Source organism: Paenibacillus silviterrae (assembly GCF_030167925.1).
Classification (GTDB): Bacteria; Bacillota; Bacilli; order Paenibacillales; family NBRC-103111; genus Paenibacillus_G; species Paenibacillus_G silviterrae.
In genome coordinates this window covers 1211101-1672473 of sequence record NZ_JASKUT010000001.1, presented here as the reverse complement: position 1 = coordinate 1672473, position 461373 = coordinate 1211101, and the positions used below count along the sequence as shown (strand labels likewise).

Annotated in this window: 392 protein-coding genes, 1 tRNA gene, 2 rRNA genes, 4 pseudogenes and 1 riboswitch (2 of these 400 cut by a window edge); of the genes and pseudogenes, 282 read left to right on the top strand and 117 right to left on the bottom strand. The window is 50.9% G+C overall.

Features of this window, described 5'->3' with window-relative positions; genetic code table 11:
• The 9 genes from QMO62_RS07230 to QMO62_RS07190 form a co-directional block, all read left to right on the top strand.
• Positions 1 to 879: the 3' portion of an efflux RND transporter periplasmic adaptor subunit gene (locus tag QMO62_RS07230; protein WP_284639839.1), read on the top strand. It extends 162 nt beyond the left edge of the window; only the last 879 of its 1041 coding nucleotides appear in the window; its start codon lies beyond the left edge, outside the window; the stop codon is at positions 877 to 879.
• Between the two features lie 11 nt (positions 880 to 890).
• The gene (locus tag QMO62_RS07225) at positions 891 to 3800 is read left to right on the top strand and encodes an FtsX-like permease family protein (protein ID WP_284639837.1); all 2910 of its coding nucleotides are present in this window, start codon (positions 891 to 893) and stop codon (positions 3798 to 3800) included.
• A 17-nt stretch (positions 3801 to 3817) separates the two neighbouring features.
• Entirely contained in the window at positions 3818 to 4720 is a 903-nt protein-coding gene (locus tag QMO62_RS07220; protein WP_284639835.1) for an ATP-binding cassette domain-containing protein, read from the top strand.
• Entirely contained in the window at positions 4717 to 6849 is a 2133-nt protein-coding gene (locus QMO62_RS07215) for a hypothetical protein (protein ID WP_284639833.1), read from the top strand. The genes QMO62_RS07220 and QMO62_RS07215 overlap by 4 nt, the downstream gene beginning before the upstream one ends.
• 100 nt (positions 6850 to 6949) lie before the next feature.
• Complete coding sequence (locus tag QMO62_RS07210; RefSeq protein WP_284639831.1) at positions 6950 to 7459, top strand: metallophosphoesterase; 510 nt, start codon at positions 6950 to 6952, stop codon at positions 7457 to 7459.
• A 22-nt stretch (positions 7460 to 7481) separates the two neighbouring features.
• Positions 7482 to 7823, top strand: coding sequence for a bacillithiol system redox-active protein YtxJ (gene ytxJ, locus QMO62_RS07205; RefSeq protein WP_284639829.1), 342 nt, complete (start codon positions 7482 to 7484; stop codon positions 7821 to 7823).
• Positions 7824 to 7856: 33 nt separating this feature from the next.
• Positions 7857 to 8660: an alpha/beta hydrolase gene (locus QMO62_RS07200; protein WP_284639827.1), complete on the top strand. Its 804-nt coding sequence runs from the start codon at positions 7857 to 7859 to the stop codon at positions 8658 to 8660.
• Positions 8661 to 8765: 105 nt separating this feature from the next.
• Complete coding sequence (locus QMO62_RS07195) at positions 8766 to 9656, top strand: TIGR01777 family oxidoreductase (protein WP_284644883.1); 891 nt, start codon at positions 8766 to 8768, stop codon at positions 9654 to 9656.
• Positions 9657 to 9679: 23 nt separating this feature from the next.
• Entirely contained in the window at positions 9680 to 9985 is a 306-nt protein-coding gene (locus QMO62_RS07190; protein WP_284639825.1) for a hypothetical protein, read from the top strand.
• A gap of 8 nt (positions 9986 to 9993) precedes the next feature.
• On the opposite strand, the gene QMO62_RS07185 is transcribed toward QMO62_RS07190, so the two are convergent.
• The 3 genes from QMO62_RS07185 to QMO62_RS07175 all read right to left on the bottom strand — a co-directional run bounded on the left by QMO62_RS07185 (position 9994) and on the right by QMO62_RS07175 (position 13327).
• Positions 9994 to 10074, bottom strand: a complete 81-nt coding sequence (locus tag QMO62_RS07185) for a hypothetical protein (RefSeq protein WP_284644882.1) — start codon at positions 10072 to 10074, stop codon at positions 9994 to 9996.
• A gap of 176 nt (positions 10075 to 10250) precedes the next feature.
• Positions 10251 to 12410: a DNA topoisomerase III gene (locus tag QMO62_RS07180; protein ID WP_284639823.1), complete on the bottom strand. Its 2160-nt coding sequence runs from the start codon at positions 12408 to 12410 to the stop codon at positions 10251 to 10253.
• A gap of 77 nt (positions 12411 to 12487) precedes the next feature.
• Positions 12488 to 13327: an AraC family transcriptional regulator gene (locus QMO62_RS07175; RefSeq protein WP_284639821.1), complete on the bottom strand. Its 840-nt coding sequence runs from the start codon at positions 13325 to 13327 to the stop codon at positions 12488 to 12490.
• Positions 13328 to 13452: 125 nt separating this feature from the next.
• Here QMO62_RS07175 and QMO62_RS07170 point away from each other — a divergent pair, with 125 nt between their 5' ends.
• The 3 genes from QMO62_RS07170 (at position 13453) to QMO62_RS07160 (ending at position 16535) form a co-directional block, all read left to right on the top strand.
• Complete coding sequence (locus tag QMO62_RS07170) at positions 13453 to 14454, top strand: Gfo/Idh/MocA family protein (RefSeq protein WP_284639785.1); 1002 nt, start codon at positions 13453 to 13455, stop codon at positions 14452 to 14454.
• Positions 14455 to 14477: 23 nt separating this feature from the next.
• Positions 14478 to 15407, top strand: a complete 930-nt coding sequence (locus QMO62_RS07165) for an aldo/keto reductase (protein WP_284639784.1) — start codon at positions 14478 to 14480, stop codon at positions 15405 to 15407.
• Between the two features lie 138 nt (positions 15408 to 15545).
• Positions 15546 to 16535, top strand: a complete 990-nt coding sequence (locus QMO62_RS07160; RefSeq protein ID WP_284639782.1) for a helix-turn-helix transcriptional regulator — start codon at positions 15546 to 15548, stop codon at positions 16533 to 16535.
• On the opposite strand, the gene QMO62_RS07155 is transcribed toward QMO62_RS07160, so the two are convergent.
• A complete protein-coding gene (locus QMO62_RS07155) occupies positions 16511 to 16999 on the bottom strand; it encodes a GyrI-like domain-containing protein (RefSeq protein ID WP_284639780.1) in 489 nt (162 codons plus the stop codon). The genes QMO62_RS07160 and QMO62_RS07155 overlap by 25 nt on opposite strands.
• Positions 17000 to 17187: 188 nt before the next feature.
• On the opposite strand from QMO62_RS07155, the gene QMO62_RS07150 reads away from it, so the two are divergent.
• From QMO62_RS07150 to QMO62_RS07075, 16 genes and pseudogenes are all read left to right on the top strand, one after another.
• Positions 17188 to 18357, top strand: a complete 1170-nt coding sequence (locus tag QMO62_RS07150) for a response regulator (protein WP_284639779.1) — start codon at positions 17188 to 17190, stop codon at positions 18355 to 18357.
• A 6-nt stretch (positions 18358 to 18363) separates the two neighbouring features.
• Positions 18364 to 20151, top strand: coding sequence for a cache domain-containing sensor histidine kinase (locus QMO62_RS07145; protein ID WP_284639777.1), 1788 nt, complete (start codon positions 18364 to 18366; stop codon positions 20149 to 20151).
• A gap of 222 nt (positions 20152 to 20373) precedes the next feature.
• On the top strand, positions 20374 to 21234 hold the full coding sequence (locus tag QMO62_RS07140) for an ABC transporter permease (RefSeq protein WP_284644881.1): 861 nt from the start codon (positions 20374 to 20376) through the stop codon (positions 21232 to 21234).
• Positions 21228 to 22088, top strand: a complete 861-nt coding sequence (locus tag QMO62_RS07135) for a carbohydrate ABC transporter permease (protein WP_284639775.1) — start codon at positions 21228 to 21230, stop codon at positions 22086 to 22088. The genes QMO62_RS07140 and QMO62_RS07135 overlap by 7 nt, the downstream gene beginning before the upstream one ends.
• Before the next feature lie 93 nt (positions 22089 to 22181).
• On the top strand, positions 22182 to 23714 hold the full coding sequence (locus tag QMO62_RS07130) for an extracellular solute-binding protein (protein ID WP_284639773.1): 1533 nt from the start codon (positions 22182 to 22184) through the stop codon (positions 23712 to 23714).
• Positions 23715 to 23872: 158 nt separating this feature from the next.
• Positions 23873 to 24700 (top strand): phytanoyl-CoA dioxygenase family protein, encoded by an 828-nt coding sequence (locus QMO62_RS07125; protein WP_284639771.1) that lies wholly within the window; start codon positions 23873 to 23875, stop codon positions 24698 to 24700.
• 11 nt (positions 24701 to 24711) lie between these two features.
• Positions 24712 to 25470: an SDR family oxidoreductase gene (locus tag QMO62_RS07120; protein WP_284639769.1), complete on the top strand. Its 759-nt coding sequence runs from the start codon at positions 24712 to 24714 to the stop codon at positions 25468 to 25470.
• Between the two features lie 30 nt (positions 25471 to 25500).
• Positions 25501 to 26487, top strand: coding sequence for a LacI family DNA-binding transcriptional regulator (locus QMO62_RS07115; protein ID WP_284639767.1), 987 nt, complete (start codon positions 25501 to 25503; stop codon positions 26485 to 26487).
• 162 nt (positions 26488 to 26649) lie between these two features.
• Positions 26650 to 29040 carry an S-layer homology domain-containing protein gene (locus QMO62_RS07110; protein WP_284639766.1) on the top strand — a complete coding sequence of 797 codons (2391 nt, stop codon included), beginning with the start codon at positions 26650 to 26652 and terminating at the stop codon, positions 29038 to 29040.
• 121 nt (positions 29041 to 29161) lie between these two features.
• Positions 29162 to 30031: a carbon-nitrogen hydrolase family protein gene (locus QMO62_RS07105; protein ID WP_284639764.1), complete on the top strand. Its 870-nt coding sequence runs from the start codon at positions 29162 to 29164 to the stop codon at positions 30029 to 30031.
• A 13-nt stretch (positions 30032 to 30044) separates the two neighbouring features.
• Entirely contained in the window at positions 30045 to 30716 is a 672-nt protein-coding gene (locus QMO62_RS07100; protein WP_284639761.1) for a GNAT family N-acetyltransferase, read from the top strand.
• Between the two features lie 81 nt (positions 30717 to 30797).
• The gene (locus QMO62_RS07095) at positions 30798 to 31424 is read left to right on the top strand and encodes a superoxide dismutase family protein (RefSeq protein ID WP_284639759.1); all 627 of its coding nucleotides are present in this window, start codon (positions 30798 to 30800) and stop codon (positions 31422 to 31424) included.
• A 44-nt stretch (positions 31425 to 31468) separates the two neighbouring features.
• Positions 31469 to 31639, top strand: a complete 171-nt coding sequence (locus QMO62_RS07090) for an aminoglycoside 6-adenylyltransferase (protein WP_284639758.1) — start codon at positions 31469 to 31471, stop codon at positions 31637 to 31639.
• Between the two features lie 21 nt (positions 31640 to 31660).
• Positions 31661 to 31759, top strand: a pseudogene (locus QMO62_RS07085) (aminoglycoside 6-adenylyltransferase); the annotation flags it as partial.
• 121 nt (positions 31760 to 31880) lie between these two features.
• Positions 31881 to 32189 (top strand): hypothetical protein, encoded by a 309-nt coding sequence (locus tag QMO62_RS07080; protein ID WP_284639757.1) that lies wholly within the window; start codon positions 31881 to 31883, stop codon positions 32187 to 32189.
• Between the two features lie 108 nt (positions 32190 to 32297).
• Positions 32298 to 33401, top strand: coding sequence for a DUF3900 domain-containing protein (locus QMO62_RS07075; protein ID WP_284639756.1), 1104 nt, complete (start codon positions 32298 to 32300; stop codon positions 33399 to 33401).
• A gap of 519 nt (positions 33402 to 33920) precedes the next feature.
• Here the strand turns inward: QMO62_RS07075 and QMO62_RS07070 are convergent.
• Together QMO62_RS07070 and QMO62_RS07065 are read right to left on the bottom strand one after the other, a co-directional pair.
• On the bottom strand, positions 33921 to 35636 hold the full coding sequence (locus tag QMO62_RS07070; RefSeq protein ID WP_284639755.1) for a vWA domain-containing protein: 1716 nt from the start codon (positions 35634 to 35636) through the stop codon (positions 33921 to 33923).
• Between the two features lie 71 nt (positions 35637 to 35707).
• Positions 35708 to 37009 (bottom strand): AAA family ATPase, encoded by a 1302-nt coding sequence (locus tag QMO62_RS07065; protein WP_284639753.1) that lies wholly within the window; start codon positions 37007 to 37009, stop codon positions 35708 to 35710.
• A gap of 160 nt (positions 37010 to 37169) precedes the next feature.
• On the opposite strand from QMO62_RS07065, the gene QMO62_RS07060 reads away from it, so the two are divergent.
• The 5 genes from QMO62_RS07060 to QMO62_RS07040 all read left to right on the top strand — a co-directional run bounded on the left by QMO62_RS07060 (position 37170) and on the right by QMO62_RS07040 (position 41935).
• Positions 37170 to 37649: a glutathione peroxidase gene (locus QMO62_RS07060; protein WP_284639751.1), complete on the top strand. Its 480-nt coding sequence runs from the start codon at positions 37170 to 37172 to the stop codon at positions 37647 to 37649.
• 146 nt (positions 37650 to 37795) lie between these two features.
• Positions 37796 to 39472 carry a bifunctional diguanylate cyclase/phosphodiesterase gene (locus QMO62_RS07055; protein WP_284639749.1) on the top strand — a complete coding sequence of 559 codons (1677 nt, stop codon included), beginning with the start codon at positions 37796 to 37798 and terminating at the stop codon, positions 39470 to 39472.
• Positions 39473 to 39624: 152 nt separating this feature from the next.
• Entirely contained in the window at positions 39625 to 40464 is an 840-nt protein-coding gene (gene larE / locus QMO62_RS07050) for an ATP-dependent sacrificial sulfur transferase LarE (protein ID WP_284639747.1), read from the top strand.
• Positions 40465 to 40487: 23 nt separating this feature from the next.
• Positions 40488 to 41486: a 2-hydroxyacid dehydrogenase gene (locus tag QMO62_RS07045; protein WP_284639745.1), complete on the top strand. Its 999-nt coding sequence runs from the start codon at positions 40488 to 40490 to the stop codon at positions 41484 to 41486.
• On the top strand, positions 41483 to 41935 hold the full coding sequence (locus QMO62_RS07040; RefSeq protein ID WP_284639743.1) for a GNAT family N-acetyltransferase: 453 nt from the start codon (positions 41483 to 41485) through the stop codon (positions 41933 to 41935). The genes QMO62_RS07045 and QMO62_RS07040 overlap by 4 nt, the downstream gene beginning before the upstream one ends.
• 277 nt (positions 41936 to 42212) lie before the next feature.
• Here the strand turns inward: QMO62_RS07040 and QMO62_RS07035 are convergent, their stop codons facing one another.
• The 3 genes from QMO62_RS07035 to modA all read right to left on the bottom strand — a co-directional run bounded on the left by QMO62_RS07035 (position 42213) and on the right by modA (position 45922).
• Positions 42213 to 44363: a HelD family protein gene (locus QMO62_RS07035; RefSeq protein ID WP_284639741.1), complete on the bottom strand. Its 2151-nt coding sequence runs from the start codon at positions 44361 to 44363 to the stop codon at positions 42213 to 42215.
• 88 nt (positions 44364 to 44451) lie between these two features.
• Positions 44452 to 45129, bottom strand: coding sequence for a molybdate ABC transporter permease subunit (gene modB, locus QMO62_RS07030; protein WP_284639739.1), 678 nt, complete (start codon positions 45127 to 45129; stop codon positions 44452 to 44454).
• A 4-nt stretch (positions 45130 to 45133) separates the two neighbouring features.
• Positions 45134 to 45922 (bottom strand): molybdate ABC transporter substrate-binding protein, encoded by a 789-nt coding sequence (modA, locus tag QMO62_RS07025; RefSeq protein ID WP_284639737.1) that lies wholly within the window; start codon positions 45920 to 45922, stop codon positions 45134 to 45136.
• 196 nt (positions 45923 to 46118) lie between these two features.
• On the opposite strand from modA, the gene QMO62_RS07020 reads away from it, so the two are divergent.
• From QMO62_RS07020 to QMO62_RS07010, 3 genes are read left to right on the top strand one after another with little or no spacing between them, the layout of a single operon-like run.
• Complete coding sequence (locus QMO62_RS07020; RefSeq protein ID WP_284639736.1) at positions 46119 to 47039, top strand: substrate-binding domain-containing protein; 921 nt, start codon at positions 46119 to 46121, stop codon at positions 47037 to 47039.
• A gap of 21 nt (positions 47040 to 47060) precedes the next feature.
• Complete coding sequence (locus tag QMO62_RS07015) at positions 47061 to 49391, top strand: DNA topoisomerase 3 (RefSeq protein WP_284639734.1); 2331 nt, start codon at positions 47061 to 47063, stop codon at positions 49389 to 49391.
• Positions 49392 to 49413: 22 nt separating this feature from the next.
• Positions 49414 to 49836 carry a DUF4395 domain-containing protein gene (locus QMO62_RS07010; protein WP_284639732.1) on the top strand — a complete coding sequence of 141 codons (423 nt, stop codon included), beginning with the start codon at positions 49414 to 49416 and terminating at the stop codon, positions 49834 to 49836.
• A 110-nt stretch (positions 49837 to 49946) separates the two neighbouring features.
• On the opposite strand, the gene QMO62_RS07005 is transcribed toward QMO62_RS07010, so the two are convergent.
• The 3 genes from QMO62_RS07005 to QMO62_RS06995 all read right to left on the bottom strand — a co-directional run bounded on the left by QMO62_RS07005 (position 49947) and on the right by QMO62_RS06995 (position 52917).
• Entirely contained in the window at positions 49947 to 50696 is a 750-nt protein-coding gene (locus QMO62_RS07005; RefSeq protein ID WP_284639730.1) for a GT-D fold domain-containing protein, read from the bottom strand.
• Positions 50697 to 50802: 106 nt separating this feature from the next.
• On the bottom strand, positions 50803 to 51435 hold the full coding sequence (gene trhA, locus QMO62_RS07000) for a PAQR family membrane homeostasis protein TrhA (RefSeq protein ID WP_284639728.1): 633 nt from the start codon (positions 51433 to 51435) through the stop codon (positions 50803 to 50805).
• 138 nt (positions 51436 to 51573) lie between these two features.
• The gene (locus QMO62_RS06995; protein WP_284644880.1) at positions 51574 to 52917 is read right to left on the bottom strand and encodes an N-acyl-D-glucosamine 2-epimerase; all 1344 of its coding nucleotides are present in this window, start codon (positions 52915 to 52917) and stop codon (positions 51574 to 51576) included.
• 157 nt (positions 52918 to 53074) lie between these two features.
• Here QMO62_RS06995 and QMO62_RS06990 point away from each other — a divergent pair, with 157 nt between their 5' ends.
• The 10 genes from QMO62_RS06990 (at position 53075) to QMO62_RS06945 (ending at position 61066) form a co-directional block, all read left to right on the top strand.
• Positions 53075 to 54055 (top strand): CobW family GTP-binding protein, encoded by a 981-nt coding sequence (locus tag QMO62_RS06990; protein ID WP_284644879.1) that lies wholly within the window; start codon positions 53075 to 53077, stop codon positions 54053 to 54055.
• 27 nt (positions 54056 to 54082) lie between these two features.
• Positions 54083 to 54529: a Fur family transcriptional regulator gene (locus QMO62_RS06985; protein ID WP_284639726.1), complete on the top strand. Its 447-nt coding sequence runs from the start codon at positions 54083 to 54085 to the stop codon at positions 54527 to 54529.
• Between the two features lie 295 nt (positions 54530 to 54824).
• Positions 54825 to 55919 (top strand): sulfate ABC transporter substrate-binding protein, encoded by a 1095-nt coding sequence (locus QMO62_RS06980; RefSeq protein WP_284639725.1) that lies wholly within the window; start codon positions 54825 to 54827, stop codon positions 55917 to 55919.
• Positions 55920 to 55984: 65 nt separating this feature from the next.
• Complete coding sequence (gene cysT, locus QMO62_RS06975) at positions 55985 to 56821, top strand: sulfate ABC transporter permease subunit CysT (protein WP_284639723.1); 837 nt, start codon at positions 55985 to 55987, stop codon at positions 56819 to 56821.
• 12 nt (positions 56822 to 56833) lie between these two features.
• Positions 56834 to 57721, top strand: a complete 888-nt coding sequence (cysW, locus tag QMO62_RS06970; protein ID WP_284639721.1) for a sulfate ABC transporter permease subunit CysW — start codon at positions 56834 to 56836, stop codon at positions 57719 to 57721.
• A gap of 6 nt (positions 57722 to 57727) precedes the next feature.
• Positions 57728 to 58789, top strand: a complete 1062-nt coding sequence (locus tag QMO62_RS06965) for a sulfate/molybdate ABC transporter ATP-binding protein (protein ID WP_284639719.1) — start codon at positions 57728 to 57730, stop codon at positions 58787 to 58789.
• A 24-nt stretch (positions 58790 to 58813) separates the two neighbouring features.
• Positions 58814 to 59650 (top strand): alpha/beta hydrolase family protein, encoded by an 837-nt coding sequence (locus tag QMO62_RS06960; protein ID WP_284639718.1) that lies wholly within the window; start codon positions 58814 to 58816, stop codon positions 59648 to 59650.
• 84 nt (positions 59651 to 59734) lie between these two features.
• Complete coding sequence (locus tag QMO62_RS06955; RefSeq protein WP_284639717.1) at positions 59735 to 59953, top strand: YezD family protein; 219 nt, start codon at positions 59735 to 59737, stop codon at positions 59951 to 59953.
• Positions 59954 to 60082: 129 nt separating this feature from the next.
• Complete coding sequence (gene ssuE / locus QMO62_RS06950; protein ID WP_284639715.1) at positions 60083 to 60715, top strand: NADPH-dependent FMN reductase; 633 nt, start codon at positions 60083 to 60085, stop codon at positions 60713 to 60715.
• Between the two features lie 63 nt (positions 60716 to 60778).
• A complete protein-coding gene (locus tag QMO62_RS06945) occupies positions 60779 to 61066 on the top strand; it encodes an RNA-binding protein (protein WP_284639713.1) in 288 nt (95 codons plus the stop codon).
• Positions 61067 to 61116: 50 nt separating this feature from the next.
• On the opposite strand, the gene QMO62_RS06940 is transcribed toward QMO62_RS06945, so the two are convergent.
• From QMO62_RS06940 to bcbE, 3 genes are read right to left on the bottom strand one after another with little or no spacing between them, the layout of a single operon-like run.
• Positions 61117 to 61287 carry a hypothetical protein gene (locus tag QMO62_RS06940; protein ID WP_284639711.1) on the bottom strand — a complete coding sequence of 57 codons (171 nt, stop codon included), beginning with the start codon at positions 61285 to 61287 and terminating at the stop codon, positions 61117 to 61119.
• A gap of 23 nt (positions 61288 to 61310) precedes the next feature.
• Entirely contained in the window at positions 61311 to 61544 is a 234-nt protein-coding gene (locus tag QMO62_RS06935) for a hypothetical protein (RefSeq protein WP_284639709.1), read from the bottom strand.
• A 29-nt stretch (positions 61545 to 61573) separates the two neighbouring features.
• On the bottom strand, positions 61574 to 62863 hold the full coding sequence (bcbE, locus tag QMO62_RS06930; protein ID WP_284639707.1) for a bacillibactin exporter BcbE: 1290 nt from the start codon (positions 62861 to 62863) through the stop codon (positions 61574 to 61576).
• Positions 62864 to 63055: 192 nt separating this feature from the next.
• Between bcbE and QMO62_RS06925 the strand changes: the two genes are divergently transcribed.
• From QMO62_RS06925 to QMO62_RS06915, 3 genes are all read left to right on the top strand, one after another.
• Complete coding sequence (locus QMO62_RS06925; RefSeq protein WP_284639706.1) at positions 63056 to 63901, top strand: ABC transporter substrate-binding protein; 846 nt, start codon at positions 63056 to 63058, stop codon at positions 63899 to 63901.
• 122 nt (positions 63902 to 64023) lie between these two features.
• Positions 64024 to 64689: an amino acid ABC transporter permease gene (locus tag QMO62_RS06920; RefSeq protein WP_372516712.1), complete on the top strand. Its 666-nt coding sequence runs from the start codon at positions 64024 to 64026 to the stop codon at positions 64687 to 64689.
• Positions 64682 to 65404: an amino acid ABC transporter ATP-binding protein gene (locus tag QMO62_RS06915; RefSeq protein WP_284639701.1), complete on the top strand. Its 723-nt coding sequence runs from the start codon at positions 64682 to 64684 to the stop codon at positions 65402 to 65404. Before QMO62_RS06920 ends, QMO62_RS06915 begins: the two co-directional genes overlap by 8 nt.
• Before the next feature lie 74 nt (positions 65405 to 65478).
• On the opposite strand, the gene QMO62_RS06910 is transcribed toward QMO62_RS06915, so the two are convergent.
• From QMO62_RS06910 to QMO62_RS06900, 3 genes are all read right to left on the bottom strand, one after another.
• Positions 65479 to 66654, bottom strand: coding sequence for a M20 family metallopeptidase (locus tag QMO62_RS06910; protein ID WP_284639700.1), 1176 nt, complete (start codon positions 66652 to 66654; stop codon positions 65479 to 65481).
• Positions 66655 to 66791: 137 nt separating this feature from the next.
• Positions 66792 to 66974: a hypothetical protein gene (locus QMO62_RS06905; RefSeq protein WP_284639698.1), complete on the bottom strand. Its 183-nt coding sequence runs from the start codon at positions 66972 to 66974 to the stop codon at positions 66792 to 66794.
• A 194-nt stretch (positions 66975 to 67168) separates the two neighbouring features.
• Positions 67169 to 67339, bottom strand: a complete 171-nt coding sequence (locus tag QMO62_RS06900; protein ID WP_284639696.1) for an aspartyl-phosphate phosphatase Spo0E family protein — start codon at positions 67337 to 67339, stop codon at positions 67169 to 67171.
• 181 nt (positions 67340 to 67520) lie between these two features.
• On the opposite strand from QMO62_RS06900, the gene QMO62_RS06895 reads away from it, so the two are divergent.
• Positions 67521 to 67667, top strand: a complete 147-nt coding sequence (locus QMO62_RS06895; protein ID WP_284639695.1) for a hypothetical protein — start codon at positions 67521 to 67523, stop codon at positions 67665 to 67667.
• 93 nt (positions 67668 to 67760) lie between these two features.
• Here the strand turns inward: QMO62_RS06895 and QMO62_RS06890 are convergent, their stop codons facing one another.
• Positions 67761 to 67940: a hypothetical protein gene (locus tag QMO62_RS06890; RefSeq protein WP_284639693.1), complete on the bottom strand. Its 180-nt coding sequence runs from the start codon at positions 67938 to 67940 to the stop codon at positions 67761 to 67763.
• 36 nt (positions 67941 to 67976) lie between these two features.
• Here QMO62_RS06890 and QMO62_RS33405 point away from each other — a divergent pair.
• Both QMO62_RS33405 and QMO62_RS06885 read left to right on the top strand, forming a co-directional pair.
• Positions 67977 to 68042, top strand: a pseudogene (locus QMO62_RS33405) (50S ribosomal protein L32); the annotation flags it as partial.
• 29 nt (positions 68043 to 68071) lie between these two features.
• A complete protein-coding gene (locus tag QMO62_RS06885; RefSeq protein ID WP_284639691.1) occupies positions 68072 to 68800 on the top strand; it encodes a phosphonate ABC transporter ATP-binding protein in 729 nt (242 codons plus the stop codon).
• Positions 68801 to 68839: 39 nt separating this feature from the next.
• Here the strand turns inward: QMO62_RS06885 and QMO62_RS06880 are convergent, their stop codons facing one another.
• Positions 68840 to 69826, bottom strand: coding sequence for a YpdA family putative bacillithiol disulfide reductase (locus QMO62_RS06880; RefSeq protein ID WP_284639689.1), 987 nt, complete (start codon positions 69824 to 69826; stop codon positions 68840 to 68842).
• Between the two features lie 163 nt (positions 69827 to 69989).
• Here QMO62_RS06880 and QMO62_RS06875 point away from each other — a divergent pair, with 163 nt between their 5' ends.
• The 5 genes from QMO62_RS06875 (at position 69990) to floT (ending at position 74434) form a co-directional block, all read left to right on the top strand.
• Positions 69990 to 70823, top strand: a complete 834-nt coding sequence (locus QMO62_RS06875) for a hypothetical protein (RefSeq protein ID WP_284639687.1) — start codon at positions 69990 to 69992, stop codon at positions 70821 to 70823.
• A 113-nt stretch (positions 70824 to 70936) separates the two neighbouring features.
• The gene (locus QMO62_RS06870; RefSeq protein ID WP_284639685.1) at positions 70937 to 71890 is read left to right on the top strand and encodes a bile acid:sodium symporter family protein; all 954 of its coding nucleotides are present in this window, start codon (positions 70937 to 70939) and stop codon (positions 71888 to 71890) included.
• A gap of 103 nt (positions 71891 to 71993) precedes the next feature.
• Positions 71994 to 72218: an alpha/beta-type small acid-soluble spore protein gene (locus QMO62_RS06865; RefSeq protein WP_284639683.1), complete on the top strand. Its 225-nt coding sequence runs from the start codon at positions 71994 to 71996 to the stop codon at positions 72216 to 72218.
• 131 nt (positions 72219 to 72349) lie between these two features.
• Positions 72350 to 72886 (top strand): NfeD family protein, encoded by a 537-nt coding sequence (locus tag QMO62_RS06860; RefSeq protein ID WP_284639680.1) that lies wholly within the window; start codon positions 72350 to 72352, stop codon positions 72884 to 72886.
• A gap of 15 nt (positions 72887 to 72901) precedes the next feature.
• Positions 72902 to 74434 (top strand): flotillin lipid rafts scaffold protein FloT, encoded by a 1533-nt coding sequence (gene floT / locus QMO62_RS06855; protein WP_284639679.1) that lies wholly within the window; start codon positions 72902 to 72904, stop codon positions 74432 to 74434.
• 70 nt (positions 74435 to 74504) lie between these two features.
• Here the strand turns inward: floT and udk are convergent, their stop codons facing one another.
• Positions 74505 to 75119, bottom strand: a complete 615-nt coding sequence (udk, locus tag QMO62_RS06850; protein WP_284639677.1) for a uridine kinase — start codon at positions 75117 to 75119, stop codon at positions 74505 to 74507.
• A 174-nt stretch (positions 75120 to 75293) separates the two neighbouring features.
• On the opposite strand from udk, the gene QMO62_RS06845 reads away from it, so the two are divergent.
• The gene (locus QMO62_RS06845; RefSeq protein WP_284639675.1) at positions 75294 to 76109 is read left to right on the top strand and encodes an SDR family oxidoreductase; all 816 of its coding nucleotides are present in this window, start codon (positions 75294 to 75296) and stop codon (positions 76107 to 76109) included.
• A 158-nt stretch (positions 76110 to 76267) separates the two neighbouring features.
• Positions 76268 to 76663: a hypothetical protein gene (locus QMO62_RS06840; protein ID WP_284639673.1), complete on the top strand. Its 396-nt coding sequence runs from the start codon at positions 76268 to 76270 to the stop codon at positions 76661 to 76663.
• Positions 76664 to 76721: 58 nt separating this feature from the next.
• On the opposite strand, the gene uraA is transcribed toward QMO62_RS06840, so the two are convergent.
• Positions 76722 to 77993: a uracil permease gene (gene uraA, locus QMO62_RS06835; protein ID WP_284639671.1), complete on the bottom strand. Its 1272-nt coding sequence runs from the start codon at positions 77991 to 77993 to the stop codon at positions 76722 to 76724.
• A gap of 215 nt (positions 77994 to 78208) precedes the next feature.
• Between uraA and QMO62_RS06830 the strand changes: the two genes are divergently transcribed.
• The 14 genes from QMO62_RS06830 (at position 78209) to QMO62_RS06765 (ending at position 100609) form a co-directional block, all read left to right on the top strand.
• A complete protein-coding gene (locus tag QMO62_RS06830; protein ID WP_284639669.1) occupies positions 78209 to 79906 on the top strand; it encodes a glycoside hydrolase family 13 protein in 1698 nt (565 codons plus the stop codon).
• Positions 79907 to 80074: 168 nt separating this feature from the next.
• Positions 80075 to 81241, top strand: coding sequence for an iron-containing alcohol dehydrogenase (locus QMO62_RS06825; protein ID WP_284639668.1), 1167 nt, complete (start codon positions 80075 to 80077; stop codon positions 81239 to 81241).
• A gap of 128 nt (positions 81242 to 81369) precedes the next feature.
• Entirely contained in the window at positions 81370 to 82581 is a 1212-nt protein-coding gene (locus QMO62_RS06820) for an MFS transporter (RefSeq protein WP_284639666.1), read from the top strand.
• A gap of 65 nt (positions 82582 to 82646) precedes the next feature.
• A complete protein-coding gene (locus tag QMO62_RS06815; protein ID WP_284639664.1) occupies positions 82647 to 82949 on the top strand; it encodes a hypothetical protein in 303 nt (100 codons plus the stop codon).
• A 71-nt stretch (positions 82950 to 83020) separates the two neighbouring features.
• Positions 83021 to 83155 (top strand): DUF4023 family protein, encoded by a 135-nt coding sequence (locus tag QMO62_RS06810; protein ID WP_284639662.1) that lies wholly within the window; start codon positions 83021 to 83023, stop codon positions 83153 to 83155.
• A 273-nt stretch (positions 83156 to 83428) separates the two neighbouring features.
• Positions 83429 to 89947: an S-layer homology domain-containing protein gene (locus QMO62_RS06805; RefSeq protein ID WP_284639660.1), complete on the top strand. Its 6519-nt coding sequence runs from the start codon at positions 83429 to 83431 to the stop codon at positions 89945 to 89947.
• 106 nt (positions 89948 to 90053) lie between these two features.
• Positions 90054 to 91394: an ABC transporter substrate-binding protein gene (locus QMO62_RS06800; RefSeq protein ID WP_284639659.1), complete on the top strand. Its 1341-nt coding sequence runs from the start codon at positions 90054 to 90056 to the stop codon at positions 91392 to 91394.
• Positions 91395 to 91602: 208 nt separating this feature from the next.
• Complete coding sequence (locus tag QMO62_RS06795; protein WP_284639657.1) at positions 91603 to 93159, top strand: extracellular solute-binding protein; 1557 nt, start codon at positions 91603 to 91605, stop codon at positions 93157 to 93159.
• A 21-nt stretch (positions 93160 to 93180) separates the two neighbouring features.
• Positions 93181 to 94239, top strand: a complete 1059-nt coding sequence (locus QMO62_RS06790; RefSeq protein WP_284639655.1) for a response regulator — start codon at positions 93181 to 93183, stop codon at positions 94237 to 94239.
• Positions 94239 to 96050: a sensor histidine kinase gene (locus QMO62_RS06785; protein WP_284639653.1), complete on the top strand. Its 1812-nt coding sequence runs from the start codon at positions 94239 to 94241 to the stop codon at positions 96048 to 96050. Before QMO62_RS06790 ends, QMO62_RS06785 begins: the two co-directional genes overlap by 1 nt.
• 331 nt (positions 96051 to 96381) lie before the next feature.
• Positions 96382 to 97389 (top strand): 2-oxoacid:acceptor oxidoreductase family protein, encoded by a 1008-nt coding sequence (locus QMO62_RS06780; RefSeq protein ID WP_284639651.1) that lies wholly within the window; start codon positions 96382 to 96384, stop codon positions 97387 to 97389.
• A gap of 39 nt (positions 97390 to 97428) precedes the next feature.
• Positions 97429 to 99732: a thiamine pyrophosphate-dependent enzyme gene (locus QMO62_RS06775; RefSeq protein WP_284639649.1), complete on the top strand. Its 2304-nt coding sequence runs from the start codon at positions 97429 to 97431 to the stop codon at positions 99730 to 99732.
• 63 nt (positions 99733 to 99795) lie between these two features.
• Positions 99796 to 100086: a hypothetical protein gene (locus QMO62_RS06770; protein ID WP_284639647.1), complete on the top strand. Its 291-nt coding sequence runs from the start codon at positions 99796 to 99798 to the stop codon at positions 100084 to 100086.
• A gap of 16 nt (positions 100087 to 100102) precedes the next feature.
• Positions 100103 to 100609 (top strand): hypothetical protein, encoded by a 507-nt coding sequence (locus QMO62_RS06765; protein ID WP_284639645.1) that lies wholly within the window; start codon positions 100103 to 100105, stop codon positions 100607 to 100609.
• A 263-nt stretch (positions 100610 to 100872) separates the two neighbouring features.
• On the opposite strand, the gene QMO62_RS06760 is transcribed toward QMO62_RS06765, so the two are convergent.
• Entirely contained in the window at positions 100873 to 101523 is a 651-nt protein-coding gene (locus QMO62_RS06760; protein ID WP_284639643.1) for a deoxynucleoside kinase, read from the bottom strand.
• A gap of 205 nt (positions 101524 to 101728) precedes the next feature.
• Here QMO62_RS06760 and QMO62_RS06755 point away from each other — a divergent pair, with 205 nt between their 5' ends.
• Positions 101729 to 102568: a DegV family protein gene (locus QMO62_RS06755; protein ID WP_284639642.1), complete on the top strand. Its 840-nt coding sequence runs from the start codon at positions 101729 to 101731 to the stop codon at positions 102566 to 102568.
• Between the two features lie 15 nt (positions 102569 to 102583).
• On the opposite strand, the gene QMO62_RS06750 is transcribed toward QMO62_RS06755, so the two are convergent.
• A complete protein-coding gene (locus QMO62_RS06750) occupies positions 102584 to 103480 on the bottom strand; it encodes a DMT family transporter (protein WP_284639640.1) in 897 nt (298 codons plus the stop codon).
• A gap of 205 nt (positions 103481 to 103685) precedes the next feature.
• Between QMO62_RS06750 and QMO62_RS06745 the strand changes: the two genes are divergently transcribed.
• The gene (locus tag QMO62_RS06745) at positions 103686 to 104210 is read left to right on the top strand and encodes an ADP-heptose synthase (protein WP_284639638.1); all 525 of its coding nucleotides are present in this window, start codon (positions 103686 to 103688) and stop codon (positions 104208 to 104210) included.
• A 73-nt stretch (positions 104211 to 104283) separates the two neighbouring features.
• On the opposite strand, the gene QMO62_RS06740 is transcribed toward QMO62_RS06745, so the two are convergent.
• On the bottom strand, positions 104284 to 104544 hold the full coding sequence (locus QMO62_RS06740; protein WP_284639636.1) for a DUF2533 family protein: 261 nt from the start codon (positions 104542 to 104544) through the stop codon (positions 104284 to 104286).
• A gap of 94 nt (positions 104545 to 104638) precedes the next feature.
• Here QMO62_RS06740 and QMO62_RS06735 point away from each other — a divergent pair, with 94 nt between their 5' ends.
• From QMO62_RS06735 to QMO62_RS06720, 4 genes are all read left to right on the top strand, one after another.
• Positions 104639 to 105274, top strand: a complete 636-nt coding sequence (locus tag QMO62_RS06735) for an NUDIX hydrolase (protein WP_284639634.1) — start codon at positions 104639 to 104641, stop codon at positions 105272 to 105274.
• A gap of 122 nt (positions 105275 to 105396) precedes the next feature.
• A riboswitch (cyclic di-GMP riboswitch) is annotated at positions 105397 to 105480 on the top strand.
• A gap of 104 nt (positions 105481 to 105584) precedes the next feature.
• Positions 105585 to 105938 (top strand): response regulator, encoded by a 354-nt coding sequence (locus QMO62_RS06730; RefSeq protein ID WP_284644877.1) that lies wholly within the window; start codon positions 105585 to 105587, stop codon positions 105936 to 105938.
• A gap of 22 nt (positions 105939 to 105960) precedes the next feature.
• On the top strand, positions 105961 to 106131 hold the full coding sequence (locus QMO62_RS06725) for a hypothetical protein (RefSeq protein WP_284639632.1): 171 nt from the start codon (positions 105961 to 105963) through the stop codon (positions 106129 to 106131).
• Positions 106132 to 106188: 57 nt separating this feature from the next.
• Complete coding sequence (locus tag QMO62_RS06720) at positions 106189 to 106347, top strand: hypothetical protein (protein ID WP_284639630.1); 159 nt, start codon at positions 106189 to 106191, stop codon at positions 106345 to 106347.
• Between the two features lie 54 nt (positions 106348 to 106401).
• Here the strand turns inward: QMO62_RS06720 and QMO62_RS06715 are convergent, their stop codons facing one another.
• Positions 106402 to 106734, bottom strand: a complete 333-nt coding sequence (locus QMO62_RS06715; protein WP_284639628.1) for a hypothetical protein — start codon at positions 106732 to 106734, stop codon at positions 106402 to 106404.
• A 183-nt stretch (positions 106735 to 106917) separates the two neighbouring features.
• Here QMO62_RS06715 and QMO62_RS06710 point away from each other — a divergent pair, with 183 nt between their 5' ends.
• From QMO62_RS06710 to QMO62_RS06610, 21 genes are all read left to right on the top strand, one after another.
• Positions 106918 to 107238, top strand: a complete 321-nt coding sequence (locus tag QMO62_RS06710; RefSeq protein ID WP_284639626.1) for a hypothetical protein — start codon at positions 106918 to 106920, stop codon at positions 107236 to 107238.
• Between the two features lie 112 nt (positions 107239 to 107350).
• Complete coding sequence (locus tag QMO62_RS06705) at positions 107351 to 108622, top strand: M48 family metallopeptidase (RefSeq protein ID WP_284639624.1); 1272 nt, start codon at positions 107351 to 107353, stop codon at positions 108620 to 108622.
• Positions 108594 to 109334 (top strand): hypothetical protein, encoded by a 741-nt coding sequence (locus QMO62_RS06700; RefSeq protein WP_284639622.1) that lies wholly within the window; start codon positions 108594 to 108596, stop codon positions 109332 to 109334. The genes QMO62_RS06705 and QMO62_RS06700 overlap by 29 nt, the downstream gene beginning before the upstream one ends.
• Positions 109335 to 109403: 69 nt before the next feature.
• A complete protein-coding gene (locus QMO62_RS06695; protein WP_284639620.1) occupies positions 109404 to 109682 on the top strand; it encodes a hypothetical protein in 279 nt (92 codons plus the stop codon).
• A gap of 100 nt (positions 109683 to 109782) precedes the next feature.
• The gene (locus tag QMO62_RS06690) at positions 109783 to 110604 is read left to right on the top strand and encodes a YihY/virulence factor BrkB family protein (protein ID WP_284639618.1); all 822 of its coding nucleotides are present in this window, start codon (positions 109783 to 109785) and stop codon (positions 110602 to 110604) included.
• 9 nt (positions 110605 to 110613) lie between these two features.
• Complete coding sequence (locus QMO62_RS06685; protein WP_284639616.1) at positions 110614 to 110808, top strand: hypothetical protein; 195 nt, start codon at positions 110614 to 110616, stop codon at positions 110806 to 110808.
• A gap of 73 nt (positions 110809 to 110881) precedes the next feature.
• Positions 110882 to 112072: a HEAT repeat domain-containing protein gene (locus tag QMO62_RS06680; RefSeq protein ID WP_284639614.1), complete on the top strand. Its 1191-nt coding sequence runs from the start codon at positions 110882 to 110884 to the stop codon at positions 112070 to 112072.
• Between the two features lie 14 nt (positions 112073 to 112086).
• Positions 112087 to 112416, top strand: a complete 330-nt coding sequence (locus QMO62_RS06675; RefSeq protein ID WP_284639612.1) for a DUF1904 family protein — start codon at positions 112087 to 112089, stop codon at positions 112414 to 112416.
• Between the two features lie 18 nt (positions 112417 to 112434).
• Entirely contained in the window at positions 112435 to 113409 is a 975-nt protein-coding gene (locus tag QMO62_RS06670) for an ATP-dependent DNA ligase (protein WP_284639610.1), read from the top strand.
• Positions 113410 to 113526: 117 nt separating this feature from the next.
• Positions 113527 to 114774: an NAD(P)/FAD-dependent oxidoreductase gene (locus QMO62_RS06665; RefSeq protein WP_284639608.1), complete on the top strand. Its 1248-nt coding sequence runs from the start codon at positions 113527 to 113529 to the stop codon at positions 114772 to 114774.
• A gap of 98 nt (positions 114775 to 114872) precedes the next feature.
• Entirely contained in the window at positions 114873 to 115676 is an 804-nt protein-coding gene (locus tag QMO62_RS06660; RefSeq protein WP_348651697.1) for an inositol monophosphatase family protein, read from the top strand.
• Between the two features lie 202 nt (positions 115677 to 115878).
• A complete protein-coding gene (locus tag QMO62_RS06655; RefSeq protein ID WP_284639604.1) occupies positions 115879 to 116631 on the top strand; it encodes a 3'-5' exonuclease in 753 nt (250 codons plus the stop codon).
• 39 nt (positions 116632 to 116670) lie between these two features.
• Positions 116671 to 117903 (top strand): MFS transporter, encoded by a 1233-nt coding sequence (locus tag QMO62_RS06650; RefSeq protein ID WP_284639603.1) that lies wholly within the window; start codon positions 116671 to 116673, stop codon positions 117901 to 117903.
• A gap of 342 nt (positions 117904 to 118245) precedes the next feature.
• A 16S ribosomal RNA gene (locus QMO62_RS06645) occupies positions 118246 to 119859 on the top strand.
• A gap of 556 nt (positions 119860 to 120415) precedes the next feature.
• A 23S ribosomal RNA gene (locus QMO62_RS06640) occupies positions 120416 to 123343 on the top strand.
• Together the 16S and 23S rRNA genes with 1 tRNA gene alongside form the textbook arrangement of a ribosomal RNA operon.
• Positions 123344 to 123409: 66 nt before the next feature.
• Positions 123410 to 123497, top strand: a tRNA-Ser gene (locus tag QMO62_RS06635).
• Positions 123498 to 123623: 126 nt separating this feature from the next.
• Positions 123624 to 123890 carry a hypothetical protein gene (locus QMO62_RS06630; protein WP_284639601.1) on the top strand — a complete coding sequence of 89 codons (267 nt, stop codon included), beginning with the start codon at positions 123624 to 123626 and terminating at the stop codon, positions 123888 to 123890.
• Between the two features lie 90 nt (positions 123891 to 123980).
• Positions 123981 to 124487 carry a DUF3189 family protein gene (locus QMO62_RS06625; RefSeq protein ID WP_284639599.1) on the top strand — a complete coding sequence of 169 codons (507 nt, stop codon included), beginning with the start codon at positions 123981 to 123983 and terminating at the stop codon, positions 124485 to 124487.
• 6 nt (positions 124488 to 124493) lie between these two features.
• Positions 124494 to 125381 carry an alpha/beta fold hydrolase gene (locus QMO62_RS06620; protein WP_284639597.1) on the top strand — a complete coding sequence of 296 codons (888 nt, stop codon included), beginning with the start codon at positions 124494 to 124496 and terminating at the stop codon, positions 125379 to 125381.
• Positions 125382 to 125491: 110 nt separating this feature from the next.
• Entirely contained in the window at positions 125492 to 126835 is a 1344-nt protein-coding gene (locus tag QMO62_RS06615; RefSeq protein ID WP_284639595.1) for a M23 family metallopeptidase, read from the top strand.
• A gap of 111 nt (positions 126836 to 126946) precedes the next feature.
• The gene (locus QMO62_RS06610; RefSeq protein WP_284639593.1) at positions 126947 to 127780 is read left to right on the top strand and encodes a hypothetical protein; all 834 of its coding nucleotides are present in this window, start codon (positions 126947 to 126949) and stop codon (positions 127778 to 127780) included.
• Between the two features lie 11 nt (positions 127781 to 127791).
• On the opposite strand, the gene QMO62_RS33400 is transcribed toward QMO62_RS06610, so the two are convergent.
• Entirely contained in the window at positions 127792 to 128094 is a 303-nt protein-coding gene (locus tag QMO62_RS33400) for a cyclic-phosphate processing receiver domain-containing protein (RefSeq protein ID WP_369699105.1), read from the bottom strand.
• A 132-nt stretch (positions 128095 to 128226) separates the two neighbouring features.
• Here QMO62_RS33400 and QMO62_RS06605 point away from each other — a divergent pair, with 132 nt between their 5' ends.
• From QMO62_RS06605 to QMO62_RS06585, 5 genes are all read left to right on the top strand, one after another.
• Positions 128227 to 128934: a response regulator transcription factor gene (locus QMO62_RS06605; RefSeq protein ID WP_284639591.1), complete on the top strand. Its 708-nt coding sequence runs from the start codon at positions 128227 to 128229 to the stop codon at positions 128932 to 128934.
• A complete protein-coding gene (locus tag QMO62_RS06600; protein WP_284639589.1) occupies positions 128934 to 130328 on the top strand; it encodes a sensor histidine kinase in 1395 nt (464 codons plus the stop codon). Before QMO62_RS06605 ends, QMO62_RS06600 begins: the two co-directional genes overlap by 1 nt.
• Before the next feature lie 74 nt (positions 130329 to 130402).
• The gene (locus tag QMO62_RS06595; protein ID WP_284639587.1) at positions 130403 to 130888 is read left to right on the top strand and encodes a hypothetical protein; all 486 of its coding nucleotides are present in this window, start codon (positions 130403 to 130405) and stop codon (positions 130886 to 130888) included.
• Between the two features lie 159 nt (positions 130889 to 131047).
• Positions 131048 to 131767, top strand: a complete 720-nt coding sequence (locus QMO62_RS06590) for a YebC/PmpR family DNA-binding transcriptional regulator (protein ID WP_284639585.1) — start codon at positions 131048 to 131050, stop codon at positions 131765 to 131767.
• A gap of 131 nt (positions 131768 to 131898) precedes the next feature.
• Positions 131899 to 132915, top strand: coding sequence for a DUF5667 domain-containing protein (locus QMO62_RS06585; protein WP_284639583.1), 1017 nt, complete (start codon positions 131899 to 131901; stop codon positions 132913 to 132915).
• 70 nt (positions 132916 to 132985) lie between these two features.
• Here the strand turns inward: QMO62_RS06585 and QMO62_RS06580 are convergent, their stop codons facing one another.
• Positions 132986 to 134017, bottom strand: a complete 1032-nt coding sequence (locus QMO62_RS06580; RefSeq protein WP_284639581.1) for a LysM peptidoglycan-binding domain-containing protein — start codon at positions 134015 to 134017, stop codon at positions 132986 to 132988.
• Positions 134018 to 134152: 135 nt separating this feature from the next.
• On the opposite strand from QMO62_RS06580, the gene QMO62_RS06575 reads away from it, so the two are divergent.
• The 6 genes from QMO62_RS06575 (at position 134153) to QMO62_RS06550 (ending at position 143291) form a co-directional block, all read left to right on the top strand.
• Positions 134153 to 134770 (top strand): TetR/AcrR family transcriptional regulator, encoded by a 618-nt coding sequence (locus QMO62_RS06575; RefSeq protein ID WP_348651696.1) that lies wholly within the window; start codon positions 134153 to 134155, stop codon positions 134768 to 134770.
• A 41-nt stretch (positions 134771 to 134811) separates the two neighbouring features.
• Positions 134812 to 135117, top strand: a complete 306-nt coding sequence (locus QMO62_RS06570; RefSeq protein ID WP_284639578.1) for a hypothetical protein — start codon at positions 134812 to 134814, stop codon at positions 135115 to 135117.
• Between the two features lie 126 nt (positions 135118 to 135243).
• Positions 135244 to 135591 (top strand): hypothetical protein, encoded by a 348-nt coding sequence (locus QMO62_RS06565; RefSeq protein ID WP_284639576.1) that lies wholly within the window; start codon positions 135244 to 135246, stop codon positions 135589 to 135591.
• Between the two features lie 88 nt (positions 135592 to 135679).
• Complete coding sequence (locus QMO62_RS06560) at positions 135680 to 137611, top strand: dynamin family protein (protein ID WP_284639574.1); 1932 nt, start codon at positions 135680 to 135682, stop codon at positions 137609 to 137611.
• Positions 137608 to 139392, top strand: coding sequence for a dynamin family protein (locus tag QMO62_RS06555; RefSeq protein WP_284639572.1), 1785 nt, complete (start codon positions 137608 to 137610; stop codon positions 139390 to 139392). The genes QMO62_RS06560 and QMO62_RS06555 overlap by 4 nt, the downstream gene beginning before the upstream one ends.
• Positions 139374 to 143291 (top strand): right-handed parallel beta-helix repeat-containing protein, encoded by a 3918-nt coding sequence (locus tag QMO62_RS06550; RefSeq protein WP_284639571.1) that lies wholly within the window; start codon positions 139374 to 139376, stop codon positions 143289 to 143291. Before QMO62_RS06555 ends, QMO62_RS06550 begins: the two co-directional genes overlap by 19 nt.
• A 98-nt stretch (positions 143292 to 143389) precedes the next feature.
• Here QMO62_RS06550 and QMO62_RS06545 read toward each other — a convergent pair whose 3' ends face one another.
• A complete protein-coding gene (locus QMO62_RS06545) occupies positions 143390 to 144844 on the bottom strand; it encodes a glycoside hydrolase family 28 protein (RefSeq protein ID WP_284639569.1) in 1455 nt (484 codons plus the stop codon).
• A 459-nt stretch (positions 144845 to 145303) separates the two neighbouring features.
• Between QMO62_RS06545 and QMO62_RS06540 the strand changes: the two genes are divergently transcribed.
• Genes QMO62_RS06540 through QMO62_RS06530 form a run of 3 tightly spaced genes read left to right on the top strand, consistent with a single transcriptional unit; the run spans position 145304 to position 148786 of the window.
• On the top strand, positions 145304 to 146194 hold the full coding sequence (locus tag QMO62_RS06540; protein WP_372516711.1) for an ABC transporter permease: 891 nt from the start codon (positions 145304 to 145306) through the stop codon (positions 146192 to 146194).
• 18 nt (positions 146195 to 146212) lie between these two features.
• The gene (locus tag QMO62_RS06535; RefSeq protein ID WP_284639567.1) at positions 146213 to 147103 is read left to right on the top strand and encodes a carbohydrate ABC transporter permease; all 891 of its coding nucleotides are present in this window, start codon (positions 146213 to 146215) and stop codon (positions 147101 to 147103) included.
• Between the two features lie 30 nt (positions 147104 to 147133).
• A complete protein-coding gene (locus QMO62_RS06530) occupies positions 147134 to 148786 on the top strand; it encodes an ABC transporter substrate-binding protein (protein ID WP_284639565.1) in 1653 nt (550 codons plus the stop codon).
• Positions 148787 to 148835: 49 nt separating this feature from the next.
• Here QMO62_RS06530 and QMO62_RS06525 read toward each other — a convergent pair whose 3' ends face one another.
• Positions 148836 to 149654 carry a helix-turn-helix transcriptional regulator gene (locus QMO62_RS06525; protein ID WP_284639563.1) on the bottom strand — a complete coding sequence of 273 codons (819 nt, stop codon included), beginning with the start codon at positions 149652 to 149654 and terminating at the stop codon, positions 148836 to 148838.
• A gap of 184 nt (positions 149655 to 149838) precedes the next feature.
• On the opposite strand from QMO62_RS06525, the gene QMO62_RS06520 reads away from it, so the two are divergent.
• Positions 149839 to 152199, top strand: coding sequence for a glycoside hydrolase family 95 protein (locus QMO62_RS06520; protein ID WP_284639561.1), 2361 nt, complete (start codon positions 149839 to 149841; stop codon positions 152197 to 152199).
• 43 nt (positions 152200 to 152242) lie between these two features.
• The gene (locus QMO62_RS06515; RefSeq protein ID WP_443690012.1) at positions 152243 to 154063 is read left to right on the top strand and encodes a rhamnogalacturonan lyase; all 1821 of its coding nucleotides are present in this window, start codon (positions 152243 to 152245) and stop codon (positions 154061 to 154063) included.
• Positions 154064 to 154168: 105 nt separating this feature from the next.
• On the opposite strand, the gene QMO62_RS06510 is transcribed toward QMO62_RS06515, so the two are convergent.
• From QMO62_RS06510 to QMO62_RS06500, 3 genes are all read right to left on the bottom strand, one after another.
• On the bottom strand, positions 154169 to 155710 hold the full coding sequence (locus QMO62_RS06510; protein WP_284639560.1) for an extracellular solute-binding protein: 1542 nt from the start codon (positions 155708 to 155710) through the stop codon (positions 154169 to 154171).
• The gene (locus QMO62_RS06505; protein ID WP_284639559.1) at positions 155711 to 158092 is read right to left on the bottom strand and encodes an AraC family transcriptional regulator; all 2382 of its coding nucleotides are present in this window, start codon (positions 158090 to 158092) and stop codon (positions 155711 to 155713) included. It abuts the gene before it with no gap.
• Positions 158093 to 158237: 145 nt separating this feature from the next.
• Positions 158238 to 159578 (bottom strand): ABC transporter substrate-binding protein, encoded by a 1341-nt coding sequence (locus QMO62_RS06500; RefSeq protein ID WP_284639558.1) that lies wholly within the window; start codon positions 159576 to 159578, stop codon positions 158238 to 158240.
• Positions 159579 to 159877: 299 nt separating this feature from the next.
• Here QMO62_RS06500 and QMO62_RS06495 point away from each other — a divergent pair, with 299 nt between their 5' ends.
• The 11 genes from QMO62_RS06495 (at position 159878) to QMO62_RS06445 (ending at position 174785) form a co-directional block, all read left to right on the top strand.
• The gene (locus tag QMO62_RS06495; protein WP_284639556.1) at positions 159878 to 162466 is read left to right on the top strand and encodes an exo-rhamnogalacturonan lyase family protein; all 2589 of its coding nucleotides are present in this window, start codon (positions 159878 to 159880) and stop codon (positions 162464 to 162466) included.
• A 31-nt stretch (positions 162467 to 162497) separates the two neighbouring features.
• A complete protein-coding gene (locus QMO62_RS06490) occupies positions 162498 to 163349 on the top strand; it encodes a sugar phosphate isomerase/epimerase family protein (protein WP_284639555.1) in 852 nt (283 codons plus the stop codon).
• Positions 163350 to 163548: 199 nt separating this feature from the next.
• On the top strand, positions 163549 to 165054 hold the full coding sequence (locus QMO62_RS06485) for an extracellular solute-binding protein (protein WP_284639553.1): 1506 nt from the start codon (positions 163549 to 163551) through the stop codon (positions 165052 to 165054).
• A 66-nt stretch (positions 165055 to 165120) separates the two neighbouring features.
• Positions 165121 to 166107, top strand: a complete 987-nt coding sequence (locus QMO62_RS06480; RefSeq protein ID WP_284639551.1) for a pectinesterase family protein — start codon at positions 165121 to 165123, stop codon at positions 166105 to 166107.
• Complete coding sequence (locus tag QMO62_RS06475; protein ID WP_284639549.1) at positions 166104 to 167147, top strand: Gfo/Idh/MocA family protein; 1044 nt, start codon at positions 166104 to 166106, stop codon at positions 167145 to 167147. The genes QMO62_RS06480 and QMO62_RS06475 overlap by 4 nt, the downstream gene beginning before the upstream one ends.
• Positions 167148 to 167329: 182 nt before the next feature.
• Complete coding sequence (locus QMO62_RS06470; RefSeq protein ID WP_284639547.1) at positions 167330 to 169021, top strand: glycoside hydrolase family 13 protein; 1692 nt, start codon at positions 167330 to 167332, stop codon at positions 169019 to 169021.
• Between the two features lie 196 nt (positions 169022 to 169217).
• Positions 169218 to 170561 carry an ABC transporter substrate-binding protein gene (locus QMO62_RS06465; RefSeq protein WP_284639545.1) on the top strand — a complete coding sequence of 448 codons (1344 nt, stop codon included), beginning with the start codon at positions 169218 to 169220 and terminating at the stop codon, positions 170559 to 170561.
• 108 nt (positions 170562 to 170669) lie between these two features.
• Positions 170670 to 171422, top strand: coding sequence for an AraC family transcriptional regulator (locus QMO62_RS06460; RefSeq protein ID WP_284639543.1), 753 nt, complete (start codon positions 170670 to 170672; stop codon positions 171420 to 171422).
• A gap of 33 nt (positions 171423 to 171455) precedes the next feature.
• On the top strand, positions 171456 to 172280 hold the full coding sequence (locus QMO62_RS06455; RefSeq protein WP_284639541.1) for an FAD-dependent oxidoreductase: 825 nt from the start codon (positions 171456 to 171458) through the stop codon (positions 172278 to 172280).
• On the top strand, positions 172277 to 174157 hold the full coding sequence (locus QMO62_RS06450; RefSeq protein WP_284639539.1) for an FAD-dependent oxidoreductase: 1881 nt from the start codon (positions 172277 to 172279) through the stop codon (positions 174155 to 174157). Before QMO62_RS06455 ends, QMO62_RS06450 begins: the two co-directional genes overlap by 4 nt.
• A gap of 115 nt (positions 174158 to 174272) precedes the next feature.
• Positions 174273 to 174785 carry an acyl-CoA thioesterase gene (locus QMO62_RS06445; RefSeq protein ID WP_284639537.1) on the top strand — a complete coding sequence of 171 codons (513 nt, stop codon included), beginning with the start codon at positions 174273 to 174275 and terminating at the stop codon, positions 174783 to 174785.
• Positions 174786 to 174841: 56 nt separating this feature from the next.
• Here QMO62_RS06445 and QMO62_RS06440 read toward each other — a convergent pair whose 3' ends face one another.
• On the bottom strand, positions 174842 to 175303 hold the full coding sequence (locus tag QMO62_RS06440; RefSeq protein ID WP_284639535.1) for a type II toxin-antitoxin system VapC family toxin: 462 nt from the start codon (positions 175301 to 175303) through the stop codon (positions 174842 to 174844).
• A gap of 17 nt (positions 175304 to 175320) precedes the next feature.
• The gene (locus QMO62_RS06435; RefSeq protein WP_284639533.1) at positions 175321 to 175614 is read right to left on the bottom strand and encodes a hypothetical protein; all 294 of its coding nucleotides are present in this window, start codon (positions 175612 to 175614) and stop codon (positions 175321 to 175323) included.
• A 271-nt stretch (positions 175615 to 175885) separates the two neighbouring features.
• Here QMO62_RS06435 and QMO62_RS06430 point away from each other — a divergent pair, with 271 nt between their 5' ends.
• The 3 genes from QMO62_RS06430 (at position 175886) to QMO62_RS06420 (ending at position 177886) form a co-directional block, all read left to right on the top strand.
• On the top strand, positions 175886 to 176299 hold the full coding sequence (locus QMO62_RS06430) for a BlaI/MecI/CopY family transcriptional regulator (protein ID WP_284639531.1): 414 nt from the start codon (positions 175886 to 175888) through the stop codon (positions 176297 to 176299).
• Between the two features lie 4 nt (positions 176300 to 176303).
• Positions 176304 to 177149, top strand: a complete 846-nt coding sequence (locus tag QMO62_RS06425) for a M56 family metallopeptidase (protein WP_284639529.1) — start codon at positions 176304 to 176306, stop codon at positions 177147 to 177149.
• Positions 177150 to 177211: 62 nt separating this feature from the next.
• A complete protein-coding gene (locus QMO62_RS06420) occupies positions 177212 to 177886 on the top strand; it encodes a YceI family protein (RefSeq protein ID WP_284639527.1) in 675 nt (224 codons plus the stop codon).
• Positions 177887 to 177991: 105 nt separating this feature from the next.
• Here the strand turns inward: QMO62_RS06420 and thrC are convergent, their stop codons facing one another.
• On the bottom strand, positions 177992 to 179380 hold the full coding sequence (gene thrC / locus QMO62_RS06415; RefSeq protein ID WP_284639525.1) for a threonine synthase: 1389 nt from the start codon (positions 179378 to 179380) through the stop codon (positions 177992 to 177994).
• A 326-nt stretch (positions 179381 to 179706) separates the two neighbouring features.
• Between thrC and QMO62_RS06410 the strand changes: the two genes are divergently transcribed.
• The 13 genes from QMO62_RS06410 to QMO62_RS06350 all read left to right on the top strand — a co-directional run bounded on the left by QMO62_RS06410 (position 179707) and on the right by QMO62_RS06350 (position 194288).
• Entirely contained in the window at positions 179707 to 181023 is a 1317-nt protein-coding gene (locus QMO62_RS06410; RefSeq protein WP_284639523.1) for an ABC transporter substrate-binding protein, read from the top strand.
• Between the two features lie 197 nt (positions 181024 to 181220).
• Positions 181221 to 181565: a DUF2294 domain-containing protein gene (locus tag QMO62_RS06405; protein WP_284639522.1), complete on the top strand. Its 345-nt coding sequence runs from the start codon at positions 181221 to 181223 to the stop codon at positions 181563 to 181565.
• A 266-nt stretch (positions 181566 to 181831) separates the two neighbouring features.
• Positions 181832 to 182929 (top strand): ABC transporter substrate-binding protein, encoded by a 1098-nt coding sequence (locus QMO62_RS06400; protein ID WP_284644874.1) that lies wholly within the window; start codon positions 181832 to 181834, stop codon positions 182927 to 182929.
• A gap of 73 nt (positions 182930 to 183002) precedes the next feature.
• On the top strand, positions 183003 to 183962 hold the full coding sequence (locus QMO62_RS06395) for a nucleoside hydrolase (RefSeq protein WP_284639521.1): 960 nt from the start codon (positions 183003 to 183005) through the stop codon (positions 183960 to 183962).
• Entirely contained in the window at positions 183959 to 184780 is an 822-nt protein-coding gene (locus QMO62_RS06390) for an ABC transporter permease (RefSeq protein ID WP_284639519.1), read from the top strand. Before QMO62_RS06395 ends, QMO62_RS06390 begins: the two co-directional genes overlap by 4 nt.
• 4 nt (positions 184781 to 184784) lie before the next feature.
• Positions 184785 to 185573, top strand: coding sequence for an ABC transporter permease (locus tag QMO62_RS06385; RefSeq protein ID WP_284639517.1), 789 nt, complete (start codon positions 184785 to 184787; stop codon positions 185571 to 185573).
• Positions 185574 to 185588: 15 nt separating this feature from the next.
• Positions 185589 to 186650 carry an ABC transporter ATP-binding protein gene (locus tag QMO62_RS06380; protein ID WP_284639515.1) on the top strand — a complete coding sequence of 354 codons (1062 nt, stop codon included), beginning with the start codon at positions 185589 to 185591 and terminating at the stop codon, positions 186648 to 186650.
• Between the two features lie 22 nt (positions 186651 to 186672).
• Positions 186673 to 188385 (top strand): adenine deaminase, encoded by a 1713-nt coding sequence (locus QMO62_RS06375; RefSeq protein ID WP_284639513.1) that lies wholly within the window; start codon positions 186673 to 186675, stop codon positions 188383 to 188385.
• Between the two features lie 134 nt (positions 188386 to 188519).
• Entirely contained in the window at positions 188520 to 189479 is a 960-nt protein-coding gene (rbsK, locus tag QMO62_RS06370) for a ribokinase (protein WP_284639511.1), read from the top strand.
• Positions 189448 to 190467 carry a LacI family DNA-binding transcriptional regulator gene (locus QMO62_RS06365; RefSeq protein WP_284639509.1) on the top strand — a complete coding sequence of 340 codons (1020 nt, stop codon included), beginning with the start codon at positions 189448 to 189450 and terminating at the stop codon, positions 190465 to 190467. The genes rbsK and QMO62_RS06365 overlap by 32 nt, the downstream gene beginning before the upstream one ends.
• A 148-nt stretch (positions 190468 to 190615) precedes the next feature.
• Complete coding sequence (locus tag QMO62_RS06360) at positions 190616 to 192754, top strand: ADP-ribosylglycohydrolase family protein (RefSeq protein WP_284639507.1); 2139 nt, start codon at positions 190616 to 190618, stop codon at positions 192752 to 192754.
• An 81-nt stretch (positions 192755 to 192835) separates the two neighbouring features.
• Positions 192836 to 193543 carry a DNA alkylation repair protein gene (locus QMO62_RS06355; RefSeq protein ID WP_284644873.1) on the top strand — a complete coding sequence of 236 codons (708 nt, stop codon included), beginning with the start codon at positions 192836 to 192838 and terminating at the stop codon, positions 193541 to 193543.
• A gap of 46 nt (positions 193544 to 193589) precedes the next feature.
• Complete coding sequence (locus QMO62_RS06350) at positions 193590 to 194288, top strand: aspartate/glutamate racemase family protein (protein WP_284639504.1); 699 nt, start codon at positions 193590 to 193592, stop codon at positions 194286 to 194288.
• An 86-nt stretch (positions 194289 to 194374) separates the two neighbouring features.
• Here the strand turns inward: QMO62_RS06350 and QMO62_RS06345 are convergent, their stop codons facing one another.
• Both QMO62_RS06345 and QMO62_RS06340 read right to left on the bottom strand, forming a co-directional pair.
• Positions 194375 to 195253, bottom strand: a complete 879-nt coding sequence (locus QMO62_RS06345) for a carbohydrate ABC transporter permease (protein WP_284639502.1) — start codon at positions 195251 to 195253, stop codon at positions 194375 to 194377.
• A 12-nt stretch (positions 195254 to 195265) separates the two neighbouring features.
• On the bottom strand, positions 195266 to 196219 hold the full coding sequence (locus tag QMO62_RS06340) for an ABC transporter permease (protein WP_372516652.1): 954 nt from the start codon (positions 196217 to 196219) through the stop codon (positions 195266 to 195268).
• A 238-nt stretch (positions 196220 to 196457) separates the two neighbouring features.
• Between QMO62_RS06340 and QMO62_RS06335 the strand changes: the two genes are divergently transcribed.
• The 17 genes from QMO62_RS06335 to QMO62_RS06255 all read left to right on the top strand — a co-directional run bounded on the left by QMO62_RS06335 (position 196458) and on the right by QMO62_RS06255 (position 221557).
• Positions 196458 to 198140 (top strand): extracellular solute-binding protein, encoded by a 1683-nt coding sequence (locus QMO62_RS06335; protein ID WP_284639500.1) that lies wholly within the window; start codon positions 196458 to 196460, stop codon positions 198138 to 198140.
• Positions 198141 to 198194: 54 nt separating this feature from the next.
• Positions 198195 to 200003 (top strand): sensor histidine kinase, encoded by a 1809-nt coding sequence (locus tag QMO62_RS06330; RefSeq protein WP_284639499.1) that lies wholly within the window; start codon positions 198195 to 198197, stop codon positions 200001 to 200003.
• Positions 199978 to 201603: a response regulator transcription factor gene (locus QMO62_RS06325; protein ID WP_284639497.1), complete on the top strand. Its 1626-nt coding sequence runs from the start codon at positions 199978 to 199980 to the stop codon at positions 201601 to 201603. The genes QMO62_RS06330 and QMO62_RS06325 overlap by 26 nt, the downstream gene beginning before the upstream one ends.
• Before the next feature lie 27 nt (positions 201604 to 201630).
• Positions 201631 to 202956 carry a GH39 family glycosyl hydrolase gene (locus QMO62_RS06320; RefSeq protein WP_284639495.1) on the top strand — a complete coding sequence of 442 codons (1326 nt, stop codon included), beginning with the start codon at positions 201631 to 201633 and terminating at the stop codon, positions 202954 to 202956.
• A 15-nt stretch (positions 202957 to 202971) separates the two neighbouring features.
• Positions 202972 to 204543 (top strand): M81 family metallopeptidase, encoded by a 1572-nt coding sequence (locus tag QMO62_RS06315; protein WP_284639493.1) that lies wholly within the window; start codon positions 202972 to 202974, stop codon positions 204541 to 204543.
• Entirely contained in the window at positions 204530 to 206317 is a 1788-nt protein-coding gene (gene ilvD, locus QMO62_RS06310; RefSeq protein ID WP_284639491.1) for a dihydroxy-acid dehydratase, read from the top strand. The genes QMO62_RS06315 and ilvD overlap by 14 nt, the downstream gene beginning before the upstream one ends.
• A complete protein-coding gene (locus QMO62_RS06305) occupies positions 206314 to 207075 on the top strand; it encodes an SDR family NAD(P)-dependent oxidoreductase (RefSeq protein WP_284639489.1) in 762 nt (253 codons plus the stop codon). Before ilvD ends, QMO62_RS06305 begins: the two co-directional genes overlap by 4 nt.
• Positions 207076 to 207124: 49 nt before the next feature.
• Positions 207125 to 209305: an extracellular solute-binding protein gene (locus QMO62_RS06300; protein ID WP_284639487.1), complete on the top strand. Its 2181-nt coding sequence runs from the start codon at positions 207125 to 207127 to the stop codon at positions 209303 to 209305.
• 21 nt (positions 209306 to 209326) lie between these two features.
• A complete protein-coding gene (locus tag QMO62_RS06295; protein ID WP_284639485.1) occupies positions 209327 to 210640 on the top strand; it encodes an aspartate aminotransferase family protein in 1314 nt (437 codons plus the stop codon).
• Positions 210641 to 210670: 30 nt separating this feature from the next.
• Positions 210671 to 211525, top strand: coding sequence for a fumarylacetoacetate hydrolase family protein (locus QMO62_RS06290; protein ID WP_284639483.1), 855 nt, complete (start codon positions 210671 to 210673; stop codon positions 211523 to 211525).
• 120 nt (positions 211526 to 211645) lie between these two features.
• A complete protein-coding gene (locus QMO62_RS06285) occupies positions 211646 to 212992 on the top strand; it encodes an ABC transporter substrate-binding protein (RefSeq protein WP_284639482.1) in 1347 nt (448 codons plus the stop codon).
• A gap of 172 nt (positions 212993 to 213164) precedes the next feature.
• Positions 213165 to 213392, top strand: coding sequence for a hypothetical protein (locus QMO62_RS06280; protein WP_284639481.1), 228 nt, complete (start codon positions 213165 to 213167; stop codon positions 213390 to 213392).
• A 196-nt stretch (positions 213393 to 213588) separates the two neighbouring features.
• Complete coding sequence (locus QMO62_RS06275; RefSeq protein ID WP_284639479.1) at positions 213589 to 214323, top strand: HAD family hydrolase; 735 nt, start codon at positions 213589 to 213591, stop codon at positions 214321 to 214323.
• Between the two features lie 437 nt (positions 214324 to 214760).
• Positions 214761 to 215375 carry a histidine phosphatase family protein gene (locus QMO62_RS06270; protein ID WP_284639477.1) on the top strand — a complete coding sequence of 205 codons (615 nt, stop codon included), beginning with the start codon at positions 214761 to 214763 and terminating at the stop codon, positions 215373 to 215375.
• 14 nt (positions 215376 to 215389) lie between these two features.
• Entirely contained in the window at positions 215390 to 215755 is a 366-nt protein-coding gene (locus QMO62_RS06265) for a hypothetical protein (protein WP_284639475.1), read from the top strand.
• 346 nt (positions 215756 to 216101) lie between these two features.
• Positions 216102 to 217421 (top strand): ABC transporter substrate-binding protein, encoded by a 1320-nt coding sequence (locus tag QMO62_RS06260; RefSeq protein ID WP_284639473.1) that lies wholly within the window; start codon positions 216102 to 216104, stop codon positions 217419 to 217421.
• A 236-nt stretch (positions 217422 to 217657) separates the two neighbouring features.
• Positions 217658 to 221557, top strand: a complete 3900-nt coding sequence (locus QMO62_RS06255; protein WP_284639471.1) for an FIMAH domain-containing protein — start codon at positions 217658 to 217660, stop codon at positions 221555 to 221557.
• Between the two features lie 90 nt (positions 221558 to 221647).
• Here the strand turns inward: QMO62_RS06255 and QMO62_RS06250 are convergent, their stop codons facing one another.
• Both QMO62_RS06250 and QMO62_RS06245 read right to left on the bottom strand, forming a co-directional pair.
• Positions 221648 to 221902: a hypothetical protein gene (locus QMO62_RS06250; protein ID WP_284639469.1), complete on the bottom strand. Its 255-nt coding sequence runs from the start codon at positions 221900 to 221902 to the stop codon at positions 221648 to 221650.
• Between the two features lie 167 nt (positions 221903 to 222069).
• Positions 222070 to 222960, bottom strand: a complete 891-nt coding sequence (locus QMO62_RS06245; RefSeq protein WP_284639467.1) for a helix-turn-helix domain-containing protein — start codon at positions 222958 to 222960, stop codon at positions 222070 to 222072.
• Positions 222961 to 223323: 363 nt separating this feature from the next.
• On the opposite strand from QMO62_RS06245, the gene QMO62_RS06240 reads away from it, so the two are divergent.
• The 17 genes from QMO62_RS06240 to QMO62_RS06160 all read left to right on the top strand — a co-directional run bounded on the left by QMO62_RS06240 (position 223324) and on the right by QMO62_RS06160 (position 244485).
• Complete coding sequence (locus QMO62_RS06240; protein WP_284639466.1) at positions 223324 to 224010, top strand: GntR family transcriptional regulator; 687 nt, start codon at positions 223324 to 223326, stop codon at positions 224008 to 224010.
• 20 nt (positions 224011 to 224030) lie between these two features.
• On the top strand, positions 224031 to 225191 hold the full coding sequence (locus QMO62_RS06235) for a Gfo/Idh/MocA family protein (RefSeq protein ID WP_284639464.1): 1161 nt from the start codon (positions 224031 to 224033) through the stop codon (positions 225189 to 225191).
• A gap of 22 nt (positions 225192 to 225213) precedes the next feature.
• Complete coding sequence (locus QMO62_RS06230; protein ID WP_284639462.1) at positions 225214 to 226302, top strand: Gfo/Idh/MocA family protein; 1089 nt, start codon at positions 225214 to 225216, stop codon at positions 226300 to 226302.
• 3 nt (positions 226303 to 226305) lie between these two features.
• The gene (locus tag QMO62_RS06225; RefSeq protein WP_284639460.1) at positions 226306 to 227274 is read left to right on the top strand and encodes an ABC transporter permease; all 969 of its coding nucleotides are present in this window, start codon (positions 226306 to 226308) and stop codon (positions 227272 to 227274) included.
• A gap of 12 nt (positions 227275 to 227286) precedes the next feature.
• Positions 227287 to 228147: a carbohydrate ABC transporter permease gene (locus QMO62_RS06220; RefSeq protein ID WP_284639458.1), complete on the top strand. Its 861-nt coding sequence runs from the start codon at positions 227287 to 227289 to the stop codon at positions 228145 to 228147.
• A 50-nt stretch (positions 228148 to 228197) separates the two neighbouring features.
• Positions 228198 to 229799, top strand: a complete 1602-nt coding sequence (locus tag QMO62_RS06215) for an extracellular solute-binding protein (RefSeq protein ID WP_284639457.1) — start codon at positions 228198 to 228200, stop codon at positions 229797 to 229799.
• Positions 229800 to 229888: 89 nt separating this feature from the next.
• A complete protein-coding gene (locus tag QMO62_RS06210) occupies positions 229889 to 230353 on the top strand; it encodes an aldo/keto reductase (RefSeq protein ID WP_284639455.1) in 465 nt (154 codons plus the stop codon).
• A 22-nt stretch (positions 230354 to 230375) separates the two neighbouring features.
• Positions 230376 to 230945 (top strand): aldo/keto reductase, encoded by a 570-nt coding sequence (locus QMO62_RS06205; protein WP_284639453.1) that lies wholly within the window; start codon positions 230376 to 230378, stop codon positions 230943 to 230945.
• Positions 230946 to 230967: 22 nt separating this feature from the next.
• Positions 230968 to 231939, top strand: a complete 972-nt coding sequence (locus QMO62_RS06200) for a D-2-hydroxyacid dehydrogenase (protein WP_284639450.1) — start codon at positions 230968 to 230970, stop codon at positions 231937 to 231939.
• A gap of 37 nt (positions 231940 to 231976) precedes the next feature.
• Positions 231977 to 232528, top strand: a complete 552-nt coding sequence (locus QMO62_RS06195) for a D-lyxose/D-mannose family sugar isomerase (protein WP_372516651.1) — start codon at positions 231977 to 231979, stop codon at positions 232526 to 232528.
• Positions 232529 to 232744: 216 nt separating this feature from the next.
• Positions 232745 to 235066, top strand: a complete 2322-nt coding sequence (locus QMO62_RS06190; RefSeq protein ID WP_284639448.1) for an AraC family transcriptional regulator — start codon at positions 232745 to 232747, stop codon at positions 235064 to 235066.
• 172 nt (positions 235067 to 235238) lie between these two features.
• Positions 235239 to 236198 carry an ABC transporter permease gene (locus tag QMO62_RS06185; protein WP_284639446.1) on the top strand — a complete coding sequence of 320 codons (960 nt, stop codon included), beginning with the start codon at positions 235239 to 235241 and terminating at the stop codon, positions 236196 to 236198.
• Positions 236199 to 236224: 26 nt separating this feature from the next.
• Positions 236225 to 237106, top strand: a complete 882-nt coding sequence (locus QMO62_RS06180; protein ID WP_284639444.1) for a carbohydrate ABC transporter permease — start codon at positions 236225 to 236227, stop codon at positions 237104 to 237106.
• Between the two features lie 63 nt (positions 237107 to 237169).
• A complete protein-coding gene (locus tag QMO62_RS06175) occupies positions 237170 to 238318 on the top strand; it encodes an enolase C-terminal domain-like protein (protein WP_284639442.1) in 1149 nt (382 codons plus the stop codon).
• A 25-nt stretch (positions 238319 to 238343) separates the two neighbouring features.
• Positions 238344 to 239876: an extracellular solute-binding protein gene (locus QMO62_RS06170; RefSeq protein ID WP_284639441.1), complete on the top strand. Its 1533-nt coding sequence runs from the start codon at positions 238344 to 238346 to the stop codon at positions 239874 to 239876.
• Between the two features lie 174 nt (positions 239877 to 240050).
• Positions 240051 to 243044, top strand: coding sequence for a glycosyl hydrolase family 28-related protein (locus tag QMO62_RS06165; protein WP_284639438.1), 2994 nt, complete (start codon positions 240051 to 240053; stop codon positions 243042 to 243044).
• 118 nt (positions 243045 to 243162) lie between these two features.
• Complete coding sequence (locus QMO62_RS06160; protein ID WP_284639436.1) at positions 243163 to 244485, top strand: MATE family efflux transporter; 1323 nt, start codon at positions 243163 to 243165, stop codon at positions 244483 to 244485.
• A 95-nt stretch (positions 244486 to 244580) separates the two neighbouring features.
• On the opposite strand, the gene QMO62_RS06155 is transcribed toward QMO62_RS06160, so the two are convergent.
• On the bottom strand, positions 244581 to 245363 hold the full coding sequence (locus QMO62_RS06155; RefSeq protein ID WP_284639434.1) for an SDR family NAD(P)-dependent oxidoreductase: 783 nt from the start codon (positions 245361 to 245363) through the stop codon (positions 244581 to 244583).
• Between the two features lie 340 nt (positions 245364 to 245703).
• On the opposite strand from QMO62_RS06155, the gene QMO62_RS06150 reads away from it, so the two are divergent.
• The 4 genes from QMO62_RS06150 (at position 245704) to QMO62_RS06135 (ending at position 249720) form a co-directional block, all read left to right on the top strand.
• Complete coding sequence (locus tag QMO62_RS06150; RefSeq protein WP_284639432.1) at positions 245704 to 246069, top strand: cupin domain-containing protein; 366 nt, start codon at positions 245704 to 245706, stop codon at positions 246067 to 246069.
• A gap of 206 nt (positions 246070 to 246275) precedes the next feature.
• A complete protein-coding gene (locus QMO62_RS06145; protein WP_284639430.1) occupies positions 246276 to 247553 on the top strand; it encodes an ABC transporter substrate-binding protein in 1278 nt (425 codons plus the stop codon).
• 242 nt (positions 247554 to 247795) lie between these two features.
• Positions 247796 to 249382 carry a glycoside hydrolase family 36 protein gene (locus QMO62_RS06140; RefSeq protein ID WP_284639428.1) on the top strand — a complete coding sequence of 529 codons (1587 nt, stop codon included), beginning with the start codon at positions 247796 to 247798 and terminating at the stop codon, positions 249380 to 249382.
• 14 nt (positions 249383 to 249396) lie between these two features.
• Positions 249397 to 249720, top strand: a complete 324-nt coding sequence (locus QMO62_RS06135) for a DUF6807 family protein (RefSeq protein ID WP_284639426.1) — start codon at positions 249397 to 249399, stop codon at positions 249718 to 249720.
• A 397-nt stretch (positions 249721 to 250117) separates the two neighbouring features.
• Here the strand turns inward: QMO62_RS06135 and QMO62_RS06130 are convergent, their stop codons facing one another.
• Complete coding sequence (locus QMO62_RS06130) at positions 250118 to 251029, bottom strand: AraC family transcriptional regulator (protein WP_284639424.1); 912 nt, start codon at positions 251027 to 251029, stop codon at positions 250118 to 250120.
• Positions 251030 to 251375: 346 nt separating this feature from the next.
• On the opposite strand from QMO62_RS06130, the gene QMO62_RS06125 reads away from it, so the two are divergent.
• From QMO62_RS06125 to dgoD, 8 genes are all read left to right on the top strand, one after another.
• Positions 251376 to 252353 (top strand): ABC transporter permease, encoded by a 978-nt coding sequence (locus QMO62_RS06125; RefSeq protein ID WP_284639422.1) that lies wholly within the window; start codon positions 251376 to 251378, stop codon positions 252351 to 252353.
• Between the two features lie 16 nt (positions 252354 to 252369).
• Complete coding sequence (locus QMO62_RS06120; protein ID WP_284639420.1) at positions 252370 to 253266, top strand: carbohydrate ABC transporter permease; 897 nt, start codon at positions 252370 to 252372, stop codon at positions 253264 to 253266.
• Positions 253267 to 253391: 125 nt separating this feature from the next.
• Positions 253392 to 255017, top strand: coding sequence for an extracellular solute-binding protein (locus QMO62_RS06115; RefSeq protein WP_284639418.1), 1626 nt, complete (start codon positions 253392 to 253394; stop codon positions 255015 to 255017).
• A 62-nt stretch (positions 255018 to 255079) separates the two neighbouring features.
• Entirely contained in the window at positions 255080 to 256048 is a 969-nt protein-coding gene (locus QMO62_RS06110) for a sugar phosphate isomerase/epimerase family protein (protein WP_284639416.1), read from the top strand.
• Positions 256045 to 256926: a sugar phosphate isomerase/epimerase family protein gene (locus QMO62_RS06105; RefSeq protein ID WP_284639413.1), complete on the top strand. Its 882-nt coding sequence runs from the start codon at positions 256045 to 256047 to the stop codon at positions 256924 to 256926. The genes QMO62_RS06110 and QMO62_RS06105 overlap by 4 nt, the downstream gene beginning before the upstream one ends.
• Before the next feature lie 17 nt (positions 256927 to 256943).
• The gene (locus QMO62_RS06100) at positions 256944 to 257876 is read left to right on the top strand and encodes an NAD-dependent epimerase/dehydratase family protein (RefSeq protein ID WP_284639411.1); all 933 of its coding nucleotides are present in this window, start codon (positions 256944 to 256946) and stop codon (positions 257874 to 257876) included.
• A gap of 53 nt (positions 257877 to 257929) precedes the next feature.
• Complete coding sequence (locus tag QMO62_RS06095; protein ID WP_284639410.1) at positions 257930 to 259480, top strand: carboxylesterase/lipase family protein; 1551 nt, start codon at positions 257930 to 257932, stop codon at positions 259478 to 259480.
• Between the two features lie 48 nt (positions 259481 to 259528).
• On the top strand, positions 259529 to 260650 hold the full coding sequence (gene dgoD, locus QMO62_RS06090; protein ID WP_284639408.1) for a galactonate dehydratase: 1122 nt from the start codon (positions 259529 to 259531) through the stop codon (positions 260648 to 260650).
• Positions 260651 to 260824: 174 nt separating this feature from the next.
• Here the strand turns inward: dgoD and QMO62_RS06085 are convergent, their stop codons facing one another.
• The gene (locus QMO62_RS06085) at positions 260825 to 261394 is read right to left on the bottom strand and encodes a helix-turn-helix domain-containing protein (RefSeq protein ID WP_284639406.1); all 570 of its coding nucleotides are present in this window, start codon (positions 261392 to 261394) and stop codon (positions 260825 to 260827) included.
• A gap of 293 nt (positions 261395 to 261687) precedes the next feature.
• Between QMO62_RS06085 and QMO62_RS06080 the strand changes: the two genes are divergently transcribed.
• The 11 genes from QMO62_RS06080 to QMO62_RS06030 all read left to right on the top strand — a co-directional run bounded on the left by QMO62_RS06080 (position 261688) and on the right by QMO62_RS06030 (position 272641).
• Positions 261688 to 262902, top strand: coding sequence for a Tm-1-like ATP-binding domain-containing protein (locus QMO62_RS06080; RefSeq protein ID WP_284639404.1), 1215 nt, complete (start codon positions 261688 to 261690; stop codon positions 262900 to 262902).
• A 20-nt stretch (positions 262903 to 262922) separates the two neighbouring features.
• Positions 262923 to 263918, top strand: coding sequence for a Gfo/Idh/MocA family protein (locus QMO62_RS06075; RefSeq protein WP_284639402.1), 996 nt, complete (start codon positions 262923 to 262925; stop codon positions 263916 to 263918).
• Complete coding sequence (locus QMO62_RS06070) at positions 263915 to 264676, top strand: sugar phosphate isomerase/epimerase family protein (protein ID WP_284639401.1); 762 nt, start codon at positions 263915 to 263917, stop codon at positions 264674 to 264676. Before QMO62_RS06075 ends, QMO62_RS06070 begins: the two co-directional genes overlap by 4 nt.
• A 59-nt stretch (positions 264677 to 264735) precedes the next feature.
• Entirely contained in the window at positions 264736 to 265662 is a 927-nt protein-coding gene (locus tag QMO62_RS06065; RefSeq protein WP_372516710.1) for an ABC transporter permease, read from the top strand.
• On the top strand, positions 265662 to 266543 hold the full coding sequence (locus tag QMO62_RS06060; RefSeq protein WP_284639397.1) for a carbohydrate ABC transporter permease: 882 nt from the start codon (positions 265662 to 265664) through the stop codon (positions 266541 to 266543). Before QMO62_RS06065 ends, QMO62_RS06060 begins: the two co-directional genes overlap by 1 nt.
• 32 nt (positions 266544 to 266575) lie before the next feature.
• On the top strand, positions 266576 to 268087 hold the full coding sequence (locus tag QMO62_RS06055; protein WP_284639396.1) for an extracellular solute-binding protein: 1512 nt from the start codon (positions 266576 to 266578) through the stop codon (positions 268085 to 268087).
• Between the two features lie 19 nt (positions 268088 to 268106).
• Positions 268107 to 268469: a cupin domain-containing protein gene (locus tag QMO62_RS06050; protein WP_284639394.1), complete on the top strand. Its 363-nt coding sequence runs from the start codon at positions 268107 to 268109 to the stop codon at positions 268467 to 268469.
• 70 nt (positions 268470 to 268539) lie between these two features.
• Positions 268540 to 269361 (top strand): phosphoenolpyruvate hydrolase family protein, encoded by an 822-nt coding sequence (locus QMO62_RS06045; protein ID WP_284639392.1) that lies wholly within the window; start codon positions 268540 to 268542, stop codon positions 269359 to 269361.
• Positions 269361 to 270116 (top strand): sulfite exporter TauE/SafE family protein, encoded by a 756-nt coding sequence (locus QMO62_RS06040; protein ID WP_284639390.1) that lies wholly within the window; start codon positions 269361 to 269363, stop codon positions 270114 to 270116. Before QMO62_RS06045 ends, QMO62_RS06040 begins: the two co-directional genes overlap by 1 nt.
• 12 nt (positions 270117 to 270128) lie before the next feature.
• On the top strand, positions 270129 to 271646 hold the full coding sequence (gene arfA / locus QMO62_RS06035) for an arabinosylfuranosidase ArfA (protein ID WP_284639388.1): 1518 nt from the start codon (positions 270129 to 270131) through the stop codon (positions 271644 to 271646).
• A 170-nt stretch (positions 271647 to 271816) separates the two neighbouring features.
• Positions 271817 to 272641, top strand: a complete 825-nt coding sequence (locus tag QMO62_RS06030; protein ID WP_284639386.1) for a hypothetical protein — start codon at positions 271817 to 271819, stop codon at positions 272639 to 272641.
• On the opposite strand, the gene QMO62_RS06025 is transcribed toward QMO62_RS06030, so the two are convergent.
• Positions 272631 to 273623, bottom strand: a complete 993-nt coding sequence (locus QMO62_RS06025; RefSeq protein WP_284639384.1) for a metallophosphoesterase family protein — start codon at positions 273621 to 273623, stop codon at positions 272631 to 272633. The genes QMO62_RS06030 and QMO62_RS06025 overlap by 11 nt on opposite strands.
• Before the next feature lie 29 nt (positions 273624 to 273652).
• Positions 273653 to 273799 carry an N-acetylmuramoyl-L-alanine amidase gene (locus QMO62_RS06020; RefSeq protein ID WP_284639382.1) on the bottom strand — a complete coding sequence of 49 codons (147 nt, stop codon included), beginning with the start codon at positions 273797 to 273799 and terminating at the stop codon, positions 273653 to 273655.
• A gap of 197 nt (positions 273800 to 273996) precedes the next feature.
• Between QMO62_RS06020 and QMO62_RS06015 the strand changes: the two genes are divergently transcribed.
• Positions 273997 to 275073, top strand: a complete 1077-nt coding sequence (locus QMO62_RS06015; RefSeq protein WP_284639381.1) for an MGH1-like glycoside hydrolase domain-containing protein — start codon at positions 273997 to 273999, stop codon at positions 275071 to 275073.
• Positions 275074 to 275206: 133 nt separating this feature from the next.
• Here the strand turns inward: QMO62_RS06015 and QMO62_RS06010 are convergent, their stop codons facing one another.
• Entirely contained in the window at positions 275207 to 276070 is an 864-nt protein-coding gene (locus QMO62_RS06010) for an AraC family transcriptional regulator (RefSeq protein WP_284639379.1), read from the bottom strand.
• A 179-nt stretch (positions 276071 to 276249) separates the two neighbouring features.
• On the opposite strand from QMO62_RS06010, the gene QMO62_RS06005 reads away from it, so the two are divergent.
• From QMO62_RS06005 to QMO62_RS05990, 4 genes are all read left to right on the top strand, one after another.
• Positions 276250 to 277572, top strand: coding sequence for an ABC transporter substrate-binding protein (locus QMO62_RS06005; RefSeq protein ID WP_284639378.1), 1323 nt, complete (start codon positions 276250 to 276252; stop codon positions 277570 to 277572).
• A 204-nt stretch (positions 277573 to 277776) separates the two neighbouring features.
• The gene (locus tag QMO62_RS06000) at positions 277777 to 279261 is read left to right on the top strand and encodes an amidase family protein (RefSeq protein WP_284639377.1); all 1485 of its coding nucleotides are present in this window, start codon (positions 277777 to 277779) and stop codon (positions 279259 to 279261) included.
• Between the two features lie 344 nt (positions 279262 to 279605).
• On the top strand, positions 279606 to 283448 hold the full coding sequence (locus QMO62_RS05995; RefSeq protein ID WP_284639375.1) for an S-layer protein: 3843 nt from the start codon (positions 279606 to 279608) through the stop codon (positions 283446 to 283448).
• A gap of 272 nt (positions 283449 to 283720) precedes the next feature.
• Positions 283721 to 284236: a GNAT family N-acetyltransferase gene (locus QMO62_RS05990; protein WP_284639372.1), complete on the top strand. Its 516-nt coding sequence runs from the start codon at positions 283721 to 283723 to the stop codon at positions 284234 to 284236.
• Between the two features lie 43 nt (positions 284237 to 284279).
• Here the strand turns inward: QMO62_RS05990 and QMO62_RS05985 are convergent, their stop codons facing one another.
• Complete coding sequence (locus QMO62_RS05985; RefSeq protein ID WP_284639370.1) at positions 284280 to 285479, bottom strand: ROK family transcriptional regulator; 1200 nt, start codon at positions 285477 to 285479, stop codon at positions 284280 to 284282.
• A 176-nt stretch (positions 285480 to 285655) separates the two neighbouring features.
• On the opposite strand from QMO62_RS05985, the gene QMO62_RS05980 reads away from it, so the two are divergent.
• The 31 genes and pseudogenes from QMO62_RS05980 to QMO62_RS05830 all read left to right on the top strand — a co-directional run bounded on the left by QMO62_RS05980 (position 285656) and on the right by QMO62_RS05830 (position 328020).
• On the top strand, positions 285656 to 286108 hold the full coding sequence (locus QMO62_RS05980) for an RbsD/FucU family protein (protein WP_284639368.1): 453 nt from the start codon (positions 285656 to 285658) through the stop codon (positions 286106 to 286108).
• On the top strand, positions 286105 to 287154 hold the full coding sequence (locus QMO62_RS05975; RefSeq protein WP_284639366.1) for an aldo/keto reductase: 1050 nt from the start codon (positions 286105 to 286107) through the stop codon (positions 287152 to 287154). The genes QMO62_RS05980 and QMO62_RS05975 overlap by 4 nt, the downstream gene beginning before the upstream one ends.
• A 102-nt stretch (positions 287155 to 287256) precedes the next feature.
• Positions 287257 to 288048: a sugar phosphate isomerase/epimerase family protein gene (locus QMO62_RS05970; protein WP_284639364.1), complete on the top strand. Its 792-nt coding sequence runs from the start codon at positions 287257 to 287259 to the stop codon at positions 288046 to 288048.
• 13 nt (positions 288049 to 288061) lie between these two features.
• A complete protein-coding gene (locus QMO62_RS05965; RefSeq protein WP_284639362.1) occupies positions 288062 to 289030 on the top strand; it encodes a Gfo/Idh/MocA family protein in 969 nt (322 codons plus the stop codon).
• Positions 289031 to 289167: 137 nt separating this feature from the next.
• Positions 289168 to 290028: an ABC transporter permease gene (locus QMO62_RS05960; protein WP_372516709.1), complete on the top strand. Its 861-nt coding sequence runs from the start codon at positions 289168 to 289170 to the stop codon at positions 290026 to 290028.
• An 11-nt stretch (positions 290029 to 290039) separates the two neighbouring features.
• The gene (locus QMO62_RS05955; protein WP_284639361.1) at positions 290040 to 290933 is read left to right on the top strand and encodes a carbohydrate ABC transporter permease; all 894 of its coding nucleotides are present in this window, start codon (positions 290040 to 290042) and stop codon (positions 290931 to 290933) included.
• 44 nt (positions 290934 to 290977) lie between these two features.
• Complete coding sequence (locus tag QMO62_RS05950) at positions 290978 to 292642, top strand: extracellular solute-binding protein (RefSeq protein WP_284639359.1); 1665 nt, start codon at positions 290978 to 290980, stop codon at positions 292640 to 292642.
• 85 nt (positions 292643 to 292727) lie between these two features.
• The gene (locus QMO62_RS05945) at positions 292728 to 293726 is read left to right on the top strand and encodes a hydroxyacid dehydrogenase (RefSeq protein ID WP_284639357.1); all 999 of its coding nucleotides are present in this window, start codon (positions 292728 to 292730) and stop codon (positions 293724 to 293726) included.
• Between the two features lie 15 nt (positions 293727 to 293741).
• Positions 293742 to 294803, top strand: coding sequence for a Gfo/Idh/MocA family protein (locus tag QMO62_RS05940; protein ID WP_284639355.1), 1062 nt, complete (start codon positions 293742 to 293744; stop codon positions 294801 to 294803).
• Complete coding sequence (locus QMO62_RS05935) at positions 294793 to 295788, top strand: hydroxyacid dehydrogenase (RefSeq protein ID WP_284639353.1); 996 nt, start codon at positions 294793 to 294795, stop codon at positions 295786 to 295788. The genes QMO62_RS05940 and QMO62_RS05935 overlap by 11 nt, the downstream gene beginning before the upstream one ends.
• A complete protein-coding gene (locus QMO62_RS05930; RefSeq protein ID WP_284639352.1) occupies positions 295788 to 296819 on the top strand; it encodes a zinc-dependent alcohol dehydrogenase in 1032 nt (343 codons plus the stop codon). The genes QMO62_RS05935 and QMO62_RS05930 overlap by 1 nt, the downstream gene beginning before the upstream one ends.
• Positions 296820 to 297036: 217 nt before the next feature.
• A complete protein-coding gene (locus tag QMO62_RS05925; protein ID WP_284639350.1) occupies positions 297037 to 297984 on the top strand; it encodes a carbohydrate ABC transporter permease in 948 nt (315 codons plus the stop codon).
• A gap of 13 nt (positions 297985 to 297997) precedes the next feature.
• Complete coding sequence (locus QMO62_RS05920) at positions 297998 to 298861, top strand: carbohydrate ABC transporter permease (protein ID WP_284639349.1); 864 nt, start codon at positions 297998 to 298000, stop codon at positions 298859 to 298861.
• Between the two features lie 71 nt (positions 298862 to 298932).
• Positions 298933 to 300330: an ABC transporter substrate-binding protein gene (locus tag QMO62_RS05915; protein ID WP_284639347.1), complete on the top strand. Its 1398-nt coding sequence runs from the start codon at positions 298933 to 298935 to the stop codon at positions 300328 to 300330.
• Positions 300331 to 300411: 81 nt separating this feature from the next.
• Positions 300412 to 301524, top strand: a complete 1113-nt coding sequence (locus QMO62_RS05910) for a glycoside hydrolase family 88 protein (RefSeq protein WP_284639345.1) — start codon at positions 300412 to 300414, stop codon at positions 301522 to 301524.
• A gap of 219 nt (positions 301525 to 301743) precedes the next feature.
• Positions 301744 to 303459 carry a sensor histidine kinase gene (locus QMO62_RS05905; protein WP_284639343.1) on the top strand — a complete coding sequence of 572 codons (1716 nt, stop codon included), beginning with the start codon at positions 301744 to 301746 and terminating at the stop codon, positions 303457 to 303459.
• Positions 303456 to 305069 carry a response regulator gene (locus QMO62_RS05900; protein ID WP_284639341.1) on the top strand — a complete coding sequence of 538 codons (1614 nt, stop codon included), beginning with the start codon at positions 303456 to 303458 and terminating at the stop codon, positions 305067 to 305069. The genes QMO62_RS05905 and QMO62_RS05900 overlap by 4 nt, the downstream gene beginning before the upstream one ends.
• Before the next feature lie 173 nt (positions 305070 to 305242).
• Positions 305243 to 310762 carry a beta-xylosidase family glycoside hydrolase gene (locus QMO62_RS05895; RefSeq protein ID WP_284639339.1) on the top strand — a complete coding sequence of 1840 codons (5520 nt, stop codon included), beginning with the start codon at positions 305243 to 305245 and terminating at the stop codon, positions 310760 to 310762.
• A gap of 459 nt (positions 310763 to 311221) precedes the next feature.
• Complete coding sequence (locus tag QMO62_RS05890) at positions 311222 to 312784, top strand: extracellular solute-binding protein (RefSeq protein ID WP_284639337.1); 1563 nt, start codon at positions 311222 to 311224, stop codon at positions 312782 to 312784.
• A gap of 30 nt (positions 312785 to 312814) precedes the next feature.
• Entirely contained in the window at positions 312815 to 315166 is a 2352-nt protein-coding gene (locus QMO62_RS05885; protein ID WP_284639334.1) for a helix-turn-helix domain-containing protein, read from the top strand.
• A 352-nt stretch (positions 315167 to 315518) separates the two neighbouring features.
• Positions 315519 to 316382: an ABC transporter permease gene (locus tag QMO62_RS05880; RefSeq protein ID WP_284639333.1), complete on the top strand. Its 864-nt coding sequence runs from the start codon at positions 315519 to 315521 to the stop codon at positions 316380 to 316382.
• Positions 316383 to 316394: 12 nt separating this feature from the next.
• Positions 316395 to 317279: a carbohydrate ABC transporter permease gene (locus QMO62_RS05875; RefSeq protein WP_284639332.1), complete on the top strand. Its 885-nt coding sequence runs from the start codon at positions 316395 to 316397 to the stop codon at positions 317277 to 317279.
• Between the two features lie 89 nt (positions 317280 to 317368).
• Positions 317369 to 319015 (top strand): extracellular solute-binding protein, encoded by a 1647-nt coding sequence (locus tag QMO62_RS05870; protein WP_284639330.1) that lies wholly within the window; start codon positions 317369 to 317371, stop codon positions 319013 to 319015.
• Positions 319016 to 319114: 99 nt separating this feature from the next.
• Positions 319115 to 320062 carry a dihydrodipicolinate synthase family protein gene (locus QMO62_RS05865; protein ID WP_284639328.1) on the top strand — a complete coding sequence of 316 codons (948 nt, stop codon included), beginning with the start codon at positions 319115 to 319117 and terminating at the stop codon, positions 320060 to 320062.
• Positions 320063 to 320065: 3 nt separating this feature from the next.
• Positions 320066 to 321100, top strand: a complete 1035-nt coding sequence (locus tag QMO62_RS05860; protein WP_284639327.1) for a sialidase family protein — start codon at positions 320066 to 320068, stop codon at positions 321098 to 321100.
• Between the two features lie 25 nt (positions 321101 to 321125).
• Positions 321126 to 324311, top strand: coding sequence for a glycosyl hydrolase (locus QMO62_RS05855; protein ID WP_284639325.1), 3186 nt, complete (start codon positions 321126 to 321128; stop codon positions 324309 to 324311).
• 562 nt (positions 324312 to 324873) lie between these two features.
• Positions 324874 to 325107: a hypothetical protein gene (locus QMO62_RS05850; protein ID WP_284639323.1), complete on the top strand. Its 234-nt coding sequence runs from the start codon at positions 324874 to 324876 to the stop codon at positions 325105 to 325107.
• Positions 325104 to 325499: a type II toxin-antitoxin system VapC family toxin gene (locus QMO62_RS05845; protein WP_284639322.1), complete on the top strand. Its 396-nt coding sequence runs from the start codon at positions 325104 to 325106 to the stop codon at positions 325497 to 325499. Before QMO62_RS05850 ends, QMO62_RS05845 begins: the two co-directional genes overlap by 4 nt.
• A 102-nt stretch (positions 325500 to 325601) precedes the next feature.
• Positions 325602 to 326434, top strand: a pseudogene (locus QMO62_RS33540) (TOTE conflict system archaeo-eukaryotic primase domain-containing protein); the annotation flags it as partial.
• Positions 326435 to 326647: 213 nt separating this feature from the next.
• Positions 326648 to 327229 carry a DEAD/DEAH box helicase family protein gene (locus tag QMO62_RS33535; protein WP_372516708.1) on the top strand — a complete coding sequence of 194 codons (582 nt, stop codon included), beginning with the start codon at positions 326648 to 326650 and terminating at the stop codon, positions 327227 to 327229.
• On the top strand, positions 327226 to 328020 hold the full coding sequence (locus tag QMO62_RS05830) for a DEAD/DEAH box helicase (protein ID WP_284639316.1): 795 nt from the start codon (positions 327226 to 327228) through the stop codon (positions 328018 to 328020). The genes QMO62_RS33535 and QMO62_RS05830 overlap by 4 nt, the downstream gene beginning before the upstream one ends.
• 1009 nt (positions 328021 to 329029) lie before the next feature.
• Here QMO62_RS05830 and QMO62_RS05825 read toward each other — a convergent pair.
• Positions 329030 to 330277: an ROK family transcriptional regulator gene (locus QMO62_RS05825; RefSeq protein WP_284639315.1), complete on the bottom strand. Its 1248-nt coding sequence runs from the start codon at positions 330275 to 330277 to the stop codon at positions 329030 to 329032.
• Positions 330278 to 330524: 247 nt separating this feature from the next.
• On the opposite strand from QMO62_RS05825, the gene hepB (QMO62_RS05820) reads away from it, so the two are divergent.
• The 41 genes and pseudogenes from hepB (QMO62_RS05820) to hisD all read left to right on the top strand — a co-directional run bounded on the left by hepB (QMO62_RS05820) (position 330525) and on the right by hisD (position 381082).
• Positions 330525 to 332792, top strand: a complete 2268-nt coding sequence (hepB, locus tag QMO62_RS05820) for a heparin/heparin-sulfate lyase HepB (RefSeq protein WP_284639313.1) — start codon at positions 330525 to 330527, stop codon at positions 332790 to 332792.
• Positions 332793 to 332820: 28 nt separating this feature from the next.
• On the top strand, positions 332821 to 334296 hold the full coding sequence (locus QMO62_RS05815; protein ID WP_284639312.1) for a sulfatase family protein: 1476 nt from the start codon (positions 332821 to 332823) through the stop codon (positions 334294 to 334296).
• 17 nt (positions 334297 to 334313) lie between these two features.
• On the top strand, positions 334314 to 335450 hold the full coding sequence (locus QMO62_RS05810) for a glycoside hydrolase family 88 protein (protein WP_284639310.1): 1137 nt from the start codon (positions 334314 to 334316) through the stop codon (positions 335448 to 335450).
• A 26-nt stretch (positions 335451 to 335476) separates the two neighbouring features.
• Entirely contained in the window at positions 335477 to 337507 is a 2031-nt protein-coding gene (locus tag QMO62_RS05805; protein ID WP_284639308.1) for a heparinase II/III domain-containing protein, read from the top strand.
• 103 nt (positions 337508 to 337610) lie between these two features.
• Positions 337611 to 338924 carry an ABC transporter substrate-binding protein gene (locus QMO62_RS05800; protein WP_284639306.1) on the top strand — a complete coding sequence of 438 codons (1314 nt, stop codon included), beginning with the start codon at positions 337611 to 337613 and terminating at the stop codon, positions 338922 to 338924.
• A gap of 51 nt (positions 338925 to 338975) precedes the next feature.
• Positions 338976 to 341231: a heparin/heparin-sulfate lyase HepB gene (gene hepB / locus QMO62_RS05795; RefSeq protein WP_284639305.1), complete on the top strand. Its 2256-nt coding sequence runs from the start codon at positions 338976 to 338978 to the stop codon at positions 341229 to 341231.
• A gap of 3 nt (positions 341232 to 341234) precedes the next feature.
• On the top strand, positions 341235 to 342374 hold the full coding sequence (locus tag QMO62_RS05790; protein WP_284639303.1) for a type 2 periplasmic-binding domain-containing protein: 1140 nt from the start codon (positions 341235 to 341237) through the stop codon (positions 342372 to 342374).
• Positions 342313 to 343131 carry a heparinase II/III domain-containing protein gene (locus QMO62_RS05785; RefSeq protein WP_284639301.1) on the top strand — a complete coding sequence of 273 codons (819 nt, stop codon included), beginning with the start codon at positions 342313 to 342315 and terminating at the stop codon, positions 343129 to 343131. Before QMO62_RS05790 ends, QMO62_RS05785 begins: the two co-directional genes overlap by 62 nt.
• Before the next feature lie 85 nt (positions 343132 to 343216).
• Positions 343217 to 344722 carry a PHP domain-containing protein gene (locus tag QMO62_RS05780; protein WP_284639299.1) on the top strand — a complete coding sequence of 502 codons (1506 nt, stop codon included), beginning with the start codon at positions 343217 to 343219 and terminating at the stop codon, positions 344720 to 344722.
• Complete coding sequence (locus QMO62_RS05775; RefSeq protein ID WP_284645026.1) at positions 344686 to 344895, top strand: hypothetical protein; 210 nt, start codon at positions 344686 to 344688, stop codon at positions 344893 to 344895. Before QMO62_RS05780 ends, QMO62_RS05775 begins: the two co-directional genes overlap by 37 nt.
• Positions 344896 to 344931: 36 nt before the next feature.
• Positions 344932 to 346254, top strand: a complete 1323-nt coding sequence (locus tag QMO62_RS05770) for an ABC transporter substrate-binding protein (RefSeq protein WP_284639297.1) — start codon at positions 344932 to 344934, stop codon at positions 346252 to 346254.
• Between the two features lie 82 nt (positions 346255 to 346336).
• Positions 346337 to 350482 (top strand): discoidin domain-containing protein, encoded by a 4146-nt coding sequence (locus QMO62_RS05765; protein ID WP_284639295.1) that lies wholly within the window; start codon positions 346337 to 346339, stop codon positions 350480 to 350482.
• A gap of 82 nt (positions 350483 to 350564) precedes the next feature.
• The gene (locus tag QMO62_RS33390) at positions 350565 to 350810 is read left to right on the top strand and encodes an RHS repeat-associated core domain-containing protein (RefSeq protein ID WP_369699103.1); all 246 of its coding nucleotides are present in this window, start codon (positions 350565 to 350567) and stop codon (positions 350808 to 350810) included.
• 380 nt (positions 350811 to 351190) lie between these two features.
• Complete coding sequence (locus QMO62_RS05760; RefSeq protein WP_284639294.1) at positions 351191 to 352345, top strand: N-acetylglucosamine-6-phosphate deacetylase; 1155 nt, start codon at positions 351191 to 351193, stop codon at positions 352343 to 352345.
• A gap of 14 nt (positions 352346 to 352359) precedes the next feature.
• Positions 352360 to 353562, top strand: coding sequence for a threonine synthase (locus tag QMO62_RS05755; RefSeq protein WP_284639292.1), 1203 nt, complete (start codon positions 352360 to 352362; stop codon positions 353560 to 353562).
• 27 nt (positions 353563 to 353589) lie between these two features.
• The gene (locus QMO62_RS05750) at positions 353590 to 354603 is read left to right on the top strand and encodes a Gfo/Idh/MocA family protein (RefSeq protein ID WP_284639290.1); all 1014 of its coding nucleotides are present in this window, start codon (positions 353590 to 353592) and stop codon (positions 354601 to 354603) included.
• On the top strand, positions 354600 to 355343 hold the full coding sequence (locus QMO62_RS05745; protein ID WP_284639288.1) for an MBL fold metallo-hydrolase: 744 nt from the start codon (positions 354600 to 354602) through the stop codon (positions 355341 to 355343). The genes QMO62_RS05750 and QMO62_RS05745 overlap by 4 nt, the downstream gene beginning before the upstream one ends.
• 17 nt (positions 355344 to 355360) lie before the next feature.
• Entirely contained in the window at positions 355361 to 356368 is a 1008-nt protein-coding gene (locus QMO62_RS05740) for a succinylglutamate desuccinylase/aspartoacylase family protein (RefSeq protein WP_284639286.1), read from the top strand.
• Positions 356369 to 356421: 53 nt separating this feature from the next.
• Positions 356422 to 357330, top strand: coding sequence for a dihydrodipicolinate synthase family protein (locus QMO62_RS05735; protein ID WP_284639284.1), 909 nt, complete (start codon positions 356422 to 356424; stop codon positions 357328 to 357330).
• A 5-nt stretch (positions 357331 to 357335) separates the two neighbouring features.
• Positions 357336 to 358604, top strand: coding sequence for an MFS transporter (locus tag QMO62_RS05730; RefSeq protein ID WP_284639282.1), 1269 nt, complete (start codon positions 357336 to 357338; stop codon positions 358602 to 358604).
• Positions 358601 to 359410, top strand: a complete 810-nt coding sequence (locus QMO62_RS05725; protein WP_284639281.1) for an IclR family transcriptional regulator — start codon at positions 358601 to 358603, stop codon at positions 359408 to 359410. The genes QMO62_RS05730 and QMO62_RS05725 overlap by 4 nt, the downstream gene beginning before the upstream one ends.
• Positions 359411 to 359636: 226 nt before the next feature.
• Entirely contained in the window at positions 359637 to 361316 is a 1680-nt protein-coding gene (locus QMO62_RS05720; RefSeq protein ID WP_284639280.1) for an ABC transporter substrate-binding protein, read from the top strand.
• Positions 361317 to 361397: 81 nt separating this feature from the next.
• Positions 361398 to 362354 carry an ABC transporter permease gene (locus QMO62_RS05715; RefSeq protein WP_284639279.1) on the top strand — a complete coding sequence of 319 codons (957 nt, stop codon included), beginning with the start codon at positions 361398 to 361400 and terminating at the stop codon, positions 362352 to 362354.
• Positions 362355 to 362391: 37 nt separating this feature from the next.
• Positions 362392 to 363252, top strand: coding sequence for an ABC transporter permease (locus QMO62_RS05710; protein ID WP_284639278.1), 861 nt, complete (start codon positions 362392 to 362394; stop codon positions 363250 to 363252).
• Positions 363253 to 363278: 26 nt separating this feature from the next.
• A complete protein-coding gene (locus tag QMO62_RS05705; RefSeq protein ID WP_284639277.1) occupies positions 363279 to 364286 on the top strand; it encodes an ABC transporter ATP-binding protein in 1008 nt (335 codons plus the stop codon).
• Entirely contained in the window at positions 364283 to 365305 is a 1023-nt protein-coding gene (locus tag QMO62_RS05700) for an ABC transporter ATP-binding protein (protein WP_284639276.1), read from the top strand. Before QMO62_RS05705 ends, QMO62_RS05700 begins: the two co-directional genes overlap by 4 nt.
• 15 nt (positions 365306 to 365320) lie before the next feature.
• Positions 365321 to 366721 carry a hypothetical protein gene (locus QMO62_RS05695; RefSeq protein WP_284639275.1) on the top strand — a complete coding sequence of 467 codons (1401 nt, stop codon included), beginning with the start codon at positions 365321 to 365323 and terminating at the stop codon, positions 366719 to 366721.
• Between the two features lie 17 nt (positions 366722 to 366738).
• The gene (locus tag QMO62_RS05690; RefSeq protein ID WP_284639274.1) at positions 366739 to 368190 is read left to right on the top strand and encodes a hypothetical protein; all 1452 of its coding nucleotides are present in this window, start codon (positions 366739 to 366741) and stop codon (positions 368188 to 368190) included.
• Positions 368191 to 368224: 34 nt separating this feature from the next.
• A complete protein-coding gene (locus tag QMO62_RS05685; RefSeq protein WP_284639273.1) occupies positions 368225 to 369313 on the top strand; it encodes a Gfo/Idh/MocA family protein in 1089 nt (362 codons plus the stop codon).
• Between the two features lie 35 nt (positions 369314 to 369348).
• Positions 369349 to 370356: a Gfo/Idh/MocA family protein gene (locus QMO62_RS05680; protein ID WP_284639272.1), complete on the top strand. Its 1008-nt coding sequence runs from the start codon at positions 369349 to 369351 to the stop codon at positions 370354 to 370356.
• 21 nt (positions 370357 to 370377) lie between these two features.
• Positions 370378 to 371487, top strand: coding sequence for an alanine racemase (locus tag QMO62_RS05675; RefSeq protein ID WP_284639271.1), 1110 nt, complete (start codon positions 370378 to 370380; stop codon positions 371485 to 371487).
• 33 nt (positions 371488 to 371520) lie between these two features.
• Positions 371521 to 371916 (top strand): RidA family protein, encoded by a 396-nt coding sequence (locus QMO62_RS05670; protein WP_284639270.1) that lies wholly within the window; start codon positions 371521 to 371523, stop codon positions 371914 to 371916.
• A 19-nt stretch (positions 371917 to 371935) separates the two neighbouring features.
• Positions 371936 to 373429, top strand: coding sequence for a M81 family metallopeptidase (locus tag QMO62_RS05665; protein WP_284639269.1), 1494 nt, complete (start codon positions 371936 to 371938; stop codon positions 373427 to 373429).
• A 13-nt stretch (positions 373430 to 373442) separates the two neighbouring features.
• A complete protein-coding gene (locus QMO62_RS05660; RefSeq protein ID WP_284639268.1) occupies positions 373443 to 374780 on the top strand; it encodes an aspartate aminotransferase family protein in 1338 nt (445 codons plus the stop codon).
• Positions 374777 to 375535 (top strand): SDR family NAD(P)-dependent oxidoreductase, encoded by a 759-nt coding sequence (locus tag QMO62_RS05655; RefSeq protein WP_284639267.1) that lies wholly within the window; start codon positions 374777 to 374779, stop codon positions 375533 to 375535. The genes QMO62_RS05660 and QMO62_RS05655 overlap by 4 nt, the downstream gene beginning before the upstream one ends.
• Before the next feature lie 78 nt (positions 375536 to 375613).
• The gene (locus QMO62_RS05650) at positions 375614 to 376528 is read left to right on the top strand and encodes an aldo/keto reductase (protein ID WP_284639266.1); all 915 of its coding nucleotides are present in this window, start codon (positions 375614 to 375616) and stop codon (positions 376526 to 376528) included.
• A gap of 15 nt (positions 376529 to 376543) precedes the next feature.
• The gene (locus QMO62_RS05645) at positions 376544 to 377494 is read left to right on the top strand and encodes a Gfo/Idh/MocA family oxidoreductase (protein ID WP_284639265.1); all 951 of its coding nucleotides are present in this window, start codon (positions 376544 to 376546) and stop codon (positions 377492 to 377494) included.
• Between the two features lie 27 nt (positions 377495 to 377521).
• Positions 377522 to 378352, top strand: a complete 831-nt coding sequence (locus QMO62_RS05640) for an HpcH/HpaI aldolase family protein (RefSeq protein WP_284639264.1) — start codon at positions 377522 to 377524, stop codon at positions 378350 to 378352.
• A gap of 17 nt (positions 378353 to 378369) precedes the next feature.
• Positions 378370 to 379161: an SDR family oxidoreductase gene (locus tag QMO62_RS05635; protein WP_284639263.1), complete on the top strand. Its 792-nt coding sequence runs from the start codon at positions 378370 to 378372 to the stop codon at positions 379159 to 379161.
• A 41-nt stretch (positions 379162 to 379202) separates the two neighbouring features.
• Positions 379203 to 379991 carry an SDR family oxidoreductase gene (locus QMO62_RS05630; RefSeq protein WP_284639262.1) on the top strand — a complete coding sequence of 263 codons (789 nt, stop codon included), beginning with the start codon at positions 379203 to 379205 and terminating at the stop codon, positions 379989 to 379991.
• Between the two features lie 103 nt (positions 379992 to 380094).
• A pseudogene (gene hisD / locus QMO62_RS05625) lies at positions 380095 to 381082 on the top strand (histidinol dehydrogenase).
• 118 nt (positions 381083 to 381200) lie between these two features.
• Here hisD and QMO62_RS05620 read toward each other — a convergent pair.
• From QMO62_RS05620 to QMO62_RS05580, 9 genes are all read right to left on the bottom strand, one after another.
• The gene (locus QMO62_RS05620; RefSeq protein WP_284639261.1) at positions 381201 to 381986 is read right to left on the bottom strand and encodes a glucosamine-6-phosphate deaminase; all 786 of its coding nucleotides are present in this window, start codon (positions 381984 to 381986) and stop codon (positions 381201 to 381203) included.
• Complete coding sequence (gene nagA / locus QMO62_RS05615) at positions 381961 to 383142, bottom strand: N-acetylglucosamine-6-phosphate deacetylase (protein WP_284639259.1); 1182 nt, start codon at positions 383140 to 383142, stop codon at positions 381961 to 381963. Before nagA ends, QMO62_RS05620 begins: the two co-directional genes overlap by 26 nt.
• A complete protein-coding gene (locus QMO62_RS05610) occupies positions 383139 to 384158 on the bottom strand; it encodes a Gfo/Idh/MocA family protein (RefSeq protein WP_284639257.1) in 1020 nt (339 codons plus the stop codon). The genes nagA and QMO62_RS05610 overlap by 4 nt, the downstream gene beginning before the upstream one ends.
• Positions 384155 to 385177, bottom strand: coding sequence for a Gfo/Idh/MocA family protein (locus QMO62_RS05605; protein ID WP_284639255.1), 1023 nt, complete (start codon positions 385175 to 385177; stop codon positions 384155 to 384157). Before QMO62_RS05605 ends, QMO62_RS05610 begins: the two co-directional genes overlap by 4 nt.
• Before the next feature lie 80 nt (positions 385178 to 385257).
• The gene (locus QMO62_RS05600) at positions 385258 to 386619 is read right to left on the bottom strand and encodes an ABC transporter substrate-binding protein (RefSeq protein ID WP_284639253.1); all 1362 of its coding nucleotides are present in this window, start codon (positions 386617 to 386619) and stop codon (positions 385258 to 385260) included.
• Between the two features lie 106 nt (positions 386620 to 386725).
• The gene (locus QMO62_RS05595) at positions 386726 to 388333 is read right to left on the bottom strand and encodes a response regulator transcription factor (protein ID WP_284639251.1); all 1608 of its coding nucleotides are present in this window, start codon (positions 388331 to 388333) and stop codon (positions 386726 to 386728) included.
• On the bottom strand, positions 388311 to 390101 hold the full coding sequence (locus QMO62_RS05590) for a sensor histidine kinase (RefSeq protein ID WP_284639249.1): 1791 nt from the start codon (positions 390099 to 390101) through the stop codon (positions 388311 to 388313). The genes QMO62_RS05595 and QMO62_RS05590 overlap by 23 nt, the downstream gene beginning before the upstream one ends.
• Before the next feature lie 67 nt (positions 390102 to 390168).
• Complete coding sequence (locus QMO62_RS05585; RefSeq protein WP_284639247.1) at positions 390169 to 390996, bottom strand: carbohydrate ABC transporter permease; 828 nt, start codon at positions 390994 to 390996, stop codon at positions 390169 to 390171.
• Between the two features lie 39 nt (positions 390997 to 391035).
• The gene (locus tag QMO62_RS05580; protein ID WP_284639245.1) at positions 391036 to 391971 is read right to left on the bottom strand and encodes a carbohydrate ABC transporter permease; all 936 of its coding nucleotides are present in this window, start codon (positions 391969 to 391971) and stop codon (positions 391036 to 391038) included.
• A gap of 246 nt (positions 391972 to 392217) precedes the next feature.
• Here QMO62_RS05580 and QMO62_RS05575 point away from each other — a divergent pair, with 246 nt between their 5' ends.
• The 3 genes from QMO62_RS05575 to QMO62_RS05565 all read left to right on the top strand — a co-directional run bounded on the left by QMO62_RS05575 (position 392218) and on the right by QMO62_RS05565 (position 394906).
• Positions 392218 to 392850, top strand: a complete 633-nt coding sequence (locus tag QMO62_RS05575) for a cell wall hydrolase (RefSeq protein ID WP_284639243.1) — start codon at positions 392218 to 392220, stop codon at positions 392848 to 392850.
• Between the two features lie 153 nt (positions 392851 to 393003).
• Complete coding sequence (locus QMO62_RS05570) at positions 393004 to 393219, top strand: hypothetical protein (RefSeq protein WP_284639241.1); 216 nt, start codon at positions 393004 to 393006, stop codon at positions 393217 to 393219.
• Positions 393220 to 393427: 208 nt separating this feature from the next.
• A complete protein-coding gene (locus QMO62_RS05565) occupies positions 393428 to 394906 on the top strand; it encodes an oligosaccharide flippase family protein (protein WP_284639240.1) in 1479 nt (492 codons plus the stop codon).
• A 201-nt stretch (positions 394907 to 395107) separates the two neighbouring features.
• On the opposite strand, the gene QMO62_RS05560 is transcribed toward QMO62_RS05565, so the two are convergent.
• The 7 genes from QMO62_RS05560 to QMO62_RS05530 form a co-directional block, all read right to left on the bottom strand.
• A complete protein-coding gene (locus QMO62_RS05560) occupies positions 395108 to 395863 on the bottom strand; it encodes an IucA/IucC family C-terminal-domain containing protein (protein WP_284639238.1) in 756 nt (251 codons plus the stop codon).
• A gap of 164 nt (positions 395864 to 396027) precedes the next feature.
• On the bottom strand, positions 396028 to 396258 hold the full coding sequence (locus QMO62_RS05555) for a hypothetical protein (RefSeq protein ID WP_284639236.1): 231 nt from the start codon (positions 396256 to 396258) through the stop codon (positions 396028 to 396030).
• Positions 396259 to 396335: 77 nt separating this feature from the next.
• Complete coding sequence (gene hrpB / locus QMO62_RS05550) at positions 396336 to 398822, bottom strand: ATP-dependent helicase HrpB (RefSeq protein ID WP_284639234.1); 2487 nt, start codon at positions 398820 to 398822, stop codon at positions 396336 to 396338.
• A 97-nt stretch (positions 398823 to 398919) separates the two neighbouring features.
• Positions 398920 to 399825, bottom strand: a complete 906-nt coding sequence (rarD, locus tag QMO62_RS05545) for an EamA family transporter RarD (protein WP_284639232.1) — start codon at positions 399823 to 399825, stop codon at positions 398920 to 398922.
• A 1-nt stretch (position 399826) separates the two neighbouring features.
• Positions 399827 to 400624, bottom strand: coding sequence for an ABC transporter ATP-binding protein (locus QMO62_RS05540; protein ID WP_284639230.1), 798 nt, complete (start codon positions 400622 to 400624; stop codon positions 399827 to 399829).
• Positions 400624 to 401541, bottom strand: coding sequence for an ABC transporter permease (locus QMO62_RS05535; protein WP_284639228.1), 918 nt, complete (start codon positions 401539 to 401541; stop codon positions 400624 to 400626). Before QMO62_RS05535 ends, QMO62_RS05540 begins: the two co-directional genes overlap by 1 nt.
• 63 nt (positions 401542 to 401604) lie before the next feature.
• The gene (locus tag QMO62_RS05530) at positions 401605 to 402654 is read right to left on the bottom strand and encodes an ABC transporter substrate-binding protein (RefSeq protein WP_284639226.1); all 1050 of its coding nucleotides are present in this window, start codon (positions 402652 to 402654) and stop codon (positions 401605 to 401607) included.
• Positions 402655 to 402973: 319 nt separating this feature from the next.
• Here QMO62_RS05530 and QMO62_RS05525 point away from each other — a divergent pair, with 319 nt between their 5' ends.
• Both QMO62_RS05525 and QMO62_RS05520 read left to right on the top strand, forming a co-directional pair.
• Entirely contained in the window at positions 402974 to 403189 is a 216-nt protein-coding gene (locus QMO62_RS05525) for a hypothetical protein (protein WP_284639224.1), read from the top strand.
• Between the two features lie 5 nt (positions 403190 to 403194).
• Positions 403195 to 403353 carry a hypothetical protein gene (locus QMO62_RS05520; RefSeq protein WP_284639223.1) on the top strand — a complete coding sequence of 53 codons (159 nt, stop codon included), beginning with the start codon at positions 403195 to 403197 and terminating at the stop codon, positions 403351 to 403353.
• 59 nt (positions 403354 to 403412) lie between these two features.
• Here QMO62_RS05520 and QMO62_RS05515 read toward each other — a convergent pair whose 3' ends face one another.
• The 53 genes from QMO62_RS05515 to uppS all read right to left on the bottom strand — a co-directional run.
• On the bottom strand, positions 403413 to 403583 hold the full coding sequence (locus tag QMO62_RS05515; RefSeq protein WP_284639222.1) for a hypothetical protein: 171 nt from the start codon (positions 403581 to 403583) through the stop codon (positions 403413 to 403415).
• Between the two features lie 130 nt (positions 403584 to 403713).
• On the bottom strand, positions 403714 to 404181 hold the full coding sequence (locus QMO62_RS05510) for a YlbF/YmcA family competence regulator (protein ID WP_284639220.1): 468 nt from the start codon (positions 404179 to 404181) through the stop codon (positions 403714 to 403716).
• A gap of 33 nt (positions 404182 to 404214) precedes the next feature.
• Positions 404215 to 405690: a tRNA (N6-isopentenyl adenosine(37)-C2)-methylthiotransferase MiaB gene (miaB, locus tag QMO62_RS05505; protein ID WP_284639218.1), complete on the bottom strand. Its 1476-nt coding sequence runs from the start codon at positions 405688 to 405690 to the stop codon at positions 404215 to 404217.
• Between the two features lie 96 nt (positions 405691 to 405786).
• Entirely contained in the window at positions 405787 to 406356 is a 570-nt protein-coding gene (gene pduL / locus QMO62_RS05500; RefSeq protein WP_284639216.1) for a phosphate propanoyltransferase, read from the bottom strand.
• Positions 406357 to 406454: 98 nt separating this feature from the next.
• Positions 406455 to 407321: a 2-oxoacid:ferredoxin oxidoreductase subunit beta gene (locus QMO62_RS05495; RefSeq protein ID WP_284639214.1), complete on the bottom strand. Its 867-nt coding sequence runs from the start codon at positions 407319 to 407321 to the stop codon at positions 406455 to 406457.
• Positions 407309 to 409060: a 2-oxoacid:acceptor oxidoreductase subunit alpha gene (locus QMO62_RS05490; RefSeq protein WP_284639212.1), complete on the bottom strand. Its 1752-nt coding sequence runs from the start codon at positions 409058 to 409060 to the stop codon at positions 407309 to 407311. The genes QMO62_RS05495 and QMO62_RS05490 overlap by 13 nt, the downstream gene beginning before the upstream one ends.
• Before the next feature lie 256 nt (positions 409061 to 409316).
• On the bottom strand, positions 409317 to 410261 hold the full coding sequence (locus QMO62_RS05485; protein WP_284639210.1) for a dipeptidase: 945 nt from the start codon (positions 410259 to 410261) through the stop codon (positions 409317 to 409319).
• A 109-nt stretch (positions 410262 to 410370) separates the two neighbouring features.
• Positions 410371 to 410631 (bottom strand): stage V sporulation protein S, encoded by a 261-nt coding sequence (locus QMO62_RS05480; RefSeq protein WP_006286829.1) that lies wholly within the window; start codon positions 410629 to 410631, stop codon positions 410371 to 410373.
• Positions 410632 to 410763: 132 nt separating this feature from the next.
• Positions 410764 to 411558, bottom strand: coding sequence for a TIGR00282 family metallophosphoesterase (locus tag QMO62_RS05475; protein ID WP_284639173.1), 795 nt, complete (start codon positions 411556 to 411558; stop codon positions 410764 to 410766).
• Between the two features lie 93 nt (positions 411559 to 411651).
• On the bottom strand, positions 411652 to 413193 hold the full coding sequence (gene rny / locus QMO62_RS05470; protein WP_284639171.1) for a ribonuclease Y: 1542 nt from the start codon (positions 413191 to 413193) through the stop codon (positions 411652 to 411654).
• A gap of 255 nt (positions 413194 to 413448) precedes the next feature.
• Positions 413449 to 414141 carry a RecX family transcriptional regulator gene (locus QMO62_RS05465; protein WP_284639170.1) on the bottom strand — a complete coding sequence of 231 codons (693 nt, stop codon included), beginning with the start codon at positions 414139 to 414141 and terminating at the stop codon, positions 413449 to 413451.
• 98 nt (positions 414142 to 414239) lie between these two features.
• Positions 414240 to 415289 (bottom strand): recombinase RecA, encoded by a 1050-nt coding sequence (recA, locus tag QMO62_RS05460; RefSeq protein WP_284639169.1) that lies wholly within the window; start codon positions 415287 to 415289, stop codon positions 414240 to 414242.
• Between the two features lie 185 nt (positions 415290 to 415474).
• Positions 415475 to 416722 carry a competence/damage-inducible protein A gene (locus QMO62_RS05455; protein WP_284639167.1) on the bottom strand — a complete coding sequence of 416 codons (1248 nt, stop codon included), beginning with the start codon at positions 416720 to 416722 and terminating at the stop codon, positions 415475 to 415477.
• A gap of 59 nt (positions 416723 to 416781) precedes the next feature.
• Complete coding sequence (gene pgsA / locus QMO62_RS05450; protein ID WP_284639165.1) at positions 416782 to 417363, bottom strand: CDP-diacylglycerol--glycerol-3-phosphate 3-phosphatidyltransferase; 582 nt, start codon at positions 417361 to 417363, stop codon at positions 416782 to 416784.
• Entirely contained in the window at positions 417360 to 418688 is a 1329-nt protein-coding gene (gene rimO, locus QMO62_RS05445; protein WP_284639163.1) for a 30S ribosomal protein S12 methylthiotransferase RimO, read from the bottom strand. The genes pgsA and rimO overlap by 4 nt, the downstream gene beginning before the upstream one ends.
• A 133-nt stretch (positions 418689 to 418821) precedes the next feature.
• Entirely contained in the window at positions 418822 to 419313 is a 492-nt protein-coding gene (locus QMO62_RS05440; protein ID WP_284639162.1) for a YajQ family cyclic di-GMP-binding protein, read from the bottom strand.
• Positions 419314 to 419420: 107 nt separating this feature from the next.
• Positions 419421 to 420293 (bottom strand): helix-turn-helix domain-containing protein, encoded by an 873-nt coding sequence (locus QMO62_RS05435; protein WP_284639160.1) that lies wholly within the window; start codon positions 420291 to 420293, stop codon positions 419421 to 419423.
• Positions 420294 to 420330: 37 nt separating this feature from the next.
• Complete coding sequence (locus tag QMO62_RS05430; protein ID WP_284639158.1) at positions 420331 to 421110, bottom strand: DUF3388 domain-containing protein; 780 nt, start codon at positions 421108 to 421110, stop codon at positions 420331 to 420333.
• Between the two features lie 88 nt (positions 421111 to 421198).
• Entirely contained in the window at positions 421199 to 421996 is a 798-nt protein-coding gene (locus QMO62_RS05425; protein WP_284639157.1) for a hypothetical protein, read from the bottom strand.
• Between the two features lie 149 nt (positions 421997 to 422145).
• On the bottom strand, positions 422146 to 422400 hold the full coding sequence (locus QMO62_RS05420; protein ID WP_284639152.1) for a DUF3243 domain-containing protein: 255 nt from the start codon (positions 422398 to 422400) through the stop codon (positions 422146 to 422148).
• A 79-nt stretch (positions 422401 to 422479) separates the two neighbouring features.
• The gene (ymfI, locus tag QMO62_RS05415; RefSeq protein WP_284639150.1) at positions 422480 to 423238 is read right to left on the bottom strand and encodes an elongation factor P 5-aminopentanone reductase; all 759 of its coding nucleotides are present in this window, start codon (positions 423236 to 423238) and stop codon (positions 422480 to 422482) included.
• Complete coding sequence (gene yfmH / locus QMO62_RS05410) at positions 423235 to 424521, bottom strand: EF-P 5-aminopentanol modification-associated protein YfmH (protein WP_284644869.1); 1287 nt, start codon at positions 424519 to 424521, stop codon at positions 423235 to 423237. Before yfmH ends, ymfI begins: the two co-directional genes overlap by 4 nt.
• Positions 424522 to 424525: 4 nt before the next feature.
• Positions 424526 to 425827 carry an EF-P 5-aminopentanol modification-associated protein YfmF gene (yfmF, locus tag QMO62_RS05405; protein WP_284639148.1) on the bottom strand — a complete coding sequence of 434 codons (1302 nt, stop codon included), beginning with the start codon at positions 425825 to 425827 and terminating at the stop codon, positions 424526 to 424528.
• Positions 425828 to 425920: 93 nt separating this feature from the next.
• The gene (sleB, locus tag QMO62_RS05400; protein WP_284639146.1) at positions 425921 to 426718 is read right to left on the bottom strand and encodes a spore cortex-lytic enzyme; all 798 of its coding nucleotides are present in this window, start codon (positions 426716 to 426718) and stop codon (positions 425921 to 425923) included.
• A gap of 99 nt (positions 426719 to 426817) precedes the next feature.
• Positions 426818 to 429355, bottom strand: a complete 2538-nt coding sequence (locus tag QMO62_RS05395) for a DNA translocase FtsK (RefSeq protein WP_284639144.1) — start codon at positions 429353 to 429355, stop codon at positions 426818 to 426820.
• A 69-nt stretch (positions 429356 to 429424) separates the two neighbouring features.
• On the bottom strand, positions 429425 to 429652 hold the full coding sequence (locus QMO62_RS05390; RefSeq protein ID WP_284639142.1) for a YlzJ-like family protein: 228 nt from the start codon (positions 429650 to 429652) through the stop codon (positions 429425 to 429427).
• The gene (locus QMO62_RS05385; protein ID WP_284639140.1) at positions 429649 to 430395 is read right to left on the bottom strand and encodes a ClpP family protease; all 747 of its coding nucleotides are present in this window, start codon (positions 430393 to 430395) and stop codon (positions 429649 to 429651) included. The genes QMO62_RS05390 and QMO62_RS05385 overlap by 4 nt, the downstream gene beginning before the upstream one ends.
• 164 nt (positions 430396 to 430559) lie before the next feature.
• Entirely contained in the window at positions 430560 to 432239 is a 1680-nt protein-coding gene (locus tag QMO62_RS05380) for a ribonuclease J (protein ID WP_284639138.1), read from the bottom strand.
• A 204-nt stretch (positions 432240 to 432443) separates the two neighbouring features.
• The gene (gene dapA, locus QMO62_RS05375; protein ID WP_284639136.1) at positions 432444 to 433307 is read right to left on the bottom strand and encodes a 4-hydroxy-tetrahydrodipicolinate synthase; all 864 of its coding nucleotides are present in this window, start codon (positions 433305 to 433307) and stop codon (positions 432444 to 432446) included.
• A 14-nt stretch (positions 433308 to 433321) separates the two neighbouring features.
• Positions 433322 to 434545 (bottom strand): aspartate kinase, encoded by a 1224-nt coding sequence (gene dapG, locus QMO62_RS05370; protein ID WP_284639134.1) that lies wholly within the window; start codon positions 434543 to 434545, stop codon positions 433322 to 433324.
• A gap of 87 nt (positions 434546 to 434632) precedes the next feature.
• Entirely contained in the window at positions 434633 to 435673 is a 1041-nt protein-coding gene (locus tag QMO62_RS05365) for an aspartate-semialdehyde dehydrogenase (RefSeq protein ID WP_284639132.1), read from the bottom strand.
• Positions 435674 to 435716: 43 nt separating this feature from the next.
• Positions 435717 to 436310 carry a dipicolinate synthase subunit B gene (locus tag QMO62_RS05360; protein WP_284639130.1) on the bottom strand — a complete coding sequence of 198 codons (594 nt, stop codon included), beginning with the start codon at positions 436308 to 436310 and terminating at the stop codon, positions 435717 to 435719.
• Entirely contained in the window at positions 436307 to 437206 is a 900-nt protein-coding gene (dpsA, locus tag QMO62_RS05355) for a dipicolinate synthase subunit DpsA (RefSeq protein ID WP_284639128.1), read from the bottom strand. The genes QMO62_RS05360 and dpsA overlap by 4 nt, the downstream gene beginning before the upstream one ends.
• Before the next feature lie 129 nt (positions 437207 to 437335).
• Positions 437336 to 437797 carry a dUTP diphosphatase gene (gene dut, locus QMO62_RS05350; protein ID WP_284639126.1) on the bottom strand — a complete coding sequence of 154 codons (462 nt, stop codon included), beginning with the start codon at positions 437795 to 437797 and terminating at the stop codon, positions 437336 to 437338.
• Positions 437790 to 439040: a M16 family metallopeptidase gene (locus QMO62_RS05345; protein WP_284639125.1), complete on the bottom strand. Its 1251-nt coding sequence runs from the start codon at positions 439038 to 439040 to the stop codon at positions 437790 to 437792. Before QMO62_RS05345 ends, dut begins: the two co-directional genes overlap by 8 nt.
• Before the next feature lie 65 nt (positions 439041 to 439105).
• Positions 439106 to 440143 carry a polysaccharide deacetylase family protein gene (locus QMO62_RS05340; RefSeq protein WP_284639122.1) on the bottom strand — a complete coding sequence of 346 codons (1038 nt, stop codon included), beginning with the start codon at positions 440141 to 440143 and terminating at the stop codon, positions 439106 to 439108.
• 161 nt (positions 440144 to 440304) lie between these two features.
• Positions 440305 to 442407 (bottom strand): polyribonucleotide nucleotidyltransferase, encoded by a 2103-nt coding sequence (pnp, locus tag QMO62_RS05335; RefSeq protein ID WP_284639120.1) that lies wholly within the window; start codon positions 442405 to 442407, stop codon positions 440305 to 440307.
• 303 nt (positions 442408 to 442710) lie between these two features.
• Complete coding sequence (gene rpsO, locus QMO62_RS05330) at positions 442711 to 442980, bottom strand: 30S ribosomal protein S15 (RefSeq protein ID WP_284639118.1); 270 nt, start codon at positions 442978 to 442980, stop codon at positions 442711 to 442713.
• A 164-nt stretch (positions 442981 to 443144) separates the two neighbouring features.
• Positions 443145 to 444104 carry a bifunctional riboflavin kinase/FAD synthetase gene (locus tag QMO62_RS05325; RefSeq protein ID WP_284644868.1) on the bottom strand — a complete coding sequence of 320 codons (960 nt, stop codon included), beginning with the start codon at positions 444102 to 444104 and terminating at the stop codon, positions 443145 to 443147.
• Positions 444105 to 444146: 42 nt separating this feature from the next.
• Positions 444147 to 445058 carry a tRNA pseudouridine(55) synthase TruB gene (gene truB / locus QMO62_RS05320; protein WP_284639117.1) on the bottom strand — a complete coding sequence of 304 codons (912 nt, stop codon included), beginning with the start codon at positions 445056 to 445058 and terminating at the stop codon, positions 444147 to 444149.
• On the bottom strand, positions 445055 to 446044 hold the full coding sequence (locus QMO62_RS05315; protein ID WP_284639115.1) for a DHH family phosphoesterase: 990 nt from the start codon (positions 446042 to 446044) through the stop codon (positions 445055 to 445057). The genes truB and QMO62_RS05315 overlap by 4 nt, the downstream gene beginning before the upstream one ends.
• Positions 446041 to 446397 (bottom strand): 30S ribosome-binding factor RbfA, encoded by a 357-nt coding sequence (gene rbfA / locus QMO62_RS05310; protein WP_284639113.1) that lies wholly within the window; start codon positions 446395 to 446397, stop codon positions 446041 to 446043. The genes QMO62_RS05315 and rbfA overlap by 4 nt, the downstream gene beginning before the upstream one ends.
• Positions 446398 to 446403: 6 nt before the next feature.
• Entirely contained in the window at positions 446404 to 449355 is a 2952-nt protein-coding gene (gene infB / locus QMO62_RS05305) for a translation initiation factor IF-2 (protein ID WP_284639112.1), read from the bottom strand.
• Positions 449348 to 449683: a YlxQ family RNA-binding protein gene (locus tag QMO62_RS05300; protein ID WP_284639110.1), complete on the bottom strand. Its 336-nt coding sequence runs from the start codon at positions 449681 to 449683 to the stop codon at positions 449348 to 449350. Before QMO62_RS05300 ends, infB begins: the two co-directional genes overlap by 8 nt.
• Complete coding sequence (rnpM, locus tag QMO62_RS05295; RefSeq protein WP_284639108.1) at positions 449667 to 449987, bottom strand: RNase P modulator RnpM; 321 nt, start codon at positions 449985 to 449987, stop codon at positions 449667 to 449669. Before rnpM ends, QMO62_RS05300 begins: the two co-directional genes overlap by 17 nt.
• A gap of 39 nt (positions 449988 to 450026) precedes the next feature.
• Positions 450027 to 451124: a transcription termination factor NusA gene (gene nusA / locus QMO62_RS05290; protein ID WP_284639106.1), complete on the bottom strand. Its 1098-nt coding sequence runs from the start codon at positions 451122 to 451124 to the stop codon at positions 450027 to 450029.
• A gap of 58 nt (positions 451125 to 451182) precedes the next feature.
• On the bottom strand, positions 451183 to 451641 hold the full coding sequence (gene rimP / locus QMO62_RS05285; protein ID WP_284639105.1) for a ribosome maturation factor RimP: 459 nt from the start codon (positions 451639 to 451641) through the stop codon (positions 451183 to 451185).
• Between the two features lie 179 nt (positions 451642 to 451820).
• The gene (locus QMO62_RS05280) at positions 451821 to 456131 is read right to left on the bottom strand and encodes a PolC-type DNA polymerase III (RefSeq protein ID WP_284639104.1); all 4311 of its coding nucleotides are present in this window, start codon (positions 456129 to 456131) and stop codon (positions 451821 to 451823) included.
• A 193-nt stretch (positions 456132 to 456324) separates the two neighbouring features.
• The gene (proS, locus tag QMO62_RS05275; protein WP_284639103.1) at positions 456325 to 457773 is read right to left on the bottom strand and encodes a proline--tRNA ligase; all 1449 of its coding nucleotides are present in this window, start codon (positions 457771 to 457773) and stop codon (positions 456325 to 456327) included.
• 35 nt (positions 457774 to 457808) lie between these two features.
• Entirely contained in the window at positions 457809 to 459068 is a 1260-nt protein-coding gene (gene rseP / locus QMO62_RS05270) for an RIP metalloprotease RseP (RefSeq protein WP_284639102.1), read from the bottom strand.
• 166 nt (positions 459069 to 459234) lie between these two features.
• A complete protein-coding gene (locus QMO62_RS05265; protein ID WP_284639101.1) occupies positions 459235 to 460377 on the bottom strand; it encodes a 1-deoxy-D-xylulose-5-phosphate reductoisomerase in 1143 nt (380 codons plus the stop codon).
• 22 nt (positions 460378 to 460399) lie between these two features.
• Positions 460400 to 461200, bottom strand: coding sequence for a phosphatidate cytidylyltransferase (locus QMO62_RS05260; protein ID WP_284639099.1), 801 nt, complete (start codon positions 461198 to 461200; stop codon positions 460400 to 460402).
• A 20-nt stretch (positions 461201 to 461220) separates the two neighbouring features.
• A protein-coding gene (uppS, locus tag QMO62_RS05255) for an undecaprenyl pyrophosphate synthase (RefSeq protein ID WP_284639098.1) crosses the window boundary here: on the bottom strand, positions 461221 to 461373 show its final stretch. 615 nt of this gene lie beyond the right edge of the window; 153 of the gene's 768 nt are visible here — the last part of the coding sequence; the start codon falls outside the window, past its right edge — the gene reads right to left on this strand; its stop codon occupies positions 461221 to 461223.

Genomic DNA, 461373 nt, shown 5'->3' with positions numbered 1-461373 from the left:
AAGCGAGGCAGTATTAAGAAGCAGGTCAGCGGCGTGGCGACCTTTGCCTCGGATCGGCTGGAGTATTTATCGTTTTCAGAGTCGGGGGGGCGGCTGGCCGCCATGCATGTCAGTCTCGGCAGCACGGTGAAGGCGGGGGATGTCGTAGCTGAGCTGGACAAGGGCGATCTGCTGAACCGGGTAAGGCAGCAGGAAATTAATTTGGAAAAGGCACAAATCGCGCTGGAGCAGGCGAAAGAAGAGAAGCGCGGCGACGCGATGGCCATTCGGCTTAAGGTACTGGACGTAGAGAAGGAGCAGCTCGGTCTGGACTCTCTAAAAAAGCAGCTGGAGAAAACGAAGCTCGTTTCCAAGGTTGACGGAATTGTTACGTACATAGACCCGATTAAGCAGGGCGATGCCGTAACGGCATATAAACAGCTGATCACGGTTGCTGACCCGACGAAGATGAAGCTGGCCTATGAATTTTCAAATATGAACGATTTGACGGGAATCCAAGTCGGCATGCCCGCTACCGTAAAGTTCAAATCGAAGGAGTACGAAGGGAAGGTCGTGCAAATTCCCGCTACGGCACCGCAGTCGGATATTAAGGCGATCTCCGATAAAAATGCGAAGACCGTCGTCCTTACCGTAAACGGGCTTCCAAGCGAGGTGCAGATCGGCAACAATGCGGATTTCACTATCGTAACGGAGCAGCGATCGGACGTGCTGATCATCCCTAAGGTCGGCTTGCGCTCCTATATGGGACGCGATTACGTACAGGTGCTTGAGGGGGAGAGCCGCAAGGAAATCGATGTGGAGAAAGGGATCGTATCGTCCACAGAAGTGGAAATCCGCAAAGGGCTGAAGGAAGGCCAAAAGGTAATTCTGAACAATTGAGGTGACACTTCGTGGCGTTACTGATCATGATCGTGCGCAAAATGGCCAAAAATAAATGGCTGGAGCTCAGTCTCCTGCTCGGGCTAGTCATTTCTGTCGGGCTGGCCAGCAGTATGCCCATCTATACGAGCGCTATTTTGCAGCGAATGCTGATTAAGGATTTGGAGCTGCAGCAGGAAATGCAGCAGGTTTATCCCGGCGTATTTTGGTCGTCAGCCTATTTGACCGGGGAAATGTCGTTAGAGCAGGGACTTGAACGAATCAAGGAAACGGACCGATATATGCGCGAGAGTGCGCTGCCGGGCTTTGATCTGCCGATCATCAGCTATGTGATTGAGCGCTCCACAGACCGGTATAAGCTGGCGCCCGCCGATCCGACAAGATTGGACCCTTCCGTTCAGCGTGTCGTCGATGTGGTGGCGCTGAGCGAAATGGAGAAGCACACCGTTTTGAAGGACGGCGCTTGGCCGAAGCCGGAGCCGGTGGATGGCGTCTATGAGGTGCTGGTCGTTGAAGAAAGCTTGACGGGCTTGAAGGCCGTCGTGGGCAATGAATTTGTCATTGAGGATTCGTCCGCACCGGCTGCATTAAAATTTCGCATTGTCGGCGTCGTCGATCGCAAGTCCTTTGACGACCTGTATTGGTATAACGTGCTTTCCTCTTATAAAAGCAGCTTCCTGGTTCCCTTCGAAACGTTCGAGAAGCATTTTACGGAGGACAAAATACTCCCTGTGCGTTCCAGCATCTGGTATGCTGCGGCGGACTACAGCCGTATGACGCTGGAATCCATTACCCGGTTTATCCAGGTGTACAACCGGACGGAAGCATTTTTGATAAATCGTTTCAGCAACGGTACGTCCATGAAGGCGCCTGCGCTTACCACGCTGCAGGGCTATTATGCCAAGGAGGAGAAGCTGCGGATGATGCTCTGGTCGCTCAACGTCCCCGTTATGATCATGCTTGGGTATTACTTGTTCATGGTATCCAACCTGATCACGGAACGACAGAAGACGGAAATCGCCGTACTGCGCAGCCGGGGAGCCAGTCGTCTACAGATCGTCATCGGTTATTTGTTGGAAGGGCTGCTGCTTGGTGCCGTAGCGTTGGCCATTGGCCCTTACCTGGGACTCACGCTGACCAAGGTGCTGGGAGCGTCCAACGGATTTCTGGAATTTGTACAGCGGGCGGCGCTGCAGGTGAAGCTGAGCGGAGAGGCGTTTCAATACGGCTTCATAGCGGTAGCGGTCTCCGTACTGATGACGATTCTGCCGGTGCTGTTCGCCACGAGAGCAACCATTGTGGGACATAAGCAGCAAATGGCGAGAGGACAGAAGCTGTCCTTCTGGCATAAATATTTGGTGGACCTGATTCTCGTCGGTGTGTCGATCTATGGTCTCGTCACGTTTCAGCGGCGTATGGCCGACATGAAAGCGCTTGGACTCGATGCCGCGGATCTTCAGATGGACCCGCTGCTGTTTCTGGTACCGGCCTTGTTCATTCTCGGCAGCTCATTCCTGATGCTTCGTATTTATCCATTGTTGATTCAGGCGATCTACACCGTCGGCCGGAAATGGTGGCCGCCGTCCCTCTATTCAACCTTGCTTCAGGTAGGGCGGTCAAGCACACAATACCAGGCCATTATGGTATTCCTTAGCGTAACGCTTGCAACGGGCATGTTCAGCGCCAGTGCGGCGCGCACCATCAACAAGAATGCAAGCGAGAAGATTATGTACAAGACGGGAGCGGATATCACGCTCAAGATCAAGTGGGAGAATGATGCCCCTCCGGAGCCGATAAGCGGCGGAGAGGCGCCTGAGGAAGGGGAGGCATTACCGGCTGAGCCGGTCGTGAAGAAAAAAGTGCAGTTCTCAGAGCCGCCCTTCCTTCCTCTGACACAGCTTCCGGGAGTGGAGCATGCGGCGAAGGTGTTCCAGAAGAAGGACGTCGCCTTTACCGTCGGCAAGGATCGGGGAACCGCGCTGCTTATGGGCATCGATACCGATGATTTCGGAAGGACGTCCTGGCTGCGGGACGGGCTGCTTGAGCATCATTTCTATGATTATTTGAATGTTCTTGCAGCAGAGCCTTCGGCAGTACTTATTTCCAGAACGATGGCGGAAACCCACAACCTGAAGCCGGGAGATCGTATCTCGGCGGGCTGGGGAGGCGTAGAGGCCGCAAACTTTACCGTATACGGCATTGTCGATTACTGGCCGTCGTGGAATCCGAACCCTGCCTTCGGTTCTCGCCCGGCCGCCACGACTACGGGCAATAACAAAAATGCGAAGGTGCAGTATCCGATGCTGATTGTCGGCCATCTTTCGTATATTCAGAACAATATGGCGCTTGAGCCCTATGAGGTATGGCTCAAGATGAAGGAAGGCAGCTCAAGCCAGACCTTATATGATGCCTTGGAGCAGAAGAGCATACCGGTCGAGCAGCTGACGGATGCCAGGCAGCAGCTGATACTGGCTAAGAATGATCCGTTTCAATTGGCCATTAACGGCGTTATGACGCTGGGCTTTCTCATCTCTATCATTATCAGCTTCTGCGGCTTTTTGCTGTATTGGATCCTGTCGCTGTCCTCTCGCGTTCTTCAGCTAGGCATTCTTCGGGCGATGGGGATTTCGTTCCGGCAGCTGATGGTGATGCTGATCGGCGAGCAGCTGATGACCTCCGGAGCGGCGCTTGGCATCGGGCTCATGCTCGGCGTTGTAACAGGCCGTTTGTTTGTGCCGATGTTTCAGCTTTCGCTGCAATCCTCGGCTCAGGTGCCGCCGTTCGAGGTGACCTTTGATCCGCAGGATCAGCTGCAGCTGCTGATTATCGTTGTGATGATGCTGGCGATCGGCTTGACGATCCTTGGATCCATGCTGTCGCGAATTAAAATCCATCAAGCCGTTAAACTTGGCGAGGATTAGAAGGGGACTTCACATTCATGATCCACTGTGACAATCTGGTCAAAATTTATAAGGTGGCGGATCTCGAGGTCGTAGCCCTCCAAGGGCTGGATCTGCACGTTGAGCCCGGCGAGCTGATGGCGATTATCGGAAATAGCGGAAGCGGCAAGTCGACATTATTGAATATGCTGGGCGGGCTCGACCGCCCGTCGGCAGGACAGCTGACGGTGGACGGAAAGGATCTGCTGAAATTCACCGAGAAGGATCTGGTGAAATATAAGCGGGAGACGGTGGGGTTCGTATGGCAGAACAATGCCCGAAATTTGATCCCCTATTTGACGGCGCAGGAGAATGTCGAGCTTCCCGTCCTGCTGAAGGGCAGACGGAAACGGGAACGCGCGTTGGAGCTGCTGGAGGCGGTCGGTCTAAGCCACCGGCGGGGGAATAAGCTGAATCAGCTGTCAGGCGGGGAGCAGCAGCGGGTAGCGATTGCCATCGCGCTTGCCAATCAGCCGAAGCTGCTGCTGGCGGATGAGCCGACGGGCTCCGTCGATACCCGGATGGCCAATCAGATTCTGGATCTGTTCCGCGAGCTGAATCGAAGCATGGGGCTTACCGTTGTCATCGTAACCCACGACCCCTTGCTGGCCAAGAAGGTGGACCGTGTCGTAGCAATTCGGGACGGCAAAACCTCGTCGGAGATCATCCGCCGAAGATCCTATGCCGATGAGCTGGCTGAGCTGGAAGCCGGCGCGTCCGCAGATAACGGGGAGGATACTCATGTGGAGTATGCCGTTATCGACAGGGCGGGACGGCTGCAAATTCCTGCCGACCTGCTTCAATCCATCGGGCTGAAGGAGTCAAACAAAGTGAGAGTGGAGCTGGAGGGCGGCCGGATCGTCTTGGTACCTCCGGATGTGAAGGAGGAGAAGGGAAAGTGAAGAGAAATAAGACATGGACGAAGGCGGTGCTCTCCATCCTCATTGCAGCTGCCGCCGGAAGTAGCTGGACAGCCTTGCCGCTGCAAGCGGAGGTAGCGGCGTATCAGCGGGATCAGCTGGAGGAGGCAGCCCGTCTGCCTGCCTTGGCGGTTGGGGCCGGAGCTGCCTTTGAGCTGAAGAATGCCGTCATCGTACCGACAGAAAACGGGAATATGCTGTTTTTCACGGTCACCGTGGATAATAGCGGCTCACATCGCGCTTTGTCGTTCCTGGACTACTGGGTGCGGCCGGAGACTGCAGCAGGACTGCAGTTCGAGGCGCAGCTGATTCCTCAGGATAAAGCGAAGAAGGAGATTCCCGCCGGGCAAAGGGTTGAGTTCTCTTTTTACGCCCCTGTGAACGAAGGGACCGCGTTAAGCGAGCTGGGATTCCGCGTGACCCGCTGGAACTATGCCAGCAAGTCGCTGGAGGATACGGTTGGCGCGATCTCTTTTCCGGAGGAGGCGCAGCCAATTCTAACCGAATCCGCAGCTTCGCGAACTTTGGCTTTCGGCAGCTTTGCCGTAGACGCTGAGGTCACACGATGGCATCTACAGCCCAGGGAGCAGTATGCTTCCGGTGTCATGACGCTGAAGCTGACTAACCGGGGGCAGGTGGGCTTGAAGCTGCCGGGGCTTCAGTTCTCGCTCAAGACGGCTTCGGGGCTGTTGTATCCTCTCGAGCCGGTCATTCCGTCCGACAAGCAGCTGCTGACCCCTCATGTGCCGGTCCAGCTGCAGCTGAAGGGAGCCATGCTGCCAGCGGACGCCATGCAGGGCGGCCTGGAGCTTCTGATTCAGCAGCCGACGGCGATTACGTCCGAGCAGAAGCTTAACGTTCCGGTGGCGGCATTATTCGTACCCGAAGCTCAAGAGCAAGCAGCCGCGCTGGGTGATCCGGTCACTTACACGAATTTGACGGGAACCTATTTCTTCCAGGTGGAAAAGCTGCAGCGCTTGCCTTGGGAGGATGTCGATATCTTGAGCGCGGAGGTCGCCCTTTCCCATCATGAAGGAGAAGCCTTGCCGTTCCCGGCGATCAAGCCCTATTTTCTCTTGGACAACGGGGTGAAGGTAGAAGCCAAGGCGGTTATGGTTGACCGTGCCCTCGGCGTACCTGCGGAGAAGCAGGTGCACATGCAAATCGTCGCCAAAATTCCTTATACCTATCCGTTCAGCACGGCTCAGCTGGTGCTTCAAGAGTCGGGAGACAGCGCGGTTTCCCAAGAAATCGGACGATTCCTCCTGCCTATAGAAGGACAGGCGATCCAGCAAATTCCGGTGGGCGTCAAGCAGCCGATACTCGGCTCAGGAAGACAAGCCCGGTATGCGCCCTATCAAGTCAATACCTACGTCAACTCCAATTCCAAGCTGGTCGAGGTTCAGGTGGATGCCGAAAATATGGAGAAGCGCGCCGCGCCGGTACCTAAGCTTACCGCTTTCTTAAAGACGCCAAGCGATCAGCTCTTCCCCACGAAGGTCAAAGAGGTGAAGCAAAAGCTGAATCCGAGCGGCCATGCTCTGGTGGGATTTACGGCAGTGGTTCCTAGGGATATGGATACGACGAACCTCCGTCTCCTGATCGGCGAATCGGTGACGGATCAGCATTGGAGCGGTACGGAGGAGAAGCCGGAGCTCTATCTGAATGCAGTGGAAATGGCATTGCCTAAGGAACCGGACGGTCCAAAGGACTCATTGAAGGCAATCCAATTTTACCCTTATACGCTAACGCTGAGCAATCTGACCACTTGGCTCGACAGCAAGGAGCTTAAGGTGCAGTTCAGGTACTTGCTGGAACGGGATTACTACTTCGAGAAGAATACGGACGGCAGCAAGCTGATCATTGAATTCGAGGATAACAAAGGGCAGGTTTCCATAAGCGAATCGTTTTATCTGGAGACGGCTCCGGAGGATAAGGACCGCAAGATGACGGTTGGAGAATACGAGTACAAAATGGTCAAACAGGACAATAATCTGATCTATCGAGTAAGTCAGTTGAAGCAGTATAAAATCAACGTATATCACGAGCTGGACGGCAAGAAGAAGCTGCTCGCAAGCAAAGCCATCGATTGGTTCACCATTATGGACTGATGCCTATTGTCATGAAGGGCACCCCGCGGGGTGCTTTTTCTTTTTCACCGAAACTATGGTAAAATAGTACAACAATTGCACTGGGCTGGAGGTGGCGGCAATGAAGCTGGGAATTGTCTCGGATACGCATATGTACGGCCGGGCGAAGGCTTTGCCGGATGCGCTCGTGGCAGGATTAAGCGGAGTCGACGCCATCCTGCATGCCGGCGATTGGATGGATGAGTCGGTGATAGAGCTGTTCGCCGCGATCGCTCCCGTGGACGGGGTGGCGGGCAACAACGACGGTGAGAAGCTGGCCGCCCGCTTGGGACGGAAGAAGCTGCTGACCTTTGCCGGTCACCGCATCGGTATCGTTCATGGCGACGGGGGCCGTTCTACGCCGGATCAGGCGTTTGCGTCTTTTCGATCCGAGGCAGTAGACGTGATTGTTTTCGGCCATTCTCACATACCGTATCTGGAGAACCGCGCGGGTATCCTGCTCTTTAATCCCGGATCGCCCACAGACAAAAGGAGACAGCCACGATATTCCTACGGGGTGCTGACCTTGGGTAAAACAATCGAAGCCGAGCATTATTATTATGATGATAAATCGTCGACGGCCGGCGTATAACGTGACCAGGAGGGTGATCGATATGATCCAATGGAAGGAAATTACAACGAATGGGGAATGGGAACAGCTGCTGGAGGGATCCTCCGAGAAGCCCTTTGTTATTTTAAAGCACAGCACGGCGTGTCCTGTAAGCTTCAACGCGCTGGAGGAATATGAGACCTATTTGGGCAAATCGCCTAACGAGAGCGTGGATTACTTCCTGGTGAAGGTCATTGAATCTCGTCCGGTATCGAATCAAATTGCGGAGGATACCGGTGTGAAGCATGCATCGCCGCAAATTTTATATATTAAAAATAAAGAAACCGTCTGGAACACGTCCCATTGGTCGATCACCAAGGCACATATGACTGCGGTTCTGGATTAAGATTTACCTCATGGGAGAGGAGAGATGTCGACGATGAGCGTTCAGACCGTACCTTTTTTCTCCGGCGCGCTTTATGCTCGTAAAACGTGTAACGTCTACTTGCCGCCAAGCTATGCAGCAAGCCTTGATCGACGCTATCCCGTCATTTATTTGCTCCATGGCCTGCACGGCTCGGAATGGAGCTGGCTCCAGAACGGCAAGGCTCAGGAAACGCTGGACCGGATGATCGGAGAAGGGCAGCTGCGGGAATGCATCGTAGTGATGCCGAGTGACGGAGGCTACGGCACAGGCACATTCTACCTCAATTGGTATGACGGCACGGGTCGGTTTGAGGATTACCTGATCGAGGATGTCATCCCATTGGTGGATGACCAATTCCGTACGGTCGCGGAATCCTCGCAGCGCTATGTTTGCGGTCTGTCCATGGGAGGTTATGGCGCCTTCATGCTGGCGCTCCGCCATCCTGAGCTGTTCGGAGCGGCGGCAAGCATCGCGGGAGCGATGATTTCTTCGAAGTTCCTTGCTCCGGAATTTCACCGTTCGGATGCGGCGCGGATGATCGGTCCGGTCCACGGCGCTTATGCGAAGGAATACGATCTGCACGTGCTGGCGGAGCGTGCCGCAAGCTTGCCGAACCGTCCGGCGCTGCATTTCAACTGCGGCAAAAACGATTATTTATACCCTATGAATGTAGGGTTCCAGTATGTTCTGGAGGCACTGCAATACCCGTTCGAATATATGGAATTTGAAGGGGAGCATACCTGGGATTATTTCGGCGGGCATCTGCCGGAGGCGCTGCAGTTTCTGGAGCGGCAATGGGCCCTAACGGATTGCTAAGCAAGTCCGCATGCAGCTTTCATGCTGTTATGCGGATTTTTTGTTCCTATGGCTCATGCGCTATAATAGTTACATGAAGTGATTTCCTGGAGTGGGGGAATGCTTGTGAAGGTGGCCATCAGCGGAGGTACCGGTTTTGTCGGACAGCATTTGGTGAAGTATTTGCTTGATCAAAAGTGCGACGTCGTCCTGATTTCGCGGACAAAGCAAACGGCAGGCCTGTCGACGGTTCCCGTGTTGACTTGGTCGGAGCTGGAGCGTGAGCCGCAGCTTCTGGAGGGAACGGATGCCATTGTCAATTTGGCCGGGGAATCCATCAATCAACGCTGGACGGATGAGGCGAAGGAACGAATTATGAAATCGCGTCTGGATGCGGCCCGAAGAATCGGCCTTGCGGTCGACCAGCTTCGCCAGAAGCCTGTGCTGGTCAACGCCTCTGGCATCTCGATCTACGGGGTGTCGGAGACAGCAACATTCTCCGAAGAAAGTGAGCCCCGGATCATCGATTTTCTTTCCGGCGTAGTGGATCAATGGGAGATTGCTGCCGAGCAGATCCACGCGAGACGCATCGTGCTTCTGCGTGTGGGCATTGTTCTGGGGAACGATGGGGGGGCCTTTCCCAAAATGGCAATGCCATTCAAGCTTGGTGTCGGAGGACGAATCGGAAGCGGCAGGCAGGTGCTCTCCTGGATCCATGTAACCGATATTTGCCGGTTGATCGATTACTGCATTCGTCAGGACAGCCTGGAGGGGCCGGTCAACGCAACGGCTCCTCAGCCGGTTACGAACGATGAATTCGGGAGAACGCTGGCAAGAGTCATGGGGAGGCCTTATATTTTTCCCGTTCCGGCATTTGCCATGAAGCTGCTGTTAGGCGAGCTGTCGACGCTGCTCCTGGAGGGACAACGCGTGCTGCCGAAGGCCGCATTGGAACACGGGTTTGAATACCGCTATCCGACTCTGGAGATGGCGCTGGAAGATTTGGTAGGAAAGTGATTATGGTTCGGAGGGGTTAGGAAATGATTCGTTATGGCGATCCTGTTGTCGAGGAGCTTGTTTTTGAGCGCTTGAAGGCGCGTGTGGAGCCAAGAGATGAGCAGTGGGTGGATGTTGAAATCTCGTTTGCCTTGGCGGACGGCAAGCAGCCGGAGGACGTGGAGGACTTATCCGCATTGATCATATGCACCCGGCGGGGAGACATGGTACAAATCGTGCCTCAGGACGAAGGCCGCGATTGCGAATTTCAGTTCACGGAAGGGGAGAAGGAGCAGCTGCGGCGGTTTTTTGACGAGCAGGTTCGCGGGCAGTTCCCCTTGTTAGGGTAGGGAAGGCTTCAACCTTCCCTTTTACGGTAATCATCGGTTAGCATACCGGCAAAGCCCCAGTTTTCTTCATCGATTTCTTGAATGACGATATGGGTATGCTCCGGCTTTTTGCCGAGAACCGTTACTAATTTTCCGTAAACTGTTGTACGATTTGGGCTTTTTGCTCTCGGGTAGCGCCTTTCGTGATTTGAAGGTTAATATAGGGCATGACGATTCCTCCTATGCGGGATGTTTTGCTAAAAAAGAAGATTGGGGGACCAAGCCCTCAATCTTCTTTTTTGCCTTGCAGGGCCGCTTTCAGCGCATCCCCAAGACTGCTGGTCAGCTCAACATTATCGCTGAACTGATGGGCGAGCTGGGCCTGCTGCCGTTTGGCGGCTTTGCCGCCACCGCTGCTTTTCTCACCGAGCATTTCGATGACATTGCACGGACGGCACTGTGCGTACTTGCCTGCTTTGCCGGTATGAATCTCCATTTTCTTACGGCACTGCGGGCAGCGTTTATTCGAAAGCTGCGGCTCCGCCGCGCGCTTATATTCGCATTCCTTGCTGCTGCAGACGAGCAGCTTTCCCCGCTTGCTTTTGATCTCCTGAAGAGGGCTGCTGCAATCGGGACAGCGGGAGCTCGTCAGATTATGCGGCTTATATTCGGCCGCGCTGGTCTTCACTTCTTTGACGATCTGCTCCGTCATGGAGCGGATCCGGTCCATGAACGATTTGGCGTCGCCGCGACCCTTGGCAATGCGTTCTAGCTCCTGCTCCCATTCGGCCGTCAGCTCCGGCGACCTAAGCTCCGGTACGACCAGCTCGATCAGCTGTGCTCCCTTGCCCGTAGGCTGGAGCACATTCATTTTGCGCTCGATCGTATCGGAAGAGAGCAGCTTCTCGATGATATCCGCCCGGGTAGCCGGTGTGCCGAGGCCGTGCTTCTCCATGACGGTAAGCAAGGAGGCTTCCGTGTATCGGCCCGGCGGCTTCGTCGCCAGCTTCTGCAGTCCCAAACGCAATTCCTTCAGCTCCGCGCCGACGGAAAGCGGAGGGAGGGTTTGACGCGGGCCGTTCTCTTCTTCCTGACGCTGCTCCTCCTCCTCGTCAAGGCTCATGGCGGAGGCGTCCAGGCCGTATATGCTTTTCCAGCCCTCATCTTTGACGATCCGACCCTTCGCATAGAAGCTCTCGCCGCCGATGTCTAGCGTAACCGAGGTTTCGTCATAACGGAAGGCAGGGTAGAAGAGCGAGAGGAACCGTTTCACGATCAAGTCGTACAGGCGGCGCTCATCGGCCGATAAGGCTTGGAGATGAGGGCGTTCCTCCGTCGGAATGATCGCGTGATGGTCGGTTACCTTGCTGTCATCCGCGATACGCTTCGTGATCGGCAGCGGTTTCCGAAGAAGCGGCTTGACCCATCCGGCATACGCGGGCACATGCAAGGCTTCGATTCTTCCCGCAAGCGTCGGAACCATATCTGTTGATAAATAACGCGAATCCGTTCGCGGATACGTAACCAGCTTATGCTGTTCGTACAGGCGCTGCAGCACATTCGAGGTTTGCTTCGCCGTAAAGCCGTAACGCTTGTTCGCATCCCGCTGAAGCTCCGTAAGATCATAGGCGAGCGGATGCGGCTCACTCTTGTCCGCTACCTGCAGCTTCGTTACTTTGGCTTGTCCGACCCGGTTCAGCTTCTCGAGCAGCCGGTCCGCCTCCGCCTTATCAAACAAACGGCCGTCCTGAGCCTCCTTGCCGCGCCACATTGCCTGAAACGATCCAAGCTGCGCCCGCAGCATCCAATAGTCCTTAGACTGAAACGACTTGATCTGCCGTTCCCGCTCCATCAGGATGGACAGGGTAGGCGTCTGAACCCGCCCGGCCGAAAGCTGCGCATTGTGCTTACAGGTCAAAGCTCGGGTAATATTGAGTCCGATCAGCCAGTCGGCCTCCGCGCGGCACACGGCGGAGCGGTACAATGGATCGTAGGAGGAGCCTGGCTTAAGCGAAGCGAAGCCCTCGCGGATCGCCTTATCGGTTTGAGAGGAAATCCACAAACGGCTGTAAGGCTTTTTCCACCGGATCATCTCCATAATCCACCGGGCCACCAATTCTCCTTCACGCCCGGCATCGGTAGCGATAATGATCTGATCGAGGTCGGGGCGTGCGGCAAGTCCTTGTATCGCTTTGAACTGCGGCGTCGTTTCCCGGATCAGCTTAAGCTTCATCCTACCTGGAAGCAGGGGCAGATCCTCAAGATCCCAGGTCTTGAACTTCACGTCGTAATCCTCCGGCTCCGCTAGGGTTACAAGATGCCCCAGCGCCCAGGTGACGACATGCTTCGGTCCTTCCATATAGTGCTTATGCTTCTGGTTGCAGCCGAGTACGCGGGCAATTTCTTTGGCGACGCTCGGTTTTTCCGCAAGAACTAATGATTTCATACCTTCTCCTTCTCTTTCAATCAGCATTCCATTCATCGTACAACCATCATGCGCTTGCGTCAAATCCGGAGGAAGGCCTACTGCTTCCAGTACAGCTGCCGATATTCCGACGGGGTCATGCTTTCCTGCTCCAGAAATCGTTTGTTAAAATAGCTGATGCTGGGGTAACCCGCTTCCATGGCGATCTCGCGAATCGTCCATTCCTTCTTCTCGAGCAGCCACTGCTTCGCTTTCTGCAAGCGGCATAACGTAATGAACTCCATGGGGGTCATTTGGGTCGCCTTCTTAAACAGCTTGCAAAAATAAAAGGTGCTTACCTCCGCCTGCTGCGCCCAGTAAGGGAGATCGAACGGCTTGCAGGCTTCATTTTGCATGCGGGGCAGAAGCTGTAGAATACGATCCGTAGATTCCGGCAGCTTCACGGCGGACTGGGGAACCGCCTGGTTTACGAACTCGGCCAGAATGGCATAGGTTAAAGTGGACATGCGGGACAGATGGTAAAACTCTTCCTTTTCCAGCTCGGTGAGAAGCTCCTCGAAGGCTTGCTCCAGCAGCTTGGTTTGCCGGAGCGTCCACAGATGGGAACGGTGAAAGCCGCGTTCAATCAGGAATTCGTTGATGGCCGTACCGTAAAAATGAATCCATAAGACGCTCCAGGGGTCTTCCTGGTCGCTGTAATAGCGCTGTCTTTGCAGGGGGAAATACAAGAAGGCGTCGCCCCGCTCAAGCGGGTACGTTTCCTGATCCGTTTCAAGGTACCCTTTCCCGCTGACGATGTAATGGATGCTGAAGGTATTCCATGAATTTTCACGTCGATCCACCGTATGCTCCGGGTCGTCCCAGTACCAACCGACGGATTCCGGCAGGATGAAAAACGGCTGCTCCGACATGGTTGGAAGAAAACGCTGTCTTTTCAAAAGACTCCACTCCCATAATGACAATATAATTGTATCTATCTGCAAAAAGCTTATATTTTCATTTTAAATTGGCATAAGTATAATGGCAATATCGTATTAATTTTCCTTCAAGGAGAGATGCTGATATGAGTTCGAAAAAGGTGCGTTGGGGCATCATCGGCTGCGCCGGTATTGCAAAGCGTGCGGTGATTCCGGGAATTCAGCAATCGGAAACGGGCGAGGTAGCGGCTATAGCCAGCCGGGAGCTTAGCAATGCCCGGGAAACGGCAGACAAGCTGGGCATTCCGACGGCTTATGGCAGCTATGAGCAGCTGCTGGAAGACGAAAGCATTGATGCCGTTTATATCCCATTGCCGAACCATTTACATAAGGAATGGACGATCCGCGCGGCGGAAGCCGGAAAGCACGTGTTATGCGAGAAGCCGATTGCACTGAATGCAGAGGAAGCGCAAGAGATGGCGGATGCCTGTGCTAAGGCAGGGGTCGTCCTGGCGGAGGCGTTCATGTACCGCTATCATCCCCGTTATGCCATGATTCGCGACATCATTCAATCCGGAGAGATTGGCGCGATTCGCGGCATCCACGGTACGTTTACCTTTAATAATGCAAAAGCGTCAAATAATGTTCGCTATAAGCAGGCATGGGGCGGCGGCTCGGTATACGATGTAGGCTGTTACCCGTTAAGCGCTGCGCGATTGCTGCTGGAGCGCGAGCCGGAGGCTGTAACAGCGCATGCCTTCTTCTCGCCGGAGCACGACCATGTGGACATGATGACATCCGGACTTGTGGAGTTTTCGGACCATGTGGCGCTGACGTTCGACTGCGGCATGTGGGCGGCGGGCAGAAATACGCTTGAGGTAGTTGGTACGGACGGAACGATCGAAGTGCCGTCTGCCTTCGTTACGAGGGGGGATGCGAAGGATCATTTCTTTGTCACGGTGAAAGGTGAGCGAAGAGAGGTAGAGGTGCCTTATGTGAACCAGTATGCGCTGCAGGCGGACGCGATAGGACGCAGTATCCTTCATGGAGAGCCTCTTGCCTTTGCTCCTTCCGATGCCGTAGCGAACATGAAGGTCATTGATGCAACGTTGCAGTCCGCGCGTGAACGCATTCGCGTAACGCTGTAGTCCAAAAAAGGGAGGAACCCGTAATGGAAACGATTCAGCTTCCTGGAGTCCATAAGCCGATTTCCCGTCTGATTCAAGGATCGGATTTCTTTAGACATGAAGTGTATGATAAAGTGTGCGATGTATTGGATAATCTCCTCGCATCCGGCGGCACCACGATTGATACCGCCTTTGGTTATTGCGGGGGAGAGAGCGAAGCTACCATCGGCCGATGGATGGAAGAACGGGGCAACCGGGAGCAGGTAGTCGTCTGGACCAAGGGGGCTCACCCCAACAAGCAAGGCCCTCGGGTAAACCGGGATGTAATCGCGGAGGAGCTTCAGATCAGTCTCGAGCGTCTCCGAACGGATTATGTTGACCTGTACGCGCTTCATCGCGATGATCCGAATGTCCCTGTGAGTCACATCATCGATGCCCTGAACGAGCATATCGCTGCAGGACGCATTCGTGCTATCGGCGGCTCCAACTGGTCTACCGCGAGGCTGCAGGAGGCCAACGAGTATGCAGCGGCAAACGGGCTCGTAGGCTTTAGCTTCAGCAGTCCGAACTTGAGTCTGGCCAAGCCGAAGGAGCCGTTCTGGGCAGGCTGCGTTTCCGTAGATGCGGAGGACTGCGCTTGGCATGAGAGGCATCAGATGCCGCTCCTTTCCTGGTCGTCTCAAGCGAGAGGGTTCTTCACAGGACGCTTCAGCCCGGACGTGCTTGACAACGCGGATATGGTACGTGTCTTCTATAACGATGCCAATTGGGAACGGCTTCGTCGTGCGGAGCAGCTGGCCAAGGAGAAGAACGTAACCACGATCCAGATCGCGCTTGCCTATGTCATCAATCAGCCGTTTCCTACCTGCGCGTTGGTTGGAGCACAGTCAAAGGAGGAGCTGGACTCCTGCATCGAAGGCTCTCGTATACGCTTAACTCCGGAGGAGCTGCACTGGCTGGAGCATGTAGAATAGTAAACTGCACCCCTGTTATGATACGGGTCACGTATCAGGCAGGGGTGTTTTTATTAGGGAGCTAATCTATGACAGAAATTGTCATAGTGTTGTGCTATACTACAACTATCCATATAGCATGATTGAGGAGCGTAAGGAATGTCCAAGTCCAAGCGGCTGATCGAGCTGATGATCGCTGTCAATAAGCGGAGGAAGTTTACGGTAAGGGAGCTCGCAGAGGAATTCGCCGTCTCAAGCAGGACGATCATGCGCGATCTGCAGGCGCTGGAGGAGCTGGGATTGCCTCTCTACGCGGAATATGGCCCGAACGGCGGGTACCGGCTGCTGAACGAGCATCTGCTGCCGCCGATCGTCTTCTCGGAGCAGGAGGCTGTCGCGATTTTTTTCGCGTACCAGTCACTGCAGCATTACGGGTCGCTGCCCTTCGATGAGGAAGCCGTTACCGCATTAAATAAGTTTTACTACTATTTACCTGACGATACGAAACGTACGATCGACAAAATGAAGCAGCGCGTGATTTTCTGGTCTCCGAAGCGGAAGGCTCCTTCACCGCATTTAAGATTGCTGCTGGACGCTTCTTTGCAGATGAGGCCGGTACGAGTTTTGTATGATTCAAGAGAAGGAGCCAAATCCCGGACCATTCAACCTATCGGCGTATACTCGCAGAACGGCTACTGGTACTGCCCGGCCTATTGCTTCCATCGAGAGAAGTACTTATTGTTTCGCGTCGATCGCGTACTCCAAGCGGAACAAATGGAGGAAGGAGCCGAGACAGTCGATGTGAGCGGCTACCCGCTGCAGATGTGGTTTCTACCGCAAGGGCAGCCTGTCTCGGCCGTATACGCGTCCGACCCTGAAAGAATGCCGCTGATTGCCGAGCTAACGACGGAGGGAGTAAGCCGCTTTCAATGGGAAGGCATCTTCCACGACGAGCTTCAGGTGAATGATGACGGCACCGGAATCTTACGTCTGCATATCAGAGAGGACGATTTCGGTTATTACACGCAGTATTTTTTAAGCATGGGGGCCGATGCCGTCATCCGGGAGCCGCAGGAATTACGGGAACAGCTTAGACAAGCTGCGGTCAAGCTGTTTGAAGCTTATCATGCTTCCAAGCCTTCCTGCTGAGCCACCGGCACATAAATATCAAACGCGCTGTCCGGGCTGTCCGGAGAAATATAACGATGATCATACAGCTCGAATTCCGGTGCGGCAGCCCTTCGATACCCGCCATTTTCCTTTAGCCACTGCTCAATCGCGAGGTAGGTTTCGTGAAGGGCTGCAATCGGTCCCTGGTGAGTGAATACGGCGTATTCCGCCGGCTCGAGACGCACAAGCTCCATGCCCAAGGGAATTGACGCCGTTGAATTCCGCAGGACCGCTCCCGTCACGTAGTCGAATGGACCTTCCTGAGGCATGCCGAGACAAATGCCGAGCGTAGCTTCATCACGGTTTGGAATTTCATGTACTCTTGCCATAAAGCGGCCCCATTGCGAGAGGATCGTCGGAATGCCGCCTTCTTCGGACATGACGTGCTCCTCTCGGATTCCGATAACATAGATCGTGGATTGGTGTTGTAAAGCTGGTTTCATGGTTAGCCTCCCGTGTGATATGATCGTTTACAAGGAAAGGTTATCAGATAAGGGTGACAGAACCTGTCTTAGTTATTCGCGCTTGTTGCGATTTTTGAACATTATTACTGCATTCATGTATAAAAAAACGTCCTGACATTTGCTATGCTGAACTGTAAGCGATTGCATTATGAGAGGGGATGCACAGGATGGAGCCGATTCGTGTACTGATTGTAGATGACGAGCTGCCGCTTCGGCAGGAGCTGCGCTCGCTTCCCTGGGAAGCGTTCGGGGCGGTGCTCGTCGGGGAGGCCGAGAATGGGGAGGAGGCTCTCGAGCTGTGCCGTCGATTGGAGCCGGATCTTGTGGTAACGGATATTACCATGCCCGTCATGGACGGTCTGGAGCTGTTTCGACGGGTAAGACAGCGGCAGCAGCTGACGCAATTCGTGCTTCTGACTTGCCACAGCGAGTTCGCCTATGCACGCGAAGCTCTTAAGCTGGGGGCGCTAAGCTACGTGATTAAGCTTTCCTTTGAGGAGAAGGAGATGGAGGATGCCGTAAGAAAAGCAAGGGAAGCGATCCAGCGGGAGAGAGATCATCTTCGTAGTGAGAGAGGACGGCTGCGGCAGGAGCTTCTCCATAGGATAGGTCCGCTGCTTAAGGGGGAGGCCGAGCTGAGTCCGGGGCACCAAGAGTTAGAGGAGGCGCTGCAAAGCTGGTTTCCCTGTTATCCTGTTCGATTAACCCCCATGGCGGGAGGCGCCGAAGCCCAGTCTCTGCTTAGGCGGCTGGAGGAATGGGAAGGCCGTTCCGACAATTCGTTCATATATATACCCTTAAGCGAGCAAATGTTACTTCTGCTCCTCCGGTTCCCGGGAGAGCCGTCGTCAACCGATAAGTACCTTAAGGATTTCCTTCAAGCCATACAACACAGCTGCATTGACGACATAAGCAGCCCACTTCGCTGCAGTATTGACGCTGCAGGTCCGGTTACAAGCAGGGAGGAGCTTGCGGCAGAGCTCCGGGAGCTTCTTGCCGCTTCGCCCCAATCAAGAAAGAAAATAAGAAGAGAAGTGCTTCAAGCGCAAGAGATCATTGCAGCCCGGCTGGCGGAGCCGCTTACGTTGACTACGGTCGCGGAGGAGGTGGGACTCAGCTCTTATTATTTAAGCAGACTGTTTCGGGAAGAGACGGGAGAGTCGTTCAACGATTACGTGACCCGGCAGCGAATGGAACGGGCCGTCCAGCTATTGCAAAACACAACGCTTAAAATCTATGAGGTAGCCGAACGGGTGGGGATACCGAGCTACCGTTATTTCTCTCAATTGTTCCGCAGCTGGACCGGGGTTGCACCCACAGAATTTAAAAAGGGCTGATCTTATATGAGAAAAGTACTGGACTGGTTTGGCGGCCGCAGCATGGTTGCCAAACATTTTCTTTTTTTATCGATGGGTACGCTTCTGTTGTTCGGGGGTCTCGCCTGGATGAACCTGAGGGATGCGGAGGCTCTCTTTCGCAAGCAGGTGCTTACCGATTCTCAGGTCATCATTGACCGGACCAACTTATACATGAATGCCTATTTGGATAACGTTCAGAATTTGCTTCTGCTGATCTCCACCAGAGAAGATCTGCTTAAGGAAGGAGAGGAGAGCGAGGCCTCGAAGGTACTGCGCGAGTATGCCGCTAAGAACAGCACTTTGTACAAAACGTTGTACCTCGTCCGCGCCGACGGTCAGGTCATGGTCAGCTCCCAAACTACCTTCGATATTATCGGTAACCCTCATATTCAACAGCTGCTGGAAAAAGCGAAAACGACCTACGGCATGTTTATTACCGAGCCCTATCAATCGCCGATGTCCGGGAAAACGGTTGCGTTCATTCTTCCCATAACGTCAGCCGATACGGAGGAGTTTCTGGGCATGGCCGTCGTGGAAATCGACCTAGTTCAGCTGACCAACATGCTGGCGCAATTCATGAATACGAAAAATCAGACGTTTGCCATCCTTACGAATAAGCGAAATGTGGTGCATTCCTTCGATTCGGCGCTGCCTTTGCATTTTTACCGGCTGCTTCCATACAACACCAGCGTGTTTCCGCCGGAGCTGAACACGGGCTTCGTTAACGAGACGGCGGATTTGCCCATCGGCGTATCCGAGTTGAAAGGGCCGCAAGGTCAGCTGGTCGCGGTCAAATCGGGTATGAACAAGCTAGGCTGGTATTTTATAGCCTTCTACGAGGACGGCTACTTCTATCAAAATATTCGCAGTCTGTATCAAAACTTCAATACGGCGGCGGTGTTCTGGATTCTAATCGTTCTGGTCAGCACCTATATGATGAGCCGCTATGTGACGCATCCCGTACGTACGCTGGTCGCAAAGATGGACCGGGTTCGGGATATGGAGGTGCTGCCGAGTATCGCCGTCATCGGCAATGACGAGATCGGCCGGTTAACGCGAAGCTATAACGCCATGATGGAACGGATTCATCACTTGCTCCAAGAGACCAAGGAAGCGGAGCGACGAAAGAAACAGTTTGAATTGAAGATGCTGCAGAGTCAAATTGCTCCGCATTTTCTCTATAATACGCTGGCCTGCATCAGCAGCTTGGCGAAGCAGCATAAGATTGATGCCGTTCGGGAGACGATCAAGTCGCTGGTAGGGCTGCTCTCGTTCAGCTTCGACAAAAGTACGGAATTCGTTACGCTGGAGGAGGAGCTGGAGGGACTTCGCATGTATGCCTACATCCAGCAGGTTCGGTATGGGGATAAATTCGACATGACCATTGAGGCTGACCGGGAAGCCAGAAGCTGTACGATACTTAAGCTGACCCTGCAGCCGCTCGTTGAGAACGCGATTTTTCACGGCCTCGCTCCTAGGAAGCAGGGCGGCGCCATAAAGGTCCGGGCCAAGCTGGTCCGAGGCAGGCTGATCCTTACCGTACGCGACAATGGGCTCGGCATGGATTCGGGCCAGCTCCAGGATGTGTTCGCAGAACGGCGTAAGGCACCAAGCAAGGAACGGTTTACGGGCATCGGAATCATGAACGTGCATGAGCGGATCAGGCTCCATTTCGGCCAAGAATACGGACTCTCTATTTTCAGCCTGCCTGAAATCGGTACCCTCATCCGGATTGAGCTTCCTGCAGTACAGTATACAGAAAAGCCCAATTGAAGCGTTTACAATAATTCGGACATTTTCGCAGGATCACTGTATATCTGATAAAGAAAGCGCTTGCTATACTGATATCAACCGGTGAGCAAATCGTAATCAGTATAAAAAAGAGGTGGTCCTATGGAGCAGGCAACGACTTCGCCGGCGGCAGCAACGAAGCTGAAAGTGAACAAATGGAAGCTGACGACAAAGCAGGTTTGGGCGTTTCGCGCATTTTATCTCATGCTGCTGCCCGGTGTTCTTTATTACATCTTATTCCGATATGTGCCGATGTACGGCGTGATTATCGCGTTCAAGGATTACCAGATGCTGGAGGGCATCATGAAGAGCCCTTGGGCGGACCCTTGGTACAAGCATTTTCAGATTTTTTTCCAATCTCCCTATTTCGGTCAGCTGATGGTCAATACTTTTGTAATCAGCATTTATAAGCTGATCTTCGGGATGGCGCCGCCTATCGTGATGGCCCTCCTGCTGAATGAGTGCCGGATGCGCTGGTTTAAAACCTTAGTGCAAACCTTAACGTACATGCCTCACTTCTTGTCCTGGGTCATCATTTACGGGATTCTTATTGCACTGCTGTCGCAAAGCTCCGGTTTGGTGAACCGCTGGATGGAGGAGGCGGGGGGGCAATCGATCGGATTCTTGACCTCTATCGATTATTTCCGGGCCATCCTCGTCGGCTCAGAGATCTGGAAGGATCTTGGGTGGGGGGCGATTATTTACCTGGCAGCCATGACGGCCATCGACCCGACCCTGTACGAGGCGGCGAGAGTCGACGGAGCCAGCCGTCTGCGGATGATCTGGCATATTACCCTGCCGGGAATTCGCAATGTTATCGTGTTGCTTCTGATCTTGAAGCTTGGCCACATTATGGATGCCGGCTTCGACCAAATTTACATTTTGTATAACATTCAGGTGTATCAGGTTGCCGACATTCTGGATACGTGGGTGTTCCGAACCGGGCTTCAGCAGCTGAACTTCAGCTTGGGCTCCGCCGTAGGATTGTTCAAGTCGGTGATCGGGCTTGTGCTTGTGCTCGGCTCGAACCATCTCTCCAAGAAATGGGGTGAGGGCATATGGTAAGAGGCTGGGAGGACCGCATCGTCAACCTTGTCGTCGTTGTCATTCTGGGAATTGCCGCACTGGCCGCCATTTTCCCGCTGATGTACGTGGTGTCCGTATCCATAACCCCATTCTCCGAGGTGCTTAAGAACGGCGGGTTCATCCTGATCCCGAAGTCGATTACGTTCACAGCTTACCATAAGCTGTTTACCGAAACGGGTATTACTCGTGCGTTTTGGATTACCATTTTCATTACGGTTGTGGGTACGATCGTGAATTTGGTGCTGACTGCGTTAATGGCCTATCCGCTCAGCCGGCGCAATTTGCCCGGTCGCAGCCTATTTCTGCTGATGGTCGTCTTTACGATGCTCTTTAGCGGAGGCATTATCCCGACCTATCTGATTGTCAAATCCTTGGGCCTGGTGGACTCCGTCTGGTCCATGATCTTGCCGAATGCCATCTGGAGCTTCAATGTCCTCATTATGAAAAGCTTCTTCGAAAACTTGCCTGAGGAGCTGTTCGAATCCGCTCGTATGGACGGGGCGAAGGAATTCCGCATCCTGCTGCAAATTGTGCTGCCCCTCTCCGTTCCGTCTATGCTGACCATCGGCTTGTTCTACATGGTCGGTCATTGGAATGAATTTTTTCAGGCGATTATGTATGTGACCGACCGCACCTTGTTTCCGCTTCAGGTGGTCATCCGCGAGATTCTTATGATGACGCAGCAGCCGCTCGAGAACGCCGAGAACATGCTGCCTACCGAAACGATGCAGATGGCTGCCGTAGTCTCGGCCAGTCTGCCGATCATCCTCGTATACCCATTCATCCAGAAGCACTTCACCAAAGGGATGCTGCTTGGCTCAGTGAAAGGTTGATTCCGGGAGCAGGAGCTTACGGACTGCAGCCGGGCGGCTCCTGAGGTCGGTGTCGATATATGAAATTTCATTTAGAGGAAAGAAGGGGTATCTATGAAAAAGAGAGCTTACGTGCCGGTATTGTTAGCCATGACCTTTGCGGGAGGGACGCTGATTGCGGGCTGCGGCGGAGCCACGGCTCCGACGGATAAACCGGCTGGGGGGGCAGCTTCGGCGCCTGCATCGGATAAGCCGGTCAAGCTGGACATCATTGAAACCGGCAGCGGTCTGCCGTCACCCGATCAGGACATAATTAAACAAGAGCTGGACAAAGCGCTGAAGACGGAAATCAACCTGACGGTTTATGCCTCCGGGGATGACTACAAAAACCAGCTGAACGTACGCATGGCATCGGCGAATTTTCCGGATTTGTTCGCGGTGGACCGTCAGCAGCTGAAGCAATTCTCGGAGCAGGGCCTGCTGCTGGATTTGACGCCGCATCTCGATAAGCTGAAGCCGGTGCAGGACTTTATCGGCAAGGACAGCTTAAAGAAGGGAGCGCTGAACGGGAAAACGTTCGCTATCGCGAAGACGCCTCAGGTTCCATATAATACGTACTGGGTCCGGAAGGACTGGCTGGATAAGCTGAACTTAAAAATACCTACGACCCCCGACGAGCTGCTGGCTGTTGCCAAGGCATTCACGGAGCAGGACCCTGACGGCAACGGGAAGAAGGATACGTTCGGGCTGACCGGCGGCAAGCTGGGGGCATTCGAGCCTGTGTTCGGCGCCTATGGCGTAGGGCACACGGATGGGGTACCGAGCTTTTATGTGAAGAACAACAAGCTTGTTAACGGGCTTTATGATTCCGGCATGAAGGATGCGCTCGGCTTCATTCAGAAAATGGTTGCGGCAGGTGCAGTTGATCCGGAACTGATGGCAAATTCGGGCTTGCAGCACCAGCAAAAGGCCATTAAAGGTCAGGCGGGCATCATCTACATCGATTGGCCGAACGTAACGAAGGAGCAATTCGTGGAACAGATTAAAGCAGTGAATCCGAATGCCAACTGGGTACAGGTAGATGCCCTTAAAGGACCGGGCGGTCAATTCGCCGGAGCTTGGGACATCGGAAAGTCCGCAGGCATGTATGCGATCCCGAAGGCGCTGGAGAAGCAGCCCGAGAAGCTGCAAAAGGTGTTTGATCTGCTCAACTACGTCTCTTCCAAGGATGGGTCTCTCCTAGTGCAATACGGCGTGAAGGGGAAGCATTATAACCTCGATGGCTCGAAGGTGGTGCCGACGGAGCTTATGGGCAAGGAAGGCGGCTACTTCTGGCTGTACCAGTTCACCGGCCGGCCGGAGATGGAATACTTGACAGTGAAGTTCGCTCCGCAAGCCAAGTTCATGGAGTTTGCCAGCAAGCAGCCACGGATTGAAGCGCTGAACGGCTTCATCGATTACCCGAACGGATATAATGCGGCGGATGCAAATCGCTATATCGAGGAAGAGCTGTCCAAGTTCGTTTATGGCAAGCGCCCGCTGGGCGAGTATGACAGCTTCGTAAAAACACTGGAAGGCTCCATGAATTACAAAGCGTATTTGGATGCAGCGGAGAAGAGAATCAAAGAGCTCGGCTATGTGAAATAAACGCAGGCTAGGGGGAGGGCGGCAACCCTCCTCCGGATGCTGCCAATGGATAACAATGACCCCTTCTCAGAAAAAAGAAAATATTGTATAATAACAACCAGCAACAATTTACACGAGTAAATTTACTCGAGTAATATATTTAAAGGGAGAGATGAAGCATGCCGCAAACAAGCCTGAATATTCCTGAATTAACGAAACAGTTTCAACAGGACGGTTATTTGATCTTACGGGGCGTACTGTCTCAAGAGAAGGTGCAGCGTTTAAACAACGCCATTGATGAGCTTATCGCACAGGAGCCGGAGTCACTAGCGTATAACATATATAACAGTGTGGAGCGTCATGAAGAGATTGCTTCGTTGATTGATGAGCCGACTCTGCTTCCGCTCATGGTCCAGCTGCTGGGCTACAACATTCAGCTGCATATATCGCACCTGACGATTCGTAAGCCGAATCCAAACGATGAGAAAACGGCAACCCAGAGCTTCATCAACTGGCACCAGGACGGACCGCATCCTCAGTTTCCCAAGCAAAACGGCATCACCTCTACTTACTATATCAAAACCTGCTACATCTTAAGCGATATGTCGCAGCCGAACCGCGGGAATACGAAGATTATTCCCGGCTCTCATAACAAGCTGTTCCAGCCGGAGACGCAGGATGTGCGAGGTACGGTAGAGGGTGAAGTGCAGGTGTGCGGGGAGCCCGGAGACGTGTTCATTTTTCCGCAAAATTTGTGGCACGCCGGCGCGCCGAACCATTCGGACTATACACGGCGTCAGCTATTCCTGGGCTACAGTCCCATTTGGATGCGTCCGATCGATTATCGTACCGCCTCCGAAAAGCTTCTGCAGAACGCTTCGCCATACCGGAAGCAGCTGCTCGGGGTCATCGATGAGAATCCTTTCAAATATTACGTTCCATCGGAAACTATGGTACCATTAAAGGAGCTATATCGACAGAATACCGGAGAAAGCGTATACGAATAAGGAGGCTCCTTATGGGAAGCAAGCAAAGATTGGCAGGCAAGCTGGCCTTGGTAACCGGAGGGTCCAGGGGGCTCGGCAGGCATATCGCGGCGGCGTTGGCGGAGGCCGGAGCCAGTGTGGCCGTTAATTATGCCAACAACGCGGCGAATGCGGAGGAAACGATACGTATGATCACCTCTGCCGGCGGGAATGCGGCCGCTTTTCAAGCGGACATTACCCGGGAGCAGGAGGTGTTCGAGCTCGTTCGTCGTGTAGAAGGCTATTACGGGCGCAGCATTGACGTTCTGGTCAACAATGCAACAGGACCGCAGCCTATGCTCCCCTTGGAGGAAAGCACTTGGCAGACGTACTTGGAACAGCTGGAATTTTTCGTGAAGGCGCCTCTTCTACTGACGAAGGAGGTGCTTCCCGGAATGAAGAGCAACGGCTCGGGAAGCTTGATTCATATCGGCAGTGAGGTCGTTCAAATCGGCAATGCCCGTTTCTCCAGCTATGTTACGGCTAAGGCGGCGATGATCGGCATGACGAGATCCTGGGCCAGCGAGCTGGGACCGCACGGGATTCGCGTCAATCTTATTGCTCCGGGCTGGGTACCGGTGGAACGCCATGAAGGCGCCGATACTTCGGGCTATCAATCGGCCGTGCCTCTCGGAAGGATGGGGGAACCCTTGGATATTGCGAATGCGGTTGTATTTCTCGCCTCGGAAGAGTCGAGGTTCATCACGGGTCAGTGTCTCTCTGTCAACGGCGGCCGAACCTACGGAATATAGAATCCAATCTGGTAGCAGGGTGAGCTTACTATGGCAAGCAGAAAGGAAGTTGCCGACCGCGCGGGTGTATCCGTTGCGGTCGTCTCTTATGTACTCAATAATCGCAGCATCGTGAAGGAAGAAACAAGGCAAAGGGTTCTAAAGGCGGTGAAGGAGCTGGGATATCAGCCCAACCAGCTGGCACGGGGGTTAAAGACCAAACGGTCGAATCAAATCGCCGTATTGGTCAATTATCTCGGCAACGCATTTGAAGCCGGTCTGCTGCTCACGATCGAGCATTATTTCCGTGCCCGGGGCTATTTCGTGTTTTTCCAGACGTACACCACTTTGGAGGAGCCTGAGCTGAAGAGCTTGTTTATGGGGCGCGTGGACGGCATTTTGCTGCTCGGGCAATCCTTGCAGTCCGAAACCGTGGAGCAGTTCAAGTCAATGGGGCTGCCCGTGGTATCCGTCATGCAGCCTCTGTCGGAACAAGGAAATATTCCTTATGTCGACATCAATTGGAGCCATGCCATGAGGAAGCTGGTTCGCCATTTGCAGGAACAGGGCCACCGGCGGATCGGGTTTATGGGAGGCGGGCAGGCCGCCACTCATTATACAGTTAGAGCGCAAGCCTTTATCGAAGCGATTCGTTTGGAAGGACTGTCATGGCATGCAGAGGATCTGCTTGATGGCGGCGGTCGATTCGAGCAAGCCGCTCAAACGCTGAATAGGACGCTGGCGTCAAATTCCTGGTCCCTCACGGCTTTGGTTTGCGCGAGCGATCTTATGGCGGCTGGGTGCTTGTCCGCCTGCAGGGAACAAGGCTTGAAGGTTCCTTCCCAGCTTGCCGTTGCCGGCTGTGAGGATATTCTCATGTCCTCGCAGACGGATCCTCCTCTAACGGTGCTTCATTATCCGCGCCGGTCATTGGCTGAATCGGCGGCTCAGATGCTGCTTGATGAGCTTGAAGGAAAGCCGCGGCAATCACTCACGGTGGATGCCGAGCTGGTGCCTCGGGCATCTACGATGCAGTGAATAGGGGTGAAAACGACCCAAAAACAACCGGATTCAGTCCGATCCAATGCAGCTGAAAAAATTTTACCTACGAAACCGGTTTTGATGAAACATTTGGCAATCCGTCTCCGTCAAAGGATACGAAATCAATTATGATTTTTACTTTGAGGGGGAAGCATTCACGTGAAAAGATTGTCCAAGCTTGGATTTGTTGGGGTTAGCGCCGCGATGCTGTTCAGCTCCGTTCCGGTTGCCGGTGCAATGACACCGATGGGTGATTCCATTCCCATGAATGGGCCGGCGGTTATGGGGAAGGCGGAAGCCATGATGGGCAGCGGTTCTACGGAAGCGCCTGTGGATACGAAGATTACCCGCGAGAAAGCAATCGAGCTTGCCAAACAATATGTTGAAGTGCCTTCGGACTTTACTCTGCAGGGTGTAAGCTACCAGAATATGCAGCTAATATCGGGGCAAACCGGTGCGTGGAATATCCAATTCACCAAGCAGGACCAGAGAAGGCATTACGGAAGCGTGTCCGTCTCCATCGACTCGGATACAGGCAAGCTGAACTCCTTCTATTCGTATCAGGATGAAGGCGACAAGCCTGTCAGTTATCCGCCGAAGGTAGACCTGGAGAAGGCCAAGCAGATCGCCTTGGACAGCGTAGCTAAGTTGAGCCCGGAGCTGAAGGATCAGCTTCAGTATTACGATGCCAAGGATTATCCGACACGGCAGCCGCTTACCGGCCGAATTGAGCATTCCATAAAGTTCGTCAGGGTCGTTAACGGTGTTGTTTTCCCGCAAAATTTTATTATGATAAGCGTAAACGGCGACGGCAAGGTGTTGTCTTACAATAAGCAATGGGATCCGGCTATTCTGTTTAAGAACGTAGAGAAGCCGATCAGTCAGCAGCAAGCGGAGGAAGCGTTCCAAACGAAGTCGGACCTGGAGCTGGTGTACGTGCTTCCAGGCAACGGCTTTGGCAAGGCAGATCCGCTTCTCACCTACCGTATGAAACCCTTCCTGCTTGACGCAGAAAAAGGGGACATTCTTACGCTGGATGGAAGAAAGCAAAATCCGGACGCAAAGTGGGTGCCGGTTAGTGAGCAGCCTCTGAAGGAGGAAGTGAAGGAAGGCCTGAAGCTGACGAAGGAGCAGGCTGTGGAGCGCGTGCAGTCGTTGATAGGTGTTCCGAAGGATGCCAAGCTGGAGGATGCTTCTTATCGGGAGAACGTTGACCCGTGGACAGGAAAGTCCAGCGTCCAATGGGAGCTTCGCTGGTCTTTGGCTGAGGATGGATCCGATCAAGGCGGCCGCAACCTGCATGCTACCGTGGACAGCAATACAGGCGCAATCCTTCAATACTCCAAGTACGATTACCGCATTATGGCGTCGGACTCGAAGCAGGAAGGGAAAAATAAGCTAAGCTATGACCAGCTCAAGGAAAAAGCCATTCAGCACATGAAGACTTTACTGCCGGCCTATGCCCATGAGCTCTTCCTCGAGCCGGCTCCCGAGCAGGATGCACTTCAAGAGAAGATTGCCTACACAGACGGCTACGCATTTAATTTTAAACGGATTGTCGGGGGCGTGAATACGGAATATGATTCCGCTCATCTTCGTTTGGACCTGCAAACCGGGGAAATCAAGCAGTTTTATTCGAACATCATGAAAATCGATTATCCGTCCAGCCAGCCGAAAGTAATCACTTCCGCCGAAGCTACGGCTAAGCTGTTGGATCAATACCATGTCGAGCTTCAATACATGATGAATTCTTACATCGACGGCGGCCAGCCCATCCCGATGGAAAAGTATAACTTGCTTGTCGCTTCCGGCGTTGTCAAGCCGGGCGAGAATGGAAAAAAACAGGAAGCAAGACTTGTGTACCAGCTGGTTCCAAAGTATCAATTCCTGCAGCCGGCAGTACTTGACGCCCAAACGGGCGAATGGAAAAATCGGGAAGACGGAAGCGTCGTAAAGCCGCCGTCCGCACCGCCTGCCGATATTAAAGGCCATTGGGCGGAAGCCGCCCTTTCCCTGATGATCGATTATCAAGCTCTGGATGTAGAGGACGGAACGGTGAAGCCGGATGACGGCATCACTCGCGGTGAAATGGTCAAAATGCTGCTCGCTGCCGTAAATGGAGGATTTCCTTACTTCCCTATGGCGATGTATGCCGAGCGTACGGCCAGCTTCAGCGACGTCGCGAAGGATAATAAATATTTTGCCTATATTGAGAATGCCATTGACCGTGGTCTGATTGACCGTACCTCTGGTGAGTTCAAGCCGGATGAAGTATTGACACGCAGCGAGCTGGCAAGCCTGCTCGTACGCGCCCTCGGATACCAGAAGCTGGCCCAAATCGAGGGAATGTTCGCTTCCGAAGCGTCCGATCTGGACGGTATCAAGAATCCGGGTGAGATCGCTCTGATTATGAAGCTATCGATCATGTCGCTCGATAACGGACAGTTTAAGCCGGCGGGGCAGGTTACGCGAGCTCAAGCGGCGACAGCCTTCTTCAGCTTCCTGCAGGTTCGGAGCCAATTGCAGGATAAGCCGAACGCGATGTACTAAGATAGATACGAAGCTAGTCTCCTATTTCAAGGGGCTAGCTTTTTTCTTATAGGAAGGAATGGTATAATGTTACACACTGTAGACGGATTTGGAAAAGAAATGGATTAAAGGAGTGGCTTTCATGAAAATGCGGGTATCCGCGGTTCAATATCATTTGCATACGATCAAAAGCTTTGAGGAGTTCGCACATCAGGTCACGCACTATGTGAAATCCGCTGCGGAGTTTGAGTCGGACTTCATTCTGTTTCCCGAGCTGTTCACAACGCAGCTGATGTCCATCGGACGCGGGAACAAAGAAGGCGAAGGCGAAGCATTGTCGATTGAGGAGCTTCCGAGCTTTACTTTACGGTATATACAGCTTTTTACAAGTCTTGCGACAGAAACCAAGACCCATATCATAGGAGGCACCCATATCATCGAAGAAAACGGGCGCCTCTACAATACTGCCTTCCTTTTCTATCCGGACGGCCGTATTGCGGAGCAGCGGAAGCTTCACATTACCCCGACGGAGGTCAAGGAGTGGAGCATGGCTGCGGGAGATAAGCTTCAAGTGTTCGACACGGACAAGGGCCGCATCGCCATTCTCATCTGTTACGATATCGAGTTCCCCGAGATCGTCCGTATGGCTCGTGCCCGCGGCGCGGACGTCATCTTCTGTCCTTCCTGTACGGATGATCGGCATGGATTCCACCGGGTGCGTTATACATGTCACGCGCGTACGATAGAAAATCAGGTCTATGTTGTGACTACGGGTACCGTAGGCTCTTTGCCGACTGTTGATTTTATGAGAGGGAACTATGGCCAGGCTGCCATAATAACTCCGAACGACGTACCGTTCCCGCCGGGCGGGATTATGACGGCCGGAGAGATCAATGACGATATGATCATCACGGGCGATCTGGACCTGACGCTGCTGCATCAGGTGCGAGAAAAGGGATCCGTTACCACATGGAGGGATCGCCGAGTCGATCTGTATACAGATTGGAGCTGAGGAGGAGGCGCGTATGTCCCGTTACCGTAAATCGCTCTATGTCTTTGATAAGGAGCGGCCTGTGCCTGCCGTGATTCGTTCCTACACGCAGGAGGATTTCCATGGCCTCATACAGATCCAGAGAGAATGTTTTCCTCCGCCGTTTCCTTCCGAGCTTTGGTGGAATGAGGAGCAGCTCACGAACCACGTCCGCTTGTTTCCGGAGGGAGCGCTCTGCGTGGAGATGGAAGGGCGTCCGGTTGCTTCGATGACCGGGCTGCGGGTTCATTTCGATCCCTCCCACGCCGATCATACATGGGAGGAAATCACGGACGGAGGGTACATCCGCAATCACCAACCGGACGGGAATACGCTGTATATCGTCGATATCAGCGTATCGCCTGCCTACCGCAAGCTGGGCCTCGGCCAATGTCTGATGCAGTCCATGTATGAGACGGTGGTTCAGCTGAAGCTGGAGCGGCTTCTCGGAGGAGGCCGGCTTCCGGGGTACCATAAGCACGCAGGAGAGATGTCTCCGGAGGCTTATGTGAATGCGGTTATGCAAGGGGAGCTCAAGGACCCGGTCATGACGTTCCTGCTTCGCTGCGGCCGGACTCCCGTCAAGCTGGTAAGCGATTATTTGGAGGACGAGGAGTCTCTTAACTATGCAATGTTGATGGAATGGAAAAATCCGTTTCACGTTTAATCTTCCTTCCTTTGGTAACAATGGGTGGTGTAGTTTCGAAAGACTTACCATGCTGTTAGATATCAAAGGGAGGTTTACGGTATGAAAGGGTGGTTATGGAAGGCAGGATTGTGCGCGGCACTTCTCGCCGGGGTCGGCGGCTGCTTCGGCAACTCGACTTATAAGAATGCGCCGGGTGCGGAAATGGATCACAGCAACCACATCCAAACGAACACGACGACTAAGGATCAAAGTGTTCCCACGATGAGTGAAGCGGCAACGGGTTCGATTATGGTAAACATGATGAATGCCAAGGGGCAGGTCATCGGGAAGGCGGAGCTGACGGAGACGGCTGCCGGTGTGAAGGTAAAGGTAGAAGCGTCCTCTTTAACTCCGGGCAAGCATGGGCTTCACTTCCATCAAGTGGGCAAATGCGATCCGCCCGAATTCAAAACGGCGGGGGATCATTTTAACCCGGCCGGCAAGAAGCACGGCACGGAGAATCCGGCGGGTCCTCATGCCGGTGATCTGCCGAACCTTGAGGTTGGCGCGGATGGCAAAGCGGCAGCGGAGTTTACTACCACTCTCGTTACTTTAGCCAAGGGTAAACCGAACTCGCTGCTGAAGGAAGGCGGAACAGCTCTCGTTATTCACGAGAAGGAAGACGATTACAAGACCGATCCGTCGGGCAATTCCGGCGCCCGCATTGCCTGCGGCGTCATCCAGTAGGAAGGCTGCACCCCGCATTGGTGAAGAATGCGGGGTGTTACTTTATGCAGGGAAGACGGGAGTGGGGTATCTATAAGAAGCGAGCAAGAGATGATGAGTGGTTCGATAGATCCGGGAACCGTCTGATGATGCAAAAGCCGGAGGATATGGAGCTTTTGCCTTCGGAATTAGGCAGCTGGTTTTCCAATCTCATCCTATTTGAGGATGGTACATGAAATTGCCCGTCCTATTTACCGAAGGAAGATGGGGAGACGCTGCTGTCTACTTATTCCGGCAATGGCTATGATGCAATCTGGCACTCGTTATTTATTTGTTATGTTTTATTCAGAAAGTAATCAAAGATCATAGCGGCACGCCACGGATATTCGTACCCGGGCTTCGATGACGCTATTACAAAGCACACTACGACGGCTTATCAATCGTTGAAGTCTTGATTTGACCGAGGGAGGCAAACCTATGAGCAAACGTTATCGAATTACAAGAGAATTCCAGGAAACGGGGAGCTTTCCGCGCGAGATCGCTTTGGAAGAGGCGAAGTCATATTTTGCTTCGAAATCCGATTTTTATTATACGTCGGTGTTTACCGTGAGAGGTGCTGCCACGATGTCCATCGAGGGAGATTTTTTCATGTGGAGGCATGGCGATATCGAGATTCCGTTTCGGCATTACCAAGGAGATATTTACGTATCGGGAGCGAACGAAGCCGTTATTCCTATGCTCATAGAAGTGGCCGGAGAACTGTGGGCGGACATTGCCGAAGGTTAAAATATGCCTATGAATCTTTCATGTTCCTATAGTATACTAGAGTTCGTTCTCCTGCGGGAGGGCAAAGCGGTATCATGGGACGTTAACAGATGAAGGAGACATAGAGCGATGAAGTTTGATGTGGATATGATATCCTTTTTCGTCATTCAGGTGGATGGGGAAGACGGGCAGGGCGGAAAGCGATATAAGCACTTTCAGACGCTGGACGGCGAGGATTATGCCGAAAGTGAACTGAGCGACTTCTTGGACGGGGAGTTCTCGAAGATCGCCAAGCGGAAGGCGGAAAGGAATCCGTCCGCCGAGCAGGTGCCAACCAAAATCGGCCGCTTCATTGCAGAGCCGGGCTATGATCTGGACAGTAACCCGAATTATAATTTGTTTGCCAGACTGCGCGCGGCCGAAACTCGGGAGCATTATATCGTGCATGCGGAGGAGCTGGTCAGCACGTATATGGATGCCAGCGCGATTCGCGGCGGCGCGATGTTCATCGGGCGAGCGAAGCTGAATCAGTATTTTGACGAGCCCTTCCTGTTCGTGATGAAATGTGATTTTGAGCAGAAGATTGCGCGGATTACGGATGAACGCAGTTTGTTGAATAAAGTGGAAATGGCTATCAGCGCCAAAAATATGAAGTCCATCATGTATCCTCATATGCCGGAGCCCGGCATGCTGGAGGCTTGGGAGCTGAAAATTCATCAGTCGTCGCACGCCCGGTACTTCGAGGATTTCTTGAAGTTTGTCGAGTATGAAAAATCGGTTCCGCAGCTGATGACGGATCAGGTTGTGGAGTTCGTGCACCAGTATATCGAACAGTCTTACGAGCATAGCGATAATGCGGAGGAGAAGGAGCGCGAGCTGGAAGCGGTGGAGCTCTGGGCGCATAGCGAGAAGCGCGAGCTGCAGGAGAAGTGGGAGCCGGAGCAGGTCATGGAGGCTGCTTCGATCATGATCGAGCAGAAGCCGGATATCGACCTGAAGCTGCGGATCGGCAGCATGTTCGTGAAGGCGCTGCTGGCCGACTTCGGCGACCGGCTGCATATCGCCAAGCTGGGAGACCGCTATGTGGTTGTGCTTGAAGGTGAGGCGCTCGAGTTCGATAGGGGCATCTCCCCCGTGGAGCTTCTCTCGCCGGAATCGCTGGACTCGCTCGTACGGCGCCTGCAGGAGAAGGTGCAGGAAGAAGAGCGGGAGCTGGCCGCGGTGCCGTTCTAGGATAGTCCCTGAGGAAGCGGCGCGAATAGTGGCAAAAGTGCGATTGCAGGGTGGGTTTGAGCGGAAACCGGTGCCTGCAATGGCGAAAGTGCCACTAATCGGTACCGGTTGACGCGAATCTGGTGGAAGCGGCGCGAGTAGTGGCAAATGTGCGATTGCAGGGTGGGTTTGAGCGGGAACGGGCGTCTGTAATGGCAGAAGTGCCACTAATCGGTACCGGTTGCCGAGGAACTGGTGGAAATGATGCGAGTAGTGGCAAATGTGCGATTGTAGGGTGGATTTGAGCGGGAACGGGCGTCTGTAATGGCGAAAGTGCCACTAATCGGTACCGGTTGCCGAGGAACTGGTGGAAGCGGCGCGAATAGTGGCAAAAGTGCGATTACAGGGTAGGTTTGAGCGGAAACGGGCGTCTGTAATGGCGAAAGTGCCACTACGGCCACTGCCGATGGGTCACTAATTATACTGAAAAAACCAAATCAGCCCCTCCCTGTAACTCAATAGGGAAGGGGCTGATTTGGTTTAACGACGCCGGCTCATCACATCGAGCAGGAGCTCCTTCTTCGCATCCTCCTGTGTCTCCCAGGTAGCGGCGAAGCGCACCTCGTGGGACACGCCGAGGAGGTCATAGCGCTGCGCGAGGTGCTGCCGCGCCGTGCCGACAATGAGCGAGTGCAGGCGCACCTGCTTCGACTGGCCGAGCTCGGCCAGCTGCTGGCGGACGGCGGGAGATACTGCGCCGACGCCGTCGGTAACCATGACGAAATCGGCGTCATGGTAGCGCGCCTCGGCGGACACGAGCTCGATGCCGCGCTTTAGCGGGGCATCGAAGTGAGTGCCGCCGCCGAAGGCGAGCTGCGACAAGGCATAGAAGGCGGGCCAATCGGGCTTGCGCCAGTACAGCTGGCGCTCGATGAGCTCGCCGCGGGCGCCGAACAGGAGCAGCACGAAATCGCGCCGTTCCAGCAGGCTGAAAGCCGCGAACGTGGCGATGAACACTTGGGCGAGACGAAGCTTGGCGCCCCGCATGGAATGCGAGGTGTCGAGCATGCAAATGACCGGTCCCCGCTGGGGTTCTTCCGTCCAGCCGGAAATGTTGTAGGTCAGCAGCTTGCGTTCCAGCCATTTGACGGTGAAATAAGCCTCGAAATCCGAATCGGCGAGCAGACTCGCTTCACTAGGAAGCATGTGCGAAATATCCCCGGATTGCCGCAAGTCGTCATAGCTCTCGGGGATGCGCGGCGTCTTCAGCTTCCTCCGGCGTGCCTTCAGATGCTGAAGATTGCGCCCGATCTCCTGCATGAAGGCCACGAGCTCGGGATGACGCTTCAGCTTGTCCAGCCACTGCAAATACGACGCGAATTCCTGGCGATGCAGCCTACCGAGGTCGCTGCCCCAGCGGCGATTCGCCACGCGCTGGCTGGCCTGCAGCAGCTCGTACACGTCCAGGCTCTCCGCTTCCTCGCGGCTGAGCGATTCCCGCAGCGCCCGATTCAGCCAGGCGCCGAGCTGCTCTTCCAGCTGACGAAGCTGCTCATCCTCGCGCTTCTTCATGCGCTCAAGCTGCTTCTCGCGCTGGGTCAATTCGCTTTCCAGCTTCGTCACCTTCGCTTTCAGCTTGTCGCGGCGCTGAAACTCCGTCCGCATCTCCTCCTGCAGCGAGCGGACCTGCTCCTTCAGCCGTCGGACCTCAGTCTCAACCAGAGGCCGGCTATCCAAAGCCGCTTGCTTCTCCTCAACATTTCGTTTCCCCTGCTGAAGGGTGTAACCGACAAGGCGCAGCTGCTCGATCTGCTTCTCCGATAAATGCTCGCTGACCAAGGCTTGATCCTGACCTTGCTGCTTGTTTTTCTCGCTGAGACCGATGGTCACCAGCTGCTTTTCTTCCTTCTTTCGCTTCGATACCTCTTCCGCAAAGCTGTCGGTCAGCCACATCAGCGCCTTCAGTGCCGTCTTGAAGGAGGCATTCACTTCCCCTCGCGTCCTTGGATGAAGCGTGCGATAAAAAAACTGCCTCCGAAGCTCCCCGACAAGCCAGCGGTGGAAGGGAGGGGCTTCCTGAGAACGGTCCGTCACCGGCTGCGGCAAATAAAAGCACATATAGAAATCGGCGAACAGCTCGATGGAGAACCACGGTGTCTTTGCTTCGGCTTCCCGAATCCATTCTTGAGCTGTACGAGAGGAGTGAACGTAACCGTCGAATACATAACGATCCACACGCGCGCAGCGAATGATCATGGTGCCACAGCCTCCTTACGTGCCCGCGGGCGAATTTCCTTAACTAGCAAGTCAGGCGCATGGCCTGCGTGCTATAACGTGTAGTCATAGGTAACTCCCGGGATCTCCCGATCGTACAAAGTCCGATACAGCCCCTGCAGCGTCTGCAAAATCCGTTCCCCCTGAATGCGAAGGTGGGTATACTTGACGGCATACTGCGCTGTATTCAGCAGCAAGAAATTGCGATTTCGAATGTAGCCGGGTAAATCCTTCTCCCGCTGCACCCACTGCACCAGCTTTCCGCGCAGCTCCTTTGCCGTTTCCTCTAGCTCGATACGGCATTCCTCGAGATTCAGGCGCATCCGCTCTTGTTCCTCTTTACTAAGCCGCGACAGCTCCTTCTTGAATTGAAACGAATGCAGCGCATCCTCCTGACCGGACCACTGCTTGGCGACCTGCTCGTATTTGCGGAGCGGCAGCTCGCGTTCGGTTTCCTTTTTGAGCGCGTCCTGGAACACCTTCTGGAACATATCCTGCAACAGATGCAGGTCCTCCGGCAAATCCCACAGCATATGAGGTGTGTACACCGTATCCCACACAATGACCTCGTCCCGGCCGTTCATGGCGGCGGATGTTTTCCACACCTGCCCGATTTTGCGCCAGCGGCGATCGGACAGAACGAATTCCTTTGACTCCATCTCGGTCTTGAGCTGGTAGAGCATGTAAATCAGACTTTCGGGAATACGCACGGTTTCCGCCGCGCGCCTCACAGACTCCACCTCCCGAATGGACAACAGGGCGGGAAGCGGATCCGTGGGCAGCTGAAACATGAGCTCGTAGCTAGACATTTGCTTCAGCGGATTCACCTCATAACGCAGAAGGAACCGGTCATAGAGCGCGGCCAGCTGGTCGTTTTCCTCCGGAAGCTCATTGGAAGCCGCCATCAGGAAAAGAAGGGGAACCTCCATCTTCTGCTGACCGTTGAAAAACACGCGCTCGTTCAATATCGACAGAAGGGCATTCAGAATGGCGCTGTTCGCTTTGAAGATTTCATCGAGAAATGCGAAATCAGCCGCAGGCAAATACCCTTCGGTTTGGCGTACATATTGGTCCTGCTTAAGCTTTTGCAGCGAGACGGGACCGAACATTTCGTCCGGCGTCGTGAAGCGTGTCAGCAAATAATCAAACCACGTTCCGCTGCCGAACAGCTGGGCGACAGCGCGGGCCAGCTGAGATTTTGCCGTGCCCGGAGGTCCTACGAGCAGCGCGTTCTCACCGCTCATGATCCCCAGGAACAGCAGGCGAATGAGCTCCTCCCTCTCGAGAAATCGGCTTTCGAGAAGCGAGACGGCTTGATCTATTTTTTCCCTAACGGTCTGCATATCAGTATTCATAACGACCTCCATCATCCAAGAATGATACGGCAAACAATCCCTACTATTGTACCAAAACCATTGTCATTTCTCTAATCGACTGATGGCGTTTGTTTCCAGCTGCAAATTTGGTACAATACAGGAAGGCATGATTTTATTCTAGGGAAAAGGAAGTGCAGTAATGTCCATTTATTCGATCCCGGTCACAACCATCGACGGCAAAGAAACGACACTTGAAGCCTACAAAGGCAAGGTGCTGCTTATTGTGAATACAGCAAGCGCCTGCGGTCTTACTCCACATTACGAGGGCTTGCAGAAGCTTCAAGAGGCATATCAAGATCGCGGCTTCACGGTGCTTGGCTTTCCCTGCAATCAATTTGCCGGACAGGAACCGGGCACGGAGGAAGAGATCAAAGCCTTCTGCGAGACGAAATACAGCATTACCTTCCCGCTTTTCGCCAAAATCGATGTAAAAGGGGACAACGCCCATCCGCTGTATCGTTATCTTGTAGACCATGTTCCGGCTCCTTATCATACAGGCGATATCGAATGGAACTTTGTTAAATTTTTGGTCGATTCGAACGGCCGGGTGGTCAAGCAGTACAGCGCGCGTACCGAGCCATCCGCCATTCAAGAGGATATTGAGCTGCTGTTAGGTTAAGAGCTTCCGCTTTCCGGCTTCGTCCGGGAGGCGGTTTTTGTTTGTCTTCATGAAAACTCAACATTTCCCGGAAAGCATATATGGTAAAATGTTGAAAGATGTAGAAGATCGTCACGTACTGACGGCTTGGGGAGAGAGTGGACATCATGCGATTCGCGGAAGTCTTAACGTCAGCGGCGGAGCAGCCTTTGTTTGCTATGAGCACGGATGCCATGCTGCTGTTGGATTCGAAAGGATGCATTCAAACGGTCAATCCGGCAGTTCCGGGGGTGACAGGGTACCGTCAGGCTTCACTGCTTCACAAAACGTTTGTATCGTTCCTGGAGCCTGAACATATATGTGCATTTTCCAAAGGGTTTCACGAGGCCATGCAGGGACAGGCTTCAACCCAGCAGGCGCAGTTCAGGCATGCGGACGGCCATATGCAGTTTTTTGAGCTGCGGATCATCCCATGGACTCACGATGCAGGCCGTTTGGTGTACATCGTGATGAAGGATATAACGGAATTGAAGCTCGCCTCTCAAATGATCCATCATATTGCGTATCATGACACCTTGACAGGCTTATCGAACCGGACGATGTTCCAGATTGAGCTGACGCGCCGAATCGCGGCCTTTGCCTTGAGCCGGAAGCCGTTTTCGGTTTTATTGATCCAGCTGGATCGGTTTCAAATTATTACGGACTCGTTAGGTCATAATGCCGGGGATTTGTTGATCAAGATGGTCAGTGAACGGCTGGAAGGCTACCTTTCAGACGATGAGCACGTGAGCCGGACGGGGAGCAATGAATTCGCCATGCTGTATGCGACGCCGGAGGAGCCGCTTAGAGCGGCAGAGAAGCTGGATTCGATCTATGCGCGGCTGACCCTGCCATATCAGGTTCATGGCGAGGCTATCTACCTGCAAATTCGGATGGGCTCCGCCCAATACCCGCGTGACGGCGAGGACATGACGGCACTGTTAAGGAATGCGGCTATTACCCGATCGGTTGAAAGTGCGTGGGACTTCATGCCGGGAACGGAAGGAAGGCATCGGGCGGCGGACAGACTGGCCTTGGAGAATGATCTTCGCAAAGCGCTGGAAAGGGGGGAGTTTGAGGTATATTACCAGCCTCAGTATGAGATTCATACGAACCGGTTGACCGGAATGGAGGCGCTTGTACGCTGGAGGCATCCGGAAAGAGGATTGGTTGCACCCGGGGAATTCATTCCTGCCGCCGAGGAGACCGGTCTGATCATTCCAATCGGCGAGTGGGTGCTGCGCGAGGCCTGCGAGCAGACCAAGCGGTGGCACGACATGGGCTACGGCAAGCTTACGGTGTCCGTGAACCTTTCGATCCGGCAGTTCCGAAAAATGAATTTGATCGGAGATATTTATCGGATTGTAAGAGAGACCGGGATGGACCCGGCTTGCCTGGAGCTCGAAATTACGGAAAGCATGGCTATGGAGGATATGAATCGCGTCATCCGAAAGCTGGAGGAGCTTAGGCAGCTCGGGATCCGGATTTCCATGGATGATTTCGGGACAGGGTACAGCTCGCTCCATTATTTAAAGAAAATTCCGATCCATAAGCTGAAGATCGATCAGTCGTTCATCCGCGACATTGCAAGCGACAGAGACAGTGCGGCCATTGTAGCCACCATCATTGCCATGGCCCGGCACCTGAAGCTGGAGGTCGTTGCGGAGGGCGTGGAAACGGCGGAGGATTTGCTTTTTCTTAAAGAGCAGCAATGCGGGAAAGCGCAGGGCTATTTCTTCAGCAAGCCGCTGCCGGGCAAGGAATTTGAGCTGCTGCTTCAAGCGATTCGTCCCGTATTGGTATAAAAAAAGAGCTCCATATGCAAGGGTGTTTTGCTGAAAGTTGGCAAGACACCTTTTTCTATGAGACAAAAGAGACTATAATAGTCATCAGTACCAATTTATTTTTATGCAAACGTGTGCGTAATGATATTGCTCGATGACCGGGAGGGAAAGCCATGGAAGTCATGGATATGAAGATAGAACAGAAATACGAAAGGCTCGGAGAGATCCTTCGTTCTATGGATCGCGTGGTGGTAGCTTTTTCGGGAGGTGTGGATAGCGCATTCCTGCTGAAGGCGGCGCTGGAGTTTTTGGGGAAGGACCGTGTGCTGGCGATTACTGCGGATTCCGAGACGTATCCCGAACGCGAGAAGCATGAGGCCATTACGCTTGCGGCGGAGCTCGGGGCGAATCATGAAGTCATTCATACGAGCGAGCTGAATATTCCGGGCTATGCGGAAAATCCGACGAACCGGTGTTATTTTTGCAAAAACTCGCTTTTCGATCATTTGATTCCGATTGCTAAGGAGCGAGGTTACCAGCATGTCATCTTCGGTGCCATCGCCGATGATTTGGGAGACCACCGGCCCGGTCTTCAGGCTGCTCACGAGCAAGGGGTTCGGGCTCCTCTGCTTGAGGCGGGTATCAAGAAATCGGAAATTCGCCATTTGTCCAGACAGTTCGGTCTTCGCACTTGGGATAAGCCGAGCTTTGCCTGCCTTTCCTCACGGATTCCGTACGGAGAGCAGATTACGGCTCTGAAGCTGTCGATGATCGATCAGGCAGAGGATTTCCTAATCCAGCTTGGCTTCCGCCAGGTCCGGGTAAGACAGCATGAGAACCTTGCGCGTATTGAGGTGCCCGCTCAGGAAATCGCGGAGGTTGTAGCCGTTGCGGAAACAATCCATGCGAAGCTGAAGGAAATCGGATATGCCTACGTTACGCTTGATCTGAAGGGTTACCGTTCCGGAAGCTTGAATGAAGTGCTGCCGACAGAGGCGCTTGCTCGTAACTAAAGCGGAAATCGGAGGTTGTCAGGATGAGTCAGGAAAAGAAAAAAATATATATCTCCAGGCAAATCCCGCAAGAGGTGCTGGCTTACCTTGAGCAGCACCTGGAATGCCGGATGTGGGACGGCAGCGGGGCTGCCTCCCGGGCAGGATTGCTGGAACAGCTTGGTGATGTGGATGGATTGATCACGTCGGGCGGACCGATTGATCGAGAGCTTCTGAATCGCGCGCCGAAGCTGAAGGTGGTAAGCAACATTTCCGTCGGTTATAACAACTTCGACATTGAAGCGATGAAGGAGCGCGGGGTAATCGGCACCCATACGCCGTATGTGTTGGATAACACGGTAGCCGATCTGGTAATGGCTTTGATTTTATCTTCTGCGCGCCGGATTGCCGAGCTGGATCGATTCGTCAAGGACGGCAAGTGGCAGCGTGGCATCGGGCTGAATGAGGAATCCTTGTTCGGGCTGGATGTCCATCATGCAACTATTGGAATTATAGGGATGGGCCGCATTGGCGAAGCGATCGCCAAGAGGGCCGTACATGGTTTTGACATGAAGCTTCTTTACCACAACCGCAGCCGTCAGCAGGAGGCGGAAACCCGCTACGGAGCCCAATATCGTTCCTTGGAGGACCTGCTGAAGGAATCCGATTTCGTCGTGCTGATGACGCCGCTGACACCGGAAACCGTACATTTTATCCGTAAGGAGCATTTTGAGCTGATGAAGCCTACAGCGTTCTTCATCAATGCTTCCCGCGGTCAAACCGTGGACGAAAAGGCGTTGATCGAGGCGCTGCAGACGGGAACGATTCGCGGAGCGGGTCTCGACGTCTTCGATCCGGAGCCGCCAAGTCCGGATAACCCGTTACTGTCGATGCCGAATGTCGTCACACTTCCACACATTGGCTCGGCAACTTCGAAAACACGTGCGGATATGGCCATGGTGGCTGCTAAGAACATAGTTGCCGCGCTGAATGGTGAAATTCCGCCGAATGTAGTATCGGAATTGCGCGGCCTTCTGGGATGAACGGGATTCAGGTAGTAAAGGTAGGCGCTGCTGCGGCTTCGTTCGAGCTGCAGCACCTTGTGCGCGAAAGTACCTTCGAGGGTTATCGGCATATTCAGAGGCTGGCGGATGAGCTGGTCAGCGGTTCAAACCGGTTTGATGGTCCAGGGGAGGCGTTGTTTGCCGCTTACGTGAACGATCAACCGGTCGGAGTATGCGGATTAAATGCAGACCCTTACTCTGCGCAATCCGGAATCGGACGTGTTAGGAGAATGTATGTTCTTCCGGCCTACCGCCGTCAGGGTGTCGGTCGAATGCTGATAGAGGAGGTCCGGAGGGAAGCAGGTGCGCATTATCGTGTGCTGGTTCTTCGGACCGATACGAAGGCTGCGGCCGCCTTCTATGAGCGGCTGGGCTTTACGGGGGGAGATCGTTATGCGGGGGCTACGCATGATATGGAGTTAGGATAACGGCAGCGGCTTCTGCCATTATTGGGTGCTCACGCTTCCTATTAGCCGCTCAACATGGCATGCAGTGGCACTTTCGCCACTATTTCCGCGTTTTTACGCAATCTCGCTGCTTGCAATCGCATTACTGCCATTATTGGGTGCTCATGCGTCCCATCAGCCGCTCAACACGGCATGCAGTGGCACGCAGGACGTTACATTTACGAGGGTACGTAATAGTCAACTACAAAAGAAGGGCTGAACCGCGACGAAATGCCGCGGCTCAGCCCTTTTTATCATACTATCTTCTTACAAAATCGCCTTCAATAGCGGCAATGAGAGGGGAAGGCTCCCCGGCGTAGTAGAGCGTAAGCTCATGCAGCGCCCGGGTGCAGCCGACATACAGCAGCTTGGCGTCCACCGGCTCCGCAGGATAATTCTCTGTGTCCACATCCACCAGCAGGACGGAATCGAATTCCAAGCCCTTGGACATATACACCGGCAGCACGGATACGCCCCCTTCATATTGCTGCTGGCCAGGCAGGATAAGGTTCGTCGCGATGCCGAGCTTTTCAAGCTGCTTATGCAGCTCTCGGCAGCGTGCTTCGCTGCGGGCGAGGACCGCCAAGGTGCCGGTTTCACTTGCCCGCCGGTGTGCTTCCACCTTGCTTTTCAGCTGGAGCAGCAGCCCCTTGCCGTCCGCTTGGACCATCGCCACCGGCTCGCCGCTCCGAAACACAGGCACGGCTAACGCGGGCGGCTCCGCCATTCCGTTTCGCAGCACCTCATTGGCGAAATAGATGATCTCCATCGTCGAGCGGTAGCTGCGGTTTAACGTAAAGTACGCCGCTTGCTCGGCAGGAAACAAGGAGAGAAACTCCTGCCAATCATGGATGCCCTGATAAGCGTGAATCCCTTGCGACAAATCGCCGAGTATGGAAAACGAGCCGTTCTTCGTATGCCGCGACAGCAGGGAGATTTGAAATGGGGAGAAGTCCTGCGCTTCATCAATGACCGTGTGGTCAAAGCGCTGATCGCTGCCGATCCCGTGAAACCGCTGGCGTATATACATGAGTGGAGCCAGATCCTCCGGTTGAACCTGCTTCTTTTTCAAGTTGGCCGCGGTTTCTTCACGAATTGCTTCCGGAATACGTGCTGTAAGCTCGGACGTTAGGAAACCAACCTTGCCGTTAAACAGCTCTTTGTAAAACGTAACCGGCGTATAGTCCGTCCAGCTTTTGCCGTATTCCCTTAGCTTGGCGGAGGATTTTTTCTTATATTCCTTGGCCAGGTGAGAGCCGCGAAGCTTATCCAGCCCCATCTCAAGCCAACGCTTGACGCGTGCCAATACCCGATCGCGGCGCTTCATCAACGGTTCATGCTTATACTCCGTGTAATACCACTCTCGAATCGTAGCGGCGGTAAGTCGCACACCCTCCCACGGCTCGAAGTCGGCTGTCGGAACAGCCCGAAGCTCATAGGCAGCAAGCACCTCATCAAGCCAAGCCATAAAATGAACCGAGCCCTTAAAGCGGCCCGGTGCCGTATCATCCATAGGAGGGCGGTTCGTTCCCGAATCGAGCCAGTGGCGAAGCCGCTGCCCCGGATCGGCCAGCTTGACCTCATGCTCAAGAAGCTCCAGCGCCCAATCGGTAAAGGTCGTTTGCCGAATATGGCCGACACCCAGCTCCGGCAGAACGCCGGAAATGTAATCGAGGAACATTCGGTTCGGGGCGAATATTATCATGTTCTCTGCCTTCACCTGATCGCGGTACTGATAAAGAAGGAAGGCAAGCCGATGCAGGGCGACGGTTGTTTTTCCGCTTCCCGCGACCCCTTGAATGACAAGGGAGTGATTTTTGCCGGCACGAATGATCTGGTCCTGCTCGGCCTGGATGGTGGACACAATGTCCCGCAGCCGATTGTCCTTGTTCTCTCCGAGCCGGTACAGCAGAAATTCGTCCGTTACCGCCATCGCATCCCCCGCACGATCGAACGTATCGACGACACGCTGCAGCAGCTGCTTGCGGATCACGAGGTTGCGCTTCAAATAAACAAGCCCCTCGATCACACCCTCGGGCGACTCATAGCCGGCTTTCTCCAACCCTCCGGTGAAGGAATAGAATAAGCTCGCCACCGGGGCGCGCCAATCGACGACCATGAGTTCCGGGCTGTCGGCCTTCTCCACACCGAATTTACCGATGTAGAGAGGGGTCGGCTCCGGTTTGCCCTCCTCCTGAAAGTCCAGCCTTCCGAAATAAGGCTCCGGCTTTGCGTGCTTCAGGTTATAGCGCTTGTTCTCGCGAATCGACTCCAGCACCTGCTCCGTTGCGTCATGACCGGTGTATACCGGGATGTTCTCGAGATAAGCGAGCTGCTGCTCCATCTCCTGAATTGTTTGTGTAAGCCGTTCGTACTCTTGATCAAAGGTTGTTCGAGTGTCCGCTTCCAAGCTTATACCTCCGTTCGTAGGGAATATTACCCAATTTAGACAGGAGATATACTATAGCATAACTTTGCGCGCTCATGCAATCGTTTTCTTACGAAGAATCCTTCTGAGTTTTTCCCACTGCCCTCAGCATGAAAAAAGAGAGCGCCATAATCGTGATAGTCCAATAGGCGGCAGGGGGAAGCTGCCCGGATTCGACGGCTTGATAAATGGCGGTCGGCAAGGTCTGGGTCTGGCCGGGGATACTTCCGGCGACCATAAACGTTGCTCCGAATTCACCCAGGCTTCGGGCGAAGCCCATCAGGAAGGCGGAGGCCAGGGCATTTTTGCATAAAGGAAGAGTAATGTAGCGGAGCACCTGCCATTCGTTCGCGCCGATCGATCGCGCAGAGGCTTCCAGCTCTTGATCCACGGAGGCAAAGCCGGTTTTGGCCGTTTGATATACTAAAGGAAAAGACATGACCACGGCGGCGATAACGGCGGCCCACCAGGTAAACACGAGCGTATGACCCAGCGCCCATTCCGCGAACCGGCCGATTATGCTCTGCCGTCCCACAAGAAGCAGCAGAAGAAACCCGACCACCGTCGGTGGAAGCACCAAGGGGAGCAAGAAGAGCGTATCCAGGAGCGACTTCCCCCGTAAACGGGACCGGGTCATTCCCCATGCGGCCAGGACGCCTAGAAGGAAGACGAGAAGAGAAGCGACGGCGGATATTTTAACGGACAGCCAGACAGGGGACAACCAACCGTTCCAGGTTAATGGTGACATCAGATTATGGGCGGGCAGGGATCGAAAAGCCGTATTTCACGAAAATGTCCTCCGACCGCTTCTCCTGTAAAAATTGATAAAAGTTTTCCGCTTCCTTCGGATGCTTCGTCGCTTTGACGATCCCGGCGGGATATTCGATGGGCTTATGACTTTGGGAGCTGACGGTAAAAGCCGTCTTCACCTTGTTAGAGGTAAGGGCGTCCGTTTTGTAGACAATGCCGGCATCCACATTGCCGGATTCGACGTAAGTCAATACCTGGCGTACGTCTTTGGCGGGTACGAGCTTCGACTGAACAGCCGTCCAGAGCTGATAGTAAGACAACGATTCCTTGGCATAGCTGCCTGCAGGGACGGTTTCCGGGTCAGCGATGGAAAGCTTGGTGACGGAAGGGTTCGTTAGGTCCTGCAAGCCGGTTAGCGATGGACTTGTCTTCGCGGTCGGTACGATAACGACCAGCTCGTTCGAGAGCAAATTTTTCTGCTTTGCAGGCTCGATGAGCTGCCGATCGACCAGCTCCTTCAGCTGCTTCGAGCCGGCGGAAAGAAACAGGTCAGCAGGAGCGCCCTGCTCTATCTGCTTCTGTAGAGCCCCGGAGGAGCCGAAATTGAACGTGAGCTTGACCGATGGGTTCTCGGCTTCATACAGCTTTTGAATTTCCTGCAGACTGTCCGTCAAGCTGGCGGCGGCAGAGATGGTAAGCTGCACGGGCGTTCCGGAGGCAGAGGGTCCACAGGCGGAGACCAGTGCGGATAAGCTGAGAATAATGGAAAAAAGCATGTTTTTGCGACGCATGGCAGGTTCCTCCAGCAATGGAATAAGGGTTATTTTACCACAGAATGAGTATGGTAGGATATATCTAATTATAATTAGTTATATTTAGATATAATCAAATAGGACAATACTCCAAAAAACGCTACTCTGCCAGCGAAAACAGATTATGCTATAATAGCTTAGCAAGCTTTGACCCGAGAGAAAGAAGGTATCGAACTTGAGCCAAGGGGAGTCATACACGACGGAGGAGCTGGCGAAGCTGCTTCGCATCTCCAAGCTGACGGTGTACGATCTGATTAAACGAGGCGAACTGCCCGCTTATCGCGTAGGACGCCAAATGCGGGTGGATGCCGTCGATTTGGAGGCCTATAAGGCACGGGCCAAGGGAGGGCGGAGCGCGGGAATCCCTGCTGCCGTACACCAGGAGCAAAGCACCAGATCGATCGTCATTACCGGACAGGACATGAGCCTGGATTTGTTATGCCGTCAAATCGAGAAGAAAGACCGGCGGTTTAGGCCGCTGCGGTCCTATGCGAGCAGCATGGACAGCTTGATCTCCTTGTATCAGGGACAGGCCGATATTGTAAGCTGCCATCTGCTGGACGGCGATACCGGGGAGTATAACCTTCCCTATGTACGGAGACTGCTGGTAGGGCATTCTTACGCGGTGATTCATATGCTTTCGCGTTATGCCGGGCTGTATGTAGCCAAGGGAAACCCCAAAGGCGTGCGCTCCTGGAAGGATCTCGGGCGTCAAGGGCTTCGGATCGTGAACCGGGAAAAGGGCTCCGGTGCCCGCGTATTGCTGGACGAGCAGCTTCGGCTGCATGGCATCCCTGCTTCCGATGTGCTCGGTTATGAATCGGAAGAGACGAACCATCTCGGCGTTGCCGGCCAAGTCGCTACAGGCCGCGCCGATGTCGGGGTAGGAATGGAGAAGGCCGCCGCGCTCGTGGGCGTTGATTTCGTCCCGCTTATCAAGGAGCGATACGATCTGGTTGTACTGAAGACGGAAACCGGGCGCGAGCTGATCGAGCTGGTCCGCGGCGTACTGCTTCAGGAGGATTGGCAAAGGGAGCTTCGGTCCGTACAGGGCTATGATTTGACCGACACCGGGAAGATCCTATATGAAACGTAGTTTGCGGGAGAGAAGGAACGGATGAAAACGTTAGTTATTGCCGAAAAGCCGGACATGGGACGCAACATCGCTGCGGCGATCGAGCCCCGTGCGAAGAACCATCGGACGTACATCGAAGGGGAGTCCTATATCATCACATGGGCGATCGGGCATCTGATCGGTCTTGCCGAGCCGGACGCATATGACCCCAAGTATAAAAAATGGAGCTTCGGCGATTTGCCGATTGTGCCCACGGAGTTTAAGCTGATCCCGAATGCGAGGACCAAGGATCAGCTGAAGGTAATCGGGGAGCTGGCGGGCCGGAGCTCGGCTTTGATTAACGCCTGCGATGCCGGGCGCGAGGGGCAGCATATTTTTGCGCTCATTCAGCGTTACTTGAAGCTTCGCCAGCCGGTGAAGCGGCTGTGGATTTCCGATCTGACGCCGGAGACGATCCGCAAGGGCTTCGCCGAGCTGAGGGAAGGCTCGGACTTTGACAACCTGACGCGGGCGGCAAGAGTTCGCAGTGAAGCGGACTGGCTGATCGGGATGAACGGGTCGAGGGCTTTTACGACCAAGCATAATGAGCTTCTGTCCGTCGGACGGGTGCAGACACCTGTGCTTGCTTTGCTATATGACCGGCAGCGGGAGATTGAAGCTTTCGACTCTGCGAAATATTACGAGGTGGAGGCGTGGTTCAGCCAAGGGGATACGCTTTATCGCGGGATGTGGCAGGGCGATCGGCTGAACGACGCGGAGAAGGCTAAAGCGATAGCGGCGAAGGTTTCCGGGAAGCCGGGGCGTATCGAGAGCTATGAGGTAAAGGATACGAAGGAGTATCCGTTCAAGCTTTATGACTTGACGCTGCTGCAGCGGGAGGCGAATGCCAAGTTCGGGTATTCCGCGAAGAAAACACTGGATTTGGCCCAAGCGTTATATGAGAAGCACAAGGTCATCAGCTACCCGCGGACGAACTCCAACTATGTGAACGAGCAGAACATACCGGAAATGCACCGCGCTTTGGATCAGCTGGGGAAGACGGGATATGCGGAGCTTGTGCGGCAGGCCGACAAAAAGCTGGTACACAAAGGCAATAAGGCGGTTTGCAACCCTGCCAAGGTCGAGGATCACCATGCCATTCTGCCGACGCATAAAGTGGCGGGCGGCCTGAGCCCCGAGGAGCAAAAGCTGTATGATTTGATCGTGCGGCGGTTCTTGTCGCACTTTTACCCGGCGGCGCAGTATAAGGTACACACCGTGCTGACGGAGGCTGAAGGCGAGCGCTTCAAGAGCATGGTGAAGCAGCTGCTGTCTTTGGGCTGGAAGGTCATCTATGCCGACCAGCAGAAGGAGAAGTCGTCCAAGAGCAAAGCGAAGGCGGAGAAGGACGATGAGGACGACTCGGCGGAGGAGGAGATTCAGACGCCGTTCTCGCTGGACGCTTCGCAGGGCGTGCTCTGTAAGGAGAGCACCGCCAAAGAGAAGGAGACGCAGCCGCCGAAGCCGTACACGGAAGGCACGCTGCTGAAGGCGATGGAGAGCGCGGGCAAGCAGATCGAGGACGAGGAGCTGCGCGACGCGATGAAGGATTCCGGGCTCGGCACTCCGGCGACGCGGGCTTCGATCATCGAGCGGCTGAAGCAGGTCGGCTACGTCGTCATGCAGGGCAAGCGGATCGCGATCACGCAGAAGGGCCGCACGGCCGTGGAGCTGATCCGCGGCGCCGGCGTCGAACTGCTGACCTCGCCGGAGATGACCGGGCACTGGGAGCGCCGCTTGAACGAGATCGCCCGCGGCGCGGCCTCGGACGAGACGTTCATGCTGAACGTCAAGAAGTTCGCCGCCCTGATCGTAGAGAAGGTGCGGGTGCAGTCGCGCGCGGCGAAGACCGCGTTCGAGGCGCCGCCGGCGCCGGAGGGCCGCGCGAAGCGGAGCGCCGGCGGCAAGCGGGCGGCCGCAGCGGCGAGCGAGAGCGCAGCGGCGGAAGCGCCGCCGAAGCGCAAGCGGGCAAGCGCCGCAGCGAAGCGCGAGGCCGCAGGCGGCGCGGCGGAGGCGGCTGCTGCAGCGGCGGTGCAGGCTGCGCCGCCGGCGCTGGAGCCTCTCGGCGCGTGCCCTAGGCCGGGCTGCCGCGGGCGCATCATCACCGGCAAGCGGGGCTACGGCTGCAGCGAGTATAAGAGCGGCTGCGGCTTCGTCATCTGGAAGGACAGCTTCGGCGCGTCCTTAACGGTGACGGCTGTCCGCTACCTGCTGGAGCACGGCCGAACGGCCTCCATGCGGCTGACGAACATAGACGGTCAGGCGGTGGAGGCACGTATTGTGCTTAGCGATCCCAGCACCGGGAAGCTGACGTTGGAGCCGGTATCAACTTAAATTGAAGGAGGTAGCTACTTACATGAAATTACAGCCGACGGAAATCCCGGTTCCTTATGTTCGCGCCAATCAGGCCGGTATGGTAATCATCATTATCCTTGCGATAGTTTTACAGCAGCCTGTCTTGATCCTCGCGCTTTGGGCCATCCAGCTTATCAGTTTGTGGCAGGGAATCCGCAGCAATTTGATCGTTCAATTGGCGGCTCCCTTCCTGCGCAGCCGTATTGCCGGCGCGCCGACAGAAGCACGAGAGCTTCAGCGCTTTAACGGGGCGATCGCGGTAATACTGCTCACCATCGCCAACGTTTGCTTCTGGTACGACGAAAGCAGCGTTTGGGGCTATGTTGCCGCCGGGATGGTCGCCTTGGCAGCGTTCATCGCGCTTTGCGGATTTTGCGTAGGGTGCTTCCTGTATTATCAGTTTAAGCGGCTGCGACGCCGATAAGGTTATCCCGCGAACTAAGCGGGAATTCCTGCATATTCAGTGCTCAGGGCCTCCCTAGGGCGATCAAAAAAAGCGGACGAATCGCAATGACGCGATTCGTCCGCTTTTCCTTATTTCCTCAGCTTCCGCATCCAGCGGTGCTTGAACCGCTTGCGGCTGCCCGGCTTGGCCCAGTCGCCGGGCTTGGACAGGGCGTCCATCATGTGGCCGATCTCTATAGCGGACAGTCCGGCCTGCTGCTTCAGCTTCGTGCACAGGATGCGTCCGGGGACACTCGCCCCGACCAGCACCAGATCGATTCGGGACTTGTTCCGCTTCAGCTTCCGTATGACGGAGTTTACCTCCCCATAACCGTCCATGCCCACGGTAAGGACGACCTTCAGCCCGCGGCGCCGCAGCTGCCTCGCGGCATCAGGAGACGCCCGGCCTACCAGCGCTACGCGATTCTCCCGTATCAGGCGGTGCAGGTAACCTTTTTCATACAGCTGATCATTGAGGAAGGAATCGGCAATCCGCGGAGGCTTCCAGCCCGAGCGTGTCATAAAGGCACGTAAATAAGTAATGCTCACTTTATAATGAGAGACCCCAACAATATTCGCGCCTCTGACGGCCTGCTCAAGGTCGTGCTGGAGCTTCTTCGAGGGAGGGAGCTTAACGCCGAGAAATCGCGATACATAATATAGCGACCGCACATTGCGGCGGGCCAGAAGCTTCGCCATCACATCGCCCAGGCGAATAACGGAGACCGGATGCTTGCGTCGCACGGCGGCGGACACATAACGATACACATAACGCGGACCGACGGTTTTGCGACCATAACCGCGCTCGATGACTTTCACACGCTGTTTCGCGTTCAGCATCATTCAACACTCCTTCATAGCAGCATGCTCCATGCATACTATGAGAGGGCAGGCTCATGGGTACATCTAAACTCTTCAATTCTATGAAAATGGGCGATCGTTTTACTTATTTTGGTATAACATAGAAAAATATAGTGACGAAATGACAGACGCTGCCAGCTAGAACGAACGTATGCCAGATGGCGTGATGGTAGGGGACGCGCCTCCATAAGTAGAAAAGGGTTCCAAACGTATAGAGCACCCCTCCCATGACGAGCCAGAACAGACCGCCCTGCGGAAGCTGCTCATAGAGCGGACGTATGGCAAAAAGAATCATCCAGCCCATCGCTATGTAAAACAGGGTAGAAAGCACAGGAAACCTTTTGACATAAAATAGCTTAAAGATGACCCCAATAAGCGCGAGTCCCCAAATCACAGCAAATAAACTCCAGCCCAGGGTGCCGTGCAGAGTAACTAACAAGAACGGAGTATAGGTACCTGCTATAAGCAGATAGATCGCCGCATGATCCATAATTTCAAACAGATCGATCCACTTGTCGGTTCGCGCGCTGTGCAGCAGGGTAGAGGAGACATACAGCAAAATCAAAGTAACCCCGAAGACGGTGCTGCTGACAATCCTCCACAGATCACCGATGTGCAGCGAGCTGATAAGCAGCGCTATCAGTGCGGCAACACTCAGCACAGCTCCAATCCCATGGCTGATGGCGTTTGCGCGTTCTTCCTTCCAAGCACGGTCCATTCATCATCATCCCCCTAGGTCGATTAAGCGTAATAGCTGGTGGTAGGTTTGCCCATTGCCGACCCGAATATACGAGCCCGCCATGCAGCATTTTCCTCCATTGTACGCCGACATTAGGGGAATGACCATTGATCAATATCACACCGAAGGGATGATAACTGTCACAAAGCCGGGGATCTCATGAGCCGGATAGCCCTTAAGCAGCCAATGCTCGGGCGTATCCCGAACTCCCTGTACTTGCAGCTTAAATCGAGAAGCAGGAAAGCTCTCACAGAGCAGCTCAAGCCGGTTCCCGTCCACTTTCTCCACCTCGGCCATTCCTTCCGTCGTTTCCTCCTCCTCCGTAATAATGGAAATTTTCACCTTATTGGTATCGACAGCAATTCTTTTGCTGCATTCGATCGTAACGCGGCAGCGGCTCCTGCGGGAGGCACGAAGCGGCAGCGGCGGATCCTCATACATGGAAAGTCCGATGTGGTATTCGTACGCTGTCCAGAAGCGATAGCCTTCCTCGCAGGAAGCTTCAGCAAATCGGCGCAGCCAGTCATTGCTTCGTCTCATCGGCTTCAAGGAACCGATATCGGTCTGCACGCCGATCGGGATCTCTTTGTGAAGCCTGCGAATTTGCTCGACAAACGGGCGATACCGCTTCACATAATCAGACGGCAGCCGTGAACGCATCCAATCGGGCCAATGCGTTTGAAGCACGTGCATATCCGGCCGGACAACGGAGATCATCTCCGCGGCATCGACCCCCTGCATTTCTTTCACGGCGGCGACGGGGTCGCGCCCCGCATCAACCGCCAAAGACCAAGTCGCGATTCGGATACGCGGGCGTCCGCTGCGAACGCCACCGGGCGCGTTGATCAGTTCATCCAGGAAATGATTGACGGCACGCACGCGAAAGGCGATCCATTGCTGGTATAAGGCCGGATCCTTCTTGTAATACCTGGGGGAGAGTCTGTTCACGAAATCGGGCGGCTCGGAGCCGGAATAGGCGCGGAAGGCCGCAACGGCCCAAGGGCCGATGTCCCCGTATACCCCGCTGGAGAATCCGTTCCACTCCGGGAAATACGGTTCCGCGATTTCGAGTCCGTCAAACGCATACTCTCGTACCATACGATGGAGCACTGTTTTTTTCCACTCCACATACGACCTGCTGAAATGAGAGAAACGGTAAAAACCATCGTTCACCGGCTTCAAAAGCGTCATCTGCCATGACTCCCAGCCCTTGGGCAGATGCTCGGTCGTGTAAGCTCCGTTCCCAAGCACCGTAGCCCACACCTTCATGCCCCGGCGATGGAAGGCATCCAGCAGGCGACCGTCCACCGTCGTCTCTTTCGTAACAAAATACCGTACCGTCCGGTAGCCGGCGAGCTCCAGCTCTGCCGCTACACTTTGCGCGGATCTGCCTTGGTAATAGGAGAAGGCGGGATCGAATTGAATCGTCGGTTCACAACGCGTTTCCTCCTTCCATGCCATCAAACATCAAGCCTCCGTTTCTCGTAAGCCGTATTACTAGCATCTATGTCGAATTCAATGAAATTAGAAGCAGTTCGGGATGTGACAGTTCTATACAGTCATGATAAAATGGAAGGATACGATCCTTACCTTGATTAAAGAAAGCGGTGCAGTTACGATGACCAAGGCAGTTCCCGTTCATATTTTAAGCGGATTCCTGGGAAGCGGCAAGACGACATTGCTTACCCGGGCGCTGGATTATTATAAGCTGCAAGACTTGAAGCCTGCGGTATTGATGAATGAGCTGGGCGACGTGAATTTGGACGGTATGCTCGTCGGGGACGAGGTGCCGATGACCGAGATGCTGGGCGGCTGTATCTGCTGCACGATTCGCGGCGATCTTGGACTGGAGCTGAAGGAGCTCATCGATGAGCACAAACCGGACGTTGTTTTCGTAGAATGCACGGGCGCTGCGAATCCGATCGAGATTCTCGATGGGGTTACGGATGCCTCGCTGCTGACCCAGCTGGAATTGAAATCGGTGATCACCGTAGTCGATGCTGCGCAATTCGCAGAGCGGGCCGAACGATCCAACGGCAAAACCTTCCGTCTTATGCAGGATCAGATCCGCTGTGCGACCCATTTGATCTTGAACAAAACTGATCTTGTCGAGCCCGATACATTGCAGTCTGTGGAAAAGCAGCTCCGTGAGCTGAATCCGGTGGCGCCTATTGAGGTGACGGTCAAAGCAGAGATTGACCTTTCCTTATTTCAACAGCTGGAGGGTTCCGTGTCCAGGACGCATCGCCATGCCGAGGGAGAAGCCTGCAGCTGCGGCGATCCGAGCCATCACGGGCATCACTCTCATACGGCTGCCCATCATTCCCATGAGCACGTGATGGTATATACCCATTATTTTGACCATCCGATTGACAGCGAGCGGTTTGAAGAGCTGATCGGACGATTGCCTCAAGAAATTTATCGGGCCAAGGGCATTCTTCGCTTTACGGATACGGTAAGCCCGTTCATGTTCCAATATGCCTATCGCGAGATGGACTTTTTGAAAATTACACCGAAAGAGGAGCTCCCGAGCGTTGCGGTGTTCATCGGCGAGCATTTCAATAAAGAGCAGCTGGTTGCCGAGCTGTCCAAGCTGTAACAAAATCGTGAAAGAGATGGGGTACTTATGGCGAAGCACGAGCATGACATAGAAGAAACGGTTCAAGATATGTTACAGGCGATGGCCGCTAAGGGCTGGAGAATCACGGATCAGCGCAAAAGCTTGGCCAAGCTGTTTGCCGAATCGGCCGGGTACTTGTCGCCCAAGGATGTATATGACTTCATGAAGGTAAAATATCCGGGCGTCAGCTTCGATACGGTCTACCGCAACCTTCGGCTGCTAAGCGAGATGGGCGTGCTGGAGCAATTTTATTTGAACGAGGGACTGAAGTTCCGTGCGAGATGTTTGTCGCACCATCATCATCATATGATCTGTCTCGGCTGCGAGAAGACCGTTACGTTCGAATTTTGTCCGATGAAGCATATCCCGGATCTCCCTTCGGATTTTCAGATTCAAAATCATCGCTTTGAAATTTTCGGTTACTGCAGCGAATGCACACCGCCAACGCCTTAATATCAAGCACCTTCCCAGTAGGGAAGGTTTTTTTCATACCGAGCATTTTTTTTCCAAAAAACAATTGACACCATTTGCCTAACGATGCTAATATACTGACATAAAACAAAGTAAACGCATCGGAATTAAATGAATGTGACCGGACCGCCGGAATGTGAGTACCGAGAGTGCTTTGTTGATCTAAAACCAACTAGACCAATGCGAATAGTTAATTAATAATCGAAGCGTCATCAACGATTTATAAGCAAACCTTATCGATTATTCAAATTTAGGTTAACTAAGGGGAGAGAAAAAGATGGGTATTCAAGCAGCGGGGTTTCAAGCATTCAAGAAATGGACTTTATTCGGCGCATTAACATTATCTTTGGTGGGACTGACTGCATGCGGCGGTACGGCCGCGAACAACGGTTCGGCACCGGCATCGACTGATAACAAATCGACCGCAGCGGCAAAGCCTTCCGTAGAACTGCTCAACGTATCGTACGATCCGACTCGTGAACTTTACCAGGAATTTAACAAGGCGTTCGCCGCTCACTGGAAAAGCAAAAACAATCAAACCGTAACCTTCAAGCAATCGCACGGCGGCTCAGGCAAGCAAGGACGCTCCGTCATCGACGGGCTGGAGGCCGATGTAGTAACATTGGCGCTATCTTATGATATTGACGCCATTGCCGACGCAGGCGTACTGCAGAAGGATTGGCAGAAGAAGCTGAAGGATAACAGCTCGCCTTACACATCGACCATTGTGTTCCTCGTCAAGAAAGGCAACCCGAAGGGAATCAAGGACTGGGACGATCTGGTGAAGCCGGGGGTGCAGGTGATTACTCCTAACCCGAAAACTTCAGGCGGCGCCCGCTGGAACTATGTTGCGGCTTGGGGCTACGCTTGGCAGAAGAACAACAAGGATGATGCGAAAGCGAAAGAATTCGTGAAGCAGCTCTTTAAGAACGTACCTGTGCTGGATTCCGGTGCCCGTGACTCGACAACGACCTTCGTGCAGCGCGGGATCGGCGATGTACTGATCGCTTGGGAGAATGAAGCGTTCCTGTCGATTAATGAATTCGGCAAAGACAAATTCGAGATCGTCGTGCCCTCCGTCAGTGTTCTTGCTGAGCCTCCGGTAGCTGTAGTCGATAAGACTGTAGATAAGAAAGGCACCCGTGAGGTAGCTCAAGGATACCTGGAATACTTGTACAGCGAGGAAGGCCAAAATATTGCGGCGAAAAACTACTACCGTCCGCGGCTGGAGTCGGTAGCGAAAAAATACGAAACCCAATTCCCTAAGCTGAATTTGTTTAAGATCGACGACGAGCCGTTTGGGGGATGGCAAAAAACACAAAAAACGCATTTCAGCGACGGCGGTGTGTTCGACCAAATTTATAAGCCTTAACTATCATCTGAGTGAGGAGATTCCGGCCGACCCGGGATCTCCGAACGTCTAGGAGAGAATGAGCAATGGGTAAAGCTTGGAAAGAGCGCAGTATTCTACCCGGATTCGGATTATCGATGGGTTTTACTGTCATGTATTTAAGTTTGATAGTCCTTTTTCCATTGTCCGCCATTTTTATCAAAACGTCGGGCATGACGTGGTCCGCCTTTTGGAACACCATACTCGATCCGCGTGTCATTTCATCCTATAAAATAAGCTTCGGGGCTTCCATAGGAGCCGCACTCGTAAATACCGTCTTCGGTTTCATTGTGGCATGGGTGCTTGTCCGCTATACCTTTCCAGGCAAACGCATCGTAGACGCACTCGTGGATTTACCCTTTGCACTGCCTACGGCGGTAGCGGGGATTGCCTTAACGACCATTTACTCTCAGAACGGGTGGGTAGGCAGCCTGCTGGAGCCGCACGGTATTAAAATTGCTTTTACCCCTCTTGGCATTACATTGGCGTTAACGTTTATCGGGATCCCGTTTGTAGTACGCACGCTCCAGCCGGTGATTGAAGAGCTGGAGAAGGAAGTGGAGGAGGCTGCCGTAAGCTTAGGCGCAGGACGCTGGAACACGTTCCGCAAGGTGATTTTCCCGGAGCTGCTTCCGCCTCTGTTAACCGGCTTCACTCTTGCCTTCGCCAGAGCCGTCGGGGAATACGGTTCGGTCGTCTTTATTTCCGGCAACATGCCGATGAAGACCGAGATCGCACCGTTGATGATTATGACTAAGCTGGAGCAATACGATTACACAGGTGCTACGGCAATTGCACTGGTCATGCTGACGATCTCTTTCCTTATGCTGCTTGTCATCAATTATTTGCAATGGCGCACGAATCGCCATGCAACGCAGACGTAGGGGGGAACCATCATGGCAGGATATGTTGCAACGACAGTCAAGAAAGGCTCTTCACTGGCCGAACGACCGAAACACATCACGGAGCCGGCGCTTGTCAAATGGCTGCTGATCACCGTAGCGGGATTATTTCTCGGGTTTCTGCTGATTCTCCCGCTTGTTTCCGTATTCGTCGAAGCCTTCCGCAAAGGGTATGAGGTATATTTGGCTGCCCTTGTCGATTCGGATGCGGCAGCGGCGATAAAGCTCACTTTAACGGTTGCAGCTATCGCGGTGCCGGCCAATCTGCTCTTCGGTCTGGCAGCGGCGTGGGCCATCACGAAATTTAAGTTCAAGGGCAAAAATTTACTCATCACGTTAATCGATCTGCCTTTCGCGGTTTCTCCGGTCATTTCAGGCTTGATTTATGTCCTCTTATTTGGGGCTAAGGGCTGGTTCGGACCCTGGCTTCAGGCGCACGATATCAAAATCATTTTCGCCCTGCCAGGCATTGTGCTGGCGACCGTTTTCGTCACTTTCCCGTTTGTTGCACGCGAATTAATTCCTTTGATGCAGGCGCAAGGCGTCCAAGAGGAGGAGGCGGCTGTGACGCTCGGCGCCAGCGGCTGGCGGATCTTCTGGAAGGTTACGCTGCCTAACATCAAATGGGGGTTGCTCTATGGCGTCATCTTGTGTAATGCCAGAGCCATGGGAGAGTTCGGAGCGGTTTCCGTCGTTTCGGGCCATATTCGGGGCTCAACCAATACGATGCCGCTGCACATTCAAATTTTGTACAACGAGTATAACTTTGCAGGTTCGTTCGCGATGGCGTCTCTATTAGTCCTGCTGGCTGTCATTACTCTGGCAGTCAAGAGCTTCATCGAGTGGAGACACCAATCGCAGCTGAGCAGGAAAGGGGAATAAAGAGATATGCATATCGTGGCCAAACACTTGACCAAAAGCTTTGGCAGCTTCCAAGCGACGAAGGATGTCAGCTTCGAGATTGAGAAAGGCAAACTGATCGGTCTGCTCGGACCCAGCGGCGGCGGCAAAACGACGATTCTCCGTATGCTGGCAGGCCTGGAGGAACCGGACGGCGGTGATATCCTGTTTCACGGCGAGAAGGTGAACAACAAGCCCCCCCGGGAGAGAGGCATCGGCTTTGTATTTCAGAACTATGCGTTATTTCGGCATATGAGCGTGTTTGATAATATCGCATTCGGGCTAACCGTACAGAAGCGCAGCAAACAGCAAATCAAAGACCGCGTTACGGAGCTCATCGAGCTGACCGGCCTCAAGGGGCTGGAGAAGCGTCTGCCTCACCAGCTGTCCGGAGGGCAGCGCCAGAGGGTCGCATTCGCTCGAGCAATTGCTCCGGAGCCGCAGCTGCTGCTGCTCGATGAACCGTTCGCCGCTATCGACGCCAAGGTGCGCAAGGAGCTCCGAACTTGGCTCAAGGACATGATTGACCGTGTGGGCATCACAACGATCTTCGTTACACATGATCAGGAGGAAGCCGTTGAGGTAGCGGACCAGATCATGATTATTCATCAAGGCCGTCTTGAGCAGCAAGGCTCCCCGATCGATATTTATCAGAAGCCTAGCACGCCATTTGTAGCAAGCTTCATCGGCGAGTCGACCCAGCTGAGCAATATTTCGCATTTGAAGGGGTTTGAAGCCGGGGATTTGGAGAATGGAAGAGCGATCATTAGGCCGGAGTTTATTGAAATCGGGCAGGGGAACGAAATTTCTTTCCCGTCCGCTGCGGAAACCGGCGTTGTGAAGAATACCTTTTTCCGCGGGAATCATTGGCAGATTGAGGTAGAATTGGGCGGAGACCGCCTGTTCGCTTATCGCTCCTTGGAGCTGCCGGTAATCGAATCCGGCGAGCAGGTACATGTTCTCATTCATCGATTGTATTTATTTAATGAAACGAGCAGCACGACACTAGAGAATAGCTTGAAGATTGATCCGCTGCCTGTTCATATTTAACATGAGGGAAAGGAAGAGTTGTCTATGGAGCATCACATCACGATTCGAAGCGGAGGAGCTGATCTGGCGGCAACTCTTCATTATCCTTCCGCAGGGGTGACGGAAGATCAAGCGTCGCCGAATAACGGGCGGTACCCGGTCATTATTATCGCCCATGGCTTCGTGGGCAGCCGCGTCGGGGTGGACCGGCTGTTCGTGAAAGCCGCCAGAGAGTTCAGCCGCGCCGGCTACATGGTGCTGCGGTTCGATTACGGAGGCTGCGGGGAGAGCACGGGAGACTATGGCTCGGGTGGTTTGGACCAGCTGATCGATCAAACCCGGTATGTCATCGATTACGTCTATGACCTGGATTGCATCGACCCGCAGCGGATCATTCTACTCGGACATAGTCTCGGAGGTGCGGTCTCGATTCTGACAGCGGCGCGTGACAAGCGGGTGAAAACGCTGATTCTCTGGTCAGCGGTGGCTCATCCATTTACGGATATCGTAAACATTACCTCCCGCGAAGTGTATGACGAGGCGATTCAGCACGGTTCGGCCGACTACTTAGGGTATCAGTTTACACCGGACTTCTTCGAGTCGTTATCCAAGCACCAGCCCCTTGAGCAGACGCGCAAGTGCAGCGGCGACGTGCTGCTCGTGCACGGCACGAGCGACGAGACGATCCCGGTGGATTATTGCTTCTTATACCAGAAGCTGTTCTGGATGAGATCTCAAGGGACCTGCGATAAAGAGATCATCTTTCAGGCGAATCATACTTATTCAACGGCCAGGGCGAAGGAAGAGCTCTTCCGGACAACGAAGGATTGGCTGCTCTCGTTGGAGCGGCGCAAGAAGGAATGGAACGACTGGATTATTTAATCCAAGGTCGTTATTTTTAAACATTAAATACCAAGTAAACACATGGGATATTAGTGAAATATACAACCGGGAGGGTGTTCACGTATGGCAAAGCCGCTGGATATTGATGAGGTATGGAGCAAGCGCATCCTGCAAAGTGTTAACGGTTTGGAATATGGAACCGTACAAATTATCGTTCATGACGGCAGAATCGTACAAATCGAGCGCACGGAGCGCAAGCGGTTTGACAGTGAGCATCAGGCTCGCCAGAACGCAGTGGTACGCAATGTAACGGAAACGAAGCAGCAGCGTACCCATCCATAGTACAATCGCAGTCTACCGGATCACCGGAGACTTCCTTTACCTAGAGAGCAGGGCCAACATCGGAACTGATCCCAAGTGTAAGGGAGGTCTCTTTTTTTCTTCAAATCACAATAGAGGAGAGGTATTACTGTGGCAAAGGTTGCGATAATTTCGGGGAGCCCATCGGAAACGTCTCGTCTCAATGGTGTATTGGAACTGGTATCGGAGGTCATTGCCTCGAATGGTCACGAGATCGAGTGGGTGCATGTGAGACAGCTGCCTGCGGAGGACCTAATGTTTACCAAGTTCGACAGCCCGGCCATTCTTGCCGCGAACCGGATCGTGGAGCATGCGGATGCTTTAGTCATAGCAACGCCGAACTACAAGGCCTCCTATACCGGAGTGCTCCAAACGTATTTGGACCTCGTTCCGCCCAAGAGCCTGGAAGGGAAAACGATTCTTCCGGTTGCCATAGGCGGCATGGCAGCCCATTTGTTAGCAATCGACCGCGCCCTTAAGCCGGTTCTGTCCGTTCATGGTGCCCGATACCACCATTGGAACGGAGTCTATGCCCTTGATTCGCAGGTGCAGCGTATAGACAACAATAAGTTCGAGCTCGATGAGGAGCTGGTACAGCGGATCAAGACAGCCGTACAGGAATATACACAGGAAGTGAAAGCAAGAGAGGGATTCATCGGTACTGAAGGAGCTGCACTTGCACTTTCAGGAGAACGACACAGTGGAAATGCCGATATCGCTTGCCAGACCGCGAGAAGAGGCTAGCGGCTTCTTGCTATGAGAAGCAGATCTTGGATCGCACTTATTCGATAGAAGGAGATGGTTCCATTGATCGCACGGACACAGCTGCAGGCACATGAAGAGCTATGGCATTTGCCGGATTATCAATTCGTTACCCACTGCTTCGAGGTTTATGGCTTGAACCGGGGTATCTACAACACGATGGATGAATGGCTATACCGCTTCGGCATCCGGGAGATTGTGCAAAGAAGACAAACCATTGCTGCCTTCCTGTCCTCACCGCATTTGCAGGAACGGGGGAATGGACGTCATTTGAAATTCGGGAAGGGGGGCTTAACCAAGCAGCTGTACGACTTTGTACAAAGCTCCCGATAAGAAAATGAGGCTGACCCTGGGAATTTGTCGCTACAGGGTCAACCTTTTGCTTACTCTTGATTTACGGAAATATGCGAATTATCCAAATGTGTGTTCTCTTTGGCGTTAACTACGGTTTTTTCCTTGCTTCCGGATCCCGTATTTACGTTGACGTTCGGAACATCATTTCGGATACTTGCGTCCGCCTCATTCAACTCCTGGAATTGCTGCTCGTTGCTCATACGATTTCACCTCGCTTTCCAAATTAACCGAGCCGACCCGGCTCCGGCTTAACCTCAAAATGGTTTTCATCCTGGTAGCTTACATGACTGCTTTCATAATTTGCCGGAATGCCCGCTTGCCGGTCCAGTCCCGGAGCTTCCGAATTACCGGCGGAAGCCTGATGAACGGCCTCGAACGGCACATCGTCGGGAAGCTCCCAGCTGACTCTTTGTCCCGCCATTTTTTCCGCTATCACTTTGTCATTTGATTGCTGCACTTCCGTTCGCCGCCTTTCTTTTGAAGCACTCACACCGCAGGTATTTTTCCCCGATGCACTTTCTTTTCATGCAAGGTTTCTTCCTCATTATTTGAATCCGTCGGTCCTGCGGATTTCGGTCGAATCGCGAATAACGCAAGCAGAGCACCGACTACGCTCACACCCGTTAGGATGAAGTAGAGCATGGAATGGCCAAGCACAACCAACAAAGATACGGCGGGCGGACCGGCGGCAACCCCGATGAACCGCATGCTGCTGTACACCGAGCTTACCGTCCCTCGCTCTTTTTTACTGATCCCCTCTGTAATAAAGGCATCCAGACAAGGAAGGGCAACCCCAATACCGATCCCCGCCAGTCCGATCCAAACAAATTGCAGCCATAATATGCTGATCCCGAATAATGCAGTACAAACCAGGGCTCCCGATAGCAGCAGCATGCTGATCACGGTAACCCATTTCATTCGTTTTTTATTTTCCCCGATCCACTTTCCCGTTATATAAGAAGAAAGACATAGGAGCGAAAGGGGGACGGCCAGCAAGCCGCCTTTCCCAATCCCGTCGATTTGATACTGCTCTTCAAGTACATTGGAAATTTGAAACAAAATTCCAAACAGGACGAACATGCAAATTGCACCGATCGCAAATACGCCGGCAAGCCAACGGCCTTTCTCCTTTGCGATCTCTTTCAATGATTGCAGAAATTCATGAACCGATTCCTTCTTTTCCCGGTTATCTTGCTTTTTCGGCGTTTTGACCAAAAAGGCAACGAGCAGGACGGAAATCAGACATAACACAGGGATGGCCAGAAACGGAATGTACCAGATCCATAGAGCCAGGAGGGAACCGAGAATAGGGCTAAGCACCTTCCCGAACGTATTCGAGGTTTCGACCAGTCCCAGCGCATGGCTGACTTCCTTTTCATTCTTGAACATATCTCCAACAAGAGGCAGCACGATAGGGAAAGCTCCTGCAGCCCCGATACCTTGAAGAAAGCGGCCTGCCAAAATCGTCCAGTAAGCGGCACCGTCTTTCATCCACCAAGCAGCCAGCCCGCAAATCAAGCCGCCAATCCCGGCTAATATAAGACTGGGAACAATGACGACTTTGCGGCCGAACCGGTCTGACAAGAAGCCGGCAATCGGAATCAGCAGAATGGCGATCACGGAATATACGGTAATGATCATACTGACTTGAAAAGACGTAATGTGCAGCTCCCTGGATATGGATGGAAGAATCGGGATCAACATTGAATTCCCTAGTGTCATGATTAAGGGAATGGAGGAGACGGCAACCAAATCCCATGTTTTCTTGGCTTCCATGAAACGGACCACCCTTCATTTTGGTATTGTCGAGATGTCCGGCATGTCCGGTAACTGTAAACCATATGGTAAATAATAACAATAAAAAGGATTAAACCCATCACCAACAAGGTTGTCGAATGGCACAAGTTATTGTCAAACGAAGTGCCATATTATATAATGTTGAAGTTACTCAGAAAGGGGAATTGACCAATGACTAAAAAAAAAGCACTTTTGTTTTTGTTTCTATGTATGACACTGGTTATCGTTGCTTGCGGACAGAAGGCAGCTCCCGCAGCTCAGCCGGCGAACGGATCTGCTGCCCCGGCTGCGCAAAAGGAAACGAAGCTGGATCAAATTAAAAAGGCCGGTAAAATTGTTGTAGGCACTAGCGCCGATTACCCTCCTTACGAATTCCATAAAGAAGTCAACAAAAAGGACGAAATCGTCGGCTTTGATATTGAAATTGCGAGGGCGATTGCTAAGGACCTCGGTGTTGAGCTTGAGATGAAGGATATGAAATTCGACGGCTTGCTCGCAGCGCTGGAAGCAGGCAATGTAGATTTCGTCATTTCCGGCATGACTCCAACAGAAGAGCGTAAGAAGAGTGTTGACTTTACCAAGGTTTATTATACGGCTGTCCAGACGGTTGTTATCCGTGCGGAAGATAAAGATAAATTCAAATCCATCGATGACCTGAAAGGGAAAAAGGTGGGGGCACAAAAGGGTGCAACGCAAGAAAAAATCGTAAAGGAACAAATGCCTAATTCGGAAGTGAAGCCGCTTGGTAAAATTTCCGATTTGATGCTGGAGCTGAAAAACAAGAAGGTCGATGCGCTTGTTGTCGAGTTGCCGGTAGCAACGGCTTATTTGGCCAAAAATAAGGATCTGATGGTAGCGGAAAGCATCAAGCTGAATACGGAAGACAGCGGCTCCGCGATTGCTTTGAAAAAGGGAGCGCCTGAGCTCGTTGAGGCCATGAATAAAACGCTGGATCGTCTGATGAAGGATAAAACCATCGACAAGCTTGTTGCTGAAGCCAACGATATGGTGGAATAATATCTGGAGATTCATAGCCGCTTCTTGACAAAAACCTGTGCGGACCTGTCCGTCGGGTTTTTGTTGGTTATAAACAATTCTTACATGGCAAAGGTGGTGGAGTTAGGTTGAATTTTGATTTTATGGATAAGTACTACATGTTTTTCCTTAACGGGGCTAAAGCCACATTAATCTTATCGATACTTACCGTGCTTTTTGGGGTTGTACTCGGAATGGTTGTGGCGATGATGAGAATGTCTCGTTTTTCCGTACTTCGTTACATTGCCGTTGCGTATATTGAGGTCATCCGGGGCACACCGCTGCTGGTGCAGCTGTACATCATTTATTACGGCCTGCCGAAGCTGGGTATTCAATTCCCGGAGATTCCGGCGATCAGCAGCTCGTTCCCCGATTTTATGGCAGGGGTGGTAGCCTTATCGATCAACAGCGCCGCTTATGTGGCCGAAACGTTCCGAGCGGGGATTCAAGCCATTGATAAAGGACAAATGGAAGCGGCGCGTTCGCTGGGTATGCCTCAAAGCATGGCCATGCGCTTCATCATTTGGCCGCAGGCTTTCCGCAATGTACTGCCGGCATTAGGGAATGAATTTATCGTCATTATAAAGGAATCGTCCATCGTATCGGTTATCGGAATCAGCGAGCTGATGTATAGCGCCGATACGGTTCGGGGCAACACGGCACAGCCTTTTGAGCCGCTGATCGTTGCCGCTGTTATTTATCTCGTCATGACCTTAACGCTGTCGAAGCTGCTTGGGGTCGCCGAAAGGAGGATGAAGACCAGTGATTAACGTGACGGGGCTGCATAAATCGTTCGGCAGCAATCATGTACTGACCGGGGTGGATATTGAAATCCGGAAGGGCGAGGTAGTCGTCGTTATCGGTCCTAGCGGCTCAGGGAAAAGCACATTCCTTCGCTGTTTGAATTTGCTTGAGCAGCCGACGGGGGGCGATATCATTTTTGACGGAGTCTCCCTGCTCAAGGGCAAGCAAAATATTAATCAGCTGCGGATGCGGATGGGGATGGTGTTTCAGCAGTTTAACCTGTTCCCGCACATGACTGTGCTGGATAATATTACGCTCGCCCCCCGCAAGCTGAAGAAGCTCAGCGAGTCGGAAGCCAACGGGATTGCCATGAGCCTGCTGAAGCGGATCGGGCTTAGCGACAAGGCGAAGAGCTACCCGGGGCAGCTGTCCGGCGGACAAAAGCAGCGAATCGCCATTGCGCGGGCGTTAGCCATGTCTCCGGATGTGATGCTCTTCGACGAGCCGACGTCTGCGCTCGACCCGGAGATGGTAGGAGAAGTGCTTGACGTCATGAAGGAGCTCGCGGCGGAGGGGATGACCATGGTTGTCGTCACACACGAGATGGGCTTCGCCAAGGAAGTGGGGAGCCGATTGATCTTCATGGACGGAGGCAACATCGTCGAGCAGGGGAAGCCTGAGAACGTATTTGCCAATCCTCAGCACCCGAGAACTCAAGAATTTTTACGCAAGGTTCTATAATTGAACTTAGGAAAAGAAAAAGGACCCTGTTACACCGCACGAGATCAGTGCGGTGCAGCAGGGTCTCTATTCGTTTAAGCGTCTTGTTTAAGACTCCGCACGAATTCTTCCTTGATTGCGCGCAGCACGTCCGGATTGGCGGCCGCATCGTATGCTGTGAAGGCGAGAGACTTGGCTCCAAGCAGCATCCCTTCAAAGGCTCGGTCCTGCATCGCCAAGTCCCGGAATTCCTTCGTATGCAGCAGATGCTTCTCATCTATCACCTTGATATAAGGATGAATGGCAGGGCAGTGGCGCGACACATTGCCGAGGTCTAGTGAACCGTGATCTTTACCATACTCGATTTCCTCTTCCCGTATGCCCAGCTCCACCAAATTTTTGGTAAAAAGCTCCGACAGGGTCTCGTTCGTAATCAACTCGTCATAGGAGTATTCATAATGAGACCATTCCAGCCGGCAGCCCGTTTGAAGCGCAGCCCCTTCCGCACAGCGCAGTACCTTCTGCACAACTTCATCCGTATAAGGGCGATTGGCCGAACGGATATAAAATCGAGCGGATGCGTAATCGGGAATAATGTTCGGTGCTTTTCCCCCATCGTTGATAATCCCGTGAAGGCGGGCATGGCTCCTGAGCTGCTGCCGCAAGGCACCGATCGATTGAAACAGCAGGAGGACGGCATCCAGTGCATTGACGCCTTCATAAGGGCTTGCGGCAGCGTGAGCAGCCTTGCCGAAGTATTCGAACTGCACCGCATCCATCGCCAGGGATTGCCCGGAACGCTCGTATGTATAGAAGGGGTGAGCCATCAGAGCAACATCTACATCGTCAAATAGGCCTTCCGCCGCCATGGTCACTTTCGCCCCTTTGGTTTCCTCCGCAGGCGTGCCATAGACGCGAATGGTGCCGCCGATCTCATCAATAACAGACTTCAGCCCAATGGCCGCAGCTAGGCCCATCGTACAGATCAAGTGGTGACCGCAGGCATGGCCGAGCTCCGGCAGAGCGTCATATTCACATAAGAAAGCCACAATCGGGCCCGGTTTGGGAGACTGATATTCTCCGAGAAAAGCTGTAGGGAGCCCATGATAAGGGTTCAGTACTTGGAAGCCGTGCTGACGTAATGCCTCCGTCAAACGGGCACAGGCTTGAAATTCTTCATGTCCCAGCTCCGGATGATTCCCGATATAGCGGGACAGCTCAATCAAGGAATCCGCATAGGTATCAATGGTACGGGCGATCTGTTGTTTCATGGCAGAGTTATGCGCTCCTTTCGGAATCTATAGCTTTCATTATATGAAATCGGCCGGGCAAATACAAAGAAGACTCCGCAGCTATCGCTTGCAGGAGTCTTCATCACCGTTTAGGCTCGGAGGGTTATGGTCATGTGTTATTGCAGGTTTCTTCGAGGATCAAGAATTTGCTCCTCCAATTGGCGCTTAATCTTCTGCACCGCTTCAACTTCCAGTTGATGATTCTCACGGAAACGGACACCGGTTAAGGCCAGCGCCTCATTCAAGGTAAGCTCGACGGAGATTTTCTTTTCTTGCGGCTGCTCAGCGTGTTGACTCATGGCTCATCGCTCCTTTGTGATGTTCTGCCTAGTCGACCAATAGTGTGAAAGCTGCTATTTAAGTAAGTGTTTACATTGCTGAAACCCTTGATTTTCCTTGGTTTTAATATAACATATCATGTTACATTTATCAAGCCGAAAAGAAAAAAAGAGACGCCTAATTTTGTACGGTTCGTACGGTTAGGGTCTCGTAGCTATTTGGCCTTATTTTTCATCCTGAGCTGCTGCATCGTGAGGACCAATCGGTCGATTTTTTGGCTGAGCTCTACAACCTTGGGATCAACAAAGCTCCCTTTTTGTTCTACCAAGTGATACAGCTGAAACTGCATGCGTTCCAGATCCTGCTTCAATTTCAATTCATCCATTTCAACTGTTCAACCCCGATTCATGCCCAAATAAGTTCCGCTAAGGAGCTATTATAAGGCTTGTCCGCCGGGAAAGTTGTAAAAACGTGTCGATAAAATTTAAATATTTTCTGACAAACGGTCGAAAGGAGCATAATGTGACGGCTAAGGAGACAAAGTAACTGCAGTGGAGGTGACGAGAATGGACAGCGAAAAAGCAAATCATCCGAACAATCCGAACTTTAAAGAGCATAAGTTTACGGAGCCGGAAGCCATTATGCATGCGGATAAGGTGGCGAAGCGCCCGCCTAGCCTGAATGAGGTGCCGAAGGAAACTAACCCTCAATAGCATTTCGGATTCCTTGGCCGTCATCATTATGGCGGCTTTTTTGTTTAGGAAAAACCCCGGCTTTAGGGCCGGGGCTGCTGAACTTGATGATTATTATTGGTTCGGGTCTGCGTTGTCTTGATTGTGACCGGCTGCCAGGTTGCCCAGCTCATCGGCAAATTCAGCCGGGATGCGGGTTTTGAAGTAGCCGATCACCGTTTCGATCGCTTCATTAGCCTGACCTTCCGAAATATTCGCTCGTTCACATACCATTTTGACCAGTTGATGCTTCATGAGAAATCACTCCTTACCAATTCGATATAATGGGAAACACAACATAGGTTGTGCCCCGGCTGTGGTTTTTATGTGGGCCGTCATGTTATAGTAGTACCATAGAATGCCGGGGTAAAGGAGACATCGGACGAATGATCATCGTACGCAATTTAAACAAGAGCTATCCTCCCAATCATTTGATTCTTGATAAAATCAGCTTCCAGGCGGATGAAGGGGAGCTGGTCGCGCTTCTCGGATCCAGCGGAAGCGGTAAGACCACTTTCTTCAAATGCTTGTCGCTCAAGGAGAAGTGGGATGAAGGCCAGTATATTTATGACGGCAAGGACATCTCCAAGATCGGAGCATGGGAGAAGCTTCAGCTGCGCAAGGAATGGTTTTTCCTCGAAGAAAAGCCGGCGCTGAATCCGAAAAAATCCGCATTGAAAAACGTGCTGAGCGCTCTTCTGTTCAAAAAGTCATGGTGGCGCTTTCTTACCAACAGTGTATCGGAGGACGATCACATGGAAGCCATGGATTATTTGGACCGAGTGGGACTTCTCGATAAAGCGCATGAACCGGTTGAGAAGCTAAGCGGCGGGGAGAAGCAGCGGGTGGCGGTTTGCAAGGCGCTGATCAAGGGTGCACGCGTCATCTTTGCGGACGAGCCGGTGTCCGGATTGGATCCGGAAGCGGCCAGCCGGGTACTGGAAGACTTAAAGCGGCTGTGTGAGAAAGAGAAGATGATTGTGCTCTGCAGTCTGCACCAAGTGGAGCTGGCGGAGAAGTACGGAAGCCGTATCTGGGGCTTGTCCGGAGGCAAGCTGGTAGTGGATATCGCCGGAAGACGATTGACACAGAGGGAAAAAGATCTTATTTTTTAGATAACATCATAATTAGCAAGAAACGGTCGCCTGAGAAGCTCAGGACGACCGTTTTTGTTTCTGCTCGATGTCACGGGCAATCATTCCGCCATGCAGACGGCCTGTCTCGATGAACACCTCATTGGCGTTCTTGCCAGAGGCGGCAACACCGGCAATATAAAGACCGGGGACGGTTGTTTCCATCGTCTCGGGATGAAAGATCGGGGATTCGCCGCTCTCGTTCAGTTCGGCGCCTGCTGCAGTAATCAGCTTCCTGTCGGGGCGAAAGCCCGTAAGGGCAAGTACAAAATCATTGTCCAACGTACGCTCGGCGCCCTCGTGAGTGATGGTTATAGTAGTTTCCTCGATGCGAATGACTTGGGATCGGAACAGCATGCGAATGCGTCCTTTGTTCACCATGCTTTCGAAGATCGGCAAAACCCATGGCTTGATAACTCCGGAATAGCCCTCGCCACGATAGACGACCGTTACGTCGGCGCCGGCCTTCATAAGATCCATCGCCGCATCAATGGCGGAGTTGCTTCCCCCGATAACAGCCACCTTCATTCCTGTATACGGATGTGCTTCCCGGTAGTAATGCGTCACCTTGGGAAGCTCTTCGCCGGGAATCCCCAGCAGATTCGGATGGTCGAAATAACCCGTGGCCACAATCACGTGCTTGGCCTCAGCCGTATAGCGTTCTCCGCTCCGGTGAGCAACAGTCAGCTCGAAATGGCCGTCCGGCTTTTTCTCAATGGCGGTCACCGTCCGATAGGATTCGATTCGCAGCTTGCTTCGCTCGGCAACCGTGCGGTAATAATGCAACGCCTCGATCCGATAGGGCTTCTCATGCGGGGTCGAGAACGGATAACCGCCGATTTCCAGCAGCTCCGGAGTACTGAAGAACTGCATATAGGTCGGGTATAAGTAAATGGAATGGACGACGCATTCCTTCTCTATGATTAGCGGATCGATCCCCGTCTTCCGGAGCTCCAAGCCGGCCGATAGTCCGCAGGGGCCCGCCCCGATGATGATAACGTCTTCCATAAACGCACCACGCTTTCCTGGTAGTAGAAAGTTAGCAGCTTTCTATACTATAGTAACGGATTTGCAAGAACAGCACAATTATCTCGGATTCTTGGCTATCAAGTGACATATCGTAGCGTTATGTTTCGTAGAATAGAAACATAGAATGGTAAACTATCGGCGAATGAAAGAGGTGCTTTGGGAGATGATGAGCAGGGTGCTCACGCACAGGAAGGCTCGCGCTGTCAACTGGAAACGCCTACAATTGTATTTCATAGGTTTCCTCGCAGGAAATCTGCTTGCTGTGTTAGGCTTCGGTTTGCCTGCGCGTGAGCCGCTCCCCGAGCCCATGTTGTACAGCTATTATGAAACCATGGCCGGTAACGGCGTGAAGCTGCATGCCGTCCGAACCTCGCCGGATGCTGTGATCTTAAAGGCTATCTCCGGCAATGTTACGAAGGAATCGGATTACGGGATCAATGGGGGCTTCTTCTGGCAAGGATATCTGCTCAGCATAGCCGTAATGAACAACTTTCCGGTCAAAGGTCAGGCCGAGGACTATGGCTCTGGCTGGCACAATATCGATCACCCGAAGGGAACGCTTGTCTGGGACGCGGCAGCGAGGCGATTTTCTACGCAGGTGGTCCTTGCTGCCGACGAGCTGCAGGTGACGGACAAGCAGCATTACTGGGCTCAAGGCGGAGTCAGCATGTCATTGTCCGATCCGGGGCGCTGGGTGGAGCAGGCTCGCAAGGAGGATATGCCGCTCATAGAGGAGCCGCGCCTTCGATCGGGCGCGGTCTACGACGCTCAGCAGCAGCTATGGCTGATTGTATCGGACAAGCCGTGCACGGCGGAGCAGTTCCGTACGGCCATCCTGGAGACGATCATGCCCGGGCGACTGATCGGCGGCATCTTTTTGGACGGGGACGGCTCTTCCCAGATGAAGCTGAAGGAAGTGCAATTGAAAGGGGATTCGCGGCCGGTCTATCAGATGATTGCACTGCGATCCACTTGAGGGAAGAAACGTGCTGATTTGGTGTATTGAAAAGACGAGCTCACGCATACACATGAGTGAAGGACAAGCGGCGCAAGGGTAACAGAAGCCATATTCAGGTCCGGGGGAGCACTATGAGCGAAACGCTGCTATCACTCTTGAATCGAACATTGGAACGTTGGATTATTATTTTGCTGCCGATCTTGTTGTGGCTCGGGTACACCATGGAGGAGACGCTTCGAGATTACATATCCTATGTACCTTATTTGTTTATGTTTTTGACCTTCGTCTCCTCCATGAATGTTACGAAGGATCAGTTCATGGAGGTATGGCGTCGTCCGCTGCCCATGATTACGCTGCTGCTGATGTTCCATATCGTGCTGCCCGTGCTTACCTTTAAACTGTTAACGATGTTCTATGAGGGCTCGGGTGAGTTCCAGCTGGGAATCTTGTTAGCCATGATCATGCCCATTGGAGTAACTTCGATCGTTTGGGTCAGCTTAAGCAAAGGGAATGTCGGGATTGCCATTTCCATGGTGACCATTGATGCCTTGCTCAGTCCGCTTCTCATTCCATTTACTCTGATCAGTCTGCTGGGCGAATCCGTTCGCATGGACACAATCCCGCTTATTTGGGGGGTCGTCAGGCTTGTGGTCATTCCTTGTCTTGTCGGCATTGCCGTCGGAGCGGCGATCCGAAAGCTGAAGAGCCGGCAAAAGATCAGGGTGGTGATGTCGTTGTCTTCCAAGGTTACCCTGTACATCATTGTGATGCTGAACGCTGCAGCGATGGCTTCCTCCATGGGGGGATTTACGAAAGAGATCGTTTCGCTGATCATGGCGGTTGCCGGATTAATCGTGCTCGGCTATATCGGAAGCTGGGTTACGATGGCGTGGATGAGACTTGTTACCTCCTCGGAGATTGCCTTTACTTACAGCGGCGGCATTCGCAATTATACGGCAGGCATGGTCATCGCCCAGCTGTATTTTTCACCCAAAGTCGCGGTGCCGATTATGCTGGCTGTGCTGGTACAGCATCCGATCGCGCTGTTTGTTCATACCGTTATGAAGCAGCGGACAAGTCCTTAATTACATGGAAAAAGTTACTACGTTTCCGTTTGGATAGCCTTCGCCTTTTCGCGCAATAATAGCAGATGTAACAACAAAAAACGATTTACAGGAGGTATAAACAATGGCAAACGGACAATCTCGCAGCAGCAACGTACTTGTAGTACCTCAGGCAAATCAAGCTTTGGAACAACTGAAATATGAAGTGGCTCAAGAATTGGGCATCCAAATCCCGCAAGACGGGTACTACGGGTACATGGCTACTCGTGATACCGGTGCAATCGGGGGACATATTACCCGCCGTTTGGTGCAAATTGCTGAACAACAACTGGCAGGTAACAAATTCTAATCGTACTTACTGAGTAAAAATGACCAAGGCGCTTCGGCGCCTTGGTCATTTTGTTTTTTACGCAACTTCCTGACGGTTCGTTACGTATTACTTAGTATGTTATATGAATACGACGTAAGGAGGGTCGTTGGATGCTGGAGCTGTACTGGGGGCTTTTGATCACCGGTGTACTTTTCGCCTTAGTGACGGTCGTTTTTGGAGATCTGCTGAGCGGGGTGCTGGACGGAACTTTGGATTTTCTTTCCGGCGACCTGCTGGATAAGCTGCAGCCGATGGTGCTTTTCAGCAGTATGTCCGTTCTGGGCGGAGCAGGAATTCTGTTGACGAAGTATTCGTCTATCGGAACGGGTTCGGTGCTGATCCTTTCCTTTTTGATGGCGGTTCTATCGGCTATGGCCGTCTACTTCCTGTACGTCAAGCCCATGCGTAACAGCGAGAACTCCATTGCCTTCTCCATGGAGGATTTGGTCGGAAGGATCAGTGAGGTCACCGTGCCGATTCCGGCAAGAGGATACGGCGAGGTCATGCTGCGAGCAGGAGGCGGGGTTACCAACCAGATAGCGGCCAGCTTAGACGGGAACGCAATCGAGGCGGGAGCCAGAGTGGTTACGGTTGAAGTGAAGGATCGTACCTTACTGGTTTCCCGCTTGGATGATAACACATTGTAAAGGAGTTTTGCGTACATGCCTGATGCATTCGTAGTCCCGATTCTTGTAGTGGGTGTCATTGTAGTTCTCGGTTTGGCCTTCTGGGCGCGTTACAAAACCGTAAGTCCGGATGAAGCGATGATCGTAACGGGGTCGTTCCTCGGCAGCAGCAATGTGCTGACGGATGAAACCGGCCGGAAAATTAAAATTGTACGAGGCGGAGGATCCTTCATCCTTCCCGTATTCCAGCAGGCGGAGTTTCTGTCGCTGTTATCGCACAAGCTGGACGTCTCTACTCCGGAGGTATATACGGAGCAAGGCGTACCGGTAATGGCCGACGGGGTAGCGATTATTAAGATCGGCGGCGCGGTAGAGGATGTTGCCACGGCGGCGGAGCAATTTATGGGCAAGCCTACGGAAGCCTTGAAGGGCGAAGCGCAGGAGGTGCTCGAGGGACATCTGCGGGCGATCCTCGGTTCGATGACCGTAGAGGAGGTTTATCGCAACCGCGATAAATTTGCTCAGGAGGTCCAGGGCGTTGCCGCCAAGGATTTGAAGAAAATGGGGCTGCAGATCGTCTCCTTCACGATTAAGGACCTTCGAGACAAGCACGGCTATCTCGACGCCCTCGGTAAGCCGAGAATCGCAGCCGTGAAGCGGGATGCGGAAATCGCGGAAGCGGAAGCCGTCCGGGATGCGAGAATTCAGAAGGCGCGGGCGGAAGAGGAAGGGCAGAAGGCGGAGCTGCTGCGCGATACGAACATCGCTGAAGCATCGAAGGAGAACCAGCTGAAAGTCGCTTCCTTCAAACGGGAGCAGGATATGGCCAAGGCGGAAGCCGACCAAGCCTACCACGTGCAGGAAGCTCGTTCGAAGCAGACGGTAGTCGAGGAGCAAATGCGCGTAGAGCTTGTTCGCAAGGAGCGCGAGATCGATCTCGAGGCGAAGGAAATCCTGCGCCGGGAGAAGCAGTATGACGCGGAGGTCAAGAAGAAGGCCGATGCGGACCGGTATGCGGTAGAGCAGGCGGCCGAAGCCGACAAGGCGAAGAAGCTGCGTGAAGCGGACGCGCTGCAGTACCGCATAGAAGCGGAAGCCAGAGCGCAGGCGGAGCAGAAGCGGCTTGCGGGTCTTGCCGAAGCCGACGCGGAGCGTGCGAAGGGTACCGCGGAGGCCGAGGTCATCCGGCTGCGAGGCTTGGCGGAGGCCGAGGCGAAGCAGAAGCTGGCCGAGGCGTTCGAGAAGTTCGGCGAAGCGGCGGTGCTGGACATCATCGTGAAGATGCTGCCTGAGCTCGCCGGACGTGTGGCGGAGCCGATCAAGGCCATCGACAAGCTGACCGTCGTCGATACGGGACATGGCGAAGGCGCGGCAAGGGTCAGCAACTATGTCACCTCGCTCATGGCGACGGCTCCGGAGATGCTGAAGAGCGTAAGCGGAATCGACGTAGAACAGCTGGTTAAGGGTCTTACAAGCCGAGTCGGGGCAGCGCATTCGGCGGCTCAGACGCCGGCGCAAGCGAAAGCGGAAGCGGCTACGGCCCTGGAGACACCGAAAAACCCGTCATAATGTGTCAAACGAAAAACACCTGCAATCGCTCGTTTTGAGCGGTTTGCAGGTGTTTTCTGTCGTTAATCATTTATGCCATTAAATATTTTTCCGTCAAGATAGTAAGCAGCTGGATGCCGACTTCGTTATGCCCGCCTTCCGGGATGATCAGGTCGGCATATTTTTTCGAAGGCTCAATGAATGCTTCATGCATCGGCTTGACCGTAGACAAGTATTGGTCGTAAATCGATTGGATCGACCGGCCGCGTTCATTGATATCACGGAGCACCCTGCGCAAAATACGAACGTCGGGATCGGTGTCGACAAACACCTTGATATCCAAAATGCTGCGCAAATTTTCGTCCGACAGCACATGCAATCCTTCGATTATTATAATTTTATTGGGCAGCAGCTCCACGGATTCGTTAGCGGAACGAGCGTGCTTGGAGAAGTCATATACCGGTGCATGGACCGTATCGCTCTGCTTCAGCCGCTTCAGATGGATGAAGAGAAGCTCGTTGTCGAAGGCTAGCGGGTGATCGTAGTTGATCGTCTCCCTTTGCTCGAAGCTTAGATGGGAATGATCCTTGTAATAGTTATCCTGGGAGATGAACGTAACCTTATCCGCCCCCATCCGGTCGATCACTGAACGCGCCACCGTTGTTTTGCCCGAGCCGGTACCTCCGGCAATTCCGATAATCAACATAAATGCAATAAAGCCTCCTGTGTCGAAAAATAAGACCTAATTTCGGTATTGTAGCATAATCCCACTCGGAAAACGAGCGAGTCGGGGTTCATCACATATTTTGTACCGGAGGAGGAAAAATAAAGCCATCTTTCTTTGGTGATACAAAATAATGCTTGAAAGGCAGGCAGGAACATGACAACGGTGACTATGGAGAAGCAGCGCATCGTATTACCGGATCTGCAGGACAAAATCGCCTTTGTGACCGGTGCGGCATCCGGTATTGGACGGGGCGCTGCGATTGCTTTGGCGAAGCAGGGCGTTAAGGTAGTCTTAGCCGATCTGAAGGATGAGCGGAGCGAAAAGGTGCAGCGGGAGATCGAGTCGTTCGGAGGGCAAGTGTTGGCCGAGGATGTCGATATTGCGGATGCGAATCGCGTGCAGCAAGCCATCGAAGCGGCAGTGAAGCAATGGGGACGCATTGATATCGTATTCGCCAATGCGGGCATTAACGGTGTTGTCGCTCCTATTGAGGACATGAAGCCGGAGGATTGGGACAAGACGCTTACCACGAATCTGACAGGCACGTTCCATACGGTTAAATATGCGATTCCCCACATGAAGCAGCAGGGAGGCAGCATCATCATTACAAGCTCTATCAACGGTAGCCGGAAATTTACAAGCTTCGGGATGGCGGCATACAGCTCGTCGAAGGCGGGACAGGTCGCTTTTGCGAAGATGGCTGCCCTTGAGCTTGCTAGGTATCATATCCGCGTGAATGTCATCTGCCCGGGAGCCATCGAAACGAACATTGGGGAAAGCACCCACCCGACGCCGGAGCTTGATAAGATCAAAATTCCGATCCAATTTCCTGAGGGCAGCCAGCCGCTTGAGCATGGACCTGGGAAGCCGGAGCAGGTAGCCGATCTTGTCGCTTATTTAGCCTCTGAAGCGTCGAGCCATATTTCGGGTACCGAAATTTATGTGGATGGGGCAGAGTCATTATTGTAAATCAACAAAGTGGAAGAGGCCGGTTCCTGACAAGCACCGGTCTCTTTTTTCGTGGCCAAGGTATGGCACAACTAAACGGATGTATGGTACACTGTTAGCACGTTTTGGCCGTTCCAAGGAAAGCCGCTTTGTGGGTCACTATGGGAGGAGGAGAGAACGTGAACGACAATTTCATTTCGATTAAAACGCTGGTTGGGGATCTGAAGCATTCGCACAAAAAGCATGATTTCGGGCTTACCGTTTCTACGAAGGAGCTTGTATTTCAAAAGCCTCATGTCAATTATCATATCCGGCTCGAGGATATTATCAGCATTACACCGTTTGAGCAGCCGATCGGTTCCAGACCGGTCACGTTCCATAACCGCCGGGCATCCGGAGACGAGATGGTGAATTTTCATACCGGTATGCAGCATTACCGTGTATTTGTAAGGGAAGCTGTGGTTCATAACCGCAGCGGTATTTTTACACTTGGTTCGGTTCAATTCGTACTGCCGATACTTCAGGATCTTTTGCTTGCTATCTCCCGATATGGCGGGTTAGACGCGATATCATAGAAAAAGACATGCATCCCGTAAGGAATTCCTTGCCGGGGAGCATGTCTTTTTTGTAATTTTATTCGTTCAGTAAACCGAGCTTCTCCATGGCTTTCAAGAAGAGACTGAGAAGGATGGCGAGCACTGTTGCGAGTGCCATGCCTTTCAACGAGAAACTGCCGATGGTCACTGTGGCTCCGCTGAGCCCGATAACAAGCACAACAGTGGTGAGAATCAAATTCGTTGCTTTGGAGTAATCCACCTTCGTTTCCACAAGCATGCGAATGCCGGATGCGGCAATGACACCGAATAACAGCAAGGAAACGCCGCCCATCACCGGCGTCGGTATAGTGGAGATCACAGCAGCCAGCTTGCCGAAGAATGACAGCACGATCGCAATGACGGCCGCCCCTCCGATAACCCAAACGGAGTATACCTTGCTGATGGCCATGACACCGATATTTTCCCCGTAAGTCGTATTCGGCGTTGAGCCGGCGAAGCCGGAAACGACGGTGGAAATCCCGTTTCCAAGCAGGGACCGATGCAGCCCCGGATCCTTGGATAAATCTTTGCCGACGATGTTGCCGGTGACGATCAAGTGTCCGATGTGCTCGGCGATGACGACAAGGGCAGCGGGCGCGATGATCGTAATGGCCGATAGACTGAACTGCGGCGTGTAGAAGGTAGGAGTCGAGAACATCGGCGCTTCGGTAATGCTTCCGAAGTTTACTTGTCCCAGCAGGTAGGCGAGCAAATACCCGCAGAGAATGCCGATCAGGATCGGAATGATCTTCAGAAAGCCGCGAAACAAGACGTTACCGAGCATCGTAATAAGCAGCGTTACCGATGAGATGATGACCGCCTGCGGGTTCACCTTCCAGTCCGCCGCGGCACCGGCCGGTTTAATATATCCTGCCATTTCGGCCGCTACCGGCACCAGCTCCAGACCGATAACGGCTACAATCGCGCCCATCGCTGCCGGAGGAAATACGATATCCAGCCATCCGGTCCCCGTCGCCTGGATAATGAGGGCCACCAGGATAAAGATGATGCCGGCTACGATGAAGCCTCCAAGCGCCGCTTCATAGGGCTGATTCGAAGCGAAAACGGCGAATACCGGGGAGAGAAACGCAAAGCTGGAGCCCAGGTAGGCAGGAATTTTTCCTTTACACAGCAGCAAGTAAAACAAAGTGCCGATCCCGTTCATCAGCAGAATGGTTGCCGGATCCACCTTGAACAGGAAAGGGACCAGCACAGTGGAGCCGAACATCGCAAACAAATGCTGAAAGCTGAGCGGCAGGCTCTGTAGTAGCGGCGGCCTTTCGTAAACTTGAATTTCCCGTTGCTTCATTCATACACGCTCCTTTAATTTGAGTACCATGGTTAAAATTGCCTTACCCATCATAACTAATTTCGACATGTTTTGCATCAATTAAAATCATGTTTGCTCATGAAAATAACAACATCCGACACCATTTTGGTCAATGCCGTAGGTGTTAGCTTGCCTTTATTTCGGGTACGATAACGCAAACAACCCTTACCATACCAAAGGAGACCTACGGCCTTATGAACCGCATATGGTGGAAAGAAAGCGTGGTTTATCAAATTTACCCGCGCAGCTTCATGGACGCAAACGGAGACGGGATCGGCGATTTGGCAGGCATTCGCTCCAAGCTTGATTATTTGAAGGAGCTGGGCATCGATGTCATCTGGATTTGTCCGATTTATAAGTCCCCTAACGACGATAACGGCTACGATATTAGTGACTATCGCGATATTATGGATGAATTCGGCACCATGGCGGAGTTCGATGAGCTGCTGAAGGAAGCGCATCAGCGAGGCCTGAAAATCATTATGGATCTCGTCATCAACCATACCTCGGATGAGCATCCGTGGTTTATCGAATCCCGTTCCTCCTTGGACAATCCAAAGCGCGATTATTACATTTGGCGCGAAGGCAGGAGCGAAGGAAGTCAGCCGAATAACTGGGAATCCATCTTTGGCGGATCGGCCTGGCAATGGGACAAGACTACGGGCGAATTTTACATGCATCTGTTCTCTACACGCCAGCCGGACCTGAATTGGGAAAACGAAAAGGTACGGCGAGAGCTGTACGATATGATCAACTGGTGGCTGGATAAAGGAATTGACGGGTTCCGTGTCGACGCGATTACCCATATCAAGAAAATTGCCGGTCTGCCGGACCTTCCGAACCCGGATAACAAGAAATACGTTCCTTCTTGGGAAGGGCATCGCAACAGAGAGGGGATTCTGGATTGGCTGCGCGAGCTTCGGGATCGCACCTTTGCCAAATATGACATTATGACCGTCGGAGAAGCGAACGGAGTAGAGATCGATCAGGCGGAGGAGTTCGTCGGCGAGAATAACGGTGTATTCAATATGATCTTCCAGTTTGAGCATATGTCGGTCGATCATGGGCCGGGAGGCAAGTGGGATGACAACCCGAATTGGAAGCTTACCGATCTGAAGCGGATTCTGAGTGAATGGCAGGAAGGACTGGAGAACCGAGGATGGAATGCTTTGTTCCTGGAAAATCATGATGTGCCGCGCTCGGTTTCCCGTTTCGGCAATGACAGCGAAGCGTTCCGAGAGGCCTCCGCCAAAATGCTGGCTACTTGTTATATGCTGATGAAAGGAACACCTTATATTTATCAGGGACAAGAGATCGGCATGACCAACGTACAATTCGTGAGTATCGATGAGTATCGGGATGTTGAGATTAAAAATTTGTACCGGGAACTAACGGCCGCCGGACGAACGGAGCAAGAGGTGCTTGAGGCCGTCTACCGTCAAGGACGGGATAACAGCCGTACCCCAATGCAATGGAACGATCAAGCGAATGCCGGGTTTACGTCCGGAACGCCGTGGATGGCTGTTAACCCTAACTATGCGGAAATTAACGTAGAGCGGCAGCTGAACCGGCCCGATTCCGTGCTAGCATATTATAAGCAATTGATTAAGCTTCGTCAGGAGCAGCCGGTATCGGTGTATGGTACGTATGAGCTGCTGCTGCCCGAGGATGAACGCATCTATGCGTACGTCCGGAGACAGGAACAGGAAGTGCTGCTTGTCGTCTGCAGCTTCTCAGAGCATGTTACTACCGTTCGCTTTCCGGAGTCGCTTACCAAATATTCGGCACAGCTGCTGCTCGGGAATTACGCTGACGCGGACAGCAATGCGCAACCGCTGGCGGCTTCCATAGCAATGCAGCCTTACGAAGCCAGAGTATACAAGCTCCGGTGAGCTTACCTTTTGAAAAGGCCTTAGGGCCTTTTTCTTTTTGGACCAGGGTACTTACGCCAAGGTAAGCTTCTCAACCTTTTTTCAGTCATTGAAACCGGGCGCGAAGAGGTTATACTATAAATTGGGTGTTTAGGTAATGCTAACTTTCGGACAGGAGGCTAAAGCACAATGAATTCATTTCGTTTCTATAACCCGACGCAGCTGTTATTCGGCGAGGGGATGCTCGATCAATTAGGAGCTCAAGCGGCGGCCTACGGCAAAAAAGTACTGCTGGTATACGGCGGGGGAAGCATCAAACGGACGGGGCTCTACGACCGGGTGACGGAGCAGCTGCACAAGGCGGGAGCCGAGTATGTCGAGCTTCCCGGTGTGGAACCGAACCCGCGGGTTTCTACGGTTCGGAAGGGGATTCAGCTTTGCCGCGAGCACGGCGTGGAGTTCATTCTGGCCGTTGGCGGCGGCAGCGTTATCGACGCTTCGAAGGCGATTGCCGTCGGTGTACCCTATGAAGGCGATGTGTGGGATTTCTTGATCCGCAAGGCGCAGATCCAATCCGCGCTGCCGCTCGGGACCGTACTTACCTTATCGGCTACAGGCTCTGAAATGAATGGCAACGCCGTCATTACGAACTGGGAAGAGAATCTTAAGAAGTCGTTCGGCAGCATTCATGCCTACCCTAAATTTTCCATCCTTGATCCCACGCTTACCTACACAGTGCCTAAGGATCAAACGGTCAACGGAATCGTGGACATGATGTCGCACGTATTTGAACAGTATTTCAGCCAAACAACGGATACGCCACTGCAGGAGAGACTTTGTGAATCGATTCTGCGAACGGTCATCGATAATGGGGAAGTTGCCCTGAACGAGCCGGAAAATTATGCAGCGCGCGCTAATATTATGCTCTGCGGAACGTACGCCTTGAACGGTGGCATGATCAGCGTCGGGATGCAGAACGATTGGGCCACCCATATGATTGAGCATGAGGTAAGCGCCATCTACGACATTGCTCACGCGGCGGGACTTTCCATCTTGTTCCCGAATTGGATGAAGTACGTGTACAAGGAACGCCTTGATCGTTTCGTTCAATACGCCGTTCGGGTTTGGGATGTAGACCCATCGGGCAAAACGGACGATGAGGTGGCGCTAGCCGGCATTCAGGCAACGCGGGACTATTTCACACACATCGGAGCGCCCGCCCGTCTGACGGATCTGAATATTGACGCTTCGCAGCTGGATCGAATGGCCAAGGAAACAGTGCGTTTCGGTCCGGTCGGCTCGTTTAAGCCTCTGCAGGAGCATGATGTCAAAGCGATTTTGGAGATGAGTTTATAAGCCACAGAAGGCGTCTGTCTCTTCAGCTCTGAGGAGGCAGCGCTTTTTCATTCTTAAGTTTACATAACAATAGTTATGTAAGCTAAATTGAAGCGTTTGCTTTGTCGCCAACGAGAGGAGACAACCGCATGAATGAGCAGCAGCCTGCTCCGGATCGTCGAAATCATTTCATTTTTGTTATTGTAACGCTGCTTTACTGGGCCGCATTGTACGTATATGTTCCCGTTCTAACGCCATACTTGGAATCGATAGGGACTTCTTACAGCATGATCGGCATTGTCTTGGGAAGCTACGGTTTCATTCAAATTTTGCTTCGGCTTCCGCTCGGTATTGCCTCGGACCGCTTGAAGCGCCGCAAGCCGTATATTTTACTTGGCATGATCAGCATTACGCTAAGCTGCGTTTGCTTCGCCTGGGGCGAACAAATCGGCTGGCCTCTGGCCGGGAGAATCGTATCGGGGATCGGGGCGTCTACCTGGTCGGCGTTCACCGTGATGTATGCGGGGATGTACCGCAGGGACCAGATGTCCAGCGCCATGGGGGCAATCAGCTTACTAATTGTAGCCGGACAGCTGGCCGGTATGAGCATCAGCGGTTTCCTCGTCGAATGGAAGGGCTGGAATGCCACCTTCTGGACAGGCACAATCTTAGGACTGGCGGGAACGCTGCTTGCTTTACTGCTTCGAGAAACGCATCAGCCGGCCGACCGGGCCCCTATGCAGCTGAAGGATCTCGCGCCTGTCATGAGAGATACGATGCTGTGGAAGGTGTCCACATTGTCCATCCTGGCTCACAGCGTCTTGTTCATCACCATGTTCGGCTTTACACCGTCGTATGCTCTAGTGTTAGGCGCAACGGAAAAGGATTTGACGCTGCTCGTGTTGGCCTTCATGATTCCCCATGCGCTTAGCTCCTTCTGCTCAGGAAGATATTGGGCGCCGCGGGTAGGGGAATGGAACCTCATTGTGTCGGGCTTTGTCGTAAGTGCCGCCCTCTCTGCGTCGACGGTGCTCGTGGATGATTTCGGTTGGCTGCTCCTTACGCAAGCGTTCAACGGCTTCTTCCAAGGGCTGCACTTCCCGCTGCTCCTGGGGCTTTCCATCGCGAACATTTCCGAATCGAAGCGAGCGACTGCCATGGGCTTCTATCAAGCGGTTTATGCAGTGGGGATGTTCGCAGGACCGTTTATTGCCGGGGCATTGAACGAATGGACGGGACTGGCCGGAGGCTTTTATTTTGCCGGGGGTATCGGTATAGCGGCTGCAGTCTTGACGGCATATTGGAGAAGAAACAGCCCGGTACCGGCTAGGCAGCAAAAGAAGCCGCATCCGTTACGATGAAATCTGATTCCTGTTAGGTTTGACTCTCCTCCCCAATGGGAAGGCTGAGGGGAGGAGGAATGTGCATGATTTGGATCATCGGTGCAGCTGCGCTGCTTATCCCGTTAATGATGGTATGGACCGCCCGAATCTGGAAACGGATGCGTATCTGTTACCATGTCACCGCATTAGTAAGCGGGTGGATCGCCGGAGTTCTGACAGCGGATGTATTGCTGCAGATTCTTAGTAAGGATACGGTCATGATGACGGAGGTTCATAAAATCTTTTATAACCCGTTGTTTCTGCTTTCCGCCGCGTATCTCGGCTTGTTCGCGTTATACCGCGGGTGCGTGGGGCTGCTTCCTGTAACTACATCCCGTTCCTGTTAATAAAAGCAATTCATGGGCAAACTACTTCTGATCTCACGGTTACTGAACCGCAAAGGAAGGAGGGCAGATCCATGACGGATAACACAATGGACACCGCCGGCTTCGTGCAAAAGGTGCATGAAACACAAGCAAAGCAGGAGAAAAATAAGCGTTCGCAAGGACAAAAAAATCATCCTGAGGCGAAGCTGCCGAACAAACAGCACTAAGCTTGCCCATATCATTGACACATCGGCCTGATTCCGGCACACAAGCGTGCCGCGGAGTCAGGTTTTTTTGTTGCCGTCTGAAGAAAACACAATACGTTACAAAGAGATTCCTCACGATGCAGACTTCTGAATGTTATAGTTTTTGGGAAGCGTTTACATACTTGTTAGGGGCTGTGGAAGGAGAGATCAAGGTTGAGTGCAGGATCAGCAATTCAAAAAAGGGTTTTACTTATTTTTTTATGCTTTTTACTGTCAGTCTCGGGGATTGTCCCCATGACGCCGACGGTACGGGGAGCGAGCACAACGTTGTTTAGCGATGGCTTTGAAAGCTTCGATCTTTGGACACAGGAAGGAGGGGACAGCAAAGTAACGTCATCAACCACGAAATACAACGGATTGCAAAGCGCTAAGTTCGACAATTCAGATGCCTTAAGCACGTCGATCAATACAAAGGGCTACGAGAACATTTCCTTTAGCTATTACTACAAAACGGGTACAGGTTATGCAGGACCTTTCTCCGTTCAATACTCCGTTTATGGAGGAACAGAGTGGGAAACGCTCGAGGTTCTTACTTCTGCCCGCGGGTCCTTCACGATGAAGGAATATTCGTTGCCTTCATCGGCTAACGATCTGGCGGATCTACGTATCCGTTTCGTGTCTCAAAATACCGGCGCTATGGCCTTATACCTGGACGAGGTTGTCGTCACAGGCGAGGCTAAGGCTACTGTACCGACGGATCCCCATCAGAGCCCGGAAGGACCGGAGATGGAAATTTACAGCGAGCTATTCGATGATCCGGATAATTTCGGATCGACCGGCGGAGTGAATGTCCCACTTCCTTGGCTTCAAGAGGGCGCTAGCGGCAGCGCGGCCAAAACCTCCGCTTCTTCGACCGCTCCATCGGTTCCGAATATGGTCAAGATCGACAGCAAGGATTCGCTGGCGCTGCCTCTAAATCTGACCGGCTACGGCAACATTAAGCTGAGCTATTATACAAGAGTTTCCTCCTATACTGCAGGAAGCTTGGTGGTGGAATGGTCCTCCGACGGCGGAGCTGCATGGACGACGTTTGAGGAGCTGAAGCTGCCTGCAGGAACCGCATCGCAGCCGAATACCCGTAAGGAATGGACGCTCGGCGCTGCTGCCAACAATAATGCCAATGTGAAAATCCGTTTTCGAGTGGGAGAGGCGATGTCGGCTAATATGTATATGGACAATGTAGTCATTTCGGGACAGCGGATTCCGGGCACTACCCCGGCTCCTACGCCGGTTCCGATGCCGGAACCGGTCGAAACGCCTCCGTTTGTTCCTCCGGCTGGGGTGAGAATGTATGAGGATGTTGAGATCGGAATGGCCGGCAACCGGAAGCTGTATACTTCTATCGCGGTTCCTGAGACCACGCCGGATGCTCCTATGCCGGTTGCGGTATATATCCACGGGGGCGGCTGGAATCATGGCGACCGCAAGCAAGCTCTGTCAAGCATCAGCAGCTACGTCCTCAAGCGAGGCTACATTGGGGTGTCGCTTGATTATCGGCTGACGCCGGAAGCGCCGTATCCCGCACAAATTCAGGACGTGAAGCTGGCGATTCGCTATTTGCGGGCGAATTCGGCGCAGTATCATATCGATCCGAGCCGAATCGGCGTGATCGGCTCCTCGGCGGGAGGGCACTTGGCTGCGCTTCTGGGAACGACATCCGATTTGTTGTCGACCGAGCATATTATGCTGGATAACGGGAATACGGTTCAGGTGCCCGACATGGAAGGAACGGGAGGCTATCCTGATTATTCTACTCGCGTTCAGGCGGTAGTAGATTGGTTCGGGCCGGCTGATTTTACTACGGAATTCGCCAATAATTATAGCTCGGTAACGGCGCTGTTAGGCGGGAAAAAGGCGTTCACAGTGCCGAACGAGGCACGGCTGGCGATGCCGGGAACCTACGCCTCCCCGGATGATCCTCCGATCTGGATACGGCACGGCAAGGCGGACCTCACGGTTCCGTATCAGAACAGCGAGGTATTGGCCTCCCAGTTGACGGCAGCCGGGGTGCCAGTCGTCGATTTCAAGCTCGTGGACGGTCAAGGACACGGTTTTGTCGGCGAGGCAAAAGATATTGCCGATGCGGAGGCATGGGCTTTTTTAGATCAGCATGTGAAAAATCGAACGGTTACAGAGCCTATCATCTATAAGCCAGGAGCAACGAACCCTAATCCGGAAGCCCCCATAACGGTGAGTCTGAGTCCGACGACCCTGAGCCTAGAAAAGGGAGGGACCGGCACGCTGACGGCTACTGTGAGTGGAGCAGGCGTGGATAGCCCGGCTTTGTCCTGGACAACAAGCAGCTCTCAAATTGCAACGGTTACTTCAACAGGTGCCGCCGTTGCACAAGTGACCGGAGTGTCTGCGGGCACGGCGATCATTCGCGCCAGTGTGTCGGAGCAGGTGTACGCAGAAGCGCCGGTTACCGTTACAGCACCGCCGCCGGATCCTACCAAGGTAGTCGTTACGGAGATCGCCACTCTGACTCCTACCGGTGACGCGGCGATCGATAGCTCCTCTGCGAATGCGGGAACGAACTTTAACGAAAAAACAGGCTCCAGCGTTGGATTGTTCAGTATTTCGGCCGGATCCACGAATAAGAAGTATGTGTATTTCAAATATGATGTGTCAGCTGCGTCGGATCCAAGCTATCACTATAAGGTGTACGTTTCCGCCAAAAAGGGAAGCTCGGGCACCGATGTGGAGCTGTCGTTATACGGGTTGGAGGATACGACTTGGTCGGAAAGCACCCTGACCTGGAACAACGCTCCCGTCAAGAGCTTGAATCCGAGTGCACTGCTTGGCAAGTTTACGGTGAATTCGAGCACTACGAAGCTGTACGAGGTGGATGTCACGACGTATGTAAGGAGCCGCTTGGGACAGGGCGAGGTCGCCTTCCTGCTGGGAGATGCAGCGAGCACCGGCGTATCCGTAAATATATATACGAAGGAATCCACCAGCAGCAGCAATCCGAAGCCTAAGATGGTCGTTCAGCAAATCCTCGATTATTCGAATGATGTTGAAGCCCCTGCGTGGCCGGCTCGTGGAGGCCTATCGGCTGCAAATGTAGGCACGGAATTTGTGGACTTAAGCTGGCCTGCGGCGACGGATAACAGCAATGTTTCACATTACCGTATTTATCGTAACGGGGAGCTGATGACGACCGTCCAAGGAACGAGCTACAAGGTGGAAGGCCTCTCGCCGGGAACGACTTATACTTTCGCGGCGGAGGCTGTGGATGTTGCGGGCAACCGGAGTGCGGCGCTGTCGCTTACTAAGGCCACCCTGTTGCAGCCGATCCAGCCGCTTTCCGTGTCGAATGTAACGGCAAGCGGAAGCGACGGAAATATCGAAGCGAACGCCATCGATCACAATTTATATACCCGATGGTCGGCAGCAGGAGCGGGACAGTGGATCGAGCTTGACCTGGGCTCCGTAGTTCCGATTGGCTATGCAGGTATTTCCTTCTATAAGGGGGATCTCCGCTCGACGGAGCTGGCGATCGAAACGTCAAAGGACGGGTTGACGTGGACTCCGCGTTACCGCGGCTTCAGCAGCGGAAAAAGCGTTCAGCTTCAAGCCTTCCGGCTGAACACAGAAGCAAGATATGTCCGCGTAACCGGATACGGCAATTCAGATGGATCTCAATTCGTCAGCTTAACAGAGGTGCAGCTGTATCCGCCGTTCGCAGATGGGGATACGCCTGTGGCGATCGTCCCCACGATCGAGCCCGGTCCGCCCGGAGATACGACTCCGTTCACTCGGCCGGGGATGAAGCTGGCTGACGGGACCGATCGACCGGTTCATCCTCCTCATACGACAACGGGACGCACGTTGAATGTGCTTGATTTCGGTGCGGATCCCGGGGATAACCAATCCGATGATCGTCCGGCTATCCAAGCCGCCATCCAAGCGGCGCAGGAAGGGGACGAAGTGTTTCTGCCGAACGGAACCTACAATCTGTTCAGTACGACGGAAAGCGGCACGAATCTGGTTATCAAGACCGGGGTCAACCTGCGGGGAGAAAGTGAAGCCGGTACGATATTGAAAACCTCGCTCAATAATGTAAAGAACAGCACCGCGATCAAATCGGCCCGTCAGCATGATTTGGTCATCTCGCATCTTACGTTGACTTCAACATGGGATGGCGTCTATTCGACCGATCACCGGACGAACAATCCTTCGGTCGGAGGACCTGATAGTCAAATCACGATTGCGAGCTTCGGTGATGATCCGTCCTACAACATAACGATTGATCATGTCACCGTGGAAAAATACAGCCGGATGGGCGTCCGCATTGATAACAGCCGCGATGTTGTTGTGCGCAGCAGTACGTTCCGCAATGCAACGGATGTGGGAGGAGGCGGTGCCGGCTACGGGGTATCGATTCAAGGCATGGCGAAGATCGACCGGCTCGGCTATCCTAACGATACCCTCTGGAATGTGGTGGAGAATTCCTCCTTCGAGGGACCTTATTTGAGGCACGGTGTTCTCATTCAATTTGTTGCTCACAATAACGTGGTGCGTAACAACCGCTTTGATCAAACCCGTCTGGATGCAATCGACCTTCATGGAGAGCTGGAATATTTGAACGACATTTATGGCAATGTCATTACGGATGTCACTACCGGCGGAGGCATCGGCCTCGGCAATACCGGAGGCACGGCGCCGAGCAATCACAGTAAAACAGGCCATGGCAATTATATTCACGATAATATCATACGCAACAGCCGGGAAGGCATTATCGTCATTCTCGGTACGCCTGACACGCTTATTGAACGCAACGTGATCGAGAATACGACGAATGTTGACGGCGCCGCCGGTATCGTGGTCAGGAACGGTCCGGGAACCGTCATCCGGGAGAATGATATTCGCAATAATACGGCGAAGGAGTACTGGGGCATTGTTCTTGAGCATGACAACGGGGATACGAATGCGGGAAATATCGGCGAAGGCGATCCGGTTAACGTACAGATCGTTCGCAATACGATTCAGGGCAATACGAACGGCATTTATTTGAAAGCCGGAACGAACATTGTGCTGAGAGGCAATCTGCTGAATAACCTGGTCGCGAATTACCAGGCGGCGGATGGCGTCATGGTTAGAGTTGAAGAGGCATCCGCGAATGCCGATCTGGGCTGGCTTACCGTAAGCGGTGGTACGCTGACCCCTGCGTTTGCGGCCGATGTTACCGATTATGTCGTGAAAGTGGAGCATACCGTGAGTAGCCTGGAACTCAGCGCTGCCGTTTCGGATCCTCATGCGAAGCTCCAGATCAACGGATCGGAGGTGCCGACCGGCATCTACCGTTTGACGAATTTGAGCATAGGCGAAACGAACATCACGATTCGAGTATTTGCTGAGAGCGGTGCTACCAAGACCTACACAGTGAACATCCACCGCGCGCCCGCCCCTAACACGGATCCTAGCACGGATCCTGGCTCAGGCGCAGGCACGGATACGGATACGAATCAAGATCAAGATCAGGATCAGGCTCAGGATAGCGGGACCGTTACAGGATTAGCTGCTGCTGCACCCCCAATTGCCGGCCCGGTTGGCCAAGAGAAATGGGCCGTGAAGGAAACGGCGTCGGACGGGAAAAGAACAGTAACGCTGGACATTGATGAAAAGGGAGCAGAACGGCTGCTGAAAGAAGTATCCCAAGGCAGGCTTAAGCTAACCCTCGAAACCGCGGCGATGCCGGATGAAGCGTCCGTATCGCTGAGCGGGGCGGCACTTCGGAAGCTGTCCGCTGCCGAGAGGAGGATGGTGCTTTCGGTAGAGACAAAGCTCGGCACCTATGAGCTTCCCGTGCAGCAGAAGATGCTGTCCGAATGGGCCTCACAAGTGGCCGCGGCCCCGGATGACCTCCAGCTGATCATCAAGATTATGAAAAACCCGGAAGCAGTAACGCAGGCGGTTCAAGAGGGACAGAAGGTTCTCGGTGCGCTTGATTACACGGTAACCGCCATGACGGCAGACAACCGCTCGTCGGCTATCAGCGAGTTTACCCAATATGTGCCAAGAACGATGAAGCTGGAACGAGAGGTGAACCCGAATCAGCTAGCCGTCGTTCGGGTCAAAGCAGATAGCAATGGACAGCTGCAATACGATCCGGTTCCCTTTACCCTGCAAGGTGCAACCGTTACGATCTTCAGCCGGACGAACAGCACTTACATGGCGATGGAGAGTCAAGTCAGCTTCCAGGATATTCAATTGCACTGGGCTAAAGAGCCTATTGAACGTATGGCCAATCGGCGCATCATTCGGGGCACGAGCGAAGCGCTGTATTTGCCGGATCGCGCGGTAACCCGGGCAGAGTTCGCCGCCATGATGATTCGCGCACTGGGGCTGCCTGAAGCCGACAGGGCATCCATTGAATTCCGCGATGTAAAACCACAGGACTGGTATGCCCGGACGGTCAATGCTGCGGTGAAGGCGGGGCTGATACACGGCTATGAGGACCAATCCTTCCGGCCGAATGAAATCATCACGAGGCAAGAAATGGCCGTCATCGGCTATAGGGCGATGAAGACAGCCGGGTTCGAGACTAAGGCGGCAAAAGCCACGAACGAAGCTTACGATGATGCAAGCCTAATGCAGGACTGGGCAAGGGAGGCGATCGGTGAACTGGTCGCGCAGGGCATACTTCAAGGTGCAGCGCCGGGAGTCTTCGAACCGGACGGCACGGCAACCCGTGCTCAAGGCGCGGTGATGCTGAGCCGTATGCTGGGTGTGCTTTTCCTTCAGTAGCGGAAGTTAACCAAAGCATACCTTAAGATACGCACAATGAGGGCGCTTTCATCATGATATAGTGAGCATGTTACCAAGACATGGTTCTATAGGAGGGTTATGCTTGATGAGGGGTAAGCTGTCAAAAATCATTGTCGTATCTTTACTTACAACCTGGCTAGCTGCGTGTCAAAGCGGAGGGGGGGCTGTTCCCCCCGACTCCACCGCGAAGGGCGGAGAGGAAGGGGGAGCGGCTCTCGCCAAGAAGGTCAGTGAAACGCCGACGGAGCTCGTCTTTTACACCGGAATCAACGGCTGGACGGAAGAAACGTTCATGGAAAATTACGGGAACCTGATTCAAAAGAAGTTTCCGAATTACAAGCTGAAATTTATACCGCAAACATCGGGCAACAAGGACCTGCAGGCGGCGATCACCTCAGGCCAGACGATCGATATTCTGATCAGCTCGATCGGGTTGACCTCCACCTTCCTGCTTGCTTTCGACATGCAATACGACATTAGCGAGTTGATCAAAAAATACGACTACAAGCTCGACAGGCTGGAGCCTTCGACTGTGGAAATCCAGCGTCAATTGGCAAACGGCGGGATCTACGGTCTTCCGGCGAATACGACTTCGGCGGCGCTGTTCTATAACAAGGACTTGTTCGATCGGTTCGGCGTCTCTTATCCGAAGGAGGGGATGACCTGGGATGAGCTGTACGATCTGGCCCGGCGCATGACACGCCAGGAGGAAGGCAAGCAGTACAAGGGATTTCTGATGTCCTTCCAGCATCTGATGCTTCTGAATCAGCTTTCCGCTTCGCACGTTGACCCGAAGACGAACAAATCGTTGTTCACTTCGGAGCCCTTTACGAAGGCGTTTGCGAATCTGTCAAGGTTTTATACGATCCCCGGCAACGGGCTGCCGAATCCGCAGAAGTATACAATGGCGGAGCAGCAGGATTTATTCTATAAGGATAAGTCCCTGGCCATGTATGCTGCGCTTAGTACGACCTCCAGCACCTTTAAGGATCAGGTCAACTGGGATGTGATTCAGCTTCCATATTATAAGGACTTGATGGGTGTCGGTCCCCAGTCGTATCCGAACTACTTCTATATATCCGCAGGCAGCAAAAATAAGGACGCCGCCTTCCAAGTACTGGATTATGTTACTTCAAATGAGTTCCAGGAATTTTTCGTAAAGCGCGGCTCTCCGTCCATTCTGAAGGATAAGAGCAAGCTGGATGCGCTTTTTGCCAGCGAGGTGCCCTATTTGAAAGGTAAAAACGTCAAATCGCTGCTTCCCGAGAAATTCGCCGCTCCGACGGTGAAAACCGTGCATCAAGCGGCTGCAGACAAGGAGCTCTTGACGGCACTCACCGAGTGGATCAACGGCAAGGACGTCAATAATGCGCTTCGCGAAGCTTCGGAGAGACTGGACAAAGCTATAGAAGCGGCTAATAAATAGTAAGTTCGGCTCAGACGATATCAATGCTCGGGATTGTGTTTATCACGGTCCTGAGCATTTTTTTCGTAAATCCTAGAAAAAAACATAGCTTACCTAAAGGCAGTCCCTGCTTGCCCCGAATGCCGTTTCGATATAATGAAGGGTAACCCGCTTCTAAGATACGTCTCTTGAGCCTGATTGGAGGGGAAGACGCTTGATGCAAAAGGCTATGTCGACGTTTGTGATGCTTACCGCTCTCGTGGGACTTGTACCGGCATGCAGCGGTATATACGAAGGGAATTCGGAATCCGTTAATCCGCGCGAGCAGACGGACCCGTTGAAGCCAAAGCCCTATGAGATTCGCATTGCAGTAAGGTCAGCTCTTCTGCCTTATGTTGAAACCGCTAACAATATTAATGAAACGAGGCTTGTACGCAAGCTGAACGAATTGACCAATGTCACATTGAATTTTAAGGTTTACCCGCAAAATCAATACAATGCCAAATTGGCACAGATGTTCGCTCTAAACGACCTCCCCGACGTGATCCAAGGCGGCCAGCCGTATCAGCGGGAAATGATCGGCGCCGTGGAAGCCGGTGTGTTCCTCCCCTTAGACGACTTGCTGAAGGAGCATGCACCGAACCTGCTCAAGCTGGTTCCCGAGGAAGCATGGGATATGGTTAGGCATGAAGGGAAGATCTACGCTCTTCCGGCTTGGATGTCCAATACAGGGCGGCGTGCCACCTTTATGAGAATGGATTTGCTGAAGCAGACCGGTCTTCCTCAGCCGAGAACGGTAGAGGAGTATTTGGAGGTCATGCGAGCAATGAAGAAAATGGGCGTTCCCTATCCGTTCGGAGGGAGGGTCAATTTCGAATACTCCGATATTTTTTTTCATGCGTATAATGTGTTTCCCGGCTATTGGAAAATAGAAAACGATCAGGTCGTGCCTAATTTCTTCGACGTGGAGAATATGACGAAAGCGCTTCAAATGTATCGGACGATGTATGAGGAGGGGCTTATCCATCCTGATTTTGCGCTATTGTCCGGCAACGACTACGCCAATAACATCATTTCGGGGAATTCCGCCATTTTTCAAGCCAATGCCAACACGCTGCTCTCCTTCACGGACCGGATCCGGTTAAAGATCCCTGACGCGGAGCTTGCGATCGTACCGTCTCCGACCGGACCCGACGGGAAGGGCGGGAACTCTCTCGTCAACCCTGTTATTCGGGGATACTACGTGAATAAAAATGCAGAAGATCCAGCGAGAATCATACGTTTTTTCGACTGGATGGCTACGGAGGAAGCCCAAACCTTCTTCACATTCGGGGTGGAAGGGGAGGATTATACGATGAAGGATGGAGTGCTTCATTATCATTCCCCCCAATCGGAGGAGCAGCTGAACGAAGAGCGGTTTCGAACGGAATGGCTCTGGATGGTACGGGATTTTACGTATGTGAAAGGTTTAGTGGAACGAAGCGGCACCGGCAAGAAGCTGATCGAAGCAACGGAGCATGTGCTTAGCAAGGAAGGACGGGATACCGTCGAATTTTTGCCGGAGTTAAACGCCAATATGAAATACCTTGACGCCAGAGTGGGCTCACGAGCTGCGATTTCCAAGGATATTCTGAAGCCGATCGTCAAAATCATATATGGGGATCAGCCGGTCGACAGCTGGCCTCGGGTCATAGAAGAATGGAAGAAAAACGGCGGGCAAGCCATCTTGGAGGAAGCTAATGAAAGGTTCCGCAGGGGGGAAGGCGTCATCATCCCTTTACGTTAGAGAAGAAGAGCGAGCGGGATCATGCAAGGAATGAAGGGAGGGAATGCGGTGTTGGATGTTCTGGTCGTCGATGACGAAGACGTTGTGCGCCGGGGATTGGTTAAGCTGCTTTGGAGTGTGCATTCCTGCGTCGGATCGATCCGAACGGCGGATGACGGACTTCACGCGATTCAGCTGATGGAGGAGCAGCTCCCCGATGTGGTCATGACGGATATCCGGATGCCGAATATGGACGGAATTGAGCTCTGCAGGACGATCACGGAAAAGCAATGGAACGTCCAGCTGGTCGTCGTTTCGGGATACGGTGATTTTCATTATGCACGAAGGTGCATGTCCTATGGAGTAAAGGAATATTTATTGAAACCGGTTGCGAGAGATCAGCTGCGCCAATTGCTTGACAAGCTGGCAGCTTACAAGGCGAACCTGCAGGATCCGTTCCAGCTGATGGTGGAGGTGAAGGAATGGATCACGCAGCTGGAGCAGGCCGTCTGGACTGCGGATGATGAAGAGATCTGCCGATTGCTGAGAGCATTTGAGCACAATTCAGCTAGGGGCTGGGCTCACGGCTCCGATAAGGAGGCTACGCTTCGGCATTGCCTGAACTGGCTTATCCGCGGCTTGAACAGCCGGAATGTGTTTGTATTCGACGAACGGATATCGCTCTCACATGGGAACCAGGCTACCTTGCTCAAGCAGTTCGAAGCTGAAATCCGCAGGATCGTCGATTTCATACTTCAGCGACGGCGCGGCGACTTTAAGAACCCGGTGGAGGAGGCGATGAAATTCATGGAGGAGAACCTGGCGGAAGAAATTTCACTTGAGGAAACCGCACAGCATATCGGGTTGTCTCCGACGTACTTCAGTGTGCTGTTCAAGAGGGTTACGGGGGAAACGTTCATTCAATACCGGATTCGGCTGCGCGTGGAAAAGGCGAAGCGGCTTTTGGAAATACCCCATTACCGGATTACCGATATTTCCACCGAGGTGGGCTATGTCGATCATCCGCATTTTACCCGCACCTTCAAAAAACATACCGGTGTTCTCCCCTCGGAATACCGCAGGCAGCTGGGGATCGATTGATGCTGAAGCTTAGCTTGTTCGTGCGCACCTATGCGATGTTTTTCTCCGTTATCCTCCTTACGCTGCTGCTAATCGGCTGGTTTGCTTACTACTATTCCTCGAGCAAGCTGGAGACGCAGGTTGAAAAATATATGGAACAAATCGTGGAAACGATCCGGGCGCAGACGGATACGATGCTGGCCTCTTACGATGAGGTGAGCAAGCATATCGCCGCCGACCCTGACGTACGCCGGTTTATGGAGATCGAGCAGCTTACCCGATATGAGCAATTCGAGTACTATTTGCTCATCCGGGATACGGTGTTTAAATCGCTGCTGGATTATTATCCCGATATTAAGCGGATCTACCTGATCAGCAGCAGGGGAGAGATGATCTACCTAGACAGGGGAACGGAGCAGTTCAGGGAATCGATGCTGACGGAGGAGATCAGGACGAAAATTTCGGATATCCCGACGGACGGCAATATCGCCGTGCTCCCTTCCAGCTTGCTGACCTCGGATCGATCCCAGATTACGATAGCCCGCAAGGTGAGAGGAACGACGGATTTCGAGAGGAGGGGTGTGTTCGCCATTGAGTTCGATACGGCCAAGCTCTCCCTCCTCTGGGACCGGATGAACAAGGGAGAGGGAGGTTATTTTTTCATTGCCGACCAAGAGGGCAAGCTCATTTATCATCCCCGAAGCGAGCTGATCGGTCATGCCTACGAGATGCTCGCAGCCAAGGCTCTGCAGGGCGCCTCCATCACCGAAATGACATGGGACGAGCAGAAGCAGATTGTGCTCTACAGAGAATCACCGTTGCCCCGTTGGGGATTGTTTCTTGCGGTGTCCAAGGAATGGATGAACTACCCTGTCGTCAGTATCCGTACATCTTTGCTTGCTGTAGGGGCGGGCACGCTGCTCCTTACGCTGTGGTTGGCGCTGCTGTTCTCCAGGTCCATTACACGCCCGATCGATATGCTGAGGCGAAGCATGCGGCATACGGCGGAAGGGGATTTTCGGCCCGTTGCGTTCAAAAATACAGGGGATGAAATTTCGGAGCTCGCTTGCAGCTACAACCTCATGGTCGAACGTCTGTCCGAAATGATCCAGCGTGTGTATGCCGCAGAGCTTCATCGGCAGAAGGAGACGCTCGAACGGCAGAAGGCGGAATATCAGGCGCTGCAGCTGCAGATCAATCCTCATTTCCTGTACAACACCCTGGCCGCACTGAACAGCTATGCGCTGGATCATGAGGCCGATGAAATTTCGGACATGACCGAAGCGTTGACCTTTATGCTGCGATATACCGTCCAGACGGATCTGGATGCCATTACGGTGGCGAATGAGCTGAATCATGTGCGGTATTACTTGCTGATCCTTCAATACCGGACAGGGAAGCCCTTCGAAATTGATGTTCGGATCGATCCGTCCTTGCTGCTGCACCATATGGTTCGTCTGACACTGCAGCCTCTTGTGGAGAATGTGTTCCAGCATGCGTTCCACAGGATGAAGGATAAGGCGCCGCAGCTTGTTATCGGTGGAGAACTGCGAGGGGAGGAGCTGTGGATTCACGTGGAGGATAACGGGATCGGGATGACGGCCGAGCAGCTGGAACGGGTCCGCGGGCGTCTGCTCGAAAATCGTCTCGGGGAGAGCGGGGAGGGAAGCTCCGGGGTGGGGGGGATCGGCATGATGAACGTGCATCGGCGCATTCAGATGGTATTCGGAGAAAGCTACGGTCTTTCCGTGCAAAGCGAGGTTGGCCATGGGACCATCGTATCGATGAGGCTGCCCGGCATTGAGAATAAATATCAAACCGGAATGCTGTAAATCCTCATGCAGGTTCTCTGCGAACGGTGCACCGTTTTTTGTTGCTCTTAGAAACTGTACCATTGAATTCGGGTATCCTGTTTCTTCCTCTTCTCACTTCAGCCGCCCCCTGTCAACCGCGAGGGAAGGAAGAAAATTTCACATTTATCCAAAACCGATGGAACCGCGTCGTTAAGCGGAATGTTGGACGATAATGGAAGTTTGTCCACCTGACATTTGCTCTAGTATTCGCGTTTTTTAGCAGATTTCTCTATGCGACAGAGGAAGAAGCTGTTATACTACTTTCGAGGGAATATTTTCGTTTTGTAAATATTAGAGGGGAGTGGAACAAATGAGGGTTCTTCCGAAGATGAACGACCTCGGCTTCTTTGAAATTCGGCTCGAATCCATTGGAGGTCTCGGCGCGAATCTTGCAGGCAAGATGCTGGCCGAAGCCGGAGTGGTTGGAAGCGGCTTCAACGGAGTAAGCTTTTCTTCCTACGGATCGGAGAAGAAGGGCTCGCCGGTTAAGGCGCATATCCGTTTTTGCGATATCGACACAAACATTCGCGATACCACACCGGTAGAGCGTCCGCATGTGGTCGGTATTTTCCATGAGAATCTGTCGAAAACCGTCAATGTCGTAAGCGGTATTTATGAGGACAGCATGGTGCTGGTGAACTCGGCGAAATCTCCGGAGGAGTTGAAGGAGAAGCTGAAGCTGCAAGGCGGCACACTGGCCGTTATTGACGCAACAGGAATTTCGCTTGAAGAGAAAAACCGCGTAAACATGGCGATGCTGGGGGCTTTGTTCCGTTTGTGCGACTTCTTGGATTTCGAGCACATGAAGGGCATTATTCGTAAATCTTTGGAGAAGAAGTATCCTCAAGCCGTCGAGCCTGCGCTGCGCACGTTTCAACGTGGCTACGACGAAGTGAAGTTCCAAACCTTCGAGCTTCCTGAGGGTGTAGAGATGCCGCTTCCTAAGCGCTGGGATATTCCGGTATACGGTTATGAAACTCAGCCGATCGGCGGTATGGTTTCGAACCCGGGGAACAGCATTCTGAAAGATCTGAGTATCTCCCGCAGCGGGATGATGCCTCACTTTGACGATGAAAAATGTATTCACTGCGCGGCCTGCGATACCGCTTGCCCGGATTTCTGCTTCGTATGGGACGAACAGCCGGATAAGAAGGGACGTCCGCAGATGTTCCTGCAGGGAATTGACTATCAATATTGCAAGGGCTGCTTGAAGTGCGTTGTTGCTTGTCCTACAGAAGCGCTTTCCTCCGCAAGGGAAACCGAGGGCTATCACGAGGAGCATCGCGTACCTCACCGTTTCAACCTCGCAGCAAACTAATTGTTCGATCTTCAATTAAGGGAGAGGTGAATTTCATCGATGGCGATCGAGATTAATAAAGAAGTCAGTCAAGGCAAAGTCGAGCAGCGGATGGTATACGAATCCGGTAACGAGATGGCCGCTTACGCCGCTCACCAGATTAACTATCACGTAATGGGGTATTTCCCGATATCTCCTTCGACGGAGGTTGCACAGTTCCTTGACCTCATGAAGGCCAACGGCCAGCATGATATCAAGCTGATTCCGGCAGACGGCGAGCACGGCTCGGCGGGGATTTGCTACGGTGCTTCCACAGCGGGCGGCCGCGTATTCAACGCGACAAGCGCGAACGGTTATCTGTACATGCTGGAGCAAATGCCGGTTCAATCCGGTACGCGTTTCCCGATGGTTCTTAACCTGGTGTGCCGTTCCGTATCCGGACCGCTCAACATCCATGGCGACCACTCCGACCTGTACTATGCGCTGAACACCGGTTGGCCGATTCTGATGAGCCGTGACCCGCAAGCGGTGTATGACATGAACATTATGGCGATCAAGCTGGCGGAAGATCCTGAAGTACGTTTGCCGGTTATCGTGGCATCCGACGGCTACTTCACGTCTCACCAGAAGCGCCGCGTACAAACGTTCGCTCACAAATCGGACGTTCATGCGTTCATCGGCGAGGCGCCGAAAAACTTCCCGCACGTTCTGGACCGCAACAACCCGATTACCGTTGGTCCTTACATGAACGAGCCGGACTACATCAACAACTGTTATCAGCAGTCGGAAGCGATGTACCGCGCGGGTGAAGTGTTCGACCGCATCCAGAAAGAGTACAAGGAACTGACAGGCCGTGAGTATCCAATTCTCGACCTGTATCGCATGGAAGACGCAGAGGTTGCCGTGTTCCTGATGAACTCCGCTTCGGAGATCGTTAAGGACGTTGTCGACCAGCTGCGCGAGAAGGGGATCAAGGCAGGCTCCATCGCGCCTAATATGATTCGTCCGTTCCCGGCGAAGCAAATCGCAGAAGCACTGAAGAACGTCAAGGTCATCACAGTAGGTGACCGTGCCGATTCCTATGGCGCATACGGCGGTAACATGACGCTTGAGATCAAGGCGGCATTGTTCACAGAAGGCAACACAACAACAAAGGTCATCAGCCGTATCTACGGTCTCGGCGGCAAAGATTTCTACGCCGAAGACGGTCATGCCTTCTTCCAAATGGCGATCGACGCAATGGAGAAGGGGACTGTAGAAGTTCCGTTTGATTATTATGGCCACACGGCAGGGGATCCGAACAAGAAGCCTCAGCGCGTGCTCGAGCCAATGAAATATGAAGAACTTAACACAGGTCTGATCACAGTAGACAAGGATGAGACTACAGGTCAGCTGAAGGTGAAGATTCCGCCGCTTCGTGCTCTCACGAAGAAGCCGAAGCGTCTTGCTCCGGGTCACGGCGCATGCCCAGGCTGCGGTATTTTCTCCGGTCTCGAGCTGTTCTTCAAAGGTATCGAGGGCGACATCGTTGCGTTGTTCCACACAGGCTGCGCGATGGTTGTTACTACGGGATATCCTTACTCTTCCCACAAGGCAACCTATATTCACAACCTGTTCCAGAGCGGTGCAGCCACCCTTTCCGGTGTGGTAGAAATGTTCTGGGAGCGCAAGCGTCGCGGCGAGCTTGACCAATACAACCTGCCGGCTGACTTTACTTTCGTTATGATCACTGGTGACGGCGGTATGGACATCGGTATGGGTCCGGCGATCGGTGCAGCTCTGCGTAACCACAAGATGATCATCCTCGAGTACGATAATGAGGGTTACATGAATACAGGAGCACAGCTGTCCTACTCGACGCCGATCGGCCACCGGACATCTACGTCCAACGTCGGCAAGCATCAAGGCGGTAAGCTGTTCCACCATAAGGATACTCCGCAAATTATGGCGGCAACCAACATCCCTTATGTATTCACAGGCTCCGAGGCTAGTCCGCAGGACTTGGTCAAGAAAGCGGCGAAAGCGCAATACTACGCACAAAACGAAGGTCTTGTGTACGGTAAAATCTTGATCACCTGTCCGCTGAACTGGCTCTCCGAAGAGCAAATCGGCCAAACGCTGATCGACCAAGCGGTGAACTCCTGCTTCTTCCCTCTCTATGAGATCGAGAACGGGGTAACGACGATCACGTACAATCCGGAAGAGAAGAACAAGCGTGTTCCTGTCTCCGATTGGCTGAAAAACATGGGCAAAACAAAGCACCTGACGAAGCCGGAATATGCGGAAGCACTTAAAGGCTTTGAGGATGAAATCGAGCGTCGTTGGCAGCGTCTGAAAGCGAAGCACGAGAATCCGTACTTGTAATATCATAAGGCGCAAACTCATTGGAGCTTGCGCCTTTCATTTTATCCGGAGGGGTGAACGGCAATGCCCTATGTGCTTCGACATACACAGAGCGGACAAATCGCGACCGGCATCTTACGCAACGGCTATAATCTTGATTATTACGGCACCAAATGGTGGGATGATGAGGAAGAGGCGGATGCGGAGCGGGAAGCCTTTTTAAGCTCGGTCGGTGTTACCGACGTACCATTTTGGCACATACTGAAGGTAGACGAGAACCGCCTGAAAATATTCAATGTCAAGCTCAAAAACGATCCTTCCCGAAGACTCTTTATGGATAAGGAAGGCGTTGTAACCGTAACGACGAATGGATAGGGGATTGGGGCCAAGCATGAAGATAACAAATCCTTTTGAAGTATTTGAAGAAATTGATTCCGAACAATCGCTCGCCGCATTCGCGGAGGAAATCAAGGTGAAAGGCTTTACCGGCTTTCGTTTGTTTCTGGAGGGCTTTACAGAGAAGCTGAAATCGTTCGAGGAAGAGGAAACCGACCGCATGCTGCAGCTGTTAAGCTATGCGAGATCCGCTTTTCCGGTTCCGGCGAACTTCAGCCCGGTGTGGCAGGTTGTATGGAACGAATACGAAACGATCATCACGACTAAATCGAAGGTACTGAAGGACATTCCCGCTGCAGAGCGTGAAGGGGAATGGCAAATCATCATCGATAACCCCTACACCAATCAGGATATCGTATGTTACCCTGGTATGCCTTTCCTTCATGCCGCCTATATGTTTGCGTACTTCCGTGTGGATCTGAAGAAAAACGAGTTTTTGCGCCTGCAAAAAATCGTTTCTTGTATTACGGAATTCGGCGGAGCGGACAATGGTGAACGGTAAGGAACAAGGAATAGGGCAGTAAGAAGCCTCGCCATTAAAGGCAATCCACATTCATAAGAAGCGTGTGAATTATGATCATTTTTCGCACGCTTTTTTTGGTTATTGTTACCCCTGGCCTAATATTAATTAATAAAATTATTAATAATATCAAATTAATACACAATGTAGTGATCAGCGGAATGAGCATAAACAAATATGATCGCATAAAAAATTAGCGTGCGAACGCTGATGCCGATTCACACGCTAATCATTCTTTTCATTGTTTACTGCAAAGTTTCCAACTGCCGCTTCACATCTTGCACAAGGCGCTCGGCATCCCCAGGTCGTCCGACGACATCCGTCACATCCATATCAACAATCAACACCTGAGAGGCATTATAGTAATTCATGACCCAGTCGTCATAACCGGACCATAGGGTACGGTAATATTGTATCAGGGCAGGATCCTGTTCAAAATCACGGCCACGCAGCCCGATTCTATGTAAAACGGTCTCAAACGACCCTTTTAAATATACCATGAGATCCGGTGACTTCTTCGGCAGCTCCTCCAGTTCCTGCATCATGTTTCCGGCCAGGTTCTCGTAGATGGAGAACTCCAAATCGCTGATGCGTCCGAGCTCACGATTCACCTTCGCGAAATACCAATCCTCATAAATGCTTCGGTCCAGGACATTCTTCCTTTGCGTCAACGCTTGTTTGATCGCCTTAAACCGTGTATCCAGGAAATATAATTGCAGAAGAAACGGATACCGCTTCCGTTCAATCTCCTCCGGTGTGGAGGTATAAAATAACGGTAATATCGGATTCTCATCCACACTCTCGAAAAAAACGTCAGAGCCGAGCGACTTCCCGAGCAATGTTGCCACTGAAGTCTTCCCTAGGCCGATCATGCCTCCGACAACTATCACTGCCATGCTTCCCCTTTCTCCTTTACCGCGGGTAGAGTCTCTTGTACAAAGAGAACTGCTCTAGTATAACAAGTTTCCTGTCGAAAAGCACTAGCTAAATTGCATTGGAAAATAGCAGAAACAGCAGGAATTTGTCGAAGTGTGTTGAATTTATTAACCTTATTACGATTGTACCTATCATCGATAGAATATACAGAAATTAGGTGTGGCTATGCCTATTACCATTATTACCGACGGCAGCGCAGATTTGCCGGTCGACATCGTGCAGCAGTGGGGAGTCCGGATCGTCCCGCTGCATGTCAGCTTTGAAGGCAAAAGCTTTGACCTGGAACGCGGCAATGCCGCCTTTTATCAGGAGATGAAAGCCCATTCCATGCTTCCCCAAACCGCGAGTCCTTCCCCGTATGATTTTCTTCAAATCATGGAAGAGCATAAGGACGAGGATATGCTGGTCATAACGATCTCATCCAGTCTCAGCAGCACCTATCAGCATGCGCTGATGGCTGCGGATATGCTGCAAGCGTCCGGGTATAGGGGCAGCTGCAGGGTGCTGGATTCGAAGACGGCATCCTTAGGTTTAGGCTTGCTGGTGTATAGAGCAGCTAGGGAGGGAGAAGCGGCTACCAGCCTTGATGAACTGGCTGATCGATTGAGTAAGGTCATTGAGCGAGCTAAAACCTATTTCAGCCTGGATACCTTAGAGAACGTGATCAAAGGAGGGCGCTTGGATCGTGCGAAAGGCGCCATTGCTTCCGTATTGAACATAAAGCTCGTTATGCAAGCGAGCGAAGCGGGGGCGGTTGAGGTCATCGATAAGGTTCGCGGAACCCCCAAAGCAGTAGGGAGGCTGATGGAAAAACTGGAAGAGGTAAAGGGAAATACCGGCAGCCTTATTTTGGGTATCGCCCACAGCAATTGTAATGAGAGGGCCATAGAGTTTATGAAGCGTGTTGTCAGCGAGTATGCATTTCAGGAGGTTGTCTTTTCCGAGATGGGTCCCGTAATCGGAACGTATGCGGGGGAAGGCGGCATCCTAATGACGTTCTCTTAAACAGAAGAACCCATTCTATTCGGATGGGTTCTTTGCTTTCTCATTCACGGTAAGAAACAGCCAAACGCCGAAGATCAACAGACTGCCTGCTGCAGCCTGGAGCCAAGTAACGGGTTCGCCAAGCAGAAGAAAAGCGAGCAGTGTCGCACCGACCGGTTCTCCGAGAACGCTCATCGAGACTGAGGTGGCACTCATATATTTCAACAACCAATTGAACAAGTAATGACCGAATAGGGTCGGGACGACGGCAAGCAGGAAGAACAAACCCCATTCTTTTGGAGGATATGCACTAAAAGAGTAACCTGCTGCTGCATTATAGAATGCAAGGACGACGGCGGCCAGGACAAAAACGAAGAAGCTGTATACGAATGCGGAGATGTGCTCGCGCAGCGCTTTGCCCACCAGCATGTGAACGGCAACGGCAGCGGTACCTAAGAAGGATAGGACGTCGCCGTACAGAGCGCTGCCCTCCAGCCCCCAATCCCCCCAGCCGATCAGCAATGCTCCGATCATGGCGATGGTCATCCCCAGGATAGCCGAAGCCTTCGTGCGGTGGCCGAACAGCAGGAATGAGCCCAGCATGACGAGCAGCGGCTCCAATGACATGATAGCGGTCGAGCTTGCTACAGTTGTATAACGCAGGGAGCCCATCCAAAGTAAGAAATGAAGTCCAAGGGTAAGCCCGGACCAGAACAAAAGATGCCAGTCCTTCAGGCTGAGCCTCTTAACATCCGGCCAATGCTTCGGTAACAGAGGCAGAAGCAGGAGTGCTGTTAGGAACAGACGGTACATCGCAATGATTGAGACAGGAGCCTCCGACCAGCGGATAAAGATGGAGGAGAAGGAGATGGCGATGATACCAATCAGAATAAGTAACCACAGCTGGGAACGAACAAGTTGCAATCGATTCATGTGATGTCAGGTCTCCAGAGCAAAGTAAAGTTGTAGAACCTTACTAAAATATCAACCTTCGGTAAAAAAATCAAGAGAATTTGGTTGAAGCGGTTAAGCAAGAAGTATAATTCGTTACATGGAAGGCCTTTATATTTTGTCAAGGATTCGCTTGTCTGTTATGATAATCTTAGAGTATTGCAGCAGGAGGGGGAAGAAGCGTAAGATGAGCAAGCGGTTTGTCATCGAAGCGGTTTTGACGGCCATCTATGGGGAATTGATGCTGCCAAGTCAGCCGGTTGATTATATTATTCCTTATTCCACGATAAGGGAGCTTTATGAGCTGAAGGACAGTCCGGAGCCCATAATGCCCGACCCGGCTGATGAGGCTCATGTACGGGTGAAGATTCAAGAGCTGATTGCCTTTTTCGAGGATCCGTTTAATCGCAAAAAAATCGAGAGGGCTCTGGCCGTCCCTTGGAGGATCAGTCCCCCGATGCCGATCAACGATAGGGTCACCTTCACCGTCATGAATTCCTTCGAGGACGCTCAATTCGGTGAAGGATTCGATCCGATTGAAACCGAAATCATCCTCTGTGCCATGAAGGAGAAGGCACCCATTCTAACCGATCAGGTGGAGTTTCTTGAGAAGGCCATCGAATCGGAAATTGCCGCCCAAATCTATGATATCGACGATTTTGAATTTGCAGTGGAAGAGGGCATTTCCTTTGAGGAGTGGAAGTCGTTATAACGACACGAAGAAAGCCAGCCGGCAGATGATATGTTCATCCGTCCTGCTGGCTTTTCTCCTCCAAGTCCGGCGCTTATTGGGATTTCTTGGATACATAGTCACGGACCATTTGGACGGTGACCTGCGAACGCGTGGGGGAAATGCCCTTCATCGCATGTGCATTGATTTGTGCGTTCCAATAGTTAATCTGGTCTACCGTAAAAGCTTGGCCATCCGCGCAAGCAGCTACAGCTTGATCGATGGCTTCCTCGCGCTTCGCTTCCAGCTTAAGAAATTGCTCAAGATGGGAATTTTGCTTCTTCACATGGGAAGTTATTGCTTCATGTACACTCACGGGTAATCTACTCCTCATTCATAACATAACTCGCTGCGCCTATAATACTATAACTGTTTTTACTATACAATAGATCAAAGCAGGGGAGGCTCCTATGCCGGGACACGAAGAGTTATTTGATATATTTGATCACAACGGGATGCGGATCGGAACGGCCGGCCGGACCGAGGTGCACCAAAAGGGATTATGGCACCAAACCTTTCAATGCTGGATTTGGACCGTCAGGGATGAGGGGCCAGTAATATTGTTCCAGCTAAGGCATCCGCAAAAGGATACGTTTCCAGGAATGCTGGACATTTCGTGTGCCGGGCATTTGTCAGCAGGAGAGCGGGTGGAAGACGGCACCCGTGAGCTGGAGGAGGAGCTGGGACTTATTGTCGATTATGAGGACTTGACGTTCTGCGGGATGTATCCTAGCGATAAGGTGCTTGCGGACGGAAGACGCGACTGCGAATTTTGTCATGTATTTCTGTACCGCTGTGACCAGCCGCTTTCAGACTACCGGTTGCAAGCCGAAGAGGTCACAGGGCTGTACGAGATTCCTTTGAGCTGGCTGGAGCTGCTTATCTCAGGAGCAGCGACTTCCATACGCGCATCGGGCGTGGAGCTGAAGCAGGGCCGCCTGATTCCCGTAGTACGAAGCATTTCAGCGGGGGATTTGGTCCCACATGACCGTACCTACTATGAACTTATTCTCAGGCATCTAGAGCAGGGAGACCGCGACCAGTAAGCTATTTCAAGGGATTCCTTACCACTCGGGAAGACGATTAGGTCCAATAGCGTAGGGAAAATCATGTCGATTTTGACAGCAGGTCATGGTATAATTAAGTTGGATTAACTACATATGGCATTCTCGATAAATGGCAAAACTGGCGAAAGCCAGCGACGCAAAGCTAAAGGGACTACAGTGAACAACCATGTCAGCCAGCTGCCGAAGGAATGGGGTCAGTATGAGCGTACCTCCCTTTAGGCATGCATAGGAAAGGGGGGTATTTGTGTTGTCAGCCTTCGTAACCAAGAGACGTAAGGTCAAACGGATTATGATCGTCGATGACTCGATGTTCATGCGAATGATCATAAAAAACATGATTTCGCAGGATTCGGAGTATGAGGTTGTCGCCGAGGCTTCCAACGGAAGCGAGGCCGTTCAAAGGTATGAAGAGTTTTGCCCGGATTTGGTCACGATGGATATCACTATGCCAGAAATGGATGGCGTTACTGCGCTGAAGGAGATCCTTTCCTTGGATCCCGGGGCTAAGGTCATTATGGTCTCAGCCATGGGTCAGCAGTCTTTACTGGTGCAAGCGATTGCAGCTGGAGCTGCAGACTTTATTGTGAAGCCGTTCGATAAACAAAGAATCCAGGATGCATTCGAGCATGTATTAAATAAATAGAGTAGAATGGAGTGGAGGAGCTATGGCGTCAAGTGCAGAAGCAGTACAGAAGGATGTCTATCAGGAGGAAGCTGTTAGCTCCTTGATCATGGAAGAGGTAACCCATTGCCTGAAGCAGTCCACGAAGGAGGAACTCCTTGAGCTGATGGATGCCTTGCAGGTGATTCGCGATTATTTGCAGGAATGCCATTAGGCGTATGAATTGACTTCGGATAGGATATGCTATCCCTCGATAAGGAGGGACAAAGATATGGGCTCTATGGATGAGACGAAGGGAAACCGAGAGCGGGAAGACGTGCAGCCGCATGAACGCCTTGGGCTTCGAAGAGATGATAAACACGGGATGGAAGCGGATATCGATGAGCATGGCGCCATCCAAGAGGATGATCGCCAAGGACTATGGACTTGATTCGCAATAACTCAAGAGGCAGCGTTCGCATGACGATCGCTGCCTCTTTTTTGTCTACATTAGTCTTTGATTGGTCGTTGGAGCCGCTTGGTATTGGGATGCTTGTACCAGTACGTCCATTTGCTGAATGCTCTGCTGCAAGCGCTGTTGAATTTCCATGATGCGTCGCTGCTGAGCTTCCATTTGTGTCTGAACTTGAGACTGCGCCTGCTGCAAATCCTGTTGCACTTGGATGAACTGCTGCTGTACATCGCGAACTTGCTGGGTGAAGTTGCTGAGTCCGTTCATGGCGATCGCCTGCTGGGCTTGACGGGCTTGTTCCATTTGTCTCTGCTGCTGCTGCTCAAGAAATTGCTGATAGGAAGAGTTTTGATTTTGCGGAAACATGGTGAGTACCTCCTGGTTGGTAGAATCCATTGTAACTATATTTTACTGTGTACAGGGAGTAACCGATTTATTCAATTCATTTAGAAACACGGATGATTCGGGCCATCCATGAATAATAAAATAGCAAAAGCTTCACACTAGTTTTGATTTACAGAAAATTACACTTACGATGGAGGAAGTACATTGAAAAAGGCAGCATTGTTTTTCTTAGCGGCAGCGTTAGTATGGAGCTTAAGTGCCTGTGGAGGAAATAACCAGAAGGGTCAGTCTCAAGGTCAAGGTCAAGGCGGCCAAAGTCAAGCCAAACAGACGGGCAGTGACCAAGGGGGCGGAGATCAAGAGCAGAGCAGTGGCGGCGGAAGCCAAGGCGACCAACAAAGCTCCGGCGGCGGTGGCAGTGACAAAAGCGGCTCCGGGAAAGATAAGGAGCAATCCGGCATGGGGCAAGGCGGCTCCGGCGGGGGTCAGGGCGGCGGCTCCGGCGGCGGCGGCGGAACGAAATAAGCAGGAAAGACCGGGCTATCCGGTCTTTTCTTTTTGCCAAAAGGAAATGAATTTGTAAATCAAGGAATAGAGATTGTATGATAGGATTAACTCGTCACATCAGGAGGTACTTATGGCCGAGCTTAGCAAAAGATCCTTCATTCGGACGTACTTTTACTCGTTATCCGTATTCATGCTGCTGATTATCGTGTATCTTTGGTTTACCTCGGGCCATACGATTCCGGAAGCCTATAAGGGGACGGCGGCAGATCCGGCAACCTTCCTCTCCCCGCAGCAATGGGAGCAAAGCGTTGTTTATTCCGCCCTGCGTAACGGCTTATTTTTCCTCAGCTACCCTTGGGAATGGGGCCTTTACCTCATCCTTCTGACGACCGGCCGGGCTCGGAAGTGGCAGGATCGACTCTCCCAATCCGTCCCGATTGCTTTTCTCCGACTGCCTGTTTTCGTACTTCTGCTTCAAGGCGCCGTCTTTCTGTGGTTCCTTCCGCTTCGGATTACCAGCTTTTCCTTGGCCCGATACTATGGGATATCAACACAGTCGATCCCCAGCTGGGTCAAAGACAAACTGATTTCCTTCGGGGTCAATTACGTGCTGATGGTGCTTGTTGCCGCCGTTGCCTTTTGGATCATGGCCAAGGGAGGACGCTGGTGGCTTCGTCTGTGGCTGCTTTCCGTTCCCTTCAGCTTGTTTATGATGTATATTCAGCCCGTCATCATTGATCCTCTGTACAACCCGTTCTCAAGACTATCGGACCCGGTGCTCGAACAGAAAATATTAAGCTTGGCCGCTAAGGCCGAAATTCCCGCCGATCGGGTCTATGAGGTCATGATGTCGGAAAAGACGAATGCCATGAATGCCTATGTGAACGGGATCGGGGGAAGTCTGCGGATCGTCCTGTGGGATACGACGCTGAAGCGTATGGAGGAGCCGGAAATACTCCTTATCATGGCTCATGAGATGGGGCATTACGTGATGCACCATCTGGAATGGAGCGCCTTTGGAGCCGTTGCATCCACATTCGTCGTACTGTGGGCAGGCAGCGTCATACTTCGATATGCCATTGCACGATGGGGGAGAGGGTGGGGAATCGGCAAGCCGAATGAGCCTGCTGCGCTACCCTTGATCCTGCTGCTGATGTCACTCTTAGCGTTTATCGCAAGCCCCGTCTCCAATGCGGTATCGCGCAACGCCGAGCAGGCTGCCGATCAATACGCCTTCGAGCTGATCGGAAGTACGGATGGCGCGGTAAGCATGTATCAGAAGCTGGCCTCCTCCTCGTTAAGCGAAGTGAATCCGCCGTTCTTGGTCAAGCTGTTCACTTCTTCCCATCCGAGCATTATGGAGAGGATCATTCATGCCCAGTCCTTCAAGCACGACTCCTAGCCGTATGCTGCACGTTAGCTTCCTGGCGGGAGTGGCAACGGCACCGACCTTTATGAAGGATTTCGCGGAGAAGCTGTCGCAAATTTATGAAGCAAAAGGGTTTCATGTGATGACGCAGCTTCTCTTTCCGTACGGAGATTGGTACACTTCGCTTTATCGTCAGCTGCACGAGATCCGGAAGGACATGCTGCCCTTCGTACGCAGCGTTAAGCCGGCTTGGCTTGGAGGAAGGCGGTCCGTTAGCGGTATTCTCGAAGCTTACCAAGGGGGAGCTATTTGGCTCGTGGGTCATAGCGGCGGCGGTGTTGCCGGTGTGCATGCAGGCGATCTTCTGCTTCGGGAGCATGGCTTGCCTGTTGAACGAATCATTCAGATCGGCTCGCCCCGCTGCGCGATTCCTCCGTCCTTAGAGGCTTCCTCCACCATGTATATGTACGCAGTGAATATGAAGGGACGACGCACGGATCCGATTACCCGTATAGGCACTTGGGGATGCTGGGAACGAAGCCGAAGCGGAATTCCGGTTTGGAGTCCATATAAATATGCGCCTGACCGCATCGTACCTTTATGTTTACAGGGAGGTCATCCCGATTATTTTCGCAGCGCGGATCCTTATGTTGATGTGGAAGGCAGAAGCAATTTGGAGCACATCCTCCGAACGGTTCAAGAACAGGACCGGGTTACGGAATCGAAGGGGCATATTGAAAAATAAACCCTGTACTCTATAATAGAAATAAACAGCCGAACGCAGGCGTTAAGAAAAAGGAGTCCAATTCGAACGATGAATGAAATTACCATTGTTGAAGCTCGTATGACGCATTCCAAAGAAGACGGGTATATCGGAAACGTCGTATTTCAATTCGACCAGCATCCGAAGCCTTATGAAATCACACTGCACAGCAAGAGCAGGAAGGACTGGAGCTACAGCCTGAGCTTCGCCAAGGAGTCGGGCAGTGAAGAGCTTATCGAGCAGGTGGAAGATGCTCTTGAGGAAGATGATGAACTGTTTGATGCCTTGGTAGAAGCGGCCTCCCGGCAGCTTGCCGCGAACCCATCCTAGACCCGCTGGTCTAGGATTTATTTTTTTTCGCTGGAAATCAGGTTATGAGTTCTATAATTTTGGGAAAAACAATAGGTACAGCCACAAGGGAGGTAACTTCATGGGCGCTTCTTTCTTGCGGGAGCTCGCTAAACAGCTGGATCAGGACGACGTATTCGGACTGGCTGCGCAGTGCGCGTATTATTTTTTGCTTTCGTTATTTCCGTTTCTGCTGTTTATTGTCAGCCTTTTAGGCTATTTGCCGATTACCACAGAAGATGTGCTTGGGCTGGCGCGGGAATACATCCCTCAAGGGGTAGCCTCCGGGGTGGAGGGGCACTTAAGCAGCGTACTGGATGTGCAGAGAGGCGGGACGCTGTCGTTCGGTTTGATTCTCTCTCTTGTCAGTGCAAGCGCGGCAATGAACGCCATCGTCTTTGCGGTGAACAAGGCCTATGGCTTGCCTGAGCGCAGAAGCTTTATCCACTCGAGGTTTCTTTCCATCATGCTGACGATCGGCATGCTGGTTGTGGTCGCTTCCGCACTGCTGCTAAGTGTATTCGGTCACTTCCTCGGCGACCTGTCTCACGAGTACTTGTCCCTATCCATGGACCAGGTCAAGCTGTGGAACGTGCTCCGCTGGTTTATCAACCTGCTTATCCTGTTCCTCGTCTTCCTGGGGATCTACTATATCGCTCCCAATACTTGCTTAGGCTGCAAGGATGTGCTCCCGGGTGCCGTCTTCTCCGCCATGGGCTGGCAGCTAATTTCGGAGGGCTTTTCCTTCTATGTGAACCATTGGGGTAATTATAGTGCGACCTACGGGGGCTTGGGCGGGGTTATCGCACTGCTGACCTGGTTCTATCTTTGCGCTCTGATCATTATTGTGGGCGGGGAGATCAATGCCATGTCGTATCTGTTTAAGAAAAAGAAGACTGCCTGAGGTGATCACATGAGCTTTAGCCGACTTGTAACCGATCGTCAATTCGAGATGGCGTTCCTAACCCATTCCTCCGTCTACGCAAGGCATCGCAAGCATGAGGAATATCATTTTATCGGGGGCTTGGACGGCTTTAACCCTCTGCTTGTCACGGTTTCGGGAACGAAGCTGGAACGAGACGAATACGATTTTTTAATAACAAAATAATTAGGGATGTTTTCCTTTGCCCGAGTAATGTATACTTGTCCTATATACATACATGATGAGGGGCGAGTAGACGATGAGTCAAAATGTGGATTTTGGAAGTCACGGGCGTCATCTATTGCAGAACGATTCGTACGGAGCGGCTGCGTACTGCTTTTATCGGGCGATTCTGGAGGGCAATCCGAACGGGAGCCCCTGGAATGGCATCGTGCTGTCCCTCAGCCTGATGCGCAAGGAGCAAGACTCCATGACGATGCTCGCTCGCTATGGACTGCAAGAGCAGCAGGACTATGACAAGGATATGGTCACCTTTGCCATTATGATTTGGCAGAACAATCCGAAGGTGCTGTACGAGTGGCTTCGTGCCGTAGTGGCTTTCGGCGGTGTGAGTGAGCAGGACAAGAGCATGCTGACGGAAATGGCCGATGATCTGGAGAAGGCCTACCTTGATCTTATTGAAAAACACGGCCAGGAAGCGCTGGATCAGCAGGGCATGGTAGGGCTGAAGGAATTCGCCGCTCGCCGTGTAGAGCTGGATTGGCTGCTCGATGAGGATATCGATAAGATTTTTAACCATCTGAAGGTTTGGACGGAAGACCCCGAGAATGCGCTTCACGGTGTGCGCTTCCTCTGCATGCTGCCCGATCCGCGGAGCGAGAAGCTGCTTCGGCGCGTCGCCCGCAATGAAGAGATCGATCCGAAGGTAAGAACGCATTCCCTCTTGGCTATGCGATGGCTCGGCATCCGCGGCAATGCCCGCATCTCGAAGTTCGGCGAATCGTTCGTCATCGATCTGAATGAGCCGAAGCCGGAGCTTACGGTTTCGGTTCCACAGGCGTTTAAGCCGGCACTCGACCGGATGAAGCTGTGGATGGCGAAGCAGCAGGGCTTTGTGTCGCAGGAGGAATATGAAGCACACGCATCGACGGATGAAGCGACACTGCCGGAAGAGCTGGAATCAAAGGTGAATGAAGCGGATATCCCGGGAATTCTGCAGGAAGTGGCGCATATGCTGATCCGTTCGGCCTATGACCAGTACTATCCGTTAGTGCCTACGGTAACAGGCACCCGCGAGTGGGGCGCTGCCTTCCTGATGCTGATGAAGGATTATGCGAAGGGCTTCAGCATCGAATGGCCGTACGGCGAACCGGAGCTCACCGAAGTGAGTGCGCAGCACCGCAATTGGCTGCTATCGGCCAGTCCGGATTTCTATGCGAGCATCGAAGCCGCCAGAAGCCAAAGTGCCGTACAGAACGGCCAGGCGTAGAAGGGAGAGCCGCTATGCCGCAGCTGCTTGTAAGAGGTATAAGTGTGGAGGGCACTCGGAGGATTTCCGGACCGTTGATCCGGGAGCTTGCTGAAATATGTCAATGCGGAACCGACAATTTCATGCTGGAATGCCTGAACACGGTATCCCTATTCGAGGGGGAGGAAGTAGCCTCCTTTCCTTTCATTGAGGTTGCATGGTTCGAGCGGGGAAAGGAAATCCGGGATCGCTTCGCTGCGGCTGTCACGAAGCATGTGCAGTCGCTGGGCGTTGCCGATATGGAGGTCGCCTTCATCGCCTACGATGAAGATAAGTATTATATTAACGGGAAACCGTGTAAGTAATGAGGAGTCAGCCTTGTCATGCAGATGATAAGGCTGTTTTCTTTTCATCTGAATCTTAAAGGACATTCGGAGGCGAGCGGTACGGTGAAGTTTATCCAACCCATGATAGTGAGCCAGGGGGAAGAGGTTTTCGATGACGATGACTATTTGTTCGAGCCCAAATGGGACGGATATCGCCTGCAGCTTCATAAGAGTGGACAACGGCTTGAGGCGTATACACGTTCGGGCGAGAATGTAACGGAGAAGCTGCCTGAGCTCCAAGCGGCCGTAAGCTGCATTAAGGCTAACGAGGCAGTACTTGACTGTGAAGCCATCTGCTTGCAGGAAGGAAAGCCGGTATTCGATGATATGGCCTACCGGATGCGGATTCGGCTGCCAATGAAGGTCTCCCATGCGGTACGAACCCATCCGGTTACGTTCGTTGCGTTTGACCTATTGAGGCTGAATGAGGAATCGCTGATGCATTGTCCTCTTATAGATCGAAAACAGAGGTTATCCCGAGTCATAGAGCTTTGTCCCGCTCTTGTAGCGACGATGTTCGTGGAGGGGCAGGGCACAGCCATGAGCCGGCTAACGAGGGATCAAGGCCTGGAGGGTCTTGTGGCCAAGAAGAAACGTTCCTTGTATCAACCGGGTGCAGTATCCGCCGACTGGTTGAAATTCAAGCATGAGCGAAGCCTGGATACGCTTGTGCTCGGATATAAGGAGGAGCCGCGGTTTGCCTTGATTGTAGGCGTACATTTCCGGACGGTTCGCAATAAACCGGTCGCTACGGTAGAGAGAGGTATTTCGGAAGAGGACAAAGAACGATTCCTAACGATGGCGGCAGCACTTCCCACCCGAAAGGAAAACGGAATCCATTGGTTGGAGCCGCGAATGTGCTGCAGGATTACTTATCGGGACCGGAATGACAGACATCAGCTGGGCATGACGGCGTTTCAGCAATTTTTGCCGGACAAGCCACCGGAGGAATGTGTATGGGGCTATAAGTAAAGCTGTTGAAAGGCGTCCACAGCTTCCCCATGACAGCATTCATGACCGCCGTTACTGGTCACATGACCCTTCGCTGGATATGATTGGATATATTCACAGTGATTGGGGAGGCTTAAGATGAGAGGTTCAAGTTATGATGTGGTCGTTGTCGGTTCCCGCGTTGCCGGCTCTTCGCTTGCGTATGAGCTATCCAAGGAAGGCTATGAGGTGCTGCTGGTAGATCGCAACACGTTTCCAAGCGATACGCTTTCGACGCATAATATGTTTAACAATACCGTGATCATGCTGCGAGAGATGGGCGTACTGGATCGACTATTAGAGACCAATACGCCGACGTATCGCCGGGCGCGGGTAGAATTCGGTCCCTCGGTCATTGACGGAATGATCCCTGAAATCGATGGAGAGTCCCGCTGCTTGTGCATAAGACGCACGTATCTGGATCACATTCTGCTGGAGCATGCCAAGTCGCAGCCTGGTGTAACGGGCATCGAAGGCTTTCGAGTTACCGACCTGGTAACGGAAGGAGGCGAGGTGCGCGGGGTCATCGGCAGGCACCGGGACGGACGTCAGGAAACCTTCGAGGCCAAGCTGGTGGTTGGCTGCGACGGCCGGTTGTCCGCGATTCGCCAGCTGGCAGCGAGTGAGCGTAAACTGGCAATCCCAACGGACTTTGCTTCGTACGTCGGGTATGTTGCCGGTTATAAGCAGGAAGGGGAACGGCATGTAGAGTTTTACAAATGGGATGACAAGCTCTTCATCGCGTTTCCTACCAGCGACGATCTGTTTGTCGTAGGGGTGATGTTTCCTTTGACTTCCCAGGCTTGGCTGGAGCGGTTCAAGTCCGATGCGGAGCTAAGCTTCCGGCAGATCGTTGCCGAAGGGTTCCCGCATACCAGCTTGCCGGCCCGGTTGTCGGAGGTCCGTTTCGTTGAACAGATCAAAGGCTTGCACGGCTATGATAACGACTGGTATCAAGGAATGGGGCGAGGCTGGGCGCTGCTTGGGGATGCGCTTACCTTCAAGGATCCGGCCGTCGGTCAAGGGATTCATGACGCAATATACGGCAGCCGTACGTTAACTCGGATTTTGACTCAAACCGGCAGGGAGAATTGGAGCTCCAGCTGGGATGCTATGAGTCAAGCGTATCAAGCGGAGATGGAAACGAAGCTGATGTCGCGCTTCCATATGGGCTGTCAGCTTACGAAGAACGTACACGTGTCTGCCGAAGAGGCTGCCGTGAACCGGCTGATCGGGTCGGATGTCGAAGCTACCCGCACTTTTCTCGGGCTGTATAATTATACGAGGGAACCTGCAGATCTAGAGCGGGAAATCGGCCGTTTGCTGAGCGGAATGTCTCAGGTCTAATGAGTATATTTAAGAAGAAGCAAGCGCTCTTAGCGGGAGTGCTTGCTTTTTACTTTGTTCCAATACATAATTTGGATGGAGAGAGGAGCTGACGGATGATGTTATTGGAGCAAGTTGTTGAAAAAGCGAAAGTAGTGGCGATGAAGGCGGCAAGGGAAGCCGGAGCCTTGATCAAATCGAGATTCGACGGCTCTTACCGTTTATCGGAGAAGGATGCGCATGGCGATGTGGTCACGGAAGTGGATCACCTGGCGGAAGAAATCATGCTGCGTGCGATAGAGCAAGCGTTCCCGGACCATCACGTCCACAGTGAAGAGGCCGGCGACCGTGGGCCGGACAGCGATTGGCTATGGCTCATTGATCCGCTGGACGGAACGAATAATTACGTCATCGGTCTCCCGGTGTTCTCGGTTTCCGTCACATTGATGTACAAGCGCGTACCTGTGTTTGCTGTGATCTACGAGCCGATGGTCGATCGGATGTACGTTACCGGGAAAGGGATGGGAGCCTTTTGCAATGATGTCCGGATGACCGTACGGAGCCGTCCTGAGCTGCGTAAGGGGACCGTGGGCTGGATTCAGGGACATGCCGTGCAAAATGATGCCAAGGCAGTCTCCCTGCGCAGACAAGTGGATGTCCATTTTAAAAGAATGATGAGGCTATGGGCGCCAACCCTGCAATGGTGCATGCTGGCCAAGGGGGACCTGAACGGAATTATCGTTTATAATTCCGAAGGAGACGATCTGTATTCCGGGCTGTTGATGGTCCAGGAATCCGGCGGGATTGTTGTAGATTTTCAAGGAAATCCGTTCCAAGGCATGATACAGGAGCCATATTTGCTTGCCTGTCATCCGCAGCATTTAGACGAATTCCTACATTTTGTCAAGCTTGCTGTCAAGTAAAACGGAAAAACCGCGATTCCTGCGCTTCCCCGGGAAATGAGAGATGGCGAAGCGGAAATATTGCCCAAGCTTTGGGGCTTGATTTTGGGGCAGGAGAATGGTAGTGTGATTAATAAAGATGAGACCATGTCCGGTAAGTATGCCAGGTCATGGTCTTTGTTGTATGATAGGCGATACGTCTCTCGGAGAAAGGGGGACCGACATGAATTACATTGTGATTGATTTGGAATTCAACGGTCGCAGACATTACGATATTTATCCCATGGAAATCATCGAGCTTGGTGCAGTGAAGCTGAATGAGAAGCTCGAAATCATAGATATGTTTCAAAGCTATATTAAGCCGAAATATCCGATTAATCGATTTGCACTCGAATTTTGCGGGATTCAGGAGAAGACCTTGAAAGAAGCGGAGCCATTTACACAAGTGATTGATAGATTTCGCAGGTTCTGCGGTGAGGAATTTATTGTTTTTGCCTGGGGCTGCAGCGACTTCTTCAGTCTATTCGTAGATTGCCGGGTCAATGAAATCGATAATGATTGGCTGACGCAGCGCCTTGTGGACATGTCCAAGCCGTTCGAGGGAGGGCTGCAGCAGGCGCTCGCTACACATGAGCTTCCTTCGCTCGGACAGCATCACTCCGCTTTGGACGATGCCTTGAATGCGGTTCAGCTTCTTAAGCTTAAACCAGAGATCGTGCAGCACACTCATTATTATCGACCTGATCCGATGAAGCTGGTAACCGGCGGAATTAAAAAATGGATTTTGATGTCGCTGGATAAAGCGGCGGCCGAGGGGCATGTGCTTCGATGGGAGGAATTTGTCTCTAACGGGCAAACGCTGGCTTATTCGAGGATCATGCATTTAACCGAGCAGGAACTTCAAATGGTGAAAGTGCTGTTTATTAAATATTTTAAACAAAAATACGGACGCAAAGTGAAGCTTCAACCGGTATAAACATCGGCTTGGCAGCATACCGAACGGGAGACCTGGAATATGGACAGCGGCGGACAAGTGTCATTTATGGGAATGCGAATGGGCAGGGAGGCGTGGCATAATTTCCGATGGGATTTTGCCGCGGCTTCTTTGTTTAGTTTGTTTAATGTGGTGTTCAATCAGTTCTATATTCCGCTGGCCATTCAGCAGGGGGCGTCGGATTTTCAGGTGGGTCTGCTGGCGGCAGCTCCTGCGATCGGACTGACGTTTTCGCCCTTGTGGTCAGGCTTTATTCAACAGGGTGCTCCGAAATGGTATTTTTTCTGGCCGAATCTAATCGGGCGTTCACTGATCATTATCCCTGTTCTGTTTTATAACTCCTGGGTTTTCGTAGGGTTTGCGCTATTCTTTCATCTCCTGATGGGCATCCAAGCTCCGGCCTATGCCTCGCTTATGACTCGCATTTATCCGGCGGAGCTTCGCGGCCGGTTGATGGGGAATGTACGGGTAGTTATGGGGCTCCTGATGATTCCTCTTGCTTACGTGATCGGTCAATGGATTGACTCGTCCGGCGGCTCGGGTCCCTTGATGGCTGCGGCGGTCAGCGGTTTTATTTCCGTGCTTGCTTTTCTCCGGATCCGGGAGATTCCCTCTCTTGTGGATAAGGCCGGCGATCGGAAGCAGAGGGTATCCTTTGCAGATCAATGGCACATTTTAAAAGGCAATCGGGGGCTGCTCTTGTTTTTAACCGCAACCACGATTTCAGGCTTCGGCAATATGCTCGCAAGTCCGCTTTATTCCATTATCCAGGTCAGCCATCTGGGGTTAAGCAATTTGGAAATCGGATATATCCGCATGTCTTACTTCACCTGTCTGCTCTTGTCTTACTTCATTATGGGCTGGGTGATCGATCGTTATTCGCCACGCGTCGCCATGTGTTTCGGTACGTTTGCTTACGCTTTAGTGCCGCTGTTATACGGGCTCGGCGGCACTTACCCGGCGGTCATAGCCGCAGGTGGATTACAAGGCTTCGGTGACGCCATTTGGGATATCGGGTGTATGGCTTACGTATTTCGATTAGCTCCGGGTCGGGAAGCCGTCGTCTTTGGCTTGCACTTAATGCTGTTCGGGATTCGGGGGACCATCGGGCCGCTGTTAAGCACATCGCTCGGAGGTACGGTATCGTTCGAATTGCTGCTGCTGTTTGCAGCAGGCTGCGCGGCGGTAGGCTGTTTGTTATTTGTTTTAAATCGAGTGAGGTCGGTATCGACGGAAAATGGCGTCGGGATGTAATCGAACTCCGCTGCAGTGCCTTGGTGATCGGGTACTGTGCGGAGTTTTTTTGCTTTAATATTTAATGTAGCTAACAAATGGATGGTTTTGGCGGTTGAACAGGGGCAGGGCACGTGATATATTGTTACTCCGGCCGCGGGAGCGGTCGACGCGATGGAGGATTGGTTGTCAGAAACTGGCGGTTGATTCGACAAATCCTACGTGATATATTGTTACTCCTGCCGCTTGGTCGGTACGGAGATGTGAGAGAAATTGTCCTTTGAAAACTGAACAACGAGAGAGTGAAGATATAACGAATCTTCGGATTCGTGCTAGCTTTGAACATGAGCAAGTCAAACTACTTTATTGGAGAGTTTGATCCTGGCTCAGGACGAACGCTGGCGGCGTGCCTAATACATGCAAGTCGAGCGAGGGTCTTCGGACCCTAGCGGCGGACGGGTGAGTAACACGTAGGCAACCTGCCTGTAAGACCGGGATAACTACCGGAAACGGTAGCTAAGACCGGATAGATGGCTTCTCCGCATGGAGGAGCTTGGAAACACGGTTCCGAATTTATTCGAGGGCTGTGGCTTACAGATGGGCCTGCGGCGCATTAGCTAGTTGGTGGGGTAACGGCTCACCAAGGCGACGATGCGTAGCCGACCTGAGAGGGTGATCGGCCACACTGGGACTGAGACACGGCCCAGACTCCTACGGGAGGCAGCAGTAGGGAATCTTCCGCAATGGACGAAAGTCTGACGGAGCAACGCCGCGTGAGTGATGAAGGTTTTCGGATCGTAAAGCTCTGTTGCCAGGGAAGAACGTTCCGGGGAGTAACTGCCCTGGAAATGACGGTACCTGAGAAGAAAGCCCCGGCAAACTACGTGCCAGCAGCCGCGGTAATACGTAGGGGGCAAGCGTTGTCCGGAATTATTGGGCGTAAAGCGCGCGCAGGCGGTCTTTTAAGTTTGGTGTTTAAGCCCAGGGCTCAACCCTGGTTCGCACTGAAAACTGGGAGACTTGAGTGCAGGAGAGGAAAGTGGAATTCCACGTGTAGCGGTGAAATGCGTAGAGATGTGGAGGAACACCAGTGGCGAAGGCGACTTTCTGGACTGTAACTGACGCTGAGGCGCGAAAGCGTGGGGAGCAAACAGGATTAGATACCCTGGTAGTCCACGCCGTAAACGATGAGTGCTAGGTGTTAGGGGTTTCGATACCCTTGGTGCCGAAGTAAACACAGTAAGCACTCCGCCTGGGGAGTACGCTCGCAAGAGTGAAACTCAAAGGAATTGACGGGGACCCGCACAAGCAGTGGAGTATGTGGTTTAATTCGAAGCAACGCGAAGAACCTTACCAGGTCTTGACATCCCTCTGAATACGGTAGAGATATCGTAGGCCTTCGGGACAGAGGAGACAGGTGGTGCATGGTTGTCGTCAGCTCGTGTCGTGAGATGTTGGGTTAAGTCCCGCAACGAGCGCAACCCTTGATTTCAGTTGCCAGCATTAAGTTGGGCACTCTGAAGTGACTGCCGGTGACAAACCGGAGGAAGGTGGGGATGACGTCAAATCATCATGCCCCTTATGACCTGGGCTACACACGTACTACAATGGCCGGTACAACGGGCAGCGAAGGAGCGATCTAGAGCGAATCCTTAGAAGCCGGTCTCAGTTCGGATTGCAGGCTGCAACTCGCCTGCATGAAGTCGGAATTGCTAGTAATCGCGGATCAGCATGCCGCGGTGAATACGTTCCCGGGTCTTGTACACACCGCCCGTCACACCACGAGAGTTTACAACACCTGAAGTCGGTGGGGCAACCTGAGCCGCCCCAAAAAGTGAAGACTATGCTTCGCAGCGTAATCCGAGTACTTTTCGGGGACCCCGGATTGGGAGCCAGCCGCCGAAGGTGGGGTAGATGATTGGGGTGAAGTCGTAACAAGGTAGCCGTATCGGAAGGTGCGGCTGGATCACCTCCTTTCTATGGAGTCCATGATGGCTGCAGGCCATCGGACATAAAAGCTGACAACTGACATCGTTCCACGATGTAACAGTTGCAGCGAACTCACTCTCCTCGTTGTTCAGTTTTGAAAGGTGCAATGCCTTTCTGTACATAGGATGTTTTGCTTCGCTGAAGGAATAACGGACTTTCAGGACGTTATTCTAATGAAATAACAGCGAGAAGCTGGAATAACGGTTTATCAGACCGCTATTTCGGCGAAAACAAGGCAAAACCGCTCCACAATCGCGTTACAGCAGAAAATAACGGTTCGAAAGTCCGTTATCTGCCTCTGACCGATTCCAAAACCGCAAATAACGTTCTCAAAGTCCGTTATTGTGCGAGCACCCTCTGGCAAATCTTGATGCTTGCATCGAAGATTGCAGACGTGCTATGATAACCTTCCTGCCGCGGTAATGCGAGCAGCGAAGAACAATCCTTGTTCCTTGAAAACTGGATATCGAAACAAAGCAAAATGTCGAAACATCTATACGATGTGATGATTGAGCGCATGCGAGATCATCAATCTTTTAGCTGAGGTTAAGCTAATAAGAGCACACGGAGGATGCCTAGGCACCAGGAGCCGAAGAAGGACGTGGCGAACGACGAAATGCCTCGGGGAGCCGTAAGCAGGCTTTGATCCGGGGATGTCCGAATGGGGGAACCCGCGTGAGGTAATACTCACGTACCACACAGTGAATACATAGCTGTGTAGGAGGCAGACGAGGGGAACTGAAACATCTAAGTACCCTCAGGAAAAGAAAACAAAAGTGATTCCGTCAGTAGCGGCGAGCGAAAGCGGAACAGCCCAAACCAAGGGGCTTGCCCCTTGGGGTTGTAGGACGTCAATGTGAGTGCAGGTTGGTAGGCGAACAGGTCTGGAAAGGCCGGCCAAAGTGGGTAACAGCCCCGTAACCGAAAGCAACTGAGACTCTAGACGGATCCTGAGTACGGCGGGACACGTGAAACCCCGTCGGAATCCGGCAGGACCATCTGCCAAGGCTAAATACTCCCTGGTGACCGATAGTGAAGCAGTACCGTGAGGGAAAGGTGAAAAGAACCGCGGGAGCGGAGTGAAAAAGAACCTGAAACCGTGTGCTTACAAGAAGTCAGAGCTCGTTAATGAGTGATGGCGTGCCTTTTGTAGAATGAACCGGCGAGTTACGTTTACGCGCAAGGTTAAGGTGAGAAGCCGGAGCCGCAGCGAAAGCGAGTCTGAATAGGGCGACTAAGTACGTAGACGTAGACCCGAAACCGTGTGATCTACCCCTGTCCAGGGTGAAGGTGCGGTAACACGCACTGGAGGCCCGAACCCACGAATGTTGAAAAATTCGGGGATGAGGTGGGGGTAGCGGAGAAATTCCAATCGAACTCGGAGATAGCTGGTTCTCCCCGAAATAGCTTTAGGGCTAGCCTCGGGTGATGAGTCGCGGAGGTAAAGCACTGATTGGGTGCGGGGCCCGCCAAGGGTTACCAAGTCCAGTCAAACTCTGAATGCCGCAGACTTTAACCCGGGAGTCAGACAGTGAGTGCTAAGATCCATTGTCAAGAGGGAAACAGCCCAGATCATCAGCTAAGGTCCCCAAGTGTGTGTTAAGTGGGAAAGGATGTGGAGTTGCAAAGACAACCAGGATGTTGGCTTAGAAGCAGCCACCATTGAAAGAGTGCGTAATAGCTCACTGGTCGAGTGACTCTGCGCCGAAAATGTAACGGGGCTAAACACACCACCGAAGCTATGAGTCCAGGTGCAAACAAGTTTGCAGCGAGGGCAGTAGGGGAGCGTTGTAACAGCGGTGAAGGTTGATCGTGAGGACAGCTGGAGCGGTTACAAGTGAGAATGCCGGTATGAGTAACGAAAAGACAAGTGAGAATCTTGTCCGCCGTAAGCCTAAGGGTTCCTGAGGAAGGTTCGTCCGCTCAGGGTAAGTCGGGACCTAAGGCGAGGCCGAAAGGCGTAGTCGAAGGACAACAGGTTGAAATTCCTGTACCACCGTGAACCGTTATGAGCAATGGGGTGACGCAGAAGGATAGTGACGCGGACTGATGGATGTCCGTCCAAGCAGCGAGGCTGGTTAGTAGGCAAATCCGCTAACCATAAGGCTGGGCTGTGATGGGGAGCGAAATTATAGTAGCGAAGGTCATGAGTTCAAGCTGCCAAGAAAAGCCTCTAGCCAGGGAGAAGGTGCCCGTACCGCAAACCGACACAGGTAGGCGAGCAGAGCATGCTAAGGCGCTCGGAAGAACTCTCGTTAAGGAACTCGGCAAAATGACCCCGTAACTTCGGGAGAAGGGGTGCCTCGGTAGGGTGAATAGCCCGAGGGGGCCGCAGTGAAAAGGCCCAAGCGACTGTTTAGCAAAAACACAGGTCTGTGCGAAGCCGTAAGGCGAAGTATACGGGCTGACGCCTGCCCGGTGCTGGAAGGTTAAGGGGAGCGGTTAGGAGTAATCCGAAGCTGTGAACCGAAGCCCCAGTAAACGGCGGCCGTAACTATAACGGTCCTAAGGTAGCGAAATTCCTTGTCAGGTAAATTCTGACCCGCACGAATGGCGTAACGACTTGGGCGCTGTCTCGACGAGAGATCCGGTGAAATTTTAATACCTGTGAAGATGCAGGTTACCCGCGACAAGACGGAAAGACCCCATGGAGCTTTACTGCAGCTTGATATTGGACTTTGGTACGATCTGTACAGGATAGGTGGGAGCCTAGGAAGCCGGAGCGCCAGCTTCGGTGGAGGCGCCGTTGGGATACCACCCTGATCGTATCGGAGTTCTAACCTGGCACCCTGATCGGGTGCGGGGACAGTGTCAGGTAGGCAGTTTGACTGGGGCGGTCGCCTCCTAAAGAGTAACGGAGGCGCCCCAAGGTTCCCTCAGAATGGTTGGAAATCATTCGAAGAGTGCAAAGGCATAAGGGAGCTTGACTGCGAGACATACAGGTCGAGCAGGGACGAAAGTCGGGCTTAGTGATCCGGTGGTACCGAATGGAAGGGCCATCGCTCAACGGATAAAAGCTACCCTGGGGATAACAGGCTTATCTCCCCCAAGAGTCCACATCGACGGGGAGGTTTGGCACCTCGATGTCGGCTCATCGCATCCTGGGGCTGAAGTAGGTCCCAAGGGTTGGGCTGTTCGCCCATTAAAGCGGTACGCGAGCTGGGTTCAGAACGTCGTGAGACAGTTCGGTCCCTATCTGTCGCGGGCGTAGGAAATTTGAGAGGAGCTGTCCTTAGTACGAGAGGACCGGGATGGACGTACCGCTGGTGTACCAGTTGTCTCGCCAGAGGCACGGCTGGATAGCCAAGTACGGAAGGGATAAGCGCTGAAAGCATCTAAGCGTGAAGCCCCCCTCAAGATGAGATTTCCCAGTATGTAAGACCCCTTGTAGACGACGAGGTAGATAGGTTCGGGGTGGAAGCGCGGCAACGTGTGGAGCTGACGAATACTAATCGGTCGAGGGCTTATCCTACAAGCATATGACATTTGCTGAAGTTTCGAATCCAGTTTTTAGGGTGCAACGAACTGCATCCAATTTGGAGAGATACCCAAGCGGCTCAAGGGGACCCTCTGCTAAGGGGTTAGACTGCGTAAGCGGTGCGAGGGTTCGAATCCCTCTCTCTCCGTAGCATTTAAGCATTTACACCTAGTTCAAGTACCTGTACAGGTAGGAACTAGGTGTTTTTGTTTTTCAGGAACACTGATTCAAGAAGTACATATGCTGAACTATATAGCATAGGAAGAGTGATTCTATGGGCATTCGATTTCAAACTGAGATCAAAATTAACCTGAAAGCCATCTTGAGAGATTCAATTCTTCTCGTTTCGGAGAAAGAGATCAAAAAGGAAATAAGGGCTATCGTGTTGTTTTGGGCTGAGCAGCGGTTGATTGAAGAGGGCTGGCCGCTTCCAAGCAGCACGAAGGATATCCGAGAGCATCTCATTGAAAACTCGATGATCAGCGAGGAGGATGGGACCTTTACCTTCATGGAGCCGGAGCTGGATGAGGCGGATGGATAATAGAAGGGGGCGGAAGGTAACACTATGGCAAAAAGAATCATCGGCATCGGCACAGCTGCGAAATACTGCTGCAGATAAGAAAGGAGCACCATGATCTATATTTATAACGATTTCGGCGGAACCCACTCTACTGTCATGGCAGCGACTTATCACTTGCAAAAATTGCCCCAGGACCGTGAACCAACGAGGCAGGAGATTTTGACAGCCCATAACTTCAACGAGCTGGTGTACTCGGACCGGGGGAAGCTATTTTTTCATGGGACGGATGAAGACGGAAATAAGGTGTACACGATGGGAAGGGGCAGGTCCAAAATTCTCGTGCCGGGGATCTACCATCTGCTGCTGATGCTTGAGAAGGAAGGGGCGCTGAACGATAAAATCATCCTGTCCAACACATCGCCGACGGTTCCGCTGGCACTTACGTTCGGCGGACTGACCTCACGCTGGCTAAAAATCGATTGGATCGGCGTCCCGCTCCTCGTGAAGGGGATCAAGCAAGCCTATCAAGATATCATCCGTCTAGTCCACCATACCAAGGACGCGGCCGGGCGTTCGGATGAGCGGATCCTACTGCTTGAAAATAAACAGTTTAAATAAGCCGCCATGGATATATTGATGAACCCGAATCAATTGGAACATACGTTTCTAGATGTAAATGGCGTCCGTCTACATATCGTACAAGCAGGGCCTGAAGAAGGACCTTTATTCATCCTCCTGCATGGCTTCCCCGAATGCTGGTTCGGCTGGAGGTATCAGCTGCCTTACTTGGCTGGTAAAGGATACAGGGTGTGGGCTATCGATCAACGCGGCTATAACGAAAGCGAGAAGCCAAAAGAGCTTGGCTCCTATCGTTTGAACGAGCTGGCTCAGGATGTGGTGGAGTGCATTAGGGCATCCGGAAAATCCAAAGCCATTGTAGCAGGTCATGACTGGGGAGGCATCGTTGCGTGGCATGTAGCGGCGGTCGCGCCCGAGCTGCTGGACCGTCTTATTATTCTCAATGCACCTGAGCCGTCTGTGATGATAAGGCATCTGCTTACTCATCCTAACCAGATGGCGAAAAGCTTGTATATTTTGTTTTTTCAACTGCCGTGGCTTCCGGAGTGCTTGGCCCGATGGAAGAACTGGTCCCTCCTGAAGACGATGATGCAAAAATCAAGCCGGAAGGGTACCTTCACAGCGGGTGATCTGAAGTCATACCAGGAGGCTTGGTCCGAACCAGGAGCCTATCGCTCCATGCTCAACTGGTACCGTGCGCTAGTAAGAAGATCTCTGCCTTCCATCAGGGAGCGGAAAAACATTCACGTTCCCACATTAATCTTATGGGGAATATACGATTCCTTTCTGGACCCGGTGCTGGCCAAGTTAAGCAAGGAGAGATGCGAGAATGGGCAGCTGGTATATTTGGAAGCTACTCATTGGGTTCAACATGAGCAATATGATCAGGTGAATGAACGGATGGACCGGTTTATACGAACGGATAGCCACTGAGTTTCGTCCTGAATGGGACATGCTTGGGGGCTATTCTATTTTTTACAGGGTCAGGGTGATATAATTTGATGAATAGGTAGAGAGAATGGACGAACAGGGGTTGGATGCAAATGATAACTCGTCGCAAAAAGAACCCGAAATGGCTCCTTATCGCGTTGACAGGGGCGCTTCTGGGAGGTGGAGTAGGGGCGTATATGGCACAAACCTACCCACTGACTGTAAAAGATACTGCACCAAATACACCGCAATACAGGGTGGCAGATGAATTTCGCATGCTGGACTTGGACCGTGGCTGGATACGGTATGCGGATGGATTGGAGATGACAGCCGACGGCGGGATGACGTGGCAGCGTACGGATGCCGTCCCCGCTGGCGGATCGACCGAGCTTGATTCAGCGGTGCCGCCGCTGTGGGATCCGCCCGCGAAGACACTGACGATGCTTACATTTCAAACAAAAGAATTTCCGGTCAAACAATCCCAGTTTTATACGGAGCAAATCGGTTGGGCGATTGTGGAACAGGAAGGTGAGCTGGGCGGCAAGCTATTTTATACGTCAGACGGCGGTAAGACATGGGAAACCGAACCAACCGCCGAGATCAGAGAGGCAATTCGTCAAGAGAAGCAGCTGCGGGAGCAGTGGAAGAGGGAAGCTCCGCTGTATGCTTCTCTAGAGCAGGTCAAGCAAGTCGCCCGAACCGAATGGCTGCTGCTGCCTAACACAGCATCTCCCGGGGATGTCATCCTTGTTCGCCATGCGAAGCCGGGAAATGTCGAATGGCAAGGAAAGACCTATCCGTTGCAGCCTTTCGGAGCCGGTTATTTTACGTATCTTCCTATTGGCGCCGGAGTCAAGCCTGGGGAATACCGCATCGGCGACCAAAGCTTAAAGATTGCTGCCAAAAGCTTCCCGACACAGCATCTGCAGGTATCTGAGCAGCTGGAGAGCATGCGGCAGGATACCAAGCGTATTCAAGCGGACCAAGTCAAAATCGATGCCGCGCGCAGCCAATCCGAGCCGGAATTTTTGTTTAACCGTCCCTTCGTCATCCCGGTAGAAGGAAGGCTTACCACCCCCTTCGGGCATACAAGGTACGTAAATGGGAAGCTTAGCGGCTCTCACCTTGCACTGGATCTTGCGGCGAAGCAGGGAACGCCCATTCAGGCAACCAATGACGGTGTAGTCGCCCTTGCGGACAACATGTACTTGACTGGAAACTCCATTTATATTGACCACGGGATGGGATTGTTTTCCCAATATGCCCATTTATCGGAGCTGCAAGTCAAGACAGGGGACCGTGTAAAGCGCGGCGATATCATCGGTCTCGTCGGATCGACGGGATTTTCTACGGGGCCTCATCTTCATTTTACGTTCTGGGCACATAATGTTCCTGTGAATCCCAACCTGTTTTTTGACACCGTGCCATTTCATTGGGGCGCCAAGGCACAGCCATAACCGGTCACATGATAAGCTGCATTCGTTCTGACGTATACGTTGGTTACGGATGCAGCTTTTTAATTTACCGCGGAATTGGAATAATAAGCTAAACTGAGAGGGGGAGTAATAATGCAAGAGGAAATGTTGATGGACCTGAAGCAGCTTGTCCGTGAGCTCAAGGAAAAAGAGGCGGAAAAAACCTATATTCTCCCGGAGGAAGTCATACTAGCAGTGAAGCGTGTCAAGCATCTGGAGGGTTTCCTCTATGATATCCTCCACATAGTTAGCGGAAGCGGAGGAATTCGACTTGGAAGTCTGCTGCGCAGGGAATTCGGCATCCGGGCGGAGCTTGCCGATCACATGGGGCAGTGGGCCAGGTACAGCAAGGAGCGCTTCGAGGACGAGCTTCATGATGCGATTGATCGGGCGGAAATTCGTGCGGGAAAGCAGGAATTGTTTTTTACCGGGTCGGCCGGCAAAAAAGAATCCTCCGAGGCGCTACAGCTGCTTCAAGAAATTGCTCATATTGCGATAAGGATCCAGCTGAACCCCGAACGAATACGCGCGGAAGCTTACATAGAACTGCTGGAGCTGCTGCTCCGGTACTACGATCTGCCCTTTACCGAGCCGAAGGGGGACGTAAACGGTTATCGCGGGCTGCTTGCGGCTGATCGGCTGCTTGCTATGGCTGGAGGCCAAGAAGATATCGCGGAGGAGCTTCGAGCCTTCGCCAGACAATGGTATCAGAGCTCACCCTATACGTTCTTTGAGGAGAAAGAAAGCTATCTTTCCCATGAGTATGTCGTGCCCTATTTGTATTTATTGACCGAAGTGCAGCTGGATCGGCTTCGCGCCGGTTACATTGGGTATGTGCAGGATGAGGTTCGGAAGCTGAAAGCGAAGCCGGAGCTGCATAGAGCGGAGTACTTACTATCGATGCTTGAAGCGGTGTTAAGCTGGTAGGCACCCCCTTCTTAAGGTCGATAGGGCTTCAACCCGATCCTCACTCCAGCCGGTTTATTCCTGCGCAGAAGCCTCAGCATGCTGAGACGTCCTTGTCGATCGGCGGTATGAAGTATGATGTGTTTGGGAAACCGCCGGCTTTGTACGATATAACGTGCCGCTTCCGATCCTTTCGGCCTCCCGGGTCCGAGATTATAGTCAAGCGAGAGTACATGGATCCGGTGCTTGCGCAAAAGCCTGATGCAGTCGGAAGCCGATCTTGCTACTCGAAATCCCCTGGGGCAAGGCCTTCGGTCATCCAGAAACAATTTCATTGTCGTTTCCTCCCTTACAAGCAGCGTTATCCATAGCTTATGATGGAAGCAACTACGCGGTGTGCGTTCCATTGACGGATAGATCATTTGCCCTTAGCATGAAGATAAGCAAGCTTGCGGGAGGGAACGGACGTGGGAAAATCCATATTGGTCGTTGATGATGACCGGAACATATGTGCTATTACAAAGCTGTATTTGCAGAAAAACGGCTATGAGGTGACGACCGTTCACAGCGGCACGGACGCACTTAAGGAAGCCGCGGCAGCGCCGTTTAGTCTGATCGTGCTGGATCTCATGCTGCCGGGAATGGACGGCTGGACCGTTTGCCAGAGGCTCAGGGAAACATCGAATGTCCCTATCATTATGCTGACGGCAAGGGGAGAGACGCAAGACAAAATCGGCGGGCTTCGTATGGGAGCCGACGATTACATGGTGAAGCCGTTCGATCCGAACGAGCTGATCGCCAGGATCGAGACCGTGCTGAGACGGACGGAAGGCATCGGTGAAAAGGACAATCTTAAGTTATCGGGTAAGCAGATTCTCCAATACGGTTCGCTACGAATCGATAAGCTTTCCTATGAAGTGTTCTGCGAGGATCGGCCAGTACCGCTGAGGCGAAAGGAATTCGAGCTGCTGCGCTTCATGGCAGAGCACCCGAACCGGGTGTTTACGCGGGCTGAGCTGATCGAGCATGTATGGGGCTGGGATTTCGAGGGAGAAGATCGGATCGTCGACGCCTATATGAAAAGAATTCGGGAAGCGTTCAATCAAGATGACTCTTCGGCTTGGTCGCTCGACACGGTTAGAGGCGTAGGATATAAGTTTCGGGTGAGCCGGTGATGCTGAACTCCGTATTTAAAAAGTGGCTCCTCACCTACGTTTCCGTCGCTCTGATCAGTTTGCTGCTGATAGCTATCATCATCGGTGCCGCCTTGAGAGAGCAAACCTACCGGGAAGCCGAAGCCGTACTGTCCTCCATAGCCAATCAGGTACATCAAATCAGCCTTGAATATATGGATGGCATATTGACGCAGAAGGAGTTTTTCAAGCAAGTGAATTTGCTCGAACGAAGCTCCCATGTGCGAATATCAGTTACAGGGAAAAATTTCAAGGGAGACACGGATGATTTGCTCTCCATTGGAGAGAAGCCGGAGGTCAAGGAATGGGTGAAACGGGTATTCGAGGGGGAACAGCAGCTTGTTCGAAGCTCCTTCCATACGAATGATCAGACGGAGATGCTGGTGGTCGGCATACCTTTCATGTATAAGAATCAAAGACATGGTGCCATCTTTCTTTATACCCCGGTACAGAATGTCCAAGCACTCGTGGAGGAAATTTATGTTAAAATTTTCTACACTACACTCATCGTCGGTTGTCTGGTGGTTGCCGCGTTATATGCGGCATCTCGCAGGTTCGTTCGTCCCCTTGCCGAGATGAAGGAGATTGCCCTTCGCATGGCCCGCGGCGAATTTCAGCATCGCATGAAGGTGAAGGGGCGTGATGAAATCGCTCAGCTTTCGGAAAGCATGAACGACATGGCGGCAAGGCTGGAAACCATAGAGCTTGGAAGGAGGCAGCTGATCAGCGAAATCTCTCATGAGCTTCGCACACCTCTGACTACGATTCGCGCGTCGCTGCAGGGCATTCTTGATGAGATTGTTGATCCCGAGGACCGCAGAAGCTTTTTACAAATTTCACTCGACGAAACCAAACGGCTCGGTGTCCTTGTGCAGGATCTGCTTGAATTATCACTTTTCGAAGAAAAGCAGGTGGTTATGAATAAGGAGCCGATGTCTTTATCGAAGCTTCTGATGCAAACGGCAGAGCAGATGAAGGTAAAGGCCGCAGAGCATAAAATCAAGCTTGCAACCGAAATACCCCGCGATATTGTCATCAAAGCCGATGCGGCCCGGATCAAGCAGGTCCTGCTGAATCTGCTGCATAATGCGATAGTGCACAACGGAGAGGGAACTGCTGTAGGCTTGAAGCTGGGCGTAAGTAGCGAAACAGCAGTCATTACCGTGTGGGACCGCGGACGCGGTATTGAGGATGAAAAGCTGGACCGGCTGTTTCAACGCTTTTACAAAGCGGATGAAAGCAGAGCCGGGCAAGGGGCCGGACTTGGGCTTACCATTTCCAAGCATATTATAGAAGCGCATGGCGGTGCGATTCAGGTTCATTCTACTCTAGGCAAAGGAACGCAATTTCTGGTCATGCTTCCTCTGAAGTCATAATCTGGTCATATTGGTTGTGTACAGTATAGAAGTACCAACTGTATGTAGAGAAAGATATGATGGAGGTAGAAGCTATGGTTAAAAAATGGATAAGTGCCGGAATCGTCTCCGCTATGCTGCTTACTGCGGCTCCCGTGTTCGCTGAAACGCAAACGGTCCCTGCTGTGGGCAAAAATGTCGTTAAAGCGCCCAAGCTCATCGAGTTGGCGCAAAAGCGCGGTATCGACACCACAGATAAAACGCCCAAGCAACTGAAGAAGGAGCTGATGGCGAAGCAGAAGGAAGCTAAACAGCAAAGAAAGCAAAAAGAGCTTGCGAAGCTAACCGATATGGCTAAGAGGCTTGGCGTGGAAACGGCCGGTTTGACGAAGCAACAGCTGAAGGAAGCGGTGAAAGCCAAAGAAAAGGCGAAGCGCGAGCAGCAGACCATGAATCGACTGACCAAGGCAGCCAAGAAATTCGGATTGGACGCGACAGGCAAATCCAAGGAGCAGCTGAAGGCAGAAGTTCTTGCAAAGGTACAAGAGAAAAAGCAGCAGAAGCAAGCGAAAGCTGAATAATGCAAGTTGAGAAACGCACCCTTCCACCGGCGCTCGCCTGAGGGGTGCGCTTTTTTTGATGGAGCAAGGCTTGTCCAAGCACATCGTAACGAGATATAATGGTAAGGGTGTTTGGAACGAGAGCAGAAGATATACTACGAGAAAGTGAGCGGGAACAATATGGGCCGTAAGTGGAACAACATTAAAGAAAAAAAGGCATCGAAGGATGCCAACACAAGTCGCATATACGCAAAGTTCGGCATCGAGATCTACGTGGCGGCCAAGCAGGGAGAGCCGGATCCGGAATCCAACCGCGCATTAAAGGTCGTGCTCGAGCGGGCTAAAACGTACAACGTACCAAGAGCAATTATCGACCGTGCGCTGGAGAAGGCCAAAGGCAGCGGAGATGAAAATTACAGCGAGCTTCGTTATGAAGGCTTCGGACCGAACGGTTCGATGATCATTGTCAATGCGCTCACGAACAACGTGAATCGGACGGCGTCCGATGTACGCGCGGCCTTCACGAAAAACGGCGGCAGCATGGGTGTGAGCGGATCGGTAGCCTACATGTTCGACGCAACGGCAGTCATCGGTCTGGAAGGCAAATCGGTGGATGAAGTGCTGGAGCTCCTCATGGAGGCGGATGTAGAGGTTCGCGACATTCTTGAGGAGGACGAGGCGGTCATCGTGTATGCAGAGCCCGACCAATTCCACGCTGTCCAGGAAGCCTTGAAAAGCGCGGGCATTACCGAGTTTACCGTAGCGGAGATTACCATGCTCCCGCAGAACTATATTACCTTGCCGGCAGAGGCGATGCTTCCATTCGAGAAGCTGATCGATACGCTTGAAGACCTCGAGGATGTGCAGCAGGTATTCCATAATGTAGATTTTGAAGAGTAGGATAAAGCCCCGCAGCCAATTTGGCTGCGGGGTATTTTTGTCCCTCCCCCCTGAAAAGGCTGGGCCGCTCCGTATATTACTTAGTATCCGATGCATCCGGAACATCACCTAAAGAAAAGGACGGAACCAACATGAACAAGCTCCTAGTCAAAAGTATTTTGATTGCTTCTATGGCATTTAGCGCCGGTATGGGCAGTGCCTACGCCTCGCAGGATCCTGCGGACACGTCGAAGCAGCAGACTCCCCCCGCAGCAGTTTCTACACAACAGGAAGCTGCGACCCTTGCAACAGCTAAGCCGGCACTGGTGCCGGGAGATTTCTTTTATTTTATCAAAGCGATTTATGAAAGCATCCGCTTGGCAATTGCGTCGGGTGAGATAGAGGAGGCCAAGTTGCTCTCGGGGTACGCCCATGAAAGGCTGGCGGAGGCGAACGCGTTATTGGCAGCAGGCAAGGAGGATGCAGCGGCGCAAACGCTTCAGCTCTCCCTTGAGACGCAGCAGCTGGCGCTAGAGAAGGTGTCTGCGAAATCCGAAACTAAGAAAGCAGCTGAAGCTATTCAGCCGGCCTCTGTGAAAACCGTCGAAAAGGAAGACGCTGATTCGGAAGCTGCAGCAGAAGCAGCTGTAGCTGTGAAGGCGGCAACGAAAGCAGTAGCAACCGAGGAAGCGGCAGAGGCTGTGAAGGCGAATATGAAGAAAAATATTGTTGCGCTAACGGCGGCTCTAGAGAAGGTAGGAAATCCGAAGGCACAGCTGGCGCTGCTGCGCAATATTGAGAAGTCTTTCGAGCACATGGAGAAAAAGCTGGCGAAATCGGAGCAGAAGCTGGCAAAGGAGCCGGCGAAAGCAGAAGAAACGATATTGGAAACGGTACCTGAAGCCGCACAGCTTACCTCTGCAGTCACAGCAGCATCCGTTACGACATCTGCTGCTGTTGTGATAGAAACGGAGCAGGAGCTTAATGCAAAGTCACTCAAGGTAAAGGAAAACGAGACCGATGCAGATGCAGAACAGCCGAAGCAGCAAATGAAGCAACAACCAAAAGAGAAAAACGAGAATCACGCGAACGGCAAGGAGAAAGCACCTGGTCAGTTGAAGGAGAAGGAGAAGGAAAAGGAGAACGGATACGATCGCGGAAAGCACTAATCATACATACGATTATGAAAAAAAGAATCGCCTTACAAGCGCTTAAAGCACTTGCAAAGGCGATTTTTTTTTACTTCTTCATGACGTATTCCCAATATTTCAGATGAGCGTAAGGATTCATAGCGACCCAATTGGCATCATACATGCCGAAATGAAGATGAGAGACGAAGGAGCCCGAGGTTCCTTCCGGACCGTAACCGGTGCTGCCTACATAACCGATCAGCTGCCCCTTTGTTACGGCTGCGCCTTTACTCATGCCTTGAGCATATTTGCTCATATGAGCATAGTACAGAATATATCCCTCGCTGGTACGTACGGTCAACCTCCAGCCGCCAAGCGTATTCCAGCCGTAATTGATAACAACGCCATCCGTCGCCGAGTAGATCGGCGTTCCTTCTGCCGCAAGGATATCCGTTCCCTCGTGTGTGCGGTCGCCGCCATAGGATCGCGACTCCGCCCACGTGTCGGTGAAGGGCTCATAGGTGCTTGACCTTAAGGGGAACTGAGCATCTTTAAGATAGGCAGGGGCGGAAGGTCCGGATTCTACTGCTTTCATAGTCATATTGTTACTTGACGCTGTGAGCTTCAGGACTTGTCCAACATAAATGACATCGGAGGTTAGCTGATTAAAGCTCTTGAGTTCAGCAATGGTTAGACCATAATCCCTTGCAACGATAAATAGAGAGTCCCCAGCAATGACCGTGTGAGTGGCATAAGAGCCTTTTTGGGCTGGGATGGACAGCATCGTTCCTGTCTGGAGGTTATCGGAGGTGAGCTGATTGCGCAGCTTGATATCCGCTACAAGCACCTGGTATGTCTGTGCGATTAAATATAAAGAGTCGCCCGCTTTAACGGTATAGCGGATCTCCGGAGCTGTAAGGCGCAGCGTTTGGCCTACGTAGATCATGTCGCCCGTTAATCCGTTCCACTGCTTAAGCTGAGCAATGGTTACGTTGTGTGCTGCAGCAATTTTCCAAAGCACGTCGCCGGCTTTTACTTGATAGGTTGGCTCCGCGGCATAAACGGGACCGAAGGCTGAGGCTGTGATCGCCGCGGCGAGCGCTAGGGAAATCCAATTCTTGTTGGTCTTTTTCTTTTTCATGATGTCTCGGACTCCTCCCTTGGTTTTGGGTATACAACAATATTTATCGGAATTCATGTCAGCTTCGGTAAGAACCAAATAATGGAGCCGGGACAGATAAATTAACTGTTGTTAATTATTGAGAGTGGTGGTAAAATGGCTAATACTTCTATCCCCTCAAATTGGCAGGTGTCTATGCAGTATTTAAAGAAGGAATTGAAAGATCTACTATTGAAGGTTGCCTTGCGACAGTTTACGCTTTATGGCTATGAAGCAACGACCATGAGGAGTATATCGAAGGAAGCGGGCATTACGGCACCTAACATTTACCGGTATTTTAGCAGCAAAGAGGAGCTGTACAAGCAACTGGTTGTACCGGCTTATCAAGTCATCAATGATTTGTTTCGAATGAATGCGGATGCCACGTTAACTCCAGCTGAGGTAGGGCAGACACTACTGGGACGTTTGCCGCAGCTATTGCAGCATTACCGGGATGAATTGATCATCCTGCTCGACGGCAGCAAAGGAACACCGTTCGCCGGCGCGAAGGAAGAAATTACGGTGATTCTAAGTGAGGATATTGCAAGACATATCGGCGTTTTGAATAAAGAAACGGAAGCCCCTGTGTTTGACCAGATGATGGCAAGACCTATGGCGGTTAGTTTTCTTGAGGGAGTGATGGATATCATTCGCCGGCATGAACATCCTGATGATATCGTCAAGCTGACAACCCAATTCATTCAGATGTACTTTTTCTGGAGCGTACGAGAATAAATTTTTTTGTTCCAATAATGAACGAATGTTAACTATTCATTATGAACACAGATAAGGAGCGGACAGCGATGAACGGACGGGAAGCGGATTTGGCAATGTTGAAATATGAAAACAGTATTGAGGTACTGTTGGATGGCCAGTGTTACTTGCTGGAGGACAAATTGTTCGGTATGATCACTCAAATACAAGATATCAGCTGGGAAGCGACGAAGGGAAACAACCTGCCCTTGGTCATTCAAGAGCTTAATCAGCTCCAACAGGAGGTTTGCGTGCTCACGAGGGAACTGCAGCGGCAGTTAATGAGCTTCGATGGAAGCCTGGAGCTTAAAGAGAAGAGATGCGGATAAGTAGTCTTTTGGCCCTAGGACCCTTGGGGTGAAAAATGAATATTTTTGTAGATTCCACAACAGGAAGAGAGTATAATCAGGCTATTGACTAATAATTTACCAAATAAATGTATTGAGGTGTGTCGTATGGATTCGAATCACTTTAGTCATTATACGGGAAATCATGATCAGCAATATGATGCCTTTGATAAAACCTACGGACTAGGACGTTCGGATAATCCTGTGTTCGTCGATGATTACTTCCGCATGGACGGAACTTATGTGAAGGCTCATATGCGATCACATCCCGATCATAATCCGTTTAACAATTATACCTACCCCGGGAACGTGAATCCGTTTACCGGCGAAGTGGCGGCAGGGGACCCTCTTACTTATCTAAGCCATTATGAAGTATCCTTTCAGAGTGTATTACAGCATGCCAATCCGCTTGCTCACATCCAAGAATATACAATGCCGCCGCTAACATTTAATTAATCCTGATCCCGGAAGGGACCTGCAAATAGGATGTGCGGGTCTCTTTTTTTCTTACCTATTTGTTGTGAAAAAGGAGCTTGTTACTAACATGACGGGAATTGATTTAACATGGTATCGCACGCGGAACCGGAAAATTATGAATGCACTGGAGCAAATACAGGAGGCAGCGAAGCAGCTTGGTGTTGAATCGGCGGAGCACACGCTTGAATCGACGAAACGGGAATTGGCTGACGAGGTGTTCAAGCTCGTTGTCGTCGGTGAGTTTTCCAGGGGGAAATCTACCTTTGTCAATGGCCTCCTCGGCAGGCGCCTGCTTCCATCGTCGCCGAGTCCGACAACAACGGTATTAAGCAAGCTGAAGTTCGCAGCCGAACCGTACTACTGTCTTCATTATCGTGACGGCAGGCCTAGCGAGAAGATAACGGAAGAGCAGTTTCAAAACATCGTTGCACCGGATGAACCGGATACAGATGATTACGGTGCAGTGTTGGAGCGGGAGCGGAGGATGGAGCAGCTTGGCGAGATTGCTCACGCTGAAATCGGATATCCGACGGCGATATGCCAAGGCGGGGTTGAGCTCATAGATACTCCGGGAACGAATGATCTGGATGCGGCACGGGAGGAGATTACCTATAATTTTATCCCAAGCGCCGATGCAGCGATCATCGTATTATCCGGAAGGCAGCAGCTGACGGAAACGGAAATGAGTTTTTTGAAGGACAGGTTACTGAAGGCAGACATTCAAAAGCTTTTCTTTGTCGTCAATTTCAAGGATGTATTGAAATCGGAAGCTTCACAAAGAAAGGTAATGGACTACATACAGGAGCATCTTGCTCCGATCACAAAGAATGCGAAGGTGTTCCTCCTATCCGCCAAGCAAGCGTTGGCCGCACGCAGGCACGCTCTGGGCGAAGCGGTTAAGGGGGAGATCGTACCAATGGAGCAAACGGGTTACTTGGAATTCGAGGCGGCTCTCGGAGCCTTTCTAAGTGAGGAACGGGGAGGAGCTAAGCTGGCGAAGCCGCTCGAACGTGCGATGCGTATAGCAGACGAGCTGAAAAGAAATGCAATCCGGCTTCCGCTTTCCACCGTTGGCATGAATCTCATAGAGTTGGAAACCCGGACGGCCAAAGTACAGGAGGAGCTCAACCGGGTGAGCCGAGCTGCAATGGAAACTGTACAGCGGCTGCGGACGGCGCTCACAAGCGGCGGCTTGCAGCTTCGTTCGCAATGGGAGTCGGGCCTGCATCAGGTCGCGACAACCGCTGTTCAGGCTGTATCCTTCTACACGGGCCCGCTCCAAAAGGAGGAATTGGCACGTACGATTGAAGCGGCTGTGGCCCCCGTACAAACGAAGCTGCAAGAGCGCATTCGTACTGAGCAGCATGCCCTTCTCGAAGAAGAGGTGAACCGGGCGAACCGCCGATTGGAGCAGGAATGGGAGGCCATCGACCGCACCATTGTACAATCGCTGCTACCCCGCACCGGAGACGAATCAGGGCAAGACGAGGAATATAGCGTATTCTACGACGAGGACGAGGTCATTGTGAAGACAGGGCTCGGATCGCTGGGACTGCTTGGCGTGGTAATCGGACTTCATGTCGCCCTACCGCTTGCCATACCGGCCCTCTTCTTTGGAGGTAAGTTTTTGTATTCTTATTTTGACGGAAAGGTCCGGGAGCGTGCACTGGCTGAAATTCGCGTACAAGTGGAGCGGCGGTACCGGGATGTGATTCCGGGGATGTGTACTGATTTCGACAGGCAGTGGAGCCGTATGGTTGACGATACTATAGGACACTTTGAAACAGAAATACGTCGAAAGCTCGGCTCCATTGAACAGCAGCTGCAGAGGGTGCTGACGGAGAGGAATGCGGAAGCGTCGCAGGTTGAGCAAAGAAAATCGTCCCTTCACCGTCTAGAGAAGCAATTGAACGATATTATTGCAGGCTTAGTCCCTCTTGCCGAAGAACTGACCGGGGGGCAGCGTGCGCATACTTTAGGAGGAGGCACCCAGCGATGAGCAATTACGATATGGATAGGGAGCAATTGCTTGAGAGACTGAACAGGGTACGGACGGCTGTAAGCGAGCTTCTCCCTGATTCGGTTTTCCTTACCCAATTGGAGGAGCTTCGATCGGAGCTTTATGACGATTTCTGTACGGTAGTGGTGTTAGGCGAATTCAAGAGGGGGAAATCGACCTTCGTTAACAGCCTGCTTGGCGAAGAACTGCTTCCGGTCGATGTGACCCCGACAACGGCTACCATAAACGCGATTCACTATGGGGAGCAGCCGGGTCTCGCCGTCTACAAACAGGACGGGTCCGTTGAGCGAAGGGAGCTGTCTGCGGAGGCTTTGCATAAGTATTCCGTAGATGGAACGGAGAACCCGGAAGAGGTTCGATATTTGAAAATAACCATGCCGGCGCCGCTGCTCCAGCCGAACGTCGTACTTGTCGATACGCCGGGTGTGGACGATCTGAACCGGCAGAGAGCAGAGGTTACCTATCAGTTCATACCCAAGGCGGATGTATGTATTTTTCTGCTGGATGCTGTATCGCCGGTGAAACGCTCGGAAAAGGATTTTCTTACAGATACTCTCTTGTCCGAAGGACTGGATCGTATGATTTTTATTGCCAACTTCTATGACCAAGTGGACGAAGAGGAGGCAGAAGGGCATCTGGAGAACATAAAAAGACGTCTGGCGGGGGCAGTTGGAGGCCAGAAGCCGAAGGTGCTTCCTTTCAGCGCGACGGATGCGCTCGATGCCAGATTGTCGAAGGACTACGACAAGCTCAAGCAGTCCGGTTTTACCGCTGTGCTCGAGGCAGTAGAGGGGCTCATTCAGCACGGCTCCCGGGGTGAGACGAAGCTGAACCGCTTCCGCAGTCGTTTGGAAGTTCTAAACGATTCTATCGGGAGGGAACTGGATGGGCGTCTGGCACAATTGAACGAATCCAGTGCAGAGCTGGCCCTGAAGCTGGAGGGCGTGGAGGGCTTGATTCGTCGTCACGGTGCGATCCGTGTCCAAATGGAAGACTACGCAAGGGATCGGGAAACCGAAATGCTGGCGATCGTCCGCAAATCGCTGCGGCATTTTGAAGAGCAGTTGAAGGAGGATATGCAGTTTACCGTCCAGCAGTATATGGGGCCCCAATTAAAGGAATTTGTTGAAACGCAAATCCCTATGCAGGTCAAGCGTCGATTCAAGCAGTGGATCGAGCAGCATACTCCCTCCATGCTAAAGCTGCTTCAAATGCTGGAACAGGAGCTGGCCACGGCTCTTGCAACGGAGTTCAACACTTCCCTTCGATCGCTGGAAGTCAAGCAGCGTTCAGGTGAAATCGATTCGCAGGAGGGAAATGTATCAATCACTGCGGCAGATCTGTCCAATACGCCTATTATGGCGGGCCTGCTGGCAGGCGGCGCAGGCATGCTGGCGATGCTGCTAGGCGGACCCCTGCTTCTGCCCTTGGTAGGAATGGCCGGATATCCTTTTATCCAGAAGCACTTGATGCAGGATCAATTAAAGAAAGCAAAGGAAAAATTGCTGCCGGAGCTGGACGCGGTACTGGATCAGGTCATGGAGGAGTTCGGGCGAAGCGTCGAGCAGTGGCTGCTTCAGAATGCTGCTTCCATTAGGAAAGCTGCCGATTCACGTTATATGGAGATCGTACGCGTGCATCGAATGAGGATTGATCAGGATCTCGCGGGAGCCATGCGCGCCCAGGAGGAAAAGCAGCATGAACAGCAGCGGTTGATCAAAGCAAGAGAGGATCTCACCACATGGGGGTACAGCCTATGATGCTGCCTCTCTTTGTCATTACCGTGCTGATGGTTGCCTTGATCGCAGGTCTTGGCTTACTGTGGTCTCGGCTAAGTCGTTCTGACTCCAAGGGAAAACCTAACGAAAATTTGATAGAAGGAAGCACTGATTCTAGCAAGAAAGAACAGGGGGCCTTATCGGCAGCATCACTTGTACAGAAGATAACGAGAATGTCCGCAGCTGAGCTAAGCACCATAAAGACGCCATCGTATCCCACCATACCCGAGAAAGCATACCTGCTGCCTGCTGACGTCATGGTAGGTACAGCGGCGGAACGGACGGCTTCTCTCCTGGAGCCTTACCCTGAGCTGCAGGAGTACAAGCAAAAGCTGGAAAAGCTTGCACAGGATGCAGCCAAGCCGTTGCTCCTAGTCATTATGGGACAATTCAAGACCGGTAAATCCAGCTTTATCAATCAGCTTCTCGGCATGGAGGATTGCCTGAAGGTGGAGGTCACGCCGGCGACTGCCGCTGTGACGATGCTTAGCTACGGGGAGCAGCCCGAGGTTGTCGCCCACCTGCTAGACCGCACGGAGCAGCGCTTTCCGTATGAGAGTCTGCACTCCCTTTCAGCGGAAGGGGACGCGGAGGGAGCTCGCCTGAGAAGCGAGTTAGATTACCTGGAGGTTCGACTTCCGGTTGAGCTGCTTAAGAAGGTTACCATTGTTGATACTCCGGGACTCAATTCCGACATCCAGCACCATACGAAGGCGACGGAGTATTTTATCGACCGCGCGGATCAGGTGTTGTGGCTGTTCTCCTATGGGCATGCGGCAACGAAGATGGAAATTTTAACGCTGGGCAGACTCAGGGGGGCGTGGAAGCCGGTCGGTGTTGTAAACCGCATTGATGAGCACGATCCTGAGGAGGGCGACTTGGATGCCTTCCTGAAGCAGGTACGGCGCAGACTTGGAGATCATGTGTGCCGCTTAGTAGGCGTCTCCGCACTCCAAGCGGCAGAAGCCAAGGCGAAGGATGACGCAGTGCTGTACGCTGAAAGTCGATGGTCGCAGCTGGAGCAGGTGCTACAGGAGGAGCTATACGATAAGGCGGCGATGAAGAAAGGGATTCGACTGTTATCCCGTCTCCGGGAGACCATGACCGAGCTGCATGAGCAAGTGCTTGCACAGCACGCTCAGTTTTCGCAGGCGGATGCGTTCGTTAGGGACCAAGAGAAAGCGATGAAAGAAGCGACGGAGCACCGCAAGAAAGTCGCCGAGCTGCTCAGCATATGGTCGGGCTTCGATCCCGGAAGCGCCTTCTATCGGTTGAAATCCAGCTATCCGCTGCCGGAGCTGATTCAAGGGCAGGACAAGCTAAATCAGCAGCTGAATATGATGATCGGCGTCCAAGAGGAGCTGAGCAGGGAGCGGAAGCTGCTTGATCAGGCCTATGAAGCGAATCAGCAAGCCATTGAACACCATAACAAGGACCATGTGCAGCTGGAGAAGGAGTATGCCGAGTACAACAAATCGGGGATGTTCGGAGGACGGCCCATTTTTGATTTCGACGGTACCGGCAAACGGCTTGATGCCCGTGCGAAGCTGCTTGATGAACGGGCGAACGAGCTGAATTCGGAGAAGGAGCAGCTGCTCTCACGGCACCAATTATTTCTTACCCGTCTGGAGCGTAACGAGCAAGAAGCTTATGAGCTTTCGCAGCTTGCGGTTAAACACGCACAAGCTACTTTGGATGAACTGGACAAGCTGCTGAATCACCAGGAGGAGGCTGAGGCGAAAGCAAAAGCTACGGCTTCGCAGTTGTATTGGACGGTAGCGGCGAAGCCGAAAACCGAGACGTTAGTAGGAGGGGAGCTTGCCGCCATCGTTACTTCGCTTGGGAGAAGAGTAGGGCTGTCCTATCGCGATGATACAGCAGCGTCTTTAAGCCTTTCTATAGCCCGATTGCAAGATCTGGAGCAGCTTCTTCTCTCCGAACCGGCTGAGGCATACCATGGGGCGGCAGAAACGGCGGCAGCGGCAGAAGTCGGGCAATTTGAGGCAATCCAGTCGGGCATGAACCGAATTGCCAAGCCCGATCTGCCGGCTTTGGTCGCAGCATTGCAGCCGGGAGAGGAGCTTGTTTTGGAGAAAGGGACTTACATACTAACGCAAACTATGGTCTTAGACAAACCGATTCGTATGCGAGGTGCCGGGCAACAAGCTACCGTTATCCAAGGAGCTGTTGAGACCCTGCTTAAGCTGAACGGAAATCACAAGCGGTACTTTGAAGGCATCTCTTTTGACTTGTGTAATACCGTAGGAACCATAGTTCAGATCGAAAGCGGAGAAGCTCACTTCCAAGACTGCGGTTTCACCGGTGCAAGAACCGTGGAGCATCCGACGGATACGGAGGAAAGAGGGGCTGCTCTTGCTTGGAGAGACTCTTCCGCCGGCAGCATAATCGATTGTCATTTTCACGGCAACAGCGCCGGTTGCAGTATGCTTTCTTCAAGTAAGGTTACCGTACAATCCAGCCGTTTTTGGGACCATCCCTATACTGCACTTTATGCGGGGGATCACACGATTATAGAAGTAAATAACTCCGAGATCACGCATAGTGGAATAGGCGTCTACTTGGATGGGCAAGCCAAGGGATATTTCAAAGGGAACCGCTTGTGGTGCAACGAAGTGGGTATCGTCGGAAGCGACGAAGCGGAGCTTACCATCAAAGAGAATGAATTCAATCATAATGAAGAGGATGGCATCCAAGGACGCGGGAAGGCTTTTATCACCGCGCTTGGAAACAGCTGCTCGATGAACATTCGCGGCATCAGCTTGCTGGATTCGTCCAGCGGTTATATCGCCGCTAATGTTTGCACAAGCAATCTGTCTACCGGTATCAGCTATGAAACCAAGAGCTCGCTTATTGTTGAAAGGAATATCTGCACATGGAACGGAGAGGCGGGAATCTGTCATCAGGCCGACGGACCGACGCTGTTGGCCTGGAACGAATGCAGCCGTAATATGCAGCATGGCATGTACTTCACGGGCACAGGCCAACATGCGGCGGAAGAAAACAAATGTAACCACAACCACGACGGCGGTATGACCGTGCATGATAATATAATCCTAACAGCCAAGTCCAATGAATGCAGCGATAACTACTTTGGGATCATTATTTGGAAGCAAGTGGAAGCGACGCTTGAAGACAACCGCTGTAATAACAACAGAACCGGGGGAATTTTCTGCGGCGGTCAGAGCAGTGTAACTGCGCTGCGTAACGAGTGCAATGGCAACAAGACGGGAATAGGCTTAGGAAATGAGGCACGTGGCACCGTATCAGAGTGTATGGCTAATAACAATGAGCTGTACGGTATCGGCTTCGGACAGCAATCGTCAGGGCGTGTTGTTGCGAATGCTTGTCGGCACAACGGTGAGGGGGGCATTGCCGTCATCGAGCAATCGGTAGCTGATGTGTATAGCAATACGTGCAGTGATAATAAGTTTGCAGGGATCCTCATCAGCAGCAGCGGAAAGTGCAAGGCTCATCAGAATCGGTGCATGACCAATGAGCAGGGGATCCAGGTTGCTTTTCAATCCAGTCCTGAGCTGGACAAAAATGAGTGCTATCACAACCGGGGCGACGGGATCGCCTTTATGGATGAGGCTGCAGGCTCCGCTGTGGAGAACGACTGCTACCAGAATGGGCTGGACGGTATATATGTCACCGGATTGAGTAAACCGCGGCTGGAGAGGAATATATCAACAAAAAATGGAAACAGCGGCATTCACGCGGATGAACGAGCAAAGCCTGTCATCCATTACAACGTGTTGAAGCACAACGAAGGTTACGGCATTCAATTGAGCGGAGACGCCCTTCCAAATATCGGAAAGAATACGATGCAAGCGAATGAAGCCGGAGACATCTCAAAATAAATGGACTACAAGTTTACATAACAAATGTTATGTAAACAATAGAAACCGCAGCCACCTCCCCAGAAGGGGGAAGGCCTGCGGTTTTCCCATTTTTCGCTCTAGTCCGTAATCGGCTTCCCATCCAGCGTAATCGCATCGCTGCTCTGAATGCGGTATACGGGGCCAAGCTTGGGCTGTATCGAGACATTCCGGAAATGAATATCCCGTGCATAGGAGCACTCTACGCCTTCGTTGGCAGTGACGGTCAGCCCATCAATTTCAATGCGCTCGATCGGCATTTCCGGCAAGCCCTTGAACAAGACGGCTTTTCCCGCCCCGACGCAGAGGCAATCGTAAATATGGATATCCCGGAACCTAGGCGTCTCCTCGCTAACCGGAACGGCGGCTTCTCCTGAGGGATCCTTCACCTCGTAATACATGTTGAAGGTAATCGCCTCCCCGGCAATGTCCTTCATCCGTACGTTGCGGATATGGATATGCTCCACTTCACCGCCGCGGCCGCGTGTGCTTTTGAACCGCAAGCCTACATCCGTACCGATAAAGGTACAATCCGTAACCCACACATGCTTCACGCCGCCGGACATTTCGCTCCCGATCACAAATCCGCCATGACCGTGATACACCGTACAATTCGAGATGAAGACATATTCGCAGGGCTTGCCCAGGCGGCGGCCGTCCTCATTCTTACCGGATTTCATGCAAATCGCATCATCCCCGACGTCAAAATGGGAATCCAGGATTTGTACATAGCGGCACGATTCCACATCAATGCCGTCGCCATTCTGAGCGTACCACGGATTTCTTACGGTCACATTCCGGACGGTTACGTGCTCGCAAAGCCAAGGGTGGAGGTTCCAGCTGGGTGAATTTTGAAACGTCGGCCCCTCGAGTAATACGTTTCGGCACTGTCGGAAGCTAAGGAGAACAGGGCGAAGGTAATCTCTCGCAGGAGTGAACAGCTCGATATCCGTCGCTTCGGACGCCAGCAGCTCCTTGACAAGAGCCTGTGCCTGAAGGGCTTTCTCCGTCGGCCACCAAATCTCTTCCTTGCCGTAATCCACCACACCGCCCGACTGAACGAGCTTGCTCCACTGGCGATCCGTCATCTTCCATTTTTTCACCGGGCGCCACGCATCGCCTGAGCCGTCAAAAACGCCGCTTCCTGTAATTGCGATGTTCTCCGCGTTCTCGGCTGTCAGCGGGGAGGTACAGCGAACCGTACGCAAGCCCTCATATGTCGAGTAGATCAACGGATAGTCGTTGAAGTTCGAGCTGAAGATGACGAGGGCACCGGCTTCCGCATGGAGATTCACATTGCTTTTTAGATGGATAGGACCGGTAAGCCAAATACCGGCTGGAATGACGACTCTGCCGCCGCCGGAAGCGGAACAGGCCTCGATCGCCTGGGAGATTGCGGATGAATTGTGGAATATTCCGTCCCCGACCGCACCGTAATCGGTAATGAGGAAATCCCGGTCCGGAAACTGCGGTACGACGACCGGGGGCATATCTTGTATGGATTGCTGCCATTGTTCATGTACTGAAGCTTTCATACGATCTCTACCTTTCCCTGAGTCATGTTGTTGAACACCTACTATTATTAGTGAAACGGGTTAAAAAATCCATCATTCGCAAGAAAGGACAAGATAGAGAAGCCAAGGGCAATATATGAGAAGATCAGGAAACTTATCAGGAAGGCGAGTGGTTTTGTAAAATAAACTGAAAATTCAGAACAAAATTCGTTCTGATTCCCAAGGTTTGGGAATATTAATGTATCGTGTACGATAGTGTATGTTGTCTCCCATAAAAAGCAGTGAAGGATCCATGTCATGCAAGATCTTTATGCGAGCGTTTACTAAGCTAACAGGAGGCTATCGCGAGAATTGAAATAGGACACGCTTGCAGTACTTTGGAAACAAAATGAGGTGATTGCTCTGGAAGCAGCGAACAAGGAAGCCATGCTATCCTCGACGGATCAAGTAAGGCTGAGGAAGGCATCGCCGCTTAAGAAAATGAGTAAGGTTTGGCAGCTGTACGTACTGATAGCCCTCCCGGTGATTTATATTTTCCTCTTCAAGTACATCCCGATGTACGGGGCTCAAATCGCCTTCAAAAATTATGTCGTCACCAAAGGGATTTGGGGCAGCGATTGGGTGGGGTTTCGGCATTTCATCCGATTTTTCCATTCCTATGAATTTTGGCGGCTCATGCAGAACACGCTGGTTTTGAGCTTTTACAGCCTGCTGGCCGGGTTTCCGTTTCCCATCATTCTTGCGTTAAGTCTCAACTATGTGAAAAACCGGCTGTTTAAAAAATCGGTCCAGATGATCACCTACGCGCCGCACTTCATTTCGGTTGTCGTCATGGTAGGCATTATTCTCGAGCTGCTGGATCCGAGAAACGGCATTGTCAATATGCTTCTGAAGGCGCTTGGCTTTGAAGCGATCAATTTTATGGGCGTACCCGAGTACTTTAAATCCATCTATGTGTGGTCCGGCATTTGGCAAAGCGTCGGCTTCTCCTGCATCATCTATCTCGCAGCCCTCTCGAGCATCGATCCGGCGCTTCATGAATCGGCGGTGGTGGATGGAGCAAGCAAGCTCCGCAGAATGTGGCACATCGATCTGCCGGGGATCATGCCGATCGCCATCATCATGCTGATTATGAACACCGGCCACGTGCTGGACGTCGGATTTGAGAAGGTGCTGCTTATGCAAAATCCGCTAAACCTCCGAACCTCCGAGGTCATTGATACTTACGTGTATAAGGTGGGGCTCGCTTCCCAAGCGATGAATTATTCGTATTCCTCCGCCATCGGTTTGTTTAAATCGGTCATCAATTTGATTCTTCTGATTCTCGTCAATAAGATTGCTCAGAAAACGAAGCAAAACAGCCTATGGTAAAGAGAGGAGGGGACAGAAATGGAGAACATCCGAGAGTCTGCCGGGGACCGATTGTTTTCGATCATCAATTATACGGTGCTGTCCTTATTTCTCATTACCATCCTGTATCCGCTAATCTATATTGCAAGCGCTTCAATCAGCGATTCGCAGGACGTCATTGCAGGCGAGGTGTGGCTATGGCCCGTAAATCCAAGCTTGGACGGTTACACAGCGGTATTCAAGCACAAGCTCATCTGGATCGGCTTTCGGAATTCACTGTATTATACGGTGGTCGGTACCCTGATCAACGTCGTCATGACGATTCTTGCGGCCTATCCGCTGGCACGGAAAGATTTTTACGGGAAAAATGCTTTCATGTTTTACTTCGTCTTCACCATGATGTTCTCGGGCGGCTTGATTCCTACTTACATGATCGTGAAGGATCTCGGGCTGCTCAACACCACTTGGGCGATGCTTCTTCCCGGAGCGCTCGCCGTCTGGAATATGATCATTACCCGTACGTATTTTCAAACGACGATTCCCGACGAGCTGCTCGAGGCCGCACAGCTGGACGGCTGCAGCGATTTCGGTTTTGTGTGGAGGATCGTCATTCCGCTTTCGGGACCGATCATCGCCGTAATTACCCTTTTCTACGCAGTGGGCCATTGGAATTCCTTCTTTAACGCGTTCATCTATTTGAAAAATCAAAACCTGTACCCGCTTCAGCTTGTCCTTCGGGATATTCTTGTACAAAACGACGTCGATCTGACGATGCTCACCGATGTGCAGGAAGCTGCAAGAAAGGAAGGCTTGCGGGAGCTGCTGAAATACTCTCTCATTGTCGTTGCCACACTGCCGTTGCTTGTCGTGTATCCGTTCGTCCAGAAATATTTTGTCAAAGGCATTATGATCGGTTCTCTTAAGGGGTAGAGGCTGAAAAGGTCCTAAGGAGGGGTTCCATTGAAAAAATGGTCTGTGCTTTTGGTTGCTCTTGTACTTGCCGTTGTCACGGTGCTTAGCGGTTGTTCATCGGATTCGGGTCAAGGGGGGAATTCTGGCGATGCAAAAGGAAAAACGGCGGTCACTCCGCCAGGTCAGCTGCCCATTGTGAATGAGAAGGTCACGCTCAAGGTGCTGGTTCGAGGCAACAGCTCGGTAGAGGATTTTGCAACGAACGAATTTACGAAATGGCTGGAGGAAAAAACAAACATCCACATCGACTGGGAGATTGCCCCGGAGAAGTCGGCGACGGAAAAGCTGAACCTGGTGCTCTCCAGCGGGGAATATCCAGATGTGATCATGGGCTTCGGCGTGTCCCCGACACAGATGATGATCTTCGGCACCCAAGGCGTCTTTCTCCCGCTGAACAAGCTGATTGAGGAGTACGGCGTCGAGACGAAACGGATGTTCCAGGAAACGCCGAGCGCTAAGGATTTGATTACAGCCCCGGACGGCAATATTTATGCGCTGCCTCAGGTCAATGAATGCTACCATTGCTTCCTGTCCCAGAGAATGTGGATCTACAAGCCTTGGCTTGATAAGCTTGGGCTCGCCATGCCGACAACGACGGAGGAATTCCGCGAGGTGCTGAAGGCGTTCAAAACGAAGGATCCGAATGGCAACGGCAAAGCCGACGAAATCCCGATGGCCGGCAATCCGATCAATTTCCGCGACGGGGTCGATTCCTTTCTCATGAATTCCTTCATTTATAACCCGGCGGATAAGAGGCTATTGCTGAATAACGGTAAGGTGGATGTCTCCTTTAATAAGCCGGAGTTCAAAGAAGGCTTGAAATACCTGCGAAGCTTATATGCGGAAGGCCTCATCAGTCCGCTCTCGTTCACGCAGGACGCCAATCAGCTGAAGCAGATGGGGGAGAGCGAGGTACCGATTCTGGGGGCTTCGTCCGGTCATAATATGGGAACGCTGGCTACCCTGAACGGCAAGAGCGGTCGATGGCTGGAGTATGTCGCCGTACCGCCGCTGAAAGGACCGAAGGGGGTGCGGCTCGCCGCTTACAATCCCTACGCCGTAAGCAACGGTCAGTACGTGATCACCAAGTCGGCGAAAAATCCGGAGGCTGCCTTCCGCTTGGCGGACTATATGTACAATCAAGAAGTAACCTTGCGTTCCATCCACGGCCGGATCGGGCAAGAGGTGCGGATGGCAGAGAAAAACGAAATCGGCATTAACGGCAAGCCGGCGCTTTGGAAGCAGCTCGTTGGCTGGGGACAGATCCAGAATGTCCATTGGAGCCAGACCGGACCGAGCTACCGCACGAGCGACTTCCGCTTAGGGGAGGTAGCGAGCCCCGACCAGCCTCTGGAGCCAACGCTGTATAAGGAGACGAAGGAGAAGATGGAGCCCTACAAGGTATCGCTTGATCAAGTGCTGCCGCCCCTGTTCTTTACCTCCGATCAGGCCTCCGAGCTGGCGGATCTCGATAAGGTGATCAATGATCATGTGAAAGAAATGATTGCCCGCTTCGTGACAGGGGATGTTGATATCGACAAGGGCTGGGACGGATATATAAAGAATCTGGAGAATATGAACCTGAAGCGTTATTTGGACATTTATCAGCAAGCCTACGATGCGAAGTTTAAGAAAAAGTAGCCTTAGTCGGTATGTCCCCGAGCCATCGTGACTCGGGGATCTTTACTATCTAGCGGTAATTTCGTTTGTAGTCCAAGGGGGTGATCCCTTCGTGCTGTTTGAAGACGGCGCAGAAATAGCTGGTATCCCAGAATCCGACGCTTCTGCCGGCTTGCGTAATGGTGACGTCCTTTTCATGCAGAAGCTCCTTCGCTTTCTGCAAGCGAAGCTTGGTCAGGTAGGCGATCGGGGTCATTTGCATCGTCTGTTTAAAAATCCGGCATAAGTACTGATGAGATATCCCAGCGGCGCCGGCCATCTCACTGAGTGAGATATTGCTGTCGTAATGCTGCTCCATATACTCCTGCACTTGATTCAGGAGACTGTAGGCTGCCGTATTGGCGGGAGTTCGCTCATCCACGATGCAGCTTGGCAAATCCAGGAGAAAGTTGTACAGCTTCCCGGTGGTGTTCAAGCCGATATCGTGATGCTTGCTGCAGGCGGCGGTAAAAATGTCATGAATGTGCCTTTCCAGAAGCTGCGCATTCTGCAAACGGTACACCTTGGATTTCGTCATGAGAAGCTTTTGCAGCAGCGGTCGTACCCCGAAACCGTGAAAGGCGATCCAGTGGGTTTCCCATGGCTCCTCGAGCGCATGGTATTTGTGCGCGACTCCGGGATAGATCAGCATCCCCATATTCGGTTCCAGCACATATTCCGCTGCGTCCAGCAGCAGCCGGCCTTTCCCTTGAATCGTATGAAGCCATATGAACTCCGTATAGCCGTGCTGGCGATGGATCGGGATTTGGTTCTCCATTCCCCCGACACTATATAAATACACAGGCAGCAGCGAGCGGTTCGTTATAACAGGAACAATAAATTGCCTCATCGCGTTCTCCTTATCGTTTCAAAAATCAATATAATATGAAATATTTCGGATTGATAACGCCATGGAAACGCCTTACGATGGTAAAGAAACAAAGGTTATCAAGGGCTGTGTGTATGCTAGCTTTACTTTAATATATTCTTATAATTGATTCAATGGAACAAAAGAAAGGAGCCATCCATTTAAAATGAACCAACAGGAGCTGCTGCTTTGGTATAACCAGCCGGCTGAAGTATGGGAGGAAGCTCTTCCTATAGGAAACGGACGGCTGGGCGGTATGATGTTCGGGGGTACCCATAAGGAACTCATCCAATTGAACGAGGACACGGTATGGTCCGGCCCTCCGGGCAGGGAGGAGATGGACCGTCCGTTTCCCGGTTTGGATCGGGTAAGGAAGCTTATCGCCGAGAAGCAATTCGTGGAAGCGGAGAAAATCATCGCGCAGGAGGTGCAGGGACCGTATACGCAATCGTTTCTGCCCTTGGGAGATTTGCATATCGACTTCCATGGAACGGGAGCCGTCGAATCTTACCAGCGGAAGCTCGATTTGCGAAATGCCACAATCCAAGTGGAATATGAGCAAGCAGGGCGGAAGTACGGTCGGGAGGTATTCGCCAGCGCGCCGGAGCAGCTTTTGGCCGTAAGGCTGACCTGCAGCGAACCGACGCTTCGATTCTCAGCCTCGCTCGATTCGCAGCTTGAGCACAGCATCGAACGGCTTTCCGATCGTCATCTCGTACTGAAGGCCAAATGCCCGACCCATGTGGAGCCGAACTATCGCCGGCATATCGAGAATCCGGTTCGCTATGAGAATCAGCCCAGTGTGGAGCTTGAGCTTCATTTGTATGTACATATTGAGCAGGGAGCGGTTGTAACTAATGACGCAACTCATGTTGAGATACACGATACGAGCTCCGCGCTATTGATTATAACGGCGGCTACATCGTATCCCAATTTGACGGCGGAGGACCGACATGATCGGCTAAGAGCCCAGTGTATGGAAAGGTTACAACGCGCTCTGTCCATGACCTATTCCGAGCTGTACCAAAGGCATCAAGAGGAGCACCGGTCGTTATTCGACCGGGTAGAGCTTGACCTCGGCATCACAGAGGCTGCCCAGCTGCCGACGAACGAACGGCTGGACCGATTTCGCCATGGCTCGGATGACCCCCAGCTGGCTGCGCTTTTCTACCAGTTCGGCCGATATTTGCTGATTGCCTCCTCCCGGGAGGGTACGCAGCCGGCCAATCTGCAGGGCATCTGGAATCGGCAGCTTCGACCGCCCTGGAGCTCCAACTATACGACCAATATCAATACGGAGATGAATTACTGGCTTGCCGAAACCGGTAACCTAAGCGAATGTCATGAGCCTTTATTTGCGATGATTCGCGAGCTGAGTCAATCAGGTCGCAAGACGGCGGCAACGAGCTTCGGCTGCCGCGGCTGGACGGCCAACCATAACGTGGATCTTTGGCGGCTCAGCAATCCGGTCGGGGAAGAAGGAGGCGACCCCAAATGGGCGTTCTGGCCGATGGCCGGGGCGTGGCTCTGCCGTCATCTTTGGGAGCACTATGCATTTGGCCTCGATGAGGATTTCCTAAGGAATCAAGCCTATCCGATCATGAAGGAAGCGGCGCTATTCTGCCTGGATTGGCTCGTTGAGGACGCCTCCGGGTACCTCGTAACAAGTCCGTCCGCCTCTCCGGAAAATAAATTTATTGCGGATAACGGCCAAGAGGCCTCGATCAGTATGGCCTCCACGATGGACATGTCGTTGATCCGGGACTTGTTTGCCAACTGCATAAAGGCAATCGACATCGTGGGGGAAGACGCAGAGCTCCGGGAGCAGCTAAGGAAGGCGAGCGATAGGCTGTACCCGTTTAAGATCGGGAAGCACGGCCAGCTGCAGGAGTGGTACCTGGACTTTGAGGAGGTAGAGCCGGGTCATCGCCACATTTCCCATTTGTACGGGCTGTACCCCGGTGACGAAATACAGCTTCGCCGAGATACGGAGCTTAGCGAAGCGGCCCGCATATCGCTGGCGAGAAGACTGGAGTACGGCGGCGGGCACACCGGCTGGAGCTGCGCCTGGATCATCAACGTCTTCGCACGGCTTGAGGATGCCGCTAACGCCTATCAATACGTGAAGACGCTATTGCAAAAATCCACCTATCCGAATCTGTTCGATGCACATCCGCCTTTCCAGATCGACGGGAACTTCGGAGGAGCAGCCGGGATCGCAGAGATGCTGCTGCAAAGTCATGCCGGAGAGATCAGTCTGCTGCCCACGCTGCCGGAAGAGTGGAAGAAGGGATCCGTTATGGGATTGCGGGCACGAGGAAACTTTGAGGTCGACCTGTCCTGGGATGCAGGCCGATTGCGGGAAGCATCCATTCGGTCGGGTTCGGGCGGGCGCTGTATCGTTAGAACGAAGCACGCGGTCATCAAAGTCACGTCGGATGGCGAACCGGTTGCTTGGGAAGAAGCAGGCCCGCTGCAAATTTCATTTTTAACCGAAGCGGGAGCCGTATATCGAATTTATTGCTGAGCTTCAGCATGAGATTAGTTAATGTAAAGAGGAGGGACTCGGAATGGACGTAGTACACAAGCCACGGCAAATGGAGCGGATCGGGCGCGGTTTGGTAGCGATGAAGGCGGAGGCAGGAGTATATGTGGGATGGCGCCTGCTTGGAACTGAGCCGGAGGACATCGGATTTCATCTGTATCGGGATGGGGTAAGGGTGAATTCCGAGCCTATTGCTACAAGCACCAATTATGTTGATACGGAAGGACAGCCCGATTCCCAATACACGGTTCGCGCGGTGGTTGGCGGCGTCGAGCAGCCTCCTTCGGAAACAGTAGGGGTGTGGGATACGAATTACACGATAATTCCGCTTCAGAAGCCCGAAGGAGGTATTTCACCGGATGGTGTTGCCTATACGTACAGCGCGAATGATGCAAGTGTAGGGGATGTCGACGGGGACGGCGAGTATGAAATCATCCTCAAATGGGATCCTTCGAACTCACATGATAATGCTCATTCCGGCTACACCGGAAACGTATATTTGGACGCCTATAAGCTGGACGGACGTTTCCTGTGGAGAATCGATCTGGGGAGAAACATTCGCGCAGGAGCACATTACACACAGTTCCTGGTTTATGATTTGGATGGCGACGGTAAGGCGGAAATCGCTTGTAAAACGGCGGACGGCACGATCGACGGCGAAGGAAACGTCATCGGAGACCCGGAGGCGGATTACCGCAATGAGCGGGGCTTTATCCTCGAAGGCCCCGAGTACCTTACCGTATTCGGCGGAGAGACGGGCAGGGCGCTGGCAACAACGTTCTATGAGCCTCCTCGGGGAAATGTCGCCGATTGGGGCGATAGCAAAGGAAATCGCGTCGACCGGTTTCTTGCTTGTGTCGCTTATTTGGATCGAGAACGCCCAAGCTTGGTCATGTGCCGCGGATATTACACAAGAACGGTGTTGGCGGCGTTCAATTGGAGAGACGGAGAGCTGACGAAGGTATGGACCTTTGACAGCCATGAGCCCGGTTATGAAAGCTATGCAGGACAAGGCAACCATAGCGTAGCCGTCGCCGATGTCGACGAGGACGGCAGGGACGAGATCATCTACGGCTCCTGTGTAATCGATCATGACGGGACGGGACTTTATACGACGGGGCTCGGACATGGCGATGCCATGCATGTAAGCAGCTTGAACCCGAACCGGCAAGGGCTGGAAGTGTTCCAGGTTCATGAGAATCCTTCGGAGCATGGCATCGAGGTCCATGACGCCCGGACGGGAGAAATTCTTTGGGGGCTGCCTTCGGCCAGCGATATCGGCAGGGGGATGGCGGCGGATATTGACCCGCGTTATGACGGAGCGGAGGTTTGGGCGTCGGACAACTGGAAAACCGGCGGCTTCGGGCTGCACAGCGTCTCCGGGGAGAAGATATCGGACCGCACCCCGCAATCCTTTAATTTCGCGATATGGTGGGACGGGGATTTGCTTCGTGAGCTTCTGGATCACGATTTTGATCCGGGGACAGGAATCGGCGTAGGCCGGATCGATAAGTGGGACTACATGAATGAGCGGCTTGTGAACCTAATCACCTTCGAGGGTACCCGCTCCAACAACTGGACGAAGGGAAACCCTTGTCTTCAAGCGGATCTGTTCGGGGACTGGAGAGAGGAGGTCATCTGGCGTACGGATGACAGTACAGCCTTACGAATCTACTCGACCACGGATGTGACGGAGCACCGGATCCATACCTTGATGCATGACCCTGTATACCGGCTCAGCGTAGCATGGCAGAACGTCGCCTACAATCAGCCGCCGCATCCAAGCTTCTTTCTGGGCCACGGGATGAAGCAGCCTCCGAAGCCATCGATTTATGTAACCCGATAGACGGATCTTTACGATACAAAATGCACCCCTTATCCTTGTCGGCCCCGAGCGGAGATCGATTCGAAAGATAAGGGGTGCATTCCTGCTTTAGCAAGCCAAGCCATATCAGGGAAGTTTTCTCTGCTGCCAAGCCGAGTATTGCTCATTGATTTCCCGGATATAATCGCTCCCGCCGCTTTGCTTCCATCTGTCCATGGCCGCACGATGCCCGGCTTCGTCAATTTCTCCGTAAATGAACCGGACGAGCGCCTCCTTGACGATCCCATCCAGCTTCTCGCCCTGCGAACCATACGTTTCTGAAGAAAAGGGCTCCGCAGGATTGAGCACGAAGTGCTTCTCGCTGGACTGCATCAGGGCAGGGAACGTTTGCCTTAGCCGGGTCGGCTTCGGGGAGAGGTATCGCTCCTCCGGGATATACATCAGCATCTGATTCAAACCGAAGATCTCGCTATTATTTTTCGTCGACTTTACATACCCGCCCTCAAGCTCGTAATGCCGGCCCTCCAATCCGTTCGTCAGCAGGCTCTGCAGCTCCGGCTCGTTCAGCCGGTCCAAGAAGCCGAGAACCTTGCGAAGCTCCGCCTCGGACGACACCGAGGACTTCGGAATGACAAGCATCCCGTTATAGCCCGACGTAGGAAGGAGGCGCAGGCCCTTGGGTCCGGCAACTCCGGAAATCGCATCCATTACGTCGGCTTTAGGATCCTTCTTGCGGATCCCCGTTTCGATTTGTCCCGCCCGCTCCAATACATCAATGACAGCGCCGGCCTTGCCCTGTATGACGGGGAGATTCCAGCGGCTGGAATCCATCACGGCGAAATCAGGATTAATCAGCTTCTCGTCGTACAGCCTCTTAAAAAACCTTAGAGCCTCCATGTACTCTTCCGTGAGATGTGCGGGGATGAGACGGCCCTGCGGATCGAGTCCCCATTTATTAGGAACTCCCAGCCAGGTGCCCATGATGTCAAAGGGACCGAAATACTTGGTGATCACCATGCCATAGGTGTCGTCGACGCCGTTCCCATCGGGATCTTGGTACGTGAAAGCATGGAGCATCCGGTAAAATTCCTCTACGGTCGTCGGTCTTCGCAGCCCCACCTTGTCAAGCCAGTCCTTTCGAAAGGCGATTCCGTAACGTCCCATCGGTCTGGAACGATAGATAGAATAGATGCGGCCATTCACCGAAAGATTGTCCAGTACTGTGCGGTTTGACTGACGCAGATGCGGGAACTCCGACAGGTAAGCCCCCAGCTCCCAGAACAAGCCCGCCTCGGCAGCCTTGATGAAAGCGGCGGATTTCTCCTTCATGACCATGACGGTCGGCTTGCTGTGCGATTCCAGTTTGATGCTAACCTTATCGTCGTAGATCGGATCCGGTACGAATTCGAGCTCCAGATCGACATTCGTACGCCGCTCCAGCTCCTGAATGACGGGAGAGTCCGCGCTCGGGTAACTGCTGCGCCCGGTAGGGACCATGAAACGAATCTTGAGCTTTGCCTGTGCTGCGGCATCGTGGATCCTGTCGGCAGAAAGAGCGGCAATCCCCTTCGTCTCTAGACCGGAGCAGCCGGTCATCACACCCGTAAGGAGCAGGAGCAGGAGCATGCCGGCCGTATAAGAATACAGCGCCGGGTGACGCTTGGCCATTTACGGTTTCACCCCCATGGTGCCTTCATAGCGATCCTGATAGGCTTCTCTGAACTGGGTGGGAGTAACCCCCTCCAGCTTTTTGAAAATGCGGTTGAAATAGCTTTGCTGGTAACCGGATCGCTCCGCAACTTCTTGTACTTTCAAATCCGTATTCAGTAATAAATCCTTGGCGTTTGAGATTCGCAGCTCCGTTACATAATCGATAAAGTTCTGTCCAGTAATTTGCTTAAAGGCTCTGCTTAGAAAATAAGGATTGGTTCCAAACTGGTCGGCACAGCGTTCCAGAGAAAGATCGAAATCAGCATAGTGCAGCGACAAATAGTCCTTGGTTCTGTGCACCAACAGCTTGGCTTGATCATTGGCACGGTCCTTCATTCCTTCGAGATAGGGGAAGACGATCATATCGCGCAAGTATTCCACCATCCTCTCCGGTTCCCGGATTTGCGCCAGCTGTTCAAAATGGTTTGTTCCCTTGCCGGGGCGCTTCAGGCTGAACCCCGCATACATCGTGGCATGCTGAAGGCTGCCAAGAAGCTGAAGCATGCCCTGCTGCACATCGATGTTTTTCATCTCGCCATTGGCCGTAAGCTCCGTTAGAAACGCCTCGATCCACTGCATCGTTTCCAGCTCGCGCCCTCTGCGGAGCGATTGGATGATTTCCTTCTCCAGATGAAACGGATACCGGATTTCCTTGTCCTCGTGTGTTTCATGCCAGGGGCCGATCTCAAGGATTTGGTTCTCGGCCTCGTAGCTTCGGTATCGAAGCGTACGTCTCGCGTCCTCAACAATGGAAGGAATCCGCGAGGGGGAGAGGGTAGGGCGTCCAACGGCCGCCGTAATCTGAAGCTTGAGGATGCGATTGACGGCTTTGGTGAAATCTTGGATCAGTGCTTGAAGCTGATCGGATGAGAGCACTTGGGCAGGGAAGAGAAGCAGTCCGACGGTAGCATCCTGAAAATCTATCGCCTCAAACTGGTCTGTATACTTCGCCGTTGTTTCCTCAATGATATTTGCTGCGGCAAAAGAAAGGAGAGACTCATCTCCATTGGCAAAACGATCTTTCACGTTTGCAAGGCCGGTCAGCTGGATATAGATCACTTGAATTCTGCGGTTCGTTATTGCCCAGCCATAATGCTCCATTCGTTTCACCAGCTCGCCATCGGTATAGGAGCTGAGGTAGCCAAGCACCAGCTGCAGCATAAAGCCTTTGCGCGTCACAGTCAGCTGTTCCTCCAGCTTCGTTTGAAGCTCCGAGGTCTTACCGGTTACATGTTTCCATTGCTCTTCAATCAATTGAAATTCATCCTCGTCCCCAGGGAGGGAGCGCTTCCCGCCGGAGAGTAGACGAACCAGTTTATCCAGCGGGACGTAAAGCCGTTTGGAAGCATGCCATGACAGTGCAAAAGCGACAATCAGCACGGCGCAGCCCAGGAACAGCAGCAGCTTGGACACGAAGATTACCGTATCCGTGATGACATGGAGCGGAGCTGCGGTCACATAATACCAATTCGTATTGAGCTTGGCATATTTTCCGAAGGTTACGGTGTACCGGGTATCCTTCCAATCGAGGAGGAAGGAGCCCGCTTCCAAATCCCGCTCTGAAGACAGTGACATGAGCTTCTCCGTAATCGCCTGAGATACGCCGGATAAGCCAGGGGGTTCTCCGCTGGAAACCAAGGGGGTCCCGTCCTCCTGCAATAGGAGGGAAAGACCGTTCTGATAAGGAGTCATCGTTTTGAGCAAATCCGTAATCTTATCCTTATCCAGCTGTACCAGGAGCGTGCCTTTTTGCTGGGATTGATTCGTCGCAATTTTATGAACCAAGGTCACCTGCTTCGGCTCGGCGCCATTTAAGTCCGAAGACCAGTAGGACCAGAACACCTTGTCCTCCTGATTCGACAGCGTCCGATAGTTCGCCAGTGCGGCTTCCTCCGACATCGGAATATAGTCCGGTTTGAACAACGTCGGCTGGGTGCCGTCGATAAACAGCTCGATCTTGGAAGCAAGCGGGTGAGAGCCCTGCAGAACCATCAGGCTTTTTGAAATGTTCCACGTTTCTTGAAAGCCCTTAACAAAATCCTTGTGATTCAATGCCGATTGGAACATCGGATCAAACGTCCAATGAACCATCGAGTGCTCCAAATGAGTAAATTGATCGTTCAGTACTTGGATTCTTCGTGCGATTTGGGCGGTATGAAGCTCATAGAGCTCCCGCTCTACGCGGCCGCCTACAAGCCAATAGACGATAGAAGCGACAGCGATGCCGGGAAGCGTGCTTACGAGTAAGATGATCAGCAGGCTTTTCTTGAAATGATTTCCTTTTTGGAAGAACGAAAGCGATTTCAACGGCATATACAGCCGCTTCATGCTAGGAATCATAAGCTCCTCCCTGAACGAAACAAAATAATAACAAGATATTCAAAATGAAATAAAACCTATTCCTTATTCTTACAGACAAATACAAAAAAGGCAAGCCTCACAAACAGATATCGGATCTGCTTGTGCAGCTTGCCTCATTACAGCCTTATTTCGCCGCGGCGGATTGCAGCGCCTTGTTCGATTCCTCTTCAGCGGTACGCAGCATGGTGTTGATATCCATCTCGCCGTTGATGACCTTCACAACATCCTTCGTATATTTCCCCAAGACGGCAGCTTTGCTTTCACTTACTGTTTTCTCAGCCATGGCCGGGAACTTGGAGAAGAAAGCATTGAAGTTTTTATCCTTGTACGGCGTATCCTGACCGAGCGTTTTTTGAATGGCTTCGTTCTTTAACACCGTCATATTTCCTTTCTTCGAGGCTTCCGTCTGATATTCGTCCGAGGTCAGGAATTTGATGACCTCCATCGCCGCATCCTTGTTCTTGGACATCTTCGTGACGGAGATAATGCCCGGGTAAGCCTGTGCGCCTACCCCCGGAAGCTCCTTGAACGCAGGGAACGTTACGACATCCCAGTTAAACGAAGCCATGTCCTGGCTGAATACGACCGGCAGCAGAGGAGAGGCCGTATACATGGCCAAGGTTTTCTCCTTGACGAAGGTGTTCGAATCCGGCAGCTTTCCTTTCAGCTGCTCGATCTTCTTCTTATAAGCTTGGCTTGCGGCAGGGCGGACGAGCATCGTATCTACGATTTTTTTCCACGTATCGTTGTTGATCGTTGCTTTATTCGTCGAACTGTCTACTAGAGGCAAGGAGAAGGGGTTGGCCAGAAACACATGATTGATGGAGGCGGCCAGCCCGGTGTAAACGACTCCGGCTTCCTCGCGCGTAATTTGGTTGGACAGCTCAATGACCTCGTCCCAGGTCATGCCGTCCTTAGGATAAGGCACGCCGAATTTATCGAAGATATCTTTGTTGTAATATAACGCCATCCGGTCGTTATATAGCGGCAAGCCGTAAAGCCCTCCTCCGGACATTTTCTCCAGCGCACCGATGATGCTCGGTTCGAACCGGCTGAGATCGATATTATGCTGCTTGATCAAATCCTTCATATCAAACGCCGTTCCGCTGTCCAGCACCGAGCCGGTGAACGATGCAATGGAGTCCCATTGGATATCGATTTGCGCCCCGGACGTTAAGAGCTGCTGCAAATCCGTACTGTTCGGAACCCGTTGAATGTACTTAATGGTATAATGAGGGAATTTTTGGCGAATCGCATTGCCGAATCGTTCGTTGAAATTTTCCTCCGAATCTCGGCTCGTGGAATAGAACACAAGCTCAGCCGGCTCCGAATTTTTTTTCGCTTCAGCTTCTTTGCCCTCGCCGGTGTTGCCTTGACCCGGTGCGGCGGTGCTGCAGCCGCCTGCGATAAGTGCGAATGCCGTAAGCAAGGTGATGGGGACCGCCCATTGGTTTCTCTGTTTCATTGTAATCCTCCTTGAAAGTAATGAAAGTACTTGCATTCAACATACTCTTCCGGGAAGGCGTTGTTCAATCGGACATATTTGATTGGAGACTGCCTGGTCAAAATCAAAAAAATCCGCAATGCAATCACAGCTCATGATTGACAACTATCCGTACAAAAAAGTGCAATCCAACGGATCTTTCTCCCAAATCAGTGCCGATCAAAAATGTGCAATTGACGGAAAGGCGGCTCGTCACTATAGTGGGAGGGTGATTTCAACAAAGTTGTCAATCAAGATGGGTTCACAAGGAGGAAATGCATATGAGTTCTAAGGAAGCGGTTCCGATGCACTGGTTGAAGCGTCCGGCTTTGTCCGCGGCTGCCACTTGGGGTGTCCCTTGGGCGGAAGGTTCGTTACTCAGAGAAGAGGAATTATCTTTACATAATCCGAGTAGCGGCGCCTCCATACCCGTTCAAAGCTGGCCAACCGCCTATTGGCCTGACGGCAGCATTAAGTGGACAGCCCATGCCGCTGTTCTGGAGGGACAAGGTGCGGAGGGTTATACCCTTACCAAAGGAAAACCTGCAATAGCGGAGAAACGATTGAGGACGGTTGACCATCCGGAGTATATCGAGGTTGATACAGGAAGTATGGTGTGCCGTTTTCATAAAAGAGGTACGGAGCTGATTCGCGAAATGGTGATGGGGGGGCAGGTCATTTGCTCCGGGGGCCGGCTGGTCGGCTTTCGGGAGGAACGCAGCGAAACGGGAGGCTTTGAAGTGCGGAAGAGCATCCCGTTTCAAAGCAGCCTGGCTTCCGTTGAGATAGAACAGGACGGACCGATTCGAGCGGTTGTGAAGGTGACCGGACGCCACCGCTTATCCGGAGGAACGAGGGAATGGCTTCCGTTCACACTGCGCTTCTATTTGTTTGCGAATCATCCTGAAGTCAAAATCGTCCATACCTTTGTATATGACGGGAATCCGCATCAAGATTATGTGAAAGGACTTGGCCTTGCCTTCCGAGTGCCGATGAAGGGACCGTTGTATAACCGGTATGTCCGGTTTGCCGGCGATACGGGCTTTTTTATCGAATCACCGAAGGGACTTATGAACTGGCGGCTGAGCGAGAAGGTGGAGGAGCTGTACAAACAGCAAATGAGAGGCATTCCCGTTTCCTTCGATAGCGATGAAGATGCCAAATTTCTGGGCATTTTGGACGATTCGGCGGTATGGGACGGCTTCAAGCTGACCCAGCTGTCGGCGGACTCCTATGCGGTCTCCAAGCGGACGAAGGAGGGCTGCAGCTGGATCAAGGCAGTGAACGGGCGCAGGGCCGGCGGCCTTGGCTACGTGGGAAGCGAAAGCGGTGGGATGGCCGTAACGATGCGCCACTTCTGGAGAAAATACCCTTCGTCCATGGAAGCTTCCCGCCTGTCGAAGGACGAGGCGGAGCTCACGGCTTGGCTGTGGTCACCGGACGCCGAAGCGATGGACTTGCGGCACTATGACACGGAAACGCACGTGGAGTCGGCTTATGAGGGCGCTCACGAAATGCGGAGCACGCCGTACGGTGTCGGCAATACCAATGAGCTTTCCCTTTGGTGCTTCGAGAGTACCCCGGAGCCGCAGATGCTCGAATCAATCGTGGAGGAAAACGAATCTCCCTCGCTGCTCGTTTGTTCGCCGGAGCGCTATCAAAGCACCTATGTGTTCGGTCCATGGAGCCTGCCGGATCGCAGTACACCGCTTAAAGCGTATTTGGAGGAGGGGCTGGAGGAGGTCGTCCGCTTCTATCAAGATGAGGTGGAGCGGCGCAGCTGGTATGGCTTCTGGGACTACGGGGATGTGATGCACAGCTACGATCCTGTACGGCACACCTGGAAATACGATATCGGCGGCTGCGCTTGGCAAAATACGGAGCTGGCCACGAACTATTGGCTTTGGTACGTATTCCTTCGTACGGGCAAGGAGGACTTCTTCCGTTTAGCGGAAGCGATGACACGCCATACAAGTGAAACGGACGTATATCATGCCGGTGAATATGCCGGTCTTGGCTCCAGACATAATGTCCTGCATTGGGGCTGCGGCTGCAAGGAGGCCCGGATTGCCATGGCCGGACTACACCGGATGTACTATTATTTGACGGCTGACGAACGGATCGGCGATGTGATGGACGAGGTGAAGGACGCCGATTACTCGGTGGAGCATCTGGACCCGATGCGCTATTATTTTCCGAAGGACGAATTCCCGACCCACGTTCGTTCCGGTCCCGACTGGGCGGCGTTCTGCTCCAATTGGTCCACCCGATGGGAGCGCTATGAGGATACCCGTTACCGTGATAAAATGGTAAAAGGGATCGAATGCCTGAAGTCCATGCCGTATCGGCTTCTGACCGGCCCGACCTTCGGCTATAACGCCAAAACCGGCGACCTGCTCTTCATGGGCAACGAGAATTCAGGCCATCAATTGATGATGAGCATGGGCGGCGCCCAGGTATGGATGGAAATGGTTCATCTCCTCAAGGATCCGGAGTGGGAGGACATGGTGGTCGAGTTCGGCGAATTTTATAATCTCCCGAAGGAGGAGAAGGCCCGCCGGACCAATGGTGAGATTGTAGGGAAGGACTGGGGCATCCCAATGCTCTCGAGCCCGCTCGTCGCATTCGCGGCTGCCAAGAAGCAGGATAAGGAGCTTGCGGACTTGGCATGGCAGCTGCTGCTCGGGGAAAATACGCATTGGCAGCTGAAGTTTCCTATGGAAACGAAAACGCCGGACCCTTGGGAATATGCCACTCCGGTCCGCGAAATTCCTTGGATGTCGACGAATACGGCGGCACAGTGGTCGCTGAATGTGATTATTTGCCTCGAGCTGATAGGAAATTACTTACCGGGGGACGAAATAGTATAGGAGCTTCATTATAGATTAGGAGGACATTCGCATGACTTTGAAATTAGGAATTCGCGCTCATGATTTTGGCAAGCTCCCCTTGGAGCAAATGGCCGCAAAGGTCGGCTCCTTCGGCTTTCGTTCGATTCAGCTGGCGTTAGCGAAGGCGATCGCCGATATGGACAGCGGTCTTGGCAAGCTAAGTCCTGGCTACGCCAATCATGTTGCGGAGACATTCGGCAAGCAAGGGGTTCGGGTGGCCGTTCTGGGCTGTTACATTAATCCGATCAACCCGGATAAGGCGGAGCGCCGGTACGAAATCGACCGCTTTAAGGAGCACCTTCGCTATGCTCGCGATTTCGGCACATCACTGGTTGCAACGGAGACAGGTCGATTAGATACATACCTGAAGGACTACCCGAATGACTATAAGGAAAAAGCCTGGGCGATTCTGCGGGAAACCGTAGAGGAGCTTGCGGAGCAAGCGGAGAAATACGGGGTGATTGCGGCCATCGAGCCGGCGACGTCGCTGGTCATTCATTCTACGGAAGGCATGCTGCGTATGCTGGAGGAGGTTCCGTCTCCGAACCTGGGCGTATTGATCGATCCGTGTAACCTTATGGATACGGACAATATTGTAAGGCAGGACGAGGTAATGAAGGAAGCGTTCGAGGCGCTTGCCGCCCGTACCGTATTAATTCATGCCAAAGATATCAAGGAAAACGAGAAGGGCCGGTTCGAATATACAGGCCTCGGAACCGGGTTGCTCAACTACCCGTTGTTCCTCCAGCTGGTCCGCCAGTACAAGCCTCATATCGATATTACACTGGAGGGCGTCACGGAAGAGCACCTTCCTGCTTCACTTGATTTCTTCACCAAAACATGGAATGAAGTCAAGCTGTAGGAAATCAATTCCCTGATTATTACCTTCATTAAGGAAGGGTTTACAGCGATAACACCGATAATCATCCTATTCGGTGCTATTGCCGTAGGCCCTTTTCTCTGTAAAGCTCGGCATTCAACCAATCATCGGATTATATACAAATGCCTGATATTGGTTTATCCTCAACTTTGTAAATCGAGGAGAGTGGGGGCTGTAATCGATGAGTCGGAGAAAGAAAGCGGTAGGGATCATCGCGGGCGCTGCGCTTATGGCTTTCCTTGCTGTTGGCTGTCAAGGTAAAAACGCTGCGGTAAGCGGTCCGGCAGATACTCAAGTCATTACCATGATGGCGAATTTGTTTACTACCGAAGTGCCGTCCGATCGCATCGAAAAGCTGCTTGAAGAGAAAACGGGGACAAGGCTGGAGATCCAGTGGGTGCCGGACGACAGCTATGAAGAGAAGCTGAATGCCGCGTTTGCCACAGGTACGCTTCCAAAGGCAACCTTTCTAAAAAATCAGACCTCGCTGCTTCTGTTCAAGGATGCCATTCGAAATGATCAATTCTGGGAAATCGGGCCTTATCTAAAGGATTATCCGAACTTGCAAAGGCTGGACCCGCAAGTGTTGTCCAATACAGCTGTTGACGGCAAAATCTACGCGATTTATAAAGAAACGCCGACAGCTCGCTCGGGTATTATTTACCGGAAGGACTGGGCGGACCGTCTCGGCTTAACGGCTCCCAAGACGATTGACGACGTATATAACATGATGAAGGCCTTCAAAGAGAAGGACCCGGATCAAAACGGCCTCCATGATACCATCGGGCTTGCCGATCGGAACGATCTTGTCTACGGCGCCTTCAAAACGGTAGCGTCGTGGTTCGGTACGCCGAATCAATTTGCGGTAAGCGGCGGCAGCATCGTTGCCGATTTTATGGATCCCGCCTATATGGAAACGATGAAATTTTTCAAAAAGCTGCATCAAGAGGGCTTGATGAACCAGGATTTCCCTGTCACCTCCAAGAACGATCAGCAAAACCTGTTGATTTCCGGCAAAGCCGGCATGTACATCGGTTCGATGGGCGACGTGGTCAGCCTGCAAAAGAAGATGACGGAGGTTAACCCGAGAATCGAGTTGGACGTGCAAAATGTTATTCAAGGCGGGCCGAAGGGCTACGGCATCTGGGGGGTACCAGGCTTCGGCAATGCCGTGCTGTTCCCGAAATCAGCAGTCAAAACGGAGGCGGAGCTGAGAAGCCTGCTGTCCTTTTTCGACAAGCTGATGACCCCCGAGCTCGGGCTGCTGATCTACAGCGGTCTGGAGGGCGAGCACTATACGATGAAGGACGGCAAGGTGGCGCCGGTTCAGGATGTGAAGCTGACGGACAAGGAAGTCAAGCCATATCAATCCCTGCAGATCGGGGGGCCGAGCACAATCAGCAGCCTGGTGTTCTATCATGAGCTGCCAGTGAAGCAGAAAGCGGAGCAATTGACAATCGATAACGGTAAATACCTTATCCATGATCCGACGTTGTCACTCGATTCCAAAACGTATATCGAGAAGGGCGCTCGTCTGCAGGAATGGATCAAGGACGCCACGTACATGTTCATCCTGGGTCGCATGGACGAAGCAGGCTTTCGTAAAGAAGTGGAACGCTGGAAGGCGGAAGGCGGCAATGAAATCTTGAAGGAATTTACCTTATCGTACCAAGCGGCTAAGAAGTAATCAGCAGGAAAGACCTTAGACATACTTGTCTGACAGTCTTCTGTATATGGAGGAGAGGCATCGAATATGCAAATCATTGTGGCGCAAGACGGAACAGGAGATTATACCCGAATTCAGGAGGCTATCGATCATGCCCCGGACCATTCGAAGGAGCCGATCCTGATTTATATTAAAAACGGGGAGTATCGAGAGAAGCTGCACATCGAAAAGCCCGGTATTACACTGCTTGGCGAAAGCGCAGAGTCAACTGTCATTGCCTTTGACGATTATGCGAAGAAAGCCTACCCGAGCGGTGAGCTATACAATACCTTCAACTCGTACTCCGTATTGATCGGGGCGAATGATTTCACCGCGAAAAATCTGACCATCGCCAATACGTCAGGAAGCGGGGACCTCGTAGGTCAAGCCGTAGCCGCTTATGTTGACGGGGATCGGATTGTATTTGACGGCTGCCGGCTTCTGGGTCATCAGGATACGTTGTTTACAGGTCCGCTTCCCGAGCAACCGATGGATCGTTCCACCTTCGGCGGACCCAAGGAGGGAGCACCTCGCGTGTACGGACGACAGTACTACAAAAATTGCTATATCGAAGGGGATGTCGATTTCATTTTCGGCTCCGCTATAGCAGTATTTGACCGATGTGAAATTTTTTCCAAGAAGCGTTCCGCCGATCACGCCATTCACGGGTACATCACTGCGGCATCCACTCCGGAGCAACTTTCCTACGGGTATGTGTTCCATCAGTGCAAGCTGACGGGGGATGCGCCGAAGCATTCGGTTTACCTGGGCCGACCTTGGCGGATCCATGCGAAGACCGCTTTTATCAATTGCTGGATGGGGGAGCATATTCATCCGGAAGGCTGGCACAATTGGAACAAGCCGGAAAGTGAACAGACCACCCGTTACTGCGAGTATAACAATGCCGGACCGGGTGCCACTACCGATACAAGAGTGAACTGGTCACATCAATTAACTCCCGAGAAGGCCTGCGCCTATGCGGTACGCGATATACTGGCCGGTCAAGACGGATGGAGTCCGGAGGAAAGCATATGAAGGTATACAAGATAGGGCTGATCGGTCTTGGCAAAATGGGCCGTTCTTATTTGAAGCATTTGGCCGGCAATCCGAAATATGAAGTGGTGACGGTTTGTGATGTCAACCCGGAATCTCTCACCTTGGCAAGCAGTATGCTTCCGGGAGTAACAACGTCCCACCGTCCGGACGATATTTTCCTCGATCCGGAAATTGAGGTCGTCGGAATCTTTACTTACGCGGACGCCAGGCCGGACCTGATCCGTCAGGCGATCGCCGCCCGGAAGCATATCATTGCCGAGAAGCCTCTTGGAATCAGCATTCAGGAGGAAGAGAAGCTTCTTGAGGAAATCGAGCAAAGCGGGCTCATGGTCGCCGTCAACTTATTCAATCGCAGCGCCTGGTACCATCGGGAGATACAGGACTTTATCCGCAGCGGCGAAATCGGACAGCTGTCCGTCATCCGTATTTCCCACCAGACTCCGGGAGATATGCCGACCGAGAGTCAGCTGCTCGAGGTTGAGGGGGCGCCTTTCCATACCTGCGGCATGCATTATATCGATGTGGCCCGCTGGTATGCAGGCAGCGAGATCAACCGCTGGGACGCACAGGGTGTCAGGACCTGGGGCTGGAAGGAGCCCTGGTGGGTTCATGTGCACGGCAGCTTTCACAACGGAATCGTCTTTGACATCACGCAAGGCTTTACCTATGGTCAAATGGCCCAAACGAAGACGAACAATTCCGGCATCGAGCTGGTGGGTACGTTAGGCTTGGCCCGGATGTCTCATGATTTTACCAACGCAACGGTTGAATATTTCGGTGTGAACCGAACCGAAAGAAAGGTCGGACCCTACGGCGGCAAAAATATCGACGTACTCTGCTCCGAGTTCGCACAGTCACTCGATACGAAGGAGAACGTCGGCTTCCCGACGCCTCGGGATAGTGTCGTTGCCTCCCGCCTTTCCTGGGACATGCTGGAGTATGCCACAGGCCATGCTCCGGTCGTAGGCAGCCCGGATGAGATGGAGCGCATTCTCGTGCATAAAAAGCAGAAGCAATAACCTTCGTAGTAACCGTTACCTTCGGTCATGACGTAGGGATGCATCAAAGAATTTCGGCCTGCTATGATCATAGTGGGCTTTTTTTCGTTGTACAACACCTGCAGTCGAGTATGATCCCGCTGAAAAAGATACAAGATATAGGGAACCTAACCTAACATTTGCTTAAAAGGAATGGAGAACCTATGGATCCGAAATGGTGGCATAAATCCGTTGTCTATCAAATTTATCCCAAAAGCTTCTATGATGCCAACAACGACGGTACAGGCGATATCCAGGGAATTACCGATAAATTGGATTACCTGCAGGAGCTCGGTATCGATATCATTTGGATATGTCCTGTGAACCGCTCTCCCATGGCTGATAATGGGTACGACATATCCGATTACTACGAAATCGCTCCTGAGTTCGGGACGAATGAACAGTTCGAGCAATTAATCCGGGAGGCGGATCGCCGCGGCATCAAGATGATGATGGATCTTGTCATCAATCATACCTCGGACGAGCATCCGTGGTTTATGGAGTCCAGAAGCAGCAAGGATAACCCGAAGCGGGATTGGTACATATGGCGGGAGCCGAAGCAGGGCAGGGAGCCTAATAATTGGGCGTCCTACTTTAGCGGTTCGGCATGGGAATTCGATTCGTTGACCGGCGAATATTATCTTCACCTGTACTCAAAGCAGCAGCCTGACTTGAATTGGGAAAATCAGCAGATGCGCGAGGAGATTTACCAGGTGATCCGGTATTGGGCGGAAAAAGGGGTCAAGGGCTTCCGCTTTGATGTGATTAGTAAGCTGTCGAAACATCAGGATTTCCCGGATGTGCCGGATGTGGAGGAAGGAAGCTATGCGCTCGGAAGAAGATACTATCTGGACGGCCCCCGCATCCACGAGTTCATGAAGGAAATTCACCAGGTGTATGAGCCGTATGATATCGTAACCGTCGGTGAAACAAGCGGTGTTACGATTGAGAATGCCAGGCTGTATACCGAGCCTTCACGGAAGGAGCTGGATATGGTATTTCAATTTGACCACATGGCTGTGGATGCGGGTCCTTATCCAGCCGGCAAATGGGAGGTCAGCCCTTTTCGATTTTTGGAATTCAAGGAAATTATGAGCAGGTGGCAGAAAGGGCTGCATGGAATCGGATGGAACAGCTTATATTGGTCCAATCATGATCAACCCCGCGCGGTGTCACGCTTCGGGAATCATGAAAAGTACCGCGTGAAAAGCGGAAAAATGCTCGCTACCTGCCTTCATCTGATGCAGGGCACTCCTTATATTTATCAGGGAGAAGAGATTGGCATGACAAACGTCAAATTCGAATCGATCGGGGACTACAACGATATCGAATTACTGAATATGTATAAGGAGAATCTGCAAAAAGGCCATACTCATGAAGAGCTGATGCAAAAAATTTGGGCGAAGGGCCGCGACAACGCGAGAACTCCCATGCAGTGGGATGACGGAGAGCATGCGGGCTTTTCCCAATCCTCGCCGTGGCTTAAAGTGAATCCGAACTACAAACATATCAATGTGAAGACAGCCATTGCGGATCCCGACTCCCTATTTTACTATTACAAGCGTCTGATCGAACTACGCAAGGATAGCGAATACAGCGACGTTATCGTTTATGGAAGCTACGATTTATTATTCGCGTCTCATCCGCGGTTGTATATTTACAAGAGATCGCACATGGATAAGACGTTAGTAGTGATTTGTAATTTTTTCCACGAGACGGAAACGATCGACGTGAAGGAGGAATTGCACTACAAGGAAATCAAATATGTCATCGGTAATGGTGATGTGACAATCCCCGGCGAGGACGGAAGCTTGTCATTGAGCCCTTATGAGTGCATGGTTTATGAGATTGACTAGACACTATTTCACGAGTCCTTCGGCAACTGCGAGGGACTTTTCTTTGTGTTTTGTTTGTAAATTGTACAAAAGCTGCTAATCAGCTTATTATCCATATTGAGCAAATCGATTTTCCATTTACTACAAGAGTCTTTGATTTATAATGAAATGTGAAAGGGGTTACAACGTTGGTTAATCCATAGTAGGGGGTTTTTCGATGAAGGGTATAAACAAAAGAGGCATCGCTTGCTTAGCGGCCATATCCATCGTAGCATTGTCCGCATGCAGCGGCGGAGGCGCTCCAACGGATAGTCCTAAGCAAGAGGGCCAATCGGTTCGTGTAGGCGATGCGAAGCTGGAGGCGGCCGAGCTGCTGGTCTTGTCGAGAGTCGCTTCGATAACGCAAGAAGAGTTTGAACGAACGATGGCGGCCCCGATTCGCGCCAAGTATCCTCATTATAAGCTGAATTATATCATCGAAGGCAAGGATACCAACATTGAAAAGTTAATGGTTGCCGGCACCGCCCCCGACATTACGATCACTTCGCTGGCCGGTCTGCATACCGCATTAATGCCCCGCAGTTTGGAATATGATCTGACCGATCTCATTAAGAAATATAATTACGATATGAACCGAATCGAGCCCAGCTTGATCGAATCCCTGAAGAACGCAACGTCCAAAGGCGGCATTTATGGCCTGCCTAAGTACACGAATACTGTCGTCATGTTCTATAACAAGGATATATTTAACCGTTTTGGAGTCCCCTTTCCTAAAGACGGCATGACTTGGGAGGAAGTAACCAAGCTTGCAGCCAGTTTGACGCGCAACGAGGGCGGCATGCAATACCGCGGGCTCTCCATGTTCTTATCCAATATGCTGCTGGAGAATCAATTGTCGCTTCCGCTGCTGGATCCGAAGGAGGACAAAAGCTCTGTGAATGTCCCGGGCTTCCAGAAGCTGTTCCAAACCTATAAAGCCATTTACGATATTCCTGGAAATAAGCCTGAGGGGGATATTACGCCGGATAAGGAGCTCACCTCGTTCCACAAGGATAAGAATGTAGCTATGGTGCTTTCTCCGATGTCTGGCTTCGGCCGATTTGAAAGCGATCCGGAGCTGAATTGGGATATCGTTGCCGCCCCTACATTTCCGGATGCCCAGGGCATGGGCTATCAGGCGAACGGAATTTATTATTTTGTAAGCAATGCAAATAAGAAGGCGGAGCAAGCGTTCCAGGTCGCGGCGGAGCTGCTGTCCGATGAGGTTCAGCTGCAAGCGAGCAAGGAAGGGCGACCTACCGTCCTGAAGGATGAGAAGATTCACGCCAGTCTTGGCAGCGACCACAGGCTGTTTAAAGACAAACATTTCAAATCGATTTTCTATAATAAATTTGCTCCTGCGCCTTTGGCCAATGCCAATCTTGCTCCGTTGGTGAATGCTTCCAGTATTCTGCAGACGGAATTTTTCACTATGATCAAGAACGGCACAGATATCAATACCGCGTTACGGCAGGCGGATGAGAAGATCAATCAGGCAATCGTAACCGCCAAAAACAAATAAAAGTTCCACTAGCAGATAGGAGGGGGAACGGTCATCGAAAAGGAATTTCTCCATCAATTTTATCCGAAAATTCTCGATGTTGTGCACCGGCCCGCCTCGTACTGGGAATTGCACAAATATCGCGTGGTGCGTCCGACGACAAGCCTCTATAATTTGGCGTTTATTTATGCGGGAGAAGGGGTGTTGGAATTAGACGGCGACCTCTATGAGCTGGGTTCCGGCTGCGTGTTTCATGTGAATCCCGGAAGGCGAATGGATTTGAAAAGCTCGCAGGAGCAGCCGCTGCAATATTTCGGAGTTCACTTCCATCAGCTGCGGATTCAATGGGAAGGTGGTGATTATCAGGCATCGTTCACGGACACTCCTCTTCCGTTCCAGAGGCTGCTGGCTCTACGCGGCCATCCGGTGCATGAAGACATCCGGACGATGTACGACTGCTGGCATGTCAAGGCAGCCGGGTATGAGTGGCAGACCAAGCTCGGGCTGTTCCAGCTGCTCAACGAATTGTCCAATGTTGTGATAACGGAGAGGACGCTGCAGGACAGCTCTTATCGCAAAATGGAAAGCTCCGTCCGCTATATCCGGCAGCATTATGCCGAACCGCTTCAACGGGAAACGTTAGCGGAGCATGCGGATTTATCGGTCAGCCATTATTCGGCCATGTTTAAGAAGGTCATCGGGATCAGTCCGTTACAGTTCGTCGAGAAGGTCCGAATGGATCAGGCAAAGTCCATGCTAACCGGCACCTCAAAGCCCATCAGCGAAATTGCCAAGGATGTCGGGTATAGCGATCCCTTGTATTTTACCCGCGTATTTACCAAGGTTACCGGCATGGCCCCCCGTCAATACAGGGGCGGTTAGGTAGTGGATATAGATAGGAGAGGAGAGAGGCATATGAAGCAAGCAAAGCGGTATTCCGTGTTAGTGGTCGGTGCCACCTTCGCCGGTCTCGGGGCAGCATGCGCCTTAAGGGACCAAACGCTCGTTCTCGAGAAGACAGGGGCGGTGGGCTCGGAATTTACCTCGTCCTACCGAGAGGGTAAGGTGGAGCTGGACCGCATCGTATCGCCGCATGCGTCAGAGCTTAGGATAGAAGCCCTTCAGAGGAATATGATCAGCGAAGCCGGAGGGATCCACTGGCCGGCCTTCGTTCCTGTTCTGCATCAACTGATTTCTAAGCATAATCTGGAGGTTTTGTTTCTTACAAGAATCGTTGAAATAACTGCATTCGCAAGCGGGGGATTTGAGGTCGTTCTAATGAATGGAGCAGGATTGTCCAAGGTACAAGCGGGTCGAATTATCGACACTACCAGCCTTTGTGATTCGGCACCTGTCAGAGCTGCCGGGAAGGTGCGCAGCCAACGGCTGAATGCCGTTGTTGTCGGTCCGGAAGGAGGGGAGGAAACCCCGCCTCAGGTGGAAGGGTTCTCCTTTCACCAAGGCCGATTCCCCTCGGAATGGGTCGTTAGCTTTCCGATCGGGCCTAAGGACGATTGGTCCGCCGCGAGAGCAGGGATACTCTCCCACTGGGCAGCCAGACCCGCAGCTTTGCAGTCTTGGAGACTGGCGACCATCGGCGATGCATTCGATGTCACTCTTGCAATAGCCGACGAGGAGCTGGAGCCGGACTGGCACTGGCATCCGTCCTGCAGGTATGCGGATCCGATCGCAGCATTCGAAGCGGGTATCCAGTACTCATTGGAGGTGCCGTCCAAGTGATTCTTTCCGAACGATGGGATGACGAGGTTGTACAGCAATCCGTTGAGCCTGCTTTTGATAAAATGTATGACGTCATTGTAGTAGGACTTGGGACCGCCGGCTCCATTGCAGCTATTCGCGCTGCACAGCTCGGACTGAAGGTGCTGGGTATTGAGCAAATGCATGGAATGGGCGGTGCCGGTACGCTTGGCGGCGTGACGGGCTATTATTTTGGAACGCGCGGCGGTATATATGAAGAGGTGGATCAAGAGACGGCTGAGCTGGAAGCTGCCCTATTCCAGAAGGCCGGGGGAGTCAACGCCAATGCCAAGAGTATCGTCCTGGAAAGGTCGGCAGCGGAGGCGGGGGCCGTTTATTTCTATGATTCGACCGTACTTGGTGTGTTTATGGAAGGAAGGCAGGTCAAAGGATTACGCTGGATAGGTCCCGAAGGGATTCGGAGCACCGGAAGCAAGGTCATTATAGATGCGACCGGGGAAGCCGAGGTTTGCGCCTTGGCAGGATGTGAGGTGCGTCGAGGCCGTTCGGCAGACGGACAGGTGCAGCCCTTCTCCAACGTCGTACAACTGCTCAGGGAGAACAAGGTTCAACACTACTATACGGATTCGGGCTACGTTGATGCTGCAGATCCGGTAGGCTTGTCTCGTGCTATTGTTCAATCGTCTTTGTTGGAAACGCATTTGAGGCCCGTATATCAAGAAGAAGCGAGGCTGCTCAAAATCGTTCCGCAGCTGGGTCTGCGGGAAGGCCGTCTCATCGTAGGCGAAGAGACCGTAACCTTTAGGGACTTTATCGAAGACCGCTATACGGCGAAGCCGATTTTTTACGCATATTCGAATTTGGATAATCATAGCAAGGATATTGCGCTGGAAAGTGAAGCTCAGCAGGACTGGTCAGTGGTTTCGAGTCTATGGGGCTTAAACTTCCGGCTTCCGATTCCGATGGGAACTCATATTCCCCAAGATACGGAGGGCCTCCTGATTGCCGGACGAAGTCTGTCGCTGGATCATGATTTGGCAGGGTGTATTCGTATGAAGCGGGACATGCAAAAAAGCGGGGAAGCGGCGGCAGATATGGCTTTCTTAAGTATTACCAAAGACTGCTCCCTGAAAAATGTGCCTTATGAGGAACTCAGGACGCTGCTGGAGGAGACCGGCTGCTTCGAAAAGGATAAAGGGGTAGAGTTCAAAGACAGCTCCGTCCGCACGAACAACGACTTCCTTGCTTGCAAGTGGCTGACAGATCCCGAGGAGATCAAAGCGGGTTTGGCAAGCACCAAGCCGGGTATTGCGATATGGTCGGCAAAGCGCTTAGGCGACAAGCTCGTTCCCCGTCTTCTTGATTGGAGTGCGAATGCCGAAGAGCAGCATCTCGCGAGACATAGCGCTATGACGCTCGGCTTACTTGGCTATACTGAAGCGATGACTGTTCTACGAAGCATGGTAAAGGAGCGGGATATGTTCGTTCCTTACACGAGCCGTAAATATAATCAGGCACGCGGCTATGCAGCCGTCTATCTCCTCGGAAAGCTTCGGGACAAAGAAATCGTGCCCGAGCTGCTGGACATGATTCAGGATGCCTCTACATTGCCGCAGATGCAGACGGAGGAAAGAAATTGGGAGTTTATTTCCGACCCGCAGGAGCTCTATTTCCAATACTTCTCGTATTCGGTGATGGCTTTGTTACGCATTGCCGACCGGCACCCGGAGCTAAGGGAATCCGTGGCTAAGGCCATCCAAGAGCGGTTAAACGACCCTGAGCTAGAGCTGAAAATATCCTTTAAAGGCTCTCGGGTCATCAAATATTCGATGAAGGAGCGGATTGCGCAGCTTGTCCGTAAGTGGACTGAAGGCTGGAACATTATCGTTCAAACATAGAACTAACAAAGATCCCCTGGCTTACCTAAGCCAGGGGATTTTTGTATATTCCGGGAATAATTCGAATTGGAGCCGGGAACATTAGACACATCCTGATGAAGGTGTGTGAAGTCGATTGAGTCAAAAGTATGTAAACGAAACTAGAGTAATGAAAATCTCTCGGGTGTTTCCCCTTGATGTTAATAATCACAACACATTGTTCGGCGGAAAGCTGATGTCCCTGATCGACGATATCGCCTCGATCTCCGCTTCCAAGCTATGCCGTGGAACCGCCGTAACGGCCTCAACGGATTCGGTAGACTTTCTGAAGCCGATCAGGCCTACGGACAGTGTTTCTTTGGAATCGTTCGTTACCTGGACAGGCAGAACCTCTATGGAGGTTTTTGTTAAGGTCATGACGGAAAACCTGTATACGGGCAAAAGAGATATCGCCGCAACCTCCTTTTTGACCTTTGTCGGATTGGATGACAATAATCAACCGATCCCTGTCCCGCGGATTATTCCGGAAACGGAAGAAGAGAAGAAGCTGTTCGAGACGGCCCGGCAGCGGGCTGAAATGCGCAAAATCCGTAGAGAAGAAAGCAAGAAATTTGCGGACTTTTTGCTGACGAAATACCCTTGGGAGTGAAGAAAAACCACAGCAATGTGGTTTTTTCTTTCCCAACGGATATGTTGAGGAGCCTGTTACCACAAGGTGGGAATAACCTTGATTTTTTTGTCCAGCTTCGATAATACGGAATGATGGGCATTAAAAGTGAACATATGACGGATCCGGTAGGTGGACATAACAATAGCCGTTAATGCCTCACTTAACGAATATTTTAGATCGGGTCGTTCTATCAGCAAACGCCGCGACTCCAGCTCCAGCTCCGGGTTTCCCGAAATGACCGTTAACTTTCCAAGTCCGGCCGCCTTATCTACCGTATTGAGAAAGTATTCAGCCTCCGGATAACCAAATTCATTACGCAACCATTCATGGACATCAAATAAAATATAGTTCGTCGTGACAAAATGCCTATCAAGGTCGTCCAGATCAATAAACAAGGATTTGGCTTTCATGTATTGAGGATTGGACGGATTCATAAAAGCGGTAAACGCGGTTTCATCAATAAATACAGATTGGGGATAGGATTCAAACTCAGCCATCGCACTTACACCTCCGGTTATTTTCCACATAGGCCATCCAATAAGAGGAGTGGATTATTCTCCTTTTGCTCCGTGGTTACTTGACGGGCCGAGCCGGTTTGACGGTGGGCCAAGTGCTGCTCAATAATGTAGTTCACGAGTCCTTGTACCGTTGTATCTTGTTCCTCCGCCGAGGTTTTCAAGCTTTCATACAAAGCGGGCTCCAGTTCAATCACAGCTTGATTTTCTTCATAGCGTGACAGTAAAAGCTCAGATGCGGAGCTTCTCATTTTATCAATGCGGTTTCGCAGGTAATGCTTATAATTTGTCATGACGTTATCCCTCTTTCTTCGACAAATCCTGTAAAAATATTCGTGCTTCTTTGTATTTTTTTGGGTGTATTTCGGGAAAATGTTCTAATTACAGTGAAATATTAATGAGATTAATCATTAATAACATCAAATGATGTCGAATACCAGATTTCATCCTTCATGTTAAATTAATCCAAATTTCAGGTTATTTTCAGCTTTGTCGCCTATAATCATGCACAGGTTGACGACATCCATTTCATGCACTACAATATGTAGTGTGAGGTGAGCGCAGATGAAGATCAACAACTTCAAGTTTCATGAAAGGGGACTGAACCGATTTTTTGGACCGTTAGAAGCACGTATCCTGGAGATTCTTTGGGAAACGCCGGGGCAATCGATTAAAGCGGTTCAGGAAAAGCTGGACAAGGAGAAATCAATCAATTTCAATACCGTGATGACGGTGATGAACCGGCTGGTAGAGAAGGGCATTTTATCCAAGAAGGTATCGGGGCGTACGTCGCTGTATAGTCCAACGCAATCGAAGGAGCTGTTTCTCGAAGAACAGTCGAAGGAAATCACGCATGAGCTGATTGAAGATTTCGGGCCCCTGGTTGTGAATCATATGATTGATGCCTTGGAGGAAGCGGATCCTGACCTTCTTGAGCAGCTGGAACAAAAAATTAAAGCGATGAAAAAGGAAAAATAACGTTATGTGGGAACGTCGTTCGAAAACGATTTTCTGGTCAACGGTGCTTTTGTCCTGCTTCATTTTCTTTCAAATGATTATGCACGCATCCCATCTCACCTTTCACTGGTCACCGGGCTTTAATATTTTCGAAATCTGCAGCAGCTGGATCCAGGCATTAGGACTTTCCTTTGCAGTTTATCTAATGAATGCTTTGGTCATTTGTACCTTACTGCATTGCTTCTGGCTAGCCGTCAAGCAAGCTTACCTGGTTAGGCGGGCGGTTGTTAGGCTGGAGCGTAGTCGGAATGAAGAGCTTACACAGAAGGTTACGGAACGATACCGGCTAAACCAAGGAAGTATCATTGTTACAGACCATTCTGAAGCGGTTGCGATGACAATGGGCTTTGTTCGTCCTCAAATCGTCATTTCCGCCGGGTTAATTCAATTATTAAATGAATCTGAGCTTGAAGCGGTGTTGCTGCATGAGCAGTATCATTTGACGAAGAGGCATCCGTTCAAAAGCTTCCTGACATTGTGGTTTTCTTCTTCGTTATGGTTTATCCCGATCCTTTCCTGGTGGCACCGATATTACAAAATAACTCAAGAGGTGCTGGCCGATAAATTTGCGATCCAAGTCAAAGGAGCGGAGACAGACTTAGGCAGCGCACTGTTAAAGCTAATGAAGCGGAATCAAGCATCGATACGAGCTGCCCACTCTGCATTCGCCGATACGTCGGTTAACTATCGGATCAAGCACATGATCGACCCAGAAGCGGAGCTGAAATTCCACTTACCATGGCAGCATCAGTTGTTATCCTACTTGGTCATTATTTTTTTGACCGGTTTATTTGTCCTGCTGGGCAGATAAATTTTTTTACCCATTAACACTACGCTATGTAGTGCAATTCGGATAATAGGAGGAATATAAAAATGAAGAAACAAATGTTATTTTCGGGTGTTGTTGTAGCGTTATTAGCGGGTGGTTACGGCGCTTACGATTATTATGCCGGAAATCATGTAGAAGTTAAGGAAGTGGTCTCCAGCAGCAGCGCAGCTTCAGTACAAGCGGGGAATAGGGCGGCTCAGCAGCTGAACGGCCAGTGGACGATTCAACCGGAATCAGAGGTATATTTCTCTGTCACTACCTCCAAAGAGACGGTTAACTTTGCGATTAACGCGGTTCATGGAAATTGGCAGTTAGATTCCAGCGACGTCAGCAAAACGGCAGGGACTGCCAATGTCGACCTTACCAAGCTTAGTTCGGGAAACGGACAACGGGACAATCACATTAAAGGGAATGACTATTTGCAAGTAGAGAAATTCCCCGAGGCGAAATTCACGGTAAAATCGTTCGATAAGCTTCCTACGACATGGCAAGAAGGTGTGAAAGTGCCGTTCACGATGACGGGGACACTGGACGTCAAGGGGATTTCGAAGGAGGTTACGTTCCAGAACGAAGCTGTATACGACCAAGGACTTCTGAAAATGCAAGGGAAAACCGTCGTCACTTTTGCTGACTTTGGGATGAAAAACCCTCATACGGTTATGCTGGATACGGAGAATAACGTTACATTACAACTGAGCTTGGTATTTAAGCGGCAATAGAGCAGAGGAAAAAGCATGAGGATTCTTGGGCTTTTTTTGCTGCATGAACTTTCATAGAAAGAGGACCTGGCGGCTGACCAGGTCCTCTTTGAGCTGCAGATTGATTTAAAAGAATGTCACAAGTTCCTTCTTAATCTCTTCGTTGGTTCCGCCGACAACCTTTTGGAATTGCTGCATGCCGAAGAGAGCTTGGATTTGACTCGGATAGGTTTGAGTAATATTGCGCAGACGAATGGCTTCGTCGAACTTCGCCGGGTGGGCGGTTGACAGGACTACCGTTACTTCACCCGGTGGCGTAAGCTTGTCTGCCGCGGCAGCTCCGCACGCCGTGTGAGGATCGAGCAGGTATCCGTGTTTTTCATGATATTCGCTTATGGTGTTAAGGCACTCTTCATTACCCACGCTGTGAGCACCGAAATCGGCTTGCACTTGCTTAAGCGCGTCGCCGGTAATGTCGATGCGTCCTTCGGCTTTGAACTGAGCCATGAGCCCGGTCACCGTTTCGCTGTTCTCCCCGTACAAGTAGAACAGATAACGTTCGAAGTTGCTTGCGACTTGAATATCCATGGACGGACTGTGCGTTCCGCGGAACTCGCCGGGCTGATAGACGCCATCCTTCACAAAACGGGCAAGGATATTGTTCTCATTCGTCGCAAGAATCAATTGATCGATGGGAAGTCCCATCTTTTTAGCCAGATAACCGGCAAAAATATCGCCGAAGTTGCCTGTCGGCACGCTGAAATTGATTTTTCCCGCAATCCCTTGGTTCGCCAACTGGAAATACGCGTAGAAATAGTATACGGTTTGCGCGAGAATCCGGGCGATATTGATGGAATTGATCGCGCGAAGATGATAGCGATGCTTGAATTCAACGTCTGCGAACAGTTCCTTAATGATGCGCTGACAGTCATCGAAGGTACCATCTACAGATAAATTCAATACATTAGCGTCATCGACTGTAGTCATCTGAAGCTCTTGTACCTTGCTTACCTTCTGGTGCGGATGCAGAATACAGATGCGGATTCCTTCCTTGCCCCGTACGCCTTCGATCGCGGATGCACCTGTGTCTCCTGACGTTGCACCAAGAATGTGAATGATGGAATTCGTTTTACGGGAGACATAGGAGTACAGATTACCAAGGAATTGCAGAGCGATATCCTTGAAGGCGAAGGTCGGTCCGTGAAACAGCTCCAATACATATCGGCCTTCATGGAGACGGAGGACCGGTGTTACCGCCTCGTGACGGAATGTCGAGTAGCTGTCGTCAACCAGCTTTTTGAGGTCCGCCCGTGGAATTTCATCATTCACATATAAGGAGAATACCTCCAAAGCCAGCTCCTGGTAAGTGAGCTCTTGCCATTGCTTCAGGGTGTCTTCCGATACTTGCGGAATTCGTTCCGGGACGAGCAAGCCGCCATCGTCGGCGAGTCCCATCAAAATGGCGTCGATGAAGCCGATAGGGGATACTTGTCCCCGAGTACTGACATAATTCATGTAAATTCCCCTTGTGTGAGTTATTTTAGTGTATTGTATCAAAAATTTGCGCTTCAAGACAGTGCTGAAAGCAAAAACTCCATATGATCCTACCGGAACTCCCAATTTTAACCGCTTACATGACGCAAGTCTTAACAGAGCAACATTTTTAGATAATGCAGCGGTACAATTTCAGATTATATATTTCATATAGTTATAGCAAATAGTCCATCCAATCCCTGTCATAGTCTCTATTCTAGCAAGTGACCGTATAGCGGTATCCGAACGGCTGGACGCCGGTCTATGGCAGACGGGAGGCTGTTTATGAATCCAAGGGGGAATGAATTTTGAAAATCTGTAAGCGCTTACTATTATCGTCGTTTCTAACAGCTTCTTTATTGACGGCTTCCGCATGCACCGGGACGGGAGGCTCCAATGAGACGGCCCCGAGCCGGATCAAAGAACAGAATACGAACCGGGAGCCTGTTGAAATCACTTTTTATCGGCCGAATACCGGAACGACAGAAGAGCAGTTTATGGATCTCATGGGGAAGAAGATCAAGGAGAAGTTTCCTTTCGTGACACCGAAGTTTATTCCGTTCGGTACCGGAACAAGCGTGAATGAGGTAATCGCCTCCGGTCAGCCGCTGGATATCGTCATCCTTTCCATCGGGTTTGTACCGCAGTTCCACAACCTAAATTTATCTACTGATCTCGACGAATTGATCAAGAAGCATAATTATGATACGAACCGCTTGGAAACAACGACCTTTGACTTCGTCAAACAATTCGGGAACGGCAAGGTTACCTTTCTCCCGATCTTCACGACTGCACACACTTTGATGTACAACAAGGATATATTTGATAGATTCGGTGTACCTTATCCTACGGAAGGAATGACTTGGGACGATATTTATGAATTGTCCAAAAAACTTTCCCGCACGGACGGGGGAACGAAATACTACGGCTTCTTAACCTCAGTGGGCCATATGATGCGTACGAATCAATTGGCGCTCTCCTTCGTCGACCCAAAGACACAACAGCCTCTGACCGGGTCGGAAAAGTTTAAGCAGGTGGTCGAAAACTTTGCACGGTTCTATAACATGCCCGGTTCCGAGCTGCCGAAGGAAAAATACGGTAAAGAGGCCGACATGTTCCTTAAGGAGCGTACACTAGCGATGTATGCCTACTTCAACAGCACGATGGTGAGCGCGCCGGCCGATTTGAATTTGGAGGCTGTGCAATTACCATCGTTTAAGGAGGCTCCCGGAGTCGGCTCCCAGATGTATCCTACCTTCGCAAGCGTATCGAGCACCAGCAAAAACAAAGATGTCGCGTTTGAAATATTGGCTTATTTGACATCCGATGAGATGCAAACCAAATTCGCCAAAGACGCCCTAGGCATGCCGATCGTGAAGAACAGTTCAAACATAATGGAGTCGTTCGGTGCAGACATAGCGACGTTAAAAGGGAAAAACTTGAAGGGCTTTTATCCCGTAAAACCAGCAGCCATAGCGCCCAAGACGATTTATGACGATCTGGCGGAAAAGCATTTGACTACTGCGTTTAGAGAATACGCACAGGGCGCAAGCGATGTGAATACCGCTCTCCGTAAGGCAGTGGAGTCCGCGGTGAAGGATATCGAGGCGGCGAAGCAAAAATAAGCGTAAGTTACCATAGAAAGGGAGGGGGGGCAGGCTATAGTATTCGGAAAACTTCGAAGTTTTATGAAATATTCGTATAGTAAATGATTTTTTCGATAGGAAACCCGAACAATTGACTTGATTTAATCCGAAACCCTATGTAATATAATGATTAAGTTCTGAGTTATGGGTCAATAATCGTGCTAGAAGGTGATCCCATGCCCCCAATCGACACCAATGAATACAAGAAGAAGCTGTGTCACCTTTACAATGAAATTTCTAAGGAGCTATTCGGGTTTGGTACTACTTCATTGAAGGCTTCGCTGGAGGATAACATCATCACCCTTTATGCCAAGCACCGTAAGTCACCGCGCTCCACCGCCTTGGAAGGGGAAGCTCCTTCGTTAAAGCACGAGGTTGATTTTTACATGTCCTCGATATACAAGAAGCGGATCCGGGAGAAGCTGGAGCAGGAGTTTGGACTGACGATTGAAGCAGTACTGCGAGACTATGATCCGCATACTCAATGGTCCATTACGAACATAATTGTTAAGGAAAACTGAATACAAAGCCTGCGGTGATTCTCTTTTGATCTATCTTAAGTGTTTCCCGCCCCGTTTACAATTTAGATGTCACTTGGCTTCGTTTACGATGAAAAGTGCTCTTGTGAGAATGTTTTTTCTTCTTCCAAGGGTACTTTTCTTTTTTTGGGGGGATTTTCAGGGCTGAGCATGACTAGCATCGTTGGCTCTCGGGAACCATACTTGTAAAAATAGGCAAGGGTTTGCAGACAAAAACATGTAGAAATGAAAAATGGGAGGAACAGATGATGAAAAAGCATATGAATCGAAGCCTTATTTCTTTAACGATCGTTGGACTGGCCTTGACGGGCTGCGGGGCCGCTAAAGATCAAACAGGGGGCGGTACGAACGCAGGAACCGATGCGGGAGCTGCCAAAAGCGGGGAGCCGACTCAGCTGGTCATTTCCACATGGGGCTTTTCCGACGATTTCTTCAAAAATGAAGTGTATGCCCCATTTGAAAAGTCTCATAATGTCAAGATCGTTTTGGACAAAGGCAACAACGCCGACCGCCTGAACAAAGTTCGCCAAGGCACTTCTAACGTGGACCTTATTTATTTATCCGACTATTATGCCCAGCAAGGTATCGAAGCCGGCATGTTCGAGAAGATTGATCGCAGCCGCCTTACGAACCTCAATGACATTTACGATATGGCCAAGGCGCCGCTTGGTGAAGACTACGGCCCGGCGTACACGGTCGGCCAGCTCGGCATTGCGTACAATCCCAAAGCACTAGGGGGAAAAGAAATCACCTCATGGAGCGACCTGTGGAGTCCGGAGCTTGCCAAGAAGCTGACCATGCCTAACATTACGGGAACGGCCGGTCCGATGGTTGTCGATGCCGCGTCCGTCGTAGCAGGGAGCGCGCAGTTCAATGAAGATCAGGCGTTTGCCAAGCTGACGGAGCTGAACAAAAGCGTCGTGAAGTATTACGGACAAACCTCCGAGTTTGTGAATATGTTTGCCCAGGGTGAAATCGCTGCGGGACCGATCATGGAAATGTACGTGAAGGATCTTCGCGCTTCCGTGCCGGAAACGAAGTTCATCACGCCTAAGGAAGGCGGCTACGCTGTCTTGAATACGGTCAATATCGTAAAAGGCAGCAAAAACAAGCAGCTTGCCGAGGACTTCATTAACTACCACTTGAGTAAGGAAGTACAGGAGAAGCTTGCTAAGGCAAAAATCGATTCGCCGGTCAACACGAAGCTGCAGCTATCGGGAGACGATACGAAGGGCATCACCTACGGTGCCGAAACGGTAACCAAGCTGCGCAAGCTGGATATGAAATTTGTGAATGCGAACTTGAAAGGCTGGATCGACCGCTTCAACAAGCAAGTTGCTCAGTAAATAGGAATGGACAAGGGTATATGACTACTGCATGTACCCTTGTTTTATTTAACCCGTGGAAGGAGCACGTGTGATGAAGAAGAAAGTCATTCTCGATGTAGATACCGGGGTGGATGACGCACTTGGCATTATGCTCGCCGTCCGAAGCGGGCAATTCGACCTTCACGGGATTACGACGGTAAACGGAAATGTCTCTCTCGAGCAAGCTACAGTGAATACATGCAAAATATTGCAGCTTCTCGGGGCGGAAGATATACCGGTGATTCAGGGGGCTAACAAGCCGCTGTTGCGCCCGGTTCATTATGAGCATCGGGTCCACGGAAAGGACGGTCTCGGCGGAGCCCTCCGGGACATGCCGGTGCATAAAAAGCCAAGTGAAGGTCATGCAGCCGATTTCTTGGTCGACCAGGTGCGGAGCAACCCCGGCGAAATGACGTTGGTTATGACGGGTCCGTTAACGAATCTGGCATTGGCCTTGATGAAATATCCCGAGCTTGTGAGGGACGTGAAGGAAGTTATTGTGATGGGAGGCGTCGTCCTTGGCTTCGGCAATATTACGCCTACCGCGGAATACAATATGTTCGTCGACCCGGAGGCGGCCAAGCTTGTGCTTCAAGCAGGCTTCCCTTCGTTAACGCTGGTAGGCTTGGATGTAACGCGCAAAGCGCTCCTGACCGAGGAGCACATCCGTGAACTGGGCGATACGGACATCGGGCGATATGTATGGGAAAGCACAGCTGATTATCTTCAGCGTTATTATGATAGAAACGGGGTAAGAGCCTGTGCTATGCATGACCCGTTAGCGGTAGCCGTGGCGCTGAACCCGGAGCTTGTGACGACGAAGCGCTATTATGTCGATGTGGAGACAAGAAGCGACCTGTGCGACGGACAAACCGTTTGCGATTTCCAGAACCGTCTGCTTAAGGAGCCGAATGTAAATGTTTGCACCGATGTGGCGGTGGACGCGTTTCTCAAATTGTTTATCCGCACGCTAAGGGAGCAGCGAACCGACGAACAGGAGAATCAAACATGAAGAAAGCGTATCTATCGTTATTACTGCTGCCGGGACTGTTGTTTTTGGCGGCATTCATGCTCGTTCCGATTCTATTGACGATCGGCTCGACATTTTTCCCGGAAGGCAGGCTGTCCTTCGGCGGCTATTCGCATTTTTTTCAAGACCCTTATTTTCTCAAAATATTAGGGACGACATTGCGGGTCAGCCTCGTTACTACGGTGATCTGTATATTGCTTGGCTTCCCGGTCTCTTACTATATTTCGCGGCGGCCTCCAAGGCAAAAGGCGCTGCTCCTGGCGCTGGCGATTTTCCCGCTGCTGACCAGCTCCGTCGTTCGCTCCTTTAGCTGGATGATCATCCTCGGCAAAAAAGGACTGCTCAACAACACGCTTGTTGCGCTGGGAATCGTAACCGAACCGCTCGATATTTTATACACGCCGACGGCTATGATGATCGGATTGATTCACTTGTTTCTCCCGCTCATTATCATCACCTTGGTCGGGGTCATGGAGAATATCGATCCCGATTTGATGAAAGCGGCGGAGAGTCTAGGCGCGAGCCGCTTTCGGGCGTTCATGAGGGTCGTCGTGCCGCTTAGCGTACCGGGCTTGATTATCGGGAGCATCCTGGTGTTCGTCGGAAGCTTGACTGCATATACAACGCCTGCACTTCTCGGGGGCAAACAAAGAGTCATCTCCACGTTTCTTTATCAGAACGCCATCACGCTGAACGACTGGCATTTGGCTTCCGTGATCGCAACGATCATGATCGTAATCACGTTCGTCGTCATCGGACTGATGAACGCATTCGCCAATAAAGTAAATCCGAAGGGGTAGAAGGATGCAGGAAAAAAATCGAGGACTGGGCCTGTTTACTCTGCTGGTATATATATTTTTGCTCGGTCCGCTGCTCATTATTGCCGCAGCTTCGTTCGAACCGGGTACCGTGCTTAAATTTCCTCCGCAAGGATTCTCTCTGAAATGGTACAGTAACATACTTGAAGAGGAAATGTTCTTAAAAACGTTCTACACCTCCATGCTTGTTTCCTTCGCGGGAAATGTGCTCGCGCTGCTCTTGGGTATGCCCGCAGCCTACGCTTTAAGCCGCTTTACGTTTAAAGGCAAGGACGCGCTTAACGCCATTTTTATTTCGCCGGTGCTGATCCCGGGTATTGTTCTCGGGTTTACCATGCTCAAGTATTTGATCGCCGTTTATCATCTCCCGATTTATGCGGCGCTGTTATTCGGACATACCATCATTATGCTGCCTTTTATCATCCGGGTCATCGCCTCCAGCCTCGCCAATTTCGATTTTGCCGTGGAGGAAGCGGCTTTGAGCCTGGGTGCCGGGCGATTGGCAACCTTTTTCAAGGTTGTGCTGCCGAATATTAAATCGGGCATTATTGCGGCCGTGCTTATCGCTTTTCTGGAATCGTTCAATAATGTCGACATTTCCGTATTTATGACGGGACCGGGCGTTAGTACGCTGCCGATCCAAATGCTTACGTATGTGGAAAACCATTTCGACCCGACGATCGCCGCCATTTCCGTACTGCTGATGCTGTTTACGGCAGTGCTCATGTTTATGATCGAACGGCTGATGGGACTGTCCTATTTTACTAAACGATAATGGAGGCCTTCGTCCATGGCATTGCTTTCTTTGGAAAATGTATCGGTCGCTTACGGCCAGCAATATATTTTGAAAGACTTTAACCTTCAAGTGGAAAAAGGGAACCTGATTTCACTGCTCGGTCCGAGCGGCTGCGGGAAAACGACCACGCTGCGCCTGATCGCCGGTTTTTTGGAGGCGAAGGACGGGAGATTCAGCTTAAACGGAAAAGATTATACGCGTGTACCGGTCAACAAACGCAATTTCGGTTTCGTTTTTCAAAGCTACGCTTTATTTCCGCACTTGAACGTATTTGACAATGTCGCGTTCGGCCTCCGACTGCGTAAAGTAAGCGGGGCCGAATTGGAGCGTCGGGTAACCCGCATCCTCGAAACGGTCAGCTTGTCGGGCTTCGAGAAACGGCTGCCGAAAGAGCTTTCCGGCGGTCAAAGGCAGCGGGTGGCGATAGCCCGGGCGCTTGTCATCGAGCCGGATTTGCTGCTGTTTGACGAGCCGCTCAGCAATTTGGACGCGAATCTGCGAGTGAATATGCGGGTAGAGATTCGCCGCATCCAGCAGGAGCTTGGCATTACGACCGTTTACGTATCGCACGATCAGGAAGAATGCTTCTCGATCTCCGATCAGGTCGCGATTATGAACAAAGGGATCATTGAGCAGCTGGATAAGCCTTCCGTCGCATATAAATATCCGAAAACGGAATTTGTTGCACGCTTTATCGGCTTTACGAACTTTATTTCCTTTGATGAAAGGCATGACCATGGCGAGCAGATCACGTTAAAGGCTAAGGATTTCACGTTCCTCGCGGCTAAGGGGCCGGGTAGAGGGGAGCAAAGCGGGATGAAGGGCGCCATTCGGCCTGACGATGTGGTGCTCGGGTCTGTTTCGGAGATAGAGGAAGGCGCCAACCGTTTGACAGGTCGTGTGAAGGTCAGTACCTTCCTTGGAAGAAGCTACCAGTATGTCGTTGAGACGGCACTTGGCGATTTTACCGTAAACAAAGAAATGGAACATCCTTATGCGAGCGGTCAAGAAGTCCGGCTGCTCTTGCCAATGGAAAAGCTCGTATTAGTGGAATAGTGGACCTGGAGGTGCAGACATCATGCGCATAGATTTATGGATAGACAATGCTAATATCTATAACAGCTATTTCAAAAAATTTATTCCCGGCAATGCGGCCGTTTTGGACGGGAAGTTTGTATATATCGGTCCTAGGAGTTCAGACGGCTTCGAGGCGAAAGAACGGATAGACGCGGGTGGCCGCTGGATGATCCCCGGTTTGATCGACATTCATTTGCATATCGAAAGCACGATGGTGACGCCGGAAACGTTCTCGCACGGGTTGATCCAAAACGGTGTGACCACTATTGTACCGGAGCCTCACGAAATAGCGAACGTGTTCGGTTTGGAGGGTGTAAAGCAGATCATTGCGGCGAGCAAGGAATGTGTTGCGGATATGTTCTACGCGCTTCCGAGCTCGGTGCCGGCGACCTCCATGGAAACGACCGGCGGCTCGATAGAAATCGAGGATATGGACGAGCTCCTTCGAACGGAAAACATCATTTGTTTGGGCGAGATCATGAATTACGTCGACGTCATTACGGACCCGGACTGTAAAACAAACCGCATTTTACAGCATATTCGCAAGCATTATCCGCATCTAATCATCGAAGGCCATTGCCCGAAGCTGCTAGACCTGGATCTTCACCGGATCATTTACAGCGGTGTCGATTCCGATCATACGCATCAAACGATGGAGGGAATGGAGGCCCGGATCGCGGCGGGTATGTTCCTTGAAATTCAGGAAAAATCGATGACGGCCGAAGTGATGGACTATTTAATCAAGCAAGATGTAGCCGAGCACTTCTGCTTTGTAACCGACGACGTCATGCCGGATTCGTTTCAGCGCCGCGGGCATTTGAACCACATCGTTCGCAAGGCGATCGGAATGGGGATGACACCGGAAAAAGCAATTTACGCCAGCACCTATACACCGGCTCGGCGGATGAGAATGTATGACCGGGGAGTCATTGCACCGGGAAAAATTGCGGATTTCGTGCTTTTATCGAATCTTGAAGAGCTGACCATCGAGCAGGTATTCAAGTGCGGCCGGCGTGTTTACGACTCGAATGAGCCTTATCCGGTTAAAGCGGACACGTATCCGTTTCCGGCGCATTTTTACCGCAGTGTCAAGCTGTCGGAGCTGCGTGAGGAAGACTTTACGGTACCGGCCGACCTCGAAGACGGGCGTTATGCCTGCCGGGTCATGATGGTCAAAGACGGCTCCACGTTTACAGAGGAGCATATCGGCGAAGCGGAAGTCCGGGAAAGGCGGATGCGCTGGGAGGAGAGCGGCTTCGGGCTCATCGCTACGTTTGAGCGTTACGGCAAAGGCGGCAGCCGCGCCTACGGCCTTATCGGAGGCGACACGATTCAGCGCGGCGCGATTGCCACCACCTACTCTCACGATAATCACAACCTGCTTGTCGTAGGTCATAATGCAGCGGATATGATGCTTGCAGCCAACGAGGTCATTAAAGGGCAGGGCGGCTTTTGCGTTGTGGAAGATGGACAACTATTGGCCAGCCTCAGGCTCCCTATAGGAGGAATCTTATCCGACGCCCCGCTGGAGAAGCTGGCTGAAGAAACAGATCAGCTTATAACAGCGATGAAATCGTTAGGATATAAACACTATAATCCCATTATGTCAATCAGCACGCATTCCTTACCTGTCAGCCCGGCGCTTAAAATTACCGATTTCGGGTTAATCAACGTCAACGAAGGAAAAGTTGTTCCTTTACTCATTCATAGCTAAACAGAGGATAGCCTCTCTATCCTTGGGGAAAGAGAGGCTGTTCTTTTTGATATATGTAAATTGACGAATAGCACGAAGTTGTGCCATAATAATTTTGGAATCGGTTCCAAAAATGATGCGATGGGCGGTACGAAATGAACAGAATCGTAATAGTCGGCAGTATTAATGTGGATATTGTAAGCAGAATAAAGCAGTATCCCGTGCCGGGCGAAACAATTAAAAGCGAAAGCACAGAGATACATTATGGAGGCAAGGGTGCCAACCAAGCAGTTGCCGCTGCCCTTTCCGGAGGCGATGTGACGATAATCGGGGCTGTAGGATCAGACCCTTACGGCCAGGATCTTATCCGGTCATTGCAAGGCCACGGTGTTGATACATCGATGGTGACAAGGAAGCCAGGCACTTCCGGGATGGCCTATATTATGGTGGAAGCTTCCGGTCAGAATATTATTGTACTCGCAGAAGGGGCCAACGGAAAGCTGATGCCGGATGATGCGAGACTTGAAGCCGGGGAAGATACCGGGGGCATTTTGGTATTGCAAAATGAAATTCCCTGGGCAACAAATGAAAGTGTCATTCGTCGAGCCAGATCCTGCGGAATGAGAGTCATATTTAACCCTGCCCCGGCCGTCAGGATTCCGAAGGATGTGCTGCCGCTTATTGACACACTGATTCTTAATGAATCCGAAACCGAGTATATTACAGGCAGGGCAATCGGCGGTAAGAACGATGCCGAATTGGCCGCACGCCAATTGCTTGATGGAGGAGTCGGAGAAATCATTGTAACCATGGGAGCATTGGGCTCTCTGTACATGAATTCCAATGGGGCGAGCGTCTATACGCCGGCACGGAAGGTTAAAGCTGTGGATACTACTTCAGCCGGAGACACGTTCATAGGCTGTTATGCCGCTGAGCTATGCGCCGGTAAGCAAGTTGAAGAAGCCCTGCAATATGCATCTGCAGCTGCTGCCATTGCCGTCACGCGGAAGGGGGCCCAATCTTCCATTCCTACACGCGAAGAGGTAGAGCATTTTATGAAACTGGCTAACGGAGAAAGCGGAGATGCAGGAGAAACGGACGAAAGTAACCATTGATGATGTAGCTAAAATGGCGGGAGTCGCCAAGTCCACTGTTTCAAGAATTATTAACAATGCGCCGGGGGTAAAGCCGGTTACTAAGCTTAAGGTAAATCGGATTATACAGGAGCTTGGCTTTACACCTAATCTTATGGCTCGGAGCTTGAAAACCAAGCTGCGCAGACAGATTGCATTGGCCATCGACGATATCCGAAATCCCTACTACCCGGAGCTTGCCTGGGCTGCGGAGCAGGTGGCCAAACAAAACGGTTACCGGCTTGTATTGATCAACCACTACGGCAACCCTTCCGAGGAACTGGCGGTTATTAAGGAGGCGAACGATATGCACGTTGACGGTATCGTCCTGCTCTCCATCAGTCACCCGAAGACACTGCCTTCCGCCGTCAAGAAATCGTCCATTCCCGTCAGCTTGATCGGCAGTTACGGTGAGGACATTCAAGCCGACACCGTAGGACTCAGCAGATCGGAAGGATACCTGGCAATGGAGCATCTGATCCGTATCGGCAGAAGGCGTATTGCTTATGCCGGCGGTCCTTCGACATTACATCGCGGAGGGCGGTATGCCGCTTACGAGAAATCTCTTGCCTCCCACGCAATACCGCTGGATCCATCGCTCGTATTCACGGGAGAAAGATTGGCTCTGGAAACAGGAGTAGAAGCGGCACGCTATTTCTGTAATCTAGAGGAGCTGCCCGATGCGGTTTTCGCGGCCAATGATCTGGTTGCAATCGGACTCCTTCAACAATTTACCGAGCAGGGCGTACGGGTACCGGAGGATATAGCTGTATTGGGAATCGATAATATTCCATGGTGTACGCTGGTACGGCCCCAATTGTCATCCGTTTCGAATTTAGTAACGGAAATGGGGCGGATTGCAGTTGAAATGCTGCTGAATCGAATCGATCGCGAAGTCGAGCTGCCTTTCCAAAAGGTGCTCTTGGAGCCGCGATTGATCGTGAGGGAATCGACGGTGAAGCAGAATTGAGCAGTTGATGTCTGCCTTAATCATGGATGAATGGGGAGGCAGACCATCGGCACTCTTTTGCGAAAAATAAAACCGGTTCCATAATGATTATTTTGTTCCCTATATTTTATCAAAAAGAACCTACGGATGAGCGAGGGTGGTAGGACTTATGACGATTCAACAGGATTATGTAGAAAAAGTGTACGCCGGCTGGCTGGCCAAGGTGATCGGCGTCAGGCACGGAGGAAATATCGAGAATTGGACTTATGAGCGAATTGAACGAACGTTTGGTGAAGTAACCGAATATCTGCACGAATTTAAAAATTTTGCCGCCGACGACGATACGAACGGCCCGCTTTTTTTCCTGAGAGCGCTGGAGGATTATGTATGCGGACCCGAAATCACCGCTGAGCAAATGGGACTTACCTGGTTGAACTATGCGCCGGACGGCCATGGCTTTTACTGGTGGGGGGGCTATGGGAAGTCTACAGAGCATACGGCCTACTTAAATTTGAAAAACGGCATTATGGCGCCCCGCTCCGGCTCGATCGAGCAGAACGGGCTTGCGGTAGCCGAGCAGATCGGCGGTCAAATCTTTATCGACGTGTGGGGACTTGTGGCTCCCGGCAATACGGAGCTGGCCGCGCATCTGGCTGAGAAAATCGCGTCCGTTTCGCATGACGGTAACGGGAAATACGGCGGCATGTTTATTGCCGCGTGCATCGCCGCTGCCTTCGTGGAAACGGATATCGAGCGAATTATCGAGCGTGGGCTGGCCGTGATCCCTGGGGATTGCGAATATACGCGTGTTACGAGAAATGTAATCGCTTACTATAAAGCGCATCCGGACAATTGGCGCGATGCTTTCCACTATGCAAAAGCAAACTTTGGCTACGATAAATATCCGGGTCAGTGTCACATTATCCCGAATTCAACCGTTATGATCTTATCGCTCATGTACGGGGAGGGTGATTTCAGCAGGACGATCAACATATGCAACATGTGCGGCTGGGATACGGACTGCAACGTTGCCAATGTAGCGACTATCGTCGGAGTGAGAAACGGGCTTGCAGGCATTGACGAGAAGTGGCGGAAGCCGATCAACGATTTTCTTTGCTGTTCCAGCGTTATCGGTTCCTTGAACATTCTTGACATACCGTGGTGCGCTTCCTACATCGCGCGTCTTGGCTACAAGCTGGCAGGCGAGCAGATACCGGAGAAATGGGCACCCATACTCAAGAAAAGCGGATTGAAATTTCATTTTGAATATCCCGGCTCCACGCATGCGTTCCGTTTGGAGCATAACGACCCGCTTCATGTTACGGGCGCGATTCGTAATACGGCTGAAGCAGCCGCTTCGGGAAGCCGTTCCTTAAAGGTGCTCTTCGATAAGGTGCAGGGAGGTAACGCGTATCGCGTGTTTCATCAAACGTACTATCGTCCGAGCGATTTTAACGACAGCCGTTATGACCCAAGCTTCTCTCCAATACTGTATCCGGGGCAGCATATCGAGGCGAAGGTGATGCTCCCCGGTAACGGCATTCGGCGTGTGAAAGTCCGTTTATATGTAAAAGACGGGAACAGCGGCGCCTATCATTACGGTGAAGCCGTTCCGTTGATCCATAACGAGTGGGCACAGCTGCACTATCAAATTCCCCGCATGAGCGGCTGCTGTCTGGAGCAGGCAGGCATCGAGCTCATTCCGATGGACGGTAAAGGAGCTCACGGTCCGAGTCTCGTTTGCTTCCTCGACGACTTTGAATTTGGCGGCAAACCAAGCTATGCGATCGATTTTGCCAAGGAGCGAATGGAGAAGTGGAGCGGGCTCCATCTTGAAGTGAGCCAGCTGAGCTATTTGCGAGGTATATGGACACTTGAGGACGGAGAGCTGAGCGGAAGCTACTTCGGAGAAAGTGCGGAGAGTTATACGGGATGCCTGGATTGGGATGATTATACGTTTGAAGCGGTCATGGTGCCGAAGCTCGGCGATCATCACCGCATCAATTTCCGTGTTCAGGGTGGGATCCGTTCGTATGCGGTCGGTTTCGCTCCCGGCGGCAAGCTGTCGCTGCTCAAGAACGACAACGGCTACAGCACGTTGAGGGAGGTCGATTTTGACTGGCAGCTGGGGCAGGCGGCGACCGTTACGGTGAAGGCCGTGGGCAATCGTTTTGAAATCTCCGTCAATGGGGTAGCGTTAATGGAATATATGGATAACAACCATCCGTATCTGACCGGGATGATCGGGTTTTCAAATACGGAGGGAAGCCATACGCATTACCGCGGCTTTTCGCTGACAAGCTTATAATTAGTGTAACAACTTTTCAGCCTTCAAAAAATGGTATAATCACTTTATGACGACCCCTCCAAACGAAGGAAGTGGAAAATGATGAATTTTGAAACGGTTATGCAGGAGCTTGAGGCTCTCGGCAAAGAACGACTCAAGAAAATGTACCTATCCAATGGCGCGCGCGAGCCTCTTTTTGGAGTGGCAACAGGAGACATGAAGGCGATCTTCAAGAAGACCAAGCTCAATCAACCTTTGGCGGAGCAGCTTTATGCCACGGGGAATTACGACGCAATGTATTTTGCCGGAATCATAGCGGAACCAAACTCAATGACGGAGGCGGATTATGACCGTTGGCTGGATTCGGCGTATTTTTATATGCTGTCCGATTATGTAGTGGCGGTCTCCTTGTCGGAAGCGGATATTGCGCAAGATGTTGCCGATAAGTGGATTGCAAGCGGCGAAGAATTGAAAATGTCGGCAGGCTGGAGTTGTTATTGCTGGCTGCTCGGGAGTCGTCCGGATAGCGAATTCTCGGAAAGCAAGCTTACCAGGATGCTTGAACAAGTGGAACATTTGATTCACACTGCCCCCGAGCGAACGAAATATTCCATGAGTAATTTTATATACACCGTGGCGACATCCTACGTACCGCTCCATGATAAGGCGGTCGCAACCGCGAAGGCAGTGTGCCCGGTAGAAGTCAAAAGTGATACGGGAAAAAGCAAGCTGCTAAACGCTCTCGCTAATATTCAAAAGACGGTAGAGAGAGGGAAGCTTGGCTTTAAACGCAAGCATGTAAGGTGTTAACTTCTGCTATAATGTAGGATAAAAAAATAGTAGGGGTGCGTAACCTATGAAAACAATAGGTCTTATTGGCGGAATGAGCTGGGAGTCATCCTTGCTCTATTACCAAATCATCAATCAACGTGTAAAGGAAAAGCTTGGAGGGCATCACTCGGCAAAGAGCCTCATGTATTCAGTGGATTTCCATGAAATCAAGACACTTCAACATCAAGGAAAATGGGATGATGCCACAAAAATTATGATCGATTCAGCACAAAAACTAGAAGCCGGTGGAGCCGATTTACTAGTCATATGTACGAATACGATGCACAAGATGGCAAAAGAGGTAGAAGAATCGGTTTCTATCCCTTTGCTTCATATCGCTGATTCGACTGCACATGAAATTGTAAAGGATGGATTGAAGAAGGTCGCTTTATTGGGGACTGCTTTTACTATGGAACAAGATTTTTACAAGGGTAGACTCATTGAAAAATTTGGACTCGAAGTTATTGTTCCGGATGAAGCCGAAAGAATGGTGATTCATGACATCATCTATCGAGAGCTTTGTCTTGGAATCATTAACGAAGACTCTAAACAATCCTACATAAAAATCATTAACAGTCTTAGCGATCAAGGTGCGGAAGCCATTATTCTTGGATGTACGGAAATAACGCTGCTCATATCACAGGATCATTGCAGTATCCCGATATATGATACAACAAGAATTCATGCTGAGTCTGCTGTCGACTACGCATTAAGAGAAGCCTAAGTATCTGCGTTAATGAAATCAACAAAAAGGAAGCTCCATTCGAATTGGGGCTTCCTTTTTGTATTGTTGCGCTTGTGTCGTATATGCTACTCCTTAACCGACCCTACTACCATGCCCTTCACAAAATACTTCTGCAGGAACGGATACACCAGGAGGATCGGCAAAGCTCCGATGAAAATCTGTGCCGCCTTCACCGTATTGTTGGAGATGTTCTCCATCTCCCGGCCCAGTGTCGAGAGCTGGGTGGAATCGATCTGGATCAGAATGGTTTGAAGGAACGTGGCCAGGGGATAGTCCTCGATGCTCTTCAAGTAAATGAGTCCGTCAAACCAGGCGTTCCAATGTCCAACCATCTTGAAGAGGGACAATGTGGCAACGGCTGGCAGAGACATCGGCAGATAGATGAGCGTAAGGATCTTAAACTGCCCGGCCCCGTCGATCAGGGCCGCCTCCTCCAAGGCTAGCGGAATGTTACGGAAGAAATTGAGCAGCAGCACGATCAGCCACACATCGATGGCACCGGGCAGAATGAGCGCCCACAAGGAGTTCATCAAGCCAAGCTTCTGAATGACGATATACGTCGGCACCAAGCCTCCGCCGAACAACAACGTAATGACGAAAAACCAAGAGTAGCCCGTACGGCTCCGCAGCACTGAGGAGTCCTTGGATAAAGGATACGCGGTGAGAAAGGTGACGATCATGGTGATGACGGTACCGACTGCCGTTCGCTGCACGGATACCCATAGAGAATGGAGAAAGTTTTGGTTGCTTAGTGTTTTCTTATAGGCGTCCAAAGTGAAGTCGATCGGAAGCAGGCCTACGAGATTGGCATTGGCCGGCGCACGGCCGCTGAGCGAAACCGCTAACGTGTGAATGAGGGGAAGTATGCAAAGAAAAGCAATTACGGCCAGAAAAATATAATTGAACCATGTAAAAATCCGGTACGGCAGCGTTTTATGATACAAGCTTACCCCCCCTTAGAAGATTCGGTAATTGGCTGTCTTCAGCGCAATCCGGTACACCGAAAGAATCAAGATACAGCTGACGATAGATTTGAATAAACCAATGGCGGTAGCGAAGCTGAGCTTCTGGCTGAGAATCCCGACCCGGTATACGTACGTATCGATAATGTCGCCCTTGTCATAAACCAACGGATTATACAGGTTATAAATTTGATCGAAGCCGGCGCTAAGGATACTGCTCAGCGATAAAGTAGCACAGACTGTCATAATAGGGATGAGACTTGGAACGGTAATATGGAGAGTCTGCTCCCACCGCGAAGCGCCGTCCACCTCAGCAGCCTCGTACAGGTCAGGATTGATGCCTGCCAGTGATGCCAGATAAATGATCGTGCTGAAGCCGAACTCCTTCCAGATCTCACTGGTCACGACGGTAAACCGAAACCAGTTTCCATCACCTAGAAAGAAGATCGGCGGAAGTCCGAACCAGCTCTGGAGAATCCGATTGACCAGCCCTCCTTCAGGGGACAGCAGGTCCGTCAAGATGGCCCCCAGAATAACCCAAGAGAGGAAATGGGGGAGATAGACAAGCGTTTGTACGACGCGTTTGAATGCCATTTTTCGTACCTCGTTTAATAACAGGGCAAATACGACGGGAACGATGATCATAAAAGCAATCTTTAAGAACGCAATAAGCAGCGTGTTCCAGATCACCTGCAGGCTGTCGATTCGCTCGAAAATGGCGGCGAAATGCTTGAGTCCTACCCATTCGGAGCCGGTAATGCCCAAATAAGGCTTGTAATCCTGAAAGGCGATTATGACACCGAACATAGGAAGATAATGGAACAAAAGTGCAAGGATTACACCAGGCAGCAGCATAAGATGAAAGGCCCAGGTTTTGTAAAATCTGCGGAGCAGCGGCGGCCCGCCGGCCGGACGAGGCGTCGCCTCCGGATGTGTTGTCATGTTCATTCTTTCACCTCTTCAGAGACGTATTAGCGCTTGTAACCACATTCTAGCATAGCCCCTAGGACGGCTATATACCGTTTTCTTAACACCTGATATTGTTTTGTAAAGGCATTGTGAAAGGAATCCCGCCATGTTAAAAAAAGAACATCCCGTCTTTACAATGTGTTATTTCCACGGAAAGCGGTAGTCCTTTATGATTTCATTAGGAAGACAAATTCGAAAGGTTAAGGGGGAACGCACGTTGCTTCTAACTACAAAGAAAATCATGTTGACCTTACTTAGCACGGTCTTGGCCGGCTCGGTCATCGGCTGCTCGTCCGGCAGCGGAGGCGGCAGTACGGCAAGCGATAAGCCGGAAACGGCTCCGCTCAAGCAGGTAAACGGCAAATTTGATCCGCCCGTTACCATTACTACGGTGAGGGGAGTGCCTGGCCCAGCCACCTTCAAGAACGGGGAGAGCATCGACGATAACGTGCACACCCGGTGGGCGAAGGAGAAGCTGGGGATCGAAATCAAAAGCTTGTGGTCGGTCGTCAATACGAATAACGCCTACGATACCAAGCTGAAGCTGGCCTTATCCGCCAATGAGCCCATGCCGGATATCGTCCATGCCAGCGGAGAGATGGCCCGCCTTCTCATCGAATCGGGACGGTTCCAGGATGCGGGCGCACTTTTCGACAAGTATGCGGGGGAGACATGGAAGAAGGCGATGGCCGAGGATCCTACCGTCTGGTTCGAATACTCGAGAGAAGGCAAGCGGTATGGCATCCCGGCCTTGGACTACGATTACAACAATGACCCGGTAATGTGGGTTCGCGGGGATTGGATGAAGAAGCTGAACCTGACCCAGCCGAAAACCATCGATGATTACGAGAAAATACTGGACGCCTTCACGAATCAGGACCCCGACGGGGACGGACAGAAGAACACCTTCGGCTTGTCCGTAGGCTTTAAGAAGGCATACGCCAATCACTTCGGTGTCAGCTGGCTCTTCGGAGCGTACGGCGCGATCCCCGGGATCTGGCAGAAGCAGCCGGACGGTACCCTCGCCTACGGCTCTGTGCAGCCGGGCGTGAAGGAAGCTCTTGCGAAGCTCAAGAGCTGGGTAGCCAAGGGCTATATACCGAAGGAAGCCCCCGTGTGGGATGAGGCCAAAGCAGGCTCTTTCGTCTCGGCAGGCCGGGCGGGCAGCTTCACAGGCCCCTATTGGTCCGAAGCATGGCCGATGGGCGACTTGACGAAGAATAACCCTTCGGCTGAACTGGCTACTTATACGCTGCCGGTCGGTTCCAACGGCAAGGGCATGCATTTTGCAACCCATCCGTATGCAGGTGCCATTTTTATCAATAAGGAAATGAAAAACCCAGAAGCCTTCTTCACCTACGGCAACTTCCTGTTTGACAATTTGGCTGATCCGAAGGCAGGCAGCGAGTTTGAGAACGGCTGGGCGAAGGGCTACGACTGGGATGTGGTGGACGGTAAGGTTACTACGGACCTGACCAAAATTCCGGGCGGCGGCGTACGCGTATTTTTCTACAGCCTGCTTATGACGCAAGGTCCGCGAATTCCGTCCCAAAACATTACCGCTTTAGTAAATTTGGCAAAGAGCGGCAATAAGCCGACAACGCCTTATGAGCGATACTGGTCCCAGCTGGCGCCGCCTATCGAGCTGCAATCGTCCAGCAACGTTTGGAACCAGCGGGCGAACCGCGTCATGAACGCTTACACCGGCGGGGCTACGGCAACGATGACGGATAAGGGAGACTTCTTAAATAAGCTGGAGATGGAAACGTTCAGTAAGATCGTGTTCGGCGATGAGCCCGTGGAAGCCTACGATAAATTCATCCAGACCTGGAAATCCCAAGGCGGCGACGCCATTACCAAGGAAGTCAACGACTGGTATAAGAGCGTAAGTAAAAAGTAACCCCATGGCAAAGAAGGAATTGACCGCCTCATAGAGAAAGGCATTAGTAAAACAATGTCAACATATGAGGGGAACGGTGAGCCGGCAATGGATCGAAAGGTAACGATATTCACCAAAACGGTAGTCATGATTTTAAGCATATTGATCCCCGTGGTGCTTCTGTTTGCCATTTCCAATCAAACGGCCGTTCATGTCGTTGAGGACGAAATGAAAAAAAACAACCTGAACAAGCTTCGGTTTCTTCATCAGCAGATGGAGCAGAAAATCGACCAGCTTTCGATGAATTCCATTGCCATGTCCAATGATGCCGCGATTCGGGAGCTGGAATACCGACACCAATCCGAGTCGTACTACGAACGGGAAAGACTGCTGCGAATGATTCTGGATAATATTACCCTGCAGTCCGGCATTAGCGGATGGCTGACGGACATCACCGTGTATTCCAGGCTCACGAAGGATATCATCTCAACCTCCAGCGCCTCGGTGGATCTGAAGGAGCAGTTGCTCATTAACGATATTGCCAGAGGCTGGAGCTACGCGACCGTCGATAACGGGAAAACGGTGAACCCTCAATTCGTATGGTTTGCCGTTCATCCTATTACGGCCTTCGAGCATCCGGAGGCGGCGAAGCTGATTGTCAAAACATCCTTCTCGCCCTCGTACTTGATGGATATGCTCGATCAATATAAGGCGGACGGACAGGGCGATCCGTTCCTGTATCATCCGAAGCATGGGGTGCTCGCTAACCGAACGGTGAATCAGGCAGGCTCAGCCGACTTAATCAACTATCTCCATTCGCAGACCCTGGAACAGTCCAGGCTTCATTTTACCGTGGAAATGAACGGCCGTAAGTCTTTGGTCAGCTATCTAAAGCTGAATAATCTGGGCTGGTACCTGGTAGACTCCGTTCCCTTGGAAGACATTCTGACACCTGTAACGAAGACGCGCAATTTGTTTTACGGGTCGACGCTGCTGCTGCTGCTGCTTAGTGTGATCGCATCGTATGTGTTATACCGCAACGTTCAGGTACCCATACGGGCGCTCGTTCGTCATGTGCAGCGGATCAGGAAGGGGGATTATTCCTCTAGGGTAGAGCTTACCGGCGGGACGGAATTCTCCTTCCTCATTACTCGGTTCAATGAAATGACAGCACAAATTCAAGATTTGCTGGAGAAGGTGGTCGCCGAGAAGCTGCGATCCAAGGAAGCGGTGCTGAAGCAGCTGCAGTCGCAGATCAATCCGCATTTTCTGTATAACTGCCTGTTCTTTATTAAAAATATGGCACGTATGGGCGATGTGGACTCCATTGAGGCCATGTCGCTGAATCTGGGCGATTACTTCCGATATACGACCCGGCTCGGCAACCAGTCGGCCACCTTGGAGGAAGAGCTGTCTCTGATTACGAATTACCTGGAAATTCAAAATCTGCGAATGCAGCGCATTGCTTACGATATTCAGGTACCGGAAGCCATGAGGGGCATTGTGGTCCCCCGACTTATGCTCCAGCCGCTCGTTGAAAATGCCATTCTTCATGGCATCGAGCCTAAGGAGGGCAGGGGAATGGTCAAGATTGTAGGAGAGCTCCTCGAAAACGGGGATTGCCGTCTCATCGTGACGGATAACGGAGTCGGCATGGCTCCTGAGAAGCTGGCCGCGATGCAGCTGGCCATGGACCGTAAAGAAAGCGAAGAGGAAGGACGCTTCGGCTTTGGCTTATGGAATGTGAATCAGCGGGTGAAGCTGATGTTCGGCGAAGGGACCGGGCTGTTCTTTTTCGGTAATCCCGAGGGTGGCATCACATCAATCATCGTTCTTCGAACCGGGAGGGGGAATGAGCATGTATCAGCTGTTGATTGTGGATGATGAGCCGTCGGTAGTCGATACGATAGCGCATACGCTCCCATGGCAGGAGCTTGGTGTCGCCGAGGTCATGTGCGCCTATTCCGGCCGTGAAGCCTTGGAGCTGATTAAGAAGCATGTCGTCGATATCGTCATCACGGATATTCGTATGCCTGGTATGGACGGTATCCAACTGATGGAGCAGAGCGCCAAATTTACGCGCAGCACGCAGTTCATTCTGTTAACCGGTTATGCCGAGTTCGATTACGCCAAACGCGCCTTGCAGCTCGGAGCGGCCGATTATTTACTTAAGCCCGTAAGCGATAGCCAGCTGATCGAGTCGATCCGCAGAATCATTCAGCAGCTGGAGGCTGACGTAGCGGAGGCCGCTTCCTTCCAGCTCGCAGTAGAGATCCTCAGAGAGCATCAGCCTGCGCTGAAATCGGAGGTACTAAGCAAGCTGGTAGAGGAAGGACGACTGGAGGCGGAGGATCACCTTGCCTTGCTTGGGATTTCGTTTTTACCGGAGGATTCGATAAGTTTGGTGTTGATCCGGCTCGAAGGGCGCTTCTCACGCTATAACCAAAGAGACCGAATGCTCATGGAATTTTCCGTGTTTAATATGGCCGAGGAATTGATGGGTCCATATTTTGAGCTGTGGACCTGCCGGGACCGTCATGAATACCTGGTGCTTGCGCTGAAAGGGAAGGAGGATACGGAATGGGAGGAAGGGCTCCAGCTGCTCCCGCGTATGTGCAGCCAGCTGCAGCATCATGTGATGAGGTATCTTAAGGGTGACATATCCGTTGTGATCGGCAATCCGGTAAACTACCCGGATGCTGTGCAGGCCGGTTATCAGTCTGCTGTCAAGACGATGAGGCGTAGAATCGGCAAAGACGTTGGCCTGCTTATGACGGTGAACGATCCGGATTCCGGCCAAAGGGTGGCTGCATTGAAAACGCTTCACGAAGCGCCGACGCTCAGCCATTTGTTCGAAGCAGGCATGTGGGAGGAGGCCGTTCGCAAGATCGAGAACATTGCTGCGGAGCTCGAAGAGAACTGGGATGATTCGCCCGAATTGCTGGCCGAGTGGTACCATACCCTCGTATCGGCCTGCTATCGGTATGCACACGCCAACGGTGAAACCCTTAGCCGGCTCCTTGAACGTATAGGAGTAACCGAATCCATCCCGGAGCTTGGCACCCTGCTTTCCGTCGACCGGATGATGGAATGGGCGGTAGGCCTATGCCGGAAGCTGTCTATTGAGAATTCGGAGGAGCTGCACAGCTCCCGAGCGATGGTGATCGAGCAGGTTAAGGCTTACATCCATGAGCATTTGTCAGAGGATGTATCGCTCCATATTCTTGCCGATCAGGTGAACCTTCATCCTGTCTACTTATCCAAGGTGTTTAAGCTGGAAACCGGCGAGGGCATCAAGGAGTACTTGCATAGGGTTCGGATGGAGAAAGCCGTTCACCTTCTTAAGCGCAGCGATTCGAAAATATACGAGGTAACCACTGCGGTAGGTTATTTGAATACGCCGTATTTTATCAAAGTGTTCAAAAAGGAATTCGGCATGACTCCTCAGGAGTACCGCGATCATCACAGCATTCGGCAGCAGTAAACTAATTAATTGGGAGGCTATTGAAGCATGCGAGACATTCACATTCAGCTCGATCAACCTGCAGGTACATTGAAGGCGCTTCACGGAGTGAACAACGGTCCGGTTTGTTACGGGTCGCTGATTGACGTATCTCACTATTATCAAGAGGCGGAAATTCCGTTAGTGCGCATCCATGATCCCAATTGGCCGCATGCCTGGGAGGTCGATATTCATACGATATTTCCAGATTTCACCAAGGATCCCTCCGACCCCGAGAACTATGATTTCTCCCGTACGGACGAGTACCTGAAGACGATACTGGATACTGGGGCTAAGATCGTTTACCGTCTTGGCGAAAGCATAGAACACACGAGAAAGAAGTATTACGTGCATCCTCCTGAGGATTATCAAAAATGGGCTGAGATCTGCGTCAATATCATCCGCCATTACAACGAGGGCTGGGCTGACGGCTACCAATACGGCATTGATTATTGGGAGGTGTGGAATGAGCCGGACCTGGGGGAACGGATGTGGTCGGGGACCCCGCTTCAGCTATTTCAGCTTTATGAAGCCACGGTCACGGCGATTAAGGCTTATAACCCAGCTCTGAAGGTTGGAGGCTACGCCGCCGCTAGACCGACGCTGCCGTTTCTCACGAATTTTTTGGATTATTGCCGGGAGCGCTGCCTGCCTATTGATTTCTTCACCTGGCACACGTACACCGGTGATCCGCGAAAGATTGTAGAGCATGCCTATCACGTGCGGGCCGAGCTGGACCGGCATGGGTACATGGAGACGGAAAGTCACCTGAATGAGTGGAATTATCTGGAAACTGATTTTACGAAGATATGGCATCGAGGCAACGAGTATGTACGCAAAAGCAACTTCGACCGACAGAAGAACGCACACGGCGCGGCTTTCGTAGCGACAGTGCTGACCCTGCTTCAGGATTGCCCCGTGGATGAGGCAAATTATTACGACGGCCAACCGACCGCTTTATTCTGTGGACTTTTCGATTACCACGGCGTCCCTCAGAAGACGTATTATTCGTTCAAGGCATTTCAGCGCATGACTAAGCACCCGGCAAGAGTAAGGGCGGTCGTTGGGGAAAAGGCCTCCCATGTCAGTTGTATTGCGGGTCTAAACGAAGCCGGCGGTGGAGCCGCACTCATTACAAGCTACGGCGGCAGCGCCCGTCTCCACAGCATACAATTGACGGGAGCACCGGGACCTTACTCGGTTCGTATCTATTCGGTTGACGATCATCATCGGCTGGATCTGCGGGAGGAGCGCTTGGTGGACACGGAGGTCTTCGAATGGTTCCTGCCTTCCTACAGCGTAACGCTGCTGGAATGGACGCCGGTTCTGTCGTAACGGCAAGGTGACGATATGAAGGTACTCATAGGAAGCCTGATTCAAGAGACCAATACGTTCAGTCCGTCACGAAGCGGATTGCAGGATTTTTACCGGCATCATTGGGTTACGGGGGAAGAGGTACGTTCGATTCAAACGCAGAACGAGCTCTGGGGATTTATGCGCAAGGCGGAGGAGGAGGGGGTCGAGATCGTCCCTGTATTATCAGCGAACGCAGTTTCCTCAGGGATGCTCGCAGCAGACTCCTTCCGTGGACTGAAAATTGAATTACGAACACTGCTCCAGGCTGCCCTTCAACAGGCGGGAGGCTGCGATGGGGTCTATTTCGCCATGCACGGAGCCATGGTCGCGGAGGACTGTGACGACACGGAAGGGGAGCTACTATCAGTCATAAGGGATTGTGTAGGTCCCGATCTGCCTCTCGTCATTTCGTTGGACCTGCACGCCAACCTGACGGAGCGTATGGTTCGGCAGGTGAACGGCCTCGTCGGCTTCCGTACCTATCCGCATATTGATTTTGCCGAGACCGGCAGCCGTTCGGCAGCGTTGCTGTTTGCCGCCATCCGCGGGGAGGTGCAGCCGGTAGTGAAGCTGGTAAAGCTTCCGATGATCGTGCCTGCAGAGAACAGCCAATCGACCCATGGCCCCTTCGCTGAGCTGTGGGAAGAGGCGAGAGCCGGAGAGGAGAAGGGAGATGTTCTGGTCACCTCCCTCTTTCCCGTACAGCCGTGGCTGGATATCGATGAAATGGGCAACTCCGTTGTGGTCGTCGGCCATGCCGGGAAGGAGCAGGAGGCCGTTAGGGAGGCACAACGGCTTGCCGGTCTCTTCTGGGAGAAGCGGGAGGCGTTCGGTATTGAGCTGTTTACCGTTCGTCAGATGATAAGTAAGTTAAGAGAGCATCAACGTGACGAAGGCCCCATTGTCATCTCCGATTCGGCGGACAGCCCCAGTGCCGGCTCGCTAGGAGACAGCAATGCGGTGCTGAAGGAGCTGCTGGAGCAGCAGGTTCAGCTGACGCACCGTTGTCTGTTAACCTTGGTAGACGCCTCGGCGGTACATAAAGCCATAACCGCAGGCGTAGGGCAGGAAACGGTACTCACGCTCGGTGGCTCCTTGCATGAGAGCCTTCCCCAACCACTGTTCAGGCCTATTGAGGTGAGTGGACTTGTGAGACGAATCGGAGACGGGCGTTTTTATCTGAAGGGCGGCTATGCCAAAAACACGGAGGCCTTTATGGGACGGTGTGTCGTGTTTGACATCGGGTGGATTTCCGTGCTGATCACAGAGCGTGCCACCTTCTCGGGAGACCCTGCGATGTACCGGAGCATGGGTCTTGAGCCCTCCGAGGCGGAGCTTGTGCAGGTCAAGTCCGCCAACCAATTTCGGGCGGAATACGGTAAAATGACACCGCACATTTATATGCTCGATACTCCGGGCTACAGCCAGGCCAACCTGAAGGCTTTGGCATTCCGGAAGCTGGTGCGTCCGTTCTATCCGCTGGATGAAGTAACCGATTGGAAGGAACATCCGCTGTACGGAACCAAAAGCACACAAAGAGAGGACGATATCGATGGATTGTCATGACCGGGAGGCTGATGGCTCTTCAGCTCCAAGCGGAAATGCAGAGAGAAGCAGCCAGAAGGTGCGCAAAATCAGCTTTGAGGGCGATGCACTTCGCATGTCAATGGATTGGACGGTGGAGGATCTTGACAAGGTGCAGGTATTGGTGGAAAGCACTCATGGCGCAAGCCACCCGAGCTCCTATCATCTGGGGGAGCTCGTTTCCGAGATCGAGAAGGGGGTATTCCAAAGCGGCGGTAAGCCCGCGCTTTACACCACGACGGATATCTGTGACGGTGTAGCGCAAGCGCACGGCGGCATGCATTACTCTCTTCCTTCGAGGGACATGATTGCGAACATGGTGGAAATTCATGCCTTGGCCACTCCCTTCGACGCGATGGTGCTTAGCTCCGCAGGAGATAAGGCCGTTCCGGCTCACCTGATGGCGATAGCCCGGCTCAACATTCCGGCGATCCACGTACCGGGCGGCGCGATGAGCGCAGGTCCTTGTTTGCGAAGCAACGAAGAGCTATGGCATATGAGCGTGGAAGTCGAGAAGAACCGGATGACCAAGGAGGAATTCCTCGCCTTCCAGCGCGCCTGCTGCCCGACCTGCGGCGCCTGCCAGTATATGGGCACCGCCGCCACCATGCAGGTAATGGCGGAAGCGCTAGGACTGGTGCTGCCTTGGACGGCGCTCATCCCCGCGGTCAACGCGGAGATTCGAAGAGCCTCCCGTGCAGCCGGGCAGCAGATCATGGTGTTGGCGGAGAAGAACATTCGCCCGTCGGATATTCTCACCCGCGAGGCGTTCGAGAACGCCATCATGGTGCACTCGGCCATCGGCGGATCGCTCAACGCGGTAATGCACTTAATCGCCATTGCGCGGGAAGCAGGCATTGAACTCGAGGCTTCCCGCTTCGACGAGCTACATCGGACCGTACCGGTTCTAGTCGACACGAAGACCGCCGGCCATTATCCGACGGAGCTGTTCTGGTACGCGGGCGGGGTTCCGGCTGTGATGGAGGAGCTGCGCGACTTGCTCCACCTGGAGGTCATGACGGTGACGGGTCGTACCCTGCGCGAGAATTTGGAGCAGTACCGCCGCAATGAAATGAGGAATTTCGCCGAAATGTTCCTCGCCAACTATAAGCTGAACCGTCGTGACTTGATCTATTCCATGAAAAAGCCTCTGAAGACCGAAGGCTCGCTCGCGGTGCTGCACGGCAATCTAGCACCGGAGGGAGCAACCATCAAGAAATTCGCCGTGGTGGATTCGATGCAGCTTCATCAAGGCCCGGCGCGGGTGTTCAATAGCGAACGCGATGCGGTGGAGGCCTTGAAGGAGAAGCGTATTCAATCGGGTGACGTCGTGATCATCCGTTATCAAGGACCGAAAGCGGTAGGCATGCCGGAAATGTTCTTCATGTCGGAGCTCATCGCCTCGGACCCTGTCCTCTCGCACACTACCTCACTCATTACTGACGGCAGGTTTTCCGGCGCTACCCGCGGACCCTGTGTCGGCTATCTCGGACCGGAGGCGATCGAAGGGGGGCCCATTGCCATTGTAGAAGACGGTGACCTCATCCGCATCGATATTCCGAACCGCTCGATTGATATTGTAGGTGTCCGCGGGGAAGAACGCACACCGGAGGAGATCTTTCAAGTGATCTCCGATCGGCTCTCGGCATGGATTCCGCCGTCGTTCCGTCACTCAGGGATTCTCGGACAGTATACCAAACTGGCAAGACCCGCTCTTCAGGGCGGATCTTGCAGATCAGGGGGAAGCAACGAATGAAACTGCAAGGGAAAACAGCTATTATCACCGGCTCTTCTAGGTCAATCGGCGCAGCGGTAGCGAAGCGTTACGCGCAAGAAGGCGCCAGTGTCGTTGTGAACTACCGCTCCCATCCGGAGCTGGCTGACCAAGTAGTAGAGGAGATCACGGCATCCGGCGGAACGGCCTTCGCCTTCGGAGCGGATGTATCCAAGGAAGCCGAAGTGGAGGCGATGGTTAAGGCGGCAGCGGACCGCTTCGGTACCGTGGATATATTGGTCAATAATGCCGCTATGGATCCGCGCAGGACCTGGTACGAAATTACGGCGGAGGAATGGGACGCTCTGATGGGTGTGAACGTTCGCTCTCAATTTCTGTGCGCCAAAGCCGTATTTCCCTACATGAAACGCCAGGGATACGGCAAAATCATTAACGTGTCTTCGGTCACCTTCTTCACTGGCCAGAAGCAGTTCCTTCATTATGTCACCTCCAAAGGGGCGATCATCGGCTTCACCCGTGCGTTGGCGCGCGAGGTAGGCGAGCACAACATCACTGTGAATTGCATTACGCCGGGAGCCGTGCTGACGGAGACGGAATACGAGAAGGTGAGCCAAGCGACCATCCGCGAAAGCGGCGAGTTTCTTGCTAAGGCGCAGTGCTTCTCCAGGCGGGAAACGGCAGCGGATGTCGAGGGAGCGTTCGTATTTCTCGCGTCCCGGGACAGCGATTTTATTTCGGGACAAACACTCAACGTGGACGGCGGCTGGATGATGCACTAGTGCATTGGCTCTTGAGGAGCGTATCAAACGAAACGAGGTGTGTCGAAAGATGAGAAGAAGAACAGGTACCAAGCGATTTACACTCCTGATGCTGTGGTTTGTTTGTATGCTGGTGGCGGCGCCCGCTTTTTCCGCAGCACCGTCTCAGCCGTCCGGAACGGCACCTGAGCTGCAAGGCCGTAATTTGTTCATCCCGAATCAATATAACGGGCAGCTGAGAATCCGTTATTTGAACCTGGTTCATAACAAGCAGTCAGGCGATGCCATTCTGATTCAAACCCCCGACAACAAGACGATGCTGATTGACGCCGGAATCCCCGAAACCAAGGATCAGCTGCTTCGTTATCTGGATGCCCTCAACGTGAATGTCATTGACGCTGCCGTGAATACACACCCTCACATCGACCATGTAGGCGGCTTTACCGAGGTTGCGGCCAAGAAGCAGGTAAAGCAGGTGTACCGGCTTAACGTGCTCCCCGATAAATGGGGGGATTACTATAAGAATTTTGTAAAAATTATTCAGGACAAACAGATTCCGGACACCTTCGTGGAGGATGGGTTCGAATTTCAGTTAGGCGCGGATGTACGGGTTGAGGTCATCAATCCGCCGAAGGGCGCACTGCCGAATTCACTGCCGAACCCCGACCACATTCCGGTCAACAACCACTCCATGGTGCTGAAGCTGACCTATAAGAATCAATCCTTTCTTTTCCCTGCAGACACCTACATGGAAAAAGAGCGGGAGCTGATCGGCCATTACGGAAGCCGCTTGAAGGCTGATTTTCTCCATGCGGGTCATCATGGAATGGTCACCTCCACCTCTATGGAGTGGGTAGAGACCGTAGCTCCTAAGGTGATTGTAGCGAGCTCCAACCATTTTACGAATATCCGGCTTCAGAACCAGCTGAAGGAGAAAGGGATCGAGATGTATACGACCATGGACAACGGGAACCTGCTCGTGGTGTCCAACGGGACGGAGATGAAGGTATTCCCTGAGCTGGAGGACGCGGATTGGGACCAGGTGAAGGATTCCCCTGACGAGCCTGTCCGATTAACTTTCTATTACATGTTTTCAGGTACGACCTTTGAAAGCTTCATGGCAGGCCACGGCAATTATATGAAAGAGAAGTACCCGAATATTACGTTCAAGTATTTGCAAAATGAGCCGGGCTCCACACTCGATGATATCGCGGCTTCCGACGACTCGATTGATGTGTTTATTACAAACAACTCCGGCATGGCCGCCATCAAGGATAAGGGTCTTGGTCGAGACATTACGGACTTGATCGATCGTCATCACTATGACTTGAGCCGGTTCAATCCGTCGGTTATCGAATCGTTAAAGACGATGGGGGAAGGCAAGCTGCCCGGACTCCCGTTCCGCGTGAATTCCCTTGCTCTGTTTTACAATAAGTCGCTGTTCGACAAGTTCGGCGTACCTTATCCTCGGGAGGGCTGGACCTGGAACGAAGTCATGGAGGCGGCCTGCCAGCTGACGCGAAATGAGAACGGCGTTCAATACAGAGGACTCGGGACACGAACCATAGGCAGCCTGCTGCAGCTGAACCAGCAATCTCTGCCGCTGCTGGATGCTCAGTCGGGTCGTGCCGTGATCCATACGGAAGCATGGAAGCAATATTTCGCACAGATGACGCCTTTTTTCCAATTACCCGGGTATAACGCCTCCTCATCGCTCCTGGGATCTGCAGCACAGATTGACTTATTCCAAAAGCAGCGGACACTCGGCATGTTGATTGCCATGAACTCGGACTATCCGAGAGCGGCCAGTGCCCCGGGCTTGAACTGGGATGTGGCCCCGTTTCCTGCCTTTGAAGGTTTGCCGGGCGTTGGCTCGCAGCCGGATCCCGTATACTATGCCATCTCGGCGAACAGCAAAAACCCGAATGCGGCGTTTGCCGCCATTGCCCATATGGCCTCGGATGAGGTGCAGGCGCGGCTTGGCAAATCGGGGGTACCGACGGTGCTTAAGGATCTGTCGATCCGAGCGACCTACGGGTCTGAGAATACGGATTTGAAAACGCGCAACGCCCGCTATATGCTGCCGGAGCAGAACGCCGCGCCAACGACTTACACGAAAAATACGCCGAAGGTAACGGCCCCGTTGTCCGAAGCCTTCACGAAGGTTATCCTTCGTACAGCAACGATTGAGGATGCCCTGCGTGCCGCGGAAGACAAGGCGAACGCGGATATCACGGCCGCCACGAAATAATTAGGAAACGGAGAGATTCCCATGGCTTCCTTCGAGCTATCAAAGCAGAAATACCAAGAAGCACAGCACAATTTGGCCGGAGGTGTGGCCAGCTCCCTGCGATCGGCCATGAAGCCGACTCCCTTGTACGCGGAGTATGGCAGCGGCCCCCGGATATGGGACATTGACGGCAACGAGTATATTGATTACTTGCTTAGTTACGGTCCGATGATTCTGGGTCATGCACACCCTTCCCTCACGGAGGGGGTGCTGGAGGCCTTGCGGAAGAGCGCGACCTTCGGTCTGCAGCATGTGGGGGAAATCCGGCTGGCGCGTCGCTTGACCGAGCTGCTGCCCTGTGCCGACCAGACGGCGTTCAGCGGCTCCGGCACGGAGGCGGTCATGCTGGCGCTTAGGCTCGCCCGCGCGCATACGGGGCGGGCTAAGATTGTGCGCTTTCACGGACATTACCACGGCTGGTCAGATGCCATCTTTACTTCCTTCCCCAGCGCGGATATGCGACGGTCCTCCGAAGCTTCCTCCAGCTCGAACGAGCGGATTGTGCCGGGTACGGGAGGGCAGAGCGAGAACAGCCTTGGGGATATTATTTTGCTGCCCTGGAACGATCCGCAGCTATTAGAGCAGACGCTTCGGGCACATAGGAAGGAGATCGCCGCCGTCATTTCCGAGCCGATTATGTGCAACTCCGGCTGCATTGTGCCGAAACCGGGCTACCTAGAGCAGATGCGCAGCTTAACTGCAGAGCTTGGCATCGTCATGATCCTCGACGAGGTGATCACAGGCTTTCGCCTCGGGTTGAGCGGCGCTCATGGGAAGTTCGGCCTGCAGCCGGATCTCGTTACGATCGGCAAGGCGTTGGGAGGAGGGATGGCCATCAGTGCCGTTTGCGGGCGCCGGGACATCATGAAGCTGATTGAAGACGGAACCGTCAGCCATCTTGGAACACTGAACGGCAATGGGGCGGCGGTGGGAGCTGCTCTAGCCACCATCGAGGCATTAGCCAAGGACGACGGGGCCGCCTACACGCAGATGGAGACCATGGCAGACCGATTGGTTACAGGCATTCGATCCGCACTGCAAACGCACGGAATACCGGGACTCATCAATCATGCCGGGCCTGTATTCCATATGATGTTTACCGATGAGACTGAGGTAGAGGACTTTGAAGCCTTCAATCAAAGAGATGCTGCCAAGTATACCCGGTTCGCCGAGCTTATGCTGTACCATGGCGTCCTCGTACGCCCGAACGGTCTCTGGTACGTATCTGCCGTGCATACGGAGAACGATGTGGATGAAACCATTGCAGCGGTTGACGCCGTTCTTGCAGAGCTTTAGCGATAGTGACTGAGGAAAGGGTGTTTCTTCTTGAAGCTGGTTCACTTTTGGAGTAACGACCGGTTGGTTATGGGGGTTAAATCAGATCGAGGAATCCTTCCGCTATCTGAGTATTATTGTTCCATTGAAGCGCTTATGAAACATGGTAGGGAGGGCTTGCTTCGGCTTGAGGCGCTGTTGCTGGAGGCTGAGGGACGCAGTCGGGTATGGCTGGACGAGAAGGAGCTCCGCTTCGGCCCCTGCGTTCCGACTCCGGGTAAAATCATTTGTGTCGGATTGAACTACCGGAAGCATGCCGTCGAGTCGAAGATGCCGATTCCCGAGACGCCGGTGCTTTTCAGCAAATATAACAACGCGTTAAACGGGCATCTACAGCCTGTCGCGATAGGGCAGGATGTCCGTCAGCTGGATTACGAGGCGGAGCTGGCTATGGTCATCGGAGTGGAAGCCCGGAATGTTTCCGCTGATGACGCTTTGGATTATGTATTGGGATACTGTAATGCGAATGACCTTTCCGCAAGGGACCTACAGTTCAGATCCACTCAATGGCTTCTCGGTAAATCGTGTGACGGCTTTTGCCCATTGGGGCCTTACCTTGTCACTTCGGATGAGGTCGGCGACCCCGACCGTCTGTCCATTACCAGCAAGGTCAACGGGGAGATACGGCAAAGCTCTAACACAGCCGATATGATCTTTAGCACATCTGAGATTATCAGCTACGTCTCAACGTATATGACGTTGAAACCCGGAGATGTGATCTTAACAGGCACCCCGGAGGGTGTCGTGCTAGGCGCCCCGGAATGTGAACAGCGATGGTTACAGCGCGGGGATATCGTTACTGTAGAAATCGAGGGTCTCGGAGCCCTCATCAACCAAATGGTTTAGTCGAAGCACCATAACGCCGGAACTTCGGAGAAAGCGGAGGAGAGTCCCGCACCCGGTATGGCATATGATCAGTCCCGCCGCTTGACACTCGAGGTTCCCGCAGGAATAAGGGGGAGGCCTATGAAACGGAACATGGCAAAAGCTTGTATGGCTCTTAGCTTGGCAACGGCAATGACTGTGGCATGCAGCAGTGCGCCGAGTGCCTCGAAGCCGCAGGAGCAGCAGCCCAAAGCTCAGGAGAAGCCGCCGGAGGTAACGAAGGAACCGGTGGAGCTGACGTTCTACTACATGTATGCCGATTCAAACATGGATCAGTTTATGAAGGAGCACGGGAGCCTCGTCCAGAAGAAATACCCGAACTTTTCTTTCAAGTTTATCCAGAATACAAAAGGATCGACATTGCAGGATCTCATTGCGGCGGGCGAGCATATCGATGTGTTCATAACGATTAATCCCAGCTTTCTGCAGATCAAAGAGGTCGAGCTGGATGGAGACATTACCGACTTGGTCAAAAAGTACAATTTTGATCTTAACCGCTTCGAGCCGTCCATCATCGATGGGCTGCGTAAGGTGGGGGAGGGGAAACTGCCAGGCCTGCCGTTTAGGACTAACACCTTGGGGCTGTTCTATAACAAGGATATTTTCGATCGCTTTGGCGTTCCATATTTGAAGGATGGGATGACGTGGGATGAGATTTACGATACGGCGAAGCAGCTTACGCGGGAGGAGGGAGGAGTACAATACCGAGGCTTCGGCATCCGTACCTTGGGCCAGCTGCTGCAGCTTAACCAGCTGTCCCATCCTTTGCTCGATCCGGCGACGCGAAAATCGACAGTCAACAATGATACCTGGAAATCGTACTTCGACAATTTCTCCCGTTTTTACAGTATTACAGGCTGGCAGCCTACCTCTGCGCAGACGCAGGACGCTAAACAATACGACATGTTTTTTAAGGAGAAATCGCTCGCCATGCTCGTACAGATGAATTCCGACTACCCGAAAGATTTCCAGAAGCTGGACGTAAATTGGGATGTCGTGTCCTTCCCGATCTTTAAGGAAAAGCCGGGTGCAGGTCCGCAGCCGGACGTCGTTTATTATGCTTTATCCAGAAACAGCAAACACCGTGACGAGGCATTCCTGGCGATGGCGGAACTGACATCGGATGCGGTGCAGCTGGAGCGGAGTAGGATTGGCAGCCCTTCGGTGCTTAAGAGCAAGGAGATTCGGGACGCCTTCGGAACGGCGACGGCCGACCTGAACGGCAAGAACAAGGCCGGACTCATACCGCAGCAATATGCGACGCCGACCCCATACACCAAATACAATCTAAAGGTGGTTGCTCCGCTTGCAGGCGCGTTCCGTAACAGCATTACCGCGCAGAAGGATGTCAATACGGCGCTCCGGGAGGCGGAGGAGAAAGCCAACAAGGATATCGAGGCGATGATTATATTGGAAGGAAATAAATAAACGAAGGAGGAGCTCTCTGAAAGAGGAGCTCCTTTTTCATGAATCGAACTAATAAATTATATTAAATATTAATTATATAAAATAAGTGGCTATTGTCATCATGGAGGCTTGGGCAACTTTAAAGGAGTAAGCAGGAAGGAGAACCGCACGATAGCTTTCATCCTAGATATACATGCGGCCGTCTTTAACGTCGGCTTCCGCAATAGCTTCATCGCTCACTTTTACCGTGATGATCGCTGCCGGGTGCAGAGTCATCGAGCTGGCATTCGAGGAACTGACAACCGACGAGGGAATTGCGAAGGGGTATCCTCATGCGGATCTTGAGCGGTATGCGATACGTACGATGAAGAAGCGGTATAGGAGACGATTACTGTTGTCTGATAATAAAGTTGTTGAATGAGTAATAACAAATTGAAAGAATGTTTAACAATAAGTGTTGCATGCATCTGTGCGGAAGGATAGAATTGGAAAAATAATATTCAGGAAGAGTTCGGTTGTACTTTGAAAAAGGGAAAGGAGTAGAACTAAAATGCCTGAGGTCAGGGTTCCGTAGAGTATAATTAACTTTATCATCACATAATGGATAGGAGAGTATTATGCATCCAATTAAATTGGTTTTGTTTGATCTAGATGATACACTTTTACACTTTGCTGACTATTGGGAAAATAGTGTTAAGGACGCGTTCAGAAATCATTTTTTCACCAGTGAAATGAATAGTAACGATTTATTTGAAGTCTTTAGTAATGTAGAACAATTCTTAGTAAAGAAATTAGATAGCAAACAAATTTCTTTTGACGAATATCGGACTAAACGTTTTCTCTATTCTATGGATCAAATGGGGAAAACAACGGATGTAGAAACGGCAATTAACTTTGAAATGTTCTACCAATCAATAAGTAAAAAGCATATGAAGCCTAATGTGATGACAAACAAAACCATAAAGGATCTTAGTAATTTTTATCAAATAGGAGTATTGACGAATGGAAGCAAAGGGTGGCAGACTGATAAATTGGAGGCAATCGGATTAGATGGTATCATTCCAAAAGAGTATGTGTTCATATCCGAAGTTATCGGCTATGAAAAACCAAGCCCAGAAATTTATCATTATGTTCTAAGTATGACTTCTTTACAACCAGAACAGGTACTTGTCGTGGGCGACTCTTGGACAAATGATGTTGTGGCTCCAATACAAGAAGGGTTGAAGGCTATATGGTTAAATAAGAAGAATTATCAAGTACCTCAAGAGCCTCACCCTCTAGCAGTGATTACCGAAATAGAGGAGTTACGTGCAATTTTGTTGTCACACGTAGGGGACAGTCCCCTTGATTGAGTACACTTATTCGCTATATTCTAACTGGAGACGTTAGCTCAATGTTTTTAAACAACTTTATTTCTGACCCGGCCTGCTCATAGGCCGGGTTTATTGCATTTTTTGCGACGATTTTAAACAACTATATTATCAGAGAACAATTACCCATGTGGAATTAAAACAATTGGTTGAAAATGGGTTTTCAACCAGGATCCGATATGATAACATAAATCTGAGCAAAAGATTCAATTATGAGCATATGTCCACCGATAATGGGGCGGTTAAGTCCGATTTTTATCGGCTTGATCAAAAATGTAACCGATTCATAACGCGATTATGAAGGAACAGCGACCGAAGATTAAGTCAGAAGACATTGGATTGCGCTTGGACAGCGAAAAGAAACGATGTCAAAGGATATAAGGCGTTCAACCTTTAAATACAGAAAGAGGGATGACGAGATGGCTACATTTTACCTGCTTAGGCACGGTGAAACCTTATGGAATGCCGACCGGAACCGATATAGCGGAAGAACGGATATTCCGCTGTCCCCCCGCGGCGAGCAGCAAGCGGAAGAGACTGCTGAGGGGTTGGAGGGGCTCGGATTCACAGCCGTCTACTCCTCTCCGCTGAAGCGGACGCTGCAAACGGCCGAGCCGCTTGCTATTCGGAGCCGGCTGCCTATACAACAGGATGAGCGACTGATTGAGATCGATTTCGGACAATGGGAAGGGGTAGCGGCCGCTGATATAAGAGAGCGGTTTGCATCCAGCTGGCAGGCATGGACGACGGACCCGGGCAGCACATCAGCAGGGGAAACAGGCGAGACCGCTGCTCAAGTACATGCGAGAGTGCTCGATTTTTTTACGGAAAAAGTAAAGCTGCACCAAGGCCCGAATGAATCGGTTCTAGTCGTTACCCATGATACGCTGATCCGAATTTTCGTAGCAGGCATGCTGGGGATGCCGTTCCGTTCTTACCGCAGACTAAGGCAAAATAATGCGGCCGTAACGGTGATTCTAACTTCAGAGGATGGATTTATTTTGAAGCATTTGAATTATTCGATGAAGCTATAAAAGGAGAAATGAAAATGCCTCAGATTACCCCTCTAAATTGGGATGCGCAGTGGATTTGGAGTGGTGAGGAAGAAAGCCCGCGGAACGAGTGGAAGTGCTTCCATCGATCGTTCGACGCTCAGGATAAAGGCTTGAGCCTGGAGAAGGTAAAGCTGAGATCGGCAAGATGCTGGCCGTTCGAGCAGTCTTACGAAACTTACGAATTCGGCCATTTGATCAAGCCGGGCCGGAGAAACACGCTGACTGTGCTGGTGCAGCATTTCGGAGTATCCACGTTCTGCTACGTTCACGGGCGCGAAGGGCGAACGATTAGACATCCGGGACAGGATTCGCGGGCTCCCCCGCATGTGTTCGCTGAGCGGATCGACGCTAACAACTAGTATGACGGGTGGATCGATTCCGAGTATTCGATGTAGACTGGCCTAATGTTACTGTCCTGGGAAGTGTCGGTATGAAGCGTGGTAACGCTGAAGCCGAGAGATATTCTCCCACTGACCGAAGTAACGAGTACACCGTTTACGTCAGGAATTGCGTGAAGGTGACAATTTGCTGTTGGTCAAGCTGACAGGGAATAAGCACGCCGATTTCCGTCGCTCAAGCTGATCATCAGCAATGTCAATCGGTAACATTCGTCGCTTTTCCGGAAAGTCGGCTCGGGCGCTCAGGGAACTGAATAAGGATGAAATCAGCTTTTCTAGAAGTAAATTTTTATTGGGAGGTTACATATTGAAAAAACTGAAAGCAGTTCCAGCTTTCTTGGGCATCTCTCTATTCATGGGTGTTACACTGATCGGATGCGGAAATGAAGATTCCGTCAACACCCCCACAGCGAGCCCTGATACGTATAATAACGAGCCGGCATTATTAACCATCTATTCACATAATGCCGGGGTCATAAACGAAGCGGAGCTTGACGCACTTGTAACGAAGCCTGTCCAAGCCAAGTATCCGAACATTACAACGAAGCTGGTGTCAGGATCGGGCGTTACCTTTGACAAGCTGATAGCAGCGGGTGAAATTCCCGATATTATCCTAACCAGCAATTACTATTTGCTCGATCTGCTTCAACTGGAGCTTGGTTCGGACTTAACGGACTTCATCAAGCAGGAAAATGTGGACTTCAATAAATTCGAACCGGAAACAATCAATGTAATAAAAAGCTTCGGCACTAAGGGTGAAATTTATGGAATTCCCTATGCTATGAACTATGGCGTGCTGCTGTACAATAAAGATATTTTTGACAAATTTTCGGTTCCTTACCCTACAGACGGCATGACCTGGAATCAAGTTATCGAGCTGGCCCGTAAAGTTACCCGAGTAGATCAAGGGACTCAATACATCGGTATCGATCTACAGAATCCGACGTTATTAACGCGAGCTTACGGCCTTGGTGTCGTTGACGAAAAGCAGGAAAAATCCGTTCTTCATACGGACGCGTATAAACGGGTATTTGGGATTTATGAGCAAAATTATAATATCCCAGGCACAGTCGAGCCGATGAAGAAATACACCTACGGGATCGATTATTTCCTGAAAGATCAAAAGACGGCGATGTTCCCATACTGGCATTCTGCCATTACCGCCCGCCTTCCCCAATTAAAAGAAACCGGCAAAAATTTTAACTGGGACCTCGTATCGTTCCCTTCTTTCGACGAAAAACCGGGGTATGGCCGGGAGATAGATTTCCATCTGGCCATGGTGACTCCAAACAGCAAGAATAAAAAGGCTGCCTATGCTGTCTTAAAAACGTTGATCAGCGATGAGGCGCAAAAGGCAATGAACAAAGGTACTCGTATTACCGTGCTCAAGGACCCGTCCTTAAAGAAGGAGGTATCCGTCGATACGAAGCTGTATGATGGTAAAAATCTGCAAGGCATATTCTCCGTTAAGCCCGCTCCGCTGCCAAAAGCAACAAAATACGATGTAAAGCTATATCCATTTTTGAACGAAGCGGCGAAAACGATGGCCTTTGAAAAACAGGATATGAATACGGTGCTTAGAGTAGCAGAAGAAAAGGCGAACCAATATATCCAACAGAACAAATAACGTTTCTCGGATGCAGAATGTATTGAGAGATTGTAATAGTTTGGAAAGTGCCATAGCACACAAGTGAATGGAGGGGAAATATGTTTTGTGGCCAAAGATGGCATCGATGCCGTGCCGGTTTTTTAACCCTTTCTCTTTTATTAGCCTCAATCGTTCCGGTAGGCGGCATTTCCGTTTACGCAGAAGATCGTATCATTGCCGCCGGTACAGATTCCGGACTTAGTCCGCCACCTGTATTGATTACTGAGATACTACCTGATTCCGTAGACATACAAGGAAGCAGCGGCTCTGATGATGCTTATGAATACATAGAAATCTACAATAATTCGAACCGTCCTATGGATCTTAAGGATTATAAAATTATTTACCGATACCCGAACGGTAATGAAAGCGATGCGATTTGGAACCATGAACCGGAAAGCGTCATCCTGGAGCCGGGGAAAACGCTTTTATTTTGGCTGAAAAACGCAAATAATGCAAACGTTACGATAGATGACTTCAATGCGCATTACGGAAGCAGTCTGGTGCTGAACCGGGATGTCGTGCGAATAAGCGCAGGCATGCATAGCGGTCGAACCCGTTGGATTGTAGTGGCAACGAATACGGGGCATGAACTCGTCAGTGCAGCCTATAACCTCGGGGTGGACGATACCCAGAGCGATATGGGTGTAGTATATCGATATCCGGAGGATGGCACGAACCAAATGGTAAAAATCAGCTCCAGAACCGTCCGGGCGACACCGGGAACAATCGATCCCGGACAGGTGCCGCCATCCTTACAGGTACAGCCTGAGGATACGACGCCGCCACTGCTGATTAATCAAACCGGATCGAAGGCAGAGCCTGCTTCCCCTATTGAGTTCGCTGTAAAAGCGGAGGATAGCTCCTTGCTCAAAACCGTCAGCCTTCACTACAAAACTGACCGGCAGACCGCATTTACGAAGGTTCAGTTAAAGGGACAGGGTTCGGGATCCGTTTACCGGTATACTCTTGACGGCTTGCAGATCTTGGGCAGCAAATCGATTGAATATTACTTTACGGCTTCGGACGGATCTAACGAAACGACCACTGAACTATTTACGGCAAGTATTGAGAACAGTTCTGTCAGTCCCAGAGTCAATATGGAGGAAAACCGGTACATAACAGGAACGGAGTGGGTGAAAGGTACGGATTCCCGCTCCGAGCCGGATTCCCTGAAGATTACGATTGACGGCAATGAGATGGCTCCTGTGAAAAGAGGTTTGGAGCATAAAGCCTACTTTGCCTTCGATGCCAACGGAGCAGACAGAAATTATAAGAATGTGGTGAAACACAATGATACCGTCGTTCATCAATTTGATTACGGCGTCAGCGGGTATAAAACGGTAATGGTCCCCGTGGATGGAATCGTCGAAGGTGCGAATCGGATATCCCTCGTTGCCGGTTCCTTTACCGCGCCGTATGATGGCTCCTCTAAGGAAAATTTGGACGATTTCGATGTGCGTAACGTGAGGCTGCTGCTGGCGGACGGTACGATGCTGAGAGATCCGAAATACAGCAATCCGTCGACGGTTCTGGACATGGGGGATAATGGAAGGTTCCTTCCGGTCGTGGATTTCACCTTCACCATCTCCAAAGAGCAAGCCCGCTCTGCTGTATACAAGTGGGATACAACTGCATTTTCCGATGGTCCGCATCGCGTAACCGTAACGGCGTCGGATCGGTTAACGGCGGAAGCTACCGTTCGGGTTGATAACCACGGGCCCTTCATCCAGACCTCATTAATAGAAGGTAAATCCTATAAGGGCTCGATTCTGATTAACGGAACCATAACCGATGAGGTTTCCGAGGTTCGCAGCTCAGAGATTACGTTAGACGGACAAAAGATCTCATTGCCGCATCAGACGTCATCCGCCGAGCTGACGCCAGGCTCTCATACCTTAACCATAACGGCTTACGATCAACGGGGGAATAAGAGTGAAAAGACGGTACGATTCTCGAGTGTAGAGGAGCATCCTTACCGTCCCGAGGCTGTATCTCCAGCGAACGGAGCCGTAGACGTCAAATTGAACACTGCATTGCAAGTGAAGGTTCAGGATCCGACGGAAGACCCGCTTCAGGTGTCCTTCTTCCGAGGGTACCGGTATGGAGCGGATGTCCAGGAGCATGTAACCGTCTTCTCCGGCGCATCGGATACGGAGCCACCCGTAGGATTATATATTCCCGGTGAGCACCGGTTAACTGAAGAAGAGCTGACGTCGGTTAAGTTAGCTGACGGGTCCTTTCTAACCAATGATTCGACAAGGCAGTTTCCATACCTTAGGTACGAAGTGAAACTGGAAGATCATTACTCGCAGGAGGATAGGGTTCAGCTTGCTTGGAAAGGCCGTTCTCTGCCCGGACGCAAAGTTACATTATATGCTTGGAATTATTCCAAAAGCCGTTGGATTGCTCTCGACTCACGCACCTCGATCTCAGAAGAAAGCTTCGTGCTTAAGGGCACGGTAACGGCGCAGGAGTATGTAAAGGATCGCACAGTACAATTTATCGTGCAGGATCAGCTGGATAACAGCGGTTCCGAAAAGTACTCTTTTGTCTGGCTTCCGGATACCCAATTTTATTCACAAACCTTCTCCCACATCTTCGATTCTCAAGTAAATTGGATCCGCGATCATGCCGAAGAAAACCAAGTGAAATACGTTTTTCATACCGGCGACCTCGTTGAGAATTTTCACCAGGATTATCAATGGGCTAATGCAGACCGGGCCATGAAGGTGCTGGAAGACGCCGGCATTCCGTACGGTGTTATTGCCGGAAACCATGATGTTTCTCCTACGAATGACTACACCATGTATTCCAAATATTTCGGAGCAAGCCGTTTCGAGGACAAACCGTTTTACGGTGAGTCTTATAAGGATAATCGAGGCCATTATGATTTGATTTCAGCGGGAGGCGTTGATTATATCTTGGCTTATATGGGCTGGGGAATCGGTCCTGAGGAAGTCCAGTGGCTAAATAAGGTGTTGTCGGAGCACTCGGACCGCAAGGCCATTCTGGGCTTTCACGACTATGTACTCGCGAACGGACAAATTTCGGCTACGGGACAAATGCTGTTTCATCAGGTGGTGAAGCCGAATCCTAACGTATTTATGGTGATCAGCGGACATTATACCGGCTCCGCCCTTAATACTGTGAAGGTGGATGACAATGGGGACGGTACGCCGGAGCGGACGGTTTATCAGATTCTTTCCGACTATCAGGAGCTTGGAGAGGGCGGGGACGGATATATGAAGCTGTTCACGTTTGATCCCGGCACCGGTACCGTCGAAGTGAAGACATACTCCCCGTATAAGGACGATTACAATTATTACGATCCGGTTCAATATCCGAACAAGGATGAGTTCACCTTGAGCGTTGATTTGACACCGCAGGTCAAAAGGGTGGCCACCGACTCCATCGAAGTCAAAGTGTATTCTAAGGAGCTAATCGGCAACCCACAGAGCGTAAGCAGCGGTCAATCGGCGGAAGTCCGCTGGAATGACCTGGATCCTAAACAAACCTACTTCTGGTATGCAGCAGTCCAGGATGGATTCGGAGGGCAAAGTATCTCTGATCTGTGGTCCTTCACCACCGCTAACCTGCTTCCCGCTCCGCAGAATTTGAGAGCTGCCGAGGTAACGGATACGAGCATTGCTCTAGCTTGGGATCCGATTCGTATCGGAGGGAATCGCACCGTCACCTACGATGTTTACATGAACGGTATGCCGAGTGCAACGGTAGCCGGTTCCGTCTACATGTTAACGAATTTGGAGCCCGATACCGAATACACCTTATTCACTATTGCCAATGACCAAACAGGAGCTTATTCGGAGCCAAGTCCAGCCTTGACCATTCAAACCAAAGTCAACTTATCGGTCATTCATTTCTGGACGAATCGCTTCGTAGCGTCCGGCGAACTTCGCGGTCCATTGGCCGTGCAGCTGAGCAACCAGCTGGAGCAAGCGGAGCACCAAAGGATCAAAGGCGATTTGGATAAGACTAGGAAGCATGTGGAGGATTTCCTCCGACATCTGAACAATGAAGCCATGAGCGAGCATATTTCCCTTTCCGCCATAAGCACACTTAACAGTAAGGGGAATGCTTTGTTAAAACAATAATAACAGAGGACCGCTTCATCCTGACGGTGTGCAGGGGAGAAGCGGTCCTCTTCTGTGACAATGACGAACAGGCGTTCCGTTTTGGTTTGGTTAACGTTTCTTAAAGACAATGATCCCAACGTTAATCAAACTGCTTACTATGTAAGCTAAAGCGTATATAATCCACACCATAACTAAATTTAATGCATCGGTGAATATGAAAAGCGATACTAAGGATGCAGCTGCAAAAACAATAACTCCCAATCCAAGCGATTGCAGTAGTAAAGTGGATCGTTTTGGGATTTTCTTAACTTTAATTAACACAAAACCTATAGATATGATTAGTGCCAGCACCAGCATACTCATATTTAGGAATCCTTCTAGATCGATTTGTAACACCCCCCTTTGTATGATTTTACCTATTTCAATAAGCTTTGTATAGATGGAAGAGTCGTGAACGTTTCGACCCAGAAGTATAGACCCCATTAAAGTGTACAGCGGTGGAAAAGGGGCCATGTACGCTTTGCCGGGCTTTAACGCTCTGCGCTGCTTCTGTACCCGCTTGGGGTCATGGCGGTCCAGCGCTTAAATTGGCGGCTGAAGTGGGCGCTTGTTTTATACCCGAGCATCATGGCTATATGATCTATAGACAGGTCTGTCTGAAGCAATAAGCGCTGTGCTTCACCTAACAAAATTTCCGACATATATTGGCGGGGAGCTTTCCCGTAAACGTGTTGAAATATTCGATTCACCTGGGACGGACTCAATTTTAAGGTTTCGGCTATATCCTGCACGAATGTTCTTTCATTGTCTTCCATTTGGCCATGAAGCAGGTTGCTACGGATCGAATCCTCAATATATTGGGCGATGCGGCCGGCCAATAATTCCTTTTTCGTAAGCACGACGCTGTCGGTTTGGGACAGCTGCTCCACCAACGTTCTCAGAAGCTCAAACACGGCTGCGTACACCTTCATGCTTATTGCGGCGGAAAGGGAAAGACTTCTGTTTCCGGTTGCAAGATTGAATAATTCCGTAAGGACGGGGGCTAATTCCTTGACGAGGGGAGAGGAAGCTTCGTAGCAAACGGCTTGATGGCGCTCCAGCTCCTTGGAGAAAGCGGGATCGGCCACGCTGAAATGAACGCAAAAATAAGTGAAGCCATGTGAGCCTGCCGACTTGCACGAATGGGTGATTCCCGGACGTATGAAAAGCAGGTCTCCCTTTTTTTGATCGTAAATCTGGCCCTCAACGACCATTTGCATGTCTCCTTCGATCATCCAATGAAGCTCGTACATAGGGTGTTCATGAGACGGATAGGTCCACCGGGAACCCACCTCGCGTACATGCAGCCCCATCAGATGAAGGGACATTCGAACGTCGGGAAGCCTGCCCAGCTCAACGGAATCGGCGATCATTTCAGACATCGTATACGTCCCCCTTGTTCATCTGTTCTATTCCTATATCCATTATACAGCGCTTTCATGTGGAAGGAAATGCAAGAAATGGGTAAATGTTTTTCGCGATTAGCGCATCGTCAACACCATTGTTGTGGTGGTATGTTAGTATTATCAACAGCCAAAGGCAGCACAAAATGAATCCCCAAGTATTCATCAGCATAGGGTGGCTGGAGGAATGAATCCATGCAATGAGGAAGGCGGGTTAAGCAAACTAAAGCTATCCGATTCACTCCCCTCAAGCCGGTACAGTAGGGTAACTAATCTTCCCGAATTTTTTGTAAGCGCTTGTAGGATGAATACGGCTCGTTTTTCCGATGGCGGGAGGGTCTTATGAGTATTCAGATTAACGCGTTAAGAGACAAGAGAGGACTCATACGGGATTTTGTTTACGATACCTTGAAGAAAAACATTATGGAGCTGAGACTCGATCCGGGGCGGTTTATCTCGGAGAAAGAACTGGTCGAAATGCTTCAAGTGAGCAGGACGCCGATTCGAGAAGCGTTGGTTAAACTCACTCAGGAGGAATTGATCGCCACCACCCCTCAGAAGGGCTCCATCATATCACTTATCGATTTGCAGCATGCGGAAGAATCACGGTTTGTCAGAAAAACATTGGAGTCCGCCGTTGTTCGGGAAGCATGTGAGCTGCTCGGCAAGGAACAGGTGCTTCATCTGCAAAATCTTGTCTCGATGCAGGAATTGTGCGAGTCCGAAAAGAATTACGGGCGGCTGTTTGAGCTCGATGAAGAGTTTCACAAGTCGATAATGATCGGCTGCGGCCGGGCCCGTACCTGGAGACTAATTCAGCAAATGTCTACACATGACAATCGCATCCGTTTTTTACGGCTTGCTTCCGATTCCGATTGGCAAATCATCCTTGCCCAGCATCATGGAATTGTTCGCGCCATCAAGGAGAAGGATCCCGACCAAGCGGAAAACATGATAAGGGATCATTTGGAACTGGTAATGATTGAAAAGGAAAATTTAACACAGAAGTATGCCAAATTTTTCAAATAAATCTAAGGAAGTGAAAGACGATGTTGAAAGTGGCTGTTATCGGTACCGGCGGTATTGCAAACTCGCATCTGGAGGCGTATGTGACCTCGTTTAGGGGAAGATGTCAAGTCGTTGCGTTATGCGACATTTACGAGGAAAAGGCCGTCCGGTATAAAGAGAAATTTCAGCTCGACTGCCGGGTCGAACAAGACTACCGCCAGCTGCTGGACAGCGATATCGATCTGGTGTCGGTCTGCACCCCTCCGTATACGCATGCTCAAATCGCAATCGACTTTTTGCGCGCGGGAATGCATGTATTGGTAGAGAAGCCGATGTCTTCTTCCTTGGAGGAATGCGACCGGATGCTGGAGGCGGCTTCAGAGTCGAAACGCATTTTGTCCGTAGTCGGGCAAAATCGGTTCAGGGATCCGATCATGAAGCTAAAGCGCACGTTCGACACCGGAAAGCTGGGCAAAATCGTACATGCACAAGTCGATTCCTACTGGTGGAGAGGGCACTGCTATTACGATCTGTGGTGGAGAGGCACTTGGGAAAAGGAGGGCGGCGGCTGTACGCTAAACCACGCCGTTCATCATATTGACATGCTGCAGTGGATGATGGGGATGCCGGACAAAGTCCATGCAGTGATGAGCAATACGTCGCATGATAACGCGGAAGTCGAGGACATTTCCATAGCCATTCTTTCTTACGGAAACGGAAGCCTGGCGCAAATTACAAGCTCTGTCGTGCATCACGGAGAGGAGCAGCAGCTTATATTCCAAGGGGAGAAGGCAAGAATTTCCGCACCCTGGAAGGTTTATGCATCCACCTCCAAGGAAAACGGATTCCCGATTCGGAACAATGCGCTCGAGGAGGAGCTTGAGGCCACTTACAAAAGCATGGCGGATCTTCCGTATTCCAGGCACGCCGGACAAATCGACGATGTGATGAAGGCAATTGAAGACGACTCGCTGAACGTGCTAATTGACGGCTGCGAGGGACGCAAAACACTGGAGCTGATCACGGCCATCTATGAAGCGGCGGCTACAGGCAAGAGTGTAAGCCTCCCTTTACCCAAGGACAGCGTGTTCTATTCGAGAGACAGCTTGCTCGCGAACGCTCCGCATTTTTACGAGAAGACCTCGTCGGTAGTTTCGTTCTCGAAGAACGAGATTACGCTCGGCAGCGATTATAAGAAATAACACCGAACAGGAGATGAAGGCTATGCAAGCACAAGACGGCATGAATTACGCACCTCAGGGAAAGCCGGCCCCGGTTTGTGAACAGGGCGACTTTTCGTTTGCGGCGGTCGGTCTCGATCACGGGCACATTTACGGAATGTGCAACGGGCTTATCGAAGCCGGCGGACAGTTGAAATGGGTGTACGACCCGGACCCGGCCAAGGTGAATAAATTCCTTGAAACGTATCCTGAGGTCAAGGCGGCAAGATCCGAACAGGAGGTGCTTCAGGATCTGGATGTGAGGCTGGTTGCCGGCGCGGCCATCACATCGGAACGTTGTGACTTGGGAATGCGCGTCATGTCGCACGGAAAGGATTACTTTACGGATAAAGCGCCGTTTACTACGCTCGCGCAGCTGGAACAGGCCCGGCAAAAAGCTGAGGAGACCGGCTTGAAGTACGCGGTTTATTACAGCGAGCGAGTACATGTAGAAAGCGCGGTTTATGCCGGGCAATTGATTGAGCGGGGCGCGATCGGCCGCGTACTGCAGGTCAGTGGATATGGTCCGCACCGGATCAACGTGCCGTCCAGACCGGATTGGTTTTTTAACCGTGAGCAATTCGGAGGCATACTTTGCGATATCGGCAGCCACCAATGCGAGCAATTTTTGTTCTACACAGGTTCCAAGGACGCGAAAGTGGTGAACAGCCAGGTGGCCAATTATAACCATAAGCAATTTCCGACGTTCGAGGATTTCGGCGATTGCAACCTGGTGGGCGACAACGGTTCCACGGGATACTTCCGTGTCGATTGGTTTACCCCGAACGGCCTCAGCACATGGGGGGACGGCCGTACCATTATTCTTGGAACCGACGGATATATTGAGTTGCGCAAATACGTGGATATAGCCAGAGAAAAAGGCGGCGGGCACGTGTACCTCGTTAATCATGAGGGCGAGCATTATTTCAACGTAAAAGGGAAGATAGGATATCCGTTTTTCGGGGAACTGATTATGGACTGCCTGAACCGCACGGAGATCGCGATGACGCAGGAGCATGCCTTTAAAGCGGCGGAGCTTTGCCTGACGGCGCAGCGCGATGCCAGATTGATTGAAGGCGCTTGGAGGTTGTAGCTTATGAAAGCAATAAATAGCAGTCTTGCCCTGGATAAGAAGGAAAGCGCACTAATTTCACTGAAAAAAAAGAAAGGATTGTTTTACTATTTAAAAGCGGATTACATCCTTTACCTGATGTTGATTATCCCTGTTGCCTATATATTCACATTTAAATATGCCCCCATGTATGGCATACAGATTGCTTTTAAGGATTACAACATTTTTCAGGGCGTCAGCATGAGTCCGTGGAATCATTTTGCGACCTTCGAGCAAATTTTTTCATCTCCCCAATTTTATCAGGTTGTTAGAAACACGTTGGTGCTTAACGGTTTGGATTTGCTCGTTGGGTTTCCAGCGCCGATCCTTTTGGCGATTTTAATTAATGAGCTGGTATGGAATAAGTTTAAAAAGGTAAGCCAGACCATATTGTATCTGCCGCATTTCCTTTCCTGGGTTATTATCGGCGGAATGGTTGCTCAGCTGCTCTCTCCCACAGGGATGGTAAACTCCTTAATTACTAATATGGGTGGTGAACCGTTACCGTTCCTCACGAACAAATACGCATGGGTTGCAACGTATTCACTTATTGGAGTATGGCAGAACGCAGGATGGGGGACCATTTTGTATCTTGCTGCAATGACGGGAATCGACAAGCAGCTGTATGAAGCGGCTGAAGCGGATGGAGCGGGAAGATTCAGGAAGATTTGGCATATTACATTACCGGGCATCAGACCGACCATTGTGATCCTTCTGATCCTACAGCTCGGTAATATTATGGCTATTAACTTCGACCGTCCATTCAACATTCAAAATAACCTTGTCATGGATTTTGGCGACGTTATCAGTACCTATGTTTATCGTGTAGGTATTCAATCCGCGAACTTTTCGGTTGGTGCGGCTGTAGGTCTATTCCAGTCTGTAATTTGCTTAGTTTTCCTGTTAACTTCCAATTTCATTTCCCGCAAATTAGGCGAAGACGGAATATGGTAAGGGGGTACCGGTATGTCGCAAAATGTAAAAAATAGAATCATTGATTATACGGCGGCATGTATTGTTTTAATTGCTGTTTTTATATGCCTGGTTCCTTTTCTCTATATTCTTTCGCAATCGCTTAGCTCGAATAGGGCGATTATATCCCATGCGGTTACCATCTATCCCATAGACTTTAATATAGAAGCCTATAAAGTTGTCTTCGGGGATGCCGGTATGCTGTACTCCTTGTTCTATACGGTGATCCTGACGGCTGTGTTTGTGCTCCTTGCATTGACCGTTACCATATTGGCGGCGTATCCGTTGACCAAAAAAAGACTTAAGGGTAGAAATGGTTTACTGCTAATCATGTTGTTTACCATGTATTTTAGCGGAGGATTGATTCCGGATTATCTGAATATAAAGAACCTGAGTCTTTTGAACACTCCAATGGCACTGGTTCTTCCGGGTATGATGAGTGTTTACTATATGATCATATTGAAATCTTTCTTCCAGAGCCTTCCGGAGAGCCTGGAGGAAGCTGCACACCTCGACGGATGCAACGAGCTGCAGATTTTGCTTAAGATTGTACTGCCTCTTTCCAAGCCGGCACTTGCTACAGTCAGTTTACTGTATGCCGTATTCAGGTGGAATTATTTTCAGGATGCTCTGTTCTACATTACAGACCAGGACCTGTATACGATTCAGCTTAAGCTCTATAATGTCATCAATATTTCGCAGCAAATGTCCGGCGAGAATGTCAATGTGAATCTGCCTTCGGAGGCATTGAAGGCGGCAAGCATTATGTTTGGCACCGTTCCGATTCTTCTAGTGTATCCGTGGCTCCAGAAATACTTTGTATCCGGCATTATGATCGGCGCTGTTAAAGGCTGATATGTGTAAACAGATTTGCAAATATTAACTTTATAAAAGGAGTGGTCCCCTTGAAGTCAAAAGCAAAAAGATCTATCCATGTTTCTTTGGCAGCGCTAACCCTTGCATCTACATTGGCTGCCTGTACGAGTAATTCGCCAAGCGGCACACCAAGTGGTACAGCAGGTTCTACAAAAGAACATCGAACATTAACCGTTGAAGTTTTCGACAGAGGCAAACCCGGACAGCCGGATTTGAATAATAACTTCTGGACAAAGTATATCAACGATAATTTCGGTAAGCAGTTTAATGCCACAGTCAACTTTGTTTCCGTACCTAGAGCCCAGGAGGTAGACAAGTTAAACGTATTGATGGCAGCCGGCCAGGCACCTGACATTTCCTTCACCTACAACACGGGTCTTGTTTATAATTATGTACAGCAGGGTGGATTGGCGGAGCTTGATTCCGTTCTCAAGCAGCATGGACCAACCCTTACAAAGTATCTTGGCGATGATGTATTGAAGTATGGGAAATTTAACGGCAAGCAATATGCTATACCGGGCAAGAGAACGGTTCTGGCAGGTTCAAATACGTTTATCCGTAAAGATTGGCTCGATAAGCTGGGACTTCCTGTTCCTACTACACCGGAGCAGTTCTATAACACCATGGTTGCATTCAAAGAGAAGAACCCTGGTAATGTAAGCGGAGTCATTCCTTATGGTTATTCCCTTCAGCCTTTAAATCCAGGGCTTGGCTATGTACCGGAAGCCTTTAGACCATCCAATCTTACTGAAGAACAGTTTGCTACACTTCAGCCGCAGCCTAGCTGGCTGGCGAACTGGAATATGCCGGGGTTTGATAAAGCGGTTCAGTATATGAACAAGATGTACAATGCAGGCTTGATCAGCCCGAATTTCGCAACCGACAAGGATGGAAAATTGCTTGACGCAGATATTTCCAATGGCAAAGTCGGGGCATTCCAGACGAACTGGGATGGCCCGTACAGGACAGCTCCCGGAACCTTGGCCAACCTTACAAAGAACGTTCCTGGTGCTCAGCTTATTCCTATTGACCCCTGGCAGAATGACGCAGGTAAACATCCTAAGAACGGGTACAGCCCCAATGGAATGTATATCATTATTCCTAAATCAAGTAAAAATATTGACCTTGCCATACAATACCTTAACTGGATGGCTGACCCCAAGGTAACCCTCTTCCTCCAGAACGGTCAGGAAGGTGTCGACTACAACATGGTTAATGGTGTTCCCAAACAGACAGGAACAACAAATTCCGGCGATAAGATGATGACCGTTGCTAATAACCTAGACTATGACATCCTTACAAACGGTATCGAGCTTGGTGATCAGCAGAAAAATAATGCAGCCATTTCCGCAGGTTACCCCGGGTATGAGAAGGAGGTAGAGAACGCTCTAAAGGTAGGTATGGTGGACTATTATACGACATACTTCTATTCATTGCCGAATGCGGCTGATGCAAAGAACAACACGGAGCTTAAGAATCTTTCAGCTCAAATGCTTGCAAAGCTAATTGTTGCTAAACCAGCTGAAGTGGATAGCCTGTACAAAACATTGGTTCAGCAGTACATGAGTCAGGGTGGTCAGGCAGTTCAAGACGAGTATGTAAAAAATTATAAGGCCCAAAATGGTAAATAAGTAAGCAGGCTCTAAAGCAAAATGCGGGTTCCATCAAGCAGAATCCGCATTTTGCTTCTTTTTTGTTGAATCCCATAAAAAATAAGCCTATGATTACTATGTATGGCGAAAAGCTTGCCAAACTACGACTGAATGTGGGAGGGCTTATGGATTACGTCTATTTGGGAAGAAGCGGGCTGCAGGTTTCGCGATTTTGCTTGGGAACGATGACTTATGGCGATTGGGAAATGGATGAAGCCAGCTCGCTGGCCGTTATTGAGCGTGTGCTTGATGCCGGGATTAATTTCCTGGATACGGCGGATACGTATGGCCGGGGTACCAGCGAGGAAATTATCGGCAAAGTCCTAAAAGGCCGAAGGGATCGTGTGATTGTCGCCACGAAGTTTAAAGTGCGAACATCCGAGGGACCCAATGGCGAAGGTGCCAGCCGCTACCGCATTATGAAGCAGGTTGAAGCGAGCCTGAAGAGATTGAATACCGATTACATAGACTTGTATCAGGTGCACCGTCCCGATCCGCACACCCCTCTGGATCCAGACGCTTCGTGCACTTGACGATCTTGTTTCGCAGGGAAAGGTGCGGTACATCGGATGTTCGAACTTCGAGGCTTGGCGAATTGTGGAATCGTTATGGGTGAGCGAGAAATTGAATCTGGAACGGTTCATTACGAATCAACCGTCATATAATTTATTTAATCGATATATTGATCAGGAAATACTGCCCGCCTGCGAAAGACACGGGCTCGCAACACTGGCTTACTCACCGCTCGCCGGGGGTTGGCTTTCGGGTAAGTATCGGGCCGGGCAGCCGCTGCCTGCAGATTCACGCGGAGAGCGCATGAACCCGGATTTACCGGAAAACCGTGCCAAGTTCGAAACGGTTGAACGGCTCGCACAACTGGCAGATGCAATGGGAATCAAGCTGGGGCAGCTTGCCTTGGCATGGCTGCTGCGCAGAAAAGACGTGATCCCTGTCATAGGAGTTCGAAACGAGCGGCAGCTCCAGGATAATTTGGGGGCGCTTGAAGTGAAGCTGGGGGACGAAGAGCTGAAGGTGATCGATCAGATTTGTCCGAATCCTTATAAGGATTTTTCTCAGGACGGCAGCTTCTGGTTTCGTGAGCCTCGTGCCTACCGGTTTAAATAATCATCGAAAAGAGGCTTGGTGAATGAAGCAGACGAAGGTGGTATTATGCCGATCAGGCGACTTTGACCCGGATGATGTGCTTGTTGAATCCTTGCGGATGCAGTTTCCTACAGTATGCATGATGGATCTCCGCAAGGAGGAGTTCGCAGACCGGGTGGAAGAGCTCAAGGATGCAGAGGCTTTCATCGGCTGGCCGGATGACGAGCAGCTGCGTTCCTTGCCGCTGCTCCGGTGGATCCAGCTGCCGAGTGCAGGTGCCAATGGGTATACGAGCGGCAGGTCCGCATTGCGCGAGGAAGTGCAAATTACCAATTCCAGCGGAGTCTTTGGGGTTCCCGGTGCGGAGCACGCTTTAGCTCTACTGCTTGCTATCGCCAGGCAGCTGCCGATTCACTTCGATCAGCAACAGAGGAAACAATGGCGGCGAAATCCTTACAGTCTGGAGATTGATGGCTCAACAGCCGCGGTCATTGGGCTAGGTGACATCGGAATGGAAATAGCAAAGCGTGTGAAGGCCTTCGGTGCCAGCGTGCTTGCAGTCAAACGAGTCGCTTCGCCATGTCCGGCATATGTAGACAGACTATATACGGAGGAGTATGTCGATGAGGTGCTGGCCGTATCAGATTATGTGTTCCTCGCACTGCCTTTAACCGAAGGGACGAAGGGCTTCCTTAGTGCGGAGAGAATTGCCCACATGAAAAAAGGAGCGGTACTAATCAATGTTGGCCGAGGTCCTACCATAGATGAGCGCGCGCTCACAGAAGCACTGCAAAATGGTCATCTTTTAGCTGCAGGACTTGATGTAACGGAAGTAGAGCCTCTACCCGCAGCTAACCCGCTGTGGAAGCTTCCCAATGTGATCATCACCTCTCACTCTGTAGGCGTTTCCCCCCGAAAGGAGGAGCGGCGAGTCCAGTTGTTCCGTCAAAATATAGAGCGCTTTCTTGCCAATGAGCCTTTGCTGAATCTTGTTGATCGCAAGGCTGGATATTAGCTTCAAATAACTCATTCTAATAGGAAGGTGATCCCTAGTGGCGCTTAAAAAAAGTGAAGTCGTTGCAGCCCAGCAGCGGACCGTAGAGCTGTTACGTGCAGCAGGAATTGTACTGACGCCCGAGGAGCAAAAGCAAATCGAGGTCGCATGCTTCGGGCTGAACGATCTGCCGCAGCAAGGGTTGGAATTGATTACATATATAAATAACGACCGCTATTGCGCGAAGGATCTAGTATTATTTCCGGGGCAAACCTGTCCGGAGCATCTCCATCCGCCGGTAGGGAATGACCCCGGCAAAATGGAGACCTTCCGTTGCCGCTGGGGAAAAGTATTTCTCTATGTGGAAGGGGAAGCGACGAAGCCAATTCAAGCGAATATTCCCGCTCAGAGCGAACCATATTATACCGTGTTTCATGAAATCGAGCTGCTGCCGGGCCAGCAATACACCATTCAACCGGGAACTCTTCACTGGTTTCAAGCAGCGGATACCGGTGCCATTGTATCCGAATTTTCCAGTACAAGCCGGGATGAATTCGACATCTTTACCGACCCTCACATTCAGCGAACCCCTGTAATTTTGAACGATTAACCAACACGACTTCTAATAAGCAGAAAAAACCTCGTTCTCACCTTGGTTTGTTTGCGGATCCATTTGCCTGCCAGCGCCGCGGATCCATTAACATCATTCCAAGGAGTCTTTTTTTGTGTGTTCCCACGGGACAGGCTCATGAAAATACAAGAATCCACGTATAGTAATAGTAATCTTCCATTATCGTCAATCTTGTACCGGGATGTGATGGTAACCATGAGCGATGCAAAAGGTAAAGCTAGGGGATCTATTTTTTGGAAAAGTCTCGGACTTGTTCTTCTGATTACTTCCATTCCTATTGCTTTTATTGGTGTCATTCTTTATGTTGTCGGAACGCCCCGTATTGAAGACGAAGTAAATAAAGCGTATCAGAACCAACTGAACCTCTCCATTCAGCAATTGACCGACTATATGACGCATTTAGAGCGATCCGTCGTAAGATTAGCCTTTGACCGCAGCTGGGATGACCGTCTTCGGATCGACTTTGTTCAGGAATTTCCCACAACCCTTGAGCTGATGAAGTCGCTTTCGTTGATTACGGAATCGAACCTGCTTATTAATAGCGTGGGGCTATACGTACGTAATTCCGATCGCTTGATCGGAGACGAGGCCGGCTTTCATCCCTTACGCTCGGAAGAGGACCGTAGGGCTTTCAACGCCTTGCTGGACAACGAGAAGACGATTTATTGGAACTATTCACTGAAAAAAATCAATTTGCCCGATACGCAAAATAAAGCAATCATCATCAAGCTTCCCGGAGGCGAGGTGCATGGCTCTTTCGGCGTCTTCATTATTTATTTGGACCAGACTATGCTCAATACCATGGTTCAAAAGGTTGCCTTTAGAGGGGGCATTGCCTTTTTATTTAACGAGCATGGGGAATACTTAACCTCCTCAGGAAGCGGCGAGGGCAATCGGGAGCAAGCTTTGAAGGATGCGCTCAAAAGCCGAATTCAGGAGGATGCCCCGGCGAACAGCGGGATGTTCAAATGGGATTGGCAGCATCAAAGCTACAATGTTTCCTATGGGACCATTTCCAAGCTGGGCAGTAAATGGACGGTGGTATCGTCTACACCGGTAACTCAAATCACCGCACCGGTAACGTTTTTATCCAGTCTTATTCTTTGGATCAGCATGATAGGGCTTACCATAGGGCTGCTGTTATCCTGGTTTGCTTCTAACAAAATGTATGCTCCTATCTTCAGAATTAAAAAGTTATTTGATGGGAACAAAACAAACCATGCGGATGAGAAGGACGAGATCGTTTTTATTGAAACTCAATGGAAGCGGCAGCTGCAAGAGCAGCAGGCACTATCAATGCGCCTCAAGCAATCGTTACCGGCACTTCGGGACAGTTTCTTGCTGCAATTTTTGCAGGGGAATTTATATCATCATTCAGAGAGTGAGCTTACAAGCAAGCTGAAGCAGCTGGGCTGGGAGCTGGAGGAGAAGCGATTCGGAGTTATCGTGGCTCAGCTTCATGGCCTATCGGATAAGGGTGGGAAATTCACCGAAAGGGACGATCAATTGATTACCTTCGCCGCTTCCAACATTTTCTATGAGCTGATCACCGAGCGGCTGAGCATGGTTTATATCGTTAACTTTCAGGATTTATCCGTTGGCGCATTTTTCGTTCTCGAGCATGGACTTGGGAATGACGAAATCAAGGCTTTGCTGAACAAGCTATCCCATGACTACATTGCCGCAGTGAATAATGTACTGAAGCTTAAGGTTACCATCGTGAGCGGTAAAATATCCGATTCGCTCGTGGAGATGCCGGCCATTCTCGAACATACGAGGAAGGCACTACGGTATCGGGATCTTCATTCCTCCAACCAGCTGCTGGATATTAACCGATTTATGCTGGAAACGGTAAGTCATAACCCATTTCCAACGAAGCTGGAACGGGAGATTGTTCATGCTGTCAGTCTGGGGCTGGAGGAGGAAGCTGTACGATTAATCCGCCGCTTTATCGTTGAATTGCAAAGCGAGAACAGCACGGAGCTGATGGTGCATCAGGGAATGATGAAGCTGCTTGGATCTCTGCATGATACGATCATCAAGCATGGAATGAATTTGTATACTTTGTATGAAGGCGCTCATTTGTATGAACAGCTCATGCAGTTATCGGAGCCAGAGCAGATGGTGGATTGGTTTCGAATGAAAATCATAAGACCGTTTGTCAAGAAATTGTCCATTGCTTACGATAATGAGCTGAAAGAATCGATGGATCAACTGCTGGAGCGGATCAAGCAAAATATTTTACTCGATGTATCGCTTGAGATGTACGCCGATGAGCTGCAGATGAGCTCCTCCAAGCTGAGTAAGGTATTTAAAGAAATGAATGGGGTTACCTTTATCGACACGGTCATCCGGCTAAGGCTGGAAAAATGTAAAGAGCTCCTTGTAACAACGGATATGAAAATAAATGATATCGCGGAGCTTCTCCATTATCAGCCTTCCCACCTAATCCGGTTATTTAAAAAGAATGAAGGTATGACCCCCAGGCAATATCGCGAAAAGCATGCCCGAATTTGACCCTTCACACGAACGTGAAGGGCTTTTTCTCAGCCAGACAAAAAAAGACGATCGCCGGAAATTTTTCGAGCTGTCGCGAAAATTTATTTCTATTGAGGTTCGTACGCGGACCGATTACATTGAGGACATCAGCTGATCCATTATACAACTATCGAACAAGGGAGGGAAGGATATGGAACTCCAAGCGGCAGAGCCTGTGCCGGATGCAGCCGCGAAGAAGAAAAAGAAACGGCCGTTATGGTCCGATTTGAAGCGGGACAAATATTTGTATCTGCTTGTTCTGCCGGGCATCCTCTATTTTTTGATCTTTAAGTATTACCCGATGTGGGGAATTATCATCGCTTTTCAGGATTATTCCCCTTATATGGGTGTTTGGAAAAGCGCCTGGGTCGGCCTCGAGCATTTCGAACGGTTCTTCACGAATCCAAGCTTTTATCTGTTGTTTCGCAACACCATGATGATCAGCCTATTGAGTCTGGTATTTTTTTTCCCGCTGCCGATTGTATTAGCCTTATGTATGAACGAGGTCGGTAATAAATATTTTAAGCACACCATTCAATCCATCGTCTACCTGCCTCACTTTCTGTCGTGGGTGATCATTGCGGGCATCACGTTTTTACTGCTGTCGCAATCCGGCGGGATCATAAACATACTTCTGGAGTATATGGGGTATCAGAAAATCGCCTTTCTGACCAGCGAAAGCTATTTCTGGGGATTGCTGACTATCCAAAATATTTGGAAGGACACGGGCTGGGGAACGATTATCTTTCTTGCGGCCATGAGCGGCATTGATGCCCAGCAATACGAAGCAGCCAAAATCGACGGTGCAAGCCGGATTCGGCAAATATGGCATATAACGCTCCCGGGGATCCGCCATGTCATTATCATTCTATTGATTCTGCGGCTCGGACACATCATGGATGTCGGCTTCGAGCAAGTGTTCCTCATGTCCAATGGTGCAGTGGCGAATGTCGCCGATGTGTTTGAAACGTATGTGTACCGCAATGGGATCCAACAAGGGCAGTTCAGCTATACGACGGCCGTAGGCTTGTTTAAGTCGGTTATTGGTCTGGCGCTTGTGGTGTGGGCTAACTGGACAGCCAAACGATTTGGGCAGGAAGGCGTTTATTAATCCGAGATGGAAAGGAGGCCTAAGCCATGGGGGAAAGTCTCGGGGATCGCATTTTTACCGCTGTAAACATTGTTGTACTGGTGGTTATCGCCATCGTCACCTTGTTTCCTTTATATTATGTATTTATCGTTTCGTTTACGGAACCGAGTGAGTATGCCGATAAGTACGGATTTGTACTGTTTCCGGAGCGTTGGAGCCTTGGTGCTTACGAATATTTACTGTCCACCTCGGCTTTCGTTAGGGCCACGGGAATAAGTACGTTTCTGGCAACGGTAGGCACGCTGCTGAGTCTGATCCTTACCTCAACTTTCTCCTTCGGTTTATCCCGGAAGCGCTTGCACGGCAGAAAAATCATGCTGTTTATGGTTATGTTTACCATCTTGTTTAATCCGGGAATCATCCCCGTTTATTTGCTCGTGAGAGATCTCGGCTTAATCAACAGCATATGGTCCCTAATCATCCCGGTTTTAACCAGCGGCTGGTATGTCATTCTTATGAAAAGCTTCTTTGATAGCATACCTGTGGAGCTCGAGGAAGCTGCCATGATTGACGGCTGTAACGATCTAAGCACCTATTTCCGTATCATTCTTCCTTTGTCCGCGGCTTCTCTGGCTGCATTCGGATTATTTTATGCGGTAGCTTATTGGAACACCTTCTTCAGTGCGGTGCTCTACATTAACGATTTTACCAAGGTGCCCTTACAAATTGTACTGCGTAACATGCTAATTGACTCTGATACGGCGGTAGGTGGTGCGACTGCGGTGGAGATGGCGTCCGATAAGCAGCTGCCGACGCAAACGATCAAAATGGCGGCTGTTGTCGTTTCCACACTCCCCATTATCATGGTGTACCCATTCTTGCAAAAGCACTTTGCCAAAGGTGTCATGCTAGGCTCGGTGAAAGGGTAGCAAGCTCTTCAAAAACGGGAGTTTGCTAAAAATAAATTTCATTGCTAAAGGAGACCGAAACGCATGAAAACGATCAGTCAATTAGACCTCAACAAGAGCTGGCGCATTGAGAAAATCGAACAGGTGAGAATGCAAGGGGAACGACGTCGACTAGCGGGCTGCAATGCAAGACTGGGGGTACACGGCAAGGAGGTCAGGTTCCCTGCAGTACGCATTACGATCGGCGGGATCGCCGGCTACGGATGGTCGAACATATCCAGAGAAGCGGCAGAGGCTATGATCGGAACCCCGATAGGCGACATCTTCTCGGAGGAGCAATGGATCCAAGACCGGTTCCTCGGCCTTCAATTCCCCTTGCTGGATTGGCTTGGGCAGGTTGGCGGTATCCCGGTCTATAAGCTGCTGAGCAAACAGGAAATAGCTTCTCCTCTGCGTGTTCCATGCTATGATACGTCGTTGTATTTTGACGATCTCCATCTCAGCTCAGAGGCGGATGCGGTGCGCTTGCTTCAAGAGGAAGCCATGCAGGGTTATCATGAGGGCTTTCGCGGCTTTAAGATCAAGGTAGGGCGCGGTGCGATGCATATGGAGCTCATGGAAGGCACCAAGAGAGATATCGCTATTGTCAATGGCATCAGGGAAGCTGTAGGCCCGGAGTGTAATCTCTCCATCGATGCCAATAACGGATATAACGTAAACCTGGCTAAGCTGGTGCTGAGGGAGACCGCTCACTCGAAGCTACTATGGCTCGAGGAGGCGTTCCACGAGGATGACCGAATGTATCGGAATCTAAAGGAGTGGATGGCCGAGCAAAATATCCATGTTTTATTGACCGACGGAGAGGGCTTAGCGCCTAAACCGATAGTCGAATGGGCGGAGCAAGGACTGATCGATGCCATACAGTATGATTTGAAGGATTACGGCATCATCCAGTGGATTGGCCTATCGAAAAGGCTCGCGAAAAGCGGTGTAAAGGCTGCTCCCCACAATTACGGCGGGTTCTACGGCAACTATGCTTCCGCCCAAGCTTATCCGGCCATCGAAGGGTTTATGTTCGTCGAATGGGACGAAGCCCAAATTCCGGGTATTGATACGTCAGGTTTCACCATCCAGGAAGGCCACATAACATTGCCAGAAACCCCCGGCTTTGGACTGCATTTTGATGAAGCTTTTTACGAGAAGCAGGTACGAGAGCAGGGCTGGTCCGTGTAACCATCAAGAAGGAGCTGAGTTTTGTATGAAAACCAGGGATAGCAAGTTATTTCAGAAACAGGGACTTGTGTCTTTGTCTTCACTATTCGTATTATCGTCATTCATCACCGCGTGCTCTTCTTCGCCTCCATCTACGAATCCGACAGGTGAGGACGGAAAGACGACCGGTAAGACTACCGAGATTAAAATCATGGTGGATTATACCATTGCGCAGCCGCCTTCACCGGACAACTCGGTTCAGAAGGAGTTTGAAAAGAGAACGAATACGAAGCTGACGGTGCAATGGATACCGGGAGGAGATTATGGGGACCGCGTCAATGTCGCACTCGCTGCAGGGGACATTGCCGACTTAATAAAAATCCCGAGCGTGACTACACCGTTATTCCGTCAGATGGTGAAGCAGGGAGCCTTCTGGGATCTTACTCCCTATATAAAGGACTATCCCAATCTGATGGCCATGAATCCGAAGGTATGGAACAATACGAAGATCGACGGGAAAAATTACGGCGTGCCGGCCGGTCGGCCTCTGGACGGTGGAGGATTTTTCTCGATCCGCAAGGACTGGTTAGATAAGCTTGGATTGAAAATGCCGACGAACATGGATGAGCTTTATACGGCTATGAAGGCTTTTAAAGACAATTCACCGGATGGCAAAAAGGATACGACCGGATTCACCATGCGCGGCGCGTCGGCTATTGAAGAAGTATTTACCGGAACGGTCGGCAAGTGGAAGGAGAAGGACGGCAAGCTTGTGAATGTAAATCTCGAGCCGGAGGTGAGAGAGTCCATTGCCTATCAGCGCAAGCTCTACCAGGAAGGCCTTATCCCCCAAGACTTCCCTGTGCTGAAGGAAACCCAATATTGGGAGCTCGCTACAAGCGGAAGAGCCGGGGTAACCGTGGAAACCCCGGAAGCGCTGTTCCGCTATACTATGGACCAATGGAAAAAGGATCCGAAGGTCGAATGGACCCCTTTGGTTTCTTTGGCTCCTAAAGCGGGAAGCAAGCCCTTCGTTTCTCAAGCCTCGGGTATGAACGGGATTCTTGCGATACCGAAGAGTGTGCCTGAGGAGAAGATGAAGGCGATCTTGAATTTTATCAATTATGGCTCCGGCGGTGAAGGCTTGGATCTTACGTTATATGGAATAAAAGATGTCCATTACACTGTGACAGACGGTATGAAGGTTGCCAACGATAAGGCGGTATCCGATAGCGTAGGTACGGCTTCTTGGGGCAAAATGTTCAGTACCACGGTTGTAGATTTATGGCAATATGCAGCCGGCATGCCGAAGGAGACTTATCAGCGAAATATGAAAATAGCCGAGGAACGCAGCAAAATTTCCGTCGGGGATCCGACCATCGGCCTCGTCTCGGAAACAGAGCTGAAGCTGGGCGCCGATTATACGAAAAAAATTGCCGATCTGAAAACACAGGTGATTATCGGCAAGGTTCCGCTCGAGGAATGGGATAAGCTGGTCGATCAGCTGAAGAAGGATGCCACCTACCAGAAGATCATCGAAGAAATGAACGCGGAGTATCAGAAGCGTAAGTCGCAGTAGTAAAGCAATACATGCAGCTGGCGCTAAAGAGCTGGCTGCATTTTCTTTTTTTGTAATAAAACCGAAAATAATAATAGGAATATCGTAAAAAAATACATGTTAATCGTGGTAGTAATTGCTATAAAATACTATGTATGTATTTCGAAAGGGATATTCTTTAAGGAGTGAAGATCGATGGAGAGCAACAAGAAAATGTTATCGGGAATGACCGGCCGGAAAATCACTTCCTCACATGTATCAACGAATGGCAGTGACACTCACCGTGTACCTGATAAGTTATCCATTGTTCCTTCGGAACATGGTGTGAATATTTACGAAATATCGAATGATACGATTTCGATTACATCGGGCGATACCTATCTTTATACCGTTGATACGGCTCCAGGCGCAGGACGCACCACAATGACTATTAAAACTGTTGGCGAGCTTTTCAAGCAAATTACTTCCAAAACATCCAAACCTCAAACCTACGAGGTCAAGGCTGCAAACGGCACGCAAAAAGCGTTGAATGATCTGTTGGTGCAGGGAGATGTTGTAACTGTAATTGCCGATCATGAAGGCCACGATTATACGATTAACTTTATTAAAGGAGCGGTAAGAGGCAAGCTGCTGCTGGTTGACAGTGAAATCACAGCAGATACGTCATCCGACGTCGTTTTGAATTTTTTTGCGGGGATGAGAAGTCCGGCAACAGAGGTTGTAGTTAAGCTTCCAAAAGGTTTCGGAGTTACCATGGATAATGCGACGGTTAATGTGATCGGACGGGGTGATGTGAAGTTGTCCGAGCTTGCGCTCCAATCGATAGGCAGGGTGGGAGCAGGCTACCGGTTCCAGCAGGTGGGCACGGTCGCCATTGATAACCATCAGGATGGAAGTCAAGTCATGACGTTTAGGGGTCTAGATTTAAGACCAGACAATGGACAGGACCTTCAAATCACTTTCAAGAGCGTGAATCTTACGGAAGGAAACTATAGAATCGAAGCATCCTATACCACAACGGAGCCGGAAACAGTAACAAGTCCATGGAGTGAAGTTAACCTTCACGTAGTTAACACCATAAGCAGTTTCAAGAGAATAGTAGATAAAAGCTTGACTTACAAGGAAACACCCGACACCTATACTAAAGCGAGATTCAGCTGGAGTCATGCGAAACATGCCGATCTCATTCAATTGATGCAATCGACGGATAAGGGTGCCACATGGACAGTAAACGAGGTAAAGATTGATATACGAAGTGAACAGGTAGAGGTAGGCCATCTTACGCCGAATACGGAGTATTGGTTTAATCTTGTTGTTACCGGCGGCCTGAATAAGGGATATTCGAATATTGCCAAATTGTACACAGATAAATTCAATGCCAAGCAGATGGGCGCAAAGGGTGACGGGATCGCTGATGACACTGAGGCTATTAATGAGGCAATATCGTACTTGAATCTCCTGGGCGGCGGAACGCTGCTGTTTGAGAAAGGTACGTTTCACGTGAGAACCGTTCATCTCCAAAGCAATGTATACCTTTACGTTAATAAAGATGCTACCATAGCCGCATTAAGAGGGGGCGATGCCCCGGAGACGACTTATTTTTCGGATCAAGCTTATCGCTCCGGTACATCCCCAACGGACAGTGGTCCCTACGACGATCCTGAGAACTACTTGACCAAGCAGGATGTAGGCCATCATTACTTTAGAAACAGCATGTTTTTCGGTGAACGCATTGATAATGCTAAAATTATCGGTAACGGCAGAATTACTGGCAATGGCAATTTGGTGACTGGCGATAGAGTCATGAGCAATCCGCCGGACAACCGTACGGATAAGATGGTTACCGTGAAGCTGAGCACAAACTTTGAATTTGGCGGTTTGGACAACGGTCTGGACCTGTGGTATGAAGAGACGGATTCTCCTGCAACCGACGAACCTTACTATATTAAGAGTATTGATCCCGATGGCCACCACGAAGTCAGGGAAAAAGATATTAGCAACATGCTGAAAGTAGACCAGGCTGGACATTTTGCCTTGCTTGCAACCGGTACGGATCATATCAACACGCATGACTTTTATTACGATAAGGGGATCGGCGGCGGCGCCAGAGATGTGTTCGACTATATGCAATGCAGCTATGTTACAGCCAAAAACATTTACGCCAAAGGTGTTTCCGATGATATCGTAAAGCCGGGGAGCGACTGTTCTTTAGGCTACACAAGACCGGCAACGACGTATTTTGTCCGTAATATTATCGGTGACACGAATTGCAATTTGTTCCAAATCGGCAGTGAAACCGCCGACGACATAAAAAATGTGTATGTAGATAATATTTATGTTCTCGCAGGCAATAAGGCGGGATTTTCGATTTCCACTAATGACGGCGGTCATATCGAAAATATTTTCTTGAATTACGGCCAGACGGGTCCGATCCACCATAAGTCGGAAATGAGGCGTACTCGCGCTCCTTTCTTTATTTCTATCTCCAACCGGGGACGTGTCATTGGCGGTCAGGCCGAAAGAATGCAATTTGTGGAAAACGGCGTGGTAAGAGATGAGCTGTTGAGCACGAATGTCAATATCGGACGGGTACGAAATATCTATATCAAGGATGTGAATATCAAAGAGGTTTATCAAGGAAGTCAATATGTCGAACCTTCCAAACGATGGGTTCCTTACATTGACCAGCACAAGGCAACGCCGATCATTGCCGGTTATAGGGTGGGCAATGGCGGACCGTTGCTTCCGGACGGACGCAGCATAGGCTATATCGAGAATTTACATTTTGAGGATGTGGATGTTTTGGTAAAGGGAGGGCATACGTTAGCCGACTCGGAGATCAGTCCTCCGGAGCTGGGCGTCGGGAAGTACAATGTGGGCGACATTGGAATACAGCCCTCCTATGGCTTCTGGGCAAGACATGTAGACGGTCTTACCTTTACGAAGGTCAACGTAAATTTCGAGAATAATGATGACCGGTATGCCATTGTGTTGGACGATGTAAAGAACGCTGTGATGGACCGAATTCAAATGGTTAAAGGGAGCGGTAACGCGAATGTGATTCAGCTAAAACATTCAAGTCAAATCCAGGTTACTAATTGCTCCTACTACAAAAATACATGGGGCAGCGAGCTTACTCCACTCAAGGCTTTAAGCAATGTATCGGTGCCGGGTAGGATGACCCAATAGAGAACGATAGCCGACTAAACCTACTATTCCCGTTACACAATACGGTACATACATGAGAGGGTGACTTAGCATTTCGGAAAGCTTGGAGCGGAAAACCAGCAAATTATCCTTATGGCACTTGTCTTGGCCTATCGCTCTGGAAATGTTTCTAAATTTTCTGATGGGGACTGCCGATACCTTGATGGTCAGCAGGATTACGGATGACGCTGTTTCAGCCGTCGGGCTCTCAACCCAAGTGATGAACGCTATGAATGTCATGTTCATGATGATGAGTGCCGGGGCCGGCATTGTGATTGCACAAAAGCTGGGTGCGGGACAGACGGAGCAAGCCAAACGGACAGCCGTCGCTTCTCTAAAGGCGAATTTGGTTGTAGGGATCATGCTTAGTATCGTCATGTTTATTTGCGCCGAGGGGCTGCTAGGGCTCATGCAGACTCCCGAAGATATTCTTCCCACAGCCGTTGCCTATTTAAGTATGGTCGGCGCAGGAGCGTTCGTTATGTCGCTGCATGCCTCAATGACAGCCATCGTACGGAATACTGGAAATACTAAAGGCCCGATGTTGATTGTACTGGGGATGAATGCGCTTCACGTGGTGCTGAATTATATATTTATTTTCGGCCCCTTTGGATTGCCCCAGTTGGGTATCCTGGGCGTAGCGGTATCTACCGTAGCAAGCAGATTTGTTGCTTTGGTGTTCAGCTTTATACTGCTGCGACGTTCCTTTGAGCCCGGCTTAAGCAGATATGACTGGAAGGGCTGGGATCTGCCCCGGATGAAGGAAGTATGGCATGTCGGCTGGCCGATGTCCATCAACGCCGCCTCCTGGAACTATACGCAGACACTGATTTTCGCGGCCGTTGCCTCAATGGGCTCGGCCACACTCGCTGCATTTACTTATATGAGTACGGTTCAATCGTTGCCGTGGCTCGTAGGGATGTCCGTCGCTATGGCCTCCCAAATTCGTGTTGGCCATCTTTACGGAGCCCGTGATTATGACAACTGTTATCGGAGCGCTTATAGGGCTTTGTGGGGCGGATTAATTTATGTAACAGTCTGTACGATCGTTCTGGCGATCTTGGGTCAACGAGTGCTCGGCTGGTTCACCTCGGACACCGAGGTGCTCCGGATCGCGCTTCCGCTATTTCTCATCAACGTGTTGCTGCAGCCGCTAAAGATGGTCAATCAAGCCTTTGCCTTTTCCCTCAACGGAATAGGAGACACGCGTTATACGGCGCTGACCAACATGCTGTCGATGTGGTTTGTTGCGGCCGGCTTTACGTATTGGTTCGGCATCGCACTCGGCTTAGGTATTATCGGCGTATATTCAGCCATGATTTGTGACGAAGCCATACGAGGACTGCTGGTCGTCCACAGGTGGAAGAAAAGGGGGCGGCTTCCTTCGCCGGTGGAACGGGAAATATTTCGAGAAATACATTGACGGCAAATTGCAGATCCTAATCCTGCATGAATTTATTACAAAACCACTGCCTCCGGAGAAGAGCCGTTAGGCTCAAACACCGGAAGCAGTGGTTTTTATAATACGGGACCTTTCCCGCCGTCAACATTGATGGATGTACCTGTCACATAGGAAGCGGCATCTGAGACGAGAAACGCGATGACCTTGGCCGCTTCCTCCGTTTCTCCGACTCGTCCCAGAGGAATTTGATGTCTAGGGTCCCTAGAGTATTGTTCCCACGTCAGCTCCGGCGCCGTTCGTTTCCACGCCTTTTCAATTTGGTCGCTCCGAATGATTCCGATGCATACCGTATTCACGCGAATTTGATCAGGAGCGAGGTCTCTGCTCATCGCCTTCGTCAGCGCCTGACCCGCAGCACGGCTTACATTCGTTGGCAGTGAGGAAGCACCCGGCGCCTTGGCCGATGAAGTCGTTATATTGACAATAGCTCCACCGCCGGCTTCACGCATGTAAGGAAGTACGGCGCGCGAGCAATGTATGGACGCGAAGAGCTTCAAGTCCAAATCGTATGCCCAGAGCTCGGGCTCGACTTGCTCGAACGTTTTTGCCGCAGCTGTTCCCGCATTATTAATAAGAATGTCAAGCCGACCGTAATGCTCGTATGTTTGGTTCACCAGTCGGCGGCAATCCTCCGCAGAGGTCACATCGCCTTGCAAGTGCAATACCTCAGCCCCCGGTACCTCCCGAATTCGTGCTGCAGCAGCCTTCAACTGCTCCTCGTTTCTTGCGCAAATCGCCACCCTGGCTCCTTCCGTAGCAAGCGTCATAGCCGCAGCCAGGCCAATCCCTTTACTGCCGCCCGTGATGAGTGCAACCTTGCCCCGTAATCCAAGCTCCATACTCACAACTCCTTATCGCTTTATTCAGGAAAATTATAACACATTGAACGTCCGGCTATAGACTTTAACTGCCACGCAGTAAGCCGATCTCGTTTCTCTAATAAAACCGAAAAAACTCTTAGGTATATCGTAAATTATTTCATGCTCTTTTGACTCTAATAGTTATAAAATACTCTGCAAACAGCACAACGGTGGAAGTGATTGTCTCTGGATGTTATTCTCGCGGGAATTTTGGTTCACGCCGCAATAGAGTGCACTAGGACCAGTATGCTCGCCGATATCCTGAGGTTCGCCGCCGAAAGTGGTGTTTCATAGTGAATGGAGGAAAGGGGTACTTGATATGAAGAAGTATCGGTTAAAGGATTTACAGGATGTAGAAAGCGGGCATATTTTGCAACATATTTTGCCGGGAGAATATTTAAGCTCCGGGGGACTTGCCTTCACGAAGCCGGGTGAGCGCAGCCATACGAATGACGGACCGGGCGGCATCGACTTCCATGTTCACAAAGACTGTGAAGCATTTGTCGTCGTTCAGGGGAAGGGCTCCATCGAAATCAATCGCTCGTTTCATCCGATTACAACGGGGGACATCATCATCGTAGAGCCGGGTGAGGATCATCACGTTCATTCCAGCACGGAAGATCCGATTGTTACCCTGTGGTGCCACGCCGGCCCCGAGAGACATAAAAATCAAAGGGAAGCCTAATACGAAGGCAAGCTGCAAAGACAAAGACGTTATACCTATCATCCGGGGGGTTCATTGAAGAGCCAAGCCGTCGGGTGATTTCCCGTTTAAATTGCATGCGCTTTCATTCAAAGTTTGAACAACCACGAGGTTTGCCTAACTTTTGAGAGGAGAGGGTTACCATGGCACTAATGAAAGGGAAAAGAAATCGCTTTATCTCAATCAGCATGGCTTTATTATTAGGTGGCTGCAGCGGCGGCGGAGACACGATACCGCAACAAACTACGGAAGTCGCGAAAATCAGTACAGACCCGGTAACGGTGAAATTTGCGACAACCTCGGGACCTTTTAACGAGAAAGACTTTGCGCAATATGTGAAAGATCCCGTAGCGAAGAAATACCCTCATATAACTGTAGAATATATGAACATGTCGGAGAAAGGCTCTTCGCTAAACGAGCTGGTAGCGGCAGGCAACATCCCGGATATCGTGGTCGGTTACGGAGCAACGCTGAAGCAGCTGAAGGAGCTGCAGCTGTTCCACAACATGGAGCCTCTCATCAAAAAATATAATTTTGATCTGAACCGGATTCATCCGGAGATGCTGGAATACATCAAAGTCAATGGGGCCGTTGACTATTTGGGCGGTCTTCCGGCATATAACAACACGTTCGGTCTATTCTACAATAAAGGAGTATTCGATAAATTCGGCGTGCCCTATCCGAAGGATGGCATGACCTGGGAAGAAGTGGGCGATCTAGGCAAAAAAATAACCCGAGTTTACGACGGAACTCAATACCGCGGCTTTTTTCCGGACGGTGTAAACCGGATGATAAACCAGATTACACTCACACAACTTGATAAAAACGACAGATCGGCCCTGATGACAGAACCGTGGAAAAATGCCTTTGAGCTATGGGACAAAATTTACAATTATTCCGGTAATTCGGACGCTCCTTACAATACAATTAATTACGGCAACAACCAGCAGGCCTTCATAAAAGGGGAGCTCGCGATGATCACGGGTTACAGCTCGACCTTGAACGCACTGCGTCAGGCCCCGGATATGATCTGGGATGTTGTGACTTATCCTCAGCATAAGGATCATATGGGCTACAGCACAAATGTCGATTCTCCGAACATGTCCATCACGGAGCAAAGCAAGGTGAAGGACGCGGCATTCCTCGTCATTGAAACCGTGCTCTCCGACGAAGTACAGCTCCTTTTCTCTAAGAATGCGAAGATGTCCGTACTTAAAGACGATAAGGTCCAACAAGAGTTCGGCAAAGGCATCCCTGAGTTCCAAGGAAAAACGCTGAACCTGGTCAGCATGGTGAAGCTGAAACCCTCTGTGCCGCGAATTTCCCAATATCAAGGCAGCGATACGAACAAGATTGTTTCGGATGCCTATGAGGCCGTACTTCGGAAGGAAAAGGATATCAATACCGCCTTACGGGAGGCCGATGAGGCGCTCAATAAGCTGGTGGAATCGAAGAAAAAACAATAACTAGGGAGGATTTCATGTTAACTTTAGAACAACTAAAGAAACTCGACTCATCCGTTAGACTCTCTGATTGCTCAACGGCTAGCGCTACTGATGTGACTGTTGAGAAGGTTTGGTCGGATCATTTGTTAAGTACGGCTGTGATCAACTGTTCCGACCGGCCGCTGCGAATAAAAGAGATAGTCTTATTCTCCGGTGAAACACCGTATGCTCCGGATACTCCTTTTTACGGGGAAGGATACCAAATGCTTACGCAATACGGGGGAACGTTAGCGTCGCCGCATGTCATTGGAGCGTATGGAACGGACTGGGATTTTTTCCGTCTGCCGAGATCGCCGTTTCATGAAAACGTTTGGTCCGTCTATAACTTGTTGTTGCTCTCGCCGGAAAAGCAAGAACATCAGCTGCTAGCCTTTACGTCGTGCCATCGCTTTTCCGGTGAGATCAGGTTCAGAGGGTCGTATCTTGAGGTGATCATGGATACGGAAGATTTGACGCTGGCACCGGGAGGCTCGTGGAACCTGGAGGAATTCGTTTTCTCAACCGGCTCCGATCATAATGCGCTTTTTACGGAGCTCGCCGGACATTTGAACCGCAACCATCCTCGTATGCATTACCCGGAAATTCCAACGGGCTGGTGCTCCTACTATTGTCTGCGTCCAATGACAGCGGAGGGGTTTTATGACAATGCCCGTGCAATGAAGCAGCGTATTCCCGAGCTGAAGCGAATACAAATTGACGGTGGCTATGCGGCTGCAAACGGCGACTTCCTGATTCCAAGACCAGGACTTGGTGCCGATGTCAAGACGATCAGCGAAGGCATCCGGGCGAGCGGAATGGAGGCTTCCGGATATCTTTCACCTTTTATCGTTGAGCCAGGCTCAAGGCTTCGGCAGGAGCATCCTGACTGGCTGGTCAAAGATGAAGAGGGAAATCCGTATAACGTCATCGGGCAGAAAAAGAAGACTCCCGAAAAGCAATGGTATATGCTGGACAGCACTCATCCGGAAGCGCTGAATTATTTGCGATCCGTGGTCAGAACCATGCATGACGAATGGGGCTGGCGCTATTTCAAAATGGATTTCCTGCAGTACGGCGCACTACCGGGCATACGTTACGATAGAACCGTTACGCGAATCGAAGCGTTCCGCCGGGGCATCAAGGCGATTGTCGATGAAGTCGGGCACGACAGCTTTATTCTCGGCTGTAACGCACCGTTCTGGCCGCTGCTAGGACTTGTTCACGGCAACCGGATCACGAATGATATTGCTAGGGATTGGAAGCACGTGGGCGGTAACGCGAAGGAGCAGTTTCCACGGGGCTGGCAAAACGACACCTTGTGGTACAATGACCCGGACGTTGTCGTGCTTGAACGGGTCACCTTCAAATCGCAGACGATCAGTGGAGAATTCGTTGAAAAGCATTCCGACATCACCGATCAGGAATTCCAATTCCATAAAGCGGTCGTTTTGGCTTCAGGCGGTATGATTCTGAGTGGAGACCTCATTCCAAAGATGTCGGAGAGCAATATCAATGTGTTAAAAAAACTGCTGCCTCCGACGGGTAAGGCGGCCAAATTCGACGATTACAGCCACACTGTCGGGCGAATTGATCTAGGGGACCGCCAGGTGATCTGTGTTTTTAATTTTGATGATGAGCCAAAGGATTTTGAGATTCTCTTAGACGACGGAAGCCATCGACTACACGATTATTGGACGGATGAAGAGATCGGGGTGTACACGAATAGCATTCAGTTGAGAGGCTTGGATGCACATTGCGCCAAAGTACTTTATTATCATACGCCCTCTATGGAAGAAGCCAAAAAGATCTAGATAGGAATGGTTAGTTGAAGAACCGAGAGCATCCGCGTCATCGATCCCTTTGGCTTGCCATTGGCGACGTGAACGGAATCGACTTTTGGAACGAGCCGGCCGAGCGGCACGGGGAGCAGCTGCATCAGCGCTTTACCGAGCTTAGTGACGGACCGGTGTGCAGTGTCATCACAGCCCAAAATGTATGGGGAAGCTATAAGGGAAAGCCGCAAATCGACGAGACACGCACCATCACCATTTACAATACGCCGGCAGGAGAACGAATCGCTTATTTCTACAAAGGCGACCGAACAGGCACGGGTAGCTGCCAAGTACCAGGATTATATCCATCCGCCTAAGTCGGAGCTATTGGAATAAATGCATACTAAAGAGACGTTGTTTTCAACATCGTCTCTTTTTCTTATATCACACTCATATCAGGAAACCGTTTGCGGGCATACCTAATTCACTACTCGGTGCGGACAAAATGCCTGCGTCATGGACACCGACCACATCGCGATCGTCGAACCTATCAAACCTATCTGTCAAAAACATATGCTGGACAGCGGCGGAAGCGAACTTCTTTTTCGCATCCTGCTGAGAGATGATCCCACATCAAATCCACTCGCTTCGAAAATTTCTTCGAAAATTTCCTCGGTTTTCGTCCTGATACATATGGATTGATAAACAGACGCAAAATACTCCCACATTTGTAATCCATTTTTCGCTAGTCATTTACGCCAATTTACCTGATTGCTAGAAGTCTCCGTCCGTTCGAATTTCTTGTCTGTAATGTGACGGGGATTTGCCTGTCCAACGTTTAAACTGTCTGCTGAAATGGGCGATCTCACGGTACCCGAGCAATTCGGCCACATGGTCGATAGGGAGGTCTTGCTTTAGCAAATGTTTGGCCTTTTGAAGCATTAAGGACGAAAGGTATTGGCGCGGAGAAATATGGTAGCTCTTTTTAAAGACCCGATTACAATAGGAGAGACTGAAACCGAATTCCATGGCAATATCTTTGATTCCTATCCTCTCGACATCGGCCAGGCCATGTATGTGTGAATTTTTAACCAATTTGTCGATCCTGCTGGCTATATAAACGGCTAATTCATTGTTTTGCGGCTGTGCGTGCTCTACGCTTTCTTCCGATAAAAGTCCGTCGGCTATACTTCCGAATAATTGGAACAGCTCGGAAAGCATGAACATCCGATCCCGAACCTGTAAAGAATGAGGCAACTTCGAGAATTGTATCAATCGATTTAGCTGGGGAAGCACTCTCATAGTCATCTGAGAATGAGAAGGATAGAATGCCTGCCGGGAACGATTCAGCACAGAGAACAGCTGACTGTCATCAACTTGAAAATGCAGGCAGAAGTAAGTGAGCTCGTTTCCGTCGCCTGATCGATTAAAATGGATTTCACCGGGATGGATCAGGATTAAATCGCCTGCTTTCTGCTTGTAGGTTTTCCCGTTTATTGTGAAATCCTGGCATCCTTCCATTAGATAATTGATTTCGTATTGAAAATGCTCGTGCGAAGGGAAGAACCAATTTCCTTTAGCACGGCGTACATGCATGCTGAACAGATGGAGGTTGGTGTGAATATCCTTTGCAAAATATTCCTCTAAAGTAAACTCGCTTGGACGAGGCCTTTCCGTGCTGGCCACCTGGCTTCACCGCCTTCTTTTTATCGTGAGACCGGTATTAATTTGGGTAACTCGTATCTCAGTTTGGATATGTTGATTCTTGTTGTATCCATATACACTATGAGCATAACATCATTCATCCAGTTCATTCTAGCATGTAAACGGTTAAATGAGAACGGTTACAAGTTAAATTATGTTAATTATTTCACTGAAGGAGGAGGTATTCCATCAATTTTGGTACTCGCGCTTTTGGGTAACAAAGATACGAAAAAGAATGGATGAAATCGTTTGATTGACCTCAAGTCTATTTAAAAAAGTATTCGTAAAAACGATTTCATATCCTGGAAAAAGGGGCTGATTATGATAAATGGCACAAAGTCAAACAACCTTGAATGCCACTGCGGTAAACATGAAAGCGGCCAAGAAACAAGAGCGACTCAGACTACTTAAACAGATACGGCATGACTATCAATTGTATTTGATTGTTTTGCTGCCTGTTGCCTGGTTAATCATTTTTCAATATGTTCCCATGTATGGCCTCCAGCTTGCTTTCAAGAACTTCAGAATCATTGAAGGTATTTGGGGTAGTCCATGGGTCGGTCTTGATCATTTTGAGAAGTTTTTTAAGTCATACCAATTTCTCCGGGTATTAAAAAATACAATCGTTATTAGCTTATATGAGCTGGCTGCCGGATTTCCGCTTCCGATCATTTTGGCTTTAGCGTTGAATGCAACTTTAAGAACGAGATTCAAGCAAGCCGTTCAATTTATTACTTATATGCCTTTCTTTATTTCCACGGTTGTCATGGTCGGTATGATCCTGCAGTTTTTAAATCCCCGGATCGGGATTGTCAATACAGGGCTCGGTTTTTTTGGCCTTGAGCCGATCAATTTCATGGGAGACCCGAATTGGTTTAAGTCCATCTACGTGTGGTCCGGGATATGGCAGAGTACAGGATGGGGGACAATTATCTACCTTGCGGCGCTTTCCGGTATCAGCCAGGAGGTTCATGAAGCAGCAACGATTGACGGGGCAAGCCGATTCCAGCGAATCTGGCACGTTGACCTTCCGGGTATAATGCCCACGATTGTAACTCTGCTGATCTTAAATGCCGGTACGATAATGGGGATAGGCTTTGAGAAAATTTACTTGATGCAGAATCCGTTGAACATCAGCTCTTCGGAAGTGATATCCACTTATGTGTATTCGGTCAGCCTTGCATCCAGCGCTCCGGATTACGCCTATGCAACTGCCGTCGGCCTATTTAATTCCGTCGTAAATATGATCTTGCTTGTAATCGTCAACCAGATAGCCAAAAAAGTAGGAGAAACCAGTCTGTGGTAACAAAGGAGGCAGCAGCATGAGATCCAATAAAGTTGGACTTGCGAAATCGGATAAAATATTTTATTTGATTAATGATTTGATCTTGTTATTTGCGCTGCTGATCGTACTTTACCCGCTGATTTATGTATTCAGCGCTTCGTTTAGCGACAAGCTTGCCATCATATCCGGCAAAGTATTCTTATGGCCGGTTGACTTTTCTTTAGAAGGTTATATCGCCGTATTTAAAGATTCGCGAATTATGCCCGCCTACGGAAATACCATCTTTTACACGGTGGTCGGTACCACAATCAATGTAGTGTTGACGATCTTGGCCGCCTACCCGCTTTCCCGTAAAACGATGGTCGGCCGCAACTTGATCATGTACCTGTTCGCGTTTACGATGCTGTTTCACGGAGGGTTGATTCCCAACTACCTGCTGATGAAATCGCTGGGAATGATTGATACGAGGTGGGCGATGCTGCTCCCCGGCGCGCTTGCGGTTTGGAATATGATCATCGCGCGGACTTTTTTCCAATCCACCATCAGCCAAGAGCTCTATGAAGCTGCTGCCATAGATGGTTGCTCGCACATAAGATTTTTATGGAATATCGTACTGCCGCTTTCGAAAGCCATCATTGCAGTTTTGGTCCTGTTTTACGGAGTATCGCATTGGAATGCTTACTTTAACGCATTCATTTACCTAAAGAGTAAAGAGTTGTTCCCGTTACAGATCGTGCTAAGAGATATCCTTATTCAGAGCGAGATCGATCCGAGCAGCATTACGGATACGGAAACGATGACAAGAAAGCAAGGTTTGGCCGATTTGCTCAAATATTCCATCATCATTGTGGCAAGCTTGCCGGTATGGCTCGTTTATCCGTTCGTACAAAAGCACTTTGTCAAAGGTGTCATGATCGGCTCCATAAAAGGTTGACGGCAATAAATCGGCGTACTATAGAGGCATGCCATAGATAAGGCCGATTTCATTGTATATAGCACAAGATAACTGAAGGGAGAATGTATATGAGGAAAAGGGTGTTAAACCGAGTTTTGGTTCCGATGCTATCCGCTTCTATGCTCTTAACCGCTTGCAGCTCCGATAATGCGGCACAGCCAGGCAAGACGGAATCCAAGGAAGCGGCAAATCTGTCTGCGGCTGGCCAACTACCGATTTCTAAGGAAAAGATTAACATTACCGTAACCGTGCCTGCCAGTCCCTACGTGGTGTCATGGGAATATGGCAAAAATGAGTTTACGACTTGGCTGGAGGACCAGACTAATATCCATATTAATTGGAATCTCTACCCTGCAGCCGATGCCAAGACAAAGCTTAATTTGGAGCTTTCCTCCGGGGGCGATTTAGGTGACCTGGTTATGGGTAACTTCAGCCTTGACAACTCCATGGTGGCAACATATGGCTCCCAAGGACTTCTCCTCAATCTCAATAATTTAATTGAAAAACACGGTTCGAACCTGAAAAAAATGTATAGCGACTATCCCTCTATTAAACAGGCCACTACCGCACCTGACGGAAATGTATACGGAGTGCCTGAAGTAGGGGTCTGCTATAATTGCGACCGTGCGATGCGATTTTGGGTGAACAAAAATTTCCTGAAAACTCTGAACATGTCCGTGCCGACTACGACGGACGAGCTTTATAAGTATTTGAAGGCCGCCAAAGAAATGGACCCGAACGGCAACGGCAAGAAGGATGAAATCGGATTGGCCGGTTCACCGAAGAGCTGGTTTTCTAATGTCCATCAATTTATTATGAATGCATTCACTTACCATGACAGCAATGGCCTTTATGTGAAAGATGACAAAGTTGTTGCCGCTTATACGACACCTGAATGGCGGGAAGGTTTAAGATACCTGAATAAGCTGTCTAAAGAAGGGCTGATTGACCCGTCCTCGTTCACCAATGATGAACCTCAGTTGAGGCAATTGGTAGAGTTAAATAACGGGAATACCGTCGCTGCGGTTGGCAATGGCGGTCCGCACGCTTTTGCAGCTAACGATTCCACAAAATTCAATTATGAGATTGTACCTCCTTTGAAAGGGCCTAACGGTTTTCAAACGTCGTATTACAATGAGTATGGCATGGTTGGCGGATACCGGTTCGTCATTCCTGCCAAGAGCAAGCATCCTGAGGCAGTCATTAAGCTGATTGATTTTATGTATTCCCATGAAGCTTATTTGAGAGGCCGCTACGGCGTGCCGGGAGTCAACTGGGAAGTGCCTAAGGATGCGATTGCAGCGAACGGCGGACCTGCTCAGTTCAGGCTGATCGGCAAAGATTTGTGGGGACAGCCTCAGAATGCGCACTGGAGTGGTGCTAACGGAGGATGGCCGCCCTTCGGTTCCGATGCAAGAGAAGCATTGAAGTCCGGTTATGATTTGGAGGTCGAACTTTTCAAGGCGGCAAAAATGTATGACAAATACGCGCCGAAGGTTTCGGTGCCGAAGTTCTTCTTTAATCCTGATACTTCCAAACGACATAACGAATTGCAGACGGAGATTAAGAAACGGGTAGATGCTGCTACGGCTGACTTTATCGTAGGTAACCTGAACATCGAGAAGGATTGGGATAAGTTCCAGTCAGAGTTGAAGCAAATGGGTATTGATGAATACATTTCCATCATGCAAAAGGAATATGACGCGAAATGGAAGGGTTCCAAGAAATAAATTATCGAATGCGGCAGCGGGGGTTCATTGTCCCCGCTGTTATTTCTGGGAAGGAGCTGAGCATGTTGGATACGAAGGAAACGGCTGATCAGCTGCAAATGGAACGGAATGTGAGTGCAAAGATTCGCTCCATGAAAATCGGAGTGCAAGGCAGTTTTTACCCGGCGCCGGAAGAAATGCCCAAGGAAGACATCACGGAATGGCAAATGCGCAGGCTGGCCGCAATGGGATGTACGGTGCACCAAATCGGTTTCGGACATCTACCGGACGACCGCGGAAAGCTGCTTGAAATCAAAGCGCTAGCCGATTCACTGGGGATGGAACTGGAGCTTACGACCGCTGGCGCCTTCGGGGTAAGTGGTTCCTATGCGGATGCCGAAGAGAAGTCGCGATTCTTGAATGCGATCGACGCTGCTGCGCTTCTCCAAGTGCCGGTTGTACGAACCGGATACGGCCGGCTGAATGTCAAGACCAGCCGATTTAACAAGAGCATGAGCGTTCACGAGCATTTGGATTCCCTAGTTCCCTCTCTGCGTGAGGCGGGCAGAATCGCCGCCGACGCAGGCATAGCCTTGGCCGTGGAAAATCATTGCGATTTTACCGGGCGTGAGATGGTTTATTTGTTCGATAAAGCGAATATGCCGAATGTCGGAGCCGCTCTGGATACGGCTAATGGATTTACGGTGTTTTGCGATCCGCAGGAAGACATGGAAGCGCTGGCGCCTTATGCGTTTACGACCCATATGAAGGATATGGTCGTAGTCGATATGCCGGTGCGTGGCTACATACCGATGATTGCGCAGGGGTGCCGACTCGGGGAAGGACATGTCGATATATCTTCAGCCATCGATCTTCTCGCGAGGCATAGTCCCCGTGCCGAGGGGCTGCACTTGCTGATCGAGCCGGGATGGATGGTATGGGACCCAAATCGGGATCGACTGGACCAGGAGTACGAATATTTCGAGCATGGTATTCGGTATATCCAAGGCTTAATTGAAGAGAAGATACAGGATGCGGAGGGGATCTTATGAAGAGGCAAAACATTCGGATCGGGCACACAGCCATTACCTGGGATAACAAAGAGGTGGAGCAAGCCGCATCAGCCATCGGTTCGTGCGGCTATTGGGGTTCGGAAACGTTCGGTTGGGTACTGGAGGAATGGGAACGAAGCAGCCGAAGCCTGCTGGAAGTATTTGAGCGCGCCGATTTGCAATTGACGTCCTTATATTGCCATTTGGATATCGTGGATGCAAGCAAACGGGAAGAAGGTATTCAACAGGTCATGGATTGGGTCCGGCTCTACCAAAAATTTAACGGTCCTGTGATCGTCATCGGCGGTACAATGCTGCAGCGCAGCGGCTTTACCATCTCAGAGCATTTGCTTAATATGAAAACGACCATAAACGAGCTTGCCAAACGGATTGCGGATGAAGGGCTGCTTTGCTGCTTCCACCCTCATACTGGAACACCTGTTGAAACAGAGGATGAAATTCACCGGGTCATGAACGCCGTTGATTCGAGAGTTGTCCATTTCGCGCCGGATCTTGGTCAAATTTCCAAGGGGGGCTCGGATCCGTTCGAGTTTATAAAAGAATACTATGAGCTGATCCGCATGGTTCACATTAAGGATTATATCGGGGGCCCGGTCGAACGTGATGCGGAAGGGCGAGAAATTGATAAGACCGGTTTCCTCGGGTATACGCCGCTAGGCATGGGGGTTGTTGATATTAAGGGTATCCTTGAATATTTGGAAGAACGCAAGTACAGCCATTATGCGATGGTAGAGCTTGACGGCAATCAATGGAGCGCAACGCGCAAAGGCAACCCGATGATGCCGCAGCTTGAAGCGATTCAAACCAGCAAGCGGTATTTGGAGCAGCTGGGGTACGACAACTTTCGAACAGTGTAACGAAAGGGGCTGGAACGATGGGGACAAATCGAAAAGTGTTGGTGACCGGTGGAGCGGGGAAATTGGCTCGCTATACGATCGAATATTTGCTGGGGCGCCAATATCAAGTGACGGCATTTGATGCGGTATCGCCCGATTCCGAGACGTTCCCTAAGGAGGTTAAGTTTGTCAAAGGCAATTTAACCTCGCTCGAGGATAATATGCGTGCGATACACCTGTCCGATGCGGATGCCATTATTCATCTTGGGGCCATTACGTATGATACGACGCTGCAGCCCGGACGCGCCGGAATCCAGAGGATGCCGGAAGACGAGACCATGCGTGTCAACACAATGGGAACTTATTATCTGATGGATGCGGCACGCCGTTTCCATGTGAATACCGTAGTTGCCGCCTCCTCTTACTATGTGCTGGGACTCGGCTTCCGAATCAGCAATAAGCCTTTCCAGGTCGAATATTTACCTATTGATGAAGAACATCCGCTGCGGCCGGAGGATTCCTACAGCCTTTCTAAGCTCATCAACGAGGAAATTTTGAAGGCGTTCGGATTGGCGTACGGGATTCGTACCGTCGCATTCCGCCTTAATGGGGTGGATTATCCGTTCCAGCGTCACATGTACAAATACAATATCACACCTGAAGCGCGTCCAAATCACGTGGGCGGGCCGATCGGCACGACGCATCAATATATCGATCCTCGCGATGCGGCACAAGCGTTCGCATTGGCGCTGGAGGCGACGGGTCTCGATTTGTTTGAAGCGTTCTACCTGCATACGGACAGCAGGCACTGGGAGGATACGAAAACAGTCGTCGAACGCCACTGGCCGGATCTAAAGGAGATGGCCGTCAATTTGGAAGGGGCGGAAGGCTTGATTACGTGCCGGAAGCTGAGAGAGAAGCTAGGCTATGTACCGAAGTATTCCTGGCGGAATCCGCAGGAGGACTTCTAATAAGAGATGCCACAAATGCTATAGCGAGGAAGTAATGAACGGGAGGATCAAGTATGCTTAGAGTAGTGAAAGTTGAAAACGGCATAGTTCAGGGGCTTCCGGCGGCCGATCCCCGTATAACAAGTTTCAAAGGCATTCCATTTGCCGCACCGCCCGTAGGCGAAAACCGCTGGCGTGCCCCACAGACCGTAAAAGATTGGGATGGTATGTTGAAAGCATACGATTTCGCGCCGGTTTCGATGCAGGTTAGGCAAAAGATCGACGTAAATAACATCTATACCAGGGAATGGGCAGTGGACCCGGACATCCCCATGGATGAGGACTGCCTCTACCTGAATGTATGGACTCCGGCAAACTGTCCCGACGAGAAGCTGCCGGTTTTTGTATGGTACTTCGGCGGCGGTCTGCAGGTCGGTCACACGGCTGAGATGGAGTTTGACGGCGAGCGTATCGCCCGCAGGGGCATCGTGGTAGTCACGATTAACTATCGGCTGAACGTGTTCGGATTTTTATGCCATCCTGACATAACGGCGGAAGCTCCGGAAGCTCCCGCAAACTTCGGCCACCTTGATCAGCAGTTCGCTACGCAATGGGTCAAGCGCAATATCGCGTCTTTTGGCGGCGATCCCGACAACATTACAATCGGCGGACAATCTGCCGGCGGTGGAAGTGTCATGAGCCAGCTCACTTCGCCTCAGAACGAAGGCCTCTTCCAGAGGGCAATCATTCAGAGCGGTGCCATAACGCCGCTATACCCTGGAGGCCGCATGCCGAGGGGGAGGCGCATTCTGGCGGAAGCCGAACAAGATGGCGTGAATTTCTTTGAGTTTCTTGGAGTTTCCTCCCTTGCAGAGGCCCGGAAGCTTGATGCGGAATATCTCCGCGACAAGATGCTGGAATACAATAAGGGGTTCGGGTTCTGGGGAACTGTTATTGATCATGTGTTCAGCGTAGGCATCGCATATGATCTATTCCTTGAAAACAAGCGCTGGAAGGTACCGGTGCTTTGGGGTCACACCTCCTCCGAATTTTTCAGTGTTCCGAATGTCAAGACACATGGGGAGTTCCGACAATTAGCTGTGGAAATGTTTGGAGATGATGCCGATGAGTTTCTTGCCCTTTGCCATGCAGAATCGGACAACATAGACGAAGTAGTGAACAATGCTTCCGTGAGCAGCTTCGAATATGCAATCCGGATTGCCGCACAGGCCAATGCGGATACCGGAGCCAATATCCCGCTGTATTATTACAATTTTGATGCGGAAATACCGGGATGGGATAACCCCGGAACATTCCACTCGGTGGATCTCTGGTTCTTCTTTGAGACTCTCGCCAAATGCTGGAGGCCTTTTGTCGGCAAACATTATGATCTTGCCCGCCAGATGTGCAACTATTGGGCAAACTTCATCCGTTCCGGAGATCCGAATGGTAAAGATTCCACAAGTGAGGATATGCCGCTGTGGGAGCCCTACACTCCCGAGGCGCCGTACGGAATGGTTTTCAAGGATAAATCCGAGTTTGTCAGGATACAACCGAGTGATGTAATGATTTTCCTTGTTAAACAATATTTCAAGAAAAACAAGAGGAATCATCTATGGAACTAGTTAACGGTGATTATACCCTGAGCTTTATCAAAACGGGGGGGCCAAAATATGAAAATAAATGAAATTAGAACATATTTAGTATCTACAATCAGACAGAATTGGCTATTTGTTAAGGTTTTGACGGATGAAGGGGTGTACGGCTGGGGTGAGGCCAGTGTTGAAGGACAGGAGAAAGCGGTTGAACAGAGCATTCATGTTTTGGCGGAGCGCAGTGTGATTGGAGAAGATCCCCGCAATATCGAAAAGATCTGGCAGAAGATGTACCGCCACGGCTTTTGGAAAGGCGGTTTTATCTATATGTCTGCGATTAGCGGGATTGATCAGGCATTGTGGGATATAAACGGCAAGATATATAATGTACCGGTATACATGCTGCTTGGCGGAGCAGTACGTGACAAAGTCCGCATCTATACGCACGCAGGCAATGCGGAATCCGCGCGGAAGGCAATTGAAATGGGTTTTGACGGGATTAAAACGGGAGGCGGAAAGCCCGGAGCTCTTTATGACCCGGAATCCAGTATCGAATTTCTGGATGAGAATCTGGCAGCTATCCGTAGTGCGATAGGCAAAGATAAAGTCCTCTGTATTGACAATCATGGCCAGGGGGTACCGACTGAAGCAATCAAGCAAATCGAGGTAGCGGCCAAACACAACATCTACTTCTTCGAGGAACCAATTCCCCCTGAAAACTCCGCCGCATATAGAAGAATCCGCGAAAACTCATGTAAAGTTCCCATAGCAGCCGGCGAACGACTTTTTAGCCGATTTGAGTACCGAGAGGTCGTCGAAAACCAGCTGTTCGATTTCGTACAGCCCGACATTTGCCACTGCGGGGGCATTACGGAGATTCGTAAAATCGCTTCCATGGTGGAACCCTATCATATCAAGTTTGCACCCCACAACCCGAATGGGCCGGTTGCAACGGCAGCAAGTCTGCACGTTAGCGCTGCCATTCAAAACTTCGCTATCCTGGAGTTTGCAGCCCATTCCGTTTATGCACGACCGGACATCTACAATATTTCGCTTAAGCCTGAAAACGGGTATTTTTCTTTGCCGAAAGGCCCTGGCCTAGGGATCGAACTAAATGAAGAGGCGTTTGAAAAATATCCATACACATCTAAGCAGTATATCCCATGTTATAGCCTCGATGGAAGCGTCGCAGAAATTTAGAAAAGCTATATGACAAATGGTCATAAGACGAAAATGGTAATTGCCATAGAGAAAGAAGCTCATCGGATACGCTGATGAGCTTTTCTTGGTGTCTAAAAGCAATGATTGCTATATCCATACTCCTATTTTCAGGGATGATGCTACAACGATAATAGGGACGACGCCGATGCCGGCCTACTTTTTGTCGGTACCGGATTTCGATTGCTGCTCTGTAAATACGGCCAAGTAAGTAACCTCATCGGAAAGGGGGATCACTGTATGCTCCTCCATCGAGTTGAAATGCAGGCTGTCGCCGGCATGCAGCTCGTATTCGGAGCTGCCCACTCTGTATCTCATGGAACCCGATAGGACATAAATAAACTCCTCACCTTCATGCGAGAAAACTTGGTTGTTGATCTGGCCCTTGCGGGCAACAAAATAATACGGCTGCAGTATTTTGTTATGAATGCCGGAAGCAAAGGCGAAGAAGGAATAGCCCTTGCTGGTCGTGATCCAGTTGGCGGGATTCTCACGCTGGCTGCTGCTGACCATCACCGTTTCATGACCGGGCTGTACCTCGAGCAGGTCCGATACTTTGACGCCAAGTGCATTGGCGATTTTCATCAAGGTAGAAACCGCGGGCATGGTGCTCCCGCTTTCAATCTTCGAAAGGAGGCTCTTACTAAAGCCGCAAACCTGTGCGATCTCGTCCTGGCTTCGCTTCTGTTCTTTACGGATTAATCGAATACGTTTACCTAGATCCATAAGGTCCCCTCTCAAGAAAATAAGTATCACAATTTAATATAGTTCAATTCAGTTGAATTATCAAACGGTGGGAGCCAGTTCCATGCTGTGTTGAAAAATATGCTTGGTAACAAGGGAAATATGCCAAGAAAATATTTGGAAAGCATGCTTAATGGATTTCAGAGAGCCAGAGCAACCTTTAGTACATTTCAACCATGTTGAATATAGTTTAACCAAATATATTTTATGTGCATATTGTTGAACGGACCCGCGTAGGATGTGTTGAAGTCAGATTCGCAGAAGGAGGGGATACGATGGGAAGCACCATTGGTGTGATCGGTGCCATGGATACGAAGGGCCCGGAATTCGAGTATGTGAAGCAGCAGATCGAGGCCCGCGGACATCGCACGCTTGTAATCGATACTGGCGTCATTGACGAGCCACAGTTGAAGCCGGATGTTGGGAGAGATCGGGTTGCCGCTTCAGGGGGGACACCAATCGAGGAGTTGGTTAAGCGCCGGGATCGCGGGGAAGCGATGACGGTCATGGCTGCCGGTGCGGCCGCCGTTGTCCGCGAGCTTTATGAGGCGGGAGCCATCCAAGGCATCATCGGCATGGGAGGAACGGCCGGTACCACCGTCGCCAGCAGTGCTATGAGGGCATTGCCGATCGGATTTCCGAAGGTGATCGTATCGACGGTTGCTTCAGGGGATACAAGCGGCTATGTGGGCACAAAGGACATTCTCCTGTTTCCCGCGATCGTCGACGTATCCGGTGTGAACCGGATCAGCCGGGCGGTGTTCACCCGGGCGTCCGGCGCGGTCTGCGGCATGGTAGAATCCACAGTGGCTTCCGGAGCCGATAAGCCTATGATCGCAGCCAGCATGTTCGGCAATACGACCGCCTGCGTGGAACGGGCAAGAACGAGCTTGGAGACAAATGGTTACGAGGTGCTCGTATTTCACTGCACAGGAACCGGAGGCCGAACACTCGATAGCTTAACGGAGGGCGGATACATAAACGGGATTCTAGACATAACTACGACAGAATGGGCGGATGAAATCGCAGGCGGTGTATTCGCTGCAGGCCCGGAGCGGGGTGATGGGGCTGCTGCCCGGGGCATTCCACAGGTCATCGTCCCCGGCTGTGTGGATATGGTCAATTTTCACGCGCGTAGCACCGTGCCACAACGGTATGCGGACCGTAATTTATACGAATGGAATCCCAATGTTACACTAATGAGAACGACGGAAGAGGAGAATGCGGTGATCGGCCGTATCTTAGCTGACAAAGCGAATGCAAGCAGCGGTCCCGTTGCGTTTCTTATTCCATTACAAGGTGTATCGATTCTGGACAGTCCGGGCCAGCCCTTCTGGAATCCGGAGGCCGACCGGGCGTGCTTCGACGCCATTAAGCGATACGTAAAGCCTGAAATTCTTGTATACGAGCTGGACTGCAACATCAATGCGCCTGAGTTCGCGGACAAAGCGGTACAGCTGCTGCTATCCATGCTTACTCAAACAAAATAAACCAAAAGGTGGAATAAACTATGAAAAAGTATAAAGTAGGACTTATCGGTGCCGGCGGCGTAACAGAGCTTCACTTGGAAGGCTACAAGGAGCAAGCCGATCGCGTGGAGATTGCGGCAATCTGCGACCCGAATCCAGAAGCAGCAAGCCAGAAGGCCGAGAGGTACGGGATCGCGAAGCAGTTCCATTCGTTGGACGATTTTATCAAGAACAGTGGAGTCGATGTGGCGGTTGTATGTACGCCTACATCCTTACGCAAGCAGGTTGTGTTCCCGCTGCTCGAGGCCGGATTCCCGCTCTTCGTTGAGAAGCCCTTCTCCGATACGTTAAGCGATGCGATCGAAATTACGGAAAAGGCTGAGAAGCTCGGCATTCCGATATCCGTCAATCAAAACTTCAGACGTCATTTCACCTTCGATGTGGTAAAGCAAATCGTTGCTGAGCAAACGATCGGAAATGTAACCGCTATCATATTCAACAATTTGTTTTTCCGTCAGGATGCAGGCTGGAGGCTGCAATGCGAGCGTCACGCGCTTTCTGTTATGGGGATTCACTGGTTTGACGGCTTCCGACAAATCTTGAGCTCCGAAGCAACCTCGGTAACCGCGTTAATGACATCATCTCCTGCCATCGATTGTGTCGGGGAAACGGATGCTACGGTACAAGTGGCCTTTGAGAATGGAGCCATCGCCACGTATACGCAAAGCTTCTCCTCCGCCGTCCGAAGAACAGAGATGATCGTGATTGGAGAGACCGGCTCACTGCAAGCGACTCACAGCAATGTGGATTTATACCGCAAGGGAGAAGCGAAGCCGGTACAAAGCTGGCCAAACGCCGTGTCCCGCGAGGTAGCGACGTATGAAGGACTGAACCATCTGCTCGTTTCGCTGGAAACCGGCGTAGAAGCGCCGAACAGCGCCAGAGATAATTTGAAAACGGTCGCGATGCTGGATGCGGCTTATGTATCGGCGAAGGAGCATCGCATCGTATATCTGAATAGAGGTGTGCAGGTATGAGCATAAAGCTCGCGTTTTCCAGACCAACGGCCACTGTGGAAGAACGGGACTCTCTCTTCCACAGCTACCGGAGCATCGGTTACGAAGGACTTCAATTAAAGCACGGGCAATATGCTCCTTATATTGGGGAGCCCGAGCGCTTCCTGGAGGAATGGGGAGCTTACCCCGGCATCGGTTCCGCTCTGATCACCGGCGGAACGCTCGATGAAGGCAGCATCAGCACGCTTCGGAAATTGCTGCGATTCGGTGAGCGGATCGGAACCGAAATCATCGTGTATTGCCATGGGATTCCTCGTAATCAGGTAACGACCCAGGATATCCGAAAATATGCTGCGGTCCTGACCGAGCTGGGTAAAGAGGCCCGCCAGCACGGAATCTCGCTATCGCTCCACCATCATCATAACCAGCCGGTCATGTATCGCGAGGACTTCGATATATTCTTTGAGGAGGTTCGCGATCAAGTAGTCGGCCTCACCGTAGATACCGCACATCTGGTCAAATCCGGCATTCATAATGTAGCGGAGATTATTACCAGCTATGCGCCTGTGATCGACAATTTCCACATGAAGGATTTCGCAAACGGAGAATGGCGTGTGCTCGGGCAAGGGAATATTGACTTCGAACCGATCTTTGCGGCGATCCGCCAAGCATGTTATGCCGGTTGGGTTTCGGCCGACGAAGAAAGCGGCGGCGACATCACCCTTGGAATGAAGGAATGCTACGCCTTTATGCAGAAGGGCTTAGGATTAAGTAAATAGAAGAAACGCAGGAGGATAAGGCTATGAAATCCCAAACCACTCCCCTGAAGCCCCATGCTATGGAAAGCCAAAAGACATGGATCCGAATGCTTTGGTTAACTTTACGACGCGATAAGTATCTGTATCTGCTTGTTGTCCCTGGGGTGGTATTTTTTATTCTTTTCAAATACCTCCCCATGTGGGGGATTATCATTGCGTTTCAAGAATATTCACCTTATGCCGGTGTTTGGAAAAGCGATTGGGTCGGGTTTGAGCACTTTATACGTTTCTTTACGAATCCCGATTTTTACTTGCTTTTCCGAAATACGATGGTGATTAGCTTATTGAATCTGTTTTTTTTCTTTCCGCTTCCGATCATCTTGTCTTTGATGCTAAACGAGGTAAATAACCAGGTCTTCAAACGGATCATTCAATCGATTGTCTATTTGCCTCATTTTTTGTCCTGGGTGATCATCGCAGGCATCTCCTTCCTGCTTTTGTCCCAAACCTCAGGCCTCGTGAATATGATGCTGATGTCGATGGGGTTGGCAAAGTATGATTTTCTAACCAATACGGATACCTTTTGGGGAATGCTAGTTGCACAAAACATATGGAAGGAAACCGGCTGGGGAACCATCATCATACTAGCAGCGATAACTGCGGTGGATCCGCAATTATACGAGGCTGCCAAGATAGACGGAGCCAACCGATGGCTGCAGGCCTGGCATGTGACTCTCCCCGGGATCCGTAACGTGATATTGGTCCTGTTGATCCTAAGGTTAGGTCATATTATGGATGTCGGGTTCGAGCAAGTATTTCTGATGAGTAACGGGGCTGTGGCTAAATATGCAGACGTGTTTGAAACGTATGTGTACCGCAACGGTATTCAGAGCGGACAGTTCAGTTACAGCACCGCAGTAGGTCTGTTCAAATCAGTGGTCGGTCTTATCCTCGTAATTTTGGCAAACAAATTGGCGAAGCGGTTTGGCGAGGAAGGTGTCTATTAATGAAAGAAAGCCTTGGCGGTCGACTGTTCAATGGTTTCAATATCATTTTATTGGTACTCATAGGATTCATCACCGTATTTCCGCTTTACTATGTGTTTGTCGTGTCATTCACGGATCCCCGGGAATATTTGGCCAAAAACGGCTTTGTCTTATTTCCTCAAAAATGGACCACGGCATCTTATGCTTATTTGCTCAGTACCAATGCATTCAAGAACGCTACCTTCGTCAGCACGTTCCTGGCAACCGTGGGGACGGGATTAAGCTTGATTTTCACTGCTGCCATGGCGTTCGGCATGTCGCGGAAAAGATTACTCGGAAGAAGAATTTTGATGCTGATGGTTCTGATCACGATCCTGTTCAACCCAGGGATCATTCCCAACTACATAATCGTTCGTGAGTTTGGGTTAATTAACAGTATTTGGTCACTCATCATACCGGTGCTGGTCAGCGGATGGAATGTCATTCTGATGAAAAGCTTTTTTGATAGCATTCCGGTAGAGCTCGAGGACGCAGCGATGATCGACGGCTGCAACGAACTCGGCACCTTTTTCCGGATCGTTCTACCGCTGTCCGCTCCTGCACTTGCTGCATTCGGTTTGTTCTATGCTGTGGGCTATTGGAACACGTTCTTCAATGCAATTTTATATATCAACGATTATGAGAAAGTACCCTTGCAGGTGGTATTAAGAAACATGTTAATTGAATCGGATACAACAACAGGTGGTTCTTCCGCTGCTGAAATGATGTCAGAAGGCCAACTTCCCGTTCAAACGATTAAAATGGCAGCGGTCGTTATCGCAACACTTCCCATCTTGGCGGTATATCCGTTTTTGCAAAAGCATTTTGCCAAAGGCGTTATGCTCGGTTCGGTGAAGGGCTGAGCAAAGTCTAATGTTGAGAAAGGGGAAAGCGTATGAGAAAAACCTCAAAAAGACATGCGTTGATCGTCATACTGTCAGGCTTAGCGGTTGTCACTGCAGCATGCTCCGGCGACGGCCCAGCGGGAACGACCGTGAAACAGGAGGATGGCAAAGAGGCGCCTATGGCACTCAACATTTTTGCTAACTTTTCCATCACGCAGCCTCCTGGGCCGGATAATCCGGTGTTAAAAGAATTCGAAAAAAAGACCAATTCCAAGCTGAATATTACATGGGTTTCCGATCCGGTGTATAACGACAAGCTCAATGTGCTATTAGCCTCCGGTGACCTTCCGGATGCGATTCGATTGCCGGATACGACAAGTATTCCCCAATTTCAAACGATGGTTAAGCAAGGGGCGTTTTGGGATTTAACACCTTATCTTAAGGATTACAAAAACCTGATGGAATCACCGAGAGCCATTTGGGAAAATACGAAAATAAACGGCAAAAACTATGTCGTTCCTATCGTACGTCCTCTTGAGGGGGGAACAACCTTCTACATACGCAGGGACTGGCTCGACAGGCTCGGATTACAAATGCCTAAAACATTAGACGATTTATACAACGTGATGAAGGTTTTTAAAGAAAAGGATCCTGATGGAACGAAAAATCCTGTCGGCTATACGATGCGCACGCATGATCAAATTGAATTTATTTTTGCGAACGCCAGCAGCAAATGGAAGCCTGTCAACGGTAACCTCATTGACATTACATTAGAGCCTGAAATGAGAGAAGCACTGCTGTACAAGAAGAAGCTTTTTGATGAAGACCTGATTCCTAAAGATTTCGCCGTAATGAAGAGTCAGGACATAACCGATTTGGCCACCACAGGAAAATCAGGAATCACGACGGAAACGATCGAAGCAATGTGGCGATGGCAGTACGATCAATGGAAAAGAGATCCGAAGGTGAATTGGGAGCCGATCGTTTCCTTAGAAGCGAAAAAAGGACCGTTCCAGCAGCAAAATTCCGGCTTTATCGGAGTATTCGCCATTCCCAAAAGCGTTCCGGAAGCGAAAATGCGTAAAATTTTATCCGTTCTCGATTTCGGCGCTACGGAAGAAGGCCACATTTTATCCAACTACGGTATTGAAGGGGTACACTTTAAGAAGGAAGACGGATTTTATGTGACCAATGAGCAAGCGGTGAAGGACAGCCTGGGTCCAGGGGCATGGGGCAAGCTATTTATGAAGCATGATCCATATATGTATGCTTTTGCACCGGGCATGCCTCGGGAAATATTCGAAAGAAATAAGAAGATTATCGATGCCAAAGCTAAGATCAGCTCAGAACGGCATGAAATCGGGCTCTATTCGGAAACCAATACGAAGCTCGGAGCCGATTACACCAAGAAGATTAATGACATGAAGACGCAGGTGGTCATGGGCAAGGTGGGAATCGATGCATGGGATAAATTCGTTCAAGAGCTTAAGCAGGATGCAAATTATCAGAAGATTATTCAAGAAATGAATGCAGCTTATAAAGAACGTACAACGGCGAAGTAAACAAAAAGGAGATGGGCACATGGCAACCATTACCGATTTACGTAAACAGGATGAGCAACGAATTTTGAATATGGGCTGGGGCAAAATTCAATGGCTTTGCGGCAAGGAGATCGATCCGGAAGCGGAGATGACCTTCGGCATGGTGTATATTGAGGCAGGTCAGGCCAATGATCGACACATTCATCCGAATTGCGAGGAAATCATCTTCGTCCTGTCCGGGGAGTGCGATCATTCGCTCGGTGACGAGGTATTTCATCTGGAGCCCGGCATGATGCTGCGCATTCCTCAGGGTGTCCCTCATAATGCCAAGGTAACGAGCTGGGAGCCTTGCCGGATGATTATCGCTTATTCATCGGCGGATCGGCAAACGATCGGAGAATAAACGATTGGGGGGGATGCCTTGAGCGGCGTCTCCCCAAAATCTCATATAGGGAAAAGGAGAGGATTCAACCGTGGCCATATCCAGAAAAGAAGCTCTTACCCGATTGAAGGCTCAGGTGGCGGAGGGCCGGAAGCTGGTCGGTGCCGGCGCAGGCACAGGCTTATCGGCCAAGTGCGCTGAAGCGGGCGGCGTCGACCTCATCATTATTTATAACTCGGGACGGTACCGGATGGCCGGGCGCGGTTCGCTTGCAGGCCTCATGCCTTACGGCGACGCAAACCAAATCGTCGTAGAGATGGCTGGGGAGGTGCTGCCGATCGTGAAGGATACCCCCGTGCTGGCCGGCGTCTGCGGTACGGACCCGTTCCGCGTTATGGAGGTGTATCTCCGGCAGCTGAAGGACATGGGCTTTACCGGCGTTCAAAACTTCCCGACGGTAGGACTATGCGACGGAGTGTTTCGACAAAATCTGGAGGAGACAGGGATGGGCTACGATCTGGAGGTCGAGATGATCCGCAAAGCCCATGAGCTTGATATGCTGACGACACCATATGTATTCGACGAGGAGCAAGCGATCAAGATGGCCAAGGCTGGAGCCGATGTTCTCGTGGCGCATATAGGCTTGACCACGAAGGGAAGCATCGGGGCAGCAACGGCGTTAACGCTGGAAGAATCCATCGAAGTGGTGCAACGGATTCACGATGCGGGGAAATCGGTGAACCCGGACATTCTGGTCATCTGCCACGGCGGCCCCATTTCGGAACCGGAGGATGCCGCCTATGTCCTAAGCAAGACTCAAGGCGTAGACGGCTTCTTCGGGGCTTCCAGTGTCGAGCGACTGCCTACGGAAATTGCGATTACGGAGCAGGTTCGCAGGTTTAAGCAAATCTGATGAGCAGCGAGCTGCTTCAGATTATCACTATGCTGATTGCCGGGGTACTGGCCGGGTTTGCCAAGACCGGGCTAGCGACACTCGGCATTCTCAATGCGGCAGTGATGAGTCAGACCTTCCCAGCCAAGCAAGCGGTAGGCACGCTGCTTCCTGTGCTCATCGCTGCGGATATTATCGCCGTCGTTTATTTCCGGCGAAGCGTCGTGTGGAGGCATCTCATCTCACTCATTCCATGGGTGCTGACCGGGCTTGGCGTTGGCTATGTCGTCCTGCGATTATTTGACGATACGCTGATTCAATTCCTGCTGGGGCTGCTGCTGATCGTGCTGATTGCGCTTCAGGTGCTGAAGGACCGGCTGGGTTCGAAGCTGGATGAATTACTTCCTCAATCGGCATGGTTCACATCGGCGATGGGAATTTTGGCCGGCTATGCGACGATGGTTGGCAATGTATCCGGCGTGATCATGTCGATGTATCTCTTCGGCAAGAAGCTGCCCAAGCAGGAATTTATTGGGACAGGAGCATGGTTCTACCTGACCGTCAATTTGCTCAAGGTGCCACTTTATTGGGAGCTGAATATGATCACGGAAGCTTCGCTGCTGTTGAACCTGTGGGCGTTGCCGGCCATTGTCGCCGGAGCCCTTATCGGCATCCAGGTCATTCCCCGCATACCTGTACGTTGGTTTCAGCGGATCATTCTGCTGCTCGGGGGCGTCGGTGCGATCAAGTTGATGGTTCCAGATCTTTTTACATAAAGGAGATGCAATGTGATAGGTAAAAAAGCAAAGCTAATTGTAGATAAGGATTATCAGATTGCAAAAATCGACGAACGTATCTACGGCTCCTTCGTGGAGCATTTGGGGCGTTGCGTATATGAGGGGGTTTATGAGCCGGGACATTTCTCCGCCGATGAAATGGGCTTCCGCACGGATGTCATCGAGCTGGTAAAGCAGCTTAACGTGCCTCTGATCCGTTATCCCGGCGGCAACTTCGTCTCGGGGTATAACTGGGAGGATGGGATCGGTCCTGTTGCGGACCGGCCTAAGCGGCTGGATTTGGCGTGGAAAACGGTGGAAACGAACGCAATCGGAACGAATGAATTCGTTCAGTGGGCTAGGAAGGTCAATGCGGAAGTGAACATGGCCGTAAATCTCGGGACGAGAGGGATCGATGCCGCACGCAATATGGTCGAATACTGCAACCACTCTTCGGGCACGTACTGGAGCGATCTCCGTATCTCCCACGGGTACAAGGAACCGCATAAAATCAAAACCTGGTGCCTCGGCAATGAAATGGATGGTCCATGGCAGATGGGCAGAAAAACGGCCGAAGAATACGGACGCATATCCGTCGAGGCCGCCAAAGTCATGAAATGGGTTGATCCGACCATTGAGCTTGTCGCCTGCGGCAGCTCCAACAGCAAAATGCCAACCTTTGCCGAATGGGAGGCTACTGTGCTGGAGCATACCTATGAGCATGTGGACTACCTGTCGCTGCATATTTATTATGGTAATCAGGAGAACGATCCCGCAAACTATTTGGCCAAATCTCTCGATATGGACCGGTTTATTTCATCCGTTATCGCCATCTGCGATTATATTAAAGCGAAGAAGCGCAGCAAGAAGACGATGAACCTGTCGTTCGACGAATGGAACGTATGGTACCACACTAGAGAATCAGACAAGAAAAGAGATCCATGGGCGATAGCTCCGCCGTTACTGGAGGATGTTTATAATTTTGAGGATGCGCTGCTGGTCGGCTGTATGCTGATTACACTGCTGAAGCATGCGGACCGAATTAAGATCGCCTGCCTGGCTCAATTGATCAATGTCATCGCTCCGATTATGACCTCCAAGAATGGGACGGCATGGAAGCAGACCATTTTTTATCCCTATATGCACGCCTCCATCTATGGCAGGGGGACAGCACTACAGACGCTTGTTTCCTCGCCGAAATACGACAGTAAGGACTTTACCGATATTCCGCTGCTGGAATCGATTGCTATACATAATGAGGAGCGTGATGAGCTGACAATCTTTGCCGTGAACCGGGACCTTCAGGAATCATTGGGGCTGGAAGGGGATCTTCGCCAGTTTAAGGACTATTGCATCGTCGAGCATATTGTCCTTGTGAATGATAACCTGAAAGCGGTCAATACCGAGCAAACACCGGATACGGTAAAGCCGCACAGCAACGGGGATGCCTCGCTAGTTGGCGGCTATCTGACAGCCTGTCTCAGCAAGCATTCATGGAATGTGATTCGGCTTGCCAAAAAAGCTCAGTGACAGGGTGGAATCCCCGTTGTTTAAGCATAGAGGAGGCGGCAGGGGATATGTCTGAACGGCATGCGGTAGATCGAATATTGCAGCGCATTGGCCAGCCGGAACTAATACTGACTCTGAGGAGCTGCTTATCCTCCTCGGAACTAAACTCGCTACTTTTGGAGCTCTTGAGATTGAAAGCGAGCGACATCTCCTACCGAGAGCTGCTCGTGAACTATGCATCGAACCGGTTTTGTAAACCGTCTGAGGTAAACCCAATTCAGCTTAAGCAATTGGAGCTGGACGTATTACATATTGCGGAAGTGCTCAATTATCGTCCGGTCGAGCTTTCACCGGCCGCCCCGCTAGGCTCATGCTCCGTCGTTGCCCCCGCCAATCAGAACAAGGTGATTTCTGCTTTGCGGGGGACTGAAATCGTCGCAGATGCGACCAATATGCTTGCTTTATATATGTGTGAAGCAATAAAATCCGGTACAGTAAGCAATGTTGATGCCCCACTCCGGCTATGCACCACGCACCGGCACGTTCGAGCGCAAAGATTTGATATGCCCGGGCTGCTACCACATTTTCAATTGTTTTGCATGGTGACCTCGGGAAAAGACAGGGGTTCTTATTTATTTGAAAAGGAAGCTATCGTAGAGCATTTGCAAATGTATGAAACACTTTTTAACTTATTTGAGAACCTGCAGATGACCGTGGTGCTCCAACGACGCGGAGGATATAAGGACAGCAGCGGCCTAATCGGACGGCTCAGCGAGCACATACAGCTGAAGAATCCGCTGATCAAGGTGATGGAATCTGCGGAAACGAACGAGAATGCGTATTATCGGGGATTGCAATTTACGGTAATCATTACCGTGAATGGTCAGGAAAACGTGATCGGTGACGGAGGGTATGTTGACTGGTCACAGAAGCTGCTGGGCAGTAAAAAGGAACGAATGCTGATTAGCGCTATCGGACTGGAGAGGCTATTACCCGTAGTGCGTCTTATAAATTGATAATATAATCAGCATCAGCTACCCACGAGCGGGCAGCAAAATCTCTCCCCCGAATATGAACACGATTCTCATACGTTTCAACGACCAAGCCTTCTGAACGGTTCCCCTGAAGCGGTTGGTCGTTCCCGTCATATGGGTAACTCACTGAAGAGCTGTTAATCATCGTGAATCCATCTCTTACAAGGGTGGTCGGCAAGCGAAGCTCCCAGTGCGTGTGTCCCGAAAAGAGAAACACTTCTGGATACATAGACAGTAAATGTTTCAGTTCTTCATGCTGCACGACTCCACGTGCCGAACTGCCAGATACTGTGCCTGGTAAGGGCTGGTGCAGAAAAACAAACATCGGTTTCCTCTGGACATAGTTTTCCTGCAGCTTCTGTTGAAGCCATGTTAACTGAGTGGGGGATAGCCAGGCATCCTCGTTGTTGCCCGGATCGGATTGCCTGTATTGTTCTGATCCCAGAAAAATAAAATGATAACCTTTGATCCATCTATCATAATAAATACCTGGCATTCCTGTGTTTGACAAATAACGTGCTATGGAATCCTGATCTGATTCGCCATTGGGAAACGTATTTGGGGACCAGGCTCCCGCGGAATTGTAATACGCTTTATAAAATTCATGATTACCCATCGTATAGCATACCGTTTTCGGGATAGTGTTCTTTTGCATAATCGATTGCAGCTTTGCATAGTCAGCAGGACGCCCATCTCCAAGGTCTCCGTTAATAACTAAGGTGTCGAGATCAAAATTGTATTGATGTAAATCCTTCAGGGCGGCAACCAATTTATTCTGAGCTTGTTCATCCCAATACTGGACATGAATATCGCTTATGACGGAAAAGCTTATACACGGGGATTGACCAGATGCCTTCCTTAACTCTTCAGCTAGACGTTGGATCTCCTCTTGTTCCTTTTGAGCTGTAACAAATTTCAATCGCGGTAAAAGAAATGCTTCCATTATTTTCAAAGCGTCTTTCACACTTAGCAATCGAATTCACCCCCTCGGCATCATTTTTCTTGAAGCTGCCCAGAAGCTTTTCTTAGTTCATTAGCAAGCCGGTGAATTTCATCCTTATCCTCCTGCGAAGTGACAAAAAACCACATCGGACTTAAAAAAGTCTCGATCATTTTGTTAGCATCTTCAACACTCAACACTAACTTCCCCTCCTTAAATTAGCTGTCCTTAGCACCATAATATGACAACCTGACGTCGATGTCATGGACAAGGATACATGAGGTTAGAAAAATGTGTCAGGCACCCATCCTCGTATATTCTCAAAAATCGAAGTCTCTTTCTCCACAAAAAAAACGTCCATCCGGGAAAAAAGAACTCCAACGGATGAACGATCTTCGTGCGTCTAAACTACGTATTACGGTTTGGGGTAAACGATAGAAAGCATGGCTTCCACATCCATTGGATCATACCAATCACAGAGTATACCCATAACCGTACCGGCAAGGAATACCAGCCCAGCTATTGGTATTTTCATAACTTTCCTAAGGATTGCAAGGATCCGAATACATTTACTCCTCTCAAAAGAGTAGACCGCTCCATCTATCATTATTTAAATAGCTTGGGAGTAGCCGCGCTCTGTAAAGCGGCCGGAGATCATGAGGCGGAGCTGCTTCGTCAGCTGGCTGAGGAGCTGCGTAGCGATATTTTGCTTAAAATGTGGGATGAGGAATCGAAGTTTTTCTACGATTTGCATTATGAGAACGATGAAAAGGCGATGGTCAAGAACATCGTCGGCTTTTACCCTTATTGGGCGCAAATTACCGACGCTGAGCACGATGCCGGGCTCTTGCACGCATTTGTCGATGAAGAGTTCAATACGCCTTGCCCGTTCCCTTCGGTGTCAGCAGACTGTCCTGCTTATCAGCCTGAGGGAGGCTGGCAGGGGATATTTATCAAAGGGCGAAACGGCTGTGTTTGGGATGGACCGACATGGCCATATACCAATAGCATCGTTCTGGATGCCCTAGCGCTGGAGAGCAAACGCAGAAATCATCAATTTGACGAACGCTTCGGCCACTATCTAAGGGAGTATTCCATGCTGCATTATTCCCACAGGGACCTTGATAAGCCATATTTGGTCGAGCACTATAATAGTCAAACCGGAGAGGCACTTAGCGACGAAGTTGACTATAACCACTCATATTATATTGATTTAATCGTGAAGCACGTGGTCGGCTTGAATATCGAAACAGATCGTATCGTTTTGGATCCGGTACATATTGGACTTGATTTCTTTGAGCTGGATCGTATATGGGTAGACGGACACCAAATCCGTGTTACCTTCAATCAAAGGGAGCAACACATGCCACGAGGTTATCGTTTGTATTTGGATGATCACTTGGTGCTCGAGAGTGATGGGCTGAAGCGGATGGAATACCCATTGAAGGCAATGAAGCGAAATAACGAAGTTTAAGCCAACTTCGTAGAGGAGGAGCCGCTTGCCGCGGCTATCGACGGTGCAAGCAGATTTTGATTACCTTAAGGTGAAATATTAATATTTAAAAGGGGGGAGGAAGCAATTCCTCCCCTATTTGACTCGTTTTTCGCTAGAGTTCTGTGACTTCAGTGGATTCCACCATATACCTTTTTACGTATTGTTTTGGAGTGGTACCGTAAATTTTCTTGAACATCTTAATGAAATAACTTGTTTCCATACCTACCTGCACAGCAACCTCATCAACAGAAATACCCGGATAGTGTTGAAAAAGTTGAAGCGACCGCCTAAGGCGAATCATCTGTAAATAACGCCCCGGTGTCATCCCATATGCGTTAACGAACAGCCTGTAAAAATGCTGCGACGAGTAGCCGATCGCACGGGCCACATTAGAGAGACGAATGTTCTCATTGTAATGCTCCTGAAGAAATCGAGTGGCGATTTGAAGCCCTTTGTTCGAACGGTCTTGCGAATGGGCGGCGGGCTGCCGTTCCTCATACGAGTATTCCTTCTGTAATGTGATCAGGATGTTATACAAATAGCTCGAAGCTTTCCATAAGCCGTCCGGTTCATCGCTGTTAATGATATGCCACAACCGAACAAGATCCTCCCACAAGTTCATACGTTCCTCGTTGATCGTCCTAAGCTTGCCCAAGCCCGCAAGTGCGGCGATACTGCTTGCCGCTTCCCCCTGAAAGCCGATAAACCCGAGCTCCCATCCGTTGTCTTTGCTGCTCGGATAATATTCGTGCGGAACACCCTCACCAAGAAGCAGTACCGTACCCGGCGTCATGGACTGCACCTCGTCTCCGAATATGCGGAAGCTTCCGTACCCTTTGCGCGTAAATAATATTTGATATACAGGAAACCCTTTGGGCCTGTAAATCGGTTTTTGTTCATGACAGCCAATACAATAAACGTAGACCGGAGGCAGTGGAGTGGGGATTGAATTATTGGCCAATGTTAACGGCAGCATAAATAATCACCTGTTCCTGTTATAAAATTGGACGACTTACGGGTACGACACGCCAATAATAAATGTTAAGATTGAACGATTTTTTCTGAATATTGTCCAGTTACAAGAAACCGACTATCACCTATAATTTAACATAAATGATAGCGTTTTCAAACACCTATTCGGGGGGGTAAAAAAAGATGAAGTGGATTAACCTTGCATCTTCCATTGTATTGATCACAGCAGTTGCAGGCTGCAGCCAAGGAACAAGCACACAGGTTGACACGGGGAGTGCTGACAAAGGAAGTGCTCCACCGAAAATTTCAAACGAACCGATTACTCTTACTCTCTACCAGCACGCGGCGATGAGCAATGATGATATTGACAAATTTATAGTCCAGCCCGTACAAAAAAAATATCCTAATATTTCTTTTAAAATTGTACGTAAAGGGACCGGCCAAAATCCAGAGGATTTAGTGGCTGCAGGCATCGTCCCGGATTTGATCTATACGACAGACGCTAATACTCCTCTATGGCGAGACCTTGATGTACCGGAGGATTTGAACGCTTTGATTAAAAGCAACAACTTCGACTTGAACCGTTTCGATCCTGCCGCCATAGACTCCATTAAAGTATACAGCGGTGGAAAAGGGGCCATGTACGCTTTACCGGTCGCGCAAAACATCGCTGCTCTTCTTTATAATAAAAATATCTTTGATAAATTCGCTGTCCCATATCCGAAAGACGGCATGAACTGGGATGAGATCATCCAGTTAGCTCGCAAGATAACCAGAACAGATAACGGGGTCCGATACATTGGACTGAGCGGTGATTCGATTTCTCGTTTAGGCTATGGACTTTCTTTACCTTACGTTAATCCGGCTACAAACAAAGCGTCCATTAATAACGATAATTGGAGAAAAGCTTTCACCACAATGAAAGAGATTATCGATGTTCCCGGATTCCTGGGAGAGGATAAGAAAATCACTTATGGATCCAATGAATTTTTTAAGGACGGGAACGTAGCCATGTTTACCCAATGGGTTCCCGATTTGATAGCGAGTCTTGATCCGAGCATCGCAAATAATGTTCCATGGGATTTTGTCTCGCTTCCCAACTACGCTGAGGCCATCGGTACAGGCCGTGTCATTACCCCGCATACGATCATGCTGAATAAGCAAAGCAAATATAAGAATGAAGCTTTTGAAGTGATGTCGATCTTAACCTCCGATGAGGTGCAAAAAGAAATGAGCAAAAGCGGGAAAATTTCCGTTGTGACCACAGGGGACTTCCAAGCACAATATGGCGCAAATGTACCGTATCTCAAAGGCAAGAACATTGCCGGTATCTTTAAGTCAAAACCACGCAAAATTAACGACCCCCTTACTGAATATGACGTCTTAGTCCGATCAGCCATCGATGCTGCGGCCAAAGAATTGGCAGCCGGCAAAGATGTGAATACGGCCTTACGTGAAGCGGAGGAAAAGGCGAATAAAGCGATTGAAGAAAAATTAAAAAAATAAATCATTGGGTTACTGGGGAAGTCCATGGTTTTCATGGACTTTTTCGTTTTGCTTCCCGGGAGCAGGTTGCCGCCGGCAGCTCCCCCCATTTTTTGTAAGGGCAGTAGAGTTCAAATATAGTCGTTATTTATTGGCCGATCTTAGCCGGATTCGGTTAGAATAATGCTGAGAACTTAATGCAGCTAAAAGGGAGCGACTCTCTAAATGGATAGAACGATAAATGAAAGATTAATAGAGGCAGACATCGTTTCGTTGCAGATGGCAATGGAATCAGGTGCGTTATCGTCGGAGGCTTGCGTTCGCTGGTATTTGGAACGGATCGAACGACTCAACCCGAAGCTGAGAGCGGTGCTGGAAGTCAACACGGACGCTATAGCGGTCGCAAAGGCGCTTGACGCGGAGCGGCGGGAACGTGGAGCTCGCGGACCGCTTCACGGCATCCCGATCTTGCTCAAGGACAATATCGATACAGGCGACCGCATGCATACTAGTGCCGGTTCGGTAGCTCTTGCGGAACATTTCGCTGAGAGGGATTCGGCTGTGGCTGCGCAATTAAGGGCTGCGGGAACTGTATTCCTCGGCAAAGCTAACATGACGGAGTGGGCTAATTTTATGTCAAGCACGATGTGGGCAGGGTATAGCTCCAGGGGTGGCCTAACGCTTAATCCTTACGGTCCCGGTGAGCTGTTCGTGGGCGGCTCGAGCTCGGGCTCCGGAGTGGCGGTTGCCGCAAATTTATGTACCGCAGCCATAGGCACGGAAACTTCCGGTTCGATCATCAGCCCATCCTCGCAAAACGGGATCGTCGGCCTAAAGCCGACAATCGGGCTCGTAAGCCGTTCAGGAATTATCCCGATTACACATAGCCAGGATTCGGCCGGTCCGATGACGCGTACGGTCAGGGATGCCGCGATCTTGCTCGGCGCCATGACGGCGGCGGATCCGGAAGATTCGGCTATGCAAGAGAATGGCAGAATAGCGTACACGGATTATACGAATTTCTTGGACGCGAATGGTTTGCAAGGCGCACGAATTGGCGTTCCGCGGCATTATTATCGAGGATTGGACGAAGCCCGGGTAAAGATTATCGAGAGGGCGATCGCTTTGTTCAAAGAATGCGGGGCTATAGTCGTCGACCCGGTAGCATTGCCTTGCGAGAATGCGAAGTGGGACTGGGATGTGATGCGGTTTGAGTTCAAAAAAGGGCTGAACAATTATTTGTCTAAAGCAGGCCCAGGCGCATCCGTTCGATCGTTAGATGAGCTCATCGCCTATAACGAAGCGAATCACGACGTCGCGCTGAAATATGGTCAAGACACGTTGATCTGGTCGAATGAAACAAGTGGAACATTAACTGAATCGGTATATACTGAGAGTTTGCGCCTTAACCGTGAGCTGTCCCGGAACCAGGGCATTGACCACGTTATCAGCGAATATCAGCTGGACGCGCTGCTGTTCCTTGGCAACGAGGAAGGGCTAGATTTGTCCGCGCGCGCGGGTTATCCTGCTATTACCGTTCCTGGCGGGTACGCAGAGACAGGCATCATCGCCGAAGGCGGCTATACGACTAAAGGGCCGCAAGGAATTACTTTCGTTGGAACCGCCTACAGCGAGCCCTTGCTTTTCCGACTTGCCTACGCCTACGAACAAGCGAGCAAATATCGTATTGCGCCTACCGATCCGGCGTAGGCACGAATGTCTCGGGATTCTCCGACCTCAAGCATTCAAGAAAATGAGGGAGGTCGCTTTATTCTGTACTCCCCCTAAGCGAAATTTTTTGCACAAGGGGGGCTCCGGACGTTGGTCTGTTGAGCTCTCCTTTTTAAATGTAAAAAAAACGTGGGAAACGGTCAAAATAGCGGCATGGTAAACGAAAGCGTTTATGAAACAATAAGGGAAGTTCCAATTATTAACTAAAATATAGTAATCAGGGAGGGTTGTACAGAAAATACCTTCACGGAAGGAAATGAATGCGCTTCATCGCGGTTTGAACGAATGAAACGTTGAAATCTGATCGAGAGGAAGGTTGAATCATGGCACCCCAAAGGAAAAACATGAAAAAGCTGATCAACTACTTATGCATCACCTCCATGCTGTTCGGGTCGGTTGTCTTCGCAGCCCCCAGAGAAGCGCAGGCGGAGGAGATCTTTAAGACGATCACCATTGACGGAAGGAATGTAGATCCGCATAACCGGTTTAAGGGATTCGGAACAGTAACGGCGAATAATACGTCCCGGCTGATGCTGGATTACAAGGAAGAGCATCCTGAAGCCTATTGGGAAATCATGAACAAGCTCTTTCATCCAAAAACCGGGGCAGGACTTATGCATGTCAAGGTGGAGCTGGGCGCCGACGTGAATTCCTCATCAGGAACCGAGCCGGCCACCATGCGTTATGCAGACGAGCCGGCGGATGTGCTTCGAGGAGCAGGGTTTCAATTCGCGGCGGATGCCAAATCCATCAACCCGGACATTACAACTGAAATATTGCGTTGGGGAGAGCCACGCTGGACATGGAACGGCGCTGCGAACAAGGAATACGAGAACCGGTATCAATGGTATAAGCAAACGATCGATGCCGTATATCGCGAATACGGCTTTAAACTGGATTATGTCGGAATCTCTCAGAATGAGAGAGCGCAGAACAATAACGGCAAGAACGAATTGGAGTGGCTAAAATACTTCACTGCAACCATTAAGCAGGAGCCCAACTATGAATCGGACTACAAGCATATCAAGCTTGTCGCCGCTGACGGCTATCGCGATACATCTACCATTAGCCGCACCCTGCTCGAGCATCCGGATTTGATCGATGAAATCGATGTAATCAGCTCCCATTACGGCTTGACCGGCTCCAACGAACTAACCCAATTGCAGAACAAGCTGATCGCCGAGGGCAAGAAGCCGAAGGAGATATGGGTTTCGGAAGGAATTGCACCGATGATCAACGCCCGCTATCGTCAAAATATGGAGCCTCAGTATAACGGGCTTGGAGGAAAGGCAGGCATCGTCGACGTTACCTCGCGGATCATTTCCGTTTATACATGGACAGGTGCGGGAAGAAATCCGCTGAGAGCGGTATCGTTTGATTTTCAGCCTTCCGTCGCGGCCTTTTATGAAGGCTCAGCCTATAATCCTAAGCATCTGATCAGCGCATATGATCCGTGGTCCGGCTTTTACGAGGTAGACGGCGGTCTGCAAGGAGTCCGTCATGTCATGAACTTCGTCGGCCACGATGATCACACGACTCCGGAGAATGAACGATGGATGTATGTTCAGGATGCGACCTTCAGTGACGGCGCTTTCTTCGACGGAGGCGTGGATGTCGACACAAGCACTCATAACTACATGACCTTGAAGGATCCCTCAACGGACGATTATACAACGGTTTTTGCTAATAACACGAAAAACACGCGCAAATATCAGATCCAAGCGAAGCATCTGAGCGGGAAAGAAAACGCACCGGTTTACGTATGGGAAACGCGCGGCGCAGACGCAGGTCAAAGCTACGACGCGAACTGGTTGAAGCGGATCGGTAAGATCACGCCGAACAATGGTGTGTATGAGATTGAAGTGAAGCCGTATTCCATCGTGACGATCACTACGTTAGATAAAGAAGCAGAAGTACCGGGCTTCGGATATGCGTCGCAGCCGGTCGATTTATCGAAGGATACGATCCTGGGATTGCCTTACAAGGACGATTTTGAATACAATACATATCCTGTTGATGCAAAAGGCAGGGATTACGTCGGCCGCCGAAGCGGAACGCCGCGTTATACCACAGACCAGACGGCCGCTTTCGAGGTCGTGAGAAAAGCTACGAAGCCGGTGGCCGCAGGAAGCTCGCTTCGTACGGATCTGGACATACCGGATGCCGAAGCTCACGGTAATATGCTTCAGCAGAAAATCACCCCTGACATTATCGGTGCGGATTGGGCTGTATGGGGCGGAAGAGACGGATCGGCTTCGAACGGCAACCCGACCGCAACGCTGGGCGATCATCGTTGGGTCAACTACAAAGCGTCCTATGATTTTCTGTTGGACACCCATACCCCTGAAGTAGAGGGCAGAAAAAATTATGCCTTGCTTGGGGTACGACAGGTGAAAGCAGGCGGAGCGGACTCCCACGCGCCGTACAATGCGCGAGTGTTCTCCGACGGAAGCTACGAAATACTGAAGCTGGATAAGGCCGTAGCAAGCGGGACGATCGAAGGCTTCAACAACAAGATTTGGCACAACCTGGCCTTCGAGGCGAAGGAAAATGTATTTACGCTGTATCTCGACGGTGTAGAGCTTGCAGCATATACCGACGCGGACTCCGCTGTGATGGCGGGAAGAATCGCGTTAGGGTCCGGCTATTACGAAACGCTGATAGACAACCTGCGCGTGGAGCCGATCAAAGGCTACGCCTACGATTCGGTTAAATATGATAGTGCGCAAGGGAAAAAATTCGATACGGAAGAGCAAGCTTTACAGCATATCGATCGCTGGAATCCTCTCGCGTATGTCGGCAAGTGGAACTATACGCAAGCAGGCTATGCGCACTTCAACCGTACACAAATGACGGCACCTACGGATGTACCTGTCTGGAACGGAGTGACGGTAGGCTTCAGGGATACGACCAGGGTACCGGGGACCTTAAACAAAGTATTGTTTACCGGCAGCTGGTCGTCCAACAGCACCAACGCGTGGGGATCCGCGGGCACTTCATTTGAAATTACTTTTAAGGGCACCGAAATCAGGCTATTCGGCGTGACGAACCCGTCCAACGGTAAGGCGGATGTTTACTTGGACGGTCAATTAGCCGGTGAAGCGAGTTATGTGAATAACAGCGAAATTCATCAAGTGGTCTGGTCGGCAAAGGATCTGGAGGATAAGATACACACCCTCAAGGTAGTGACGAGAGAAAAATATGCCAGCTTTACCAAAGCGGAGATCGAAACGACGGACCCCGTTATGGCAGTGCAGAAGTTGGCTCCGAAGGATATTGTGAAGCTTACAGACGCCCAAGCGGGCAGTGTAGCTCAAGCGGTTTATGCAGCCGCCGTCCCGGGAGAGAGCGTAACGAATATCGTTTATGCTTATCGGAAGAACGGAAACGTCTGGGGCTCCAATGATACGAACGCTTGGGCGCACTTTAACGATGATCCTTACTTATACATTGTCTTTACCGGTACAGGACTGGATTACTTTGCCGGAACCTCCGTCAAATCAAAATATCGCTTTGAACTTGATGGCGTAGAGGTCGGGAATTATAACGTGAATTCCGACGGTGTGATGTACTCGGTCCGAGGCTTGGAGGAGAAGCTGCATACACTGAAGGTTTCCCTGGGAGCTAACGTGAGGCAAGAGGATTATATGGATTACCGTGGAGTCCATATTTATAGTACCCCTAAGCCGATCAGCTCCAGCAGCAGCTTGATTTACAAATTCGAGGGCTCGGGCTTCAATTTATTCGGAGCGACGCCGGATGCCTTGATCGACGTGTATATCGACGGTATCCCGATTCATGAGAATTATAGAATTTACGCCAAGGGAGACAGGCAGACATCGTATAGCCTCCGTGGGTTGAGATCCGCTAATCATACGGCCAAAGTGGTGGTGAAAGGCGGTACGTTTACCTTGGACGGGTTGGATGTCATCACGGGTGTCAACAAAGTGGTAGTAAACAAAGAAAAGCTCCAGCAGTTATACGATGCCAATCAAGATAAAGATCACAAGCAGTACACCAAGGAAAGCTGGAAGCCATTCCATTCGGCGCTGCAAACAGCAAAAGCGGTGCTGCACAATCCGAATTCCGGATTAGAGGAAGTGGCTGCTGCAAAAATCAATTTACAGACCGCGACCGCCGGTTTGATTGCAAATACAGGCAAGTAACGCTTGAGCATCGCTACTCCCGCCCGATTTAATGCGCGCGTGGAACAATGCAAAATCGACATGATCTCATTAACTGCCGCGAAATTCGCGGCTTTTTTGTTTTATGGGATGCGTCATGATCGTTGCCATCGGCGGACGAACTTTACCAAGCCGTTACGATGAATAGTAAAAAAAGATTCTCAAAAGTGAGTTCGGTATGGTAATCTGATGGAAATCATGTAGGATGCAAGAGTACTACTGAAGCCGGAGGTGGATCCATGCATATTCGAGTATTGAACGAATCGGATGCTCCATTGTACCAGCAAATACGTTTGACTGCGCTGAAACGAAGCCCCGAGGCATTCGGATCATTGTATGAGAAGGAAGCTCAGTTTTCCATGGAAATGGTTAAGGAACGCATAAGACCGACGGAGAATAAGTTTGTTTTAGGGGCTTTCGATGACCGTGGTTCTCTTGGAGGTATAGTAACCTTCGTTCGTGAAACCAGCCATAAGATGGCACATAAAGGAAACATTTTCGGGTTTTATGTTTTACACGAATGCCGCGGAAAGGGGTTGGGACGAAGGCTGCTGTTGGAATTACTTAGCCAAGCAAAAGCATATGATGGACTGGAGCAAATGAACTTGACCGTCGTATCGGACAATCATCCTGCTAAACGGTTATATGAGTCCCTGGGCTTCGAGTCATATGGTGTGGAACGACGTGCCTTGAAATACAATGGACAGTATTATGATGAGGATTTGATGGTGCTTTGGCTTTACCTTGGATTAATTAGCCATGTGGCCTAGTCACAGACCCGAACTCGTATGAGATTTCGGGTCTGTTTTGCTTTCAGTTAAAGAAGGAAAGAGAAATATTCTTATCGAAGGCAAAATTCGCAGCCCCCAAAGCGCCTCCAATGTCCATATACTGCGAGGTAGTCACAATGGTGTCCGCGGAGAGAGGACGCATGGCCCGCTGCCGCATCGTTTTGGTTGCGGTATCGACAAACAGCCTGCTGGCATTGGGTATGGTACCTCCTAATATAATCGCCTCCGGGTTAAACGTATTCAACAAATTCGCCATTGCAATCCCAAGATAGGAGGCGGCTTTTTTCACTACCATAGCAGCCATATCGTCTCCCGCCTCAGCTAATACACATACATCATGTGCTTTCAAAAATTGCAAATCCATCGATTCATCGGCGAAGGGGGAGGTATGCTCGTATGTACGTACCAGTCTTCGGAACTCCTGCTCAATCGCAGGGCCTGCCGACAACACCTGAAGACAGCCTTGATTTCCGCATGGACATAGAGGACCTTCCGGTTCTATCGTTATATGTCCGATTTCTCCGGCTCCTCCCATGGACCCCGACATTAGCTGGCGATCGATAAAAAAACCGGCGGCGATCCCCATTCCCACCCCAATGTAGATCATGTTACGAAACGGCTGACCGGCGCCGTAACGGCATTCGGCCATACCACGGGCCCGATGACGGTTAACGACAACCGTCGGCCATCCGATTGCTTTCTCCATTAGCTCCGCCACCTCGACATGCTGCCACCCCAAATCCGCGGCACTGCGAATAGCCCTGTGCTTCCAGTCAATGAGCCCCGGGACCCCCAAGCCTAATAAGGGAACCGACGAAACATCCAGACTCTTCGAGAACGATGTGATTTCATTCGAAAGGGTACTGAATGCATGCTCGGGTTCAAAGGAATGGATGGGTATTTTCATCACCTTTATCGCATTGCCAAGTAAATCAAAGGCTCCGAGGGTCCATGCTTTATGATCCAGGTCGGCCCCGAGTATCACTCTAGAATGAGGTACCAGCTCCAGTGTGGTGGCCGGTCGGCCCTTGGTAACCAGACGGTTCTCGGTTTCGTATACCAGCCCATTCTCCATTAGCTCTCCAATCGAGATGGAGATCGTGGCCCGGCTGAGTCCTGTCAATCGTGTTAAATCGATCCGCGACATACTCCCGTGAACCCGTAAAGCTTGCAGTATGGCTAATTTGCTGCCTTTCTGGTCTTTTAGCTCGATTTGGCTCATAATCAACACCCTACAGTGAGTTTGTTTAAATTTAGGAATAAGAATTAGCCTTCCCATAACATAAATACACAGGATCACCATAGGATAGAATTAAATAATTTAAAACCTTACAAAACTGGTGGTGGTACTCATTAACCAGTCTTGATGATTCAGAAACATTCAGGAGGAATGGATGCATGCTTAGAGGGATACCGCCGATCATTTCACCGCAGCTGATGCAGGTTTTAATGGAGATGGGGCATGGAGATGAAATCGTTCTGGCCGACGGCAACTTCCCGGCTGCCTCCTTGGCCAAACGACTCATTCGTTGTGACGGGCATGTTATTAAGGATCTGCTTGAAGCGGTCATACCTTATTTTCCGTTGGATTATGCCGTGGAACGCCCTGCTGCGGTTATGTCGCTAAGAGACACTGAGCATCCTCCGGGAATATGGGAGCAATACCGAACGATACTTCAAACCGGTCACGCCGATTTTGTCGATTTCGAATATGTAGAAAGATTCGAATTTTACAATAGGGCCAAGGAGGCTTTCGCCGTCATTGCCACAAGCGACCAAGCCTTTAAGGGAAATCTGATACTGAAAAAGGGCGTGGTCCGGAAGACGTCCGAAGGGGAGGGGAGAAAGTGAAAACGCGGAGGCTCGGAGCGTCTGACCTGCATCTTAGTATTCTCGGCATGGGCTGCTGGCAATTTGGCGGCGGAGCCTATTGGGGTGAGCAAAGCCAAAAGGATGTAAATGAAGTTGTACACTATGCGCTTGATATGGGCATGAATTATTTTGATACAGCGGAGGTTTATAATGAGGGAAATAGTGAGATTGCCTTGGGGGTCTCACTCAAAGGGCGGCGGCACAATGCTGTGATTGGCAGTAAAATCAATACGGCAAACGCAAGACCCGATTTGCTGCGCAAAGGCTGCGAGGATAGCCTTAAGCGCTTGCAGACCGATTACATCGATTTGTATATGCTTCATTGGCCGGTCTCGCCGTTATCGATTAAGCATTTTACAGGCAACGCCGATTTGATCGCCAATCCCCCAACGGTTCACGAGGTGTTTCATACGCTGCAGGAACTGCAAAAGGAAGGGAAAATCCGATATATCGGCATCAGTAATCACGGCGTCGAGCAGATGGAGGAGGTCCTTGCGACCGGCGTGAAGGTTATCGCCAACGAGCTCCCGTATAACCTGGTCTCACGTGCCATTGAGGATACGATCTTACCCTATTGTGAGCAGCATCAAATAGGAGTCATCGGTTATATGCCTCTTCAGCAAGGAGTATTAACAGGCAAATATGCCGATTTATCCGATGTGAAGCCGATGCAGGCCAGATCGAGGCACTTTCATCACAGCAAAGGGCATGGAACCCGTCATGGGGAAGAAGGGGCCGAAGCGGAGATGAATGCGCTGCTGAAGGAAGTGTACGAGATCGCTAACGAGCTGGATGTTCATATGAGCGTGCTTTGTTTGGCGTGGTCTATAGCCAATAGCTCGATTACTACAAGCATCGTGGGCTCCCGCAATGTAGAGCAGCTGGAGCTTAATACCCGGGCTGCAGCCCTTGACCTAAGTCCCGCCGTATTGGAACGGCTAAACCGGATCAGTAAGCCGGTATGGGATAAACTGGGCATCAGTCCCGATTATTACGAGAATAGGAACCATAACCGTATTCGCTAAGTGCAGGGTCAGTTCCATAAAGCTGAATCGAAAAGCTGCAGGTTCTTTTGTAAACGCTTTAATCACCTAGCTTTACAATAATATAAAAAGGATGTGCTGATCATGGCGAATCAACCGATTTCTTTCTCTGTATTCACCAAGCCTTGGAAATCATTATCCGTTTGGGAGTTAGGCAAGTTTGTAAAGGATTTGGGCTTCGACGGCGTTGAGTTTCCGCTTCGGGACGGCTATCAGCTTGAGCCCTCCAATGCGCATAAGCTTCCAGAGCTGGCCAAACAATTCGCAGATCACGGTCTGCGCATATTTAGTATCGCGAGCAGTACGGATGAGCGGGTATTTGCCGGCTGTGCAGAGGCGGGGATTCCCATGATCCGAATCATGCCATCCATTTCACATGAATTCGGGTACATGGAATCGGAGAAGCGTGAGCGGGAGAAGCTGGAAGCATTAATCCCTTTATGTCAAAAATATGGAGTAAAGGTCGGCTCGCAGCAGCATTACGGAAACCATGTGACCGATTCGATGGGACTGCTGCATCTGCTTGACGGGCTTGCGCCGGAATGTGTCGGAGCGATCTGGGATTCCGCACATGATGCTCTTGCGGGCCAACAGCCGGAGTTCGGTTTAGATATCGTATGGCCGTATTTAGCTATGGTGAATCTGAAAAACGCGTACTACAACCGGCTGAACGGGCCTGAAGCGCAGAACGCCGAGTGGAAGCGGTATTTCACATCGGGACGTCAAGGACTCGCATCCTGGCCTCGAGTGGCGAACTATCTGAAGCAGCGTGATTATAACGGAGTGATCTGCTTAACGGCGGAATACACGAACGAGCACGACGTTGATCGTTTGATTGGGGAAGACATCGTTTATGCAAAGTCACTATTCGAATAAGGGAGGTACCACCATGCCCAATAAAATCAGAATAGCAATCATCGGTGCCGGCCGTATGGCGAATTCCGTTCATTACCCGTCCCTAGCCGCCATGGAGGACGTTGAAATTGCCGCAATTTGTGATCTGAGTCCGGTGGCACTAGAGCAAACGGCTGACCAGTATGGCATCGCCAATCGTTATACCGATTACCAACAGATGATCGAGGAAGTCAAACCCGACGCGGTCTATGCCATCGGTCAACCGCACATGATGTATGACATATGGCTTTGGTGCCTCGAACAAGGCTTAAACTTATATATCGAGAAACCCTTGGGGATTACGATTCACCAAGCACGGGCCTTAGCTTATGTAGCTGAGAAAAACGGGTGCATTACTCAAGTAAGCTTTCAACGTCGGAGCTCTCCGATGGTCACGAAGCTCCGCGAGGAATGCTTGAAGCGGGGGCCTATCACCCATGCGGTGTGCCGGTTCTACAAATCGGAGATTCAGCCGTTTCTAAGGGCCAGGGACAGGATGATGGATGACACGGTGCATTCCATCGATACGCTGCGCTGGATGTGCGGCGGAGAAGTTGTCAAGGTAGAAAGTATGACACAAAGGGTGCAGGTGCCGGATATCAATTTCATTTCGGCCACACTTCACTTTGATAACGGCTCTATGGGCTATTTAATTAACAGCTGGTCCAGCGGCCGCCGTATTTTTTCAGTGGAAATGCATGCCCCTAACATTTGCGCAGAAGCCGAACACGAAACAAAGGGCTATCTTTATGCGGACGGCGATACCAAAGGGATTGAATACGATGCCCGTGAAATGGCGGGGGGCCAGGAGCTGTTTCAATACGGCGGCTTCTTGGCGAAGCATCAGGAATTTATCCGCTGCCTGAAGACAGGCACGCTGCCTTCCTCCCACTTTGGAGATGCACTGAAGACCATGGAAGTGGCCGAAACGATTCTTGCCCAAGCGATGCTCGCCGGAAGATAAAACGCATAGTTCTATTACCGTAGGAGGTGGTGAAAGTGGAAACGGCAAGTGCGAAGCAAGGCTCCTCCTCGATTCGTCTGATCAAATCCAAAAAGCTGCTACAGGGCATGCGGAAGGTTTGGCAGTTGTATTTACTTATGCTGCTTCCGTTTGCTTATATCATCATATTTAAATACTTTCCGATGTACGGTGCTCAAATTGCGTTCAAGAACTTTGTCGCAAACAAAGGGATCTGGGGGAGCAGTTGGGTCGGCTTCGATCATTTTGTCCGCTTCTTTGAATCCTACGAGTTCTGGAACATTATGTGGAATACGCTGGCTCTAAGCTTTTACCAGCTGGCTGCGGGCTTTCCGTTTCCGATCCTGCTTGCCCTGAGCTTGAATTATGTGATGCATGAAAAATTTAAGAAGACGGTTCAAATGGTGACCTATGCACCGCATTTTATTTCTGTGGTTGTCATGGTCGGCATCATCTTTCAAGTGCTTGATCCGAGAATCGGCATTATTAATGAAATCGTAAAATGGTTCGGGATGGATCCGATCAACTGGATGGGGGAAGCCTCCTACTTCCGCAGTATTTATGTATGGTCAGGAGTCTGGCAAAATGTTGGCTTCAGCTGCATTATTTATTTGGCGGCCCTCGCCAGCATCGATCCCTCGCTGCATGAGGCTGCCGTCGTAGACGGGGCATCCAAGCTTCGAAGAATGTGGCATATCGACCTTCCGGGAATTCTTCCCATCGCCATTATCCTGCTTATTCTGGACGTTGGACGTATGCTTGAGATCGGCTTTGAGAAAGCATTCCTCATGCAGAACCCGCTCAATTTAAGAACGTCTGAAATCGTGGATACTTACGTTTATAAAGTCGGCTTAGCCTCTAACATAGTCAATTTCTCGTATTCGTCCGCCATCGGGCTCTTTAAGAACGTCATTAACCTGATCCTATTGATTTCCGTAAATAGACTTGCCAAAAAAATCGGCCAAAGCAGTCTGTGGTAGGAGGATCCCCTATGAGTCCTAACATAAGAGAAGCTACCGGCGACAAAATTTTCAACATCGTCAACTATGTGATGTTATCGCTTTTTTTTATTGCTGTGCTCTATCCGCTTATCTATATTATCAGTGCGTCCTTCAGCTCAACGAAGGCGGTCATTTCCGGAAAGGTATGGCTGTGGCCGGTAGATCCGGGCCTTAAAGGGTATGAGGCTGTATTTAGTAATAAGGCCATTTGGAGCGGATTTGCGAACTCGCTGTTTTACACTGTGGTTGGAACCATGGTCAACGTCGTATTGACTCTGATGGCGGCCTACCCGCTGGCTCGGAAAGATTTTATCGGAAGAAACCTGATCATGTTTATCTTTGTCTTCACGATCATGTTCTCCGGCGGACTGATCCCCAATTATATGCTAGTTAAGGATTTAGGGCTGCTCGATACGAGATGGGCAATGATTATACCGTCGGCTCTTAGTGTGTTTAATGTGATCATCACGAGAACGTACTTCCAGACGAATATTCCGAATGAAATGCTGGAGGCCGCCCAGGTGGACGGTTCAACCGACTGGCAGTTCCTGACGCGAATCGTTCTGCCGCTCTCCGGTCCGATCGTGGCAGTCATTTCCCTGTTTTACGCCGTCAATCATTGGAATTCGTATTTCAGCGCCTTGTTATATTTAAAGGATCGGGATTTATATCCGCTGCAGCTGGTGCTGCGCAGTATCCTCATCCAAAATCAGATCGATCCCAGCATGGTGATGAGCGAAGAGGATCTGGTCGCAAGACAAGGCTTGGCGGATCTGCTTAAATACTCGCTGATTGTTGTCGCTACTGTCCCGGTATTGATCATTTACCCGTTTGTGCAAAAGCACTTTGTGAAAGGAGTGATGATCGGTTCGATTAAAGGCTAGAACAAGGGTCATGTCATGGAAATTAACTCAGGGGAGGTTAAGACATGCGCAAAAGGCTAGCATTGGTATGGACCATTGTCTTCTGTTTCTCGCTTTTGCTGTCGGCTTGCTCGTCGGATCCCGGTGAAACGGCCAAGGAAGGAGAGAGCAAAGAAACTCCGAATGCAACTAAAGTGAATCCGCCCGGCCAATATCCCATTGTGAACGAGAAAGTGAAACTGAAGGTGCTTGTCCGAGGCAATAGTCTGGTGGAAAACTTCAATACGAACGGCTATACCAAATGGCTTGAGAATAAAACCAACGTGCAGGTGGAATGGACTGTTACGGATGAGAAGAACTATTTGGAGCAGCTGAACCTGGCTCTCTCTAGCGGAGACCTGCCGGATGTCATCATGAATATGGGGATTTCGCCCGAACAGCAGATGGTTTACGGTGAACAGGGTGTGTTTGTATCCTTTACCGAGCTGATTGACAAATATGGACCGAATACGAAAAAAATATTCCAGGAAATGCCCGAAGTTAAGGATGCCATTACAGCTCCCGGCAATAAAATCTACAGCTTGCCATACGTCAACGAGTGCTACCATTGCTCAATGAACTTCAAGATGTATGTTTATAAGCCATGGCTCGATAAGCTCGGGTTGAAGGAGCCTACCACACTGGATGAATACTACCAGATGCTGAAGGCGTTCAAAGAGAAGGACCCGAACGGCAACGGGAAAGCGGATGAGATTCCTCTCGTCGGTGCTACCGGATCAAGAACATTGATCGACCCGTTCATTATGAACTCTTTCATTTATGATGACGGTATGAAACGAATGATTGTCAACAAAGACAAAATTGATGTTGTCTATAACAAGCCTGAATGGAAAGAGGGTCTGAAGTACTTAAATAAGCTTTATAAGGAGGGTCTCATTGCCCCGCAATCCTTTACTCAGGACGACGCAGGTCTGAAAAAAATCGCCGAGAATCCGGATATCGCCATCGCCGGAGCCATGCCTGCGCATTCGCCCTCCACGATTACGATCGTAGAGGGACCGAGCGGAAGATGGCTGGAGTACCAGCCTATCGCGCCGCTCAAGGGGCCTTCCGGCAAACAGACCTCGTTCTGGAATCCGTATGATAAGATCCGTTCGGGTAACTTTATTATGACGAACGCCAATAAGTATCCGGAAGTGACGATGCGCTGGGCCGATACGATGTACGAGTTCGAAGCCAACCTCTACTCCAACTTCGGGGTGGAAAACTCCGCCTGGTCTAAGCCACAGCCAGGAGACCTGGGAAGGGACGGACAGCCTGCGAAGTACCGTCTGCTCATTCCATTCGGTCGGGTGCAGAATGAAGGCTGGGCGCAATACGGCCTGAATTACCGGACGGATAAGGACTGGTATGCCGGTCAGGCGGTACTGAAGCTGCCGGATAAAGAGAAGATGTACTACGAGATTACAAAGAAGAACTACGAGCCGTTTATTCCGAGCATCAAGACGCTCGTGCCTCCGCTCTTCTTCCCGCCAAGCGATTCGCAGGTGCTCGCCGAGCTGGATAAAACGATCAACGATTACGTAAAAACGATGATCGCCCGCTTTGTGACCGGAGACGCCGATATCGACAAGGAATGGAACAATTATGTCAGCACCCTGGATAAAATGAACATCAAAAAATATCTCGAAATTTATCAGAAGGCTTATGATGCGAAGCTGAAAAAATAGATCCGGTACGTAACAAAGTGCAAGGGGTAGACGCCTGCCTTAGGTCTACCCCCTGTATGATTCCGACCGAAGGAGATGGAACCTAGTGCGTAATATTTTGGTTCAGATTCCCAATCATCAGCTTAGTGCTTTTCTTACGGAGGAAACCAAGACGGCACTGCAGACGTTAGGCCATGTGGAATGGAACCCTTACGACCGGCCCTTTAGCAAAGAAGAGCTTGCGGAGAAAGTGAAGGAGGCGCATGTCGTCATTACGACGTGGAGAACCTGTCCTCTGGACGATGAGATTCTGGAGCAGGCGAACCGGCTGGAGCTGGTAGCGCACATGGCCGGATCGATTCGCCCGGTGCTGCCGACCACGAGGGTCTTTGAGAAGGGCATCCGGGTGCTGAACAGCAACTATGCCATTGCCGTATCCGTCAGTGAATCGGTGCTGGCGCTCATTCTGGCACTCGGTCATAACATCCTTCCTGTCCATCAAATCATGTCCAGAGGCGGTAATGCCAAAATAGCGTCGATGGAAACCTATGAGCTGAGGGGAAAAACGGTCGGCTTGGTCGGGCTCGGCATGGTGGCGCGTGAGGTAATTAAGCTGCTGCGGCCATTCGGCGTGAAGGTGCTTGGCTACGATCCTTTTTTTGCAGAGGAGATGGCTGCAGATCTGAGCGTTAAGCTTTGTCCACTCCACGAGCTGCTGTCACAATCCGATATTGTATCGCTTCATGCGCCGAAGGTGCCGGAAACGTACCATATGATCGGAAAGGCGGAGCTATCGCTGATACGTGATGGTGCCATGCTGATCAATACGGCTCGCGGCGATCTGATCGACGAAGAAGCGCTGCTTAACGAGCTGCGAACGAAGCGCTTCAAGGCAGGCCTGGATGTATTCACGGTGGAGCCGCTTGCTGTCGACAGCGAATTCAGGCAGCTGGATAATGTGATCGCAAGACCGCATCTCGCCGGGGTGAATCCGGACTCTCGTCTCCGCATCGGAAAGCTGATGGTAGAAGAAATCAGGCGCTTCTATGCGGGTGAGCCCCTTGCCTTTGAAGTAAAGCGGGAGCAGCTGGCTATTATGACCTAAGATGGGGGGATCACGATGTACCGGAAGCTGCGATTGGCTGTTGTCGGATTAGGACGTGTTTCCAAATCCCACTTACCCGCGATCCGGGAGCTGGGCAATAAGATCGAGCTCAGAGCCCTCGTGTCGCGTGATGCGGAGAAGCTGAAGAACGAGGCCGCTCAATGGGAAGGCGTCGCAACTTATACATCCTTTGAGGAGGCGCTTCAGGATCGTGATATCGACGCCTTCCTGCTGCTGCTTCCTCACGATTTACATGCAACTTATACCGTTCGTGCCTTACAGCATGGAAAGCATGTGCTTGTCGAGAAGCCGATGGCGATGAACCTTCAGGAAGCAAAGGTTATGGTCGCCACAGCGGAGCAGAACGGGGCTGTGCTGATGGTAGGACAAAGCCGCCGTTTCTTCCAGCCTGTGATGGACTCCGTCCGCCGTGTTCGTTCTAAGGAAATCGGTGACCTGATCAATATCAACGCACTGCTGTTGGCTCACATGGATCAACCGGCTGCAGACTGGTGGAAGGACGAAACGAAGATCGGCGGCTTCATTATTCCTCTGTGGGGAAGCCATATCCTGGATTATATCCTTTGGGCATATAATCAAACACCTGTTTCCGTTTATGCCCAGGGACATTCGAATAATCCGAACTGGAGCGGAGAAGACGAGGCGGCTATCTCTTTAAGCTTCGGTCAAGGCCGAATGGCCAATATCTTAATGTCCTTTAACGCAGGCTGCCGTCCCACGGACGAAGAAGGCTTGACAGGGAAGCGGATCTGGTCCACGCAAAACAGCATCTATGACCGCTATCTGATCGGGCAGAACGGCATGCTTCATTTGAAGGATGAATACGAGCTGGAGCTGAATGGCGAGAAGGTGGCCGCTTGTGAAAGATCGAACAGCAATTTCGCATGGCAGCTTGAAGAGTTCGCAGACTCGATTAGGGAGGGCCGGGAACCGCTGGCATCCGGCCGGGAAATCCTGAAAGTGATGCGTGTCATCGACGGCTGCTTCGAGTCGATGCGTACCGGTAAAGTCGTTTCCATTCATGATGATCGGGAGGAATCAACTGATGAAGCCTAAAGCTTTAGTGCTTTCCCCAAAGTCCCGCCTGGATGAGGTTTGCTCCGACCTGTGCCGGAAGCAGCTCAATGACTATTTTGAAACAACGTGGAATGAAACCGGTCGGGATTATACGAAAGAGGAGCTCGCGGAGCTGATCGTTGATGCCGAGGTGGTCATCACAAGCTGGGGCTCTCCGGGGATTACAGATGAAATTCTGGAGAAGGCCGTGATGCTGCGAGCCGTAGGACATGCGGCGGGAACTGTGAAGCATCTGGTGCCGAGGCAAATCTTTGAACGGGGCGTTAGAGTATTCTCCGCAGCGCCTCGTATCGCATCAAGCGTAGGCGAATATTGTCTCGGTGCGCTGCTCGCCTCGTTACGTCATATGAGCAGCCTCGACCGCTCCATACGGGAAGGCGAGTGGAGACCGCAGGGATGGAAGGGCAGAGAGCTCACTGGAAGCACGGTCGGGATCGTATCCGCCAGCTCGACGGCACGCGCTTTCCTCAAGCTTTTGGCTCCGTTCCAGGTGAACGTCCTGCTTTATGATCCTTTCCTCACCGAGGAAGCGGCAGCCAGGCTTCAAGTGAAGCGCGCAACACTTGAGGAAGTAATGCAATGTCCGATTATATCTCTTCACGCTCCGAAGCTGCCCGCAACAGAACGAATGCTGACACGAGAGCTGATGTCTTTGATTCCCGACGGCGCTGTTGTAATCAATTCCTCCAGGTCGAGTGTTATGGATGCGGAAGCCTTCATGGAACAGTTACGAACCGGCCGATTCTTAGCGGCGCTGGATGTTTTCGAGAAGGAGCCGTTACCTGCTGATAGTCCGATCCGAGCCTTGTCTAACGTACTGCTGACTCCTCATATTGCGGGGGCCTCCGTTCAAGGTCATCTGGCTCTGATGGAAGCAGTCGTTGTAGATATCATCCGCAGCATGGAAGGCTTAAACAGCCAAGGTTATGAGGTAACCGAGAGAATGTGGGAGGTAATGGCTTAATGGTAAGGAAAATGTCAGTTCCGCCAATGGAATTGGTTGATTACGATGGACCCGGAACACAAATGTGCGCTGTAATGGACGCGATTGGAGAAATCAGCGTAAAACGTGCTTTGATTCCCGAGCCAAAGGAAGGCGAGGTTCGGGTCAAGGTCAAATGGGTGGGAATATGCGGCAGCGACGTTGAGGTGTTTCGAGGCGCGCGGGAGCCGGAGTTTATTACGTATCCAACTCGTCTCGGCCACGAGGTCGCCGGTATCATCGACAAGGTCGGACCGAATGTGATCGGGGTAAAAGAGGGCGATCATGTCGCATTGCGATATGTATGGGGCGCTTTTGCCGAGTATGTATGCTGCAGCCCCTTCTCCGTCAAAGTGCTTCCTAAGGATTTGCCGCTCATCGAAGGCTCACTCATTGAGGTGCTTCCGGGAATTCTTCACGCAGCGGAGCTGGGTGACATTTCACCGAATAAGAATGTACTTATCACCGGGCAGGGAGTCAGCGGTCTGGTAATGACACAGGTGATCAGCTTGTTCAGCCCCCGAAATCTGGTCGTCACCGATCTATTTGATGAGAAACTGGCTCTGGCACGTAAATACGGAGCGACGCACACCTATAAAATTCCACATGAGCACGCCAATACCATGGATATCGTAGGCAAGGATTTTCCTGACGGCTTTGATGTAGTGATCCCTTGCTTACTTGAAGGGGCAGGAATGGTGGATGCCATTCATGCGGCGGCTCAGAACGGCAGAATTGTCATGTACGGCTGCATTGGCACCTGCCATAAGCCGGTTGACTTCTTTAAAGTACATAAGAAACGGCTGGATATCCTGTCAACGGAACCGAAGAGGGATATCGATAATCGGCGTTATTTCGAGGAAGGACTGAGACTTGTGCTTGACGGTCTCGTTAACACGGAAGAGATGATCACACATATCGTGCCGCTGGCCGAGGTAAATCGCGCTTTCCAATTACGCAACGAGCATAAGGGAGATACAATCCATGTCATGATCGATTGCGAAAGCAAATAATCGTTTATACGAAAAGGTACAGTCTCTAAATGGAGGCTGTACCTTTTTTGTCGAATCAGTAGTGCAGCAACCATTGATATTGTTAATGAAACAGGTGGACGGGATGAAATAAAAAAACAGCAATTTACAACACCATTTCAAAATTTCACTTCATTGTAAAGGTACCTGCCTTCCCTTATGATGGAAATGTAAACGATTTCCGGAGGTGAAGGCATCAATGACCGAAATCTATGCGAGAGCTGAAAGAGCACCTACTCATTCAAAGCGGTCAACCATTACTTTATTCAGGCTGAAAGATTTGATAACAATTTACCTTATGGTAGGCATTCCTTACCTTCTTTTCGCGGTATTCGTGCTTTTTCCCTTGCTGTGGATATTACGATACGCCTTTTACGATTATGACGGGATTCGAGCGCTCTATGTCGGGTTGGATAATTTCAAAGTCCTTTTAAAGGACGAGGTTTGGTGGAAGGCTGTTTCCAACACACTCATCATGACATTCGGGTCACTAGTTATCGGAATCCCTCTCTCGCTCGTGTTTGCGGTTATTTTAAACAGCAGTATAAAAGGAAGAGTATTTTATCGTTCCGCACTTTATTTCCCCTGTTTGATCAGTGCCGCTATCGTCGGTGTCGTCTTTAGGATCATGCTGGCGCCGGACAATGGAATTATTAATGAATTACTGCTCTCCATAGGGTTCATTGATAAGCCGGTTTATGTGGTAAGTACGGCCGTAACTGCAATGATGACTTTGATTTTGGTGGAAGTTTGGCAGGTTATGGGTTACAACATGACACTGATTTTAGCAGGATTGCAAAAGATTCCTGGAGAATTGTACGAAGCGGCCACGATCGACGGAGCAAACGAGTGGCAGAAGCTTTACTATATCACGATTCCCCAGTTAGGCCAGATGCTGCAAATGATTATTATGCTAAGCTTGCTCAATGGTCTCAAAATGTTCGACTTGGTCAATGTTCTCACCAATGGCCATCCGAATCACGGTACAGAAACCATGGTTACGTACATCTTCAATTACTTTTTTGAAATGGAAGGGTACCGCGCACAACAAGGGTATGCCGCTTCCGCCAGCGTAGTTGCTTTTCTTATCATAAGCTTAGTGGCATTCGTTTATTTCAAAATGTCCAAAAGGCTAAGCGAAAACTAGGAGGGACTCCCCAATGAACACGGCAGCAAGTCCCGTAAGCATGATGTTAAACAAAATGATTCTGCATCTCGTTCTGTTAGCGGCAGCTGCCATCGTGTTGTTTCCCGTGTTTTATGTATTCATGGCTTCGTTCAAGAGCACTCAGGAGCTTCTGAGAGGAGGCGTGAATATGTTTCCGGAGCAATTTACCTTTACCAATTACGCCCTTGCTTGGAAAGCCGCTAATTTCTCAAAATACATGCTCAACAGCTTCATTTACGCTGGAACGGTTACGGTCATTACGTCTATATTCGCTACGATGTCAGGATATTGCTTACAGAGACGTGTTTTTCCGGGTAGAAAATTTATTCTTGGAAGCTACTACTTATCGATGTTTGTCGCCGGGGCAGTAACGATTTATCCCATTTTTTTAATTATCGTAAAGGCGGGATTGCACAAATCATTACTTGGGCTGATCCTTGCGACGCTAGGCGGCAGTCCTATTTTTGGAACCTTGCTGGTCATCGGTTTCTTAAACGGTGTACCGAAAGAGCTGGATGAATCGGCTATCATGGATGGCTGTGGAGTATTTAAGATTTATACACACATCATTTTCCCGATTATTAAGCCGGTTATTGGTGTCGTGGCCATGATTACGTTCCAAGGAACATGGAACAGCTACATGCTGCCGCTGGCTTTAACCCTTACGCAGCCTAATAATAGACCGCTTTCGGTAGGGGTGACAACACTCGCCTACCTCGCGGAGGGTCAAGGCGGGGCCAAATGGGATTTGTTATTAGCCGGCACATGTATGGCCATCATCCCCATTACGATTGTATTCTTACTGGCAAACCGCTATTTTGTCGGTGGAATGACAAGCGGAGCAATAAAAGGATAAATGCTAATATCCAGTCGCTGTAAGCCTGGATATTTCATTCATATGAAAATGATAATGGAGGGGTTACCGGTATGCACAAAGTCAATAAAGCGGTTTCCGTTATGCTCATCTCGACACTCGCCGTCCTGACAGGTTGTACAGCAAAGGAAATAAGCACCAGCAGCAGTGAAGTAGCTTCAAAAGAAAGCTCATCCAACACCCAAGAAAAAACAAAAGTGAAGCTCTGGTCACATCTAGGCGATATGAAGGATAAAATGACCGAGCTGGTTGATAAATATAATAAAACCAATAAGGACGGCATTGAAATAGAATTAAATGTCGTTGCCGACAAGTATAATGACGTTCTTAACATGGCATTCACCAGCGGGGAAGGGCCGGACATTTTCACCGTTGGCGGTCCGTCCTTAACGCTTAAGATCGCGCAAACCAAGTGGGGAGAGCCGTTAAATAAGTATGTAACGCCAGAATTTAAAAGCAAATTTCGCGATGGGGTATGGATAGAGAACAACAATGTCGTGGGCGGCCAAATCTATACGATCCCTGATCAGGCAGCTACAATTCGTATGATTTATAACAAAAAACTATTTAAAGATGCCGGACTTGATCCGGAGAAGCCGCCGACAACCTTTGCTGAAGTCAGGGAATATGCTAAGAAAATCAAAGCCGCAAGCGGCGGGAAGGCCAGCGGGTTTGGATTACCGATGGGTGACGTATACTTCACCGATGTCATCCTGTTTAACGGCATGGGGATGAATGCAGTCGGAAGCATGCGCGGCTTTGATTATAAGGCAGGAAAGTTTGACTTCTCCGTCTATAAGCCCATACTGCAGCTCATGGAGGATATGAAGAAAGACGGGAGTATGCTGGAAGGGGAACTATTGCTTAAGAGAGACCAAGGAACAGCCAAGTTTGCAGAGGGAAGCATCGGTATTATGGGAGCGGCGTCTTGGGATCCGGCCATTTTGGCAGGTTATAAAATGGACTTCGAAATGGGTGTAGCGGAATTCCCTACTATTGATGGGGCAGCCAAGGGCAAAGCATTCGTTCAGATGGGCTCGGGTTATGCCATGTCTTCAAAGACAAAGGATAAAGACAAAACCTGGAAGGTAATGGAGTGGATTTATTCTCCGGAATTTATGGGTGAAATGGTGAAAAAGGCAGGGTGGATCTCTTTAGTAAAGGAAATAGCGGACAATCCGAAATATAAATCCGATATCAAATATCTTGAGCATTTTGCGTTCAAAGCAAATGATGCGATTTGGCCGCCGGTCGTCCCAGGCTTAAAAATTCAGGGCGATAACCAGCAAACCGTATTTATTCAAGTCATCACGGGTGCCAAAAAAGCGGATGAAGCGCTTGCTGATCTAACCAAACGTTATAACGAAGCCTTTGACAAGGCCCTTGCAGAGGGCACATTTAAAAAAGAGGATTTTGTTAAGCCTGATTTCGATCCTTTAAAGCTGAAATAACCAATAGGGCCGGCAGTCTATTTGTTTCGGGTTCCGAATGCGGAACCCGATCCTTATTATAGAAGGAAGGAAGATGACAGGATGGATGCTTTTCGAAATGAGGTTAATACGATTATTCATAAAATAAATAAACAAATGGATATTTATGGAACAAGGTTTCCCCATTTGTCTGCATCGGGCCTTTATTCGAATGAATTAACGGAGGATGGCAGCTGGACAGGATCGTTCTGGAGCGGAATGGTTTGTTTAGCCTATTGGTATACGAAGGAGGATAAATATCTTCAATACTTATACAGGTATTATCCTGTCTACAAGCAGCGTTTACAAGAAGGGTATAAGGATCATGACTTAGGCTTTTTATATCAATTGTATGCTGTGGCGCTTTATAACGCATCGAAGCATGAAGAAGCCAGAGCGCTGGCCATCCAGGCAGCGGAGGAGTTAACGAAACGCTACAACTCCAAAGGGAGATTCATTCGTGCATGGGGTCCATTGGAGGAACCGGAGCTGGCCGGAAAAATGATTATGGATTGTATGATGAATTTACCATTGCTGTACTCAGCGACTAAATTAACAGGGGACCCAACCTATCTGACCATTGCGGATCACCATGCCAGCAGCACGTATCTGTACAATATACGCAGCGATTATTCAACTTATCATACATTTGATTTTCATCCGGAGACAGGAGAACCTCTTGGCGGGTCTAACGAGGGGGGATACAGTGATGAGTCTGCTTGGTCCCGGGGGCAAGCGTGGGGAATCTATGGGTTTGCGTTAGCCTTTCGCCATACGGGGCAAAAGAAATATTTGAAAGCCGCTTGCAGAATGGCTGACTATTTTATGAGCCAGCTTAACGATGATTTGATTCCAAACTGGGACTTCAAGCTTCCCGATAGTAATCATGCTCTTAAAGATACATCGGCTGCTGCAATCACGGCTTGCGGCATGCTGGAAATTGCCGAACTGCTGGAGGACGGCAGTTTAGCCTCCGAATCCTATCGATATGACGCCATTCGTATTCTAGAGAAGTTACGTACTTCCTATTCACAGGCGGGTAATGATAGGCTGGAGGGAATTCTCAGTCATTGCTATGCCAAAGGTGATCATCATTATACCATTTGGGGTGATTACTATTATTTGGAAGGAATACTGAGAGTATTGGGGGTTCCGGCACCCATGTGGACTGCATAATATCGAAACAAGACCATTGATCCTTTTCTTCCCTATTCGTATAATGAATCCATGTCATCATATTGGAATTTCCTATGAAAACCACAGCATTTTCAAGGAGCTAATACTATGTTTCGCACCGGACAGATGTCGGCCACGTTGAATTGGATTCATTCGTTTAGAAGGAAAAGCAAGTCCTTGTATGTCAGGTTAGTGATTTCCTTTTTACTTGCTATATTCATGCCCTCTATATTGGTTGGCGCGATATCCTATCAAATGGTTTATGAATCCATGGACGAAGAAATCAGTAAATCCGTTAAGCAAACGATCTTACAAACCGGTAACAATATCGTCTCTCTCTTGGATCGGGCCAAGGAATTATCGGATATCGTCTATATTAATCCTGTCGTACAGCAAGTGCTTAGCGAAAAGTCTCCGGTACCTCTTCAGCAATACCAGGAACATATTTACAAGCTGCGTAATACGCTGGTTCAATTGACCAATTATCAAAAACACTTCTCCGTTAAACTGTACTACCGTGATCAAGGACAGTACCCGTTTCACTTTGGTGTTACGGAGCTGCTGAGCGATACAGTCATACAGGATAAGCCCGACTTCAAGAAACTAGATACCTCCATCAACGGTACGTTTTGGACATTGGAGAAAAATCATTCCGCCGGTGACGGCGCGGAAATTGCGTTAATCCGGGAAATCAAATCACTTGATACCGGGGAATATATCGGCCTTATGTCCGTCAGTCTGAAAGAGGATACCATTGGAGACGTACTCGATCCTATTCAAATTGGGGATACGGGATTTGTATATATTGTCGATGAAGAAAACAGAATCCTATCGCATCATAATAAAAAGCTGTTACTAACTAATTTATCGCATCAACCCTATATTACTAAAATGTTTGGAAATAAAGCAGGCAAATTTATTGAAAGAGTAGATGGACAAGAGTATATGTTTGTTTACGAGACCATTGAAAAAACAGGTTGGAAACTCATTGGTCTTGTGAAGACGAATGAGCTGAAAAGCAAAATCAATTACATCAAATGGGCAACATTGTTGGTTGGTTTGCTGTTCTTTGGGCTGGCCATAGCTTACTCTGTACTGATGTCAAACAGACTCTCCAAGAGAGTAACGAATTTAATAGCAGCCATGAAGCGCGTACAGACCGGAGATTTCGATATTCTGATCAAAATGGATAAACCGGGTGATGAAATCAATGAGCTGTACAGACAGTTCTCCGTCATGTCCTTAGAAATAAAGAAGCTTATCGAAGAGATTCAAGCTACGAATATGAAAAAAAGGGCGGCTGAGCTCAAAGCACTGCAGCATCAAATCAACCCCCATTTCTTATACAACACGCTGGATTCAATAAACTGGATGGCCGCCTCCCGCTATAAAGCAAACGATATCAGCATGATGGTTACGTCATTAGCCAATTTATTCCGCTTAAGCCTAAATAACAGTAAAGATTTCATCAGCGTAAAGAAAGAGCTGGAACAAATCCAGGCTTATACAGCCATTCAAAAAGTGCGTTTTGATAATGCCTTTACTATTCGATTTGAAGTGGATCCAAGTATCTTGTCCCAATCGATCATAAAGCTCATTCTACAGCCAGCGGTAGAAAACGCTATTATCCATGGGTTTCGGGAAATTGATTACCCCGGGGAAATTATCGTGAGAGGCTATGCGGAAGAGGGCAAGCTTGTACTTGAGGTGGTTGACAATGGCCGCGGCTGCGACACCGTTAAGCTAAATGAGCTTCTCGCGAGCGAGAGCTTGCCGCAAGAAAGCGATGGCGGTTATGGGATCAGAAATGTCAATGAGAGGATTAAGCTATATCACGGCCCTTTCTATGGTGTCCACTTCGTTAGCAGCGAGCAGCACCAGGGAACCATTGTGCGAATCCTAATGCCATTCAACCATATCGGAGGGTCCATATGATTAAGATGCTTGTTGTGGATGATGAAAGGACGATAAGAGAAGGAATCAAAAACATCGTTCCTTGGGAAGAGTATGGAATTAAGATTATTGGTACCGCCTGTGACGGTGAGCAGGCCATGAAGCTTTGCGATGAGGAATCCCCGCACATCGTGATTACGGATATTAGAATGCCTAAGAAAACCGGATTGGAATTAGCAGAATATATTCGTTCCAAAGGGGATGACGTCAAAGTAGTCATGCTCAGCGGACATGACGATTTCGCTTATGCACAACAAGCGCTCAAGCTTGGGGTTACGGATTATTTATTAAAACCGATCATGCCGGATCAATTAGTCGAAATGGCTGTGGAGCTGAAAACAACGGTTGAGCTGGAGCAAAAACACAAGGAAGAAGAATGTAGACTTCGTGAACAAGTTCGGGAGAGTCTTCCGCTGTTAAAGGAGCGTTTCTTCATTGAGCTTGTATCAGGACATTTGACCGATCCTAACGTAATTACTCAGAGAATTCGGTTTTTGGGCATGAATTGGAGTAATCAGTGTTCATATTGCACTGCAGTTTTACAACTGGACGGATTTGAAATCGACGATGAGATTACCGAAGAGAGGCGCCAGCTGCTTCAGCTTGCGGTGTTCAATCAGCTCCAAGCGACGCTGCAAAAAAGCGGTGAGGTGTTTATGGTAAACCCCTACGAATATGGCTTACTTGTTCATAGTAACGAAAGCACGGAGAAAGTAGTTACTATGATTAAAGAAATGGGGGATGAGCTACGAAATTGGGTACAGTCCGACTGGGGGTTTAACATTACATTAGGAATAGGAAGTCCATGCGGGAGTTTACATGAGGTCAAAGAGTCATTTCTGTCCGCACAAGAGGCGATCAAGTATAAAGTATTGTTAGGCTCCGGGCAAACGATATATATAAATGAGATTGAGAACACAACGACACAGATGTGGCGATACTCGGAAGCAGCAGAAAAAGAAACGGTATTTGCCGTTAAGAATGCGGATAAACGTGGGATTCGCCCGGGGATCGAGCATTTTTTTGAAAACTCCGGAAATCCCGTTGAGCCGGAATATGTTCAAGTAATAAGCATGCGGCTGTTGTCTTCCGTCTCCTTGGGACTAATGGAGATCGGTGAGAATGCTCAAAGTTATATAGGATCAGAGCCTGAGCTTTGGGACCGGATCAAGAAGCTGAAGACCGTTCCGCAGATCCAAGCTCTTATTATCGCACTATTGGAGGAAGCGGCGGAGCAGCTTATGGTCAAGCGCTCCAACAAAAGCAGCAGAGTCATTGAAATGGTAAACAACTATTTGGAAGAACACTTTACGGAGCCGTTAAGCCTGGAGAAGCTGGCGGCATTTGTATACCTGTCGCCAAGTTACATCTGCAGTTTATATAAACAGGAAACCGGCCAAAACATAAGCGATACGATAACACTTCTTCGAGTTAACAAGGCGAAGGAGCTGCTGAGCGGAGGCAATGTGAAAATATATGAGGTCGCAAACCGATTAGGATATACGGATAGCCGTTATTTTAATAAAGTGTTTAAAAAATATACGGGTATGAATCTTACGGATTACAGACAATCCGTTGAATTTGAAGGGTAAACATCCAAAACTACGACACGAAATCGAAATCCAGTGTACTTACAAACGGTTCATTTATTCTCTAAAATGAAGTCATTCGCAGGAAAGGGGGCGAAGGTTAAGTAAGAGGGAAGATACCTTGGAGTGAATAGAGAAGAGACCATATGAGTTGCAGTGAAAGAGGGATTTCGCGAATGGTAAAACAGGCCCGCATAATCAATTCAAGAAGTTTACTTTCAAAGCTCATGATAGCAAGTCTTCTCATTCCATCTGCCGCGCAAACCATACCATGGAATGAAACCGCTTACGCGTTTACTGAAACCAGAGTGCCTGCAAGCGAATATAACAGCGATAGGGTGTCAGCATTACGTAACCCTGCCTTATCGGTTCAAGCCCCTTCGGATGAAGCTGCTGCATTCGCTTTATTACGAAGTAAATTTTTCAAGAAGATAACCGGTTACGATCCGGTTGCACCCTACGATGTCAATAATCCCTATGTAAAGCAAACCATTGAAAGCATTGACAGCAGGACCAGTAAGCTGTGGTCAACCATGAACAAAACGGACTATACATGGGATGACCTCAGGGAATCAAGTTTATCAGAAACGTTCCCGCTTCGTGAAATATCAAATCGACTACGAGCAATGGCCGTAGCTTATACAACTTACGGTTCGGCTTATTACAAGAGCGGCACACTCCTTCAGCATATCGTTAATGGATTGGAATGGTTCTATACCAACCGCTTTAACGAAAACACTACGGCTTATGGAAACTGGTATGAGTGGGAGATAAGTATCCCCCTTGATCTAGAGTATACATGTATCATGTTATACGATGAACTTTCACAGGATCTCAAGAACAGATTAATGAGCGCTGCAGCGGTGCATGCTCCCGATCCTTACACAAGCCCTACCACCGGCGCAATAAGTACAGGCGCAAACCGGGTATGGAAAGCGAAAGCCGTTGCTCTGCGTGCTATTGTTACTCAAGATGCTTTAAAAATGCAGGAAGCCTCGGATTCATTGAATGATGTATTTCCCTATATTACCACCACCGTAAACACACCATTGCAAGTCAAAGACGGATTTTACGAAGACGGATCCTTTATTCAGCATGAAGGCGGTCCTTATAACGGCGGTTACGGAAGCGGATTGATTTCGGATATTTCCGAGCTACTTTGGCTGCTGTCGGGATCGATCTGGGATAATACGTCACCGCAAAAAAGCAACATTTATCAATGGGATCTTAATGCATTCGAGAATGTACTGTATAAAGGCCAATTCCTTCCCTCGGTAAGCGGAAGATTTACAGCTACCCCGGCGTTTTTGAAGCCTACCTCCGGCGGCGCATTCCTACTGGCCTTATTAACGCAAATCGAAATGGTTGATAATCCGTATAAGGACATTCATAAGAGTATTATCAAAGCTAATTTAAAACAGGGATATACGGATTTATTTTTACAAAACTCCATCTGGGTCACGACGAAATATCAAGACATATTACAGGACCCAAGCATTCCCGAGCGCCCGGAGCAAGTGGGGAATTATCAGTTTTATAATCAGGATCGCGTCGTTCATCGCAGACCGAATTGGCTGTTTGATGTGGCAATGCACTCTACACGTACGAAAAGCTATGAGTCTATACATAACGTTAATACGAAAGGCTATTATACTTCCGATGGTGCAGCGTTCTTTTTCATGAAGCCCTCCGACTATTCGTTCAATTACCAGTACACAATAGATCCCCAACGATTGCCGGGTATTACTGTAGACCGGGATCCGACGATTCCCGATGGTGCCGGAAAGCATCAATATGCGAAAAAGGATTGGGTGGGAGGTGTTTCGTTGGACGGTACGTATGGCACGGCCGGTGTCGACTATCTTATTCACCACCATCCTAACGGAAAAGACCTGTCAGCCAAAAAGTCGTGGTTTTTATTTGACGAAGAAGTAGTATCCTTAGGTGCAGGAATAAAGAGCACATCGGGTAGAACGATTGAGACGATTGTGGAGAATCGTTTCCTGAATTCCCAAGGGAACAATACTCTTACAGTAGATGGCGTTCAGAAGCAGTCTTCGATCGGCTGGTTTGAGGAGATGAAGAATGTAAAGTGGCTCCATCTGGAGGATTACGGCGGAATCGTATTCCCGCAAGCAACGAACGTGAAGGGATTGCGTGAAAAGCGCACAGGAAACCTTATCGATGTGAATCAAACGGAGTACTCCCGTGCATTTGATGATTTTACTTCGGGGCTGCAGGAAAAAGACTGGACTTGGATACGTGAGGATAAATCGCACTACCTCTATACAGGTACAACGCTTGACATTACGATACAACCCGGTACATTGGAAGGTGCTACTAACACGGCCAAAAACGTACTGGTTGCTCAAGCGCCGCCACAAGACTTCTATGCAGAAACGAAGCTTACCTTTACACCGTCCGCTTTCGGTCAAGAAGCCGGGATCATTCTCTACATGAACGACGATAACTATGTCTCGATCTCCAGAGGACTGGTTAATGGAGGCCCTGGTACCATCGTTGCTAGCGAACGCAATGGCCTTCGTCTGACAAGGACGTTCCCCGATTCCGGTGAGTCTCCGGTGTATCTGAAGATAGAGAAAACAGGAAGCCAGTATTCATTCTACTTAAGCAAAGACGGAGAAAATTGGGGATCAACATTATCGTCCGTATCAAATGATATGTCAGGCAGTGAGGCTAACGATAAGCTATTCATGGGACTGTTTGCTCAAGGCGGATATGAGGCCTCCGTACCTGAAACGGTTGCAAGCTTCGATTATTTCCGATTCTGGAGTACGGCGAGCTACTTACCGCTGTGGATCGATCACGGCGTAAACCCGCAGAATGGAACCTACAGTTACATTACCCTTCCAAATCAAACTACGGAAGAAGTGAATCAGTACAGCAGCAATCCGGATATCGAAATTATACAGAACGACACCACGATTCAGGCAGTACGTGAAAAGTCACTGGGGATTGTTGCGGCCCATTTCTGGAATGCCGGTACCGTTGATCTTATTACATCACCGCAGCCAGCAGCTATAATGACAGGTACGAAGGAAGGCTCTTTTACTGTTTCCGCATCCGACCCCACACACAAGCAGGCCTCACTGAGAGTGGAGATTAATAAACCGGGGCTGTCTGTTCTGCATAAGGATCCCACCGTTGCCGTTGTTCAAATGTCGCCGACTATCATCCTAAATATTGATACCAGCAACTCTCTTGGCAAAACGCATAAAATTACGTTTTCAACAGATGATACTGCACCGGCACCCATTGAAGTTACCATACCGCAAACGAAAGACTTTTTTGACGATGCAACATTGAACGGCACGTGGAGTTGGGTTCGCGAGGACAGCACCAACTGGAATCTTGCAGAACGTCCGGGGCATCTCCGTATGAAGACCACCAACGGCGATATTTGGTTTGCGAATAGTAATCAAAAAAACATTTTACTTCAAGCCATACCGTACACAAATTATGAAATGGAGACAAAGCTTGACTTTCATCCGACTAAGAACAATCAATCTGCCGGATTAATCGTTTACCAAGACGATGATCATTACCTCAAAGTGAGCAGATCCTACACCAATGGTAATATTTACAGCTTCACCAAAGAGATTGCCGGGAAAGGCACCAACCAAACGATAGCGGATCCCATACCGGTAACACTTAGTGTTTACACAACGCCGGTAACGTCCAGCGTCTATGCAAACCAAACAACCTCGGACTCCATGTCCGTTACAGCCAGCGTTTATTTGAAATTAAGTAAAGAGGGAACGACGTACTCAGCATATTATAGTACGGATCGTATAAACTGGACGATCATTGGAAGCCCCTATAAGGATGTCACTTTGACGGCAGCGAAGGCCGGATTGCATGCTATGCACAGCAGCACTGCACCGAGCATTCCTGCGGATTTCGACTACTTTGTGGCGAAGCCTTTTGCAGCTCATGGCAATGATACGTTTAACGCGCCTACACTTGGAGATCAATGGAAATGGGTTCGAGAGGACAGCAATGCTTGGAGCCTTACATCTTCGCCGGGATCACTAAGAATCGCTACCCAAAGCGGTGACATATGGTTTGCCGGAAATACCCAAAAAAATATTCTTGTACAGCAGCCGCAGAGCAATGATTTTGAGATTACGACAAAGCTAACGTTTAATCCAACGCAAAACAACCAAGCGGCGGGACTTATTGTTTACGGCGATGATGATAATTATCTTAATTTAAGCCGTTCTTTCAGTGGAGGTAAAGGGTTTGTATTCATCAAGGAAATTGCGGGTCAAGGCTCCAAACAAACGGCAGTTGACACCATGGGGGATTACGTTTATTTCCGGTTGACGAAATCGGATAACACATATACCGCTTATTATAGCGGCGATGGGCTCAATTGGGTTCAAGTGGGTACTCCTTACAAAAACGTGAGCATCGGTAACCCGAAGGTAGGGCTTCATGCAATGCATAGTGGATCGGCGCCGGGTATGAACGCCGACTTTGATTATGTTACTTTATCATCATTTCACAAAGAAAATGGATCAACCTCATTTGCCGGTACTTCAGTGGATCCGAATTGGTCATGGGTAAGAGAAGATTCGTCCATGTGGAGCTTATCGGCCAAGCCGGACAGCATGCGAATTACAGCCCAAGATGGGAATTTGTGGGCAGCTACCAATAATCAAAAAAATATTTTGCTTCAACAACCACAAACCGACAGCAACTTTGAAGTAGAGACAAAGCTTTCGTTTGATGCCAGAGGTGATGAACAAGCTGCAGGGTTGATTGTGTACACTGACGATCAAAATTATGTCAAGCTGGATAGGTACTATTCGGAATCCGGGGATGTTGCTGAAACTTTTAACTCTTCAACATTAGACACCAGTTGGTCGTGGGTTCGACAAGATGCTGCCAAGTGGAGTTTAACGGCAAATTCCGGAAAAATGAGGATAACTACGCAGTCCGGTGACATTTGGTACGCGGGTAATACACAGAAAAATATATTACTGCGGACACCTCCGTTTACGGATTTCGACATAACAACCAGACTGACATTTACCCCAACGCAGAATAATCAAGCAGCCGGACTCATTATTTATCAAGACGATGACAACTACATTAAGCTGAACCGGTCCTATAGCAATGGAAAGTTCTTGGTGTTCTCGAAAGAAATAGCCGGAGCCGCTTCGAAGCAAACGGTTGAAGATTCGGTTATGAGCGATACCATTTCACTTCGGCTTACCAAATTGGGGACAACAATAACGGCTTTCTACAGCGTTGATGGGATTGAATGGACCCAAGTAGGAACCGCCTTTACAGATGTGGTGCTAGTCAATAGTAAGGTTGGTCTCAATGCAATGCACAGCTCCTCAGCACTCAGCATAAATGCTGACTTCGATTCTTTCGACATTACCAGGAAATACGCCAAGTCTTTCGCCTTGATTACTGAAGTAAAGGGAGTTGCGTCGATCCAGTCGTTCGGTGATCCCGTAACTGGGCCTGTGTATTTAAAATTAGCGAAGGCCGGAAACGAGTACTCTGCTTTTTACAGCAGTGACGGCCGTACCTGGCATGTTCTTGGTATAGCTAAGGGCATTGCCATTCCGAATCCCAAAATCGGCATTCAAGCTAGGCATGGTAACGTTATACAACCGATGCTGCAGGCTGACTTCGATTACGTTAAGGTAAAATACTAGACAACGATGATCGTTCTGATCAAATAGGACTCTAAAAGTGGTTGATAGAGGGGAGGAAAATAATTCCTCCCTATTTCATATTTGTTAGAAAAAGCTTAACGCAACATCAGTTTGCTCAGTAAACACCAATATCGGGGGAATTTATTGTGTTTTATTGTGTAAAATGCCAGACTATACATCGTGTGCGAGAGAGTCGAGAGGGTCAAGAAGTAATATTTTCAACCGGGTTCTTTTTTGTTGAAAGTACGAAAATATCGGCAGGTATATGCAATGGAGCAGAGCCGGTTGACGCCCTGGACAACAAATATTGTTGAGCATCATTCTCATAACAACTCACGCCCCCTTCAAATTTTGGCGAATAAGGACATAGAAACAGTTTCATTACCGTGAACGTTTTTTATGATATACTGAAATAGACTATACATCGTTTGACTTGAATGGCAGAACGGGGGATAACGGGTGGGGAAGAAGCTCTTTTTGTCGGTGCTGTCGATTGCCGCATTGGCTGGATTGGCGGGCTGCTTTGACAATGGACAGCCAGAAGCCGACTCTTCGAATGAGCGATCCGTGAAGGTAATGTTCGCCGAAAGCGCTTACCAGAAGGTACGGCTGGTTACGCCGATCAGCGAAGAGATCCGAAAGCAGACCCAGATCCGACTCGTTTACGAGGCCATACCGGCCAGCAACTATAATGAGAAAAAAAAGACGCTGCTGGCTACGCGCAATTTGCCGGATATTATCCAAATTGACAAGCAGGATATCAACGATTTTGCCTCAACCGGAGTGCTTTTGCCCTTAACGAATTACATGAAAACCGGAATGACGCCTAATTTTAGCGCTTTATGGAATAAATACCCCGAATTGAAATCGCTGACGTTAGACGGAGAGCTTTACGGCTTTCCGGCGATAGCCCGCAATGAAGCGAAGAACGGTTTCGGTCCGGTGATCCGCGTCGACTTGCTGGAGAAGCACGGATTGCGGGTACCGCGCACATTCGATGAGTTGCTTACGACTTTATCAGCGCTTAAACAGTTTTACCCTGATTCGGTCCCGTGGTCAATTCGGAAAGGAACGAATCACCTGCTCGAGACATCCGCTTACATGCTGGGAAGCGGGTACGGCATTTATTACGATCAAGACCAGGACGGCGGGCGTTATGTATTCGGTCCGGCTTCACCACAGTTCAAGCGGGTGCTCTCTTATCTCCGCCGAGCATATGAGCTTGGCGTGCTCGATCCCGATTATGCCGTAACTACGCAACAGCAATGGAGTGAGAAGCTGGTCGCCGGACAATCATTCTTTTTCCTCGACAATAGCGGCTTTGGACTGAATTATACACGAAGCGTGCGTCGAACGAACCCGGAGGCATCGTTTCAGCTCATACCGGTACCGGTATATATGCCGGGAAAGTCGAGAGCATTCTATTATCCGACGATTTCCGGGAAAGTATTTGCTGTCAGCGCCAAGACGAAGGACGCGGATACCGTCGTTAAGCTGCTGGACTGGATGTATTCGGAGGAAACGTCCAATCTGATGAACTTCGGTCTGGAGGGCGTTCATTATACGAAGAACGAGAAGGGAGAGCCCGTTTACTCCGATTCGTACGCGAAGTCGTTCAAGGATGCTTCCCCGACCCCTTACTATGCGCTCTACTCGGATTTGGGCTGCTGCCAGCTCGGGTTTACGCCGCTGTACTCCAATACGATGTCGCAATTTCAAATCGAGAAGCTGACCGGCAACTGGGACGAATTGAACGAAGAATATTGGCGGCTCGTTTCGAAAGACCCGGCATACCGTGAGCTCAGGCTCGACCCTCCGCTCACGATGCAGGAGGCACAACGTGTCAAGGAGCTGAACAGATTGTTGAACGACAAGCTGGAGCAGGAGTTCGACAAATACATAATGGGCGTCAAGCCGATTGACGAGTACGACGGCGTCATCGCACAAGCTATGGAGCTGGGAGCCGCGGAGCTGGAGCAAATCTATAATCAAGCGTTAAAGCGGTTTCAGCAAAACGGGTAAATCAACATGTCGACCGGAGGGGCAGGAGTTATGAGGTTTACCAACAATTGGTTGATTCGAAGCAAGGACCAGCGGCTGTTTCTGAAAATCTTCTCCTACTTCCTGTCTTTGCTGATCCCGATCGTTGTCGTCGGCCTTGCTACTTATTTATATTCCGTCGATATTATGAAACGGGATTTTAACGAGCGGATTAGGACGAATTTGCAAAATGCGGCAAACACGATCGACGTTAATCTTGAGGCTGCACAGGAAACGAGCCTCAATTTCTTTAACGACGATATGGTGCGAATGCTGCTAATGCCGAAGGAGCAGCAAAGCCTCGAGGTACGCTCGGAGATATGGCGGCTGCCGAAAATCATTCAGCGAAACGAAAATATCGTAAGCGATTTTACAGACCGGCTGTTTGTCTATATCGACAATAAAGACATTTACGTAAGCGGCGGCGTGAACCGGTTCGATTCGTTTTTCGGCAATATGTACAAATACGGTAAGTATGATGCCGAGTTTTGGACGAAGAGACTATCTTCAACGGATTACATAGAGTTGCTGCCGGTTTCAAGTGTCAGCCAGGAAGGCATACACGACAAGCAGGTGGTGCCTATCGTCTTTATGAACCGGATCAACAACCGGACGGCGATCATGGTGCTGAACATTGCCGTAGAGGCGCTTGCCCGGACTTTGAAGGGAAGCACCGTTTTCGATTCAACCGGCTTCCTGATTACAGATGCGAACGGCGAGACGCTATACGATACGAATCGTTTTATGACCGAACCGAAGGTGACGGAGCTCCTGGCAAGTCATCCGTTTAGCGAGTCCGGGGGTGGCCAAGTCGAATTTCAAGGCGGCAAGTACGAAATATCTCACGCGCAATCCGGCTTGTTCGGCTGGCACTATTACTCGTTTACCCCGTCCGGCGAATTTAATCGGCATACGTTTAGTATATTGTCGATGACCCTAATATTGTGTATTGTTCTCGTCGTGATGGGGGTTGTCTTCTCTCTTATTTTCAGCTTACGGATTTACAATCCGATTCGCAACATCCGCAATATTATTACGGATCAGAGCGAGCTGCTGAGGCACGACGATCACCCGGCGGAGAAAAACGAATTTGAACAGATTCAGCAAGGTATTCGACGTTTGACCGACCACCACCTCAAATATAAGCTGAAATACGACAAGCATACGAACGAATATGTGGAATCGTCGTTTCTGTTTCTGCTCAAGGGGCATACGCTGAATCAGGAGGAAATCTTGCGGGACACGCTGGCGACGGAATTCGGCTTCAGCCGTTCCGGCTATGTCTGCTGCGCCGTTCACTTTGATTTAAAGGAAGCGTTCTATCAGCATATTCAGGACACCGACCGGCTGTATGTGATGAACGGGGTCAAAAAGATTTTGTGGACGCTGCTTGGCGCCAAGGTCCCCTCGTATGTACTGGAATACCGTCAAAACCTGTTCGTCGGCATTGTTAACATTGAGCATCCGAACGAGGCGGAACAGCTGCACGGGGCTTTTCGCCAAATGCTGGATATTTTCCGCTACGATATTCACATGTATTACGACATTACCATTGGCATCGGATCGTTCTATACCGGAATTAACGAAATCGGCTCCTCCTATAACGAGGCGATGACGGCTATCGGTAAGAGGAACGGCGAAGAGCGGTTCCAGGTAGTTGACTCGAACGAGCTGCAAATCGAGAACCGGTTCGTGTATTCCTTTTTTGACGAGCAAAAAATCTTGAATCATCTGAAGCTGGGCGATCAAGCGGGAGTTGAGTCGATCGTCAAGGAGATCGTAGACTCGAATGTGAGCCGAAGTATCTCCTACGAATATCTGTTGCTGCTATTTAAGGAGCTGTATATGACCGGGGTTCGTTTTCTGGTGGAGCGGGGTATCGACGTAAACCAGCTGGACTCGGGAGAGACGCGGGAGACGTTGACCGATGCGCACCGCGGCGATTCGTTTATCGGGGCCAGTCAGCTGCAGGAGGCGCTGCACAGCTTTTACCGGAGTATTGTGGAGGCCACGAAACCGGAAAGCGGGTTGAAATCCGGCAATCTCGTTTCGCTGATCGAGAAGTATATTCAGGAAAATTACACGAAAGATTTGGGTCTGGAGCAAATATCCGGCGAAATGGGAGTATCGGTCAAATACGTATCACGTGTGTTTAAGGAAAAGACAGGCACGAACCTGACTGATTACATTACCCAGGTCAGGCTGGAGAAGGCGAAGGAGCTGCTGATCCAAACCGATATGCGTGTCAACGACATCGCCGAGCAGACAGGCATTCCGAGCCGGACGACCTTTCTGCGTGTATTCAAGAAGGCGGAGGGCGTCGCTCCGAACGAATACCGGACCATTCATCGCCAGCAGCCGTAATGCGCCTGCTCAATCCGAACTGCATACTTATCGTTTAACCGCCTCGCGGCATGATCCGCGGGGCGGTTATTTGCGTTCACAGCCGCGCCGCACAAGGGCTGGAGACGGTTTGTGGGACATTTGCACTCCGGTAGAAAGATGAATCATCGCCCCGCAAAGGGGAAAATTGGAGCGTCCGTTCCGGTATCGGTGCTTTTCAGCCGCTTGGCGCCGCCCCTATAATCGGACTCATGGAACGCATCATCAATTAGGGGGGATTCCTATTAGGCAGTCCAATCTTCAGCAGGCCGTTCGCATATCCAAAGGAAGCGCGTTCCAGTCCTTCCTCCGTCATGTGAAAAGAAGCCGCTACATGTACATCATTTTTTTTCTTCCGCTTACTTATTACATCCTGTTTCATTATTGGCCCATGTACGGCATCATCATTGCATTCAAGGATTACAACATTGTGAAGGGCATCACGGGAAGTCCTTGGATCGGAACCGTCCACTTTCAAAAGTTCCTCCAGGACCCTTACTTCTGGAAGCTCGTCCGTAACACGCTGCTTATCAACGTATACGAGCTGTTCTGGGCGTTTCCGGCGCCGATCATACTGGCGCTGCTGCTTAACGAGCTGAAGCATGCGAGGCTGAAGAAGTTTGTGCAAAGCGTCAGCTATTTGCCGCATTTTATATCGACTGTCGTCGTGTGCGGGATGATCGTCAATTTCCTGACGACGGACGGCTTGATCAACCAGCTGGTCGTCTGGCTCGGAGGGCAGCCGATCCAGTTTCTGATGCAGCCGGAATATTTCCGGACGATCTTTATATCGTCGGGCATTTGGCAGAGTATCGGATGGGGCTCGATCATTTATTTGGCGGCGCTGACCGGCGTGGACGAAGAGCTGTACGATGCAGCCAAGATGGACGGGGCGAACCGCTGGAAGCAGCTGCTGCACATTACGCTGCCGGGAATAGCGCCTACCATTTCCATTATGCTCATTCTGAACGTCGGCAGGCTGATGAACATCGGCTATGAAAAAATTATTTTGCTGTACAACGGCTCGACCTACGAAACGGCGGACGTAATCTCAACCTATGTCTACCGGAGAGGCTTGCTCGGCGCGGACTTCAGCTACGCGACGGCGGTCGAGCTGTTCCAGGCCGTGATCGGTTTGGTCCTGCTCGTATGGGCCAACCGCATGTCCAAAAAAATTAACGATACCGGGCTTTGGTAACGGGAGGCGGCCATGAACAAGCATACTTCATTCGGATCCAGATTGTTCGACAGCGTAAACATCCTACTCCTGCTCTTGCTTGTTTTTATTACATTGTATCCGATGTATTACATCTTTATCGTATCGATCAGTGACGGCAATCTGGTGACACGGGGTGTCATCAAGTTTTTCCCGAGGGACATTACGCTCGACGCATACCAAATCGTCCTTAACAATCCGGCGATCTGGAAGGCGTACGGCAATACGCTGTTGTACACCGCGCTCGGGACGACGATCAACATCATTATGTCCGCGCTTTGCGCGTATCCTCTTTCCCGGCGGGATCTGTACGGACGCAACATGTTTATCTTGATGGTCGCACTAACCATGTTTATCAACGGTGGGTTGATTCCTCTGTATCTGGTCGTCCAGAAGCTCGGGTTGATCGACACCATGTGGGCGCTTCTGCTGCCTCCGGCCATCAATACGTTCAATATGATTATTATGAAAACGTACTTCGAGGGCATTCCGGTTGCGCTGCAGGAATCGGCTTATTTGGACGGGGCCAATGAAATTCAGGTGCTGTACAAAATCATTCTGCCGCTGTCGCTGCCGGTGATGGCGACCATGGTGCTGTTCTATGCTGTGCATCATTGGAACAGCTTCTTCCCGGCGCTGATCTATCTGAACGACAGCAGCAAGTTTCCGGTGCAGGTGCTGCTGCGCAATATTGTTATCGCTGGAGAATTCGCCGATCAGACGTCGGTCATCGGAAGCTCTACGTCGGGCTTCCGGGTCGTGGCGACGAACTATAAATTCGCAGTCATCATTATTACCGTGCTTCCGATTCTTATCGTTTACCCGTTCCTGCAAAAGTATTTTGTCAAAGGCGCTATGGTCGGAGCACTGAAAGGGTAAGAAGGCATACGCGAGAGGGGGAATGCTTGGCAAAGAAAGTAGGCTTCATGTCAGTCAAAGAACATACACACCAATAGGGAGGTTCTTGTATGGATAAAAAATGGACAAAATGCATATCCGTATCGTTAGTAACCATCATGATGTCGGGCAGTATCATCGCATGCTCCGAGGGCAACAACGGTTCGTCCGGCAATGCCGGCAACACCCCGCAGAACGGTGGGACTCCTGCCGCAAGCGGTAAAATCTCGGAGAAGGAGCGCGAGGTCGTCGTCACGTTCCCGGAGCATCCCAACCAGCCGGTCAAAAACATGGCGTTCGTGCAGCAGGAAATATTGAAGCAGACGAACATCAAACTGAAATTTGAAACGGTGCCGAACAGCAACTACAGCGACAAGAAAAAAGTGCTGCTCGCCACCAACAACCTGCCGGATATTATTCAAATCGATATGGCTGACGTCAACAATTTCGGATCGGTCGGCGTGTTTCTTCCGCTAAAGCAGTATATGGATAAAGGACTGATGCCGAACTTCAAAAAGTTCTGGGATCAGTACCCTGACATCCACAAGATGACGGCGGAGGGAGAGCTGTACGGCTTTCCGGCTATCGGGCGCAACGAGCTGAAAAACGGCTTCGGTCCGATTATTCGCGTGGATCTGCTGCAGAAGCACAATTTGCCGATCCCCAAAACGGCTGATGAGCTCTTAAACGTATTGGCTGAGCTGAAGAAGCTGTACCCCGATTCGACACCGTGGTCGGTGCGGAAAGGCAGCGGCCCGATCCACCAGCTGTTCAAAACGATGGCGTACCCGCTCGGCTCCGGGGTTGGCGGCGGTAACGGCATTTATTTTGACAAGGATGTCAAAGGCGGAAGCTACGTCTTCGGACCGGCAACGCCGGAATTTAAGGAAGTGCTAGCTTATTTCAACAAGGCATATACGATGGGTGTTCTCGATAGAGACTACGCGGTTGCGACACAGCAGCAATGGACGGAAAAGCTGACCAGCGGCAAATCGTTCTTCTTCTGGGATAACAGCGGCTTCTCGATGGATTATACGAGCCAGCTGAAGAAAGCGGTTCCGGACGGAAAATTCCAAATCATTCCGATCCCCACGAACAAAACCGGCAAAGCGAGAGCGGAATTTTATGCAACTACGATTACGGATAAAATGTTCGCCATCAGCTCGAAGGCGAAGGACCCGGAAACACTCATCAAGCTGCTCGATTGGATGTATTCGGAGAAGGCGTCCAACCTGATGAGCTACGGAATCGAAGGCGTCCACCACACGCTGGATGAGAAAGGGCAGCCGAAGCTGAAGGCCGATTATGTCTCCAAGTTCAAGGATGGACAGCCGACCCCGTTCTACGCGATGTATTCGGATTTGGGCTCGGGCAAGCTGAGCTTTACGCCATGGTTCGCCAATATGGATCCGCAGGTGCAGGCGGAGAAGCTGCTCGGCAGCTGGAGTCCGCTGCATGAGGAATATTGGAAGATCATTGCAGACGACAAAGCGTACCACGATCCGTATATGGATCCGCCGCTTACGAAGGAGGAGTCGACCCGCGTGAAGGAGCTGCTCGTCTCGCTCAATACGATGCTGGAGCAGGAGTACGACAAGTTTATTATGGGCGTCAAGAAGATCGACGAATACGACGCGATTATGAAGAAAGCCCGCGATTCCGGTGCGAACGAGATCGAGAAAATTTATAACACGGCACTGGCGCGCGTGAAAAAATAACATGGTGAACCGTGAAAGCGGCGTCCGGCATGTCGTCCTTCCCTGAGGACGGCGAGACGGCGTCGCCTTCGCTACAGCAGGCTTATAGGGAGGATATGAATGAAAACAACTGTGAATACGATAAACAAGGGCGTATGGCCCACGATGATTACGCCCTTCACCGATTCGAACGAAGTCGATTACACTGCCCTGGAGCAGCTGGTCGAGTGGTACATTCGGCAGGGGGTGGACGGATTGTTCGCCGTATGCCAGTCGAGCGAAATGTTCTTCCTGACGCTGGAGGAGCGCAGATCGATCGCCCGTTTCGTGGTGGAAAAGGCGAAAGGCCGCGTCCAGGTCATCGCTTCGGGCCATGTTTCGGACTCGATCACAGACCAGATTACGGAGCTGCAGGCGATGGCTTCCACCGGCGTGCAGGCCGTTGTGCTTGTCAGTAACCGGCTTGCCTCGGCGGAGGAATCCGACGACGTCTGGAAGGCGAATGCGGAGAAGCTGCTGCAGGCGGTGCCGGACGTTCCGTTCGGCATTTACGAATGCCCATACCCGTACAAACGGCTGATCTCGCCCGAGCTGCTGGGCTGGTGCGCGGATACGGGCCGGTTTCTGTTCCTGAAGGATACCTGCTGCCATACGGAGCAGATCGGGCTCAAGCTGAATGCTGTAAGAACCAGCCACTTGAATATTTACAACGCCAATACGGCCACTTTGCTGGAGACCCTAAAGCTCGGCGTACAAGGGTACAGCGGCATTATGGCCAATTTTCACCCGGATTTATATGTCAGGCTGATTGAATTACAAGATCGTTTACCTGAAGCGGCGGAGCGGCTGCAAAGTTTTCTCGGCTTATCGTCGGTGATTGAAAATCAGCTGTACCCGGTGAATGCCAAATACTATTTGCAATTGGAAGGCTTGCCGGTCGGGCTTCATACGCGGACCAAGGACAGTACGAAGCTGACCTATTCGAACCGCCGGGAAGTGGAGCAGCTGTACGCCTTGACGCAGCAGTATCGCGAGCAATATGAGAGCCTACGAAAGGGGAGTGTGTGAACGATGAAGCTGAAAAGTAAGCTGAAGCAATTTTTATTCGAGGAGGAGCGTCCGTTTCATAATTGCCATGCGTCAACGGTCGTTGCTTTGCCGAACGGCGATCTGCTGGTCGCCTACTTTGCCGGTTCTCTTGAGGGGGAGCCGGATGTCGCCATCTGGTGCTCAAAGCGGACCGACGGCGTCTGGTCGGCTCCCTACAAGGTGGCTGACGAGGAAGGGCTCGTGCATTGGAATCCGGTATTGTTCCGCAGTTGCGAAGGCCGGATTGTTCTGCACTATAAGGTCGGGAAGCCGATTGCAGATTGGTATACTCGAGTCATCGTCTCGGACGATGACGGGGAAACGTGGAGCGAGCCGGCTGAGCTTGTACCGGGAGATCGGGTCGGGGGCCGCGGTCCGGTGAAGAACAAGCTGATCGAGCTGCACGACGGTACATGGCTGGCACCGGCTTCGCTGGAGAGGGGCGGTTGGAGCGTCTTCGCCGATTTGTCTTACGATCAGGGGGCGACCTGGACGATGAGCGAGCCGGCCCCGATCGTGCGGAGCACGGACGAAGTGCCGACAGAGGTCAAGGCGAAGCATATGGTTCGGGGTGCAGGGCTGATTCAGCCGACCGCGTGGGAATCGGAGCCCGGCCAGGTGCATATGCTGATGCGCAGCACGTCCGGATTTATTTATCGCAGCGATTCGAACGATTCCGGGCGCACCTGGTCGACCTGCTACAAGACGTATCTGCCGAACAATAACAGCGGCATCGATTTGGCGAAGACGGATGACGGCACGCTCGTTCTCGCCTACAACCCGGTCGGCATGTACAAGGGACCTCGTATGCCGCTAATGCTCAGCTTCTCGACAGACAACGGAGAAACGTGGGAGGAGCTGCTGGCGCTGGAAGGCGAGTATACGACGTATAAGCTGCCGATTGAGCCGGGCGAATTTTCGTACCCCGCGGTGATCGCGGACGGCAACCGGATCTATGTGACGTACACATGGAAACGTCAACGGATCGTCTGCTGGAGTCTGGAGCTGGAAGCCTAATTCCATGGAAGGAGGAGACGACAGCGTGACGGATTGGAAACGGGTAAAGGAACAGTTCCGGGAGCCTGCGATCACCCTAAGATCCGTGCCTTTCTGGGCTTGGAACGACGAATTGGAGCGGGAGGAGCTGGTTCGGCAAATAGCCGATATGCATGAGAAAGGAATGGGCGGATTTTTCATGCATTCGCGCGATGGTCTGGAGACGCCTTATTTGGGCGAGGCGTGGATGGATTCTGTCCGTACGGCCGTGGAGCAGGCCGGACAGCTCGGCATGAAGGCGTGGCTGTACGACGAAGACCGCTGGCCGTCGGGAACGGCGGGCGGCAGCGTGCCGGCTAGAGGCGATGCCTTCCGCTCCAAGGGGCTGACCCTCGAGGTAGCCACGGGGGAATATGAGAACGACGGTCGTATCGCGGCGGTATTCCGCGCCGTTATCGACGGCCTGGAGTTGATTCGCTGCGAGCGTGTACCTGACAGCGAGCGAAAGACGGGCGTAGGCAGGTTAAAGGAAGGCGAGGTCTTTCTTATCTTCCGGATCGAGGTGTCGGCCGCAAGCGAATGGTTTAATGACGAGTCTCCCCCCGACAACTTAAATCCAGATACGATTCGGGCTTTTATCGAATCGACGTACGAGGTGTATAAAGCGGAATTCTGCGAGCATTTCGGGAACACGATCGCCGGGGTGTTTACCGACGAGCCGAGCGTGCACGACCGCAATTCGCGGTATACGCCGGGACGCGGCTGGATTCCGTGGACGTATTCGTTCCCGGACTATTTTGCCGGCAAACGCGGATACGATCCGCTCGATACCGTGCCTTACCTGTTTTTTGACGGGGAGCTGTCCCCGGCGGCCCGGCATGATTACTGGCGGACGGTTTCGGATCAGTTTTGCGACGCCTACTCCCGGCAGCTCGGAGAATGGTGCGAGGAGAATGGACTCGCTTTTACCGGCCACTATTTATGGGAAAGCGCTCTTGGTGTCGCTACGCGAGTAGCCGGCTCGATTATGCCGCATTACCGGTATCAGCATGTGCCCGGCATCGATATGCTGTGTGAGCAGACGGATGAGCAGCTTACCGTGAAGCAATGTACTAGCGTAGCGAATCAATACGGCCGTCCCTATGTCATCTCCGAAACGTACGGCTGCGCGGGCTGGGAGTTTACCTTCGAGGGACAGAAGTGGATGGGCGACTGGCAATATGTGCTCGGAGTCAACTTGCGCAGCCAGCATTTGACAATGTATTCAATCAAGGGCTGCCGCAAGCGGGATTATCCGCCCTTCTTCGGTTACCAGACGAGCTGGTGGAAATATAACCGGCTGATCGAAGACTACTTTGCCCGCATCGCGGCTGTTACGACAGAAGGCCGACCGGTGCGTGACATTCTTGTGCTGCATCCGGCTTCGACCGCCTGGTCGCTGCTTGGAACGAATCCTTATGGGAGCGCAGCCAGGGGTAAGGACAGGAATATTCCCGAGATCGACGCATATGGCTATTCGTTTAATTCCTTTTTGCGGACTCTGCTCGGCTCGCATTACGATTTCGACCTGGGCGACGAAACGATCATGGCCGAAGCGGGAGATGTCCGGGACGGTAAGCTTTATGTACAGCTGGCAAGCTACGAAACGGTGGTCGTGCCGCCGATCCGTACGATGCTGCGCAGCACGTTCGAGCTGCTGCATCGGTTTGCGGAAGCGGGCGGCCGCATCGTACTGATGACGCCGTGGGCAATGATGCTGGAAGGAAGGGCGGTATCGGCGGAGGAGCTGAGCCGGCTTTACGATCATCCCCGTGTGACCGCCGTAGAACGAGCGGAGGCGGTTGTGCGCGAGCTGGAGCGAATTATGCCCCGTACGGTCAGCATTCGCAGCAGATATGGGTCGGAGCAGCCGGAGCTGTTTGCTTTATTGAAGGATGCCGATGATTTTCATTCCATGTTTATCGTCAACAACGACCGAAAGATGAGCTATGACGTTTGTATTGAGACGGATCGGCTCGGTCGCGTCGAGGAATGGAACCCGCTAACGGGCGAAATCACGGCGGTGAAGGCCGAGAACGTGAACGGCCGGCTCCGATTCTACGCTTGCTTCGGACCGGCGGATTCGAAGCTGTACGTGATCGTGCCGTCGGCGGACTCTGCTGAAGCAGAGGCAGGGGAGCGCCCCGAGACTGCTGCACAGTGGGCGCAGGCGATGGGTACGGGCTGGCCGTCCTTGCCGTCAGTGAAAGGCGATATGCTGTACACGGCATTTGGCCCGTCCTTCCGCTTCAGCCGCACGCAGCCGAACGTGCTGACGCTTGACCGCTGTGCTTACCAGCTAAGTGAAGATGCAGCTGCAGCCGAGCAACCGGGGCAAAAAGACGGCTGGTCGGATGAGATGGACATTTGGCAGGCACAACGTGAGATCCGCGAGAAGCTCGGTATGAGGCAGGTTTATTACAACGGTAGCACTCAGCGTTACAAATGGAGTCATCAACCGCATCCCGGCAACGGTACGACGGCTTCGCTTAAGCTGAGCTTTGAGGTGGCAGCGGTGCCGGAGAGCGGGCTTCAGCTTGTCGTCGAAGACTCGCAGCAATTCCGCATCGTGCTGAACGGCATCGAGCAGTCGAACGAACCGGTCGGATGGTTCGTGGACCGATCCATGGATTGCGTCCGTCTGTCGGGGATCCGCTCCGGCGTCAACGAGCTGGAGCTGTGGTGCAGCTATCATCAGGCAATGGAGTTGGAGGATTGCTATCTAATCGGTGAGTTTGCACTGGACCGCAGCCGCAGCATCATTGCCGAGCCGGACAGCCTGCTTACTGGAGATTGGTGCTTGCAAGGGTACACGCATTATAACGGAAGCATCGTTTATCATGCCGATTTCGATTATCAACCGGAGGAGGGAAGACGGGCGCTGCTTCTGCTCGGCGAGTGGTCGGCAGCGACCGTCGAAATCAGGGTAAACGGTGAAACCGCCGGTCATGTGCCGTGGAAAGCGGCGGACGGCGTCGATCTTACGTCGTATTTGCAGCCTGGCGCCAACCGGCTTGACATCGAGGTGATGGGAAGTCCGCGCAATATGTTCGGGCCCTTCCATGAGGCTGAGGGGCATACGGAGACTACAAGCTGGAGCTCCTTCCGCAAGGAGGGCAGAGGTTACACTTCAGGCTATGTCGTTCAGCCGTACGGACTATTCAGCCAGGTGAAACTGATTGGCCGTATCTGAACTGTATAAATGGGGGGTAAACGGCAAGGTTCCAAATGCTGCTTGGCAGAGGCGGAATTCGGGGAATCACTCGAAGTGCCGCCTGTGCACCGACTGTCGAGCGATTTGAGGGTATCAGGTTTTTCTTATTGGTAACACCTGATACCCAAAATAGGTTACATAATATATATTCTGTTTTGGTCTTTTGCGAGTTATCGTGACGGACATAATTATCGTGCCGTCCCCGGGAATCGGTGGGATCTTCATTCCGAGTTCAAAACGAGATACAGATCGGTTAAGAAGGGACATGAAGTATGGTAATCTAGTTTGACCGCGGTGATTTAGTCAGGTTTCTGGAGGCGATCATAATTTATCCGAGAGGGCAGGAGAATCTGCTCGGGCTGAAGCCCAAAAGGCTGGGGCTTCCATTTATTATATAATGGAAGGCAAACGCATTCATGAACGGCAAACGGTGAGAAGTTCGAAATCAAAATAGATGAAGGAGTACTCGTTGAATTACATTATTGAAAATCTAAGTATTATGTTATAATTAATAAAAAAGCACTTATTCGGAGGGATACACATGATCCCCAAAAAAATCGATCAACAAACAACTATTGCCATTAAATCTATTCTTGAAAAATTAAATATACAACATACTCGGGTATTGTTTGATCTCGAGAAGCAAACGGTAGAAGCCCAAGATGAGGACTACTCCATAGACGACTTACTTGAGGCAGCTGGTACACTTTCTCCTGAAAGGGGCAAGGAGCTCCTTGACCAAGTAAACAGGTCGCGTGAGGAATGGGGTACATGAGTAGGGGATATTTATTAGATACAAATATTGCAATTGCAATACTTATAAACGAAGAAGATGTTATCGAGTTTGCTAAGCAAACCTCCCGAGATAAAACACCAATTTACTTCTCGACAATTACAGTATGTGAAGTTTTTGCCGGGCTTAGGCCGGAAGAACAACTTCGAGCAGAAAAGCTCTTTTCAACGAAAAGATGTTTAGAAGTTTCTTCTGAAGTAGCCAGATTAGCTGGTTCCATCCGCAGGGACCAGAACAGCAAGGGTAGAAAGTTAAAAACTCCAGACGCCCTTATTATCGCGACAGCTAGTGTTCATGAACTTATCTTAGTATCAAGAGATACGGATATGAATTTTATTCAAAATGAACTCGAAATTTCTTTAATTAAAATATAAATGTTTGCTCGAGCCGTAACTTTGATTAGTTAACGGCTTTTTGCTTTGAAACGTATGTGAAAAAAATTACATTACATTTTGTTTACATTACGGAGGAGTTAGATGATTGAACTACAACATCAACTTGAAAAGGCGCTAAAAGAAATAGAAGCCCTTAAGCAAGAAAATCAACTGCTAAAATTACAATTATCAAAATATGGAACACAAGAAGAAAAATCAAAAATATATGAAAATAAGATTGCTGAGACGTCAAACGTTGTTGAAGTTACTCCAAAACCTTCAATTCATCAATATTCCAGTCCTAATGAAAAAATCGAACTATTCCGTTCGCTATTTAGAGGCAGGGACAACGTTTACCCAGTACGATGGATCAATAAGACTGGTAAATGGGGTATTCTCCGGCGTGTCAAAATGAATGGACATTTATTTGTAAGAAACCACAAACAAAGTGCTCCGACTGTGCTCATCAAGCATTTGAACCGGTCACAGATGATATTATTGCTAAACATCTCGATGCAAAAACGAATCGAACGATTGGTGTTTATCCAATGTTACAGGACGAAACATGTTGGTTTCATGCAATGGACTTTGATAAACAAAACTGGAAACATGATGTCTCTGTTGTAATGAAAACCTGTAAGGAATATGGAGTACCTGCCGCTCTTGAAAGATCTCGGTCGGGAAATGGCGGGCATATATGGATCTTTTTTGAAAGTCCCATAGAATCAAGTGTTGCTAGAAAATTGGGTTCTGCCATTTTGACCAGAGCAATGGAGTATCGCTATCAGATCCCATTAGAATCTTACGACAGATTATTTCCCAATCAAGATACACTCCCAAAAGGCGGCTTTGGCAACCTAATTGCTTTACCCCTACAAGGTGCACCTCGCAAAGAGGGGAATAGCGTATTTATTGATGAAAATTTTCAACCATTTGATGATCAGTGGAGTTTCTTAGCTCGTATTAAAAAAATATCCACAAACCAGGCACAAGATATCATTTTTAAGCTTACCAAGGGAGGTTCCACTCTGAGTATCGATTGGAACGAATCGGCACATGGGGAGGAACCGTGGCAAAAAGAAAACACGAATCAGCAAGATATTATTACGGATAATCTACCTTCACAAATCCATGTTACATTAGCCAATATGATCTATATCGAAAAACATGGACTACCCCCTGTTTTTATCAATAGAATTGGACGATTAGCCAACTTTAGAAATCCTGACTTTTATAAAACACAAGCCATGAGGTTACCTACGTACGGAAAGCCCAGGGTTATAGGATGTTCTGAGGATTTTACAAAACATATCGCCATTCCTAGAGGTTGTTATCAAAAATTAATTGATTTATTCAACTCCCATCAGATCGAGGCTATCGTTAAAGACAAACGTAATACTGGCCATTTTGTAGACGTTATTTTTAGTGGAACATTAACAATGTTACAGGATGGAGCCGCTAGAGCTATGCTTTCAACCGATAACGGAATATTATCAGCAACAACGGCAATCGGTAAAACAGTTGTTGCCTCTTCGATTATTGCCTCAAGAAAGGTAAACACGCTGATTTTAGTCCATAGAAGAGAACTTATGGATCAGTGGAGAGAGCGACTTTCTACCTTCTTATCTATTGAAAAGAAGAATATCGGAATCATTGGAGGTGGTAAAGAAAAGAGAACAGGGATCATTGATATTGCTATCATCCAAAGTTTGAACAACAAGGTACTGTGAAAGATTATGTTCAGGAATACGGTCAAGTCATTATAGATGAGTGTCACCACGTATCAGCTTTCAGTTTCGAACAAGTTCTTAAAAAAGTAACTGCTAAATATGTTTTGGGTCTAACGGCAACTCCTGTGCGGCAAGACGGGCATCAACCGATCGTATTTATGCAATGTGGTCCGATTCGAATAAAAATTGATGCTAAAACACAGGGGCAACATCGTGGAATTGATCATAAAGTGATTCCACGCTATACAAATTTTCGTTTACATTCTAATGAAAATATTGGCGGAATCCAAGATATATACCAACTCTTGGTTCAAAGCGAAGAACGTAATAACCAAATTTTTGATGATTTGCTTACAGCTTTGGATCAGGGGAGATCTCCTGTTTTATTAGCAGAACGAACCGCACACGTTGAATATTTTGAGAACCGATTGAAGGGTTTTGCTAAAAATGTCATTGTTCTTCGCGGCGGTATGGGAAAACGGCAGCGTGAAGCTTTGCGGGATAGAATCGCAGCTATACCGGATACGGAAGAACGTGTATTTATAGCGACTGGAAAATTAATAGGAGAGGGATTTGATGATGCACGTTTGGATACGCTGTTTCTAGTTCATCCTATCTCTTGGAAGGGAACCCTTCAACAATATGCTGGTAGACTTCATCGAGCCCACCAAAATAAAACAGATGTTCAAATTTATGATTATGTGGATATACAAGTGCCGATCCTCATGGCAATGTATAAGAAACGAGTAAAAGGATATCAAGCTATGGGCTATCACGGGATGAAGCTTTAAAAGAACGGCAGGCGCTCGCCAGTCTCCGTTCGAACATTCACCCTAAAGATAACGTCTATGCTGTGCGTATAATAAAATTAGTTACATAATCACTATTATGTGACTTTAGTAGGAATCTCTCGAGAGTTTCTTGGGAGATTTTTGTTATATTTTTGGTAGGGAGGGGAATGGATTCAAACTGAAGCGGATATTAGAGACTTTGTAAAGTTCAAACAGGAATGTTTTTATACTAAAAAAAGACACATGAAGAAGATAGTCAATGGTACACCTGACTTTCAAATTAGTTGACATAATATATATTCTGTATTAGACTTTCGCTATTTATCGGTACGGTGACATAATTATCCTGCGTTCCCAGAAGTTATGGGTTGCGTCCATGGAGGTTATTGTTTCCAATTTCTATATCATTAAACCTCTATGGGGTAGCGTATGGGAACCTTTTCGAATTCGCGAATTCTGCAACCGGAGAGAAGTTCGAAACTGTTTATGATGAATATGGAAACAGAAAAGAAATAGCTTTAAATGAATAATCATACGAATGTGCAAACCATTCTTGCAGGTACCAATGGTGAAAGTAAAAGTATGATCAGCAAGTAAATGCGAGAACCCGTTGGAACTGTCATTGACCCGGATGCCATTGCTAAAGAAATGAACCCTTTCAATCCTAGAAAGGTGGATTTGGCAGCTGGAAAAGAGGCTGTAAAGCAATTAGACAGTGTTATTCAATTGTATAGTGATTAAAACGTCCCTGAAACAACAAGGGATTTTTTTGTTTTGTTAAGTCCGGGACTAACGTTTTAGAATAATAACTGTCTTGTTGGCTATAAACATAGCGCATAGCAGAAGACAATCCTTACTCGTTTAACAAATCGAACCATTCGTGTCAGTTTCGTCATATGGCAAAAAGTCTGCGATATTCGCAGGAATAAAAAAACACGACCATCCTAGGATGAAATCGTGTCTATTGTTGGCTCAGGGCACAAAAGTACAGAAAAAAACGCTACTTGGCCTAGCTCAACTGGGTGGAGAAATGGGTGAACGACAAGTGCCGATCCAGAGCCATATTGGCCGCACCAAGTGCACCGCCGATTTCCTTGAACTGGCCGACCTGTACAACGATAGATGCCGACAATTGACCCATGGCCCGTTGCCGCATTACTTTCATCGCGGTCTGCACATAAAGAGGGGAATCCTTCGGAATCGTGCCGCCCAATATGATCGCTTCCGGATTGAGCAGATTGATTACATTCGCCATCGTGACGCCAAGGTAGGTGGCTGCGCCGGTAACGACTTGAACGGCCAGCTCGTCCCCTTGCTCCGCCGCGCGGCAAATGTCCTCGGCGTTCAGCATTTGCAGATCGAAGCCGGGCTGCAGAAGAAGCGAAGAGATTTCGCCCATGCGCAGAAGTCTGCGCGCTTCCAGTTCCATGGCATGAGCGGCGGACATCATTTGCAGACAGCCGTTGTTGCCGCAAGGGCACAAAGGGCCGTCTAGCGCTACGGTCGTATGGCCGATCTCGCCGGCGCCGCCGAGCGCTCCGTGAATGAGCTCCCGATTGACGTAGATACCGGCGCCGATACCTGTATCGATGCCGATGTAAATCATGTGGCGGTAATCTTTGCCGGCGCCGTAGCGGCATTCCGATAAGCCGCGGGCGCGGCTGCGGTTGAGAACGGCCGTCGGCCAGCCGATCGCTTCCTCTAGCATGGCTCCCAGATTGACCTGCTGCCAGCCAAGGACGGCAGAACTGAGCAGGATGCCGTTATGCGTATCGACAATTCCCGGAATACCGATCCCGAGTAGTGGGATCGGGCTTTTTTTTATTTTTTCAATAAAGTTCGGGATTTCGTTGGCTAATGCCTGAACGGCGGCCTCCGGCGTAAGCGGGCTGAAGGAGATTTGTTTCTTCTCCACCGTATTGCCCAGCAGGTCGAATGCGCCGAGGATCCAGTTTTGCTGATTGAGGTCGGCACCCAGAATGATGTGGGAGTGGGGGACAAGCTCCAGGTTGGTCGCCGGCCTACCGCGATTAGACTGGCGGAGCTCGGTTTCCCGCACAAGCCCAAGCTCGATGAGCTCATTAATGGTAACCGAAATCGTAGCCCGGCTTAAGTCGGTCAGCTCAGTCAGTTCGATGCGGGACAATGGTCCAAGAACTCTCAGCATTTGAAGGATGGCCGTTTTGCTTCCTTTTTGATCCCAGACCTTGCGGATATTCTCCATACGTTTCCCTCGCAATTCATTTCGGTCTTTCATATAACATCTCCTTAAACATAACAAAAAAAATCAAACATAGCAATGGGAATAAGGTTAATAATGTACAAATCCAACATATATAATGCTTTGTTGATACTGATTTTAACGTTTACAAATTATTTTAATGGTATTTAGTTTAGTTATTGACATAATTCTCAGGGGTGACGTATGATGAGGAGGAAGGGGAATGAACGATGCGCCGACAAAAGAAAAATCATAACCAGATGGGATGAATGGAGGACGAGGAATGTTTCCTAAACCGCCGATTATACCGCCGCCGGAGCATCCGCGGTTGTTTTTGCGCAAACAGCATTTGCCGGAAATGCGGGACAAGATGACTAGACCCGAGACGAAGCAGGCTTGGGAGCGGCTGATGGAGTACAGCCGATTCGGGATTGAGGAAGCGAATGCCGAGCATTGCCCGGGCGATGTCTACGTTATAGAAGCAAATGCACTGCTGTATTTGTTAAACGAGGACAACGAAGCCGGAATCAAAGCAAAGACATTGGCGTTATCGAGCATTACCAGAGAATTTAATCCGAACTATCAGGATATTTCCAGAGAGATCGGCCGGCTGATGCTGGCGGGGGCAATGGTCTACGATTGGTGCTTCGAGCTGGTTTCGGAGGAAGAGAAGGCGTTCTTGATCCGGCATTTCAAACGTCTGGCCGGACTGCTCGAATGCGGTTATCCTCCTATAAAAGAAGGCGCTTTCGTCGGCCACAGCTGCGAATGGATGCTTCAGCGGGATATGCTCGGCACGGGCATTGCGATATATGACGAGGATCCGGAGATGTACGATTTGTCGGCGGGACGTTTTTTCGACCAGATGGTGCCTGCGCGCAATTTTTTTTATCCATCCGGATGGCATCATCAAGGCGATGGCTACGGCGGTGTTCGTTTTCAGGGGGAGATGTTCCCGACATGGATATTCGACCGCATGGGCTTCGGCAACGTCTACGATCCGTCGCAGCGCGAAGTCGGGTATCAGTGGATTTACACGCGCCGTCCGGACGGCAAGCTGCTGCGCGACGGAGATACAACGCCGGTGATGCTTAAACAGACGAAGTATACGCGGCTTCATTTTATATATTTGATGCTGGGCGGCTATTATAAAGATCCTTACTTTATAGATCAGATGCATAAGGATGAGGGGCGTTTTCAGGATAAAGACGTGCTATTCGCTTTTCTGTTCGCCGATCCGGATGTGGAAGCGAAGCCGCTGGACGAACTGCCGCTGACCCGTTATTTCGGAGCGCCGACAGGTGTCATGGTAACGCGGACAGGTTGGGAGACCGGCATGGATTCCGGCACCGTCGTTGCAGAAATGAAAGTGGGCATGTACCAGTATAACAATCATCAGCATCTGGACGCCGGGGCGTTTCAATTATATTACAAAGGAAATTTGGCCATCGATTCGGGTTCCTACAAAGGCTCGTCGGGCAAATACCATTCGCCGCATAACAAGTACTATTTCAAAAGGACGATTGCGCATAACACGATGCTGGTCTATGACCCTGACGAGCTGCAGCAGTATCCGTACGTGAAGGACGGAGGCCTCGTCTGGCCTAATGTGAATGACGGCGGGCAGCGCTGGCCGAACGAAGGGCGTCCGCCGCTTACGCTGGACGACCTGCTGAACAAAGATTTCAAACGCGGGGAAGTGCTCGCGCATGCTGTCGGTCCGGACCCGATCCAGCCGGATTACTCGTACCTGAAAGGCGATATCACCGCAGCCTATTCGAGCAAAATGAAGCAGTTCCAGCGCTCGTTCCTGTTCCTCAACTTCAAGGATACGGAGCATCCGGCGGCGCTGATCGTGTTCGACCGCGTCGTATCCGCAAACCCGGATTTCAAAAAATATTGGCTGCTCCACAGCATCGAAGAGCCGCAGATCAGCGGCAGCCGGACGGTCATCTCCCGAAGCGAGGACGGCTACAACGGACAGCTCATCAACGATACGCTGCTACCGGAGCCGGGCAATCAGGAGATTGTGAAGGTCGGCGGACCGGGCAAAGAATACTGGGTGTTCGGAACGAACTATGTCAACGATTATCCCGGTACGAAGGAGCAGGGCGAATGGCGCATCGAAGTGAGCCCGCGTGAGGCAGCGGAGCTGGACCTGTTCTTGAACGTGATGCAGGTGAAGGATATAAACAGCGCTGCGGCATTGGATACGGTGAAAGTGGAGACCGAGACGATGGCGGGCGTAAAGCTGCGCGACTGGGTCGTCCTGTTCGGCACTAGCGGAGAGCATTTGCAGGAGCATGCGGTAATCCCTGCGGTATCCGGCCGTCCGGAAGGCGGCGGCTGCGAGTGGAACTACATCGTTACCGATCTTGCAGCGGGTACATGGATCGTAGAATGGCATGAATTCGCACAAGACGCTGCCGGCGCTCAAGGGGGCTCACATGTAAGCACCCATGAAGTGACCAGGGAAAGCGGGCTGCTGCATTGGCAATCGGAGGCGTCGTCCGGTGCGTTCCGGCTAAAGTATAGCGGCTGTGCAGATTAAGCCGAACAATCCAGGGAGGGTTAATGCGATGAGCAGCGGTAAAAGCAATCTGGTCGTCATTATGGCCGATCAGTTGAGGTGGGATGCGCTTGGCGAACATACGCCGAACATTAGCGGCCTAAAGGCGGAGAGCGTCATATTTGATCGCGCTTACTGCGCATCGCCGCTTTGCGTTCCGGCCCGCGGTGCATTCTTTACGGGGAAATATCCGAACGTTACGGGCTCGCTGATCAATCCATGGACGGAGCAGGAGAAGCAGCACGGGATGGTTCGCCCCGAGCACGTGAATCTGTATGAGCTATTGGAGAAGGAATGGGACAGCTGGCATACCGGCAAGCAGCATTTGTTCACTGAGCCGAAACTGGAGCATAGCGAGGACAGCCATACCCACTGGCTGCAGCTGGAGCAGCGCTACGACGCGTTCGTGAAGGCGAGCGGCAAGAAAAAGCCCGGCGGACCGGCGTTCCAAGGTCTCGTCCCCGAGCTTGCGTACGGCAGAATTACCCGAAAGCGCAACTATTCGATTCCGAAAGTAGGCCGGTATGATGAGGCGCTCGACTACTTTTATGACGGCTTTATACTTAACGATTCGCTCGATGCGATTCGGCAGCGGGACCGCAGCAAGCCTTTTGCGCTGAACGCGATGTTCCTTGCGCCACACCCGCCGCTGCACATCCCGGAACCGTGGTATTCGATGATACAGGATGTGATGCTGCCGGACAACGTCGGCGTATGGAGCGATAACCAGTCTCCGCTGCAGCTGTACAACTTGACGGGTATGCTCGGATCGTCTTATACGAAAGAAGAATGGGAGCGGATCTGGAAAGTATATTTGGGTCTTGTCGCACTGCTTGACCATTGTGTAGGACAGCTCATATCGGAGCTGAAGAGTGAGGGTCTTTACGATAATACGCTGATCGTGTTCGCAAGCGATCACGGCGAGATGCTCGGTTCCCACCGGCTGTGGCAAAAAATGTGCATGTACGAGGAATCGGTGAAAACACCGCTGTTCATGAAATTTCCGTCCGGGTTCGAACCGGCGGTGCGTTATTCCGATGAGCTGGTCAGCAGTGTTGATGTGCTGCCGACGCTCTGCGATGCGCTCGGGATCGAAGCGCCTGAAAGCATATCGGGCGTATCACTCATGCCGCTGATTCGCGGGGAACGCGAGCGGGTGGAGCGCGAACGCATATTCATTCAATTCGACGGAAACGGGGCGCGCAGCAATTTCCAGCGGTGTGTGATCGAAGGGGATCACAAGCTGATTGTCGATATTTTCAAGGACGAGATGTTTGTCGAGCTGTATGATCTGGCGGCGGACCCGCAAGAAATGAACAACATCGCTTTCCGCAAGGAAGCAAACGGCGGCCGGATCGAGAGCATGCTGGCGGCTTTGAGAGTGCATATGCGCGCAACGGGCGATCTGCTCGAACTGCCTGAAGATCTGTATGAACGATTTATAGCCGACTTTGGGCCATTTCATGTAAGCACACAACCAACTTAATCAGGGGAGAGTATGAGATGACGGCGGGTGCACGCGAATTATGGATTGACGAGGTATGGGAGAAGGCGATAGCGAAGATCGGACAGATGAGCAAGACGATCGGGGCCGGATTTCCCCACGTTTCGAAGGAAGGCAAGTATGACAGCTTGGAACCGCGCTTTTGGACCTCAGGATTTTGGCCGGGGCTGTTGTGGCTTGCCTACCGGGATACGAAGAACGAAGAGCTGAAGCGGCTGGCCGAAGAATGCGAAGCCCGAATGGACGTGTGCATTGACGAGTACACCTGTCTTCACCATGACATCGGTTTTATGTGGTCCCTTTCCTCGGTGGCGAATTACAAGCTGACCGGCAGCGCCGAGTCGAAGCTGCGGGCTTTGAAGGTCGCCGGATGGCTGGCAGGGCGGTTCAACATCAAGGGCCAATATATTCGGGCATGGAATAACAACAATTGGAAGGCGGACGGCGGCAATGCCGGCTGGGCAATTATCGACTGCACGATGAACCTGAGCCTGCTGTTCTGGGCATCCGCCGAAATCGGCGACCCGCGGTTCAAGCATATCGCTGCGGCGCATGCAAATACAGTGCTGCGCGAGTTTCTTCGCGAGGACGGCTCTTGTTACCACATTGTTACGTTCAATCCGGAAACCGGCGTGCGCGTCGGGGCATTAGGCGGGCAAGGCTTCGCGCCGGGATCCGCATGGGCCAGGGGCACCGCTTGGGCGCTTTACGGTTTGGCGCTTTGCTACCATTACACGAAGGATGACGCTTACTTGCAGGGAAGCAAGAAAGCGGCGCATTTCTTCCTCGCGAACCTGCCTGAGGATCTCGTTCCTTACTGGGATTTCCGTCTGACGACTCTAGAAGGTGCTCCGAGAGATTCGTCGGCGGCGGCCATCGCGGCCAGCGGCATGCTGCTGCTGGCGGAAGTGCTGCCTGAAGAGCAGGGCTGTCTGTATGCCACAGCGGCCAGACAGATCATGAAGTCGCTAGCCGATCATTACGCGGTATGGGATCAGAAGGACGAAGCGATCCTGCTTCACGGCACCGGCCATTATCCGGCAGGCAAAAATATCGATGTCGGATTAATCTACGGCGACTATTACTTCGTCGAAGCGCTCGCGAAGCTGCGCGGCCAGACCGAGTTGTTCTGGTAGAAGAACGAGGCGCCGGGGGAGAAAACATGCGAATACGTAAACGAAAACAAACGATTCTCGTATGGCTTACGCTGCTCTGTACCGCTTTGATGACAGCCTGCACCGGGAGCGGCGACCCCGCCGCGAAGCCGCAGTCGGGAACGTCTGACCCGGCGGCGGTGCAGACCCTACCGCCGTCCCAGGCATTCGCGCCGTATACCGGAGCGCCTCCGAACGCGGACAGCATCATTGACGATCTGCAGAAGATCAATCCGAATCAGAAGCATCCGCGGCTGTTTGCTACGGCCGATACGTTTGCGAAGCTGAAGGACGGGGTGAAAAGCGACCCGCTGCTGCGGAAATGGTACGGCGATTTGAAGAAGACGACCGACAAAACGTTGACGAAGCCCGTCGGCGCATACGAAACTCCCGACGGCCGCAGAATGCTGTCCGCAAGAGACGCCCGGCCGGTTATTGAACAAAATGCGATGATGTACCGGCTGAGTGGAGAGGAGCAATACGCGAAGCGGGCGGTTCAGGAGATGATGGCGCTGGCGGCGTTCCCCGACTGGAACGACAAGAAGGAGTTTCTCAATACCGCAGAAATTACCGCCGGCATGGGAATCGGCTACGATTGGCTGTACGACGTTTTGACGCAAGAGCAAAAAGATACCGTGCGCAAAGCGATGGTGGAAAAAGGGCTGCAAAAAGCGCTCGACGCCCACAACAATAAAGTGTGGTGGAGCGTCAGAACCAATCCGGTCAATAACTGGAGCGCGGTCTGCAACGGCGGGATCATCGTCGGAGCGCTGGCGATCGGAGACGAAGCGCCGGTCAAAGCGCTTGCCGGGGACATCATCATAAAGTCGATGAGGTCCGTGCAAAACATCATTTTGTCACAATGGGGACCGGACGGCGGCTGGAGCGAAGGGCCGGGCTACTGGCGCTACATGATGGAATACACCGTCAGCTACATGGCGGCGCTTCAGACGGCGGTCGGCACGACCTACGGTCATGCGCAGACGCCGAGCCTGAACAAAACGGCATATTTCCCGGTTTATGTCACCGGACCACAAGGGACGTATAACTTTGCCGACAACAGGAGCGGCAAGATGAAAATTCCCGAGCTGTTTTGGCTCGCCAAGGCAATCAACGATCCGAAGCTTGCCGGGCAGCGGATCGCGATGATGGAAGACGCGAATCAGGCCGGAGGCGTCTACGACCTGCTCTGGTACGATCCGAAGTTCCGCGATTCGAACGTAACGCTGCCGACCGACGTTTATTACCGCGGTGCGGAGGTCGTTATAATGCGCAGCAAATGGAATGATCCCACAGCCGTTTTCGCCGGATTCAAGGCCGGCACGGCGATCGACAGCCACTCGCATTCCGATATCGGCTCCTTTGTGTTTCAAGCGAACGGCGAGCAATGGGCGATCGATGTGGGCAGCGATGATTACAATTTGAAGGGCTACTTCGAGTATGACAAGGAGCGCTACACGTTTTACCGGATGAAGCCGGAGGGGCATAATACGCTCGTGATGAATCCGGACGCACGGTTTCAGCAGGATCAGGCATCCATGAACAAGATCGTAAATTATGTATCGACGCAGGCGAAGACATATGCGATCGCCGACATGAAGCCAGCCTACTCCAGGAACGCCGAAGCTGCGAAGCGGGGCGTCATGCTGGCCGATCGCAAACGGCTGATTGTCCAGGATGAGCTTCAGGCGAAGAAGCCGTCGACAGTCTGGTGGTTTATGCACACGAAGGCAGCGGTTCAAATCGCAGAGGAAGGCAAATCCGTGCTGCTGACGCAAAACGGAAAACGGCTGTGGGTGACGATGACGTTCCCGAAGGATGCTCCGCAGAAAGCGTCCTTTCAAGTGATGGAGGCGAAGCCGCTTCCGGAGTCACCGAATCCGGCGGGACAGACGGCAAATAGCGGAATTCGGAAGCTGGCCATTAAGCTGGAAGGCGTAACGGACGTGCGCATGGCTGTGGAGCTGATTCCGCTTGCAGGCGGCGAGGCTGTACCTTCGGCAGGTCAAAGCTACGTGCCGTTGTCCGAATGGAAATAACGGCATAGAGCGAGGTCAGCGCCGGACAGAGAGCCGTTCAAACGATATGACAACCCTTGTACAGCTTTATAAGAAAAGAAATGCATGCAAAGGGAGGCTTCCGATGTTGAAAAAAATCGTAACGATATCGTGTTCGGTCTGTCTGGCGGTTGCTTTGACCGGTTGTACGAAAGACGGGAATAGCGAAGGTCCCGGGATAGCCGCCAATAAGGAGCAGGTGAAGCTGATAGTTTACAGCTACAGCTCGGGCATTCAAGATTCGGAGTTCCAGAAGTTTTTTGTCGAGCCGGTCCACAAGAAATACCCGAATATTTCGATGGAGCTTGTCTCGCGTAACGGTGATATAAATACGCCGGAGCAGGTGATCGCTTCCGGCCAATTGCCGGATTTGATCCTGACGAGCAACGTGTACATCGGCATGTTCAACAAGCTCGGGCTCGGCATGGACTTGAACGATCTGGCGAAGAAGAACAACTTGAGCTTTGACAAGTTCGATCCTGTAGGCATGGCGGCCATCAAGCAGTTCGGGGACAAAGGCGAGGTTTATGCGGTTCCGTTCTCGATGAATTACGGCATGATGGTTTACAACAAAGATATATTCAACAAATTCGGGGTACCGTTTCCTACGGACGGCATGACTTGGGACCAGACGATCCAGCTGGCCAAAAAGGTGACGCGCAAAGAAGACGGCATCCAATATATCGGCGTCGATCCGGACTATCCCGAAAACTTGACGAGACAGTATTCGCTACCATATGTCGATGAGAAGGAAGAAAAGCCGCTCATCAATACGGAGGGCTATAAAACGGCTTTTACCAAGCTGAAGGCGATGTACGAAATTCCCGGTTTTATCGGCGAGAAAAATAAATTCATGTATACGGCGAACGGCTTCTTCAAGGACCGGATCTTGGCGATGTACCCTGTTTGGGGAGACGGCGTCGTCGGCACGCTGGAGGATATGGCGAATCAAGGCAATCCCGTCAACTGGGATATGGTCACGTATCCGAGCTTTGAGGACCGTCCTGGCGTCGGCAAACCGGTCGATTTGCATCTGATGATGCTTTCGCCCAAGAGCAAAAATCAGGAAGCGGCATTCCAGGTCATCTCCACGCTCGTATCCGATGAAGCGCAAATCGCGATGAATAAAACCGGCAGAATGACTTCGCTGAACAATGACGCCGTGAAGAAAACGTATGCTTCGGAGCTGAAGAGCTTCCAAGGCAAGAACATACAGGCTGTTTTCAAGACGAAGCAGGCGCCGATTGTGAAGCCGACCGACTACGATCTTCCGTTTAAGCAGCTGATCCGGGAGGGAGCCAAAGATATGGCGCAAAACAATAAGGATGTCAATACCGTGCTCCGGGAAATTCAGGATAAGGCGGAAAAAACGATGACCGACATGAAGAAGTCGAAATAATCGAAGGCAGAGCCAGACGAATCTACCGTACCTGAAAAGGAGGTCGGCGCCATGTATCCGAAGCCGCCGCATGTTCCCCCACAGGAGCATCCGCGTCTGCTCATAAGAAGCAAGGACGTACCTGGTCTGAGGGAAAAAAGATCAAAGCCGGAAATGAAGCAGGTGTGGGAGCGACTGGTCCAATTCAGTCAGTTGGACATTCGGGACGCATATTCCTGCGAAAGCCCGGGCGATGTGTATCTCATCGAAGCGAATGCGCTTATGTATGTTCTGGATGACGACAGGGAAGCCGGCCTGCGCGCCAAAACGCTCGCGATGCGCAGCATCACAAAACATTTTAATGCGAGCTACCAGGACATTTCCCGATCGATCGGCAGGCTGATGCTGGCGGCAGCCGTCGTTTACGATTGGTGCCGCGATCTGCTGGATGACGAAGAGCGCCGTTTTATGATCGGCCACTTCAAGCGGCTTGTTCTCTTGCTGGAATGCGGATACCCGCCGAAAAAAGAAGGCTCGATCGTCGGCCATACGAGCGAATGGATGCTGATGCGCGATCTGCTCGGCACCGGCATTGCGATCTATGATGAGGATCCGGAGATGTATGAAATTTCGGCGGGACGTTTTTATGCCGAGATGGTGCCGCCGCGCAATTTCTTTTATCCTTCGGGGTGGCATCACCAGGGGGATAATTACGGCTCGTACCGGTACCAGGCCGAGCTGTATGCCACGTGGATTATGGACCGGATGGGGGCGGGCAATCCTTTTGACGACTCGCAGGAAAATGTAGGCTACCAATGGATTTACACCCGCAGGCCGGACGGCAAGCTGCTTCGCGACGGCGACAGCGATAACCCGCTGTATGCCGAGGATCAATATATCCGGTTGTTCCCGCTCGTATATTTGATGGCTGGAAGCTATTATAACAATCCGTACTTTATCGATCAGCAGCTCCGCGAGTTTCAAACGATACCGGATATGTATGTGTTCCATGCATTTTTGTTCTATAACGCGGACGTTCAGCCGAGGTCGATCAAGGAGCTGCCGCTCACCCGCTATTTCGGCTCTCCGTCCGGGATCATGGTCTCCAGAACGGGCTGGGATGAAGGAAAGGACCGGAGCTCGGGAACCGTCATTGCCGAAATGCGCGTAGGCGAGTACCAGTACAACAATCACCAGCATTTGGACGCCGGGGCGTTCCAGTTGTATTACAAAGGCTATTTGGCGATTGATTCCGGCATTTACAAAGGTTCGTCCGGCAAGTACCATTCGCCGCATAACAAATATTACTTCAAGCGTTCGATCGCGCACAATACGGTGCTGGTCTACGATCCCGACGAGCTGAGCCAATATCCGTACGTCAAGGACGGCGGTCTGGTCTGGCCGAATGTGAACGACGGCGGGCAGCGCTGGCCGAACGAAGGGCGCCCGCCGCTCCAGCTGGAAGATTTGCTCGGCAAAGATTTCAAGCGGGGCGAGGTGCTGGCGCACGCTTACGGCCCGGACGCCGTTCAACCGGATTACTCCTATTTGAAGGGGGACATCACGGCCGCCTATTCGGACAAAATGAAGCAGTTCCAGCGCTCGTTCCTGTTCCTGAATTTCAAGGACGCCGCGCATCCGGCAGCACTGATTATATTTGACCGTGTTGTATCGGCTAAGGCCGATTTCAAAAAATATTGGCTGCTCCACAGCGTCGAGGAGCCGCAGGTCACCCCGGAAACCGGCCGAACCATCATCTCGCGCAGCGAGGACGGCTATACCGGGCAACTGATTAACGACACGCTGCTGCCGGAGACCGGGAATCACGAAATCGTGAAGGTCGGCGGGCCGGACAAAGAATATTGGGTGTTTGGCACGAACTTCGTCAACGATCATCCGGGTACGAAGGAGCAGGGGGCGTGGCGCATTGAAGTGAGCCCGCGTGAACCGGCTGAGCGTGATTATTTTCTGAACGTGATGCAGGTGAAGGATATCGACGGCGCACCTGCGCTGAAATCCGAACGGGTTGAAACCGAAGCCATGGTCGGGGTAAAGCTCAAGGACTGGATTGTGCTATTCAGCAAGAGCGGTGAGCGGCTGAGCGATACATTGACGGTTTCCGTATCCGGTGTGAAGGCTTCTGTCGCGCAAGCCGGGCCGTTCAACTGCCTCATCGCCGACCTTGCGGCCGGCCGCTGGACGGTGGAGACAGGCGGAAGGCGCGAGTCGCACGAAGTGACGGAAGCGGGCGGAGCACTCCATTTGACAGGTGTTGCCGCAGACGTGCGCCTTCTACGTGAAAGCAGAAGCAATGAAAAGGAGCAATGACAGATGATAAGTCTTAGTGAACTGTTTTCCGAGCAGCAGCTTGTGGAGGAACTGTTGTCCCAAACAGATTATCGCCCTTACCCGGATATCGGACAGCGAAGCGAGTGGGACGGTCTTCCCGCAGAGCTTCGGCAATCCGTCGTATCGGAAGGCGAGAAATATATCGATTACAGCTGGCCGGCGTTGACCGCATCGATGTACATGGAGTTCTTGCAAAACGGAAACCGTACACGGTACGACGAGCCTTATCATCTGCGCCGGCGGGCTGTAACAAGTCTTGCGCTTGCCGAATGCGTCGAGAATAAGGGACGTTTTGTGAAAGATCTCATCAACGGCATATGGCTGATCAGCGAGGAGTCCAATTGGGTCATCTCCGCACATAACCGGATGTTCCAGGAACGGCACCCGGATTTGCCGGATGTCGCAAGCCAGCCGGGAATCGACCTGTTCGCCGCCGAAACCGGCAATCTGTTCGCTTGGGTCCATTATTTGCTGCGACCCGTATTGGACCAAGTTAATCCACTGATCGGAGAACGGATTCGCCATGAGCTGCGCCACCGCATTCTCGACCCGTATTTGCAGCGGGAAGATTGCTGGTGGATGGGGTTCCGGGAGCGGGATAAGCGGCTGAACAACTGGACGCCTTGGTGCACTTCCAACTGCTTGAGCGCCGTTCTCCTCACGGAAGAGGACGACGGACGCAGGGAGCAAGCGGTCCGAAAGGCGCTCCGCAGCCTCGACCGGTTTCTATCCATGCATCCGGCCGACGGCGGCTGTGACGAGGGCCCGGGCTATTGGAACAAAGCGGGCGGCTCGCTGTTCGACTGCCTGGAGCTGCTGTATGCGGCGACGAACGGATTGTTCAACGTATATTCCGAGCCGCTGATTCAAAATATCGGAAGGTACATCTACAAAGTACATATTCATGAGCGGTACTTTTTTGAATTTTGCCGACGGGCCTCATCGGGTTACGGTCGAGGAAGATCTCGTGTACCGGTACGGTGCTCGAATCGGCGACGACAATATGATGGCGCTCGGCACGTCCGTACACCGCATGCTTGGCAGCGAGGGGTGGAAAAATATGAAGTTCCTGTCCTTTCTGCGGGTACTGCCTGCGCTGTTCAATTACCGCCGCATCGATGAAGATCAGAAGCGGTTAACGTTCCGCCGTGAGATGTGGATGGACGGCATTCAGGTGATGGCTGCGCGTGAGACCGATGCATCGGATCAAGGGCTCTACACCGCCATGAAGGGCGGCCACAACTTGGAAAGCCATAATCATAACGATGTAGGCCATTTCGTCGTCTACGCGGACGGCTTGCCGGTGCTGATCGATGTCGGGGTGGAGGAATACAGCGCAAAAACGTTCAGCGCGCAGCGTTATGAGATCTGGACGATGCAATCCGCTTACCACAGTCTGCCGACGATTAACGGTTGCATGCAGCAGGACGGCAGCGAATTCCGCGCAGTGGAAGCGCACTACGAATTAAGCGAGGATAGGACGCAGCTCACGCTGAATCTGGCCGGCGCATATCCGCAGGAGGCGGGCATTGCATCGTGGATCCGCTGCTGCCGATTGCTGCGCTCGCCGCAGGCGGCCATCGAGCTGGAGGAACGGTACGCGTTCGCCGGGGAGACGGATTGCCGGTTTTCGCTGAACTTTATGACGTGCTGCGAGCCCGCGATCGAGGCGGACGGCCGGATCGTCCTGCAGCGCGGCGGTCAACCTGCGCTGCTGATGGAATACGATGCAGCGCAATTTGCGGCCGTGGCGGAGACGATCCCGTTGGAAGACAAGAAGCTTCGCAATTCCTGGGGCGCGTGCTTGTACCGGATCGTGCTGCAGCCGACAGCCCTTCAACAGGAAGGCCGGCATACGATCCGGTTTCGCCAGGCTTAGTACTGTACAACGTTAGAAATCCATGTCCATTTAAAGAGTAATCAGCACCATATTATCATCGACCATACAAATAGGAGAGATTAACATGCCATTATATTGGGGAGATTTGCACAATCATTGCGGTATCAGCTACGGATTCGGGGGACTCGAGAATGCGCTGCTTGCGGCCAAAGGCCAGCTCGACTTCTGCGCGATCATCGGTCACGCCTCTTGGTACGATATCCCGGCCCGAACCGAAGGACTTGAATATTTGGTTGATTTCCACAAGGAAGGCTTCGCCAAACTAAGAGACCATTGGGATTACGTGCGCGAGACGGTCAAAAGCTTCAATGTGCCCGGCGAATTCGTTACTTTCCAAGGCTACGAGGCGCATTCGAGCCAATACGGCGATCATCATTTTGTGACGCCTGACGACGACCTTCCGATAGTCGAGGGGGAGTCCACGAAGGCGATCATCGAGAAGCTTACCCCTCGCCGGGTTATCGCCGTACCGCATCATGTCGGCTATACGCCGGGATACCGAGGCGGCAATTGGGATAGCTTCGACTCCGCCATCAGTCCGATCGTAGAAGTGTACTCGAAGCACGGCTGCGGCATGTCCGATCAAAGCCCGTTCCCGTACTATCACGACATGGGGCCGAGAGATTCCCGCAGCAGCGTATCCGCCGCACTCGCGCGCAAGCTGCGTTTCGGCTTCGTCGGTTCAACCGATCACCATGCCGGCTATCCCGGTTCCTATGGGGACGGACGCCTAGCGGTGCTGGCCGACGCCAAGACGCGCGAATCGATCTGGGAAGCGATTCTGGCCCGCCGAACGTATGCGGTTACCGGCGATAAAATCCAGTGCCGGTTTACGATGAACGGACTGCCGATGGGCAGCGAGACGACGGCGAAAGAGCGCCGATTCGAATTGGATGTGACCGCCTGCGATCAGATCGATAAAATCATCGTTTATAAAAACTTGCGTCCATGGAAAGTCATTAACGGCGAAACACTCATCTCTCAAGGCTCCGGCGCCGCCAAGTCGGCAGGCAAGTACAAGGTGAAGGTGGAGATGGGCTGGGGCAACAAGAAAGAAGGGTTCGCATGGAACGCAACCGCGAAGCTGCAAGGCGGCAAGCTGCTTTCGGTGGAAACCTGCTTCCGCGGCCGCAGCGTTCTTGCACCAACGCCGGAGCTGAGAGACGATCCTACGATGAATGTGCTCGGCAACCGGATCGTCGGCCAGTCGGATACCGCGGTGGAATGGTCCTGTACTTCTTTCAAAAACCCGACGACGCTTCATCCGCATACGGCGGGCGTCATTCTTGAAATCGAAGGCGATGCGGGAACCGAACTGCACTTGGCGGCGAACGGGAAGGAAATTAAGACAACCGTTGGTGAGCTGCTGAGCGGCAATCGTACGGTCCATCTGCATCCGTACAATTCTGAAGCGATCGTGGCCCATCGTGCGGTTCCACAGTATGCGTACACTGTAAGCGATGCTTGGACGGACACTGAAGCCGAAACGGATTGCGACGTGTACTATGCGGAAATCAAGCAGATGAACGGCCAGTGCGCCTGGATATCCCCTTTTTACGTGCTTGCGTAAGCGGCAAAGGAGCGACGGATAATGACCCAACCACATCATTCGGCAGCCGAATCAATGGGGATACGGTGAATCAGCTGACCGAGGAACTGTACAAATTGCAGCATGAAGTGAAGGATGCGCCTTACGTGAAGGGTAGAACGCTAATGATATATGTGATAAGTGCCGACGGATGAGTTTGTAGAAATTCAATTCAAATAAGGGGGATAAGAATGAAAACATGGATTCGCAAGACGGGAAATATCGCAATCGCAGCGGCATTAACGGGGAGTCTGCTCGCCGGATGTGCAGGAGAGAAGGAAGGGGCGGCCGAAGACGGCAAGAAACAGCCGATTGAGCTTACCTTTTATCAAACAGGCAACGCCGACTGGAAAGAAGAAGACTTCATGAAAAACTACGGCGATTACATTAAACAAAAATTTCCTCATATTACGCCGAAGTTTGTTCAAGTGCCTGCCTCCAAGTCGATGGACGGGCTCATTTCCGGAGGGCAGCAGTTCGATATATTGATATTTTCCATCGGACATACGCATCTTAACCTCCTCCGCAACGAGTTCCAAACTGATTTGACGGACCTGATCAAGAAGAAGAACATCGACTTGAACCGTTTCGAACCTTTCACCATCCAGCAGCAAAAAGAGATCGCGAACGGAGGCATCTACGGGCTTCCGCTGTCCAACACCTCGCCGGTCATTATGTATAACAAGGACATCTTCGACAAATTCGGAGTACCTTATCCGAAGGACGGCATGACGTGGGATGAAGTTTATCATTTGGCTAAACAGGTTACTCGCAGCGACAACGGAACCCAGTATTATGGCTTCCTTGCGTCTCCAGAGCATATTTTGAAGACGAACCAGTTCTCGGCGCCGTTCATCGATCCGAAGAGCTTAAGGCCGACGTTCGACGATCCGAAAATGATGACGTTCCTGGATAACCTGAAGCGGTTTTATCAGCTGATTCCTTCGCCGGACGGAAAGCCGCTTGCGGGAGGATTTTTCGCTTCCACTGCGCAGTCCAACATGTTTATGAAGGATAAGACGCTCGCCATGTGGTCGCATTTTTCCAACGCGGCTCTTAACTTTCCCGACGATTTGAACTGGGATTACGTATCGATGCCGTATTTCAAGGAGCTTGGGCAAACCGGCCCGCAGGCGTACCCCGGCTATATTTATATCAGCAAGACGAGCAAATACAAGGACGACGCGATGGATGTTCTGCAAGCATTGACATCCGATGAGTTCCAGACAATCCGTTCCAAGATGGGCATCGAATCCGCATTGAAAAATCCGGAGATTAAGAAAACGTTCGCTCAGGACTTACCGAAATATAAGGGTAAAAATATCAACGCGATTTTCCCGCAAAAATATGCGGCGCCGGCACCGCTCACTGAATATAACGATCTTGCCTGGAAGCGGCTGAATACCGTTGTCACCGATATCGGCCGGGGCCAAAAAGACCTCGTTACGGCGGTACGGGAAGGGTCGGAGCTGCTCGCGAAAGACATCGAGGCCGAGAAAACGAAGAATAAATAAACAGCATGGAGTCGGGGCGGTGTAACAGCCGCCTTCTCTTCGCTTGGGGGAAGCTTGAAATGAATCGCGGGCTGTGAAGCTTATGATCAAGAAAATTGAAATGGGGTGTACTAATTTGAAAGCGAATACATATATTTGGCGGAATAGTACGATGCTCTTTCTGATGCTAATCCTTGCTTTTACAGGTGCCGTATCCAATACCGCCTGGGACGTAACGACCGCATATGCAGCGGAAGGGGCTTCGCCGGTTATATATGTCAACGATAACTTCGATACGCACGTTTCAGGAGCCCCCGCCGGCTGGTCGGCATCGGGTCTCTCGTCGGGAGCGATGATCGTCGGCGAGGAGGTTGGAGGCCGATCGGGCAAGAGCCTGCATTTGCGCAGCGGCACCGCATCGGATTTGGTCATGACCAAATCGTTCGGCAGCCCCCTTACGAATGATGTTGTGATTGAAATGAAGGTCAAATACAACAACGCCAAATTTTACAGTCCGCTGATCCAAATCCGGTCGAGCACGGGTGTCCAGTCGGCTTTGCTCGAGTTCAAAGCGGACGGCTACATGTATGCCGGCGGCGTCAAGCTTGCGGGCGGGTATACAGCGGATACCTGGTACAGACTGGCGGTCGTTATCAAGGCGGCATCGAAGAAAATCGACGTGTATGTGGACGGCGTGAAAAAAATAACCGACGGCAGCTACAGCAATTCCGCCACGATCAATGATATCACCTCGTTCAAAAGCTACACGAAGGTACAGACCGGTACGGCCAACGAGTTTTGGATGGATGATGTGCGGGTGTATGCCGGTGCGGCATTGCTTGACGAATCGGATTTTCAGACGCCTGCGCCGAGTACGGGCAATCCGAATGATGTCTATGCGCAGCTGCGGCTGGAGCAATCGATCGCGTTTTTGGCCGGTTTACCGAATGCGTACGCTTATTTGCAGCGCATGCCGCTCAGCCCGGCGGATCCGACTGTCAAGCCGATAATTGAGAACGGCACCGTGCTCATCCCGCTGTTGTTTGCGGCCGATCAGCTGGCTGTTCCTTATCAATGGGATGCTGCGGCCGGTACCGTAACGCTGGGGCCCAAGTCGGGACTCTTGAGCAGCCCGGTTACATTGACTGTAGGCAGCGCCAATATGACGGGGAGCGGCAGTGCCGATGCACTGGATGCGCCGCTTAAGCTCGCGGGAACGACGCTGTATGTTTCGGCGGACTTGTTTTCCAAGACGATGGGGCAGCACGTATTGACAAGCGGCGACCTGGTTCTCGTCAGCAGCAGCAATCCGCTGCCGGATAGCAGCGAGCTTCCGAAGCTGACGAAGGAGGCGATCCGGCGCATCGTGTATGATCGTCCGGCTGCTGCTGATATTATCGCTGATCTGAAGCAGCATAATCCGAACCGCCAGCATCCCCGGTTGTTCATAACACCGGATCGTCTCGCTGCATTGAAAAATCAAATCGGGACGGATGTGAACTTGTCCAAATGGTACGGTGACCTGCGCAAAAGCGCCGACGTTGTTCTGGCCACTCCCATTGGACAGTACGATCTTCCTGACGGGCGACGGATGCCGTCGGCGAATGACGCCCGTCCTTTCATCGAAAAGACGGCGCTCATGTATTTGCTGAGCGGAGAGCAGAAGTACGCCCAGCGGGCCGTAGACGAAATGATGAAGGCGGCGTCCATCCCGAATTGGAACGAGCAGAAAGAGTTCCTGAACACTTCGGAGCTCACGGCGGGCATGGCCATCGGATACGACTGGCTGTACGACTATTTAACGCAGCAGCAAAGAGATCAGATTCGTACGGCGATTCGTGACAAAGGGCTGGCCAAAGCAATTGCGGCGCATAACAGCGACGCCTGGTGGGTCAGTTTGTCGGACAACGAGAAAATTAGCAACTGGAATGCCGTATGCAATGGCGGCATCATTCTCGGGGCGCTTGCCATCGGCGATGAGGAGGAAGCGGTTGCGGGTGAAATCGCGACCCGTTCACTTCGTTCACTGGAAGACTTTATTTTACTGGAATTCAATCCGGACGGAGGCTGGAGCGAAGGCCCCGGTTACTGGCGCTATACGGTTGAATATTTGACGACTTACATGGCGGCGATGCAGACCACGCTCGGCAAAACGTACGGGCATACGGAAACGCCCGGCTTTTATAAGACGGCCTATTTTATTAACTATGTGCTGAGCCCTAAAGGCTCGTTTAATTTCGGGGATTCGTCCAGCTTTAAAATACGTACGCCGGAGTTGTTCTGGATGGCAAAGCAGATGAATAATCCCGATATTGCGGGACTGCGTCTGCAGCTCATGCAAGAAGCGAAGCAGGCGGGCGGCGTTTACGATCTGTTGTGGTACGATCCGAATCTGCTTACTATGAACGTCTCCATTCCGCCGGATGCTTATTTCCGCAACACGGAGCTGGCCACCTTCCGCAGCAAGTGGAACGATTTGGCTGCCGCTTTCGCCGGCATCAAGGGCGGCACCGGCAATTCCAGCCATGCACATGCCGATACGGGCAATTTTGTATTTGAAGCGGGCGGCGTACAGTGGGCGATCGATTTGGGCAGCGACGATTATAATTTGCCGAATTATTTTGATTACACGAATCAGCGGTTTACATATTACCGTCTGATGCCGGAAGGCCATAACACGCTGGTGATCAATCCGGATGGAACGTTCGAGCAGGATCAGTATGCGTTTAGCCGGATCGAACGGTACGATTCCAAACCGAGTGGCGGTCTAGCCATCGTTGACATGACGCCAGCTTACGCCAAGAACGTTACTTCAGCAAAGCGCGGGCTTCTGTTTGCGAGCAACCGGAGCACAATGACGGTGCAGGATGAAATTCGCGCCAAAGCGCCTTCTACGGTATGGTGGTTTATGCATACGAAGGCTGACATCGAGGTCGCAGCGGACGGCAAGTCGGCCGTACTGACACAAGACGGCAAACGCCTCGGTGTGACGATGAGCTTCTCCGGGCAAGCTCCGGCCGGCGCTTCGTTCAAGGTGATGGACGCGAAGCCGCTTCCGGGCTCGCCGAACCCGGCCGGCCAAGACCCGAATACGGGCATTCGCAAGCTTGCCATCGAAATGATCGGCGCCCTCGATCTGAACATGGCCGTTCAACTGACGCCGTTAGCCGCCGGAGAGGACGTTCCCGTGCCGGCTCCTTACGTGGCTTTAAGCGATTGGAACATTCCGGACAGGGATATTCCGCAGTTGTCTCAATTGATGCTCGGCGGCCAACTGCTTGCAGGCTTTGCGCCTAATACCTACAACTACTTGGCGAGCGTACCGTTCGGGACGCAGCGGTTCCCGGTCGTCAGCGGCGTTCCCGCCAAAGCGGGTGATCGGGTGAGCGTTGCGCAAAACGTATATTCGCCGGAGCCCGTTATCGTGACGGTCACCGACGGTGTCTATACCGACCGTTCGCAGCAATACGTCATCCGGTTCGCTTCGCAATCGGCTCTTGCGAAGCCTGCCGACTATATGCCGGTTCCTGTTTCAGGAATGACCGCAAGTGCAGCACAGGAGGGCAATCCCGGAACCAACGCGATCGACGGTGATATGAATACGCGATGGTCGGCGTACGGTACGCAGTGGATCGATCTCGACGTAGGAAGCGTCAAGCCTGTGAGCGGCGTCGGAATCGCCTTCTACAATGGGACAACGCGCACATCATGGATTGACATCGCCGTATCGAAAGATGGGCAAACCTGGGAGAAGGTTCAGGCCGGCGTTAGCAGCAGTAAGACTTCCGATATGGAATACTTCGGATTCAAACAGATTCTGGCTCGTTACGTCCGGGTAACCGGATACGGCAATTCAGTCAACGCATGGAACAGCTATAGCGAGATGGCGGTCTTCTCCGATAACAAACCGCCTATTGTTACCGGGCAGCCGGGCGCGCAAACGCTGAAGGGCGGGAAGAGCGTCACCCTCGACGTTTACGGCAGCTTCGCCGATCCGGAAGGGCGGCCGCTTACGTTCCAGGCAAAGGCGGATAACGAGGCCATCGTTTCGATCACAATGAATCGCGACCGATTGACGGTTGCACCGCTTCGTGTGGGCTCCGCCACCGTTACCATTAGCGCAATCGATGACGGGGGGCTCAGCGCAAGCACTTCGTTCCAAGTCACTGTATTCCCGGGTGTGCAGGGCGCAAACGGTCATGATCATAAAAAAGAACCGCGTCCGGATCAAGGTGAGCCTATAAAATAATATGATGTTAAGCCTGCAGATCAAGCTGCTCCGTTGAGCTTGGGCTGCAGGTTTTTTATGTCGAAAGGTTCTAAACATTTCATTGTTATTAAGTAACTTTAGTTATGATATCTGGGGCAGTCCAATCGCACCTACTCAAGATACGTCATCTCAACCATTTCGGTACAGTGGTGAATACTATGATACTACAACAGGACTACAATATTTATGCTCTCGATGGTATGATCCTCAAATTGGTACGTATGAAGGAGATATTACGAATCCGCTGAGCCTTCTAGCGGCCCAGTATTACCGTCAAAAAATAATTTTTGGGACTATGCTTATGTAAGTTGGTTAGGCGGCGACAATGGGACTTCTTTAACTGGTTTCATATTCCGCCAAATAGGTTACATAATATATATTCTGTTTTGGACTTTCGCGAGTTATCGTGACAGTGACATAATTATCGTGCCGTCCCCGGGAGTTATGGGTTGCGTCCTTGGAGGTTATTGTTACCAATTTCGTTGTCAATAAACCATTACAAAATTCACTGGATTGCAAGACCAGTGGATTTTTTTTGTTTTTACTTTACACACACCCAAACAGTCAAAGCTCGAAAATTATTAATCCGGCGATCATCCAATAAATACATACGGAGCTTTATTTGGTAATAAAGTATATAAAAAACAATGAAACGTAAGTTTCATTCTTTAAACGGATGGTGGCCTTATGGACGGATACGATTATAAAGTTGTAAAAAATGGTACCTTGGTTACTGCCGACAAGCTAATACCTGATGGGGTCATACTATTAAAGGACCGTCAAATCGTGGATTTTGGCGAAGAAGGAACGATCCAGGTGCCATCACATGCGGAAGTAATTGATGCAAACGGTGATTATATTGCTCCCGGCTTTGTTGACATTCATTGCCATGGAGGCGGAGGAGTGTGGTCATGGGAACAGCCTTACGAGTTTGCACTTACCCACCTCAAACACGGCACGACATCGATCCTCCCGACCTTTACTTACAATGAAAGCCGGGAGCAGATTATCGATGGTCTTTATAACATTATACATGCAATGAATTCCAGCCAACCATTTGCACAAGTGATCGCAGGCATACATATGGAAGGTCCGTATATCAACAAAAAGTACGGTGCCATCACTTCACCGATCCGACCGGTAGACCCGGAGGAATACAGTGAAATACTTCGAATAGCAGGCAGCCTCATTAAAGTTTGGACGCTCGCCCCCGAACTCAACGGTCAAGTCGATTTTGTGAATGAAGCTTCAAAATATAACATTTCATTCTCCGTCGGACATTCCGAGGCTACGGCCGACGAAATTTTCCGATTCGTCCCTCAAGGCTTGCGCATAGGCTGCCATTGCACGAATGCTTCCGGAGCTACACCGTCCCCGTCTACCTATGGAGGCACCCGCGAGGTGGGTGTGGATGAGGCTGTGCTTGTTCATGACGATATTTTTGCAGAAGTGATTCCCGATTCACGGGGCATACACGTAAGGCCACTGATGCTAAAATTAATCCACAAAACGAAAGGAACAGATCGTGTCATCATCATAACAGACGGGATGCCCACGTCCGGCGTTTCCAACGGAAATCCATCCGATGTCAATTGGGATCATCTCGGACGGCTGGCCGGAAGCCGCCTGACGATGGATCAGGCTGTTAGAAATTTGATGAATCATGCCTCTGTAGGGCTGGTGGACGCATTCCGTATGGCCTCGTTGAACCCGGCTAAGGTGATTCATCAGGATGAGCAAATCGGCAGTATCGACAAGGGCAAGCTTGCCAACCTGTTAATCGTAGACAACGAAATCCATGTAAAACAGATAATCTTCCATGGGCGTCCTGTTCAAGCCTAAAAAGGGGTGAGTCCATGCAGACGGTTTGCTTTGAATGCGGCAAGGAGCACTACGAATCCGCCATGTACTCCTGTGAGGTGTGTGGAAGCAGTTTGCTGCCGAAATATCCCCCTTTCAACGGGGCCTTGAGTGAGGAAAGTAACCGCGGGATCTGGAGATATCACAAGCTGCTTCCCTCCGTTCCCAAGGAGCATAGGCTTTATCTTGGGGAAGGGATGACGCCGCTAATACCAAGCGTTCAGCTAGGTAAAAGGCTCGGTATCGGTGAGCTTTACTTTAAGTACGAGGGTGGAAATCCTACGGGGTCCTACAAGGATCGAATAGCCGCCTTAGGTGTTTCAAGGGCTCTTGCAGCAGGGAAGAAGGCTTGTATTGGAACGTCCTCCGGAAATGCAGGGGCTTCTATAGCGGCCTATGCTGCCAGAGCCGGAATGCCGTATCATTTGTTCGTGCTGGAGCACATGGCGGAAGCGAAGCTTGCTCAAGTGCTCGTTCATAAAGCGAAGGTTCGGAAAATAAAGGGGTTTGGAACAAGTCCGGAAATCGGCGACGAAGTGTTTCGGCGCATTTTCGAATCGGCAACAAACCGGGGCTGGGAAATCATGATTACCGCCTATCAATTTAATCCTTATGCCATGGAGGGTGTCAAAACCATCTCCTTTGAAATCTTTGAGCAGTTGAATGCGGCCCCTACCCATATTTATTCTCCTGCAGGAGGTGGAGGACTTTATTGCGGAATCTGGAAAGGCTTTCACGAGCTGCAAAGCTTCGGGGCAGCTAAAGAGGTCCCGCAGACGATAGCCGTTCAATCAGCGGGGTGCTCCAATATCGCAAGAGCCTATGCGGCGGGATCCCCGATTCCTGCGGAAGGAGTGTCCACATCGATGATTTCGGGTCTTCAGGTACCGAATCCTCCGGATGGAAGGTGGGCACTAAAGGTGATGGCGAGTGGAGGCGGGAAAGCCATAACGGTTGAGGACGAATCCATTTGGGAAGTACAAAAATTACTTGCTGAAGAAGAGGGCATTTTCTGTGAACCGGCTGCGGCTGCTTCCGTAGCCGGCTTAATCCGAGATTGCCGGGACAGAAGGGACCGGAGCATGGAACGGATTGTTTGTATCATCAGCGGCTCCGGCTTTAAAGACATCCGTCGCTTGACAGATATGGCTTCATCGGAAATGGTCCCTAGCCTATCGGTTCATGAAATGGATTTGTAGCCTAGATGATGTGGGGGGGATGGAACAATGGAACAGGTTCGTCTCGGAATAATCGGACTGGGTCGTTTTGCCGAGCTGCATGCCCGCATCCTCAGCCGGATGCCTGAAGTAGAAATTACCGCCATTTGTGATCGCAATCCTGAGCGTATTACCCGATTCAGGGAATGGTTCCCTAACGCAAAAGGATACGAAGATTGGTCGGATATGCTCCAAAATCAAAGCTTTGATGCTGTCGATGTACTTACACCGGAGCATCTGCATGAAGCACCCGTACGTGCTGCCTTGTGCGCCGGAGCCCATGTGTTTGTTGAGAAGCCGCTGGCGCACTCCCCAAGAGCGGCTGCTGCACTAATCCGGGAAGCTGCAGACCTTGGTCGCATTGTAATGACTGGTCATGTTCTCAGGTTTGACCCGCGTTATGCAGCCGTCAAAGACCGGCTAAAAGACGGCGCATTCGGTCCCATTCGTTCGATCTATGCCAAACGAAACAACGGAAAGGCATTCTTTTCTCTCTATAATCGGATCTCGCCGGTATTTATCCTGGGCATTCATGACATCGACCTGATGCATTGGTACATGGAGGATGAGGTCGCCGAAGTTTACGCTGTACGATCATATGGAGACGTGTCATCCGCTCCGGACTTCAATGCAGCGATGCTGCGCTTCAGCCGGGGAGGGCTTGGTATCCTGGAATGCAACTGGCTGCTGCCGGATGGGGCGCCCTCCTTCCAAGACGTCAGAATGGAAATCACAGCGGAGCATGGGGGCATACACATTCAGGAGCCCGATATGTCCGTTGCCTTCGCAGGGAGCACGAAGACGGAGGTTCCCTCTTTTGGGGCTATTCACGAAACGAACGGTCGCATAGGAGGTGCACTCCACGACGAGTTGGTTCATTTTATCGAGTGCGTAGCCTCAGACACGCCCTCCCCTCTGCTCCGACCCGAGGATGCCCTTAAGGCTGTGCGTGTTTCGTGGGCGATCGAGCAATCCGCTGCATCAGGGAAGCCTGTGAGCCTGTCATCCATCCAAGGAGAATGAGAGGTATGAAGCTGGCGGACAATATATATGTGATCGGTGGAGGCACACTCGGCTACGGAATCAGCAGTCCATACGACTGTAATGTCTATGCGATTGACGGCAAGGACGGAGTGATCCTTATTGATGCCGGCTCCGGTTTAGGGGAGAACGACTTGCTAAATCGACTAAGCGAAGCGGGACTCGCTGCCGACCGTATTATGGCCTTGATTCTTACCCACGCACATGCAGACCATGCAGGAGGGGCTTATGGACTTAAGAGCCGGCTTGGGTTACCCGTTCTCGCTTCAGAGCTGACCGCCTCGATCGTTGAGTCCGCGGACGAGGAAAGGCTCTCTCTGCCCCAGGCAAGGAAAGCCGGTACATACCCCGAGTGGTACCGGTTTCCCCCATGCCAGATAGACCGAATTTTGAGGGAAAACGATATTGTCGACAACGGGACTTTTCGTTTTCGGGTTGTTCCCGCTCCCGGCCACAGCAGCGATATGATTTCTTTGTATGATTTTGATTCAAGAACCTTGTTCTCAGGAGATGTAATCTTTGAAAGCGGGAAGCTTGCCGTTATAGCGACAGAGGACTTTTCTATGGAAAAGTACCGTTCAACGATTCAACGTTTTACCGAAATCGAAGTTAACCGGTTGTTTCCCGGTCATGGAGCTGCCGTACTGGAGAAAGCCGGTGATGCGATACGGAAGGCACACCGTCGCTTTGAACTAGGAAATGAGCCGGAAAGCATTGTTTAAGTTAGGAGGGCGAACCCATGTTCGTTGAGCATATGCCCATTACCAGCTTCCAATGGAATAAAAATATTCGGTCGGTGAAGCGCAGCTTTCAGCTAGTCCTAGGCTCAAGCTCGGAAGGAGAGGATGGGACGCTGAACGTGCTTGAAATCGCCGGAGAAGAGGACGGACCCGCATTGCTCGTGCTTGCGGGCGTACACGGGGACGAGTACGAGGGAATCGAGACCATTCTTCGCTTGTATCACAGCTTATCGCCTAAGGCTCTGCGAGGAAGCTTGTTGATGATTCCTGCTTCTAACCCCTATGCTTTCCAAGGAGGAACAAGGGTAAGCCCGGTGGATGGGGCGAATCTGGCGAGGGTTTTTCCCGGTAACACCCAAGGGACGCCCACGGAAAGGTTAGCCTACGAGCTCCACCATCGTTTTATCGCCAGCTCTGATTTCCTGCTGGATTTGCATAGCGGAGGAACACATTACGCCGTTGCCTCGCTGGCAGGCTATTATCATAACGAACAAACGGTATATGGCCAAAAGTGCCGAAAGGCTGCAGAGGCCTTCGGGTCCGAGTTATTATGGGCGCATCCGGAAATTGGATCGGGAAGAACCGTCTCCTCCGCTCAGGCCCTTGGTATTCCGTGGCTGTATACAGAAGCCTACGGCGGCCGTCGAATCAGATCGGAGGACTCCTTACTATTCTTTAACGGAGCAATGCGCTTGCTTCGGCATCTAAAGATGCTTGCGAACCCCGATCAATGGATCATCGCACCCGATCCTCCCATGCGCAGAACCATCTATAGCGACGGTAATTTCGATAACTCGGCTTTGTCGGAGGCGGACGGCTTCTTCATCCCGGCGGTTTCGCTCTTAACGAAGGTAAACCAGGGCGACCGGATTGGGACGATCTACGGTCTTGATGGGGCGGAGCTGCATAACGTTACTGCAGCCGAAGAGGGCCTGGTGGTCATGCTTCTAGGTACGCCGGTGGTCCGAAAGGGCGAGCCTATTTATTTGCTGGCGGCACTAGAATAAGGCAAGCATAGAGTTTCTACTGGAATTATCTCAAGGAAACAGGGGGATTGACGATGTCTAATTGCGATGTAAATAAATTTAGGGGAGTCCATGTAGCCATGAACTCTTGCTACACTTCGGACGGGGAAATAAGCCAGAATGCTGTTAAGCAGCTAACACGCTTTCTGATCGACCGCGGAGTGAATGGCATCTATGTTGGGGGAAGCACAGGGGAGGGGATGCTTCAAAGTGTAGATGAGCGCAAGCGGGTGCTCGAAGCCGCTCTGGAGGAGGCGCGCGGCCAAATAACCGTCATTGCTCATATCGGGGCCATTAACACCAGGGACAGCATCGAGCTTGCCAAGCATGCGGAGCTTGTGGGTGCCGATGCGATATCGGCGGTGCCTCCTTTTTATTACAAACACAGTGACAAGGCGGTCCGTAAGCACTGGACAGTCATTATAGACAGCACTGAGCTGCCCTTTATTATTTATCAAATCCCAGCAACGACGGGATTTAGCTTAACGACGGGACTGTTACGCGAGTTGATCGCGAATCCTAAGCTGATAGGAATTAAGATTTCATCGGCAAGCACCTATGAGCTGGAGCGCTTTAAAGCCATCGGCGGCAACGGGTTCCTGATGTTTAACGGACCGGATGAACAATACCTGGCTGGACGAATCATGGGAGCGGACTCGGGTATAGGAGGAACCTATGGAGTCATGCCGGAGCTATTCGTCCGGATGGAAGGGCATTACCGTGCAGGCTCCATTGCGCAAGCACAGCATCTCCAGATTACGATCAACGACATCATAACGGATTTGCTGAGCTTACCCATTCATTCTGCGCTGAAGGAGCTTCTGCGCCTTAGAGGTGTGGACTGCGGCTCGGTTCGCGCACCGCTGGAGGAAATCACAGATGCCCAGCAGCCGATTGTGGCCGATATTCATCGAAAGATCATTCAAGCTGTTGAAAATGTATAAGCCTCATGGAGGAGCCGTTCCAGAAGGGTAACCCGCTTACCGAAGCGGGAAAGGGCGGTTTACAGCCGGTCAATCGCAGATTTATCACGATGTATCTGCTGATCTCGTTATACGGGGTTATTTTGACGATGCTGCTGGACTCAAGCATATCGGCTTCGTTAATCATGGTGTTGGGGGGCTATCCCTATCAAGCCGGGAGCGTCGATTCTCTCATAAATCTCGGTATCGTGGTCAGCGCCGTATTATCCGCTATTTTGTTAAGCAAATTCAGGTACTACAAGCACATGTTTCTCCTCTTCAGCTTATGCAGTCTGCTTAGTCTTGCCTGTTTAGCCTTAACCCTCTCCATGGGAACAAACAAAACCGTAATCTATGTGATCTTGCTAACTGTTTTTTTGTATTACTTTTTCACGGGGAGTCTATCGCTTCCCATATACGAGCTGCTCAACCTTTTTGTCGACAGCAGGTCGCGGGTTGTGGTGATGAGCAACTGTCTCGCGATAGGTCAATTATGCACTTTGCTCATAAGTGTCGCTGTAGGCTGGCTCTTGAATCAACAGTCTGGCGGAAGCATCGACAGCTATCGGCTTATCTTTATTTTTTCCGTTTTCGTATCATTTCTTCATTTGATCACCCTGCTATGGCTGGATCAAGTCAAGGTAAGCAGGGGGGCATCGCAGGAACGAATAGCATTTTTCACCTTTTATAAGGAGCAATTACACCTGCTTCGCATGCTTCCTTCCTTGAGGCTTTTCATTGCTGCGGTCATCCTGTATGCCGTTTGCTGGTCAGCTACAGGACTGTATATAGGCTTGGGGTTCAAGGAAAATGCAGCCCGAATGGACGAAATTCTGGCGAGTGGAATTTTCATCCGTACACTCGTGAAGGCGAGTTGCTACTATGCTTGCGGTCAGCTGGCCAAACGTTATGGAAACAAGGCGATATTGATCGCCATTGGTGTCACCGGATTATGCACACCGCTAACGTCGCTGTTTCTGCCGGTCGACTATTTTATCATCATTCTTGTCACTACCAATATTGCACCGATGGCTTATGTTTATTTCTTAAATGATCTATTCGAACGATCCGATGAAACGACGTTTAAAAGCCAATTTACCATGTTTACGTTGGCCTCCGTGCCCGCAGCTTTGATCATTCCCGTTCTCGGGTTGTTGATCGGACAGCAGCCGCAAATTTTTAGTGCAGTGATGCTGCTGATCCAACTAGGCGGAATTTACTTGGTCACAAGATTGGGAAAGGGAGGGGTTACATGAAAGCGCAGGAAGAGAAGCAAGAACGTTACACGATCCAATCCATTGATAAAGCACTGGATCTAATCGAGCTTCTAGCCGAGCGAGGATCATTAAGCCTCATTGAACTCACGGAGCTGTTGAATCAACCGAAGTCCTCAACCTACCGCATCGTATTGACCTTGGAAAACCGAGGTTTTATAAGCCGCAGTGACGAGGATGGGAAATATTGTCTTGGCTATAAGCAGCTTCATATTACGAAAAACCTGCTTGAGCGAAGCAATATACGAACAGCAGCCATCCCGGAGATGAAGCGGCTTTCAGACCTATACGGCGACACCGTGAATCTGGGCGTATTAATGGATGACGGTCAAATCATGTATGTGGAAATTATTGAGAGCACTCATGCGCTTCGCATGACGGATTCCGTTGGCTCCAAATCACCTTTTCATGCCACAGCTATGGGGAAAGCCATTGCCGCTTATTCTCCGGAGCCGTTAATAGATAGACTAATCGATGAATATGGCCTATACCCGATCACGAAGAGGACCATTACCTCCGTTGATTTGTTTAAGACGGAGCTCGAAAAGGTGCGGCAAAGCGGATACGCCATTGACGATCAAGAAATTGTAGAAGGAGCTAGATGCGTGGCAAGTCCGATCTTCGGCATGTTTGGGAACATTTATGGAGCCATCAGTGTTTCAGGAGCAATGCATCGGTACACGGACGAGACCATCCCCGAAATCACCACACAGGTAGTCGCAGCTGCGGCCGCCGTATCGCTTAAGCTCGGTTACGAGCCATCGTTGAAATTTTCTGAAAATATTTAATAGAAGATAGGAAGTACGGGTGTTAAACGAAATTACATAGCATATTATTAACTAAAAAGTAAAACTATGGTTTCAAAATAAACCTACACCTGAATGTACGCAGCTTAAAAACACCATTGATCATGAAAACGGATTTCCCTCGAAAGGCTCCCACTTTGAGCAGGTGAAAGTGGTTGCATAATACTCTCGGCATCGGGAGTCAAGTAAACATTAGGGGAGGTTACACATGAGAAAGGTATGGTTAATGCTGCTGTCTGTCATGTTTTTATCGAGTATGGTGATGGCCTGCACCGGCACGGGTACGACCACATCAACAAACGAAACAAAGACGACTACTCCCGCAGATTCAGCTCCGAAAAACTCTACGCTTCCGGTACCTGCGCCTTCCGGAGAAAAGGTTCTGCTGGTAGCCGGAGGCCCGGATGATAAGTTTCAAGCGGCATGGGCTGACTACGGGGGTTTCGTTAAAACTCAATTGTTCCGCAGAATGCTGATGCTCAACGAAAAGGGCGAACCCGTAGAGAAGGACCTGGCGAAAGATTACACCATTTCTCCAGATGGGTTGACCTACACGTTTACCTTAAGGGACGGCGTGAAGTGGCATGATGGGAAACCTTTTTCCGCTGACGATGTGAAATGGAGTATCGGTATGGCCGTCAAGTCCACTTCGATCAATGCGACTTTCTCCGGCGCCTTCAGCAAAATTGTCGGAGCGAACGAGTGGAAAGCGGGTACAGCCAACGATTTGGCCGGTGTCACGGTAGAAGGTAATAAACTTACGATTAAGTTAGCTGAGCCGGTCGGCGTATTTCTGTTAACCATGGCTCAGTGGCCGCCTTATCCGAAGCATCTGCTCGAGAAAGAGGACCCCGCCAAGATACACCTTGCTTCCTTCTGGGAGAAGCCTATTGGTAACGGCCCTTATATGATCACCGAAGTTCAGCCGAATAACTACGCTATGATGGAAGTCTTCAAAGACTTCTACGGAACAAAGCCGAAAATCGAGAAAATTAAACTGCAAACTATGTCAGAGGACAAAATTATTACCAAGTCTCAAGCGAATCAGCTCGACTATATGCAAGTCATGAGTTTAGACCAGGTAAATGAAGCGCTGAAAAATCCAGCATACAAAGCTTATCCTGTCGATATCTTCTTTGACCGATACCTGCAAGCTAACATGACGGGAACTGACGGGAAAGGCAATAAGAAGATAGCCGACTTACGAATTCGACAAGCCCTGCTTCATGCCATTGACAGAAAGGCTCTAGCCGAAAAGCTGTTCAAAGGCCAGGCGGAGCTGCTCGAGACCAAGATCCCGACGAAGCTGCCGGAATACAATAAAAATGTCGTTACCTACGCCTTTGATGCGGAAAAAGCAAAGAAGCTGCTGAAAGACGCAAACTTCGATTTTAATCAAACGATTAAACTGCAATATTACTACACAGACCAACAAACCGTCGATTTAATCGATACAATTAAATTTTATTGGGAGCAGGCTGGCGTGAAGGTGGAAACCTCGCTGATGAAGGGTAATCTGCTTGAGCTCATCTATACGAAGCGGGAGTACGACTTCCTATACGCAGGACTTTCCGCCATGGCATTAGAGGAAGCCTACGCTCTTTTCCATACAGACAGCCCACTTGGCATGCAGGTGCTTGGAGGGGCTAAAGATAAATGGGATCCGCTCATTGACGAATTGAGAAGGACAACCGATGCGCAGAAGAGGAAGGAAGCTGTAGGCAAGCTTCAAGAGATGGAAAGCCAATTCTTATGGCACATGCCGCTGTTCTCAATTAAACAGTACGTCCTCGTTAACGAGTCGAGATTAAAAACAGCCGGCATCTTCGGCAACGAATGGACTAACTACAACAGAAAGCAGCAGGACTGGGAGCTTTTAGTGAAATAACAGACTCCATATTCCATTAAGATAAGGCGTCAATCGCCAGGCGTCTTATCTTTTCATTTCCGACACTGAGGAGATGGTCCCTTGTTAAATTACTTCACCTTCCGGTTCTTATCCATCATCCCTATGCTGATTCTTGTTAGTGTGCTTATCTTTGTCGGGCTTCAGCTGACCCCGGGAGATCCTCTAACCTATATGATCCCACCGGAAATACTAAGTTCCGCCAATTTTGATTTGGAAGCCTATAAGAAATCCATGGGGCTTGACGCTCCTGTTTATATCCAATTTATGCGATGGTTTACAGATATGGTGCAAGGCAAGCTTGGTTACAGCCTTGTCGATGGAAGCAGTATTGCCAAGATGATTTCGAACCGGCTTCCCGCCACCCTGGAATTAGCTGCTGCAGCATTAATCATTTCATCTGTTCTGGGCATTATACTAGGTTTAGTCTCTTCCATACGGCAAAATTCATCTGCAGATTACATCAATACCGTAATAGGCATTATTGGGATTTCCATACCGGAGTTTTTCGTCGGGATTTGTGCCATTCAAATTTTTGCAATTAAGCTAGGCTGGCTTCCGATAGGCGGGCAGTTCGAATATGCGGATTCTGGCTTTCTCGATCGGCTGCGGCATCTGCTTTTGCCTTCTCTCGTACTTGGCTTTGCGCTGACAGCTGCACTGATGCGGTACACACGCGGAACGATGCTCGATGTGTTAGGTAAGGATTACATAAAAACGGCGCGCAGCAAGGGACTCCCGGAGTGGAAGGTCAACATCAAGCATGCCTTTCGCAATGCGCTGATGCCTGTTGTCCTGCTGCTCTGCTTCCGACTCCCCCTCTTAATCGGAGGAACCGTAATCATTGAGAGTGTGTTTAGCTGGCCGGGGATGGGCGGGATGATATTAAACGCCGTTTCCGCCAAGGACTATCCCGTCGTCATGATCACCACGATGCTGACAGCATGCATGGTCCTGTTTGCCAGCTTCCTCGTTGACCTGCTAACCGCACTGTTGGACCCTAGAGTTCGGTTTGAATAACCCCGAGCTGCTTATGACGAATAGGGAGGGAGTCCATTTGGCGACAACCGCTGCAAGATCCAGTCTTGCGCTGCGCAACTGGGAGAAGATTCGAAGAAATAAGCTTGCTATGATCGGATTTGCGATCATTATGGTCATGATGATTTGTGCGCTCCTGGCGCCGGTGCTGACACCCTACCAGCCTGACGAAATAGATCTCGGCAATCGTCTCATGCCCCCTTCCGGCGAGCATCTTCTTGGAACGGATAAGATCGGTCGTGATGTGGCTACCAGAATATTATACGGGGCAAGAATTTCTATTTTCATCGGATTGAGCAGTGCATTTGGGGGGGCGCTCATCGGAACCATCCTCGGCTGCTTCAGCGGATTTTGGGGCGGATGGTTCGACAAAATTATGCTCCGGGTTTCGGAGCTCTTTATGACCTTTCCCCAAATTATCTTAATCTTGATCCTCGTGGTTTACATAGGTCAAGGATTGTTTAACCTGATCTTGATATTTGCTATTACGGGCTGGACTGGAACGTATCGGCTTGTTCGGGGACGATTTCTATCCTTACGCGAGGAAAGCTATGTCGAGGCTTGCCGTGCTTTTGGTATCGGAGAGCTCTCGATCATGTTCCGGCACATCCTGCCGAATACGTTAAGCCCTGTGATTGTGACGATCACTCTTTCCACAGCCGGGTACATCCTTGCCGAGTCAGGCTTAAGCTTTCTAGGCCTAGGCGTACCCTCGGGCATTCCAACTTGGGGGAACATTATCAACGCAGCAAAGGCCGTCGATGTCATTCGTAATAATCCATGGCTGTGGCTGCCTCCGGGATTCGCTATTTCGTTCTTCGTGCTGGGCGTCAACTTTTTTGGCGACGGTCTTCGCGATGTCCTGGACCCGAACCAATAATCCGATACGGCGAGGAGGCCTGCTGCTTGATCTCGGAAGAGGACCTGATTCTAAAGGTTGAAAATTTGCAAACTCAATTCGATTTAGGTAAACGTGTTGTCAAAGCGGTGAACGGGGTATCGTTCAATGTCAGGAAAGGCAGTACGCTTGGCGTTGTCGGCGAAAGCGGCTGTGGGAAAAGCGTCACCGCTCATTCGATTCTACAGCTGCTTCCGAAGCTTGGCCGCATTACAGATGGAAGCATTACCTACTACTCAAATGCCGGGGAGATCATTCTGAGCCGGCTGAAGAAGAACGGCAATACCATTCGTTCCATTCGCGGAAAGGATATCAGCATGATTTTCCAGGATCCCATGGCATCTTTAAATCCGGTGTATACCATAGGAGACCAGATCTGCGAGAATCTTCTACAGCATGAATCGATATCCAAGAAGGAAGCGTTTGAGAAGGCCGTGGAGATGCTCACCCTACTGGGAATACCCCATGCGGCATCACGGATGAAGGACTACCCGCATCAGTTTAGCGGCGGAATGAAGCAGAGAGTCATGATTGCTATGGCCATGGTTTGCAATCCGAGACTGCTGATCGCTGACGAACCGACCACTGCACTGGATGTGACCATTCAAGCTCAGATTCTAGAGCTCATGAAGGAAGTCCAGGCGAAATACGGCACCTCGATTATCCTTATTACTCATAACATGGGGATCGTCGCCGATATGGCCGATGACATCGCTGTTATGTACATGGGCAGGATCGTTGAGTTCGGTTCCGTCCGCCAGGTTCTAGGCTCACCGCAGCATCCGTACACCAAAGCTCTGATGGAATCCGTACCGGTTCTCGGGATCGGAAAGCATGAGCGGCTCAAAACAATTAGGGGTAGCACTCCCGACCCGTCCGAAAGGCTGGAGGGCTGCGAATTTGCCCCAAGGTGCGACTTTGCAACGGATCAGTGCAAAGCCGTGCCTCAGGAGGTGGACCTAGGGGACGGACACCGTGCAAGATGCTGGAACCTGGAAGGGAGGCTGTTCACATGACGGATACCCAGCGAACCAATGAGATCCTACTTGATATGAGAGACTTAAAGAAATATTATCCGGTCTACAAGGGCTTGTTCAAAAAGGTAGTAGGTCATGTGAAGGCCGTAGACGGCGTCAGCCTTTTTGTGAGAAAAGGGGAAACACTAGGACTGGTTGGTGAAAGCGGCTGCGGCAAAACGACGCTCGGCAAATGCCTGGTCCGACTCCAAGCACCTACATCGGGTGAAATGCTCTACCGCTATAACGGTGGAGACATGCGCGATATTTTATCTCTAAGCAAGCAAGAAAGCTTTGAAGTTCGTAAAAAAATTCAAATTGTCTTTCAGGATCCATATTCTTCGTTAAATCCTATGAAAACCATATATCAATCCTTTGATGAACCGTTAAATCTGCACGGGATGGGAAGCAAATCCCGAAGAAAGGAGCTGATCGCCGAGCTGCTGGAATCGGTAAATTTACGTGCGGATTACATGTATCGGTATCCTCATGAATTTTCGGGCGGTCAGCGACAGCGTATTTGTATTGCCCGGGCCTTGTGCATAAACCCTGAACTGATCGTTTGCGATGAGCCCGTTTCCGCACTGGACGTTTCTATCCAAGCTCAAGTGCTGAACCTCATGAAGGACCTGCAGAAGCATCTCAATCTTACTTACATCTTTATAGCGCATGACTTAAGCGTTGTTGAATATATGAGCGACAGAATCGCCGTTATGTATCTGGGGCAGGTTGTCGAGCTTGCATCCTCGGAAAGTCTTTATTCGCTGCCACGGCATCCTTATACCGAGGCTTTGCTTTCCGCTGTGCCCACACCTGATTTGGACCGGCATAAGGAAAGAATTGTTCTGAAGGGCGATGTGCCAAGTCCGATTGACCCGCCTAAAGGGTGCCGGTTCCATCCGCGATGCGAAAAAGCCCAGGACATATGCAAAATAGAAGCCCCTGTACTGCGTAAGGTGACAGGGACGGAGGATCACTATGTATCCTGCCATCTGGTTGACACGATATTCGCTCCATAGGAGGAAAGAGAACAGATGAGCCATAGGAAACCGAAGGTGTTAAGGATAGGTAAGCGAGTGGAGCTGTTCGTTGACGATAACTTGATTCACCGTATGGATCAAACCTATCTCAAACTCAATACTCCTGAGAAGAAGGAAATTATCCTGACCATGGATCAGCCCTGGGAGGGCTCCGGCAGCGGCATTTACTGCAGTGTCTTTAAAGACGGGAATATATACAGAATGTATTATCGAGCTACCTTCGATGCCAGCTCCGACCACTCCCAGGGTCAAGCCTGTTGCTACGCGGAAAGCCGCGACGGAATTCATTGGGAGCGTCCTGAGCTCGGCATTCACGAATTTGACGGCTCCAAACGCAACAACATCATCATGCTGGGGAGCATAGCCCATAATTTCAGCCCTTTTATCGATACGCGTCCGGGTGTGCCTGCCCATGAAAAATATAAGGCTGTAGCCGGCTATGCGCCACAAGGATTGTTTACCTTCGTCTCTGAGGACGGCATCCATTTCAGAAAGCTGCAGGAAGAGCCCGTTCTTACTAAGGGTGCGTTCGATTCCCATAACCTTGCTTTTTGGGATGCTAATCAAAATAAATACATTTGCTATTCCCGATATTTCGCCTCCTCCATAAATCCGAATATCGAGGCTCCCGAGCATTCGGCTGTGTTTGTAGGCGTTCGGGCTATCCAGCACAGCACCTCCGAGGATTTCCTTCATTGGACCGAGCCCCAGCCCAACGTTTATGATAAAGGCCCTCTCGAGCATTTTTATACGAACGCAACCACCTTATGCCCTGGAGCAGAGCATTTGTATTTATCGTTTCCGATGAGATTCATGCCGGAACGAAATAAAATCGCGGAGCATCCCAAGGTCGGTGTCTCGGACAACACATTTATGACGAGCCGCGACGGAAGGCATTGGAATCGTACCTTCCGTGAGGCATGGCTTCGGCCGGGACTCGATCCGAGAAACTGGACACAGCGCAGCTCGTCTCCGGCTTGGGGCATTTTGGAGACGACGCCTGATGAGTTCTCCATATATATGAACGAGCACTACCAGTGGGATGATTCGCGGATTCGACGTGTTACCGTGCCGCGACACCGATTTGCCTCCATTCACGGTGACTATTCCGGTGGAATGCTTACCACGCATCCGATCGTTGTTGAAGGGAATTCACTCGTCCTTAACTACGCTACCTCGGCGCCGGGTTCGGTCAGGGTTGGTATTATTGACGAAACGGGCTGGCCTGTAGCTAAATTCAGTACTGAGGATTGTGATGTCATTTACGGCGATGAGCTTGATTATAAAGTCACATGGCGGGGAAGCTCCGATTTATCCAGGTTTGCGGGCAAAACGGTTCGTTTCAAATTCGAATTAAAGGACGCCGATATCTATGCCCTCCGGTTCGGAGACTGAGAGAAAGCGGTGATTTCATGGAAGATGACAAGCGCTGTGTGAAGTTTACCTTTTTTGATAATCGTACATTTGAATATATTTCCGGGTTTCGACGTGAACTGGGGCAGGCAGCCAAATATTCCGGAAACCCGATCCTTAGACCCGAGCTGCCCCATGAGTTTAAGCGGGCCCATTATTACGGCACGGCGTTGTTCGACGAGGATGAGCAGGTATACAAAACGTGGTACTCCTCTCATTATTACGGTCCAGCTATTGGCGAAGCCGATCCCAAGGCCTATTCCTATCTCAACTATGCTTATTCCAAAGACGGTATTCATTTCATTAAGCCAAAACTGGATGTCGTACCTGGCACTAACATTGTATTAGACAATGAAGAGAAAACACACGGACCGTCGATCCTTCTCGATTACGCGGAAAAGGATCCGAGCCTGCGCTTTAAGCTGGCCATGTCACCCTATACCAAGGGTTGTAGTATTTTCCTCTACGGATCGCCTGACGGCATACATTGGAAGCCGATCTTCGCGAACCCTGTTATCGAAGTCGTTAGCGATTGTCACATCGGCTTCTACCATGACCCCAATACAGGTCTATACCGGCTTTCGTTCCGTACCCGCTGTCCGGACAGACGGGTATGGATATCGGAGAGCTCCGATCTTGCGGAGTGGAGCAAGCCGGTACTTGCTATGGAGCCGGATCAGCTGGATCCGTGCGAAACCCAGTTTTACGGCATGCAAATGACCCCATACGGTCCTTATACGATGGGGCTTCTGTCTATGTACAATACGTATGATTATCGGACAGATCCGAAGTATAACAAAATGGCCGGCTCGATGGATATTCAGCTTGCGTACAGCCGTGACGGTCACTGCTGGCACCGCTGCATGCAGGGACAAAAGCTGATTGCACTCGGTGCCGAAGGAGATTGGGACGCCGGCTGCGTCATGCCTTCATCCAACATCATCTATAAAGCGGATCGCATGGAGTTCTACTATTCGGCCGTACCCTTCGACCATTCAGGCTTTGGCCGTATTCCTTACGAGGAAATTGCCCTGGAATGCATCGGTCTCGCCACCTTAAGACCAGATGGCTTCGTTTATTTACAGGCGACAAGAGATTGGTGTGAGCTTATGACCAGACCATTTGCTATCGAGGACGCGAGGCTTTACCTTAACGCAGCCGCTACGGAGGGCTCTGTCAAGGTAGAAATTTGCGACACGACCGGGCATGCCATCGAAGGATTTTCCTTTGACGATTGCATACCTGTTACGGAAAACAATCAGGCGGTGCAAGTGAAGTGGAGAGGGGATCCCGATATCCTAAAGCTTGAGCGGCAGCCAATACGAGTCAAAATACGGGCCTTGAATGCGAAGGTTTACTCTTTCTTCTTTCCACATAACGAGAATGTAACAGAATACTGGAATTTTAAGGAGATTTCCTGCTTGGATCCGTTAAAATATGATATCGGCTGAATTATGCGAGAGCTAAAAAGGAGCGTTATTGCGAATGAACAGCGTGAAATTTGGAATCGTGGGGTGCGGGTATTTCGGAGGGAGCTTGGCCCGAATTTTGCACCGCCGGGAGTTTTCGGAGGTAACAGCTGTTTATGGCGGAAGCCGGGCGCCCGCTCTTGCTGAGGAGCTGGACTGCCAGTGTATGGAGACACTCGAGGAGCTTGCGGCATGTCCCGAAGTCGATGCGGTGATTGTTGCAACGCCAAGCCACCTTCATCGGGAATCCGTTCTTACCGCTGCACACAATGGCAAGCATGTCTTTTGCGAAAAGCCCGTCGCTCTCTCTTTACAGGATTGCGAGGAAATGCTGCAAGCATGCCGCAAGACCAATACGCTAATGATGGCCGGGCATATTTACTATTTCGTCAGCGGGCTACTTCAGGTACGCCGTTGGATTCGCGATGGTGTTATCGGTAAACCGATCATGGTCCATTCGGAGCGAACCGGCTGGGAGCCGAAGCAGGACGCGGTGAGCTGGAAGAAAAACAACGAAACCTCCGGTGGGCACCTGTTTCACCACATTCATGAGCTCGATTTGCTGCAAACCTTGATGGGGCCGGCTAAAGCGGTTTGTACCGTGGGTGGTAATCTCGCCCATCATGGGGAGGGCTACGGCAACGAAGAGGATATTCTTCTGTTATCGCTGTTATTTGACGGAGGAGCGGTAGGCAGCATGCAGTATGGATCCGGTTTCCGTTGGGGGGAGCATTACGTCAAAATCAACGGGACAGAAGGTGCAATTCTCATTGATTTTAAGAAATCCAAGATATTTTTGAAAAGGGATGGCCATGTGACGACGCATTCGCTTCACGGAACGGAGGAGGAGGATCAGGAAAGGGCGCAGTTTTACATAGCTGCTGACGGAGGCGTAGCTTACGGGCATGCCGCATCACGTCCCGCTTCTTTCCTCACTAATGCAATGACGAAGGAGCTGGAGGCGTTTCGGGATGCCGTCAGGGGGATTCCGATGAAGGAGCATCTGCAGCCTCTGTTTGATGGGTCGGCCGCCCGTTCCTCCGTAGCTACAGCCGAAGCGGCGTTGTCGTCCTTAAGAGAAACCCGGTGGATTCATATCGATTAACGAGAGATCACCTCCTGAGAAAGGGGCCCTGCAGCATGTACCGTGCGGCGGTTATCGGTTTAGGGAATATTGGATTACGTTATGACCTTTTTAATAAGGCGTCCCCGCAGAGCCATTCGCTCGCCTATCATTTGAACAGCAACATTGACTTTGTAGCGGCTGCCGGTGTTCGTGAAGCACAGGGGGATCAGCTTGCGCTCATCGCTCCGGAAACGAGATTTTATACCGATGTAGTCGCTATGCTGAAGGAAAACCACCTGGATATCATCAGTATCTGCACACCCACGAATGTACGGCTTGAGCTTCTCCGCACGGTATTCGAGCATTCCGCTGCCAAGGTCATCTTCCTTGAGAAGCCGGTAGCCGCCAGCCTCGAGGAAGCACTTCAGATCAAGGCATTAGCAGATCATCATAATAGGGAAGTGATCGTCAATTTTTCCCGGAGGTGGAGCCCCGGCGCAGCCCAGATGCGGGAAGCGGTGGAGACGGAGCGTTACGGAAAGTTAAAAAAAATCCATCTGCGATATACCAGAGGCATCTACAATTACGGCTCACACTTATTTGACCTGGTGCGGTTCGTTGCCGGCCCGATCGATCATGTCCAGGTCTTGCGGCAAGAACATACTAATCTGGATGTCCGGGAGGATTGGACGTATTCCTTTACCTTCACGGCACGAGACGGGAGCATCACCGGTTATGCCGAGGCGTTCGACGACAAGGATTTTCTTATGTTTGAAATGGATCTGTATTTTGAAAAGGGAAAAATCGAAATGCTTCAAAGCGGCGATGAAATCCGGTTCTTCGGTACGGAGGCACATCCGCTGCTTGGCGGGATCCGGCAATTGGTGCTAGAGCGGACGGAGGCATGCCTGAACAGCCGCTCCAGCAATATCATGGAAGCCGTGCAGCATCTGGTACAGGTAATCAAGGAGAAAGCGGCACCGGTTTGCTCCCTTAACGACGGACTGTATCCGCTTTATGTGGCACAGGCCTTACAGCTTTCCCATCGGAATAACGGATCTGTTGAGGCGATAAGCTTTTGAATACAGGGAGAGTGTGAGCAGATGAAACCGAATGGGGTTCCGGAGCATATTGAAACGCCAGCCATCGTAATCGATCTCGATGTGTTGGATGCCAACCTTCGCCGAACTGCCGAGTTAGCCGCAAAAGCCGGTGTTCGGCTAAGGCCTCATACCAAAACGCACAAGAGCGTACAGCTTGCTAAAGAACAGCTTGCCTATGGGGCATCGGGCATTACCGTCGCTAAGCTCGGGGAAGCCGAGGTCATGGCCGAAGCAGGAATTCAAGACATCCTGATTGCTTTTCCCATTGTGGGCAGGAGCAAGCTGATGAGACTTGGGAGACTACTGCAGCTATGTCAGATTTCTGTTAGTGTTGACAGTTATGAAGCGGCAAAAGAGCTTTCCCAACTGGGAGAGTATTTGAAGCAGCGCATCCCGCTTTATTTGGACGTGAACAGCGGTTTGAACCGCTGCGGTAAGGAAGCCGGGGAGGAAACGGCGGAGCTTGCATTGCAAATTGCGAAGCTGCAAGGCATTCGATTGGCCACGTTGATGACGCATGCAGGGCATGCTTACGCCAAGAGCAGCACCACAGACATCTTGGACGTGGCGCGCAGTGAAGCCGAAGCACTTCTCGAATCACAGCGTGTGCTGCGGAAGAAAGGAATCGAGGTAGCGGAGCTCAGCGTAGGCTCGACACCCACCTCGAAATTTGTCGGTGAGCTTGCCGGCTCCGGCATTACGGAAATGCGTCCGGGAGCGTACATATTCGGCGATGGCTCGCAGCTTTATACAGGGCTCATTGGAGAAGACGAATGTGCTATGCGCATTTATGCGACCGTAGTCAGTACGCCCAGACAGGGAACAGCAATCATTGACGCGGGCTCGAAGACGCTCACCAACGACACCAGCATCCACCGCAGGGGCTTCGGCTTGATCCCGGAGACTCCCGAAATCTACGTGGAGCGTCTTAGTGAAGAGCACGGCATTCTATCTGTTCCGGAGGGTGTCTCACTACGGATCGGGGATGTCGTATCGATTATCCCCAATCACTGCTGTACGGTCGCGAATCTTCATGACCAGCTTATCGGCGTCCGTAAAGGCCAAGTGGAGCGGCTGATTACGGTCGATGCCAGAGGCAAAATTCATTAAAAAAACACTTTTACAAATAAAAGGAGAATTCACATGTCGGACATTATCCATTCGGACCAATCACCCGAATTTCCGCTTCCTTTTTCCCAAGCTGTGCGCACAGGCGATTTCATTTACGTTTCGGGGCAAGTTGGCGTAGATCCAGCCACCCGGGTCGTCGTAGGCGAAACGATTGAAGAACAGACCGTGCAATGCCTGCGCAATATTGAATCGATTCTTGGAGCCGCCGGGCTAACGCTTGAGCACATTGTGAAAATCAACGCCTATTTATCAAGACAGGAAGACTTCCCCGGCTACAACAAAGCATACGCGGAGGTAATGAAGCGGCCTTATCCAGCTCGTACCTCTATCGGATGCTCGATCGGTTCCTATTTGGTGGAAATAGACGCTATTGCTTATGCGCCTGCCCGTCGGGGAGAGAGCTCCTAAAGGCTGGAGGGAGGTAAGCATGATGTCAGAAAACCAGCTAAAAATTGCCGTTGCCGGCATCCTGCATGAGACAAATACGTTTGCCCCCGGGCTTACCGGCTTACATCATTTTCAGAACGAGTGGTCCGAAGGGCTGGGCGCGTTCACCGCAAGATATGCCGGAACCCGAACCACGATGGGCGGTGCTATTGATGCCGCTGCTAAGCTTGGGTTTGAGCTGGTTCCCGGTTTGTACGCCGCCGCGACGCCAAGCGGAATGGTTCAAGCTGACGCGGCCGATGCGCTGCTCGAGAAAGTAGCTGACTCCGTTGATGAAACGGCAGACGGTCTCATTCTCATCCTGCATGGCGCGATGGTATCCGAGCAGTATCCGGACTATGAAGGTGAATGCTTGCAGCGTCTGCGTTCCAGGCTTGGGGACCATTTCCCGATCGCGATGACACTTGATTTACACGGCAATATCTCAGCACAAATGGTCGAAAGAGCCGACTTGATCGTAGGCTACGACACTTACCCGCACATCGATATGTATGAACGGGCTGTAGAAGCGGCCGGGCTGCTGATCCGCAAAATCCGGGGAGAGATTCATCCGACACGGGCGTATGCTCATACCGGAATGCTTGTTGTCCCCCAGGGCATGATGACCGACGAAGGCAGCATGAAGGAATTGATGCTGCTGGCTTTCCATATGGAAACCGACCCGCGCGTATTAAATGTTACTGTTGCGGGGGGCTTTCCCTACAGTGATGTACCTGACGCGGGGATGTCGTTCGTGGTGACGACGGACGGAGAACCGGAGCTGGCTCGACAATATGCCTCCGAGCTGGTGCATATGGCTCTCGAACGCAAGCAAACGTTCGACGTTACGTATGCAAGCCCTAAGGAGGCGGTTGACGAGGCACTGAATCAGACTGAAGGACCCGTGATTCTGGCTGAAGGCTCGGACAATGTCGGCGGAGGGGCTCCGGCGGATTCGACACATGTGCTTAATCAGCTGATCGATATTCCGGAGAAGGCGCTTATCGTCATCTGTGATCCGGAAGCTGCGGCTGCCGCATTCATAGCCGGAGTCAAAGGAGAGCTCCACACTTACGTTGGAGGGAAAAGCGATTCCCTTCACGGTGACCCTGTTGAGGTAAGAGGGACGGTGAGGCTGCTCTTCGACGGACGCTACCGCCATGTCGGTCCTTACATGACCGGACAGCTGGCCGATATGGGTCTTACCGCGGTTGTCGAAAGCGGACAGCTGACCCTCGTGATCACCGAAAAAAGGGTACCGCCGTGGGACCTGGGGCATGTGCGTTCCCTCGGGCTGTGGCCAACAGATTACAAGCTGATTGTAGCGAAGTCCGCCATCGCATGGCAGGCCGCGTTCGCCCCCTTCGCCAAGCATATCGTCAATGTCGATTCGCCAGGCTGCTGCAGCGCGAATCTCACACATTTTCAATACCATCATGTGATCAGACCTGTCTATCCATTGGACTATGAAACGAACCCAAGGTTCGGACCATAGAGGAGGTTACCGTATGAAGTCGTTTGAGAGATCAAGGGAACGATACGAAGAATCCCAGAGATATCTGTCGGGCGGTGTGGCCAGCTCACTAAGAAGCGCCATGAAGCCGATTCCTTTGTTTGCCGCATCGGGCTCAGGTCCTCGAATACGCGATGTGGACGGGAACGAATACATCGATTATCTTCTGGCCTATGGTCCTTTGATCTTGGGTCATGCGAATCCGGTCATTACAGCAAGTATCTTTGAGGCGATGAAGAGCGGGTTTACCTTCGGCCTTCAGCACCAAGGGGAAATCGAGCTGTCCCGGCGGCTGACGGAGCTGCTGCCGTGCGCCGAGCAGGTGGCGCTTAGCGGCTCCGGAACGGAAGCGGTGATGCTGGCCCTGCGGCTTGCGAAGGCCTACACAGGCAAACGGAAAATCGTCCGGTTTCATGGACATTACCATGGCTGGTCGGATTCGATTTTCACTTCGTTTCCAAGCTCGGATATGCGCAAAATCGCTGCCTCCGTAACCGACGGTGCAGAACAAATATTGCCGGGAACCGGCGGTCAAAGCCAGAGCGCGTTGGAGGATATCATCCTGCTTCCATGGAACGATACCGAGGTGCTTGAAGAAGCATTGCGAACACATCGGCACGAAATTGCCGCGGTAATCTCCGAGCCGGTGATGTGCAACTCAGGCTGCATGCTTCCGAAGCCCGGCTACCTCGAAGCCATGAGAAAGCTGACGGAAGAGCTGAATATCGTGATGATCCTCGATGAGGTCATCACCGGCTTCCGGCTCGGTCTCGGAGGCGCCCATGGCAAGTTCGGTCTGAAGCCGGACTTGGTTACCATCGGGAAAGCGCTTGGAGGCGGCATCGCCATAAGTGCCGTTGCAGGCCGCAAGGACATCATGGCACTGGTTGAAAACGGTACGGTCAGCCATTTAGGCACCTTGAACGGAAGCTGCGTAGCCACCGCCGCCGCACTCGCGACCATCGGAGAGCTTTCTGTGGAGGATGGCGAGGTTTATAACAGAATGGAGCACATCACGGCTATGCTCGTAACCGGAATTCGAAGCCTGCTGGCCAAACATGGCATACCTGGCATCGTCAACCACGTCGGTCCGGTATTCCATATGATGTTTACAGATGAAACTCATGTCGAGAATTTTGATGCATTTAATAAACGGGATGCGGGAAAATATGCATTATTTGCAAGTAAGTTATTGGAGGAAGGTGTTCTCGTCCGCCCCAATGGGTTATGGTATGTATCCGCCGTTCATGAAGAAAGCGAGGTAGCCAGTACACTGGCTGCCATTGATCGCGTACTAGGGAGCCTAACGGAGAATGGGGGCAGCAATCAATGAGATTGAAGGAGCGCGTCGCCCTCATTACCGGCGGTTCAACCGGGATCGGCAAAGCGACAGCCTTAAGATTCGCCCAAGAGGGATGCAAGGTTGCTATTACAGGCAGAGATAAAATAGCCTTGCAGGAAGCTGCCCGTGAGATCGAATCAGCAGGGGGAGAAGTAATCAGCATCGACGGGGATGTGCAGTATGCGGCCGATGTCCGCCGCATGGTGGATGCTGTTCTGGAACGCTGGGGCACGATTGATGTGCTCGTGAACAACGCCGGCATTTGCAAGCCCGCCGCCTTCCTTGAAATCGAGGAGTCCGAGTGGGACCGCCACATGGCCATTAATTTGAAGGGCACTTTTCTCGCGGGGCAGACGGCAGCTAAAATCATGGTTCAACAGGGGACCGGAGGCTCCATCATCAACATGTCCAGCGTGAACGGCCTAGCTGCAGAAGGAGATCAGGCCCATTATAACGCTACCAAGGGCGGAATCAACCTCTTGACCATGTCGATGGCCCTCGAACTGGCACCCGTAGGTATTCGGGTGAATGCACTATGTCCGGGATTTATCGAAACGAGACTAACTAGACCGCTTATCGATAATTCCGCTGCCTTCGGCTCTTACTTGAGAACGATCCCGATGGGAAGGGCAGGCTTGCCGGAGGAAATCGCCGATGCCGCCTTATTCCTTGCATCGAATGAATCGAGGTATATGACAGGGCATTGTTTGGTGGTCGACGGAGGTCAACTGATCAAGCTTTCATAACCGGAACTTAAGCTGCAAAGATACGAGGTGGCTGGGATGGCGATACCTGAATATGACTCATGCTTTTCACCCTTAACGTTGGGAACTGTGCAGCTGGGGCTGCCCTATGGGGTAGCCAACCAATCCGGGCAGCCGGATCACGAATCCTCAAATCGTATTCTGAGCGCCGCGGTAGAGGGCGGCATCACATCTTTCGATACGGCTCCCTCTTACGGCAGTTCCGAAGAAGTGCTAGGGCGATTTTTCACAGATCAGACGAAGCCTTTGATCATATCTAAATGGAGCCTTTCCAGTGAAGATATCGAAACTGCGCGCAGACAAAGTTTACGAGAACAACTGGAAGCATCCTTAAAGGGAACCGCGGCCAAATTAGGGGTATCCAAAGTGCCTGCGATGCTCCTGCATTCGCCTTTGATATTAAAAGAATATGGTGATGAGGTTACCGGGCTTCTTCGCGAATTCGTCCAGGATGGCAAAGTAGGATATGTCGGGGTCTCCCTTGGCGTTCATGTTGGACGCGAGTTTGAACAGCTTTGGCCCTTCCTTGAGGATGATCTTTATCACATCGTTCAGCTTCCTCTTAATGTGCTGGATCAACGTCTTATCCGCAATGGTGCCCTGGAAAAGCTGAGGCGATCAAGCAAGAAGGTGCTTGCTAGGAGCGCTTACCTGCAGGGCCTTATTTTCCTGAATAAAGACAGTCTGCCGGACTATGTAAAGGGTGCCGTCCCATGGTTGAACAAACTGCATCGCCTGGCTGAACGGGAGAACATGACCGTCTCCGAATTCGCTTTCTCCTATGTTCGGGATACTCCCGGCGTAACCAGTGTTCTAGTCGGTGCCGAGACGGCCGAGCAGGTTCGGGAGAATCTCAATATGCTGCAGGTAAAAGCTATAAGTGAAGAAACACGGGAGCAGATCGCCATCGAATTTGCGGATGTTCCTGATCAAGTGATTACACCGGCACTATGGAACCTTTGGAAAAAAAGCTGAAGGAGGATGGCTTGTATGCAGCAGCATTTGCGGCTTGCCGTGCTAGGCATGGTTGACGGTAACGGACACCCTTATTCATGGAGTGCGATGTTTAACGGGTACAACCAAGAAATCATGGAAGATTGCCCTTATCCCGGCATTCCGCGATATCTGGAGAAGGAGCCTCGGGAGAAGCTTCAAATACCCGGAGCTTCGGTGACTCACATTTGGACCGATAAGCCCGAGGAAGCCCGCCATGTCGCCAAAGCTTCACTGATTCCGAATGTGGTGGAGCACCCTGAGGATGTTATCGGCTCGGTGGACGCCGTTCTTGTCACTACCGACATCGGGCACGAGCATGTAGAGCGATGCCGTCCTTTCGTTGAAGCCGGGCTGCCGATCTTTGTTGACAAGCCGTTAACCGATAATGAAGGCGACTTACGGCAGTTTTCCCAATGGGTCAAGGAGGGTGCCGCAATCATGTCTTCCAGCTGCATGCGTTATTGCAAGGAATTCATGCCCTATCGCGCTTCCATTCACTCGTTGGGGGAGCTTCGCTTCACGACCATTACTACCTTCAAAAGCTGGGAGCGGTACGGAATCCACGCCTTGGAATCCATATATCCCATTCTTGGTCCTGGCTTTATTTCAGCCCAAAATACCGGAACGGAAGAACGGAACGTTGTTTTATTTAAGCATAAAATCCTTGGGGATGTGGCTGTCGTCGCAATTGACGATATGTACGGCTCACACGGTATTCTGCAGCTTTATGGAACAAAAGCCAGCGCGTCCGCAGTATTTCAGGATACATTTTATTCCTTCAAAGCGCAACTGGAAGCATTCGTCGGCTACCTGCGAACCGGCCAAAGACCTTTTCCGTTCAGTGAAACGGAGGAGCTTATGCGCATGGTGATTGCGGGCATTCGAAGCCGTGAGGAAGACGGACGGATCGTCATGCTTGAAGAAATTGCCGCAGACTGCCTATAGCTAAGTTGTATCAAAGGGGGATGTATAGTGGGAAACCATGTGTCGATGAGGCGTAGCCGGGTGCTCAACAAATTAAGAAGCGGGCAGACGGCAATCGCGCTTAAGCTTAATTTAGCCGACCCCAGGATAACGGAAATGGCCGCTAGATTCTCCGGTGTCGACTGCCTCTGGACGGATATGGAGCACGTACCCAACGATTGGTGCGTTATCGAGCGGCAAATTTGGGCGGCAAAAGCCTACGACGTAGACGTGCTCGTACGGGTGGCCCGGGGAAGCTACAGCGACCTGATTCGCCCGCTGGAGATGGATGCGGCAGGAATCATGATTCCGCATGTCATGAGCCTTGAGGATGCCAAGCGAGTGGTTCATCATACCAAATTTCATCCGATCGGCAGACGCCCGCTCGACGGAGGCAATGCAGACGGGGCTTACTGCAACCTGGACCTTGACGCCTATATGAGCCAGGCCAACGATCAACGTTTTAATGTCCTGCAAATTGAGGACCCGGAGCCGCTTCCCGAGCTTGAAGAAATCATAAAGCTGCCGGGGCTCGACATGATTTTCTTCGGTCCGGGTGATTTCAGTCAGGGCATCGGTGCTCCAGGTCGTTGGGATCACCCTCTATTGCTCGAAGCCCGATCGAATATTGCGCATCTCGCCCGAAAGCATGGGAAATTTGCCGGAACGGTAGGCAGTGTAAGCAATTTGGACGATTTAACCTCGCTTGGATACAGCTTTATTAGCGTGGGGGCGGACGTCGTCGGAATAAGTCAATACCTCAATGGTATCGCCAATGGCATCTCCAAAAGCTCAGTGAGCGGTGCCGCGTCCGTATACGGTACAACAACCGAGAAGTAACGAAGGGAGAACAGTATATGTACACGGAGTTGTTCTCTTTGAACAATAAGAGCGTAGTCATCACGGGTGGCTCCGGATACTTGGGCTCAGCCCTAACAGAAGCGCTCTTGGAATTCGGTGCCGACGTCACGGTGGCAGATATTGCTTTTCCATCCAATCCCGAGCTAGAGGCGGTTAAGGGGGAGGGAAGGCTTCGATTTCTTAGCTGCGATGTGTCCAGTACCGAGTCTATCAGAGAAATGTTGACGCTCCATCATGAAAAGAGCGGAAGACTGGATGTGTTGATCAACTGCGCCACCTACGGGGCGGGCTACGGGCAAGGAGCGGAAATCGAATTTATGACCGATGACATATGGCATAAAGGTGTAGATGGCGCTGCCGGAACTGCATTCCGCTGTACGCGTGAAGCCATTCCCTATTTGAAACAAAACGGTGGGGGAGCGATTGTTAATTTTGCATCAATGTACGGAATCGTATCTCCCGATCCTTCTATTTATGGAGACAGCGGAGCAAATAATCCGCCGAACTACGGAGCAGGAAAGGCTGCCGTGGTACAGCTAACCAAATACTGTGCCGCGCATTTGGCTAAATATGGGATTCGATGCAACAGCATCTCTCCTGGCCCCTTTCCCAACACGACGATAGGGGAAAATACAGCCTTCTTGCAGAAGCTGAGCTCCAAAACCATGTTAGGCAGACCCGGAAAGCCGCATGAAGTCGTAGGCGCCGTTGTGCTACTCGCATCGGAGGCGTCCAGCTATATGACAGGTGCCAATTTGATAGTGGATGGCGGTTGGACAGCTTGGTAGGTTGTAAAGCTGCCGATCATGAATCGATAGGAGGGAGTCCATTGAACACGAACGTCATGACCAGCTTCGCGCTTACAGGAAAAACAATACTCATTACTGGAGGGGCAGGTCTTTATGGTAAGCAAATTGCCAAGGCTTGTTCGCAGGCGGGTGGTCGCGTCATTGTAACATCTCGTAATGAAGCCCGGCTGGAAGAAATCGAGGCGTCTTTTCAAAACGAGGGGACACACGTTCATGCCATTCAATTCGATCAAGAGGATTTAAGCTCTATACCGATGCTTCGGGACAAAGTTGATGCTTTGACGGGGGCTTGTGATGTGCTTATCAACAACGCAGTGGCCCGTACCATGCCCAGCTACAATGCGCCCTTAGAGACGTTCGCCAAAAGCATGGCTGTAAATGCTACAGGTCTATTTGAAATTACTCGGGTGATCGGGGATTGGATGGCGGAAAGAGGCTCCGGCTCGATCATCAATATCGGCTCGATTCAAGGAATGGTCGGCCCCGATCCATCGTTGTATGATGGACTACCGATGAATGGGCTAATCCCGGATTACTTTTTCCATAAAGGGGGCATGATCAATTTCACCAAGTTTATTGCCAGCTATTATGGACCTCGCCAAATCAGATGCAATTGTATTTCTCCAGGTGGCTTTCAAACCGAAAACCATCATCCGGAATTCGTACAGCGTTATAGTGCCAGAACTATGCTAGGTCGAATGGCTAGGATCGACGATATTTGGGGACCTGTTGTTTTTCTGGCTTCCGATGCTTCTCTGTATGTTACTGGAACAAATATTCCAGTGGACGGTGGTTATACGGCAAAGTGAATAAAGTAAAGGAGAACGGCGATATGGCTAAATTATTAAAAGCAGGGAAACCCAGGACCAGCTCCGGTCAGAGCAGGACAACGTATCGGAGACGGTACAGAAGATGATCCGGGAGGTCGAGCTCAGAGGAGATGCTGCGGTTATCGAATACTCCGCCTCCTTGGACAACTGGCGGCCTCAGAGCTTTCGCCTGTCGCCGGACCAAATCCAACAAATCGTAGAGGCGATACCCGAACAAACGAAAGCTGATATCCGTTTCGCGCAGGCCCAAATCCGCGGATTCGCTGAGGTGCAGAAAGCGGCGCTTCGGGATGTCGAGGTCGAGACCTACCCAGGGGTTGTACTCGGACACAAAAATATTCCGGTTAGCAGCGTCGGCTGTTATATTCCCGGCGGCAGGTATGGTAGCCTCCGCTCATATGAGCATTGTTACCGCCAAAGTTGCCGGAGTGGATCGGGTTATTGCTTGTACACCGCCCATAGATGGACAAATACCCGAAGCGACTGTCTGCGCTATGGCATTTGCCGGCGCAGACGAAATTTATATTCTGGGCGGCGTTCAAGCCCTCGCGGCAATGGCTATCGGAACGGAATCGATCGCTCCGGTCGACATGTTGGTCGGTCCAGGCAACGCTTATGTAGCCGAGGCGAAGAGGCAGCTATTCGGAAGAGTGGGCATTGACCTGTTAGCAGGACCGACAGAGACGCTCGTTATTGCAGATGAGTCTGCCGACGCCGAAATAATTGCAACGGACATACTTGGCCAGGCGGAGCATGGGCCGACCTCTCCGGGGGCGTTGATTACAACCTCGGAGGCGCTTGCTTATGAAACGATGAAAGAAATCGACCGTCAACTGCAAACGCTGCCAACCGCAGACATCGCAGGGATAGCTTGGAGAGATAATGGCTTGGTCATCGTGGTCGAGGACGACGAGGAAGCGATTCGGGGATTGTGGGTTGGCAAATTTCTGAAGACCGTAACTTATCAACGTTGCTCTCCGGATGCAAGCGTCGCTATCGGGGAATATGCAGCCCGATTATGCGAGATCGAACGTTTCATGGGGCCAGGTTTGAGTTATTGGTACGCCTGAGTTTGAAATTAGGTTACATAATATATATTATAGGACACAACGGCAATGTTCCATTTATGTGCCCTGAACCGCTTTCCCCCCAAAGGTTATAATATCTTTAGGGGGGGCTTTTTCTTTTTTAAACCAGTTCTCCGTCGTCGTACGATTCAACGTCCACATATAACGTACAGTTTGGATGGCTGCGAAGAATCGTAGCCGGACACGCAGTCGATACAGGTTGAGTTAGCGTATTGCGTACTGCTTGACGCTTGGTTGGACCCGGCACCATGCAGAACAGCCTTGTACCAGACATTAGCGCCGGGATCGTCAGCGTAATGGCGTGTGTCGGGACCGCACTCAAATCCGGGAAGCATCCGTCGTTCACTTGCTGCAGTCGGCACGCTTCCTCAAGCGGAACCGGCTTGATCGTCTCCGGGTCTGCAAAATCAGCAACGGGAGGATCGTTGAAGGCGATGTGTCCGTTCTCCCCGATACCGAGACAAACGATATCAATTGGCGCTTCCTGAATCAGCTCCGCATACCTTCGGCATTCCGCTTCTACATCTTCACTGCCGTCAATTAGATGTACTGTGCCCGGACATACCTTATCGAATATATTTCTGTTTAAAAATTCGGAGAATCGCTGTGCCGCACCTTTCCGCAAGCCAATGTATTCGTCCATATGAAACGCCGTAATTCGGCTCCAGTCAATCCCTTCCTCACGGCACAGCTGCTCGAGAAATTCATTCTGCGATGGAGCCGCTGCAAACACGATACGTACTCGATCCTGCTCTCGCAATCGTTCACGGATAGCCTCCGCTGCCTCTTGGGCAGCGGATATACCAAGCTCGCGGCGTCCAGGGTAGACTTGGACTTGCAGCTTGTCAACCGTCAATCTTTTATCTGGGGTTATGAATATAGTCATGTCGTCCCTTCTCCTCCCAATGATCTTCACCAATTACCGTCGTTACTACTTGCAGAGTCCCCGCTTCGTCAGGGCCCTTAAACAAGGTGAAATTCGCCATATTCCCCTGTTGCAGCCAACACGTTACCGGTAAACCGAGCGCCTGAGCCGGGCGAGCCGTAACAGCCTCCACCGCCTCCGTCAACGTAATCCCGGCTAAGCATACGGCGTTAGCGACGCCCACATCCAATGCTAGCGCCGAGCCTGCCAGAATCAATGGATTCTCAACCGGCGTAAGCTTACCGTCAGAATGAAGCTCGACCATGTTTCCAATCACACTGGAATACCGTCCTGGCTTCATTCCTCCGAATTTGACACTGTCGCTGACCAAAATAAACTTGTCGCGCTTAGCTCTCAACATGGCTTTCAATACCGGCGCACGCAAGTGATGTCCGTCTGCGATAAAGGTGGCGCACAGCCGGTCTTCCGCCAATTGATCCCAAATGTAATTGGGATGTCTAGGCAGAAACGGATGCGCCGCGTTGCCGAGGTGCGTAGACAAGGTTGCACCTGCTTCAACTGCCTGCTCTATCTCAACTGGTTTGGCGTTAGTATGGCCTATGCTCACTGCAATACCAGCCTGCTTCAGCTTCTTGATAAAGGGGATAGCCCCCTTTCTTTCCGGCGCTACCGTCACAAGCCGAATACGATTCCCTGATGCCTCCTGCCATTCGAGAAACTCCTGCCAATCCGGATCTCTTACATACGCTATATCATGCGCTCCGCGCGGACCGTCCTCAGCCGAAATATACGGACCCTCCAAATGAATACCAAGCACAGACCGATTCACATGAGGGTACTGGCCGCAGGCATCGGAGATCGCCGTCATCGCCTGCCGAATTCGCTCATAGCTGCCTGTTATGACCGTCGGTAAATAACCGGTCACCCCTTTCATCAGCAAGGCATCCGTGACTCCCGTTACATCCATAACTGAGGTAGTCTCCCCATTAAAGTCAAACCCGTTAAAGCCATTCACCTGCAGGTCGATCCAACCGGGAGAAAGCCAAGGCAGCCCTTCAGCCTCCCCCTCCATTCGCTTGATGGAAGTGACCAACCCGTCACAGATGTCGACTTCAACCGATTCATAGGTATCAAATCGTTTACCCCGCAGCTTCATAGGCTCCCGCTTCCTAGAATGACTTCGCTTTGAAGCCTCGAAGATTCGTACGTTCCGAGAATGATTTCAAGTGAATGAATACCTTCTTCGCCTGACACGATCGGTGTACGCTTCTGCTTCACGGCAAGAGCCATATCCCGCAGCTGCATGCGATGTCCGTCAGGAATCACGCTGAAGGGCTCGAATGCGGGAATCCGCACCTCTTCCCCATTCACCTTCAGGAGTTCGATATCGTCTTCTTTGATAATCAATGTACCCTTTTCCCCATGAATCTCTAGACGTTGACCTAGGTCCGGCTGCACGGTCGTCGTGATCTCCATTACCCCCATCGCCCCGTTCCGAAAGGTGAGTAAGGAAACGGCAGTATCTTCCACTTCAATCGTTCTGAGCAGCGTCTTCGTCCGGCCGTACAACGATGTGACAGGACCTGCAAGCCACTGCAGCAGGTCAACGGTGTGAATGCCTTGATTCATCATGGCTCCGCCGCCGTCCATTTCCCATGTCCCTCTCCAGCCGGCACTGTCATAGTACTGCTGGCTGCGATAGATTTTCACATAGGCGTCGCACAGGCTCAGTTTCCCCAATCCGCCGCTTTCGATAAAGTTTTTGGCAAACTGCGCAACCGGCGACATGCGGCGAGGAAAAATGGTAGACAGCAGCACGCCCTTTTCCCTGCACTCGCGAATCATTCGATGAGCGTCAGCGAGCTGAATCGCCATTGGCTTCTCGACGACCACATGCTTACCCGCTTGGGCTGCCAGTATCGTTTGTTCAGGGTGAAGAGCGCTTGGCGTGCAGATGCATACCACTTCGATCTCTTCATTCCTGAGCATCTCCTCCAGCTGCTGATATGGCATGGCGCCATGCTTGTCGGCAAAGGTTTTCCCCTTAACAGGGTCCTTGTCGTAAACGGCGATCAGCTCGGCCTCCACCACCTCGCGAATGGCATTGGCATGCACCTCTGCAATCACGCCGCAACCGACAATGGCAAATTTGGTTTTATTGATTTCACTCATTGCTGTTGCTCCTTTTCGTTCATGTGTAAGCAGGTTACAAGTGCGTCCGCAGCGATGGTGGCCTCGCAGGATTTTGCGATGTCATGATGGCTTAAAATCGATGGTCTGCCTTCTATCCGTCGGATGAAATCCTCCGTTATGGTCCAAGCAGGCTGCTGCAAAGGAACGAGCGCCGTCGGTTCCTTATGGCTTACTTGAATCATCAGGGCTTCCTCTCGGACCAACGGATCGCCGGCGAGACGCAGCTCGGCGAAGCCTTCCGTACCTGTCACAAAAATGCGCCCGTCTCCCCACGTCCAGCTTCCGTTCGGCGTATGCCAGTCGGCATAAAGCTGGCCAACGATGCAGTCTTGCATAACGACTTGGACACTCACCGAATTATAGAAGGTTGGGTGCTCAGGTAAGATTGTCTTCCCGATATAGCCGTCCATCGTTCTGATTTCTTTGCCGGTAAACCAACGAAGCAGATCGAAATCGTGAACGAGCAGATCGATCAAGATACCACCGGATTGCTGCTTGGAGAAGAACCATTCCGGGCGCTTCTCCGCATCCAATCGGTGAGGCTTGCGCATGCCGACTGAAACGATATCACCTAGGAGGCCTTGGTCGATATGCTGCTTCAAGGTGTAAACGGCGGGATGAAACCGCTCTGTAAGCAGCATGCCGATTTGAATGCGTTCTCTCTCAATAACGGCCTTCAGCCGTTCAAGCCCGTCAGCGCTGGTTACCGCTGGTTTATCGATCATGACGTGCTTGCCACGGCTTTCGCACAATTCGATCACGTCTATTTTCTCTTCGTTAATCGAGGCGCAGCCAACGATTGTAACGCTTTTATCCAGCAATGCTTCTATATCCTCCACTAAGGGGATGCCGAATTTTTCAGCGATGCTGCGGGCTAACTCATGGTTTTCCTTTTCATAAATGCCGCAACAGCTATAGCCAAGCTCTAACATTTCCCCGATAAATATGCCAATATGTGCATGCTGACAACCGATAATCGAAAACTTGCCTGTGCTCACAATGCTTCATTCCTTTCTGTACTAGGGTACAAAATGCAGAAGCCCGCTCAAAAGCGGCCCTCTGTAGTCAAGCTATACCCTTAATTGTTGTTCTTTTCGAATACTTTGTCAGCTTCCTTGCGGAATTCCGCGACCGCTTCATCAATTGTCAATTTACCGAACTGTTGTTTTTGTACCGTTTGTTCGAACAACTTCGTTACTTCTCCTGTGCCCTTCGGTCCTCCATCATACATGGACGGCTGGATGCTAGTGATGTGCTGCAGCATGGCAACCATCTTCTTATCGCGATCGGTGAATTTAGGAGTAAGATATTCCAGAATCTTCTTGTTTTCCGGCAGCCCTCTCTCCATTTCCAAAATGTCTGCCGCTTCCTTAGAATTCAGGAAGAAGTCAAGGAACATTGCCGCTTCCTTCGGATGTTTCGTTTGTGCCGACGTAGAAAGAAACATCGCAGGAAGGATGGCACTTCCCGTTTTTTGATCCCTGGGAATAGGTACCATGTCGATCTTGTCTTTCATTATGTTCTCGTATGCAGGGAACGTTGCCGTGAACTGTGGTCCCATTATCGGCACATTGCCTTTCATCAAAGCATCCTTATTAGGGTCTGCATTGCCAATCGGCAGGAACGAAGCCGTCACAGTCGCCGGCGGTATGATTCCTTCCTTACGGGCGTCGTCCCACATCTTAAGCCAATTCTTGAAGCTTTGATCGTTATAGCCGATCCGATTGTTCTTGTAGAGCGTGTCCCCCGTAGAGAACAAATAATACATATAGGCTTCCATCGAGGTTGACATATCGAACGCACCGTATACTTTATCGCCTAGCTTCGCTTTCATTTCTCGCGCTTTATCGAAATAGTCTTTCCAGGTCATATCCAGCTTCGGCGGCTCTACTCCAGCCTGTTTGTACATTTCCTTATTGTAAATCAGGACAGCCGCGTTATCGGAGACGGGCAATCCGGTTAGCTTGCCGCCTACCGTTCCCTGATTTCTAAGAACATCCGCATTCAGCTCCGCTACTTGAATTTCCTTGCCGGTGTAAGGCGTAAGATCGCCTAGTACCCCTCGATCCGAGTACTCCTTGATATACAAAATGCTCATCTGCATAATGTCAGGCGTGTTGCTGCCTGCCACCTGCGTGGACAGCTTTTCCCAATAGCCGTCGAACGCCGAATACTCCGGCTTGATTTTGATGTTCGGATGAAGCTGTTGAAACTTCTCAATCACCTTCAAGGTTCGATCATGTCTCCCCTGACTGCCCCACCACGCGAAGCGCAGCTCCACGTTTTGAGAGCTCTTGGCCTGCTTGTCTTTTGTACCTGAAGCCGATTGTCCGGTCGTTTTCTTCTCCGTAGGAACACAACCGGCCGCAATTCCTCCAAAGAGGGTCAAAGTGAGAACCGAGGTTAAAAATCTGCGGCCCGTAAAATGATGCCTTGCCATAGTCGATACACCCCTTGTTTTTTACTTACTTACAATGTCATTATAGGATTTTCGGATTTGTATCAAAATAAGAGAAATCTATAAAATATACTAAGAATATACGCTCTTAATTGTTGAATTCGGAAGGATTCAGCCCTGTATGCTTTTTGAAGAGCTGACTGAAATAAGCATTGTTCTTATACCCGACCATTTGGGAGATTTCAAATATTTTATAGTTTCCAGACAGCATTAGCTCCTTGGCTTTATCCATACGGATACGCGTCAAGTAATTGTTATAGTTCTCCCCGGTTTCCTGCTTGAAGATTTGGCTCAAGTAATTTCGCGTCAAGTATACCTTCTCGGCTATGACGTCCAGCGTAATTTCTTCAGCGTAGTGCTCTTGCACATAACGCATAATGAAATCAATGGTTTTCCTATGCTTCTGGGATCCCCTTCGGTTCATGACCTCGCTGATTGGAATGAGAAGCTCTCGCAGCCACGCTGCAAAATCCTGAATACTATAAAGCCGCTCGAGCTCCCTATATACATTAAATTCAGAGTGAATGTCTTCGATTTGCAAGCCGTGGTCGTGCAATCCGAGAGCAATAATCCCTACGATATCAATAGCAAATTCCCTAAGTACGTTAATACTGGGGGCAGGCTCATGATGAAGCGCTTTCGTCAATTCGTTGATTCTCTCCTCCACCAGGTCTTCCTGCCCCAGAATGACAGCGTCGGCAATGGCTTGATAGCATTCCATCGGGCGTCGTGAAGCAGCCTTCCCTTTTTCTAGTACATCCTCTCCCGTGATCAGCTGCTTGTCCGATACCCTTACCCGCTCAGCAAGCAAATCGACAGCGACAGAATAGGACTTGGGAATATCCTTGACGTCATCAGCGACCATGCCGACCGAAGCCCATACCTTCAGCTTTAAATACGATTGGATGTGTTCCAGAAACTCCATAGCCGCTTGTATAGCGCAGCGCTTTGCATACTCATTTTTCATGTGCGCGGGCGTCGAAACGATCACGGTAATAACGTTTCTCTGTATGTCCGCCACATAGACCCCTTTTTTATTTTGCGACAGCTCATCCACGATATTTTTGACGGCATAGGCAAACAGTGCCAATTCACTCGGCTTGTAGGAGGTGCGTTCTCGGTTGATGAAAAATTCGATCAGCACAACGGTAAAGCATTGATTTGTAAAGTCCATTTTCAAATAATCGGACACTTTACGGAAAAACGCCGAGTGGCAAAACTCAGGCTCTAGCAGGCCCTTCAACAGCTGCTGTCTAGTCGTAGGCAGGTTGTATTCCAACAGCTCCCTAAGTTCTTTATCAACCTTATCTGATTGCTCCTTCAGATTGAGTTTGTCCACCGTTTCCTTTAACACACGTTCGATCTCTTCCAGTGTAGCCGGTTTGGATAAATAATCGTTCACCTTGAGCTTCACAGCGGATTGTGCATATTTAAAATCCTCATAACCGCTTAAGATAATCACTTCCGCGTGATTACCTTCTTCTCGGATAGCCTTAAGCATTTCGATGCCATCCATCACGGGCATAAAGATATCGGTTAATATTATATCAGGTCGATGCAGCCGAATTTGCTCTAGACCGTCCTTCCCGTTCTTGGCGGTTCCTACCACCTGGATTCCAAAGTCGCTCCATCTTACGGAGCGGGTCAATCCCTGAATCGTAGTTATATCGTCATCAATAATAACGGCTTTCATCATGGGTGTTCCCCTCCGGTTGATTTTCTGGCTCCGATAATACCTTCGGCAGCGATACGGTGACTTTGGTTCCATGATTCAGCAGGCTTGAGATTTCCACACCATACTTTTCACCAAAATAAAGCTGAATTCGTTCATGCACATTACGAATCCCGTTGTGTTCTCGATGCAGACCCGCTTCCACGTCCATTCCTTCTCCGTCATCTTCGATGACAAAATACAAGCTATTCTCGTCTTCCCATCCGGAAATTCGAATCATGCCGCTGTCGCTCGAATGCAGTCCATGAAGGAGCGAGTTCTCCACAAACGGTTGTATGATCAGCTTAGGAATATAATAATGATGTAACGTTTCGGGAACGGATATGATAAATTGGATTTGCTGCTGATACCGGATTTTTTGCAGCTCAGCGTAACAATGCAGATGCTCCATCTCCCGCTGCACCTTGATAAAGGAGGCACCACTGGAAAGGCCGATTCGCAGCATTTTGCCAAGTAAAGAAAGCATATGACTGACCCCGTGGGCACCCGATTCAATCGCATGCCAGTTCATGATATCCAGGGTATTGTATATAAAATGAGGGTTGATTTGCTCTTGCAGTACTTGAATTTCCGCTTCACGTTTCCGGCGGTTCTGCTCGTTCACCTGGGCAATCAATTGATCAATGCGCACGGCCATCTGGTTAAAGTTCTCGTTCAAATGTCCGAACTCATTGTGGTACTCGTTCTTGATGAGTACATCCCATCTGCCGAGCTTCAGCAATTTCATGCTCTGAATCAGCTTCCGAATCGGAGCAGCGAATTGTTTGGATAAGAAATAAGCCATGACCACCGCAATCAGAATGCATAAAGCAGCTGCAGCTATGATTACTTTCTCGATTCGGCGACTGCCTCTCGTAATGTCTTCCCATCGAATAATATCCATAGTAACCCAAGACGTTCTTTGCTGTTTATTCCATATGACCAAGCTCTTCTCATCTAGTAAATGAGTGATTGCAGCCTGCTCGTCAGAGGAACCGGTTTCGTCAAGAATGACTGTTATCGCAGCTTTTATGTTTTCATAAGGAATGGAAGGCCGCTGAATCCCATCGAATTGGACAATCAGCCTGTGATTCGTGTCCAAAAGGAAGCGCATCGCCTCTGATGCACTGCTGGCGGTCAGCTTTTGAATAAAAGAAGCTTTCATATTGATTACAAGCACGCCCACTTCCTTGCCCGAGGTCGAAAGAACCTTTCTTGCAAAGCTAACGACCATCCGTTCATCAACCGGATAGCTGGGCACCTCAAGCTCATGGATGCCGATCCAGCAATAATCAGCGTCTTTAATTTGATGAAACCAGGAGCTGTTCTGCAAAATTCGGTAGTCGTACACGCCGCTTGAGGCAACATGAATGTTCACTGACGAATCTTTGCCATACAGCTGAACGGATTGAATTCCTTCCTTCACATAACTTTGCCGGCTGAGCAAATCGATCATGTCCGAGTTTTGGCCGATCCGCTCGAACGAATTTTCGTTAAGCTGCAGGTAGTTGATTAGCTTGGGATTGCTGGCCAAAACTAAGGAATCGTATTCGACCGATTGGAGCTGATAATCGAGCTGCTTGTTAATCTCGCCCAGCAAAAGCTTTCTTGAAGAGATAGTCTGCTGAACGACCTCCTGATTCGTAATGTAATAGCTCGTAATTCCGAGAACGGATATTAACAAAGCGGATAGAATGATAAAAGAAGTAAAAAAGGTCACTTGAAATGAGAACGTTTTAAATGGATTTTTCATTCGGAACTACCGCCTGTTGTCAGCATATTCCCTTTAGCATAAGACCTTTCAACAAGCTTGTAAACCATCACCCTTTAATGCCCGTCGTACTGATTCCTTCCACAAAGTATTTTTGTGCGACAAGGAAAATGATGAAGCAAGGAAGCACTGACAGCAGGGACATGGCATACATTGGCCCCCAGGTCACCACGGATGTATTATCTAGGAATAAACGCAACGCCAGTGGGACCGTATATTTTTCCGTATCCGTTAAATAGATCATTTGTCCGAGAAAGTCGTCCCAGGTCCAGATGAAGTTGAAGATAGCCGTCGTAATAAAGGCCGGTGTGCACAAGGGAAGTACAATTCTAAAAGCAATGCCGAGCGTGCTGCACCCGTCGATCTTCGCGGATTCGTCAAGATCCTTCGGGATGCCGCGGATAAATTGAATCATTAAGAATACAAAGAACGGGCTTACTGCGAGATAATGCGGAATAATCAGGGGAAGCGTGGTCCCTACCCATCCGAAGTATTTAAACAAAATATACTGTGGTACTAGCGTTACCTGAGTCGGCAGCATCAACGTCAGCATCAAGATGCCAAACCACATGCTCTTCAAAGGGAAGCTCAGCCTGGCAAAACCAAACGCGACGAATGCGCTTGATAGGATGGTTCCGATCACAGAAAGTACAGCAATGAACAGGGAGTTATAAAAGAAGTGCGCGAAGCTGAAGTCTGGGATGGCAAACCACCCGTCCGAGAAGTTTTCCCAACGAAACTTTGACGGAATGAGGTTGGATTTCGGTATTTCTTCATTGGATTTCAGAGCGTTACTAATTAACCAAAAAATGGGGTATATCATAATGATACTGCCGATGATTAAGGAACTGTAATGAATTAGTCTGGTTTGTCTCATATTTTATCCACCCCACCGATATTTACAATCACCGTTACTTCAGTTTTCATAGTGAACCCACCTTTTGGACGACCAGAACACCAGTGCTGTAAATAGACCGATAATCAAGAGCAGCACCCATGCAAGTGCGCTGGCGTAGCCCATCGTAAAGTAAGCAAATGCTTTTTGGTACAAATACAGAGCGTATACAAGCGTAGAATGAATAGGACCGCCCTTGGTAACTACGAACGCTTGGGTAAACATCTGAAAGCTTCCGATCATTTGCATCACAAGGTTGAACAAAATAATCGGCGTCAGCATCGGCAGTGTAATGGAGAAGAAGGAACGAAATTTCGATGCTCCGTCGACGGAAGCCGACTCATAAAGATCACGTGGAATTTGCTTTAAGCCGGCTAAGAAGATCACCATGGAGGAACCGAACTGCCATACGGCCAGCGCCACTAAAGTGTATAATGCCGTCCCAGGAGTATTGATCCAATCCAACCCCTCAAGTCCAAACATACCGATGAATTTGTTAAGAAAGCCATCCATGCCGAACAGGTTTCTCCATATTGCTGCAATGGCCACACTGCCGCCGACAAGGGAGGGCAAGTAGAATATAGCTCGAAACAGGGACATGCCGCGAATGCCTTTAAATAAAAGCATGGCTACCATTAATGCGAAAAACAGCTTTAAAGGAACCGACAGCACCACATAGGTGAGCGTCACTTGAAGCGCCTTGCGAAACACTTGGTCCTCCGTTACAATTTCTTTGTAATTCTCAAGCCCGACCCAAACCGGCAGCTCCAGCAAATTATATTCCGTTAACGATAAATAAAAGGATTGGGACATCGGCCCGACGGTTAGTAGGAATAGACCTATCAACCATGGAGAGATAAACACATAGCCCCATAGGGGTTCTTTAAATCTGCTAAAGCTTCGGGCGGCTTTTGAATTCGTTTGCTTTTTTTCGGTCATCCATGTTCGTTCTGCCATTCATTTCACTCCCATTAGGTTATATGCAATTTGGTTGTAACCACATAGTACCGTTGGAGAGTCGTAAAATAAATGAGGGAAATCTATAAATAATAATAAAAATATACACGTTTTGAATTGCTTCACAGTGCACATTTCCACTATTTCCATATGGCAAACCGCCCGTGGTTCAGCTATAATATTTCGATGAAAAGTAAATCCTACTCTATGAGAAGGTTTTTTCAAAACGAATAGGACGGTGAGAAAGTGAGAAAAGCAGCAGCAGTAACATCCCTGCTTGCCTTAATCCTTTCCAACGCTCTTGTAGTTGCGAATAAAGCAAATTCTACAGGGTATGAGAATACGATTCAGCCATCACCTTCTACGGTAAGTGTTGAAGCTATTCAAACGGAAAGCGATACGCAAGTGATCATGGATCAGCTAGGCTCAGAAGCTACAGCCTTCAAGGCAATGGAAGCTTCTACTAAGCAGCCCGAGCCTGAACCGGCAACACTGGCGCCTGCCGCTACGTCTGAAAATGCTGGAATTTCGGATGAAGAAATTGATTTGCTCGCGAGAATTGTCAGTGCGGAAGCCAAAGGCGAACCGTATCAAGGACAAGTCGCTGTAGCGGCCGTTGTTTTAAACAGAGTAGAAAACAATTTTGGAAGCTCTATTCACGATGTGATTTATGCGAAAGGACAGTTTCAGCCTGTCCGCAATGGGGAAATTGACAAGCAGCCCGTTGATTCCGCCTATGACGCGGCCAAAGAAGCCATCAACGGCAACGATCCCACGGATGGGGCGCTTTATTTTGCCAATATGGACATTGCAGAGCGGCACCCTAACAAAAATGCGAAACCAACGGTTACTATAGGCAACCATACCTTCTATGTGTAACCCGTTCATATATATCTTTTCACAAAATAAGCGCTTTGACTCATTGGTCTAAGTGCTTATTGGTATTTCAATTAGAAAGAATCCGTTTCGGAAATTAAGGGAATCATTTTTTCAACGGCTTTATGTCTAATTCAAGGCAAGGAGTGATAGTTCTTGGTTCATTCTGAAATGGAACCTGATCAATTGAAACAATTAACATTTATAATGAGCCATGCGGTTTCAATGGAACTGAGGGTCGATAATGCCGATGTGGGAACAACGGTACATTTTATGGAAGGCATGGGCTTTCAACGTCGTAATATTTGGGCTTCCGTGCATTTACCGAATCATTCTGTAATTGATTTTTGGAGAAAAGAGCTTACAAAGTAATGAATTTCAAATAGGTCTACTCCCCCTCAATGTAAAAGCTTATCGTTGTCTGTGTTCAGACATCACGGTAAGCTTTTTTCCATGGGAAAGCGCAAAATATGATCATTGTCACCTGGTCATCCGTCTGGTACGATAAATCATCATAAATAAGCTCCGGTGCTTCAATCAATCAGCCGAGAATCGCTTCAACAAGAAGGTGGCCGCACAAATGCAAAAATTATGGCATCATTTCAACGAGCATCAACGATTTTTACTTCGCAATGTATCCATTATTGTCATTGGCTTATTCATCAATCAATTGCTCCAAACCGTAGGCAGTATTATCATTGCCAGGATGGTCAACGATCCGGTTCAATTCGGGGAAGTAAACCTGCTCCTCCAAATATACGGCATGATCGGGCTATTTCTTAACGTCGGGTTTAACTCTGCCTTGGTGTATACCTTTTCGACAAATACGCAGGAAGCCGTGCAAAATAAATTTCGTTATGCCTTGGCGGGAAGTACCTTCTTTGGCATCGTAATCAGTTTTATTGTGGCTGCCCTTTCCCCTTTGCTGGCTAGCGTGTATCGGCTCCCTGCCCTACAGACAGCTCTTGTGCTGGGGTCCATCATGTTTATATTTAACTCCATAGTCAATATGGGGGTATCCTCCTTCTCCGGTAACCGAAACTTTGCCACGCAAGCGGTTTTTATGGTTATTATGACAACCTTCTCCACACTCGGTACTATTGCCGGAGTCCTTTGGCCGCTATTCGGGGATCATGATGTGCTCTGGGGGATTTCCTTCTGGATGGGGATCGGCGCCGTCCTGACAGCTATGATCACCAGCTGGAGAGTCCATGCGGTCCATCGGCCCCGATGGTTTGGCCCGCTGCCCCCTTCCGAGCTGAGGGAGATGATGAAATACGGCGTACCTTTATGGGCGGGAAACATTGCGAAAGCGTTCCAGCAGCCGTTTCTGGTGATGATGATCGGTTCGACATCGGTTGTTGCCGTCGGTCACCTGGCTAATGCCTCTAGAATTACGGGGTTTATAGGAATCGTAACCTGGGCGTTTATGATCGTCACCTTTCCCTTCGTTGCCGAAAGCTCGCAAAATCTCCAGGAGAGCAAGCGCAGGGGGACGCTCTGTATCCGCTATAACAATATTATTTTATACCCGCTGACGCTGTTGATCTGTATGTACCCCGATCAAATTAACGGATTTCTGTTCGGCGCGGAATATGCAACCGGCGAATCGGCCATCTATATCCGGCTTTTGGCACTTGGTGTATTCTTCTCCTCCGTCAGCAGACTGGGAGGCAATATTCTCGCCGGGATCGGCCGAACCAAAGCTAACTTCTGGGTCATGATCGTAGCCGGTATTTTCGTCATTACCTTGGTACCGCTCATTGCTTCTAATAACCCGGTTCTAGCCGTTTGGATTTATACGGGCGGCTGGGCAATATCAGCTTTGTCGATGATTTGGTTTTTCTACTTGGAGAGCTTTACGCTGGATTGGTGGGAAGCTTACGGGGAACCGCTGCTGCCATCAGCTCTTATGGGAATCTTATTGGAAATAGGTCATTATACCGGGAGCGGATTTCCCGTATTCGTCGTCATAGCCATGATCAGCTTGGTTGGAATGACGGCTTGGATTGAAGCTCGGACCAAAGCTCGAGTGGAAACACATAAAAAATCGGCATAAGTTAAATAATACCTCTATCAAGGCTAAATAAAGGAGGTTAAGGTTCCATGGAAAATGAAGAAACCCTGCCGGAGGAGCCGGAAGGGCAAGAAGATGTTATGGACGTAGCTGAAGAAGAGGAAGACCATGTTCATATCGAGTGGGCAGGATATATTTGAGCATCCTGTGGAAGTAGCCTGCGGCCAGCGAGCTGTCAGGCTATTATTTTGTCGCGGCAGCCTCACCATGAACCGCTACGTACTTCTCCATTCTTCGCTCGTCGGTAATTCTAGGGCATGTGTAGCAGTACCGGTCTTCCCCCGGCAGGCAGAAGCTCCAGCAGCATTTGGATCGGATTAGAATCCTTTCATTGGCGTCGATAGGTGACGGAACCGCCCGAAAATCGACGGAAATTTCCTCTACCTTATCCGCTATGAACAGATAATCGTCTTGAATTCGTGCTTGAAGCTCGGGGTCTTCTTCCCTGTGGCTAGGCGCTTCCATATAATAAGCCAGCAAGTAGGACAAGGTGGCCCATAAGGTTGGACGATCGATTCCCATGAGTTCCGATACTCGTGCAAACAACGGCTCGGTATGCTCGTAAAAAACATGCCGTATAAAATAATCCCGCTTCTCTTCATGCGAACCTTCATATGTCAGGCAGCCTTCGGGCAGCGTAAACTGCAGACCGGATCCGTTCAGGCTAACGCTGAGATGTGTAAAAGACAAGTTCAATAGCGCATCCCAACGGGAAAACGCATAGAAAGCCCCGGCGATCAGGGAGCAATACCGTTTCACCCATAGCGAGCCGGTAACCTTGCCGCAGGGTGCGGCAGCCTGCTCGGCAAAAGCTTGCATTAGCTCTTCTAATACGCCCGAAGCAAGTAAGCTTGCATGCTCAGACGAGGATGGGGCTTCTGTAAGTAAAATTCGAAAGGTTGACCGCAATTGCTCCTTGTTCTCTGATGACAAGGTCATTTTATCACCACCATCACACTACATTCATGACAATGATAATCCTTCTCAACAAAAGAGTCAACCATATTCGTGAATAAAAAAGAGTGCAGCAGAACTTTTCCAGCGCACTCTTGCAGTTATTAATTTGATTAATGTGGTTAATAACTAATATCAGTAATTAAATTTCACTCGTTATCTTTTACCATTTCATCATACTTGGCATATCTAGAGTCAACCTCTTGAGCCATTTTGCGATATTGCTTCGTTTCTTCAACAACGGGATCGATCTCCGCTTGAATGCGCACCTCTGTGCGTCTAGGCAGACGCTTGCGCGCAGCCTCCTGCGTATTCACCCGCTCCATTTCGCCCTCCTGCAGCGTATGTGCCAGCTGCTCCTCCAGACTGCGTTGATCCACGGCGTTTCGCCACCCTTCCATTGTGTCTTTTTTATTATTGTATCCATATCAAGGAAAAGTATCATCTTGATGGTCCTTTACACCTTGGGACGAACTCGATTGGTAGGTAAGGCCGTTAGCGGATCATCGGGCCAATAATGCTTAGGATATCTTCCCTTCAAGTCCTTCTTCACATCGAAATAGGTACTGGACCAAAAGCTCGCTAAATCTTTAGTAACTTGAACCGGGCGTTGTGCGGGTGATAACAGATGCAATAACACCGGCACTCGCCCGCGTGCCAAACGGGGGGTATCCTTCCATCCGAAAACCTCCTGAAGCTTGACGGAAACCACCGGCTGCTCGACCTGGCTGTAATCAACGGCAATCCTGGAGCCGCTTGGAACGGTGACATGTGTAGGCGCTTCCGAATCCAGCTGGCGTCGCTGCTCCCATGTAAGCATGGATTCAAGTATTTCAGTAAGCTTAAGACGCTCGAGCTGAGCACGATTCTTCAAGCCCAAAATATGCGGCTTCAGCCACTCCTCCAGCGACCCCAGCAGCGCTTCGTCACGGACGTCCGGCCAGCTGCCTGAATCGAATCGGTGTAGAAAGCGGATTCGCTGCTGAAGCTGTCTGGATGCCCGGTTCCATGGAAGCAGCTCCAGACCCTCGAGGGCGATACCCTCTACTAATGCTGAGGCCACACGGTCCGGATCAGCCTGAGGCAAGCTTCCTTCCCGAAGGATCAGCGAGCCGAGCTTTTCCCTTTGGACCGCTCGGACGGAGCCGGTAGAGGAATCCCAGCTGACAAGCTCCTCACGCTGAATCCAGTCGGATACATTCTCCTGCAGCTCCTTTAACTGAACGGGCGCAGCCAGAAGAATGCGGCTATCGGCCCCTTGATCATCAAGCTGAGCAGCGACAAGATAAGAGACCTGGGACAAAGGCTGAAGCTGAGCGAAAGCAGCTCCTCTTCCATTGCTGAGCAGAAACTTGCCCGTTTCCCTCCGCTGGGCAATCCGGTCAGGGTAAGCATAGGCTAATAACAGCCCGCAGTGATCGATGTGATCCTCGTCCTGACTGCTGCTCCCAAGCTCTCTCTTCCATGCCCGTGCTTCCGCCAGCATTCTTTCACGGGCGGAAGCATCTGCGCTTCGCAGGTGGGGACCGCTCCCCCGTAAAGCTTCTACGCGCAGCCTAAGGTCCGCATTTCCCGACAGACCGCTTCCAAACATATCCCGATCGCTCAGGATGGCCGCTAGGTCACAAGCAAGATTGGCAAGCCCCCGCTCCTGCCCCATTAGCATCATATGTGCCAACCGCGGATGCGCAGCAAGCCCGACCATTCGTTTCCCTATATCGGTTATCGTTCCATCGTCACGAATCGCACCAAGCAAGGTTAACAACTCTCTCGCTTGGTTCACTGCCGGTGCAGGGGGCACGTCCAGCCAATCGAGCTCGGAGGGCTCGGTGATGCCCCATGCGGCCAATTCCAAAAGCAGCGGTGTCAGATCCGCATCCAGGATCTCCGGTGTGCTTCGCTCCGCTAAATGATCCTGCTCTTGCTTCGTCCACAGCCGGTAGCATACCCCCGGGCCTAAGCGTCCTGCACGGCCTCGCCGTTGATCCGCGGATGCTTTGGAGACAGGCACGGTATCCAGCCGGCTCATTCCTGTTCTCGGTGAGAATCGCGACACCCGCATCAAGCCGGAATCGATAACAACCTTGATCCCTTCTACCGTTAAACTGGTTTCCGCAATGGAGGTTGCCAATACGATTTTACGTTCACCCGGAATACTTGGCGCAATCGCGCGCTCTTGTTGCTCCTGTGGCAGAATGCCGTATAAAGGCGCAATCCGCACATGTTCACCCAGTCTCCGCTCCCGAAGCTGATTTTCCGTTCTTCGGATTTCACCGGAGCCCGGAAGGAACACCATAATGTCTCCCTCTTCGTTCGCTAACGCTCGCTGAACGGCATCCGCCACGTGCACCTCCAGCCTCTCTTCTGTTCGTGCTGACAAATAGTGCGTCTCTACCGGGTACATCCTGCCCTTACTGGAAAGAATGGGGGCATCACCCAGCAATGAAGCGACCGGCTCAGCTTGCATTGTGGCTGACATGACCAGGATCCTCAGATCCTCTCTAAGCAATGCCTGTGCCTGCAGGACAAAGGCCAAACCGAGATCCGCGTGCAGGCTGCGCTCATGAAATTCATCGAAAATGACTAGTCCTACGCCCTCTAGGGCGGGATCATTTTGCAGCATGCGGGTTAAGACCCCTTCGGTCACCACTTCGATTCTCGTTTGCTTGCTGATCTTCGTATCGAGGCGTACGCGATACCCTACGGTTTCTCCCACCTGCTCCTTCCGCTTTGCCGCCATGTAACGCGCCGCCGCACGAGCGGCCAGACGACGTGGCTCAAGCATGATGATGCGTTTTCCCCGGAGCCACGGTTCCTCAAGGAGCGACAACGGCACTTGTGTCGTTTTCCCCGCCCCAGGCTCGGCTATGAGCACAGCGCTCGTATGGTTCAAGAGAGCTTCTTTCACTTGCGGCAGCACTTCATCTATAGGTAATGACAGCATGTTCGTACTCACTCCGTTTACCAATATTCCGTCCCACCATCGTAACACAAAAAGACGCCGACCAACAGCCTCAGGGGCAGTAGATCAGCGTCAGTGGTTATGCCGCGGCGTTAGGAGTGGAAACGGCGGCGGATTTGCGATTCGAGGCTATGGTGTATAACACGAGTGCGCTCCAGATCAACGAAAAGCTGACCATATGAGCCGACGAGAAAGCTTCCTTAAAGACGACAACACCTAAAAACAAGGTGATGGTCGGTCCGATATACTGCAGGAAGCCAAGCGTCGAAAGAGACATTCTCTTGGTTGCTTGAGCAAAAGCCCAAAGCGGAACCGCTGTAGCCGCTCCAGCCAGCAGCAGCGCCATCAAGGAGGAAAGCGGCAAATTACCGACCGTGCTTGCTCCCGTAATGTAAATATAACCCAGGTACAGCAAGCCAACCGGCAGGACAAGCACCGTTTCACCGACAAGACCGAGCATCGAGTCAAGGGGGAGCTTTTTCTTAGTTAACCCGTATAGACCAAAGGTCAATGCGAGCGTCAGGGAGATCCACGGAAACTTCCCGTAGATTAATGTCATGTAGGCAACCCCGGCAAAGGCCAGAGCAATCGCCAGCCATTGTCCGAAACGGGGACGTTCCTTCAGGAATAACACCCCCATCAAAACATTGAAGAGCGGGTTCATATAATAGCCTAAGCTGCTCTCAATCACGTGGTCATTGTTGACCGCCCAGATGAAGATCAGCCAATTGCAGCTGATGAGAAGGGAGCTGGCGCATACGACAAGCACCACCTTTCGGCTTGCGAACATTGCCTTCAATTCTCCCCACCGCCTCATGACCGTGACGACCAAAGCAACAAATACGAAAGACCATAATACTCTGTGTGCCAAAACCTCCCAAGAGGACATGGATGCAAAGAGCTTCCAGTATAAGGGCAGCAGCCCCCAAATAAGATAAGCGAGCACAGCATAGCCGATGCCCGCTTTTGTTTGATTCGTTTCCATATTACCCTCCAAGCACGACCCGATCATCCGCGAATTTCTCGCCGCGAATGCGCTCGAATTCATGCAACAGCCGCTCAACGGTTAAGCCCATTTTGTCCTGTTCAGGTACGTCCAGAATAATGCGGCCCTTATCCATCATAATGAGCCGATTCCCTAACCGAATCGCTTGCTCCATGTTATGAGTGACCATCAGTGTAGTAAGCTTCAATTCTTGGACGATTTGCTTCGTCAGCCTCGTGATCAGCTCCGCACGGGCCGGGTCCAACGCCGCTGTATGCTCATCCAGCAGCAGAATCCGCGGCTCCGTGAACGTCGCCATCAGAAGACTAAGAGCTTGCCGCTCGCCGCCGGACAGAAGTCCAACCTTGGCGCCGATTCGATCCTCCAGCCCCAATCCCAGCCGACTCAGCTGCTCTCGGAACATAGCCTTCTTACGGCTGGAAACTCCGATGCTGAGCCCTCGGCTTTTGTTGCGGGCATACGCGATCGCCATATTTTCCATAATCGTCATTGTAGGAGCCGTTCCTGCCATCGGATCTTGAAACACTCGACCGATCCATTGACTGCGGCGGTGCTCCGGCAGTGCTTCTACCGCATTGCCGGCAATGCGAACTTGTCCGGCATCCGGCCTCATGACGCCGGAGATGATGTTCATCAGTGTCGATTTACCCGCTCCGTTGCTTCCGATGACGGTTACAAAGTCGGCTTCCTTCAGATGAAGCTGAATACCGGACAATGCTACCTTCTCATCCGGAGTACCGGGATAAAACAGCTTTGAAATATTGGACAGCTCCAGCATTACTTCGTCCCCCCATCTACGGTTGTATCTGTGCCTGGTTGCTGCAGGAGAGACATACGCTTGCGGACAAGCGCCTTTTGCTTATATGATTTGTTGATCATCGGCAGCATCAGAGCGACAATAACGATGAGAGCCGTCATCAGCTTCATATCCGTCGCTTCCAAGCCGACGCGAAGCGCCACGGCAACCACAAGTCGGTAGATAATCGCTCCGAAAATAACGGCAAGCGTAGCCCGAACAATTGTTCTTGCACCGAAAATCGCTTCACCGATGATAACAGAAGCAAGTCCTATCACGATCATCCCTACACCCATCGTAATTTCGGCAAAAGCGGAATACTGTGCAATAAGCGCACCTGACATCGCGACCAAGCCGTTGGAAAGACTGACGCCGACGATGATGGTCGAATCCGTATTCACCCCAAAGCTGCGAATCATTCGCTGGTTATCGCCCGTTGCACGCAAAGCCAAGCCAAGATCCGTACGGAAGAACCAATCGAGCCCAAGCTTCACAACTAGGACGATAATCGGCATCACCAGCAGCACATTGGCGTCGGAGAGCAGCGTATCCACGCCCAGCATGGAGATATTGGACTTTTTCCCCATAATCCTCAGGTTAATCGAGTAGAGCGCAATCATCATAAGAATACCGGACAAAAGCGCATTGATTTTTCCCTTTGTATGCAGCAGGCCTGTACAAGCCCCGGCGATGATTCCTCCGCAGAAGGCCGCAGCGGTTGCCAGCAAGGGAGATGAGCCTCCCGTAATCATTACTGCCGCAATGGCGCCACCCGTGGTGAAGCTGCCGTCAACGGTCAAATCCGGGAAGTCTAGAATACGAAACGTTATATATACACCAAGTGCCATGATCGCATAAAGCAATCCAAGCTCAAGGGAGCCAATCGTGGCATCTAACATCTTTTGTTACCCTCCTAAGAAATGAAGAGTGACCTCCCAAAGGCAAAGGTCACTCTAGCAAAATTATTTGGTAGGACCAGTAAGCAGGTTCTTCGGATCCTGCATTTTTTTCTTCATGGAATCCGTAATTGTGACACCTTGCTTGGCAGCGGAATCCGAGTTGATGATAAGGTCGAGCTTGTCCGGATAGCTTACCTTCATGTCGGCAGGCTTCTTCCCATTCTTCAGAATGTCGGCAGCCATCTTGCCCGCTTGATAACCGTGATCGTAATACTTGAAGCCGTAAGTTGCGAGAGCACCTTTCTCAACCGTGTCGCGGTCGCTTGAGAAGAATGGAATTTTCTTTTCGTTGGCAATTTTGATGATCGTATCTACTGCCGCCACAACCGTGTTATCCAAGGTGATATAGAACGCATCTACACGACCGACGAGCGATTCTGCCGCTTGCTTAACCTCAGAGCTGTTCGTTGCATTCGCTTTCACCAGCTTAATATTATGCTTGGCAAGAGCAGTTTCCGCCGTCTTCAGCATCACCGCTGCGTTAGGCTCACCTTCATTCACGACAATCCCTACATTCTTCACTTTCGGGAACTCGGAGGCGATGAAATCCATCAGCTTCGGCACCGCGTCAGGATGAGTATCTGCTGCTCCGGTTACGTTAGCCCCTGGATTATCAAGCGATTTCACCAGCTTGGCTCCTACTGGATCCGTGATGGCCGCGAACACCACTGGCGTATCCTTTACATTCTGTACCACCGCTTGCGCGGACGGCGTGGCAATGGCCAAGACCAGATCTTTCTTATCTGAAGCAAATTTTTGCCCAATGGTCAGGTTATTGGTCGGATCTCCCTGAGCATTCTGGTAATCGACCTGCAGGTTATCCTTATCGATAAAGCCTTCGTCCTTCAATGCAGCCAAGAAGCCTTCTCTTGTGGCGTTAAGCGATGGATGCTCAACAATTTGGCTAATGCCGATTTTGACAACCTTCTTCGGTGTGCCGGAATTCCCTCCGCCAGCCGCAGAACCGCTCGATTCCGGTGCCTTGGAGCCGCAGCCTGCTGCAAAGATCAGGGGTACCGCTACTAGAAGCGATAATAGTTTCGTAGATTTCATGCGCAATGTGTGACCCTCCCATGTAGTGTACAGTGAAAATGCTTTAAAGCATTAATGTTATCTTATTACGAGCGGTATCTATCAGTCAACAATAAATCAATAACATATTCCATTATATGTTAGTTTTTGTATGATTTTTATGGTTTTTTATTATATAGACAAGAATATTGTAATCTGATGGTTAATTTTTCATGGGGATGATTGTTTACATATTATATGTTATGTTAACTCGATTCCCTCTTTTTACAACATATCTCTTCATGTGGGATTAGCCTCCCATTAAAATGCCATACTATCGGATGGAAAGGTTGTGGGCTGCATGGAGCTGATTGATCGATTAAACATTACCTTTAATGAAGGAATTCATGTCACCGTTACCGCTGTAGAGCCGATGCTGGCCTCAGCATTAACAGCCAAAGCATTTGAGGCCATCCTGACTCAACTGGTCTGGGACGGCTCCAAAGAAACGTTGGAATGGATCGAAGCGGAGGTTGCTGAAGCTGTTAGAAGTCGAACCGGTAATGAAGGAGTGTGATGAAGATGACACCTAACAAGTATGAATTGGACAACGATATATACGGTATCCTTTCGAAGGAAATCGAAGTCGATACCGATGTGAATGAGGATGCGAACCGGGAACGCTTGCTCGACGATGCATTGGATACGTTCCTTGAGGTGCAGAATCAACAATCCACTTAAGTCCCAGGGGAGATGAAAAGCCACTGCCCCGATCGTGAGCAGTGGCTTAAACAAACCCTTTACAAAGTACCTCTGTTCTTGAAAAAGCCAAAGGCTGCGGCAGGATCAAAATCATCATCCTCGATCTGATTGGCAGGATCATGCTTGATCGCCTCCGCCTCACCTTCGGTCAGGTGCCTCTGATTGCCTGTAAATTTGGGTTCAAGCTCGCGGATTTCTTCCTTGTCCATTGTCGCATTCCTCCTTTTCTTTCTAGTTTGCCGCGACAAGGACATCTTATCCATCAAACCGGAATGTTTACGAAAAAAAAGACCGGTCAGCCTCACCCTTAAGGTGCAACTGACCGGTCCTGAGCGGCCTCTATTCGCTGCAGCCTGAACGAACTTCTTCTTTGCCTTCTTCCACGTTAATTCTTTCGGAAATCGTATCGCGAATGACAGTCATCACCAGCTGCAGAAGATAGTTGATGTCCTCCTGCGTTTGCTTGAATTCGCTGACGATCGGAATCGCATCCAGCTCATCCTGCAGCTGCTCAATTTCTCCTTCAATCTTATCTACCATCTTCTGATTCTCGAACGTCTCGAACGCGACAATTTCCTTCTGCTTCTTCTTAATCGCGCTGATCAGCGTCTGGATGTGGTCATTGTTCGCGATTTGCTTCTCCGCCTTCTGATAGAACTGCACCTCGTTCGAGGTGGACAGCAGCTCGGCCAGCTCTTTCGCTTTGGCTAAAATATCCTCTCGCAAAATCATTTCCGTATTGGTGAAGGTCTCCACCGTCTCACAGCCTGGCTTGGAATGATCATGATCATGATGATGCTCTCCCATTGCCTCTCACGCCCCTTACTCCCATGAATTAAACTACTGGGCTACCGCTTGCTCGCGTACCCAATCGCCTTTAATATAGAACGTCTGTGTGCCCGTAATATGCACATTTACAAACTTGCCGATCAGGTCCTTCGGACCCTCGAAATGCACCAGCTTGTTCGTCCGTGTGCGTCCGGCAAGCACGTTCGGATTGTTTTTGCTTTCACCGTCAACCAGTACTTCTACGGTTTGTCCGAGCAATCGGTCATTGCCGCGCTTACTGTACTCATTCAGCACTTCATTCAAACGGTACAGCCGCTGCTTCTTCACCTCGGCAGGCACATTGTCCTCCATCGCTGCCGCAGGAGTACCCTCTCTAGGAGAATAGATGAACGTATAGGCACTATCGAACTCCACTTCGCGGACAAGCTTGATCGTATCCTCGAACTGCTCGTCCGTTTCACCCGGGAAGCCGACGATAATATCGGTCGTCAGCACGACGTCCGGAATGGCCCTTTTGATTTTGCCGACCAGCTCCAGGTACTGCTCACGAGTATACTTTCGAGTCATCTTCTTCAAAATTTCATTGCTGCCTGACTGTACCGGCAGGTGAATCTGTTCTACGAGATTGCCCTTCTTGGCAAGTACCTCGATCAAATGATCGTCAAAATCGCGAGGATGCGAGGTCGTAAAACGAATCCGCGGAATATCGATTTTGCTGATATCATCCATCAAGTCACCGAAGCGGTAGTTGATATCCTCGAAATCCTTGCCATAGGCATTCACATTCTGGCCGAGCAGCATAATTTCCTTAAAGCCTTGACGGGCCAGGTCGCGCACTTCGGCTATGACATCCTCCGGACGGCGGCTTCGCTCCTTCCCGCGTGTGTAAGGCACAATACAGTACGTACAGAACTTGTCGCAGCCGTACATGATGTTAACCCATGCCTTCACGCCTTCGCGCTTCTTAGGCAGGTTCTCAATGATGTCGCCTTCCTTGGACCAGACCTCGATGACCATTTCCTTGCTGAAAATCGCTTCCTTGATCAGATGCGGCAAACGGTGAATATTGTGCGTTCCGAAAATCATATCCACGAACGGATGCTTCTGAAGAATCCGGTTGACTACCGCTTCCTCCTGCGACATACAGCCACAGACACCGAGCAAGAGCGATGGCTTCTCGATTTTCAGGTGCTTCAAGTGTCCCAGCTCACCGAACACCTTATCCTCTGCATTCTCTCTCACGGCACAAGTATTCAGCAAAATGATGTCCGCTTGACGGCGGTCCTCTGTCGGTTGATAGCCCATTTGCTCCAGTAGGCCCATAATCGTCTCGGTGTCATGCTCGTTCATCTGACAGCCGTACGTTTGGATAAGGTAGTATTTGTCCTTCCCTAGCTGCTGCAGCTCCTCCGGGATCGCGAAATCGTAATGCACCTGGATATCTTCCTTGCCGCGCTTCTTCGCATCGGTCAAGGACGGCGGCTGAAAATATATAGAATAATCTTTGTCAGATTTCTTTGTCGTCATGAATCAAACTCCTCCTGAAATGGCGAATTCCCGCAAACAATCATACTCTCTATTCTACCACGCCTGCAGGGTCCATTTCAAAAGAATTGTCTGCCTCTACGACAAAATGGTGGCCATATCGCCTGTTTTTGCGCCTGCCGCATTAGCTTCATCCGTGTCAATGTGCATATCAAGCGCATATTGGTCGGATACACGGGCTACGACATTCTCCAGAATCAGCCCTCGTTCCCCCTCCAGGCGCACCGTTAGCTTCTGTTTATCGGCAATGCCCCAGTTCACCGCATCGTCCGTGTGGAAATGGATATGACGCGCAGCTACGATCACGCCTTCCGGAATGTCCACTTCCCCGGCAGGTCCCACAACCTTGATCCCCGGTGTTCCAGCGATATTACCCGATTCCCGTACAGGAGGATTGAGTCCCAGGGAGAACGCGTCCGTTCGCGATACCTCCAGCTGTGTCATGCCGCGAGCCGGACCCAGAATACGAACCTTATCGAATCGACCTTTAGGCCCCACTACGGCTACGGTCTCCTCCGCCGCGAATTGCCCCGGTTGGGACAGCTCTTTCAGCACCTTCAGCTCGTAACCTTCACCGAATAACGCTTGAATATGCTCCTTCGATAAATGAATATGTCTTGCCGATACGCCAACGGGAACTTGTTTCATATGTATTCACGCTCCTATCCTATTCTGATAACAGTATACCCCAGTATGCACCAAAAAAGCATGCGGACGAGCCGCATGCTTCTACAATATTCATACAATTATTTAAATTCGGACACTAATTTATCAAACTCTTGCTCGCTCAGCTTCAGGTTCGCCTTCACAAGGCCCTCTTCCTTAAAGCCTGTAACCATGTCCTCGTAGCTCTTTTTGCTCTTATCTTGATAGATGAGACCTGTAACCAAAGAGTTGGTTTCCATGATTTTGTTCATGGCCATCACGCGGTTGGACGGATCGTAATCCGGTGTTTCTTCCAGATCTACGATATTTTCTTTAAACCACTCGTACGTGTTGACTTTGTTGAAGGTTACGCATGGGCTGAAAACGTTGATAAACGAGAAGCCCTTATGCTGCATGCCTTGCTCGATCAGAGAAGTCAATTGCTTCAGGTTGCTCGAGAACGATTGGGCAATGAAAGTCGCACCTGCCGCTAGAGCTACCTCAAGCGGAGACAATGCGGATTCAATCGAACCGGATGGCGTCGACTTTGTCTTAAAGCCTTCTGCGCTTCGCGGCGAGGTTTGACCCTTCGTCAAGCCGTAGATTTGGTTATCCATTACGATATAAGTAATGTCGATGTTACGTCGGATCGCATGAACCGTATGACCCATACCGATCGCGAAGCCGTCACCATCTCCTCCTGCAGCAAGCACGGTCAGCTCGCGGTTCGCCATTTTCAAGCCTTGGGCGATAGGCAGGGAACGTCCGTGTACCCCGTGGAAGCCATATGCATTAATATAACCGGAGATCCGGCCGGAGCATCCGATACCGGATACAACAGCCAGCTGCTCAGGCTCAAGGCCAACGTTAGCTGCGGCTCTTTGAATGGCAGCCTGGACGGAGAAGTCTCCGCATCCAGGGCACCAGTTCGGCTTAATGTTGTTGCGGAAATCTTTTAACGTTGCCATACAAGGTTCAACTCCTGACAGTATTTAGTGATTTCAGCCGGCAAGAAAGGATTACCATCGTATTTGAGCAGGTTATGGATTTTGTCTGCATAGCCCGCGTTCAGTTTGATCAGGTTGGAAAGCTGTCCGGTAGCGTTGTTCTCAATAACAACGACCTTCTTTGCCTTCTCAAGGTAAGGCTTCAGCTCAGCAGCCGGGAACGGATGCAGCAAACGAACGGTAATATGGTTCGACTTGATGCCGTCGTTAGCCAAACGGCGACGAGCTTCGTCAATCGTACCACCAGTGGAGCCCATGCCGATGACCAGAAGATCCGGTTGCTCATGCGGAGCATCAACCTTAATGGCATTGGTTACCTTCACGTGGTTGAGCTTATCCATCCGCTTATCCATCATGCGCTTACGGTTGATCGGACTTTCGGAAGGACGTCCTTCTTGGTCGTGCTCAACGCCCGTAACATGGTGAATACCGTTCTTTTGCCCTGGTACCACACGCGGAGAAACACCGTCGTTGGTGAACTCGTAACGCTTGAACAGCTTGTTAGCTTCCAGAGCCGGCAGTTCGCCTTGCTGCAGCTTGCCGCGCTTGATTTCGATTTTGCTGTAATCGAGCAGTTCGGATGTTTGCTTACCCAAGGAAAGCTGCAGGTCCGTCAGCAGAATAACAGGCACTTGGTATTCCTCAGCCAGGTTGAACGCTTCGATCGTATCATAGAAGCACTCTTCAATCGTGGACGGGGAAAGAACGATCTTAGGAATTTCACCATGCGTACCGTAGATCATGGCAAGTACGTCGGATTGCTCTTGCTTCGTCGGAAGACCTGTACTTGGACCGCCGCGCTGCGTATCAACGATAACGACAGGAGTTTCCGTCATACCGGCCAGGCCGATCGCTTCCATCATCAGGGAAAGACCAGGACCTGCGGAAGCCGTCAAGGTACGAACGCCGCCGAAGTTAGCGCCGATCGCCATGGTTACCGCTGCGATCTCGTCTTCCGTTTGAATTACAGTACCGCCGAATTTCGGCAGCGTCTTGATCAGGTATTCCATAACCTCGGAAGCCGGCGTAATCGGGTAAGCAGGCATGAAACGGCAGCCTGCGGCTACAGCACCCAGACCGATTGCATCGTTTCCGATCATGAACAGCTTGGTTCTACCGTCCGCAGGCTCCAGAGCGAACTCCTGCAGCGGACCGCCTGTCAGCTCAAGTACGAACTCAGCAGCCTTACGAACCGCTTCAATGTTCTTCTCAACGACGGCAGCGCCCTTGCGTCCGAATTCTTCTTCTACTGCTTTATTAAACACTTCAAGCGGCAAGCCGAGCAGTGCCCAGGATGCGCCGGAAGCAGCCATGTTTTTGAATAAGGATGTTCCGAGCTCTTCCGCAATCGCCGTAATCGGAACAGGAAACAAACGAGCCTTAACACCTTCTGGAACAACAGGATTTACTTTCGCATCTGCAATGATAACTCCGTTATCACGAAGCTCATGTGCGTTCAAATCGATTGTTTCTTGGTCGAAGGCTACAAGGATATCCAGATCGTCGGAAATTGAGCGAATCGGCTTCGTGCTGATTCTGATCTTGTTGTTCGTATGGCCACCCTTAATCCGCGAGGAGAAATGACGGTATCCATACAGATAGTACCCGAGACGAGTCAGCGCCGTGGAAAAGATTTTGTCTGTACTTTCCACGCCTTCCCCTTGTTGTCCTCCAACCTTCCAAGATAATTGGCTAATCACCGTTGTCCACTCCTTTGAGATCGTCACTAAACCGCTATGCACTAGAAAGAAATCTTTGCCGAAGGAAATTTAATATATGGATTTGGTAAAAACGTGTATATAAAAAATTTCTTTCAGTTGTCAAACAAATTTTATGCCTTATGGGGGTAAAAAGCAAGTGATTTCAACGAAATTGAAGGATAGCTTTTTTAGATGAAATCCATATCAAAAATAGATCAATACAAGTTTGTTATATCTCTAATGCAGATGTTAATTTTTAGTGAAGAGGCAACTGACTTTGTAAAAAACGATACCAGTTTCCACAAAGGATACCCTCCACCACCTCATTCTTATAATGCTTGCTAAGCAGCTCCGCGAAAGCGCCGTATTGGCCGGCATGCTCCAGACCGACTAACCATTTATCAATTCCGTCAAAGTCCGATCCTAACGTAATGCAGTGCGAACCGCCCAATCCGCAAATATGCTCGATATGCCGCAACAACGCCTCGCTTTTCACCATACCGCCCGATTGAACGAACCATGGGACAAATGTCAGTCCGATCCGTCCGCCGCGCATTATCATTTCTCGGATCTGATCATCGTCCAAATTTCGGGGATGATTACATACGGCACGCGCATTGGAATGGCTGGCGACGAACGGTTTCGTGCTTGCTGCCGCCAAATCCCAAAACGCCCTGACGGAAAGATGGGACACATCCAATAGGATACCCAATTCGTTGCAATCTTTAATAAACGATTTTCCTCGCTTCGTAAATCCGCCCTGCCTTGGCTCCAGAACGCCATCCGCAGCCCAGTTCGCATAGTTCCACGTAACTCCGATCGCTCGCACGCCGAGATAATAGAGCATTTGTGTGTGCAGCAAATTACCATGGAGTGCGTCAGCGCCTTCCAATGTAAGCACGGCTCCTAAACGATCCCCATTCATCACACGGTCCAAATCCGCTTGCGTCCTTATGACGATAAAGCGCTCGTCCTGCACAATTTTCTGATAAAAAATTCTTATATACTCTAAGTAATGGTCAAAATGCGGCTGCGTTATTCTCTCCGGCAAATAGATCGCAAAAAACTGCACCTTTACACCGGACTTCAACATCCGTTCGTAAGTAACATCCAATCCGGTCGTTCGCGGGTCGTAGAAGCTGAGCGCGCTGTTTTCATACATTTTATATAGCACATCGCAATGGCCGTCAATAATCTTCATCCTGAATTCCTCCCCATGAATCCGAAATGAAAGCCAAAAAAAACCTGTCTACGGAGTAAACAGGTGTCTGGTGCAAATATCGTATGTGATTTTAACAGCAGTTTGCAGGTTATCTCGGTTCCACGATCAGCTTAATGGCCGTCCGGTCTTCCCCGTCGATGACAATATCCGTAAAGGCTGGTATGCAGATCAAATCAACCCCGCTAGGAGCCACAAATCCTCGTGCAATGGCTACTGCTTTGATTGCTTGATTCAGAGCGCCCGCTCCGATGGCCTGGAGCTCAGCTGCCCCGCGTTCACGCAAGACCCCCGCCAACGCGCCTGCTACGGAGTTTGGATTGGATTTTGCTGACACTTTTAATACTTCCATGAAAAGTACCTCCTCGGGAATGATGATAGCTTCCAGTACTATTCATATTCTAGGAATTTGCGGTTAATTCCTTCATTCCAAAGAAGGTATTTTCTAATATTTTTGAATAGTCTGACAATTGATGGCTTTTATTTATTCAAACAGCATTTGGTCCTCATCCATTCGAACGAGTTCAATTTTTTTAGCTAATCCAGTAGCGGGATCCAGATGAACGACCACCGCGTGGAAATGCCATTTCCCCTCATCCACCACAAAGCGAGCCGGCAGACCCGTCTTAAATTTATGGAGAACCGCCGTCCGTTCCATGCCGAGAATGCCATCCATCGGCCCGACCATACCGACATCCGTAACGTAAGCCGTTCCATGCGGCAATACCCTTGCATCGTTAGTCTGCACATGTGTGTGTGTGCCCACGACCATGGATACACGTCCGTCCAGATGCCAGCCCATGGCTAGCTTCTCCGAAGTAGCCTCCGCATGAAAATCGACAAGCACGTATTTCGTTTTTTTCTTGACCTGCTCCACAAGCTCATCGGCCTTTTCAAAAGGACAATCCGAAGGAGGCAGGAAGGTGCGGCCCTGAAGATTAATTAGAGCAAGCTCCTGATCCTTCACTTTGACGAGCGTATGTCCTCTCCCAGGTGTCCCCTTAGGAAAATTGGCGGGACGGATGAGACGCTCCTCTTGATCGATAAAATCAAAGATCTCCTTCTGATCCCAGGTGTGGTTTCCCATAGTAATTCCATGCACGCCCATGTCGAAAAACTCTTTGACAATACTCGAATTGATGCCGCGGCCCGCAGCGGCGTTCTCTCCGTTCACGATGACAAAATGCGGATTATATTTCAGCTTGAGCTTTGGCAAGCAAATTTTCAATGCATTGCGACCCACTGCTCCTACGATATCTCCGATAAATAAAATTTTCATACTGCTTCTCTCCTTACGTTAACTGGGACGGGAACTTCTATACAATATAAGAGAAGTGGCTTCACAGCCACTTCTCTCAGGTAGTCTATGCAATTATTTAGCGTATTCTACCGCACGCGTCTCACGAATAACAGTGACCTTAATATGTCCCGGATAATCCAGTTCACTCTCGATCTTCTTCGTAATGTCACGTGCCAGGCGGAATGCTTCGGTGTCGTCCACCTTCTCAGGTTGAACCATTACGCGCACTTCCCGCCCTGCTTGAATCGCGAAGGACTTCTCTACGCCATCAAACGATTCGGAGATCTCTTCGAGCTTCTCCAGACGCTTGATATACGTTTCGAGTGTCTCGCGACGTGCCCCAGGTCTGGCAGCAGATAATGCGTCCGCCGCGCCAACCAGCATAGCGATCACGGACGTAGCTTCGACATCGCCGTGGTGGGAAGCGATACTGTTGATAACAACAGGATGCTCCTTATACTTCTTCGCGATTTCTACGCCGATTTCCACGTGAGATCCTTCGACCTCGTGGTCAAGCGCCTTTCCGATGTCGTGCAAGAGACCGGCACGCTTCGCCAATGTCACGTCTTCCCCGAGCTCTCCTGCCATCAGTCCGGTTAAATAAGCAACTTCCATGGAGTGCTTCAGGACGTTCTGACCGTAGCTTGTCCGGAATTTCAAACGGCCCAAAATCTTGATCAGGTCCGGATGCAGTCCATGAACGCCGGTTTCGAACGTAGCTTGTTCACCGTATTCACGGATCCGCTCGTCCACTTCCTTACGGGATTTCTCCACCATTTCCTCAATACGAGCCGGATGAATTCGGCCGTCCGCCACCAATTTCTCGAGGGAAGTACGGGCGATTTCTCTACGGATCGGATCGAAGCCGGACAGGATGACTGCCTCCGGTGTATCATCGATGATCAGATCGATACCCGTAAGTGTCTCCAAGGCCCGGATGTTGCGGCCTTCACGACCGATGATTCGGCCCTTCATTTCTTCGTTAGGCAGCGCCACAACGGATACCGTTGTTTCGGCTACGTGGTCGGCTGCACAACGTTGGATGGCAAGCGTGATAATATCGCGTGCCTTCTTGTCGCCTTCCTCTTTCGCTTGCTGCTCGATTTCCTTGATGAGCTGAGCTGTTTCGTGGCGAACCTCCTGCTCCACATTCGTGAGGATAATTTGCTTCGCATCCTCCATGGTCAAAGCGGAAATTCGTTCTAGCTCCGCAACTTGATCCTTATAGATCTGATCAATTTGCGATTGCGTTTCTTCGATACGCTTCTCTTTGTTGGCGACCTGCTCTTCTTTTTTCTCGAGAGATTCTAATTTTTTATCCAGCGATTCCTCTTTTTGCAACAATCGTCTCTCTTGTCGTTGAACTTCATTTCGACGTTCACGAATGTCTTTTTCAGCTTCGGTTCTGAGCTTGTGAATTTCATCTTTCGCCTCCAGAACCGTTTCCTTCTTCAGTGCCTCTGCTTCCTTCAGCGCGTTCTCGCGAATGAGGGCAGCAGCCTGTTCAGCACTAGAAATCTTCGCCTCTGCAAGGGACTTGCGGATAAAATAACCAATCCCTAAGCAAGAAACACCAACAACGAGAACGATCAGGGTCCAAAAGATCGGGTGCATCCTGTTCACCTCCTCGTTGCCTTCTCCAAGGGGTAAGCTTGGGATAATTAGGTTGTTTAATCCGATTGATACGCTTAAGAAAAGTAAAAATTGGCGATTTTACTTTGCGAACCCTATCCATAAACTGGAGTAAGATCCTCGTATAATATGATTATACAATAATTATTTTAGCTTTTGGCGAAGAATCTTGTCAAGCTATATACACTGGGATTGCATATGATTAATACCATTAATCATTAATAACATGAATGGGCACTAGGATTCATCCCATTCCGTCCACTCTTCTTCCTCGCCTGCCGCCTCAATCGGCAGCTGACGAAGCACCCTGGTTACGACTCCTCCCGGATAGCCCCTTCGAGCAAGAAACCCGGCAATTTTCCGTCTTGTTTTCAGCGGATCCTCACTTTTCAACTCGTTTCGATACTTCTTGCTCGCCAGCTCATAAGCCATTTGAAATTCGGTTTCTTCGTCCACCTGGCTGATCGCCGTCTGGATCCGCTCCTTGCTGACACCCTTCTGCTGCAGCTCCTGCTTGATAAAATGCCTTCCCTTCTTTTGGGAATGGAGCCGCTGACGGGTCAGCTGATCGGCGAACATCGTATCGTTGAGGTACCCTTCCGTTTTCAGCCGCTCCACGGTTTCTTGAACAATTTCTTCCGAGAAGCTCTTCAGCTTCAACCGGGTTTTGATTTCATGCTCTGTCCGCAGGCGGCTGGATAATAGGCGAACGGCATTCAGATAAGCCTTCTGCCGCTCCTCCTCGAGCACTATCGCTTCATACTGCTCCTTCTCGATTTCTTCGCCCTTAAACAGGCGATATTTGATCAGGACATCCTCATGTACGGAGAAGGCATATTGATCGTTTATGTACAGGTTATATCGGTTCTGTGCTCGTGCTTGCCGTTCTACCTTGGTAATGATCCCTGAAGGTAACACTGGCTCAGACATGGGACATGCCCTCCTTCCTTAGAAAACTGGCCCCGCAATTCTTAGGTGAACTTAAACAAGGAAAGGCACCCTGCAACAGGTGCCTTTCCTCCTAATCCCTATTCACCGAGCAATGCCAATTCTTCTTCTTCATCCTCATCATCCTGATTGGACATGACAGGAGCCACCAAATTGCTATTATCGCGAATCTTCTTCTCGATTACATCAGCAACATGCGGGTTTTCCTTCAGGAACTGCTTGGAGTTCTCACGGCCTTGTCCCAAGCGGTCGTTATTGAAGGAGTACCATGCGCCGCTCTTCTGAATGATATCCATCTCCGTACCGATATCGATAATGCTTCCTTCCTTGGAAATCCCTTCCCCGTACATAATATCGATATCCGCTTGCTTAAACGGAGGAGCAACCTTATTCTTTACGACCTTAATGCGTGTCCGGTTACCTACCATATCGTTGCCTTGCTTAATGGTCTCGACTCGGCGTACATCCAAACGTACGGAAGAGTAGAACTTCAGAGCTCGTCCGCCTGGTGTTGTCTCCGGGTTACCGAACATGACGCCTACCTTCTCACGAAGCTGGTTAATAAAGATCGCAATCGTCTTCGACTTGTTAATCGCACCGGAGAGCTTACGAAGCGCTTGAGACATCAGCCGCGCCTGCAGACCCACGTGTGAATCTCCCATCTCGCCTTCAATCTCAGCCTTCGGTACTAGAGCCGCAACGGAGTCAATGACGATAATATCAACTGCACCACTGCGAACAAGTGCTTCTGCAATCTCCAACGCCTGTTCGCCCGTGTCCGGCTGGGACAGCAGCAGATCGTCGATGTTAATACCAAGCTTGCTGGCATACAGCGGATCCAATGCGTGCTCTGCATCGATGAACGCTGCTGTTCCGCCAACCTTCTGTACCTCAGCGATCGCATGGAGCGCTACGGTAGTCTTACCGGAGGATTCCGGACCGTAGACCTCTATAATTCTACCCCGCGGAAAGCCGCCGATACCGAGTGCGATATCCAATGCTAGAGATCCGCTAGGAATCGTTTCTACCTGCATGTGGGTGGATTCACCCAGCTTCATAATCGACCCTTTGCCAAATTGCTTCTCAATTTGACGGAGGGCATTTTCAAGTGCTGCGCGCCGATCTGCCAAAAAACTCACTTCCTTCTTCCAAATTGGTATAGTTCTATCATAACTTGTTTTTGGCCCGTTGCCAAGTATTTTTTCGAACATACATTCGCATCAGTGGCAAAAGAAAAACCGTAACAAATTGATGATGAACTTGTTACGGTGCTTCCGTTATAAGAAATTATAGCTTACTTTCTATGGATTGGCAACTATGTTTTTAGCAGCTTCCACAGTTGATATAAAGCGCTTTTCGCCGAGCGAAGCTTGATAGATTCCCGGTTTCCCGAGAGCTGCAGCGGAAATACCGTCGTTTGCCCGCCGCGAACCGCAAGTCCAACGTAGACAGTTCCGACCGGCTTGCCTTCCGATTCGTCCGGACCGGCAACCCCTGTGACGGATATGCCGTAATCCGCCGTCACCCGAACAAGCAGCTGCTCGGCGAGTGTTCTCGCCGTCTGTTCGCTGATCGCCCCCGGAGCCGACGGCCCCTCCAGCTGCTCCATAGGCACCCCCAGGAGCTTATGCTTCAGCTCATTGGAGTAACAGACAATGCCTCCCGCAAACGCTGCGGAGCTGCCCGGTATGGCCGTCAGCATATCGCTCAGCAGACCGCCGGAGCAGCTCTCCGCTACAGCCAGCTTCTGTCCGCGCTCCTTCAGCATCCGCACGATTTGCTGTTCGATCGTAATATCCTCCGAAGCATATACATGCTGTCCTAAACGCCGGCGAATTTCTTCTTCCAGCGGCTTAAGCCTGCTCTCAGCCTCTGCAGCCGTAGCTGCCCTAGTAGTCAGACGTATCGCAACCTCTCCTTCCTTCGCATAAGGCGCGATGGTAGGATCCGTCTGCTCCTTGATTAAGTCAATCAGTTTATGCTCCAGCAGCGATTCGCCGATCCCGGCAAATTTCAGCATCACCGAATGCAGCGGCTGTACTCCCTCCAGTCTGGACTGAATCCATGGAGCTGCATAGCGGTCGAACATCGGCTTCATTTCCTTCGGCGGCCCCGGCAGCAAAATAAAATGAGTTCCCTCGAACGTTAACGCTACTCCAACGGCAAGACCTGTGTCATTCTGCAGCGGATCGCTGTGCTCCGGCATCAATGCCTGACGGGCATTGCTCTCCACCATCGGCATGTTCCGATTGCGAAACAGCTCCTCGATCTTATCCATGGAAGGCCGGTGCAGCACCAGCTTCTGCCGAACCAGCCCGGCCAGCACATCCTTCGTCAGGTCGTCCTGTGTCGGTCCAAGCCCCCCTGTACAAATGACAACATCTGCTCGGCTCATGGCAATACGAAAGGCTTCCATCATTCTCTCCGGGTTATCTCCAACCACGGTCTGATAATACACGCCTACCCCGATATCCGCGCAAGCACGGGCTATATACTGTGCGTTCGTATTGACGATCTGGCCCATCAGCAATTCGGTTCCTACCGCAATGATTTCGGCTTTCATGTTATGTACCCGCTTTCGGCGTGGGATAAAATACAAAAACAATAGGCGAGGCCTACTGTTTATGCGTCATCTAAGTTCATGACATGCTTATTTTTCACAAAATAATCGTAACCGGAATACAGGGTGATAATGGCAGCCACCCAGCTTGCTATTACATCGAATCGGAAATTGATGAGCGCGAATGGAAAATTGTTAATAAGAAGCGCGATAATAGCCGTAATCTGAACGCCGGTCTTCCATTTGCCCCACTTGCTGGCCGCCATGACATGGCCTTCCAGCAAGGCGATTTGGCGCAGTCCCGTCACGGCAAACTCACGGCTGATGATAACAATCGCAATCCATGCATCAAGCTTATCCATCTCAACCAGAGACACAAGCACGGCGGAAACAAGAAGCTTATCCGCAAGCGGGTCGAGAAGCTTGCCCAAATTCGTGACAAGCTTTCTCTTCCGTGCGATATATCCGTCGAGACTATCCGTGCTGGCAGCAATAATAAAGATCAGCACTGCGATAATTTGATTGTAGGTAATGCTGAATTGCTCGATCCGGATGTGCGGAAATTTCACCTTTACGAGCAAAAAGAACATAATGATGGGAACTAAGAGAATCCTAACCAAAGTGATGCGGTTGGCCAGGTTCATGCCACAACCTCCCCGGACAAATCGAACTCGAACGAGTGGGTAATACGCACCTTGGCCATTTGGCCGATGGCAAGCTTAGCGCCGCCGACGAATACTTCTCCGTCGATTTCCGGAGCGTCGTACTGGGAACGGCCTACGTACACATCGTTGCGTCCGTCGTATTTCTCGATCAGCACATCGATTACTTGTCCGATGCGATGCCCGTTACGCTCATTGGAAATTTCGCGTTGGATCTCCATCAGCACATTCGCCCGGTATTCCTTAACATCCTCAGGCAGCTGGTCAGGCAGGCGGGATGCCGGTGTATCCTCTTCTTGCGAATACGTAAATACACCCAAACGATCAAACTGCATTTCACGAACGAATTGCTTCAAATTCTCGAAATCCTCTTCCGTTTCCCCCGGGAAGCCGACGATGAGAGAAGTTCGCAGGGATACGTTCGGAATCCGCTCCCGGATTTTCTTGACAAGCTCGCGCGTATCGCGCTGGCGGCCCGGTCTTCTCATCCGCTTCAGTATCGAATCCTCGCTGTGCTGCAGCGGCATGTCAATATACTTACATACCTTCGGGTTCGAGGCTATCACATCGATCAGCTCGTCCGTAAAGAAGCCGGGGTAAGCATAATGAAGCCGTACCCATTCGATGCCGGGTACCTCGCTAACCTTATTCAGCAGTGCGGGCAGCATAAATCCGTCATACAAATCCGTACCGTAATTCGTAGAATCCTGGGCAATGAGACTGATTTCCTTCACGCCTTGAGACGCAAGCTGCTGCACCTCATCAAGGATGGATTCCATGCTCCGGCTGCGGAATTTCCCCCGCATGATCGGAATACTGCAGAACGTACATGCATTGTCGCAGCCCTCAGCGATTTTGACATAAGCGGTATACCGAGGCGTCGTTACGCGTCTAGGCAGCTTCTTCTCGTAATTAAACACCGGATTGCCGACCAGTACCGGCTTGCGTCCGCTTAACGCTTGGTCGATGATCTCGTTGATTTTATCAAAATCACCGGTTCCTACGATTCCGTCGATCTCCGGCATCTCCTTCATCATCTCGTCCTTGTAGCGCTGCGTCAAGCAGCCCGAGACGATGAGCGCCTTGAGATTCGCCGTTTGCTTCAGCTCAGCCATATCCAGAATCGTATTAACCGATTCCTCCTTGGCCGCATCGATGAAACCGCATGTATTGACAATGATAACCGTAGCCTCTTCCTTCTCGGTGACAAGCGAATACCCGCGCTCATGGATGAGGCCGGACATGATTTCCGAATCCACCAGGTTCTTCTCACATCCGAGGGTAACCACTTTAACTTTCTCTGTCATGAATGATCCTCCAAACTTTTTTCCCTAAAAAACTGCATGCTACAAGTATAATATAAGCGAATCAAGAGTGTCAAAAAATAAAGGCCCCTGCTTTCCCGATGGAAAGGCAAGGGCAAAATCTATCATCCGCACATTAACGGAAATTAATAAACTGCAAATCCAAGGAAATATCCGATTTGCGCAGCAGCTGCATGACAGCTTGAAGATCATCCTTGCTTTTGCCGGTCACACGGATTTGATCGCCTTGAATTTGGCTTTTGACCTTCAGCTTAGAATCTCGGATCAGCACGTTGATCTTCTTCGCGTTATCCTGATCCACTCCCTGCTTCACCTTGATGCGCTGGCGAACCGTACTGCCCGCAGCAGGCTCGACCTTACCGTAATCAAGATTTTTCAATGCAATTCCGCGCTTCGCCATCTTCGATTGTAAAATATCGAGCACATTCTGAAGCTTAAATTCATCATCGGAGATAACGACCAAATCTTCCTTCTCCAGCGCAATGCTGCTCTTGCTTCCTTTGAAGTCAAAACGAGTGGCGATCTCCTTCTCCGCTTGGTTAATTGCGTTATTCAATTCCTGCAAATCGACCTTCGAAACAATGTCAAATGAATTTTCTGAGCTCATTACCGCACTTCCTTTACTGACGATTAAAATGTTCACTCCCCTATTTTACCAAAAAAGACACCCTCAGCACAAAGGCTAAGCGTGTCTTCCCGTTACGATAACTCCTATTATGTACCCTGCTTCAGCAAATCCACCTGAATACGCTTTGCATTAGGGGTGTCCCCTACGGTAACCGGAGTTCCGTTCACAAGCAGTTCTACAGCGTTGGATCTGCCGAAAATAAGGAAGGCGGAATTCGGCAGCTCCCAGGTTTTCTCGCTTCCGTTATGGTAGGTTCCCTGATCGATTACGGAGCGCTTCTCACCCTGGATCGAATCGACCTCAACCCAGCACATTTCCCCGGTCACCTTCATGACAATCTGCAGTTTGTCCGTGTTGGTCACGGTGTAATAGTCAGTACCCCGCTCACTCCGATCCAGCTTCACTTCAATCTTCGGAGGCTCCGGCGGCTTCGCGGCCACCTGCTCGGGGGGCTTAACGGCAAGCGTACCGGTGCCCCCGTCCGGATTCACCGCGGGAGACGGGTTAGGCGGCGTGCTCGGAATGACGTTATCGGTCACCCTGCGTGGCTCGTTGCTGACGTCGCTCGCCGGACCTTGGTAGTTGTTCTGAAGGTAATAATAGATTATCCCTAGAATCAGAACGACAAAAGAAATCATCATCACATTGGAAGCCCATTTGCCGATCCGCTCCGTATTGCGCGAGGTTCGCTTGCTGCGGATCGGCTCCACATGCTCTGGCTCCGGCGAAGGGATGACGCTTTGGTAAAGATTCAGCACTTCGTTCGGATCGAGGCCTACCGCTTCCGCGTACGTTTTAATAAAGGCACGTACATAAAAATTCCCGGGAAGCATCTTGTAGTTTCCTTCTTCAATCGCTTCCAAGTAGGCCTTGCGAATTTTGGTCGTTTCTTGAAGATCCTCGAGTGATATTTTTTTCTCCAATCGCGCTTTCCGCAGCAATGAACCGAGATCGGACATTTTGTCACCCCTTCAGCTGATGGTTGTCAGTAATGTTTCAATAGTCGTCGAAGCCGCTGGTGAACGATTCGTAATTAATTTCCTCATCCGGTGAATTCCGCAGCTCTACAATATAGTCGAAACGATCATATGTATATTCCGATTCCCTGATAAAAATATCAGGATGCTCAATAACCTTTGTGGAAGGCATATTCATGATTTCCTGGAGAAGCGTGTGATGCTTCTCGTTAGAACGAATGGTGGAAACGATGCCGTCAATGATGAACACGTTGTTCGGATTCATTTCATCCTCGGATAATTGGCTGCGAACCGTCTGTCTCAGCAGGGTGGAAGATACAAAGGTCCAGCGCTTGTTCGAGCAAACGCTTCCTGCGATAATCGATTCGGTCTTACCTACACGAGGCATGCCTCGAAGTCCTACAACCTGGTTGCCTTCACGCTTGAAGATTTCCCCGAGAAAATCGACAAGAAGACCTAATTCATCCCGAGTGAAGCGGAACGTTTTGCGGTCGTCCGAATCCCGTTCGATGTAACGGCCGTGACGAACGGCAAGAATATCCACCAATTTTGGCGGTCTTAAAGCAGTAATAGTTATATTATCCACTTTTTTCAACATTTTACCCATTAATTCGATTTTTTCTTCATCATGGGTTTGCAGCAGCAATCCGCGCGTACGGTCCTCTACCCCGTTAATTGTGACTATATTAATATCCAGCATCCCCATAAGCGAAGCGATATCCCCAAGAAGACCCGGACGATTCTTATGTATTCGGTACTCCATATACCACTGCTTAACTTCATTATGTTCGTTGGCCATGTCGAAAGCTCCGTTCTTCATTTTTGTCATTTGTTACAAAAATATTCTACAAAATTCGCAAAAACCCTTCTTAAAGTTCATAATATTTTTAAGAACTCTTGATTACCTTCATTTCGTTAGTTTGATATACCCTCGAACCGGGCTTTAACGTGTGGGAAACCAGCTGTTCCTGAATATCCTTAAAAATAGCATCCCACTGCAGGTCCACTACGGTTGAGGCCAAATTCATTACAGGTACCTGCAATGTTCTTAATCGCTGCATGGATGCTGAATCGATTGGAGCGTAAGTCACAATCCAAGCGGGGCCGTGAGATTTCACTTGAAACTGCAGCTGCTGAAACCAGCCGTTTACGTCGGCAAGCGTGATGCGCTCCGCCTCTTCGGAAGGCGCCCAATCCGCCGGAATCGGATACGCGGCAGTGGTCACCCATTCGATCATACGCCCAGTTACAAGCTGCTGTCTAACCCACTCGTCCCATTCCGATTGGATGAGCCCTTCCGGAACATGACGCAAAGAGATATGCTTCTCCGTTATAGCCGGTACGGCTGCTCCCATGGCGTCATCAAGAAAAATCCAGCGTTTCTCCGGCATGGAGGAGGCTAACGGCAGCAGGTTGCGAACCGGTTCGGTTCCAACGACAATGATATAATCATATGCACCTGCACGGACTTTTGCTGTTTGCTCCTCCTGCAGCGCAGCCGCGCCAGGAAGCCATTCGTAGGCGATATGGTGCTGATCTCTCCAGCTGTTCAACGTTTGTCCGATTTGGGCGTAGAGCGCGTCCGGTAGATGAGGTCTGGTAATCATCAATATCGAGGATTTGGATTCCAGAAGCGCAGAGTCAATAACAGGAATGTTTCTACCGCAGGCGGCTAATGACATCAAGCTCAAAAAACACAAGCATAATAAAGTCCACTTCATTCTGTACATCTTCGTTCAAACTCTCCTGTTTCCCATGATTGTTTCCCTAGTATAGCATGAAATGCAAGGAAAAGCCTCCCACAAGAGGAGGCTTGCATTATTGCCGTATACCGTTAGTTATTATTTTTCGCCAGCTTGACCATAATTTTCGCAAGCGTTTTTCTTTCGGTTTCGTCACTTACGTCCCAAAGCTCTTTCAGTACGCGTTCTTCTTTGTTCTCCGGATCTACTTTATCGGAAAGGAACTCACCGATTTGAAAAGCCAGCTTGGAGATTGTCTCTTCGGACATCCCCGCGTTTTCCGCCTGCTCTACGCGGTTACCCAAAAATTCTTTCCAACGCTCGAACACCTTCAATACAGTTGCCATGATCCGATTCCTCCTTTGTAATGATAAGTGGTCGTTACAAAGGTTAAGGTTCACCATTTGGGCTTCGATTATACCTTAATCAAGTCAGCCAGCCTCCGTTAGGGCTGATGATTTGACCGGTAATATAGCCTGATTCAGGCAGCGCGAGAAAATACACAAGGGAAGCGATTTCATCCGGCTGGGCGAACCGGCCTACGGGAATATCGTTCTCCAGCGCCGCTTTCTCCTGTTCATTGAAACCGGACAGCATTTGCGTATCTACTGCGCCGGGCGCTACTGCATTTACCGTCACTCCCGACGGGGCAAGCTCTTTGGCCAACGCCTTCGTAAAGGCATTTAAGCCCCCCTTAGCGGTTGAATAGGCGACCTCGCAGGACGCTCCGGAAATGCCCCAGATGGAGGATACGTTTATAATTCGCCCGTACTTACGGGCAATCATCGGCTTCATAAAGTGCTGACTCATCAGGAAGGTACCTTTGAGATTAATATCCATTACTTCATCCCATTGCTCTTCCGTTACATCGGACAGAAGCCCGTAATGAGAAATACCGGCATTGTTTACTAAAATATCGGGTATCAGTCCGTGATGCTCCAGCTTCTCCTGCATGCGCTCAATCTGCTCCTTGGAACGGAGATCCGCTGTAACGGTAAGTACCCTCGAGCCGTGACTCATACAGCTCCGCGCTGTTTCGTTCGCAGCCTCATGGGACTGCAGGTAATGAATCACCACATTCATGCCAATGGAGGAAAAGCGCCGCGCAATGGCGGCGCCGATTCCACGGCTGGCTCCTGTAATGAGTACCGTTTGTTCTGTAAAAGGCCTTGGATCTATACTCATGCGTTATCACTCTTTACGATCGATACAGCAAGCTGATTCCAGTCGAAATGCCGCTGCAGCTGTTCGTTTACATCTGCCAGAGTCAATTCTTCATACACCGATGCAATGTCGAACAAATCGATATCCTTAAATCGATATTTGGTAAATTCATTAGCAATCGCTTCAGGCGAGTTAAGCTGTCGAAGGAAGCCCCCCACCTTTTTTCTTCTGCTCCGTTCAAAATCCTCTTCGCGAATGCCGCTTCCTTTGACCGCGTCGATTTCCGCTTTGACACGCTCGATCAATTGATCCGGATCCTTCGTATCTCCACCTATGACAGAGAACGCGTAGTTTTCGCCAATGTTGTATTCCGAACCGAAATTATCCGAAATCAGCTGCTCATCATACAACTTCTGATAAATGGCGGAGCTTGGGCTTAAGAGAATATCAAACAGCAGCTTCATCGTAAGCTCCCGCTTCAGAAGCTCCCGTCCCTTTAAGGATTGCTCGGGCTCTTTACAGCCGAACAAGCATTTGGGGAGAGATACTGGCAGTACCGTCACCCTTCTCGGCTCCTTTACGGAGGCTGGCTCCTGCTCGAAGAACCGTTTGATCTCCCCCTGCGGTTGGTAATCCTTCTTCGCCTGATTGTCCCGAATGAGCTCCAGAATTCGCTCAGGGTCCACTCCGCCCACCACAAAGACACTCATGTTGCTAGGGTGGTAGAAGGTATGGTAGCAGTCGTACAGCATTTCCTTGGTAATTTGACCGATGGAATCAATCGTTCCGGCAATGTCAATATGGACCGGATGGGTATGATACATCGTCTCAATTAAACCGAAGTAGGATCGCCAGTCCGCATTATCGCGGTACATTTGAATTTCCTGTCCGATAATCCCCTTTTCCTTATCTACATTCTCGTCGGTAAAATAAGGATTCTGCACAAAGTTGAGCAGCGTGGTTAAGTTTTCTTCCACCATTCCACTGGCTGAATATAAGTACACGGTACGATCAAAGCTTGTAAAAGCATTCGCCGACGCTCCTTGAGCCGCGAATTTGGAGAAGATGTCTCCCTCCGGCTCCTCGAACATTTTGTGCTCAAGGAAGTGGGCAATTCCATCCGGAACCCGCTTCTCCTCGGATCCGACGACTTGAAAATGATTATCGATGGATCCGTATTTCGTCGAGAAGGTGGCGTATGTTTTCTGAAAGCCTTCCTTCGGAAGCACAAAAACTTGCAGGCCGTTCGGAAGCTGCTCGTGGTATAGCTTTTCTTTAACATGGGGGTATGGAATTACCTGCACCATTTTATTCTCCTCCCTTTCTATCGCGAAGGAAATAGATCGTATCCAGCTTTACTTTTTGCGCTTGCGCTTGAATATCCGCTTTCGATACCGCCTCAATCTGCTCAATCAGTGAAGGCACCGTACGATCCGCCCCTGAGAGAACGTTGTTAAAGTCGAAGGAGATCAATTCAAACGCCGAATCCTGCAGCTCACGAAGATGACCTGTAATCATCGCCTTCGTCTGTCCCAGCTCCACATCGCTGATTTGGCCATCCTGCATCGCCTGAAGCTGTTCCTTGATGATAGTAACCGCCTTCTCATAATTGCCGATTTCAATCCCCGACTGAATCGTCATAATTCCCTTATGCCCGTCTAATCGCGACGATGCGTAATAGGCCAGACTCGCCTTCTCCCGGACGTTCGTGAACAGCTTGGAATGCGGGTATCCTCCCAAAATTCCATTGTACATTAATGCCGTAGCATAACCGGGATCTCCATAGGTAGTGTATACGCGCAGCCCCATGTTCAGCTTCCCTTGATTCACATCGATACGCTCAATTACCTCACGTACCTCATGTACGCTCCGATGCTCGATCCGGCCGGAATATCCGGCTGCCTGACCGCGTTCCAAACCGAAGTGCTTTTCAATAAGCGGTACCACTTGCTCCAGCGTCGTATTCCCTACTACATAAACATCGATTGGTGCCGCTTCAAGCCAATTGCGGTAGTAGGCGTACAGCGACGAAGGCTCGATAGCCCCGAGCTGTTCAATCTTCCCAAGCGGATGAAGCCGGTATGGCTCCTCCTTACACATTTCTTCAATACAGCGCTCGGCGGCGTATTTGATTTTATCGTTGATAATCGATTCCAGCCGTTTTTGCAGCGTCGTTTTCTCAGAATCCACATACTTCTTGACGAAGGCACCGTTCTCCAGGGCAGGGCGAGTCATTGTCTCTCCCAGAAACTTCATCGCTTCCGAAAGTAACGACTCTTTGCTGGAAACAAATTCGTCTTGAATCACGTCCATCCGGAATTGAACCATTTGCTGGTCTCCGCGTTTATAGATATCGAACCCGAACCCGGCTCCATACAAATCATCCAGTCGTTCCCGGTACTGCTTCGTATCAGGGTACGTCTCATTCCCTCTGCGCAGAACAAAAGGGGTTAAAGCGGTTTGGGTGACACTTTTCTCCTGAAGGGGACACCCTACATAGACGGAAATGGCAAATGTCTTAAACTGCTCTGTCGGAAGCACATGAACCCGAATATTTCGGACCGCGCTTCGCTCGAATTGAATGGTTTTCAAAGCAACCGCTCCTTTCATTCTACCCCGCCTCTCTTGCATATCCATTATATTCCTTCATAAATAGAAGAAGCAACCGCTTGGGGTTACTTCTTCTCGAGACATTTCCAATCATTACATACAGAAAATATGCTTGCCGATCTGCTTCACCTGCGGTCTTGACCATATCCATTTGGATGTGGCCGTCACCGGGTTAAAGTAATATATACAGCCTCCAGTCGGATCCATGCCGCTTAGGGCATCCTGTACTGCTTTACGCGAGGTTTCATTCGGTGTAAGCCAAATTTGACCGTCGGCTACCGCAGTGAACGCTCCCGGCTGGAAGATAACCCCTGACACTGTATTAGGAAAGCTTGCTGACTCCACACGGTTCAAAATAACGGCTGCCACGGCGATTTGACCGATATATGGCTCGCCTCGGGCTTCCCCGTGTACCGCATTAGCCATCAGATCCAAATCCTGCTGTGATAAACCAAGACGCGTCGCGCCGGTCATCCCCGCTGTATGTGCGGTGCCGCCCGTACCGGCTCCGGCTCCAGCACCACCGCCAGCGGCAGCTCCGCCCCCGCCAGGTAGCTCAGCTGCAGTGGGCTTGTAGTTCTTGGTTGCCTCCCACAGCTTCAGCTTCGTTTTGGCTCCTGCAACGCCATCCACCGTCAACCCGAACTCGGATTGGAACCATTTCAGCGATTTTAACGTGTTGTAGCCGAAATCGCCGTCCACATTGCCATAATAGAACCCGAGATATTTCAAGCGTCCCTGCAGCTCATAAACATCTGACCCTGTAGCACCGTAACGGATTTCATTCGCGCTGAACGTTTGTGTTACGTTGTTCATGCGATGCGTCATGTGATACCCTGCAAAAAGAACAAAAACCAAACAAACCGTAATGAAAACTAGCCGCTTGTTCATCTGCTTACTCACCTTTCCCACAATCGTAATGGACAACCTTTTTAAGGTTATTATGAGAAAGGCGGTAAGCTTCTATTCAAGCTGGAAACAGCAAGCAGCTTAAGAGCTCATACGGTTCATATGGTATTGTTCTAACGTGACTAAAACCTCTCTCGGCTTGCTGCCCTCGTAAGGACCGACAATGCCTTTGGCTTCCATCGTATCGATTAGGCGAGCCGCACGGGTATAACCTACTCTCATGCGCCGCTGAAGCAGCGAGACGGACGCCTGCTTCGCTTCCAAGATGATCTGTACCGCTTGATCATAAAGTTCATCCTCGACCTCGTTCTGGACATCCTGCTGCTCCTCTACGTGAGGGACCATATCCTCAACATAGTTAGCCTGACCTTGGGTGCGAACGAAGTTCACGACAGCTTCCACCTCTTGATCGGATAGGAAAGCGCCTTGTACCCGGACAGGCTTGGAAGCTCCCATTGGAAGGTACAGCATATCCCCGCGCCCAAGCAGCTTCTCCGCCCCTACCATATCCAATATCGTTCTGGAATCCACCTGGGAGGATACTCCGAACGCAATACGGGACGGTATGTTCGCTTTAATGACCCCCGTAATTACATCGACGGACGGCCGCTGTGTTGCAATAATAAGATGGATACCGGCGGCACGCGCCATTTGGGCCAGACGTGTGATGGAATCCTCCACGTCATTCGCGGCAACCATCATTAAATCCGCAAGCTCGTCCACAATGACTACTATGTAAGGAAGGGGTGCGCCGGTCTGCGTCTCCAGCAGCATATTGTTGTAGCCTTCAATATTCCTCGTGCCACTCTTGGAAAACAGCTCATATCGCTTTTCCATCTCGACAACGACCTTCTTAAGCGCCAGCGAAGCCCGGCGCGGATCCGTAACCACCGGTGCAAGAAGATGCGGAATGCCGTTGTACACATTAAGCTCCACCATTTTAGGGTCAATCATCAGAAACTTAACTTCATCCGGCTTTGCCTTATAAAGAACGCTCGTAATAATCCCGTTAATACATACAGATTTACCGGACCCCGTTGCACCCGCTACAAGCAAGTGAGGCATACGGGCCAGATTGCCTACGATCGGCTGGCCCGAGATATCGCGGCCAAGCGTAATCGACAGTTTTGACCCGGCATCCTGGAAGGCGGCCGTTTCCATGACCTCCCGCATGGTCACGATCGATACCTCCGTGTTCGGCACTTCAATACCGATCGCGGATTTACCGGGGATCGGCGCTTCCATACGAATATCCTTGGCAGCAAGGGCAAGCGCAATGTCATCCGTCAAACTGACGATTCGGCTTACCTTCACACCGACATCAGGCTGAATCTCATATCGTGTCACCGAAGGCCCCCTGACAACCTCGAGCACTTTGGTCCGAACGCCGAAGCTCTCGAGCGTAGTCTCAAGCTTTCGCGCCACAGCCTTGTAATCTAAGGAATCGGCGCCTTTGCCCATATTGGGCTTCGCGAGCAGCTGCAAGGACGGTAGTACGTAAGGGACGGCTAAGGGCTTGTTCTTGACCTCGAAGTCCTCGGCAGCCTCATCCCCTAAAGGCTCCTCCTTGGCGTGGGATACGGGAGGTGTTGGCTGAACCGGAACAGCGGTAGAAGCAGATGAGGTAACGGCCTCACTCTTCACGTGCTCCTGGAAATCACGAATGACGGGGATCGCAGGATCCTGCCCCGGCTCGTCCTCTTCCAATCGGTCCAGCGGCAAATCGTCCGCCCGGTAAACCGAAACTTCCTCATCAGCCTCCTCGACAACAGCGGGAGCTCCCTTCTTCTCTGCCTTCGCCCGTTTCTCGGCAGGCTTCGGCTGAAGAAGATCGAAGAACAGCGGGCGCTTCTTCGCAATCTTCTTCTCCTTGCGTTCAGGACGAAAATTCTCCTCATCGAATTCCTCGTCATCGACCGGAACAAAGGTCGTTGCAGGCTGCTTCTTCTTGGCCTTTGCCAAGGCCGTTTGTTTGGCCTGCTCCCGTTTCGCCAGCATTTGTCTTATGTATTGTCCAAGCAGCGTATCCGCAAACGACTTACGTCCTCTTAAACGCTGCAGCACATCGGTAAGCGACCAGCCCGTCATTAATGTAAATCCGGCTATAAACAGCATATATTGAATGAGCTTCGCCCCAAGCTGGCTGAAGAGAAAATACAATACGCTGTATAGCGCAGCACCGACTATCCCTCCGCCTACCTCATAAGTAAGAATGGCTTGTCCTTTCCCAGACGGACTCAGTCCGTTCACCATGCTGTTCCACGTTTGCGACATGATTTGACCTGCTGTAAATTGTCCCTTCGGGTACAGCTGGGCAAACAGGCTGATATGACTCATCAGCAGCAAAGCGAGCACAATGAGCAGCAGCCCTGCCTTGCGGCTCGTCCGCCATATCGGCCATTCCCGTTTCATCATAACGAAGAGACCGACATAAATAAAAAGCAGCGGCACGATAAAATCCCAAGTTCCAATCATAAAACGGAACAAATACGTTAACGAGCGGGCTACTGAGCCCTCCCGGGATAAGGCAATAATCGAAAGCGTTAAGATCACGATGCCGTATAATTCAAACTTCAGATTCGCCTTCAAACCTTTGCTTTGCTTCTTCCTTCTAGACAAGAAAAGCTCACCCCCAAGTTGGTATTATACCATAGTTTGGGTGTGAGCAGAATGAGCGTGCTATGTTTTTCAAATACCAACCGGCTGAAATTCAATAATGCGTCCAGGAGTATATTGCGGATTAAGGAAGTCCTGCGGATTGCAGCTGAGCAGTCTCACAATAGAGGCTTGATGGCCGTTTAAAGGCTTCACCTGCATCATGATCCCGTTAAGGTTAAGCTCCACATAAGTTTCCTTCTCCATCTCTTCCATACCCTGCAGGACAGACTCGATAGGCAATATGGTATATAGCGTCATTGGAGAGGGCCCTCCGTTTTCGTTTTGCGCCGCTCCTCGATCAGGCGGTTCAGCTCGCGAATGGCATCCCCAATTCCGCCTACACGGTCGATTAAGCCGTATTTTACGGCATCGGCACCAATGACCGTAGTCCCGATATCTCGGGTCAGCTCACCGGTCTTAAACATAAGCTCCTTTATTTTTTCCTCCGTCACTTTTGAATGACTAGTGATAAAGCGAATGACGCGTTCCTGCATTTTGTCCAAATATTCAAACGTTTGCGGTACCCCGATGACTAACCCGTTCAAGCGGATCGGATGAATCGTCATAGTTGCTGTTTCCGCGATAATGGAGTGATGGGAAGAAACCGCGATAGGCACACCGATGCTGTGACCTCCGCCAAGCACAAGCGTAACGGAAGGCTTCGACAAGGTCGAAATCATCTCAGCGATCGCGAGGCCTGCTTCTACATCGCCGCCAACTGTGTTAAGAATAATGAGAACTCCTTCAATTTTCGCATTTTGCTCGGCGGCAACCAGCTGCGGGATGAGGTGTTCATACTTCGTCGTTTTATTTTGCGGCGGCAGCACGATGTGTCCTTCTACCTGCCCAATAATGTTCAAACAAAAAATATTGGATTCCCCGGTTGTCGCCGGGCTCGTTACCCCAAGCTGTTGAATGCTTTCCACAGTTGCGTTCTTCTTGTCCTCCTCGGACATTGGCTGCTCCTGCTTGTTGCTGTCCACGTTCGAAAAATTAGGCATGGTTTGCGTCCCCCCGTTGGCTAAATGTACTCTTCTAGTATGATTCAGCCAGATGCAGGATATGCGCGGCATTGAAAAAGCTTCCTGCGTGTGCCTTCTCAGGCTGCAGGAAGCTTGAATTTTCGTTTTTATTTGCTAATGGGTTAAGTGACTAATGCGAGATATTAGACTTCCATGATGATCGGTAGAATCATCGGTCTTCTTCTGGTTTGTTCATAGAGGAATCGTCCCAGTGCATCCTTCACATGTGTTTTGAGAGATGCCCACTCGTTCACGTTCTCATTCATTAATCGGTGCAACGTATTCGTTACAATCCGGTTCGCTTCATCCAGCAATCCCTCGGATTCCCGTACATAAACGAAGCCTCGGGAGATAATGTCCGGTCCGGACAAAATCGTTCCGTCCTGCTTACTAAGTGTCACAACGACTACCAGGATGCCGTCCTGCGACAATAGTTTGCGGTCACGAAGCACGATGTTGCCAACGTCCCCCACGCCCAGTCCGTCAATGAGAATGTTGCCTGCCGTTACCTTGGAGCCCTTGCGCGCTACGCCGTCTTGAATCTCCACGGTTTCGCCGTTATCGACGATAAAGATGTCTTCCTTCGGAATGCCGACAGATTCCGCAAGCAATCCATGCTGTCGAAGCATCCGGTATTCACCGTGAATCGGAATAAAGTAACGAGGACGCATCAGATTCAACATCAGCTTAAGCTCTTCCTGGCTTCCGTGTCCCGAAACGTGTACTCCTGTAATGGAGCCAGGGCCGTAGATGACGTGTGCGCCAATCCGCATGAGTTCATCCACTGTTCTGCCTACATAACGCTCGTTACCTGGAATCGGTGTAGCCGCGATGATAACGGTATCCCCCGGCAATATATCCACTTTACGATGAGTGGACCGCGCCATCCTCGTCAAGGCCGACATCGGCTCGCCTTGGCTGCCTGTCGACAAAATGACCACGCGATCGGCTGCCATTTTGTTGATTTCTTCCGGTTCGATCAGCATCCCGTCCGGTATCCGCAAGTAGCCCAGTTCATGCGCGATGCTTACGACATTCACCATGCTGCGCCCAATAACCGTAAGCTTCCGTCTGGTAGCTTCGGCCGCGTCAATAACCTGTTGAATCCGGTGAATGTTCGAAGCAAACGTAGCGATAATGACGCGCTGCTTCGCCTTACGGAATACTTCCTCGATCTCAACGCCTACGCTTTTCTCTGATCCTGTATAGCCTGGACGCTCCGAGTTCGTACTATCCGAGAGAAGGGCCAGTACACCCTTGCGACCGATCTCCGCCATCTTATGCAGATCGGCATATTGTTCGTTTACGGGAGTCTGATCGAACTTAAAGTCTCCTGTATGAACTACATTGCCTTCTGGTGTCTCCACACAAACTCCGACCGAATCCGGAATACTGTGGTTCGTCTTGAAGAAGGTCGCCGTCAGGGTATTGCCCAGCTTCAGCTCACTGTCGGCTGTAATGACAATCCGCTTCGTATCACCAAGCAGGTTCGCTTCCTTCAGCTTCGTTTCAATAAGACCCATCGTCAAACGCGTGGCATAAACCGGAACATTCAAGTGCTTGAGCACATAAGGAAGTCCGCCGATATGGTCCTCGTGTCCATGAGTGATGACAATACCTCTTACTTTATCGCGATTCTCCGTCAAGTAGGAGATGTCCGGAATCACAATATCGATCCCCAGCATGTCCTCTTCCGGAAATTTTAAACCGCAGTCAATGACTACGATGTCGTTTGCATATTGAACTACATACATATTCTTACCGATTTCACCCACGCCGCCCAGGGCAAAAATCGTAACTTTATCTATATTCTTCTTTGACAATGAAATAAACCTCCTCTATGTAATTGACGACGATTCAAGTATGAGCTGCAAACCAAAATCTACCGCACCAGTCACTTGCCATCATTATACATGATTAAAATAGGGAATTACAAGTAAACCATCATTACAACTATATTACTGCCTATTGTATCCGAAAAAAGTAAAACCGATGCCGTCCCCGGCACCGGTTTCCCCTGACATCTATCACTGGAACAGAGATGCTATATAGCGTCCTTCCTCTTCAGTGGCTTGGATGAGCGGCAATCGGACGCCTCCTACAGGCAACCCTTTATAATTCAATGCAGCCTTCACCGGAGCCGGACTTGGGAAGGTGAACAGACCTTTAAACACAGGAAGCAGCTGACCGTGAAGACGTGCAGCCTCTGCAAAATTTCCCTGCAGGAAGGCGTTGATCATTTGCTTCATTTCATTCCCTACCACATGACTGGCTACGCTGACAATTCCATGCGCCCCGACTGACATGGCAGGCAAGGCGGCACTGTCATCTCCACTGTAAACAAGAAAACCTGGAGCTGCGTCTCGAACGATTTCCGTCAACTGATCCGTTCCTGCGCAATCCTTGGTTGCCACAATGTTCGGGATATGGGAGAGCCTCACTGTTGTAGCAGCATCGATATTGACGCCTGTACGCCCAGGAACATTGTAGATCATCACAGGAATCCGGACAGACTCTGCAATCGCTTTAAAATGCTGATACAAGCCCTCTTGGGACGGTCTGTTGTAATAAGGTGCTACCAAGAGCAGCGCGTCGACCCCGCGCTTTTCCGCTTCCTTCGATAAATGGATCGAATGCGCCGTATCGTTGCTTCCCGTACCTGCGATAATTTTCGCTCGACCCTTCGAGTGTGTAACGGCGTACTCAAAAAGCTTCAGCTTCTCCTCCTCCGTCAGCGTGGGAGACTCGCCCGTCGTGCCGGAAATGACTAAGCTGTCACTGGCTTGCTTTTCAATAAGATGATCCATGATGCTGCCCACTTGCGACCAATCGATCTGGAGCTGATTGTCAAATGGGGTCACCATAGCGGTAATTAATCTGCCGAAATCCACAGGTGCCTCTCCTCCTACTCTCTTGTTTTGTGAAGCTGAAATTGGGAATGGAGCGCTCGAACCGCATTCTCCATGTCCTTGCCTTGAACCAGGACCCAAATGGTTGCATTCGAGTCGGCCGATTGAAGGATTTGAATATCGTTTTTTGTCAGCGCTTCGACGATATGCGCCATAATGCCGGGTACTCCGTTCATTCCGCCTCCAATGATGGAAACTTTGGCGCAATGCGGTGTCAGCCTCGGCTCGTACCCCAGCTCCCGGAGCGTATGAAGTGCTCTATCCGATTCGTAATCAAACACGGTATATACAACGCCAGACGGATTCACATTGATGAAATCAACGCTGATTTTCGCATCCGCCATTGCTTTAAATACCTTCAGCTGAAGATCAAGACTTCCGTCCGCCGCAGCTACTTGAATTTGTGTGATATTGGAGAAGTTCGCAATCCCCGTTATTAACCGATCCTGAACGTGATCCGTTTCCTGAATGGCATTCGAATGCGTCACTAGCGTTCCCGTATCCTTCGTGAAGGTCGAGCGAACACGTACGGGGAGGTTGGCATGCATGGCCACCTCGACCGCTCTGGGATGAATGACCTTGGCTCCCAGATGGGCCATATTGCATATTTCCGTATACGAGACGACCGATAGAGGCTGCGCTTCTTTTACTATGCGTGGATCCGCAGTCAATATACCGTTCACGTCGGTGAAGATGTCGACCAGCTCCGCCTTGAGTGCCACGCCTAACGCGGTTGCTGACGTATCGCTACCGCCTCGTCCGAGCGTGGTGAAGTCTTGCGACCTGGTCGCTCCCTGGAACCCGGTCACGATGACAACCTGACCTTGCTCTAGAAGCTCCAGCACCCGTTTAGGCTGGACGGATATGATCTGGGCATTGCCGTAATCATTATTCGTCAAGAAGCCCGCTTGAGCACCGGTTAAAGCCGTGGCCCGGATCCCATCGGCATGAAGCAAGCTGCACAGGGTCGCAGCAGAAATAATTTCCCCGCAGCAGAGCAGCAGGTCCTTCTCTCTCGCAGGCAGCCTGTCTCCATTGTTCCGGATCCAATCGAGCAAGGTATCCGTAGCGTAAGGCTCACCCTTCCGCCCCATGGCCGATACGACGACGACTAGCTTGTACTGTTGCTGTAACGCATCTTTAATGTGTTGTATGACATGTGCTCTGGCTTCGGCTGTGGAAAGGGAGGTGCCCCCAAATTTCTGCACCAGAATCTTCATGAAGATTTCCCCTTTCAGTCAGAAATTGCCGTCAAACTCTTAAGCAAAAGCTTGGCTTCCTCTTGTGAAGGAAGCCAGTTTCGATCATTACTTTTGCTCAATAGCAATATATTCAGCAATTTGAACTGCATTCCAGGCTGCGCCTTTTAACAGGTTGTCGGACACGATCCACATATTAAGCGCACGCGGATTGCTTAGGTCGCGGCGCACACGGCCTACGAACGTCTCCAGCTTACCTGCTGCGTCCGTAGCAAGCGGGTACAGCTGCTCTTCCGGATTGTCTTGCAGCACGATACCCGGAGCATCGGCAAGCAGCTGTTTCACTTCGTCAATGTCGAAATCGGATTTCAGCTCCACATATACCGACTCGGAGTGACCGTAAACGACAGGAACCCGAACGCAGGTTGCCGTCACTTCAAGGGATTCATCGCCCATGATTTTCTTCGTTTCGTTAATCATCTTCATTTCTTCGTACGTAAATCCGTTATCGACAAATTTGTCGATTTGCGGAATCGCGTTGAAAGCAATTTGGTGCTTCTTCGGCAAGGAGCCAACCGGCAAAATTTGCGGTTCCACCGCGTTGCCGGCCAGAACCTCCTTGGATTGACGAAGCATCTCGGCAATGGCGCTCGCACCGGCACCGGAAACGGCCTGATAAGTGGACACGATGATGCGGGAGATGCCGTAACGGTCGTACAGCGGCTTCAGCGCTTGCACCATTTGAATCGTCGAGCAGTTCGGGTTGGCGATGCAGCCCTTGTGCTCGTTAATTTTGTCAAAGTTCACTTCCGGTACGACAAGCGGAGTTTCCGGATCCATACGGAATGCGCTGGTGTTATCGATACATACGGCACCGTGCTTGACAGCTTCAGGCACCAGCGTACGGCTGACGTCGCCGCCGGCGCTGAACAGAGCGATTTCCACGCCCTTGAAGCTATCCGGTGTTGCTTCTTCCAATGTGATCTCTTGGCCTTTAAAGTTCAGCTTCTTGCCAGCGGAACGAGCCGAAGAAAGCAGCTTCAGTTCATTAATGGGGAAATTCCGTTCTTCAAGCAAACGGATGATTTGTTCTCCTACGGCACCTGTTGCGCCAACTACTGCGACGTTAAAAAGCTTTTGACTGGACATTAGTACGTCTCTCCCCTAATAAATTATATATAATGCCGGGTAATCAATAATTAAACCGTTCAATCAACATCGGCTGCAGCTGCTTGCCCATTAACGCCGCCTCGCACGTTTCCATGATCAGATCCATACGGGCCACCAAGGAATTCGGCTTCGCCGTCGGCGCATCCTGACCAAAAGGCACAAAGTAAATGTTCTTCGTGATCAGCAGCTTACCTACGTTCATCGCATTCAAGCCCAAACCGTCATTCGTGGAAATGGCCAGCACCAGAGGACGCTGATTGCGCATCTGTGCTTTGGCGGCCATCAGTACCGGACTTTCCGTCATCGCATTGGCCAGCTTGCTCGTCGTATTGCCCGTGCAGGGCGCAATGACCATTACGTCGAGCAGCTTCGAAGGGCCTAACGGCTCAGCATCTACAATTGAAGAAATAATATCATTTCCTGTGATGTCTTTCAACTGTTTTTGCCAATTTTCCGACGTACCGAATCGGGTATCCGTTGTCATGATCGTATTGGATACAATTGGAATGACTTTTGCCCCGGCATCCACAAAACGCTGGATTTGTGGCATCACCTCGGCAAACGTGCAATGAGACCCTGTCAATGCGTACCCTACTGTTTTTCCCTGCCAATTCATTCCGCATTCCTCCTTGTTCGGGCATCTTCCATGATGATTCTGGACATCGAGTCAGCCATTATGCGGCCCGCCGTCTTCGGAGCGACAATGCCGGGTAAGCCCGGCGCCAGGATCGCTTTGATCCCCCGCTTCTCCGCAAACCGGAAGTCCGTCCCCCCCGGCTTGGAGGCCAGATCGATAATAACGGCCCGATGCGGCATATGGGCGATCACTTGGGCGGTAATGATCATCGAGGGAATGGTGTTGAACAGCAGATCGACGTCACGGACATGACTCATCAGCTTCGAGGTATAGAATGGGTTCAAGCCCATTTCATGTGCTCTCGCATAATATTCGGGGCGGTTCACCCCGACCTGGACTCTTGCTCCGATGCCCTGCAAGGTTCTTGCCATGGTCACGCCGGTACGGCCGAAGCCAAGGACCATGCAGCTAGATCCATGAATTGTGATATCCGTATTCTGTATGGCAATCATCAGCGCGCCTTCCGCTGTAGGGATGGAATTGTAAATCGCCACGTCATCAAGGCTAAAGAGTTCGATCAGCTCAATAGAGTATTTGGTGCACAGCTTGCGTAAGTAAGGCTTCGCCATGCCCGTAAACACCTTGGCATGCTTCGGCAGTGCGGCGATATGTTCGTCGGTCAATTTCAATACGACAGAAGAGAACAACGTCTCCACCTGTCCTTCGTCATCGGTGCCTACGGCAGGGAGGATCACCGCATCCATCCCTTGGAGCACTTCCGGCGACAGCTCCGCTTTGGTGATTCCGCTGAATTGGTTGCTCAGGTTGTCAAAGCCGAAGAGGAACACGGTGGCATCGAGCTCCGAGCATTTGTGTACGACCTCCAATTGACGCGCATCCCCTCCGATAATGGCCACTTGTAATCCGGTCAGCATCCCTTTCACCTCTTTCTAAATCGCTATCGATAACACATCCTATGCGATAGCCCAGAAATGGGTTCCAACCTAGGCGGAACAAGAAAAAAACTCCCTACCTTCCCGATGGGAAAATAAGGAGCTTCCAGCTCACTTGGTGCCGGTATGGCCGAAGCCTCCGGCGCCGCGCACCGTCTCGTCAAGCTCTTCCACCTGAAGCAAACGAATTTGCGGAACGATCTGAAATACCATTTGGGCGATCCGTTCGCCCCGTTCGATTGCAAAGGGCTCCTGCCCGTGATTAATAAGAAGCACCTTCACTTCCCCGCGGTAATCCGCATCGATGGTTCCGGGCGCATTAAGTGTAGTGATGCCGTGCTTATATGCCAGTCCGCTTCGCGGACGAATCTGCGCCTCCAGCTCCTCCGGCATCGCGACGGCGAACCCGGTCGGGATCAAGGCACGCTCTCCGGGGTGCAGGAACACGCGTTCCCCCACCGCTGCGTGCAGATCAAAGCCGCTCGCCAGAGCAGACATCTTCTGCGGCAAGGGAAGATCCTCATTCCCGGGAAGCCGCTTGATTTGAACGTCGAATTCCGTTCGGCTAGACAAGCTGATCCCTCCTTAAGCCATCGATGGCCTGATGGTTCTGCCCTACCATAGCCAATGCAAACGGCTCGGACATCATCTGGGAAATCAGCTCGCGGATATGGTCCATTTCGACCTGCTCGATTCGCTCGATGATCTCATCGAGGCTGTAATGCCGACCGAGCATCAGCTCGTTTTTGCCAAGTCGGTTCATCCGGCTGCTGGTGCTTTCGAGACTAAGGATCAGGCTGCCCTTCATCTGCTCCTTGCCTTTCTTCAGCTCGGCTTCGGTTAAGCCGCTTTGCTTCAGCTCCTCGAGCATCTCCATCGTCACCTTCAGCACCTCATCGGTCTGCTTAGGAGCCGTGCCGGTGTAGATTGTAAACATCCCGCCATCCTGGTAAGACGTATGGTAAGAGTAAACGGAATAAGCGAGGCCCCGCTTCTCCCGAATTTCCTGGAACAGCCGCGAGCTCATGCCGCCTCCGATGGCGTTGTTGAGCAGTACCATGGCGTACAGCCGATCATCCTTCGCGGATAGTCCCGGAAACGATAAGCAAATATGGTTTTGCTCCGTTTTTTTCTGGAAATATTTCAAATCGCTATGGAAAGCAGGGTTAATCGTGCTCTCTTCCGCGCCCGTCTTTTCAAATCCAGCGAAGTGCTTCTCCATCAGCTCGATCACATCATCACTGATGTTGCCTGCGATACTGATGACGGTGTTCGCCACCGTATAATGCTGCTTCATGTAATCGCGAAGCGTATCCGAATTCATGGCCGCCAGATTCGGCTGATTGCCAATGATCGTATAGCCTAACGAATGTTCGCCGAAAGCAGCCTTGGCGATCAAATCGTGCACCATATCGTCCGGCGTATCCTCGTACATTGCAATTTCCTCGAAGATGACGTTCTTCTCCTTCTCCAGCTCCGACGCATCGAATACGGAGCGGAAGAACATGTCGGATAATACCTCCACCGCAAGCGGCAGATGTTCATCCAGCACCTTGCAGTAATAACACGTATATTCCTTGGAAGTAAATGCATTCACGTTGCCGCCGATCCCGTCGAAGATCTCTGCGATGTCCTTGGCGGAGTACCGATCCGTGCCCTTGAAGAGCATATGCTCGATAAAATGCGAAATGCCGTTCAGGCTTTCGCTCTCATAACGCGATCCCGTCTTCACCCAGATGCCGAATGCAACGGAGCGGCACGTAGGAATTTGTTCCGTAACGACTCGCAGTCCGTTAGAAAGTGTATATTTATTCAAACTCTAGAGCCTCCTTAAGTCGATCGTTATACTATGATGCTCCGTATAATAGTTAGATATTAACATTATTGCGGGGCTGACTCAACCGCGGGGACTCTGTCCGGCGAAATCACTTGGCTTACCGTACCGAAGTGCAAGCCTTTGGCCCGGATGATCTTGATCATTTCCGGAAGTGCGCTCCGGCTTGAATCCGTCGGGTGCATCAGAATCAGCGTCCCGGGCTCCAAACTTCCTCTCAGCCGGCGGACGATCGTGGAGGGGTCCGGTTTTCTCCAATCGATGGTGTCGAAGGTCCATAGAATCGTGCGAAGCTTGAGCTCATGCGCAATGTTAACGGTCTCCTGATCGAAATCTCCGGAAGGCGGTGCAAACAACCGGTTGGAAGCCCCGACCTGCTTGGTGAGCAAATTCTCGGTTTTCATAATTTCTTGAACAGCCTGGCTGCGGGACAGCTTACTCATATCCTTGTGAGAGTAGGCATGGTTGGACACCTCGTGCCCTTCCTCCATGATCGCCTTCGCCTTATCAATGTTCTTACTAAGCCACATCCCGTCAAAAAAGAAGGTCGCCTTAATCTTCTCGCTGCGAAGCGTTTCGAGCATGCCTTCCAGGTACTCATCCCCCCAAGCCACATTAATCATGAGTCCGACCATCGGCTTCTGGGGGTTACCTTTGTAAATCGGGTGCGGTCCAAGCTGGTCCAGTCCTACAGCTGGCGGAACTTCACGGTAGACGAGCTGCGGCTTCTCCGGGAATTGCTGTTCCTCTGCAAGCTCCAGCGTCTTCTCAAGGTCCACCTCCAGACCGTTATACCCCGGAACCGCCTTCCACACGGGATCCAATTTGGCATTGACCGGCGCGATATAATGCTTCTCCGCTTCCTGCTTAATCTTCTCCAGCATAAGCGTGCGTTTTTCCTCTAATCGTTCCTTGTGGGTTGAGGCCAGCAGCGGGACATCCAGATGGTACGGTGCGGAAACGACCGTATTGTCCGTTGTCCCTTTCGCATAGTCTACGAATGTATCGACATCCTTGGATAGCTGAAGACCTGTCCACACTGCTGCGAAACCCACAGCCGCGAATATCAGTTTATTCAACTTCATCCCTCTACTCCCCGTCATAAATGGCTTATTATGTCCCATTGTATGCGAGATAGGACAAGAGTAGACCTTGGCTTCGGAAGCTTGACAGGCAGCACTTTGGAACACAACAAAAAAGAGACAGACTGCTCTGACTCTTTTCTACTGCATTCGCATAGGTTGTATTAAGCTTGCGCCGGCTCTTCCGCCGTCAGTACCGCTTTGCGGGACAAATTGACACGACCTTGCGCATCGATTTCGGTCACCTTCACGGTGATCTTGTCACCCAGCTTCAGCACGTCCTCTACCTTCGCTACGCGCTCCGTAGAGATTTGCGAAATGTGCACAAGCCCTTCCTTACCCGGTAAAATCTCGACAAAAGCACCGAACTTCTCGATCCGCTTCACCGTACCTAAGTACACCTCGCCGACGACAACCTCTCTCACAATGCCCTCAATGATTTCACGGGCACGCTGATTCATTTGGTCGTTCGAAGATGCGATAAATACGCGGCCGTCCTGCTCGATGTCGATTTTGACGCCGGTTTCTTCGATAATCTTGTTGATGATTTTCCCGCCTGCCCCGATCACATCGCGGATCTTATCCGGATTGATCTGCATGGTAAGGATCTTCGGCGCGTATTGCGACAGCTCGGATTTCGGCTCGGAGATCCGCTCGAGCATTTTGCCGAGAATGTGCATACGGCCTTTTTTCGCTTGCTCCAGCGCTTGATTCAAGATGTCGCGGTTAATGCCGTCGATCTTGATGTCCATCTGCAGTGCCGTTACGCCCTTGGCGGTTCCCGCCACTTTGAAGTCCATATCGCCGAGGTGATCTTCCATACCTTGAATATCCGTCAGGATGGAGAAGTGATCGCCGTCTTTAATGAGACCCATCGCCACACCGGCTACCGGAGCTTTAATCGGAACCCCTGCGTCCATCAACGCCAAGGTGCTTGCACAAATACTCGCTTGGGAGGTGGAGCCGTTGGATTCCAATACTTCAGACACAACGCGGATCGTATATGGGAAATCCTTCTCGTTTGGAATGATCGGCTCAAGAGCCCGCTCACCGAGTGCGCCGTGACCGATTTCGCGGCGGCCCGGAGGACGCAGCGGTCTTGCTTCCCCTACGCTGAATGGCGGGAAGTTGTAATGATGCATGAAACGCTTCGTTTCTTCAAGGTCGAGACCATCGAGAATCTGTACGTCGCCAAGTGCTCCCAAGGTACAAATGCTGAGCGCCTGCGTTTGGCCACGTGTAAACAACCCGGAGCCGTGAGTTCTTGGCAGCAGATTGATGTCGCATTCGATCGGACGAATTTCATCCAGACCACGACCGTCAGGACGAACCTTGTCATGCGTAATTAGACGACGAACCTCTTCCTTCACGATATCGTACAGCGTTTCCTTGACATCGCTAAGCTTGTCCGGTGTTTCCGCATATACGCTCTGGAAATGCTCTACGGTTTCCGCGTTAATCGCGTCAATCGCTTCCTGACGAGCATGCTTCTCAGGAATTTTAATCGCTTCGACCAGTCTTGCTTGGGCGAAGGCGCGTACGTCGCTGTTCACTTCCGCATCAACCGCATGGAGCTTCACTTCCATCTTCGGCTTGCCTGCCTCCTGCACGAACTGCTCCTGGATCGCCACAATCTTACGGATTTCATCGTGCCCGAACATGATCGCTTCCAGCATCACTTCTTCCGGCACCTCATCCGCGCCTGCTTCTACCATCATGATGGCATCCTTCGTACCGGCAACCACCAGATGAAGATCGCTCTTCTCCGCTTGCTCCAGCGTCGGGTTAATCACGAATTGTCCGTCCACCCGTCCGACGATCACCCCGCCGACAGGCCCGTTAAACGGCACATCCGAGATGCTGAGCGCTGCGGAGGTACCGATCATGGCAGCCATTTCCGGGGAGCACTCTTGGTCCACGCTCATGACGATCGCAACAATCTGTACATCGTTACGGAAGCCTTCCGGGAACAACGGACGGATCGGACGGTCGGTCAAACGGCTGGCCAAAATCGCCTTCTCGCTCGGACGGCCCTCCCGTTTGATAAAGCCGCCAGGGATTTTACCGACGGAATACAATCTTTCTTCATAGTTCACCGTGAGCGGAAAGAAATCCAAATCTTTCGGCTCAGCCGAGGCCGTAACGGTACACAGTACGACCGTATCGCCATATTTCGCGACGACCGCGGCATTGGCTTGCTTCGCCAAACGGCCGGTTTCCAGTGTAAATGGGCGTCCGCCCAATTGCATCTGAACTTTTTTCTCCATTCGCCTTCCTCCTTCAAGTTTTGCGGAGCACATCTTATTTCGTAAGCATTCGCCCGGTGCATTGCGGAGCAAAACGGCTACGTAAGTCTCCGCTTCTTCTGTTCGCCACAGCCATAGCGGCATCGTAAAGATATACGCGCGTTATGTATGCTTTCCTTAAACCATTCTGCATAATGGCTAGTATTTCCTTCTTTTCGGTAAAACATTAGCAAAAAAAGCAACCGCCGACTCATCTCGCTGCCTACGCCCGAGCCGGACGTGGACAGTGGACTAACGTGGTTGCTTCGTTTGTCGTTAGACCGATTAGCGGCGAAGACCGAGCCTAGCGATCAGCGCGCTGTAACGGTTAACGTCTTTGTTCTTCAAGTAAGTCAGCAGCTTACGGCGTTGACCTACCATCTTGAGCAGACCGCGACGAGAATGATGATCCTTCTTGTGCGTCTTCAAGTGGCTTGTCAAATTCGTGATGTCTTCCGTAAGGATAGCAACTTGCACTTCAGGAGAACCTGTATCCGTGTCGTGAGTCTTGTACGTCGAGATCAGTTCCTGTTTGCGTTCTTGAGTCATAGCCATCCGTGTTCACCTCCATAATAATAGATATCCCCATAAGCCGAGAGAAGCGTCGGAGTGATCGGATCTCCAAGCCCAGGTTAGTTACCTGATGCTACAGCTCCAGGCAACGTTAGATAGTATAGCATATCCCGCAGATAAAAGTAAAATAGATTGCGAAGAAATTATCAGCGATGGGATGGGAACAGCTCCCGAGCCTGCTGAGCGTCATTCTGAATTTGCGCTACCAACTCGTCTATGGAAGAAAACTTACGCTCCGGGCGAATATACTCTAAGCATTCTACCGTCAGCTCGACTCCATACAGATCGCCATCATAATCAAATAAATGCGCTTCAAACGTCGGACGGGGCAGATTCGAGACAAACGTTGGCTTATAGCCGATGTTCATCACTCCTCCGAAGGCTCGTCCGTCAGGCAAGAGGACTCGCACGGCGTAAACTCCGGTCGCCGGAGTAATATATGGCTCCGTCACGTCAAGATTCGCTGTCGGGAAACCGATGGTCCGTCCGCGAGCATCGCCATGGATGACGGTACCGCGGATTGAGTAAGGCCGGCCCAGCAGCTGCGATACCTCTCCCATTTCACCTGATGCGAGAAGCTCCCGCACTTGAGTGCTGCTCACTTTTAATCCGTTACGATAAAAAGGGCGTACCACCTCTACAGCAAAGCGCCCGTGAGCGAGCTCACACAGCGTATCGGGCGTTCCGGCACCGCGATAACCGAACGTAAAGTCAAAGCCGACAAATACGGTATTGATTCCGAGCGGCTGCAGCATCTGGCCTACAAACTCTTGCGGCGTCACTTTCATCAGGTCTTCGTCAAACCGCACGACAAAGGTCGTATCGACTCCCAATTGCTTGAGAAGCTCCAGCTTGACGGGCAGCGGAGAAAGAACCTTCTCGTACCGGACATTGCCCATCACCTGACGGGGATGCGGATCAAACGTCATAATAGCCGAAGGAAGCATCAACTGAGCTCCCGTCTGTACTGCACGCTTGATTACCTCTTGGTGTCCGAGATGAACGCCGTCAAAATCCCCAATCGCCATCACAAAGGGATGTGCCCCGGAAAGCAGATTGCTGATCAATTCACTTTGGAGAGGGTAGGACAACTCAACCGTTTGCATCATTATTCACCCACATTCTCTGTAAGCAGCAAAGCGGCCGGTTTAAGAAAAGATCTTAACCGGCAGCAGCTGTTGTTGCTCTGGATCCCATTCGAGTATACCGACCAGCTGGCGATCCGCATATGCGGCATACCTTTGGTCGGAAGCTTCCTGCTCAGGCTTTCGGGCCAAGCGGAGCTTCTGCCCTTGTGAAGCCCTCTGCGCCTGCTCAGCCGTAAGCTGAAGCGAAGGCATATGGGATAATGCCTCGTCCATCGGGATTAAACGTTCCCCCAAACGTCCCTCCCGGTGCAGCTCCTCGACCTGTTCCAATGTAAGACAAGCTTCCGGACCGATATTGCCCGTAGAGGTACGGATGAGCTCGGCCATAACGGCGGGAACGCCTAAGGCCCGTCCGATATCGACACACAATGTGCGAATGTATGTTCCCTTAGAGCAGCGTACACGGAAACGCACTTCCGGGTACTCCGTCTCCCACTCCATCGAGAGGATTCGGATTTGTTCGATCGTAACGCGCCTTGACTTGCGTTCGACCTCAACCCCTTGGCGAGCCAGCTCGTACAAGCGCTTCCCGTCTACTTTCACAGCTGAATACATAGGTGGCACCTGATCGATCTCGCCAACGAAGCGGGAGATAACCTCCTGCACTCTTTCCGCTGTGACTTGCTCCTTCACCGCTGGCATTCGCTCCAAGACTTCCCCGGTCATATCTTCCGTGTCCGTAGCCAAACCCAATCGCAGCACCGCTTCATATTCCTTCGGCAGCTCCTGGATATACTCCACAAGCCGGGTCGCCCGTCCGATGCAGAGCGGCAGCACTCCCGTAACCGCAGGGTCGAGCGTTCCGGTATGGCCGATCCGTTTAATTCTAACTATGCGCCGAACCTTGGCAACCACGTCATGGGAGGTGAAGCCCACAGGCTTCCATATCGGCAATATCCCTTCCAGCGTCATGCGAGAGCCCTACCTACTTCCTCTACTACTTGTTTAATGGCTTCATCCAGCGTTCCCAGCACGGTGCAGCCTGCCGCACGGACATGACCTCCGCCGCCGAAGCGGGAAGCAAGTTCCGCTACATCGACTTTGCCGGCCGATCGGAGACTTACCTTGATCACCCCGGGCTTTTTTTCTTTAAACAGCATGCCGACTTCCACCCCTTCAATGTTGCGAGGGTAGTTGACTAGCCCGTCCAAATCGTCTGAGGAAGCGCCGGACCTGGCCAAATCCTCCAAGGAAACCGATAGCCAAGCAGCCTGCTGCTCGTGGGCGAAGCCAAGAGTCGCAAGGGCGGACTTCAGGATAGTAACCTGAGGCATGGTAAGCGATTCCAGCAGACGCTCGGCGAGCTCATACCCTTTCACGCCCCGGGACAGCATGTCCGCAGCAATTTGCATAACCTTCGGGGATGTATTGGAATAGCGGAAGCCGCCTGTATCCGTTAACAATCCCGAATAAATGCAAACGTTCAGTTCATGGGAGAAAGGCAATCCAAGCTCCACGTTCAAATCGTAAAGTACCTCGACCGTCGCCGCGGCATCCGCACGAACCAAGTTCACAGCGCCGAAGTCATCGTTCGTTGCATGATGATCTATGTTCAAAAGCTGAACGTTCTCTTCGAAGCAGGCGCTTACCTTGCCGATTCGATCGAAGTCAGCGCAATCTACGGAAATAACCCGCCCGAACTTACGCTCGGGCGGTTCCGTTTCAAGATTGAGAATACGAAGCTGCGAATGGGTCATGTACATAAACTTCTCAGGCATGTGCCCCTCATTGATGAGAGTAAACCTTTTGCCGAGGGCAAGAAGCATCCAAGCCATTGCAAAGGTGGAGCCGGCAGCATCCCCATCCGGCTGGATATGGGACACCACCAAGAAGTCATCATTCTCACGGAGGAAGGACGCCGCTTGGCTAAGCCTTTCCGTGTAAGAAAGAACGGTCATACATCCGCATCCCTCTCATGAATTTGATGGAGCAACGATTCAATTTTGCTTCCATAATCGATCGAAGCATCAAATTTAAACAGCAGATCAGGGATTTTGCGCATCCGGATCCGTTTGCCAAGCTCGGAACGAATGAAGCCGGAGCTGCGGGTAAGAAGCTTAATGGTCTCTTCCCGCTGCTCCTCGCTTCCCATGACGCTAAGGTAAACCTTTGCCTGGGAAAAATCGTTTGTCACATCGACACCCGTTACGGTAATGAAGCCGATCCGCGGATCCTTCAGCTCGGTCTGGATGATTTGGCTGATTTCCTTCTTAATTTGTTCTCCGACTCTTCCTACTCTAACTTTTGCCATAGCGGATCACCTCTCTACAGTTTCCATGACGTAGGCTTCAATCGTATCTCCTTCTTTAATATCATTAAATCTCTCCAGAGATATACCGCACTCGTAGCCCTGCGCCACTTCCTTGGCGTCGTCCTTAAACCGCTTCAGAGCAGCAACTTCGCCGTCAAACACGACAATACCGGCACGGATCAGCCTAACTTTGGCATTTCGTGTAACTTTACCCGAGGTAATCATACAGCCCGCAATGGTACCGACTTTGGAAACCTTAAAGATATTGCGGACCTCGGCAGAACCGATGACAACTTCCTTATACACTGGATCCAGCAAGCCCTTCATGGCCGACTCGATCTCCTCAATTACCTTATAGATGATGCTGTGCAGACGAATATCGACCTTCTCTTGATCCGCCGTGTTCTTCGCTTGCGGCTCCGGACGAACGTTAAAGCCGATAATGATAGCGTTCGAAGCAGAAGCCAAGATAACATCCGACTCCGTAATCGCACCTACACCGTTATGCAGGATTTTGACACGTACGCCTTCGATATCGATCTTCTCCAACGAACCGCGGAGCGCTTCCGCCGAACCGTGAACGTCGGCCTTGATGATGACGTTCAGATCCTTCATTTCGCCTTCCTGAATTCGTTTATGCAGGTCGTCGAGCGTTACGCGAACATTCGCACCCATCTCGGATTGGCGAAGCGTTACGGAGCGCTTCTCCGCGATCGCTCTTGCTTTGCGCTCATCCTCGAAGACGATAAACGGATCGCCGGCTTGCGGAACTTCGGTCAAGCCGGTAATTTCCACCGGAGTCGAAGGTCCTGCCTCTTTAAGACGCTTGCCTTTATCGTTAACCATTGCCCGAACCTTACCGAAATGTACCCCTGCAACGAAGGTATCGCCTACGCTCAAGGTACCGTGCTGGATCAGAATACGAGCAACTGGCCCCTTTCCTTTGTCGAGCTCAGCTTCAATCACCGTTCCGCGCGCACGCTTGTTCGGATTAGCTTTGAACTCCTGTACTTCCGCTACAAGCAGAATCATTTCCAGCAGATTGTCGAGACCGATGCGCTGCTTCGCGGAGATGTTCACGAAGATCGTATCGCCGCCCCATGCTTCCGGAACCAGCTCATGCTCGGTCAGCTCCTGCATGATCCGATCCGGATTGGAGTCCGGCTTATCGATTTTGTTCACGGCTACGATAATCGGCACCTTCGCCGCTTTGGCGTGGGCGATCGCTTCAACGGTTTGCGGCATGACGCCGTCGTCAGCTGCTACGACGATAATCGCAATGTCCGTTACCTGTGCGCCGCGGGCACGCATCGATGTAAATGCGGCGTGACCCGGAGTATCGAGGAATGTAATTTTTTTACCGTTCGTTTCCACCTGGTAAGCACCGATGTGCTGTGTGATCCCGCCGGCTTCCCCTTCGGTTACGTTGGTCTTCCGGATGGCGTCAAGAAGGGTCGTCTTACCATGGTCAACGTGACCCATAATGGTAACGACCGGCGGCCGCTCGAGCAGATCCGCTTCCTCGTCCTTCTCTTCGAAGTTCTCGAATTTATCTTCTTCGACAGCGATTTTCAGTTCTACCTCCACCTTGTAATCGGAGGCAAGCAATTGAATCGCATCGAGATCCAGCTCTTGGTTAATGGTAGCCATAACGCCAAGGAACAGAAGCTTCTTGATTACCTCGGAAGCATCCTTATGCAAAGCCTTGGCCAGCTCGCCCACCGTCATCGTACCGCGAACGATAATTTTCTTTGGCGTATTGTCAATCTTCGGTTTCGGCGGCTCTTGTTGACGGCCTCTGTTTTGGAATTTGCCGCCCCGGTTATTAGGACCTCGTCCTGCACCCGGCTTATTATCGTCAAACCGCTTCGGTGACGGCTTCGTCTTCTTCGCTACCGTCGGTTTGCCTGCCTCATCCGAATCCAGATCGATGTTCGTAGGTACGGTTTTCGGCGGTTGCAGAACCGGACGTGTGCTGTGGTTGTTGTTTCGGTTGCGGTCATTGCTGCGGGAATCGAAGCTTCTGCGCTCCGGTTGAGCCGCGGATGCCGCCGGCGCTCCTCCTTGCGGACGAGCTGCACCGCCGCGGTTGCCTTGGTAGCCGCCACCACCCTGGCCTCCTTGACCTTGACCGCCGCGATTGCCTTGGTAGCCGCCGCCTTGGCCTCCTTGACCTTGACCGCCGCGGTTGCCTTGATAGCCTCCACCTTGGCCTCCTTGACCTTGACCTTGACCGCTGCGGTTGCCTTGATAGCCGCCGCCTTGGCCTCCTTGACCTTGACCGCCGCGGTTGCCTTGATAGCCGCCGCCTTGGCCTCCTTGACCTTGACCGCTGCGGTTGCCTTGATAGCCTCCGCCTTGGCCTCCTTGACCTTGACCGCCGCGGTTGCCCTGGTAGCCGCCGCCTTGGCCTCCTTGACCTTGACCGCCGCGGTTGCCTTGGTAGCCGCCGCCTTGGCCTCCTTGACCTTGGCGATCACGGTTGCCTTGGTAGCCGCCGCCCTGGCCTCCTTGGCCTTGGCGATCGCGGTTGCCTTGGTAGCCGCCGCTTGGGCGCGATTCCGCACTGCCCGAGGCAGCTTGGCCCGATGGCGCCGCTTGGCTTTCGCCGGCTGGCTTATCCGCCGGCTTCGGTGTCACTGCCGTCACTTGCGGAGCTTGCTTCTGCTCCGGCTTCGGTTGTACTGCTACCGTCTGCTGCTTCTCCTGACGCGGAGCCTGCGACTTGTCGGCCGGTTTGGCCGAGCCGCCGTCACGCTTCGCTGCTGCATTTGCTTTAACATCTTTAAAAAACTTCTCTACACTACTCACCGCATCGTTCTCCATTACGCTCATATGGTTGTTCACTGGTATTCCGATTCGTTTCAGAATCGTAATAATTTCCTTGCTGCTCATGTTCATCTGTTTAGCATATTCGTATACTCTTAGTTTATCTTTATTATTGTCCTGATTAGTCAATACTCTCCACCTCCGTACGTTTTCCCGATGGCTTCATCAACATCCGCGCAAATCCCGCATCGGTGACGGCGATCACGACCCGCGCTTCCTTTCCGATACTTGACCCGAGCTGCACCCTGCTGCCGTACTGATGAATAGGAACATGATAATAACTGCATTTATCGTTAACCTTCTTGAATGTGCCTTCCGAAGCGTCCTCCGAAATAATAACCAGCTTGGCTTCTCCGGACCGTACGGAATCGATCACCATGCCCTCGCCCGTTACTATTTTGCCTGCCCGCATCGCCAGCCCGAGCTGAGAAAAAAATTTATCATTCGTCTGACTCATCTTCGTCCCCCGCCGCTTTCCCGGCAATAAATTCGTCCTCTACCTTGATGAAATCCTGCTCCAGCGCATCGTAAATTTCCGGACTTACCGAAGCCTTCAAGGCACGATCAAACGCTCGTGATTTCTTGGCGAGCTTAAAGCAGGATACCTTGCCGCACAGGTAAGCGCCGCGTCCGGACTTCTTACCGGTCAAATCGATGAGCATCTCATCGGTAGGCGTCTTGACCACACGGATCAGCTCTTTCTTAGGCATCATCTGCTGGCAGGCGACACATTTGCGAAGAGGAATTTTGCGTTGCTTCATCTAACGATCACCCTCCCGTATGGCTATCTGCGTACCCGATTAATCGATGCTGACCGAATCCTGATGCATTTCTTCCGTATACGTCTTCTCGCGGCCGAACTCTTGTTCCGCCTGCGTTTCACTCTTGATATCGATCTTCCAGCCCGTAAGCTTGGCTGCAAGGCGGGCATTTTGTCCTTTGATCCCGATGGCCAGCGACAGCTGATAATCCGGAACAATGACGCGCGCCATCTTCTCGGCTTCGAATACTTGTACCTCCAGCACCTTGGACGGGCTGAGCGCATTCGCCACATATTCCTCTACGTTATCGATCCAGCGAACGATGTCAATCTTCTCGCCCTTCAGCTCGTTTACAATCGTCTGTACGCGCATGCCCTTCGGACCTACGCAGGAGCCAACCGGATCCACCTCGGGATTACGGCTGTATACCGCGATCTTGGAACGGAAGCCGGCTTCGCGGGCAACGGAACGTATTTCCACGACGCCTTGGAAAATCTCCGGCACTTCCAGCTCGAACAGACGCTTCAGCAAGCCGGGATGCGTACGCGACAGAATGATCTGCGGTCCCTTTGTCGTATTCTCAACCTTCGTAATATAGGCCTTCACACGGTCGCCGTGAACGAATTTATCCGTTGGCATCAGCTCGCTGAGCGGCATGGCCGCTTCGATTTTGCCGAGGTCAATGTACAGGTTCCGCTGATCCTGACGCTGTACGATCCCGTTCACGATGTCCTCTTCCTTATCCACGTAAGCGTTGTAAATGAGACCGCGCTCCGCCTCGCGAATCCGCTGAGTAACAACCTGTTTCGCCGTTTGTGCCGCAATACGTCCGAAGTCGCGCGGAGTCACCTCGATCTCCACGATGTCATTCAGCGTGTAGTTCGGGTTCATTTCCCGCGCGGCATGAAGCGAAATTTCCATACGCGGATCAAGCACCTCGTCCACGATGGTTTTTCTTGCGTAGACCTTGATCAAGCCCGTATGACGATTGATGTCCACACGAACGTTTTGCGCCGTATTAAAGTTGCGCTTATAGCTTGAGATCAAGGCAGCTTCGATAGCATCGATCAATACTTCCTTCGCAATGCCTCGATCCCGTTCGATTTCATTCAGTGCTTCGATAAAATCCATGTTCATTAGAATGGAGTTCCCCCTCTCATAAAATAAGAGCCGACAGCTCTTGAAATCCGAACCATTAGAATACGATAGCAAGTCTTGCTGAAGCTATCTTATTATAGGGCAGGACATGCTTTTTTTTGCCGATCTCAATAACGAGTGTCTCTTCGTCGAAGGAAGCGAGCTTTCCCTCGAATTCCTTCAGCCCGTCAATCGGCTCGTAAGTTGTGACAAACACGTGCTCTCCCACCGCTTTGTGGTAATCCTGCACCTTTTTCAGAGGACGCTCCGCCCCCGGAGAGGAGACCTCGAGAAAATACGCCTGCTCAATCGGGTCCTTCTCATCCAGCCTCGCGCTCAGGTATTCACTAACGCGTCCGCAATCATCAATGTCGATGCCGCCTTCTTTATCGACATACACGCGAAGGAACCAGTTGCCGCCCTCCTTCACAAACTCGATGTCGACCAGCTCAAACTCGTTCTCCTCCAAAAAAGGGCGAACCAGCGCTTCCACAGTGGAATGAATGTCCTTACTCAATCGTTAACCTCCTATCGAAAACAGACCAGCTGTAACGCTTTTCTGCCGTATACAAAATGTAAAGAGTGGGTTTCCCCACTCTCCGAGTTCGAGTTATTACATTGTTACCTTTGAAGATTATACCATAAGTGCAGTTTTGATGCAACAAACCCTTAGGCAGCCGGGCGTGCCGTCAGCCTTTAAAATAAAGACAGCTGATTGCTTTCAGGAAGCCCCCGGAAGCAGCCCATCCCGTTCAGCAGCTCGACGATCGACTTTGACGCCTTGCTTCGCGATTGGAAATCCTCGATGGACAGATAAGGGCCGTCCTCCCTGGCAGCCGCGATCGCTTTCGCCGCATTCTCCCCGATGCCGCCGATCGCTGCAAAAGGAGGGATCAACGAGTCCCCTTCAATCAGGAACTTCGTTGCGTCCGACCTGTACAGATCGACCGGCTTGAAGGAGAAGCCCCGTGCCGTCATTTCCAGCGCCATCTCCAGAATGGATACCATCGCCTTCTCTTTCGGCGCTGCCTGGAAGCCTTTGTCCTCAATTTCAATCAAGCGCCGCAGAATGGCATCGTACCCTTGACACAGCAAATCCAGTTCAAAATCCGATGCACGTACGGAAAAGTAGGTCGCGTAATAGGCGATCGGATAATACAGCTTGAAGTAAGCGGTACGGACGGCGGAAATTACGTAAGCCGCTGCGTGCGCCTTCGGGAACATGTACTGGATCTTCTCGCAGGAATCAATGTACCATTTCGGCACATTGCAGCGCTTCATCTCTTCCTTCCATTCTTCCGTCAAGCCTTTCCCTTTTCGCACGCTCTCCGTAATTTTGAAGGCGAGCGCCGCGTCCATTCCTGCCTTATAGATTAAGAACAGCATAATATCGTCGCGACAGCCGATTACGGTCTTGATCGTACAAATCCCTTTGCGGATGAGCTCTTGCGCATTATCGAGCCAAACGCCCGTTCCGTGGGACAAGCCGGAAATTTGCAGCAAGTCTGCAAATGTCGACGGCTTCGATTCCTCAAGCATCTGGCGTACGAATTTGGTCCCCATTTCGGGAACCCCATACGTTGCAACCGGCGAACGAATCTGTTCCGGCGATACGCCTAGCGCAGTCGTTGAGTTGAACATGCTCATGACCTTCGGGTCATTCATTGGAATGGTGGTCGGATCAACACCGGTCAGATCCTGAAGCATCCGCATCATCGTCGGGTCATCGTGACCCAGAATATCCAGCTTGAGCAGGTTCGCATCGAAGGCGTGATAGTCAAAATGCGTCGTCTTCCATTCAGCGCTTGTATCGTCCGCAGGAAATTGCACCGGCGTGATATCATCCACATCGATGTAATCCGGAACGACGACGATCCCGCCGGGATGCTGTCCTGTACTTCGCTTGACTCCCGTACAGCCGGCAGCTAATCGGTTCAGCTCGGCGCCGCGCCACTTCTTGCCCTGATCCTCTTCATACTTCTTTACGAAACCGTAGGCCGTCTTCTCCGCAACCGTACCGATCGTACCCGCTCGGAATACCGCCTTTTCACCGAACAGCACCTTGGTATAGTTGTGCGCATGCGGCTGATATTCTCCGGAGAAGTTCAAATCGATATCGGGAACCTTGTCCCCTTTAAAGCCGAGGAACGTTTCGAACGGAATGTCCTGCCCCTCTCCCTTCAGCTTCGCTCCGCACTTGGGACAATCCTTATCCGGCAGATCAAAGCCGCTTGGTATGGATCCGTCTAGAAACCATTCGCTAAACTGACAAGATCTGCACGTGTAGTGCGGGGGCAGCGGGTTAACCTCGGAAATACCAAGGAAGGTCGCAACGACGGAAGAGCCGACGGATCCACGGGAACCGACCAGGTAGCCGTCTTCGTTCGATTTTTTAACAAGCCGCTCCGAGATCAGGTAGTTGGCCGAGAAGCCGTATTTAATAATCGGAACAAGCTCCTTTTCCAAACGTGCCGTAACCACTTCGGGAATCGGTTCGCCGTAAAGCGCTTTGGCGGTTTCATAACATTTGCTGCGAATTTCCTCTTCTGCTCCATCTATGATCGGAGTGAAAAGCTTATCCGGGAACAGCTGCAGCGACTCGAACTGATCCGCGAGCTCCGAGGTATTTTTCACGACGACCTCAAAGGCCGTGTCTTCGCCCAAATAACTGAATTCCTCCAGCATCTCCTTGGTTGTGCGGAAATGCACGTCCGGCTTTCGGATATCCTTCAGCGGACTGAAGCCGGTGATGCCATGAATCGTAATATCGCGGCAAATTTTATCTCTTGGACGCAAGTAATGGACATTTCCTGTAGCAATGACCGGCTTTCCAAGCTTACGTCCCATTTCTACGACTTTGCGATTGGCATTCTGCAGCTGCTCCGGGCCTGCAATAAAGCCCTTTTCGACCAAATGCATATTCACGGTGATGGGCTGAATCTCCAGCACGTCATAGAACTCGGCGACCTGCTCCGCTTCCTCGACAGACTTGTTCATGACCGTTTCGAAGAATTCACCCTTCTCGCAGCCCGAAGCAATAAGGAGACCTTCCCGCAGCTCTTGGAGCTTGCTCTTCGGAATGCACGGCACACGATGAAAATATTCCGTATGGGACAGGGACACCAACGTATAAAGGTTTTTCTTGCCGACCATATTCTTGGCATAAATACAGCAGTGAAACGGCCTTGTCGTAGCCAGGTTTTTCCCTACGTTATCGTTCAGTCGGTTGAGCGTCGTATAGCCGTTCTCCGTCGCTTCTTTAATCAAGTGGTACATCACATGTCCGAGCGCAATGGAGTCGTCGATCGCTCGGTGATGATTCTCCAGGCTCACCTTGAACTTATCTGCCAGCGTATTCAGCCGGTGATTCTTCATCGACGGAAAGAGCAATCTGGCCATTTCCAGCGTATCGAGCACCGGGTTCGTGACTTCCGCCAGTCCGAGCTTTTTGCAGTTATGCTGGATAAAACCAATATCGAAGCGCGCATTATGTGCGACCAGAACACTGTCTCCGACAAACTCAAGGAACTTAGGCAGCATCTCCTCGAGCTCCGGCGCATCCTTCACCATGTCATCGTTGATATTCGTCAGCTGCTGAATATTATATGGAATCCGCTCATGTGGATTAATGAAGGTTGCAAACCGGTCAATCTCTTTGCCGTCCTTCATTTTGACGCCGGCGATCTCGATGATCTTATTATTCGTGACGGAGAGACCCGTCGTCTCGATATCGAACACGACATACTCGGCTTCGCGCAGATCGCGCTCCTCCGGGTTCATAACGACAAGGACCGAATCGTCGACAATGTTGGCCTCCAGGCCATAAATGATCTTAATGCCGTTTTTCTTCCCGGCCTTCTCCGCCTCCGGGTAACACTGGATTCCGCCGTGGTCCGTAATGGCGATGGCTTTATGTCCCCACTTAGCCGCCTGTTTGATATATTGATCCACAGAGGTGATGCCGTCCATCGTACTCATCGTGGTGTGCAGATGGAACTCGACTCGTTTCTCAGCAGCATCGTCCTTCCGGTCCGGAGGAGCAATCACCTCATTAATATCCGAAGGAATCATCACGAGCTCCGGAATCTGCATAAACCGGTCATACTCCACGCGGCCGCGTACCTTAATCCACTTACCATCCTCGATTAAACTCAGGACCTTAACGTCTTCCTTCGTCTTAGCAAAAGCCTTACACATGATGGAATCGCTGAAATCCGTTATATTGAACGTAAACAAGGTGCTTCCGTTTCTCAGTTCTTTCATTTCGACACCGAAAACAGAGCCTTGCAGCGTTATTTTCTTTTCCTCGTCTTTCACATCCTGCAGCGGGACGGGCTGGTCCTTAATATCATAACCGACCATAAGCTTGATTTCGCCTTCCGGCGCTTCCGCTTCCGCCTGCGCTTCGGCTTCCACCGACGTTATGATGTGCTGCGTTACTTCCGCTTCTTCCTTCTCAATCTGCTTGCGCATCTTCTCAAATTCTAATTCACGCTTGTCATTGACCGCGTACTTCACTTGAAACTCTACATCAAAATAAGTATGAAAATAAGTTCGTATGAAATCACCGACATTTTTCTTCTTAGCCAGCTCCAGGCCAATGGAGTCAAGGAGCAATAAAGTAAGCTGTCGATCCTTGACTTCAATCTTTGCCTTGGTCATCCAGCCGTTTATGGAGGCGGCTTCCTGCTGCACCCATTCGATGAACATGCTCCAATATTCCTGCGCAATCTGCTCTGGAGTCACCTCTGGCGTATATTGCAGTACGAAGCGTATCGCAGCGATGTGGGAGAACTTGTCCCGGATCATGCGGCAAAAGGTACGATAAATGTCTTGCGGTACGATTTGACTTTTGACGATGAAAAAGGCCCATTCACGATTCTTCCGGCTTGTCTCCACCTTATCGATGTATCCGTCCGAAAAAAAGGATTGGATTACATCGGTCGGAACACCCGCCTGGTGCATCAGCATTTCGAAGCGGTCTCTTTTCAGAGCGGTACTGCTCACTGACTGGTCCCCCCTGTAAATGAAAAAATGCTCTTAATGTGGATAAGGGGTGTCCCTTCGGCCGCTCTTGAAATCAGATATTTTTGATTACACCGTATGGCGGATCATATCTGATTTCAAAGGCGGCACGTAAACTCTACGGAACTACCCCTTTATCCAAATTGGCATTTTGTCATCTACTTAAAATATAAAATTAATAAGCGCGTCCGAAAAGGACGGTGTGTTTGGCGTCGTCGCCGCATACAAGACACTTGGATTTCTTCGTCGGCGTCTCGAACGGAATGTTCCGGCTTGTTGCGCCGGTTTCTTCCTTCACCTGCGCCTCGCAAGCGTTGGAACCGCACCAGCCAGCATATACGAAGCCACGTTTCTGCTCAAGGAACGACTTCATTTCATCCAATGTATCCACCGTGGTGAGTGATTCATCACGGAATCTCTTAGCTCGATCATACATTTCCTGCTGAGTTTCCGTCAACAGTTTTTGTACTTCCTCGACAAAGTTCTCCTGCGGCACGATTCTCTTTTCACCTGTGATACGGGATACAAGAACAACCACTCCGTTATCCATGTCACGAGGACCGAGCTCTACGCGTACCGGTACGCCACGCATTTCGTACTCGTTGAACTTCCAGCCCGGGCTCTGATCGGGACGGTCGTCCACCTTCACGCGCACTCCGGCTGCCTTCAGCTGAGCATACAGTTCATCTACCCGTCCAACCACTTGCTCACGGGTTTTCGGAGGGCCAATCGGAATCATGATGACTTGGGTCGGTGCTACTTTCGGAGGAAGCGCCAAGCCGCGGTCGTCCCCGTGTACCATAATCAATGCGCCGATCAGACGTGTGCTGACACCCCAGGATGTGGTGTGGCAGAACGTATGCTGATTTTCGCGATCCAAATATTTAATATCAAAGGCCACAGCGAAGTTCGTGCCCAGATAGTGGGAGGTCCCTGCCTGTACGGCCTTGCCGTCCTTCATCATCGCCTCGATCGAGTAGGTATCGACCGCGCCGGCAAACTTCTCCGAAGGCGTCTTCTGACCGACAATGACCGGAATTGCCAAGTAATTTTCAGCAAAATCCCGGTAAATTTCCAGCATTTGCATCGTTTCCTTGCGTGCGTCGGCTTCGTCCTCATGAGCCGTGTGGCCTTCCTGCCACAGGAATTCGCTGGTGCGAAGGAACGGCTGCGTCCGCTTCTCCCAACGGACGACGTTCGCCCATTGGTTGATCAACAAAGGCAAATCGCGGTACGAATTAATCCATTCCGAGTACATATGTCCGATCATGGTTTCGGAAGTAGGACGGATCGCGAGGCGCTCTTCCAGTTTCTCTCCTCCGGCTTCCGTTACCCAAGGGAGCTCCGGATTGAAGCCCTCGACGTGCTCCTTCTCCTTTTGAAAGAAGCTCTCCGGGATAAAGATCGGGAAGTAAGCATTGCGATGTCCCGTTTCTTTAAAGCGGCGATCCAGCTCTCGCTGGATGTGCTCCCAGATTTCATAGCTGTCCGGCTTGAATACGATACATCCCCGAACCGGGGAATAGCTCATCAGGTCGGCCTTTTTAATAACATCGATATACCAGCGAGAGAAATCCTCGCTTTGCGGCGTAATCTCTTTTACAAACTGCTTTTCGTTCGACATGGTTTTCCCCCTACGACTACATCCAATGGATCGATTTATCCCTTAATCAAACGCAATATATCGTTATAAGTTACGGCGATCATCAGCAGCATCAGCATCGCAAAGCCGACGAAATGCACCATGCTCTCGCGATTCGGATCCACCGGCTTCCCGCGTACCGCTTCAAAGAGCAGGAACACCAGACGGCTGCCGTCTAATGCCGGGAAAGGAAGCAGATTGAAGATGCCTAAGTACAAGCTCATCAGGGCAGCCCAATTGATGTAATAAGGCAATCCCGCCTTCACTTGCTCGCTCGTAAACTCCACAATCCGCACTGGACCGCCAAGATCATCCATCTTGAACTGAAGCGTCACCAGCTTGCCGAAGCTGTCCAGAATCGAAATGCTGGCTCCGCTTAGCGTCGACCAGCCGTTAGCAAAGCCTTCCGTTACCGTAGCAGGCCGCGTGAGCGCCATCAGCGTTACTCCTACCAGACCGCTGCCGTCTCCCTTATCCATAGGAGTTACCTCCTTGCGGAGCTGCTCCTGATTCCGCTCAATAATCCATACCATCGGTTGGTTCAAAGAGCTCCGAATGAGATTGGTCAGCTTATTGCGATCGGCACCGATCTGCTCTCCGTTGACGCTAAGAATGATATCTCCCTTCTGCAGCCCCGCTTTAACGGCAGCTGAGTTCTGGGAAACCTCCTGAACCTGCACTTTATCCGGCACACCAGCCAGAAAAACAACAGTTACGAATAAGATGAAAGCTAGGATGAAATTCATCAGCGGTCCTGCGAAGATGGCCATTGCACGCTGGCTGACCTTCTTGCTGCCGAACTGACGGTTCCATGGAGCAATCTGCGTCTGACGATCCTTGCTTACCATCATCGCTTGCGGATGAATCGGGTAACGCTGAACGTCACCGTCCAGGTCCAAACGAACGAAAAGATCGTGCTCCAGATCGATTTGCTCCACTAAACCGATGATCGTATCCGAACGCTTCTCGAATTCATTCAAGTAAATATGGGTTACCTTGTTGCCCTGCAGTGCGACGGCAATCCGTTGGCCCGGATTGATCTGCACAATCTCGGGATCTTCACCGGCCATCCGGACGAAGCCGCCGATCGGAAGCAAACGAAGCGTGTAGCGGGTTTCGCCTTTCTTAAAGGAGAGCAGCTTCGGTCCGAAGCCGATCGCGAACTCTCGAACGAGAATGCCTGCCCGCTTGGCAAAGTAATAGTGTCCCCATTCATGAATCGTCACGAGAACGAAAAACATCAGTACAATTTGGAAAACATTCTGAAAAGTAGCCAACCGGTTAGCAGCCTCCTTAAGCGATATATGGTCAGTCATGGAAAGGCATATACTTGTAATAAGATTAACATTATTGCCCGTAGGAATACAAGCTAAGCCATGCTATGAACATATTATCGTGCTGCTGAAAACATTCCGTTCGTGAAGAATGGGAAGGAGGAGAATTTTATACGGACGCACCGGCCGTCCTTCTAGCCCACGCGTCGATCTCCGTGATTTCCTCGAGCGTCGGTGTCGCCACTCTTTGGTGCTTCGATAGCACCGTTTCAATGATGTCCTCGATTTGCAGGAAAGAAACGTCTCCTTGCAGAAAGCGGGCTACGGCGATTTCATTAGCGGCATTAAATACCGTCGGCACCGAGCCGCCGGCCCTGCCGCTCTCGAAGGCCATCCGCATGCACGGATATCGCTCGAAATCCATATCCCGAAATTGCAGCTTGCCTACCTCGGCCAGCCTTAATCTCCCTGTAGGAGTGGGCATGCGATCCGGATAGGTCAAAGCATATTGAATCGGTACCCGCATATCGGGCAAGCCCAACTGCGCGATGATGCTATGGTCCACGAATTCAACGAACGAATGAATAATACTCTCCGGGTGGATCAGCACTTCAATCTGATCATAGGATAAGCCGAACAGCCAGTGCGCTTCCATCACCTCAAGGCCTTTATTCACCATCGTTGCCGAATCAATCGTTATTTTCGCACCCATCGACCAGTTCGGATGGTTCAGTGCTTCCTTAACGGTAACCCCTGCCAGCTCCTCCCGTTTCCGGTCCCGGAACGATCCGCCTGAAGCCGTTAAAGTGATTTTATGAATCCGGTCTCTCGATTCCCCATTCAAGCACTGAAAAATAGCGGAATGCTCGCTATCGATAGGCAGAAGCTGAACACCGTGCCGCTGGCAAGCCTCTGTAACCAGATGTCCTGCGGTAATCAGCGTTTCCTTGTTCGCAAGCCCGATCTGCTTCCCGGCTTCAATCGCCGCCAGCGTCGGTTTCAGGCCTTGGCTTCCCACTACGGCTGTAACCACGGTATCCGCATCGTTGCCGGCCGCCGTCTCCAACAGCCCCTCATCACCATGAAGCACCTTCACTCCTGAAGGAACCTGACCGATCAGTTGATCGGCGGCAGCTTGAGTAGCTACGGAAACCACAGACGGACGAAAACGCTTCACCTGCTCGGCAAGCAGCTCCACATTATGACCACCCGCGAGCGCAACAACTTCAAATTGCTCCGGATAATGAGAAATCACATCCAGCGTTTGCGTACCGATCGAGCCGGTGGAGCCCAGGATACTGATTTTTTTCACAAGCTTCACCCTCTAGTCTAATCTACAGCTGCGGCAGGAGCGATAATAGATGAACGAAGGGAAAGACGATAATCCAGCTGTCCGTTCGATCCAGAACGCCCCCATGCCCTGGCAGCAGCGTGCCTGTATCCTTGATTCCTTTCACTCTCTTGTAAGCGGATTGCATCAAATCCCCAAGCTGCCCTACAATCGCTATGACAGCTCCCAGCAATACAGCCTGACCTATAGAGAGCAGTTCCGGTCGTACGAGAGCGAAGACGATCGCTACGACAACGGCAATGGCGACGCCTCCTAGCGAGCCCTCCACAGATTTCTTCGGACTGATGGTCGGCCATAGCGGTGTTCGTCCAAGCCAAGTACCGGTAAAATAGGCACCGGAATCGCTTGCCCAGATGCACAAGAAGATCAGCAGTGTCCAGAACAGCCCGCTGCCCTCCATCAGCCTCGTTTCGATCATATAATGAAAGCCTATGCCCACATAAACCATGCCAAGGAACATCATGGCAATGTGATCAATGGTGATTTTGTTCTTGGAAAGTACCGTGATTGCCAGCAGCAGAAACATCAGCAGCCAAAGGACATGATCCATACGAAACCAAGAGGATGGCATCGTATTTTGCCATGGTAACGTTAATACAATGACACCGGCATAGCCGAGATACGTAACGGCTTTATTCTTCTTCAAATCATTCATGCGTAAAAACTCATCGTAGCCGATCACGGATAAAATCATGATAAGACCGGCAAACGGATAGCTCCCGGCATAAAGCAACAGGAAAAAGCCAATACCGGCAATCAATCCGGTAATGATGCGCTGCTTCAAATCGATTCCTCCATCATTTGCTACAGACCGCCATATCTTCTGGCGCGGCGCTGGTATTCTCGAATCGCTTCGTAAAAGTGCTGCTCTGTAAACTCCGGCCAGCTTAGGTCAGTAAACCACAACTCGGAATAGGCAAGCTGCCATAGCATGAAATTACTGATGCGAAGCTCGCC

What these genes read in the sequence shown, in the direction of transcription:
- proS (WP_284639103.1), bottom strand. Translation starts at nt 457,773, where the DNA reads ATGTCGAACGAAAAGCAGTTTGTAAAAGAGATTACGCCGCAAAGCGAG.
- QMO62_RS06170 (WP_284639441.1), top strand. Translation starts at nt 238,344, where the DNA reads ATGAAAACCAGGGATAGCAAGTTATTTCAGAAACAGGGACTTGTGTCT.
- QMO62_RS06815 (WP_284639664.1), top strand. Translation starts at nt 82,647, where the DNA reads ATGATTTGGATCATCGGTGCAGCTGCGCTGCTTATCCCGTTAATGATG.
- QMO62_RS06270 (WP_284639477.1), top strand. Translation starts at nt 214,761, where the DNA reads ATGGCTACATTTTACCTGCTTAGGCACGGTGAAACCTTATGGAATGCC.
- QMO62_RS06560 (WP_284639574.1), top strand. Translation starts at nt 135,680, where the DNA reads ATGACGGGAATTGATTTAACATGGTATCGCACGCGGAACCGGAAAATT.
- QMO62_RS07060 (WP_284639751.1), top strand. Translation starts at nt 37,170, where the DNA reads ATGTCCATTTATTCGATCCCGGTCACAACCATCGACGGCAAAGAAACG.
- QMO62_RS06565 (WP_284639576.1), top strand. Translation starts at nt 135,244, where the DNA reads ATGGATTCGAATCACTTTAGTCATTATACGGGAAATCATGATCAGCAA.
- QMO62_RS06085 (WP_284639406.1), bottom strand. Translation starts at nt 261,394, where the DNA reads ATGGATCTAGGTAAACGTATTCGATTAATCCGTAAAGAACAGAAGCGA.
- QMO62_RS05685 (WP_284639273.1), top strand. Translation starts at nt 368,225, where the DNA reads ATGAACAGCGTGAAATTTGGAATCGTGGGGTGCGGGTATTTCGGAGGG.
- pgsA (WP_284639165.1), bottom strand. Translation starts at nt 417,363, where the DNA reads ATGAACCTGGCCAACCGCATCACTTTGGTTAGGATTCTCTTAGTTCCC.
- QMO62_RS06330 (WP_284639499.1), top strand. Translation starts at nt 198,195, where the DNA reads ATGTCAACATATGAGGGGAACGGTGAGCCGGCAATGGATCGAAAGGTA.
- QMO62_RS05950 (WP_284639359.1), top strand. Translation starts at nt 290,978, where the DNA reads ATGCGCAAAAGGCTAGCATTGGTATGGACCATTGTCTTCTGTTTCTCG.
- QMO62_RS06800 (WP_284639659.1), top strand. Translation starts at nt 90,054, where the DNA reads ATGAGGGGTAAGCTGTCAAAAATCATTGTCGTATCTTTACTTACAACC.
- QMO62_RS06900 (WP_284639696.1), bottom strand. Translation starts at nt 67,339, where the DNA reads ATGGATGAATTGAAATTGAAGCAGGATCTGGAACGCATGCAGTTTCAG.
- QMO62_RS05645 (WP_284639265.1), top strand. Translation starts at nt 376,544, where the DNA reads ATGCAGCAGCATTTGCGGCTTGCCGTGCTAGGCATGGTTGACGGTAAC.
- QMO62_RS07165 (WP_284639784.1), top strand. Translation starts at nt 14,478, where the DNA reads ATGGAAACGATTCAGCTTCCTGGAGTCCATAAGCCGATTTCCCGTCTG.
- QMO62_RS06150 (WP_284639432.1), top strand. Translation starts at nt 245,704, where the DNA reads ATGAAGAAGTATCGGTTAAAGGATTTACAGGATGTAGAAAGCGGGCAT.
- QMO62_RS06490 (WP_284639555.1), top strand. Translation starts at nt 162,498, where the DNA reads ATGACTTTGAAATTAGGAATTCGCGCTCATGATTTTGGCAAGCTCCCC.
- QMO62_RS06470 (WP_284639547.1), top strand. Translation starts at nt 167,330, where the DNA reads ATGGATCCGAAATGGTGGCATAAATCCGTTGTCTATCAAATTTATCCC.
- cysW (WP_284639721.1), top strand. Translation starts at nt 56,834, where the DNA reads ATGGCAGGATATGTTGCAACGACAGTCAAGAAAGGCTCTTCACTGGCC.
- pduL (WP_284639216.1), bottom strand. Translation starts at nt 406,356, where the DNA reads ATGAAACAAGTTCCCGTTGGCGTATCGGCAAGACATATTCATTTATCG.
- QMO62_RS05510 (WP_284639220.1), bottom strand. Translation starts at nt 404,181, where the DNA reads ATGGGAGAGCATCATCATGATCATGATCATTCCAAGCCAGGCTGTGAG.
- QMO62_RS06685 (WP_284639616.1), top strand. Translation starts at nt 110,614, where the DNA reads ATGAGCTTTAGCCGACTTGTAACCGATCGTCAATTCGAGATGGCGTTC.
- QMO62_RS06285 (WP_284639482.1), top strand. Translation starts at nt 211,646, where the DNA reads ATGAAACGGAACATGGCAAAAGCTTGTATGGCTCTTAGCTTGGCAACG.
- QMO62_RS06860 (WP_284639680.1), top strand. Translation starts at nt 72,350, where the DNA reads ATGCTGGAGCTGTACTGGGGGCTTTTGATCACCGGTGTACTTTTCGCC.
- QMO62_RS06515 (WP_443690012.1), top strand. Translation starts at nt 152,243, where the DNA reads ATGGACGTAGTACACAAGCCACGGCAAATGGAGCGGATCGGGCGCGGT.
- QMO62_RS05560 (WP_284639238.1), bottom strand. Translation starts at nt 395,863, where the DNA reads ATGACCTTGTCATCAGAGAACAAGGAGCAATTGCGGTCAACCTTTCGA.
- QMO62_RS06735 (WP_284639634.1), top strand. Translation starts at nt 104,639, where the DNA reads ATGCCGGGACACGAAGAGTTATTTGATATATTTGATCACAACGGGATG.
- QMO62_RS05675 (WP_284639271.1), top strand. Translation starts at nt 370,378, where the DNA reads ATGAAACCGAATGGGGTTCCGGAGCATATTGAAACGCCAGCCATCGTA.
- QMO62_RS06910 (WP_284639700.1), bottom strand. Translation starts at nt 66,654, where the DNA reads ATGAAACAACAGATCGCCCGTACCATTGATACCTATGCGGATTCCTTG.
- QMO62_RS06590 (WP_284639585.1), top strand. Translation starts at nt 131,048, where the DNA reads ATGGGCCGTAAGTGGAACAACATTAAAGAAAAAAAGGCATCGAAGGAT.
- QMO62_RS06080 (WP_284639404.1), top strand. Translation starts at nt 261,688, where the DNA reads ATGGGAAGCACCATTGGTGTGATCGGTGCCATGGATACGAAGGGCCCG.
- QMO62_RS05810 (WP_284639310.1), top strand. Translation starts at nt 334,314, where the DNA reads ATGACGGCGGGTGCACGCGAATTATGGATTGACGAGGTATGGGAGAAG.
- QMO62_RS06995 (WP_284644880.1), bottom strand. Translation starts at nt 52,917, where the DNA reads ATGGCATGGAAGGAGGAAACGCGTTGTGAACCGACGATTCAATTCGAT.
- QMO62_RS07180 (WP_284639823.1), bottom strand. Translation starts at nt 12,410, where the DNA reads ATGAAATCATTAGTTCTTGCGGAAAAACCGAGCGTCGCCAAAGAAATT.
- QMO62_RS05850 (WP_284639323.1), top strand. Translation starts at nt 324,874, where the DNA reads ATGATCCCCAAAAAAATCGATCAACAAACAACTATTGCCATTAAATCT.
- QMO62_RS07105 (WP_284639764.1), top strand. Translation starts at nt 29,162, where the DNA reads ATGAAAATGCGGGTATCCGCGGTTCAATATCATTTGCATACGATCAAA.
- QMO62_RS07005 (WP_284639730.1), bottom strand. Translation starts at nt 50,696, where the DNA reads ATGCTGAACGCGAAACAGCGTGTGAAAGTCATCGAGCGCGGTTATGGT.
- QMO62_RS06725 (WP_284639632.1), top strand. Translation starts at nt 105,961, where the DNA reads ATGGCGTCAAGTGCAGAAGCAGTACAGAAGGATGTCTATCAGGAGGAA.
- QMO62_RS07100 (WP_284639761.1), top strand. Translation starts at nt 30,045, where the DNA reads ATGTCCCGTTACCGTAAATCGCTCTATGTCTTTGATAAGGAGCGGCCT.
- QMO62_RS07130 (WP_284639773.1), top strand. Translation starts at nt 22,182, where the DNA reads ATGAAAAAGAGAGCTTACGTGCCGGTATTGTTAGCCATGACCTTTGCG.
- QMO62_RS06795 (WP_284639657.1), top strand. Translation starts at nt 91,603, where the DNA reads ATGTCGACGTTTGTGATGCTTACCGCTCTCGTGGGACTTGTACCGGCA.
- QMO62_RS05785 (WP_284639301.1), top strand. Translation starts at nt 342,313, where the DNA reads ATGAAGTTCCTGTCCTTTCTGCGGGTACTGCCTGCGCTGTTCAATTAC.
- QMO62_RS06665 (WP_284639608.1), top strand. Translation starts at nt 113,527, where the DNA reads ATGAGAGGTTCAAGTTATGATGTGGTCGTTGTCGGTTCCCGCGTTGCC.
- QMO62_RS06235 (WP_284639464.1), top strand. Translation starts at nt 224,031, where the DNA reads ATGTTGAAAGTGGCTGTTATCGGTACCGGCGGTATTGCAAACTCGCAT.
- QMO62_RS05595 (WP_284639251.1), bottom strand. Translation starts at nt 388,333, where the DNA reads ATGATGAAAGCCGTTATTATTGATGACGATATAACTACGATTCAGGGA.
- QMO62_RS06700 (WP_284639622.1), top strand. Translation starts at nt 108,594, where the DNA reads ATGCCCAGTCCTTCAAGCACGACTCCTAGCCGTATGCTGCACGTTAGC.
- QMO62_RS06485 (WP_284639553.1), top strand. Translation starts at nt 163,549, where the DNA reads ATGAGTCGGAGAAAGAAAGCGGTAGGGATCATCGCGGGCGCTGCGCTT.
- QMO62_RS05740 (WP_284639286.1), top strand. Translation starts at nt 355,361, where the DNA reads ATGTTCGTTGAGCATATGCCCATTACCAGCTTCCAATGGAATAAAAAT.
- QMO62_RS05420 (WP_284639152.1), bottom strand. Translation starts at nt 422,400, where the DNA reads ATGGCAACTGTATTGAAGGTGTTCGAGCGTTGGAAAGAATTTTTGGGT.
- QMO62_RS06720 (WP_284639630.1), top strand. Translation starts at nt 106,189, where the DNA reads ATGGGCTCTATGGATGAGACGAAGGGAAACCGAGAGCGGGAAGACGTG.
- QMO62_RS06545 (WP_284639569.1), bottom strand. Translation starts at nt 144,844, where the DNA reads ATGAAAGCTTCAGTACATGAACAATGGCAGCAATCCATACAAGATATG.
- QMO62_RS05965 (WP_284639362.1), top strand. Translation starts at nt 288,062, where the DNA reads ATGCCCAATAAAATCAGAATAGCAATCATCGGTGCCGGCCGTATGGCG.
- QMO62_RS06265 (WP_284639475.1), top strand. Translation starts at nt 215,390, where the DNA reads ATGCCTCAGATTACCCCTCTAAATTGGGATGCGCAGTGGATTTGGAGT.
- QMO62_RS05340 (WP_284639122.1), bottom strand. Translation starts at nt 440,143, where the DNA reads ATGAAGTTGAATAAACTGATATTCGCGGCTGTGGGTTTCGCAGCAGTG.
- dapG (WP_284639134.1), bottom strand. Translation starts at nt 434,545, where the DNA reads ATGAAGATTCTGGTGCAGAAATTTGGGGGCACCTCCCTTTCCACAGCC.
- QMO62_RS05980 (WP_284639368.1), top strand. Translation starts at nt 285,656, where the DNA reads ATGCTTAGAGGGATACCGCCGATCATTTCACCGCAGCTGATGCAGGTT.
- QMO62_RS05680 (WP_284639272.1), top strand. Translation starts at nt 369,349, where the DNA reads ATGTACCGTGCGGCGGTTATCGGTTTAGGGAATATTGGATTACGTTAT.
- QMO62_RS05635 (WP_284639263.1), top strand. Translation starts at nt 378,370, where the DNA reads ATGTACACGGAGTTGTTCTCTTTGAACAATAAGAGCGTAGTCATCACG.
- QMO62_RS05525 (WP_284639224.1), top strand. Translation starts at nt 402,974, where the DNA reads ATGGAGCTGATTGATCGATTAAACATTACCTTTAATGAAGGAATTCAT.
- QMO62_RS05515 (WP_284639222.1), bottom strand. Translation starts at nt 403,583, where the DNA reads ATGGACAAGGAAGAAATCCGCGAGCTTGAACCCAAATTTACAGGCAAT.
- QMO62_RS05440 (WP_284639162.1), bottom strand. Translation starts at nt 419,313, where the DNA reads ATGAGCTCAGAAAATTCATTTGACATTGTTTCGAAGGTCGATTTGCAG.
- QMO62_RS06425 (WP_284639529.1), top strand. Translation starts at nt 176,304, where the DNA reads ATGTGGGAACGTCGTTCGAAAACGATTTTCTGGTCAACGGTGCTTTTG.
- QMO62_RS06810 (WP_284639662.1), top strand. Translation starts at nt 83,021, where the DNA reads ATGACGGATAACACAATGGACACCGCCGGCTTCGTGCAAAAGGTGCAT.
- hrpB (WP_284639234.1), bottom strand. Translation starts at nt 398,822, where the DNA reads ATGCTGTCATTACCTATAGATGAAGTGCTGCCGCAAGTGAAAGAAGCT.
- QMO62_RS06575 (WP_348651696.1), top strand. Translation starts at nt 134,153, where the DNA reads ATGGCTAATACTTCTATCCCCTCAAATTGGCAGGTGTCTATGCAGTAT.
- QMO62_RS06745 (WP_284639638.1), top strand. Translation starts at nt 103,686, where the DNA reads ATGAGCAAGCGGTTTGTCATCGAAGCGGTTTTGACGGCCATCTATGGG.
- QMO62_RS05895 (WP_284639339.1), top strand. Translation starts at nt 305,243, where the DNA reads ATGGTAAAACAGGCCCGCATAATCAATTCAAGAAGTTTACTTTCAAAG.
- QMO62_RS05930 (WP_284639352.1), top strand. Translation starts at nt 295,788, where the DNA reads ATGGTAAGGAAAATGTCAGTTCCGCCAATGGAATTGGTTGATTACGAT.
- QMO62_RS05475 (WP_284639173.1), bottom strand. Translation starts at nt 411,558, where the DNA reads ATGAAAATTTTATTTATCGGAGATATCGTAGGAGCAGTGGGTCGCAAT.
- QMO62_RS07125 (WP_284639771.1), top strand. Translation starts at nt 23,873, where the DNA reads ATGCCGCAAACAAGCCTGAATATTCCTGAATTAACGAAACAGTTTCAA.
- QMO62_RS06100 (WP_284639411.1), top strand. Translation starts at nt 256,944, where the DNA reads ATGGGGACAAATCGAAAAGTGTTGGTGACCGGTGGAGCGGGGAAATTG.
- QMO62_RS06480 (WP_284639551.1), top strand. Translation starts at nt 165,121, where the DNA reads ATGCAAATCATTGTGGCGCAAGACGGAACAGGAGATTATACCCGAATT.
- nusA (WP_284639106.1), bottom strand. Translation starts at nt 451,124, where the DNA reads ATGAACATGGATTTTATCGAAGCACTGAATGAAATCGAACGGGATCGA.
- QMO62_RS07090 (WP_284639758.1), top strand. Translation starts at nt 31,469, where the DNA reads ATGCAGGGAAGACGGGAGTGGGGTATCTATAAGAAGCGAGCAAGAGAT.
- QMO62_RS06940 (WP_284639711.1), bottom strand. Translation starts at nt 61,287, where the DNA reads ATGAGCAACGAGCAGCAATTCCAGGAGTTGAATGAGGCGGACGCAAGT.
- QMO62_RS05720 (WP_284639280.1), top strand. Translation starts at nt 359,637, where the DNA reads ATGAGAAAGGTATGGTTAATGCTGCTGTCTGTCATGTTTTTATCGAGT.
- QMO62_RS06190 (WP_284639448.1), top strand. Translation starts at nt 232,745, where the DNA reads ATGAGCGATGCAAAAGGTAAAGCTAGGGGATCTATTTTTTGGAAAAGT.
- larE (WP_284639747.1), top strand. Translation starts at nt 39,625, where the DNA reads ATGGAAGTCATGGATATGAAGATAGAACAGAAATACGAAAGGCTCGGA.
- QMO62_RS06805 (WP_284639660.1), top strand. Translation starts at nt 83,429, where the DNA reads ATGACGCCGACGGTACGGGGAGCGAGCACAACGTTGTTTAGCGATGGC.
- QMO62_RS07200 (WP_284639827.1), top strand. Translation starts at nt 7,857, where the DNA reads ATGAGCGTTCAGACCGTACCTTTTTTCTCCGGCGCGCTTTATGCTCGT.
- QMO62_RS06875 (WP_284639687.1), top strand. Translation starts at nt 69,990, where the DNA reads ATGAAAGAGGTGCTTTGGGAGATGATGAGCAGGGTGCTCACGCACAGG.
- hepB (WP_284639313.1), top strand. Translation starts at nt 330,525, where the DNA reads ATGTTTCCTAAACCGCCGATTATACCGCCGCCGGAGCATCCGCGGTTG.
- QMO62_RS06475 (WP_284639549.1), top strand. Translation starts at nt 166,104, where the DNA reads ATGAAGGTATACAAGATAGGGCTGATCGGTCTTGGCAAAATGGGCCGT.
- QMO62_RS06305 (WP_284639489.1), top strand. Translation starts at nt 206,314, where the DNA reads ATGAAACTGCAAGGGAAAACAGCTATTATCACCGGCTCTTCTAGGTCA.
- QMO62_RS06520 (WP_284639561.1), top strand. Translation starts at nt 149,839, where the DNA reads ATGAACCAACAGGAGCTGCTGCTTTGGTATAACCAGCCGGCTGAAGTA.
- QMO62_RS05360 (WP_284639130.1), bottom strand. Translation starts at nt 436,310, where the DNA reads ATGAATTGGCAGGGAAAAACAGTAGGGTACGCATTGACAGGGTCTCAT.
- QMO62_RS06245 (WP_284639467.1), bottom strand. Translation starts at nt 222,960, where the DNA reads ATGTCTGAAATGATCGCCGATTCCGTTGAGCTGGGCAGGCTTCCCGAC.
- QMO62_RS05935 (WP_284639353.1), top strand. Translation starts at nt 294,793, where the DNA reads ATGAAGCCTAAAGCTTTAGTGCTTTCCCCAAAGTCCCGCCTGGATGAG.
- miaB (WP_284639218.1), bottom strand. Translation starts at nt 405,690, where the DNA reads ATGACGACAAAGAAATCTGACAAAGATTATTCTATATATTTTCAGCCG.
- QMO62_RS06785 (WP_284639653.1), top strand. Translation starts at nt 94,239, where the DNA reads ATGCTGAAGCTTAGCTTGTTCGTGCGCACCTATGCGATGTTTTTCTCC.
- QMO62_RS06050 (WP_284639394.1), top strand. Translation starts at nt 268,107, where the DNA reads ATGGCAACCATTACCGATTTACGTAAACAGGATGAGCAACGAATTTTG.
- QMO62_RS06905 (WP_284639698.1), bottom strand. Translation starts at nt 66,974, where the DNA reads ATGAGTCAACACGCTGAGCAGCCGCAAGAAAAGAAAATCTCCGTCGAG.
- QMO62_RS06670 (WP_284639610.1), top strand. Translation starts at nt 112,435, where the DNA reads ATGCAGATGATAAGGCTGTTTTCTTTTCATCTGAATCTTAAAGGACAT.
- QMO62_RS05825 (WP_284639315.1), bottom strand. Translation starts at nt 330,277, where the DNA reads ATGAAAGACCGAAATGAATTGCGAGGGAAACGTATGGAGAATATCCGC.
- QMO62_RS07080 (WP_284639757.1), top strand. Translation starts at nt 31,881, where the DNA reads ATGAGCAAACGTTATCGAATTACAAGAGAATTCCAGGAAACGGGGAGC.
- QMO62_RS06770 (WP_284639647.1), top strand. Translation starts at nt 99,796, where the DNA reads ATGCCCTATGTGCTTCGACATACACAGAGCGGACAAATCGCGACCGGC.
- QMO62_RS06990 (WP_284644879.1), top strand. Translation starts at nt 53,075, where the DNA reads ATGACCAAGGCAGTTCCCGTTCATATTTTAAGCGGATTCCTGGGAAGC.
- QMO62_RS06695 (WP_284639620.1), top strand. Translation starts at nt 109,404, where the DNA reads ATGAATGAAATTACCATTGTTGAAGCTCGTATGACGCATTCCAAAGAA.
- QMO62_RS07170 (WP_284639785.1), top strand. Translation starts at nt 13,453, where the DNA reads ATGAGTTCGAAAAAGGTGCGTTGGGGCATCATCGGCTGCGCCGGTATT.
- QMO62_RS05655 (WP_284639267.1), top strand. Translation starts at nt 374,777, where the DNA reads ATGAGATTGAAGGAGCGCGTCGCCCTCATTACCGGCGGTTCAACCGGG.
- QMO62_RS07095 (WP_284639759.1), top strand. Translation starts at nt 30,798, where the DNA reads ATGAAAGGGTGGTTATGGAAGGCAGGATTGTGCGCGGCACTTCTCGCC.
- QMO62_RS07075 (WP_284639756.1), top strand. Translation starts at nt 32,298, where the DNA reads ATGAAGTTTGATGTGGATATGATATCCTTTTTCGTCATTCAGGTGGAT.
- QMO62_RS06825 (WP_284639668.1), top strand. Translation starts at nt 80,075, where the DNA reads ATGAATTCATTTCGTTTCTATAACCCGACGCAGCTGTTATTCGGCGAG.
- QMO62_RS05735 (WP_284639284.1), top strand. Translation starts at nt 356,422, where the DNA reads ATGTCTAATTGCGATGTAAATAAATTTAGGGGAGTCCATGTAGCCATG.
- QMO62_RS06615 (WP_284639595.1), top strand. Translation starts at nt 125,492, where the DNA reads ATGATAACTCGTCGCAAAAAGAACCCGAAATGGCTCCTTATCGCGTTG.
- QMO62_RS06115 (WP_284639418.1), top strand. Translation starts at nt 253,392, where the DNA reads ATGCTATCCGCTTCTATGCTCTTAACCGCTTGCAGCTCCGATAATGCG.
- QMO62_RS06750 (WP_284639640.1), bottom strand. Translation starts at nt 103,480, where the DNA reads ATGAATCGATTGCAACTTGTTCGTTCCCAGCTGTGGTTACTTATTCTG.
- QMO62_RS06895 (WP_284639695.1), top strand. Translation starts at nt 67,521, where the DNA reads ATGGACAGCGAAAAAGCAAATCATCCGAACAATCCGAACTTTAAAGAG.
- QMO62_RS06275 (WP_284639479.1), top strand. Translation starts at nt 213,589, where the DNA reads ATGCATCCAATTAAATTGGTTTTGTTTGATCTAGATGATACACTTTTA.
- QMO62_RS06325 (WP_284639497.1), top strand. Translation starts at nt 199,978, where the DNA reads ATGTATCAGCTGTTGATTGTGGATGATGAGCCGTCGGTAGTCGATACG.
- QMO62_RS05385 (WP_284639140.1), bottom strand. Translation starts at nt 430,395, where the DNA reads ATGCCTAATTTTTCGAACGTGGACAGCAACAAGCAGGAGCAGCCAATG.
- QMO62_RS33400 (WP_369699105.1), bottom strand. Translation starts at nt 128,094, where the DNA reads ATGAAATTGTTTCTGGATGACCGAAGGCCTTGCCCCAGGGGATTTCGA.
- QMO62_RS06570 (WP_284639578.1), top strand. Translation starts at nt 134,812, where the DNA reads ATGAACACAGATAAGGAGCGGACAGCGATGAACGGACGGGAAGCGGAT.
- floT (WP_284639679.1), top strand. Translation starts at nt 72,902, where the DNA reads ATGCCTGATGCATTCGTAGTCCCGATTCTTGTAGTGGGTGTCATTGTA.
- QMO62_RS06350 (WP_284639504.1), top strand. Translation starts at nt 193,590, where the DNA reads ATGAAAACAATAGGTCTTATTGGCGGAATGAGCTGGGAGTCATCCTTG.
- rny (WP_284639171.1), bottom strand. Translation starts at nt 413,193, where the DNA reads ATGCACCCGATCTTTTGGACCCTGATCGTTCTCGTTGTTGGTGTTTCT.
- QMO62_RS07010 (WP_284639732.1), top strand. Translation starts at nt 49,414, where the DNA reads ATGAAATTACAGCCGACGGAAATCCCGGTTCCTTATGTTCGCGCCAAT.
- QMO62_RS06435 (WP_284639533.1), bottom strand. Translation starts at nt 175,614, where the DNA reads ATGACAAATTATAAGCATTACCTGCGAAACCGCATTGATAAAATGAGA.
- QMO62_RS05660 (WP_284639268.1), top strand. Translation starts at nt 373,443, where the DNA reads ATGAAGTCGTTTGAGAGATCAAGGGAACGATACGAAGAATCCCAGAGA.
- QMO62_RS06960 (WP_284639718.1), top strand. Translation starts at nt 58,814, where the DNA reads ATGGAGCATCACATCACGATTCGAAGCGGAGGAGCTGATCTGGCGGCA.
- QMO62_RS05665 (WP_284639269.1), top strand. Translation starts at nt 371,936, where the DNA reads ATGATGTCAGAAAACCAGCTAAAAATTGCCGTTGCCGGCATCCTGCAT.
- QMO62_RS06600 (WP_284639589.1), top strand. Translation starts at nt 128,934, where the DNA reads ATGCTGAACTCCGTATTTAAAAAGTGGCTCCTCACCTACGTTTCCGTC.
- QMO62_RS07040 (WP_284639743.1), top strand. Translation starts at nt 41,483, where the DNA reads ATGAACGGGATTCAGGTAGTAAAGGTAGGCGCTGCTGCGGCTTCGTTC.
- QMO62_RS05915 (WP_284639347.1), top strand. Translation starts at nt 298,933, where the DNA reads ATGCACAAAGTCAATAAAGCGGTTTCCGTTATGCTCATCTCGACACTC.
- QMO62_RS06465 (WP_284639545.1), top strand. Translation starts at nt 169,218, where the DNA reads ATGAAGGGTATAAACAAAAGAGGCATCGCTTGCTTAGCGGCCATATCC.
- QMO62_RS05535 (WP_284639228.1), bottom strand. Translation starts at nt 401,541, where the DNA reads ATGTTAGATGCCACGATTGGCTCCCTTGAGCTTGGATTGCTTTATGCG.
- ymfI (WP_284639150.1), bottom strand. Translation starts at nt 423,238, where the DNA reads ATGAGTATAGATCCAAGGCCTTTTACAGAACAAACGGTACTCATTACA.
- QMO62_RS06500 (WP_284639558.1), bottom strand. Translation starts at nt 159,578, where the DNA reads ATGAAACAGAGAAACCAATGGGCGGTCCCCATCACCTTGCTTACGGCA.
- QMO62_RS05940 (WP_284639355.1), top strand. Translation starts at nt 293,742, where the DNA reads ATGTACCGGAAGCTGCGATTGGCTGTTGTCGGATTAGGACGTGTTTCC.
- QMO62_RS06095 (WP_284639410.1), top strand. Translation starts at nt 257,930, where the DNA reads ATGCTTAGAGTAGTGAAAGTTGAAAACGGCATAGTTCAGGGGCTTCCG.
- udk (WP_284639677.1), bottom strand. Translation starts at nt 75,119, where the DNA reads ATGTTGATTATCGGAATTGCCGGAGGTACCGGCTCGGGCAAAACAACG.
- QMO62_RS06250 (WP_284639469.1), bottom strand. Translation starts at nt 221,902, where the DNA reads ATGAGTATGCTGGTGCTGGCACTAATCATATCTATAGGTTTTGTGTTA.
- QMO62_RS07220 (WP_284639835.1), top strand. Translation starts at nt 3,818, where the DNA reads ATGATCCACTGTGACAATCTGGTCAAAATTTATAAGGTGGCGGATCTC.
- QMO62_RS06420 (WP_284639527.1), top strand. Translation starts at nt 177,212, where the DNA reads ATGAAGAAACAAATGTTATTTTCGGGTGTTGTTGTAGCGTTATTAGCG.
- pnp (WP_284639120.1), bottom strand. Translation starts at nt 442,407, where the DNA reads ATGGAGAAAAAAGTTCAGATGCAATTGGGCGGACGCCCATTTACACTG.
- QMO62_RS06885 (WP_284639691.1), top strand. Translation starts at nt 68,072, where the DNA reads ATGATCATCGTACGCAATTTAAACAAGAGCTATCCTCCCAATCATTTG.
- QMO62_RS06965 (WP_284639719.1), top strand. Translation starts at nt 57,728, where the DNA reads ATGCATATCGTGGCCAAACACTTGACCAAAAGCTTTGGCAGCTTCCAA.
- QMO62_RS05955 (WP_284639361.1), top strand. Translation starts at nt 290,040, where the DNA reads ATGAGTCCTAACATAAGAGAAGCTACCGGCGACAAAATTTTCAACATC.
- QMO62_RS05435 (WP_284639160.1), bottom strand. Translation starts at nt 420,293, where the DNA reads ATGTCCGATCTCGGTTCATTGCTGCGGAAAGCGCGATTGGAGAAAAAA.
- QMO62_RS06365 (WP_284639509.1), top strand. Translation starts at nt 189,448, where the DNA reads ATGCAGGAGAAACGGACGAAAGTAACCATTGATGATGTAGCTAAAATG.
- QMO62_RS06790 (WP_284639655.1), top strand. Translation starts at nt 93,181, where the DNA reads ATGCAAGGAATGAAGGGAGGGAATGCGGTGTTGGATGTTCTGGTCGTC.
- truB (WP_284639117.1), bottom strand. Translation starts at nt 445,058, where the DNA reads ATGACGCTGGAAGGGATATTGCCGATATGGAAGCCTGTGGGCTTCACC.
- QMO62_RS06180 (WP_284639444.1), top strand. Translation starts at nt 236,225, where the DNA reads ATGGGGGAAAGTCTCGGGGATCGCATTTTTACCGCTGTAAACATTGTT.
- rnpM (WP_284639108.1), bottom strand. Translation starts at nt 449,987, where the DNA reads ATGAAGCAACGCAAAATTCCTCTTCGCAAATGTGTCGCCTGCCAGCAG.
- QMO62_RS06595 (WP_284639587.1), top strand. Translation starts at nt 130,403, where the DNA reads ATGGTTAAAAAATGGATAAGTGCCGGAATCGTCTCCGCTATGCTGCTT.
- QMO62_RS07155 (WP_284639780.1), bottom strand. Translation starts at nt 16,999, where the DNA reads ATGAAACCAGCTTTACAACACCAATCCACGATCTATGTTATCGGAATC.
- QMO62_RS06155 (WP_284639434.1), bottom strand. Translation starts at nt 245,363, where the DNA reads ATGGAGCTTGGATTACGGGGCAAGGTTGCACTCATCACGGGCGGCAGT.
- QMO62_RS06340 (WP_372516652.1), bottom strand. Translation starts at nt 196,219, where the DNA reads ATGAACATGACAACACATCCGGAGGCGACGCCTCGTCCGGCCGGCGGG.
- QMO62_RS06075 (WP_284639402.1), top strand. Translation starts at nt 262,923, where the DNA reads ATGAAAAAGTATAAAGTAGGACTTATCGGTGCCGGCGGCGTAACAGAG.
- QMO62_RS07065 (WP_284639753.1), bottom strand. Translation starts at nt 37,009, where the DNA reads ATGAATACTGATATGCAGACCGTTAGGGAAAAAATAGATCAAGCCGTC.
- QMO62_RS06540 (WP_372516711.1), top strand. Translation starts at nt 145,304, where the DNA reads ATGAGTAAGGTTTGGCAGCTGTACGTACTGATAGCCCTCCCGGTGATT.
- QMO62_RS05315 (WP_284639115.1), bottom strand. Translation starts at nt 446,044, where the DNA reads ATGACCGTTCTTTCTTACACGGAAAGGCTTAGCCAAGCGGCGTCCTTC.
- QMO62_RS07140 (WP_284644881.1), top strand. Translation starts at nt 20,374, where the DNA reads ATGCTGCTGCCCGGTGTTCTTTATTACATCTTATTCCGATATGTGCCG.
- QMO62_RS06065 (WP_372516710.1), top strand. Translation starts at nt 264,736, where the DNA reads ATGGAAAGCCAAAAGACATGGATCCGAATGCTTTGGTTAACTTTACGA.
- QMO62_RS06060 (WP_284639397.1), top strand. Translation starts at nt 265,662, where the DNA reads ATGAAAGAAAGCCTTGGCGGTCGACTGTTCAATGGTTTCAATATCATT.
- QMO62_RS06865 (WP_284639683.1), top strand. Translation starts at nt 71,994, where the DNA reads ATGGCAAACGGACAATCTCGCAGCAGCAACGTACTTGTAGTACCTCAG.
- QMO62_RS07055 (WP_284639749.1), top strand. Translation starts at nt 37,796, where the DNA reads ATGCGATTCGCGGAAGTCTTAACGTCAGCGGCGGAGCAGCCTTTGTTT.
- sleB (WP_284639146.1), bottom strand. Translation starts at nt 426,718, where the DNA reads ATGAACAAGCGGCTAGTTTTCATTACGGTTTGTTTGGTTTTTGTTCTT.
- QMO62_RS06550 (WP_284639571.1), top strand. Translation starts at nt 139,374, where the DNA reads ATGGGGGTACAGCCTATGATGCTGCCTCTCTTTGTCATTACCGTGCTG.
- QMO62_RS06955 (WP_284639717.1), top strand. Translation starts at nt 59,735, where the DNA reads ATGGCAAAGCCGCTGGATATTGATGAGGTATGGAGCAAGCGCATCCTG.
- QMO62_RS06360 (WP_284639507.1), top strand. Translation starts at nt 190,616, where the DNA reads ATGACGATTCAACAGGATTATGTAGAAAAAGTGTACGCCGGCTGGCTG.
- QMO62_RS05905 (WP_284639343.1), top strand. Translation starts at nt 301,744, where the DNA reads ATGCCCTCTATATTGGTTGGCGCGATATCCTATCAAATGGTTTATGAA.
- dgoD (WP_284639408.1), top strand. Translation starts at nt 259,529, where the DNA reads ATGAAAATAAATGAAATTAGAACATATTTAGTATCTACAATCAGACAG.
- QMO62_RS07135 (WP_284639775.1), top strand. Translation starts at nt 21,228, where the DNA reads ATGGTAAGAGGCTGGGAGGACCGCATCGTCAACCTTGTCGTCGTTGTC.
- QMO62_RS06055 (WP_284639396.1), top strand. Translation starts at nt 266,576, where the DNA reads ATGAGAAAAACCTCAAAAAGACATGCGTTGATCGTCATACTGTCAGGC.
- QMO62_RS07115 (WP_284639767.1), top strand. Translation starts at nt 25,501, where the DNA reads ATGGCAAGCAGAAAGGAAGTTGCCGACCGCGCGGGTGTATCCGTTGCG.
- nagA (WP_284639259.1), bottom strand. Translation starts at nt 383,142, where the DNA reads ATGAAGCTGCGGGGTAAACGATTTGATACCTATGAATCGGTTGAAGTC.
- ytxJ (WP_284639829.1), top strand. Translation starts at nt 7,482, where the DNA reads ATGATCCAATGGAAGGAAATTACAACGAATGGGGAATGGGAACAGCTG.
- QMO62_RS05730 (WP_284639282.1), top strand. Translation starts at nt 357,336, where the DNA reads ATGGAGGAGCCGTTCCAGAAGGGTAACCCGCTTACCGAAGCGGGAAAG.
- QMO62_RS06680 (WP_284639614.1), top strand. Translation starts at nt 110,882, where the DNA reads ATGAGTCAAAATGTGGATTTTGGAAGTCACGGGCGTCATCTATTGCAG.
- QMO62_RS06675 (WP_284639612.1), top strand. Translation starts at nt 112,087, where the DNA reads ATGCCGCAGCTGCTTGTAAGAGGTATAAGTGTGGAGGGCACTCGGAGG.
- QMO62_RS05755 (WP_284639292.1), top strand. Translation starts at nt 352,360, where the DNA reads ATGCAGACGGTTTGCTTTGAATGCGGCAAGGAGCACTACGAATCCGCC.
- QMO62_RS06295 (WP_284639485.1), top strand. Translation starts at nt 209,327, where the DNA reads ATGGCTTCCTTCGAGCTATCAAAGCAGAAATACCAAGAAGCACAGCAC.
- QMO62_RS06225 (WP_284639460.1), top strand. Translation starts at nt 226,306, where the DNA reads ATGAAAGCAATAAATAGCAGTCTTGCCCTGGATAAGAAGGAAAGCGCA.
- QMO62_RS06400 (WP_284644874.1), top strand. Translation starts at nt 181,832, where the DNA reads ATGAAAAAGCATATGAATCGAAGCCTTATTTCTTTAACGATCGTTGGA.
- QMO62_RS05770 (WP_284639297.1), top strand. Translation starts at nt 344,932, where the DNA reads ATGAAAACATGGATTCGCAAGACGGGAAATATCGCAATCGCAGCGGCA.
- QMO62_RS06985 (WP_284639726.1), top strand. Translation starts at nt 54,083, where the DNA reads ATGGCGAAGCACGAGCATGACATAGAAGAAACGGTTCAAGATATGTTA.
- QMO62_RS06690 (WP_284639618.1), top strand. Translation starts at nt 109,783, where the DNA reads ATGGGCGCTTCTTTCTTGCGGGAGCTCGCTAAACAGCTGGATCAGGAC.
- trhA (WP_284639728.1), bottom strand. Translation starts at nt 51,435, where the DNA reads ATGGACCGTGCTTGGAAGGAAGAACGCGCAAACGCCATCAGCCATGGG.
- QMO62_RS05970 (WP_284639364.1), top strand. Translation starts at nt 287,257, where the DNA reads ATGGCGAATCAACCGATTTCTTTCTCTGTATTCACCAAGCCTTGGAAA.
- QMO62_RS07190 (WP_284639825.1), top strand. Translation starts at nt 9,680, where the DNA reads ATGATTCGTTATGGCGATCCTGTTGTCGAGGAGCTTGTTTTTGAGCGC.
- QMO62_RS06300 (WP_284639487.1), top strand. Translation starts at nt 207,125, where the DNA reads ATGAGAAGAAGAACAGGTACCAAGCGATTTACACTCCTGATGCTGTGG.
- QMO62_RS05880 (WP_284639333.1), top strand. Translation starts at nt 315,519, where the DNA reads ATGTACATCATTTTTTTTCTTCCGCTTACTTATTACATCCTGTTTCAT.
- QMO62_RS05455 (WP_284639167.1), bottom strand. Translation starts at nt 416,722, where the DNA reads ATGAAAGCCGAAATCATTGCGGTAGGAACCGAATTGCTGATGGGCCAG.
- QMO62_RS07070 (WP_284639755.1), bottom strand. Translation starts at nt 35,636, where the DNA reads ATGATCATTCGCTGCGCGCGTGTGGATCGTTATGTATTCGACGGTTAC.
- QMO62_RS06780 (WP_284639651.1), top strand. Translation starts at nt 96,382, where the DNA reads ATGAGGGTTCTTCCGAAGATGAACGACCTCGGCTTCTTTGAAATTCGG.
- rbfA (WP_284639113.1), bottom strand. Translation starts at nt 446,397, where the DNA reads ATGGCAAAAGTTAGAGTAGGAAGAGTCGGAGAACAAATTAAGAAGGAA.
- QMO62_RS05875 (WP_284639332.1), top strand. Translation starts at nt 316,395, where the DNA reads ATGAACAAGCATACTTCATTCGGATCCAGATTGTTCGACAGCGTAAAC.
- rpsO (WP_284639118.1), bottom strand. Translation starts at nt 442,980, where the DNA reads ATGGCTATGACTCAAGAACGCAAACAGGAACTGATCTCGACGTACAAG.
- QMO62_RS06040 (WP_284639390.1), top strand. Translation starts at nt 269,361, where the DNA reads ATGAGCAGCGAGCTGCTTCAGATTATCACTATGCTGATTGCCGGGGTA.
- yfmF (WP_284639148.1), bottom strand. Translation starts at nt 425,827, where the DNA reads ATGAAAGGAGCGGTTGCTTTGAAAACCATTCAATTCGAGCGAAGCGCG.
- QMO62_RS07160 (WP_284639782.1), top strand. Translation starts at nt 15,546, where the DNA reads ATGTCCAAGTCCAAGCGGCTGATCGAGCTGATGATCGCTGTCAATAAG.
- QMO62_RS05860 (WP_284639327.1), top strand. Translation starts at nt 320,066, where the DNA reads ATGAAGCTGAAAAGTAAGCTGAAGCAATTTTTATTCGAGGAGGAGCGT.
- QMO62_RS06820 (WP_284639666.1), top strand. Translation starts at nt 81,370, where the DNA reads ATGAATGAGCAGCAGCCTGCTCCGGATCGTCGAAATCATTTCATTTTT.
- QMO62_RS06730 (WP_284644877.1), top strand. Translation starts at nt 105,585, where the DNA reads ATGATCGTCGATGACTCGATGTTCATGCGAATGATCATAAAAAACATG.
- QMO62_RS05485 (WP_284639210.1), bottom strand. Translation starts at nt 410,261, where the DNA reads ATGAAGATTATTGACGGCCATTGCGATGTGCTATATAAAATGTATGAA.
- QMO62_RS06830 (WP_284639669.1), top strand. Translation starts at nt 78,209, where the DNA reads ATGAACCGCATATGGTGGAAAGAAAGCGTGGTTTATCAAATTTACCCG.
- QMO62_RS06585 (WP_284639583.1), top strand. Translation starts at nt 131,899, where the DNA reads ATGAACAAGCTCCTAGTCAAAAGTATTTTGATTGCTTCTATGGCATTT.
- QMO62_RS07045 (WP_284639745.1), top strand. Translation starts at nt 40,488, where the DNA reads ATGAGTCAGGAAAAGAAAAAAATATATATCTCCAGGCAAATCCCGCAA.
- QMO62_RS06765 (WP_284639645.1), top strand. Translation starts at nt 100,103, where the DNA reads ATGAAGATAACAAATCCTTTTGAAGTATTTGAAGAAATTGATTCCGAA.
- QMO62_RS06890 (WP_284639693.1), bottom strand. Translation starts at nt 67,940, where the DNA reads ATGAAGCATCAACTGGTCAAAATGGTATGTGAACGAGCGAATATTTCG.
- QMO62_RS06005 (WP_284639378.1), top strand. Translation starts at nt 276,250, where the DNA reads ATGAAGTGGATTAACCTTGCATCTTCCATTGTATTGATCACAGCAGTT.
- QMO62_RS06495 (WP_284639556.1), top strand. Translation starts at nt 159,878, where the DNA reads ATGAGTTCTAAGGAAGCGGTTCCGATGCACTGGTTGAAGCGTCCGGCT.
- QMO62_RS06105 (WP_284639413.1), top strand. Translation starts at nt 256,045, where the DNA reads ATGAAGAGGCAAAACATTCGGATCGGGCACACAGCCATTACCTGGGAT.
- QMO62_RS06625 (WP_284639599.1), top strand. Translation starts at nt 123,981, where the DNA reads ATGATCTATATTTATAACGATTTCGGCGGAACCCACTCTACTGTCATG.
- QMO62_RS05845 (WP_284639322.1), top strand. Translation starts at nt 325,104, where the DNA reads ATGAGTAGGGGATATTTATTAGATACAAATATTGCAATTGCAATACTT.
- QMO62_RS05700 (WP_284639276.1), top strand. Translation starts at nt 364,283, where the DNA reads ATGACGGATACCCAGCGAACCAATGAGATCCTACTTGATATGAGAGAC.
- QMO62_RS06535 (WP_284639567.1), top strand. Translation starts at nt 146,213, where the DNA reads ATGGAGAACATCCGAGAGTCTGCCGGGGACCGATTGTTTTCGATCATC.
- QMO62_RS06210 (WP_284639455.1), top strand. Translation starts at nt 229,889, where the DNA reads ATGATTACTATGTATGGCGAAAAGCTTGCCAAACTACGACTGAATGTG.
- QMO62_RS07120 (WP_284639769.1), top strand. Translation starts at nt 24,712, where the DNA reads ATGGGAAGCAAGCAAAGATTGGCAGGCAAGCTGGCCTTGGTAACCGGA.
- QMO62_RS05815 (WP_284639312.1), top strand. Translation starts at nt 332,821, where the DNA reads ATGAGCAGCGGTAAAAGCAATCTGGTCGTCATTATGGCCGATCAGTTG.
- QMO62_RS05520 (WP_284639223.1), top strand. Translation starts at nt 403,195, where the DNA reads ATGACACCTAACAAGTATGAATTGGACAACGATATATACGGTATCCTT.
- QMO62_RS06320 (WP_284639495.1), top strand. Translation starts at nt 201,631, where the DNA reads ATGCGAGACATTCACATTCAGCTCGATCAACCTGCAGGTACATTGAAG.
- QMO62_RS07145 (WP_284639777.1), top strand. Translation starts at nt 18,364, where the DNA reads ATGAGAAAAGTACTGGACTGGTTTGGCGGCCGCAGCATGGTTGCCAAA.
- QMO62_RS06755 (WP_284639642.1), top strand. Translation starts at nt 101,729, where the DNA reads ATGCCTATTACCATTATTACCGACGGCAGCGCAGATTTGCCGGTCGAC.
- QMO62_RS05920 (WP_284639349.1), top strand. Translation starts at nt 297,998, where the DNA reads ATGAACACGGCAGCAAGTCCCGTAAGCATGATGTTAAACAAAATGATT.
- QMO62_RS06355 (WP_284644873.1), top strand. Translation starts at nt 192,836, where the DNA reads ATGAATTTTGAAACGGTTATGCAGGAGCTTGAGGCTCTCGGCAAAGAA.
- QMO62_RS05760 (WP_284639294.1), top strand. Translation starts at nt 351,191, where the DNA reads ATGGACGGATACGATTATAAAGTTGTAAAAAATGGTACCTTGGTTACT.
- QMO62_RS06870 (WP_284639685.1), top strand. Translation starts at nt 70,937, where the DNA reads ATGAGCGAAACGCTGCTATCACTCTTGAATCGAACATTGGAACGTTGG.
- QMO62_RS06505 (WP_284639559.1), bottom strand. Translation starts at nt 158,092, where the DNA reads ATGATTCCTAGCATGAAGCGGCTGTATATGCCGTTGAAATCGCTTTCG.
- QMO62_RS06070 (WP_284639401.1), top strand. Translation starts at nt 263,915, where the DNA reads ATGAGCATAAAGCTCGCGTTTTCCAGACCAACGGCCACTGTGGAAGAA.
- QMO62_RS06555 (WP_284639572.1), top strand. Translation starts at nt 137,608, where the DNA reads ATGAGCAATTACGATATGGATAGGGAGCAATTGCTTGAGAGACTGAAC.
- QMO62_RS06660 (WP_348651697.1), top strand. Translation starts at nt 114,873, where the DNA reads ATGTTATTGGAGCAAGTTGTTGAAAAAGCGAAAGTAGTGGCGATGAAG.
- QMO62_RS06705 (WP_284639624.1), top strand. Translation starts at nt 107,351, where the DNA reads ATGGCCGAGCTTAGCAAAAGATCCTTCATTCGGACGTACTTTTACTCG.
- QMO62_RS05725 (WP_284639281.1), top strand. Translation starts at nt 358,601, where the DNA reads ATGAAAGCGCAGGAAGAGAAGCAAGAACGTTACACGATCCAATCCATT.
- QMO62_RS06375 (WP_284639513.1), top strand. Translation starts at nt 186,673, where the DNA reads ATGCGCATAGATTTATGGATAGACAATGCTAATATCTATAACAGCTAT.
- QMO62_RS06165 (WP_284639438.1), top strand. Translation starts at nt 240,051, where the DNA reads ATGGAGAGCAACAAGAAAATGTTATCGGGAATGACCGGCCGGAAAATC.
- QMO62_RS06010 (WP_284639379.1), bottom strand. Translation starts at nt 276,070, where the DNA reads ATGCTGCCGTTAACATTGGCCAATAATTCAATCCCCACTCCACTGCCT.
- QMO62_RS06655 (WP_284639604.1), top strand. Translation starts at nt 115,879, where the DNA reads ATGAATTACATTGTGATTGATTTGGAATTCAACGGTCGCAGACATTAC.
- QMO62_RS05590 (WP_284639249.1), bottom strand. Translation starts at nt 390,101, where the DNA reads ATGAAAAATCCATTTAAAACGTTCTCATTTCAAGTGACCTTTTTTACT.
- QMO62_RS05580 (WP_284639245.1), bottom strand. Translation starts at nt 391,971, where the DNA reads ATGGCAGAACGAACATGGATGACCGAAAAAAAGCAAACGAATTCAAAA.
- QMO62_RS06620 (WP_284639597.1), top strand. Translation starts at nt 124,494, where the DNA reads ATGGATATATTGATGAACCCGAATCAATTGGAACATACGTTTCTAGAT.
- QMO62_RS05620 (WP_284639261.1), bottom strand. Translation starts at nt 381,986, where the DNA reads ATGACTATATTCATAACCCCAGATAAAAGATTGACGGTTGACAAGCTG.
- QMO62_RS06110 (WP_284639416.1), top strand. Translation starts at nt 255,080, where the DNA reads ATGTTGGATACGAAGGAAACGGCTGATCAGCTGCAAATGGAACGGAAT.
- QMO62_RS05960 (WP_372516709.1), top strand. Translation starts at nt 289,168, where the DNA reads ATGCTGCTTCCGTTTGCTTATATCATCATATTTAAATACTTTCCGATG.
- QMO62_RS05325 (WP_284644868.1), bottom strand. Translation starts at nt 444,104, where the DNA reads ATGCAAACGGTTGAGTTGTCCTACCCTCTCCAAAGTGAATTGATCAGC.
- QMO62_RS06380 (WP_284639515.1), top strand. Translation starts at nt 185,589, where the DNA reads ATGGCATTGCTTTCTTTGGAAAATGTATCGGTCGCTTACGGCCAGCAA.
- dpsA (WP_284639128.1), bottom strand. Translation starts at nt 437,206, where the DNA reads ATGCTGACCGGATTACAAGTGGCCATTATCGGAGGGGATGCGCGTCAA.
- QMO62_RS05870 (WP_284639330.1), top strand. Translation starts at nt 317,369, where the DNA reads ATGGATAAAAAATGGACAAAATGCATATCCGTATCGTTAGTAACCATC.
- QMO62_RS06455 (WP_284639541.1), top strand. Translation starts at nt 171,456, where the DNA reads ATGAAGCAAGCAAAGCGGTATTCCGTGTTAGTGGTCGGTGCCACCTTC.
- QMO62_RS07210 (WP_284639831.1), top strand. Translation starts at nt 6,950, where the DNA reads ATGAAGCTGGGAATTGTCTCGGATACGCATATGTACGGCCGGGCGAAG.
- QMO62_RS05540 (WP_284639230.1), bottom strand. Translation starts at nt 400,624, where the DNA reads ATGCTGGAGCTGTCCAATATTTCAAAGCTGTTTTATCCCGGTACTCCG.
- QMO62_RS06980 (WP_284639725.1), top strand. Translation starts at nt 54,825, where the DNA reads ATGGGTATTCAAGCAGCGGGGTTTCAAGCATTCAAGAAATGGACTTTA.
- QMO62_RS06405 (WP_284639522.1), top strand. Translation starts at nt 181,221, where the DNA reads ATGCCCCCAATCGACACCAATGAATACAAGAAGAAGCTGTGTCACCTT.
- QMO62_RS06510 (WP_284639560.1), bottom strand. Translation starts at nt 155,710, where the DNA reads ATGGCCAAGCGTCACCCGGCGCTGTATTCTTATACGGCCGGCATGCTC.
- QMO62_RS05885 (WP_284639334.1), top strand. Translation starts at nt 312,815, where the DNA reads ATGAGGTTTACCAACAATTGGTTGATTCGAAGCAAGGACCAGCGGCTG.
- QMO62_RS05800 (WP_284639306.1), top strand. Translation starts at nt 337,611, where the DNA reads ATGTTGAAAAAAATCGTAACGATATCGTGTTCGGTCTGTCTGGCGGTT.
- QMO62_RS06385 (WP_284639517.1), top strand. Translation starts at nt 184,785, where the DNA reads ATGCAGGAAAAAAATCGAGGACTGGGCCTGTTTACTCTGCTGGTATAT.
- QMO62_RS05745 (WP_284639288.1), top strand. Translation starts at nt 354,600, where the DNA reads ATGAGAGGTATGAAGCTGGCGGACAATATATATGTGATCGGTGGAGGC.
- QMO62_RS33535 (WP_372516708.1), top strand. Translation starts at nt 326,648, where the DNA reads ATGATCTATATCGAAAAACATGGACTACCCCCTGTTTTTATCAATAGA.
- QMO62_RS06145 (WP_284639430.1), top strand. Translation starts at nt 246,276, where the DNA reads ATGGCTTTATTATTAGGTGGCTGCAGCGGCGGCGGAGACACGATACCG.
- cysT (WP_284639723.1), top strand. Translation starts at nt 55,985, where the DNA reads ATGGGTAAAGCTTGGAAAGAGCGCAGTATTCTACCCGGATTCGGATTA.
- QMO62_RS06315 (WP_284639493.1), top strand. Translation starts at nt 202,972, where the DNA reads ATGAAGGTACTCATAGGAAGCCTGATTCAAGAGACCAATACGTTCAGT.
- QMO62_RS05780 (WP_284639299.1), top strand. Translation starts at nt 343,217, where the DNA reads ATGCCATTATATTGGGGAGATTTGCACAATCATTGCGGTATCAGCTAC.
- QMO62_RS07015 (WP_284639734.1), top strand. Translation starts at nt 47,061, where the DNA reads ATGAAAACGTTAGTTATTGCCGAAAAGCCGGACATGGGACGCAACATC.
- QMO62_RS05365 (WP_284639132.1), bottom strand. Translation starts at nt 435,673, where the DNA reads ATGTCCAGTCAAAAGCTTTTTAACGTCGCAGTAGTTGGCGCAACAGGT.
- thrC (WP_284639525.1), bottom strand. Translation starts at nt 179,380, where the DNA reads ATGAATTATGTCAGTACTCGGGGACAAGTATCCCCTATCGGCTTCATC.
- QMO62_RS06650 (WP_284639603.1), top strand. Translation starts at nt 116,671, where the DNA reads ATGGACAGCGGCGGACAAGTGTCATTTATGGGAATGCGAATGGGCAGG.
- bcbE (WP_284639707.1), bottom strand. Translation starts at nt 62,863, where the DNA reads ATGGAAGCCAAGAAAACATGGGATTTGGTTGCCGTCTCCTCCATTCCC.
- QMO62_RS05480 (WP_006286829.1), bottom strand. Translation starts at nt 410,631, where the DNA reads ATGGAAGTATTAAAAGTGTCAGCAAAATCCAATCCAAACTCCGTAGCA.
- QMO62_RS06175 (WP_284639442.1), top strand. Translation starts at nt 237,170, where the DNA reads ATGAAAACGATCAGTCAATTAGACCTCAACAAGAGCTGGCGCATTGAG.
- QMO62_RS06200 (WP_284639450.1), top strand. Translation starts at nt 230,968, where the DNA reads ATGAAGCAGACGAAGGTGGTATTATGCCGATCAGGCGACTTTGACCCG.
- QMO62_RS05985 (WP_284639370.1), bottom strand. Translation starts at nt 285,479, where the DNA reads ATGAGCCAAATCGAGCTAAAAGACCAGAAAGGCAGCAAATTAGCCATA.
- QMO62_RS05390 (WP_284639142.1), bottom strand. Translation starts at nt 429,652, where the DNA reads ATGACGCTATATACCATATTGCCTATCGAGTCTGTCCTGCAGGGTATG.
- modB (WP_284639739.1), bottom strand. Translation starts at nt 45,129, where the DNA reads ATGTCACCATTAACCTGGAACGGTTGGTTGTCCCCTGTCTGGCTGTCC.
- QMO62_RS05765 (WP_284639295.1), top strand. Translation starts at nt 346,337, where the DNA reads ATGATCAAGAAAATTGAAATGGGGTGTACTAATTTGAAAGCGAATACA.
- ilvD (WP_284639491.1), top strand. Translation starts at nt 204,530, where the DNA reads ATGGATTGTCATGACCGGGAGGCTGATGGCTCTTCAGCTCCAAGCGGA.
- uraA (WP_284639671.1), bottom strand. Translation starts at nt 77,993, where the DNA reads ATGAAGCAACGGGAAATTCAAGTTTACGAAAGGCCGCCGCTACTACAG.
- QMO62_RS05995 (WP_284639375.1), top strand. Translation starts at nt 279,606, where the DNA reads ATGGCACCCCAAAGGAAAAACATGAAAAAGCTGATCAACTACTTATGC.
- QMO62_RS05610 (WP_284639257.1), bottom strand. Translation starts at nt 384,158, where the DNA reads ATGAGTGAAATCAATAAAACCAAATTTGCCATTGTCGGTTGCGGCGTG.
- QMO62_RS06760 (WP_284639643.1), bottom strand. Translation starts at nt 101,523, where the DNA reads ATGGCAGTGATAGTTGTCGGAGGCATGATCGGCCTAGGGAAGACTTCA.
- QMO62_RS05565 (WP_284639240.1), top strand. Translation starts at nt 393,428, where the DNA reads ATGCAAAAATTATGGCATCATTTCAACGAGCATCAACGATTTTTACTT.
- QMO62_RS06920 (WP_372516712.1), top strand. Translation starts at nt 64,024, where the DNA reads ATGGATAAGTACTACATGTTTTTCCTTAACGGGGCTAAAGCCACATTA.
- QMO62_RS06845 (WP_284639675.1), top strand. Translation starts at nt 75,294, where the DNA reads ATGACAACGGTGACTATGGAGAAGCAGCGCATCGTATTACCGGATCTG.
- QMO62_RS05495 (WP_284639214.1), bottom strand. Translation starts at nt 407,321, where the DNA reads ATGGCAACGTTAAAAGATTTCCGCAACAACATTAAGCCGAACTGGTGC.
- QMO62_RS06390 (WP_284639519.1), top strand. Translation starts at nt 183,959, where the DNA reads ATGAAGAAAGCGTATCTATCGTTATTACTGCTGCCGGGACTGTTGTTT.
- QMO62_RS06880 (WP_284639689.1), bottom strand. Translation starts at nt 69,826, where the DNA reads ATGGAAGACGTTATCATCATCGGGGCGGGCCCCTGCGGACTATCGGCC.
- QMO62_RS05465 (WP_284639170.1), bottom strand. Translation starts at nt 414,141, where the DNA reads ATGTCTGAGCCAGTGTTACCTTCAGGGATCATTACCAAGGTAGAACGG.
- hepB (WP_284639305.1), top strand. Translation starts at nt 338,976, where the DNA reads ATGTATCCGAAGCCGCCGCATGTTCCCCCACAGGAGCATCCGCGTCTG.
- QMO62_RS06715 (WP_284639628.1), bottom strand. Translation starts at nt 106,734, where the DNA reads ATGTTTCCGCAAAATCAAAACTCTTCCTATCAGCAATTTCTTGAGCAG.
- QMO62_RS06525 (WP_284639563.1), bottom strand. Translation starts at nt 149,654, where the DNA reads ATGAGGCAATTTATTGTTCCTGTTATAACGAACCGCTCGCTGCTGCCT.
- rbsK (WP_284639511.1), top strand. Translation starts at nt 188,520, where the DNA reads ATGAACAGAATCGTAATAGTCGGCAGTATTAATGTGGATATTGTAAGC.
- QMO62_RS06230 (WP_284639462.1), top strand. Translation starts at nt 225,214, where the DNA reads ATGCAAGCACAAGACGGCATGAATTACGCACCTCAGGGAAAGCCGGCC.
- QMO62_RS05690 (WP_284639274.1), top strand. Translation starts at nt 366,739, where the DNA reads ATGGAAGATGACAAGCGCTGTGTGAAGTTTACCTTTTTTGATAATCGT.
- QMO62_RS06610 (WP_284639593.1), top strand. Translation starts at nt 126,947, where the DNA reads ATGCAAGAGGAAATGTTGATGGACCTGAAGCAGCTTGTCCGTGAGCTC.
- QMO62_RS05750 (WP_284639290.1), top strand. Translation starts at nt 353,590, where the DNA reads ATGGAACAGGTTCGTCTCGGAATAATCGGACTGGGTCGTTTTGCCGAG.
- QMO62_RS05790 (WP_284639303.1), top strand. Translation starts at nt 341,235, where the DNA reads ATGATAAGTCTTAGTGAACTGTTTTCCGAGCAGCAGCTTGTGGAGGAA.
- rarD (WP_284639232.1), bottom strand. Translation starts at nt 399,825, where the DNA reads ATGGAAACGAATCAAACAAAAGCGGGCATCGGCTATGCTGTGCTCGCT.
- QMO62_RS06280 (WP_284639481.1), top strand. Translation starts at nt 213,165, where the DNA reads ATGCGGCCGTCTTTAACGTCGGCTTCCGCAATAGCTTCATCGCTCACT.
- QMO62_RS06925 (WP_284639706.1), top strand. Translation starts at nt 63,056, where the DNA reads ATGACTAAAAAAAAAGCACTTTTGTTTTTGTTTCTATGTATGACACTG.
- QMO62_RS05300 (WP_284639110.1), bottom strand. Translation starts at nt 449,683, where the DNA reads ATGAGTCAGACGAATGATAAATTTTTTTCTCAGCTCGGGCTGGCGATG.
- QMO62_RS05910 (WP_284639345.1), top strand. Translation starts at nt 300,412, where the DNA reads ATGGATGCTTTTCGAAATGAGGTTAATACGATTATTCATAAAATAAAT.
- QMO62_RS05530 (WP_284639226.1), bottom strand. Translation starts at nt 402,654, where the DNA reads ATGAAATCTACGAAACTATTATCGCTTCTAGTAGCGGTACCCCTGATC.
- QMO62_RS06775 (WP_284639649.1), top strand. Translation starts at nt 97,429, where the DNA reads ATGGCGATCGAGATTAATAAAGAAGTCAGTCAAGGCAAAGTCGAGCAG.
- QMO62_RS06630 (WP_284639601.1), top strand. Translation starts at nt 123,624, where the DNA reads ATGGGCATTCGATTTCAAACTGAGATCAAAATTAACCTGAAAGCCATC.
- QMO62_RS05695 (WP_284639275.1), top strand. Translation starts at nt 365,321, where the DNA reads ATGAGCCATAGGAAACCGAAGGTGTTAAGGATAGGTAAGCGAGTGGAG.
- QMO62_RS05430 (WP_284639158.1), bottom strand. Translation starts at nt 421,110, where the DNA reads ATGGCCAACGAACATAATGAAGTTAAGCAGTGGTATATGGAGTACCGA.
- QMO62_RS05900 (WP_284639341.1), top strand. Translation starts at nt 303,456, where the DNA reads ATGATTAAGATGCTTGTTGTGGATGATGAAAGGACGATAAGAGAAGGA.
- QMO62_RS06440 (WP_284639535.1), bottom strand. Translation starts at nt 175,303, where the DNA reads ATGGCTGAGTTTGAATCCTATCCCCAATCTGTATTTATTGATGAAACC.
- modA (WP_284639737.1), bottom strand. Translation starts at nt 45,922, where the DNA reads ATGCGTCGCAAAAACATGCTTTTTTCCATTATTCTCAGCTTATCCGCA.
- QMO62_RS05600 (WP_284639253.1), bottom strand. Translation starts at nt 386,619, where the DNA reads ATGGCAAGGCATCATTTTACGGGCCGCAGATTTTTAACCTCGGTTCTC.
- rimO (WP_284639163.1), bottom strand. Translation starts at nt 418,688, where the DNA reads ATGACAGAGAAAGTTAAAGTGGTTACCCTCGGATGTGAGAAGAACCTG.
- QMO62_RS05585 (WP_284639247.1), bottom strand. Translation starts at nt 390,996, where the DNA reads ATGAGACAAACCAGACTAATTCATTACAGTTCCTTAATCATCGGCAGT.
- QMO62_RS07150 (WP_284639779.1), top strand. Translation starts at nt 17,188, where the DNA reads ATGGAGCCGATTCGTGTACTGATTGTAGATGACGAGCTGCCGCTTCGG.
- QMO62_RS06430 (WP_284639531.1), top strand. Translation starts at nt 175,886, where the DNA reads ATGAAGATCAACAACTTCAAGTTTCATGAAAGGGGACTGAACCGATTT.
- QMO62_RS05925 (WP_284639350.1), top strand. Translation starts at nt 297,037, where the DNA reads ATGACCGAAATCTATGCGAGAGCTGAAAGAGCACCTACTCATTCAAAG.
- QMO62_RS06120 (WP_284639420.1), top strand. Translation starts at nt 252,370, where the DNA reads ATGAGATCCAATAAAGTTGGACTTGCGAAATCGGATAAAATATTTTAT.
- QMO62_RS05805 (WP_284639308.1), top strand. Translation starts at nt 335,477, where the DNA reads ATGCGAATACGTAAACGAAAACAAACGATTCTCGTATGGCTTACGCTG.
- QMO62_RS06240 (WP_284639466.1), top strand. Translation starts at nt 223,324, where the DNA reads ATGAGTATTCAGATTAACGCGTTAAGAGACAAGAGAGGACTCATACGG.
- QMO62_RS05670 (WP_284639270.1), top strand. Translation starts at nt 371,521, where the DNA reads ATGTCGGACATTATCCATTCGGACCAATCACCCGAATTTCCGCTTCCT.
- QMO62_RS06140 (WP_284639428.1), top strand. Translation starts at nt 247,796, where the DNA reads ATGCTTACGCAATACGGGGGAACGTTAGCGTCGCCGCATGTCATTGGA.
- QMO62_RS06000 (WP_284639377.1), top strand. Translation starts at nt 277,777, where the DNA reads ATGGATAGAACGATAAATGAAAGATTAATAGAGGCAGACATCGTTTCG.
- QMO62_RS06220 (WP_284639458.1), top strand. Translation starts at nt 227,287, where the DNA reads ATGTCGCAAAATGTAAAAAATAGAATCATTGATTATACGGCGGCATGT.
- QMO62_RS06125 (WP_284639422.1), top strand. Translation starts at nt 251,376, where the DNA reads ATGGCACAAAGTCAAACAACCTTGAATGCCACTGCGGTAAACATGAAA.
- QMO62_RS06185 (WP_284639446.1), top strand. Translation starts at nt 235,239, where the DNA reads ATGGAACTCCAAGCGGCAGAGCCTGTGCCGGATGCAGCCGCGAAGAAG.
- QMO62_RS05865 (WP_284639328.1), top strand. Translation starts at nt 319,115, where the DNA reads ATGAAAACAACTGTGAATACGATAAACAAGGGCGTATGGCCCACGATG.
- QMO62_RS06395 (WP_284639521.1), top strand. Translation starts at nt 183,003, where the DNA reads ATGAAGAAGAAAGTCATTCTCGATGTAGATACCGGGGTGGATGACGCA.
- QMO62_RS06580 (WP_284639581.1), bottom strand. Translation starts at nt 134,017, where the DNA reads ATGAAAAAGAAAAAGACCAACAAGAATTGGATTTCCCTAGCGCTCGCC.